Annotated in this window: 273 protein-coding genes and 6 pseudogenes; 112 read left to right on the top strand and 167 right to left on the bottom strand. The window is 61.9% G+C overall.

Going from position 1 to position 327,913, the window contains the following annotated elements:
- Positions 1–258: 258 nt before the first annotated feature.
- The 4 genes from ABIB36_RS16810 to ABIB36_RS16795 all read right to left on the bottom strand — a co-directional run bounded on the left by ABIB36_RS16810 (position 259) and on the right by ABIB36_RS16795 (position 6,333).
- Positions 259–1,011 (bottom strand): YqjF family protein, encoded by a 753-nt coding sequence (locus ABIB36_RS16810; RefSeq protein ID WP_354560641.1) that lies wholly within the window; start codon positions 1,009–1,011, stop codon positions 259–261.
- Positions 1,012–1,197: 186 nt separating this feature from the next.
- On the bottom strand, positions 1,198–4,470 hold the full coding sequence (locus ABIB36_RS16805) for a DEAD/DEAH box helicase (protein WP_354560643.1): 3,273 nt from the start codon (positions 4,468–4,470) through the stop codon (positions 1,198–1,200).
- Between the two features lie 46 nt (positions 4,471–4,516).
- Positions 4,517–5,632, bottom strand: coding sequence for a hypothetical protein (locus ABIB36_RS16800; RefSeq protein WP_354560645.1), 1,116 nt, complete (start codon positions 5,630–5,632; stop codon positions 4,517–4,519).
- A 35-nt stretch (positions 5,633–5,667) separates the two neighbouring features.
- Positions 5,668–6,333: an SIMPL domain-containing protein gene (locus ABIB36_RS16795; protein ID WP_354560647.1), complete on the bottom strand. Its 666-nt coding sequence runs from the start codon at positions 6,331–6,333 to the stop codon at positions 5,668–5,670.
- An 81-nt stretch (positions 6,334–6,414) separates the two neighbouring features.
- Between ABIB36_RS16795 and ABIB36_RS16790 the strand changes: the two genes are divergently transcribed.
- A complete protein-coding gene (locus ABIB36_RS16790; protein WP_354560649.1) occupies positions 6,415–7,500 on the top strand; it encodes a DNA polymerase IV in 1,086 nt (361 codons plus the stop codon).
- On the opposite strand, the gene ABIB36_RS16785 is transcribed toward ABIB36_RS16790, so the two are convergent.
- The 14 genes from ABIB36_RS16785 to ABIB36_RS16720 form a co-directional block, all read right to left on the bottom strand.
- Positions 7,458–8,453, bottom strand: coding sequence for an MBL fold metallo-hydrolase (locus ABIB36_RS16785; protein WP_354560651.1), 996 nt, complete (start codon positions 8,451–8,453; stop codon positions 7,458–7,460). The genes ABIB36_RS16790 and ABIB36_RS16785 overlap by 43 nt on opposite strands.
- A 94-nt stretch (positions 8,454–8,547) precedes the next feature.
- Positions 8,548–8,958, bottom strand: a complete 411-nt coding sequence (locus tag ABIB36_RS16780; protein ID WP_354560654.1) for a DoxX family protein — start codon at positions 8,956–8,958, stop codon at positions 8,548–8,550.
- A gap of 29 nt (positions 8,959–8,987) precedes the next feature.
- Complete coding sequence (locus tag ABIB36_RS16775) at positions 8,988–9,404, bottom strand: VOC family protein (protein ID WP_354560656.1); 417 nt, start codon at positions 9,402–9,404, stop codon at positions 8,988–8,990.
- A 69-nt stretch (positions 9,405–9,473) separates the two neighbouring features.
- Complete coding sequence (locus tag ABIB36_RS16770) at positions 9,474–10,352, bottom strand: ferredoxin family protein (RefSeq protein WP_354560658.1); 879 nt, start codon at positions 10,350–10,352, stop codon at positions 9,474–9,476.
- Positions 10,349–11,608 (bottom strand): cupin domain-containing protein, encoded by a 1,260-nt coding sequence (locus ABIB36_RS16765; RefSeq protein WP_502944910.1) that lies wholly within the window; start codon positions 11,606–11,608, stop codon positions 10,349–10,351. The genes ABIB36_RS16770 and ABIB36_RS16765 overlap by 4 nt, the downstream gene beginning before the upstream one ends.
- The gene (locus ABIB36_RS16760) at positions 11,605–11,859 is read right to left on the bottom strand and encodes a BatC protein (protein WP_283478169.1); all 255 of its coding nucleotides are present in this window, start codon (positions 11,857–11,859) and stop codon (positions 11,605–11,607) included. Before ABIB36_RS16760 ends, ABIB36_RS16765 begins: the two co-directional genes overlap by 4 nt.
- 165 nt (positions 11,860–12,024) lie before the next feature.
- Entirely contained in the window at positions 12,025–12,861 is an 837-nt protein-coding gene (locus ABIB36_RS16755) for a methylamine utilization protein (protein ID WP_354560661.1), read from the bottom strand.
- 30 nt (positions 12,862–12,891) lie between these two features.
- Positions 12,892–13,200 (bottom strand): cupredoxin domain-containing protein, encoded by a 309-nt coding sequence (locus tag ABIB36_RS16750; RefSeq protein WP_354560663.1) that lies wholly within the window; start codon positions 13,198–13,200, stop codon positions 12,892–12,894.
- Positions 13,197–13,535 (bottom strand): cupredoxin domain-containing protein, encoded by a 339-nt coding sequence (locus tag ABIB36_RS16745; RefSeq protein ID WP_354560665.1) that lies wholly within the window; start codon positions 13,533–13,535, stop codon positions 13,197–13,199. Before ABIB36_RS16745 ends, ABIB36_RS16750 begins: the two co-directional genes overlap by 4 nt.
- 10 nt (positions 13,536–13,545) lie before the next feature.
- Positions 13,546–15,132, bottom strand: coding sequence for a multicopper oxidase family protein (locus ABIB36_RS16740; RefSeq protein ID WP_354560667.1), 1,587 nt, complete (start codon positions 15,130–15,132; stop codon positions 13,546–13,548).
- The gene (locus ABIB36_RS16735; RefSeq protein ID WP_354560670.1) at positions 15,129–16,442 is read right to left on the bottom strand and encodes a TolB-like translocation protein; all 1,314 of its coding nucleotides are present in this window, start codon (positions 16,440–16,442) and stop codon (positions 15,129–15,131) included. Before ABIB36_RS16735 ends, ABIB36_RS16740 begins: the two co-directional genes overlap by 4 nt.
- A complete protein-coding gene (locus tag ABIB36_RS16730; protein WP_354560672.1) occupies positions 16,439–17,140 on the bottom strand; it encodes a methylamine dehydrogenase light chain in 702 nt (233 codons plus the stop codon). Before ABIB36_RS16730 ends, ABIB36_RS16735 begins: the two co-directional genes overlap by 4 nt.
- 50 nt (positions 17,141–17,190) lie before the next feature.
- On the bottom strand, positions 17,191–17,805 hold the full coding sequence (locus ABIB36_RS16725) for a thioredoxin domain-containing protein (protein ID WP_354560674.1): 615 nt from the start codon (positions 17,803–17,805) through the stop codon (positions 17,191–17,193).
- Between the two features lie 24 nt (positions 17,806–17,829).
- The gene (locus ABIB36_RS16720; protein ID WP_354560676.1) at positions 17,830–18,411 is read right to left on the bottom strand and encodes a MauE/DoxX family redox-associated membrane protein; all 582 of its coding nucleotides are present in this window, start codon (positions 18,409–18,411) and stop codon (positions 17,830–17,832) included.
- A gap of 327 nt (positions 18,412–18,738) precedes the next feature.
- On the opposite strand from ABIB36_RS16720, the gene ABIB36_RS16715 reads away from it, so the two are divergent.
- Together ABIB36_RS16715 and ABIB36_RS16710 are read left to right on the top strand one after the other, a co-directional pair.
- Positions 18,739–20,238 (top strand): APC family permease, encoded by a 1,500-nt coding sequence (locus ABIB36_RS16715; RefSeq protein ID WP_354560678.1) that lies wholly within the window; start codon positions 18,739–18,741, stop codon positions 20,236–20,238.
- Between the two features lie 2 nt (positions 20,239–20,240).
- Positions 20,241–21,011 carry an IclR family transcriptional regulator gene (locus ABIB36_RS16710; RefSeq protein ID WP_502944911.1) on the top strand — a complete coding sequence of 257 codons (771 nt, stop codon included), beginning with the start codon at positions 20,241–20,243 and terminating at the stop codon, positions 21,009–21,011.
- 12 nt (positions 21,012–21,023) lie between these two features.
- Here ABIB36_RS16710 and ABIB36_RS16705 read toward each other — a convergent pair whose 3' ends face one another.
- Positions 21,024–22,379: an MmgE/PrpD family protein gene (locus ABIB36_RS16705; protein WP_354560682.1), complete on the bottom strand. Its 1,356-nt coding sequence runs from the start codon at positions 22,377–22,379 to the stop codon at positions 21,024–21,026.
- Positions 22,380–22,543: 164 nt separating this feature from the next.
- On the opposite strand from ABIB36_RS16705, the gene ABIB36_RS16700 reads away from it, so the two are divergent.
- Both ABIB36_RS16700 and ABIB36_RS16695 read left to right on the top strand, forming a co-directional pair.
- Positions 22,544–23,356 (top strand): cyclase family protein, encoded by an 813-nt coding sequence (locus tag ABIB36_RS16700; protein WP_354560684.1) that lies wholly within the window; start codon positions 22,544–22,546, stop codon positions 23,354–23,356.
- Complete coding sequence (locus ABIB36_RS16695) at positions 23,353–24,777, top strand: MmgE/PrpD family protein (protein ID WP_354560686.1); 1,425 nt, start codon at positions 23,353–23,355, stop codon at positions 24,775–24,777. The genes ABIB36_RS16700 and ABIB36_RS16695 overlap by 4 nt, the downstream gene beginning before the upstream one ends.
- Positions 24,778–24,780: 3 nt before the next feature.
- Here ABIB36_RS16695 and ABIB36_RS16690 read toward each other — a convergent pair whose 3' ends face one another.
- Positions 24,781–25,620, bottom strand: a complete 840-nt coding sequence (locus ABIB36_RS16690; RefSeq protein WP_354560688.1) for an HpcH/HpaI aldolase/citrate lyase family protein — start codon at positions 25,618–25,620, stop codon at positions 24,781–24,783.
- Positions 25,617–26,417 (bottom strand): IclR family transcriptional regulator, encoded by an 801-nt coding sequence (locus tag ABIB36_RS16685; RefSeq protein ID WP_354560691.1) that lies wholly within the window; start codon positions 26,415–26,417, stop codon positions 25,617–25,619. Before ABIB36_RS16685 ends, ABIB36_RS16690 begins: the two co-directional genes overlap by 4 nt.
- Before the next feature lie 241 nt (positions 26,418–26,658).
- On the opposite strand from ABIB36_RS16685, the gene ABIB36_RS16680 reads away from it, so the two are divergent.
- The 9 genes from ABIB36_RS16680 to ABIB36_RS16640 are packed head-to-tail and all read left to right on the top strand — an operon-like array spanning position 26,659 to position 36,004.
- A complete protein-coding gene (locus tag ABIB36_RS16680; RefSeq protein ID WP_354560693.1) occupies positions 26,659–27,879 on the top strand; it encodes an ABC transporter substrate-binding protein in 1,221 nt (406 codons plus the stop codon).
- The gene (locus tag ABIB36_RS16675; protein WP_354560695.1) at positions 27,876–28,865 is read left to right on the top strand and encodes a branched-chain amino acid ABC transporter permease; all 990 of its coding nucleotides are present in this window, start codon (positions 27,876–27,878) and stop codon (positions 28,863–28,865) included. Before ABIB36_RS16680 ends, ABIB36_RS16675 begins: the two co-directional genes overlap by 4 nt.
- Positions 28,862–29,905, top strand: coding sequence for a branched-chain amino acid ABC transporter permease (locus tag ABIB36_RS16670; RefSeq protein ID WP_186629490.1), 1,044 nt, complete (start codon positions 28,862–28,864; stop codon positions 29,903–29,905). The genes ABIB36_RS16675 and ABIB36_RS16670 overlap by 4 nt, the downstream gene beginning before the upstream one ends.
- Entirely contained in the window at positions 29,902–30,624 is a 723-nt protein-coding gene (locus ABIB36_RS16665; protein WP_354560700.1) for an ABC transporter ATP-binding protein, read from the top strand. The genes ABIB36_RS16670 and ABIB36_RS16665 overlap by 4 nt, the downstream gene beginning before the upstream one ends.
- Positions 30,621–31,325, top strand: coding sequence for an ABC transporter ATP-binding protein (locus ABIB36_RS16660; RefSeq protein WP_354560703.1), 705 nt, complete (start codon positions 30,621–30,623; stop codon positions 31,323–31,325). The genes ABIB36_RS16665 and ABIB36_RS16660 overlap by 4 nt, the downstream gene beginning before the upstream one ends.
- Positions 31,326–31,338: 13 nt before the next feature.
- A complete protein-coding gene (locus ABIB36_RS16655) occupies positions 31,339–31,971 on the top strand; it encodes a hydantoin racemase (RefSeq protein ID WP_354560705.1) in 633 nt (210 codons plus the stop codon).
- Positions 31,968–33,323 carry an FAD-dependent oxidoreductase gene (locus ABIB36_RS16650; RefSeq protein ID WP_354560707.1) on the top strand — a complete coding sequence of 452 codons (1,356 nt, stop codon included), beginning with the start codon at positions 31,968–31,970 and terminating at the stop codon, positions 33,321–33,323. The genes ABIB36_RS16655 and ABIB36_RS16650 overlap by 4 nt, the downstream gene beginning before the upstream one ends.
- Positions 33,324–33,353: 30 nt before the next feature.
- The gene (locus ABIB36_RS16645; protein ID WP_354560710.1) at positions 33,354–34,817 is read left to right on the top strand and encodes a dihydroorotase; all 1,464 of its coding nucleotides are present in this window, start codon (positions 33,354–33,356) and stop codon (positions 34,815–34,817) included.
- Positions 34,814–36,004 (top strand): CaiB/BaiF CoA transferase family protein, encoded by a 1,191-nt coding sequence (locus ABIB36_RS16640; RefSeq protein WP_354560712.1) that lies wholly within the window; start codon positions 34,814–34,816, stop codon positions 36,002–36,004. Before ABIB36_RS16645 ends, ABIB36_RS16640 begins: the two co-directional genes overlap by 4 nt.
- Positions 36,005–36,068: 64 nt before the next feature.
- Here ABIB36_RS16640 and ABIB36_RS16635 read toward each other — a convergent pair whose 3' ends face one another.
- The gene (locus tag ABIB36_RS16635) at positions 36,069–36,800 is read right to left on the bottom strand and encodes an alpha/beta fold hydrolase (RefSeq protein ID WP_354560715.1); all 732 of its coding nucleotides are present in this window, start codon (positions 36,798–36,800) and stop codon (positions 36,069–36,071) included.
- A gap of 28 nt (positions 36,801–36,828) precedes the next feature.
- On the opposite strand from ABIB36_RS16635, the gene ABIB36_RS16630 reads away from it, so the two are divergent.
- Both ABIB36_RS16630 and ABIB36_RS16625 read left to right on the top strand, forming a co-directional pair.
- Positions 36,829–37,572: a helix-turn-helix transcriptional regulator gene (locus ABIB36_RS16630; protein WP_354571630.1), complete on the top strand. Its 744-nt coding sequence runs from the start codon at positions 36,829–36,831 to the stop codon at positions 37,570–37,572.
- Between the two features lie 112 nt (positions 37,573–37,684).
- On the top strand, positions 37,685–39,292 hold the full coding sequence (locus ABIB36_RS16625; RefSeq protein WP_354560719.1) for an MFS transporter: 1,608 nt from the start codon (positions 37,685–37,687) through the stop codon (positions 39,290–39,292).
- A gap of 38 nt (positions 39,293–39,330) precedes the next feature.
- Here the strand turns inward: ABIB36_RS16625 and ABIB36_RS16620 are convergent, their stop codons facing one another.
- The 3 genes from ABIB36_RS16620 to ABIB36_RS16610 all read right to left on the bottom strand — a co-directional run bounded on the left by ABIB36_RS16620 (position 39,331) and on the right by ABIB36_RS16610 (position 43,081).
- The gene (locus ABIB36_RS16620) at positions 39,331–40,254 is read right to left on the bottom strand and encodes an ABC transporter substrate-binding protein (protein WP_502944921.1); all 924 of its coding nucleotides are present in this window, start codon (positions 40,252–40,254) and stop codon (positions 39,331–39,333) included.
- 62 nt (positions 40,255–40,316) lie between these two features.
- Positions 40,317–42,551: an ATP-binding cassette domain-containing protein gene (locus ABIB36_RS16615; RefSeq protein ID WP_354560724.1), complete on the bottom strand. Its 2,235-nt coding sequence runs from the start codon at positions 42,549–42,551 to the stop codon at positions 40,317–40,319.
- Between the two features lie 152 nt (positions 42,552–42,703).
- A complete protein-coding gene (locus ABIB36_RS16610; RefSeq protein WP_354560726.1) occupies positions 42,704–43,081 on the bottom strand; it encodes a PLDc N-terminal domain-containing protein in 378 nt (125 codons plus the stop codon).
- Between the two features lie 287 nt (positions 43,082–43,368).
- Here ABIB36_RS16610 and ABIB36_RS16605 point away from each other — a divergent pair, with 287 nt between their 5' ends.
- The gene (locus ABIB36_RS16605; RefSeq protein WP_502944912.1) at positions 43,369–44,586 is read left to right on the top strand and encodes an IS110 family RNA-guided transposase; all 1,218 of its coding nucleotides are present in this window, start codon (positions 43,369–43,371) and stop codon (positions 44,584–44,586) included.
- Positions 44,587–44,757: 171 nt separating this feature from the next.
- On the opposite strand, the gene ABIB36_RS16600 is transcribed toward ABIB36_RS16605, so the two are convergent.
- Complete coding sequence (locus ABIB36_RS16600) at positions 44,758–45,699, bottom strand: hypothetical protein (RefSeq protein WP_354560731.1); 942 nt, start codon at positions 45,697–45,699, stop codon at positions 44,758–44,760.
- A gap of 241 nt (positions 45,700–45,940) precedes the next feature.
- Between ABIB36_RS16600 and ABIB36_RS16595 the strand changes: the two genes are divergently transcribed.
- Positions 45,941–46,270 carry a hypothetical protein gene (locus ABIB36_RS16595; RefSeq protein WP_354560734.1) on the top strand — a complete coding sequence of 110 codons (330 nt, stop codon included), beginning with the start codon at positions 45,941–45,943 and terminating at the stop codon, positions 46,268–46,270.
- Positions 46,271–46,342: 72 nt separating this feature from the next.
- Here the strand turns inward: ABIB36_RS16595 and ABIB36_RS16590 are convergent, their stop codons facing one another.
- Positions 46,343–46,702 carry a hypothetical protein gene (locus tag ABIB36_RS16590; protein WP_354560736.1) on the bottom strand — a complete coding sequence of 120 codons (360 nt, stop codon included), beginning with the start codon at positions 46,700–46,702 and terminating at the stop codon, positions 46,343–46,345.
- A gap of 628 nt (positions 46,703–47,330) precedes the next feature.
- Here ABIB36_RS16590 and ABIB36_RS16585 point away from each other — a divergent pair.
- Positions 47,331–48,668 (top strand): glycoside hydrolase family 183 protein, encoded by a 1,338-nt coding sequence (locus ABIB36_RS16585; protein WP_354560739.1) that lies wholly within the window; start codon positions 47,331–47,333, stop codon positions 48,666–48,668.
- Here ABIB36_RS16585 and ABIB36_RS16580 read toward each other — a convergent pair.
- From ABIB36_RS16580 to ABIB36_RS16565, 4 genes and pseudogenes are all read right to left on the bottom strand, one after another.
- On the bottom strand, positions 48,598–48,849 hold the full coding sequence (locus ABIB36_RS16580; RefSeq protein WP_354561216.1) for a DUF3253 domain-containing protein: 252 nt from the start codon (positions 48,847–48,849) through the stop codon (positions 48,598–48,600). The genes ABIB36_RS16585 and ABIB36_RS16580 overlap by 71 nt on opposite strands.
- A 15-nt stretch (positions 48,850–48,864) precedes the next feature.
- Positions 48,865–48,990: pseudogene (locus ABIB36_RS16575) on the bottom strand (DUF2256 domain-containing protein); the annotation flags it as partial.
- A gap of 30 nt (positions 48,991–49,020) precedes the next feature.
- On the bottom strand, positions 49,021–50,559 hold the full coding sequence (locus ABIB36_RS16570; protein ID WP_354560741.1) for a glycerol-3-phosphate dehydrogenase/oxidase: 1,539 nt from the start codon (positions 50,557–50,559) through the stop codon (positions 49,021–49,023).
- Positions 50,556–51,137 (bottom strand): TetR/AcrR family transcriptional regulator, encoded by a 582-nt coding sequence (locus ABIB36_RS16565; protein WP_354560744.1) that lies wholly within the window; start codon positions 51,135–51,137, stop codon positions 50,556–50,558. The genes ABIB36_RS16570 and ABIB36_RS16565 overlap by 4 nt, the downstream gene beginning before the upstream one ends.
- 62 nt (positions 51,138–51,199) lie before the next feature.
- On the opposite strand from ABIB36_RS16565, the gene ABIB36_RS16560 reads away from it, so the two are divergent.
- Both ABIB36_RS16560 and ABIB36_RS16555 read left to right on the top strand, forming a co-directional pair.
- On the top strand, positions 51,200–52,780 hold the full coding sequence (locus ABIB36_RS16560) for an FAD-binding oxidoreductase (protein ID WP_354561218.1): 1,581 nt from the start codon (positions 51,200–51,202) through the stop codon (positions 52,778–52,780).
- Positions 52,777–53,709, top strand: a complete 933-nt coding sequence (locus ABIB36_RS16555; RefSeq protein WP_354560746.1) for a diacylglycerol kinase — start codon at positions 52,777–52,779, stop codon at positions 53,707–53,709. The genes ABIB36_RS16560 and ABIB36_RS16555 overlap by 4 nt, the downstream gene beginning before the upstream one ends.
- Before the next feature lie 2 nt (positions 53,710–53,711).
- On the opposite strand, the gene ABIB36_RS16550 is transcribed toward ABIB36_RS16555, so the two are convergent.
- Positions 53,712–54,662 (bottom strand): hypothetical protein, encoded by a 951-nt coding sequence (locus ABIB36_RS16550; RefSeq protein WP_354560748.1) that lies wholly within the window; start codon positions 54,660–54,662, stop codon positions 53,712–53,714.
- 132 nt (positions 54,663–54,794) lie between these two features.
- Between ABIB36_RS16550 and ABIB36_RS16545 the strand changes: the two genes are divergently transcribed.
- Together ABIB36_RS16545 and ABIB36_RS16540 are read left to right on the top strand one after the other, a co-directional pair.
- Positions 54,795–56,306: an acyl-CoA synthetase gene (locus tag ABIB36_RS16545; protein ID WP_354560751.1), complete on the top strand. Its 1,512-nt coding sequence runs from the start codon at positions 54,795–54,797 to the stop codon at positions 56,304–56,306.
- 73 nt (positions 56,307–56,379) lie between these two features.
- On the top strand, positions 56,380–56,841 hold the full coding sequence (locus ABIB36_RS16540) for a hypothetical protein (RefSeq protein WP_354560753.1): 462 nt from the start codon (positions 56,380–56,382) through the stop codon (positions 56,839–56,841).
- Between the two features lie 32 nt (positions 56,842–56,873).
- Here the strand turns inward: ABIB36_RS16540 and ABIB36_RS16535 are convergent, their stop codons facing one another.
- The 7 genes from ABIB36_RS16535 to ABIB36_RS16505 all read right to left on the bottom strand — a co-directional run bounded on the left by ABIB36_RS16535 (position 56,874) and on the right by ABIB36_RS16505 (position 66,545).
- Complete coding sequence (locus ABIB36_RS16535; protein ID WP_354560756.1) at positions 56,874–57,566, bottom strand: TerD family protein; 693 nt, start codon at positions 57,564–57,566, stop codon at positions 56,874–56,876.
- A gap of 55 nt (positions 57,567–57,621) precedes the next feature.
- Complete coding sequence (locus ABIB36_RS16530) at positions 57,622–58,869, bottom strand: T3SS (YopN, CesT) and YbjN peptide-binding chaperone 1 (protein WP_354560758.1); 1,248 nt, start codon at positions 58,867–58,869, stop codon at positions 57,622–57,624.
- 339 nt (positions 58,870–59,208) lie between these two features.
- A complete protein-coding gene (locus tag ABIB36_RS16525) occupies positions 59,209–60,585 on the bottom strand; it encodes an NAD-dependent succinate-semialdehyde dehydrogenase (protein WP_354560759.1) in 1,377 nt (458 codons plus the stop codon).
- Between the two features lie 115 nt (positions 60,586–60,700).
- On the bottom strand, positions 60,701–62,146 hold the full coding sequence (locus ABIB36_RS16520) for a hypothetical protein (protein WP_502944913.1): 1,446 nt from the start codon (positions 62,144–62,146) through the stop codon (positions 60,701–60,703).
- 72 nt (positions 62,147–62,218) lie between these two features.
- Positions 62,219–62,806 (bottom strand): TetR/AcrR family transcriptional regulator, encoded by a 588-nt coding sequence (locus tag ABIB36_RS16515; protein WP_354560761.1) that lies wholly within the window; start codon positions 62,804–62,806, stop codon positions 62,219–62,221.
- Positions 62,806–64,038: a cytochrome P450 gene (locus ABIB36_RS16510; protein ID WP_354560763.1), complete on the bottom strand. Its 1,233-nt coding sequence runs from the start codon at positions 64,036–64,038 to the stop codon at positions 62,806–62,808. Before ABIB36_RS16510 ends, ABIB36_RS16515 begins: the two co-directional genes overlap by 1 nt.
- 95 nt (positions 64,039–64,133) lie before the next feature.
- Positions 64,134–66,545: an ATP-dependent Clp protease ATP-binding subunit gene (locus ABIB36_RS16505; protein ID WP_354560766.1), complete on the bottom strand. Its 2,412-nt coding sequence runs from the start codon at positions 66,543–66,545 to the stop codon at positions 64,134–64,136.
- 120 nt (positions 66,546–66,665) lie between these two features.
- Here ABIB36_RS16505 and ABIB36_RS16500 point away from each other — a divergent pair, with 120 nt between their 5' ends.
- Entirely contained in the window at positions 66,666–67,004 is a 339-nt protein-coding gene (locus ABIB36_RS16500) for a hypothetical protein (RefSeq protein ID WP_354560768.1), read from the top strand.
- Between the two features lie 10 nt (positions 67,005–67,014).
- Here ABIB36_RS16500 and ABIB36_RS16495 read toward each other — a convergent pair whose 3' ends face one another.
- The 9 genes from ABIB36_RS16495 to ABIB36_RS16455 form a co-directional block, all read right to left on the bottom strand.
- Positions 67,015–67,902, bottom strand: coding sequence for an SCO6745 family protein (locus ABIB36_RS16495; protein WP_354560771.1), 888 nt, complete (start codon positions 67,900–67,902; stop codon positions 67,015–67,017).
- A gap of 41 nt (positions 67,903–67,943) precedes the next feature.
- Positions 67,944–69,416 (bottom strand): DUF1254 domain-containing protein, encoded by a 1,473-nt coding sequence (locus ABIB36_RS16490; protein ID WP_354560773.1) that lies wholly within the window; start codon positions 69,414–69,416, stop codon positions 67,944–67,946.
- Positions 69,417–69,546: 130 nt separating this feature from the next.
- A complete protein-coding gene (ehuA, locus tag ABIB36_RS16485) occupies positions 69,547–70,308 on the bottom strand; it encodes an ectoine/hydroxyectoine ABC transporter ATP-binding protein EhuA (RefSeq protein ID WP_354561222.1) in 762 nt (253 codons plus the stop codon).
- A gap of 13 nt (positions 70,309–70,321) precedes the next feature.
- Positions 70,322–70,966, bottom strand: coding sequence for an ectoine/hydroxyectoine ABC transporter permease subunit EhuD (ehuD, locus tag ABIB36_RS16480; RefSeq protein ID WP_354560775.1), 645 nt, complete (start codon positions 70,964–70,966; stop codon positions 70,322–70,324).
- Entirely contained in the window at positions 70,963–71,694 is a 732-nt protein-coding gene (gene ehuC, locus ABIB36_RS16475; protein ID WP_354560778.1) for an ectoine/hydroxyectoine ABC transporter permease subunit EhuC, read from the bottom strand. The genes ehuD and ehuC overlap by 4 nt, the downstream gene beginning before the upstream one ends.
- Before the next feature lie 22 nt (positions 71,695–71,716).
- Positions 71,717–72,613 (bottom strand): ectoine/hydroxyectoine ABC transporter substrate-binding protein EhuB, encoded by an 897-nt coding sequence (locus ABIB36_RS16470; protein ID WP_354560780.1) that lies wholly within the window; start codon positions 72,611–72,613, stop codon positions 71,717–71,719.
- Between the two features lie 338 nt (positions 72,614–72,951).
- Positions 72,952–73,647, bottom strand: a complete 696-nt coding sequence (locus ABIB36_RS16465; protein WP_354560782.1) for a cation diffusion facilitator family transporter — start codon at positions 73,645–73,647, stop codon at positions 72,952–72,954.
- Positions 73,647–73,976, bottom strand: a complete 330-nt coding sequence (locus ABIB36_RS16460) for an ArsR/SmtB family transcription factor (RefSeq protein WP_502944914.1) — start codon at positions 73,974–73,976, stop codon at positions 73,647–73,649. Before ABIB36_RS16460 ends, ABIB36_RS16465 begins: the two co-directional genes overlap by 1 nt.
- 69 nt (positions 73,977–74,045) lie before the next feature.
- Positions 74,046–74,522 carry an ArsI/CadI family heavy metal resistance metalloenzyme gene (locus tag ABIB36_RS16455; RefSeq protein WP_354560787.1) on the bottom strand — a complete coding sequence of 159 codons (477 nt, stop codon included), beginning with the start codon at positions 74,520–74,522 and terminating at the stop codon, positions 74,046–74,048.
- A gap of 97 nt (positions 74,523–74,619) precedes the next feature.
- Between ABIB36_RS16455 and ABIB36_RS16450 the strand changes: the two genes are divergently transcribed.
- Positions 74,620–74,979: an Rv2640c family ArsR-like transcriptional regulator gene (locus ABIB36_RS16450; RefSeq protein WP_354560789.1), complete on the top strand. Its 360-nt coding sequence runs from the start codon at positions 74,620–74,622 to the stop codon at positions 74,977–74,979.
- Between the two features lie 153 nt (positions 74,980–75,132).
- On the top strand, positions 75,133–77,367 hold the full coding sequence (locus ABIB36_RS16445; protein WP_354560791.1) for an NADP-dependent isocitrate dehydrogenase: 2,235 nt from the start codon (positions 75,133–75,135) through the stop codon (positions 77,365–77,367).
- Positions 77,368–77,514: 147 nt separating this feature from the next.
- On the opposite strand, the gene ABIB36_RS16440 is transcribed toward ABIB36_RS16445, so the two are convergent.
- From ABIB36_RS16440 to ABIB36_RS16405, 8 genes are all read right to left on the bottom strand, one after another.
- A complete protein-coding gene (locus tag ABIB36_RS16440; protein WP_354560793.1) occupies positions 77,515–78,321 on the bottom strand; it encodes an urease accessory protein UreD in 807 nt (268 codons plus the stop codon).
- On the bottom strand, positions 78,318–79,046 hold the full coding sequence (gene ureG, locus ABIB36_RS16435) for an urease accessory protein UreG (protein WP_354560795.1): 729 nt from the start codon (positions 79,044–79,046) through the stop codon (positions 78,318–78,320). The genes ABIB36_RS16440 and ureG overlap by 4 nt, the downstream gene beginning before the upstream one ends.
- Positions 79,039–79,710 (bottom strand): urease accessory protein UreF, encoded by a 672-nt coding sequence (locus ABIB36_RS16430; protein WP_354560797.1) that lies wholly within the window; start codon positions 79,708–79,710, stop codon positions 79,039–79,041. The genes ureG and ABIB36_RS16430 overlap by 8 nt, the downstream gene beginning before the upstream one ends.
- 8 nt (positions 79,711–79,718) lie before the next feature.
- Positions 79,719–81,428: an urease subunit alpha gene (locus tag ABIB36_RS16425; protein WP_354560799.1), complete on the bottom strand. Its 1,710-nt coding sequence runs from the start codon at positions 81,426–81,428 to the stop codon at positions 79,719–79,721.
- Positions 81,425–81,751, bottom strand: coding sequence for an urease subunit beta (locus ABIB36_RS16420; RefSeq protein ID WP_354560802.1), 327 nt, complete (start codon positions 81,749–81,751; stop codon positions 81,425–81,427). The genes ABIB36_RS16425 and ABIB36_RS16420 overlap by 4 nt, the downstream gene beginning before the upstream one ends.
- Positions 81,748–82,050, bottom strand: a complete 303-nt coding sequence (locus ABIB36_RS16415) for an urease subunit gamma (protein WP_354560804.1) — start codon at positions 82,048–82,050, stop codon at positions 81,748–81,750. Before ABIB36_RS16415 ends, ABIB36_RS16420 begins: the two co-directional genes overlap by 4 nt.
- 91 nt (positions 82,051–82,141) lie before the next feature.
- Positions 82,142–82,285 (bottom strand): hypothetical protein, encoded by a 144-nt coding sequence (locus ABIB36_RS16410; protein ID WP_354560807.1) that lies wholly within the window; start codon positions 82,283–82,285, stop codon positions 82,142–82,144.
- A gap of 448 nt (positions 82,286–82,733) precedes the next feature.
- Positions 82,734–82,865, bottom strand: a complete 132-nt coding sequence (locus ABIB36_RS16405; RefSeq protein ID WP_354560809.1) for a hypothetical protein — start codon at positions 82,863–82,865, stop codon at positions 82,734–82,736.
- A gap of 984 nt (positions 82,866–83,849) precedes the next feature.
- Between ABIB36_RS16405 and ABIB36_RS16400 the strand changes: the two genes are divergently transcribed.
- Positions 83,850–85,916 carry a peptidase gene (locus ABIB36_RS16400; protein WP_354560811.1) on the top strand — a complete coding sequence of 689 codons (2,067 nt, stop codon included), beginning with the start codon at positions 83,850–83,852 and terminating at the stop codon, positions 85,914–85,916.
- Positions 85,917–86,012: 96 nt separating this feature from the next.
- Positions 86,013–86,669, top strand: a complete 657-nt coding sequence (locus tag ABIB36_RS16395; protein ID WP_136171494.1) for a nitroreductase family protein — start codon at positions 86,013–86,015, stop codon at positions 86,667–86,669.
- 42 nt (positions 86,670–86,711) lie between these two features.
- Here the strand turns inward: ABIB36_RS16395 and ABIB36_RS16390 are convergent, their stop codons facing one another.
- The 4 genes from ABIB36_RS16390 to ABIB36_RS16375 form a co-directional block, all read right to left on the bottom strand.
- On the bottom strand, positions 86,712–87,089 hold the full coding sequence (locus tag ABIB36_RS16390; protein ID WP_354560814.1) for a hypothetical protein: 378 nt from the start codon (positions 87,087–87,089) through the stop codon (positions 86,712–86,714).
- A gap of 15 nt (positions 87,090–87,104) precedes the next feature.
- Complete coding sequence (locus ABIB36_RS16385) at positions 87,105–87,638, bottom strand: DUF3558 domain-containing protein (RefSeq protein WP_354560816.1); 534 nt, start codon at positions 87,636–87,638, stop codon at positions 87,105–87,107.
- Positions 87,639–87,773: 135 nt separating this feature from the next.
- Positions 87,774–88,547 (bottom strand): 8-oxoguanine DNA glycosylase OGG fold protein, encoded by a 774-nt coding sequence (locus ABIB36_RS16380; RefSeq protein WP_354560819.1) that lies wholly within the window; start codon positions 88,545–88,547, stop codon positions 87,774–87,776.
- 205 nt (positions 88,548–88,752) lie between these two features.
- Positions 88,753–89,397, bottom strand: a complete 645-nt coding sequence (locus ABIB36_RS16375) for a TetR/AcrR family transcriptional regulator (RefSeq protein WP_354560821.1) — start codon at positions 89,395–89,397, stop codon at positions 88,753–88,755.
- An 81-nt stretch (positions 89,398–89,478) separates the two neighbouring features.
- On the opposite strand from ABIB36_RS16375, the gene ABIB36_RS16370 reads away from it, so the two are divergent.
- Positions 89,479–90,666 (top strand): lipase family protein, encoded by a 1,188-nt coding sequence (locus ABIB36_RS16370; RefSeq protein WP_354560824.1) that lies wholly within the window; start codon positions 89,479–89,481, stop codon positions 90,664–90,666.
- 99 nt (positions 90,667–90,765) lie between these two features.
- Here ABIB36_RS16370 and ABIB36_RS16365 read toward each other — a convergent pair whose 3' ends face one another.
- Entirely contained in the window at positions 90,766–91,143 is a 378-nt protein-coding gene (locus tag ABIB36_RS16365; RefSeq protein ID WP_354560826.1) for a hypothetical protein, read from the bottom strand.
- An 18-nt stretch (positions 91,144–91,161) separates the two neighbouring features.
- On the bottom strand, positions 91,162–91,698 hold the full coding sequence (locus ABIB36_RS16360) for a DUF3558 domain-containing protein (protein ID WP_354560829.1): 537 nt from the start codon (positions 91,696–91,698) through the stop codon (positions 91,162–91,164).
- A 145-nt stretch (positions 91,699–91,843) separates the two neighbouring features.
- Here ABIB36_RS16360 and ABIB36_RS16355 point away from each other — a divergent pair, with 145 nt between their 5' ends.
- The 4 genes from ABIB36_RS16355 (at position 91,844) to ABIB36_RS16340 (ending at position 96,844) form a co-directional block, all read left to right on the top strand.
- A complete protein-coding gene (locus tag ABIB36_RS16355) occupies positions 91,844–93,274 on the top strand; it encodes a coniferyl aldehyde dehydrogenase (RefSeq protein ID WP_354560831.1) in 1,431 nt (476 codons plus the stop codon).
- A gap of 44 nt (positions 93,275–93,318) precedes the next feature.
- On the top strand, positions 93,319–94,437 hold the full coding sequence (locus tag ABIB36_RS16350; protein WP_354560833.1) for an NDMA-dependent alcohol dehydrogenase: 1,119 nt from the start codon (positions 93,319–93,321) through the stop codon (positions 94,435–94,437).
- A gap of 764 nt (positions 94,438–95,201) precedes the next feature.
- On the top strand, positions 95,202–95,933 hold the full coding sequence (locus ABIB36_RS16345) for a hypothetical protein (protein ID WP_354560835.1): 732 nt from the start codon (positions 95,202–95,204) through the stop codon (positions 95,931–95,933).
- The gene (locus ABIB36_RS16340; protein WP_354560838.1) at positions 95,918–96,844 is read left to right on the top strand and encodes a hypothetical protein; all 927 of its coding nucleotides are present in this window, start codon (positions 95,918–95,920) and stop codon (positions 96,842–96,844) included. The genes ABIB36_RS16345 and ABIB36_RS16340 overlap by 16 nt, the downstream gene beginning before the upstream one ends.
- Before the next feature lie 64 nt (positions 96,845–96,908).
- Here the strand turns inward: ABIB36_RS16340 and ABIB36_RS16335 are convergent, their stop codons facing one another.
- Both ABIB36_RS16335 and ABIB36_RS16330 read right to left on the bottom strand, forming a co-directional pair.
- On the bottom strand, positions 96,909–98,018 hold the full coding sequence (locus ABIB36_RS16335) for an NAD(P)/FAD-dependent oxidoreductase (protein WP_354560840.1): 1,110 nt from the start codon (positions 98,016–98,018) through the stop codon (positions 96,909–96,911).
- Positions 98,019–98,185: 167 nt separating this feature from the next.
- Positions 98,186–98,464, bottom strand: a complete 279-nt coding sequence (locus ABIB36_RS16330) for a hypothetical protein (protein ID WP_354560843.1) — start codon at positions 98,462–98,464, stop codon at positions 98,186–98,188.
- A 535-nt stretch (positions 98,465–98,999) separates the two neighbouring features.
- On the opposite strand from ABIB36_RS16330, the gene ABIB36_RS16325 reads away from it, so the two are divergent.
- Positions 99,000–99,515, top strand: a complete 516-nt coding sequence (locus ABIB36_RS16325) for a putative immunity protein (protein WP_354560845.1) — start codon at positions 99,000–99,002, stop codon at positions 99,513–99,515.
- A gap of 72 nt (positions 99,516–99,587) precedes the next feature.
- Here the strand turns inward: ABIB36_RS16325 and ABIB36_RS16320 are convergent, their stop codons facing one another.
- Together ABIB36_RS16320 and ABIB36_RS16315 are read right to left on the bottom strand one after the other, a co-directional pair.
- On the bottom strand, positions 99,588–100,349 hold the full coding sequence (locus ABIB36_RS16320; RefSeq protein WP_354560847.1) for an HD domain-containing protein: 762 nt from the start codon (positions 100,347–100,349) through the stop codon (positions 99,588–99,590).
- Between the two features lie 365 nt (positions 100,350–100,714).
- Positions 100,715–101,077: an Ntn hydrolase family protein gene (locus ABIB36_RS16315; RefSeq protein WP_354560848.1), complete on the bottom strand. Its 363-nt coding sequence runs from the start codon at positions 101,075–101,077 to the stop codon at positions 100,715–100,717.
- A 264-nt stretch (positions 101,078–101,341) separates the two neighbouring features.
- Here ABIB36_RS16315 and ABIB36_RS16310 point away from each other — a divergent pair, with 264 nt between their 5' ends.
- Entirely contained in the window at positions 101,342–101,815 is a 474-nt protein-coding gene (locus tag ABIB36_RS16310; RefSeq protein ID WP_354561224.1) for a 5' nucleotidase, NT5C type, read from the top strand.
- A gap of 90 nt (positions 101,816–101,905) precedes the next feature.
- Complete coding sequence (locus ABIB36_RS16305; protein ID WP_354560850.1) at positions 101,906–102,550, top strand: VWA domain-containing protein; 645 nt, start codon at positions 101,906–101,908, stop codon at positions 102,548–102,550.
- Between the two features lie 87 nt (positions 102,551–102,637).
- Here the strand turns inward: ABIB36_RS16305 and ABIB36_RS16300 are convergent.
- Positions 102,638–103,614, bottom strand: a pseudogene (locus tag ABIB36_RS16300) (GlxA family transcriptional regulator).
- 123 nt (positions 103,615–103,737) lie between these two features.
- Here ABIB36_RS16300 and ABIB36_RS16295 point away from each other — a divergent pair.
- A complete protein-coding gene (locus tag ABIB36_RS16295; protein ID WP_354560852.1) occupies positions 103,738–104,370 on the top strand; it encodes an isochorismatase family protein in 633 nt (210 codons plus the stop codon).
- An 8-nt stretch (positions 104,371–104,378) separates the two neighbouring features.
- Here ABIB36_RS16295 and ABIB36_RS16290 read toward each other — a convergent pair whose 3' ends face one another.
- The 5 genes from ABIB36_RS16290 to ABIB36_RS16270 form a co-directional block, all read right to left on the bottom strand.
- Complete coding sequence (locus ABIB36_RS16290) at positions 104,379–105,200, bottom strand: adenylate/guanylate cyclase domain-containing protein (RefSeq protein WP_502944915.1); 822 nt, start codon at positions 105,198–105,200, stop codon at positions 104,379–104,381.
- A 585-nt stretch (positions 105,201–105,785) separates the two neighbouring features.
- A complete protein-coding gene (locus tag ABIB36_RS16285) occupies positions 105,786–106,445 on the bottom strand; it encodes a pentapeptide repeat-containing protein (protein ID WP_354560857.1) in 660 nt (219 codons plus the stop codon).
- Positions 106,442–107,932 (bottom strand): hypothetical protein, encoded by a 1,491-nt coding sequence (locus ABIB36_RS16280; protein WP_354560859.1) that lies wholly within the window; start codon positions 107,930–107,932, stop codon positions 106,442–106,444. The genes ABIB36_RS16285 and ABIB36_RS16280 overlap by 4 nt, the downstream gene beginning before the upstream one ends.
- A complete protein-coding gene (locus tag ABIB36_RS16275; RefSeq protein ID WP_354560861.1) occupies positions 107,929–108,231 on the bottom strand; it encodes a WXG100 family type VII secretion target in 303 nt (100 codons plus the stop codon). The genes ABIB36_RS16280 and ABIB36_RS16275 overlap by 4 nt, the downstream gene beginning before the upstream one ends.
- The gene (locus tag ABIB36_RS16270; protein WP_354560864.1) at positions 108,228–108,539 is read right to left on the bottom strand and encodes a WXG100 family type VII secretion target; all 312 of its coding nucleotides are present in this window, start codon (positions 108,537–108,539) and stop codon (positions 108,228–108,230) included. The genes ABIB36_RS16275 and ABIB36_RS16270 overlap by 4 nt, the downstream gene beginning before the upstream one ends.
- 732 nt (positions 108,540–109,271) lie before the next feature.
- On the opposite strand from ABIB36_RS16270, the gene ABIB36_RS16265 reads away from it, so the two are divergent.
- The 4 genes from ABIB36_RS16265 to ABIB36_RS16250 all read left to right on the top strand — a co-directional run bounded on the left by ABIB36_RS16265 (position 109,272) and on the right by ABIB36_RS16250 (position 115,115).
- The gene (locus ABIB36_RS16265; protein ID WP_354560866.1) at positions 109,272–109,583 is read left to right on the top strand and encodes a hypothetical protein; all 312 of its coding nucleotides are present in this window, start codon (positions 109,272–109,274) and stop codon (positions 109,581–109,583) included.
- Between the two features lie 2 nt (positions 109,584–109,585).
- The gene (locus ABIB36_RS16260; protein WP_502944922.1) at positions 109,586–112,138 is read left to right on the top strand and encodes a TPR repeat domain-containing protein; all 2,553 of its coding nucleotides are present in this window, start codon (positions 109,586–109,588) and stop codon (positions 112,136–112,138) included.
- A gap of 23 nt (positions 112,139–112,161) precedes the next feature.
- Positions 112,162–112,959 carry a hypothetical protein gene (locus ABIB36_RS16255; protein WP_354571626.1) on the top strand — a complete coding sequence of 266 codons (798 nt, stop codon included), beginning with the start codon at positions 112,162–112,164 and terminating at the stop codon, positions 112,957–112,959.
- A 1,481-nt stretch (positions 112,960–114,440) separates the two neighbouring features.
- Positions 114,441–115,115: a hypothetical protein gene (locus ABIB36_RS16250; protein ID WP_354571624.1), complete on the top strand. Its 675-nt coding sequence runs from the start codon at positions 114,441–114,443 to the stop codon at positions 115,113–115,115.
- 15 nt (positions 115,116–115,130) lie between these two features.
- Here the strand turns inward: ABIB36_RS16250 and ABIB36_RS16245 are convergent, their stop codons facing one another.
- The gene (locus ABIB36_RS16245) at positions 115,131–116,978 is read right to left on the bottom strand and encodes a hypothetical protein (protein WP_354560877.1); all 1,848 of its coding nucleotides are present in this window, start codon (positions 116,976–116,978) and stop codon (positions 115,131–115,133) included.
- A gap of 418 nt (positions 116,979–117,396) precedes the next feature.
- Between ABIB36_RS16245 and ABIB36_RS16240 the strand changes: the two genes are divergently transcribed.
- On the top strand, positions 117,397–122,328 hold the full coding sequence (locus ABIB36_RS16240; RefSeq protein WP_354560879.1) for a PDDEXK-like endonuclease domain-containing protein: 4,932 nt from the start codon (positions 117,397–117,399) through the stop codon (positions 122,326–122,328).
- Positions 122,325–124,007 carry a DEAD/DEAH box helicase family protein gene (locus tag ABIB36_RS16235; RefSeq protein ID WP_354560882.1) on the top strand — a complete coding sequence of 561 codons (1,683 nt, stop codon included), beginning with the start codon at positions 122,325–122,327 and terminating at the stop codon, positions 124,005–124,007. Before ABIB36_RS16240 ends, ABIB36_RS16235 begins: the two co-directional genes overlap by 4 nt.
- Positions 124,008–124,172: 165 nt before the next feature.
- Here ABIB36_RS16235 and ABIB36_RS16230 read toward each other — a convergent pair whose 3' ends face one another.
- Positions 124,173–125,294 (bottom strand): hypothetical protein, encoded by a 1,122-nt coding sequence (locus tag ABIB36_RS16230; RefSeq protein WP_354560884.1) that lies wholly within the window; start codon positions 125,292–125,294, stop codon positions 124,173–124,175.
- A 450-nt stretch (positions 125,295–125,744) separates the two neighbouring features.
- Here ABIB36_RS16230 and ABIB36_RS16225 point away from each other — a divergent pair, with 450 nt between their 5' ends.
- The 4 genes and pseudogenes from ABIB36_RS16225 (at position 125,745) to ABIB36_RS16210 (ending at position 128,212) form a co-directional block, all read left to right on the top strand.
- Entirely contained in the window at positions 125,745–126,053 is a 309-nt protein-coding gene (locus ABIB36_RS16225; protein WP_354560887.1) for an ADP-ribosylglycohydrolase family protein, read from the top strand.
- Between the two features lie 492 nt (positions 126,054–126,545).
- Positions 126,546–126,794 (top strand): annotated as a pseudogene (locus ABIB36_RS16220) (GIY-YIG nuclease family protein); the annotation flags it as partial.
- A gap of 153 nt (positions 126,795–126,947) precedes the next feature.
- A complete protein-coding gene (locus tag ABIB36_RS16215) occupies positions 126,948–127,577 on the top strand; it encodes a hypothetical protein (protein WP_354561233.1) in 630 nt (209 codons plus the stop codon).
- Positions 127,578–127,918: 341 nt separating this feature from the next.
- The gene (locus tag ABIB36_RS16210; protein ID WP_354560889.1) at positions 127,919–128,212 is read left to right on the top strand and encodes a hypothetical protein; all 294 of its coding nucleotides are present in this window, start codon (positions 127,919–127,921) and stop codon (positions 128,210–128,212) included.
- A gap of 24 nt (positions 128,213–128,236) precedes the next feature.
- Here the strand turns inward: ABIB36_RS16210 and ABIB36_RS16205 are convergent, their stop codons facing one another.
- From ABIB36_RS16205 to ABIB36_RS16180, 6 genes are read right to left on the bottom strand one after another with little or no spacing between them, the layout of a single operon-like run.
- Positions 128,237–130,402: a DEAD/DEAH box helicase gene (locus ABIB36_RS16205; RefSeq protein ID WP_354560892.1), complete on the bottom strand. Its 2,166-nt coding sequence runs from the start codon at positions 130,400–130,402 to the stop codon at positions 128,237–128,239.
- Positions 130,399–131,691 carry a BREX system ATP-binding protein BrxD gene (brxD, locus tag ABIB36_RS16200; protein WP_088943627.1) on the bottom strand — a complete coding sequence of 431 codons (1,293 nt, stop codon included), beginning with the start codon at positions 131,689–131,691 and terminating at the stop codon, positions 130,399–130,401. The genes ABIB36_RS16205 and brxD overlap by 4 nt, the downstream gene beginning before the upstream one ends.
- On the bottom strand, positions 131,688–134,489 hold the full coding sequence (gene pglZ / locus ABIB36_RS16195; protein WP_354560895.1) for a BREX-2 system phosphatase PglZ: 2,802 nt from the start codon (positions 134,487–134,489) through the stop codon (positions 131,688–131,690). The genes brxD and pglZ overlap by 4 nt, the downstream gene beginning before the upstream one ends.
- Positions 134,486–138,238 carry a DUF6079 family protein gene (locus ABIB36_RS16190; protein ID WP_354560897.1) on the bottom strand — a complete coding sequence of 1,251 codons (3,753 nt, stop codon included), beginning with the start codon at positions 138,236–138,238 and terminating at the stop codon, positions 134,486–134,488. The genes pglZ and ABIB36_RS16190 overlap by 4 nt, the downstream gene beginning before the upstream one ends.
- The gene (pglX, locus tag ABIB36_RS16185; RefSeq protein ID WP_354560899.1) at positions 138,235–141,840 is read right to left on the bottom strand and encodes a BREX-2 system adenine-specific DNA-methyltransferase PglX; all 3,606 of its coding nucleotides are present in this window, start codon (positions 141,838–141,840) and stop codon (positions 138,235–138,237) included. The genes ABIB36_RS16190 and pglX overlap by 4 nt, the downstream gene beginning before the upstream one ends.
- Positions 141,840–145,976, bottom strand: a complete 4,137-nt coding sequence (locus ABIB36_RS16180) for a protein kinase domain-containing protein (protein WP_354560901.1) — start codon at positions 145,974–145,976, stop codon at positions 141,840–141,842. The genes pglX and ABIB36_RS16180 overlap by 1 nt, the downstream gene beginning before the upstream one ends.
- A 2,144-nt stretch (positions 145,977–148,120) precedes the next feature.
- Here ABIB36_RS16180 and ABIB36_RS16175 point away from each other — a divergent pair.
- From ABIB36_RS16175 to ABIB36_RS21960, 3 genes are all read left to right on the top strand, one after another.
- Positions 148,121–148,507, top strand: coding sequence for a DUF732 domain-containing protein (locus ABIB36_RS16175; RefSeq protein WP_088943633.1), 387 nt, complete (start codon positions 148,121–148,123; stop codon positions 148,505–148,507).
- 241 nt (positions 148,508–148,748) lie between these two features.
- Positions 148,749–149,177: a hypothetical protein gene (locus ABIB36_RS21965; protein ID WP_502944916.1), complete on the top strand. Its 429-nt coding sequence runs from the start codon at positions 148,749–148,751 to the stop codon at positions 149,175–149,177.
- Between the two features lie 14 nt (positions 149,178–149,191).
- A complete protein-coding gene (locus ABIB36_RS21960) occupies positions 149,192–149,347 on the top strand; it encodes an integrase core domain-containing protein (protein WP_139804855.1) in 156 nt (51 codons plus the stop codon).
- Positions 149,348–149,620: 273 nt separating this feature from the next.
- Here ABIB36_RS21960 and ABIB36_RS16165 read toward each other — a convergent pair whose 3' ends face one another.
- Together ABIB36_RS16165 and ABIB36_RS16160 are read right to left on the bottom strand one after the other, a co-directional pair.
- On the bottom strand, positions 149,621–150,457 hold the full coding sequence (locus ABIB36_RS16165; RefSeq protein WP_354560904.1) for a hypothetical protein: 837 nt from the start codon (positions 150,455–150,457) through the stop codon (positions 149,621–149,623).
- Positions 150,458–151,072: 615 nt separating this feature from the next.
- Positions 151,073–151,330: a hypothetical protein gene (locus ABIB36_RS16160; RefSeq protein WP_354560906.1), complete on the bottom strand. Its 258-nt coding sequence runs from the start codon at positions 151,328–151,330 to the stop codon at positions 151,073–151,075.
- On the opposite strand from ABIB36_RS16160, the pseudogene ABIB36_RS16155 reads away from it, so the two are divergent.
- A pseudogene (locus ABIB36_RS16155) lies at positions 151,303–152,235 on the top strand (RecB family exonuclease). The gene ABIB36_RS16160 and the pseudogene ABIB36_RS16155 sit on opposite strands and share 28 nt — an antisense overlap.
- A 383-nt stretch (positions 152,236–152,618) precedes the next feature.
- Here the strand turns inward: ABIB36_RS16155 and ABIB36_RS21955 are convergent.
- Positions 152,619–153,986, bottom strand: coding sequence for a hypothetical protein (locus ABIB36_RS21955; protein WP_502944917.1), 1,368 nt, complete (start codon positions 153,984–153,986; stop codon positions 152,619–152,621).
- Between the two features lie 528 nt (positions 153,987–154,514).
- On the opposite strand from ABIB36_RS21955, the gene ABIB36_RS16145 reads away from it, so the two are divergent.
- Together ABIB36_RS16145 and ABIB36_RS16140 are read left to right on the top strand one after the other, a co-directional pair.
- Complete coding sequence (locus tag ABIB36_RS16145; RefSeq protein WP_354560908.1) at positions 154,515–155,282, top strand: hypothetical protein; 768 nt, start codon at positions 154,515–154,517, stop codon at positions 155,280–155,282.
- A 422-nt stretch (positions 155,283–155,704) separates the two neighbouring features.
- Complete coding sequence (locus ABIB36_RS16140; RefSeq protein ID WP_354560911.1) at positions 155,705–156,088, top strand: DUF6188 family protein; 384 nt, start codon at positions 155,705–155,707, stop codon at positions 156,086–156,088.
- A 45-nt stretch (positions 156,089–156,133) separates the two neighbouring features.
- Here ABIB36_RS16140 and ABIB36_RS16135 read toward each other — a convergent pair whose 3' ends face one another.
- The gene (locus ABIB36_RS16135; RefSeq protein ID WP_088943640.1) at positions 156,134–156,787 is read right to left on the bottom strand and encodes a response regulator; all 654 of its coding nucleotides are present in this window, start codon (positions 156,785–156,787) and stop codon (positions 156,134–156,136) included.
- Between the two features lie 38 nt (positions 156,788–156,825).
- Positions 156,826–158,031 (bottom strand): sensor histidine kinase, encoded by a 1,206-nt coding sequence (locus tag ABIB36_RS16130; RefSeq protein ID WP_354560914.1) that lies wholly within the window; start codon positions 158,029–158,031, stop codon positions 156,826–156,828.
- Positions 158,032–158,196: 165 nt separating this feature from the next.
- Here ABIB36_RS16130 and ABIB36_RS16125 point away from each other — a divergent pair, with 165 nt between their 5' ends.
- Complete coding sequence (locus ABIB36_RS16125; protein WP_354560916.1) at positions 158,197–158,820, top strand: DUF4352 domain-containing protein; 624 nt, start codon at positions 158,197–158,199, stop codon at positions 158,818–158,820.
- 77 nt (positions 158,821–158,897) lie between these two features.
- Positions 158,898–159,665: a vWA domain-containing protein gene (locus ABIB36_RS16120; RefSeq protein ID WP_354560919.1), complete on the top strand. Its 768-nt coding sequence runs from the start codon at positions 158,898–158,900 to the stop codon at positions 159,663–159,665.
- On the opposite strand, the gene ABIB36_RS16115 is transcribed toward ABIB36_RS16120, so the two are convergent.
- From ABIB36_RS16115 to ABIB36_RS16105, 3 genes are read right to left on the bottom strand one after another with little or no spacing between them, the layout of a single operon-like run.
- Positions 159,654–159,929: a hypothetical protein gene (locus tag ABIB36_RS16115; protein WP_354560921.1), complete on the bottom strand. Its 276-nt coding sequence runs from the start codon at positions 159,927–159,929 to the stop codon at positions 159,654–159,656. The genes ABIB36_RS16120 and ABIB36_RS16115 overlap by 12 nt on opposite strands.
- Positions 159,926–160,150, bottom strand: a complete 225-nt coding sequence (locus ABIB36_RS16110; RefSeq protein ID WP_354560924.1) for a hypothetical protein — start codon at positions 160,148–160,150, stop codon at positions 159,926–159,928. The genes ABIB36_RS16115 and ABIB36_RS16110 overlap by 4 nt, the downstream gene beginning before the upstream one ends.
- Before the next feature lie 60 nt (positions 160,151–160,210).
- Positions 160,211–160,807, bottom strand: a complete 597-nt coding sequence (locus tag ABIB36_RS16105) for a phosphotransferase family protein (protein ID WP_354560926.1) — start codon at positions 160,805–160,807, stop codon at positions 160,211–160,213.
- A gap of 149 nt (positions 160,808–160,956) precedes the next feature.
- On the opposite strand from ABIB36_RS16105, the gene ABIB36_RS16100 reads away from it, so the two are divergent.
- Entirely contained in the window at positions 160,957–161,316 is a 360-nt protein-coding gene (locus ABIB36_RS16100) for a hypothetical protein (protein WP_354571622.1), read from the top strand.
- 43 nt (positions 161,317–161,359) lie between these two features.
- Here ABIB36_RS16100 and ABIB36_RS16095 read toward each other — a convergent pair whose 3' ends face one another.
- The 9 genes from ABIB36_RS16095 to ABIB36_RS16055 form a co-directional block, all read right to left on the bottom strand.
- Complete coding sequence (locus tag ABIB36_RS16095) at positions 161,360–161,770, bottom strand: hypothetical protein (protein WP_354560930.1); 411 nt, start codon at positions 161,768–161,770, stop codon at positions 161,360–161,362.
- A gap of 458 nt (positions 161,771–162,228) precedes the next feature.
- Positions 162,229–163,176: a hypothetical protein gene (locus tag ABIB36_RS16090; protein WP_354560933.1), complete on the bottom strand. Its 948-nt coding sequence runs from the start codon at positions 163,174–163,176 to the stop codon at positions 162,229–162,231.
- Positions 163,173–164,879 (bottom strand): protein kinase domain-containing protein, encoded by a 1,707-nt coding sequence (locus tag ABIB36_RS16085; RefSeq protein ID WP_354560935.1) that lies wholly within the window; start codon positions 164,877–164,879, stop codon positions 163,173–163,175. The genes ABIB36_RS16090 and ABIB36_RS16085 overlap by 4 nt, the downstream gene beginning before the upstream one ends.
- Complete coding sequence (locus ABIB36_RS16080) at positions 164,867–165,679, bottom strand: PP2C family protein-serine/threonine phosphatase (RefSeq protein ID WP_354560938.1); 813 nt, start codon at positions 165,677–165,679, stop codon at positions 164,867–164,869. The genes ABIB36_RS16085 and ABIB36_RS16080 overlap by 13 nt, the downstream gene beginning before the upstream one ends.
- Positions 165,679–166,182 carry an FHA domain-containing protein gene (locus ABIB36_RS16075; protein ID WP_354560940.1) on the bottom strand — a complete coding sequence of 168 codons (504 nt, stop codon included), beginning with the start codon at positions 166,180–166,182 and terminating at the stop codon, positions 165,679–165,681. Before ABIB36_RS16075 ends, ABIB36_RS16080 begins: the two co-directional genes overlap by 1 nt.
- Complete coding sequence (locus tag ABIB36_RS16070; RefSeq protein WP_354560942.1) at positions 166,170–166,832, bottom strand: 4Fe-4S single cluster domain-containing protein; 663 nt, start codon at positions 166,830–166,832, stop codon at positions 166,170–166,172. Before ABIB36_RS16070 ends, ABIB36_RS16075 begins: the two co-directional genes overlap by 13 nt.
- Positions 166,829–168,664, bottom strand: a complete 1,836-nt coding sequence (locus ABIB36_RS16065; protein ID WP_354560944.1) for an AAA family ATPase — start codon at positions 168,662–168,664, stop codon at positions 166,829–166,831. The genes ABIB36_RS16070 and ABIB36_RS16065 overlap by 4 nt, the downstream gene beginning before the upstream one ends.
- Positions 168,661–169,830, bottom strand: coding sequence for a hypothetical protein (locus ABIB36_RS16060; protein WP_354560946.1), 1,170 nt, complete (start codon positions 169,828–169,830; stop codon positions 168,661–168,663). Before ABIB36_RS16060 ends, ABIB36_RS16065 begins: the two co-directional genes overlap by 4 nt.
- Positions 169,827–170,465 (bottom strand): hypothetical protein, encoded by a 639-nt coding sequence (locus ABIB36_RS16055; RefSeq protein WP_354560949.1) that lies wholly within the window; start codon positions 170,463–170,465, stop codon positions 169,827–169,829. Before ABIB36_RS16055 ends, ABIB36_RS16060 begins: the two co-directional genes overlap by 4 nt.
- 386 nt (positions 170,466–170,851) lie before the next feature.
- Here ABIB36_RS16055 and ABIB36_RS16050 point away from each other — a divergent pair, with 386 nt between their 5' ends.
- The 3 genes from ABIB36_RS16050 to ABIB36_RS16040 all read left to right on the top strand — a co-directional run bounded on the left by ABIB36_RS16050 (position 170,852) and on the right by ABIB36_RS16040 (position 173,776).
- Positions 170,852–172,132: a phenylacetate--CoA ligase family protein gene (locus ABIB36_RS16050; RefSeq protein WP_354560951.1), complete on the top strand. Its 1,281-nt coding sequence runs from the start codon at positions 170,852–170,854 to the stop codon at positions 172,130–172,132.
- Positions 172,129–173,226 (top strand): ThiF family adenylyltransferase, encoded by a 1,098-nt coding sequence (locus tag ABIB36_RS16045; RefSeq protein WP_354560953.1) that lies wholly within the window; start codon positions 172,129–172,131, stop codon positions 173,224–173,226. Before ABIB36_RS16050 ends, ABIB36_RS16045 begins: the two co-directional genes overlap by 4 nt.
- 100 nt (positions 173,227–173,326) lie before the next feature.
- Entirely contained in the window at positions 173,327–173,776 is a 450-nt protein-coding gene (locus tag ABIB36_RS16040; RefSeq protein WP_354560956.1) for a hypothetical protein, read from the top strand.
- On the opposite strand, the gene ABIB36_RS16035 is transcribed toward ABIB36_RS16040, so the two are convergent.
- The 3 genes from ABIB36_RS16035 to ABIB36_RS16025 are packed head-to-tail and all read right to left on the bottom strand — an operon-like array spanning position 173,753 to position 178,190.
- Entirely contained in the window at positions 173,753–175,216 is a 1,464-nt protein-coding gene (locus ABIB36_RS16035) for a hypothetical protein (protein ID WP_354560958.1), read from the bottom strand. The genes ABIB36_RS16040 and ABIB36_RS16035 overlap by 24 nt on opposite strands.
- Entirely contained in the window at positions 175,213–176,637 is a 1,425-nt protein-coding gene (locus ABIB36_RS16030) for a hypothetical protein (protein ID WP_354560960.1), read from the bottom strand. The genes ABIB36_RS16035 and ABIB36_RS16030 overlap by 4 nt, the downstream gene beginning before the upstream one ends.
- Positions 176,634–178,190: a hypothetical protein gene (locus ABIB36_RS16025; RefSeq protein ID WP_354560962.1), complete on the bottom strand. Its 1,557-nt coding sequence runs from the start codon at positions 178,188–178,190 to the stop codon at positions 176,634–176,636. Before ABIB36_RS16025 ends, ABIB36_RS16030 begins: the two co-directional genes overlap by 4 nt.
- Positions 178,191–178,419: 229 nt before the next feature.
- On the opposite strand from ABIB36_RS16025, the gene ABIB36_RS16020 reads away from it, so the two are divergent.
- Together ABIB36_RS16020 and ABIB36_RS16015 are read left to right on the top strand one after the other, a co-directional pair.
- On the top strand, positions 178,420–179,232 hold the full coding sequence (locus tag ABIB36_RS16020) for a hypothetical protein (RefSeq protein WP_354560964.1): 813 nt from the start codon (positions 178,420–178,422) through the stop codon (positions 179,230–179,232).
- Between the two features lie 3 nt (positions 179,233–179,235).
- The gene (locus ABIB36_RS16015; RefSeq protein ID WP_354560965.1) at positions 179,236–181,839 is read left to right on the top strand and encodes a tetratricopeptide repeat protein; all 2,604 of its coding nucleotides are present in this window, start codon (positions 179,236–179,238) and stop codon (positions 181,837–181,839) included.
- Positions 181,840–182,006: 167 nt separating this feature from the next.
- Here the strand turns inward: ABIB36_RS16015 and ABIB36_RS16010 are convergent, their stop codons facing one another.
- Positions 182,007–183,155 carry a hypothetical protein gene (locus tag ABIB36_RS16010; protein WP_354560967.1) on the bottom strand — a complete coding sequence of 383 codons (1,149 nt, stop codon included), beginning with the start codon at positions 183,153–183,155 and terminating at the stop codon, positions 182,007–182,009.
- Positions 183,156–183,359: 204 nt separating this feature from the next.
- On the bottom strand, positions 183,360–184,637 hold the full coding sequence (locus ABIB36_RS16005; protein ID WP_354560969.1) for a TetR family transcriptional regulator: 1,278 nt from the start codon (positions 184,635–184,637) through the stop codon (positions 183,360–183,362).
- A gap of 211 nt (positions 184,638–184,848) precedes the next feature.
- On the opposite strand from ABIB36_RS16005, the gene ABIB36_RS16000 reads away from it, so the two are divergent.
- The 3 genes from ABIB36_RS16000 (at position 184,849) to ABIB36_RS15990 (ending at position 187,528) form a co-directional block, all read left to right on the top strand.
- Positions 184,849–185,121: a LuxR C-terminal-related transcriptional regulator gene (locus ABIB36_RS16000; RefSeq protein WP_354561227.1), complete on the top strand. Its 273-nt coding sequence runs from the start codon at positions 184,849–184,851 to the stop codon at positions 185,119–185,121.
- A gap of 550 nt (positions 185,122–185,671) precedes the next feature.
- Positions 185,672–186,088, top strand: a complete 417-nt coding sequence (locus tag ABIB36_RS15995) for a hypothetical protein (RefSeq protein ID WP_354560971.1) — start codon at positions 185,672–185,674, stop codon at positions 186,086–186,088.
- A 228-nt stretch (positions 186,089–186,316) separates the two neighbouring features.
- A complete protein-coding gene (locus ABIB36_RS15990) occupies positions 186,317–187,528 on the top strand; it encodes a Fic family protein (RefSeq protein WP_354560973.1) in 1,212 nt (403 codons plus the stop codon).
- Between the two features lie 288 nt (positions 187,529–187,816).
- On the opposite strand, the gene ABIB36_RS15985 is transcribed toward ABIB36_RS15990, so the two are convergent.
- Together ABIB36_RS15985 and ABIB36_RS15980 are read right to left on the bottom strand one after the other, a co-directional pair.
- Positions 187,817–188,743, bottom strand: a complete 927-nt coding sequence (locus ABIB36_RS15985) for an SMI1/KNR4 family protein (RefSeq protein ID WP_354560975.1) — start codon at positions 188,741–188,743, stop codon at positions 187,817–187,819.
- A gap of 121 nt (positions 188,744–188,864) precedes the next feature.
- Positions 188,865–190,460, bottom strand: a complete 1,596-nt coding sequence (locus ABIB36_RS15980) for an SIR2 family protein (RefSeq protein ID WP_354560977.1) — start codon at positions 190,458–190,460, stop codon at positions 188,865–188,867.
- Positions 190,461–190,690: 230 nt separating this feature from the next.
- Here ABIB36_RS15980 and ABIB36_RS15975 point away from each other — a divergent pair, with 230 nt between their 5' ends.
- Positions 190,691–195,538: a PDDEXK-like endonuclease domain-containing protein gene (locus tag ABIB36_RS15975; protein ID WP_354560979.1), complete on the top strand. Its 4,848-nt coding sequence runs from the start codon at positions 190,691–190,693 to the stop codon at positions 195,536–195,538.
- Positions 195,539–195,701: 163 nt separating this feature from the next.
- On the opposite strand, the gene ABIB36_RS15970 is transcribed toward ABIB36_RS15975, so the two are convergent.
- A complete protein-coding gene (locus tag ABIB36_RS15970; protein ID WP_269306150.1) occupies positions 195,702–196,328 on the bottom strand; it encodes a DUF2510 domain-containing protein in 627 nt (208 codons plus the stop codon).
- A gap of 243 nt (positions 196,329–196,571) precedes the next feature.
- Here ABIB36_RS15970 and ABIB36_RS15965 point away from each other — a divergent pair, with 243 nt between their 5' ends.
- The 13 genes from ABIB36_RS15965 (at position 196,572) to ABIB36_RS15905 (ending at position 212,849) form a co-directional block, all read left to right on the top strand.
- Positions 196,572–198,323, top strand: coding sequence for a TerD family protein (locus ABIB36_RS15965; RefSeq protein WP_269306152.1), 1,752 nt, complete (start codon positions 196,572–196,574; stop codon positions 198,321–198,323).
- Positions 198,324–198,409: 86 nt separating this feature from the next.
- The gene (locus ABIB36_RS15960; RefSeq protein ID WP_354560983.1) at positions 198,410–199,717 is read left to right on the top strand and encodes a plasmid pRiA4b ORF-3 family protein; all 1,308 of its coding nucleotides are present in this window, start codon (positions 198,410–198,412) and stop codon (positions 199,715–199,717) included.
- A gap of 413 nt (positions 199,718–200,130) precedes the next feature.
- The gene (locus ABIB36_RS15955; protein WP_210729889.1) at positions 200,131–201,189 is read left to right on the top strand and encodes an ABC transporter substrate-binding protein; all 1,059 of its coding nucleotides are present in this window, start codon (positions 200,131–200,133) and stop codon (positions 201,187–201,189) included.
- Complete coding sequence (locus tag ABIB36_RS15950; protein ID WP_269306157.1) at positions 201,186–202,097, top strand: ABC transporter permease; 912 nt, start codon at positions 201,186–201,188, stop codon at positions 202,095–202,097. The genes ABIB36_RS15955 and ABIB36_RS15950 overlap by 4 nt, the downstream gene beginning before the upstream one ends.
- On the top strand, positions 202,094–202,930 hold the full coding sequence (locus tag ABIB36_RS15945) for an ABC transporter permease (protein WP_354560986.1): 837 nt from the start codon (positions 202,094–202,096) through the stop codon (positions 202,928–202,930). Before ABIB36_RS15950 ends, ABIB36_RS15945 begins: the two co-directional genes overlap by 4 nt.
- Positions 202,927–204,033, top strand: coding sequence for an ABC transporter ATP-binding protein (locus tag ABIB36_RS15940; protein ID WP_354560988.1), 1,107 nt, complete (start codon positions 202,927–202,929; stop codon positions 204,031–204,033). Before ABIB36_RS15945 ends, ABIB36_RS15940 begins: the two co-directional genes overlap by 4 nt.
- A gap of 32 nt (positions 204,034–204,065) precedes the next feature.
- Positions 204,066–206,111 carry an acetate--CoA ligase family protein gene (locus ABIB36_RS15935; protein WP_354560991.1) on the top strand — a complete coding sequence of 682 codons (2,046 nt, stop codon included), beginning with the start codon at positions 204,066–204,068 and terminating at the stop codon, positions 206,109–206,111.
- 54 nt (positions 206,112–206,165) lie between these two features.
- Positions 206,166–206,972 (top strand): SDR family oxidoreductase, encoded by an 807-nt coding sequence (locus tag ABIB36_RS15930; RefSeq protein ID WP_354560993.1) that lies wholly within the window; start codon positions 206,166–206,168, stop codon positions 206,970–206,972.
- A gap of 1 nt (position 206,973) precedes the next feature.
- The gene (locus ABIB36_RS15925; protein ID WP_354560995.1) at positions 206,974–208,554 is read left to right on the top strand and encodes a thiamine pyrophosphate-binding protein; all 1,581 of its coding nucleotides are present in this window, start codon (positions 206,974–206,976) and stop codon (positions 208,552–208,554) included.
- Positions 208,551–209,975, top strand: coding sequence for an aldehyde dehydrogenase family protein (locus tag ABIB36_RS15920; protein WP_354560997.1), 1,425 nt, complete (start codon positions 208,551–208,553; stop codon positions 209,973–209,975). The genes ABIB36_RS15925 and ABIB36_RS15920 overlap by 4 nt, the downstream gene beginning before the upstream one ends.
- A gap of 94 nt (positions 209,976–210,069) precedes the next feature.
- Positions 210,070–211,227 (top strand): acyl-CoA dehydrogenase family protein, encoded by a 1,158-nt coding sequence (locus tag ABIB36_RS15915; RefSeq protein ID WP_354561000.1) that lies wholly within the window; start codon positions 210,070–210,072, stop codon positions 211,225–211,227.
- A 4-nt stretch (positions 211,228–211,231) separates the two neighbouring features.
- Positions 211,232–212,203, top strand: coding sequence for a DMT family transporter (locus tag ABIB36_RS15910; protein ID WP_354561002.1), 972 nt, complete (start codon positions 211,232–211,234; stop codon positions 212,201–212,203).
- Positions 212,204–212,234: 31 nt separating this feature from the next.
- Positions 212,235–212,849, top strand: a complete 615-nt coding sequence (locus tag ABIB36_RS15905) for a TetR/AcrR family transcriptional regulator (RefSeq protein WP_136171588.1) — start codon at positions 212,235–212,237, stop codon at positions 212,847–212,849.
- A gap of 182 nt (positions 212,850–213,031) precedes the next feature.
- On the opposite strand, the gene ABIB36_RS15900 is transcribed toward ABIB36_RS15905, so the two are convergent.
- Complete coding sequence (locus ABIB36_RS15900; RefSeq protein ID WP_354561005.1) at positions 213,032–213,514, bottom strand: DUF4188 domain-containing protein; 483 nt, start codon at positions 213,512–213,514, stop codon at positions 213,032–213,034.
- 103 nt (positions 213,515–213,617) lie between these two features.
- Here ABIB36_RS15900 and ABIB36_RS15895 point away from each other — a divergent pair, with 103 nt between their 5' ends.
- Positions 213,618–214,247 carry a MerR family transcriptional regulator gene (locus ABIB36_RS15895; RefSeq protein ID WP_354561007.1) on the top strand — a complete coding sequence of 210 codons (630 nt, stop codon included), beginning with the start codon at positions 213,618–213,620 and terminating at the stop codon, positions 214,245–214,247.
- A gap of 21 nt (positions 214,248–214,268) precedes the next feature.
- Here ABIB36_RS15895 and ABIB36_RS15890 read toward each other — a convergent pair whose 3' ends face one another.
- The 16 genes from ABIB36_RS15890 to ABIB36_RS15815 form a co-directional block, all read right to left on the bottom strand.
- Positions 214,269–215,102, bottom strand: coding sequence for an NmrA family NAD(P)-binding protein (locus tag ABIB36_RS15890; protein WP_354561009.1), 834 nt, complete (start codon positions 215,100–215,102; stop codon positions 214,269–214,271).
- A gap of 9 nt (positions 215,103–215,111) precedes the next feature.
- A complete protein-coding gene (locus tag ABIB36_RS15885) occupies positions 215,112–217,043 on the bottom strand; it encodes a hydantoinase B/oxoprolinase family protein (RefSeq protein ID WP_502944918.1) in 1,932 nt (643 codons plus the stop codon).
- Positions 217,043–219,142, bottom strand: coding sequence for a hydantoinase/oxoprolinase family protein (locus ABIB36_RS15880; RefSeq protein ID WP_269306173.1), 2,100 nt, complete (start codon positions 219,140–219,142; stop codon positions 217,043–217,045). The genes ABIB36_RS15885 and ABIB36_RS15880 overlap by 1 nt, the downstream gene beginning before the upstream one ends.
- A 271-nt stretch (positions 219,143–219,413) precedes the next feature.
- Positions 219,414–220,088: an SRPBCC family protein gene (locus ABIB36_RS15875; RefSeq protein WP_354561011.1), complete on the bottom strand. Its 675-nt coding sequence runs from the start codon at positions 220,086–220,088 to the stop codon at positions 219,414–219,416.
- Positions 220,085–222,577, bottom strand: coding sequence for an aerobic carbon-monoxide dehydrogenase large subunit (cutA, locus tag ABIB36_RS15870; RefSeq protein ID WP_354561013.1), 2,493 nt, complete (start codon positions 222,575–222,577; stop codon positions 220,085–220,087). The genes ABIB36_RS15875 and cutA overlap by 4 nt, the downstream gene beginning before the upstream one ends.
- On the bottom strand, positions 222,574–223,212 hold the full coding sequence (locus ABIB36_RS15865; protein ID WP_354561014.1) for a (2Fe-2S)-binding protein: 639 nt from the start codon (positions 223,210–223,212) through the stop codon (positions 222,574–222,576). The genes cutA and ABIB36_RS15865 overlap by 4 nt, the downstream gene beginning before the upstream one ends.
- A gap of 2 nt (positions 223,213–223,214) precedes the next feature.
- A complete protein-coding gene (locus tag ABIB36_RS15860; protein WP_354561016.1) occupies positions 223,215–224,132 on the bottom strand; it encodes an FAD binding domain-containing protein in 918 nt (305 codons plus the stop codon).
- A gap of 80 nt (positions 224,133–224,212) precedes the next feature.
- Positions 224,213–225,688 carry a uracil-xanthine permease family protein gene (locus tag ABIB36_RS15855; RefSeq protein ID WP_354561018.1) on the bottom strand — a complete coding sequence of 492 codons (1,476 nt, stop codon included), beginning with the start codon at positions 225,686–225,688 and terminating at the stop codon, positions 224,213–224,215.
- Between the two features lie 142 nt (positions 225,689–225,830).
- Entirely contained in the window at positions 225,831–227,480 is a 1,650-nt protein-coding gene (locus ABIB36_RS15850) for a helix-turn-helix domain-containing protein (RefSeq protein WP_354561021.1), read from the bottom strand.
- Positions 227,481–227,506: 26 nt separating this feature from the next.
- On the bottom strand, positions 227,507–228,679 hold the full coding sequence (locus ABIB36_RS15845) for an XdhC family protein (protein WP_354561023.1): 1,173 nt from the start codon (positions 228,677–228,679) through the stop codon (positions 227,507–227,509).
- Between the two features lie 149 nt (positions 228,680–228,828).
- A complete protein-coding gene (locus tag ABIB36_RS15840) occupies positions 228,829–230,223 on the bottom strand; it encodes an amidase (protein ID WP_354561025.1) in 1,395 nt (464 codons plus the stop codon).
- Positions 230,224–230,270: 47 nt separating this feature from the next.
- The gene (locus ABIB36_RS15835) at positions 230,271–231,989 is read right to left on the bottom strand and encodes a PucR family transcriptional regulator (protein WP_354561028.1); all 1,719 of its coding nucleotides are present in this window, start codon (positions 231,987–231,989) and stop codon (positions 230,271–230,273) included.
- Positions 231,990–232,030: 41 nt separating this feature from the next.
- Complete coding sequence (locus ABIB36_RS15830; protein ID WP_354561030.1) at positions 232,031–233,527, bottom strand: amidase; 1,497 nt, start codon at positions 233,525–233,527, stop codon at positions 232,031–232,033.
- Between the two features lie 98 nt (positions 233,528–233,625).
- Positions 233,626–234,735 carry a barbiturase gene (bar, locus tag ABIB36_RS15825; RefSeq protein ID WP_354561033.1) on the bottom strand — a complete coding sequence of 370 codons (1,110 nt, stop codon included), beginning with the start codon at positions 234,733–234,735 and terminating at the stop codon, positions 233,626–233,628.
- A 142-nt stretch (positions 234,736–234,877) separates the two neighbouring features.
- Complete coding sequence (locus ABIB36_RS15820; protein WP_354561035.1) at positions 234,878–236,398, bottom strand: carboxyl transferase domain-containing protein; 1,521 nt, start codon at positions 236,396–236,398, stop codon at positions 234,878–234,880.
- A complete protein-coding gene (locus ABIB36_RS15815; protein WP_354561038.1) occupies positions 236,395–237,597 on the bottom strand; it encodes a CaiB/BaiF CoA transferase family protein in 1,203 nt (400 codons plus the stop codon). Before ABIB36_RS15815 ends, ABIB36_RS15820 begins: the two co-directional genes overlap by 4 nt.
- A 120-nt stretch (positions 237,598–237,717) precedes the next feature.
- Between ABIB36_RS15815 and upp the strand changes: the two genes are divergently transcribed.
- Positions 237,718–238,341: a uracil phosphoribosyltransferase gene (gene upp / locus ABIB36_RS15810; protein ID WP_354561040.1), complete on the top strand. Its 624-nt coding sequence runs from the start codon at positions 237,718–237,720 to the stop codon at positions 238,339–238,341.
- 34 nt (positions 238,342–238,375) lie between these two features.
- On the opposite strand, the gene ABIB36_RS15805 is transcribed toward upp, so the two are convergent.
- The 4 genes from ABIB36_RS15805 to ABIB36_RS15790 all read right to left on the bottom strand — a co-directional run bounded on the left by ABIB36_RS15805 (position 238,376) and on the right by ABIB36_RS15790 (position 242,788).
- Positions 238,376–239,758, bottom strand: coding sequence for an outer membrane protein assembly factor BamB family protein (locus tag ABIB36_RS15805; protein WP_354561043.1), 1,383 nt, complete (start codon positions 239,756–239,758; stop codon positions 238,376–238,378).
- Positions 239,755–240,930, bottom strand: a complete 1,176-nt coding sequence (locus tag ABIB36_RS15800; RefSeq protein WP_354561045.1) for a hypothetical protein — start codon at positions 240,928–240,930, stop codon at positions 239,755–239,757. Before ABIB36_RS15800 ends, ABIB36_RS15805 begins: the two co-directional genes overlap by 4 nt.
- Before the next feature lie 155 nt (positions 240,931–241,085).
- A complete protein-coding gene (locus ABIB36_RS15795; RefSeq protein WP_354561047.1) occupies positions 241,086–242,312 on the bottom strand; it encodes a globin domain-containing protein in 1,227 nt (408 codons plus the stop codon).
- 2 nt (positions 242,313–242,314) lie between these two features.
- Positions 242,315–242,788 carry an RrF2 family transcriptional regulator gene (locus ABIB36_RS15790; RefSeq protein ID WP_354561049.1) on the bottom strand — a complete coding sequence of 158 codons (474 nt, stop codon included), beginning with the start codon at positions 242,786–242,788 and terminating at the stop codon, positions 242,315–242,317.
- Between the two features lie 156 nt (positions 242,789–242,944).
- On the opposite strand from ABIB36_RS15790, the gene gdhA (ABIB36_RS15785) reads away from it, so the two are divergent.
- Positions 242,945–244,288 carry an NADP-specific glutamate dehydrogenase gene (gene gdhA / locus ABIB36_RS15785; protein WP_354561051.1) on the top strand — a complete coding sequence of 448 codons (1,344 nt, stop codon included), beginning with the start codon at positions 242,945–242,947 and terminating at the stop codon, positions 244,286–244,288.
- 62 nt (positions 244,289–244,350) lie between these two features.
- Here gdhA (ABIB36_RS15785) and ABIB36_RS15780 read toward each other — a convergent pair whose 3' ends face one another.
- Together ABIB36_RS15780 and aztA are read right to left on the bottom strand one after the other, a co-directional pair.
- Positions 244,351–245,976, bottom strand: a complete 1,626-nt coding sequence (locus tag ABIB36_RS15780; RefSeq protein WP_354561054.1) for a long-chain fatty acid--CoA ligase — start codon at positions 245,974–245,976, stop codon at positions 244,351–244,353.
- Positions 245,977–246,069: 93 nt separating this feature from the next.
- Complete coding sequence (aztA, locus tag ABIB36_RS15775) at positions 246,070–246,711, bottom strand: zinc ABC transporter ATP-binding protein AztA (protein ID WP_502944919.1); 642 nt, start codon at positions 246,709–246,711, stop codon at positions 246,070–246,072.
- Positions 246,712–246,731: 20 nt separating this feature from the next.
- Between aztA and aztB the strand changes: the two genes are divergently transcribed.
- From aztB to aztD, 4 genes are all read left to right on the top strand, one after another.
- The gene (gene aztB, locus ABIB36_RS15770; RefSeq protein ID WP_354561059.1) at positions 246,732–247,589 is read left to right on the top strand and encodes a zinc ABC transporter permease AztB; all 858 of its coding nucleotides are present in this window, start codon (positions 246,732–246,734) and stop codon (positions 247,587–247,589) included.
- A gap of 49 nt (positions 247,590–247,638) precedes the next feature.
- On the top strand, positions 247,639–248,868 hold the full coding sequence (locus ABIB36_RS15765) for a WD40 repeat domain-containing protein (RefSeq protein ID WP_354561061.1): 1,230 nt from the start codon (positions 247,639–247,641) through the stop codon (positions 248,866–248,868).
- On the top strand, positions 248,865–249,770 hold the full coding sequence (aztC, locus tag ABIB36_RS15760) for a zinc ABC transporter substrate-binding protein AztC (RefSeq protein ID WP_354561063.1): 906 nt from the start codon (positions 248,865–248,867) through the stop codon (positions 249,768–249,770). Before ABIB36_RS15765 ends, aztC begins: the two co-directional genes overlap by 4 nt.
- Before the next feature lie 102 nt (positions 249,771–249,872).
- Positions 249,873–251,114 (top strand): zinc metallochaperone AztD, encoded by a 1,242-nt coding sequence (gene aztD / locus ABIB36_RS15755; protein WP_354561066.1) that lies wholly within the window; start codon positions 249,873–249,875, stop codon positions 251,112–251,114.
- Between the two features lie 100 nt (positions 251,115–251,214).
- Here aztD and ABIB36_RS15750 read toward each other — a convergent pair whose 3' ends face one another.
- Positions 251,215–251,490 carry a hypothetical protein gene (locus tag ABIB36_RS15750; RefSeq protein WP_354561068.1) on the bottom strand — a complete coding sequence of 92 codons (276 nt, stop codon included), beginning with the start codon at positions 251,488–251,490 and terminating at the stop codon, positions 251,215–251,217.
- A gap of 164 nt (positions 251,491–251,654) precedes the next feature.
- Here ABIB36_RS15750 and ABIB36_RS15745 point away from each other — a divergent pair, with 164 nt between their 5' ends.
- From ABIB36_RS15745 to ABIB36_RS15735, 3 genes are all read left to right on the top strand, one after another.
- On the top strand, positions 251,655–252,305 hold the full coding sequence (locus ABIB36_RS15745; RefSeq protein ID WP_354561071.1) for a SanA/YdcF family protein: 651 nt from the start codon (positions 251,655–251,657) through the stop codon (positions 252,303–252,305).
- Positions 252,306–252,406: 101 nt separating this feature from the next.
- Positions 252,407–253,414, top strand: a complete 1,008-nt coding sequence (locus ABIB36_RS15740; protein ID WP_354561073.1) for a class I SAM-dependent methyltransferase — start codon at positions 252,407–252,409, stop codon at positions 253,412–253,414.
- A 120-nt stretch (positions 253,415–253,534) separates the two neighbouring features.
- Positions 253,535–255,130, top strand: a complete 1,596-nt coding sequence (locus tag ABIB36_RS15735) for an ABC-F family ATP-binding cassette domain-containing protein (protein ID WP_354561076.1) — start codon at positions 253,535–253,537, stop codon at positions 255,128–255,130.
- Positions 255,131–255,205: 75 nt separating this feature from the next.
- Here the strand turns inward: ABIB36_RS15735 and ABIB36_RS15730 are convergent, their stop codons facing one another.
- From ABIB36_RS15730 to ABIB36_RS15715, 4 genes are all read right to left on the bottom strand, one after another.
- Positions 255,206–256,006: an acyl-CoA thioesterase gene (locus ABIB36_RS15730; RefSeq protein ID WP_354561078.1), complete on the bottom strand. Its 801-nt coding sequence runs from the start codon at positions 256,004–256,006 to the stop codon at positions 255,206–255,208.
- Between the two features lie 88 nt (positions 256,007–256,094).
- Complete coding sequence (locus tag ABIB36_RS15725) at positions 256,095–257,357, bottom strand: RNA polymerase sigma factor (protein ID WP_354561080.1); 1,263 nt, start codon at positions 257,355–257,357, stop codon at positions 256,095–256,097.
- A 4-nt stretch (positions 257,358–257,361) separates the two neighbouring features.
- On the bottom strand, positions 257,362–257,793 hold the full coding sequence (locus tag ABIB36_RS15720; RefSeq protein ID WP_354561083.1) for a YciI family protein: 432 nt from the start codon (positions 257,791–257,793) through the stop codon (positions 257,362–257,364).
- 128 nt (positions 257,794–257,921) lie between these two features.
- The gene (locus ABIB36_RS15715) at positions 257,922–258,455 is read right to left on the bottom strand and encodes a CGNR zinc finger domain-containing protein (RefSeq protein WP_354561085.1); all 534 of its coding nucleotides are present in this window, start codon (positions 258,453–258,455) and stop codon (positions 257,922–257,924) included.
- Between the two features lie 38 nt (positions 258,456–258,493).
- Here ABIB36_RS15715 and ABIB36_RS15710 point away from each other — a divergent pair, with 38 nt between their 5' ends.
- Together ABIB36_RS15710 and ABIB36_RS15705 are read left to right on the top strand one after the other, a co-directional pair.
- Positions 258,494–259,516: an EamA family transporter gene (locus tag ABIB36_RS15710; protein ID WP_354561088.1), complete on the top strand. Its 1,023-nt coding sequence runs from the start codon at positions 258,494–258,496 to the stop codon at positions 259,514–259,516.
- Positions 259,513–260,193, top strand: a complete 681-nt coding sequence (locus tag ABIB36_RS15705) for a nucleoside/nucleotide kinase family protein (protein ID WP_354561090.1) — start codon at positions 259,513–259,515, stop codon at positions 260,191–260,193. Before ABIB36_RS15710 ends, ABIB36_RS15705 begins: the two co-directional genes overlap by 4 nt.
- 32 nt (positions 260,194–260,225) lie before the next feature.
- On the opposite strand, the gene ABIB36_RS15700 is transcribed toward ABIB36_RS15705, so the two are convergent.
- The 6 genes from ABIB36_RS15700 to ABIB36_RS15675 form a co-directional block, all read right to left on the bottom strand.
- Entirely contained in the window at positions 260,226–260,582 is a 357-nt protein-coding gene (locus ABIB36_RS15700) for a VOC family protein (protein WP_354561093.1), read from the bottom strand.
- 108 nt (positions 260,583–260,690) lie between these two features.
- Positions 260,691–261,188, bottom strand: coding sequence for an SRPBCC family protein (locus tag ABIB36_RS15695; protein WP_354561095.1), 498 nt, complete (start codon positions 261,186–261,188; stop codon positions 260,691–260,693).
- Positions 261,189–261,228: 40 nt separating this feature from the next.
- A complete protein-coding gene (locus tag ABIB36_RS15690; protein ID WP_354561097.1) occupies positions 261,229–262,368 on the bottom strand; it encodes a serine hydrolase domain-containing protein in 1,140 nt (379 codons plus the stop codon).
- Positions 262,361–262,987, bottom strand: coding sequence for a TetR/AcrR family transcriptional regulator (locus ABIB36_RS15685; protein ID WP_354561100.1), 627 nt, complete (start codon positions 262,985–262,987; stop codon positions 262,361–262,363). Before ABIB36_RS15685 ends, ABIB36_RS15690 begins: the two co-directional genes overlap by 8 nt.
- The gene (locus tag ABIB36_RS15680; RefSeq protein WP_354561102.1) at positions 262,984–264,549 is read right to left on the bottom strand and encodes a class I adenylate-forming enzyme family protein; all 1,566 of its coding nucleotides are present in this window, start codon (positions 264,547–264,549) and stop codon (positions 262,984–262,986) included. The genes ABIB36_RS15685 and ABIB36_RS15680 overlap by 4 nt, the downstream gene beginning before the upstream one ends.
- A gap of 29 nt (positions 264,550–264,578) precedes the next feature.
- Positions 264,579–265,238 (bottom strand): nitroreductase family protein, encoded by a 660-nt coding sequence (locus tag ABIB36_RS15675; protein WP_354561105.1) that lies wholly within the window; start codon positions 265,236–265,238, stop codon positions 264,579–264,581.
- A 180-nt stretch (positions 265,239–265,418) separates the two neighbouring features.
- On the opposite strand from ABIB36_RS15675, the gene ABIB36_RS15670 reads away from it, so the two are divergent.
- Together ABIB36_RS15670 and ABIB36_RS15665 are read left to right on the top strand one after the other, a co-directional pair.
- Positions 265,419–267,326, top strand: a complete 1,908-nt coding sequence (locus ABIB36_RS15670; protein WP_354561107.1) for a flavin-containing monooxygenase — start codon at positions 265,419–265,421, stop codon at positions 267,324–267,326.
- Positions 267,327–267,358: 32 nt separating this feature from the next.
- Positions 267,359–268,327, top strand: a complete 969-nt coding sequence (locus tag ABIB36_RS15665) for an isopenicillin N synthase family dioxygenase (protein ID WP_354561109.1) — start codon at positions 267,359–267,361, stop codon at positions 268,325–268,327.
- Positions 268,328–268,341: 14 nt separating this feature from the next.
- Here ABIB36_RS15665 and ABIB36_RS15660 read toward each other — a convergent pair whose 3' ends face one another.
- Positions 268,342–269,892: an FAD-dependent oxidoreductase gene (locus ABIB36_RS15660; protein WP_354561111.1), complete on the bottom strand. Its 1,551-nt coding sequence runs from the start codon at positions 269,890–269,892 to the stop codon at positions 268,342–268,344.
- Positions 269,893–269,940: 48 nt separating this feature from the next.
- Positions 269,941–270,957 (bottom strand): AurF N-oxygenase family protein, encoded by a 1,017-nt coding sequence (locus tag ABIB36_RS15655; RefSeq protein WP_354561114.1) that lies wholly within the window; start codon positions 270,955–270,957, stop codon positions 269,941–269,943.
- 157 nt (positions 270,958–271,114) lie between these two features.
- Here ABIB36_RS15655 and ABIB36_RS15650 point away from each other — a divergent pair, with 157 nt between their 5' ends.
- The gene (locus ABIB36_RS15650; protein ID WP_354561116.1) at positions 271,115–272,059 is read left to right on the top strand and encodes an ADP-ribosylglycohydrolase family protein; all 945 of its coding nucleotides are present in this window, start codon (positions 271,115–271,117) and stop codon (positions 272,057–272,059) included.
- Complete coding sequence (locus ABIB36_RS15645) at positions 272,056–272,565, top strand: O-acetyl-ADP-ribose deacetylase (RefSeq protein WP_354561119.1); 510 nt, start codon at positions 272,056–272,058, stop codon at positions 272,563–272,565. The genes ABIB36_RS15650 and ABIB36_RS15645 overlap by 4 nt, the downstream gene beginning before the upstream one ends.
- A gap of 14 nt (positions 272,566–272,579) precedes the next feature.
- On the opposite strand, the gene ABIB36_RS15640 is transcribed toward ABIB36_RS15645, so the two are convergent.
- The 4 genes from ABIB36_RS15640 to ABIB36_RS15625 form a co-directional block, all read right to left on the bottom strand.
- On the bottom strand, positions 272,580–273,254 hold the full coding sequence (locus tag ABIB36_RS15640) for an NUDIX hydrolase (protein ID WP_354561122.1): 675 nt from the start codon (positions 273,252–273,254) through the stop codon (positions 272,580–272,582).
- A 38-nt stretch (positions 273,255–273,292) separates the two neighbouring features.
- Positions 273,293–274,579 (bottom strand): T3SS (YopN, CesT) and YbjN peptide-binding chaperone 1, encoded by a 1,287-nt coding sequence (locus ABIB36_RS15635; protein WP_354561124.1) that lies wholly within the window; start codon positions 274,577–274,579, stop codon positions 273,293–273,295.
- 151 nt (positions 274,580–274,730) lie between these two features.
- Positions 274,731–275,450: an excalibur calcium-binding domain-containing protein gene (locus ABIB36_RS15630; protein ID WP_354561127.1), complete on the bottom strand. Its 720-nt coding sequence runs from the start codon at positions 275,448–275,450 to the stop codon at positions 274,731–274,733.
- Between the two features lie 155 nt (positions 275,451–275,605).
- Positions 275,606–276,715 carry a hypothetical protein gene (locus tag ABIB36_RS15625; protein ID WP_354561129.1) on the bottom strand — a complete coding sequence of 370 codons (1,110 nt, stop codon included), beginning with the start codon at positions 276,713–276,715 and terminating at the stop codon, positions 275,606–275,608.
- A gap of 179 nt (positions 276,716–276,894) precedes the next feature.
- Between ABIB36_RS15625 and ABIB36_RS15620 the strand changes: the two are divergent.
- From ABIB36_RS15620 to gdhA (ABIB36_RS15610), 3 genes and pseudogenes are all read left to right on the top strand, one after another.
- Positions 276,895–277,521: pseudogene (locus ABIB36_RS15620) on the top strand (carbonic anhydrase); the annotation flags it as partial.
- Positions 277,522–277,816: 295 nt separating this feature from the next.
- Positions 277,817–278,254: a MarR family winged helix-turn-helix transcriptional regulator gene (locus ABIB36_RS15615; protein ID WP_354571618.1), complete on the top strand. Its 438-nt coding sequence runs from the start codon at positions 277,817–277,819 to the stop codon at positions 278,252–278,254.
- Between the two features lie 217 nt (positions 278,255–278,471).
- A complete protein-coding gene (gdhA, locus tag ABIB36_RS15610) occupies positions 278,472–279,815 on the top strand; it encodes an NADP-specific glutamate dehydrogenase (protein ID WP_354561134.1) in 1,344 nt (447 codons plus the stop codon).
- A 62-nt stretch (positions 279,816–279,877) separates the two neighbouring features.
- On the opposite strand, the gene ABIB36_RS15605 is transcribed toward gdhA (ABIB36_RS15610), so the two are convergent.
- The 5 genes from ABIB36_RS15605 to ABIB36_RS15585 form a co-directional block, all read right to left on the bottom strand.
- On the bottom strand, positions 279,878–280,387 hold the full coding sequence (locus ABIB36_RS15605; RefSeq protein WP_354561137.1) for a GreA/GreB family elongation factor: 510 nt from the start codon (positions 280,385–280,387) through the stop codon (positions 279,878–279,880).
- A 493-nt stretch (positions 280,388–280,880) separates the two neighbouring features.
- Entirely contained in the window at positions 280,881–281,498 is a 618-nt protein-coding gene (locus ABIB36_RS15600; RefSeq protein WP_354561139.1) for a hypothetical protein, read from the bottom strand.
- A gap of 74 nt (positions 281,499–281,572) precedes the next feature.
- Positions 281,573–281,995, bottom strand: coding sequence for a hypothetical protein (locus tag ABIB36_RS15595; protein WP_354561141.1), 423 nt, complete (start codon positions 281,993–281,995; stop codon positions 281,573–281,575).
- 320 nt (positions 281,996–282,315) lie between these two features.
- Positions 282,316–283,890: an FAD-dependent monooxygenase gene (locus ABIB36_RS15590; RefSeq protein ID WP_354561144.1), complete on the bottom strand. Its 1,575-nt coding sequence runs from the start codon at positions 283,888–283,890 to the stop codon at positions 282,316–282,318.
- Between the two features lie 132 nt (positions 283,891–284,022).
- The gene (locus ABIB36_RS15585; RefSeq protein ID WP_354561145.1) at positions 284,023–284,814 is read right to left on the bottom strand and encodes a hypothetical protein; all 792 of its coding nucleotides are present in this window, start codon (positions 284,812–284,814) and stop codon (positions 284,023–284,025) included.
- A 260-nt stretch (positions 284,815–285,074) separates the two neighbouring features.
- On the opposite strand from ABIB36_RS15585, the gene recC reads away from it, so the two are divergent.
- From recC to ABIB36_RS15540, 9 genes are all read left to right on the top strand, one after another.
- Complete coding sequence (recC, locus tag ABIB36_RS15580) at positions 285,075–288,359, top strand: exodeoxyribonuclease V subunit gamma (RefSeq protein WP_354561231.1); 3,285 nt, start codon at positions 285,075–285,077, stop codon at positions 288,357–288,359.
- Positions 288,356–291,625, top strand: coding sequence for a UvrD-helicase domain-containing protein (locus ABIB36_RS15575; protein WP_354561148.1), 3,270 nt, complete (start codon positions 288,356–288,358; stop codon positions 291,623–291,625). The genes recC and ABIB36_RS15575 overlap by 4 nt, the downstream gene beginning before the upstream one ends.
- Positions 291,622–293,487 carry an exodeoxyribonuclease V subunit alpha gene (recD, locus tag ABIB36_RS15570; RefSeq protein WP_354561150.1) on the top strand — a complete coding sequence of 622 codons (1,866 nt, stop codon included), beginning with the start codon at positions 291,622–291,624 and terminating at the stop codon, positions 293,485–293,487. The genes ABIB36_RS15575 and recD overlap by 4 nt, the downstream gene beginning before the upstream one ends.
- A 143-nt stretch (positions 293,488–293,630) precedes the next feature.
- On the top strand, positions 293,631–294,905 hold the full coding sequence (locus tag ABIB36_RS15565; protein ID WP_354561152.1) for a DUF6986 family protein: 1,275 nt from the start codon (positions 293,631–293,633) through the stop codon (positions 294,903–294,905).
- On the top strand, positions 294,902–296,257 hold the full coding sequence (allB, locus tag ABIB36_RS15560) for an allantoinase AllB (RefSeq protein ID WP_354561155.1): 1,356 nt from the start codon (positions 294,902–294,904) through the stop codon (positions 296,255–296,257). The genes ABIB36_RS15565 and allB overlap by 4 nt, the downstream gene beginning before the upstream one ends.
- Positions 296,254–297,222, top strand: a complete 969-nt coding sequence (alc, locus tag ABIB36_RS15555) for an allantoicase (protein WP_354561157.1) — start codon at positions 296,254–296,256, stop codon at positions 297,220–297,222. The genes allB and alc overlap by 4 nt, the downstream gene beginning before the upstream one ends.
- A gap of 127 nt (positions 297,223–297,349) precedes the next feature.
- Entirely contained in the window at positions 297,350–298,747 is a 1,398-nt protein-coding gene (locus ABIB36_RS15550; RefSeq protein ID WP_354561160.1) for a uracil-xanthine permease family protein, read from the top strand.
- Positions 298,728–299,783, top strand: a complete 1,056-nt coding sequence (locus ABIB36_RS15545) for an isopenicillin N synthase family dioxygenase (RefSeq protein ID WP_354561162.1) — start codon at positions 298,728–298,730, stop codon at positions 299,781–299,783. The genes ABIB36_RS15550 and ABIB36_RS15545 overlap by 20 nt, the downstream gene beginning before the upstream one ends.
- Positions 299,780–300,529 carry an alpha/beta fold hydrolase gene (locus ABIB36_RS15540; RefSeq protein ID WP_354561164.1) on the top strand — a complete coding sequence of 250 codons (750 nt, stop codon included), beginning with the start codon at positions 299,780–299,782 and terminating at the stop codon, positions 300,527–300,529. The genes ABIB36_RS15545 and ABIB36_RS15540 overlap by 4 nt, the downstream gene beginning before the upstream one ends.
- Positions 300,530–300,650: 121 nt before the next feature.
- Here ABIB36_RS15540 and ABIB36_RS15535 read toward each other — a convergent pair whose 3' ends face one another.
- From ABIB36_RS15535 to ABIB36_RS15505, 7 genes are all read right to left on the bottom strand, one after another.
- Entirely contained in the window at positions 300,651–301,673 is a 1,023-nt protein-coding gene (locus tag ABIB36_RS15535; RefSeq protein WP_354561167.1) for a BMP family protein, read from the bottom strand.
- Positions 301,674–301,730: 57 nt separating this feature from the next.
- A complete protein-coding gene (locus ABIB36_RS15530; RefSeq protein ID WP_354561169.1) occupies positions 301,731–302,693 on the bottom strand; it encodes an ABC transporter permease in 963 nt (320 codons plus the stop codon).
- On the bottom strand, positions 302,690–303,769 hold the full coding sequence (locus ABIB36_RS15525; protein WP_354561172.1) for an ABC transporter permease: 1,080 nt from the start codon (positions 303,767–303,769) through the stop codon (positions 302,690–302,692). Before ABIB36_RS15525 ends, ABIB36_RS15530 begins: the two co-directional genes overlap by 4 nt.
- A complete protein-coding gene (locus tag ABIB36_RS15520) occupies positions 303,766–305,319 on the bottom strand; it encodes an ABC transporter ATP-binding protein (protein ID WP_354561174.1) in 1,554 nt (517 codons plus the stop codon). The genes ABIB36_RS15525 and ABIB36_RS15520 overlap by 4 nt, the downstream gene beginning before the upstream one ends.
- Positions 305,320–305,525: 206 nt before the next feature.
- Positions 305,526–308,222, bottom strand: a complete 2,697-nt coding sequence (locus ABIB36_RS15515) for a molybdopterin-dependent oxidoreductase (protein ID WP_354561177.1) — start codon at positions 308,220–308,222, stop codon at positions 305,526–305,528.
- Positions 308,219–309,046, bottom strand: a complete 828-nt coding sequence (locus ABIB36_RS15510; RefSeq protein ID WP_354561179.1) for an FAD binding domain-containing protein — start codon at positions 309,044–309,046, stop codon at positions 308,219–308,221. Before ABIB36_RS15510 ends, ABIB36_RS15515 begins: the two co-directional genes overlap by 4 nt.
- Positions 309,047–309,052: 6 nt before the next feature.
- Positions 309,053–310,426, bottom strand: a complete 1,374-nt coding sequence (locus ABIB36_RS15505; RefSeq protein WP_354561182.1) for an 8-oxoguanine deaminase — start codon at positions 310,424–310,426, stop codon at positions 309,053–309,055.
- Between the two features lie 142 nt (positions 310,427–310,568).
- Between ABIB36_RS15505 and ABIB36_RS15500 the strand changes: the two genes are divergently transcribed.
- Positions 310,569–312,038 (top strand): PucR family transcriptional regulator, encoded by a 1,470-nt coding sequence (locus tag ABIB36_RS15500; protein ID WP_354561185.1) that lies wholly within the window; start codon positions 310,569–310,571, stop codon positions 312,036–312,038.
- Between the two features lie 10 nt (positions 312,039–312,048).
- Here ABIB36_RS15500 and pucL read toward each other — a convergent pair whose 3' ends face one another.
- The 5 genes and pseudogenes from pucL to ABIB36_RS15475 all read right to left on the bottom strand — a co-directional run bounded on the left by pucL (position 312,049) and on the right by ABIB36_RS15475 (position 316,777).
- Positions 312,049–312,969 (bottom strand): factor-independent urate hydroxylase, encoded by a 921-nt coding sequence (gene pucL, locus ABIB36_RS15495; RefSeq protein ID WP_354561187.1) that lies wholly within the window; start codon positions 312,967–312,969, stop codon positions 312,049–312,051.
- A gap of 3 nt (positions 312,970–312,972) precedes the next feature.
- Entirely contained in the window at positions 312,973–313,299 is a 327-nt protein-coding gene (uraH, locus tag ABIB36_RS15490; protein WP_354561190.1) for a hydroxyisourate hydrolase, read from the bottom strand.
- Positions 313,296–313,802 carry a 2-oxo-4-hydroxy-4-carboxy-5-ureidoimidazoline decarboxylase gene (uraD, locus tag ABIB36_RS15485; RefSeq protein ID WP_354561192.1) on the bottom strand — a complete coding sequence of 169 codons (507 nt, stop codon included), beginning with the start codon at positions 313,800–313,802 and terminating at the stop codon, positions 313,296–313,298. Before uraD ends, uraH begins: the two co-directional genes overlap by 4 nt.
- 158 nt (positions 313,803–313,960) lie before the next feature.
- Complete coding sequence (locus ABIB36_RS15480; RefSeq protein ID WP_502944920.1) at positions 313,961–315,271, bottom strand: sulfite reductase subunit alpha; 1,311 nt, start codon at positions 315,269–315,271, stop codon at positions 313,961–313,963.
- Positions 315,272–315,340: 69 nt separating this feature from the next.
- Positions 315,341–316,777: pseudogene (locus ABIB36_RS15475) on the bottom strand (DUF2079 domain-containing protein).
- 245 nt (positions 316,778–317,022) lie between these two features.
- Here ABIB36_RS15475 and ABIB36_RS15470 point away from each other — a divergent pair.
- Entirely contained in the window at positions 317,023–317,250 is a 228-nt protein-coding gene (locus tag ABIB36_RS15470; RefSeq protein ID WP_136171655.1) for a DUF2510 domain-containing protein, read from the top strand.
- 116 nt (positions 317,251–317,366) lie between these two features.
- Here ABIB36_RS15470 and ABIB36_RS15465 read toward each other — a convergent pair whose 3' ends face one another.
- A complete protein-coding gene (locus tag ABIB36_RS15465; protein WP_354561195.1) occupies positions 317,367–318,368 on the bottom strand; it encodes a GTP pyrophosphokinase in 1,002 nt (333 codons plus the stop codon).
- A 149-nt stretch (positions 318,369–318,517) separates the two neighbouring features.
- On the opposite strand from ABIB36_RS15465, the gene ABIB36_RS15460 reads away from it, so the two are divergent.
- Together ABIB36_RS15460 and ABIB36_RS15455 are read left to right on the top strand one after the other, a co-directional pair.
- Positions 318,518–319,492 carry a sigma-70 family RNA polymerase sigma factor gene (locus tag ABIB36_RS15460; protein ID WP_354561197.1) on the top strand — a complete coding sequence of 325 codons (975 nt, stop codon included), beginning with the start codon at positions 318,518–318,520 and terminating at the stop codon, positions 319,490–319,492.
- A gap of 155 nt (positions 319,493–319,647) precedes the next feature.
- Positions 319,648–320,385, top strand: coding sequence for an SDR family oxidoreductase (locus ABIB36_RS15455; RefSeq protein WP_354561199.1), 738 nt, complete (start codon positions 319,648–319,650; stop codon positions 320,383–320,385).
- 127 nt (positions 320,386–320,512) lie between these two features.
- Here ABIB36_RS15455 and ABIB36_RS15450 read toward each other — a convergent pair whose 3' ends face one another.
- Complete coding sequence (locus ABIB36_RS15450) at positions 320,513–320,779, bottom strand: hypothetical protein (protein WP_354561201.1); 267 nt, start codon at positions 320,777–320,779, stop codon at positions 320,513–320,515.
- Positions 320,780–321,196: 417 nt separating this feature from the next.
- Between ABIB36_RS15450 and ABIB36_RS15445 the strand changes: the two genes are divergently transcribed.
- Positions 321,197–322,354 (top strand): NAD(P)/FAD-dependent oxidoreductase, encoded by a 1,158-nt coding sequence (locus tag ABIB36_RS15445; RefSeq protein WP_354561203.1) that lies wholly within the window; start codon positions 321,197–321,199, stop codon positions 322,352–322,354.
- A gap of 102 nt (positions 322,355–322,456) precedes the next feature.
- Entirely contained in the window at positions 322,457–323,551 is a 1,095-nt protein-coding gene (locus ABIB36_RS15440) for a hypothetical protein (RefSeq protein WP_354561205.1), read from the top strand.
- 76 nt (positions 323,552–323,627) lie between these two features.
- Here the strand turns inward: ABIB36_RS15440 and ABIB36_RS15435 are convergent, their stop codons facing one another.
- The 3 genes from ABIB36_RS15435 to ABIB36_RS15425 all read right to left on the bottom strand — a co-directional run bounded on the left by ABIB36_RS15435 (position 323,628) and on the right by ABIB36_RS15425 (position 327,545).
- Positions 323,628–324,926 carry an alanine racemase gene (locus tag ABIB36_RS15435; protein ID WP_354561207.1) on the bottom strand — a complete coding sequence of 433 codons (1,299 nt, stop codon included), beginning with the start codon at positions 324,924–324,926 and terminating at the stop codon, positions 323,628–323,630.
- A 198-nt stretch (positions 324,927–325,124) separates the two neighbouring features.
- Positions 325,125–326,315 carry a T3SS (YopN, CesT) and YbjN peptide-binding chaperone 1 gene (locus ABIB36_RS15430; protein ID WP_354561209.1) on the bottom strand — a complete coding sequence of 397 codons (1,191 nt, stop codon included), beginning with the start codon at positions 326,313–326,315 and terminating at the stop codon, positions 325,125–325,127.
- Between the two features lie 78 nt (positions 326,316–326,393).
- Complete coding sequence (locus ABIB36_RS15425) at positions 326,394–327,545, bottom strand: alkaline phosphatase family protein (protein ID WP_354561211.1); 1,152 nt, start codon at positions 327,543–327,545, stop codon at positions 326,394–326,396.
- Positions 327,546–327,913: the final 368 nt, after the last annotated feature.

Here is a 327,913-nt window from a genome sequence, read left to right as displayed (position 1 = left end):
TGTGTCGATAGCGTCGGCGGGTCCACATCCCACATTCGTGTTCGACTGTCGCTTCGGTGGCGCACCGACGTTATCTGATCGTATGAATGGTCCATTCACGCGGTCAGGGGGCGCACTATCGGCATTCCTGTCGTCATCGACACCGTCGACGGCACTGCTTCGATGGCGCACCGACGCTATCTGATCGTATGAATGGACCATTGAAGCGATCAGGGGGCAGCAGCCTGACCCCTTCGTTTGGGAATCGCCGGCGGCCAATCAGTCGACAGCACGCACCGCATAGGGCCGTCCGAACTGTGTTGCGACATGATCCGAGTACAGCACCGAGTCCGGTGATTTGCCGGCCATGTTCGGTAGGCCTGCAGCCTCGATCAGCTGATCTGAGCAATGAGTTAGCTCGGCGTCGAGGAGTTTCCAGCGGCTGTGCAGGTTCGGAACGTACATGAGACGTCCAGCGACCGATGTATGTAAACCCCAACGCGCCGTGAGGAATTGGGCCAACGGGTCGTCGGACATATCTCGTGATCCGCGCACCACGGCGAAGTCGGTGGATGCTCCGCGGTGAGGTGGAGCGAGGCGTCTGCTGCGGTATCTGATGGTGGATCTGTCGTCATCGATTGTCATCGACGCCCACCGGTACGGAACGCGAGCGAGGTTGGTTCCCAAAACGACTGCGAGCCGGCCGGCTTCCAACGATCGGAACACCACTCCCCGCCGTCCCTCGTCATCAATGGAGTACAGCCGAACGTTGATCTCGGCGAATGTCCCGAAGTAGGGAACTGGTCGACGGTATCCGAATCCGGCCCCGACCATCTCGAAACCGATCAGACCGACCCAAGACGAGCCGTCGAATTCGTCCGGTGCGCAGCCTCGGGGCAGCAGCGGTGAGATGACCGCGCTCGGGACCTTCCAATGCACGAACACCACACGTTCCCAGTGCTGGTCCATCAAGATCGGTCGCGGGAGAATCGGTGGCCGAGGCCAGAGGCGTTGTCCACTATGTCGGTCCACATCGCGAGCCTAGGCCTGAACGAGAGGTGTACGAACTCTGGCCATGTCTGGCGGCAATCTGTTCGTTCGTCGGTGTCGCTCGCGACTTGTTGCCGCTTGAATGGCGCCCACAAGCTATCTGATCGTATGAATGGTCCATTGAAGCGGAGGGGAGCGAACCTACCAAAGCCCCAACTCCGCCGGCGCCTACTCGATCAACCCTCGAATATCGTCTGCTGTGAGTCCTCCGGCAAAGGCGCCGCCGTCGTCCATGACACTTGCGAAGAGTTTGGCTTTGCGCTCCTTGAGCTCCATGACCTTTTCCTCGATGGTGCCGCGTGCGACGTAGCGGTTGACGAACACGGTGCGTGCCTGTCCGATGCGATGGGCACGGTCGACCGCCTGCGCCTCGGTCGCGGGATTCCACCAGGGATCGAGTACGAAACAGTAGTCGGCTTCGGTGAGCGTGAGGCCCACTCCGCCGGCCTTGAGGCTTATCAAGAACACCGGCGCTTCTCCGCTACGGAAACGCTCCACGACTTCGCCGCGGTTTCGGGTACTTCCATCGAGGTAGACGAGAGCAATTCCTTCGGATTCGAGGCGATCTCGCACCAGCGACAGAAACCTGGTGAACTGGCTGAAGACGAGCGCTCGGTGGCCGCCTTCGATGATCTCGTGTAACTGATCGACCAGTTCGTCGATCTTGGCGCTTGGTATATCCGAGTGCTTCTCATCGACCAGAGACGCATCCAAGCTGAGCTGACGCAGAATGGTCAGTGATTGCAAGATCGTGACTCGATTGCGTTGAAAGTCGTCGAGCAGCCCGAGTATCTTCTGACGCTCCCGAGCCAACCGCGTTTCGTAGACGCGCTGATGGCGTGGATGAAGGTCGACCTCGACGGTCTGCTCCTGCTTCGGGGGAAGATCTTGCACCACAGTATCTTTCGACCGCCGTAGCACGAGCGGCTTGATGCGTCGCCGAAGGGTTCTCAGTTGTTCTGTGTCACCGTCTTTTTCGATGGGATTACGGTAGTTGTCGGTGAACTTCTTCGGTGAGGGAAAGAGTCCGGGTGCGGTGATCGACAACAGGGACCACAGCTCCATGACGTTGTTCTCCATCGGGGTGCCGGTGATGGCGAGCTTGTATGGAGCGGACAGTCGCCGAGCGCACTGGTAGGACTTGCTCTTGTGGTTCTTGACGTATTGCGCCTCGTCGAGGATGAGCCCTGACCAGGACACTGCTTCGAAGTCGTCGTAGTCGAGGCGAAAGACTGTGTAGGACGTCACGACGATGTCGGCACCGAGCGCGAGGTCGCCCACCGGGCCTCGCCGTCGTGCGCGCGTCTCGCCGGCAGTGACCACGTTGAGATCAGGTGCGAACTTCTCTGCTTCTCGTGCCCAGTTGTGCACCACGCTCGTAGGGGCCACGATGAGGAACGGGGCCGGCAATGGTCCGCTCTCCCGAATCTTGGTGATCATCGCCAGCGCCTGGATGGTTTTACCGAGGCCCATATCGTCGGCGAGGATTCCACCAAGACCGTGGGTCCACAGGAAGAGCAGCCATGAGTAACCCTCGAGCTGGTATGGCCGCAACTGAGCGCCGATTCCCGCAGGAGCGGGCTGAGGGGGGATCGAGTCGAGCTTCAACAGCGCTGTGACCTGCTCGCGCCACGCTGTTGCCTGCCGAGTCACTTCACCGAGTTCGGCGAGTTCCTCCCATAGTGAGGCTTGGTATCTGCTGATTCTCAACGGTCCGTTCACGTTGTCCTGCAACGACCGCGCTTCTTCCACTAGCCGGCGAAGGGTGAGCAACGAAGGGCGCTCCAGCGAGAAGAATCGACCGTCGGAGAGCATCAGGTGGGTCTCGCCGCGAGCAATGGCAGTAATGACCGTGGCGAGTTCGACGTCGGTGCCGTCGACGGTGACTGCGATACCGAGATCGAACCAATCGTTGTCGCCTCGAATCGCTGTGGTGGACAACGATATGCCGACGTCGTCGCTGACATTGCGAAAATCTGGAAGCTCACCGACAGTCGTCACATGCACGTTGTCGTACTCGTCCAGGAGCGGTAGCTGGTCGGTGACCAGTATGCCGGCCGAGATCCCGACAGCAGTGAACGAGATGAATTCGTTGCCAGGGGGTCGGCCCAGTACTGGAAGGACTCTGCGCAGCAACGTGACCTCCGAGTCGGGATCTCGAACGCCCTCGGATGATCTGTAAACGTCTGCTGGATAGTCGATTTCGGCACTATCGAGGTAGTAGCGCCACCCAGCAGATAATGTCAGTCGGTTCTCTCCGGTGTGGGTCACCGTGATGTGGAGTTCGGGGCCGGTGACGACGGGCGCGGTGTACGAGCCGTCCGAAGATACGACATCGCTGGCACGCTCGAGTGCGGGAAGGTACTTCGTCGTGAAATCCGCACGATCCGAGGACGGTATCTCGATGGGGTCGATGCTCGTGGCGATCCGTCGAAGCGCGGACGGGACCGGCCTCGACAACCGGGCCAGTCGAAACTCGCGGGTTGCGTAGTTCGTGTGCGCATCGTCGTCCCAGTGCACAATCCCTGAACCGTCATTGCCGAGGAAGCTTCGACGGTTGGGCGGAATTATGTTGCCGTCGAGAGTGATTCGGCCGACCACGGAAAGGGATCCGGAATCATCGGAAGTGATGTCGACGGTGAACTCTCCTTCTCCCGGCCAAGGGATTTCACCGAGTATGCGATGTGCGTTGATCAACGGAAGTCCGACGTCGCGTGCCTCGCCCAGCAGATCCCACAGCAGCCGACCGGAGATGTCTGCGAGGTCGATCGTCGCGGAGTCGGTCCGTTGGAACGAGTAGGCCGAGCGCCCACGCGAGCGCACTTGATGCAGCGCATACAGCTCCCGCAGAATGTCGACCTGACGCTGGACGCGTCGATCCGTGGTGGAAGGAAGCGACGACCACGAGACGCCGCCGCCGACCCAGGCTTTACGCTCGTTGTACATCACCGGGCGGGCCAGTAGTCGAATTGCGTCGGCGCGGTCGACCGACGGTTCCAAACCCAACTGAAGCCCGACGCGAATGCGCCCGCTGCTCGGCCCTTCGAGCTCGGCGGGCTTGGCTGAGATGACGGATGCAAGCGCCTGGGACCAATGGCCCGCGCTGTTGACCGGCACGCGCGTCGGCGTCCGGACGCTGTCGGCTTTTGCCTGCAGAATCAGCGCGACGGCGTGTTTGCAGTTGAAGACGACCGGGCAATTGCAACGGCCGTATTCCACGGCCACGATGGCACCCATCCGGGTCGACATGGTGGCCACTGTCGAATACGGGGTGGCTCGATTGCCCCGCACTTGCGAGGACAGTGTGGACGCCCGTCGATCCCACGTGACCTGCCGAACTCTGCCCTCGTCGAAGTATTTCGATCCGCGCGTGAACGTGTCGGTCCCGAAGCGGATTTCGAGGGCGTCGACTTCTAGCTCGTCCATGGCAGGAATGGTCACGGTTACCCATGGTAGGCGTGATCACCGACAGGTCGCAGACGCGCGCTCAGGTCACATCGAGGCCGTCAGCCGTGCCGATCGTTTCGAGTACGTCGAAGGGGAGGGGTTCCGCGCCGGAAGAACGTACGACGATTCGCGTCCCGGACGCTCTGGTTACTGTCACGGTGTCGGTCCGCGGTGTCATGTCGTTTCCTTCCCCGGTCGGCGACTTCGTCGAGCGTTCGACGACGAGTCCGTCGGGCGGGATGTGCGGAGTAACCCCGCCTACTGCCGGCGGAAACGGTTGACCTCCGATCACTTCTACTGTCAGTTCCGTCGCGCCACCGACGGCGTGCAGAGTCTCACATACTCCTCCGGTCATCCATTCGTCCGGAAGCAACGATCCGAGCCGGCGGTCGAATTGCAAGCCGCTCGAAGGAATTGCGTCGAGGACGTCGTTGAGTCGCCGAGTGGTCTTCTCGTCGATCGGTGGCGCGGTCGAGGAGACGGAGTCGATAGTGCAGATGCCGAGCGCACCTGCGGTCGCAGCAGGAACCGGCGTCGTCACCCGCAAGCCGGGCGCGGTGACCAGGTCGAGGAGCTGATCGGTGGTCAGCATGTTGTCGGCTGAGGCGTCGATCAAGGTTCCGTCCGGCGTGTATGCCCGAACTCCACCGTCGCGGAGATCGACGACGGTGCCATCGTCGAGGGTGCGTCGCTCGTCGACGTATCCCTCGAAGCACGGGCCGGGCGGCTCGTCGGACTTCTGGACCGAGACTGTCAACCGGCCGGTCTTGCCGCCGACGGCGATTGTGCCGCGGGCCGTCGTGATGCCACCCGCCGGGTTTCCTTCCTGGCTGCCGATCGGCCCGAAGTACAGCGCGCGTGCTGGAGCATCGAAGGCAACATCTGTTCCGGCTGGTAAGGACTGTGCCAGGGCGTCGGACATCGCGGTTGCCTTGGCTTCGGTGAACCAGGGGTGGTCGGGGTTGTCGTAGGACTCTTCGCCGACGAATGCGAAGTTGATCCGTTGTGCTTGCTCGGGTTGGACGACCTCTTCGCACCCAGCAATGTCGGTAGCGGGATCATCGAGCACGCCCGCTACGGCGGTACCTGCGGCGACGATCGCGAAAATGACTGCGGCCGTCGACCACTTCGAGCTGTGCGTCCCTGCGGTCTTCATGCGGCCCTTCGTGGAGTGATGCGAACACGGTCCGATCAGTTGGCGGCGAATCGCGCGTGCACTTCGGCCCGCAGGACGATGTCCTGGGGCTTCAATTCGAACCCCTCGGATTCTCGGCCGGAGTAGGCGCGTGTGGCCATCCCGTAGTCCTGATGTCCTGCGGTGACGCCGAGCAAACCGGGGTCGGCGATGGCCAGTGCTTTCACCGACGCGAGTCCGACGCTCTGGGCATACACCTCGGCCTTGCTGAGAGCATCCTGTACTGCCAGCTTGCGAACGTGCCGCGTGTTGTCCTGCACGCTCTCCTCGGTCAGCGTCCAGTCGAAGCTGCCGATGTCGACGCCGTCGAGCGCGGACACCGCATAGACGAACGCGTCGATGACATCGAGCTGGCTGAACTCGACGTCGATGGATGCTACGGCCTGGTAAACGTAGGGGAGCTGCTCGCCATCGTGATTGAACGGCCGATTTCGGCTGTGCCGCACCTGATCGAGAGACCACCTGTCGATCGGGCCGGACTTCTGGTTGTAGAGGGGATCGATGAGTTCGGTCAGCTCTCGGACCAACCGGTGGGCGGGCTCGGTAGCAGCCTCTGCGGAGCGGCCGTCGGACCTCACCGTCAGCGATATCGTGCAGCGCTCCGGTGCGAACGTGGCCTGGCCCTGGCCGAGGACGGTGATTTCGACGGGGTTCGAGTCCATGGTTGCGAGTGTTCCACAGCGTCGGACGTTCATCACTGCAAAGGATCACCAGTGCGACTGTGCGCGGGCCACAATGAACTCATGACGATCTCGGCGCGCCGACGATGGGTCATGCATGTCGATATGGATCAGTTCATCGCCGCGGTGGAGGTGCTTCGTAATCCGGCACTGGCCGGCAAACAGGTGGTCGTCGGCGGCCGCGGCGATCCGAACGAACGCGGGGTGGTCTCCACTGCGTCGTACGAGGCTCGGGCTTTCGGTGTCGGATCCGGAATGCCGCTACGAGTCGCCGTGCGAAAACTACCTGACGCGATATTCCTGCCTGTCGACGCCGAGGCCTACAGCGCCGCGTCGAACAGTGTCATGGACACGCTTCGGTCGCTGGACGTCGTCGTCGAGGTAATGGGTTGGGACGAAGCGTTTCTCGGGGTGGAAACCGCGGATCCGGTGTCGTTCGCGCGGACTGTGCACGATGCCGTGTTCGCGGCGACGGGGCTGCATTGTTCGGTGGGTATCGGCGACAACAAGTTGCGGGCGAAAATCGCCACGGACTTCGGGAAACCCCAGGGCATTTATACGCTCACGAACGAGAATTGGTTCGAGGTGATGGGGGAGCGAACTACCGATGCACTGTGGGGAATTGGAAAGAAGACTGCGAAGAAGCTTGCGGCGCTGGGGATCACCACGGTATCGGAACTGGCGGCGACAGACGATGAGCTACTTGCCGCTGCCTTCGGCCCGAAAACAGGTCCGTGGATCGGGACGAAGGGCCGCGGCGTCGACGACTCGCCGGTGTCGACGGAGCCGTGGGTTGCGCGCTCGCACAGTCGCGAAGCGACATTCCAACAGGATTTGACCGATTGGGTGGCGGTGCGCCAGGAGGTACGCCGACTCACCCGCCGCGTTCGTGACGATCTACTCGCCGAGAAGAGGCAGGCGGTGCGCGTCACCCTGAAGATTCGGTATGCACCGTTCGAAACCCACACGACCACAGCAGCGCTTGCCGCGCCGACGTTCGATGGAGACACGATCGTCGACGCGGCTGCTGCTCTCGTCGATCGCCTGGATCATGCGAGAGAGGTCAGGCTATTGGGTGTTCGGCTCGAGATGACTCCGCCGAATGATCAGACTCTGGCGAAGAGGGCAGGCGAGGATTCCGGTACCTGAGCAACTCGGTTCAGTGCCACCAGGTGGCGGAGGTGTGCAGCTGCTTCGGACAGTGCCATGGTCTTGCCGAACGGAGAGATGTCCGCCCACGGCTTGTACCACTTCATTCGTTCGGCAACCTGCCACACGGTGATCTCGTTGTCGCCGAATGCCTCGTACAGATGATCGAGTCGTTCCCCGTGATGGCTGATCAGTTCACCGGCACGGCCGGCGACGTCGTCGATCGGGATGCCGTGCGCCCCGAGGCCGCGAGTGATGTCCAACGTTTGGACGCGTCGAAGTGAGTCCATGAACTCGGCGAGCGCGTCGCGTTCTTCCAGGGGATAGACAAAGTTCCCGACGTGTGGCGTCGTCTTCTGAAGAACGTGGTCGCCGGTGAACATGACGTCGGATTCGGGTAGGTAGAAGCACACATGGCCGGGGGTGTGCCCCGGGGTGTAGACGACTTCGAGTTCGCGGCCGGCGAGTTTGATGATCTCGCCGTCGGTGAGCACGCGGTCGGGGGCAGACTTCGGCCCGGTAGGGGCCGATGGTGCGTGCTTCTGCCATGCCTCGATGTCGGCAGCAGGGGCGCCGGCGGCCACGAGGTTGTCGAGTTCCCGATCCGCCCAATCCGGGCCGCGTACGGCAGTCATGGCCGCGAACGACGAGTGATCGGCCTCGTGCATTGCGATCCAGGCGCCGGAAGCTTCCCGGACTCGACCGCACAGTCCGACGTGATCGGGATGGAAGTGCGTCAGCACGACGCCTTCGACGTCGGTGATCGAGTGTCCCAGCGACTCGAGGCCCGTGGTCAGGCCGTTCCAGGCGTTGTCGTCGTCCCACCCTGCGTCGACCAGAATCAGCCCGCCGGGGGATTCCATTGCGTATACGAGGGTGTTACCCAGCGGATTGTCCGTGATGGGGACTGGGATCTGGAAGATACCGTCGCCGATTGCTGCTGCGTCGCTCACTACGCCACCTCGTTGCTTAGTTCATGTAATCAGTTGTACTTACCTCCATACTGACCGTGCGGTTACGGGCGGTCGCATCCGGGTGCTGTTCGAACTACCGCACCCGGGCATCTGATCGCCCCGATCGCCAGGCGGCCCACGCACCTGTGCACCACAATGCCCATGCCACGAGTACCGGTTGGAAGAGCAATCGGATGCCGCGAGCCGCATCGGTATCGAGGCCGAAAGCATCACTGTGAGTGAGAAATTGCGAGATATTGCCAGGGAAGACCGCAACGAAGAATGCCGCGACGATCCAGCCGAGAGCTACTCGCCGACGTACCAGCACGACAAGGGCCAGGCCGAGGGCGATCTCCACGACGCCGGAGGCCAGCACCACGAAGTCCGCGTCGAGCGGCACCCACGAAGGCACCTGAGCGCGAAACGCCTCACGCGCCCAGAACAGGTGACTCAGACCGGCGAACATCAAGAACGAACCGAGGAGAATACGAGCAGTCGTCTTCATCGGTTCATCGTGCACCCAGTGCTATCCGATCAAGAGTGGGTACCGGTGATGTTGACCAACCAGCTGATGCCGAACTTGTCGGTCAGCATGCCGAAGGTATCGCCCCACGGTGCCTTCTCGAGCCCCATCGTCTGCTTCGCGCCGACGACGAGTTTGTCCCAGTAGCCCCGGAGTTCCGCTTCGTCCTCGCCGCTGAGGGAGACGGAAATGTTGTCGCCGACGCTCAACGCCATACTCGCGGGAGTGTCGGAACTCATCAGCGTCAGCCCACTCGGCGAGTCGAGTTGGCCGTGCATGATCTGGTCCTTCTCGGAAGGATCGGCGACGGCCCCGAACTCCCCGAAGGTGCTCAACGTCAGTTCACCCCCGAGCACTTGTTGATAGAACTCCAACGCCTCGCGCGCTTGCCCGCGGAAGTTCAGGTAGGGATTGAGTCGAGTAGGCATGAGTCCTCCTCTATCGATGGGTTCGTCGACCATCGTAGGCAGGTGGGAGGGCAGCCTGCGGGATTTCTGCTACGGCATCGCGATGTCGATCAACTCGAATGTTCTGACGGCGCCGGCGCGCACTGCCGCACAGGTCGTGGTGATGGGCTCGGACACGCCCTGCTGCAGTGTCACGACGATACGAGCGCCGTCATGATCGAGCTCTACGGTCCACGTGCTCGCGTGTTGGGTCGTCGCCAGCGGGCTCAACGTGTCGATTCTTTCCTCGCGCAAGGCCACACGGGCATGATGCTGGGCGACCTGAACCGGAGCCGACAGTGAGCTTCGGCCACGGAGGAAGCCGGGGTCGAGAAATCCGGCCCGGTGCCGATCGATGATCGTCGCGACGTCGGCGTCGTCGACGTTGCCGTAGTACAGGCCTTGCGGAAACACGATCATCGTTCCGGCGAATCGGTCGCCGCCCAGGTGCGAGCACTCCCAGGTCACCGACTCGTGGTGTTCCCGCAATGCCGGGAGCACCTTCCGTCCGCGGACGGCGCAGCAGCGGTCGTGGCGGCCGTGAGTGCAGACAGCGACGATCGGATCCGGCGAGAGCTCTCCGGTCGATCCGTCGAGTGGGACGTCGAGAAGCTCCTCGTATGCGTCGACCTCGCCCCATCGGATCGACTCCGAACCTATGTCGCAATCGACAATGGCCCATCTCATTCGCGCCTCGCTCAGCCGCCGAGCAGGTCGCCTGATGGCAAGCGTGCGCATGCCGGCCCCTTCGATACGGCGAACGATGCGCAAACCGAGGTCCGGATAGAGCACCTTGGCCGAATTCAAGAAAGCAGAGTGTCCCCAGGATCCGTCGATCTCGACGAGAAACCATCGACTTCCCGGCGACCCGGACCCGGCCAGGGCGTCACCGCGCTCGCGGGCGCGGTCGCTGCAGCCAGGCCCACTCATTCTGCCGGTACCAGTACTCCCTCGCGGAGAAGGCGGCGAGCCACGACGATGGCACTGTCGGTGTTCAGGCCGACCAGATCGCCGACGCGGCAGACCTTCCCTGTGCGTAGTTGGATCATCGCGTCTGAACACTCGGCTGGGAGCGAGATCGTCGTACCGCGAAGACCGAGATGAACTTTGTCTCCGTCGACGTCGACGGAGGCAGTCAACCCACGACGCCACACCACCGAACTGTCGGCGTCGAGCGAGGTCATGAAGGTGACAGTCTTCAGCGGTTGTACTGGTTCGGGTCGCGTGGCGGCGACGAAGCGTGTTGCGAGTCCTCTGGCGATCCGGCGTCGGAGTTCGGTGTCGTCTCGGATGTCGGCGAGGATCGATCCGATGGAGTCGAGCACTCGGTCGATATGCGGTGCGAGAGCGTCGGAGTCGGTGAGGTCGATTCCGGCGGGCAGCGGTTCACGAAGACCGGCGTCGTCCGCGAGCAGACCGATCAGCTGGGTCGCTACGTCGAATTCGTTGAACGATGCAACACCGATGGTGAGGTGAATGGTTGTATCGCCCAATGCTTCTGCCGAGTGGATCCACCCGCGAGGCAAATACAGGGCGTCGCCGGGAGCGAGCACTGTATCGACAGCGGGGACTTCGCGTGCCTGATGTTCGACGGCACTGCGCCGGTCGGACCAGGGCTGATCGGCCAAGGGGTGCGTGTGCACGGGCGGATGGAGAATCCACCGCTTCTCACCGCTGATCTGGAGGACGAATACGTCGTGCACGTCGTAGTGTGGATCGAATCCCTGCGACGAGGCCGGGGTGATGTAGGCGTTGACCTGTGACGGGTGACCGATGTCGTCGACCAGATCGCGAACGAAGTCGATCAGGGGCGGCCACAGCCGATGCAGGCCTTGTAGAACAAGAGTGTGACCGCCGGCGAACGCGGACAGAATCGCCGCGGAGTCGAGCTGATCGGGCATCTCGGCGCCGAAACCACCGGAGGAAGTGAACTGGGATTTTTCCAGCAGTGATCCATCTTTGGCCATCCGCGCGAAGGGAGTGCGCACCCCGCGACGCGATATCAATTCGTCCACGACAGAGGATGTCATCAAATCGTCGAACGAGGCGGTGAGGTCGGATGCCCTCGACAGTAGCGGCTTCTTCCCCCAGTACTCATCGGCGAAGGTCCGCCCGTCGACCGATATCAAACGACCGAGCGCGGACCGGAATTCCGGTCCGCGCTGGTCGATATCTGTCAGGCTCAAGCCGCGCCGTCCGCACCGCCGTCGTGGCCACTGGGGTTCGATCCACCATCAGCTGGACCCTCACCGGATCCGGCTGGGCCATCGGCACCGCCGTCGTGGCCGTTGGGGTTGGAGCCTCCGTCGGCGGGGCCTTCACCGGGGCCTGCCGTGCCGTCGGCGCCGCCGTCGTGGCCGTTGGGGTTGGAGCCACCGTCGGCTGGGCCTTCGCCTGCTCCGCCGGTTGTGGTGATGTCGTCGTCGTTGATGTTCATCGGATACCTTTCGCTCGACGGTAATGAAGGATCGACGGGCTTACCCCGTTCCAGCGAGTGGATTGACGTATCTTCCACATTCCAAACACTGTCCTCGACTGTTACATGTTCCCTCCGGTTTGGGGCCACAACCCTCGAAAGAGACAACAGCACGGACGCGGCCGCTCAGATCAGCGTGATGCTGCCGAACACGGCGAGTCCGACGAGGATGGCACCGGTGAGCGCCTGCACCCGACGGTCGACGACGCACATCAGTGACAGGAAGCCCGGCATCGAGCCACCACGTCGGGTGTGCACGATTGCCAACGCGCTCGGCATGCAGCGCCCGAGGGATACCGTCACGAACAGCGCTGCGCCGAGGGCTGGGGAGCCGACTGCTGCGACACCCAACGCCATGAGGTAATAGGCGCTGGACCGAATGTAGATGAGAAAGCCTGGACCGATAATGGCTCCGAACAGCAGCGATACCTTCCACGGCTCCATGTGCCGCCGCAGATGGCGCGGCAACTGCTGCCGCCGCATCGGTGTCGGCATCGTCATCAGTCCCAACTCGTGCAGACCGTAGAGCAGTGCGAGCACTGCCCACGCACCGAGAAGCAGCGCGATGGGGACCGCGGCGAGCGTCAGTCCGCCGAGCGCACCGATCGCAGCTCCGGTCACCGACCCGGTTACCAGTGAACCGAGACCATGCCAACCCAGGCGGCGCAGCGGTGTCGACGAACCCTTTCGGCCCGGTTGTTTCGGTGCGACTACGACCCCGGCGACCGACATTCCGCACGTGGACCAATTCGCCGCAAGGGCGGTCACGGCACCTGCGCCGATCACTGTACCGGTGAGTCCTCCGGTCGTGGTCGGGGTGAAAGACAGCGCAGCACCCGCGCCGATCGCGACTGCCGCCGCAGTCAGGACCGTGCGCGAAGCGAGTCCTACCGAGCTGTGCAAACTCGGTCGGATGTGGGGCATGTCCTGCTGCAGTGCAACGTGATCGATCGTGATTGTCATGAGACCTCCTCTGGGCTGGTGGCGTTCACGTCAGCCGACGTGAACGATTCCGGACATGTACGGGTGGATCGAGCAGTGATACTCGACCTCGCCGGGCGTATCGAATGTGAAGCGATAGGTGCTGTCGCCGCTGACACCACTGTCGAACACGTCGTCGGCGTGTACCTCGTGGAGGAGGCCACCGTCGTCGAACTGCCACTCGACGGTGCCTCCGACGGGAATGTGTACCTCCTGGGGATCGAAGCGGACGTTGCTGATGTGGACTGTCGCGTCTACATCGGGAGTCGTCGAGCATCCGATGGCGAGCAGCAGGATCGACAGCGCAACAAGGGTTCTCACTCCTCGACGACTACCGTGCCGAGCATCATCGGGTGTGGCGTGCAGTGGTAGGTGAACGTACCGGTGTTCTCGAAGGTGAAGGAGTAGCTTCCCTCGGTGAGCAGTTCGCTCTTGAACAGCTCGTCCGTGTCTTCGACGACGTCGTGGGGCAGGCCGTTGTCGTCGAAGATCCATTCGACGGTGTCCCCCTTCTTGATGGTCACCGATGCAGGGCTGTAGCTCATGTTCTCCACGCGCACAGTGGTGGTGGGAGATTCGTTCGCGGTGTCGCTACTGCAAGCCGTCATGCCGAGAATGGCGGCGAGCGCGAAGATCAAGACAAGTGCTTTCCTCATGGTGTCCCTTTCATCGGATGTACCTCAAGTTCGCCGTCATTCCGGCCTCGAAGTGGTATGCATTGTGGCAGTGGAACATCCACTCCCCAGGGTTGTCGGCGTCGAACTCGATCGCCAGCGAAGTGCCGGGTAGGACGTTGACGGTGTCTCGTCTGAGACCGCCGTAGTCCGGAACAGCGAACGTGTGGCCGTGCGTATGCATCGGGTGCCACATCGTCGAGGTGTTGTTCATCGTGATTCTGACCCGCTCGCCCTGCTTCATGACGAGCTTGCCTGCATCGGCCCCCGCCATCGCCCACACGTAACGGTCACCCGCTTGCAGTAGATCCACCTGGTAGTCCCGGTCCGGTGTCCTGCTGTCGAGCTTCGACTGCTCAGCGGGACGGAGTGAGCTTTCCGGTACCAGTTCGCGGCCCAGTTCCGGAATCGAGCCGCCCACATCAGGATTCGAGAGGGCTCGCGCGTCGAGGCTGCGCAAGATCGTCGACGCGTATCCCGCACGGCCTTCCACTGCGGCCACCATCGGCCAGGTCCCCGAGGAGACGGTGACCAGTACGTCGTAGCGCTGAGCCATGCCGATGAGAACTGCGTCGGTGTCGGTCGGAACCACGTCGTAACCGTCGACTGCAACGATCGTGAGCCGATGTCCGGCAACGGCGAATCGATACGGAGTTTCCGCTCCGGCATTGATGATTCGAAGCCGAAGGCGTGTTCCCGCCGCTGCCTCTACGACCGCTGGATCGTTCGGTGGCCGTCCGTTGATCAGGTGAAGCGGATAGGAGATGTGCTGCGTCATTCCGCCGAGGACAGCGGAATCGCCATGACCGGCGGACGTCATCGAGGTCGCCACCGTGGCCGCGTCCGCCCCGACCGGCTCAGGGATGGACGCCCCACCGTGCCCGCCGTGGCCGCCACCGTGCAGATTCGGATTCAATGCAGCCATGACGGCATCGGGAGTGGTTCCCATGCCATCGACCCAGTCGTCCAGAACGAGCACCGCATCCGCGTCGGCACCGGATCTGTCCTGCGGGTCTTCGACGATCAGTGCTCCGAAGAGCCCGCGATCCGCCTGCAGCCCGGAGTGCGAGTGATACCAGTACGTCCCCGGATCCGGCGCCACGAACGAGTAGTCGAATGTGCCACCGGTCATTATGGCGTCCTGCGTCACCGGCGCGACACCGTCCATGTCGTTTCGGATCCGGATCCCATGCCAGTGGATGCTGGTGTCGGCGGGCACCGAATTGGTGACCGACGCGAGCATCGTGTCACCGGCAGACAGCCGCAACTCCGGAGCGACAGCGCCGGTCCCGAACGACCAGGTCTCGACCAGTCGCCCGCCGAGATCGACGGTGGCGAGGCCCGCCGCGAGCGCGTATGTCGCGGTTCGCCCTGTCGATCGCCGAGCAGCCTCCGCCGCAGCAACTTCGGGGTCGGTGGGCGAGATGTAATCGAACATGTCGGTGGTACCCGATGATGCATCGGAAGAGCTGCATCCGGTGACACCGAGTGCGCCGATTCCTGCCAGGCCGACGCCTGCTGTCGCGAGTGACAGGAACCGACGTCGGCCGAGCATCAACCGGGGGACCGGCTGATTCATCCGATCACCTCGGGAGTGAGCAAGTCGGTGACCGGTTCCACGTTGCCATCCAGGTCGACCGAACTGACTCGGTCGCCGGTAGCCGCGTTGAATCCCACCAACTTCTGGGGTGCAATGCCGTCGGCCTCGGGGCCGTCACCGAGCACGTAGAACGTCGCCCCGTCGAGGCTGTACGCCATCGAAGAGAAGCTCTCGATCCCGATGTCGGCGAGCGTCAGCGTGCGGATCGGTGCCGAGTTCACTGCATCGAACACGACAACCTTGGCCACCGAACCACCGCGTGCGGAGTCTGGGTGGACGATGCTGTCGGTGTAGGAGATGGCCAAACGCGTGCCATCGGCGTTGATGACGTTCTCCGAGAAGCGGCCCGAAGGGTCGCCCGCATTTCCGATCGGAGCAACCGGTTGTGTGGGAAGTCCGTTGGAAACGTCGAAGACGAAGATGTCGCCGTTCTCACCGATGAGTAGCGCTTTCTTCGCTTCCTCCGCGAAGGTAGTTTTTCGGGCACTGACGAAGTCTTCGGGAAGTACCTTCTCGCGTCCCACTTCGGTTGGTACGCCGTCGTCGTCGATGTTGACGTGCAGGAGCTCTCGAGTGTCCTCGCAGACGCTGTAGAGGTCGTGGCCAACCAGCCAGGTGAACGGTCCACACCCGACGAGACGGAGGGCTCCGCTTTCCTCGCCGGCCTGCAGATCTACGACGCGGATGCCGTAAAGGCCGTCGTCCCAGCTGACGAAGTACTTGCCGTCGGAGGTGACGGCATTGGACCCCTCGCGGGAGTGGACTCGGGCGACATCGGGCAGTGCTACCTCCTTGGGCTCGAGTAGATTTCCCGAGTAGGTGCTGACGGTGAAGTCCGCCGCTCCTCGTGACCCCCGAGGGCGCCACACTTCGGCGGCGAGAATGGCTGGGTCGCTGCCGGTTTCGCCGACGAATCCGTGAATCACGTGGTCCCAGATTCCGGGGCCGACGGTGACACGTGTGGTGATCTTGCCCGTCGCGGGATCGATGGCGTTCACTGTCATTTGGAGCTTGCCGAATCCGCCTTCGACGCCGAGGATTTGATCCGGACCGATCGGGGTGATCTCACCGACGTGGACGGGTTCGGGAATTCGACCGGTGATCTCCTGATCTTCGGATCCGATCCCGATTCCGTCTCCGGGTGCGGTGAAATCGACCGAGGGATAGACGACCTCGGTCGAGGAAGCCGAGTCCTCGGTGTCGTTGCTCGACGAGCTACATGAAGTGATAGCGAGAAGTGCGGCCAAGGGGGCGGCGGCGAGAATCGCTGTGCGGCGTGTTCTTGTCACGAGCCCGCACCTACCTTCGGACGGGCTGCGGGACGGGCCTGGCAGTCGGCGCCGATGATCGGGGCCATCGTGCAGGTGTACGCCTGTGATTCGTCGGAGACACACCAGATGATCTCTTGGTCGTAGCTGCCGCTGACCGGGTTGTACATGGTGGACTGCATGTCGGGCTCACCGCAGAACGAGTTGGAGCAGCTCGGTGCGCCACAGCAGTCGTAGTAGGCGATGAGATAGGTCTTGCCGTCGGCAGGATTGGTGCAGCAGCCGACCCAGAACTCGGCTCCAGGTTTGGATCCCGGTGCGCACGTGGTCAAGCCACCGCCCGCGCAAGCAGCGCAGGCGGTTCCGTCCATGCTGCACCAGCGCCAGTACTCGCACTCGGCGGGGTTGGTGCCGTCGTATTCGGGAACGAGTGGTTCGGGCGCAGGAGCGGAGGGTGTTTCCTGAGCGTAGGCCCGTGAGACCGGGAGCGCGCTGACAACTGCGACGCCCGAAGCGCCGAGGGTCCAGCGGCCGATCTTGGAGATCATGGATCGACGTGAGACACGTTCGGAAAGCTTGCGACCAGATCGGCTCGCGAAACTTCCTCCGCGGCCGGCCATCCACTCGACCTGCTCGGAAACGGTGTCCTCGTCCACCGGGTATCGCTGTTCGGTGCTGCCTGCGGACTGCGGATCGTGGGGGTGTTCATGATGGTCCATGTGCTCTCCGATTTCTGTTGGGACTCGTGTGCGAGAAGGCACGTGTGGGACTAGGCAGCGCCCGCGTGATTCTTCGCGGCCTGGGTGTGCAGGTGTTGGAGCGAAGGTGTTCCGGATTCGAGTGCGTTGAGAAGGCTCTCGACCTGAGCCATGTGATTGCAGAGGCCTTTGGCCTTGATTTTTCCGTGCTCGTCGAGCATCACGCCGAACGGCGTGGTACCGACCTGGTAGGCGATTCCGACGTCACGACCGTCCACGTAGCTGAGTTCGGAGCCGATGCCGGCACCGGCGAGGAATTCCGCGTGCTCGGCCGCAGTGCCGTCGGAGATCATGACGATGTCCAGCTCGTCTTCGCCTTTCGCCATCGACTTCATGCCGGGGAGAAGGGATTTGCAGGTCGAGCATCCCGGAGCAGTGAACAGGAGAAGCTGCGGCCGTTCGCGATGACCACCGACGCTCACTGTCCGCCCGAGCTGGTCGGTCAGGCCATGGAACGTGGGTCCGACTTGTTCGATCTTGGGTCCGGTGTCCATCATCCGTGCGCCGAGCGGACCCAAACGCACTTGTACTCGACCGATTTCGCGAGCCAACCCGAGAATCATCAGCAGTAGGCCCGCCACCGCTGCGGTGAGAACGAGCACCATGGTCAGGAGAAATGCAGTCATGCGGGTGAACCTTTCGACAGGAGATCAGTAGCGGCTGACGGACTTCACGGCGCGAAGTTCGATCGCTGCGTTGGTGAGGTAGTCGTCGATCGGGCGGCGTCCGAACGACATGACCGAGCGCGCGTAGACCCCGACACAGACCAGGCCGACAACGAACAGTCCGACGCCGATGCCTGCAATCCGCTCGCCGAACTCGAGTGCAGGGGTGAAGGTCACGACCGCAGCCAGAAGAGCGAAGGAGCCCGCGCGGGCGGCATGCCACCAACCGATGTGCGCAACCTCGTCGCCGCCGGCCGAGAATGCGAAGCAACCACAGTCCAGGTCGCGCCGTCCACGCACCAGATTGATTGTCAGAGCGGCGAAGAACACGAAGAACATCGCCGCCGCCAGAGCGCCGGTCACGGTGGGGGCGAGCACCAGGACGAGCGCGAGACCCAGCACGATCTCGAGCCAGGGGAGCGTGTTACCGACCGCAGTCGCCATGCTCTCGGGAAGCAATCGATACCCGCGGACCGCACGGACCATCCGGTCACGGTCCCTGACCTTCGGTACGCCGGCCACCAACAGCACCGCACCGACAACGCTCGACATTGCAGCCCAGAGCATGTGCGGACCCCTCTCCTCGTGTGTCATCTGCCGTCCGTTCTCGACCGGCTGAGGGAAATCATGGGAGGGAGATGCGTCGCGAGTGCTTCTGCTGCGTTACGTGCTTGACGAAGTCATGTGATGCGTTGCCGAACGTGTCCGTGCAGGCGGAGAGCTCGTGGCCGCTCATTTCGTGTCATGCGTCACGGCGTGAGCAGCAAATCCGGTCCATTCAGGAGCCGCATTCTCACTTGAACCTCGTGTGGTTGTCACGGCCGAAACATGGCGGAAACGCCGGAGTCGTACATTTCGATTTCCTCGAAGTCTTCACTCGCACTCAGGACGGTCATGAACACCAGCGCACTGCGTGCCGCACTCGAGCAAGCAAGTCTCACTGCGCGGCCTACCAACCCTGTCTACTCGCCGCTCAGCGTTCTCGGGCGGAAACAGTTGACCCCGTTCGATCTGCTCGGACAGTCGATGTCGACGATGGCCCCGGCGACGTGCATGGTGTTCATCGCCTTGTGGATGTCGGAGTTCAGCACAGGCGCCGGCGGACTCCTTGCGATCCTCGGTGCAACTCTGGTGATGATGCTCGTCGCGGTCTGCATCCGCCAATTCACGATGCGGCTCGCCGCGTCCGGTTCGCTGTACAGCTTCGTGGCACGCGGACTGGGCAAACGGGCGACCTTGACCGCAGGTGCAGCTCTGCTCGTCGGCTACTTGGGTGTGTCGATTTCGGTGTTGTCGAACGCCGGCGCGAACCTGGTGGCAGTCGCGGACGTCACTGGACTGAACGTAGGCAGCGGTGCCGCGCCGATAGCGTGCGTCGTAGTTGCCGTTGTCGTTGCCTCGATTGCGATCCGAGGTGTTCGCTTCGCGAGCCGAACGATTCTGGTAATCGAGATCTGTACCTTGATTCTCATCAGTGCGTTGCTGCTGCGGGCGCCGGTGGAGATCGCAGTGGTCGACTCGGCGACGTTAATACCCATCGGATTCGGACTGTTTCTCGCTATGCAGACGGTGCTGAGTCTGGCCGGTTTCGAGAGTGCGGCATTTTTCGGCCCGGAAGCACGTACTCCGCTGCGCACGGTGTCTCGGACAATTCTGATCTCGCCGCTGTTGGCAGGGGTGTTGTACGTTTTCGCCGGCTGGGCGGGAATGTCGGGTCACGCCGGGACCCTGATCAATGCCTACTTCGGAGGAGTCGGCGCGGGCGCGAGTCCGGTACTGGTGGTGGCAGTCAACGTCGGTGTGTGCTCGTCGTGGATCGCTTCGACACTCGGTTTTGCGCAAGCCGGTTCGCGCTTACTCTTCTCGATGAGCCTCGAACGGGTGATCCCCGGGCTACTCGAGCGCGTGCACCCACGTTTTCGGACGCCGTATTCAGGTGTCGCATTCTTCGTCGGGGCCTCGTTGATCGGGTCCTTCTGGCACGACCCCGCTACCGCATCGGACAACTACGACGTCGTAGTCGAGATTGCGCTCGTGCTGGGCTACACGATGGTGTCGGTGGCAGCGCTGCGGTTCCTCGCTCGGATCGGTGAGCACACGGTGTGGACGCGGTTGTGCGGGGTGCTTGCGTCGGCAGCGGGGACCGGACTGCTGACGTTCGCCGTGATCGGCTCGGCCATGAACGGGTTGTGGATCTACACAGTCTGGTTGGTGGGGCTCTGTGTGTCGGGAAGCCTGTGGTACGCCGTTCTGCGACGATATCGTCCCGGCAGTATCGACGCGATCGGGGTCTTCGACTCTGTCGAAACTGCCGATCTTCTACCGGGGTCGGCGGACTTGGCGATGAGTTCCGCAGGCAAACCGGTTCTGACTCCGGCTCGTCACGGGCGGTAACGGTGGTGATCGAACGACACGACGTGCGCCGTGGTGGATCGGGGTCGGAGTTCGGGGGACAGCAGCCCAAAGCTGTGCAGAAAGCATTGGCGATGTTGGAGGCGGTGGCATACCTGGGCGCAGGCGCCACCGCGAAACAGATAGCGGCACATACGCATGTGCCGCCCGCAACTGTCTATCGGATGCTGAACTTCTTGGTCGCCGATGGATTCCTGGTTCGAGTTCCGGATCTTTCCGGCTTTGCGCTCGGACGGAGAACTTCCGAACTGGCCTATGCAGCTTCGGCTTCGGATCCCGGCCGAACCATCTCCGATGTTCTCGACGCTATGCGCGCCGAAACACGGCACGGCCTGTACGTGGCGTCGTTCAGAGGTGGAACGCTGCGTATCGTCGATACCGACCCGGACCACGAAGTGGTGTCGGCGTCGACGGTCATGCGCAATCCGCACGCGCACGCGATCGGAAAGCTGATGCTGGCATACCAACCCCGCTCGCTCGCTATCTCGGGTCTGCGTGCCGTCACAGCGCACACCGTCATCGACGTTGCAGCACTGCGCGGCGACCTGGCAATGGTTCTGGCGACAGAAGTGTCGTTCGAGAACGAGGAGTCCAGGATCGGGCGAGTCGCGCTGGCGGTCCCCGTTCGGAAAAGCGGCTCCGAAGTGGTCGCTGGGCTCTGCCTTCAGGGTGGCGTAGGCAGGGTGCGTCGAGACGACGACGGGTTGATCGAGTTTCTCCTCGCCGGTGCGCGGGAGCTGCAAGGGCTGGTGTGAGCGCAGAATCGACTAGGGGAGACGCTCGAACAGTCCTGCGACATCGGTGGTGTCGGCGATACTCGACACGACTCCTGCGAGTGCGGCCGTGTCCTCCTCGCCGATGAGCTGTGCGATCTTTGCTTCGATTGCGGGGTAGTCCATCGGAAAATGGTCGACATCGCCGACCGGATTCGGTGTCAGTGCGGATATTTCCTCGCCGCTGCGTAGGACGACCGTGACCTCGGCAGCTCGACGTCGGGGCAGCAGCTCGTCCAATTCTGTTGCTGCGGTTACGTGTACTCGATTGCTGAATTTCTCGGCGATCGTGAACACCGGCCCGGCGGGGTCGAGGGCTTCGGTGTCGATTCTGTCGGTGACGAATGCGGCGGCGACCGCGAACGGCAGTGAGAACATTGCGCCGAGCCGTGTTGTGGGATGACGTTGGAACAGTGGTGCTGCCAGTGAATGTGTCCGTACCCGAACCTGTTCGACGTCTTCGGCGTTCCATGGTGCATGGGCCCGCAGACTCTGCACGGTGTCGATGGCGGCATGGGTGTAGGAACAGCTCGAGTGTTGTTTCGCGTAACCCTCCATAGTGAGCCAGCGTGTGCCGAGGTCTTCGGTGAGGCGGGGGTAGTCGAGGGTGCCGACGATGTCTCCGAGGGAGTGTGCAAGCGCCCCCGAGTTGTCTACCAGCGCAGCCTCGGACAGCCGCGCGGCATCGAGTCCGGCACGAACTGCGCCTGCGATCCAGAGGTTTCGAGCGAAGTTTCCCTCCAATACGACGCCCCAGGGAGACACATGGATCAGCGCTGCCGATGCGTCGATCGCGGCGGCGACTCGATCGGCGTCGGCGCCCCAGATGGAAGCGGCTGCGGCAGCGGCTCCCGTCGCGCCCCAATGGCCGTGCGTGTGCCATCGCGAGTCGCGGGTGAGAGCGTGACCGAACCTTGCCGCGACCTCGTACCCTGCAACGACCGCCGCGAGGAATGTGTGGCCGTCGACGGGCGTCGAGGACATCCGGACCGCGGCTATGGCGGCGGGAACCACGTGGGCTGCCGGGTGCCCTGCGGCGTACTTGTTGCCCTCGTCCAGTTCGAGGCAGCACGCCGCTATCGCGTCGAGTTCGGCTGCGGTGGAGATCGTGGTTTCGATTCTGCTTCCCAGCGTGCGGGTTCTTCCTTCTTCCGGTCGCCAGGTGGCCGACAATATTCGCAGCTCGTTCGTACGCGCGCCGGCAATGGTGACGCCGAGTAGATCGAGCAGGATCGATCGAGCGCGCTCGCTGAGTTCGGGTGAGATGCCCCCGTCGCGCAGTTCGCACACGGCTCTTGCCAGTAATACTGTGGAATGTTCCGCTGAGAGGAACGCAGAGTCCGAAGTCATGAATCAACTGTATGAATTTCAATTCATGCGGTCAATGAACGGTGATCGAAAGGCCAGCAATGCTAGCCTGTGAAGCACCGCAGCCTCCCTCAGCGCATTGTTTCGTTGAGCGGAACGGCGCGACTCATGAACCGTTCATGTTGCGAGCGAAGGAGACAAACGCAATGTCCGATCAACTTCTCCAGGCAGTTCAGGCTGGGGTGCAGATCGTCGACCTGGGGCGGCAATTGCGCGTGGGCATGCCGCAATCGCCGAATCACCCACAGTTCTGGCATACGTTGCCTCGCCGTCACGGCGACATGACGCGATCGGACGGCGGTAGCGCTGCCAACGACATGATCACGACCGGAACGCACGTGGGCACGCATATCGATGCGCTTGCGCATGTCTCACACGACGGCAAATTGCACGGCGGCGCCGACGCAGGCCAGTCCTGCATCGGTGGAAAGTATGTCGAACACGGAGTTCACACCATTGCACCGATGGTGAGGCGCGGCGTCCTACTGGACATTCCATCGATGCTCGGAATCGGCCGCTGCGAAGGCGGTTACGAGATCACCGTTGCAGACTTGGAAGCGGCCGCGAGCGCTGAGGGGATAGCGGTGTCCGAAGGGGACGTCGTACTGATCCGCAGCGGGTGGGGGCAATTGTTCGACGAGGGCCAGCCCTACGTTGGGGGGCCTTCGGGAGTTCCCGGCGTCAGCGAAGCAGGCGCGCAGTGGCTCGCATCAAAGAAAGTGCATGCCGCAGGGGCCGACACGATCGCGTTCGAGCAACTCGCGCCGGGTGGCGGGCACGCACTTCTTCCAGCCCACCGAGTTCTCCTGGTGGAGAGCGGTATCTACATCATCGAAGCGCTCGACCTCGAAGAACTGTCCACGAAGAAGCAGTACGAGTTCACCTTCGTGCTGGTTCCGCTCAACATCTTCGGCGCTACGGGTTCCCCGGTTCGACCGTTGGCTGTGACCAACTCATGACCGATACCACTCTTGCTCAGCATCTGGCGCGCTTTGCCGCCGGGACCACGTTCGAGGACCTGCCCGACGCAGTCGTGGACAGCGTCGGAATGCGCGTACTCGACACGTTGGGTATCGCCATTGCGGCGACCGATCTCGATACCAGCCGCGCCGCAATCGCCTGGGCAACCGAGCAAGGCGGCGCAGCAAAGGCTTTCGCAGTAGGCGTCGAGGCGGCACTACCAGGGCCGATGGCTGCATTCGTCAACGGCGTGCTGGCGCATTCTCTCGATTTCGACGACACCCACCTGCCCTCCATCCTGCACCCGAGCGCCACCGTCGTACCTGCCGCCTTGGCCGCGGCCCAACAACACGGTGCCGACGGTCGAACGTTGGTTCGTGGCATAGCGATCGGCTTGGAAGTCTGTGTCCGGATCGGCATGGCAGGTTTCGACCCCGAGACCCAGAACTCGGTGTTCTTCGAACATGGTCAGCACGCGACGTCGATCTGCGGCGCCATGGGTGGAGCGGTAGCAGCTGCCGTCATCGGCGGCGCATCGGAAGCGAAGATCGTCGACACTCTCGGAATCGCTGCGTCGATGGCGTCGGGAATCATCGAGGCGAACCGCACCGGTGGCACCGTCAAGCGCATGCACTGCGGGTGGGCAGCACATTCGGCATTGGCTGCCGCGGGACTTGCGCGACACGGCATCACCGGCCCGCCGACCGTGCTCGAAGGCCGATTCGGCTTCTTCGAAGCGTGGTTGCACCAACCGGGCCGGGCGTCGGAGATCGTCGACGGCCTCGGAACGGAATGGGCTGTGCCCGACATCTTCTTCAAGCCTTACCCGGCGAACCACTTCACCCATGCTGCGGTCGACGCGGGTGCTGCGCTTCGCAATCGTGGCATTGCGCCGTCCGATGTGGAGAAGTTGGTTCTCGGCGTGCCGGCGGCGAACCTGCGAACCATCGGTGAGCCGATCGAGGTCAAACGCACACCGACAACCGGATACATGGCGCAGTTCAGCGGACCGTACGCACTTGCAGTGGGCATGTTCGGGGGCGGCGGACTCGGTGCAGCATTGGAAGACTATTCGGACGAACTGGCCAATGCCGAGGACCGCCGAGCACTGATGGCCAAGGTCGATGTGGTTCCGGATGCTCGCTGCGACGCCATCTTCCCGCACCAGTTCCCGGCAGTGCTGACCGCAACGTTGACCGATGGCACCACGGTGGTGGAGGAAGTGCTCACCACCCGAGGTGGCCCCGAGCGACCGCTGTCCTTTGAGGAGGTCTCGGCGAAGTTCCGTGCGAACGCGGGGTCGTTCATGTCCGAATCGGATGTGGCCCAGCTGGCCGAGCGGTGCCATGGACTGCCCGATCTGACGGACATCGGCACCCTGCTCGCCCCGCTGAGGAGAATCGGTACTGCCGCTCGGTAGTGACTACGCCCGAGCCAGGACTTCCCGCGCACCGCGCATCACGGCTTCGTCGACGAAGCGGCCTTGGTCGTCGACAGTCGGACCGCCGTCGGACAGTTCGTACAGTTCCACCAATCGGCGCGCCGAGGCGATTGTTTCGTCCGACGGCGTCAAGGCCGCGTTGATGATGGGAACCTGGCTCGGGTGCAGTGCTGTTCGGGCGCGGAAGCCCATGTCCACGAAGTGCTGGGTGGTGGTCACGAAGCCGTCGAGGTCACGGAAGTCTGTCGACGTCGGGGCAACGGGAGCGGCCAGAGAGGCTGCAGCGCAACCTATGACGACCTGCATGCGGATGGTGTCGATCACGGCTTCGGTTTCCGGGGTGCGCGCGATGCGCAGGTCGGCGAGCAGGTCCACCTCGCCGATTCCGAAGGTGCGAACCCGCGCGTATCCGGCCATCGCGGCAATGGAGCGTAAGGCGTCGGCAGTTTCGAGTAACCCGATCACGGCGAGGGTGTCCAGCTTGCGTGTCGACTCGAGTTCGGTGAGGAGCGCGTCCGCGCGGGCCAGTGTGGCGGTCGAGCATTTGGCGATCATGATGCCCGCGACTCCGGACCGAGCGGCCGCGTCGAGGTCCTCTGCCAGAAATTCGGGAGTGACCCGGACCCATATCTCGGTGTCCGTAGGCTCGCGCGTCTTCAACCATTCGCCGACGGCTTCTCGTGCACTTGCCTTCTGGGAGAGGGGTACCGCATCTTCGAGGTCGATGATGACGGCGTCCGTGTCACCGCGGACAGCTTTGTCGAAGAGTGCGGGCTTGATTGCGGGGACATAGAGGAACGAGCGAGAATCTGTGCGAGTCATCGAGTAGCACGAGCTTCCAGAATCTGGGTGATCGCACGAGCTGCGGTGACCACCTGGCGGGCATGGATGGCATGTTTCTCGTCCGCGGTCGAGGCGTAGCGGAAAGCAGGGCCGGAGGAACTGACCGAGCCCAGAACATGATTGGACGCGTCGAAGAACGGTGCAGCGATGGAGGCCGCGCCCGTGTTTCTTTCGTTGATCGATGTCGCGTATCCGATGTCGCGGATCTCGGCGAGACGCTCACGAAAGGACACAGCGTCGACGTCGGGGGTGGTTCCCTGAAGTTCCTCGAGTGCTTCGACGGCGAAGTGGTCCGGCAGGAACGCGAGGATTGCGCGGCTCGATGCCCCCGAGTGCAGCGGGAACTGGGGGCCGATCTCGACGACCATCTTCACCTCCTGTGGACTTTCGTACTGATCGAGATAGACGCGCCGGTGGCCGACGAGGACGGACAGGGTCGCCGTCTCACGGGTTTCCGCGCGCAGTGTCCGAAGCACCGGGGCGGCGATCGATCGGACGTCGAGTTGGCTCCATGCCTTCGTGCCGAGGCCTATTGCAGCCGGGCCGAGCGAGTACGTCGATTCGCCTGCCATCGGCTGCACGATCGAGCGTGAGGCCAGCGATTGCAGGATTCGATGCACGACGGCCTTGCTCAGGTGCAGGCGTCGGGCGATCTCGGATACTCCGAGCGCGCGATCGGACTGTGCGAATGCGAGGAGCACATCTGCCACACGATCTGCTGACTCTGTGCCGGTGGATGTTTCGGCCAGTGATGTGGAGCTGGGCGGCGTGACCATTCGGCCATCCTTCCGGATTCAGGGGGGAAATGTGGTTCACCAAGCGAGTCGACTCTAGCGTTCCGCTGAGCGAACCGTACGCGTAACAAGAATTTCATCAAAGATGCTGTTCTATGGGCGTGATGCGTGCCATACTCGGTTTCACGCGAATAGATCACCGATTCACTGGTGCGCTGAGCGGAACGCTTGACGCAGTGTGAAACGGTTCGACTCGACGCCTCGTGGGCGTGAAAGGCAGACAATGAAGAAGCTTGTAGGCGTGCTGAGCGCCGTCGCGGTAATGGGTGCAGCAGCGTGTGGATCCTCTTCGGGGTCCGACGACTCGGGCGCCATCAAGATCGGCTCCGTTCATCCCACCACCGGTGCGCTCGCGGGGGTCGGTGGATTGATGAACGACGGTGCTGCATTGGCGGTTGCCGATATCAACGCCGCCGGCGGAATCTCCTCGCTCGAAGGCCGTCAGTTGGAGCTCGTCTCCGGTGACAGTCAGGGCAAGGCCGAGGTCGGGCAGAGTGAGGCGCAGCGGTTGATCGACGACGGTGCCGTCGCACTCGTCGGCACCTATCAGAGTGACGTCACGCAGAATGTCGCCTCGGTAGCCGAACGGTCCCGTGTGCCTCTCGTCATCGACGTCGCCGTGGACGACAAGATCCTCGACCAGGGCTACCAGTACTCGTTCCGTATGCAGCCCAACGCGTCCAGCATGGGAACCGACGGCGCCAAGGCTTTGGCAGCTATCGAGCAGCAGACCGGACAGTCCATCGACAAGGTGTCCTACCTGCACATCGAAGGATCGTTCGGAGACAGCGTCTTCAACGCATTCGAAGCCGAGGCAGCCAATCAGGGCATCTCCTCGGTGCAGGAAATCACCTATCCCGCAACAAACTTCTCCGACGCAACCACTCAGGTTCGGGAAGCAGCCGTCAGTAATCCCGACGTCATCGTCGCGACCGGTTACTTCCCGGACGGTCTCCTCATCGCCAAGGCTGTGCAGCAGCTGAACCTGAAGGTCAAGGGCGTCTACGGAATTGCCAACGGCGCGTTCGACGACAGCTCTTTCCCCGCGGCGGCCGGAGCTGCCGGTGAGGGCGTGCTCAGCGCCAACTACCACTTCGACGCGACGAGCGAGCGCACCAACGAGATTCGAGGCCGCTTCCAGCAGCAGTTCGGACGCCCGATGGAGACCGCAGCGATGCTGTCCTACCAAGCCGTCGAGGTCATCGCGGCAGGTCTCGAGGATGGCAAGGACACCGATCCAGAGGCTTTGCGCGACGCCATTTCCGGTGTCTCGATCGAAGATCCACTGCTCGCGTTCGACGGACCCATCGAGTTCGACGAGACCGGTCAGAACAAGAACGCAACGGTTATCGTCATGCAGGTCCGCGATGGTGCAGTAGCACAGGTCTTCCCCGAGGAATTCGCCACGGACGCAATCGAGTTCCCGGTCGGGGCCGGACAGTGACCGACGCAGCGACTGCGACGGCACCGGTCAAGCGGCGCACGCTCACGGGGATGAACCCCGCAGTGGGCGTGGCAGCCGTCGTCGTGGTGATCATGGCGGTCATCTATCTCGTAGGCGGCAAGGATCAAGGGCTGGTGACCCAGTCACTGGTTTCAGGACTGCTTCTCGGCGGTGTGTACGCACTGATCTCGGTCGGTCTGACACTGATCTTCGGAGTACTGGGCATCGTGAACTTCGCCCAGGGTGCGATGCTGACGATGGCGATGTACATCGTGTACGCACTGTCCACCGCCGGGCTGCCGGTGTATCTCGCCACCGTCATCGCGGTGCCGCTGATGTTCGTGTTCGGCATGATCGTGCAGGCAACGCTACTGACCAAGCTGACGATCAGCGGCAGCCACGACGGCCCACTACTGGTCACGCTCGGTCTGTCTCTGCTGATCATCAACGTCTTGCTGATGATCTTCGGGGGAAGGCCCAAATCGGTTCAAGCCCCGATCGAGGGTTCGGTCTCGATTCTCGGAGCCGTGGCATCGTGGCCGCGGGTTCTGGCCTTCATCGGAGCGGCTCTCGTCGCCGTCGCATTGACTGCCGTGCTCAACCGCACCCCGCTCGGACTGTCCATTCGCGCAGTGGCGTCGAACTCCGAGGGAGCCAAACTCGTCGGAGTCGACATCGGCCGCGTCTACGCCCTGACCTTCGGCATCGGTGCGGCATGCGTCGCCGTCGCCGGGGGATTGATGACCCCGTTCACCAGTCTCACCCCGTCGGTGGGAGAGCAGTTCACCATCCTCGCGTTCGTCATCGTGGTGCTCGGCGGTCTCGGAAGCGTCGTCGGTGCCGTGATCGGCGGTTTGGTGATTGGCCTGGTGCAGACGGTCGGAGCCCTCTTCCTTCCCGGTACCGGATCACTCATTCTGGTGTTCGCGGTGTTCATCCTCGTCCTGTTTCTCAAGCCCGAAGGATTGTACGGAGCCCGCCGATGACCGCCACTGTGACAGCACCGACGTCGGTGCCAGAAGATTCTCGATTGAAAGACACCTGGCTGAAACGGCAGCTCATCACGCTCGTCATCGGGTTCGTCGTCGTAGCGGCGCTGCCACTGATTCTCGGTGAACAAGCTCAGACCGTTGCCGTTCGTACGCTGATCTTCGCCCTCATGGCAGTGGCGTGGAACATCATGAGCGGCTTCGGCGGGATGTTCAGCTTCGGCCACGCCGCGTTCTTCGGTATCGGTGCGTACACCGGGGCCTACCTGCTGGTGGATCACGGAATTTCGCCCTGGATCTCGATGGCAGTCGCTGCGGTGATCTCGGCATCGGTCGGAACGCTGCTCGCCTATCTGTGTCTGCGCTACCGGCTCGCCGGTTCCTATTTCGCATTGGCTACCTTCGCCTTTGCGCAGATGTTCCTGCTGCTGGTGCAGAACCTGGAGGTCTTCCACAAGACCGAAGGATTCAATGTGCCGCTCTTGCCGCGTGATTCGTGGTGGATGCTGCAGTTCGAGAAAGGCAGTCCCAACTACATCTGGATCCCGTTGGTGATTCTTGCGCTTGCCGTGCTCGGCACCATCTTCTACGTGCGTTCCCGAGCCGGCCAGTTCGTCCAAGCGGTGCGCGACGACGAAACCGCAGCCGCGTCACTGGGCATCGATACGATGAAATACCGCCTCATCGCGGTCGCTGCCAGCTGTGCACTGATCGCGGTCGCCGGCGTGTACTACACGCAGTACTACTTCTTCGTCGGTCCGGAACAGGCCTTCGGATCCGCAGTATCGGTAGAAGCCATCGTTCCTGCCGTCATCGGTGGGATCGGCACCATCTGGGGCCCGGTCCTCGGCGCCGCAGTGATCGGGCCACTGTCCGAGATCATCAACGAACTGCTGCGCAACCCACCGGGATTCCTTGGATTCCTCGATGGCGCAATCGGTCTCGACGTAGCGGTGTACTCGGTAATCTTGATCCTGATCGTCATATTCCTCCCCAAGGGAATCTTCGGCACTATCCGTGAGAGGTGGTTTCGATGAGCCTGCTGAGCATCGAAGGTCTGAGTAAATCCTTCTCCGGAATTCATGCCGTGCGAAACGTCACCCTCGACGTTTCCGAGCACGAATTTCTGGGCATCATCGGCCCCAACGGTGCGGGTAAGACCACACTGTTCTCGCTTCTGTCCGGTGAGCAACCGCCCACCGAGGGGCGAATCATTTTCGACGGCAAGGACATCACCGGTTGGTCAGCCAACAAGATCGCACGTAGCGGACTCGTTCGGACTTTCCAGCTCATGCGACCGTTCGAATCGATGTCGGTGCTCGAGAACGTCACCGTCGCAGCGCTGAGCAAGCGTCGCTCGCGTAAGGACGCGCGCCGACATGCACTCGAGGTACTCGATCGAGTGCAGCTCTCGGACCAGGTCGGCGGCAAAGTGTCGACCATGTCCACGGCCGGTCTCAAACGGCTCGAGCTGGCACGCGCGCTGGCCATGGAGCCACGTGTCGTTCTGCTCGACGAGGTACTCGCCGGACTGGTACCAGCCGAGCGGGCGCCGATGATCGAGCTGCTGCGCACTCTGCACGACGAGGGCCAGACCGTGTTGTTCGTCGAACACATCATGGCGGCCGTCATGGCGCTGTCCGAGCGACTCGTCGTCATGCACGAAGGTGCGGTGCTGACCTCGGGGAATCCACGCACGGTCATCGAGGACAGCCGCGTCGTCGAGGCATATCTCGGTGAGGAGAAGACGGCATGATGCTCGAGATCGACAACTTGCACGCCGGATATCGGCGTCTGGAAATTCTGCATGGACTGGATATGTCCATCGCAAAGAACGAGATCGTTTCGCTCATCGGCGCGAACGGTGCAGGCAAGACGACGACCTTGCGGGCATTGTCCGGGCTGGTCTCGCCGACCGGTGGCCGAATCATGTTGGATGGGGTCCCCATTCACGGGATGCGAGCGGACCGGATCGTCAAGGCTGGCTTGGTCCACGTCGCACAGGACCGTGCGCTGTTCGGTGCGCTGCCGGTGTTCGAGAATCTGGAAATGGGTGCCTACACACAGAAGCGCACGACGGTCAAGGATTCCCTGGACCAGGTATACGACCTGTTCCCTATCCTCGCCGAGCGTCGTGATCAGCTCGCCGCCACCATGTCCGGTGGCCAGCAACAGATGCTTGCCATCGGTCGCGCATTGATGGCCAGGCCGCGGCTTCTCACACTCGACGAACCATCGGTGGGGTTGGCCCCCAAGCTGGCCGCTCAGGTTCTCGATGCAATCGTTCGTATTCGCGACACCGGTGTGACAGTGCTCATCGTCGAACAGAACGCTGCTCAAGCGCTCGACATCTCCGATCGCGCCTACGTGATCGAGAGCGGCTCGATCGTGCTGTCAGGCACGGGATCCGAGCTTGCTCACGACGATCGCGTCAAGGCCGCCTACCTCGGAATTTAGGAGTTACGCCCACATGCGCCTCTTGGCTTTCACCCCCATCGATGTCGACGACGCAGAACTGCGTCGTCGACAGGAACGCTACGATCAGCTCGCACCGGAGACGGTGTCCGTCGAGCTACGCAACATCGGCGCAGTCGCACCTTCGGCTCTCGACACCGAGAAAGAGATCCGAGCGTCGGAAAAGGTTCTTGCAGAGGCATTTCGGACAGTCGATCCGACTGGATTCGACGGATTTCTACCAGACTGCGTTCTCGATCCATGTGCGGAAGAAGCGGATTCGTTCGCGCGTCCGTTGTACGGATTGTCGCGATTGACGGCCTCGTTCTTCCTTTCGCAGGGTCTGCATGTCGGCGCACTGGCTCGAAACGAGGCCATCGCAGCAGAATTGGACTCTCGGCTGGCGTCCTACGACATCATTGCCGACCCGACGAAAGTCCTCGGCCTCGATGTCGCCGATATCGCCGACTCGCAGGCCTGGGGTCGCGCGGTGACCGAGCGTGCGGCATCGATGACCTGCGACGTCGCAATCAACGCCTGCTCGGCGGTGGAACTGACGGATCCCCCCGTGCGACCACTGGTCGTCGACCCGACCGCGATTGCGCTCCAGCTTTTGGGGTTGCAGTCGAGATGGGTAACGTCGGCATGAGCGAGAACGGACCCGACCTCGTCGTCGCCGGAGCGGGCGGCGGTCTCGTCGCTGCGCTTCGGGCCGCCCAGCGTGGGCTCGATGTCTTGGTCGTCGAGGCGAGCGAGCACTTCAAGCGCGGCAACAACACCGCGATGTCGACGGCCATGATTCCAGGGGCCGGATCGCGCTGGCAGCGTGAGTCCGGGATCGACGATTCACCAGGACAATTCGTCGACGACATTCTCCGTAAAACCAAGGGTACGGCCGACGAAGCCCTTGCTCACACTTTGGCGAATGTCAGCGCGCCACTGGTGGAATGGTTGGCCGACTACCTGAAGATGCCGCTGGAACTCGTTACCGACTTTTCCTATCCAGGTCACTCGCAATTGCGTTGCCACACCGTCGAAGGCCGCCACGGTACCGCGATCGTCGATCATCTCGTCCGCGCAGTCGCCGACGAACCGAAGATCGATCTGTTGGTGCCGGCTCGGCTCACCGACGTCACGGTCGATGTCGATGGCAGAGTGGACGGTGTGGTGATCACATTGCCCGACGGCAGCACCGAATCGATACCGACGAGGTCTGTTCTGTTGGCCACCAACGGTTATGGTGCCGATCCTGAACTCGTCGCCGACTACGTTCCGGAGATTGCTGCGGCTCGGTATCACGGAAGCGAATATTCGGTAGGCGATGCGCTGAGGATCGGCGCGCGACTGGGTGCCGAGTCGAGGTTCCTCGATTCCTACCAAGGGCATGCGGCGCTGTCGAAGAAAGCAGGAACGCTCGTCGGTTGGGCAACGGTGATGCACGGTGGTGTCGTGCTCGATCTGGATGGCCGACGGTTCGGTGACGAGACCACCGGCTACTCCGAGTACGCAGCCGCCCTCGCTGCCCGACCACACTCCGAGGGCTGGATCGTCATCGACCGCTCGATCTACGAAAAGTGCCTGTCCTTCACAGACTTTCGACAGACTGTAGAGTCGGGTGCGGTTCTCTGGGCGGACGGTACCGCGGAGCTTGCCGAGGCGACGGGCCTCCCCTCGGACGCAGTCGTGGACGAACTTTCCAGTCTCGACAGCTTTGCCCGGGGCATAGTCGCAGATCCTTACGGTCGCACCTCTTTCGAGCACAGGCTAGCGGCGCCGTATGCAGCGATCAAGATCGTCCCAGCGTTGTTCCACACCCAAGGTGGACTCGTCGTCGACGAGAACGCTCGGGTGCTGCGTCCGTCGGGCACGGCTATCGACGGGCTGTTCGCCTCGGGCGGTGCGGCGATGGGAATCTCCGGTCACGGTGCCGCGGGCTACCTTGCGGGTAACGGATTGCTACCTGCTCTCGGCCTGGCGTACCTCGCCGCCGGTTACATCTGATTTTCTCCCCATTTCGAAAGGATCCACCAGATGTCTACGTTGATCACCAATGCACGTGTCGTCCGTCCAGGCTCGGACGCCCCCGAAGACGGTGAGCTCCTCGACCTGCTCATCGAAGACGGCAAGTTCACCCGAATCGAAGCGGGGATTCCTGCCGACGCGGCGGACACCGTGATCGATGCTGCAGGCAAGATCGCCTTCCCCGGAGTGGTCGACGCACACCAACACTGGGGTATCTACAACCCGCTCGGTGAAGACGCCGAAACCGAGTCCCGCGCCTGTGTCCAGGGCGGCGTTACGACGTCGTTGTCCTACATGCGCACCGGGCAGTACTACATGAACACCGGTGGGTCCTATGCGGATGTGTTCCCGAAGGTCCTCGAAGCAACCGAGGGACGCCCGTACGTCGACTACGCGTACCACCTGGCACCGATGTCGAAAGAGCACATCGCGGAGATCCCGTCGCTCATCGCAGACCACGGTGTGACCTCGTTCAAGATTTTCATGTTCTACGGCAGCCATGGCTTGCACGGGCGCAGCGTCGATCAGAGCGAGTTCCTGATGACTCCGGAAGGTGAGCGTTACGATCTGGCGCATTTCGAATTCGTCATGCGTGGAATCCAGGCGGCTCGTGAACAGTTGGGCGACAAGGCCGAGCACATCTCGCTGTCGCTGCACTGTGAGACCGCCGAGATCATGAGTGCCTACACCAAGATCGTCGAAGAAGAAGGAACTCTCGAGGGCCTCGCCGCTTACAGTGCGTCCCGCCCGCCGCATTCCGAGGGACTTGCGGTCACCATCGCGGCGTTCCTTGCAGACGAGACGCAGTTGCCGAACATCAACTTGCTGCACCTGTCCTCGCGTAAGGCAATGACGGCCGCGATGCGGATGGCGAAAGCGTTCCCGCACGTCAACTTCCGTCGTGAGGTCACCATCGGGCACCTGCTGGCCGATATCGAGACCGCCTACGGACTCGGCGGTAAGGTCAACCCGCCACTTCGCCCCCGAGACGACGTCGAAGCACTGTGGGAGCACTTGCTCGCCGGTGACATCGACTGGGTCGTCAGCGATCATGCGTGCTGCAAGGACGAGAAGAAGTTCGCCGAGGATCGTGGTGACATCTTCGCCGCGAAATCCGGATTCGGTGGTGCCGAGTACCTGCTCCCCGGTTTGGTCTCCGAAGGCCGCAAGCGTGGACTCAGCTGGCGTCGTATCGCCGAGCTGACTTCGCTCAACCCCGCGTTGCGTTACGGACTTCCGGGTAAGGGTGACATCGCGGTCGGTATGGACGCCGACGTCGCGCTCGTCGATCCCGACCACACGTGGACCGTGCAGCCCGAGGAATCCGAGTCGGCGCAGGAGTACACCCCGTTCCAGGGATTCGAGCTGGGAGCGAAGGTGACCGACACCTTCGTCCGGGGACAGCGTGTGCTGGCCGACGGTTCGGTAACCGGAAGCCCGGCCGGCCGCTACCTGCATCGCCCGTACAAGTGACCGGCCCACTCGAGGGCATCAAAGTCCTCGACATCTCCACGATTCTCGCCGGCCCCTTGGTAGCTCAGATCCTCGGTGACTTCGGTGCCGAGGTCATCAAGATCGAACATCCGACCCGGCCCGACGGCATGCGCGGGCACGGGTTGGACAAGGACGGTCACCCGCTGTGGTGGACGATGGTGAGCCGCAACAAGCGCACCATGACGTTGAATCTGGGTGAGGAGAAAGGTGCAGAGATCTTTCGCCGTCTTGCCGCCGAGGCCGACGTCGTGGTCGAGAACTTTAGGCCGGGCACGTTGGAGCGCTGGGGTCTCGGCTACGACGTGTTGTCGGCAGACAACCCGGGTTTGATCCTGTTGCGCGTGACAGGCTTCGGCCAGACCGGTCCCTATGCGAAGCGGCCCGCGTTCGGGACACTCGTCGAATCGATGAGCGGTTTCGCGCACCTTACCGGTCCTGCCGACGGGCCGCCGACGTTGCCTGCCTTCGGACTCGCCGATTCACTGGCCGGAATTGCAGGCTCGTCCGCGGTGTCCATGGCACTACTGCATCGAACGAACAATGGCGGTAAAGGCCAGGTCATCGACTTGGACTTACTGAGTCCGATCATGACTGCGGTGGGGCCGGGAATCATCTACGCCGATCAGCTCGGGATCGATCTCGAGCGGACGGGCAATCGATCGAGCAACAATGCACCGCGAAATCTCTACAAGACCTCCGATGGTTTCTGGCTGGCCATTTCCACGAGCGCGAACTCGATCGCCGAGCGGGTGTTGCGGTTGGTCGGTCACGCGGAGGTCATCGACGAACCGTGGTTCGCGACGGGGCGTGAGCGTGCCGCGCACGCCGATCTACTCGACGGATACGTGGGCGGTTGGATCGGAGATCGAACCCGTGACGAAGTCGTTGCCGAGTTCGAAAAGGCCGGTGCTGCTGTGGCTCCGGTGTACAAGCCGAGTGACCTACTCGATGACCCGCAGGTGAACGCGATCGAGATGGTGACCACCGTCGAGGACGAGGATTTGGGTCCTGTCCGCATGCAGAACGTCATGTGGCGCATGGGTGACAGTCCCGGCAGCATTCGGCACACCGGGCGTGCACACGGTGCCGACACCGACGAGGTCCTCGCGGAGTTGGGTTGCAGTGCGGATTCGATCGAGGAACTGCACAGGTCGGGCGTCGTCTAGCTGTGTATAAACGCTTGAAGGGGCCGGCCGGATTCGGCTGGCCCCTTCAGGTTGTGCGTGCGGTTCAGCTGGTTCGAGAAGCCGCTGAGTGAATGGTCCTGGCGAGGTCGAGGGGTCGGCTCCACATGGGCCAATGACCCGTGGGGAGGTCGATGACGTCGAGTTGTTCGAGGTTCGCCACCTCGGCGAACATGACATGGCCTGCTCGGGCCAATTCGAGCACCTGCGTGCCCGGGATCGAGCAGCACACCAGGGTGGTCTGAACCTTGCGGCGGGCGTCGTTCGTGAGCTCGACGGATTGACGAAGTACGGGGCCGGGCTCTGGGACGGCCCGGGCCCGAAAACGTTCGAGGACCTCTGCACTCAGGCCTTCGAGGCTCGCCTGCTGCGCGAGGATGTCGAAGGACGGCAGCGGAAGCTCCTCCAACCCCTCCGGAAGGTCTGGGGCGTGGACACTTCCGGTTGCCACGGGGCCGGAGTCGACCCACACCACCCGCTGGACAAGCTCCGGGTGTCGGTCGATGACGAGGCTGACGGGAGCGTTGGCCCCACTGTGAGCGACGAGAATCACGGGCTGATTTCCGTGTCGAGCAATAGCGTCCAGAAGCGCTTCGGCTTGGTCGTCGAGAGTCCTTGTCGCACGCTCAGGATCGTCCCTGTCGAGGCCAGGCAGTGTTAGTGCGAGTGCACGAGACTGGTCTGTTTTCAGGTGTTCGAGGACTTCGTCCCACGCCCAAGCGCCCAGCCAGTGGCCGGCGACAAGGATGATGGTCGGACTGCTGATGGTGGTCGACATGCCACAACTCTCGCAGGACCGATGGACAGTGGTATGTCACTATTTGTGTCATGAATTGGCCGCGGTCCGATTAGTGAAGCGAGCAGAACGGCTCCATGCTCTGTCAGAGATGTTGCACCGCAGTGGCGCGCGTGGGGTATCCGCCGAACGGTTGGCGAGAGAGTTCGAAGTGTCCGTGCGGACAATCAAGAGAGACCTCGACGCGTTGGAGAACAGCGGCAGCCCTCTATGGTCGCGCCCAGGTCCGGGCGGTGGATACGGATTGGCCAAAGGCGCGTCCTTGCCGCCCGTCAGTCTGTCTCCGGCGCAGGCTGTGGCGCTCATGGCGGCCGTGTCCGCTGCGGCCGATGCCCCCTACTCCGATCTGGCAGCAGCCGGCATCCGAAAGGTCATGGATGTTCTCGATCCCATCACGCGAGCAAGGGCCGACGATCTAGCTCGCCGTGTGTGGGTCGACGCGGGTCCCTCGTCTTCACGCGCAACGAAGTCGGCCATGGAAGAGGCGATGGCCGAACAGCGAGTGATCCGTGTTCGCTACACATCGAGAGAGGGCGTCACGACCACCCGTGACGTCGAGCCGGTGCTGTTCGCCTCCACGAACGGCCAGTGGTACTTGATCGGATGGTGCCGAAAGCGCGACGCAATGCGATGGTTTGCGCTCTCGCGCGTCGAGCGGGCCACCGTAACCAGGACTGCCTGCAGCGGCCATACCATCGACGAGGTCGGAGAACCCCCGGCGAACGCCAGACCGGTACACGGCCGGGGGGAGTGAATCGATCAACCTGTGCGATGGCGGTTGCGGGTGATCGGCCTTAGTCACCTTCGACGGGTGATCTCCGGCGGGTCGAGCTGCGCAATACTGGCTCCCTACAACAGGGGTGTCCATGACTGCCACAACGAAGACTGGCTCGGGTCTGGTGCTGACGGTGCTGGCATCGAGCCAGTTCCTGATGACTCTGGACAGTTCGGTCATGAACGTGTCGATGGCTACGGTGGCCGATGATCTCGACACCACGATTACGGGTATTCAAACCGCGATCACGCTGTACACGCTGGTCATGGCGACGCTGATGATCACGGGCGGCAAGATCGGCACCATTGTGGGAAGGCGTAGAGCTTTCGCACTCGGACTCGTGATCTACGGGGTCGGGACATTGACCACTGCAGCGGCTCCCAATCTTGCGGTGCTGTTGTTCGGGTGGGCTTTCCTCGAAGGTGTGGGCGCGGCGCTGATCATGCCGGCGATCGTGGCTTTGGTCGCGGCCAATTTTCCGCCGGAAAAGCGAGCTGCCGCATACGGTTTGGTTGCCGCCGCAGGTGCAATGGCGGTGGCGGCCGGCCCGCTGATCGGCGGTGCGGTCACCACGTTCGCTTCGTGGCGGTATGTCTTCGTCGGCGAGGCATTTCTCGTCGTGGCGATCATACTGGTGCTGCGCCGCATCAATGACGTCCCGCCGGTCCGCGTCCGACTCGATCTCGTCGGCTCCGCGTTGTCGGTGGCAAGCTTGGGAATGCTCGTCTTCGGAGTTCTCAGATCGGGGGAGTGGGGGTGGATTCGTCCCACCCCGGGCGGCGCCGAGATAGCGGGACTGTCCCCGGTGATCTGGCTGTTGTTGACCGGCGCGTTGCTCCTGTACGTGTTCATGAGATGGCAGACGCACCTTGCCGAGGCCGGGCGGGAGCCACTGATCGATCCGAAGCTGCTTCGTAACCGGCAACTTTCCGGCGGATTGACGATGTTCTTCGCGCAGTTCACCGTCCAAGCCGGCGTCTTCTTCACGGTGCCGTTGTTCCTGTCGGTGGTCCTGGAACTGAGTGCGCTGCAGACCGGGCTGCGAATCCTCCCACTGTCGGTCGCACTTCTCCTCGCCGCCGCCGGGATTCCCAAGCTCTGGCCCCGCGCCAATCCTCGACGAGTAGTTCGATTGGGCTGGGGGTCGATGATCGTCGGCATTCTCGTACTGGTCACCGGATTGGATCCCGGAGCCAATGCGAGCATCGTGGCGGTGCCGATGGTTCTGATGGGACTGGGACTCGGTGCGTTGGCCTCGCAGCTCGGCGCCATTACCGTTTCCGCCGTGCCGGATTCGCAGAGCGCGGAAGTCGGCGGGCTACAGAACACCGCAACGAACCTCGGAGCATCACTCGGAACTGCTTTGATCGGGTCGGTACTCATCGCGACCCTGAGCGCGGCGATCGTTGCCGGCGTGCAGATGAATCCCGACGTTCCAACCTCGGTGAAAGCGCAGGCGAGCACCGAACTCGCGAGCGGCGTTCCCTTTCTCTCGGACACCCAGCTCGAGGCGGCACTGGCCGACGCGGCGGTCCCGCAGTCGAGTGCCGCGCAGATCGTCGACGTCAATTCCGATGCTCGCCTCGAGGCCCTGCGTGTGGCCTTGTCCATTGCCGCACTGATCGGCGTCTGCGCCCTGTTCTTCACCGGTAGCGTCCCGCGAGAGGCGCCCTCGGCTCAGGTGACCGCCGATCTGTGAGTCAGGACCAGCGAACGTGACCAGGCGTGGCGTCGGAGCTACTTGTTGCCGGTGAGCACCGCAGCGATTGCCTCGACCTGATCTGCGATACGTGGGCCCCAGCGGCTCGAGAGGTCCTCGTCCATCGTGTAGATGCGTCCATCACGCACAGCGCGCATCGAACTCCACCCAGGCCGTGCGGCAACGGATTCCGCGGTGACGCCGCAGCACTGCGAATCTGCCAGGAAGATGATGTCGGGATCGTCCGTCACCACCGACTCGGCGGCGAGTTGTGGGTAGTTGCTTGCCGCGCCGTCGGCGATGCTCGTGAGTCCGAACAGTCCGTAGAGCTGGCCGACGAAACTCTGGCTCGTCACGGTGTACAGCTCGGAGTCGAGTTCGTGAAAATAGGTGAGCTCGCCGGAGGGGACGCTGGCGACAGCGTCCTCGATGCGGGTCCGAGTCTGCTCGACCACCGCTTCGGCCTCTGCTTCGCGACCGGTGGCGTCACCGACTCGCTCGATCTGGGAGTATGCGTCGTCGATGCTCGTTGCGGCGGGCAGCAGCAGCGTCGGAATCTGTGCCGTTAGGAGGCCGGAGACCAGCCCGCCGATATCGTCCGAAGCGATGACGAGGTCTGGTTCGTATCCCACGATCGCTTCGAGACTGGGGGTGTAGGCCGACAAGTCGGTCTTCGGCGCATCGGTCGGATAGTCCGACTGGCTGTCGACGGCAACCACCTGATCGCCGGCGCCGATGGCGAACAATGTCTCGGTGGCAGTCGGGCTGAGAGAGACGATCGATTTCGGGCGCGACTCGATGGTGATGTCGACTCCGGAATCGGCGGGACCGGACACCACCGTCTTGGGAAACGAGCCGTCGGCCGACGACGTCGACGAATCCTGCGCCGATGTGTCCGGTCGGTCGTCTGCTGTTCCACTGCATCCGCCCACCACGAGGGCGAGTACTGCAGTACCGAGCATGACCTTGAACGATTGCCGCGTGTGCACGAAAAATTGACCTCCAGCTCGTCGGACGAGATGAATTAACGCCCGAGACTACGAGCCAAGTATGTCCCGGTATGCGTCTGGGTCCGAACCAGGTCTGCCACAGTTCCGGTGAAGGTGATCAGCCCACCGTTGTGGCCGCCTTCCGGACCGAGGTCGATGACCCAGTCCGCAGCAGCAACGACGTCGAGATTGTGTTCGATGACGATGACCGTGCGTCCCTCGTCGACCATGCCGGACAGCAGTTCGATCAGGTTGGCCACATCCGACGGATGCAAGCCCGTCGTCGGCTCGTCCAACACCAGAATCGGCGACGACCCGACGAGTTCAGCCGCCAGTTTCAGGCGCTGGCGTTCGCCACCGGACAACGACGAGAGGTTCTGTCCAAGTGAAAGATAGCCGAGGCCGACGTCCACGCATCGACGAAGAATGTCGCGAATCTTCTTGATGTCGAAGAAGTCCTGAGCATCTTCGATGGACATCTCGAAGATGTCGGCGATGCTGACGCCGTCGACGCTGTGCCGGATGGCTCCTGGGCGGAAGCGTCTGCCCTGACACGTTTCACACGTGCTCGAGACCGGATCGGTGAATCCGAGGTCGGTGAAGATGATGCCGCTTCCCTGGCAATCGGAGCACGCGCCATCGGAGTTGGGGGAGAACAGTGACGCCGGTTGGCCGGTCCTCTTGGCGAAGTACGCGCGAATGGGATCGAGCAGACCCGTGTACGTGGCCGGGGAGGATCTTCTGGATCCGCGAATCGGTGCCTGGTCGATGATGACGGCATCGGGTGCAACCTCGCGAAGATGCCCGTGAACGAGACTCGACTTGCCGGAGCCCGCGACGCCGGTGACGGCAGTCATGACCCCGAGAGGTATCTCGACGCTGACGTTCTGCAGATTGTGGGTGTTCGCCCCAACGATGTGCAGGTGACCGGTCGGTATCCTGGGTGTGCGGAGTGCGGCATTCTCGCGTCGCAGTGCTGCGCCCGTACGGGTATCGGCCTTGGTGAGCTCTTCGTAGGTGCCTTCGAATACGACCGTCCCGCCGGCTTTACCTGCACCGGGACCGATTTCGACGATGCGATCCGCAATCGACATGACCTCGGGATCGTGTTCGACCACCAAGACGGTATTTCCCTTGTCTCGCAATGCAAGCAGCATCTCGTCGAGTCGATGCACGTCGCGTGGATGCAAGCCCGTGGTGGGCTCGTCGAAGACATAGAGCATGTCGTTGAGGGTGGCGCCGAGATGCCGGACCATCTTGATGCGCTGCGACTCGCCACCGGAAAGCGAAGCCGTGGCGCGGTCGAGGCTGAGGTAGCCCAGACCGAGGTCGACGAGTCTGCGCAGCTGAGTCACTATCTCCCGACGTGGACCGTCGAGATCTTTGAGCCTCCACGTGTCGATACGGTCCGCGAGATCGGAAACCTGCATGGCAAACGCGTCGGGCAGGGAGAGGCCTTCCAATGTCGCATTGCGGATGGTCTCTTTGTACCGAGTGCCGCCGCACTCCGTGCAGGTACCGCGAGTGACGATGCGATCGTAGGCGAGCTTCGCTTTGCCCTTGAGCGCGTCGGCATCCTTGGACAGATAGCTGCGCCGAAACCGAGAGATGATCCCTTCGTAGCTCTTCATCACGGCATCGGGGTTGAGAACGTCGATCTCACCCGGTTTGGCGTCGAAGAAGATGTGCCGTTCGCGGGCGGAGTATTGCTCCACGGGCACATCGAGATCGAACAATCCGGAGTCCGCGAAAACTCGGTACGGCCATTTACCGGGTTCGAAATCCGGATGTTTGAAAGGTCCCTCGCGCAGCGACTTCGACTCGTCGACGAGTTCGTCGCGATCGACGACCTTGGCCTCGCCGAGCCCGTCGCATTCCTGGCACATACCGGCGGGGTCGTTGAAGGAGAAGGCGTTGGCATAGCCGATGGACGGGATGATTCCGCGAGAGAACAGCATGCGTAGCCAGTCGCCGATATCGGTGATCGTGCCGACAGTGGAGCGGGGCCCACCGAATAGCCGCTTCTGGTCGACGATGATGACCGCCGAGAGATTGGCGATGAGGTCCGCGTCGGGCCGTCCGTAGGACGGGAGGAACGTCTGCGCGAAAGCGGTGAACGTCGAGTTGATCTGCCGTTGCGCTTCGGCGGCAATGGTGTCGAACACGAGGGAGGACTTGCCCGATCCGGAAACTCCCGCGAATACGACGAGCTTCCGCTTCGGAAGGTCCAGATCGACCTCGCGGAGATTGTTCTCGCGTGCTCCGCGCACAAGGATGGTGGACAGGGGGTCGGCCGAGGTTGTGATGGGAGTGTCACCTTTCGCAGAGCCGGATGGTCTCGCACTCGAAGCGTGCAGCTCGCCATCCTACCGTACGCTGTACGGTGACGGTAGGTAGTTTCGCGTTCGCGCTGGCTGGTCGTTCAGTTGCCCGCTTCTCGTTGACGCCGCTCGCGCTCGGTCCTACGTTGCTCCTCGGCTCGCGCGCGGCACTGGCGCAGAAACTCCTCATCTGCCTCCGGGTCTTGCGCAAGATGACGACCTGGACGGGTTTCGTACTCCGGGAACGCAGACGAGTTCTGCCGCCGCCCGGCACTTCCGCCGCCGGCTCCGCCCCAGATGCCGCCACCGATAGGTCGGCCCGCCACCAGCCATACCACCGACCCTGCCAGGGGAACGAAGACCACGAACAGTAACCACACCATCTTCGGCAAGTACCGCACCCCGCCGTCGTCCGCGGTGATCACGTCGATGAGACAGAACACCCACAGCAGCGTCACCAGCAATCCGAAATACGGCATTTCGTCACCCTTTCACATCAAGACCATGCGGTCTTTTATCGATGGGATCGTAACAATCACCTTTACGTTGGAGGGGCCTGAGGTACCCACTTCAGGTGCTCGTCGGCGGTCCGGGGCGTGGCTCGACAATCACCTGCTGCCCCGGTGGCTTCGCGTGGAAGGCCACCCCGGACCGTGACGGGTCGTTTCGGCCGCTGATTGAGATGTGTTCGCGAACTATGTCGCTGTGTAAAGGTGTGCCGGCGAAACAGCCCTGACGAGCCCCACGTGTCCGAACGGGAGTGCATATGGTCGAAATAGTTTGGGTTGGAATCGATGTCGGTCGCCACTCACATCACGCCGCCGCAGTCGACGACCGCGGCGCTGTGCTGTGGTCACGCCGCATTCGCAACGACCAAGCAGAGATCGAGACGCTGCTCGACCGAGTCGCAGATGTCGAGTCAGTGGTGTGGGCGATCGACATGACCGCGCCGGAATCGGCCTTGCTCCGTGGCGTGCTGACCTCACACCATCAGCAGGTGCGCTACGTGCCTGGCAGGGTCGTCCACAGTATGACCGGCGCTTTTGCTGGTGAAGGCAAGACCGACGCCCGCGATGCTGTAGTCATCGCACAGACCGCACGTCTGCGCAGCGACCTCGCCCGGGTTTCAATACCCGACGATGTCGCGATCGAGCTCGAGCTCCTGACCGGCCACCGCTCCGAGCTCGTAGCCGAACGCACCCGCGGCATCAATCGACTGCGCGTCCTGTTGACCCGGATTTTCCCTGTTCTGGAGCGGTGTTTCGACTACTCGACCCTCACCGGTCTGGCGTTCGTAACCAGGTACGTCACGCCGTCGTCGATCACCGCAGCCTCCGACGAAGAGATCTACGACCACTTGCGCGGCCACGGGGTCCGGCGACCCACGATCCCGAAAATGATCGATGCAGCACGTACTGCAGCGCTGGCGCAGCCCATCGCGCTGGCCGTTGAAGCAACCACCGCAGCGTTGGTCCAGCAGTCAGCCAGTGCGCTGATCCTGCTCACCCGGCAGATCACCGATCTGGACAAACAGATCGCTGCGGTCTTCCGTCGACACCGGCACGCACACATTCTCGAATCCGTGCCCGGCATCGGAACCCGAAGCGGTGCCGAACTCCTCGCGATCACCGGTGGTGATCTCGCCTCGTTCGCCTCGGCCGCCAAACTCGCCGCCTACGCTGGCCTCGCCCCGGTACCCCACGACTTAGGCAACCGACACGGCACCCTGCGCAGACCGCAGCGCTACCACCGCGGCCTCCGGAAAGTGTTTTACATGGCTGCGCTCAACAGCTCCCAACGCGATGGACCGTCGCGAGAGTTCTACCAACGCAAGCGTAGCGAGAAACGATCGGCTGTCCACGCGCTGATAGCTCTGGCCCGCCGTCTCGTCGACGTCGTGTGGGTGTTGATCCGCGATGATCGCGAGTGGACCCACACCGTTCCAAGTCCCGGAGACACCCGCTCTGCACCGGTAGCCGCATGAGCTGGTGTAGGTCGGGCATTCAGTCAGCTGGTCACCGTTGTCGCGGGGGACTGGTTCCTGCCACTTTGACCTCGAATGCCCGAAACCGTCGGCAAGAGTGAAAGAGACCGTCCTCGTCGACGACACAGACCACTCCACGAAAACACTCCGAAAGGTATCCGGCGGCCGCGGCTAACTTATTATCTGCCAGTCGATTTCGCCATCGGTTACAGACGGCAGCCACATGCGATCGAAGACGGTCTCACCCGCAAGGCTGTCAGCGAGGTCCGTCAACATGGCACTGATAGACACCCACTTGGTGCCGGCCTCGTCGGTCGAGTCGCGGCTGAACTCGGCGACGCACCCGTGCATCCGACCCGGGCGGGAGTCGACGAACCAGAAGTATCCATCCAATCCAGCGAACGGAACGTACTCCTGGATGAAGGCGTAGGCAGGTGTTCCCGCGGGTTGCGCCGACGCGCTCGCCGCGACCATCTCGGGATCTTCGGCTGCCAAGCCCGCCCAGACCTTGGACATCGATCGGCGTGCACCGTGGATCTGTTCGACGGTCAGCAATGCGTTCAGCGGCAGAAGTCGATAGGGCGCACCGGAATACAGCTCCAGAAACTCGACGAGCTCATCCGGCCAACCGTCAGTGCCCGTCAACTCCTGTGTCGGCACACGATTGCCGGCTGCGTAGTCGGTGTTGACTGCCAGCCAGGATTCGACGTCGTGCCACGCCTTGCGTAGCGAGCCTGCGGGCGTGGGGCTCAGCACCGGGATGGCGTCGATCTCGCGTTGACGGCGTTCGCGTTCGGCATCGGCGGCTGCGATGGCATCGTAGGCGGCGGTGATTCGAGCGACGATGTCGTCGACGCTGAGCTTCGGGTCGGTGATTCCCTGGACCTGGGTGTGCTTTCGGTTTACGTGGAGTGCGGTGCGGTCGATGAACGGGCCTGGCTCTTGGGCCATGTAGGCCCGGGCCTTGACGACCATGTCGTGCAGGGCGGCCTCGTGTGTCTGCGAGCGACCCGCCAGAGGCACCGGACGATTGGACGTCGTGAAGACGCTGATGCGCCAATCGAATTCGCCGATGTCGTCGCGGTCGGGCCACTGCGATGAAACGATCGTCATTGAAGCTCTCCTGGTCTCTGTCAAATCCGGCGTTGTAATCCTATGTTGACGACGCTGTCCGCCGAACAGAATGAGGTGGCGGTCAAGCAGAACATTCGGTAGCTCTCGCACAGCTGCCTCTGCTCGCGTCCCCACCTGGAGGTGCTCACTTCAGGTGTCCGATAACTCTCGGGAGAGGCTGACAAACATCCGCCGACCAAACTGGTCGTACGACCTCGACTGAAGTAGTGCCGGCCGGTTCATGAAGACTCAGTTCGGACCGGTCGACGGCGACCGAACCGAAATAGTCATGATCGAACGGAGCGTGTTGATGCGGAGCTTGAAACTTTTGCTGCCGGTTTTTGGACTTGTTCTGGGGCTAATCTCGACCGTACTGCTTGCGGTGTTCTCCGACTCGACATCGAGGTCCAGCTACGCTTTCGCCGGCGAGAGCACCAGCTCAGCAGGCCTGAGCTTCAGCGAAAATCCATTGCTGTTTGTGGTCGTCGTACCGCTTCTTTGCGCCGTACTGGGCTGGCTCACGGCGCTCGTGCTGACTAAGCGAGGCTGGGTGATGTCTCGGTCGCGCTGACGTACGCGTGATCGGGACACGGATGGGTGGAGCACAGTACGGAGGTGCTGTCTTGCGTCCGAGCCGCTTTTGCTACATGTCCTTACGGACGTGGGCGAAGTTGATCCGCTGGGGGGCGTTCGGATCTGGCGGCGGAGGCTTCTGCAGCTCGAACGCCGCTGCAAACCAACTACCGGACGGGATCTCAAGCTCGGGCACTGTCCTGTCGTCGATGTCTATCTGACTCGATGACGGATCGATGTCATCCCACAACGTCACCACACGCTCGATTGCGGACGCGTACTGGTGGCCATCGAGGGTGTGCCGCGTTTCGTCGATACCGAAATGTGGCCAGGCGAAATACACCTCAAGAGGCCCAGCTGGAGGGACTGGGGACAGGACATAACCGACCTTGCCGTGCAATCCGCTTCCACTGCTCCCGTTCCCGCTCAATCCAGTTCGCCTTCCCTGGAGATTCGTTGCACGGATACCGTCAGCGGTTTCGAAGCCGATCAACATTTGGGGGGTGTGCGTCGGTTGACGTTTACCAAAACCGTACAGATCGAGGAATCGATCTGTACCAGTCACACTCGCCTCGACTGCGAACGTCATGCAGGTGCTGTAGACGTGGACACCCGTGAGCCACACCGCGATTGTGTCGTTCCGCGCGAGAACGAGATGGAGCGGAACTAGCTCGGGGATTTGGTTGGTCGGGATGCCACGAAAGGGCGGCTGAATAGAGCGCTTACGGCCAGCGTCATGTTCGTTGCTCACTGGACTACTGTGTCCAGATTTGAGGGCTGGCGCAACACCTAGTCGGCAGGTCCTGCGATTTCACGCGGAGGCTGTGTCGAATCCTCGCTGGGGTTGCGTTCTCGCATTGAGATCCTCGGGTCGGGCATCCTCGCGCCGGGACATGCCGAATTCCACGCTTGTGATTCTGCAGATCATCAATTTGTCAAGTAACGACACGTCCCGATTTGTTGCGTGATCAATGGATTTAAGTAACACTCTCCCCAGCAGTCTCAGGGGTAACACCAGTAACACCAGCGAAGTGCACACCAACGAGTGGGGAGCGTTTATGCGCGCACGTAGTCGGCGAATCGCAGTAGGGGCAGTCCTGACCCTGGTAGCCAGCGGACTCGGCGTTCTCTCCTCACCGGAAGCGACCGCCGAACCGTGTGGTGGCGCGGTCGGTTCAGGTTCTTCACCGCTGTTCGGCTCCTCGGGCAGTTCGCGCGGGGGACCGGGCAAAGAGCCCGCAGGCCCTCAAGGCCCACTTCCGGCGATCTCGGGGAACACCTCCTCCGTAGCGTGGGTGACCGGCCCGGTCAGCGCCAACAACACCTACGAACGATTCGGCATCTCGGGGACCGACCTCGGCATCAGCTGGGACAACGGCGCCGGTCAAACGTTGATGGCGTTCGGTGACACGTTCGGCAACTGCTCTCTGCCAGGATCGGAGTGGCGTAGCAACATACTGATGCGGTCCAACGACACGAACCTGTCCGACGGCATCACCATCACCGACGGAGTACCACTCGATACGAGTTCCGGTGCCGTCGTCGAACCCGGAGCGCCAAGATTTGCGAGCGAGGTTTTGCCAAGCCTCGGAGTGGCAGGCGTCGAGGACACCGTCATTCCCACTGCCGCCATCTCCATCGAGGGGGTGCAGTACATGAACTACATGTCGGTCCGGGAATGGGGTGCACCGGGGCGGTGGGTCACCAACTTCTCGGCGATCGCGACCTCCACCGACAACGGACAGACCTGGACGACGTCGCTGCCCACCATTCGAGCCAATGCAGGCGTCACGGTCCCGGGACTTGCGCAGGTCGAGGAGAGCAACGGCAAGTATCAGATGAATGCGTACGCGAAGGGCCAGGATGGGTACATCTACCAATTCGGTACGCCCAATGGACGTTTCGGTGCAGCCTTCGTAGCCCGCGTGATGCCCGAGGACATTCTGAACCTCGGTGCATACGAATACTCGACGCAGGATCCGGCCAAGCCGTGGTCGAAGAATGTCGCCGACTCCGCTTCCACCGTCAAGGAACCGGTCAGTGAGATGTCCGTTGCGTGGAACGATCACTTGCAGCGGTACGTGATGATGTACGGCAACGAAAACGATCGGACTCTGTTGGCGCGCACCGCCGAGAAGCCCGAAGGCCCGTGGAGCGCACCAACCACGTTGCTGGACTCGCGGCAGACGGCAGGCGGCATCTACGCACCCTTCATCCATCCAGTGACGAGTGGCAACAAGCTCTACTTCACGGCCTCGAGATGGTCGGACTACAATGTGCTGCTCCTCGAGACCAACCTCGACGCGCTCAATCGACAGACCGTAGCTAACGAGCCCAACGAATTCGAATCGGTCCCTTTGCAGTCGACGGGTCCACCACCGAGCCCTTCTGGGTGATCTCCACCTCGCCGGCGTCGACCAGGCGTCTGGCGGCCTTACGCACCGGTTCCATCAGATCCCGCCAGTCGTTGTCCGACATCGCCCTTGCGACGTCGGACGGACAGATCGTCGCATCCCGCGCCCGTGCGTCGAGTAGCTCTCTGATCTTCTGCTCGATCCGAAGGTCGGTGCCGCTCACCTTTCTCCTTCGGCATGCGTCGCTACAGTATTCGACGTCATCGAAGTTGTTCGCCCATTTCTTGCGCCACTCGATACGCCGCCCGCAGGACTTACAAGTCTTGTCCTCGGGCGACGGCTCTGCGCGCTTCTTGTGGGCCACCTCATCCACTGTAGGTCGGCAGCGCGCCGGCTAGTGGAGGAACGTTGTGGCGACGTCGACCACAGCCGCACGATCCTCGGCGACCAGGCCGATTCGGGTACGACGGTCGACGATGTCCGACACGTCGAGTGCACCTTCGTGCCGAACTGCGAACTCGAACTCGGCGCGGGTGACGTCGATCCCGTCGGCAACCCGCTCGAGTGGACGTTCGCACGTTGCATTCTCGATGACTGTCGAGGCCTCGCCTCCATACCGTGCGACGATGGATGCCGGTACATCGTCGCGCGGGGGAGCGAGTGGCGTCGCCGGATTTCCGGGCGCACCGACCAGCGGCAACGAACGAGTCCGACACGGCGCGAACTCGAGACCCCGGGCCTGCCCTGCGTGGTCGAGGACGTCCTGCGCCATGTGCCGGAACTCGGTGAGCTTCCCACCGACCACGCTGAACACGCCGTTCGGAGACTCCAGCACCGCATGGTTGCGAGACACATCCGAAGTTCGACCCTCGCCGGTATCGATCAACGGCCGTAGGCCTGCGAAACTTCCCAGCACATCATTTCGGGTGACTGCGGTGCCGAGTGCGGTGTTCACGGTAGCGAGCAGAAAGTCGATCTCCCCTTCCGTCGCTACCGGTTCGTCGGGAATCGGACCTGGGGCCTCTTCGTCGGTAAGGCCCACGTACACCCGGCCCAACTGCTCCGGCATCGCGAAGACGAATCGGTTCGTCTCACCGGGGATCGGTACCGTCAATGCTGCCGTCGGGTTTCCGAACGACTTCGCGTCGAACACCAGATGTGTTCCACGACTGGGGCGTAGACGAATGGAGGTGTCGACCTCGCTGGCCCATACGCCGGTCGCGTTGATGACGAGACGCGCCGCGAGATCGAAGCTCTCTCCGGTCGATCGGTCGGTCAATCGCACCGATGAACCGGTGGCCTCGGACGCTGCCACTTTGGTGAGAATCCGCGCACCGTGCTGAGTTGCCGTGCGAGCAACCGCCACGACGAGGCGGGCGTCGTCGATCAGCTGTCCGTCGTAAGCGAGCAAACCGCCGGTAAGCCCGTCCCTTTCGACAGCGGGCACCAGCTCGATTGCCCGCGCGGTGCTGACCTTGCGCGAGCGAGGCAGCGTCGATGCCGGGGTGCGCGCGGCGAATCGCAGCACGTCTCCAGCGAGAAATCCCGTCCGCACCAACGCTTTCGAACCGGACGACATCGATGGCAGCAGGGGCACCAACTGTGGCATTGCCGTCACGAGATGAGGCGCGTTGCGGGTCATCAGCAAGCCACGTTCGACGGAGCTGCGTCGTGCTATCCCGACGTTGCCGGTGGCGAGATACCGCAGGCCTCCGTGGACGAGTTTGGAGCTCCACCGGCTGGTGCCGAAAGCGAGATCGTGCTTCTCCACGAGAACCACGCTGAGCCCACGAGATGCGGCATCGAGGGCAACTCCGGTGCCGGTGATGCCGCCACCGATGACGACGACGTCGACAGGCTCGGTGGCATTGCCCAGTACGGCCAGGTCGTTCGTGCGGCGCGCGCGATCGAGCGATGCGGACAAAGTAGTCACGAGGTGAGGTATCCGTTCAGCATGTAGGCGAGTTCTGTTGCGAGTGAATCGCCGTCGAGAATCGACTCGACGAGTTCTCCGGACTGGAGGACCGACTGCACGGTGAGCAGCACCATAGCGGCCAGTTCGCGGGTCTTGCCGTTGCGGATGCTGCCGTGCGCCTGTCCTCGCGCTATCCCGCTTTCGAGTGCCGCGATCGCGAAGTGCTGACTGGTGCCGAGTCTTCCGGTGATGTAGACCATCAGGAATTCGGGTGCAGTGTGCAGCACCGACATCACCACCGCGTCACTGCGCAGCAGGCCTGCGATGGACACAATTCTCTCCACCAACTGCTCACGCGAAGCGCCGTGCTCGGGAACCTGAACGACGGCTCCGGTGATTCGTTCGGTCAATACCGCGGCCAACACGGAGTTCGTGTCCGGCCATCTTCGGTAGATCGTCGGTCGGCTCACTTCGGCGCGTCGAGCAATTTCAGCGAGCGTGACCCGCGCGAAACCGTAGTCGACGACGCACTGCGCCGCAGCGTCGAGCACCTGAGTCTCTACTGTGTCGACGGTATCGTTACAGGTTGACAGCATGTGTAACAATGTAACACGTGACTACCTCGGACTCTAGTACGGGCGGACTGCCGCTACCCCCGATGAAGTGGAATGCATGGGGAAGCGCGGATGCCGCGAAGCCTCTCTCCGCAAACATCAGCAACTTGCTCGAGCAGGTGCTTGGAGTGCACAAGGCGGACGACAACGGTCCCGGCGTGGAGCAGGCACGGCTACGGCCGTCGAAGATCGACGACAATGACCGCGCGGCACTGGCCGAGATCGTCGGCGAAGAGCACATCAGTACTGCAGACGCCGACCGCCTGTACCGAGCGGGCGGAAAGTCCACGTTGGATCTGCTGCGCCGTAAGAGCACCGACGAGCAGGATGCGCCGGACGCGGTGCTCGCGCCTTCCGGTGAGGACGAGATCGCCGCAGTTCTTGCCTACTGCTCATTCGCGCGGATGGCGGTCGTTCCCTTCGGTGGAGGAACCAGCGTGGTCGGTGGTCTCGACCCCGAACGCGGACAGTGCAAGGCAGTCATCTCAGTGGATTTGCGACGCTTCGACGAACTGCATTCGCTCGACGAGGTGTCCGGAGAGGCTGTGCTCGGCGCTGGCGTGACCGGGCCGAACGCCGAGGAGTTGTTGCGTGACAAGGGCTTTTCGCTAGGGCACTTCCCGCAGAGCTTCGAGTTCGCGACCATCGGAGGATTTGCAGCGACACGATCCTCCGGTCAGAATTCGGCTGGGTACGGCCGTTTCGACGACATGATTCTAGGTCTTCGGATGGTCACGCCCGCCGGAGTTCTCGATGTCGGCCGTGCGCCTGCGTCGGCGGCGGGGCCTGATCTGCGTCAGTTGCTCGTCGGCTCCGAGGGCATCTTCGGGATCATCACTCAGGTCCGCGTGCAGGTGCATCGTGTCCCCGACGCCACGCGCTACGAGGCCTGGAACTTCCCGGATTTTGCGACAGGCGCGGCAGCGTTGCGCGCGGTCGAGCAGACCGACAGCGGACCCACTGTCATCCGCCTGTCCGACGAGGCAGAAACTGGCGTCAACCTCGCGACTTCGGACAAGATCGGTGGTGAACAGGTCGCCGGTGGCTGTCTGGCAATCACCCTGTTCGAAGGTACCGAGGCGCACTCTGCCAGCAGGCACGCGGAGACTCGCGATCTGCTCTTGTCCCACGGTGGAACCTCACTCGGGGAGGACATTGCGCGCGATTGGCAGCACGGTCGGTTCGGGGCACCGTATTTGAGGGATGCACTTCTCGACTCGGGCGCACTCTGCGAGACGCTCGAGACCGCCACCACGTGGTCCAACTTGCTTCACCTCAAAACCACCGTCACCGAGGCCTTGACCTCGGCACTGAGTGAAACCGGCACCCCCGCTCTTGTCTTGTGCCATATTTCGCACGTGTACCGCACCGGCGCGTCGCTGTACTTCACCGTGGTCGCAGGTCAGCGTGGCGATGCCATCGCGCAGTGGCGGACCGTCAAAGCTGCTGTTTCACAATCGATCGTGAGCAACGGCGGCACCATCACTCATCATCACGCCGTCGGCGTCGACCACCGGGTCTGGATGGCCGAGGAAATCGGCGACCTTGGAATCGAGGTGCTGCGCGCGGTGAAGAGAACATTGGACCCTGCAGGCATACTCAACCCGGGTAAGCTGATCCCGTGACCCGGGAAGGCGAACGCCGCCAACGCGAGATTCGCCGCATCACGCTCCTGGCCAACCCTGCAGCCGGGCACGGTAATGCGCCGCATGCGGCCAGCCGCGCAGTTACTCGTTTTCAGCAGTTGGGGATCGACGTGCGTGCCATCGTCGGGATCGACAGCGCACATGCGCTGACACTTGCGCGTGAGGCACTCGAACTCGGTACCGACGCCTTTGTCGTCGTGGGCGGCGACGGCGTCATCTCCATCGCCTTGCAGGTGCTCGCCGGTACCGACGTCCCGCTGGGGATCATTCCAGCCGGAACCGGAAATGACCATGCCCGTGAATACCAGCTTCCCACAAGCGATCCCGAGGCGGCAGCCGAGATCGTGGCCGCTGGGTGGACCGAACATGTCGACCTCGGACGTATCCGCACGCAGGACGGCACCGAACGCTGGTTCGGCACCGTCATGGCGTCCGGGTTCGATTCGCTGGTCAGTGATCGCACCAATCGGATGCACTGGCCGCACGGGCGGATGCGCTACAACGTTGCCATCGTCGCCGAGTTCCTGAACTTGAAACCGTTGCCGTTTCGGCTGGTACTCGACGGCAACGAGGTCATCGAACTCGACGTGACCCTGGTCGCGATCGGCAACACCCGCTCCTACGGTGGAGGCATGCTCATTTGTCCCGAAGCCGACCGAACCGATGGACTGCTCGACATCACTGTTGTCGCTTCAGGTTCGCGGACGCGGCTGATTCGGTTCTTTCCCACCGTGTTTCGCGGTACCCATATCCAGCGGGACGAGGTGAGCACCTATCGAGCCCGATCCATCACCGTCGACTCGCCCGGAATCAACGCCTACGCAGACGGTGAGCGGGTCGGTAGGCTGCCCGCCGAAGTGGAGTCGGTGCCACGGGCATTACATGTCCTCGTGCCGCACAGTAGCTAACGCTACTCGGCGTCGAGAAGCTGTCGATATGCCTCGGCAACAAGGTCGTTCGCGAGATCGTTGTTGTGATGGCCGGTGTACGTCGAGTCCTTCTGGTTCATGAGGCGGGTGTTGAGGCTGTATGCGAGATCGTCGAACACATCATCTGCTACCCCGAAGTCGACCTCGGCGTCGCCGGACAACAGTGCCCCGATGTCGATCTGCCATGACCACACATCGTGGCTCTCGTATTCCCCCCGCGCCGCCGTGACGACATCGTTCGCGAACTCGAGTTGGGTGTCGGAGTAACCGGTCGGAATATCGGTATTGACGGTCATGACCAGCTCGATCGAATCATCGTCGTCGTTGGTGTACTCCGTGACGAACAACGTCTCCAGGCTGCCGCAGTTCAACGTCAGAAGTCGCCGACTGCCTTCGGCTTTCGCAGTCGAGGGTAGCGCGGTGATATTCCAGAGGTAGCGCGCAGTGTTCGCGGGATCGGAGATCGACGCGTTGATGTAGTCGGCGACTATGCTCCGAATATCCTGATACGCAATATGATCGGACAACTCCCAGAAGCGTGACCGAGCTGAGGTGGTCGCACCGGCGGTAATGGTGATTCGCTCACTGCGATCGGATGGAAACGGCGACGGACCGGCAACTGCATCCGACGTCTGCGCCGTCCGTGCTCTGAGCACGGAGGTCCGGGCGAGAAGTTCCTGCAACTCGGCGAGCGCACGTTCGGCATCGTCTGCGGGCCAGGACGCAAACTCGAGAAACTCGATATCGAACCACTCACGACGGTCATCGAGGAACCGTGCAGCGACGTCCAGAGATCTGCCCGCGTAGGCCTCGTTGTTCGCGAAGTGCAGTACGTACAGACCGCTGGTGAATCCTTTCGCTGCGAAGAGGGCCGAGATCGAACCCAACTCCGATACGTCGAAACGGGTGAGATCGAACGAAGGAGAGTTCATGGTTCTGATCTAACTACAGTCCGTGTCCTGGTTGTAGGCCAGATGCCCATCGATGGAGCTGAAGTATCGATGCATCCAGGCGAGCGGTTCACAGACCTACTAAATTGCTTGGACGTCCTATAACCTTGCGTGATGAGCACCGGTACGCGCGTCAACACTGTCGATGGCATCCTGCGGCGGTCGGCCGCACGATTTCCGAACCGCCCAGCCGTAGTCTTCGACGGCCGAAGCCTCACCTACCGTCACCTCGATGAGACCGTCAGTCGGGTGGCCCGGTATCTGCTCTCTCTAGGCCTGGTGAAGGGCGATCGCGTCGCAGCCTACGGGGTCAACTCAGACGCGTATCTCGTCGGTTTCTTGGCGTGTGCGAGGGCGGGACTGATTCACGTCCCGGTGAACTACGCATTGGTGGGGGAAGAGCTCGGCTACCTCATCGCTCAGTCGGGGGCGCGCGCCGCACTGGTCGATCCCGAACTCGCCGACGTCTTGCAGTCGGTTCGGCGTGAACACGATATCGATGTCGTTCTTTCCCTTGCCGACTTGGTGGATCTGGCATTCGACGAGGATGCGTCCGAACTCGACTCCGCTGTCGAATCCGGCGATCTCGCACAGCTTCTCTACACCTCAGGAACGACGTCGAAGCCCAAGGGCGCCATGATGTCTCATGGTGCACTGGTAGCCGAGTACGTGTCCTCGGTAATTGCTCTCGGTCTAGGACGAGACGACAATCCGCTCGTGGTGATGCCGCTCTACCACTCGGCGGGAATGCATGTATTCACGCTGCCGTATCTGTCGGTCGGCGCAACGATACATCTGATGAGCAAGCCCGTCGTGCCGGAAATCCTTCGACGGATCGAAGCGGACCGAATCGGGTCGCTGTTCTTGGCGCCCACGGTCTGGGTCCCGTTGGCCAACCATCCAGATCTCGAGACCCGTGACCTGTCCTCCTTGACAAAAGCGCAGTACGGGGCGTCGATCATGCCGGTGACAGTCCTCAACCGATTGCGCGCCAAGTACCCGAACATCGAGTTCTACAATTGCTTCGGGCAGTCCGAAATCGGTCCGCTGGCAACGGTATTGCAGCCCGAGGAGCACGAGGACCGACCGGCCTCCTGCGGGCGGGCCGTGTTCTTCGTCGAGACACGTGTGGTCGACGCCGAGGGTAACGACGTTCCCGATGGCGAACCCGGTGAGGTGCTGTATCGATCGCCGCAGCTGTGCGACGGCTACTGGGACAACCCGGATGCGACGGCAGATGCATTCCGCGACGGGTGGTTCCACTCCGGGGATTTGGTAACGCGCGACTCTGAGGGCTTCATTACCGTCGTCGATCGCATCAAGGACGTCATCAACACAGGCGGCATCCTTGTCGCGTCGCGCGAAGTCGAGGATGCGATCTATACGCACCCTGCCGTCGCCGAGGTCGCTGTCATCGGGACCCCCGACGAGAAGTGGATCGAGGCCGTCACCGCAGTGGTTGTGCTCAAGGAGGGCCACGACGCCACCGCCGATGCACTCATTGCCCATGTGAAGGGATCGATCGCGCCGTTCAAGCTTCCCAAGAACGTGGTGTTCGTCGACGAGCTGCCGCGCAACCAAAGTGGCAAGCTGCTCAAGCGCGAACTGAGGTCGCCGGTGAAGTGACGGCCGATACGTAACGCGACCAATACGGCAGTCGATACCTCTTCCGATACGAGTCATCTACTTCGGGGGAGCCATGAACAAACGCACGGGTGTTGCCGGTGGAGCATCGATGATCGGCAAGTTCATTGCTGTTGCGTTCGCGGCTTTGGCGGTGATGTTCGTGGTGACACCGTCCGCGGGCGCCCAGCCGAGTTTTGCTTCGACCAACTTCTCGTCACCCGTTCTCGGACTCAATATTCAGAGTGACGGCTATGTGGGCGGCGAAAGCCTCTTCGTCAACTCGACAATTGTCGCGCACACCGATCCGAGCCGGCCAGGTACGACGCACTTCGGTCGGAACGGCAGCCACTGCGGGTGCACCGTTAACTGGCGCAATCTCGACACCGGTGCCACCGGGTCGTGGACGATGCCGCCGGTGGCGGAAATTTTACCGTGGCAGCAGACCGGTGTCGGGCGCATCGAAGCGACCGCCCGAATCGACGGCAAATTCAGCCTGACGATCATCACCGGCCGCGGATCCTGGATCGTTCCCTGACTCGGAGAATTAGTAAAGGGGCAGTGGGATAGCTACTTTCGTCCTGCTGCCCACTTCATGCCCCACCCGTACTTCTTGTCCAGGTCCGACTGGCTGCCCTCGATGTACTCGACCTCGCGGGTGACGGTAATGCCCTGCTTGGTGTTCTCGAGTAGAGCGATCGAGCAGATGCGGGCTGAATTGTTGTCGGAGTCGAGCCGAACCTCCACCTGAGGTCCGGTAGTGGGGAAGAGGGTGACGACGCCGTCTACGGCGGCCCAGTTGGGTGCGCCGTCGTAGATCATGGCGAAGATCAGTATCCGCTTGAAGTTCTCCGGCCGCGCGAGGTTGATGTGCATGTTCTCGCCGCCGGTCACAGTCCCGGAGCGGTCGTCGCCGTCGAGCGCGATGTAGGGAGCTGTCTCGAGGGAACCGAAGCTTTTTCCGAGTGCTTGGATAACACCCTTGGTGCCGTCGGCCAGCTCGTACAAGCATCCGAGGTCGAGGTCGACTCCGCCGCTGCCGTACGAGGCGGCAGCGAGCTTGGCGAGGAAGCCCTTCTTCTTCGGCTGCGGTGCTGCCGCGCCGCTCGACCAGTTCAGATTGACGCGCATCGCGCCTTGTTTTTCACCGGACTTCGTCAGGCTGATAGTGGGTGCGGCCTTGGACAAGGTCACCTTGCTCAGGCTCACTGTTGCCGCCGCCGGCGGCGGCGTTGTGGGCTTGCGGGTGTAGTCGATGGCCATGGATGAAACCTTTCGCGCTGCGTCGTGCCTGTCCGGTTTGCGTATTTCACCCAGACTAGTCGCGTATTGGATCATCGTGCGACCGGGATTGGGCAGGAAACGCCCGCGATTGCCGTCCCGATGCGATGGTCCGGTGACCGGGACCATCGACGACGAAGCGCAGCGCGGCCCGCATCGATTCTTCGGCTCGACGCCATGCTTCCGCTTTACGGCGGAGCACCGTATCGGCCTTGCCCTGGGCGATGGCATCATCCGCACGTTCGGCCCAGCTGAAGTGCTCGCTCCCGCATGCCCGTAGAAGTTCGAGGATAGTGAGTCGATCATGCCCGCAGACCGAGGCCACGTGCCGCGCGTCGGGCACCTGGCCCGGTAGATCCGAGTCGATCAGCGCCCGCAGCTCTTCGGGCAGGATCGTCTCATCGACGGACCGCTGTTGCAGCTGAGCCGCCAGGGCGTCGCCGCACTCGGTAATGAAACGAACGAACATTCCGAGCCCACGCCCGAGGTGCTCCTCGACCAGTGGTGAGCAGTCGATCCTTGTAGTCGCGACCACCGTGTCATCGGTGAATCGGAAATTGATGTCGGGCCAGGAAAGAGCGAGGCGCTGAGTACTCGGCACTGCTGCTCGGCACTGCGGATCGACGTCGAAGGCGATGAACAGCTCCACGACGGGTTCGGCGTCCAACACTCGCAAGTAGGCCGTCCCGCAGTCGAATGGGAACGCTATGCTTCCGTCGACGTCCTTGGTCGGCTCGGCGAACATGATCGAGTCGAGTATCGCGTCGACCTGTAATGAGAGTCGTTCGTAGGGACTCGGCGCATCCCAGCCTTCCAAAGCGGACTCGGTGTCGAAAACTGCGGACGGCGGACTGCCGTCGGCCCAGGCAGCAAGAAGTGATGGATGCGTGACGCCGCGGATCTCGCGCAACAGGGTGGTGATCGCGGCCGATGCAAATTCCGTGTCCTCGGCTGCAGCGAGGACGTACAAGTCGAGTGAGTGGTGCGCGGAAGGGGAGCCACTGTCGACTCCGTCCCAGCCTGCGTGCGCCAACATGATGCGATCTTCAGTCGTCATTACTCGAACGATCGCGTGCCGAATCGTCACGTCGACGCGAACGGACCCATCGATACGTCCGTTGACCGTCAGGAACAGGTCGTTCTCGCTCAACCTGTCGCGTGTGGTCGTGGTGCATATCGAGAGTGTGTCGCCGCATCGCATCGCGGCAAAGTAGCAACCTAGGCGAACAGTGAATCGGATCCATGCCGCGTCGAGCCCGGAATCCAAATCAAGTTCCTCGGACACGAGGTACCTCCTTGATCGCACGCGGAACCGTGGATACAACTGGTCAGCGCCATCGGGAGGTGCCCGATGGCGGTTCGTTCTTGCCTTGCGAATTCACCTTAGTAGTGTGCTCCGACATTGCAGACCGTCGAACTGGTCGAATCATGCGCGATGGCGGCGGGAAGATGCATCGGAAGCGAAAAATCCGGCGCTGCAATCCAATTGGTCGTGTCATTCAATCGAATGACATGACTTTCGGGGATGGTTGATTTGCGGCGTGTCGAACCCTGAAGTGTGTGCCTACCAACGCGAAAAGCCGCGCCGGAAAGGAATTCCGGCACGGCCCATCAGATCGACTGTTTACTTCTTGGAGACGCGAACCAGCTTCTTGTTCACGAACTCATCCATGCCCCACGGGCCCAGCTCGCGACCGACACCTGAACGCTTGACCCCGCCGAATGGGAGGCCTGGGAGCGTGGTGCCGTGCTCGTTGACGAAGGCCATGCCCACGTCGAGTTGGTTTGCGACTGTCCGCGCGTTGTCGAGGTCGGTGCTCCACACCGAGCCACTCAACCCATATGCGGACGAGTTGGCCAACTCGATCGCTTCCTCGGCATCCTTCACCTTGTAGATCACCCCTGCCGGCCCGAACAGCTCCTCGCTGTACGCGCGCATATTCGGGGTGACATCGGTCAACAGTGTCGGCTCGACGTACGCGCCCGGTCCGTCGACCTTCTTACCGCCGGTAAGCAATGTGGCTCCCTTGGCGACGGCATCGTCGATCTGTTCGATGAGTGTGTCTGCAGCCGTCTGCGAGGACAACGGTCCGAGGACAGTGTTCTCATCCAGTGGATCGCCTGTGGTCGTTGCGCCGAACGACGCGGTCAGCTTCGTGACGAACTCGTCGAAGTACTGCTCGGTGACGATGAGGCGCTTGGCGGAGTTGCACGCCTGACCGGCATTGGACAGCCGCGCACGCGTCGCCGATTGGACGGTGGCATCCATGTCGTCGGAATCGAGGAGGATGAACGCATCCGAACCGCCCAGCTCGAGCACGACCTTTTTGAGGTTACGTCCGGCTGTCTCGCCCACCGAGGTGCCGGCGCGCTCGCTACCGGTGAGTGATACGCCCTGGACTCGGGGATCGGCAATCATGTCTGCGATTTGATCGTTGCTTGCGAAAATGTTGATGTACGCGTCTTCGGGCAGACCAGCCTGCTGGAAGATTTCTTCCATGAGCAGAGCCGACTGTGGACAGTTCGGTGCGTGCTTGAGCAGGATCGTGTTACCGAGCATCAGGTTGGGGCCGGCGAACCGAGCAACTTGGTAATACGGGAAGTTCCACGGCATGACGCCGATGAGCGCACCGATCGGCTTGCGCTGCAGGACGGACTCCTCGGCCCCGGGGACGTCGAGCTTCTCGTCCTCGAGCAACGTCGGGCCGTTGTCGGCGTAGTACTGGTAGATGGCCGAGGACAGCTGAACCTCGCCCTTGGCTTGGGTGAGCGGCTTGCCCATCTCGACGGCGATGCTTCGAGCCAACTCGTCGGCTCGTTCGACATAGAGGTCGGCAACTTTGCGCAGGATCTCTGCGCGATATTTCGGCGACGTCTTGCTCCACGTCACGTAACCGGAGTGTGCAGCGGCGAGCACACGCTCGACACCGGCAGTGTCGAGGGTCTCGAATTCCTTCACGGTTGTGCCGTTGGCAGGATTGACAGTTTTGTAGGTTGTCATTCCCGTTTCAACAGGATGGGGGTGCCTCGTTGTTCCAATTCGCGCATGCCAATTGCCGCGTAGCTGGTCATCAGGGGTAGAGAATGCTACCCCGTTCTGATCACGTCGCGATGCTTCACAGGGTTCGCACCCGGATGAGTCCACTGAGAGTGCCCTGCAGGTACTCGCCCCTCGAGGTGATGAGTCCTGCCGTCTGAAGCGTGTCGTTCACTACCGTGCCCGGGAACTGCTGAGTGCCCAGCACCGAACCGGTCTTCGGATCGATCACCGTGTACGCGAAACCGTCCAAAACCGAGGTCGTGGCAGATGACAGGGGAAGCTCCTGTCGGACCACGGTGAACAGGCGTCCGTCCTTTGTGGACAGGCGCGGCACGGCGGCGCTACGCACCTTGTTGTCCCACACTGTGTGGCAGTCGGAGCCGTCGAGGTCGACCCGGGTCATCCCTCCGGTGAAGGGTGCCGTGGCCGGCATCGCGGGGCCAGCGTCCTCGGGCACCCTGGGGTACGGGTATCCATATGTGCTCGCCACGAATACCGAGTTACCGACGCCGATCGGTGAGTTCTCGCTACCCGGGCCTCCGGTGGTGAGGACGGGTTGCGAGCACACGAGCTCTCCGGTCGAAGCGCGATATACCTGCAGCGCTACCTGAGCGTCGGCACTGTCGACGATGGTCAGGTAGTCGGCTCCGGTGGTCGGGCCGAAGTAGGTCGGTGTGGAGCCGGTGCCCCAGCTCAACTGGCCGGGTTTACGCGCGCTACCGCGATCGTAGGGAGCACGCCAATCGATCTCCGGAGCGACGTCGTCGGCGCTGAGCTGGTAGAGCGCATGGGTGGTGGCGACGGCAATCCCGCTGGTGGAGCTGGAAATGCTGTTTGCTACGTGCTCACCCGGGGGAAGCTGCAGAGTTCGTACGGTGTCGGCGTCGCCCACGATCCCGACCCGTCCGCCGCCAGTGGCGAACCAGATGTTGCCCTCCCAATCGGGCACGAGCCCGGTGACGTTGTCCCCGTCGGGAATTGCCGCGGTCAAGTCGACGGACTGATCGATCGACAGCTCCCAGGTGCCCAGCGGCGTCCGGTGGTGTCCTATTCGGACGAGCATGCGGTCACCGCCCACAGCGACGAGTCGGTCGGCGTTGTCCAGGTAGGCGTACACGCCGCCGAGGAGGCTGCCCTTCGGAAGTGCGAGATTCGCGACCGATGCCGTTGCACCGGTGCCGAACACCGTGGTGTCGATCAGGTGCACGATCGGTCGCTGGTCGACAATCGCGGTGCACAGTGCGAGAACCATCCCGTCGGAACCTTCCAACAGGGTCAGGCAAGCGGCAGCCAGCGGGAGCGAATCCACCGTGAGCGATCCGATGGGACCGGCGAGATGTGTCGCGTCGGAGGAGCCTGCATCGCCATGCATCGTCGATGTGCCGACGGGCCCCAGGAACGGGTTGGCAGGGGCGAGGGGACCCCAAGTGGGCTGCGCCGAAGCGACACCACCACCGACGGTGGCTATCAGGACGAAGGTGAGTGCGAAAAGGAACAGAGCCTGCTGGGACTGCCGGTTCACGATTGCTCCCTCTGCTCCCTCTGCTCCCTCGATGCGATGCGATGCGATGCGATGCGATGCGATGCGATGCGGTCAGAACGGTGCCAGCAAGGCCGGCACCACGAACTGTTCGATCATGGCGCGCTCGTCGGCCTCGTCGGCGCCGGGGACGGTGAGCAGCGAAACGATCACCCGAACCAGCCACCGGGCGCGCCGGGAAAGCTCTTGCTGGTCAATGGTTCCGGCGTCGGCGAGCAATTCTGCGCCCAGCACCTCGATAACCTCCGAGGTGTTGGCGATTTCAGAGGCGATGGCTGCATCGCCGAGTCCGAACCAGGCGGCCAGGATCGGTGTCGCGCGTACCTCTCTCAACGCACCGAGTGTTGCCTCGACGACGCGTCGTCGAGGGTCGTCGATATCGGCGACCCGCTCCGCCAGCTGCTCGCCGAGCCGTCGGGCCTCCCGGTGTACGAACGCCAGGTGCAGTGCTCGACGGTTCTCGAAGTACCGGTACAGCGTTGCCCGCGAACATCCTGCCGCCTTGGCGATCTCGGCCATGCCGGTGGTCGCCACGCCGCGCACCACGAAAAGCTCCGCGGCAGCGTCCAGGATTCGTTCTGCCGCGATCTCGGTGCGCTCGTCACGCAGCCAGGGTGAGGTCGCTGCATCGGGTCCTGCCATCAGTGGACCGCGAACGGCACGTGGGTGGGCCGACGCACATAGTTGCCGGGCGCGTACTCCACGGCGTCGATGTCTACAGTGAAGTCCGGATATCTCCGCAGCAGTTCCTCGAGCGCGACGCGGGCCTGCATCCGTGCGGCGGCCGCCCCGAGACAGTGGTGAGCTCCGTGGCTGAAGGTCAGAATCTGGCGTGGAGCACGCAGCACGTCGAACTCCTCCGCGTCGGGGCCGTAGACACGCGAGTCGCGATTGGCGGACGCATAGACCAGCAGAACCTTGCGTCCCGCTGGGATGGTGACGCCCTCGATGGTGACCTCGCGTGTGGTGGTGCGGGCCAAGCCCTGCACCGGTGAGGTCAGACGCAGGAGTTCCTCGACGGCGTCAGGAATCCGAGACGGGTCCTCGAGCAGCAGCGCACGCTGGTCGAGTCGCTGGGTCAGCAGTTGCACAGCGCCGCCGAGCATCCCGGTCGTGGTGTCGTTGCCGCCGGTGACCATGGTGAAGGCGAAGCCGAGAATGGACAGCAGTCCGGAGATGTCTCCGTCCGCGCCGACCCCCGCGCTGACCAGGTGCGAGATGGTGTCATCACCGGCTTGTCCAGCCGCGGCCTCTGCTCGACGGCGTTCGATCAAGCTACCGAAGTAACCCATCAGGTCACCCACGGCGGCCGCTGCGTCGAGGGTGTCGCCGGTTGCCGTAGCCGCCACGATCGAGTCGGTCCAGCCGTCGAATCTGTCGCGGTCCTCGGCCGGGACGCCCAGGTAGTGCGCGACGACCATGCTCGGCAACGGTTTGAACAGCGTCGTGACGATGTCTCCGCTGCCGGCGGCGCGGAGCCCTTCGAGTCGTTCGACGACGAACTCGCGGACGGCAGGCTCGACGGAGTTGACCTGCCGTGGGGTGAACCCGCGGGCGACGAGACGTCGAAAGTCGGTGTGCTGCGGCGGGTCCTGCATCACCATCGGCGGATTGGCGCGCATGCCGATCTTGTCCAGCTCACCGTATTGCGTGGTCAGACCTTCGGCGGAGGAGAAGCTCTCGTGATCGCGGGCTGCGGCGTACACATCGGCGTGTCGGGTGAGCACCCAGTAGTCGTTGTCGGGGGATCCTGTCGGCACGACATGGTGCACGGGATCGCAATCGCGCAATGCCGCGTACATGCCGAACGGAGTGCGCCAGGTCTCGCCGGAGGGCGGCACGTACGAGGCCTCAGAGGACAATGTGCTCGACATGTATCGACAATGAGACAAACAGCTACATATGTCAATAGCAAAAAGCCGCCGGTGTTCGCGTAGACCGACTACGCGAACACCGGCGGGAGAGTCGATCAGCCTACGGTCAGGGCCAATTCGTCATCTGCGACGTCGACCGACACCGAGCCACCCTCGGTGAGAACGTCGTCGAGCAGCAGATCGGCGATACGGTCGTCCAGCGAGCGTTGGATCGACCGACGCAACGGACGCGCACCGAACTCGGGTTGATGCCCGTTCGAGGCGAGCCAGTCGACGGCCGCATCGCTGAACTTGATCTCGATACCCCTGGTCGACAGACGCTCTCGACTGTCCTGCAGCATCAGATCGGTGATCGTATGCAGCTGCTCGGTGTCGAGCTTGCGGAAGACGACGATTTCGTCGATCCGGTTGAGGAACTCGGGCCGCATTGCTTCCCGTAGCCGTCCCATCACCCGATCGCGAATCGGCTTCTCGTCCTGAGCGCCGGTGGTGAAGCCCAGTCCGCCCGACTTGCTCGAGATGAATTCCGACCCCAAGTTGCTGGTCATGATCACCACAGTGTTTCGGAAGTTGACCGTGCGGCCCTGGCCATCGGTCAGACGGCCATCGTCGAGCACCTGTAGCAACGTGTCGAAAACGTCCGGGTGTGCCTTCTCGATCTCGTCGAGAAGAATCACCGAATACGGATTGCGCCGGACCTGCTCGGTGAGCTGCCCCGCCTCGCCGTAACCGACGTATCCGGGAGGGGCCCCGACGAGTCGGCTCACGGTGTGGCGTTCGCCGAACTCGCTCATGTCCAGCCTCACCATCTTCTTCTCGTCACCGAACAATGATGCGGCCAATGCCTTTGCAAGCTCGGTCTTTCCGACTCCGGTCGGACCGAGGAACAAGAAGCTGCCGACGGGTCGGTTCGGGTCGCTCATGCCGGTTCGGCTGCGGCGTACCGCACGTGAGATCGCCTTGACCGCCTCATCTTGTCCGACGACGCGCTCGTGCAATTCCGATTCGAGCAACCGCAGCCGGTCCTTTTCTGCCTGCGTCATCTGGCTCGCGGGGATACCCGTCGCACGGGAGACCACGAACGCGATATCGGTCGCCGTCACCTCGGGCACGTCTTCGTCGGATTTGGTGCCGTTCAGACGCCCCTGGAGTTTCACGGCTTCGTCGCGGATGTGCGACGCGCGTTCATAGTCCTCTTCGGAGATCGCCTTACTCTTGTCGACTTCCAAAGCGGCGAGCTGCTTTTCGATCGCTTCTTTGTCGATGCTTGGAGTGCTCAACTGCATACGCGCACCGGCTTGGTCGATCAGATCGATCGCCTTGTCGGGCAGGAACCGGTCGCCGATGAAGCGATCGGACAATTCGACGGCAGCAGTGATCGCATCGTCGGTGTAGCGGACGCCGTGGTGTTCTTCGTAGCGGGTCCGCAGACCGGTCAGAATCGCAACAGCGTCCTCGACGCTCGGTTCGGGAACCGTGACGGGTTGGAATCGGCGTTCCAGAGCCGGATCCTTCTCGATGTGGGTGCGGTATTCGTCGAGTGTGGTTGCACCGACGATGTGCAGCTCACCGCGAGCGAGCTTGGGCTTGAGGATGTTTCCGGCATCCATGGCACCTTCGGCGCCACCGCCTGCCCCGGCGATCGTGTGGACCTCGTCGATGAAGACGATGAGTTCGTCTTTGTGCGCGACGATTTCGTCTATCACCTTGGTGAGGCGTTCCTCGAAGTCACCGCGGTACCGAGTGCCCGCCACCATGGACGACAGGTCGAGTTGCACGATCCGCTTGCCGTTCAGGCGATCCGGGACGTCACCGTCGACGATGCGTTGTGCAAGCCCTTCGACGACGGCAGTCTTGCCGACTCCTGCTTCGCCGACGAGAACAGGATTGTTCTTGGTGCGGCGCGAGAGGATCTCGATGGTTTGTTGAATCTCGTCGGTGCGTCCGATGACCGGGTCGATCCCGCCGTCGCGAGCGCGTTGGGTGAGGTCGACGCCGTACTTGTCGAGTGTCGGGGTGTCGGAGTTCGATTCGGAAGCCACCGAGCCACCCTTGAGCGCAGTTTGCAGCCCTTCGGGTGTGATGCCCTCCGAGGCGAGTAGTCGTCCGGCGATCTGCTCGAGGTCGGCTGCGAAGGACACGAAGAGATGCTCGGGGTCGATGTACGTCGAGCCCAGTGTCTGGGCGATGTGATGGGCCTCGAGGATGGCGGTCTTGAGGGTGCTGCTCAATCCGGTGGCGTTGGCAGGTGTTTGAGCGCGCGACTGCGGTAGGCGGAGTTCGACGGCGTCGACGACGGCGTCGGGCTGGGCACCTGCGCGCTGCATCAGGTTGCGGATGGGGTCGTTCTGCGCCATGACGTGCAGAACGTGGAGCGCATCCAGCTCAGCGTCGCCGCGACCTGCTGCGAACGTGGCTGCGTCGCCGATGAGGGACTGGGTGGACCTGCTCATCAGACGGCTGATATCGATGCGACGAGGACCTTCTGGTCCCAGGTAAGCCGGCATTGAGTTCCTCCTACAAAGGGTGAGCGTCTTCGACTCAACTAACATGCGTAGGAGTGATTCAATTCCCGAAGGCATTTCTCGCCCGCCCGACCCCGCCTGACCGCTTGCTAAGGTCGACCGGTGTCCAGCCCTCCGCGCAAGATCCTCAGGCGCATCGTCGTGGCCGTCGTCGCGCTCTGTGCAGCGTTCTTGGCCTTCGACGGGCTGACGAACGGCAACTGGTATGCAGTCGCGTTCGCCGTTTTCGCAGCGGTCATGCTTCTCGACTGGCTCCGGCCGACCTCGACCTCGGAAGCGGTCGAGTCCGTCGACCCGTCGATGGTGCCCGCGGATGATGTCCTCGCTGCCATCAGCGCGACGGACAGTCGGATCCCGGCCATCAAACTACTCCGCGAGCACCATCCCGGTCTCGGCCTGAAGGACGCGAAAGACCTCGTCGACGATCGACTCGGCCGATGATCGATCTGCGCTACTTTTCGCGTTTCTTCGTTCCCGGCAGAATCCCGGCGACGATCACTGCTTTGACGTAGGGCCGCACTCTGGAGATCAGCTCCTCGGCATCGGGAACGTTGCGCCAGATAGCCGAGGCCATGACGTCGGTGCGGGCTTCGATGTGAGCATCGAGTGCAACCCCGTTATCGGTGAGCGCCTCGTTCTTCTCTGCTCGCGTGATCAGGCCTCGGGACGCGAGGCGGTCGGCGGCCGCGGACCAATCGTCGTCCGACCATTGCCGGGTGAGCTGAGTGATGCGCTTCCCGAGTACTTTGCGAGCATTCGGGTCGGGGTGGACGGCTTCATGGAAGACCACGGCTTCGGCCGGATCCAACTCGGCGTCGACGAGCGCTGCGAGGTGCCCGTCGCCCCGCCACTCGCGGATGACAGCGATGGCGTGCCAGAGCTCGAGGTGTGGAACATCCGGGGCTACAGCCGAGTGCCATGCTGCCGAGAGAGTGCGTCCGGCGAAGACTGCGGTGTCACCGACATCGTGTAGTCGCTTCGCCAGCTCGAAGAGTTCGGCATCGGTGGCCAGTGAACCGAGGGCGTCGCCGAGAACCGAGTCGAGCATCGACCACCGTCGATCCGACACCGTCTCCAAACCCGCTGCAACCGCGAGCGGCCACACCCGTTCGATCAGCGTGGGATTGAAGTTGTAGAAGGCTGCCGCTACGACGCTTGCCGGGGTCTCACCCAGAGGTGCCGCCCGAGCACCGACATACCAGGCGTGGCCGTCGAGGCCGGTGTCCTCACCGGCCGACTTCAGCTGTGGATTGAAGTACGAGGTGAGGTGGTACGGCTCGAGCGTCGTGTACGCGGCGCGGGCAATCGTGGACAGCGAGGTATCGGTGTGGCTGCTCATGGTGCTCGAACCTACCTGTCCGGCAGCGAGTCCGGCACAGATCAAATGCGCTCGATATCGTGTGGGACCCAGGTATTGTCGAACCACGGCTCGAGTGGACCGTACAAACGAAGGATGGCGTACCAGCTTTTGCCGGGCACCGTCTCGATCCAGTTGCCCCGGCCCTCACTCGGTGGCTCGGAACCGAAGGTCAGATCGATCGAACCGTCGCTGTTGTAAGTGAGCTCGTCCTTGTTCCTCTCACTGCTCCGGCTTGGAAACGGCTGGCCCGTCTGCAGCTCCGAGCGGGTCTGGGGGTCGTAGACGACCAGCGACCAGAAATCTTTGGCTGGAATGCCCGCCGGAAGCGTGAGCCGGTAAGTGTTGCTCCCGCTCAGGTATTCGCCCGAGGCGTCGTGCTCGGAGACCGCGTACTGGGAACCGACACCGACCATCTCCAGCGCCATCGCTGGCGTATTCAGCGTTGCCTGGTAGAAAAAGAGCGTCCGCGCGTCGAAGTTGCGTCCCCCTCGGCCATCGCCGTCGAGCCACCGATAGTCGCCGCCCACGAAGCCGGTCTTCCACTTCCGGTCCGAGTAGTAGTACGCGCGAGGATCCCTCGTCTTGAAGCAGATCGCGCGAGAAGTGGCGTTGCCGACCGCAGCGGCGTCGACGAGGAGGCCGCGCATCCGCTCGTCGGGATCGAATGGCAGATCCTTGTGGATGCCGATCGAAGCGAGCAGGCCCCGCGTTTCGGGATCGATCATCTCGATCGGCTCGCGCGTGATCACGGCTGCGAGCTCTTCGTAGAAGTCGCTATCGTTGGCGTGGATCGTGTTGAACGACTTGCCGGATATCGAGATGAACTCCATTTTCGGCTGATCGTCGACGGCCGACAATGGATAGATCTTGACCCCGTTCTCGAACATCGCTCTCGCCGCGTCGGTCTTGCCGTCGACCAGAAAGCCGCGTAGCGCAAGCAAGTTGACGCTGCTCGGCGACTCGGCTACGTGGTAACCGTCCGGAATTTCACCGGCGTACCCGGTAGGCACCAGCAGATAGTTGCCGCCGGCCCCGCGGTCGGGACCGGGCGCGCCCATGTCCGTCACGAACCGGAACCAGGCGTCGTTGACGGTGCCCGGCCCGCAACCTGGCGGAATCTCGACGACGGTTGGGCCGTCGCGATCGAGATCGAGCATCGCCAACGCGTAGACGGTGTCGGTGTTGCCGGTCAGGAACAGCGGGTTCGAATCCAACAACTGGTCGGCGAGCGCGACCTTGTTAGCCGCAACGCAACCCACTTCGTTCAAACCCCGGCGGAGACCCTCCATCGAGGCCGCCGGAATGCACTGCAGGAACACCTCCACCGCACGGGAAAAGTCGAGATGATCGAATACCTTTGCCGCAGTCTCGTCACTGGGGAAGCCGTCGGCGAACTCGAGAGTCCCTAGCCGCGTCTCGACGCTGTCGGGTGTCATGATCTGGTCGGGGACGGGAGTGTTGTAACCGGCAGGAACTTCCGCGGAGGAATTCATGTATCGAGGGTAGGCGTGTCGGTGGAATCACCATGGCGCTTTGGTCGGTTGTTTACTTGGCGTTGATGATTCCCCGACGTGCGCGAGCACCTCGAGAGCCCTGCTGGGTCAGTTCGAGAGCCCTGCTGGGTCAGTTGGAAAGCACTGCCTTGAGAAATGCCTTTGTTCGCTCCTGCTTCGGGTTCGTAAAGATGTCCTCGGGGGTGCCTTCTTCGAGGATCCTTCCGTTGTCGAAGACGAGCACCCGATCCGCGACGTCACGTGCAAAGCCCATCTCGTGGGTCACGATGAGCATCGTGATGTCCGTTGTTTCGGCGATGGTGCGCAGCACATCGAGTACGTCGGCGACCAGCTCGGGATCGAGTGCCGAGGTCACCTCGTCGAGGAGCAGAATGTCAGGATCCATCGCTAGTGCGCGGGCGATGGCGACGCGCTGTTGCTGACCACCGGACAGCTTGGTGGGATGACTGTTTTCCTTGTCCGCGAGGCCCACTGTTTCGAGAAGTTCGCGGGCCCGGGCGATCGCGTCGGCTTTGCTTTTGCCGAGAACGTGAATCGGCGCTTCGGTGATGTTCTCCAGCACCGTCATGTTGGGGAAAAGATTGAATTGTTGGAACACCATGCCGATCTTGGTGCGCACGGATCGGAGGTGTTTTTCGGAGGCGACGACGAGCTTGTCACGTTTGTACTGGTGACTCAGCGGCTGGTCCTCGATCCAGATGACGCCCTCGTTGACTTTCTCGATCGTCATGAGAAGGCGGAGGATCGTGGTCTTTCCGGATCCGCTGGGACCGATCAGGGCGACGCGCTCGCCACGTGCAACGCGAAAGTCCAAATGGTCCAACACGACGTGACTGCCGAATTGTTTGACGACCTTGTCGAACGAGATCATGGTCTGCGTGCCGTCAGTAGGCAAGTCTCTTCTCCAGTCTTCTGATGAGGATCGACGTCGGGTAGCTCGCGATCAGGAAGATGACACCGGCCATCGTGATCGGCTCTAAATACTGGAAGGTTCGCGCTCCGTATTGCTGAGCCGCTGTGACCATTTCGACGACGGTGATCGCGAACAAGAACGGCGTGTCCTTGAACATCGAGATTGCGTAATTGCCCAGGGCAGGGATGGTGATGCGAATTGCTTGGGGAAGTACCACGCCGCGCCACGTGCGAGTGGTCGGCAGCGACAATGCACGCGCTGCTTCCCATTGGCCCGGTGGCACTGCATCGATGCCGGCTCGGTAGACCTCGGCCATGTAGGTCGAATAGTGGATGCCCAGCACGGCGATACCGATCTGCAGTGCAGAGAACTGCGGCAGCAGATAGTAGACGAACAGCAGTTGCACCACCAGAGGCGTGAGCCTGATGAATTCCGACATCATGCGTAGCGGCACCGTCACGAACTTGGGAGCCGCGTGGCGGACGACAGCAATCACCAGCCCGAGGACTGCCGCTACGAAAAAACCGATCACGGTAGCGAGGACCGTGATTTTGAATCCTTCGAGCAGGTAGGGGAGCGAGTCCCATGCTCGTTCCCAACTCCATTCCACGCTCATCGACCCACCCCCACATTCTCGTTGATGTTCTCCGGCCTCAGGCTCAGCACTTCACGCAGCGAAGGTCCGGTGCCGAGCTTTCCCTTTGCGCGTACTTCGAGAACGTTCATCAGCAAGGTCAGGATGTAGGCGATGATGAAGTACAGAACGAGCCCGATTCCGAACGCGAAAAGGGTGTCGCCGGTGCCTCGTCTGAGTTGTTCGATCTGGTACGTGAGATCTTGGAGGAGAACGAAACTCGCGAGAGCACTGCCTTTGAGCAGTTGAATCAGAAGGTTGGTCAGCGGCGGGAGCATCTGTACCCACGCTTGCGGGAAGACAACTCTGCGAAGCCGTTGGGCCGAGGAGAAGTTGAGGGCGAGCGCGGCTTCCCATTGCGGTGCTGGAACGGCTGCGATCGAACCTCGGACGACTTCCGCACCGTAGGCGCCGTAGTTGAGTCCGAGTGCGAGGATCGCACAGAATGTCGCGTCCAGCTGGTAACCGAACAGTGGCAATACGTAGAAGAGCCAGAACAACTGGACCAGAAGCGATGTGCCGCGGAAGAATTCGACGATCACACGGGAGGGAGCTCGAACCGACTTGAGTCGACTGCCTGCGGCAAGTCCGAGAATCAAGGCAAGAACGAAGGCCAATGCCGCCCCGCCGAGCGTCAGGAGAACGGTGGTGGTTATGCCTTCCTGGATTCGTGGCCACGAATCCAGGAAGGTCTCGATGTTGTCTTTCACGATCGAATTACTCGGCCTGCGATCAGGAGTCCGCCTCGCAGAGTTGCGCGGTGGTCAGCGACGGGTCGGGCAATTCTTCCGCCGTGAATCCGTAATCGCCGACGATGGAGAGGTACTTGTCGGGGTCGGAGGTGATCTTGGCAAGTTCTTCGTTGTAAGCGGCGAGCAGCTCGGTGTCATCGGTGCGGAACACGGTTGCGCCCGCGCCGACCTGAGGCTTGCCATCGATGACGGCAACGAAGGACTCGGTGACGTCGACTGGAGCGTCTGGATTGTTCGTCTTCATCCAGTTCAGTGAGATCGCGGTGAGTGCGAAGACATCTGCACGGCCGGAAGTCACCGCATCCATCCCGTCCTGCGGGGTGGCGACCTGAGTGGATGGGATATCGAGAGCCGCCGCGTAATCGGACTCGACTGCACCGGTCATCGTCGACAGCTTCAGGCCACTGTCCTTGACCGACTGCATGTCCGTCAGATTGGCCGGGTTGCCGGCAGGGACCATCAACGCCGTCGTGTAATTGAACTCGGGGTCTCCGAATGCTGCCTGCTCACAGCGCTGGGGGAGGATCGACATTCCGGCGCTGACCACATCGAATCTGTTGGCCTGCAAGCCGGGAATGAGTGCGCCGAAGTCGGCATTGACGCCTTCGACGTTGTCGATACCGAGCTTGCCGAAGATCTCGCGGTGCAAAGCGACGGTTGCGCCGGTCAGCTGACCGTTCTCTTCGAAGCTGTACGGGGCTTCGCCTGCGAATCCGACTGTGATCGTTCCCTTGTCCTGCAGGGACTGAAGCCGATCTTCGCTGTTGGTGGAGTTGGTCGACGTGCAGCCGACGAGCGAGGCGGCGGCCAGTGAAACTCCGGCAAGCGTTGCGACGAGCCTTCTGTTCGAAATGTCGTGACGCACTGTTCGTGCCATGTGGCGAGGCCTTCCGATCACCGTTCGGCAACGACACGGATACAGCGGCCACCACCGCCGATGAGTTCCCCGGCGGGAAGCGGCGCCGCTGATTTCGCGCATTTTTGCCGACCCTTTGAATGTTCTTCGGTTGACGAAACTTAACACGCTCACAGGTTGCACATCGGGTCATTGGGGTCGCTTCTTGCAGATCTGCGAGCGGTGAGGTGCGTCGAAATGCCTGACCAATGCATGTATTTATTGGTCTCGACACGAACGGGTAACGATCGGCACGTCCTGGTCAGAATGCCTGACACGCATGGGCATTTCGGCTCTCGAGCATCTCAGCACGAACCGAGTCAGTCGCAGCAGTCGCAGTCGGTCTCGTCAGTGGTGAGTTGGCCAGAGATAGGTGTTGCGCAGCAGGTATCGCCCTTCCACGCGCCGAGGCCTTCCTTGACGGCGAGACCTGCGACGACGAGGGCAGCAATGGGGTCGGCCCAAGACCACCCGAAGAAACTGTTGAGGAGCAGACCGACGAGCACGACGGCCGAGAGATAGGTGCACAGGAGAGTCTGTTTGGAATCGGCGACTGCAGTTGCCGATCCCAACTCACGGCCGGCCCGACGCTGTGCCCAGGACAGAACGGGCATGACGGCCACACTCACAGCGGTCAGAGTGATACCGACCGTCGAGTGTGTCGCCTCCTCCGATCCGAACAGTGCGCGCAACGCGTCCACCGCCACATAGGCGGCGAGTGCGAAGAACGAGAAGGCGATGATGCGGAGCGCGGTCTTCTCCCTGGACTCCGGGTTCGTGGCCGAGAATTGCCATGCCACCGCTGCGGCGGAGGAGACCTCGATGATCGAGTCCAAGCCGAAGCCGATCAACGCGGTGGAGGACACTCGTGCGCCCTCGACGAGGGCGATCGCAGCTTCGATCACGTTGTAGGTGATCGTGGCAGCGACGAAATATCGGATGCGACGGCCCAGCACTGCGCGGCGCTGGGCCGTCGGAGAAGCTGTGGGAAAAGGCATTCCCAGTTCTGCGGACATCAGCAGCATCCGTCGACGTCGGAGTTGGGACAACACGTCGGATCAACGGCGAGTACGACGGTGAGCAAGTCGTCAAGGGCACGACCGATGTTGGCGTCTGCTAACTCGTATCGAGTCCTTCGGCCGTCGGGAATTGCCACCACCAGTCCGCATCCACGAAGGCAGGCGAGGTGGTTGGACAGTTTTTGGCGGGTCACGCTCAGTGAATCGGCGAGTTCGGCCGGATATCGCGGCTCGGTCTTGAGTGCGAGCAACACTTGCGTGCGCGTCTCGTCGGAGAGGGCGTGCCCGAAGCGGGACAGCACCGAAATATGGGTCAGTAGGTCCACGCCGCCACGGTACATCCAAATCTGTATTCAGAAAAGGCTGAATTGTCCTGGATCGAGATCGGTTTGCGATCAACAGCAGGCGGGTGTCGATGCCGTCGCACCCGAAGATGAATCTCCGCCGCAACACGTGGGCTCGCCCTTGATCGGTTCGTCAGGCAAAGGCGGGCTGGTTCCGAAAGTGTCCGAGTCGGCGAGGACGGTATAGACCTCCCAGCGTTCACCGGAAGGTCCGCTGACCCACACTTTGTCCTGTGTCGCGAAACAGCACGTGGTGCCGATCTCCTCGTCGGTGAACAAGCCTTCGCCGGTCAACCGGGCAATCTCGTCGTGAACCTGAGTCGAGGACTCGACTTCGATGCCCAGGTGGTTCAAAGTCCCTCCCTGTCCGACGTTTTCGATGAGAACGAGTTTGAGTGGCGGTTCTGCGATGACGAAGTTGGCATAACCCGGCTTGACCTTCGCCGGACCGGTTCCGAAAAGTTTGGTGTAGAACGTGACCGCCTTATCGATGTCGTCGACGTTGAGGGCGAGTTGGGCGCGTGACATTGGGAGTACCTCCACCTGTGTGACGTATGTCGAATTACTTGCTCGGTCACAATGCGCGCGTATTCGACATAAGTCAAGAAGGTAGTACCCTGGGTGCATGCCAAAGACGCTGCCGCTGATCGATGCCACAGCCCCACTCTGCTGTGCGCCAGTCTCTGCACAGCCGATGGCCGACGACGAAGCACTCGAATTGGCAGTGCGTTTGAAGGCGCTCGCGGATCCTGCGCGCCTGAAGCTGCTCTCGGTTCTACTGACCGACGCTGCCGGGGAGATCTGCACGTGCGATCTCGCGGCAACGATAGGGCTGGCCGAGTCCACGGTCAGCCATCATCTCGGCCAGCTCAAGAAGGCGGGCATGGTCGTTGCTGTCCGTCGGGGCATGAATGTCTATTACTCCGCGCGTACCGAGGCGCTCGATGCGCTGCGTGTGGTGCTCGACCCCCATTGCTGCACCTGATCGGCGGTGTCGGCATTTCGGCTGTGGCGGCGTGATGCTACCGGTCAGTAGGAGTCGTATCCCGCTACTGCTCCGCACGGCGCCGGATCGAAAGCTTAAAGTTGGGGGGACGTATCCAAAAGACGACGTTGAAAACTGAGGCAAAGGCGAAACATGACTGCGAAACAGCCGACCATCATATACACCCTGACCGACGAGGCGCCGATGCTTGCGACGCATGCGTTTCTGCCGGTCGTGCGTGCGTTTGCCAGTGCGGCCGACATCGACGTTGCATCGAGCGATATCTCCGTGGCAAACCGCATCCTTGCCGAGTTCCCCGATTACCTCTCCGAGGATCAGAAGGTGCCGGACAACCTGGCCGAACTGGGTCGCCTGACGCAACTGCCCGACACCAACATCATCAAGCTGCCGAATATCAGCGCCTCGGTGCCGCAGCTTATCGCGGCCGTGAAAGAGCTTCAGGACAAGGGTTTCGCGATCCCGGACTTTCCGGGAAATCCGAAGACCGACGAAGAGAAGATCATTCGTGACCGCTACACGAAGTGCCTCGGCAGTGCGGTCAACCCCGTTCTCCGCGAAGGTAACTCCGATCGCCGCGCGCCGAAGGCCGTGAAGGAATACGCCCGCAAGCACCCGCACAGCATGACCGAATGGTCCATGGCCTCGCGCACCCACGTAGCGCACATGCGCAGCGGCGATTTCTACCATGGCGAAAAGTCCACGGTCGTCGACGGCGATCGCGAAGTGAAGATGGAACTGCTGACCGCCGACGGCGAGTCGATCGTCCTCAAGCCGAAGGTGTCGCTCAAAGACGGCGACGTCATCGACTCGATGTTCATGAGCAAGAAGGCATTGCTCGACTTCTACGAAGAGCAGATGCAGGACGCCTACGAAACCGGCGTCATGCTTTCGCTGCATGTGAAGGCCACCATGATGAGGGTCTCGCACCCCATCGTGTTCGGGCACGCTGTCCGTGTCTTCTACAAAGACGCATTCGCCAAGCATGGCGACCTGTTCGAAGAGCTCGGTGTCAACGTCAACAACGGCCTGTCCGATCTGTACAGCAAGATCGAGACGCTTCCCGCCTCCACGCGTGACGAGATCATCGAGGATCTGCACAAGTGCCATGAGCATCGGCCGGAACTGGCCATGGTGGATTCGGCACGCGGAATCTCGAATTTCCACTCTCCCAGTGACGTCATCGTCGATGCATCCATGCCCGCGATGATCCGGGCCGGTGGCAAGATGTGGGGTGCCGATGGTCGTCCCAAGGACACCAAGGCCGTCAACCCCGAGTCCACGTTCGCGCGTATCTACCAGGAGATGGTGAACTTCTGTAAGACGAACGGCGCGTTCGATCCGACGACGATGGGCACCGTCCCCAACGTCGGACTGATGGCGCAGCAGGCCGAGGAATACGGCTCGCACGACAAGACTTTCGAGACACCGAAGGCCGGCATCGCCAACATCACCGATATCGCCACCGGTGAGGTACTGCTGACCCAGACCGTGGAAGAGGGCGACATCTGGCGCCTGTGCATCGTCAAGGACGCCCCGATCCAGGACTGGGTTGCGCTGGCCGTGCGACGCGCCCGCGAGTCGGGAATGCCGGTGGTCTTCTGGCTCGATCCGTACCGCCCGCACGAGAACGAACTGATCGCCAAGGTGCGCACGTACCTGAAGGACCATGACACCGAAGGTCTGGACATCCAGATCATGTCCCAGGTTCGCGCGATCCGCTACACGATGGAGCGTCTGGTCCGCGGGCTCGACACCATCTCCGCGACGGGCAACATTCTGCGTGACTACCTCACCGACCTGTTCCCGATCCTCGAATTGGGCACCAGCGCAAAGATGCTCTCCATCGTTCCGCTGATGGCAGGTGGCGGACTGTACGAAACCGGTGCAGGCGGCTCGGCGCCGAAGCACGTCAAGCAGCTCATCGAGGAGAACCACCTGCGGTGGGATTCGCTTGGTGAGTTCCTTGCTCTGGCCGTCAGCCTGGAGGATCTCGGTAGCAAGACCGGTGGTAAGGCGACCGTCTTGGGCAAGGCTCTCGATGCGGCGACGGGTAAGTTGCTCGAGAACAGCAAGGGACCGTCGCGGAAGACCGGCGAACTCGACAACCGCGGCAGCCAGTTCTATCTCGCGCTGTACTGGGCGCAGGAGCTCGCCGAGCAGACCGAGGATCCGGAATTGGCGAAGCACTTCGCCGGGTTGGCAAAGACGTTGGCCGACAACGAAGAAACGATCGTCAAGGAATTGAACGACGCGCAGGGCAAGGCCGTCGAGATCGGTGGTTACTACTACCCGGATCCCGAAGCCACCGCTGCCGTCATGCGGCCGAGCAAGACGTTCAACGACGCTTTGGCGGCTGCGCAGCAGTAGTTTCTATCGCTTGAATGGTCCATTCATACGACGCAATCGTATGAATGGACCCCTGTATCGATCAGATCGGACTTGTATCGATCAGATCGGACCTGTATCGATCAGATCGGACTTGTATCGATCAGTTTTGACCCATGGCCGGCACACTCACTCTGAATGAGCAGAGTGTGTCGGCGAAACGGTCTGTGGGGCAATGATTTCCGATGTCCGACGGTGGTCCGCCGGATCGAGATACTCTTTCGACCAGCGGTCCCACGAGAGGTCGACTGCGGCCTGAGCTTCGTGCGCTTGCGGAGCCAATGCACGCGCAAGAGCACCCGCGCCCGCCAGCCGCGTCTCGTGCACGCCCTCGGCTGCTTCCGGCCGTGCTCCGACGAGTAGCACCGACGCCATCGTGCGATTGCTACCGAGCACCCCGGGAAGGTCGCGATGCGCAGTGTCACGCAGATCGAGGTCCTCGACCAACAGGGGCTTGCCCACGTGATGAACCCGCATCGTCGAACGTAGGGGCCCGCCGCCGTCCTCGTAGGTGCGTCCGAGGACGAGGGTTTCCGAGATCAGGGCGCGGGCGCCGTCGGCCAGGGCGATCTGGGTATGTCTTCGCACGTTGGCTCCGGCGGTCACGACGAACGGCGCAGACCGCCATACCAACTGCGCATCCTCATCGACCCGAATCGACGCCGACCACGACGCCGAACCGCCTTGTGCGTGATAGGCCACCGTGCCGGACGGTTCGACGAGTTCGAGCCACACTCCAGGGCCGACGTGGATGTCGAGTCGGAGATCGTCTCCCGCCAGGAGCATCGCATAGCTCCCGATCAGCGCCAACCGTGCAACCGGTCCGTCGACGTGCAACGGTTGCGCGCGAAGGAATGTGCCCGAGCGCATTTCGGTGAATCGCGCACGGCCACGCGCCAACTCGACATGGACCTTCGTTGTAACCGTTTCGGTCACGTATGACTGTGCTGCGTGCCGTCGGAGTGACTGTGCGGCGCCATCGGACCCGGATCCCGGGGCACATGACGGCCGTTCCTGTGATCGTCGAGGATCTGCCGGACCCACTGCGCGAGTCTGGCGATTGCGTCGGTGTCGTCCCAGCTCAACGCCAACACTGGAAGCCCGTCCCTGGCTTCCTTGGCGTCGGCCACCATCTGCTCGACGTCGACGCGCACGTACGGAGCGAGGTCCACTTTGTTCACGAGGAGTAGGTCTGCGCGTTCGATGCCGGGGCCACCCTTACGGGCCACATCGCCGCCTCCTGCGACGTCGAGGCAGAAGATCTGCGCGTCCACAAGAGCGGGGCTGAACGTGGCGGTGAGGTTGTCGCCGCCACTCTCGACGATCACGAGATCGAGTGGTGCGAACTCGGCTTCGAGATCCTCGACCGCAAGGAGGTTGGGGGTGATGTCGTCGCGGATCGCAGTGTGCGGACATGCACCGGTCTCGACGGCGTGGATGCGTTCGACGGGAAGCACTCCCGCCGAGCGGAGCAGTCGGGCATCCTCGTCGGTGTAGATGTCGTTGGTGACGACGGCGATTTCCAGTTCGTCAGCGAGCGCACGGCAGATTGTGGCGATCAATGTGCTTTTGCCGGTGCCGACGGGGCCTGCGATGCCGAGGCGCAAAGCACGCCGCGGTGAAGCGTCGGCGCCGGTGGTCTGTTCGGTCTTGTCAGGCAATGAAAATTCTCCTTGTTTTACCAGCGTGGTTCAGTGACCACTGCTCGGCTTCGGGCGCGGTGGCGGCGAGCATGTCGTCGACGGATTCGACGGCAAGCACGTTCTCCACCAATGTGTCGATAAGTGGTTCGAGAGATAGCACCCACGCCACCGGGTCGACGGGATCGATGGGCGCGAGTTTGAGCGTTGCCGAGGCAACAGTTTGGATGTCGTCGTAGAAACAAACGCGAGCAACGGCCGCTTCGCCGATACCCATGACCGCGGCAACGGCACCCAGGGCGACGGGACGCATCGGTGCGCGATCGATGGCCACCAGCGCAGTGACCGCAGGATGATCGGGCCACAGTCTCAGTGCCATCCGGACCAGTCCACGCCCGAGCATTCCCGAAACGTTGCGTAGCGGTTCGCTCGTGGTCCGGGCGAGAAGAGCATCGTGAACCGATTCGAGTCTCGACGGGTCGTCGGATTGTGCTGCACGATAAGCCAATACAGCGGCCGACGCCTCGACTGTCGCGACCGTCCGGCACCGCGCTCGTATGTAGTCCGGAACCCGCTCGGGCGGCATGCCCGCCGATAGAGCTGGCTCCAAACCACCCGAATAGATGTGTCCGCCGGTGGGCAACCGCGCGTCGCCGAGGAGGAGCGCTCCGATATGACCGGTCATGGGTTCTTTTAGAACATCGTGTAACGCTGCGCGAGCGGCACTACGTCCACCGGCTGCGGTCGAACCAGTTCGCCGTCGATGGAAATCGCGAACGTCTCCGGGTCGATGTCGAGTTTCGGCAGCGTCGTGTTGTTGGGCATGGACGCTTTGCCGATATCGCGAGTCGGGCGGACAGCGGCCAACTTCCGGGTCAGTCCCAGCCGGTCGGCAAGTCCATCGTCGAGTGCTGCCTGCGAGACGAACGTCGTTGCCAGGTGGGCGGCGGAGGCAGCCTCGGCAGGCAACGTCGGGCGAGTCAGGACCGGCTGCGGATTCGGTACGGCACCGTTGGGGTCGCCGAGGGGCGCTGCGACGATTGCCCCGGATTTGATGACGGCCCATGGGCGAATCCCGAAGAACGCCGGATCCCAGAGAACGAGGTCCGCCATCTTGCCGCTCTCCACCGATCCGATCTCGTGATCTATACCGTGCGCGACGGCGGGGCAGATCGTGTACTTAGCCACATAGCGGCGTGCCCGCTCGTTGTCGGCAGGTTCGGAAGAACTCAGTGAACCGCGTCGGTTCTTCATCACGTGCGCCACTTGCCAAGTGCGGCAGATTACTTCGCCGATCCGACCCATTGCCTGAGCGTCGGACGAGGTGATCGACATCGCGCCCATGTCCTGCAAGATGTCTTCTGCAGCCATCGTCGAGGCCCGAATTCGAGACTCCGCGAATGCCAGGTCCTCGGGCACCTTCGGATTGAGGTGGTGGACGACCATCAGCATGTCGAGGTGCTCGTCGACGGTATTGACGGTGTACGGGAGCGTCGGGTTGGTCGACGCGGGAATCACATTCGGCTCGCTGACCACAGTGATGATGTCGGGGGCGTGACCACCGCCCGCGCCTTCGGAATGGAACGCGTGGATGCCACGTCCGGCGATAGCGTCGAGAGTGCTTTGAACATAACCGGTCTCGTTGAGGCTGTCGGCGTGCAGTGCGACCTGCAGACCGAACTCGTCGGCGGCGCGCAGCGATGCGTCGATCGTGGCCGGAGTTGCGCCCCAATCTTCGTGGATCTTGTATCCGCCGGCACCTGCTAGCGCGTCTTCACGCAATGCTCCCTGCGATACGGTGCTGCCCTTGCCGAAGAGGATGACGTTGAGGGGGATGTGGTCGAGTGCACGGTGCATCATCGTGAGCGCCCATGCCCCGCCGGTGACCGTGGTTGCCTTCGATCCTTCGGTGGGCCCGGTGCCACCGCCGATCACCGTTGTCGTTCCGGTCGCCAGTGCTTCACGCATCTCGATTTCACTGAGAAAGTGCACATGCGTGTCGACGGCACCCGCGGTGAGGATTTTGCCTTCTCCCGAGATCACATCGGTAGCAGGTCCGATCTGCATGTCGGGGCGGATCCCGTCCATGATGTCGGAGTTGCCTGCCTTGGCGACCGCCACGATTCGACCGTCACGGATTCCGACGTCGGCGCGGACGATGCCCCAGTGATCGAGAACGACCGCGTTGGTGATCACAACATCGAGCGCGCCTTCTGAACGCAGCGAATGGCCTTGGCCCATGGATTCGCGGATCGTCTTGCCTCCGCCGAACGTAGCTTCGTCGCCTCCGACGGTGCGATCCTCGGCAACCTCGATCCACAGGTCGGTGTCGGCCAACCGGATTTGGTCACCCGTCGTTGGACCGTAAAGCTGGACGTACTTGAGGCGATCGATCCAACTCATGACTTCTCTTTCGCCGATGGAGCGTTGGTCTCGGTCTTGATTTGCAGGCCTGGTACACGTTTGCGGCCGCCCAAGGCCACGAGGTCGACCATCCGACTCACCCCGGGTTCGAGTCGTACCGACGTACCTGCCGGCAGGTCGAGACGGAAGCCCTCGGCTTGGTCACGGTCGAACTCCAAGGCCGAGTTGGCGTCGGGTAGATGCAGATGCGAGCCGACCTGGATGGGCCGGTCTCCGGCGTTGACCATCAGGAGTGTGCGGCGCTCTCGGCCGGCATTGAGTTCCACGGCCTCGGGGCGTAAACGGAATTCGCCGGGGATCATTGGATCGGATCCGTGATGGTGACCAGCTTGCGCCCGTCAGGGAACGTCGCTTCTACCTGAATGGCGCCGATCATCTCCGGGACGCCTTCCATGACGTCTTCTCGGCTGAGCACGTGCCTGCCCTCGGCCATCAGGTCGGCGACGCGTCTACCTTCGCGGGCTCGCTCCATCACCCAGCAGGACAGCAGTGCTGTCGCTTCCGGATAGTTCAGGACGACGCCTCGTTCACGTCGGTCACGGGCTACCATCCCGGCCACACTCAGGAGCAACTTCTCCGTGTCCGATGGAACCAGTTGCATCGATCGACCTCGTGTTTCTTTGCAGGAAAATTCGACTTTAGCCATGGAGACAAGGGATCCGGCCGAACGCCCTGTTACGTTTGGTTTAAATCTACCGAGTGCCAGGCGCTCTGGGTGGCTCGGGCGGAAGTGCTCCACCCTCGTCGGCCCAACGATCGAGCTGCTTGGCCGCGGGTTCAGGATTAGCCTTCTTCCGCTTGAACAGTCCTTCTACTACATTCTTCAACTTGCCCATGGCGGAAGCATACCGCGACTGGACGAGCACATCTGAGTACGAGGACTCTTCGACTTCGACCGGATGGCACTGCGCGAATATCGATTCTTGTCCAAACGCGCCTTTTTCGAAAAACACTCGAGCTCAAGTTTTTTCGACAACCCGGGTGTGTCGACCGTCACGGTCTATGTATGGTCATGACGCCAGGGGACAACTGCTCCAGGTTGAGCGCGGCCGCAATACGCGTGGACGTTCGTTCAAGTGCACTTGGTAGTAGAGCGACTGCAACCCGAGTACGAAGCAGAGGAGTAGCCCGACGACTGCGCTGCACGTCGGCTCGACGCCTGCTGCACCCTGAGGGTTCTTGATCCGGTGGCCGGTGTTGTAGTAACTGACGAGTGCGACAGCTGTCGAAGCCCGACTCTGCATTCTCGGCCAATGCGTCCAGAGCTATTGCGCAAGCGCGGCATCAATCGATGTTGACGTCGAGATAAACGTAGGTGGGCATCAGCGAGGTCCACTTGGGTGCCGGCATCGATGACGTCGGTGGCGTTGCCGTGTTCTGTTGCTGCGTAATCGTTATCGCAGGCTTGAACTGCATCAGCTGCCAACTCGAACATTGCTTCGGCCAACGATGCGACGGCTTCGCCTTGGAATGCCGTCGATTGATCTGCATTCGGAATTGTGGGTGCGCTCTTACCGCTCGCATCCAGAGTCCGTACATTCTGGAGCAGTATCCGAGCGGGCTCGTTGAGGTCACCGATCTCGATATCGTTGACACGCATCGGAGCGGATCCACCGAATAGGCCGTCGTTCTGTCGTCTGTTGCATGAAACCGTTTGTCACGCAGTGGTATGTCGGCCAACCATTGCTCGTCGACGAGTCCCCATGGCTGCGCGTCGTCGCAATGTTGGACAAGCGAGTTCAATGACGTGTAGGCCGCCAGTCCGACGCGTCCGTCGGGCAAGATCCGCGGGTCGACCGTCCTTGTGCCAGTGCCTGTCGACGGTTGCAGTGGTACGTACAGCGTCGATGGTGTAGCTCTATTCTCGAAAATTTACCCCCCGATAAGTCGACGGTCAGCGAACCCCCAGTGCGCTGACGTCCTGAAGCAGTCCAACCGGTCCGTCAGTAGAATCAGCCGCCTCGACGGCCAGCCATTCCCCAATCTGGCCCCGGAGGCACGGCGATCGAAGCGAAGCGTGTGGAGACGCGAAATGCGAAGCTGTACAAAATGATCCGACTACGTCAGGAAGCCGATTCGGAGACATAGGTGAATAGTTGACGGCTGTTCCGAGCTGATCTTGAACTGCCACCGTGTCGAGGGTTCGAGTCCGGTTCTCCTGCCGACCCCAGGATCCGAGGTCAATGACGGCGGCAGGATCGGCTCGCTCGTCGAACGCATGGCAGCAGGGCGAGGGAGGGAACCGTAGTTCCGATCTTGTGATTTTTAACAATCCAAAGAACGGTTTCAGCCTCGTCAGTGCTCCAGTTTCCAAAATGGGTCAAAGGTACGGATCCCGAGTCTAATTCGATCTACGCTACTGCCGAGTCGAGCCTCTCAACTGACGGGATCACGGAACACATGACCATCCTCACGCGGCGCATACGCCTCCTCTCTCAGGCGTTGGCCGCGATGCTCGCTTTTTCGGTCGCGTCGGCGGGCCTGTCAGTCGCCCAGCCGACAGCGGGCCCTGACCCCCTCGCTGAGAATCCCGTCTACGGTCTCGCCAACGGCTGTTATGCGCTCCAGGCTGGGCCGAGCGGGGAGTTCGTACGGCGGGACGGCGAGAGCTACCGCGCCGACGCCACCGCGGCGGAAGCCGAACCGTTTCGACTCCACCCCGCCCAATTGGGCCGGTTCATGTTCTACGGCCCGGAAGGTGACCTCCTCGCCCATGAGGGCAAGAAATCAGTGGTTTCGACTCGCGATGCCCTCCCGAATACCGACTGGACACTGACCCACACCGACGGTAGCTACCGCATCACCGCGACCGAGAACGGCAACCAACTCACTTCCGTCGATGCCGGACTGACTCTGACCGACCCCGGTGATAACTCTGACGGCGGCCAGTTCACTGTCACTCCGACGGACGGATGCGCCGACTTCCCCGACTCCGAAGTCAACGCCACCGGTACACCGTCGACCGCCACCGGACCCAACGGTGAAGTCCGCGGCTTCATCGACACACACGTGCATCTGGACGCCTCCGAATTCATGGGTGGAAATGTGCACTGCGGCAAACCGTTCGATCCACAGGGTATAACCGCAGCCCTGCAGGACTGCCCCGACCACGGCAGCAATGGAAGGCCCGCCCTACTCGAGCAAATTCTTTCGGGTGGCTCACCGTTCGAGAAACACGACACCACGGGATGGCCGACCTTTGCGGACTGGCCTGCCCAGGACTCGCAGACCCACGAACAGACCTACTACAAGTGGGTCGAACGCGCCTGGCGCGGTGGACTGCGCATCTTCACCAATATGTTCGTAGCCAACCGCGTACTGTGCGAGCTGTATCCCAGCAAGCGCAACCCGTGCAACGAGATGGACACCGTCCGAATCCAGGCCGCGCAGGTCCGCGACATGCAGGACTACATCGACGCCCAGTACGGCGGGCCCGGCAAAGGCTGGTTCCGTATCGTCAGCTCACCGGAAGAGGTCCGCCGGGTGGCGGCCGACGGCAAGCTGGCCGTCACCCTGGGCATCGAGGTCTCAGAAATGTTCGGCTGCACCCTGCGTAATGACAAGCCGCAGTGCACCGAAGCCGACATCGACGAAGGTCTCGACGAGGTGTACGGAATGGGTGTCCGCCAGGTCATCCTCACCCACAAGTTCGACAACGCCTTCGGCGGAACACGATTCGATCCCGGCCTCACCGGTGTTGCGGTCAACATCGGCAACTTCCTGGGAACCGGCAAGTTCTGGAAGACCGAGCCCTGCACCGGTGAAGCCGCCGATAATCCGCTGATGTCGATCATCTCGGGCAATCTCGGGAGCATGTCTTCCGCGCTTCCCGCAGGTAGCTCAGGAGCCAGCTATCCGGACGGCCCGCAATGCAACGTCCGAGGACTGAGCGCTCTCGGCGAGCACGCGGTCGAGGGCATGATGGACCGCGGCATGATCGTCGACATCGACCACATGAGCGTCAAGACCGCCGATGACACCTTGAAGATGCTCGACGCCGCTCATTACTCAGGCGTTGTGTCGAGCCACGGTTGGACCGATCCGACCAACGTGCCTCGTATCTACGCGCTCGGTGGATTCGTCTCGGAGTATGCCAGTACGCCGGCCGACTTCCTGAAGAGTTGGCGGACATATCGGGCGGAACGCAATGACGACAACTACTACGGCTTCGGTTTCGGCGCCGATACCAACGGATTTGCCCCACAAGTTCCACCACGCGAGGATGCCACCGAGAATCCGTTGAGCTACCCGTTCATCACGTTCGACGGCGGTACTGTGATGGACCGTCAGCGCACCGGAGAACGAGTTTTCGACATCAACACCGATGGTGCGGCACAGTACGGGCTGATCCCGGACTGGATTGCAGATGCGCAACTGGTGGCCGGCGCGGATGGCGACCAATTCATCGAGGACCTCAGTCACGGCGCCGAGGCTTACCTGCAGATGTGGGAGCGCGTAGCCACATGAATCGCGGTTCTCGGTAGCCACATGGTGACGGCACGTGATGTCCTCTCATCGACCCGGGGAAGGTCGGACTCCAGAAAGCTGGGGCATGATCGAAAGATGACTTCGTACCCGACTCTCGACCTGACACCTGACGAACTACTCACCACGACGCGTACCGTCCGCAAACGTCTCGATCTGACGCGGCCCGTGCCGTTGGACCTGATCAAGGAGTGTCTGGAGATCGCGTTGCAAGGTCCGTCCGGATCGAACCAACAGGGCTGGCAGTGGGTGGTGGTCACCGATCCGGACCTACGTTCACAGATCGGCGCAATCTACGGAGAACTGTTCGCCGAATATCAGGCGTCCAAACACTCGGCGAACGCCCTTTTCGCCGACGACCCCGAACGAGGTCCGATACAGAAACGTGTCGGAGACAGTGCCGGGTGGCTAGGTGAGCACATGGGTGAAGTGCCCGTGCTGTTGATCCCCTGCATCAAGGCAGGCAAGAAGCTGCCGAGCGGCAATCAAGCCGGACTATGGGGTTCATTGCTACCCGCTGTGTGGAACTATGCCCTTGCTGCACGGGCGCGTGGACTCGGAACTGCTTGGACCACAATACATCTCGCGCGTGAAGCGGAGGTGGCTGAAATTCTCGGAATTCCGGAGGGATTTCATCAAGGTGCGCTGATTCCGACGGCCTACTACACGGGTGAGACCTTCAAGGTTGCGCCACGCGATCCCATCGAGACCGTTCTGCACGTAAACTCCTGGTAGCCAGCGATTCCCGACGCAGCGAGGCGAGAACGAGGGTGCCGGCTACCTCGGTCCGTTCTGACCGAACGATGTCGCGTTCTGCTGGTCGACGTCCTCTGCGGCTACGAAGAATTTTCGGAACACAGCTTGCATCGCCGTGACGACGTCGATATGGCTTTGCAGGACGTCCACTAGATTGTTCGGGCCGCCCACGGCCTTCTGCGAGAATTTGCGGGCAAGTGCGATTCCGGACTCGAAGGGACCGAACCCCTCGACCTTTTCCAGGGCACGGGCGTCGATCTTGTTTTTTTCGAGTGTCCATAAATATTCGCTGCATGCCTTGTCGCACTGTCGTGCGGCTGTGGGATCGAGGAACAGATGCCCCTCGTCGGCTGCGGTGGCGAGACCGTTCCAGTATTCGATCGGAGAATTTGAAGCCATTTCGATTCCGTTCAGTTAGATCGACGGCGGGAAGTATTGCGAAAGTTCGATGGTGTGTCGCCGAACTAATTCACACGGGTCACCCTGGGGCGGGCCGGTTCCGAGAGCCTCGACCGTGAGCATCACAACGCCTTCGGTGGTGTCGAAGCTGGTTCCACAGCCTTCGTCTGGATCCATAGATGTGAGTCCGAATTCGAGGGCCGTCCTGCCCCCTAAGCTGACGTCTTTGAAATCCTGAAACGCGATGTTGTGCCGAACCTCGTCGAGGGTGAATCGAATCGAAAACAGCACGCCGAAGTGGTACCAGGAATTGATTGTTGGTCCGTCCCAGCCGCAGACCGTCCAGGCTTTGACGCTGATTCCTTCCATCCATCCTGAGCCGGTTTCCGGATTGAGTCCGGTCGCGGCGATGGCGTCGTCCGGGATGCTGCAGGGTTCGAATTGCTCGGCCTGCCCTGGCACCCCTGCGACGGCTACTCCGTCGACCGGTTGGCCGCAGGCTGTGAGGACGGCGGCAACCGCTAGAAGTGGTAGCCATCGGCGCTGCATCGGACCCCCATCCGTTCGACTCGTCGTTAGGTTAGACGCCGAGACCCGGACTTTGGTTCCAACTCTGCTGCGATTTCCCTCCGGCGGTGGCGATGCAGTGGGTTTTCAATCGATGCATCTGCGGCAGTGCGCGGTTCAGAACAGGGTCGGTTGCGCGTGGCTGCCGAAGCGTGCTTCGGACTTTCGAGCGCTCCACCGTTGAACGAGCCACATCTCGATCAGTTCTGGGCTGGTGCCGATATCGGTAGCCCAGTTGGTGAGTAGTTCGACGTAGCGGTCGTAGCGACGCCGCGTGAACCCGGCGACAGCAGGGTCTTCCAGCCATCCCTCGTGGATGAGGGTGGACACCCCGTACTGGTCGATCAACTGGGCGCGCCCACCGTCCACGGATGCTTTGGCTGCCCAGAGGAACGTGGCCATAAGAGATGTTCCGACACCGGGGGTGTCGGGCCATCCGGACCAGGATCCGCTCGGGAGTTCGGGTACCGCCTGGTCACGTATGCACCGTTGGAGCACAGTCATTGTCTTTGCAACTGGATTCTCGTCTGGACGTGTCAAGTGCGGGTTGAGGACGTCGGGGAATCGCCGTATCGCTTTGCGGTTCTTGTGGCTGCCCTGCCAGGCGGCACAGAGAAAGAGGAGGCCGAGCGCATCGTGTTCGCCGTCGGCGAGATCGGTGTCGATACGAAGGTCGTTGCGCTGTACTGTCGCCACTCCGTCGGAGACGATGTGCCCGTCGAGGTTGCGGCCACGAAGTCGAATATCGTGACCTGCGCGATCGAGGTGCTTGTTCCACCAGTCGAGGTCGACCTCGACGCCATCGTCCAGAACGTTCAGGTCGTAGGTGCGGAGCTGGCACCACTGCACACAGGCGGTTGGTGGTGCGAAGCCTTCGTCGAGTCGTGACATGCCGCCATTTTTGCATCCCACACCGACAGGAAGGGCGAACGAAACGGAATCCGTCTGCGCTTCCGGCCACCGCAATGTCAAATTGCGTCGAGTAGGTTTGTACCGCAACACTTTCCATCCCAACTTTGTTGGGGGACAACATGCAGGCCAACTGAGGACTTGGTTGGGCAATTGTTCCGAATACGGCACCGTTGTCGAGTGACGGTCAGTGGGCGCGTGATCCGGTAAGCAGCAGGGCGAGCATCAGTGCACACAATTCGGTCTCGAAGGCGTCGAGATCGCGCCACACTCCAGCTACTCCATCGCGCTCCCAGGATGCGAGCGAGGACACCACGAAGCGCGCGGCCAACGCAACCCGGGCAGGGCGGTCTCCAGCGGGCAGGTGCGTGAGTTCGGTCGCGATGTCGGTAAGTAGCCGTTTCAACCCGTCCAGACCGGGGATCGGCGGATAGGCCGGGTCATCAGCCACGAGCGGCTGTGGCGACGCGACGAAATCGCTGCGGATGCCCGCCAGCCACTGTTCGTTGAACCGAGCCCAGTAGGAGGGCGAACAAGCCGCGATCTCGCTGACGAACGGGCGTACATAAGCCTCGACCAGTGCGCCGAGACGGTCTCGAGCGTCTTCGGCGGCGGTGTGAAGCTCACGGGCCAACGCGTCACTGGTGGCCCTACGCGACCACAACTCGATCAACAGTGCATGCCAAGACCCGAAGTAGTAGTCCACCGCACCGTTGTTGCGCTGACCGGCAGCTCGGATGACTTCGCGAACCGAGACGCCTGCTAACCCTCGCTCGGCTATCAGTCGCTCAGCGGTATCCAGGAGCTCCGTGCGGGTGCTTGGGGCAGGCATGAACGTGAGCGTACGGCAGTGCTAATGTCCCGATTAGGTCACTTGACCTAATTTGTGAGATCTAGCCCGGGAGAGAATGCGATGAATACACGCTTACATGGGGGAGCTCGCCTGGTCGCTGTCCTCGCAGCAACTGGACTGATCGCGGGATGTGGTTCGGCAACCGGCCAGCAGACAGCAACGGAGGGGCCCGAGCGTGGCGCACTGCTGACAAGTCGGCCACTTTCCGGCGACGCAGTCCTACCCGGCGCTGTGCGTGGTGAGCAGATCACCTACCTGTCCCGTGGGCCACAGGGTGATGACGTCGAGGTGTCCGGCTCGGTGTCGATCCCAGAAGGCGAGGCCCCGGAAGCCGGGTGGCCGGTAATCAGCTGGGCGCACGGGACTACCGGCGTCTCGGACGCCTGCGCGCCGTCCTCAGGGACAGTGCCCGGATCAGACGGTGAATACCTGCGCTACGTCAATGAGACCTTGGACCAATTCCTGCGCGCCGGTTACGTAGTGGCGCAGACGGATTACGTCGGGTTGGGGACGTCGGGGATCCATCCGTACATCAACGGAGACTCAGAAGCTGCAGCCGTCACGGACATCGTGCGCGCGGCCCGCCAGCTCGACCCCAATGTTGGCACAGGCTGGTACGCCGCCGGGCACAGTCAGGGTGGGCATGCCGCACTGTTCGCCGCCGATCGAGGTCCGGATCTAGCGCCGGAGCTCGAGCTTCGAGGAGCGGTATCTATCTCGCCGGGCAATAATCTCGGTGACACTGTCGAGTACTTCGCGGCAGGCGGTCCCGAAGCTCGCGCGGTACTCGGCTACCTGCCCTTGATATTGCTCGGTGCGCAGGCTGCCGATCCCGCTCTGGACGCCTACAACTACGTCACCGACGAGATGACGCCACTTTTGGAGGCGGCGAAGACCGGCTGCACCGACGCGGTCTGGGAACTTGCAGAGTCTGTCTCGCTGGACGCGGTTATTCGCCCTGGGGCGGACTTCACACCGCTGGTGTCTTACCTGGCCGATCAAAACCCCGACCGTCTCCACCCTGCGGTGCCGACGCTTATTCTGCAGGGCGGCGGGGACACTGCGGTGACCGAACCGGGTTCCGCGGCTCTCGCAGAATCGTTGTGCGCGAATGGCTCTCGGATCGGGTACACCGTCTACGACGGGCTGGAACATGTACCGACAGTGGGCGCCGCAGCCGAAGACACCCTTGCATTCCTTTCCGCAATCGAAGGTGGACGTGCACCGGCCGGGCTCTGCGGAGACTGATCAGGCTTCGCGGCATCTTTCGGAACGATGACGGACCGCCACCGGAACGGTCCTCATCGTGCTGCGCAACAGGTGACTGCGCTCCCGGACGGAGGTCGGTTAGTTCGGTCCGTTCTGGCCGATCGACGTCGCGTTATCCTGGTCGACGTCCTCCGCGGCATCGAAGAATTTTCGAAAGACTGCTTGCATCGATGTGACGACGTCGATGTGGCTTTGGAGGACGTCGACGAGGTTGTTCGGGCCGTCCACGACCTTTAGTGAAAATTTGCGGGCAAGCGCGATTCCGGAATCGAAAGTACCCATGCCCTTGACGTTTCCCAGCTTGAACGCAAGGTCTTTGTTGGTCTCGAGAATCGACAGGTACTCGGTGCAGGCCTTGTCGCAGTGTTGTGCAGCATCGGGATCGAGAAATAGATCGCCGTCGTCAGCCGCGGTAGCGAGACTGTTCCAGTATTCGATCGGGGATTTCAAAGTCATTGCTGGGGATCCTTTCAGCTAGATAGTGGGCGGGAAGTAATGTCCGAGATCGATTGTGTGTCGGCGGATGCGTTCACACGGGTCTCCCTGCGGCGAGGCTGTTCCGAGGGTGGCGAGTGTGAACATCACGACGCCTTCAGTGGTGTCGAAGCTCGTGCCGCATCCTTTGCGCAGGTCCATGGATGAAAGTGCGAACTCGAGGCCCGGTCTGCCGCCCAGGCTGACATCCTTGAAATTCTCGAACGCAGGATTCTGGCGAACCTCATCGAGGGTGAATTGAATCGAGAAGTACACATCGAACTGGTACCAAGAATTTCGTGTCGGGCCCCTCCACCCACATGTCGTCCAGGCCTTGACGCTGAGTCCTTCACCCCAGCCCGCCAACCTTGCCTCGGGATTGAGCCCGGTTGCCGCGATGGCGTCGTCCGGGATGCTGCAGGGATCGAATTGCTCGGCCCTCCCGGGCACCCCGGCGACCGCTGTTCCGTCGACGGGCTGAGCGCAGGCTGTCAGGACAGCGGCCGCCGCGAGAAGTGACAGCCATCGGCGCTGCATCGGACCCCCATCCGTTGGACTGTTCGTCAGGTTAGACGCGCAGACGCCGGCTTCGGTTCCGTAAGAGAGGGTGGCAGTCAGTTTTCGAGTTCCACTCACCGGGACCTGGACTCGAGCGGTGTGAGCCAGCTCATAGCGTTCGGGCATGGACCAGAACAGCTCGGATCGAGCGCGCATCACCGACATCCTCAGCCGTCAGCGCGCGGCAATGAACACCGAAGGCCAGCCCTCCGCCGAGCTGCGGCGACAGCGCATACAAGCTGTAATCGACATGCTTGTCGCGCATCACGAAGACCTCGTCGCAGCGATGGATGCTGACTTCGGTGGACGCCCGCGTGGATACTCTTTGATGAACGACGTGCTGGGCTCCATCAGCAGTCTGAAGCATTCACGCGACAACCTCGAGACGTGGATGGCGCAGCAGGACCGCGCGGTGTTCTCGCCCTACGATCAGCTCGGCGCCAGCGCCCATGTGCGTTACCAGCCGAAGGGTTCTGTCGGCATCGTCGGCACCTGGAATGCGCCACTGTTCACTCTGCTCAGCCCGCTGGCCGGCGTCCTTGCAGCCGGTAACCGTGCCGTCCTCAAACCGTCCGAAGTGGTTCCCCGCACCGCCGCACTTCTCGCCGAGATCGTCGAGGCAGCCCTCGATCCAGAGGTTGTCGCGATCGTCACCGGTGGACCTGATGTGGCCGAGGCCCTGACCTCGCTTGCCTTCGATCACCTGGTGTTCACCGGCAGCTCGGCGGTCGGCAAATTGGTGATGGCGAACGCCGCAAAGAATCTGGTGCCCGTAACGCTGGAGCTGGGCGGCAAGTCGCCGACGGTGATCGGCCGTAGCGCCGACATCGACGTCGCAGCCTTCCGAATTGCGGTCGGCAAGACCAGCAACGGCGGCCAGCTGTGCGTCAACCCGGATACGACGTACGTTCCCCGTGAACTGCTCGAGCAGTTCGTGGCGGCGACCTCGAATGCATACGCGGAACTGTTGCCGACGATCGAGAACAACCCCGACGCCGTTTCCGTCGTCAACGAACGCCATGCCGCCCGCGTCGACGGTTACATCGACGACGCAATTGCCCGCGGTGCCCGTATCGAAACGGCCCCGGACGGCGCATTGCCCGCAACTGGTGGACGTCGCCCGCTGCGCATGGTCGTGGACCCACCTTCCGACGCAGTCATCCGCGCAGAGGAAATATTCGGCCCCGCCATGGTGGTCCTCGGCTACGACGATCTCGACGACGTCCTCGCCGAAATCAACTCGGGGCCAAGGCCTTTGGCTCTGTACTACTTCGGGACCGATGCAGTAGAACAGTCGTACGTGCTGGACCGCACGCTTTCCGGCGGCGTCACCGTCAACGACGTGATGATGCACCCGGGTCTGCAGGATGCACCGTTCGGCGGCGTCGGGGCTTCCGGTATGGGCCACTACAACGGCCGCGAGGGCTTCGAAGAATTCAGCCACGCACGGGCGGTCTTCGAGGCTCCCGAGGTCGACATGCGCCGCGAATGGGGTTTGCTGCCCCCGTATGCGGACAGTTTCCACGATGCGATGGCCTCCCAGGTCACCCCTTAATTCTTTATCCCTGATCCGACAGAATCCCGAACAAGGAGTACATCGTGAAGACCCGTGGCGCGATCATTCGCAGCACCCCCGGCACATACGAGGTCGTCGAGCTCGACCTCGACGCACCCCGCAGAAACGAGATCACCGTCAAGATGGTTGCCTCTGGCATCTGTCACTCCGACGACCACATAGCGAAAGGTGATCATGCCGTAGGCGTTTACCCGATCTGCGGTGGGCACGAGGGTGCCGGCGTGATCGTCGAGGTCGGTCCGGAGACCATCGGCTACGAAGTGGGCGAGCACGTACTGTTCTCTTTCATCGCCGGTTGCGGAAAGTGTCGCTGGTGCGCAAAGGGCATGCAGAACCTGTGCGACCGTGGCGCCGCCATCATGACCGGCGGTCGCCCCGACGATCCGAACAGTTTCCGGTTGAGCCTCGACGGAGAGGTCGTGGCACAGACCTGCGGTTTGTCCACCTTCAGTGAGTACACCACTGTCAGTACTGATTCCGTGATCAAGGTGGCAGACAAGAGTCTGCCACTGGAGTCTCTGTGCCTGCTCGGGTGCGGGGTCGGCACCGGCTGGGGAGCTGCAGTCAACTCTGCCCAGGTTTACCCAGGCCAGACCGTAATCGTCATAGGCATCGGCGGGATCGGTATCAATGCAGTCCAGGGTGCCGCGCACGCCGGAGCTGCGCACATCCTGGCCGTCGATCCGGTTGCCTTCAAGCGTGACAGCGCTTTGAAGTTCGGTGCCACACAAGCATTCTCGACGCTCGAAGAGGCGGCCGATGTTGCACGTTCGCTGACCAACGGGCAGGGCGCCGACGCTGCCATCGTCACTATCGGCGTGACGACCGGCGAGCATATCGCGCAGGCCTTCTCGTCGATCCGCAAGGCCGGCGTGTGCGTGGTGACCGGGCTCGGCAAGATGACCGACGTCGGGATCCCCATTAGTCCGATGGAATTGACGCTGTACCAAAAGCGTTTGGTGGGATCACTGTTCGGTGCTTCGGCACCGAGCGCTGACATTCCTTGGCTGATCGATCTTTACAAAGCTGGCAAGCTCGAGCTCGACGGTTTGATCACTCAGACCTACTCTCTCGACGACGTCGCCCGCGGCTTCGAGGACATGCACTCAGGCCTCAACCTTCGGGGTGTCATCCGGTTCTGACCTAGTCGTAACCCCGCCCTCGGACCGTCGGGTCCGAGGGTGAGGGTGGGCTGCGTGACGGCTTTTCGTCAACTGTGCCTCGGTCAGAATGACGTGGACCACTGCTTCGACCCATCATCGTGTCTCAGAGGCGACCGCCTGGAACCAGATGTTCCTTCGCTGCGTCAAAAGAGTAGGTGACGTAGATCCGATGATGGGTGTGGTGATGGAAGTAGATCCGGAAATTTTGAGGCGTTTCGCTTCTGCAGCCCAGGACGCGAGCGACACCCTGGGGCGTACTGACGTTTTTGGACCGTTCTGGTCAGCGCAGAATGCACTGCCCGGGTCAGATCTACAAATACTGTGCGCCGAGGGCGAGCGTATCTCTTCGACAGCGCTCCATGGAATGTCACAGCGTATGGACACAGTTGCACGGTCTGCACGAGGAGCTTCCGAGGACTATCGCGTCGCCGATGATGAGTTCGCAGTTCAGCTTCGCTCAATGAATAGTCGCGAATGACGCTGAGCATTGGGGATGTCCGCGCCTGGAACAGTCAGTCTTTGCTCGCTGGTTCAAATGGGCTCCACGGTATTTCCAGGGTGATCGAGGGGCGGTGTGGAAGCATCGCGGCAGAGCAGAACGTCCTTGCCGAGTCGTGGCACGGTGACGCCGCCGTTGCCGCAGCTGAGCGCGTTGTAGCCGAGTGTTCGACCTTGTCAGCTCTCTCTGACGCCTTTTCTACGTTGGCGCGGAGCTCTCGGCCTCGGCATCGATAGTCGACTTCGTGCGCTCGAACTTGGTCGAAGTCATCGATGAACTTGCCGACCGTGGTTTCGAAGTCGCTGACAACGGCGTTGTGACGGCCGACCGAGCAATCGCCTCCCTGGATCAGATTGCAGGGCCACTGGGGGAGGACGCGGTCCTCGCTCTGCAGATCAGAACGCAGGAAGCGACGCTCTCCGTACTCGATGCTCTTCAGCAAGCGAACCACGCTGCACTCGGAGTATGTGACCGAGTGCGCGGGCGAATCGTCGATTTGCAGGATAGTTCGTCAGAGGTGATCGTTGGCCACTTGGCGCTGAGCGAAGATGCCGGGTTTTCGTGGCGCCCCGATATTCAAGCTATGGCCGCAGGTGTCACGATCGGGACGCTTTCGGACGCGACGGGACACGCCTTGAAGACCGCCGCTGCAGCCTCGTCCGACGATCTGGCCCTGGGGCTCGGTCGTCGACTTGGACCAATGGGAGCAGCGTTGGGGACCATACCTGCGATTTCGAATGACATCGAGGGTGGTATGGATCCGACCAAGGCTATCGTCACGGAGGGTGCGGGAGCGGTGACCGGAGTCGTTGTGGGGGGAGTATTGGGCCAAATCACCGCAGCTGGGATCGCCGGCTCAGCTGTTGGTTCCGTGATTCCCGGCGCAGGCACCGCGGCCGGATTGGTGGTAGGAGTGGCGATGGGGGCAGCTCTGGCCTATGGCGTTCCCAAATTCGGTCAATGGATCTGGGAGTAACAGTGAGAGAACGGGATACAACACCGGCTCGCATTGTGCCAACCGTCGAGTGGTTGCCAGTGTGGCCGCAGAGGTTGAGGCCGACGCAGATACTCGCCTCTATCGTGATTTTGCTCGGTGTGGCAGTGGGGTGCATTCTGGCATGGAAGGCGGAGTCAGTAGTCGGTCTGATCGGATTCGCAGGCATCGGAGTTCTTTGTGGGTGTGGTGGGTGGCTGACGCTCCGTGGGGCGGGTTTCAAATGGGTCAGGATATCTCGTCGGTTGACCGGTTGCGAAAGTAAGTTGTACGGCAAAGGAATTCGAGTAGACCCGGAAGCTTTGACGATGAGAGTGCTCATCATTTCAATGCTTGGCTCGAGCGTGTACTACGCGGCTGTTGCCCTGACTTTCTGGAGCGGGATCGAAGTAATGCTGCCGGATTCTCGTAACAGCTCCCCGCATGCGATATTCGCTACGGTCTGCGGTGTTGTTCTTGCGGTTCTCGCCATGCTCTTCAGCCTCTTTCGGCCAGCTACCGGCATCGAGATTTACCGGGATGTTGTGATAAGAACGGTAGGTAGGCAGCCTTTCGTCCGAATCGGTGCCGACCTGGTAGTGCCCTGGGCGTCGATCGTGGATGTGGCGGACGCAGTCCGGCTCAATACGACTGGACTGTGGACTTCCCGTGACCCTCTGATTCGGCTCATGGTTCGTGAACCTCTCGACAAGGAGAACAGGCTCGGATGGGATACAGACCACTATCTCCAACTACCCGCCAGTTGGATGGCGGCAGAGCCTAATACGCTCATTGCTGTGCTGAGGGTTATGGCCGTGAGCGATGAGAGCCGACGGGAAATTTTGGCGATCAGGCCTGAGACGATTTTCATGCCGCCGCCGCTGCGTGAACGAATTCAGAGAAGCATCATCTAGCTTTGTATGGTCCTCGGCGACGCCGGGTTCAGCTCTCGATTCACGAGTTCGAAGTTGTTGCCAACTACGACCAGCTGTAACTGAATGGACCGCGGTGACCGAACCACATCGTGGACGAGCATATTTGCTCTTTGACCAGCGCGGCTCGACGCCCGGTGAGCATTGCGCGTGATCGTGGAACATCGGCAGAGTTCGTCAGCTGAAGCAATCCGTCGCGCCTCCCCAGACTGATGCATTGGCCGACGAACTTGGGACGCAGCTGTTTCGGTGTCTTGCCAGCTGCCAGGCGCAGAACCGTTTCCGCAGCGTGGACGCCGGTTGGGATTGCCGCTTGGCAGCTCATGCGAAGTGGAGAGCTACTGATTACTGCGGCATCTCCGGCGCCGATCACTGTCGAACTGCTGGTGCTGATGAGGTTGTCATCGACGGTCAGGGCCCCGCGCGAGTCGGTGTTCAGTCCACTGCGCTCAGCGAGGTCAGGGACACCGAATGCGGCCACATCTACGGTGAGATCGCTCGTCAAGTGAGTCCCGTCCGACAATTCCACGCTACCGGCGCCGATACCGACCACTGGTGTGTTGTCGATGATCTCGACGCCCGCGTCGATGAGATGGGTATACAGACGGCGTTGCCCGCGTTCGCTGACGGTGGGGGCCAGCTGCTGGTCGGAAATCAACCGAATGTTGTGGCCGGTGCTCTCGGCGAGCTCTGCTGCTGTTTCGATTCCGGTGAGTCCGCCGCCGATGATCGTGACCGTCGAGCGAGGAGGGAGCTGTTGCAGGCGCGCGCGTGCGCGTTGTGCGGGTTCGAACGTTCCGATCGTGACTGCGTTGGTCGCCGAGCCCGGAATTGCCTCGGTACGGCTGTGGCTGCCGACCGCATAGATGAGGTAGTCGTAGTCGAGAACACCACCGGCCAGTCGAATTCGTTGGTTATGGAAGTCGATCGACTCGGCCGCGTCGACCTTCAGTTCGGTCGAGGCGGGAAGGATCGACCCGAGTCGCGTTGCCGCGGCATAGGTACCGGACATGTACTGATGCAAGCGGATTCGTTCGATGAACTGATCACGCGGATTCACCATCGTGACATCTGCATCGACGCCGCGGCGGGAAAGCCGATGCGCTGCACTGATACCTGCATAACCCGCGCCGAGAATGACAATCTTCGATGCCATGATGCGATTTACCTCCGATGCCAGGACTTCTGCTCACCATAGTCGGATCGGTGCCGACTGTATCGGTGACTTGAATCTCAGAGTGCAACATCGGATTCGGTAGATGGGGTGGGCAGGACCCAGTACTGCAGCCACTCGGCTGCAAGGAGGTTGGGCGGGTCTATGGGTTAGGAGCTGCCGAACAACGGGTATCCGTTGTTGTGGCGGTCCCAATTGTTGTATTGCCATTGCCATTGCCACGCGTCGTGGTGGTGGTCGTAGTCTCTGACCCACACCCAGTGGCCCCGGCTGTAGTTGCAGTTGTTCCACTCCCACTGACCGCGGTTCTGCTGCCACTGCCACGGCCCGCTGTGGTCGCAATCGTGACTCCACCCTTGGCTGGCTGGGACTGGGGCTGGGTGCGCGGCAGCCGGGACGGCCACGAGGCCGACGGGCATGACCGCCATCGACGCTGCGATCGTAATCTTTGCGAATAGGTGGCGCGAGTATGTACGCCCTGTCGTTCTCGGCATTGGAGATCCCTCCTGTAGCGCTGAAGCACCGACAGGTGCGAGCGCTCCACGATCCATTGATCCCGCGGCAGGGCGATCTCACAAGTCCAGCCCTTCAGCTGTACTCGTATGTCCGACCTCTTTTGTCGATAGGGCCGGTTGTTGTGTGCGGCATGGTCGATGGCGGTCGATTGCTCAGGCGTCGGCTCGGAAACGAGCGATGCGCACCAGCTCGATTTTACGCGGGGTGCGCCGGGGTCGCAGGATTCGATTCCGATGCTTTACTCACAATTCACTGGATCGTGACCGAGCTGGATTCGGTCACGTATTGGGGCCATACTCACGTAGTCCCGAAGACAACGCAGAGGCATCGTGATCATTTTCTTGGCGAACGTGTCGAACTTGCCCTGCAAAGCCGAGGCGATAGTGTCCGAGAACATAGACTCTGACCTTCCGCTGATCGACGGCGCGACCCAGTGACGGAGCTGCGATGATTCTGCCCAAGGTTCGAGACACTCGCATGGTTACCATCTGCCGAGGTGGATTGCTGACGGAGACGGATCATCGCTTGCTTGCCCTGTGGGCGGCGGAATGCGCCGACCATGTTCTGTTTCTTTTCGAGCGCGAACGGCCTGACGATGCGCGCCCTCGGGACGCGATCGCGGCCGCTCGGGCGTGGGCAGATGGTCTGCAACCGATGATGCAGGCGCGTGCAGCTGGAGGGCATGCGATGGGGGCAGCGAGACCACTTGGTGGTGCTGCCCGATTTGCGGCGTACTCGGCTGGTCAAGCTGCTTGTGTCGGCCACGTCGCCGAGCATGATCTGGGGGCGGCGGCGTATGCGATCAAGGCAATTCGCACCGCGCAGCCTCACGACCCGGCGGCAGGTAGGCGTGAACGAGATTGGCAGCGCAACAAACTATCCGAACCGATCCGCGAGCTGGTTCTCGACGATCAAGCCCGACGTAACGACATATGTTGGCGGGCTTTTTCGGACGAACAATGAGAATCGTCGGTGATGATCCCAGTTCGACGAGATCTATTTGTCGGCTCGTGGGGGAGGGAATGCTACGAAGAGTCAGATAAACCCCCCTTCGCCCGATTGGGATTCCTCCCGCAGTGATTCAGCCAGCCTGTCGAGCCAACCGGTGAGCCGCTCGAGCCCTTCGGTATGCAGCCCTAGCTCGGTTCCGTGGCTCAGCGCCATTTCTTGGAAGATCGGCACCAATGGGGCGTACTTGGTGCGCAATCGATTTCGTTTATCGAGATCGGTGAGGGCACTCAGGCTACCGGAGTTGTCGATGAAGTCCGTGACTTTCACCAGGAAGACCCGTGGATCGGTGATGACGGCCTTCACGTGCTCGAGGTAGGCCGCGTTCTTCTGTTCTTTGGTGAGCCCGGCCGGTCGTGGTGGGTTGGTGACGGCCCAGACGGTGTCCGACACTGTCGTACTGAAATGAGCTGTCAGCAGTCGCGCGGCTTCAACTCTCGGATTCGTGCTGTGGTCGCCGTCCATGAGTTCGACGAGTCGCACGGGTTGGTCTTCGACGGTGTCGTGCAAGGCTGTCGCGGCGAGGATCTCTTCATTGCGGCAGTTGAATCGTCTGAGCCGCAGAGCATTTCGTAACGGGTGAGCTATGTACGGTTCGGCGGCACCGTTCTGTCCAGGTCGAGTTTGGTCACGATGCGCCTGGGATGCCAGACCCATCGCATTCTGTACGAGGGGTTGATCGCCGACTTCGTAGTTGATCGAGAGCGTGAGCATAGCGGCGTCCATGTCGTGGAGTCGCAGTTCCCGGAAGTTGTTTCCGACGACGCCGGTAGGCCTTGATTCAGTCATAGGTGTCCTTACAGAATTGGTGCCGGGAATGTGGGCGGCCTGGTGGCTCGGCCCGATGCCTTCACTGTAGAGGTTGGCTCCGACAAGACGGCAACCTAGTTCCTGCAGTCTCGGTTGCCCGCAATCACCGGTCACGCACCGCAAGCGCGGGAAAAAACTGAGGCTGAACCCGGACGCGACATGCCAGATTTACCTCCACGCGGTACTCGATCGGGTACCGCGTGGAGTGTTCGGCCCGGTTGCAGAACCGGATTCGGTCACCTGGCTGGTCGACCCATGACGGAAGCCACCACATCAGAGGCCGGCTCGTGAACCGACTTTGAGCGCAATGCCACAGCCTTGAAATGCACTGCTACTCCATGCGATCAGAATGGGTTGTAGATGGCGATCCCGCGAACACTGCCGGCGGACGAACCCGTCGGGATCAGGACCGACTCCAGGGTGTGGTCGACGCCCGACGGATCAGTCTGCCAGCACGAACCCTGTCCGTGGAAACTGAAGCACCAGATCGGCTGGCTGGTCCCGAACGGGCTGATGATCAGGGGGTCCTGGCTGCGTGAGCCGTAGGCGGCGGGATCGAACGCGCTGACGTAGTGCTCCGTCACCTCTGATGTGAAGATGTTGTCGTAGGGTCGTTCGGCAGAGGCCGGCGTCGCGACGAGTGCGGCGAACCCTACTGCGAGTGCAGATGCGGCGAGAGTCTTCTTCAGCATTCGTGCTCCGATCATCGAGGGCTCCGGCCCGGTAAAAGATCAATCGGTGACGGTCGATCCCGCGTTACCAAACAGTCAGGACAGGTCCGCGGTGATGGTCATCCCGTGAATGCTGATGAGCCCATCGCTGGTGGCCGCATTCTTGGGACTTGCCAGGGATGTTGTCGGACCCCTGTGTCATGATTGAAATGCAGAACGGGTTCACGTTCTGCATTCCGGCGGTGATGTTCCCGCCTTTTCTCCCCTCCCGATGTACCTCGTTCGGTGCGTCGACGAAAGGTGCCTGCCATGGCCAAGAAAATTCTCTACATCGATCTCGATAACACGCTGGTGAACTTCCAGTCCGGTATCGACCGGGCCGATCCAGCCGACCTCGTCAAATACGAGGGCGACCTCGATGAGGTGCCACACATCTTCTTGAAGATGGATCCCATCGAGGGCGCGCTCGACGCATACCGCACGCTCGCAGCGATTTTCGACACTTACATCCTGTCCACGGCACCGTGGAAGAACCCGAGCGCATGGCACGACAAGGTGCTGTGGGTCCAGCAGCATCTCGGGATGGAGGATGGATCGGTCGCGTACAAGCGTCTCATTCTCTCGCACCACAAGAACCTGAACCGTGGGGACTTTCTGGTCGACGACCGAGATAAGAACGGCGCCAGCGAATTCGAAGGCGAATGGCTTCGGTACGGGGAGGAACCGTACAAGACCTGGGGTGAGGTGACGGCCTATTTGCTCGCCCGCACCTGAACTGAGTTCCGATTCTTGTCGGTACCCCTCGGTATCGTTTTCGACATCACTTCATCGCGTCGCTTCGACGCATTTCTTCAGGAGGCTCATGTGACCAATCCACAGCTCTCTCTCGTTGCTGCTCTGCTCGACCGTTCGGGCTCGATGCATTCCATTGCCGACGACACCCGCGGCGGTTTCGATTCGTTCATCGGAAAAGAGCGCGAGCAGGACGGAAACACCGTCGTGACGCTGGCGCAGTTCGATCAGCAGTACGAGCTGGTCTACAGTTCGCAGCCGATCCGAACGGTGCCACCGCTGGTGCTGCAGCCACGTGGCTCAACCGCGCTGTACGACGCCATTGGCCGGCTCATCACCGACGTCGGTGTCGAGCTCGCTGCAGTGCCCGAGGACGAGCGCCCCGGCTCGGTCACCGTTGTGGTGATGACAGACGGTCACGAGAACTCGAGCAAAGAGTGGTCCAATACCGCTGTGCGCGCATTGATCGCGCAACAGGAGAAGGACTACCAGTGGGACTTCGTGTTCCTCGGGTCCAACATCGATGCCGTTGACGTCGGTACCGATCTGGGCTTTGCACGCGACAAGTCGATGACCTACGTGTCGACGACTGTCGGCGTCACTGCGGCCTTCGACTCGGTGGCGAGCTATCAGGACCGTAAGCGGGCACAGGTCTTCGGTGCCCCGCCTGCTGAGGGCTTCTCCGAGGCCGATCGTCGCCGGGCGCGTGGGGAGTGAGCAAGAAGGGCAGCAACGGTGCGGCGGAGGGGATCATCGAGGTGATCTTCTTCCTCTGCATGGTTGCGGCGGTAGTGGGCTGGGTGTTCAGCTGAGGTACTCGCGTCGCCCATTTTTTCCATCGCGAGTGAACTGCTTTCGATACGCCGTCGGCGTCACCGCGAACGCGGCTACGAAATTCTGACGGAACGTGACTGCGCTCCCGAACCCGCTGGCAGCCGATATCTCGTCGATACTCCAGGTCGTCGTTTCGAGAAGAGTGCGTGATTCGGCGAGTCTCTGCTCGAGAACCCACCGCGCCGGCGTGGTTCCGGTAGCGAGTTGGAATTGCCGAACGAAACTCCGTCGGCTCATTCGGGCCCGTTCGGCGAGCCGCTCGATCGACAATGGTTCGTTCAATCGACCGAGCGCCCATTCGAGAACCTCGGCGATGGCCGTGTCCTCGGCGGCACGGGTGAGGGGGCGCTCGATGTACTGGGCCTGGCCGCCTTCCCGATGCGGAGCGACGACGAGGCTACGAGCTACGCGTGTCGCGGCCGCCGACCCCAGATGCTTGCGCACGATGTGCAGGCAGGCATCGATCGACGAAGCCGTGCCTGCAGAGGTCATGACATCGCCATGATCGATGTAGAGCACCGACTCATCGAGTTCCAATTGCGAATTCCGCTCGCGTAGCTCAGGCATCTTCATCCAGTGCGTGACGGCCGAGCGGCCTTCGAGTAATCCGGTGTCCGCGACGGCAAACGAACCGAGACACAAGCCCGCGATCTCAGCTCCTCGCTGGTGTGCGCCGCGCAGCTGAGTCCGCAGAGCATCTCCGATAGGCGGAAGCGTCACCGGCCACGATGGCACGATGACGATATCGGCCCAATCGACGCTGCTCGGGCCGGCGAGGTCGCCCAGCGCATAGCCCTCGGTGGTCCGATCGACCCGGCCCGATCGGACCACAGCTGTGTCTCCCAATCGAACGCGATTCCGAGTCGTGCGACTTCGCCGAACACCATCAGCGGTGCTGCGAGGTGAAACATCGTGATGTCGTCGAACGCGTACAGCGCGATCTTCATGCCGGGCCTCCAGAAGGATTGGCGCAAATTCATCGAAAGTATGCATCCGTGCCACTCGCGTGCGCAACTTCGCTGCCGAAGGATGTGAACCGAACCGAGACAACTATTTCAGGAGCGAACACTATGACTGGACCACGCAGAGCCCTCATCGTCGTCGATGTCCAGCAGGAGTACTTCGACGGCGTCCTGCAGATTCAGTACCCGCCAAGGGCGGAGTCGCTGGCCAATATCGTCAGCGCACTCGAAGTGGCTGCTGCCCATGATCTTCCGGTCGCGATCGTGCAGCACGAGATGCCGGCCGGAGCGCCCGCCTTCGTCAAGGGGACCCCGACGTACGAATTGCATCCGGACATCGAGGCGCAGATTCAGCCGTCGTTCAAGCGTGTCGAGAAGAAGTTCAGCAGTGTCTTCGCGGGCACCGACGTCGCTGAATGGTTGACGGCCGAGGGCGTCGATACCGTGACGATCGTTGGCTATATGACGAACAATTGCGACCTGGCATCCGCAGCAGACGCCGAGGTACTCGACGTGACGACCGAGATTCTGTCCGACGCCACCGGAGCGATCAACCTGTCGAACGAGGCCGGTACCGTCTCGGCCGAACAACTACACAAGGCGCTGATGGTGCTCTACCACTCGAACTTCGCAGCGGTCGCTACGACGTCGGACTGGACGGACGCCGTGAAGTCCGGAATTGCTTTGTCTGCAAGCAATCTCGTGGCGTCGGCAGCGCAGGGCAATGAGGCGGTTCGTTAGTTTGCGGACTATTTCAACTGCCGTACGGCGTCGGCGGTAGGTAACTCGACCGGATACAACTGGTGACTACCCTTGATGCCTTTGAGTTCGACTGCCCGCGGTGCGCCGAGTGCAATGTCCTCTGCCGCGCTGATTGCGTCTCGCACGGATTTGCTGACGAGGATTTCGCCGCCATCCGCTTGGCCTGCAACCCGCGCAGCCATGGCGACGTTCAGCCCGAAGAGGTCGTCACCTCGGCGCACCGAACTACCCACGTGGATGCCCATGCGCACCCGGATTCGGTTCCATCGGTCGGGTTTCTCGCGCAAGGCCTGCTGAACCTCGAGCCCGCACCGCACAGCTTCAGCTGGGTCGGAGAAGGCGATCATGAAACCGTCGCCCTGATTTTTCACGACGTGGCCGCCATGGTTCTCGGCCTGCTTGGTGATAAGCCTGTTGTGTCGTTCGAGCAGCTTCAACCAACCGCGGTCGCCCAACTCCTCGTTGCGTGCAGTGGATCCTTCGATGTCGGAGAAGACGACCACGATGTCACCGTCGGCAATCATTCGCGCCAGATCGGGGCGTTCGACTCTGGCCCACCCCGCAAGGTCTTCGACGGAGTTGCGCACGGTCGCGCCGAACCCTTTCTGGAACAGGGAATCCGCAGTATCGAATGCCGTCTTGATAGCAAGCGGGGCGAGCCCACGTCGTCGACGGCGGGGCGAGTTGCTCTGGGCGCGCTCGAGCGCGCTCCGTGTGTCACGAAGCTTTTTCTGGGACACGACGAGGAGAACGCCGAGCGCCACGATCGCGGCGAGCTCGACTCCGGCTGCAATGGTCCACAAGGTCACACGGTCATCTTGGTCCATCTGTCCGCAACATGGTGTTCCGCCTACCGACCGAGAACGGCACATCGTCGGAGAATCGGCGGACCGGGCCCAGTCGGCTGCAACTCTGCTCAAGAAACGAGCTCCGGAGGTCACTGCGGTGCAGGCGCTCGCGACCGGCTCCGCAGACGCAAGCCTCTGCGCTGTTCGGCCTCCGAGCCACCGTCGGCTTGGCGATCCCGTTGCAGGAGCAGGGCGACACCGTCTTCGTAGCGCTCTGGGAGGTGATGGCGGTGTCGCCCTGGCTTCCCACATCCTTGCCATCGTCGAACGACCTAACGCGGCGACATCTGTCCTGGTATTGCACGCTGATACCGGCGCCATCGATTGCCCGGGCTCACGCATTCCAAGAAGGCTCGACGCGACTTCGCGGATGTTAGCCGAGCAGACGCCGCATTGGTCCAAGACCTTGCCGCCGCGGCCGGAGTCGACGGCGTCGATCGTCCCGACGCTGGATCCGTGCCAGGCCGTACTGGCGGCCCGGACGGCTCCTGACGCAAACTTCAGATTTGCTGTATTCGATTATGAGGGCCCGCCCAAGCCTGGGTGCTATTCGGCGACAACGACTTTAGGTGCTCCATGATCAGAAAACCACTTCTGCAGTTCTTCGCCACGCAAAATCTTGGGCTGTTCGACGCCAACATCGATCGGGTCGTCGACCTGTCCACGCATCCCGACGACGTTTGCATTACCGAGTCGTGCGTTGGTGGTGACTGCATTTCGGGGGCAGATGCCCCAGTCGCTTTCGTGGAGATTTGCGCCCCGCAGGTCGACATCGGCTAGCACTGCATCGCCCAGCGATGTGTTGCGAATATCCGAATCTCGGAGATCCGAACGCGTGAAATCTGCGTCCGACAGTCGAGCACCGGTCAAGATCGCCCATCGGGCACTGCATCCAGTGACAATTGCCTTGCGAAGGTCTGCGCCTGTGAGGTCCACACACTGCAGATCAGCCTGTCGAATCCAGGCTTGGTACAGGCTCGTTCGCCGCATACGCACTTTGGCTAACCGTGCCGAACTGAGTTCAGCGCCTGCTAATTCCAGGCCGGACAGATCTGAGCCCGTGAAATCGAGTCCTGCACCGGCAAGAATCGGAATGAAGTGACTTGCTGGGTCGATCGTGTCGAAAAAGTGGTGTAGCGCGTCAACAGCGTCCTGATTGGTCGGCCACTGTTCGACGTCAGCCCTAAGCTTGCCGAATTCGGTCATGAAGACCACCTTACTTTTCCAGCCCACTCGGGATGCTGGCTGACTAGGTCTCGTAGACGAGTTTCCCTGGCCGCGGTCATGCCGTCCGAGTCCAGGAGAACGCCGGTACCCTTGTTCAGTTGCTTATTGATCATGCGATCAAATTCTGTATCCGATTGAGAAGGTTCGATTGGTTTGCCGGAATCCGGTCGATACGAGGGTTGAATATCGGGTGAGGACTTCACGTCCCAATGTTCTCCCGCGGCATCAACAAATTCTCCCTGGTCTTTGCCATCCTCACTGAGCGGTGCGCGGATGATCGGTCCGGGAATTACCCCAGCAGACTCGGCCTCGAGACCGACGTCAGCTTCTCGTTCTGATTGCGGATTGGACTGTCCCCCTTTCGCCGGATCTTTGGCGAGCCCCTCTCGTCGCGCTTCGTATTCAGGGTTTCCTGGTGTAGGCGAGGTGTAAGACGGCACTGCATTCGCGTCATCTCCGGGTAGATGTTGCACGACGAGCATGGTGATGACTTCGAGGGCCGATACAGTCGTCACGCCGTTGACAGCAGCGAATGTGGCTGTCGCAGAACCGAGCAGGGCAGCAAGGGCGCTAGCAATCAGTAGGCCTCTAATTGCGTTCGCCGCTGTCGCGATTGCAGCGGTTGTCCCCGCAGCGCCCGCTGCCACCTCGGCCTGGGCAGGACCGAGCGCTCCGAGTCCACCGGTGAGAAGCACAGTCGCGATCGCCGCAACGGCCGTGACGGCCCCGATGGCACCGAGCGTCCATGCCAGTTCGTCGGAGCTAGCTTTGATTCCTGTGCGGAGGTCTGTGACGGCCATGTTGTGAGCGGCCACCGGGGAGGCCAACGCGGAGGCGGTCGATACAAGCTCGTCTGCGCTTCGCCTCAGGGTTTCGAGGTGGGCGGTGACAGCGGCGACGTCGGGTGCGTCGAAGCCGTCGAAGAGGTCAACTGCGCCCCGAATATCCCGTGCTGCAGCCGTTGTGTCCGCATGTTCGGCAAACGCCCGCCACGCATCGGCTGCGATGGTGAGTTTGTCACTGTCCCCGTCGGGAACAGGCAGTCCGATCTGTTCGAGTAGCCCCGGCACATCGGTGTCCAGCCCATCCCCGTTGTGGCCGAGGGACGACGGGGGAGGCACCATGCACTGCAGGTACGACGACGTCTGCGGTGGTGCGGGAGGCCCCGGTCCGGGACCGGGTGACGGGTGCGCAGTGTGTTCGGCGACAACCCAGTTGTACCCAACGGCAGTCGTGACCTCTGCCAGCTTGCTCGAAGCGTCGACCCACACCTCAGCTGCGTGAAAGAAGTCATACGTGCTCTGGTCGTACGCTGTTCCCCACTGTTTGACGCTGTCGTAGTCGCCAACCATAGCCGTGCATTTGCTAAGTGAACCGCGCAGTGCCTCGACGCGCGAACGCACCGATTCGGATGCTCGAGCGCATACTGCTGCGGTGTCGTAGTATGCCTGCGGATCGACATTCACGGTTGCGTCCTGAGCATGTGCGCATTCATATCGGTGGCCGATGAGTACCCGTTGTGAGCCTTTCTCGTGAGTGCTTCCATGCGATGAACGTGTTCGACGAATGCAGATGCGGCGTATGCCCATTGGTCGTGGGAATCAGCGTATGCAAGGGCGGCCGGGCCTTCCCAGCCCGAACCGATCAGCGCGGCTGCCCGACGATCCAGTTCATCTAGTTCGTCGCGGATAAAACCTGCTAAACCGTTGATTCGCGCAATCAGACCGTCGAGGTCGTCGAGTTCGACGCGGAACGGCGTACTCATACATGTTCCACGATTTTTGTTGCGGAATAGTCCTCGGTAACGTCGTAACCGGATGCTGACTGACTCAGTGAGACGGACAGTGAGTTCAGTGCATCGAGGATGCGAAAACCGTCCTCGTGGCACAGCTTCCACGTGTCGCGGAAAGCGAGTGCCGCTTGACCGTCCCACCGGACCGCATCGACGTCGCGGCCGACGGCGTCGAGCGCGTTGCGCAAAGTTTGCTCGAGTTGTTGCGCCGCGGCCCCCACCGCGGCAATTTGTTCCGGATCTGCTGACAACACCCCGTCCAGGGTTCCCCCGTCGCCCATGAGAGGTGAAACTACAGCAAAGCGCCATCGGCCGCATGCGCGGCCGATGGTCGTCAATTTAACTGTCCGCCTTCATCGTGAACGAGTAGGTCGACCAGGAATAGCTGATACCTGCCCTTGAGTCCCACGAGTTCGATGTCGCACGGTGGGCCGAGCGTGATGTCGTCGGCCTTGCCGATGTCGCGGACGGCCTCGCTGACGATAATTTGTCCGACCTCTGTTTGTCCTCCGCCATGGGGACGATCTCGGATCGAGCCGACAAAATGTTACGAAACTAGTGCAGTACGAACACTTTCGGGAAGACATGCAGGGGAAGTTGGCGGGTTTGCTCCGCGACGAGAACGGCAATCGTGTGGGCAATCGGCCTCGTGGAAAGACCGCAACAAGCCACGCAAGCGGACCGCCGTTAGACGAGCGCGTGGAGCCCGCAACAAATCGCGGACCGGCTGTGCGGGGATTCGTCCCTCTACGAAGTCTTGGATCAAGGGGATGAACACCGAGCTGTTCCCGAGAAGCAGCCCGACTGTCGGAAGATGCGCGCATTCGACTCGATTGCTCGTCGAGGTGCACCAACGATAAGTGGCACCTCGGAGGAGGGAACTGAAGACTGCTCACCGGCTCGTAATTGTGGCAGACTACTGCCTTGGCAAAGCCCATCGCCGGGGCGCTTTCGTCGAACTCTGGCGAATGTGGCGGCCACACTGTGAAGTAACTCTTGGGGGAGAGAATCTGTTGGGGGAATTGCTGGGAGCGGATCTCGATGAGATCAGGTCGCTGGGGGCACAGCTGAGTGCCAAGGCGAACACGGTCGCGGACATCGCGGGGCCTGCCAAGGTAAGCGTTGGAGCGGTGGTGATGCCCGATGCGGGTATCGGCGATCTTCTGGTGCGGATAGTGACGACGTTGGAGACCACTGTGGCCAAACACCGCAGCGCTGTGCAGGCTCTGGCTGATGGGGCGACCTCGTCCGCGGCCACTTACGAAGCGGTCGAGGAAGCGTTCAGTAGACAGCTCGGCTCGTTGACCGAAGGACTCGGACAGTGACGATGCCGACGATCCCTCAGGTCGAATCGTGGAAACCGCTGACGTTGGTCACGGCAGGAGAGGCGATGAAGTCGGCGGGGATCGCTCTCACGGATTGCCTGGCGGAAGTGGACCTCGCAGTCGACAAGAGTGCGAGTACTTGGCGAGGGGATGCCAGCGCGGCCGCGTCGATGCGTGCGGTGTCGGAAGTTCTCACTGCGTCGGCGTCGAAACGCGCCACGGACATCGTCGGGGACGCTCTGATCAGCCAGGGACAGACGATCGACGCGTCCCGTTCGGTGATAGTCAACACCCGGGACGCCGCCGTCGATCGCCACGGCATGTCTGTTGGACCTGATGGAACGGTCTCCAGCCCAACCGTGCCCGGTACAGACGGTGACGTCCTCCGCCTGGTGCTGCAGGGCCGACTCGACCGGCAAGCAGCAGACTTCCAGGTCAGCCTGAAGGAGAATTTGGCTTACTGCGGATCTGCTCTGACGGCATTGAAATCGGCGGTGGACGGCGGTCTGGCCGACCTCGAACAACACGGTGGTCCCGGCGGGGACAGCCTAGGTTCGGTGGTGCTGTCGGGTGAAGACGGCAAGGAGATCGGCACCCAGATTCGAAACGCCGTGGACGACGGTGAGCCGATAACCGCGGACGTCCTCGCGGAACTCACCGAAGACCTGCGGGCCACAGGTGTGGAGCCTGCGCAGCTTCAGGCATACCTTAACGGTGATGCGGCGACGATCCCGGCGAGCACCCAGCAATATTTGAAAGAGTTCTACAACACCGCCGGCGTCGACGGCTTCACGGCTGCAAGCCAGCAGCTGCAATCGCAAGGCCCGGCGGGCCAACAAGCGGCGGCCTCGCTGGCCAATGGCGTCCTGGTGTTGTCCAACGAGAAGGTCGGCACCGGCCGCGATGCCGACGGCAATCTGACGGGTGCAGGTAGTTACGAAAACTTGCCGCAGGACATGCGCGACCTCATTTCGACTCGTCCAAGTCGCGGTATCGACGGACTGGACAGCAATGCGATGACGTATCCCGGTGACGGTCCGATCGTGGACGACCAGAAGAACTTCGTCGAGGGCCAGACGAAATTGTTCGACGCTTTGGCGTTAGCTGAAGCGGGCAATGAGCCCGGGACGAAGATGTCGACCGAACTGATTCGACAGGGCATGCACGCGGCGTCGATCGATGCCCATGGCGGAGCCCTGCCCTTCAGCAACGAGCCCGTGGACAATCCTGGTCATGCGGAAACCCTCGAGAAGGCGATCGAGCTTGGTTCCCGTAATACGGACGGCGTGCGCGCGATTCTCACCGGCGAAGGAGGACCAGACATCCTCGGATCTGACTACCACGCTGATACTGCAGTGATGCCGTTGCTTCAACGCGACGACGGAACGGCCATGGCATCTCTCACCGATTGGATTCCGCGCGATGCACACTCGACCGCGCCCGAAGGGACGCCGGAATACGAGAACTCGGTGCGCGCAGGGTCCGCCGCCCGAGGCTTGGCAGAGATCATGGCCAGTACCGAATCATCTGATGGAACAAACAATTTCACGACACTTCTATCCGGTGAGGGAAAGATCGGGGAGGGGACTGCAGGGCAGGTCGCCGAAGCCCTTGCCCCCTTCGTCGGTGACATGACCGGTATGACCAGCGATGTCACCCAAACCAACGGATTCGGTGAGTTCGGTGGCAGCAAGGATTACATCGGCGGACCCGTCGAGCCTCTTCGTATTTTCAGCATCCTCGACACCGATGATCAGTCCAGTCAGATCATCAACGGTACTGCGCTGGCCGAGAGCCAACGGATGGATCGACTATTTGCGACAACCGGATACAGCGATCTCGGAGATCAGGCATATCGGTTGCAGTGGCTCGTCGATCACGGTCTCAGTACCGAAATGGACCAACGCGTGCAAGAGGGTCTCGACAAGCAGGAAGCAGCCGAAGCACGGAACTCGAAGTTCACCGCGGCGTGGACCGCGGGGCAAATCGTTGCCGGTGGAATGGGTCCGGGAGGGATTGCCGTCGCAGCTGGTTCCGAGTTCCTGAAGCCATACGTGTTATCTGTGGACGACCTCGATGCGCCGGTCTCTCGCGAGATCACCTTGGAAACCTCGGCATTCGGTTTCGACAGCGGAATCGGTCAGTATGTGGCAAGCGACTGGGGGAGTGCCGGTTTCAGAAGGCACAATGTCCTCGAAGCTCTCGTCAGCAATGGATCTATCGATATCAACGACGTCCCTGACGTGTACAAGAGTGATGACGGTGCGGCGTTGCTTCCATACTCTGACGCCGCCAGGAAACTCGTCAACGAGGACAGCACTACTTTGAGCTTCACGTCCTACGAAGCCGTCACGGGTCTAATTCAGAATGCTGGTATATCCAACCTTGACGAGTACGCGCGTGGTGCGACAGGTGATGGGCAGCGGGAACTCTTGGGCGCTGCGATCCGACCCATGGGAAACAATCCGACGAGTGGAGAGATTTTGACCTGGCTGGCAAGTGGTGAAGCATCTCGTGGTTTGAACAACCAGTGGCCCTTGGAGATTTACGGATGATACAGCGAAGTCGACGCAGGCGGATGGTAGTAGCAGTCCTGCTGACGATACTGATTGCGGTGACAGCGTGCGGGTCTCCTGCCGAGGACAGTTCCCTCCAAGAGTCGTCGTCGACGTCGCGTTCACCCGCCAATGCTGTCTATGTGGTCCCCGATCGAATCAGGGATGCCACGATGGTCTGGTCCGCAGAACCAGGTATAAATCTTTACTCCGATGAGGGTACTTTGACTCGTGCGGCTTTGGAGTCATTCGCTATTGGGTTGATGGTTGGCCTCGATTACACTTATTTGGGCTTTGCGGCGAGTTCGAAAATTCCGGGCGGCGGTCGGTTGCTCGGGGGGTTCGATGATGACACCGAACAGGGTCCGTTCGTCGGGACAATTCACGGTCATATTCAGCGCATCATTCCGACCGACACGGGCTTCGATGTGATTTCGTGCTTGCTCTCCGTTGGTCTCGACGAACTCGCTGACGGAAAGTATTCCCCATCGCGGATCTCCAATGGCGAAGGGGCAGAGTTGCGCTCGCGGTTTTTTCGCACCGTCGCAGAGGCATCGGAAGCTGCCGCGCCCTCGCGAACAGCCAAACCAGAATCCGACGAAAGACACTGGCAGGCACCCACGGGCAATCAATTCGTTGGTTGGGAAATCGACGGTTTCACCGACAGAGATCCCAGCACTGCGGGAAGCGGTCGATGCGTCCCTTGGGCGCGATCGCTATATCCGGATGCGCCAGCCGTCATCCCTCGCGATGCCTATGCCAGGGACACTCCACCCCCGGTGCAGCCGGCCTACCCGGGATGGCCCGACGGTAGCAACTGACCACGCCCCAAACGACTTATGTCTTTCCAAGGAGACAATCGATATGACCCGCGAAGAACTTGGTGCCAAAGTTCGACGACTTCAACAGGCTGTGGCCGAAGTTCAGGGAAACACACACCTCGACGGTGTCACCGTTCGTACAGACGCAAACGGCCGACTCACCGAACTCTCAATCGCTCACGACGCGTGGGCACGCGGGCCCGAAGCGCTGGCCGACCTGATCACGCGCATATATCGGCTTACCTCGCAGGAAGTCCAGATACGATCGACCGCGATCCTGGCAGAACTCCGCGACGACCCAATCGTGGCTCGAATCGCAGACGCAACTATCGGCAACAGCCCAGCGACTGAAACCCGCGCTGATCAAAGACCTGAGCCTGTGACGCAAGAATCGCTATCTGGAGAGCTGTGTCAGCCCAACCTGGAGAGTCAGAGTTTCTCAGGGCACTCTACCGGCCACCGCATGATTGACGAGCGGGACGATGTTGACGGTTACTTCGGGCGTAAGTCGTGGTTGGAATAGTCTTAGTGCTATCCGCGAGAAAGCCTTCCTCACTAGCGGAGTCGAAGCATCCGAGACTTTTGAGCTCGATGCATAGTTGAAGACCTGGATCTCGACTTGTTGCTGTTCGAGAAATCGGACGACTGGATGACGCCGGGAGCGTAGATGTCTTTCATTCGACGGGTCGTGTACCTGGTGTGTCCCCGGCGAGGCGTGATTAGCGAGGCATCACCACCGGGTCGATCCACTTGGTCTGCTGGCCGGCGCCACAGCGCTATCTCTGTGGGCACGTTGTATCGCCTCCAAGGTTTAGGTTCGAGTAAGGCACATCGCGACTTCCCTGTGGCAGCGAACGGGATGATCCAACTGCGTCCGCAACCCCTCTATACGTACTCAGCTAGTGTTGTCGGCAGTTGAACGAGGAAGGTTCGAAGTGGCGGAGAGCAACAATCTGATTCCGGTGTGGACGTTGGGGACGCATGAAGGGGGAACGGCACCGATACCAGACGAAGGTCTGATGTCGCCCGCCAGACTGGCGGAGTTACGGACCGTACTTGCAGCACTGGTCGATGCCCCGCTTGCGACGCTCGAAGCTCATCCTTTCCCGGAGTCGGCCGACCTCTCCCACGGAGTTCCTCTCGGTAGCGCGAGCCCGCTCGCTGTGAATCTATCGAAATTACTTGATACAACGCCGGATACGATGCTTGTCTCGGCTGGAGAAGCGTTGTTCCGGCTCGTTGTTCCGGCAAAGGTAGCGGCTCTACTCGACAGTGGACTTGGAACGTCGAAGTCTGACTCGCGAGATGCGGTCGGCTTGCTGCAGGGTGCCTCAGCAGCCAAGAGCTACGTACCTGTTGTCGGAAACTTGGCTGGGGCCAGCGGTCTTGGTGCCGTGACCGTTGCTGCACCTCTCTTGTTCATGGCGGTGGCAGCAGGTCTGAATGCTCTTGCCGAAAGTGATAGGCGAGGCACCGACAAGATGCTCAAGGAACTCAAAGACGACGTACTGAGAACTGAGCGCTCAAACCTCAACGCGTGCACGACCAGCATAGAAAATGCCGCGAACGTGCTTCTCGACCAAGGAAGAATCGGTGCCTCGCTCGGTCTGGACACCGCGGCGTTCCAGATCAATGTTGGTTTGGCGAACGCCGAAGCGCGTATCGAGAAATGGGAGTCCGCGATTGGGGCTTTCAAAAAGGGGAGAGCCGAAGTCCCGCATCTACAGAACGCGTTTCCCGGCATCGCGGAGGACAAGGGCGAGTTCCAGGCCCATCTGGAGCTCGCAAAGCTGTCCTTCGAACTCCACAAGCGTCTGGCGGTGATCCAAGCGATCGAGCATGCGCAGTTGGACCCCGAGAACCCGTTCGAACGGTTCAGCCGCGCGTTGAAACGCAACAGTAGGCGGGTGGACTCTCTGCAAGATCGCCTGAGCGATGTGCTCCTCCGATTGTCGCAACTGGAGATCGACCGCTCGCACGGTGTGCGAGACTTTGTCTTCAAATCGGGCGAAGTCGACACCATTCTTCGAACGTCTCGCCGGGTGCGCGCGCTCGGTGACGACATCGCCAATAGCGAGCATCATAGCGACGTTGCGATCGAAATCGCACGGAAGAACGACGGATCGCTCGTCGTACTCCCTGCTGTTTCAGTGTGACCGGGCAGCCGAGACCTATTCGCCGTTGTGCCATGCTGCTTTTCGAGCGTTCTCCTCCAACATTCGTAACTCTTTTGCTATGACACGATCTGTTTCTGCCTCTGCCGAGGCGAACTCTGCAGGACCGAGATTCTTCGCAAGCATGAAGTCCATCAGGCGACTCACCGTGCGCATGCCGATTCTGAGGGTCTCCAGTTTGGTCGACTCTGGATCGCTGTAGACAGCAAGCCGGTTGATCCGTGCCGAAAGCTGTGATTCCAGCTCGGTGAGGTCGTACCAGAGGCCTTCGTTGTAGGGTAGATCGAGCGTCTTCCGGGCGTATTCCGCAGCCACTCTGAGTATCAACGCGTTCGAGTCGGCGACCGGCTCGACCGGCCCTCCCCTCACTGTCGCAGCGGATGTAGTCACGGCCGCACCGGTACCTGCCAGTCCGCCGAGCATCGCGAGTCCTCCGACCATCCCGCCTGGCCCGAGTGCTGCGAGCCCTCCGGTCAGCGCTGCCGCGCCGAATACTCCCACTGGCGCGGCTAATGCAAGTCCGACAGGTCCCGCAGCGATGATTGCGACGCCGACCGCCGCAGTGAGCACACGACCCCATGGCACGCCGCCCTTGCGGCCGATGTGGGTTTGCACCTCTTCGATCGCATTGCCGATCTTCGTGCCGGTCGACCGCTGGAAACCTAGCTCGACGGCCATGTCCGGCAACGCCTCCCCAGGTGCGCGCTCAACATCGATCTCGTAGGGTTCGACGAGATTGGTGAGTGCGAGAACGACGAGTTCACCGACCGCCTCATGCATTCCCCACCGATGGGGAAGTCGAGGGAGAGCACCACCGGCTAGTTCGACGAGCTCCTGTGCAATGCCGGTGCCGCGCGTAGCTGCACCCTTCTCGACCTGGGCTATTACTTCGTCTTGCTGGGCGGTCAATGCGCTCGAGTATCGTACCGCTGCGTCCTTGTCCTTGATGTGACGCTGAACGGCGTGCGCGAAGTGAAGGGTCAGCAGAATCGTGGCTTCGTTGTCGGTCAAGCGCACAGTGAGGTCCCCGCCGCGCAACGCAACGGAGGTAGTCGGATACAGAGTGTGTGCAACGAGTTTCGCGATCGAGGTGTGACCCAGATATTTCTTCGAATCGTGGCTACCTTGGATATCGACGGTAAAGTCCTGTGCGCCTTGAAAAGTGGACGCCAACCCGCGACCGGCGGTCACTTTGTCACCCGTGTCGAGAAAGTTCGACCAATCGTCCACCCGCCCATACGGAAAGCGTTTCAAAAGACGGTCGCTACCGGCATGGAGTGCTTTCGCACTGGCCGGGCTTCCGATGGTCACAAACCGTCGGACGTGCAAGCCGGGGTGCAGGTTGTCCAGCAGATCGATCGCCACGACACTGCCGAGACTGTGTCCGACGAGGATTATGTCGCCTTTAGCAGGCAGATGATCCAGAACACATTTAAGTATTGCTCCGCGCAGACCCTCGTCTTGCATATACCGCTTGACATGCGGCAGATTCATTAGAGGCAAAGAATTGATGGCGGCTTTCTGGACGAACGCGACGGGCGCGTCGGGGACTCGGGCAAACCCGAATGTCCCAACCCCTGCCTCGTATCCTAGAAACCTTTGAACTGCGGCTTGGCGACGCTCGAATGTCAGACGGGCAGCAGAGTCATCCTTTGGCTTGTACGTAACCGGAGGAACCTTCGCCGAAATTCCGGCGGTCTCGAGTAGTGAGCGATATCGAGGCGCGATGACGCTGTCCGGATGGATCGAGGGATAACCAGCCTTGGTCAGTCCGCTGTTGAGGCCGTCCAGCCAACCTTGTTCGGGATCCCCGTCTCCGAGACCATGCAGAAAGACAACCCTCATTCGTCCAGTGCTCCTTTGCGGCGATGGATTCGGCGTGCTCGCCTAGCGGTCCACTATGCCCGAGACTGCGATTGTTTCGATGCCGCTGTTCGGGTTGCGCGTGCGTTTGCTGACGGTCGTCGTGTGTGGGGGCTTCGACGAACAGCGATGTCAGATCGGGTGCAACGTGAGAAAAACCCGCGCAGCGCGCTCGGGGTTAGTGCTTCGTCGTCTGCTGATATTCATTCAGGTGAATGAATATCAGCGCTCGGCTCGTGGCGCTTTGGAATGGATCTCGCGGGCACCGAGCAGAAACCCGCTGATAGAGGCGGTTTCGGCCCTCGGGGAACTATCTGAGGCGGCGTGGGTCGTCCGGAGTCTGTCACCCACCCCCTATATGTTGGGTCCTGTTCAAGTTTGGCCGAAATGTGAGGATCCGATGTCGGTTACTGATGACCACGAGCTCCGGGGGCGGGTTCGTCGTCTGCTCGAGTTTCTTCGCGAGACTGTGGGTGCTCAGTCGAAGCCGATTCGACGGTACGGCGTTGATGCGCGGGTCGAGTGGTTGTTCGACGATGCCCGACCTCTCGACGTCAATACCGACGTCGCGCCCGGTGACGTGGCAGTTCGTATTCCGCGCACCAGCATCGAGCAGCCTCCCGGTCTCCCTGCGGAGCTCGAGCAGTGGGTCGACGACACCACCACGCCGCCGACCGTCAGAGCCGACGCACCAACCGAGGCCCATGAGTGGCTCCAAGAATGGACCACGTGGTCTCTGGATGACCGCGAGCGCCGACCCTTCGCCGAACTCTTCCGTTCGGTCGACCTCATGCTCCACGACCTCGGCACTCAGCCCGAGTCGCTCGAACTTGTCATCGCCTCTGGGTATCTCGACGCCACTGTCGGGGAACAGCGGATCTCGACGCATCTGATCACTCAGCAGGCCAGTATCAGTCGCGAGGACTCCACCGGCGACTTGCTCGTCACCGTTGCGCCCGCCAGCTCCCCGCGGCTGGAAGACGTCCAAGTCCTGCTCGACTTGCAGGGTTTCGACCGCGCCGGCTCGAAGGTGCTGCACCGCAGCTTGTCCGAACTGGTGTCCTCGTCGCTGTCCGCGGATATTCCTCGGTTGCTCGGCCAGTGGGCCACGTCGGCCCTGGCGCAGCCGCTGACCGTCATCGCTGATCACGACAAGCCCGTCGATTCCACCGCGGACACTCTGCGGATGTCACCGGCACTGGTTCTCCGCAAACGTGGCGCCTATGCCCTCGCGTCGTACTACGAAGCAATGCTCGCTGCGCTCGATGACGGAGCACCCGTTCCGGTCGGGCTTTCGCAGCTCGTGGAGACTTACGACGACAACACCCGTCGCGACTGGCTCGACTCTCACGTCAGTGACACCCCCAGCGCCGAGCCGCTCTTCCCGCTGCCGGCCAACCGCGCCCAGGCCGGTATCTACAACCGCGTCATGAACGACACCGGCGTCGTCGTTGAAGGCCCTCCCGGCACCGGCAAGACCCACACGATCGCAAATCTGATGTCCGCGTTGATGGCTCAGGGTCAGCGCATCCTCGTCACCAGCGAGAAAGCTCAGGCGCTGCGCGTCCTCAAGGACAAGCTTCCTGCCGAACTGCAGGATCTGTGCGTCTCCGTCACCGACATGGCACGCGGGGGATCAGCCGAACTCGACGAGAGCGTCTCGACCATCGCCGCTCGTAAAGCTGCGTTCGACGTGACCGAGTCCGCGCGAAAGATCCGTTCCCTCGCCGCCAAGCGGATGGGCACCAAAGAGCGCCGCTACAAACTCACTAAGCAGATCGGCCTTGCGCGGTCCTCCGAAGCAGAGATTCACACCTTCTCACCGAAGTATTCGGGAACTCTTGCCTCGATCGTCACCAAGCTCAACGCGCAGGGGAGCGAGCTCGGGTGGATACCAGGCCCGCTCCACACCGAGACCGCGCCGTTCGACGACGCAGCCTTCGCTTCGCTGTTCACCGAGCAGTCCGACGGGGTCAGCCTCCCGACGGCCGAAGAGGTCCGCAGCTTGTGTGCCCGAGCCTCGGGGAGCGTGTCCGACTCGATTTTCGATGACATCGATCCGGTTCAACTGCGGTACATCCTGCCGTCTGCCCAGGCCCTGACCGATCGCGCACGGGCCATCGACTCCTTCGGTCCGGCCTATGCGGCTCTGGCCGACGGGATCCTGTCCGGTGCGCTCGGTACGTTATGGTCGCGTGCTCAGACGGTCACGGCGATGCTGTCGGTCGCCGTGAGCGCCGATACCGCAGTCGGCTCACATCAGGTGACGACGCAGGTTTCCACGAGGCAGGCACTCAACGCGTTCGATGCCCTCGCCAAGCTGTACGAGAGCGGCCCGTTCGATACGATGCGCTGGCTCCGCACGCCCCACGAACACGGCGTCGTCGTCGACAAGCTCGATGCACACGCCACCGTCGACGGTACAGCCGCGACGCAGGCCACCGAACTGCGGCTCGTCACCAACCACATCCGCGCCCTCGTCGCCGTCGACGATGCCGCACACCTGTTGCGCGGTATCGGAATCGAACTGCCGATCGACCCCTCCGACAGTCGGGAGCAGCAGGTCAACACCCTCCACCTCGTGTGGAACCAGGTGCTGGCGACGGGCAGCATCGCGACTGCTCGCGACCAACTCGTCGGCGCCCTGGGTGCAGTCGTTCCATCGGTGCCGTCGGTGACGACGCTTGCCGAGGCCGTGGCACTGGCAGACGAGGTCTCCGCCCTCACCGACCGCTCCGACGCGTCCACCGCGCGTGACGAGCTCAAGCGAGTGGCCGAGCGATTATCGTCCGATCCGACGCTGCCCGATGGGCTCGCGGACGCAGTCAGAACCGGCGATGTCGAGAGCTACGAACGGCTCGCCTCGTACGTTCAGCCGGGCAGCACCGATACCACCGCGCTCGACGCCTTGGCCGAACACGCGCCCACCCTCGCCCGCAGCCTGTCCGAGGGCACCGATTGGGTAGCGCACGCCGGCACGTTCACTCGTGCTTGGGCGTGGCGCTGGACCATGCAGTCGATCGTGGCCATGCAGCAGCCCGACCAGAACGACAACCTCGACGCGGAACTCGACGCCCTTGACGAGGAGATATCGTCCTTGACTGCGCAACTCGCGGCGGAGCAGGCATGGCAAGAATGCTTGCAGCGCATGACCAGTCGCGAGGTCACCGCGCTGCGCGCATACCAGGAGAACATGTCCAACGCCGGTCTCGGCACCAGCAGTCTCGCGCAGCGCTACCGTGTCGCGGCCCGTGCGGCGATGCAGGATGCGCAGACGGTCGTGCCGGCGTGGGTCATGCCGATTGCGCAGGTGTTGTCGTCGATTCCGCCGCAGCAGAACGCTTTCGACGTCGTCATCGTCGACGAGGCCAGTCAGGCCGAGATCACCAGCATGTTCCTGATGTGGTTGGCGCCGCGGGTTATCGTGGTCGGTGACGACAAGCAGTGCGCGCCGGCCTCGATTCAGAATTACACCGTCGAGTCCGTCATGAATCGTCTCGATCACTACCTTCCTGAGGTTCCGGTCAGCACACGCCTGACGCTGACGCCGCGGTCGAGCTTGTTTTCGATGCTGCGCACCCGGTTCGGTGACGCGGTGAGGTTGCGTGAGCACTACCGATCCATGCCGGAGATCATTCAATGGTCCTCGACTCAGTTCTACGGCGATCAGCCGTTGGTGCCGGTGCGTCAGTTCGGAGCGGATCGGCTTGCACCGCTGCGCAGTACGTTCGTCGAGGATGCACTCACGTCCGGCTCGAGTACGCGGTTGTCCAATGCTGCCGAAGCAAACGCACTCGTCGACCAGCTCGCCCTCTGCCTTGCTGAGCCCGATTACGAGGACAAAACTTTCGGTGTCGTTGTCCTGCAGGGCGCAGCGCAGGCGGACCTGATCAGGTCGTTGATCTTCGAGCGGGTCCCGTCCGAACAAATCGATGAACGGCGCATCCGTGTCGGCACGCCGCCGGACTTCCAGGGCGATGAGCGTGACGTGATGTTCCTGTCGATGGTCATCGCACCCGGCTCGTCGTCGAAGGCTTTGACGAACGACATGTTCAAACGCCGCTTCAACGTCGCCGCCACGCGTGCGCGAGATCAGTTGTGGCTGTTCCACTCCGTGACAGCCGACAGTCTGGCGGCCACCGATCTACGACGGTCACTGCTGTCCTACGTCGAGGCCGCGCCGACAGTTCCCGTTCCTGCCATGCCCGACGCAGTGTCACCGAACAACCCGCATCCTGACTTCGGATCACTGTTCGAGCAGCAGGTGTTTCTGGCGCTGCGGGAGCGCGGCTATCACGTCAACCCGCGGGTCGACGTCAACGAGATGACCATCGATCTAGTGGTCACGGGCGCGGCTGTGCGAGTGGCGATCGAATGCGACGACGACACTGCAGTCGACGGCGACGAGTTGTTGAACCGTATGGAACGCGAGTTCGAACTGCGACGCTGCGGCTGGCTGTTCCAGCGGATTCGGGCGTCGGACTTCGTCCTCGACCGCGAAAGAGCCCTCGACACCATCACCGAACTCCTCGACTCGGTCGGCATCCTCCCCGACGAGGTTGCCGTAGTCATCGAGGGATCGGGCAGCTCCACCTGGATGCCGATCGCGCTGGAACGTGACCCCGACGACGCCGAAGCCGACGAGGAAGCAGTCGAACTCGTCACCGACGAAGCACCGGCGCCGTCACGCACCGTCGACGTCGATCTCGCGCCCTTGCCGGAGGTCATCGAGACGGTCGATGAATCCGAGGATCCGGACGAGGCCGGTGACCACGAAGACTCCGAGGCCGAGTTCGAGGACATCGACGACGCCGATCCTGTGCAGAAGCAGACTCGGACGATGCCGCTCGAGGATCTCATTGCGGCCATTCGGTATTCGCTGCGGCGCAACAAGTTCTCGATCGCGCAGACCGTGCAGGATTGCGAGGTCACGCCCGAGGCGGTTCAGCGCGCGGTGAAGGAGATCAAGTCCAGGGACGACGCGCTGAAAGCGTCGAAGAGGAGACCGCCTCCTCCGACCCCGGATGCGATGCCACGGCGGCAACGTTCGTCCGATGTCGCAAGCGATCCCGTCGTGGTGTCCGGAAGCCGTTCTTTGCAAGCCGAATTGGATGCTCTGCCGGTGGCGTCGTGGGCGGGTGCGCGTGAGATCGCGGTCGCAGCGGCGAGGCCGAATGCGCCGCTGACGTTGGAGCGTTGCCAGCGGGTGACAGGGTTGTCGCGGACGAAGGCGGATCTGTTGTTGTCGGATCTGGTGTTGTTGAAGAAGTTGGTCACACGTAAACGTGAGGGTGTCGAGGAATGGGTTCGGCCACAGGGGTTGACGCTATGACGCAGGTAGTGAACCGGTCCGAGGGGTTGCGGGACTGGCAGAAGGAAGCGTTCGAGAAGTGGGTGGCGTCCGGCTATCGCGCGATTGTGGAGGCGGTCACGGGGACCGGGAAGACGCATGTCGGGTTGGCGGCGACGCTGGATTCGGTCAGCCGTGGCCGTCAGGTCCTGGTGGTGGTACCGAGTATCGATCTACTCGAGCAGTGGTACACGGCGATGGTGAAGGCGTTGCCGAGTGTGCGGATCGGGCGTCGGGGAAACGGGCACAACGATACTTTCCGGCAGTACGACGTGCTAATCACGACGATTCAATCGGCTATCCGGCCGGGTGCGCCGATGCCGCGGACCGGCGCGTTGCTCGTTGCGGATGAAGTACATCGTTACGGGGCGGGTTCTTTCGCGAAGGTACTGGTCAACCGGTTCGAGGAACGGCTCGGGTTGACGGCGACATTGGAGCGTCAGGATGACGGTGTCGACACGCATCTGATGCCGTATTTCGAGAACCTGGTGAAGGGTTGCGATGCGGCGCGGGGGAGACGCGACGGGATCCTGGCGCCGGTTCGGGTCATGACGGTGGCGGTGCCGTTCTCGGCGGAGGAGGCTGCGAAGTTTGCGGATCTGCACGAGAAGGCGAAGTCGCTCCGCAACACCCTGATCTACGACTATGGCTGTGCTGCTGAGCCGTTCGGTGAGTTCATGAAGAATGCGGTTGACCTCAGTAAGGAAAGGTATCTACCGGCGAGCAAGGTGGCGAGTAGGTACCTGTCGGCGTTCAGCAAGCGGCGCGCACTGTTGGCCGACTGTGAGGGCAAGTTGCAGGCGCTCGAGGCGATCACACCGGGGTTGGCGAAGTCTGAGCGGTCGATCGTGTTTTCGGAGACGAAGGAGTCTGCAGCGACGGGTGCGGAAGTGCTCAAGGCGGCTGGTATTGCGGCGCATCAGTATTCGAGTCAGCTTGATCGCGTGGGACGTACGCGGATTCTGAAGCAGTTCCGTAGTGGTGAGTTGAGGAGTTTGGTGGCGCCGCGGGTACTCGACGAGGGCATCGACGTGCCGGCGGTGGACGTCGGGGTGATCATCGCGAGTAGTTCGTCGAAGCGGCAGATGATTCAGCGGATGGGTCGGATTTTGCGTCTGAAACCTGATGGCCGGCCGGCGGCGTTCGTGATCATGTATGTGGCAGGGACGAACGAGGATCCTTCGTTGGGTGCGCATGAGGCGTTTCTCGATGAGTTGACGGGTGTGGCAGAGGAGGTCGTGGACGTCGATCTCGCTGATGCGGGTGCTGTGTTGGCGAGTTGGCTGGACCAGTCGGCTCCGATCACTCCGAAGCCGGTGTTCAGTGAGCAGCCGATCGGGCCGATTGTGATTCCGCAGTCGAAGATGATGCCGACGGCGGTGTCTGCGGCGCGGACTCGGACGGTGAAAGAGATTCTGTCGGAAGCGCAGTACGGGACACCGGATCAGCTCGACGGGATCTTGCGGTGCATGGCTGCCATCGACGTACGGGAGGCGTCGGTGTTGATCCGGCGATACGGGATTGACGGGGCGAAGCCTCGGACGTTGTCGCAGGTGGCGGCGGAGATGAACTTCAAGCGCATGGTCATCGAGAGCCTCGAGAAGCGGGGGTTGAAGTCGTTGGAGAGGGAAGCTGGGCGGATTTTCAATCTACTCTGGTGAGATTCTTTGGGTTTCGCCGGTGCAGCTTTGTATATCACGGACCGTGGACCGACAAGACAATTGGGACTGACCATGAGAGCTACAGATCGAATTTGGATGTCCGCGACTCGACTTTCGGCCGCGCTGAGGATGCGGAAAGTCGAGTCGACGGCAGTTCCGAAGTCGTTACGCTGTAGATAGAGCGTGTATTGTCTCCAAGTCTGAGTTGAGTGTTTCGATCAGCTCGGCTATCGCAGCATTGATCGATGCCGCTTCGTCCGACAGACGTGACAGGTGGTCGGTTGCCATTTCATCACCAACTGAGTTCACGAGCAGTCGTCCTATATCGTCAGTGAGACCCGTTATACGAACAGCTGCCTTTGCTGCCTCGAGTTGGTCATCGAGCAGCAGAAGGTTGTTTGCGTAATCAGTCAGCGCATTCACGCGTTCCAGTAACTTTTCCCATACCAGCTCAAGGGGCCTAGTAGCGCTCAGGAACGCGCTCTGTGCAGCTCTGGCTGTTGCGGTCTCGCCGGTGGGCACCTCACCCATTCGTTGGACAATCGCAAACATTTCGAATGCGTGTTGTGTGATCGAATCAGCTTCGAAATCTGGATCGAATTGTATTCGATGAGTGTCGAGGTAGCTGCTATTCCAAGACTCGCTCGCGAAAACAAGGTCTCGCATGAAATGCGCGTGACGCACCGCGTCCAAGAGAGTTTGGGTGCGGAGGGATTTGTTGTTTTGGTACCAGTCGCGGCTCGGCGGTTCCGGAAGGTTTATGACCATTGTTGCCGAATTCAAAGCCTGTTTATCCTGCGGAGTTAGTGCGAGTGGATCGCGAGCTGACCATGCCATGCATGCAAAGAGTCCGACGAAACCGGCAGCGACCAGAAGTATCGCAAAGATCCAACCAATCGCGGACCATTCAGTCGAGTTTCCCGCAATAAATGCAAGGACGATAGATAAACCCGCGATCCAGAACGCAGCGGAGTCTGCCCAGCTTCTGTCGTGGCCAGCAATCGAAATGGTCTGCGATCGTGTTCTCTTGGCTTCTCTTAGCTCTTCTTCCAGGCGTCGTATCGCTGCCCTGTTCAATGGTTTTTGCTTCCGCTCGTGCTGGATCTGTAACAATAGCGCCATCGCTAACGACGAATTAGCGCTTGCTGTCTCGTCTGACACCTCGTTGGCGTCAACGCTGTAACCGGCGCTGCGTCTCGCTGATAGCTTCTCTTTAAGTGATTCGGAAAATGCGTTGTAGTCGGTAAAGAAAGCGATATCGTCTTCTATGCGAAACGTCTTCTGCATCTCTTCTTTCCATTGATCGAGAGGTGGGAGAGCTGGACGCCTGGGGTTGCATCGTCCTCGCGTTAACAATACATTCCGCTGAGCGCTAGCTTGGTTGAGAGGGCGCTCGGCCTCGTCCCAGCATGAGTGTCAAGTCTGGATGCGTTCGGCTGGCAAGTAGCCCTTTCGAGTAGGAGTCGATCTGTTTCCGACTGAGCAGTCTTCAGTGCCCTCGGTCCGAGGCCCTTTTCGAGCACAGACGCAAGTAGGAGGGGAACGGTGAACAGCCAGCACACAGGGTTTCGGGTGCCGGGCAGTTCGGATCGACGTAGACCGACAAAGGGTTGATCCGCGAGTAGAGCTGCGTCTCCAAAACGGTGATCTGGTGCCAGTGGGCCTCGTCGCGGATGGCAAAGCTCGAGCTCCGGACTGGGCAAGTTGGTTCCTCGACACTCCTATAACGTCTGGACTATGAAACATGAGCTCGACGCCGATCAGCTGGACCGAGCGGCAGGCGTGCTCACCGCCTCTGCTGCAGGTGATGCGCTCGGTGCGGGTTATGAGTTTTCCATCCCAGCGGACAGCGCTGTGATCAGCATGATCGGCGGAGGTCCGTTCGGATTCGACCCGGGCGAGTGGACCGACGATACGTCGATGGCATTGGCGGTCGCACAGGCTGCGGCCGCTCACGAGGATCGACAAGGCTTGGTGGGAAGTCACAGTTCACACCGCTTCATCAAGCCTCCTGGAGCGGAGATCCTCATGCAATTCACGGACTGATCAACCGAGGCGCGTGGCTCTCCGTTCGGGATGTCGACGGCAATCGCCCGTTGGGCATCTATGTTGCTCAGGGCCACGAGACGTATTGGACCTCACTCGAACCCACGCCGGTCCACCGATTGGATGATGCGACGGTTCTCGCACTCCAACGCGGGCTCAACTTTGTTTTGGATGCCGAGTTGCTTCGTTGGCGCAAGTCACCTCTGCGTTACCCACCAGTCGAGGTTCTGACAGAAATAGGTTCTGGCGAGCTATGGTTCGCAGTCCCGGGTAAGTACGGGGGCTACCGAATTACGCTGGAACGCGAGACGCTACTTGTGGATTTATCATCTCGGATGGGTGGATCCGAGACGTATAGGGTGTCATGTAATTCCATCGAATTCTTGGGCGGCGAAGACTACTGAGTCGTACGACCGACACGGACAGCGGTCGCGCCTGCCGTTTTAATCGCTCGACGCGTGAGACTTATCCGAGGACGAGTGATCGTCCACTATGCACGCCAGGAGTGAAATGACAATTCACCGTGAAACTTTGGATCCAGAGCGGGAGCGAAGTACTTCGCTTACGACCTGGGCCGCCGCGAACAAGTATGTCGGCCCCGAGTCGTTCGACGCAGAGGGCTTCAAGCGCTTTCGAGTAACGAATCCGGTTGACCGTATGGGCTTGTACCTCTTCGAGTGCGCAAACGGCGATATATATATCGGCATCGCAAAGGATGCCGCTCAGCGGTTGCGCACCCACCGGAATAAGCATCCTGATGCTGTGAAGTTTTGGTTCCGGGCAGATCCGCGGTCCGATGGTGAGCGAAGGATCGTAGAGCGGCAGCTCGTTCGCGATGCACAAAGGTTCGGGCTCGTCGTTCGCAATCGGGAACATGCCAGTGGCCACACCGGCGTGTCGACCCTCGATGCGCTGATCACGCCGAACGAGCAGGAAAGCTGGCTGGAGAACCCGGTTGTCGCCAACGCGGGTGATAAAACTGATCTGGTAGATCTCGGTGCGAGTAAGCTCGCCGCGCATGCGGGTGACTTCGCAAAGCTATCGAATCATCCTCGTTACGAGGAGATCATTCACATTCTTGGTGACTATGCAGCGCAATGTATCCCGCTTGCGCGAGGAACCGAAGCGACTTTCTGGACCGTCAGCTGCTACCCCAGTTGGAACCGCCAACGAGTGTTCTGTGTTTCGATGGCGGGGCAGGAGGTGTTCTTTATCGTCAGTTCGGATTGGAATTCCAAACTCAGGGCGATGTTGTTTGTCGACGGCCGCGAACTTCATCAGGGTGTGATCGGAAGGCTACGGATGTTGGCCCAGAAGACCTTCCCGAAACGTGGCGGACACAAGTCGGGTGGTGCGTTCGAGCAAGCACTCTATTTCCGAGATATTCGAGACTTGAAGAAGGCCTTGAAGTCTCCTTACCTGCGTCGGTCGATAGCGAAATTCAACCTCGATCTGATGCGGAAGCGTCAATCTGCGTACAAGATCTCGCACTGCAGGCAGCTTGCTGAGGCCGCGTTGACTTAATCTCGAACCAGCTCAGCGCACGGCCGCTGATGGCGAAGATTCGATCGATCTCGCCGAGCAGTCAGCGGGTAAAATCTGCTCCGACCGAGGGTGACTGCCAATTTGCCATCTTTCACGACAAGAATGAAAACAAGATTCTTCACTTGTCGACGTTCGGTTCGGACAACCGTGTGTCTGCACCGAAGAGTAGCCAATCGATCCAATTGGACTATCCCATGGCGGAGCAATTGGTCGAGTTGCTGGTCGATACCTTCGGACTTGTCCCCGGTTGATCAAAAAACTCGACGGATGTTGCGCCAGTGCCATTTTCAGCGCACTTGGAATCGACAATGGATCGAAGAGTGGCCAAGTTGATCGGTAGGGAGCATTTTAGGATTCAGTACGACCGATTCAGGCCACGCTTTTCACCTTTGTCGATTGGCATGCTTTTGACTCAGCTGATAGATGGCAACGGTCGGTCGTCCTACAGCGAAGTTGCTGCTGTACTCGGTATCCGTCCGGCCCGAGTTCGTCAAAGCATCGCTGTCCTAAGCCAGGTGATCAACGAGGACGGCGCGAGCATCCTGTATGAGAACGGCGTCGAAGTCCTTCTGGAACCAGCGTTGTTGTTCGAGCAGTTCCGAATCGTAGACTGAGCGATGTCGGCTCCAGGTCACACTTCAACCCTGTGCTCGGACCGAAGATTTGTTGCCCAGCGTTGCTTCTGCCCCGTTCAGATCGACCAGCCGGGCAGCCATTGTCAGGACAGCCAGCTTCTCGGGAAGCGCAGCAGAGAACTTCAATCCGCTCAACGCTTTCGAATTGACGAATGGCAATGGCTTCGGCGCATCAGGACTTCGAGCTGCTGCCAGCGCTGCGCTGATCTCCCGCGGTCCGATGTCGGGATACAAACGGATCGAGTCTCCGCGTGTGAGCTGTCGTGGCGGCACGATGGACGGGAGCCACGCGGACAGAGTTCTGTTTGCACGTGTCCCCGCCCAGGTCCACCACCGCCAATCTCCGTTGTCCTCGCGTGTGACGACGAGGGCGTCGGCTGCGACGGTTGTGTTTCTGTCTGCACGTAATCCTTCCATTGCAGAGGAAGCCCGTCTTGTCAGTGTCACGCCTGCTGGCAGCGCGCCCAGGAGTACTGCTCGCATGCCGCGGTTGATCTCGAAGGAAGCGCCTTCCCCTGCCGAGCCCCATTTCGCGCGTCCGGTGATAGTTGTGGATTCGACGTAGCAGATCCGTCGATTCCAGTCGATGTGTGTCACCATCCATGATCGGCCACCGAGCAACAGGACACGTGGTCCTTCGACGGACTCGGTCAGGACTTCGGTTTCGACGAAGCCGATATCGTTTCGGCCGGCCATGACAGTGAACTGCGGTGCGGCGGTGAAAACTGCGAGGAGCTCCATGAAGTGGCGGTGTCCGAAACGCTTTTCGGCTTCGGGACCCATGAATGCGATTCCGCCATCCTGCTGCAGGAAGCCTTCACTGAGAAGGTATTCGAAACTTTCGTCAGCGGTGGAATCGAAGAGCGGAAGGGTGCCCCAGGGCTTCTTCCAGTCGGAGAGTGGTATTCGGTGGTTCTGCAACGCGAAGGCCAGGATCTGTTGTGCAGCAATATGACGCGGGGCAATGGGCGGTGTGACCGGTTCGACCCACCCCTGACTCCAACAATTCAACATTCCCATCATCGTCAGAAGGTTGTCGTTGTCGAGTGCGAGAAACAGGCAGTTTCGTTCGGTACCGGCTCGTCTGCCGGTGCGGCCGAGCCGCTGTAGGAAGGACGATACGGTGCGCGGCGCATTGATCTGGATGACCCGATCGAGGTCGCCTACATCGATTCCGAGTTCGAGTGTCGAAGTCGCGACGATCACGCAGTCTCTCGCGTCGGCGAATGCCTCCTCCGAGCGTCGTCGCTCCGCTGCAGACAGAGAAGAATGTGAGATGAATACGGTCACCCCTGCCTCGTGGAGCCCTTCACCGATTTCTTCTGCGAGCCTGCGGGAGTCGACGAAAACCAACCGTTTTTCACCCTGATGCAGTGCCGCTATCACTTTGACCGCGTTCTCGACACTGCCGACGTAGTCCACCGTCACGTCGGTCGGTGCTGCGCCTAGACGTGCGGGTTGTGTCGAGGTGACAGCGAGCGAGGATCCGACGACGGCCAGCGCATTGCCGGGGACGTCGGGGGCAATGACGCGACCGGTTCTGGCGGTATCGGCCGATTGCAACCAATTCAAGAGTTCGTCCGGATTGCCCACAGTCGCAGACATTCCGACCCGCTGAAGCCTGCGTCCGAGCAGGCTCTCGATTCGCGCCAGAACTGCCAGAAGATGCCATCCGCGGTCGTCACCAGCGAAAGCGTGAACTTCGTCGATCACCACCGCCCGGAGATTGCCGAACAACTGTTCGGCATCGACGCTCGCGGAGACAAGCATCGACTCGAGCGATTCTGGGGTTGTAAGCAGAACGTCGGGTTGCTCACGCTTGATTCGAGTCCGAGCCGAGGCCGACACGTCACCGTGCCAGGTCAAGGTCTCTCTCCCTATCCAAGCGGTATACGACTCGATACGTGGTTGCAGATTGTTCAATAGAGCCTTGAGCGGGCACAAGTAGAGAACCGAGAGGCCCTGCCAGTTCTCGTCGGCCATCTTGCTCATCAAAGGAAAACACGCGGCCTCGGTTTTACCTCCGGCTGTGGGTGCGAGCAGAATCGCGTCCTCACCGTTCATGATTGGAGCGACCGCCTCCTCCTGCAATGGTCTTAAACCTTGCCACCCAAGACTGTTGACGATGTGATGCTGTACTACGGGATTCAAGGAGGCGAACCCGGTCACAATTGGACCTCGTCCGCGGAGACCGCATGGCGTTCGGTGTCGGTCATCTCCTCGGAACTCAGGGTCAGCGAGTAGTTCTGACGTGGATCGAAATCAGGAAATTGATCGACCTTGTCCAGCACATCGAGAACGAGCTTCTTCAGAAATAGCCTCGGTGAGATGCCGACCTGACCGCCGAGTTTGCCGGCAACCGCGCGTGCGAGGTCGGCGATGTAGGCATCATCGACCATCGAAGCGATCCGGTCGGGCACTGCGGACCCGTCTTGGAAAACGTCGCGCACCCGAATCCCGACTTCGACCAACCTGTCGATGTCGAATCCTGCAAGGCGAATCTGAGGGGCTCGAGGGTTGTCGAATCTGGCGTCCCCCGAGAAGTCGGTATGCAGGCGTTGCGCCAAAGGGGGGAGCGACTGAACCCCCATCCGCCCGTCGAAGAACGCGGGAGTTCCGGTAATGAGCAGGTACAGACCCGGATAGCGGCCAGAATCGAGTTCGTCGATCCACTGACGCAGAGCATTCAAGGCTTTTGCTCGTGCGTCGGAACGCATGCGCTGTAGCGTTTCGACCTCATCGATCACCAGCAGCAGACCGGGGTGGCGGGCACCCTTCAGTACTGCAAGGAGGCCCTGGAGGAAACCCATTGCCAGGAAGTGATCGACGTCTTGACGGACTCCGGCTGCTCGTTTCGCTGCGGCGCCTACATGTGGTTGGCCACCGAGCCACGCGACCAAGGCATCGGCGGTGGCGACGTCGTCGCGTTCGAGCGCGGCTCTGTAGGCGCGCAACACCATCGGATACACCGGAGTGGCCGTGGACACGGCTGCGAGACGCGTCTCGAGCAGTGCGTCGACCTGTTCGGGTGATGCCTCGTCGGTGCCTGCCGCGGCTGCTGCGTCCTCCTCGATCCCGTAGAGCCAGGCGTCGAGAACGCTGCGGAAGGCGGAGGGAGCAAACGCCGAAGTGCGGAGTGATTCCGTGGTACGGCGGTAGACAGTTTCGAGTTTGTGAAGCGGCGTCTCCAGCTCGCTGATTTGAACTTCAGCGACTGCCAGGCCGCGCTTCATGGCCTGTTGCTGTAGCCAGCGTGCGTAAAACGTTTTACCGGAGCCGTACTCACCTCGCACAGCCTTGAAGACGGCTCCGCCGGACGCAACAGCCTCGAGATCCTCGCCGACTGTGGTGGCGAATTTATCGATGCCTACTGCCAGCACATCGAGATTGCCGGAGGGTACGGTGCCTTGTCGGAGCGCCTGCAGAATTTCTCGGCGCCGGACGGGGGACAGACTCATGGCTTCACCTCGTACTGTTCGAACATCAGGCCCGCTGCAAGCTCCACTTCGATTCCATTTTCGCTCAGTGCCACCACACCGTCCGCATTGATGACCTGACTGAGCGCGGCGATCGTTCTCTTCGCTCGGCCTGCTTGGACGCCGAGAATTTCAGCGGCCTGGGGGAGAGGCATCCGGCCGTTTCCGTTGATCAGTTCTTCAATGAACAGTCCGATGACGGGTTTGGTGATTCGCGGAGGAAATGCGTTGTATTGCTGAGTGAAGAGTGGGCTCGCCAGCAGTTCCGCTACGAGATCTCGACCACCGACCGGCGTGGGCGTGGCCGAAGGTGCGGCAGGCTCGGCAACGTCGAACAGCGAGTCCGGCTGCAGTACTGGTTTGGCGGTGGGCTTTCGCTTGGGAACTGCGCGGACACGTTCCGTCGCTCCCGCTGGAGCAACTGCGGTGGTCCGCTGCGGATCCCACCAGGCAGGTACCGGGTTGGGACGCAGCTCCAAGCCCAGGTGTGGGGGAATAGCACCGTTGACCAATATCGATACGGGGATTACTGCTTCGGACAGTGTCGCACCACCGTGATATCCGGCCTTGAGTCCGGTGTAACGCACCTGCTCATCCACCGCGAGGATTGCGCGGTGGTCGTCGGTGCGCACTCGCTCACCTTCGACGAGGATCTCGTCGGCCGGCAGGGAAGTCGGGTCGACTCCGATGGCAGAGCGATACCGTGCTGATTCCCTAACCCCGCGTTGAACACTGGGCTGTTCGCGTCGTTCGACGACATGACCGTGGTCGCTTGTCAGGACGACCGTACGGCCCACTGCGGCAGCTGCAGCCAAGAGTGCGTCGAGATGCTTGAAACTCGATGTCGACAAACTCGATCCGATGGGATCGGAACGATCCAGCGCGTCGTCGATATCGTTGAGGACACAGGCAACGACGGGGCGATTGCCGGTGTCCTCGAGTGCTATCCGGACGTCGAATGCCAGGGCGTGGCCGCGAGAGACCGCATCCATATCGGCCTTGTGGAAGAGAACTTGTCCGGTTGCTTGCAGTGCGTTGCTCTGCAGCCAGGAAGTGAAGCCGCTGCGTTCACGATCCTGGGTGCCAGTGGCGAGTGCTCCGGTCAACAATGAGCATCGCGAGAACTTTGTCACTGTCGGAAGGACCGCGAGTGCGGCCTGCAGAGTGTCGGAGTCCTCCAACACGCATTCTTGCCACTGCGGCCGATACCGCCGGAGTGCGTCAGCCACGACCTCGTTTGCAACGGTGGCGCTCATTCCGTCGGCGACGATCAGGAGCACAGGGGAGGGTTTGACGGGGTTGGATGAACCGGTGGCGCCCGGCTGCGGCACGGTGAGAGGGCGGACGACTCGATCGAGAAGGTCCTCGATCAGCAATGGCATTGCGGCGGAGGTGTTGCGGTGCGTGCCATTGACGGCGAGGAGTCGAGCGAACTGTCGGTCGGCGGCTGCCCGTCGCTGGCGAACGAGATCGATGATGTGGTGGGCCGCGGACGCAAGCGCGGTGCTGTCCGCGCCGGTGAAAGCAGCATTGACTGCTCCATCGACCCAGGACAGATCCGAGCGGTGTTCAGTGAGCCATGACGCCAACGTCGTGGGTTCCGCAGGAGGACGCTGAAGCCAACGCAGTAGGCGCAGCGCGGCCGAGCCGACACGAACATCACGAGGTGCGTCGGTGGTGTCCACTCGCGCGGAACGGTGTGAAATGACGTTGGCCCAGGCATTCTCGACCGTAGCGAGGCTGCTGGATCGGGTCGCGTCGGCTAGGGCGGCGGCGAACTGCGCGATACGTGGCGTCATGGCGGACGGCAGCACATCTGATCGGGCAATCAGCGAGTCGGCCTGTAGCGATGTCACAAGGTCTTCTCCGCGACGGAGAATGTCAGCTGGCACTTCGGTTCCGGAGACAGCGAGGGCTGCTGTGTTGCCCCACGCGATCAGTTGTTGTTCGGTGAGATGCGCAGTGCCTCCGAGTTGGACTTCCAACAGGGTTCGGACCTTGATGGACGTTTCGAGCGCAGCAGGGAATGCTGTCGAGATCGCTGTGCCGTTGTCGAGCAATGCTGCTACCAATCCGAGGGGGACCAGTTCGGTGGGGCCGGTGGTTCGAAGCACCGTGGTGAACGGGCCTCCGAGGGGGCCGAGCCGCAGGCCTATCCAGTTCAGAAACTCGTCGAAAAGGTGGGGGTCGGTGCGCGAGCGCCAGCCGTCGAATCGTAGGGCATCCTCGCGATTCATCGACCACATGGCGATGCTATGAGGGGTGAATTCTGCTGGCTTCAAACCGAATCGATCGGACGAGAGTGAGGTGAACAGGTGTTCGTTGGTGAGAACTCCACCGGGGGCCGGCACAATCTGTCGGCCGTCCAACTCTCGCAGTACGGCACGCGCGGACTCGTTTTTCAGTGAGAGGAGATTGAACTCTTGCTTCGATGCACTGAACATTTCACGTAGAACAGGCCAAGGGTCGAGATTCGAGAGACGACCCGCAGTGAGGTGTTCGAGGATGCCGACGGGTAGTTCCGCAGGGGTTCGATCGGTCAGGATTACTACCCAGTCGACGCGACTGCGTTCGGTCAGCGCGTCCCTGATGGCCAGGACACTCGGTGCTGTTCGGACTTTGACGGTTTGCCCGTCGAAGGTGAATTCTGCGTCGCCGGTCCACTCAGGGGCTGCGGATACCGCGATCACGCCACGGTTGTGTCGCGATTGCCTCGAGTTCGATATCAAGTTCCGGACGCTGGCCACATCCGCTTTGGGAAGGTTCGTGGACGCAGTCATCGATCGATCCGCGAAATGGTGACGGTGTACCGCGCCCCAGGGTTCGCCGCGAGCAGCGCTGTGAGGCGCTCCTCAACCACCGAAGAGATCGCACCGCTGTCGATGGTGAACGACTCGACGACGGGCTGACGCTCTGGCGTTGGCTCTTGTCCTGACTCGGGATCCGAGTCTGAAACAGGCGGCGGTGGCGGAGCAACAATGCCCTCCTCCAACCATCTGTCGCGATCTCGGCTGGCCTTGTCCAGCGCCGCTTGTAATGGCCGAGCAAGCTCGTGACCGGCCAGTGCGGCTTTGACCGAATCGACGATGACTGCGGCTTTGCGGCCGCGATCGTTCTCTGTTGAAGCTGCGTTGCTCAGGACGTTGAGGCGGTCCAACGAGAAGCCGTCCACTGTGTTCGCGACAGCGCCGGCTGTTGTCATGGAACGTCCGGACTCTAGGTCTGTGCCATGAAGCCCCGCGCTGGCTAGCGCCTCGACCAGGGCAATGTTGTCCAAGTGTGGAATTCGATCGTCGAGGAGATCGCACAGGTCCTGGGCGAGTACCAATCGCTCGTTGTCGAGTGGAATCCGAAGGTGGCTGTCAGCGTTGGTGAGCGTGCCCACGAGACGCAGGCGATCTGCGCGACCGGCGGCAGCGAACTCCTGCACGGTGCGCGCAAAGACTGCGACGTTGGTGGCAGTGAGAAAATCGTTGACGTTCTGGCCTGTGAGCACATTCCATCGGCGGCAGGCATCGATCCACGGTTGGCGCTCAGGTAAGGGTTCGAGGCGCATTGTGGTGCCGCGACGGAAGTCTCCGATGAGTGGTTCGGCGATGGGGGACGAGTGCAGGAACCACGAGCGCTTCGTTTGAGCAGTCCATGCACCGGCAATGAGGTCGACCATGTCGTCGGTCAGGCCGCGTCGGGCCCCACTGGCGGCAATGGCAGTTCGAAGCACCTCGATGGCGACGTCGGTGTCTTCATCGATCGACGATCTCGACAGCTCTTGAGTAATTCGGCTCCGCCACGTCGCGAAATGTTCCGGTCCGAACAACAGATGCGTCTCGTTGGTCTTGGCGAGGGCCAAAGGTTCCACGACGCGACGGGCAATATCGCGTTCGGAACGCTCGAGGGGGATACGTCCGTCCAGCTGAGATTGGGCTTCTCGGAGTCGTTTGAGGACCAGGTTCAGTTCACTCCGGGTGATGAGTTTGTCCGGCGGGGTGAAATCGGGGTGGTCCGGGTACAGCGCGTCGAATGCGTCGTCGATGAGCCGATTGACCGCCTCGCCCAGGGTATTTCCGATGGGTGGTTGTACGACGAAACCCGCGTGGAGCGACCGAAGTGGCGGTTGGCCTTCCTCGAAGGAGGCTCCCGCGGCCACGCCGTAGGAGACCTGCACAGCATTGTTCAGCTGGCCACGTACCTGAGCTTGCTGCTGTTGGAGTATCGAGCGTGCAGCAGCCCGGTCGGCTTCGGAGAGCTCGTTGGCATAGCCGGCCCACCGATCTCCGGCCAAAACGTAGTTGAGAATGACGAGGCGTCCGAGCTGGCGCGTTACTTTCTCCGGGAAGAAGCTGGGGAGCCAGACGACGGTAAATCGGTCTTGGCTGGTTCGACGTAACTGTTCGACGCGATCGTGGTCCTCGGCGGTCGTGTGGCCTGCATCGTCGAACGGCAGATCGACCACAAGCCTCAACGCACCCTCGACGGATGGGCGGAAGGTCTCGTCCGGAAGGTAACCGTGGTCGCGGACGTTGCCGAACACGACCTCGACCTGTCGTTGCGTGGCACGCCAGGTGACCGACCGCAGCAGCGCGTTGTCGACAGTGTGTTGAGCGCCGATGACCCCTAGATGCTCGGCAAGCAAATCACGCATCAACTCCCGTCGACGGCCATCGGTGTCTTCCAATTGTGCGCGCGCGATGATGCGTTCGTAGTCAACCGATTCGAGCGTCACCGAGATGATCGGGTTGGCATCGTTGGTGACGGACAGCTCTGGTATCTCGGCCGCCCACTGTTTCACCTTGTTGGTGATCTGACCGATCTGGTCTCCGGGGATCAGGCTGATAACGCTGCCGTGGTTGAGCGATGCCAGCCGCGAAGCGTCAATTTGCTTGAGTGCCGGTACGTTCGGTGCAACAGCTGACATCAGCAGAGTCTTGGCGATCCGGATGTCGGCACGTAGTCCGAGTGGAACGTCCTTGTCTGCTGTCGTCTCAGGGACGCCCGCGTTCTTGAAGAGCAATGGACGCAGTTTGTCGGTCCACAGTGTGCGGGCAGTCTTGAACGTCTGTGCTGCAGCATCATTGATCGGTGTCGCGTTGGCACTGTCGATGATGTAGTCGAATGCTTCGCCTACGGGAATGACGTTGTCGATGGTGAGACGGTCGGCGTTGTCGGCGAGAATTTGTTGCATCACCTTGAGCGCGGTGCGCTCGCGCTGCATCTGACCGGAGAGCGACCGGAGGGTGTCGATGAGCGCAGGCGAGAACGGATAGGTGAGTTTGAATGCGTCGGAGTCCGACCCGCGGTGCTGATCGTCGGTGTTGACGCCGTCGAGCAATACATCCCAGACCTTGGGGCTCCGGTCGAGTCGGGCGAACGCGGCGTCGAGCGCAGCGACCGCATCCGCGTTCGCTGGTTGGAGTAGCCGCTTGTTCGCGATGTAGGGCAGGTTCTCGTCACCGAGGCGGACACTGCCGAACCGGCCGGCCTGGTGGGCAAAGGCCTGCTCCAGGGCTTGCTGGGTTGCACCGGACTCGGGCCCGGTGGTCAACCAGCGGCTCAGATCATGCTGACGAGCGATGAACGACGCAATGGGGACCGCGAGGTGTCCTCGGCTTGTTTCGACGAGCTTCGTGATCTTCTGGACCTCGACGTTGAACTTCTCGCGCGCGGTGATCATGAATGTCAGCCAGAGGACCAGCTCATCGAGCATCAGTACGACGCCGTCGTAGCCGAGCGACTTGGCGTGGTCGGCGATGACCGCGAGACCGTCTTCGAGCGGTAGCCAATCTGTATTGCGCGAGTAGCTGGTGAAGTACGTGGCAATCAGGCCTTGCTGCAGTTTCGCGCGTACCTCGGGGTCTGCGTTGGGCGCGCAGGCGGACGCATAAGTCTCCGCAGTCCAAGTGCTGGTGCCCTGACCCAGTGCGCCCCAGTCGACTGTTGTGGTCTGTTGGGTGTGTGTGCCGTTGAGCGCTGCGAAGAAGGTGGCGTCGCCGACCTCGCGGCGGCGGTTGTCCGCGTCGGCGAACAGCCCGCCGGCCGAATGCAGCACCGGCGGTAGGGCATTGGGGTGTAGCGCCGCTATTTGACGTAGGTATTGATCGAACAGTGCCGACTCCACGCTGTGCGCGTCCAGGAAGTGGAACGTCAGGCGCAGCAGGTTCGCCTTCGCAATCGCGGGATGTTTCGCGATGACCGGTTGAAGTTCGGGAGTGGACAGTGCTGCAGGTGAGTGCCCGAGGATTGCGTGCAGCACGGCCATGAAGTGCGACTTACCAGATCCGAAGGAACCCTCCAGGTAGGCAGCTTTGTTTTGCTTGGTGCGTAGTGCTTCGTCGACGACAGACAGCGCAGTGTCGAAGGCATCGGCGAGTGCCGGTGTGACGACGTACGTACTGATCGTGGCTGCGATGCTGTTCTCTTCGACTGAATCCGACAGTCGCAGTACGTAATCATTGGTGCCGTGCGACTCGGGGATCGCGAACGTCTCCCGCAGAGTCCGAGCGGGAGCGGCGGATGAACCGGAGAAGGTCACTGCTGAACTGCCTTTCGTGCGGTGGCTTTGCGTGCTCGGGTGGTCTTGACGGGCCGCCACTTGTTGAGATCGTCTACGGGCACGTTCACGGCTGCTGATTTCTCGGCCAGCTGGCCGGTGAGGTACTCGGCCAGATCGAGACTGAGAATTGGGTCAGGTCCGGCGTGCCATTGCTTGACCCAGGGCAGTATCTCGGCAATGCCAGCGACGATGGGCACGAGTTCACCGAGATCGATGCCTTCGGATTCGCGCCAGGCGTAGATCGTCGCGAGAGCGATGCCTTGCTGGGCTTGGTTCCAGCCTGCCCAGCCCAGCAGTGGAGTCGGATCAGTTTCTCGTCCCGCGCCGAGGTAAGAGATGAACCGTTCTTTGGGGACATCGAGTTTGCCGCGGTGTGACCAGTAGGACTGCTTGACGAAGTCAGCACCGGTGTATTTCGGTGGCACGGGAATGTCGGTCGCCGCTATCAGGCCAGCATCCTCGTCTCGTTGCAGATCCCAGACGCGTTCCCACTCTGCGCGTTTGCGCAGTCCGGAGTCCTTGTAGCGCATGGCGGCAAGGTAGGGGACACCCTCATCTGCGAGGAGTTTGATCAGCGTGGCGGTTACGGGCGCGTCCTTCTGGCCAGCCCATAAGTCCAGTGCGTCGATGAATTCTGTGTTGGTCTCGACCTGGCCGGCGAGCTCACCGATGGAACGTGGTTGTGGCGTGCCATTCGGCGTGAACCAGAGCGACTGGTCTTCGAGACGGTCCAGAAGCCAGTCTTTGAGAGCACTCTGGAGCTTGGTGTCCCAGGTTTCGCCGGCCCACCGGCGCTTGTATTCCGGCTTCTCCAGCAACCGTATGAACGGATTGGATTCGATTGCAGCGATACGCTTCTCGATGAGTTCGCGGTACGCGCTTGGCCACTGTGCTGGCACCGCTGTGATCGGTGTGGAGTTGTGACGGGAAAACCATGCTGTCTCCGATTCACCGGATGCGACTTTTCGAGCGAGCACGATTTCGAATGTGCGCTCACCAAGCACGGTCTCGGGAGCCTTGCCCACCGGCACAGTCAGATCATCATCGATGAGGCCATAGTTTCGGTAGACCTCCCAGTCGAGTTCTTCTTGTTCGGCAATCATCAAAGTGCGGATGTGTGCATGCTGGCTTCGTGCGGCATCGATGGTGGCACGGGTTGCGCCGTGAGCCTCGATTGCAGCAGCAGGCTCCTGCGCGGAGAGTTGTTGTGCCAGTGTGTCGATTCGACGGCTGCGGCTCAGTGGTGCGGCTGCGGGGAGCGGGAAGTCTTTGAGGGTGGTGCCGGTGAATTCGTAGCGGTCAGACCAGCCGGCACCGCTGACCCGCGCCCCCTCGTTTCCAATGGGATCGCCTCCCTTTGGGTAACTGTTCTGTTTGAGCCAGAAGCAGGCGGTCGAGCTGTTGAGAGTCCCCAGCAGTCTTAGGTGATCGTCCTCAGTCGCATCCTTCGGCAACTTGATGACTGGTGCAGTTTGCTTGAACAGCCTTTTCTCTCGATCGAGCGCGAAATGATTGTGAGTAGACACAAATGGGAATGCAATTCCGTTTGTGGAAATTAACTTTCGGGAATAACTTTCCAGATGCACCCACCACGGTAAATGGCGATCGGCGAGCGACTTTTGAAACACCGTTCTACGCGCAAGTATCGTACGCATAGGCCAGAGGCTAGTCACGATAGGTGTCGCTTCCGCGATGGGTGCGGAGTTAGTCGGGTCGGTGTAGGGGTTGAGTGCAAAAGTAGTGCGTGCGATTGTGAAATCGCGGATGTCTTCGCCTGTCACAAACTGCCTGAAAGAAAGGAGGGAGCGAAACCGATTGAGCGTAGAGAGTGGGTATAGCCACGCGCCGTCCTCGCCCACGACTGTGGTTCTTCCGATCTCATCAGCAATCGAACGGAGGCTATGATCTCTTGCGTGATTAATTGCAGCCAACACGTCGACTGCGCCACCCCCGTTCAAGCTCCAGGGGTGATGAGCCAGCATGGCGTTCGGTACGTCTACCACTGATATCCACTGGTCTTGATATCCTGCGGTGTCAACGTTGTGCACGATGGAACTCCACACTTTGCCGCGGCTCGGATCGACCGGCGCGCTAGGTTCACCCTGAATGCCAAGGACTGCACGGACGGAATCCTTTATCCGGTTTCGATTTCGTCCTACAATAATGACGGTCGGCGTACCGTGACCGGGTATATATGCACCAGAGGTATCGGCAACTAATCGAAGATCCTTAATGCTAAGAAATTCTTCGATGATAGGTACACCAAATTCGCGCTTCATGAACGAGTTTGACGTTATAAGTCCAACCCATCCTGCGCGGTCGCCAGTTTTTGCCAGCTCAAAGAATCGTTCCATGAATGGGATTGTCAGTGCGAATTGGCCTTTGCAATAATGAAATATTTCGCGATATCGACTGTTTAGCGCTTGATCGTTGGCAACGATATAGGGGGGGTTTCCAAGCACAACGTCATATTGCTGGGGCGCAAGAATCTTGATTAATGTAGCTGCATCTTCGGTTAAATATGTAAATCCAGCCGCCACGGCGTCTTTGTTGTAAGCAATGTCGCCGTAGTCGAAAGCGCGTTTCCCGTCTTGTTCAAGACCATGTAAAAGGGAATCGCCAACAGTCAAATTTAAAGTAAATTTAGGTGCGTCAATCAGGTTGGTGATTCTGCAAGCTTGTAGTGCAGCAACGATCAGACGAAACTTCGCGACTGCGACGGCAAATGGATTTAAGTCCACGCCATATATGGATTCAAGCGCCTTATCGACGCGTGTGCGTAACTCGAGACCCGGCGCTTCTTGGTGCCAGCGTTCGGTGAGTCGCGCGAACGCACCGAGCAGGAAGTGCCCGCTGCCGCAGGTGGGGTCGATCAATTTGAAGCCTTCGAGCGGCCGGTCTTTGAGAGCTGGCGTCAGCGTTCGATCGAGGATGAATTCTTCGACAAATTCTGGCGTCTGCAAAAGCGCATACTTCTTCTTCGCGAATTCAGAGAGGTCTTGATACAGGTCGCCCAGGAATCGAGTGGATAGATCAGCGTCCGCGAACGACCAGATCAATTCACCGTCATCTCCGGTGCGGCGCCAGAACGACAGAAGTTGTTGCACCGCATCAGAAGTCGGTGAAGCAATGTTGAGCGCCGCATGGTCATCGACTAGTGCTTGGGTAGCAGGGCAGTCGCGTAGCGCTGTGAACGACACCTCGAGCCACTCACGGTACGAAAAATCCTGGTTCCGTCGGTAGAAATCGTTCTCTGCGTCTTCGGCTCGCTGTCGCAAACCGCGGTCTGGCCCAGCAATCCATACCGCAGTATCGCCCAGGAGTAGATTGTCTTCGCAGAAGCGCACGAAGACGGAAGTCAGGAGCCAACCGACGGCCGCCTGCGTGATCTGGTCCTCCGACCAATCTGTCCACGATCCAGCAGTGCGCTGTTCTGCGACCGCTTGACGATGAGTCGCTTGCCAACGCCCCAACTCTTCGGCATTGGATTCGAGTCGAGCGCGTATGTCGTCGACCAACAATGCCAACTGTGGCTTCAACGCAGCCGTCAGCTGGGGGCCTGCCGTCGTGGCCAGCGTCATCAGATGTTCTCCTCGATACGATCGTCAGAATGATTCTTTGTTTGCGCGCTTGCGAGCAAGGCTGCTACTTCCTCGGCGGCAACTTGAATGAACTGTTCCGGGCTGTTGAGGGGCAGCGCGGTTCCATCGACACGAGCACCGGGCAAACCACCAGACTCTTGCCGTTGAGGCACCAACACCCACACGGCATGCTTCGGCGGGGACGCGAGGTCAGCCCACGCATGCAGAACACCGAGCTGCCCATACGCTGCGAGAGTCGAGAGATCGGTCAACACCACTGGTGAATCAGCGTTGCTGACGGCGTCCGTGAGTGTCGGAATTGCCTGTGAAACAAAACCTCTCAAATTCTCACGATCAGTTACCGCGCCTGCGTCAGCGGCGAGAATTTCACTCCAGCTGATATTTGCTTGGGTGGCGGTACTGCGTAGCTTGTTGAGGAGGAGATCAGTCACATCGATATGACGAGCACCGAAACGTGCAGCGAGCCCAGCAGCGACAGCATCCGACGCGCCCAGCGGAACGCCCAATGCCCGGAAGTTGTGTTCGCGAACACTGGACTCGAGAGCGAATTCGATGTCGGTGGAACTGTTTCCGCGTTGATGACTCGGCGCAGTACGCGTGTGACGCGTCGGAACATGCGATGCAGGATCGAGTGCATGCTCGAATGCGAACCGGCTCGCAGTCTCGTCCCACCGCATGTCCGGTAAGAGTTTCGACACGACGTCGTCCAGATCGGGGCGGCGTGGGAGGGAGTGAACCAGCGCTGGAAAGCGGGCCAGAAGTCTGGACTCGAGTTCTGCTCGGCTGAACGAATCAGACGTCGACAGTCCCCGCAACAGGATTCGAAGGGACTCGACGATCGGGAGCGCCCGTGAATGGAGCTCATCGCGCGCAGAGAGAGCCACCTCCTTCGACCCCACGGCAGCGATCCGCAACAGGACATGACCTGGGATTTCGATTTCGTTGGGAGCGACATCCAAAACAGTTGCTGCCGATGCGCGAAGTGGCATCTCCGCATCAGCAGGGGAGACGAGCACGGACCCCTGGGAAACCAACTCGGCCAGAAGCTTTTCGGCGTCGACCGCGAGAACAGCTGGAAGTCGGCGCGACACCGCGGCCGTGGAGATCATCGCTACGGTCCCCGAACCGTGGCGTCGCACCATGTGCAACGACGAATCCACACCAGATTCGAGATCGTCGTTCAGAGTCGACGGCGGCTGAGAGGCCATCAAAATGCGGAGCACCCCCAGAGCCGAGCGCTGGGGGTCCGCCAGGCCATCTGATTGCAAGGCCCCAAGCAACTCGCGCGCCAACAAATCCGGCGTACTTGCACCGCCCGACTTCTCCAACAGAATCTGTAAACGACCGTGCAGATCGCGGACTGTGGACGCGAGTTGGGAGTGTTTGTCCCACAGCTCCGAGAATTCACCGAAGATCTGAGCGATCCGACCCGAAGTGACGTTCGCCAGTGGCGACAACACTTGGTAGGTGACAAATGGATCTTCCGGCGACTGTGAGTGTGAACCGAGGACGAGCTCGACTACCTGGCGACGGATAGTGCTGGGCTTCGAGCCTGCGGCGCGCGCGAACTCCCCAACAAGCATGGCCAGCGATGTGATCGTCGGAACGATCGTTGTCGGGTTTGTGTCAGCAGAAGCGACCAGCGCTGGTTTCTGCACGACGGGTGGCGACACCGGTTCAGCGGTGTTACGGGCCTTGAACACCGCACTCCACGCGCTTCGCATTGATGATGCTGTATCGAAACGGTCCTTGGCGTTGCGCGCCAGCGCAATTCGGAAGAACCCGACCAGCGCCTCGGCTCGACTGCGACTCAAGCCCCCGGCCGTGAAATCTTCCGGGCTGACAGTCACCTCATCTTTGAGAACGCCTGGGTCGCTCACTCCGTCGCCGTACTCGGGCGTCGAGGCTGTCGCCATCTCGAACAGCACTACCCCAACCGAGTACCGCTCCGCTGCAGAGTCGAAGGAAGTGCGCAGCCCCGTACCAAGGAACGGGTCACGGTAAGGAGGCGTGCCCGCATCCAATTGATCGACAGGGGCACGCGACAGCGAGAAGTCGAACAAGGCCAATCGGGCCTTGGCAGAACGAGCTTTGCCCCCCGGTCGGGAGAGCCCGAGATTGGCGGGTTTGATGTCGCGGTGGGTGATGCCGGCGGCATCGAGGGCCACCACTACGTCGAGCAGCTCGAGGCCCCATGCCTTCAGCTGGCCCTCACCCAACGGCGTGTAGCGCACGACGTCGGCGAGCGTTTGCTCACCACCGTTGCTGAGCAACAGTGCGGTGCGATTCAGGGCCAGGTCCAGCGGGCCTTCGATCAGCTCGACGACACCGGAAACCGGGGGCTTTTGCACGCCGATCTGAGTGAGAACCTCAGCTTCGTCGCGAAGTCTCGCAACGGCACTGTCATCGAGGCCCACCTTGAGCACGCGGAGCATGTCGTCATGCGCACGGTCGTGAACCAGGACCCCGCGCGCTGTGGAACCAGAACCGAGTACCCGGACTACCTCGAAACGATCACTCAGCACAGCACCCGGCGCTGGATTCAGAGGATCGGCCAACTGTTCGATCGGAGCTAGTTGCTTGTGGCGGTAGTTCGCGAGCTCGGTCGCGAACTGCTGTGCCCCGAATCCAGGCCGACCGGTCTTTTTGTCTGTCTGAACTCGTTTGGTAACCGAGGGCTGGGTCGCCCGGAGTACCAGCGCTCGGAGAGTCTCGTCGACGAACCGCCCACCGGATGCGGCGAGATCGAGACCTTCTTCCTGACGTAATCGCTCGAGGAGCGCGGCCCGATCCCTGGCAGGGGGTTGGCCACCCGACAACAAGTAGTAGGCGAGCGCGCCCAGGGAGAAGACGTCGAGAGCGAGGCGATCTCCATCGATCGCCCAGCGGTCTTCCGGGGCCTGATACACGTCGTCGGAAGGGGACGTTCCCGTCGTCGCCGAAGTGCCGAGCATCGTCGACGAACGAGTGTCGTGACTGTGAACCCGCCCCGCCCACGACCAGTCAGCAAGCCGGACTCTGACCGTACCGGTATCGAGCTGCGCCGTATGGACAAGCACAGTGGAGGGGCCGAGTCCCCGGTGTGCAACGGAGTTGCGGTGCGCATAGCCAACGGCTTCCGCGATTTGCGTCAGGATCAGCAGCTGCTGCTCGGCGGTGAGGGTGCGGGTTGCGAGCGCAAGATCGAGCGGCTCGTATCCGGGGGTCTCTGGGTAGACGATGACCGTGTTGCCGTCGTCGTCCTGAACCAAGTCACGTGGGGCAACGATGCTCTCGTGTCGAAGTGAGCTGAGCAACGAGTATTCGCGGTCGATCTTGCGGTACGCCGCTGCCCGAGCGTTCGCAGGCGTTCCTCGGCGGAACGAGACGATCCGCGCGCGGCCCTTCTCTTTTGTAACCTTTTGGGTGGCCGACCATTCTTGCCAGTCGTCGCCGCTCGCAATCGGTGTGCCCGTGATAGTCCACGAACCCGCGTCACGCTCCGTGCGACGACTGATGCCGAGGTTCTTCAACGCTAGGGCGATGATGACACTGAGGTCCTCGTCGACCCGCCTGTTGTCCGTCGGAGGTTCCAAGAGTCGATCCGAGATACCAGGCAGACCGGTCTCGTCCTCTTGGCCGTCAGGTCCGAAGAGGCTCGACTTCGCCAGGTCAGGAAGATCCGTCTTGAACGGAGAGCCGTGCAGGAACACAGACTCCTGCACAAAGGGAAGAGCCCGCCGAACCTTCTCCGGATTCAAGCCGATCTCGAGCGCGACCTTGCGAGCTTCTTCTTCGATACGAGTTGCCAGACGTTGGGCCTTGCGTCTGGTCACCAGTAGCGGCGAGCGCTGCGTGAGCGTCTTGCCACCCATCGTGGTGCGGACCCAGCTGGTCTCCGAGCCCCGCAAAACTCCGGAATAGCTCTTGAGCTCCACAAGATGGAGGCGACGTCGGCCAAGGACCAAGGCGTCGATCTCATGCCACTGGCCATGGTTGTCCATGAACTCGAAGTTCGTCCACGCACGGTACGGGGCGGAGGCCGGCAGAAGGTCCCGAATCATCTCCAGACCAGCAGTTTCATGGTCGAACGCAGACTTCGAAACCTCGACCCACCGGTCGTTACCTTGCGCCACGCCACCGCCTAGATCTTAGAACACGTTGACGACCACGCGGTGGCCGCCGAAAACTTAGTCGACCTTATCAACCAGGGGAATCACCCATGGATGTTGGAGGCCGGTCGGTCGTCATGAGAGTCGTTCCAAAGCGCCTACTTCGCGAGATCCCAGCGTTCACACTGGTTTCAGTGGTCGAGTCTGAATCCACGTGAGCTGTTGGTGGGGTGCCACCAAATTTGAAAGGAGTGCGAAGCAATGGCCTTAATCGACATTGGAACACTCGTCGGCGTTCTGGCTGCTGTATTAGCACTATTTATCCAAGTAAGGCAGCGTAAATTTGCGTTGGCCCAGCAGTACATCGAGCGATTCTGGGAGATCGATGACTCGATCTCAAGGGCTGAGTGCGTGGGGGTCGACGTCGACATTAATCTCCATCACCGGAGGTACGCAAAGCTCTGCGAAGACGAGATGGAGGTCGTGAGCCTTGGCTGGATAGATCGGAGGACATGGCACGTCTGGCATGCGGGCATCGTGAGTTCGACCTCCACCACGAGGACGGTTAAGACCGAATCAGAATTCGACTTCCTGCATGCGTGTCGAATGTCGTCGACACACGACGGTTCGCATTGTCCAGCGTGGGCGGCGCAAAGCCTCTGGCGTCGTGCGACTTCTTGGTGATCTGGGCACCCCAGCACTCGGCAAGTGGCATGCACTCAGTGAACAGTGCCACCTTGATTTGGACTCCGTTGCCCATGACGTGTGCAGATTGGGACGTTGAGGTGGGATGTACTCACCACACAACCGCGAAACTGTGACGGCGATCGTCGCAGGGGGGCTCGTTGATGGCACGTAGATTTGGGATCGACGGGACGATCGACTAGTAGCCGGACCACATGACGTCTTCACCGGCGCGCAAAGTGCAGTCATGGACGTTGACCCGTCGCGGCGATAGCTTCGCACCGGCCCCGAACAGCTAAACCGAAACCTTGACGTCGACCACATCGGCGCAGGAAAGATTAACAACCTCGACGCTTGTGATCAGCGGTACGCCGTTGTGAACGAGTACGAGATTGACTGCAGGGTCAGCATGAACCTCGATAACCCGTCAACCACCGTGTGAAACGGGTTGTGCTCCTGATCGAAACCCTGCATCTGTCCTCCGAACTCCGTCGTCCATCGCCCGGATAACCGGGCCAATTAGTGGCGGCAACGCCGTCAACTTTGAAAACGATAGGCAACCCCACCGAAAGGGTGGTTCCGAAACGGTATCGGACAAATAGGTACCGTTTTTACCAATGCTAAAGATATCGTGCGTGGTTCATTCGGATGAATGACGGGACGCCATTTGCAACGGGGTTTGTACGACGTGTGGGTTACTCGGCAGCTTTGTCGGTCGCGCGAGGCTCACATTTTGTTCACGGGGGAGGCGAAGTTGTCTGTGCTGGGCTTGTCTGACGAGACCTGGGATGCGCTTATGGACGGGCTGGTGCTCGGGCGATACTCCTTGCTATTGGGCGCTGGCGCCGGCCGAGGCACCAAAAATGGTGATGGCGAGGAAGTCCCTGCTACGCAGGGTCTGATCGACGAACTCCAGCTCCGGTACGGACTACCGCCCGTCCCGCCTGGGACAGGGCTTAGGAGCGTGTACGACCTTGCGGAGTTGAGTGCTGTCCAAAATTGCATCGAGCATCAGTCAGCTTTCCTGGGGCGTAAATTCAGCAGATGCACGGTCCCACACTGGTATCAGAATCTCGTAACAATACCGTGGCGAATTATTTGGAATTGAACATCGACGACGTTAAGCGTTCGCCATGAGTGACCCAGCCGGACGCACCCTGGACACCGTCGATGGGCGTCTCGTGCACAAGGCCACCGTCATACGCGGACCAGCTCGGGATCGCACTGTCGATGTATGACCCAGTGGGAGCGGTGGGGCTCTCGAAAAAGGTTGCGAGGACGTTCATTCAGAGGAATGACTGAGGCCTGAAGGTGTCGTGCAACTGAACCTGCCAGCGCTCATACTGTCATCCGACGCCTGCTTTCTTGGCTTTCCTTTTGTAGCACTGTTGCTAGTTCTGGCGATACTTCGGGTGACCACACTCCTGTAGTCGGACTCCGTTACGATCCGACTCAGAACGAATCGGACACGGTAGGAGCATCGTATGACCACGACCTTGCTGCGTACTGGCTTACTCGTAGCCGTAGGCGGATCGCTCCTGCTCATAGGGTGTGGCAGCGATGTTGAAGGTGCACCGAGAGCCAACGCGGCAGCGGTGGAGCAGATAGCGTCTGAGAATGCCGAGCAGGAGAAGCAAGGCAACCTCGACAGGCGTTACATCGAGGTCACCGATGATCACAAACTGTGGCCGTCGCTTTCTGACGACGTCATGATTGAGCGTGGTCGATTTGTGTGCGAGCGAATCAAGGTTGGCGACTACCGACCGAACATGTTAGAAGAGTTCGTTGATAAGTATGGATTCGCTGACGGCGTGATTTTCATGAGCGATTCAATGGACGTCTACTGCCCGGAAGAGTTGGGCGTCAAATAGATGTCGGTTGATCTTCCGCGGACTCGTTGTAGATCAGAGCCAAAGGGCGGTTTCAATAAATGCCTAAGTTTATGCCTTTCTCGCGCTCCATCTGGCGTGTCCCGGCAGACCGGACTCCGATCTCAGAGCTGCACTGCCTACCTACGCAGGCAGAGAACCCCTTGCGCGGGTTTCGGCGCGCGTGGGCGTATCTGAGGCACGATCAAGGCGCACTGGTGAACAGAGCAAGGTGCACCGCCTGTTGAAGGAAATGGGCCTGCAGGTCCGCATCTACCGTCCACGCAAACGTACCGTTGTCAGCTCTTGTCCGCAGATCGAAGCAGATGTACCGAATGTGTTGTGGGCTATGAACTTTCAGGTCGACTCCATCTTCGACGGCAAGGCTATCAAAATCTCGTCGATGATCGACGAGCACACTCGCTTGTCATTGCTGAAAATCGTGAAGTGTTCTATCACCGCTGAGCGGTTGGCCGACGAGCTGGACAAGACGTTCGCGTTATGTGGTGGTCCACTGTTGGCGCGTGGATGGACAACGGACCGGAGTCTATTTCCATTGCACTGCAACAGCTCTGCGCAAACCGCATTGAAATTTCGTACATTCCGCCGGGAAATCCGTGGAACAACGGGCACATCGAGTCGTTCAATAACCGACTTCGGAGGTAATACTTGAACCGAAACCACTGGATGAGCCTGCTCGAAGGGGAGGCGGTGATCGAAGACTTCAAGGACGACCACAACAACCGGCACCAGCATTCCTCGCTGGGGCACCTGACGCCGGCCTGGGGGTCCCTCCCGCTGCGGGGGCGTACGCTGCCCAGTGCACCCACCGGCACCAGCTGATAGACGCATGCGAGATCGACTGACCGCAATCGCACCGTGGCTCTAGAACGCGGTGGTCATACTATCGGGGACCTGCCAACCCGTTCGGTTCGAGTCAAACTCGAAAAGGTGACTTGCTAGTCATCGTGAAAATGAGCTTGCCTCTCGAATGCAGGGGCCGTTACGCGTTGAGGATCTCCAACGGAATGTCCGTCCGCTCACGACTTGCTGATCCGCCTATCATTTGGTCGGCGAGCGAGTTCGTTTACGGTTGCCGCGACATTACCTTGATCTTTAAGGCTCGACGAGTTGGTCATCCGCCGGATTCTGTCGCTGAGACTTGCGCGCCCGCCTTTCCGACCAAGACTCGGTACTCCGCTGTACCGCTTCCGCTGCTTTGCCGACTGTCTGCACGCCTGCATCGACTGCACTGTCGCCGGCAGCTTTCAATGCACGCAGTGCATCGAGCACCCCTGGGTTCGTCGGCTCGTTCCAACGGGCGACCTGCAGTGCCCTGCTTGTCACGAACGAATCGATGTCTGCACGCAGCGGCGTGAGGTTCTTCTTGAGGCTCCGCGCTGACAGTTTTCGGTGAAATTCCGATACTCGCAACGTTCCATACGTGTCTAGTGTGCTGCGCAAATTTGCCACTAGCACGACGTCTGCTGCTAGGTGCTCTCTCAGAGTGGCCTTTGCACTCTCCAAAACCTGCGGGATGTGGTCGTCCTCTCGAAGTTCGACTCGTTCAACCCTAATTCGCTGCCAGAGGAATAAAGACTCCTGGGCAATCAACAGAAGCTGAAGGGTCTCACCCAGGCGATCTTTCCGAACAGCCTTCTCAAGAAGGTCAGCACGATCATCCGCCGCTACGTCGACCCGCAAGTCAAGCAGCAGGCGTGTGCTGTAATTCCGCAGACGCTCGACTCCAATCTCGAGGTCGGGTCCGAGCGCGGCCACGCTGGACCAATCGGTCTCCGTCAACACAGCACCGCTATCCAGCTCACCGGTAAGGCGTTGCAGGACACGTCTGTGCCCAAACACATCACCAGTTCGCTCAGCATCGGCAAGCCTGAGAATGTCGGCGGTCGTATCTTCGATTCGATTGAGGCTCTCCTGCAGAGGCTCGATCATGGACTCGAGCGCAGAAATCACAGCAGCGGTTGCCAGTGCGATTTGTGGACCGCCAGCCAGGGACGCCGGTGAAATAGGGGTGTTGCTGGTGAACCGTCCGGTCTCCAGTGACCTCGTTACGCGTCGATAACTCACGCTCTCGCCTGGTGCAGGGGATGAGGAATCGCCTCGGATTAGGTACGACGCGGAATCAGGTGATCTCAAGACACCGGCGCACGCCGCACGAACTCTGCGTAACGCCGATGGCGGTAGAACTGTTTCGCGGTACGCGATCGAGGAGTTGCCTTGCCATTCTGCGACGAACTCTGCGACGGCTGATGTCGACCCTGCCACCACAGTGCCGAATTCGTCTTCTGACACGAACACTGTGTCATCCGGGTTTTGATTCGCCGGAATCAATTCACTCATACCCGATATTCTGCACGAACAGCGGCGAGCTTGTCGGCCGCCCTGCCTATATTGGACAAGCGGTAGACCTTCCGTGTCACCGGTGGTGGTCCGATCATAAACCGTCGAGAGGGTAGCGGTGACAACAGTTCTCGTTCCTCTTCGAGTTTTTCGTCGGGGACCGCGCAGATCTCGTTATGGGTACGCGTTGACCTCCGCGCACCACGCTTACGCCGCGGTGTTGGCGGCGTGGACATGGACGGTCGTGCCTGCGACACAGCGTTGAAAGATGGCACCGCGGGTCGCGTTGGGCGTAACCGGGTTCGACGACGCAGGAACACCCTTGTCGTTGCGGCGCCTGACTCGGTCGAGCGTCGAGATCGTCTCCGGCGTCGATTGGGAACGGTTTGCCGCGATCGACACCAGAGCGCCGCATCGTGTGCTTCCCACGCGGGAGTATGCGCGGGGGAGCGGAGAAGGTGCCATCGCGCTGGCTCATGCCGACACTCGATGCCTTGTCCGGAAGCAAGATCGGCATCGTCGACTGGCAGAAGCAGACTGCAGACGTCGAGGCCATCGTCACGGTCGAATCGTTCGATGTCTCGACGCAGACTGTCGATCGTCGCATCGGCGACAGTGCCGCGTCGGAAACTGAATGGCGACTTCGTGCATTGGCCGAGGTTTCAGCATGTGATCGGCGAGGCGCACTCGAAGACCCCATTGTCGCTGCAGGAATGGAACTTCGCAGCGACAGGCTGCACGGCCGATTCACTCGCTTCAACGGCAACGTCTCTCACATCGAGAACGCTGTGAAGTTCTTCGATGCTCCGGTGTCGACGAGCAGGTTCGAAGAGTGGGTGGCCAGTCCTTACCGCTTCTTCGTCAAGACGGTTCTTGGTGTCGATACGCTCGACGATCCCGACGATGCTGCGCAGCTCGATCCGCTGACGCGTGGCAATCTGATTCATCTTTCCCTCGAACGTTACGTGCAGTGAACGATCGACGGCCTCGATGCCACACTCGATCGCCTCATCGAGATTTCCGAAGAGGTGCTTGCCGACGCCCGCATCGACGCGCCGGGATGGCTGCCGCAACTGTGGGAGAAGGACAGCAGCATCATTCGTCGCGAACTCGTCGAGTGGTTCGAACTCGACCGGGCCGATCGTGCCGACGGGTGGACACCGGTGCACGTCGAGCGGGATTTCGGTGCCGAGCCTGACGTGGTTTTGCTCGATGTGATGGGCGAGCAAGTTGCGTTCGCAGGCAAGATCGATCGGATTGATCGGCACACCGATGGACGAATTCGGGCTACCGACTACAAGTCTGGCCAGGCGACCCCGTACAAGAAGCTCTCGGAATCCGAACCGACCGACGGCGGAACCAAGTTCTAGCTCCCCGTGTACGGGTTGCTGGCACTGACAGCGGGAAACAACGTCACGACGCGGTATTGGTTCGTCAACCACAAGGCGAACTACGAGGTAGTCGGATATCAACTGACCGATGCCGCGATCGACGTCTTGAAGGCCGATATCAACAAATTGCCAGACCGTATACGCTCTTCCTCAATCCTTCGCTGACGGGCCAGACTTGGATTTTGCTGCCGAGAGGTCTACCAGGGAGCGAAGTGCTGCGAGAGAAAGATGAAGGACTGCCTTCGAAATCCGCGATAACGCTTGACGCCAACGAGTTGCGTGCAGTCTTGGTCTGCCACCCGGTCATATTCGCTAGCAGGTCACCTCGAATGGACCCAGCAGCGATGAGGCTCGGAGGTGGGTCACGAGAATCGGGGCAGCTCGTCGGCAAATCGGTACGAGCAGCCGATCTCGTCGGTTGTATTGATGCCAGAATTGATGCGGAACCACGCGACGCATGTTCGTGCGATCAGTCGAATGTCCTTGGTGAAAAGGTATCCATCGGTGCAGTCGTCGAAGTGGCCGTCGTGCTGCCACTCGTCGAGCCGCAGGCCCGCGGACGAATAGTCCGCAAGAAGCAGATGACCGAGTTCCGTCCGTGAGCGTCTGAGCATCATCACACCGTCGCTCAGGACGACAACCTGTGCACAGACTACTTCGGTGTCGTCTCTTTCGGCGATGTAGTGACTGGGACCGAGCTCGACGATGAATCCGACCGGCTTGGCGTACATGGATTCGATCAGCCAGGCGCTCAGCGAGTCCCACGCATCGACTGCCATACGCTGGCCATCGACGATGAAGGCATCGACAAGTGAGCCAGGTTCGACCAGTGCTTCCCAAACATCCTTCGCCCATCCGGCGTCGCCGCTGTTCTCGACACCACTCTGATCGGCCCGGATGCAGCCGAAGGTGAAGTCACTCGTTGTAACGATGCCGTCGGCATCCGAACTCTCCACGCTCCAACCCTCCAAGCGGACGCGGAGGTCGTTGACGACTACGAATCTGTTGCCTTCGTCGTCGATGTTGTAATGCCACTCCGGGATCTGTTGCGCAGAAATAGGACTGCGTTTCACCTCGTGAGTGGATACTTCGGCGCGGTAGACATCGGACCGGACCGATCGAATCCGAGTGATCGGCCGAGACTTGCCGATCGCGTACGCGGGCTTCGCCGTCGATATAGCGGCACTGGCGGCATCGAAGTGCTGCTCGACGATCATCTGTGGCCGGCCGCTGGACGACCGACTCGATCTCGCATCGCGATGATTGTGGTTGACGCGTGTCAGGTCGCTGTCTCGGAGTCGGGGAGGGATCTCGCCCTCGGGTTCGACCTCGACTATCACTGTGGAGTGCCGACGTGGATCGGTCCGCCGGCTCCACTCGGGCAGGTCACCAAGGCCGTCGGGCTCGTGATCGAAGAACTGTTCGTCGAACCACACATCCGCCCGGCAGATTTCGATTCCGATGGTCGGGCACACCTTGGCGACAAGCCTCTCGACACGAAGGGCGAGACGCCCAGCGTCCCACCATTCGCAGTGTTCGGATCGGAATACGATCCGTGTATTCCCGAGTACTGACCCATCTAGGTGCGCGACATGTGTGTGGACGCTATGAAGCAATGCGAGCTGACGTTCGGCAGATAGGTCCGACAATGGATGGTCGACCTCGATCGCGATCATGAACTCGGCTCGAGCGGTGTACATGCCGTTGGGCCCGAGGGATATTTGTTCCATAGTTTCTCCTCTGAGTGGAGCGAAGGGGGCTGCCGAGAAAGTCGGCGAGAGTGGCATCAAGTGGTGTGGACTACCTGCAACCTCATGTGTACACGGGGGTACCGACAGGTTTGTCGACAATGCGCGCAGCGCGCATACGATCCAAGTGTTCGACGATCCCGCTATGACTGTTTGTCGCTGTGCGGCGTACACCCCAGTTCGGAGATCAGCGCTGAGTGCAGTCGAACGACTCTTCTTTTCGGTCGACATCCCGTTAATTGCAACGGCGACCTCCCTAAGTGCGGGGGCACGACGTTGTTCGTCGTCGGCGAGGAGCTCCGCTTACCTGGGGTCGACGGGATACCGAGATTGTTCGCTTGCGTGGGCAGAGAGGGGTCGTGGTTGAACCCGCGCAGATATTCCCCATTCGATCTGGCCGGTCAAAGGTGGGCCAGCAGTCGGAAGGTCTCGGTTCATGGAACCCCTCCGACGGGTGGGTCGGTCATGTCGCGATACTAAGTTGGTACTTGCTCTGCTAGGTTTCGCCGCTTGGGGAAGAAGTCACTCGTGGAGGACATCTCCTTCGTGCTGTTAGGCATCGAGCGTGCCATCAGCAATCAAGTCGATGGCGGTCTCGCCCTCGCTGACCTCGACTCAGATTGGTTTGGCGAACAAGTCGTGGCGTCGAGGTCTGACCCCGCCGAGATGGCGAAGTGGGCTTCGTCCACAGTCATCGATGACAACGTGAAAGCGCCAGTGTTCGACGAGCGGGTATTCTCGTGGCTGCATCGTGGCGTGTCTGATGGACTTGCATTTCCCATCGGGCATGCAGGTCTGATGCACGTTTACGGTTATTTGCTGTCGTCGGTCGAAACTCCGTACGGACTGAAGCGGAAAAGGTGGTTGACTGGCGATCTGGCGAATGCGTTCGGGCTCGAGTCGTCGTTCTTCTTTCCGCCTGCATCCGCGTTGCCGCTGATGGAACGTGTTGCTTCAGTGGTGTTACCGATCTTGACCGAACCGACTGCAGACAGTCGGACTGTTCTTGCCTTCGACGACTTCATTGATCTTCGGCGGCGTATGCGCACCGTGTACGTATGCGACCCCGTGACCAATTCGACTGCGCTACTGTACGGCTCGGTGGCCGGTGACGACGTCCGGATTGTGACCGCGTTTCCAAGTGGACCATTGACGGCGCAGTCGGCGCGGGATCGTCTTTTGGAACCGGCGCGGTATCGGTACAACTACTCTCCGGCCGACGCAAAGCCTGGTAGCCAGTTCGAAGGAACGATCGAAGTGTTGACATCCGTGTTCTGAGAATTGTGGTCTCACAAGCTGGCCGCCGCACGGTTTTCGGCACATCGGGTGTATTCCGTCTGCGGCAACGTCCATAGCCCATTAAAGATGGAGAACAACAGTGCTGCTGTTGATCCCTCACACAAAGTTGTACTGATCAAGCTGACACGCTCCTACCCGACTACCGCAGAGTCCTCGCCGGGGTTCGCGGCGGAACTGTATGAGGCGACTCGTCGATGGTGGAAGGTCGCAGCGAGCCGGACAACACCGGGACCGGGCGCACCGGACTACGTTTTTGCCGTACATCGGGGCACCGTGAAGGCTGTCTACGCGATCGATGCATGGACGCGATCGCCGGACGGACGGAAAGCCGGGCCCTCAGTCTTCCACTCACATTCCGATCGAGCCCGACGGTTCGTTCGCAGTTCCGAAGGGTTGGTAGCGTGCAAATTCCTCTGGTCGCCCAGACTGTTGTCACGGTCGACTTCGGCTTTTCGTTCCTGTTGGTTACCTCGGGCGGATTCGAGATTCGGATCGAATCGACGTTCCGAGTGGATGATTCGCAGGCCGGCCGGTTCGAAGGAGTCCCTGACGAAGAGTTGTCGTCCAACACTGCGTTCAGAGACCTGATTGGCAAAGCCATCGAAGACGCGCACGCAGCGGTCGACGGTACGCTGACTCTTCTACTGAGTGGGCACACGACCCTGACGGTGCCCGCTGACCCCGACTTCGAAGCGTGGACCGTGGCTGGTCCCGGGGGAATGAAGATCGTCAGCGAAGCAGGCGGGGGACTGGCAACGTGGAACATCGGTCCGTCGGAAACATAGGTGTTGCAAGCCCCCCCGTGTGCGACGTTTCCGGGACGCCTTCGCTCACGTGACCATTCCCGCCCGAAAGGCAGCCAGTGCCGCCTCGACCCGATTCCGCACACCGAGCTTCACGAAGATCCCAGAGATGTGGGTCTTCACCGTCGTCTCGCTGAGGTAGAGCTCGGAGGAGATGTCCGCATTGGTCGAACCAGTAGCCAAGATACGCAGCACATCTCGCTCCCGCGGGCTCAGCACGTCCATCGACATTGAATTCGGGGCCGTCGGCAACACCGACGTTGCGACGATTTTCCGCAGCGAATCTTCACTGAACAACGTGTTGCCGGATGCCACTGCCCGAACCGACTGATGAAACGTTTCGGGCGCCTCGCTTTTGCTCAGAAAGCTGTGTGCCCCGGCCTCGATGGCGCGTATCACCAGATCGTCCACATCCATCGCCGTCATTGCAATGACTTTCGGGGGATGGGTCAGCGTCATCAATTCGCGGGTGGAGTCCAGCCCGCCGACCCGTCGCATCTGAAGATCCATCAGCACCACGTGCGGCCGGAACGCCGTCACTGCAGCGGGAACCTGGTCGCCGTCCTCCACGTCGGCCACCACCGAAATGTCCGGGGTCTTCGCGAAGATGTCCGTCACTCCACGACGAACGAAGGGGTCGTCGTCGACGATCAGAACTGTAATCACGGCTGGCGCTGTCATGGTGCGCTGAGCTTAGAACGCGTCTCCGACACCGTCCGTCAGGAGTACCACGGCAGCCAGCACGAGACCACAAATTCACCCGGCTGCACGCCGGCACTGAACGTCCCGCCCACCCCGCGGACCTGTTCGGCCAATCCCGCCAACCCCGTACCCGACCCATGCTCAAACAGCGGTTGCCGCAACAGCTGATTGCGCACATCGACGCGAACACCCGTCTGATCGGACCCGTGCACCGCCACCCGAACGGTCGATCCGGCGGCATGCTTGTGCGCATTGGTAAGCGATTCCTGCACCACCCGGTACGCCACATGACTGCTCGCAGCGCCGATCTCACCGGGTGTCACGTCGAGCATCAGCGAAGTGTGCAAACCCGCGCCCCGCGCCGAGTGCACCAGATCGGAGATGCCCTCGACGCTCTGCCGGCCACCGCCCGAGGCATCGGCCGATCCGCGCAGCACACCGATGATGCGCTTGAGCTCATCTAGCGCATCGTGCGCAGTCTGCCGAATCATCGACGCTGTCTGGGCTACCTTCTCGGGCCCATCGGCACTGTTGACCTGCATACCGCCTGCAAACAACGAGATGCGGCTGAGGCTGGCAGCGAGAGTGTCGTGCATGTCGCGGGCGATGCGGGCGCGTTCCGCATTGAGCAGCATCTCCTCACGAAGTGCGTTGGACTCCACCGTCACCTTGTCCCGCGTGACCACGGCCGCCGTCAGGTCGGATCGTGTGCGGCGCAGCATTGCTCCACCCACGACCAACCCGACGAGTACAGCTGCGACCACCCACGGAATCCACGCCGCGACGTCCCACTCGACCGGCGTCGACCCATCTTTGGTCTTGGTCGAGCCGAGGGTCAGCACGGAGTAGTACCGACTGCGATGCGCGTCGTACGTCAACGACACCCCGCACGCGACGAACACCGCGACGACAGCAATCACCAGCGGCTTGGTTCGCGCGAACGCACCGACAGCAAACAGGGCGATCAACGCTGCCGTCGCATCGGTGGCGAAGAACAGCGGCCCGGCCAGCGCCAGTCCCAGAACGATCCATGGCCGCTCGTGTCGCCAGATCAACGCGATGCCCGCGACGAGGTTGAGCGCGACGCCGATGCCTAGATTCCACCCCGGCGTGCCGGACGATCCAGCCAACCCGGCGGTCATGATCGAGCAGAACAGGCTGAAGGCCACCGCTGCTGTGGTCCAGGCTTTGCGGCGCAGGGTGCCTGTCCGGTGGGTGATCACGAACGCAAGCGTACGGCCGAGCACCGACACGGCGGATCGTCCGATCGGCCCGCATCACCAACCGGATGCGACCGAAAGGAGGAGGGGCACCGACCGGTCAGCCGAGGCGCGGACAGGGCCGACTGCGGTGTGGTTGATGCATCGCCCACCGAGAGGAATTTCGACATGACCACCAACAGCCCGAACCCCCAGCAGCAGTACGCCCCGCCCGCTCCGGAGCAGAAGAAGAGCTGGTTTGCGCGACACAAGATCCTGACCGTCATCTTGGCGATCGTCGTGCTGGGTGTCCTCATCCGGCTCATCGGCGGCGGTTCCTCGGAAACCCCGACGGCTCCCGCGCCGGCCGGGTCCTCGCCGTCAGAGGAAGCGGCTCCTGCGGCCCCGGCCGAGCCGACTCAGCCGGGAATCGGCGTCCCGGTGCGCGACGGCAAGTTCGAGTTCGTCGTCACCGCGGTCGCGCCACCCGTCTCGACGGTCGGCTCGGAGTATCTGACGCAGACCGCTCAGGGCGAGTTCGTTCAGGTCAAGATCTCCGCGCGCAACATCGGCGACCGAGCACAGAGCTTGGACGCGTCGTCGCAGAAGTTGCTCGACGCCGACGGCAAGCAGTACTCGGTCGACAGCCTCGCGACTGCCTACCTCGACGAGGGCATCGGCTACGAACAGATCAACCCGGGCAACGCGCTGGACAAAACGGTCGTGTTCGACGTTCCGGTCGGGACCGTGCCTGCTGAGATCGAGCTGCATGATTCCGCATTCTCGGGCGGTACGACGGTTGGGCTGCGGTAGCGGTCGTCAACCGCTCTTCCGTTATCTCTCAATCCATTCATTCGACGCAGTTTCGGCTGCGTCCTAGGAAGGAAATCATGACCAACCCGACACTCTCTCTCGTTGCAGCTTTGCTCGACCGGTCCGGTTCGATGCATTCCATCGCCGACGACACCCGCGGCGGATTCGACTCGTTCATCGCCAAGGAGCGTGAGGCCGACGGCCGGACCGTGGTCACGCTGGCGCAGTTCGACAACCGGTACGAGCTGGTCTACGACAATGTACCCATCGAGAAGGTCGACCCGCTCGTGCTCGAGCCACGGGGCGGCACCGCGTTGTACGACGCGATCGGCCGGCTTGTGAGCGAGGTCGGTGCCGGGCTGGCCGCGATACCGGAGGACGAGCGTCCCGGCTCGGTGACCGTTCTCGTGATGACCGACGGTCACGAGAACGCAAGCCGGGAGTGGACGAATGCTGCTGTGCGGGAATTGATCGAGCGGCAGGAAGCCGAGTACAGCTGGGACTTCGTGTTCTTGGGATCGAACATCGACGCCGTCGAGGTGGGTGCCGATCTGGGCTTTCAGCGCGACAAGTCGATGACGTATGTTTCGACGTCGGTCGGCCGTACTCGGTGCGCCTGCGGTGTTGGCTTTCTCCACCGAGGACCCCAGGCGCGCGCGAGGGGAGTAGGCGAGATGGGCGATAAGGAAGCAGTGCGGCTCGTAATCATTCAGTCGAATGATTCTCTGAGCTGCGATGAAGCATTGCGACCTTCCGGTCCTATACCTACTCAGTATCACTTCGACCGAAGATCAGGACTTCATGAAATTTCCATTCGATCGGTAGATCGAGGCTTAGTGGTCTGAGCCGTTAGTTCGTCGGGGGTAGTTGCCAGGCGGTCGGATCACCGAGGCAGAGCCCGCATGCTGTGTCGAGTGCGTCTTCGGGACTGCGGTGAAGTCACCGGTGGGGAGCATGGAGTCTTCGTACTTGCCGGTGGAGGCGAGGTAGATCGCGAAGCCCCACCGGCTGGCGGATCCGTTGAACCGCAACCGCATCAATATCAGCACTGTCTCGTCGGGCAGGACACCGTCGACATAGGCGAAGCCGCCACGAAACCGCACGGTCACGCACGCAAGCTGCCGCCACCTCGTGCGGGCGTGGCCGCTGAGCTGAGGGCGCAGTGAGCTTTTCGTCGATTCCGGGGGTGTCGGTACAAGAGCTTTTTGACGGCGGCACGCGGTACGGCGGCAAAGTCCGCGATGTCGTCGATTCGCGTCATGAAGTATCGGCGTTTGCCGAATTCGATGCGCGCAGCGTCGATGATGGCGGCCCGCGGATCACGTGCCATCGGTGCGCGGAGTGACCTTGGCGGCCGAGTCCGGTTGCATGGGGATTCAATGCGCGCACGTCACCGAGATGTGCGACGCCTAGAGTGAGGACCGCGCGTGACAATGCCCGTAATCCCTGGTGTTCCTGGAGGCCAGACGCTAGCACAATTGACTGATGCGATCACCGGGCTTGCGAGTGTAGTTAACAGCCGTATTGCCGCCGACGCCTGGTGATCTTGCCGTTTCGGGTCCCGGACGCGACGGGAGTGGCCGGCAGCTGCTTGCCGCGGTGATCCGGACGGCTCTGGCGAGGTATCAATCGGCCGTAGTTCCGAGCCCGAGCGAAGGAAACACTGTCGCCCGCCCCCTGACATCTCGAACACCTCACGCACATCGAACGGCCGGATCTGCGCCAACCACGCACCGATGCCCTGCAACGGATCCATCAACGCCGCCGAGTCCCAGTCGACAAGGCGCATCGAGCCGTCGTCGAGCACCAGAACGTTAGAGACATTGCCGTCACAATGGCACGGGACGGCGTCGAAGCCGTCGGCCTCGATCCGGGCCTGCGCACGCGCAAGAGTCCGCAGCGTCCAAGCGAAGTCGGTCGGCAAAAGTCGAGGTCCGAGCCTCTGTCGGAAGGCGTTGCTACGGTCTCCTCTGCAACTAAAAAGCAACAGGGGGAACTGTGGGAACGATCGAAATAATTACTGTGGTTGCGACCGTGGTGGGGGTCGTCGCGACCTCGTTGTCGTTGTATAAACGCGTTGCGGAATGGATGTTTCGCGATTCGCGAGTCACGAAGATTGCGGATGGACTTAGTTCAATGGAGACAATGACGAAGCTGTCGACGCAGCTCCGGGAACTCGGACAGGACGACTGGGCGGATGAGCTCGAAAAAGACGCAGACAGGAGAGGACTAGAGCCGCTTGCGTTCTACGACGACCGCCGGGCGCATCCGGCCCCGTTCATTGCAGGCACAGCTGTCGTCGTCTCATGCGCAACTCTGCTGCTCGCAACTCTCGGCATTGCAATCTGGCCAGGTGTGGCGCGGACGGTCGCCCTCGTAAGTTTCGTGCTGATTGCGTTGTCGTTCATGGCGTGGTTTCGCACGTCAACGTCGGCCAGCAATCGACGCGAATTGATCGTAAATGAACGATTGCGCGGTGTGCGGTCCAGTCGTTAGCAAACGGCAACCTAGCAAAGTTGCGCGTGCGTCGAGCGAACGATCACACTGTTGTGCGCTCGAGCTCGAGGGCGGCAACAGCGTCGAATGCTTTGCGTCGCTTCAGCAGGAATTGCACGGTGTGGGCGACCTCGATCGCACCCCAGACTGCAACCCACTGAGACAGCCAGACCTGAAGAACGACAACGCTATCCTCGGGTTCGATCGAGAACGACATCACCGGGCGGCCCTTGCGTCCGCCCCGGAGGAGTCCGAGTCGCTGGTTGATCTGCCCCTCCCCATCCACTTGGACCCAGCCTTTAAAGACGCCCGCGTCCGCCATCGCCTGCTCGATATCCCGCGGTGTGACGCGACTGAAGGTGGCATGAATTTGACGCTTGGATATCCCCGTCAGAATCCACGCACTGATGAAATATGCGATTGCAAATATAAAAAATCCGTACAAGTATCCCATGTTCCGCTGCCTTTTGTTGGGTCGAACTTCTCTCGATTGAGAAATCATTACCGATGACCGGCATGTGCAACAGTCGTTCGAACGCTTTAATGCTCTGTTGCGCAACAGGATTTGTAGTGTGTTCGAACGATTGCCGGGGCCGGTGAAGCATGCAATGCTGTGCATCTATCCAGGCCGACAGCGCGAAGGAATACGACATGAGTCAGTGCAAGAAGTGTTTTCGCCCCGTCCATGATTGCAGCTCGTGCAATGGAGGGCGGGCAAGTGGATTGGCCGGCAAGCTCACCTGCAGTAAATGCAACAACACTGGTTCGCAGTGCAACGAGCATGGCGGGTTTTGGAAGTAGCCCCGAAGCAATCCACGACCGAAGGCAAAGACCTCACCGCGCTCGGTGAGGTCTTTCGGTCGTCGTTTACCCTTTTGCGGTCCAGCTTTGCGACATTGGCGGGTGAACCGATTATGAGACGGCGAACTGATTGTTGGCCGCGCCGTCGAGCGTGAACCGGATGTGACCGCCGAATTCAGTTGTCAGATCAACTCCGACAGTAAGGGGGTTCATAGGTTCTCGCGGGATCTGGTAGATGCTACTGGAGCCGTTGGTGATGAAGGGCTCGGTCCAGTTCGGCATGTTCACCACGATGTCGCCGGTGAAAGCGTCCGCGTTGCCGAGATCGAATGCGCCGACCGAGATCCAGCCTCGATAGACATTGATTCGATTGCACCCGTCGACATCTGTGCCCCGGGTGCTGCCGAGATGCACCTGCCACAACTCGCTCTGTGAAGCTCCATTTTCGGAATCGAAATCCCAGCTGTAGCAATGACGAAAGTCGGTGGCGAACGGATACGAGGTCTCCCGAAGCGACGCGAGAGTCTTGGCCTCCGCATCGTCCCACTGCGACATGGTCGCCGGAATCAGGATCACGGCTAGCACGACTGTCAGAACCCAACCGAGAATTACAGAGGGTAGACGGAACGCCCACGGCCTCAGGAGAAGAAATACTGCAAGCAAGGCGACGACAACCGCCAGACCACCGAGGTAATCGGGCAGAAAGTGATCACCCAACCCTCGTGCACGCTCGTCGTAAACTCCGGGGTCCGATGCGAGCAGTGCGGTCTTGCGCAGCACGAAGTGACCGAGCAGATACGGCCCGAGAACAGTTACGGCGGCGCCGCCTGCGAGCGCTATTGCCGAAAAGTCCGACCCTCGCCTTCGGTTGGCCTGTTGCCGCTGGTTCGCTTCGATTTCGGCGAGCCGAGTTCGCTCGATCTCCTCGAGCCGTTGCACTTCCGCCAGGTCGTCTGCTGAAACCTGAGCGCGGGCGGAAGCAGCTTGCTGCTGGGCGAGTCCGACCGTTGCGTCCGCGAGTACGACAGCAGCCAAGTTGCCATTGGAACGCGCGTTCACAACTGCGCCTCACTTCGCAGTTCAGCGAACCACGGAGTTTCACCCGCAAACTCGAACTGTGGCCCGTCGATGCGCGACCGCACCTGGCGGACGAACTCGTCTACCACGGCCTCGTCGGAGGCGGCAAGAAGCAGGCTCTGGCGAATGATGTGACCGCGAGCCGAGCTTTCGAGAGGGATGCTCTTCTTTTGCGCAAGCGCGATGGCCTGTTCGGCGATGTCATGCCAGTTCGCGTCGATCATCTTGTACGAGGTCCTGGACTTGCCCGAGTTGATGCAACCTAGGAGGTCGTGATCGTAGAGCTTCTCGATCGCATCGTCGTTTCCATTGCTGTCGGCCAGCTTTCGTAGCCGGCTCGGTGTACTGATGTTGCAGCCCTGGTAGAGAACATCAGTAGCGGGTGCGAGGCGCGCCACGAAGTAGGGGACCAGCTCATCGGGCCCCCACTTGCTGCCATGGGAGGTCACCTCGGCGTAGGTTTCGCCGGTTCGAGCGGAACCCGTCAGCCAGTCAATGAGACGCTGGCGTCCCTTGCCTGCCAAAGACCTAGCGGCAACCTCGGGATTCGACGACATCGCTGCGCCGAGTTTTGCCGCATCGAAGAACTCTCCGACCCCGGGCAGTGCATACGACGTGGACGCCTGGTGCACCGCCGATTGACCGACGTCGGGTTTGTCTCCGCCTGCTGCGGTGTCGAGTGGTCGGTGGACCGTCGGTGATTTGTTGTCGAGCCACGACCTGACCTCGGCCATCCCCCAACGGACATCCGGGTCGCGAGTCAGTAGTCCCGCCAGCAAGATCCGCCAGCGCTCCAAATGTTCGGGACGAACCTTGCTGCCGTCGAGCTCCGAAAGAGAAACATCACGGGACAGCAGGTGGCTCTCGATGGTGCGATTGTCGATCCAAGAGCCGTTGTCCAGCTGAAAGTATCCGCGTCCCAGCAGAACCTGATACATCACCATGCCAAGGCTCCACCAATCGGCGGCGGTCGTCTTATACCTCATGAGTTCGGGTGCGTTGAACGCGATCGTGCCGAGTCCGAGGTTCGTGAGCCTAGATCGATCACCGAGATCGACCGTCAACCCGAAGTCCGCGAGAACCAGGTCGAGCGGGATATCGGTGCGCACAAGAATGTTCTTGGGCTTGATGTCCCCGTGCACGAGTCGATTGGTGCCCCCAGCTCCTTGCATACCGTGGATCGCGTCGGCGATCTGGGTTAGTATCTCCACCGCGTGTTTGTTGGTACCGAACCCGCCGCGGTCGGCCAAGTACGACTCCAGGGTTCCGAAGCGGCACAGTTCCATGAGTTCGTAATGCACGCTGTGGTCGACACCTGGTGCTTCGAGCAGCTGTACCGCGACCTCGGGCGGGAAGTGAGTTCTGTACTTATCCGAACCGAATTCCAGCGCATATGTGGGCTCATGGCGGTAGAGCTTGACGGCCACCTCGTTGCCCTTCGCATCCGTGCACAACCACACCGATGCCTCGGCACCATCACCGAGCGGCCTGACCATGGTGAAGCGAGCATCCAAGCCCGGTGGCAGTCGTTCGCGTAGGTACGTGGTCGGCGTGCCCCCGTCCAGGTTCGTGGGCGGTGCGGAATTGTTGTCCAGTCGGGTGCGGGGCGACGATGGCCTGGTGTAATTGATCTTCGGTGCTCGGCGTCCGTCGTCGATCGGGTCGAGACGTGTCACATCGGCCATGTCGTTCCTACCTTGTTCACGTTGATTTCGTTGATGTCTACATTCGCGGCGGCAGCGGCGCGATGTTCCTGAGGAGCGACAGCCTCGATTTGCACCACGGTGACGTTGTCTCCGCCGCCACCTGCCAACGCGAGATTTCGCAGTTCGGTGACGAGGTCGGTGACGGGGGCCAGTGCGAGTCGTTCCACGTCGCGTGGGTCCGAATAGTCGTCGAGACCGTCCGTGCACAGCAGTAGTCCAGGGGACGGGGGAAGGGCAGACTCGAAAAAATCGGGTTCGAGTATCAGTCGCTTCCCTCCACCGAGGGCCTGCTGCAGGACGTTAGATCCGACCTGTCTGTGGTCCACGCTCAGTTGGGTCAGATATCTTCCGTCCACCTGATAGCACCTCGAGTCGCCGACGTTGAACACCACAGAGTGTCCAGCTGGGTCGATGACGACGCCGACTACGGTGCACCCCATTCCCGCGAGCTCCGGGCGCGCGTCACCGACGTCATTGATGGCGTCCGAAGCGTCTTGAAGCATCGTTCCCAGCCGGTCGATCACAGTGCCCTCGTCGGCACCCGTGAATGCATCAGGAGCGGTGAGTATCTCGCATGCAAGACGGCTTGCTTCTTCGCCGCCCTCGTGCCCGCCCATTCCGTCGCAGACGACGATCGCCGTCGGAGCTGTTATATCGAACTCGGATACCAGAAGGCCGGGCTGGGGGCCTCGCATCGACCATCCGTTCCAGCCGATGCAGTCCTCGTTGCCGGATCGTTCGAGACCTCGATGTGTGGTCGCCGAAACACGAATGCGCATCAAGCCTCCCAGTGAATGTCGATGTCGACGTCGGCTGCCAGCCTCAACTTCTGTCCGGGACGAATTTCGTACTCGGTACCCGGTGGAATCTTTTTGTCGTTGACGAAGGTCCCGTTGCTCGACTGCGTATCGGTAACGAGGAGTCGCTGCCCGTCGAACCGAATGACTGCGTGGTATCTGCTCACGTTGGTCCGACTACGGAAGACATCCGCTGTCGGATAATCGTCGTCACGACCGACCGGAAGCGACTGTCCTGCGTCGAGGACCAGCGTCGTGCCACACGTGACCAGTCTCAGCCTTCCCTGGGAACCAGTTGGATCCAATGTCGTGCTGGGGCTCGGCACGACGGACTTTTCCCCTGGATCGGGTGGGGGCGGTACGACGGCCGGTGGCTCCGATTCGATATCCCACAAGTCCGAGCCGTCGATCGTGCACTGTGAATACCTATTGCGGTCGAACGTTCGACCGCAGCACACGACGAGATCGGGAGTTAGGTCAGCCATGAGGTTCTCCTGAGATCCACGCCTCGTGAGGCGAGTCGTTGCTCCAGCTTGCGCATGTCGCCGTCGGTCGGAATGCCCACCATCCAAATGGATTCCGCGTCGACGTGTACCGATATGTCTCGTCTCTGACCGGAATAGTCAGTCTCGAGTGTGTCGGCCGGGTAGCGGGTACGCGCCAGGTCGCTGAAAGTGTGGACGATTTGATTCGCCGATCCACGTAGTGCGCAGTCCGTAGCATCGGCGGCGATGTAAGGACCGCTGACGAGCACGTCGACATTGCCACGCATCCAGTCGAATCGGTCCCCGAGTTCTGAAGGCGTCCGTCCCGAGTACAGCAGGATGTCGATCGGTTGCGTCGTGGACGAACGCCACTCATGGACCTCCACGAGTAACTCTGTGAGGGCCTCCGGTTGGTCGTTCGGCTCGCCCCCCGAGATGGTCACTCCATCGATGGCGTCGAAGGGAATGCTGCGCAACCACTGCACAACATCATCGACGCGCACACCGCTCGACGGATCGAACGGCCAGGTATCTCGAGAGACACACCCCTTGCAGTAGATGGTGCAGCCCTGAAACCAGATGCCCGCGCGTCGACCGAACCCCAGGTTGCGCACCGGATAGTGCAGACGGGACAGCAGCATCGACGTCATCGGAGAACCACCGACCATCCGCCGGCGCCCTCTTCCAATTCCGAAACAGTCACAGCCTCGGTGCCGTAGGGCAGGTCGAACAACGCTCTGGCCAATGGGTTGACCAGAAGCGACTCGACCGTCGTTCCGACACCTCGGCCACCGAAGTCAAGCTTCGTCAGCGCCTCGCTGATCAATCGTTGATGGACAGCGTCAGAGACTGTCACGTCGATCCCCGTGGCGTCGGCCACCCGCGAGACCACGTTGTCCACGAACTTCGGAACAAGCAGGCGCGCTGTCGATTCCGAGATGAAGTCGAATACGACGATATTGTCGCCGATTCGGTTCAGTAGTTCGGGGCGACCGATTTCCTTGGTGAAGTGATCGCCGACCGCTTCTCTGATGGCGCTCTCGACCTCGCGAAACTCGGAACCGCGCGGAACCACAGGCACGCGGGTGCCGAACTCGTCAGTTCGGTAGACGCCCAGATTGGAGGTGAACACGAGGAGTGTCTCGGAGAAGAACACCGTCGCACCGGTGCCGTCGGTGAGCCGTCCGTCTTCCAGGATCTGCAGAAATTTGTCGAGGATTCTGGGGTGTGCCTTTTCGATCTCGTCGAAAAGTACAAGTCGAAACGGCTGCTGTCGCACAGCATTGGTCAATTCGCCGCCGCTGTTGAAACCGGTATACCCGGGCGGAGCCCCAATGAGGCGGGCTTCGGCGTGTTCGGAGGAGAACTCGCTCATATCGAATCGAACGAACGCGTCCTCCCTGCCGAACACCAGTGCCGCAATGGCCTTTGCCAGTTCGGTCTTGCCGACGCCTGTCGGACCCGCGAAGAACAGCACGCCCTGAGGGCGAGACCCGCCCGACGACGCGTGCGCTCCCGTCAGGCCCATGGCAGACCGAATCAAGATGTCGACCGACTTGCGCACAGCCGCAGGCTGACCGAGGACTTTCCCTTCCAGATGCTTCGGCCCGTCCTTGATGCGCTTGCGCAGCGCCGGATCCTGCCAGGGGTTGTCCGGGACGCCTACTCGGAAGGTACGTATAGCGTCCTCGATAGCGGACGCAGGGATGAGACGGTCGATCGCCAGACGGTTGATCTCGCGGATAGAGCGAAGCGTCAGGCCACTCGTCTGCGACGCATATCGGGACACGATGTCGTCGAACAGTGGCCCTGGTTCCGGTGCATCGGGCAGAGACGCCACATAGCTCGCCGCCATGATGGTGCGTTGGGACATTCCAGGCGCAGGAATCGACACGACGCGAGCGAGCTCACCGCCTATCAACCAGTGGGGAAGGTCGCTCTCACGGTCGAGCAGCCACACTACGGTGTTGTATAGCGGAGTACGGTGCGGCCCGATGACTTTGACACGTTTCGCGGTGACGAGAAGCTTCTCGGCGGTGACGAGCAACGTGTGCATGGCCGGCTCGGAGAAGTCCGAGTCCGGAGTGAGACGGGACGCGCTGTCGATGACCACGCAACACGGGAGTGTGGAAGTGACGACCGACCGCAGTAGACGCGGCAGCCAGTCCAGCAAACGTTCGTCTTTAGCCGACGGTGAGGCCGCCGCGATGATGTTCGCGGCGACACCGTCGGAGTCGATGGCCGACCTCGCACCGTCGACTGGTTCGGCGACGATGACGCTGGTGTGACCTGCTGTGGACAGAAGCGAGATGACGGCGTCGACAACCGACGACACGCGAGGATGCGGAGACTGCGGCCGTGGCAACAAGACCAGGTCACGCTGATTTCCGGTGACGAGAATCTGAGGGTTCGCGGCCAACGCTACGTCGATCTCGCGCAGCCACGCCGGCAACTCGTCGATCGCGCCTGCGTCCGGCGTCATTCTCGACTCCGTTCGTTTTCGCTTGTACGACGTGTGCCGACGTTCGCATGCTTGGCCGTTGCCAGTGCGGCAGTAGTCGAGGCAATCAGCTTCGGAGTGGTCACACCGGCCGGCACAGCCCGAACTCTGCCCGGGGCAACCCCTCGTGCTCGCAGGGCTTCGATGAGCGGGTCGAGATCCGAGCACATCTGCTGTTCGGCGGCGAGATCGGCAGCCCTGTCGGTGGCGGTTGTCGTCCTGACGGTGCGGAGCCCGATCTCCCCGTCGCTCACATTCGCCGTCACTGCGTGAGTCTGTGAACCAGAGCGCTTGAACACCACTGAACTCGGCGTTTCGAGATCGATCGGAGACACCGAATAGCCTAGACCGACAAGGGATTCAGTGACTGCGTCCAGCACGAAGGCTCGATCTCGCTCTTCCCGTTCGCGGGCAGACTGCCTTGCCAGCGTCGCCCGGGCAGAGGTCAACGACGGTGTCGGGTCCAGATTGGATTCGAGGGCATTGTCCGCGCCGTCGAGAAGCATGTCGATCCGACTGCGGTCGAGTAACGAGGCAGCTTCGCACCTGATCTCCTCGATTTGCCCGCGGTTGTCGATCCGTTGCTGGGATCGGCGGTTGGCCGCGTTCACCCGGCTGCTCAGGTCTGACAGAAGCAACCGAGCGCGAGCGGGCTGGGCACGCAGAACCCCGGCGGCGGCCGCCTCCACCTCATCGGACTGTTCGACCAACGACGACAGCACTCGTCGAACACGGTCCGCGACATCGGCCTCGACCTTGTCCGCGACTTCAGGGACGTTGTGTGAGGACTCGCACCGAACGTCCTCTTCCAACGCCGAGGCTGCCGATTCTCGTTGGTCCAGTTCTTCGAGAATCGCTCCTAAACTGTGGGTGATCCGTTGTGAGCGTTGCGCGCTCAGTCGGGACTCAAACCTTGTTTGTGCCGAAGCCAGGTTCTGCTCCAGCGCCGCACACGCCGTCTCGATGGCAGCGGACGTCCCTGCCGGGGCTGCACCGGCGACAACACGAGCGTCGCTCATGTTGACCGCAGCGCATCTCAATGAAAAGGCCTGTACGCGTCCGTTGAGCGCGCGCCACTTTTGTAATGCGTCTTCGGCGCGTCGCCGCTCCGAGGCAATTTCGTACTGAATTCCTTTGGGACCGCTCATAACCGCATCCTGGCGAACGGCTCGGCTTCGGCTCCGGTTGCTGCAGACATTCTGATGCCCCCGAACACGAGGTGGCCGACCACTGCGAACAGGGGAGGCCACCACCAGCTCGTTGCCGACCCCGAGCCTGCCAGTGCTTGGTAAAAGAGAAGTAGAGCACCCAGTGCGAATCCGCCGATACCCGCCGACGAAATTACTTCTTCACCATCCGGATACGGAAAGACGAAGGCCAAACCGACCAGGCACACGATCATCGCGATCAGCAGCTTGGCCAGAAGCCCGTACAGCGTGCCCGGTCCGCTCCCCGAGGTCGCGCCGCTGTCACCCGACAGGAATACGGTCTGAGTGATGTTGTCGCTGAACACCGCGAGGATCGACCCGGCGACCGGAGTCAGAACCCACAGCGGAACCGACACGAACACCAAGCTGAAACCCTGCCCGCGCACCCGCCGAAGGAATGCAGAACGTTGTACTCTCCTGTGTTCGGCTTGGGCCGCGACCTCAAGGCGAGCGGTTTCGGCATCGGCCTGTTCTTGCGCAACCTGCGCGGATCGAGCCTGGGCGGCTAGCTGTTGTGCATGAGCAACCGTGGCGTCCGCAAGGATGATGGAAGCCAAGTCGGCATTCGTTCGCACATACACCTCTGTCTGAAACATTCGACGGGCCAGAATCTTTGGATCCATACCCCGGGGGAGTGGCAGTAGGAGATCAGGATTCCAGTTGCCTGCCGGGTTGTCTGTACGTCGATCGGATTACAGAGCAGGCGTGTCTGTGGGCCGGCCCGGAGACGGTCCGGGGGTTCGGTATCCCGTGCAGCAAGACGATCCGCGTCTTGTTCCACGAAAGGAACTCGGCCATGTCGTTGACACAGTCGACACGGAGCGCTGCAGGAGTGAACGGGGCCTTTGACACGTTCTGGAAGGCGGTTCGCAGCACAGACGCGTATCCGGATTTGCTGACGAACCTGGGCTTCGACCCGGACAGCGTGCGAACGTCAGCCGATTTTCTGCACATTCCACCCATGACCAAGAAGAACTACCTCGCGATGTACTCTCTCCCGCAATTGATTCCGGGTGGAGATGTTGCATCCGCGTGCCTGTGGTCGTCGAGCTCGGGGTCCTCGGGCACGCCGACGAACTGGCCGCGCGCGGAACTGTCGCTACAACAGAGCGTCGACCTCCACGAGCGCATCCTGCGGCAGCATGAAGCCGACCGTAAGTCGACACTGGTCGTGGTGTGCTTTGCGATGGGCAACTGGATCGGCGGCATCTACACGATGCGGGCGGTGGAGGAGCTCCGCAAACAGGGTTTTCCAGTGTCGGTTGTGACGCCCGGTGTTCATGTCGATACCGTTCGCGAGAACATCGGCTCGCTCGGGCGTCACTACGAACAGGTACTGATCGCCGGGTACCCACCCTTCGTCCGTGACGTACTCGATGGAGCAGGTCAGCACGTACTCAGCCAAGATCTGAAGTTTCTTCTGGCCGGCGAAAGCATCAGTGAGGCCTGGCGAGACGGAATACTCGCGTTAGTCGGCAAGTCCGATCGTCCAGAGGACATCTGCTTGGTCTACGGAACTGCAGACGCGGGAATGATCGGTCACGAGACACCGACGACCATCGCTGTTCGACGCCTGGCCGTCGGGGACGCCGAGCTCGATGCATCGATCTTCGGCGGCACTGCAGCGTCGGCGACGCTGGTGGAATACGACGCGTCGATGCGGTTCGTCGAGACTGATGACGAAGGGTTCCTGCTGTTCACGGTCGACAACACGATTCCGCTGATTCGGTACCGTATGAATGACATCGGTGAGGTGTTGAGTGCCGACGAGATGCGGCGCAGGCTGTCCGACGCCGGTCACACCGTCGACGTCGCGGCCTCGACTGCGCACTCAGGATTCATCGTTCTGAAGCGTCGGGCAGACATCGCGGTGTCGTTCTATGCGGTCAACATATATCCCGAGCCAGTTCGTACGGCTCTCTCCGACCCGAGGCTGTCCAACACCGTTACGGGAAAATTCGTCATGACAACCACCGCGCAGAAGGACCTGCGCGGCGCGCTGTCTCTGCACGTGGAGTTGCGGCCCGGCGTCGGATCGGCCGAGCGTGCAGATGCTGCGTGTGCGGACCTCATCAAGACCGCCGTCGTGGATGCGTTGGTCGCGGCAAGCAGCGAATTCGAGGAGCTACACGGTCTTCTGGGAACTCTGGTCGAGCCGGAGGTCACCTTCGGAACGTTCGCCAGTGATGGCTTCGAAGTGGACGTCAAGCTACGCCATATCCAGAAAGTGAGTGGACAATGATCGAGGTACTCCATCCCACCGAGGACGCGGCCAGGATCAGGGAATTACGCAGACCCAATGCAGGACTGGCATATGTCGACGGCTGGGCGACAGCGCGTTCGGAGCTGATCGCCATCGATTCCTTCGGCTCTCTGCCCTTCGACTGGAGGGACGAGCGTGACGTGGACCGATCGAGTCGCTTCGTCCACATCCCATGGCGATCGACCCTGGTCCGTCTTCCGGACAGTGTGCACTTCTACCGTCTGCGGACCGCACGCAACCGATTTCTACTCGACGACGACGAGCAAACCACGTGGGGCTCGGCCCTGATCGGAATCGCGGGGCTGAGCGTCGGATCGTCGGTGGCGGTGGTATGTTCGCTGACCGGCGCCCGTCGCTTCCGTATCGCGGACCCCGATACCCTGGGCCCGAGCAATCTGAACCGGCTACAGGGTTCGGTGTGTGACCTGGGCGTGGCGAAAGTGACTCTTGCGCAGAGAAGAATTTTGGAGATCGATCCGTATTCGGATGTGTCTGGGTTCCCTGGCGGTTACACGAGTGCGGACGTGACGTTTCTTCGATCGTCGGGCGGTGAACGGCTGGCGGTGTTGGTGGAGGAGATGGACGATCTCGCGATGAAGTTGGAAATTCGCCTCCAGGCCCGCGCATTGCGCATCCCCGTCGTGATGGCAACCGACAATGGCGACAACGTTATTCTCGACGTCGAGCGCTACGACCTCGACGCAGATTACCCACCGTTCCATGGCAGAGCCGGGGATCTGACAGAGTGCAGCGAGTCCGAACTCAACGAGCCCGCAAACCGAATGCGATTGGCCAACGCGATCGTCGGGAGTGACGTGACGCCGCGCACGAGGTACTCGCTCACTCAGGTCGGACGGTCACTGCCGTCCTGGCCCCAGCTCGGGACGGCCGCAAACGCGGCTGGCTCGACGGCGGCGTTGGCGGCGAGACTGGTGGTGTCGGGTACGGACCTTCGATCCGGTCGATACCGCGTCGATCTGGACCGAATTCTGCTCGGTGAGTCGGCATCATCGGCAACACGGTGGAACGAGTTGGACGAGAGCGCATTCCTGAGGTCGATGGCGCAGCACTAGTGTCCGCCTATCGGCCGATTCCCACGCCTTCGATCGACGCCTAATCTGGGTTGCGTAGCGTCCGAACGGGCGCGGGCGCTGCGCAATTCGGGGGGACTAAATGGGCGACGAGTTCGACCATCCGCACGGCACACATTTGCCGGATCCAACGCTCGATTCGACGCCCGGTGACAATGTGATACCGGACGAACGATGGTCGAGGTACATGAAGGCAGCGCTCCCGGAACCGGCGACCGTGTTCGAAGAGGTCATGCAGCTCAGCGCGTCGTACTCAGGGGTGATCGACTGCGACAAACTCCTCGGAGCAGTCGAATCGGCGGTGTGGGACCGACTGTACGAACTGACGGCCCGTCGGGAAGACATCAGGTGGGACAGCCTGTGTCTACTGCGAGCGTCGGGCGGGTTCGATCATCGTCGGTTGGCGGCGTTCCTCAGCACCCGAGGCGCGGTCGGTATTGCGGTGAACGACAAACTGAGCGGCTATCTGACTCGGCTGCTACCGCGGCAACTGACCGCCGCCGTGTATTCAGGACGGTTCGACGCCGCCTGATCGGTTCTGCGCACTCGTCGGAACCCTGGCCTCGGCGACGGTGTGCGTCAACGCTGCCCACACGATGGGAGAATGTTCGATGCTGGCAGGGCTCGATTCCCACTTCGTCAGTTGCTCTCGCTGCCAGTGATGCACCAGACCGATCGGGTCCTGGCGAGAGTGGGCACGGTCGACGGCCAAAGCCAACTCGACCGTGGGGAATACCGATCTCCGAACTCCTGCAACAGAATGGAATGCGTGGTCGGTCGGCAGAGTCCATCGGGTCGTGGTGACGAGTGAAGCCCCCGAGTCCACCATGGCGATGACCAGACCGAACGTCTCTACCGACCGGAAATCGACGCCGCCCTCACACGCTATGAGTGCCACCCTGGTTGGCACCGGCCAGATCTCATGGCCGGACTGGGGGCCGTCCGATGCGTACAGAGCCCAGACTCTCTCGTCCGTGCACTGCTGGGTCCCCAACAGAAGGTCCAAGGCGGACAGCGGCAGGTGATCGTCCGGTCGAGCAGTGGCAAGAGTGCCACTCTTGGTCCGTGGTCGGAGCGGCTGCGCCATCCCCCATGATGCCGAACCGGCCGCCCCGACGGTGTCGTGTAGGTGAATCGACGCAGATCCAGGTTCGTCGGCTGTGGACGACACATGGCCGAAATAGAAGAACCGGGATCGCGGAGCGTGAAGTTGACGAGACAGGTCGAGCCTGCTGATGATCTGCGACGTGTTCAGTCGCGTGTGCGAACTAGTGTTTTTCACACTGGCTTCGGACGAAATTCCCCTGATGAGTGCATTCTTGGCGAGCCCCGCCAACGTTCTTCCCAGTCCATGCTCGACGGCCCGGATCGGTAACGACGGATCGAGAACATGAAGTGCAGGTAGGTGGCTCACCTCCGCCCATCGTGGAGGAAGCACGGTGCGCTCGGCGTGGACGGTGGAAGGCGGGTCGAAGGTGATGACGGCTACATCCAGCAGTCGCCGGCCGGCATCGACGAACAGCAATTCCCACGGCACGCGCGCCAGCCTCGGACTTGGCGTGATCCTCATATGCACAGCACCGTGGCTGTCCGCGCGGTCGATCAGTTCCGTTCGCAAGGTCTCGGGTAGCACCGCTTCGGTGAGCTGCGCGGACAACAGGCGTTCCTCGGCGAGGTTCGTGAAGGCCCCGTTCACCAGTGCGCGGTGGGCGGCGGCTTCCCTGGATTCGTACTCGTCGTCGTCGCTGCTGCTGCCGCTGCCGCTGCCGCTGCCGGCGAGAGGCAGAGGTGCCAGGAGCGCGCGATCGAGAAGATCGAGCGCAGCGCTCGCCTGTGCAGTGTCGAGCTTGATGGCGCTCGGCGAGGCTGGATTGTCGAGCCAGGTCCACGACAGATAGGTGGGGCCTGCGTCAGCCGCCCTCAGCAAGACGACGGGCCAGGAAGATCGATCGGCGTCCAGGTGGTCCGTCACCTGCGCACATCGAGGTCGGAGTCGTCGAACTGAGGTGCCCGGAGAAGTTCGGTCAATAGAGGTTGTGCACCGAGTTCAGGCGTGTGGGACTCGATCCGTTCGATGAACGCTCGGATTGCGTCGATACGAGCTGCCACCAAGGCGAGCAGGGGCGTGGATTCGACGCCGCTTGACGTGCGGACGCGCTCGAGCGCAGCGACCGCACAGTCGGCCGCATCGAGGGCGTCAGCGGTGAAACCGTCCGCGACCGACTGCGCAGCGGCGGTTGCCTCCTCGTCTGCCGAAGCGTCGACCGTGTGGAGTGCAGCCGTCGCCGAGCGGCCCAGACCCCACGCTTCGATCATGTTGCGGTCGGCGTCGATCAGAGCCGGGGCAAGTCGTCCCAGACGGAGGTCTCGCGGATCACCGGTGGAGTCGAAAATTCCGAATGTCGCCGTCTCGAACTCTGCTTCCTTAATTGAAAAACTGCCCGTCAGGATGGTTCCGGTCGGCACCATCGGCGTCGTCGCGAGCAGCTTTCCCGAGCTGTCTGCAGCAAATCCGATCAGTCGGGAGGCTTCGGCGCACTGCGGATCCACTCCAGAGGCGAGTGGAACAGTCAGGACCAGCCGAGGTGGTCGAGCGCCGGTGTCGAACTCGGCTCGCAGTTCGGGCACCCGGGCCCCTCTCCACTCCAAGATCCTCGGCGGAACGAGATGAGGATCGACGAATGCCCTCTGCACTTCCGAGCGAGCGGTCGAGTCACCTCCGGCCAGGTCAATCCCGACAAGATCGAACGCTTGGGCCTCGACCAGATCTTCGAGCCATCGAATCAGCAGTTCGTCGTCGACGGTATCGATAGCGGCGATCGTGTCGATTCGTCCCGACAGGGCCGCAATGGCGTATCCCCAGTCCTCGCCGATCGTGACCTCGCGCGCGAATGCGGCCAGCAAAGCAAGTTCGGACGTTGCGCTACTGCAGGTTTCACCGTTTTCGCAATCTTCGGTGAGCATCTCCAGCGCCGGGGAAGCCGCGGCTACCAAACGCGCGGCCCCGTCGTGATCGCCGGTGCGGTAACGCGCGCCCGCCTCGTCCAACATGAGTGCACCCTCGTCGATCGGGGAGAGCTCCCATCTCGCTATCGCTGAGGTACGGGCCCGACGTATCCACGTCGGAACAAGATGCAAGGTATCGCATTCGGTCTCGGATCCAGTACGAGCGGACTCGACGATCTGCGCTACGTCCGGCTCTGCCACCGCGTCGGAGAACGCCTGCGCGTTGCTGTCGCGAAGAACTCGCCAACTCAACAGCGTCGATGTGTCGGCGGCGTCGACAACGACGTCGACGCCCGGTGCGATTTCGACGGCGACTTCCGCTACTGCCGGCGCTAGCCCACTGTCCCAACTCGATCCTGTTGTATCGGATAGAACCAGCCGGCTCATGACGTGCTCTCCGTCAGTAGGTTCCAAGTCTCACGATACCCGTGGAGAGTACGCAGGACCTCTGCTGTTTTTTGGGCCCAGGTCTGACCTGAGGCTCTCTGGCCGACGACCTCAAAGCCGTCCCCGCCGAGGATGTCGTCGTCGTGAAGCGAGATGGCCAGCGCTCCGCGCAGCAGTCGAGTAGCGAACGAGATCGATGCCTTCCGGTTCTCCGCCAGGGTGTCGGCGGGCCGTTCGGTATCGTAGCGGTGAGCGATCGCCCGTTCGACCTGTCCTGATTCGATGTTGTCCACGAGTTCGGAGTAGTGATCTGTCTCGAGGTTCGCGTACGCGCCCAGTATCTCCAGGACTGTCCTACGTTCCCAGCAGGTGGACGTGCCGCCCGCCGTCCACTCCCAAGGATTCGTCGACTCCACGTCGCTGTTGGACACGTGCTCCCACGCTTGGCGGAACAGAGCGCGGAGCATAGCGCTGCGGTGTCCGAGGTCGTGGTCAGGAACCAAATAGAGCTGCGGCTGGGTGAGAACCGTGTCGATGTCCGCCGGCCGGTCGCTCACCGACCTATGGTGTTCCTCGCGTAATAGCTTGCGTTGCAGGTCCTGGGTGGCGCGTTTGAGATTGGATCCGTACACCCGAGCAATCAGTTCGTCATCGAGTGGAACAGCGTTGATGTGGAGTCTCAACAGATTCCGGTTGGCACGACGCCATGCTTCGCTGGCCACGTCTGCGGTCGTGTAGAGAGTGCTGCCCTGGAGCAGAGGTGTATCCGTCGCCGGCTGATCGGCTGCGCGCGCAGTCAGGAACTTCGAGAGCGTTTCGTCCACGAACCGCGATTCGACCGGCGTCGGCAAGCGGTCCGCAGCGTCGGGCTCGCCATATCTCTCGGTGAGATCGTCCAGCGCGGCAATCAGCGTCGCGCGTGTGCTTTCATCGAAGTGGTCGTCCGTGCGTTCCAGGTATTCGGTCAGCTTGCCGCTGTATGCCCGCATCGCAGCCGCCACGATGGCGTCTCGATAGCTCTCCAGGTTCTCGACGAATGTGTCGGCATGGGGACGGGAAGCCGTCACGGTCCCGCAATCCACCTCCGCGATCATCGAGTTGCGGGCAGCTGTTCGCGGTGGGCCGTCCTCGTACCTGCGGACCGCCGTCGATATGGCATTCGGCAGGCCCCTGGGACGTTCACGTTTCACCTCGGTGACGACGCCTGCCGAGCAACGAGCAAAGGGGTCTGCGTACTGCGCTGTGACGGTAGAGACGTCGTCCCAGATGTCGCGTTCGTCGAGAACCTGATTGATGCCTTGCCTCATTCGTCGGGCTGCTTCGGGTGAAGTCGTCTGCACAACCCAGGCAGTGGACCCCAGTTCACTCATCCATTTCGCCAGATCCTCCGCGAGATGCTTGACGTTCGGTTTGGGCTCCGGAGCAGCCTTGACCCAGAGCTGGATCAGCTGGGTGCGGGAGATCGACTCGTCCGCGACACGTCCGGTCCTCGATGTGTCGGCGGCCCACCACCCACTGGTTACCCAAGAAATGTCGGATGATCGATAGGGCATGTGCTGACTCCTCTTGCTCTGCTACGCCGGTGACCGCGTTGGATAGTCACGGCGATCATGGTGCCAATGTCTGGTCGGCAAGCCCAGCAATGTCATTCGCTCGAACGACAGTGACGCTCGCCATCGTGTCGTGCTCGGCGAGGTCAGCACCGAACCCCATGCGAGTCGAGTTCGATTCGCGTCATTGAATGACTTTCGCGGCCAGGCAAGATCGGTGATCATTGGCTACGTGACTGCGATCGTCGTCGTGCTGGCCTTCTCGATGATCATCGCCCACTTCCTGCTCGGACGACGGGCGTTCGCGCGTGGTGACCGACCATCCGGCGGCGGTGCGCTTGCCGGTGTCAACCCCGACGGTGTCGCCTTTCTGGGCGGCTTCGTGGCGGTCGCCGCCCTCGTTCAGCTCAGTGCTGCGGGCCGAATCGACATCGGGTCGGCCTTTGTAATCGGGTCCTTTTTCGCTGCCGTAGCGTTCGTTCTCAGCAAGCTTCGACGCGTTCCCGGCGTCGAGCAGGCCGGAAACCTGCTGTACTCGCTGCTCGGACTAATCGCGCTCATACCCGCTCTGGCCAGTGTGACCGAACCTCAGATCTGTGGCGTCGAGACCAATGTCCCGTTGCGTATTTCAGCAATCGCCTTGTTCGTTCTGGTCGCCGTGGTCAGTGGGGTGGCCGGATTCTTCGTCGGAGGACTGCGCAGTTCGGTGGTGAGTAGCGTCGGCCTGGGGTGGTTCGGAGCGGTCGACGTGGTCCTGTTCCTCACGTCGCCGGTCGGGGTCGTGGGTGGACCCGGGCCGATGGTGCTGGGGCTGAGCGCAGCCGTCGTACTCGGTGCGATCATCGGGGTCGCACCTGAGCTCGGACTCATGACCGTCGGTGTAGGCCTCGCCCTGATCGTTATGCTGACCTCGGCCTACGGATCGACTGTGGATTGCCAGGACGCGGACTCCGTCGGATCCGTCTCGGCGTTCGTCGCCTATGGGGTGGTGTTCTGCGTTCTCCGGTTTGTACTCGGCACACGGTTCAGGGACAAGGTGCAGTAGACGATGACCGAAGACGCTTGGCCCAGTTCGGTTTTTCTGACCGGACTCGATCTGTTGGACCAAGGCCGGACCATCGAAGCCCTCGGTGTCATGTGCGCCGTGTTGGCGGACTGCGAATCGGCGGGTCATGCGCACCGTATCGCGCATTGTCTGAGGTGGATCGGCGCTCTGCAATTGGAACTGGGTGAGCTGGACTCGGCTGTGGATTCGCTCAGGTACGCGCTCCGACTTCTCGTAGACGGAGACGGAGACGTGGACGTGGACGTGGACGATGTCGAGTTGACCGGGGACTGCATGGGGATCCTCGGAATGGCGCTGTCTGATCTCGGCGAGGCGCACGAAGCGGCGAAACTTCTCGAAGCGACTTGTGCGGTTTGCGCCGATTGGGGTGACATCGAGTCGGAGGGGTTGTATTCCAACGCGCTGGGGGAGGTATACGAGAAACTGGAGACTTTCGGCCCAGCGCGTCGCGCCTATGCACGTGCCGCGGAGTGTTTCCGGCTCGCCGAGCACTGGGCGGAAGCGGCCGACAGCAGCGAGAGCGCTGGGACGTGCTCGATCGAGATTGACGACTCCGTGGGCGCGCGGAACGCATTTCGAACTGCTCGGGACCTGTACGAGCGTGACGGCGACGAGGTCGGCACCGCGCGTTGTCGGTTCTTGTTCGGGCTGTGCTCGGGCTTGAATAATATCGACGAAGCCGAGATCGAATTACTCTCGGCGATAGACTATTTCGGCTCGACCTCACACCCAGATATGGAGGGCGACTGCTGGGAGCAACTCGGCGAGCTCTATCTGGACGCGGAGCGGGTAGACGATGCCTTCACTGCCTTCGGAAATGCACTCGACCGTCACCAGGAGACGACCGGCGGCAAACGGAGCGCGCACTGTCACCGACAGCTGGCTCGACTGCATGCACACCGACGGTCGGTCGAACCCACTATCGCGTCACTCACCGCGGCCCGAGACATCTATGCCGATGTCGAGCCTGCAGAGGCTGTCGACATCGACATCAGTCTCGGCGGGATCCTCGAAGATCTGGGCAGGATGGATGAGTCGCTCGTTGTCTACTCGAGGGCCAGGCATGTGAGCGTCGTTCTCGATGATTCTGTCGCAGTAGCGTTGTGCGACATGCACATCGGTACGGTTCACATGCACATGGGAGATCACACCGCGGCGGACTCCTATCTGTTACGGGCCTCGGAGGTGTTCGCCGCGTCGGGAGAGCGCTTCAACCACGCTCGAAGTCTCAGATACCGTGCCGCGGTTAGAAGTGCACTGGCGGAGCTACCTGCCGCAGAAGTGCTGTTGTTCGAAGCGCTTCGCGTGGTGCACGGGCTCGAGGAATCAGCCGGGCTGGTGAACGATTGCCGACAGGACCTGGCGCTGCTTCTGTATCTATCGTCAGACTATCAAGGCGCTATCGACAGACTCGGAGAGGTCCGCGCAGAGTACCTTCGACAAGGGAAAAGGGAGCAAGCAGACCTGTGCCTGCAGAACATCGGTGCAGCGTATTCATCTCTCGGCCGCTACTCGGACGCAGAACGTGCACTGGTCGAATCTCGGAACGCGCTTGAGAAAAGCGGGATATCCTCGGCTGCAGCATCATCCGACGCGCACCTCAGTCAGCTGTATCTCGAGACTGGAAGGCTGGAGGAATCCGCGCAGGCCTTCGAACGCGCTCGGCGTGCTTTCGAGTCGATGGGCGCCACCGATCGTGTTGCAATGCTCGACCAGAATCTGGCCGGCCTGTACATCTCGCGGGGCGAACTCGACGCAGCCGAGGAAGGATTTCTCCGGGCCACCGCACTGTTCACCCGCCTAGGCCAGAGACAGAAAAGCGCCCTGTGTCGATGCAACCTGGGTGCCGTGGCGATTTTGAAGTCCCAGTTCGCCAGGGCCGCCCATTTGATCGGGGAGGCGCTGAAGGAGTTGAGGCAAGACCCCGCTCATCGACGCACAGTCGCGTGGGCAGAACGCAATTGTGCCTGTGCAGAACTGTTGCTGGGCAACAAAGATCGCGGACTCGTACATCTCGGTGCCGCCCGGACCGCCGCTCTCGAACTCGGCACGATGCTCGATGCAGCCAAGTGTGACTACATTGCGGCGTTGTGGGATGTTTCCGATACTGGGGACGACAGACTGCGCGAAGCGGTCGACTTGGCTCTCCCCGCACTGCAATACCTCGACGCCCAGAGGTTTCAGTTCAACTCTGCCGCTACCCGCGAAGCCTGGGCGAAAACTGTCGCCCTGTGGACCTCGAACCTGTTCGACTGGGCATATCGTTTGGGCGACGAGGCGCTGATGGCCGAACTCATCGAATCTGCGATCAACTCGGGGACCCACGTCTCCGACACATCAACCGACCTCAAAGCAATTTCGATGGATCTGGCATCATTTGGTCACGAGATCGACGGTGGCGTGAACGTACCGGCGCTCGACATCGGGACGAGGGCAGGTTCACTCATTGCCGGCGCGATTCTGCCTATGCAACCTCCACCTATGCTGGTGATGCCTGACGGCCGCATCGCCCTCGACCCGTACTTCCGTGCCGTGGACAGTCGATACGGCAAGCAAACGCGACCCTCTGCCGTGAGCGTCGTGTGACCCACGGGTCGTTTCACGTAGACAAGATGTAGCTCATCCCGGCAATGTCCTCGCGGACGAAATCGACGTACCCGTTCATGTCCATGCCCCGGATGTAGCGACCGTCCGCCGGGTCTCGACCTGTCCAGAAACCTGCGCGACGTTATCAACAGTCCCGACTATCGGGCTCAACACACATCGTTGCCAAGTGCTGGATCGAAATCCTCACCCATGGACGGGAAGTACCATTGCACCGTCGAGTAGGCGCGGCGTGTGTTGCACGTCGAGATGTCGTATGCGACGACCTCGGCCGGCATCATCTCGGCGTCCGCCACGGAATCGACAACATAAAACGCGTTTCCGTGACCGGTTGCGCGTTCGCCACCCCAAGAATCCCACACGATGTCGCTGACCAAACCGCTGGGGGATCCGCCGAAATATATCTTGACGGGGGTTGTTTCGCCATATCCGTCGGAGTATGAGGGTGGTCGGCCGCCGAGGACAATGTTCGGATCCAGGTCGGAGACCGTCGGCGCGAACGCTGGGGGAGCAGAGTGCACCGGTTCGCATTCGAACGTCCCAGTTTTGGCGAGCCTGTTCGAACTGGTGTATTCACCGGGCACCCTGTTCGTATCCTTCTCAGCCCACTCCCCGTTCGCCCAGTCGGAGGTGACAGTCTCCGTGTACGCACCGCCCGGAGTCGGTGTCCCGTAGCTGCTGTCACCCTCCGTCGTGACCACCCCGACCGATCCTGGCTGCGGGCATCGCACCAGAACTCGTAACCCCTCGGTAGGGACCGTCCATGCAGTCGCGTCGTCGAATTCGGAAGCAAGGACGGGGGGAGCGGGAATGACCACGGGTCCGTCGTCCCACCCGATCACGCCGAACAGTTCCGAACCGCCGAGCCCGAATTTTCCGTCGACGACGATATCCGCGCCCTGCTCGCGCGTGATGTGATAGGCACCGACGAACACGTTGGACGGTGTGATGTCGCTGCGGAGGATGTGCTTGTCCTCGACACTCGCAGTCGAAACCGTGCCGCCCGTGTCGATGTGGACGCTGACCAGACCGTCGACCAATTCGATGGCCACGTTGTCCGAGTTGCCGTCACCGTCGACGTCGACGGACGCAACGACCTCACATAGACCACGGGTCCCGTCGCATGGGTTGCCTGCTGGTGCTCGCTGGGTAGCCGACGCTGTGTCGTCGACGTCGACGGCCGACGAGGACGCCACCGCGTCAGGCCCTTTGGTGGTCTCGCCGCCGTCTTCACCGCACGCAGCAGACATGAGCAACAAGGACGCTGCCATGAAACTGAAGACTTTCAATCGCCGCATATCGATGAATGTAAAGCGGCTGACCTCGGATAGGTATCCGACGATTGATCGACGATGGCCGTGCGAAATAAGACATTTGGTCCCGATTCTGTGAACGAAAGACACCGGTCCACCAACCCACACGATGCGGACAGACCCCCAACTCCTCGAACACGGCGTTCGGAGTCGACTTCTCGACTGCCTCGATCGGTGCCGCGCCAGGGTTCAGATGGACTGATGCGGCTGGCCCCCGAGCCCACGCAACAGTAAATCCGCAATGAACTTCGCGTTGTCCTCCGGGGTGTTGTTCCGACGGGTGAAGCACCGCATGAGGAGCGTGTTCGTGATTCCCGCGGCTAGGTCGACCGGGCTGCCGATCAAGGCCAGAGTCCCGGAATCCTGGCCCTGCTGTATGACGGGTCCGATGATGGACGGAATGTTGAGCTTTTGCTTGATGGATAGAAGGCCGTCGGGTTCGCCGTAGGTATCGTGCGCCACGGCCACCAGCATCGCATCCATGAATTCGATCTCGTGGGCAGCCAATCGCGCGCAGCGGAGCAAGAAGTTCTCGATGATGGTGACTTCGTCCGTCCCGATGAGGAGATCATCCGCCACAGTCTCCCGCAGAAGGTCCACGCGTGCTTGCAGCGCTCCGACGAGGATGTGCTGTTTCGTCGGGAAGAGCTTTTTGACGGCGGCACGCGGTACGGCGGCATCGTCCGCGATGTCGTCGATACGCGTCATGAAGTATCCGCGTTTGCCGAATTCGATGCGCGCAGCGTCGATGATGGCGGCCCTCGGATCACGCGGTCGAGGCCGCGTCACGACCGGTTCGACGGGCGCGACCACGTCGTCAAGATGCTGGTGCCGACCGGATGTGTCCACCACCGCACCGAGGAACGCAAGCACTGCATCGGCGACGCCGGCCGCCGAGACCGCCGCGGGATCGACTCGGCTGCGCAGGCGGAAGCCGTCGAGCATCGCGTTGACGGTCATGCCTAGAGTTCGGACCGTGAACGGTCTGCGCATCGTGGCATCGGCCTGCTCGAACAGTGCTTCGTACGCGGCCACGACCAATTCGTCTCTACGGCCGTAGTCCGCCTTCAACGCCCGCTTACTGCCGAACGCTTGCGCCAAAACGGTTCTGGCCGACAGGGCGTCGTTTACGAGTACGTTGAAGGTGTCCGCCGCCAGCGAGACGACGGCGGGGTTCACTGCCTCGGCGTGCGTCCGACGGCTCAGCCGCACCGCGTCCCGAACGGCCTCAGCGGTCGGCCACCCGGATTCGGTCAGTCGTGAGACGAGGGCGTCGACGAACTCGGATTTGGTAGTGAATCGTCGGAAGAACGTCGCCTGTGACGCACCCGCACGGTGGACGACATCTTCGCTCCGCAACCCCCGGAGAAGAACCTCCCGTGGCTGTTCGGCCAGCAAAGAAATTCCGGCCTCGACGAATTGCGACGCCAATGCATCGTGCTCGGTCAATCTCTGCCCCTTGCTCATTTATTCGAATGAATCCACGTCCATCAGCCAAATGAAGCTGTGTCCACAGCAGGATCCCGCCACGGCACCTAGCGAGAGTACTCACTGTCACTCGAGAGCGGTGGCTATCGGTGCGCGGAGTGACCTGGGCGGCCCAATCCGCTTGCATAGGGATTCAATGCGCGCACGTCACCAGGATGTGCGGCACCCAGAGTGAGGACCGCGCGTGACAATGACAGATTCCCTCGACCCGGACATAGCCCGAACAACCCGGCCACGCGGCCCACGCCTCAGTACACGAGAGGTCGAGGTTCTGCTGGCGTGGATCAAGTCGGACTCGAAGTCGGCGGTGTCCGAGATGCTGTTCATCGCCCCCGGCACCGTGAACACGCATCTGAGCCGAATCCGGACCAAATACGATCAGGCAGGACGGAGCGCCTCGACGAAGGCCGCACTACTCGCGCGGGCCATCCAAGACGGATTGATCGATCTTCACGAACTGTGACGTTCGACCCCACGAGGTATGCACTGGCGCCTCCCGCAGCCGGTCCATCTGTGGTATGAGTCGCCGAGGTGGTCTGGATGTTTGCGCACCCGTGCCGTCGTCATCATCGAGTCCCCGGTGACGATGACGTCGAGACTGGACAACCAAGCCTGGTTCCATGGCTCTCAGTACGGGAGGCATTGTGGTCGAATAGATTTCGACAGACCTCCAACTCAGATCGACGTTCCCCACGGCATCGGTTACTACACATGCTTCCTACTGGTGCAGGTCACAAAATGTGTTCGTGTGGCGGCGCATTCAGCGACCGACATTCGAAGAGTCGACCACCGAACAGCAGACAGACTTCGCGACCGCGGATTTGTAGATTGAGGCCATCGATCGTTGGTCAAACACCTGGAGATGCTCAATGCGCAAGAAAATGTTTTCGCCGCTAATTGCCTTGATCGCTATTGCGACTTTGTTTTCGACAGTAGGCGCGACGGCGCACGCCGGCCCGATTGTTGATTTGGGTTCCGGTGTAGTGGAACTTCCGATCCCAGACATTGGCAATATGGCGACAGGTAGCGCAGGCGACGTTCTCAATTCCGTTGCTCCGCTGCTTGGATCAGCCGAGGCCCCGGGCACGGTGCCGGGATTCCCCTTCGTTCCGCTCCCCCTGGCTCCACCGGCAGACGATCGAGTCGTCGGCGGTTGGTACGGAACCTGGACCGTCTCCGACGGAACCTACCTGGCGGCGCTCAACATCAGCCAAGCTAACCCGCTACGTGCAAATATCGATATACCAGGCCGGCCATGCAACGCGGACTGGACAGAAGAGAGTCGAAACGGTGCCGTTGTGGTCGTGCGAGCGACCGTGCTATCAGGCAGCTGCAGTAGCAACACCTGGCTCATGACCCTCACCGAGAACTCAATCTACGCAACCGATTCCCAGGGACGCACAGTGTCGGTCGAATTCCGTAGAGGCTAGGCACCGCCGACCCGGAATTTGTCACAGCGAGACTATTTCAGCTAAAAAGCGCCGGACGTTCTATCAGCGCCCAGCGCAGCGGGCCGCGATGCCGTAGATCAGTTCTGTCGATTGGGGAGCCTCGGGCGGTCCGATGACCGGGTAAGCAGCTGTAGATGCGGGGCAATATTGGCGTCATCGGGGAGTATTACCAATGCATAGAGGTGTAAGGCTTGGTATGCTGGTCTGGTGGCCACTGATTCAAATCTCGGGTTGGCTGCTGTCGAGTACGAGAGTCGGCCGTGGCAGGCGTCATCCGTGCATGCATCCAGAACCCAGCGCAGGTTGCACGCGGGGGAATACCGAGCTGCCGTCCTTCCTCGGATCGGTGACCTCGAGCTTCGGCTTCCTGCTGAATTGTCGGCTGAATCCGAGGATGCGCTGCGTGAAATCGTTCGCTTCGACGAATACGCGTCGAAGCGGCTCGGCTCGTCCACCGAGCTGGCGCCGATGAGCTCGATCCTGCTGCGATCCGAGAGCGCTGCCTCATCACAGATAGAGAACCTCACCGTCGGCGCGCGTTCGTTGGCTCTCGCCGAGTTGGGCTCGCCGAGCAGTCGAAACGCGTCGATCGTCAGCGGCAACGTGCGCGCCATGGAGGCCGCACTCGCAGTGAGTGCGACGGTGTCTGCCGAGTCGATACTAGCCATGCACCGGGCACTGATGAAGCCGGCCGGTGATCCCGACGCAGGCCGGTGGCGCACTCAGCAGGTCTGGATCGGTGGCTCTGATGTCGGCCCACACCACGCTGCATTCGTTCCGCCACATCACGATCGGCTTGCGGCGTCGTTGGACGATCTTTTCGTGTTCGCATCGAGGGACGATCTTCCAGTCTTTCCGCAGGTGGCCATCGCCCATGCTCAGTTCGAGACGATTCACCCGTTCACCGATGGGAACGGACGTACCGGCAGATCACTGATACATACGATGCTTCGACGGGCAGAAGCAATCGAACGTGTCACGGCCCCATTGTCCGCCGGTCTGCTGACGGACACGGCGTCGTACTTTTCGAGCCTCGACGAGTACAGAATGGGGCACGTCGAACCGATAATTCGGCGCCTGAATGCCGCGACTTTCACAGCGGTGTCGAATGGCCGAACATTGATCGACGAATTGGCATCTGCTAGAGATCGTTTCATCGGAGCCGTTGTTGCGCGCCGCGAATCTGTCGTATGGAGCCTGATCGATGCGCTCATTGCACAACCAGTGATCGACAACCCTTTCGTGCAGAGGACGTTCGATGTCAGTGATATGTCTGCTCAGCGAGCCATCGACCGACTCGTCGACGCGGGCGTTCTCCACCAGACGTCGAAGGGGCGACGGAACCGCGTGTGGCAGGCAGACGAGATCCTCGATGCGCTCGACCGTTTCGCCGAGCGCACCCGTCGGGCCAGGTGGTAGCGACTCTGTTCGTGTTGTCAGTTGGACCTCTCGGGTGCGAGCGCTACCGGGGAGCGTCCGCGCGAGGTTATCGACGGAATAGAGGATCGTCAGTGAACTGCGCCGAAGGTACCGATCAGCCGCGGTGTGGTGACCAGGTCTGGTCCGGATGCTGCAGTTCACCAAAAACCGTGCCCCGAACAGTCCGACCATGCTGTCGAAGGGCTCGGACTTCCGGCAGAGGTAGACGCTCACGAGAAATGCTGTGCAGCGCCAACGCGATGCTGCGGACCGGTCCAGGAGTCCAATCTAGTTGGCGTACAACCACTCCAACTGCCCGTCGACCACTGACGGTGTCCACACCCCGGCGAACGGGAGGCCCGACTCGAGAGCATCAGCGAGGTCGGTGAGCAACGCGCTGATCGAGATCCACTGCGGGCCGTCGTCGTCCGCGCCGACCTTGTCGAATTCGGTCACGCATCCGTGTAGCGGACCGGGCCTGGTGTCGACGAACAGTAGGTTGCCGTCGACGCCCGCGAACGGCACGAACTCTGGGAGCCACGTGCCCACCGAGTCCCCGGCCATCGACGCGCTCAACTGGTCCTCGTCCATGTCCTCGGCGAATTCGCCCCAGACCTCGAGCTCCACTTGACGCTCGTCGATCACGCGCTCGAGATCGAACAACTCGTGCGATGGCAGCAGCGGTACCCACGCATCATGTGGAAACCCGTTGACCGACCTGAAAAGCGCCTGCAGCTCCTCGGGCCAGCTAACGCCGGTGCGTGCGATAGCGTCGTCGATGGCGGTCTGCTCAGCGGGGACCACAGGTGCGGTGTCGAGATAGGTGCTGAGCCACAGCGCAATTCGGTCCCATTGATCGGTGACGGTACCCGTTGGGGTAGAGAACTTCGTGGGACCCTCGTGTGTAACCGACGCCGTATGGATAGGCTCGTGTGATGGTTCGGTCCGTCCCATCGTGTACTCGATTGCGGCATGCACCCGGCGACAGAGTTCGTCGTCACTCAGGTCCTGGTCGCCGAAAGGGACCGAGTTACCCGGCTCGTCGTCGACGACGACATTGCCGAATTTGCCGATCAGCGTGCCGTCCTCGGTGTATGCGAGCGAACGTCCCATCGCGACGAGCTGCTCGATCGCGGTCTCACGATCATGCGCCTCGCCACCCCGGGTGACGATTCGTTTCGTCTCGCTGTTCCAGATCGACACATACCATTCCATTGCGTTCTCCTCGGTTGTGGTGGCTTCGCCACCCGCGCCTGCATGCTCGGTCCAGGCTCCGGCTACGCACAATTAGGTGCCGAAGAAACATCTGGAGCGGCGCATCTCGCGCGATTGTCGATCACCTTCTGAAAAGCCCACGGTCCCGAATTGCTTTCACGGGCCGCTCAGGCTGAGTGCCAGCGTGGTTGAGGGATAGTTCACTGTCGCCCATAGCCGTCAGAACTGTCTCCAGTGACTTCCACCTGCTGCGTTGGGCAGGGGTGAGTGAGCGGATTCGATGAGCAGCCTCACGAAGGTGGTCGGCCAATTGTGCCTCTTCTGGACTCAACAGCTCGGCATACCGATTGTCGAGTAGGTACGGGGATCTATCGCTGGAGTACATCGCTGTTCCGTCGAGCAAGATCTCCAGGTCCCGCGCCGCTACTTTCATGTTGGAGGAATCGGACGCTGCGAGGTAGTCGAAATCGCCTTCCCAGAGTGCACTTCGTACGGGATCGTTCTGCAGGGTGACCACCGTCCCCAACGGACGTTGATGATTATTGGTGGCATTCATTGCGAGAACCTCATGCGCTAGCCGTAGTACATTGTCATCGGTCATCGAGGCGCCTATGACAATGAGATGGCCTGTAGCCATGATGGACTGCACGATGGACCCGAGAGGGCGTCGCTCGGCGTCGTAGCGAACGAAGTCTCGACGACTCAGCACGATGCTTTCAGGTGCCGCGACGTCACCGTGCATCTTGAGTAGCCATGCGCGATCACCAACGGCGTTCTCGCGCGGCAATACCGAGATCGAATCTGGGCCGTTCGCTGCTTTGAATGCGTCCTCGTACAAGGAGTCGTAGTTGGTGGTGACAACTTTCTCGACTGACAACGACGCCAGAAGACAGTGCGCAAGGGTGGGTACCTTTTTCGCATCAGCTCCCGTAGCTCCCGCTGCGCGTTCTCCGAGGGTTTGCCCCTGAACAGATTTCGACAGCAATTGGGCTCTGTCGAGGACACCCAGCGTTGCAAATTGATCCGGATCCAGGTCTGGAAGTGTGTCCTTTTTGATGGTTGCGAGTAGCTCGTCCCAGGTGGGGAGGCCTGCCGATATGCTGACGCCGGCACCGAGCAGGAGAGCGGTGTCGCCACCTCGAATTTTGGAAGCCAAGTGGGCGCCCGCCTCGCGCTGGCGAGTTGGCAAGGATCGTTCTCGCCGAATTGCTTGGAAGGCAGCGTAATCCGCTGCATTCTCCACCACGAAAACGACATCGAAGTCGGATTTTGCGACAAATTCGAGTGTTGTCGCATAGAGCGCCTCGATCACTTTTCCGCGGACGCCTGCGTACCCTCCTCGTCCTACCCCAATGGTTGGGAGCGCGATCAGCGGTCTCACTCGACCGTCGCTCACGAACTTCGGCCGGTCGGCGTCGATTAGTCGTAAAAGATGTTCGAGGCCGTCGATCAGCCACGTGACGGATGGATGGCCGCCGTGGGCGACGTGCAACAGCCAGGCGGATCGGCTCTGAGTACTGTGCGGTCGAAATCGCCGAGCCCTGTGATCTTGGTCGAGCGGCGGCGGGGGCTTCTGATCGATGTCGAGGGCCGGCCACCACGTTCGACGAGGTACGAATGTTCCATCCGTCGGTACGATCACGACATCCGATGCCACTGCTTCGAGTCTGCCCCGGACGACGAAAACGTGCCCCTCGATCCCTGTTTCCGTTGACATCTCACGTTCGTTCATAGCGCGTGCCCGGAAGGCTGTCGTTCGATCACACCGCCCATGCTAGATCGTTCGGTCGGGCTGGTCCGATGGCCGGCAGTGATCGCTGCACACATCCGTAAGTCGATGGGCCATCGTGCACTTTGCTCTTGCTAACGGATTACGTGTCGGAGGCAACCGATAGATTGTCCGCGGGAGCGAAGACGTCGCCTCCGGGGGCGAATTTGGAGTTGGCAGTGGCTAGTCGAGAACACGACGCAGAACTCAAGGGGCGGGTAAAGCGCCTCATGCAGTTCCTCCGCGAGATCGTAAAGTCTCGCACCAGTCCGGTGTTGCAGGTCCAGCAGCATGCGCAGGTCGAATGGCTGTTCCGTGATGACAGGGTCACCCAGGTCGACCCGTCGGTAGTGCAAGGCGGCATCGCTGTCCGTGCCCCACGAGTCAGCATCGAAGATCCGCCGCCGGTCCCGAAGGTTCTCACGGGATGGCTTGACGCGAAGCTGGTTACCGATAGTCGATCGAAGTCTCCGCAGTTGTCGGAAACCTGTTCGTTGACCGGTCTCGGCGCCATCCAGCGCGACTCACCAGAAGCGGAGACAGTGCGCAGCGCATTCGCTGAGTGGTTGCCGACGTGGCAGACCTGGGCTGCGTCCGATCGCATCAGGCGACCGCAGGCAGAGTTCTATCAGGCGCTGCAGCGCATGATGCAGGAGCTGTCTGCCCGTCCGGAATCCGTCGAACTGGTTCTGGCATCAGGGCTGCTTTCCCTTGCGTCGTTCGACACCGAAGACGCTGTGCAGACCCACCTGATCACTCAGAGCGCGTCCGTTGACCGTGACGAAGCAACCGGTGATCTCGTTGTACGCCTGACCCCGATGAGCTCGCCACGACTCGAGGACACCCAGCTCCTCACGGGTAGATCAGATTTCGATTCCTCGGGTTCGCTCGGTTTGCAGAAGCAGTTACAACAGCAGGCCGTATCGCCGCTGAGTGATGGCGTTCTGTTATTCCTCAAAGACTGGGCACCGCGGGCCCTCACACAGACCATCGAGGTCAACGAACTACTGGAACAATCCGCTGCCAAAGCGGACAAGATGCTCACGCCGTCACCAGCATTGGTGCTTCGTAAGCGTGGCGCGTTTGCACTGGTCGAGTACTACGAGAAGATGATCGCCGACGTCGAGGCGGACGATTCCCCAGTGCCTCTGGGATTGGCTCAGCTGGTGGAAGCGATCGAGCCCGACGACCGTCTCCATTGGCTCCAGAGCGTCGGCGCTGCCGCTTCTTCGACACTCGCCGACGATCCTCTTTTCCCGCTTCCTGCCAATGCCGAGCAGTCACAGATCCTGGAACGGTTGGGTAAGGACAGCGGCGTTGTCGTCGAAGGTCCGCCTGGAACAGGCAAGACCCACACCATCGCCAACCTCGTCTCGGCGTTGTTGGCTCGCGGTCAACGAGTCCTCGTCACGAGCGAGAAATCGCAGGCACTCCGCGTACTGCGGGACAAGTTGCCGGTCGAGATGCAGGAACTCTGTGTCTCCATCACCGATCTTGCACGAGGTGGCTCGCACGAGCTGAACAAAAGTGTCGCGACGATCGCCGAGCGCAAATCCTCGTTCAACGAGCGCCTCGAAGATCAACGAATCAAAGATTTTGCTGCCCGACGGCAGGCCGCCCGGCAGAATCGCTCAGTCATCCTCGAACGCATTCGCTCGCTGCGGGAAGCCGAAACCTACCAGCATCCTCATGTTTCCGACGGATACGAAGGTAGCGCAGCGTCGATCGTCAAACAGGCGAAGGCAAACGAGGCAACGTATTCGTGGCTTCCCGGGCCACTGCACGCGAAGCAACCTTCCCTGTCCGGCACAGAGATCGGTGAGCTACGCAAGCTCATCAGTACAGCGTCACCGACTCAGAGTGCTCGGCCCGCCAAACTACTTACTCCCATCGAATTCTTGCTGCCGGATCGGCCGGCACTGGAAGAGCTTTTCAGCCGAGCTACCACGCAGGTTTCGACCGATACCGCCGAATCCGCGCAGCTCATCGAGATTCTCGGGGGCGTCGACCTGCCCACTGCGCAACAGGTTCGGTCGCTGTGCGAGAGCTTGCATGGTCTCGTCGACGACGTGCAGCAACTCTCGCCCCAATTCCAGCAACTGGCCGACCGCGTCCTGTCCGGCGAGGCCGACTACCTCTGGGCGCGTGTTGATTCTCTGCCCGCGATTCTCGACATCGCGGTGCGAGCAGACTCCGCCGTGGGTCCGCGAGATGCCTACAGCTCGGACACGACATCTCAGGGCCTGACTGTCCTCAACGCGTTGGCCGTCGCTCTGGAGACAGGTGCGAAATGGAAGTCGGGTCGATTCTTCAAGAGCGTTCAGCAGCGAGCCTACGAACAGTCAGGCATTGTCGCCACCGTGGATGGTGCTCCCGCGGCCGACGCCAGTGCACTCCGTGCAGTGGCGGAGCACGTGAGGGCTTTGGACGCTATCCGTTCAGCAGGGATGCTCCTCGCCGACCTGCGCATTTCGGTAGTCGTCGACGGATCTCGAGGCCTGCAGATCAACAGCTTGCAAAGCACGTTCCGATCCTTGGACGTTATTCGAAACGTTGTAGCAACTCGTGATCAGCTGGTCTCACAGCTCAGGTCTATTTCGCATTCGCACCCGAGAGTTCGTTCCCTGGCCGAAGCGTTGTCGATTGCAGGCGCGGCCGGTGCTATAGCCACGAGGTCGGATGTGGAAAGCGCACGCGCGGAGTTGGATCAGCTGGTCCGATCCGTGTCGATCGAGATGGACAAAGCCCCCTCACCCGAGGGAAAGGTATTGATCCACACGCTCGACTCGGCTGACTTCAGCGCGTTGGAAGACTCAGTCGATCAGTATGTCTCGGCGTGCAGTGAAACACTGAACCAACTGCGGTTGACCGAATTGGAGTCTCGTTTAACTGAAGCAGCGCCCGCCCTTGCGAAGCTCGTTCGAACTACAGCCGGCAACGAGGAATGGGACCGAATCGGTTGGGAACTCGACAAAGCCTGGGCATGGCGACGTGCCCAGGAATGGATCGTCGAGCAGCACCGAACCGGTAGGGAGCAGGAGCTCGATGCGGAACTCGACGCCGTCGACGCCGATATTGCGCAACTGACATCCCAGCTCGCCGCAGCGAGCGCGTGGCGCGACTCGCTCAAGCGAATGACCGCGACAGAAGTTCAAGCACTGCAGACATACCGCGACCATGTCGCCAACATCGGTATGGGCACTGGCAAGTATGCGGAGAAGTACAGCAGCGCAGCTCGTTCGGCGATGCTCGAAGCGCAAAGCGCGGTCCCGGCCTGGGTGATGCCGCTTCAGCAAGTTCTCTCGTCCATTCCAGCAAAGCCCAATACGTTCGACGTCGTCATCGTCGACGAGGCCAGCCAAGCAGACATCACGAGTCTGTTCCTACTCTGGTTGGCGCCACGCGTCATCGTGGTGGGCGACGACAAGCAGTGCACACCGAGCGAAGTGTCGAGCGGCGCGCTCGACACGATTTTCGATCGGCTCGACCTCTATCTGGGTGACCTACCTGAGCATGTGCGCACAACGCTTACTCCGCGGTCGAGTCTGTTCTCGATGCTGCGGACTCGATTCGGCCAGGTGGTCCGGCTACGTGAGCACTTCCGGTGCATGCCGGAAATCATCAACTGGTCGAGCAACCAGTTCTACCGTGATTCGCCGCTGATCCCGGTTCGACAGTTCGGTGCAGACCGGCTCCCACCGCTGGCTCACACCTATGTCGAAGGCGCCGTTCATCTCGGCAAGGGCGCAACGCTCAGAAACGAACTCGAAGCAGCCGCCATTGTCGACCAACTGATCGAGTGCTTCGACAACCCGGCCTACGACGGCAAGACCTTCGGAGTCGTGGTGCTTCAGGGCCGCTCACAGGTCGACGTCATCGAGAACCTCCTGATGCGCCGGGTGTCCGCCGAAGTGTACGAAGAGCGGAAGCTGAGAGTCGGTACACCACCCGACTTTCAGGGCGACGAACGTCATGTGGTGATGCTGTCACTGGTCGTCGCCCCAGAGCAGAAGTTCATCTCCTTGACTCAGAGCGAGTACCAACGCCGCTTCAACGTGGCTGCCTCACGCGCGCAAGATCAGCTTTGGCTGTTCCACTCCGTGACGGCGGATCGACTGAAAGCAGGTGACCTCAGGAAGTCATTGCTGACCTATATCAGCTCGACCTCGCCGGTTCCGGCAGAAGCCATGCCGGAGAACGTCAGTCGTGACGTTCGCCAGTCACCGTTCGACAGTCTCTTCGAGCAGCGAGTGTTCAACGATATCGTCGCTCGCGGCTATCACGTCAACCCCCAGGTCGAGGTCAACAGCCGCCGAATCGATCTGGTTGTCACCGGTGGCGCGTCGAGGCTGGCCGTCGAGTGCGACGGCGACGCGTTTCATTCGACTCCCGAACAGCGGAACGCCGATCTGGAGCGAGAACAAGAGATCAAACGCGTCGGCTGGACATTCTGGCGGTTACGCGAATCCGAGTACTACCTGGACCAGGAGGCTGCGCTTTCGTCCCTATGGGAAACGCTCGACACACTCGGTATCTCCCCGTACTCGGTGAACGCCTCCGCAGGACAGGAGGCGCCGACGACATGGGCCCCGATAACACTGACCGCTGACGAATCGGTCGTGGAAGACATTGCTGAAGAGGAGGCCCTTGCTGGTGCCCCCGTGATGTCTGGTGTGGCGGCAACTCGGACGCGCAGGATAGAGCCCATCGCTCAGGCTTCCGAGGTCTCCTCGGCGCAGGTGGTGCGTGAATCGCAAACTCCGATAAGTGAACCAACCGAATCATCACGTCATCTCGACGATGCGGTATTAGCGCAGCCGAAGCGAGGAATCGTCTCTCGCAACGATGTCCGCGAGCGCTTACTCCAGCGATCTGCTGCATCGGAAGTGTCAGCCGACGAGATCGCAACTGACCTGGGAGTCGACGAGGAGATCGTGCGCGCCGTCGGTAGGGGACTGGTGGTCGAAGGCGCCCTGGAAGAGATCGCCGGGCACTACCGCACTGCGCAGCAGGTAGAGACGAAATGATGACCGCACTCGAAATCCCCCAGTCTCTGGAGAGCTGACTCGGCGGGCCTCGGCGGTTGCACCTCGGCGCAGCCCGCGACATGTTCGACGACGCGACCGACTGAATCGGTGTTCAACTGCGCGACGCAGCCGAACAGCTGGGACGATCGGTCTGAGGACTCGCTTACGGTGCGCCGAAGCCGTAGGTGTAACTCCCCGTCGTCCAGTTCATCGTGGAGTGGTACTTGTAACCACTCATGGTCCCATCTCCGTTGTCTTCGTTCGAAACAAAGCACTCGAATACAGTCGTTGTCGCAGTGAGATCGTCGGCCGATCCTCCGCTCACTGGTGAACACGATACCGAAATGATCGGCCCATCAACGATGCCTTTCGAGATGTGGTCCTCGGCCATCTTTTTGATGCTGCTTTCGATGCCGCTTACCGAAATGAGCCTCGAGACCCTTTCGGAGTCGTCCGCCTTCTTCTGTGCTGCGGCAGCGGCTGCGACACGGTCGGACTCTTGTTGTGCGGCTTGATCGGCGGCGTCCTGCGCAACTTGTCGTTCCGCCTCTACGTTCGAGTCGTGAACTACCGTGGCGGTAATTCCTCCGACAGCCAACACGAGCAAAGCTGCGGCAGCGATGATGACAAGTTTCTTGGATGGGCGCCACCTCGGGGTCTTCACGCTGGTGGGCGCCGAGGGTCCTGATGGCTCCGGCAGATCCAGCCACGTCGAGCCGTTCCAATACCGCTGGCGGCCATCCGGGGTCGGATACCATCCAGGCTGCGCGGACAGTGATTCATCGGGCATTCGTACGATCCGTTCGTGACAGGCTTTCCGAGGGCCGGTAGCGGGAGTACTACGGCGAAAGTGCTTTTCAATTATCCAATGAGAAACTGGACATATTCACCAGTTCGTTCATTCGAGTGAATGAACTTCTGTCTCGGGCAGTTCACGTCAGAGTCCGGGACTGGATTGTGTTCTGGTGGTGTGCTCACCGTAGATGCTGCATAGTGACCGGAGATCGGACCGCTATCGTCGGAAGCAGGAAAGATGCGCAATGCCACTACGGCCACGGACGACCGCTGGGTCGTGGTCGATGTTGAGACTTCCGGCCTGAAGGCAAGCCGCGACCGTGTTCTCAGTATTGCCGCATTGACGATCGACGAGAACGGCAATGTCGGCCGCGAACTGTCTACCTTGGTGAACCCGGGTTGCGATCCTGGTCCGGTGCATATTCACAAGCTCACTCCGGATCGGCTGGCAGGTGCGCCGAAGTTCGAGGATGTTGCTCCGCAGCTCATGGAGATGCTGGACGGTCGAACGATGGTCGCGCACAACGCGAGCTTCGACCATGGGTTCTTGAAATTGGAAGCTATGCGCGCAGGTGTGGACATGCCCACCAAACAGCGGCTGTGCACCGTCGCGTTGTCACGTCGCTTACAACTCGACCTACCGAACCACAAACTCGCGACGCTCGCTGCACATTGGAAGGTCATGCAGTCCAACGCGCACGATGCATACGACGATGCTGTCGTTTTGGCGCAGATCTTCACCCATAGTTCGCGTCTGGCCCGATCGTTGGATCTGCCACTGCCGGTGACGATGTGCACCGAGCGCTTGACGCTGTATCCGGACTCCGTCCCACGGACCGACTGCGGTTGGGAGAATCCGGGCCGGTTCGACCCGTCACAGGGGTTGATCCAGGGGATGCGCGTCGTAATCAGTGGAAGCACGAATATTCCACGGCTACAACTGGCCGCCCGTCTCGATCGGGCAGGGCTCGACGTCATGAATTCGGTGAGCCGCTACACCAGTCTGGTGGTCTGCTCCGATCCGACATCCGAGAGTGGCAAGGTTCGGCGCGCCCGCGCCAACGGGCTGGAGGTCGTGGGCGAGTCGCAGATCCTCGACCTCCTCGACGCAGTGCGTTCGGGGACTGCCAAGGGCGCGAGGGCATCGGTCGTCGTTACTTCGCCACTGTCACCTCCGGCTAGCCTCGGGGCCGACAAGCCGTGGCAAGACCGACGCGTACTGGTGATGGGTGGGTCGCACGTCGAGTCTGTCTTGATGCGTTCGCGATTGATTCAGCTCGGCGCGACGCCGGCAGTGAACCTGAGTGCGGGTGTGACCGACGTTCTGGTGCTGACCGATGGTGATGGCGACCCTCGGATGCCGCGAGTCGCCGAACGTGGATTAACAGTGCTCACCCCGGTGCTGGTCGACAGTGCGTTGAATCTGGACCACCCGGTTGCAGTTGGCCCCGTACGACCGAAGATTGCCCCTCTCGTTCCGCGGGGAGGTGTTCTCGACCTCGACCCGGGCATGACTTCGTTGTCCGTCAACGTGTCTTGGCGAGCAAGTGACACCGACAGCGCGCCCGTCGATGTGGTCGCCTTCCTGCTCAACAGCGACGAATTGGTTTCGAGCGAGGAAGATTTCGTCTTCTTCAATGCACCGGCGACGTCGGACGGTGGAGTTACGCTGACTATTGATGGGGACAGTGAACAGGGGATCGGCATCGATCTGACGTCGGTGCCAGCCGACTGCGAACGGATCGTGGTCGCGGCAGCAATCGAAGGCGACGCCACGTTCGGTGATATCGGTGCTGTGTCGATCGCTCTCGACGGGCATGGGGCTCCCGTAGCCACAGCGGTTCTCGACGCGGCGACGACCGAGCAGTCATTGCTCCTTGCCGAAATCTACCGCCGAGGAGCGGGCTGGCGGTTCCGCGCAATCGGTCAAGGGTACGACGACGGTCTGGCGGAACTTGCCGTGCGATACGGCGTCGAGGTGGACAGCTAGCCATCGATTTTCGGGAGGGATTGGTTGCAAGTTCGCTGATCTGGCCTTCAAAGGCCGGCGGTTGCGGTTGAGCTAATGTCGTGCGGGTGACGGAGACTGACCGGCCTGTGTTGTTGACAATCAAGGTGACACTGGATGAAGTGGAGCCACCGGTGTGGCGGCGTCTTGCTCTGCCTTCGAACCTGCTTCTTCCCGAGTTGCACAACGTGATTCAGGATGCGATGGGCTGGGAGGACCGACATTTACACGCATTCTCTTCAGGGGAAGGCGGTGCCGGTGATGGTCAACGGTTCGAGATGCAGTTCTCGCTCGACGAAGGCGACGACGGTACCGGGATTGCCGAGGACGACATCCCGATAGGCCGGTTGCTGTCCCGGGTGGGTGACAGCCTCGGATATCAATACGATTTCGGCGACAACTGGGAGCACCGGCTCGTCGTGGAGGCAATCGGCAGGCTGGGTGACGACGGCGCCCGCTGCCTCGGCGGTGAGCGCGCGTGCCCTCCCGAGGACTGCGGGGGACCGTACGGATACAAGGACTTCCTGGAGGCCCTCGCCGACCCGGGGCGTGAGGAGCACGAGCACTATCGCCAGTGGGCTGGAACGTTCGAGGCAGGTCGATTCGAGGTGGACGAGGCCAACGCGCGGATTGTGTCCAGGCGCGATCTCAGTGACCTGAGTCGACTGGTCACCCGTGCGACGCCGTTGTTGGGAACGATCCTCGACCGCGCGCCGCTCGACTACCACCGATTTCTCACGCCTATGCTTCGACTCATCGACTTCGACGACGTCGACGTGGACCCAGTCATCTCCGGCGTCGCCATGGAGAAGCTGTCCTGGATGCGTGCTCGCATCGGCCCGGAAGGGCTTCAATTGACCGCTGCCAACTACTTACGACCCGTTGACGTCGCGGCAATGCGGGACGAGTTGGACTGGGGGCGGGACTGGATCGGCAACTCCTCGCGTGAAATCGACAATCATCAGGTTCATTGGATGCGTACCGCACTGAAAGACCTCGGCCTCGCCCGAGTGCTCAAGGGGCGACTGATCCTGACACAGGATGGTCGAAAACTCGCCAACGATCCCGTAGGTTTGTGGCGCCGGGCAGTCTCGAGATCCCCACTGGGCAAGTCCGACCTGGAAGTTGACGCCGGGATTCTGCTTCTGGTGACTGTGGCAGCAGGATGCGATGGGACCGAACGTAACGCGGCGATTTTCGATTCGCTGTCCGCCATCTGGTGGAGGGTGCCGGACTCGGAGCGTCCGTACACGCAATACCTCGCACGGCCGACACTCGACCTTTTCACCCTCGTAGGAGCTGTTGGATCGGGTCTCGGACGAAGAGATGCCGGACCTGACTGGGGTCGGTCGTTCGCACGACAGTGCCTCGGGTAGTTGCGCCGTCGACACGCATATCGTGACCTAGGATTGCACGGAATTCGGGATCCATTCGGGCCGATCGGCGCGGCCGTCAACTAGTCCCGATCGAAGCATGCCGTTGTTGGAAACGGTCTATGCGCGGACGAGTTGTATTATGCGGCAACTTGTTCCACGAAGTATAGGTGAATCACCGGTGCCGGCACATTCGCGTCGAACGTTCTTTTTCCAGCACTGTTCGGTCACGCGAGAAGATGGAGTACTGCGTCACGGTCACTCACGTTCGAGGCCCGGCCTATTGGAGCGGATTCACGTAGCCCACCCGATTGTCGGCGAGCTCGGAACTAGACGCGCATCACATCTTGACTTTCATCATGACGCACGCCACACTTCATAACTAACTGGCGCGTCAGTCAACTAAGGAGTCGAGCGTGAGATCAGCGAAAATTGGATCCCGAGTCGCAGTAGGGCTGGCCGCACTGCTAGCTCTCTCTGCGTGCGGGGTGGGCGGTGATCCGTCGAAAACCCTCACCGTCACCATGTGGGGAGGGGCAGGTCAGCAGACCCACATCGAGAGCTACGTGACTCCGTGGGCGAAGGCGAACGGTCTCAAGGTCCGCCAAGACTCGCCCTCGGACTACGCGAAGATCGCCGCCCAGGTCGACAACGGCAACGTCAAGTGGGGCGTGGTCGAGGTAGAGCCGAACTACGCAGAGACTGCTTGCGCGAACGGCACCCTCACCCCGTTGTCCGAGGAGGTGAAGGCCGCGGCCGTCGCCGCGAACATCGATCCGAAGTTCATGAGCGACTGCGGTATCCCAGTCTTGTTGTACGCGTTCACTATCGCCTACAACACGGACACCTTCCCCGACGCTCACCCCACCACCTGGGCTCAGTTCTTCGACACCGACACTTTTCCTGGCAAACGCGGTTTCTGGAATTACGCCACCGGCGGCATGTTCGAGGCCGCACTGCTGGCAGACGGGGTAGAGCCGGAGAATCTCTATCCGCTCGATCTGGATCGCGCATTCCGCAAGCTGGACACGATCAAGGACGACATCGTCTTCTACGACACTGGAGACGAGCAGGCTCAACTGGTCGCCAGTGGCGAAGCGCCCCTGGTCCAAGCCTGGAACGGTCGAGTCGGCCAAGCTGCGGCTGAAGATCAACCCATCGCAAACGAATGGGGAGAGAACCTGATCTCGCACGACCAGGTGGTCATCCCCAAGGGCTACCCGAACACAGAACTGGCGATGGACTGGATGGTCCACTTCCTCGGCGACGTCGAGGGCCAGGCCCGTGATGCCGAAGGCAGTCTGTTCGCACCCGTCAATCCCGCGGCGCTCGACGAGGTCCCCTCCGATATTGCCAAGGAACTCTCGACCTACCCGGCCAACATCGAAGAATCGGCCGGCGCGATCGACTACCGCTATTGGGCCGAGCACTACAACGAAGTCACCGAGCGACTGAATGCGTGGGCCATCTCATGAGTCATGTTCTCGAAGCCCCGGTCGAAGTGACGGCTCCCAAACCGCCGAAGAGTGCAAAGCCGCCGTGGCGGTCACGCTTCGAGACCAACGGGTGGTCGCTGCTGCTGTTGCCGGTCGTGGTGTTCCTACTCGTGGTCTTCATCGCGCCACTTATCATGATGTTTTCCAAGAGTTTCACCGATCCCACTGTCGGACTGGATAATTACCGGGCGATCTGGGAAAACTCCCTCTACCTGAAGGTCCTGAAGAACACCTTCGTCGTCGCAATCGGCACCACGGTGCTGACACTGCTCATCGCGTTCCCCTATGCGTATTTGATGACTCTGGCGACCCCGTTCTGGCGAGCCGTGATGATCATCGCGGTCCTCGTACCGTTCTGGACCAGCCTGCTGGTACGCAGCTTCGCGCTGGTGCTCGTGCTGCGGGACACCGGCGCGCTGAACACCGCCCTCGACTCTATGGGCGTCATCGACGAACCCCTGCCGCTGCTACGTCACATGTCGGGGGTGCTGTTCGGCATGGTTCAGATCACGCTGCCGTTCGCCGTGCTGCCGCTATACGCCACGATGCGCGGGATCGACCGTCGGCTGCTCCAAGCGGCAGAGAGTCTCGGGGCCAGGCCCTCGCTGGCATTCGCCAAGGTCTACGTGCCGCTGACGATGCCCGGCATGTTCGCCGGCGTGATCCTCGTCTTCATCCAGGCACTCGGCTACTACATCACGCCCGCCCTGCTGGGCGGTCCGCAGAACACGATGATCGGCGAGCTCATCGTCCAACAAGTCAGCACAGTGCTGCGGTTCGGTTTCGCAGCCGCGCTCGGTGTCCTGCTGCTCGTGAGCACCCTCGTACTCCTCGCCATCGCCAGCCGATTCGTGGACATGAAGAAATACTTGATGGGGCAATCATGACTAGACTCCTGACCCGCGCGGCGTTGATTCTCGTCGCCGCGGTGACCATTGCGTACCTCCTGATGCCAGTACTGGTCGTCATCCCGATGTCCTTCTCGGACAGTGCTTTCCTGCAATTCCCACCGAAGGCGTTCTCCACCCGCTGGTACGAGCAGCTGATCAACGATCCGACCTGGATCGAGTCGGCGCTGGTAAGTCTGCGAGTGGCGGTCCTCTCGACCATCTGTGCGGTAGTGCTGGGCGTGCTGGCCGCTATGGGCCTGGTCCGCGGAAAGTACCCGTTCCGTGGGGCGCTCACCGCCTTGCTACTGGCACCCGTGATCGTGCCGTACGTCATCGTCGGTCTCGCGGTCTACATCGTCTTCCTCAAGATGGGCCTGACCGAGACGACGCTCGGCTTCGTACTGGTGCATACCGCGCTGGCAGTGCCCTACGTGATCATCAACGTGGCGTCCGGGTTGGTCAGCTTCGATCGTGGATTGGAACTGGCGGCGCAGAGCCTCGGATCGGGGCCGATCTCCACTTTCTTCCGCATCACGTTCCCGAACATCGCGGCCAGCGTCTTCGCCGGAGCCCTGTTCGCCTTCATCACCTCCTGGGACGAGGTCGTCAGCGCGATCTTCCTCTCCGGACCGGAAATGACCACGCTGCCGGTGCGGATCTGGTCCGGCGTCAAGGTTTCCGTAGACCCGACCGTCGCCGCCATCTCCGGATTGACCTTGTTCGTCATCATCGGCTCATTCCTCTTGTTCGGAGCAATGAAGCTGATCCGTCTGAGCATTCGCACGTATCGGCACCGCAATGCCGGCGCCACGATTGGAGCAACGTCATGAGCACTGCAACCCTGAAATCCCCGGCCACAAGCGAGAAGCCAGGCGCGGCCATCACCGTCACCGGTGTCACCAAGAAGTACGGTCAGGCCACCGTGCTGGACAACCTGGACCTCGACATCCGCGGTGGCGAGTTCCTCACGCTGCTCGGCGCCAGCGGCTCCGGAAAATCCACCTTGCTCAATATCATCTCGGGCTTCATCAAGCCCACGGACGGCAACGTCGAGGTCGATGGTCGGATGCTGACCAAGGTGCCGCCCCACAAACGCGGCTTCGGAGTGGTGTTCCAGAACTATTCACTGTTCCCGCACATGACCGTCGCCGAGAACGTCGCCTTCCCGCTTCGCCGCCACGGGTGGAACAAGGCGGACATCAAAAAGGGCGTCGCCGACGCCCTGGAGCTGGTCCAGCTCGGCCACCTCGGCGCGCGGATGCCGTCGGAGCTTTCGGGTGGGCAGCAGCAGCGCGTGGCGCTGGCCCGCGCGGTGGTATTCCGCCCACCGGTGCTTCTCATGGACGAGCCCCTCGGTGCGCTCGACAAGTTGCTGCGCGAGCAATTGCAGCTCGAAATCCGTCGCCTCCACAAGGAACTGGGCATCACCTTCGTCTTCGTTACCCACGACCAGGACGAGGCCCTCGCGATGTCCGACCGCATCGCGTTGCTCCGAAACGGCGCAATCGTCCAGGTCGGCACACCCGAGGAGCTCTACAAGTCCCCGAACTGCACCTACGCGGCAGAATTCATCGGCGCGTCGAATATTTTCTCGGGCACGATCACCGACGGTGTCTTCTACGAGAACGACACTGCGAACCGCTTCCGGGTGCCGGCCACCGAACCCAGCGGAACGGCCAGCGTAATGCTGCGTCCCGAGCGCATCGGCATCATCGGTGCGGGCGAGACCGTCGCCGCCGACCACGACAAGATCGACGGAACTGTCGAGGACACAGTCTATTTCGGCAATTGCCGTCAGGTGCAGGTTCGGACATCGGATGGTCGTCTGCTGATCGCCCGCACCCCCGTCCCGCATACAGCAGACGCGGTGACGGCCGGTGCCGCAGTGCACGCGCATTGGCCCACCGTCGATCTCACCGTCCTCGATCGCTGAACCAGCCTCACCAACTCAGGAGTTCCATCGCTATGGCTACTACCACGATCGCCGGCGCAAGCCTACGCGTGTTCACCGATCCGGAATCGGTCGCCGTCATCGGGGCGTCGGCGGATCTGTCGAAGTGGGGATACTGGCTGGCGCGCGGCGCACTCAAAGGCCGCGATCGGCGCAGCGTGTATCTGATCAACCGCAGCGGGGCCGATATCCTCGGCGAGCGCAGCTACCGGAGCATCGCGGATCTACCGGCCGTGCCGGAGCTCGTGGCGCTGTGCGTGCCGCCGGCTACGGTGGGCGCGGTCGTCGACGAAGCGCTCGCATTGGGAGTGCGTGGATTTCTCGGCATCACCGCCGGAGCACCCGGCGAGCAGGAGATCGGCGCGCGGATCAAGGCAGCAGGGGCCCGAATGGTCGGCATGAACAGCCTCGGCATCTTCGACGCTTCGACCACGCTGCAGCTGGCCTGGGGTGAATTCACTCCAGGCTCCATCGCGATCATCTCGCAGAGCGGCCAGCTCGGTTCGGAGATCGCGACACTCGCAGATCGCGCCGGACTGGGTATTTCACGTTTCGTTTCCATCGGAAACCAGACCGACGTAATAGCGGCCGAGCTGCTCGAAGACCTGATCGGCGATGAGCGCACCAAAGTCGTTGCTCTCTATCTCGAAAGCTTCGCCGGCGGCAAGCAACTGATCTCGACGATCGCCCGACTGCGCGCGGCCGGTAAGCACACGATCCTGTTGACCGTGGGCGCGAGCGCGGCCAGCACCCGGTTGGCTCGTTCGCACACCGGATCGATGACCTCCGCACTGGATGTCGTCGATGCGGCGGCGCGTGCCGCGGGCGCGGTGCGAGTGAATACCCCCACCGAGATCATTCAGGTGGCGCGACTGCTGATGTCGGCGCACCTACCCGCCGGCGGCCGTGTCGGCGTAGTCGGTGACAGCGGGGGACAGACCGGTATCGCGGCCGACGTTGCATCCATGGCCGGGTTGGAAGTTGCGGCGTTCAGCGAACCACTGGCGGGCGCCCTGACGGACATGCTGCCGGACGGTGCTGCGGTCAGCAATCCCGTCGATCTCGCCGGAGCCGGCGAGAAGGACTTGACCACCTACGCCACCGTCGTCGAGCAGATGCTGGCATCGGAGGAAGTGGACTCGGTACTGTTGACCGGCTACTTCGGCAGCTACGGCGTCGACACACCAACTCTTGCCGCCTGCGAAACCGATTTGGTCGAGCGAATGGCGGCTTCGGCACGCGCGGCAGGTAAGCCATTGCTGGTGCATTCGATGGTGGCAGAGGGCCCCGCGATCGAGGCGATGTGGGAACACGGTATCCCGGCCTACGCCAGTATCGAGGCTGCGGTGTCCTCCCTGTCCTCTGTTACCGCCCTGCAACGATCCGGTCGAGAGATGACCGTATCGGCGCCAGACCACACTCCGATTGGCCCGGGATATCCTGCGGCTCAATCGTTTCTGCGTCGAGCTGGGGTCGAGTTCCCCGGCAGTGGCCGCGTTCTCGTGGCCCAGGACATCGACCGAGTAGCCGCTGAGCTCACGGCTCCTTTCGTCCTCAAAGCCGCTTGGCTCGAGCACAAGAGCGAGGTCGGCGGCGTATCGGTCGGTCTGCGAGACGTGACGCATGCCCGCGAAGCCTTTGCCCAGATGCACGGCACGCTCGGCGACGGCGAGTACATCCTCGAGGAGATGGACCGGCGCCCGGACGTCGTGGAAATCCTGCTGGGTGTACGCCGCGATCGTGACCTCGGACCTGTCGTGGTCGTCGGAGCTGGAGGCACCGAGGCGGAGGTTTACCGTGACGTCGCGATCGAGATGGCGCCCGTGGATCGCAGCACCGCCGCGGCGATGATCGAGCGACTCCATTGCCACGCACTGTTACTCGGTTGGCGCGGCAAGCCTGCGGTGGACATCTCCGGACTGACCGATCTTGTCGTGGCAGTCTCCGAACTTGCCGCCGCCCACTCGAGCATCTCGGAGATCGAGCTCAATCCGCTACGCGTAGGACCGAACGGCATCGTTGCGGTGGACGCACTGATCATCGAAGAACCCTCCTACTGAATCTCTTCAGAAGCCCAAATCTTCTCAGAAGCATTGACAAGCAAGGACATCGACATGACTGCACCAGATATTCGTAACGAGTTCGCCGGCCGCGTCGCCGTTATCACCGGCGGGGGATCGGGGATCGGCCGGGCCATCGCAGTACGCTACGCCGCAGCGGGAGGCACTGTAGCCGTAGTCGGGCGCCGCGAAGAGCCGTTGCTCGAGACCGTCCGCCTCGCCGAGGCTGCCGGAGGGAAAGGTGAAGGATTGACCTGCGACGTACGCGATGCCGCAGCGGTCGAGGCGTTGATCGACGGCGTCGTCGAACGGCACGGCCGCCTCGACGTGCTGGTCAACAATGCCGCTGGCAACTTCGTCGTGCCCGGTGAGAACCTGTCACCGGGCGGCTGGAAGGCGGTCATCGACATCGTCCTCAACGGCAGTTTCTACGGCACTCGCGCTGCCAGCAAGCACATGCTCGCCGCCGGCCGGGGCGCGATCCTCAACACCATCGCCACCTATGCGTGGCACGGACACCCTGGCACCGTGCACAGCGCCGCAGCAAAGGCTGGGGTGGTTGCGATGACGCGAACCTTGGCAGTGGAGTGGGCTGCGCGCGGTGTCCGGCTCAACTGCATCGCGCCGGGACCGACGGAGACCGAGGGCGCCGGCGCTGCGCTGTGGCCCGATGAGAAGGCCCGTGCCCGTGTACTTTCCAGCGTCCCGGCGGGCCGGTTCACCACACCCGAGGAGGTAGCGGAATCCGCGGCCTACCTGCTGTCCGACCGGGCCGCCTACGTCACCGGCGAAACCCTTGTGGTCGATGGCGGGCAGTGGCTGGGCAAGGCGATCTACACCGATCCTCGAAACGAGGCCTGAAATGGCAACCGACATGAACGGCGGCCAAGCGCTGGTTGCCGCGCTCGAAGCTCATGGTGTCCGGACGGTATTCGGTATTCCCGGTACCCACAACCTGCCGATCTATGGCGCGCTCGCGGAGTCGCAGATCACCCACGTGCTCACCCGGCACGAGCAGGGGGCCGGGTACGCGGCCGACGGTTACGCGCGCACGTCGGGCAAGCCGGGAGTGGCGATTACGACGTCCGGCCCGGCCATCCTCAACACCGCTGCCGCTGCAGCCCAGGCATACTCCGATTCCATTCCGGTGCTATTGATTTCGCCAGGACTACCCCTGCGGCACCCGAGCAATGGCAACGGCATCCTGCACGAGATCAAGAACCAGACCGGCGCAATGGATTCGATTGTGGGACATAGCCAACGGGTGACAAGCGTCGCGGAGATCCCGCTCGCTGTCGCTCAATGTTTCGCCGCAATGACCTCTGGCCGACCACGACCGGCGTACTTGGAGATCCCTCTCGATATTCTCGACGAGGCGGCACCCGTGACCATCCTCGGCCCGATTGCTCAGTCCGCGGTGACTGCGCCCGTGGCTGTACTGGAGACGGCCCGCGCATTGTTGGCAGCGGCAGACTCGCCGTTGATCATCGCGGGCGGCGGGTCTTCTGGTGCGGCAACCCCATTGCGGGAGTTGGCGGAGCTGCTGGGAGCTCCGGTGCTGACCACCACCAATGGCAAAGGCGTACTGCCGGAAAGTCACGACCTCTCGCTCGGGGCTGGCGTGCATCTGCCGTCGGTCAAGGACCTGGTCACGGAGTCCGACGCGATACTCGCCGTCGGCACCGAGCTCGCGCCTTCGGACTTCTGGTACGGGCCGCTCGAGGCGGAGGGGAAGTTGATCCGTATCGATATCGACCCGACATCGGTGTGCACCAACGCGATTCCCGAGGTGGCACTGATCGGCGACGCGTCCGCGACTTTGCGCGCGCTCATCGACGGGTTGGTTCGCGAACCCGCTATGCAGCGTGCTGCGCAGTGGCGTATCAGGCTGCGGTCCGATTCAGAGGTCGAGGGCAAAAACTACCTGGGCATTCTCGCCGCACTCGACAAGGCGCTGGACGAGGACGCGATACTCGTCGGCGACTCCACCATGGCCTGCTACTACGGCGCCATGGCGAACCTGCCGTTGCACCGGCCGCGTTCCTTCCTCTACCCGACGGGTGTCGGCACTCTCGGCTACGGACTGCCCGCAGCGATCGGCGCAAAGATCGCGGCGGGTGACCGGCAAGTTGTGGCGATGCTCGGTGACGGCGGCGTGATGTTCACTATCGCCGAACTTGCCGCGGCCGCGGAACTCGCTGTGCCGCTGCCGATCATCGTGGTCGACAACGGCGGCTACGGCGAAATCCGCGACGAGATGATCGAACGATCCGACCCCGTCCACGCGGTGGGCTTGGCCGCCATCGACTTCCCTGCCCTGGCCCGCTCGATGGGTTGTCTGGGTGTCGGCCTGGAGTCCTCGGCCGACTTGACCGACGCGGTCACGAAAGCTTTCGCGGCCGATAGGCCCACCGTCATTCACATTCGCGAGGAGAAGTCATGACCGCACCGCAGAACTGGATGCGCGACACCGTATTGATAGGCGGGCGCTGGGAACCGCGCTCGACTACGACGGATGTGGAGAATCCTGCCACCGGTGAAATCGTCGGCCGGGCCGCGTCCGCCACCGTGGCAGACGTGAACCTTGCTGTCGCGGCCGCAGTCGCCGCGGGTGTGGGCTGGGGCCGGACCACCGGAAAGCAGCGCTCGGCGGCACTGGAAGAACTGGTGACCGCACTACGTGATCGCCGGGACGAGTTGGTCGCAGCAACGATCGCAGAGGTCGGTGCGCCGATCACGGTGGCCGAGGAGGCCCACGTGGATTTGGCGATCGAGATCATCGAGTCCTTCGCCGTCATTGCACGGGACACCCCGCTACGTGAGCGAACCGGCAACTCGGTGCTGCTGCGTCGCCCGGCGGGGGTGGTCGCATGCATCACGCCGTGGAACTATCCGCTCTACCAGTTGGCGGCGAAGGTCGGTGCGGCCTTGGCAGCGGGGTGCACCACGGTGCTCAAACCCGCCGAGCTGACTCCGATCACCACGTACCTGTTCTGCGACGCGGTGCTCGAGACCTCGCTCCCCGCCGGGGTGGTGAACCTGCTGCCCGGCTCCGGAACCGTGCTCGGGCCTGCGCTGACCGAGCACCCCGATGTCGCAGTGGTGTCCTTCACCGGCTCCACCACGGTGGGCCGTCAGGTGGGCCGCTCAGCGGGCGAGCTGATCAAGCGGGCGTGCCTCGAACTCGGCGGGAAGTCCGCCTCGGTGCTGCTGGCCGACGCGGACTTCGAAGTCGCGGTACCCGCCACAGTGGACGCCGCGATGCTCAACAGCGGACAGACGTGCAGCGCGTGGACCAGGTTGTTGGTGCCGCAGGAGCGCTACGACGAGGCCGTGACGTTGGCCGCGATGCGTGCCGACGCGCTGGTGGTGGGGGATCCGACCGATCGCAGTACCGATCTCGGTCCGTTGGTCTCGCACAAGCAACGACTGTCGGTGCTGGCTGCGGTCGACGGCGCGATCGAGCGCGGCGCGCGGGTCGCGGCAGGCGGCTCGGATCCAATCCCCGGACTCGACGGGCATTACGTGCGCGCGACAGTTCTGTGCGGTATCGAACGCGGTGATCCGGTGACAACCGAGGAGATCTTCGGCCCGGTCCTGGTCGTCGAGGCCTACGAGGACGAGGACGATGCGGTGACGTTGGCCAATGCCACCGACTACGGGTTGGCCGGCGCGGTGTGGTCGGCGGATGCGGAAGCTGCACTGGAGATTGCGGCACGACTCGATACCGGGCAGGTCGATATCAACGGCGCGTTGTTCAACCCGCTGGCGCCGTTCGGTGGCTGGAAGCTCTCCGGACTGGGCCGTGAGCTCGGTGTGATCGGCTTCGAGGAGTTCACGGAATGGACGTCGGTGCAGATGTGAACCATTGAATACGAGCAACTTTCGCGCATCTATTTACATTTCAGACACTTCGGTACATAGTTAACTGACCAGTCAATTAAGAAAGGCCATCAAGATGACCCTCACCGCGTTCGAGCCCTGGGCCCTCACCACCGAGCAGCGCGAGATCGTCAAGCTCTGCCGCGACTTCGCAGCGAAGGAGATCCGCCCCCGTGGCCGCGAGGTCGACGAGGCCGACACGGTCACACCCGTCGATATCTTCCAGAAGGCCGCGCAGGTCGGCATCACCGACTACATGATCCCGGAGGAGTTCGGCGGCGGCGGGTTCACCGACGTCTTCACTCAGTGCCTTGTCCAGGAGGAGCTGTGCTTCGGCGATCCCGGTATCGGCAACTTCGTGTGCTCCAACGGCTTCTTCTCCGACCCGATCCTCGAGCTCGGTACCGATGAGCAGAAGGAAAAGTGGCTGCGTCCACTGACCGGCACTTCGCCCCTGCTGACGGCTCTCGCGACCACCGAGCCGGGATCAGGTTCGGACGCCGCATCCATGGTCACTTACGCCGCCAAGGTCGACGGCGGATACAAGATCAAGGGCCAGAAGGTGTGGATCTCCAACGCCGGCGCGGCCAGTCAGTACGTAGTTTTCGCCAAGACGGACCGCAACGAGCGGTCCAAGGGGATTACCGCATTCCTGATCAAGAGCGACGTGGCGGGTCTGAGCTGGGGCGAGCCTATGAAGAAGATGGGCCAGCGCGCAATCGTCTGCCGCGAGCTGTTCTTCGACGACGTCTTCGTCCCCGACGAGGATCGACTCGGAGACGAAGGCCAAGGCTTCATCGGTCTGATGAAAACCTTCGATATCTCGCGCATCGTGCTCGGCGCAGCGGCCGTCGGCTCAGCGCGCGCGGCCTACGAGTTCGCACTCGACTACGCCCGTAACCGCACCCAGTTCGGCAAGCCGATCATCGAGCACCAGGCCGTCGCATTTCGGTTGGCAGACATGGCAAATCGCATCGAGTCCGCGCGCCTGCTGGTATTGCATGCAGCTCGTTCACTCGACGCCGGCCACGATTCGACAGGGCTGGCTGCAATGGCCAAACTGACGGCTTCGGAGATGGCCATGTTCGTCACCCACGCGGCGATCCAGACCCTCGGCGGTTGGGGCTACTCCCGCGAGTTCCCCGTCGAGCAGTGGATGCGCGACGTCAAGCTCGAAGAGCTCGAGGAAGGAACCTCGGACATCATGCGACTCGTGATCTCGCGGAAGCTCTAGCCACGTGTCACTGTCGACCAAACGCCCAGGCGTCGAGGCGAATCCGGCCACCCCGCCGCACGTCGCTGTCGCCTGGGCGTGCGGCGTCTTGTCGGCCGTAGTCTATGGACTCACACCGACGATTGCCGCACTCTCCTACGAAACCGGATTGACACCGACGATGCTCGTCGCGCTGCGCAGCCTCTTCGGGGCAGCAGCGATCCTGCTGTTCGCCTGGGCCACCGGCCGGATTCGACGTACGTCGTGGCGGACACCTGCGAAGCTGATGCTGGTGTGCGGGCCCCTGTTCGGCTTTCAGCTCCTCTGTTATTTTGCGGCCGTTCAGTCCACCGGGGTGCAGGTCGCGGTCGTAATGGTACACGTCTACCCGGTGTTCGTCCTCCTGATGGTGTGGCTGACCTACCGCCAGCGGCACAGCCCGCTGGTTATCGCGTTATGCCTCGTCATGATCGGGGGAATCGGGCTGGTCGGCTGGACCGGGGCGGCAGACGTCAAGCTGGCGGGCATCGGGCTCGCAGTGGCCAGCGCTTTGGGCTATGCCCTGTACCTAGTGCTCGGTGAGCGGTGGGTGCAAGAAGTGGGAGCCGTGGTCGCCGGCGGTCTGGTTACGGCGGGCGCTGGGCTGACCGCTGGGGCGGTCGCCTTGGTGACCTGGCAGAGCCTGGCGATCACATCGATGGGGTGGGTGTCGGTGATCCTGCAGGGGGTCTTCATGATTCCGGTCGGCATCGGCTGTGCGTTCTATGCGGTGCGCAGGCTCGGTGCGGTCTCGTTGAGCCTGCTGGGTTTGCTCGAGCCAATAGTGGGTGTGCTGGCTGCAAGCCTTGTCCTCGCAGAGTCCCTGATGCCTGGACAATGGGCCGGAATGGCGGTAATTCTGCTGGCGTGCGGGGTACTGCCGTGGGCGACCTCCACGAAAAGGCAGACGCGAACGCTTTCGTCCGCGAGTCACTCCACTGCTTGTCCGATACGGTAGCCAACAGTGATGAGAAGGAGTGGTGATCAACATGGCACGCCCGAGTGTCGAGGCCGAGCGTAGGCAGCAAATCCTGCAGGCCGCATGTGAAAGCATCGCGGAGTTGGGGTTCCGGGGCGTCCGGGTAGCCGATGTGGCGAAGGGAGCCGGCATAAGTAGTGGCACCGTCCACTATTACTTCGAGTCGAAAGACACGTTGCTACACGAAGCATTCGCGTTCAACTTCGAGAACTCGCTCCAGCGCCGCAAGTGGATCGGGGAGGGCAAAGAATCACCTCGTGCGCACCTGCACCACTTGGTGGAGTCTTACCTACCCGCTGGACCCGAGACCATCACAGCGTGGCGAGTGTGGGTGGAACTCTGGGCGGCAGCACTCGGCAGCGCGGAGCTACAAGCGCTCAACGACACCATCTACCAAACCTGGCGGGGAATTGTTCGTGCCACCGTCGACGATGCCGCAGCAGAGGGCGTTCTCAACCAGGCCGCCGACCCTGCCGACCTGACGGACATGCTTCTGAGCATGCTCGACGGCTTGGCAATTCAGGCCTTGAACAAGTCCACCCACGTGACGCAAGCACGCATGCTCGAACTATGCGACTCGTACATCGACTCGATCATGCTCGCCGCCGACCCCATCCGGACCTGAAGCCCTGGTAGGCAGCAAAACGCGTTTCGTTGGAAGCGAGCAACGATCATCTGCGTCTTCGACCGCACGACGCCGGTCGTCCGCGCAGCCTCGAGGGAGGACTTCATGCTGGGTGCTGTGCCAGAAGGGTCCTACATGATTGGTCGGTTTCGGAACCGAACTGCCACATCCGGAATCCCCGTTCATGACCCCGCGATGCGTGCTCTCGCCGTTTCACTGCGCTTTCCTACTGCGACCGATCTGCCGGCTGCGGCTAGCCCCATGATGGGCATGTTCGAGTAGATCGACTCGTGCTGACCAGGGCTGACACGGTATGTCTCGTGGTAGACCCCGACGTCGCCGCCGGCGCCGACGCGTTTGTTGAACGCCTTCCATGCCGGTAGGTGTGGATCGTTCGGGTTTTTCGCAAATGCTTCGAGTTGGTCGAAGCTGCGCCAGTACTGCACCACGGTGATCGTGCGGCCCCCCAACGACATCCGAGCGCCCAGCAGGCCCTTGTCAGGGTGCTGTTGTAACTCTTGCAGCATTCGCGGCATGGCGAGGAATGGGCCGATCCACTTGTGGATCTTCCATAGCTTGTTGAGGCGTATGCCGATGAGGAAGATGACGAACTCACCTTCGACCTCTGCGGTGTACCGGCCGGTCTGAACTCGACTTCGGATCATGTACGCACCCCTTCGTTGACGGCTCCGCAGTCGATCTTACCGATAGCGTCTTTATCCATAATGGATAGTGCTACTATCGATAAATGATGTCAAGGGTTCAGCGGTGAGGGTTTCCGAACTCAGCCAGCGCAGCGGGGTGTCCATTGCATCCATCAAGTACTACCTGCGTGAAGGTCTGCTGTTCGGTGGCGCGCAGACGGCGACCAACCAAGCTGTGTACAGCGAACATCACATCCGCCGACTGCGGTTGATTCGCTCCCTGATCGACATCGGGGGACTCTCGATCTCGCATGTGCGCGCAACACTGGCCGCAGTCGAAGATGACTCGACGTCGATCCACGACGCATTCGGGGCGGTCATGCATGGCCTCGACCAGCTCCCCGACGAAGACGAGCCGGTCGAGGTGAAGACTGCCTATGGTGAGGTGCAGACATGGCTCGCCGACAGGGATTGGAATATCGAGCCGAATGCTCCCGCGCCACACCGGCTGGCCGAACTTGTTGCCACACTGCGCAGATTCGACTTTCCGATAACGCTCACCGACTTCGATGCAGCAGCCGATACCGTCGAGCGGACCGCCAAGGCGCAAGTGGAATACGCCCGAGCCATGCCGGACCGCACGGCTGCCGTCGAGACGATGCTTCTCGGGACCGTGATACTCGAACGAGCCCTCGCCGAGATTCGACGCCTCGCGCTCGAAGCCGCCAGCTTCCGAATCGATAGGGACAAGTAGGCGCTTGCGTAACTGGGCGGTTCAGCGAACCAGGGCACGCACCGGTGTCGGGTCCCGTCCGAGCAAGGCCTTGCTTGCCATTCCGCCGGCCAGGAAGTCTCGATCGTCGTAGAACTCGAACATCGCCCCGAGCCGGGCCCGGCCATCGACGCCGAGGCTCTGCCCGTAGGCGTGCATCCATTGCTCGACATCGAGTTGTTCCACCGCCACCGACCGTGAGGTCATCTCCTCGACGAGTCGAACCATGTCGCCGACGCTCATTGCCTCGGGGCCGCCGAGTTCGTACGTGGCCCCATGATGCTCCTCGGCTGCCAACAAAATTCGGGCGGCAATCTCGGCGACGTCGCCGAGGCTTACGAAGGAAAACTTCGATTCGGTGCTATACGGCACCACGAGATCGGTGGATTCTCCGGTGAGTATCGAATCGAAATTCTGGGTATAGGCGCAGGGCTGCAGGATGGTCCAACGCAGTGAATGACGTGAGGCGAATGCCCGCAGGTCGTCCTCGCATCGGGCTTTGTCCATATGGTGCGGCATCCGCGGACTGTAGGGCCACGCGACCGAGTGGTAGACAACATGATCCACCCCTGCCTCACTCGCGGCCTCCAACGCTCGCCGTAGCGCGGCAGGTTCGTCCGGATGCAGATTGGGTGCGATGAAATACACCCCGGCGCAGCCGGTGAATGCTGCCTTCAGACCCTCGCCGGTGTCCAGATCGATCGGATGATCCGGCGCGGTGCGGCTCAACTGCCGGACCGTGGCCCGCCCGTCGAGGGCGGCGACCACGGCCTTTCCGGTCTTGCCTGTGGCACCGACGACTGCAATGTCGGTGCCACAGGCGGTTTCACTGTTCACGGGCGAACGTCAGCTGTCGAGGAAGTCGTATATGGCGAACTTCGCACCGCCGGAGAGCCGTTCGTAACCGGGCCCCCGATCGAAGAAAGGCTCGTTGTCCGCGCGTGCGGCGCGCATCTCGGCGCGAAGCTTCTCCGACGCCGAAGCATCGGCTTGCGCCTCGCCCTCCGCAATGACCACACCGTAGTCAGCGGCCGCACTCTCACGAGAGACTTTGTTCCACAACACGTCACGCTCCACCTCGTCGAGGGGGCGCTCCAGCGGGTCGCCCCATCCGCCGCCACCGGTGGTGCGAATCCGGAACGTCTCCCCGGCACGGATCGGCTCCGCGTCGGTGAGCGCGTCGAAGAGCCGTTCGTTGGGCTCACCCGGATTGATCACCACGGAGAACGGCGATCCGGCCTTGCCGCCCTTGACGCCCCAGCAGGCGAGGATGGAGCGGTCGGCGATGGACATGAAGTGCGCATCCTTGAGCATGCGGATGTGCTTCTCGTACCCGAGGCCACCGCGGTAGCGGCCGGCGCCGCCGGAATCGCGTGCCAGGCCGAGCTTTTCGACGATGAAGGGGAAACGGCTCTCGGTGAACTCGGTCGGAAGATTTCGCGAGTCGGGCACCACGTGGATGGTGTCCTCACCGTCCGCGTAATAACGCCCGCCCGAGCCACCGCCGAGCACCTCACGCATGAGGTAGGACTGGCCTTCGAAGTCCTCACCGTAGACGCCGGTGTAGCGGATGGTCTCCTGGTCGGCGGGCATGTTGCCGTCGACGGCCTTCGCGATGGCACCGGTGAGTACGCCGAGCAGTCGCAGGATCACGAACGTGCGGGCGTTGGTGGGTGCCGGGAAGATCGGAGTGATCAGCGTGCCCGGCTCCGGGAACTTCATCTCGATCAGAGGGATGATGCCCTCGTTGACGTCGAGCTCGGCCATCCGCTCCGGGGTGTCAGCGAGGCTGCGAAGCACCGGCGCCAGCCACTTCGCCAGGAAGTTGCCGTCGGCGTAATCGCCGCAGTGGTTGATCGGCCCCTTCGCCTGCGGTCCGGTGCCGGTGAAGTCGAGGATCAGCCGCTCGCCGCCCTCGTCCTCGGGCGCGGTCTTGGTCATCGTGATCCGCTGCACGTGCAGCATCGGCTCGTCGACGCCGTCGTGCTCGGCGTAGTCCTCCCAGGTGTACTCCCCAACAGGGATCTTGGACAGGATCTCGCGCCGATAGGTTTCGGTGCAGGCATCCATCGAAGCGTCGAAGCAGCCCTCGATGGTCTCGACGCCGTAGCGTTCGAACAGTTCCGTCAGCCTGCGCGCACCCATCAGACAGGCCGAGCACTCGGCGTCCAGGTCGGCGGCCAACGCGTCCGGCATCCGGGAGTTGCGGGTCATGATTCGCAGCGCCGCCTCGTTGGGCACGCCCTGGTCCCACAGCTTGATCGGCGGGACCATCAGCCCCTCCTCGTAGACCGAGGTGGCGCCGGACGGCATGGAGCCGGGGCAGCAGCCGCCGATGTCGTCGTGGTGGCCGAAGGCCTGCACGAACGCGACGACCGAGGGCTTGTCCGCCCCGGGCAGCGTCGCGAACACGGGCACCGTGACGCAAAGGTCGGGGAGGTGGCCGATGCCACCCTCTGAGAGGTAGACGTCGTTGTGGAAGAAGACGTCCCCGGGCTTCATCGTGTCGATGGGGAAGTCGCGGACCACGGGCTGCACGAGGGCGGAGTAGGAGCGGCCGGTGAGCTTGCGCATGTTCCGGTCGTAGATTCCCGCGCGGAAATCGTGCGCGTCGCGGATCATCGGCGAGCGGGAGGTTCGCGCAATGGCAGTCTCCACCTCCATTTCGACGCTCGCGAGATACCCGGCCACGATCTCGACGAGGACGGGGTCGGGCGCGGGTGCGTCGACGGGAGTCAATCGGTAGGGCTTGTTGTTAACCATGTCGATGACAGTCATCAGTGCGCTCCGTTCGAGTCGAGATTCCTGGTGATGCGGATGTTTCCGAAGTTGTCGATGTGAGCGGAGAATCCGGGATCCACCGGCACGGTGGAGCTGAACTCTTCGATGACGGCCGGTCCTTCGATGGAGTCACCGGCACCGAGCGCCGGGCGATCGTAAATCGCGGTCTCGTGCCAGCCGTCGAAGTAGGCCCGACGCGTTCCCGTTCGTGCGACTTCGGCGCCGCTTCCCTTGGCAATCTCGGACAACACCGGTCGCTTGATCGGGCCGATACCGCTGACCCGCAGGTTGACCCACTCGACGAACTGGCTCTTGTCGCTGCGGAAGTCGTAACCGTAGAGCTCGCGGTGCGCTTCGTGGAAGGCCTCCGCTGCTTGATCCATCGTCGACTGGGTGATGTCGCCGTCTACGATCGGCACGCGAACCTCGAAGGCCTGACCGAAGTAGCGCAGATCCGCGGTGCGTGCGTACTGGCGATCTTCGGGCGCGAAGCCCTCTCCTGCCAGTGCTGCATCGGCACGCTCGGCGAGAACTTCGAGTTCGGACTGCAAGTCCTCTGCACGGAGACGGTCGTGCCGACTGACATGAGTCTGGACGTAATCGTTGCGCACATCGACGGTCAGCAGACCGAAGGCGGATACGTTACCTGGATTGAGCGGTACCAGAACATCTTTCAGTCCCAGGATGTCCATCAACCTGCAGGCGAGCAGTGAACCGGATCCACCGAACGTCACGAGGGTGAAGTCGCGTACATCGAGTCCGCGCTTGACGGAAATCTGACGAAGTGCGTTGGCCTGATTCCAGGCGGACACTTCGAGGATTCCGGTTCCGCAAGCCTCGATCTCCAGCGACAACTCTTGTGCCAGTTGTTCGATACCCTTCCTTGCCAGATCGGTATCGAGCGGGATCTCACCGCCGAGCAGGTGGGGAGGTATCCGGCCCAGGAGTACATGCGCATCGGTGATGGTCGGAGCGGAACCGCCGTTGCCGTAACACATCGGGCCTGGATCGGCACCGGCAGACTGCGGTCCGACGCGCAGGGTTCCCTCAGGAGTCATCCAGGCAATCGACCCGCCGCCGGCGCCGACGGTGACCACGTCGATCATCGGAATCTTGGACGGATAGTTTCCGACGCGTCCTTCGGTCGTCAAAGCAGGCTCGCCGTGGACCACTACGGTCACGTCGGTGGAGGTGCCGCCGCCATCGCAGGTGAGCACCTGATCGACGCCCGCTGCACTGGCCACCAACGCTGCACCGAGGGCGCCGGCTGCGGGCCCGGACAGAACAGTCGTGATCGGCTGATTGACAACCTCTTTGGCGGAGAGAACACCACCGTTGGACTTCATGACGTAGAACGGAACATCGCGGGCTTCACCCGACTCGGTGGCGAACTCACGCAGCCGGGTGGCGATGTTGTTGACGTAGTTGCGGATGTTCGGCTTCACGGCCGCATCCACCAATGTCGTAATGGACCGCTCGAACTCGCGGTACTCACGCAGAACTTCGGTCGAGATGCTGACCGTCGCCTCGGGGTATTCCTCGAGGAGGATGTCCCGCACGCGCTGTTCGTGATCAGGGTTGGCATAGGAGTGCACGAGGCACACACCGAGGGTCTTGACTCCCTCTGCCTTGAAGAACCGTGCAGCATCGCGAACATCGTCCTCGTTGAGCGGACGAATCTCGGTGCCATCGAAGTACAACCGGCCACGAATGGTGCGGACGCGATGGGCCGGGACGATACGTTCGGGTTTGACCCAGAAGTACGAGTTGCCGTAACCGTCGGGTACCGACTGGCGAGCAATTTCGAGCACATGCTCGTAGCCCTCGGTGGTGATGAACCCGAGGTTCTCGACCTTGCCTTCGAGCAGTTTGTTGGTGGCAACGGTGGTGCCGTGACTCACTGCGCTGAGCGAGTCGCCCGTGACCCCGAGTTGCTGCAGGACTTTGTCGATCCCAGCGAGGAATCCTTCGGCTGGATCTGCCGGAGTGGAGGGAGTCTTCGTGGTGGCCATTTCACCGGACTCTTCGTCCACTGCCACCACATCGGTGAATGTTCCACCGGTGTCGATCCCGACCCGAATCTTTCTTGGCTCCACGCTTCCTCCTTGATTGGGTTCGTAGGCAGCGCGACCGCCGATCGGGTCTGCGCATGCCTGACGTCTAGTGATATTGGACTCCTTCAGCGCGTCAGTATCTTTGTCACAAGGTGCCAAACTCGCTCGCTTCATTTGTGTTTCCCGACGCGAGGAGCGGGCGGGGGACTGGCACACATTGCGACGGCAATGCGAAAGGCCGCCCTCCCTGACAGGGAAGAGCGGCCTTTCGCAGTCGAGGTAGCGCTGGGAATCACTCCCCAGTAGTGGTGACTTACCGTTCTTTTCGAACCAGAATGCCGCCCACGAGAACACCGGCCAACGCGATGGCCGCCCCGGCCGCAGCGGCGATCAAGACACTCTGCGCCGACGCACCTGCCGGCGCCGGACCTGCACCGACACGCTGCACACCAGCGCCGATCGGTAGAGCAACACCGCCGGTGGCTGCCTCCGGCGCGGCACCGTCTGCAGCGACCACTGCCGTAGCGGCAGGAGTCGCCTCTGGAATCCCGTTGGCGATGACGCCATCGAGTCCGTTGAAGAACACACCCGCCATCTTCTTGGCGACACCGGTGATCATCCGCTGACCGACGCCACCGACCATGCCGCCGACGACGGCATCGGCGTCGTAGCTCAGGAGCGTGCCGCCATTTTCCGTCGGCTCCAACCTGATCGTGACATCAGCGCGCACCGTGCCCGGCGCTCCCGCCCCGGACGCGGTCATCACGAAGGACTCGGGCCGGTTCTGCTGCGAGAGCCGGACCTCGCCGTCGTACGTGCCCTTGATCGCTGCCACACCGGCGATCAACGAGAGCTTGTAATGGTCGTCGCTCAATTGATCGAGGGACTGCACGCCGGGGATAGTCGCCGCCAGCACTCGGCCGTCCTGCATGCTGTCGTACACCTCCGCGGGAGGTGCTTTCAGCTGCGCGGTGCCTGCGATTCTCATGAGTTCTCCTTGGGTGATTCATCTTCCGGCTCGGCACTTGCGTGTAAGAGTCGGAGCTCGAACAGGTCTGATGGGGAAATGGGCATCGAGGTGATGGCGAAGCCCTCGGCGTCTTCGATCGCTGCCGCGATGACTGCCGTGGTCGGAATGACTCCGGCCTCACCGGCGCCCTTCATACCGAGCGGATTGAGCCCGGACGGGGTGACGGTGTGGTCGATCTCGATCGTGTCGGGTACCTCGGTGACGAAGGGCAGCAGAAAGTCCATGAAGGATGCGTTGAGCAACTGTCCGTGCTCGTCGTAGACGATCTTCTCGTAGAGCGCCCCACCGATTCCCTGTGCGACGCCACCGTGAATCTGGCCCTCGACGATCCTCGGGTTGATCACATTGCCGCAGTCGTGCACGACGGCATACCGCTCGACGTGGATCTCGGCCGTAACCGGGTCGGTCTCCACGATGGCGGCATGAATGCCGGATGCGAAGGTCGACCTCGGGGGAGAGTAGTACCCGGTGGCCTCCAACCCCGGTTGCTCGCCCTCCGGGATCGGCGGAATCGTCATGTCGGTGTCCACGTTGGCGAACTGTGTCGCAAGCCGGGACTCCGCATCGAATGCGTACCGAAGCGGATTCGACAGTACAGCAACGATTCCGAGCGCAATGGACGTCCCCTCGGCTCCCGGTTCGGTACCGATCTTGCAGACGTGTCCACCGCGCAGCTCCAGGTCGAGTGGATCGATCTCGAGTGCATTGCCGGCGACCTTCTTCGCTTTCTCCGCGACCATCTGTGCCGCCACATGAAAAGCCGAACCAGCCATGACTGCGCCACGGGAAGCGAAAGTGCCCACCGCATAACCGAATCGACGAGTATCGCCGGTCACGATCTCGATGTCGGACATGTCCACGCCCAAGTCGTCGGCGACGATCTGCGCGAAGGTCGTCTGATGACCTTGGCCCTGAGTAGTGAGCCCGGTGGCACCCTTGATCTTGCCGGAGGTTTCGATCAGGACATGTGCGCCCTCGTAGGGTCCGGGCCCGGTGCCCTCGACATATTGGCCGACCCCGATGCCGACCGAGCGACCCTCTGCCGCAGCCTGTTTCTTGTACTCGGGGAAGGTGTCCCAGTCGATCAGGGCCTTGAGCTTGTCGATCCCGGCCTGGTAGTCGCCGGTGTCGTAGATCAACGGACGGCCGTCCTGGAACATCAGGCCGAAGTCGTACGGCATCTCCTCGGGCCTGATGATGTTCTTCTCGCGAACCTCGATTCGGTCCTTACCGAGATACTTGGCGATCGCGTCCATCGACCGCTCCATCGCAAAGACGCCTTGCGGCCTGCCGGCACCGCGATACGGGATGACGATCACGGTATTGGTGTAGAGCGAATATCCGTTGACGCGGAAGGACACCGGCTTGTACGGGCCGAGCACCTGCGTCGCAGTGTTGATGAGGACGATGATCCCGTACGGCAGGTAGGCGCCGTTGTCGTGCCAGAGCGTGAAATCGAATGCGAGCAGGCGGCCGTCGTCGTCGAACCCGACTGTGACTTCCTGCACCTGACCGCGTTCGTGGGCGCTCGAAATGAAGTGTTCGCGGCGGTCTTCCACCCATTTGACCTCGTTCGAGATGCCGGCTTTGCCCAGCTGTCGGGCAGCCCAGGTCACCATGACTTCCTCGGGCCAGGGATGCATGATCTTGACGCCGAAGCCGCCGCCGACGTCCGGGGCGATGCAGTGCACCTTGTTCATCGCCATACCGAGTCGGGCCGCGACCGCTGCGCGAACGGAAGTCGAGGTCTGTGTCGACGACCAGAATGTCAGCGTTTCCTCGTCACTGTCCCACCGTGCGTAGACACCCTTACCTTCCATGGGCATCGATGCGGACCGTTCCACCTCGAGATTCAAGGTGATCCGATGCGGCGCCCGCGCCAACTCCGCATCGATGTCACCGAAGCCGTGGTGCAGATGCGCGGCGACGTTGTCCGGCACATCGGGGTGAACCTGGCGATCGGCGCGGCGAGCGGTATCGATCCCCACCACCGGATCGAGGATCTCGTAGGTGACGTCGATCTTCGCGCACGCATCCTCGGCGACGTATCGATTGCGTGCCACCACCATGACGATCGCCTCGCCGACGTGATTGACCTCGTCTTTCGCCAAGGGAAAGCCGTTGCGGGGAGCGATGATTGCGGGGTGCGGAATCAGAAGCGGGAGCCCTTCGGACATTGCTTCGGAATCCTCGGCCAAGTCCTCGTACGTGTAGACGGCATGGACACCCGGCATTTCCAGTGCTGCGTCGACGTCGATGTCGGTGATCCGTGCGTGTGCGTGTGGAGAGCGAACGAACGCCGCGATCAGTGCCCCATGCCCCAGATCGTCGAGGTACCTACCCTCCCCGCTGAGCAGTCGGGTGTCCTCCGAGCGTGCCAGCGGCTGACCGAACAGGGGGGCCGTGCTGTTGGATGTCTGTGCTGCGGTCTTGCTTGCGATGCTCATGCTCGGCCTGCCCGTCCGCCTACAGGATTGGTCTTGCCTCGCACTTTGCCTTCCAGCGCGGCCCGGCTCGATTCGTCGTCTTTACCGAGAGGGAACTCGCCCGCCCGCTCGCGCTTGATCTCGGCAGCACGCAACACCGATGCCTTGATGTTCTGGTAACCGGTGCATCGGCAGATGTTGCCGGCAATGGCCTCGGTAGCTTCCTCTTGTGTCGGGGAGTCGTTCTCTTCGAGGAAGGCCGCGATGGTGGTGACGAATCCGGGGGTACAGAATCCACACTGCAGCCCGTGACAGTCCATGAATGCTTGCTGCACAGGATGCAAGGTGCCGTCCGGTTCCACGAGACCCTCGACCGTTGTCACGGACTGACCCTCGAGGCTCGCGGCAAGCATCAAGCAGGCCCGAATAGGCTTGCCGTCCAACAGGATCGTGCATGCACCGCACACCCCGTGTTCGCACCCGACGTGTGTCCCGGTCTGCCGAAGATTGTGTCGGATGGCGTCGGATGCGATGGTTCGCGCCGGAACGGTGATCGTCTGCTTGGTGCCGTTGAGCGTGAACGACACGACCACATGTTGTTCACCGGTCTCAGCCATCAGATCGGAAAGCTGCTGTTCGACGTCTTTGGTTGTCATCGTTATTTCTCTCCGGCGTCGACGCGTAGCGTCGACTGCCTGGTTGCCAAAGAAAGTGCTCCATCGCGTGCGGCCGCCATGACCACTCTCGCAGTCAATGCCGCGACGAGCTGTGAGCGATACCGCGCAGTGGCATGAATATCGGCTTCGGTCTCGACGCGCTTGCGCGCGGCCTCCGACAGCACGTTCCACAAGGGATCTCGGTCGTCGGACACCGAGGCCCCGCCGATGACGTCCGTATAGTCGAGCACTTCGCCGAATTCACCGGCAGAGACATAGGTGACGCGAGCGTTCGTCACCACGCCGTCTTCCACCTCGACGCGCGCTGCAACACCGACGAGCGCGTAATCGCCATGTCGACGGGCAATTTCGTCGATCGCTGTTCCGACGCCCCTTCGGGCCGCCGGCACGGTTGCACTGATCGCGATCTCGTCCGGTTCGAGGGAAGACTCCAGCGGGCCCAGGAACAGATCTCGCGCGGCGATATCGCGACGGCCCCGCACCGACTGCACGGTCACCGAACCGTCGAGCAGGACCAGTACCGCAGGAACTTCCGCCGACGGGTCGGCGTGCACGATCGATCCCACGGTGGTACCGCGGTTCCTGATCGTGGCGTGAGCCACCAACTGCAGCGTGCGGCCGAGCAGTGGCTGCACGTCGTTGGCTCCGGGGTTCGAAGCCAACGACGCATGCGTTGCCAGCGCTTGAAAGGTCACACCTGATTCTGCGGATGCGGTGATGGAATCGAGCCGATCGATCCCGGTGATGTCGACGAGAGTTCCAGGCGCAGCCAAACGCATCGACAGCATCGGAATGAGCGATTGCCCACCTGCGAGGACCTTGCCATCGACCCCCGCAAGGACCTCGCACGCTTCCTCGATCGACCGGGGCCGATGATATTTCAGTGGCGAAGGTTTCATAGTCCGATCCTGCCTGCCTGTGCTGATAAGTGTCTCGTCTAAAAGTGACAAAGGCCACTGCGTGAAGTTGCAATCGCTCGCTACCGCACCGGATCGAGGGTGTCGACCTCTCCGTTGTCACCGCCGTCTCTGGTGCGTCGTGGTCCCATAGCGTCTCCCAGTGTGCGCTGCTCGGGGCCAGTTCCGTCAGGGGCGGAGGTGTTGCCGGGTCGCATATGTTGAGGAGCGATACGTGCACACAGGTGGTACAGAGCGATCACGACGATCGTGCCCAGCGAGATCCCGGTCAACGAGAACGAGTCGCTGAAGACCAGGGAGGTGTCGCCGATGGCGAGAATGAGGCCGGCCGCGACTGGCATCATGTTTAGCGGGTTCCCGAAGTCGACGCCGTTCTCTTTCCAGATCTTGGCGCCGAGCAGGCCGATCATTCCGTAGAGGACCACGGTGATTCCGCCCAACACACCGCCCGGTGTTGCCGAGATGATGGCGCCGAACTTCGGTGAGAACCCCAGGATCATCGCGATGATTCCTGCCGCGGTGTAAGCAGCTGTCGAGTACACCTTGGTTGCCGCCATGACGCCGATGTTCTCGGCGTAAGTGGTAGTAGGCGAGCCTCCGACCGCGCTGGCCATGACGGTCGCGATGCCGTCGGCGGCCAAGGCGCGACCCATCAGCGGGTCCAGGTCGTCCCCGGTCATTTCGGCGACGGCCTTGACATGCCCGGCGTTTTCGGCGATGAGCGCGATGACACCCGGCAGAACCAGGATGATGAACGCCAGCGAGAACGACGGCGCATGGATACCGACGATGCCGTTGGCCTCATCGGAGAACGGCGGTAGCCCGAACCACTGCGAGGACTCGACGCCTGCCCAGCTGACGCGGAAGTGTTCGGTCACCGCACCTGCGGTGGCGTCGTACGAGGTGATCGGTCCCAACGCGAGATCGAGAATCCAGGACAACGCATATCCGAATACCAGCGACAGCAGAATGGCGATACGCCCGAGGAATCCGCGGAGCGCGACGCTGAGCACTATCAGGACGAACATCACGGCCAACGCGACCCACTGGTCTTGTGGCCAGTAGACACTTGCCACTACCGGTGCGAGGTTGAATCCGATCAACATCACCACCGCGCCCGTGACGACAGGGGGCAGTATCCTTACCACCACGCCGCCGCCCATGAAGTGAATGGCGACACCGATTATCGCCAACACCAAGCCGGCCACCAGAATCGCGCCGGTGACTTCCGCCGACGTTCCGCCCTGTGCTCGAATTGCTGCGACGCCACCGACGAAGACCGCTGAGGTTCCCAGGTAGCTGGGGATCCTGCCCTTGACTACCAGCAGGAAGAAAATTGTGCAGAACCCCGACATGAGAATGGCGAGTTGGGGATTGAGGCCCATGATGATCGGGAAGACGAATGTTGCCCCGAACATGGAGACGACGTGCTGTCCTCCGAGGCTGACAGTGCGCCCCCAGTTCAACCGCTCGTTCGGCGCGACGACTTCGCCCGGAAGGATATTCTTTCCGTCCCCGTGAATCTTCCAGATCGGCATTGTGAAGCCTTTCTTTCTCGTTGTAGACGCAGCAATTTCACGAATTGAGGTGCATTTCTATATCGCTATAGAAAGAGAACGGTATTGCGGTCTTTCTGAACCGCCATGAGCGTAATCTGCCAATATTTCGATTGGATGACCGTCACATGTAATGGTCGATACCGCGCATTGCCATTATTTTGAGAGCCAAAGACAGGTCCAAACGTAAATCAGGGCGTTCGGTGAAAGGACCGAGTATTTTCTCCAGCTTGACGACGCGATATCTCAGAGTGTTGTAGTGGAAGTGCAGATTTCGGGCAGTTTCGGCAATATTGATATTGGTGGCGAGCAACATTTCGAGTGTCTTTCGCATATCTCGAGCTTCCACTGTCTGTTCGGTCAGTTCGTGCAGAGTTTCTTTGGTGAACGAAGTGAGTTCTTCGTCGTTCTCGACCAAGCTGAGTAGACGAAATACGCCCAGATCGTCGAATGTGGTGACAGCCCAGGTCCCGTATATCTGGCGGCCTACTTTCAGTGCGGTTCGGGCTTGACCGTAAATCCCCGGAATGTCCTCCACCGAAGTACAGGGGCGTGAGATACCGACGGCGAATGGTTGTCGGCCGCCTCCGCCATCGCCGCGCACACTGTCGATGATGTCGCGGATCGCGTTCACCGTGTTCGGCCCGGCCCCCATCATGATGACGGTTTCGGTACCGAGCGCTGCAATGGCAGCGTGCGGGTCCCGCTGCGCGAGCGCACCCGAGAACGCCATCATCTGCCGGTCGACGAGTGGCATGCGGTCGGGTGCTTGCCGCGTGGCATCGACTCCAGGGGTGGGTTCGATGACGACCACGACGACCGGTCTGCCGATGTTCCAGCCGAAGCGTTGCGCGTGCGCCACCGCGTGTGGATGTTCCCCACCCCTGCCCAACAGCAGGTCACGTAAGAAATTGGCGCGGTGTTTTTCTTCTATCGTCGACAGTGCGAGGTCGCGGGTCACGGCGAGCGCGAACACTGCGGCTGCTGCGTCGACCACGTGCAGATCTTGCGTCGAGAGCCTCCGATGTCGGCTGAAGGCGGCGACCCGTCCGTGGTCGATGCCGTTCGCCGAGATCGCGCACACCGCGATCGCACCCTCGTCCGTGGTGCGCAACCCCAGGCCGCCGTCGGTCGAATCGGTCTTCAACCTTCCGGTGCCATCGAGAGCCGAGCTGCGGGACAGCGCCCGAACTTCCTCGTCGGCGCCGGCCGTCGCCAACCTTCTTCCGTCCGAGGTGGTCATCAAGACTGCGACATCGAGCTCCGCGGCCGCCGCCGACGCCAGCTCGGCCACGCCGCCTCCAGCAACCATCTTCGCGACCAACAGCCGTCGCAACCGCTCCGACCGGTACATCGCTCGAACCTGCTGCTCCGCCCGATCGCGTACGCCTCGCGCCAGGACGTGATCGAGTGCGAACGATTCCGACACTGCGATCAACGGCAATTCCAGTTCATCGGCAGCGGCGCGGGTGTCGTCGTCGATTGTGGTGATGTCTTCGTCGAAGTGGATGACGATGCCGGCGACCCCGGCAGAATGTGCGGCCGATACGAACGAAGCGAGCGGCTCGGTGGACTGAGCGAGCGCGAATCCTGTTGTGAGAACGAGGTCTTGCGCACCGATCCAGAACCGGATGCTTTCGGGATTTTCGATGAGGGTGAGGCGATCGACGATCCGACCGAGGCCCTCGCGCCCGGCGAGGATCACACTGTCGAACAGAAAGTCCGTGTGAAGAATGCTCTCCACCGTCGTACTCTCGGCTCCGCTGTCGGTCACCCGGGCAGCGATAGCAGTAGAGCGGGTCAGCAACGTGCGCCCGATCCGAGGTCTGCACGCTCGTCCACCGATGCCGACGACGAGTTGCGTTCGCGGTGAATCGGTCCGTGAAGCGTGCGCAGTTCGAGGCCGGTGGCGTTGCGAGAGGTCTTGAGAACCTCCGCCATGATCGACACTGCGGTTTCGGCAGGGTTGCGGGCGCCGAGATCGAGTCCGATGGGCGAGTGCAGCCGGTTCAACTCGGCCTCGGTCACTCCCCGGCCACGGAGAAGGTCGACGCGGCGGTCGTGTGTGGCACGGCTTCCTAGTGCGCCGATGTACACCGCGGTGGTTCGCAGCGCATGTTCGAGCAGCGGGATGTCGAACTTTTCGTCGTGGGTCAACACGGTGATCACAGTGCGTTCGTCCACGGGAGCGGTTTCGAGGAACGTGTGCGGCCACGCGACCACGACTTCGTCGGCATCCGGGAACCTCGCGCGCGTGGCGAATACTGCGCGGGCGTCGATGACCGTGACGTAGAAGCCGGCGAACTTCCCGAGTCGGCACATCGCTGCGGCGAAGTCGATCGCTCCGAAGATGTACATCCGTGGGGGCGGTCCGAACAGCTCGACCATTACCTCCAGCGGGCGATCCTGTTCGCTCTCGCCATGGGTGAGCACTGCGAGCCCGGACTCGCCCGCGTGGACGCGGTCACGGACCTTGCTCATGAACGGTTCGTCACCGCCGAGAACCTCGACGAGGCCCGGTCCGGCACATTCGTCCCAGGTGCGGTCCTCGCTGACCACAGCATGCCGAGTCGGCTCACCGACATGAAGGTCGGTGAGTACTGCTACGGACGTACCCTCGGCGATCAGCCGCGCCACTTCGGTGAACTCGGCACACGCGTGCCCGCTGATCAGCCGCAGAAAAACTTCGATGGTGCCGCCACAGGTCAGGCCGACACCGATCGCATCGTCGTCGGCGACGTAGTAGGTCTCGGTTCGGGCAAGCCCATCGGCAAGCACTTCCTGGGCGAGTTCGTACAACGCGCCCTCGATGCAACCGCCGGACACACTGCCGACGACGTCCCCGGACTTCGATACGGCCATCGCAGCGCCCGCAGGTCTAGGGGAGGACTGCCAGGTGCGCACAACCGTTGCGAGAGCGAACGGCTCGTGGCGTTCGAGCCAAGGGGCCAGATCTTCGAGAATATCTCGCATGGCGTCGCTCTCCTTTCAGGAGTGAAGTGATGGTGATCACGTTAGCGCCCGGGCGTCCGGTTACCAGCGACAGAGTTCGCCCAAATAGTGTGGAAGTGATTGTCGGAACTCGCCATCGCGGCAGGAACTGACCGGTACCGAGGTAGCTGCTATCGCTGAGTCTGCCGCATACACAGCGCTGCCGCAGCGAGAGCGTTGTGCTCCTGCCACGGACGAGCCACGATCTGCACTCCGATGGGAAGCCCGCATTCAGAGGTCGCAACCGGTACGACCACCGACGGCACGCCCAGGATGCTGATTGCTCGGCTGCTGGCCAGCGCCTCGGACCACGACAGCACTGTGCCGTCGACATCGAACCGCGTCTCGCCGATGGGCGGAGCCACGATCGAGGCGACGGGAAGAATCAGCACATCGCCCATGGTGGAGAGAAGTTCGTGTCGCAGGACACCGCGCTCCGCCCACAGCGCCTCGGCATCGGTGCGGGGGGTGGGCCGGACAGCGGCGAGAATTTCTCGAACGTTCTCGCCGAATCCTGTGGCAGGCCCGTACTGCCGGATGTCCGTCTGAGTTTCGGCGGCGCGCATCCGCGTGAACAGATCGTTCGCCTGCCGCAGTGCCGAGCCCGAGTAGGGCTGCATGGACTTCACCGACGGTGCCAACAGCTCCGTCGATTCCGTGACCGCGGCGACAATCTCCGCAGACACCGGGACGGTGCCTTCGCCTGCGGCCCAGCGGACATCGAGCTCATCGAGACGCACGCCTGCTGGATCCACCCATCGAAATTCGGGCGAGGAAAGGACGCGCAGCATCAAAGCCAGATCGTCCAGATTTCTCGCCATCGGCCCGATCGTTTGCACGCTGCCGTGCATCGTGGCTGCGTTCGTCAACACTCGCCCATCGAACATGACACCGGGATATTGGCCGTCGGGGGAGATGCGTCCAGCGGTGGGCCGTACCGAACACAGGCCCGTGCAGTGGGCGGGCCAGCGGACCGAGCCGCCGAAATCGGTGCCGAGACCGACAACACTCATTCCCGAGGCGATCGCCGACGCTTCACCCCCGCTCGAACCACCGGGAGAGCGATCGATTCCGTCCGGCGACAACGGATTCAAGGTGTATCCGAAGAGATCGTTGTAGGTGAGTCCGCTGGCACCGAACTCCGGCGTGTTGGTCTTCCCGATCAGTATGGCGCCTTCGGCTCGCATCCGGGCGACTGCCGGTGCGTCGACGCGAGGTACGTTGTCCACCAACGCCGTCGAGCCTGCGGTTGTTCTGACGTCGGCCGTGGCGATCAAGTCCTTGACCGTGAACGGGACTCCGGCGAGAGCCCCGACGGATTCGCCGCGTGCCAGGCGCGCATCGATCTCGTCTGCAGCCTGCCTCGCGGACTCGGTGGCGACCGTGACGATCGCGTTGAGGCGTGGGTTCGCCCGATCGATGTGAGCGAGGTGCTGCTCGATCACCTCGCGGGCGTACATCGAGCGAGAAGACACAGCCTCGGCGAGCGAGTGAGCATCGAGACCGATCGAATTACCTTGTAACACAGTACAAACTCCTCAGCTGCTCGCTCGACTCGACATGGATCACCGCGTTACAAACCCTTCATCTCCACCACCCGCAGCGCCAAGGCGACATCCAAACGCAGGATCGGGTCCGTCGTGAAGTGACCGAGGATGCTTTCCAATTTTCCGATTCGGTAGCGCAGCGTGTTGTAGTGGAAATGCAGGACTCGCGCTGTTTCGGCGACGTTGCAGTTGGTATCCAGCAACGCCTGCAGGGTCTGCCGCAGATCGACTGCGTCGGCATCCTCTCCCGCCAGCGAACCGAGCACCTCGGTCGCGAAGGCCTGCAGCTCGTCGCCGTCGTCGACCAGGGACAACAGCCGGTGCACCCCGAGGCTGTCGAAATGCGCGACCGAACCTGCACCGTTCATGCGGCGGCCGACCATGACAGCTTTGCGCGCTTGATCGTAGGCCCGGGGAATGTCGGCCACGGAGTCGATGACGCGACTGACCCCGGTTCCGAACGAATTTCTGCCGCCACCACTGTCGCCCGCAACGGAGGCGATCAGATCCTCGACGACTGCGCGCGCATCCCCTTGCCCTGCCGGCATCAGCGTCACCACTTCGTGGCTGAATCCCACGACCGGAGCGAACCGGTCGCGGCGGCGCACAACCTGTTGCCAGGCAGCGGTGAGCCGCTCATGTGGCATCCGCCCGACGACGGGTGGTTGAACCGATTGTCCTGCACTCGCTTGGGCTACTTGGTCGAGCTGCGCCACGATGACGACCATGCTTCGGTTCACATCCCAATCGAGCTGGGAGCAGTACTCGATGATCTGGTCGGTGGGCTCGGCTGCACCGTTGAGGACATCGCGCAGAAAATCACCACGGAACTTCGATTCCACCGCAGACACCGCGAGCTTCTTCGTTACTGCCAACGCGACGACGGTCGCAGCACGCTCGAGCGACTGTATGGTCACCGGCCCGAGACCGCCTGCCCGTGCAACCGCGACGATGAGGCCGTGGTCGGTGCCGCCGGCATTGATCGGTGCAACCGCGATCTGGCCGGACGCCATTCCGGGTGCCGGTTGTAGGCCCACGTGAAGACGCTCGGTATGTAACCGGCCAGAGGGATCGAACAACGGTAAGGTCTCGAGCGCTTCGAGGTCTGCGCTCGCTCCCGCTGTCGCCTGCACTCTGCCGTCAGGGGAGCAGATGACGACAGCCGTCTCGAACAGCGTCGCCACTTCGTCGGCGATCTGGGGTAAATCACCGCCTTCGAGGACGATCGTGGTCAAGGCGCGGTGCATGCGGTCGGCGACGTCGAGTGCCCAGGCCTGGCTGTCGACAAGGTGGGTGTACACCTCGGACATCACCTCGTCGAAGCCGATGTCCCGGGGGATGAGGAACAGCGGGAAGTCGAGTCGGTCGGCCGCGTCGATCATCGCTGCTGGGACGTCGCCGAAGTACCTGCCCTCCTTGACGCCGAGCGCCGCTGCTCCGCGTTCGGAGAGGCCTTCGACGAGTTCGACCAGCGAATGAGCGTCGAACGGGCGCCCGGAGTCCGCGTGTCGCAAGGGGAAGCCGGTGGTGACCAACAGTTCGTTCGGTTTGACCCACGGCAGGATGTCCGGCACCTCGATGACGTTGACCCGTCGAACGACCTTCTCGAGACCGCCCTTGCCCGCGATCAACTGCGAGCCGGTCAGGCTGGGAAGCGCAAGAAGTTCTTCCACCGTCAACGCGTAGCTTGCCGGAGCCGACAAAGCACGTGTCCGCGGAGTGAGATCGCCGACAGTTTCATTCATTGTTCGACTTTACCTGTCCGCTGTTAGGCCAGCAGTGGGGGTCAGTTCGTCCGAAGCGCGGGAGGAAGGACGCTCCGGACCCACTGAGTTGCCTGTTCGTAGGCGTAAGCGAGCTGCAAGACCGCCCGGTCGGCGCCGTGCCGGCCGATGATCTGGACTCCCATCGGAAGCCCACGCTCATCGAATCCCACCGGCATTGCGGCGACGGGAACGCCGGTCATCGTCCACGGAACGACGGTCTCCATCCACCGGTGGTAGGTATCCATCGGGCGTCCGTCGATGCTCTGCGGCCAATGGGTGTCCTTGTCGAACGGAAACACCTGGGCGCTCGGCGCAAGAATGAAGTCGTACGTTTCGAACATTTTCGTCAACGCCGTCTGCCAGCTGTTGCGAGCTTCCGCAGCCTTTGTGACGTCGAGCGCAGAGAGGGTCACGGCGTTTTCCATTTCCCACAGCATCTCGGGCTTCATCAGGGCTCGGGTCCGTGGGTCGTTGTACAGATCGACCATTCCGAGCTGCGCCCACCACCGCCACTTCAGAAACAACTGCCAGATGTCCTCCGGCTTGTAGTCCGGCAGGGCGCTCTCCACCGTGCAGCCGATCTGCCGGAACGTCTCGAACGAGGACTCGCACATATCGAGGACACCGGGCTCCGTCGCCAGATAGCCGTCCCAGTCACCGACCCATGCGATGCGTGCCCCACGGAAGTTGCGTTCGAGGCTGCGAGTGAAGATCTCGGGATCCTCGTCGATTCCCAACGGAGCGTTGGCATCCGGCCCCGCCATCGTGGAAAGAAGGTGTGCGACGTCGGTGACGGATCGTCCCATCGGTCCAGAAACGGCGCCCTGAGCGATGAAGCCGGACTCTGGAATTCGTCCCCAGGACGGCCGGAAGCCGACGACATTGTTGAAGGCGGCTGGATTGCGCAAAGAACCCATGTAGTCGGTGCCATCGGCCACCGGCAGCATACGAAGCGCCAACGACGCGGCCGCTCCACCACTACTGCCGCCGGCAGTGCGTGAGGTGTCGTACGGCGACACGGTCGTACCCCACACCGGGTTGTACGTTTGCGAACCGAATCCGAACTCGGGTGTATTCGTCTTGCCGACGATGATGGCCCCCGCCGCCTTTATTCGCTTGACGAACAGGTCGTCGGTGGCGGCAACGCGGTCCGCGAAAATGGGTGACCCGGAGGTGAACGGCAAGCCCTCGACCGCCGAAAGATCCTTGACCGCATGCGGAAACCCGTGCATCCACCCGAGGTAGTGCCCGTCCGCCAGTTGGCGGTCACGCACCTTCGACTCATCGAGCAATTCCTCGCGGTCCCGCAACGCGATGATCGCGTTGACAGTTCCGTTGTGCAGTTCGATGTGGTCGAGGTAGGCGGTCATGGTTTCGACACACGACACCTCGCGGCGCTTGATCATGCCACTGAGCTCGAGCGCATCGCGCATCACGATCTCGCTCGGGGCATCACTCGGGCCGGCGTACGCGACGGTGGCATCGCCCTCGTCGACGGGTTCGATGGCGTGTGCCATGCGCGTTCCTTTCAACTGGACGAAGACTGTGTGGGGGGTATGCCGCGCCGAAGCCTGGACGTGCGGCTTCGGCGCGGCGCCGATCGAACGCGGTGTTGCTACTCGCCGAGGTCGACGATGGCGGCAACGGGGCCGCCACCCTCGGGACCCTGGTGTGCGGCCGACACCGATACGAACACTGCCGGGTCACCTGTCACGGATGCAGCGACGCCGCCTACGCAGGCCTTGATCTGACGGTGCCAATGCACGTCCGAATCGTCGAGCATTGCGTTGCGGCGGCCACGGACCGTTCCGTCCTGGCTTGCTTCGCATTTGAGGAAGACATTGACCAGCTTGCCGTCCAAGTCGCTGGTCCGGGGACGCTCGGGAAGTTCGAGACCGGCGTCGCGGATAGCATCCCAGATGCCGTCCTGATCGAGTGCATCTTTCATGACGCTGTGACCGATGCGGTAGCGGCCACCGACGCCGCGCGCGTTGCCGACTACGACGATCTGAGCGCGGTCGAGCTCGACACCAGAAGAGCAGGAGGCCACAGCGGAGTACAGCTCCCGGCTGTGCATGACGTCCTCGTCGGTGGGCATGTCGATCTCGCCGAGGGCGACGGCGATCCCCAGTGCCGTGCCGCCGTTCGACAGGTCCATCGACTCGTGGGTCTGTTCGGTCCACACGGTCTTGCCGCGGCTCTTGGCGTCACGGATGGTGTGAATGGTCAGCAGTGGTGTCTTCGTCTGTACGTAGTGCACATCGGCGGGGTCGGTGATGCCGGCGTTGGCCATGGCATCCTTCACTGCCGCAGCGACCTTGGTGATCATCGCAGTGCGTCCGATGTCCTCGGGCATCAGCTGCTCACTCATGGCGACGCCGACCGTCAAGCGTGGCTCGTCGGTCTTGACGGCCTTCTCTGCCGGCACGGTCGCGAAGATGGTTGCGTGCGGGCTGATGACACCATCGGTTCCGCCGGACCAGACGATCGGCACCTCGCCGACGTCATGTGCACTGCGGGTGCCTTTGGCGGACAGTACCTCTCGGAAAGCGCGATCGGCGATGATGCGGGTGTAGTCGTTGACACCGCCGTTGCCCTCGGTCTTACCGATGACCGCGATGACACGGTCGGCGTCGAGCACTCCGTCGTCGATGAGCTTGGCCAGCTCGCTTGCATCGGACACGTTGTGCAGCGGGACCTTGCGAACCTCGATTGCTTCGGGCACTGAAATCTCCTCTATTGGGGAACTGTGGGTACTGCAGAGTCAGCCGGTGACCACACGGTGCGGCACCCTCACTCCTGTGACGCTACTTACAGGGCGGGGCAGCTGCACTGGCAAGGATTGCCCAAACCGGCGGGGTTTTTCGTTATTGCGGTACGCCCAGGCGGCGGTAGCGGTCCAGGCGGGAGGCCACCAAGTCTTTCGGATCGGCGGCCAGCAATTGCGCAAGCTCGTGTTCGAGCACTTCGCCGAGCCGCGAGAGAAACTCCGCGGGCTCATCGGCGGCGTCCGGTCGCTCGGCCACGATGCGGTCGACGACCCCGTTTCGTAACAGGTCGAGGCTGCGCACGCCCTGAGCATCGGCCATCTCGGCGGCGCGATCGGTGGTGTGGAACCTGATGGCGGATGCTCCTTCCGGCGGCAGGGGGGAGAGCCAGGCGTGTTGCGCACAGAGCACTCGGTCGGCAGGAAGCAACGCGAGTGCGCCCCCACCTCCGCCCTGGCCGAGAAGCAGGCAGATTGTCGGTGCCGTCAGCGTGGTCAGTTCGACCAGACAGCGGGCAATTTCACCGGCAAGGCCACCCTCCTCTGCTTCCCTGCTCAGGGCGGCACCTGCGGTGTCGATGACGGTGACCAGCGGTAACCGAAGTTCTTCCGCCAGTCGCATCCCGCGACGCGCTTCCCGCAACCCTGCGGGACCGAGCGGCAGATCAGAGAAAGTGCGGTCCTGGCCCAGCAACACACAGGCCGAGGCGCCGAATTTTGCCAATGCCAGGAACAATCCTGGTTCCCACTCGCCTGCACCGGTGCCCTGCAACGGCGTGACGGTGTTCGCTGCCGCCTTCACCAATCGACGGACGCCTGGCCGGTCCGAACGTCGCGACCGACCGATCGACTCCCACGCTGGAACATCGTCCAAGCTTTCGAGCGGCACATTCGGTACCGGCGGTGGCGGTTCATGGGGAGCACACAGAACAGCGAGAGCTGCGATGGCGACGCCGCGTAATTCCTCCGGGGGCACCACTGCGTCGACGAGACCGTGGGCGGCAAGGTTTTCCGCTGTCTGCACATCTGCCGGGAAGTCCTCGCCGTACAACGCCTTGTAGACGCGCGGGCCGAGGAAGCCGACCAGTGCACCCGGCTCAGCGGCAGTGACGTGCCCCAGCGAACCCCAAGAGGCGAACGCTCCACCCGTCGTCGGATGGCGAAGATAGACGGCATAGGCCAGGCCCGCGGATTTGTGCGCTGCGACTGCAGCCGAAATCTTGACCATCTGCATGAAGGCGACTGCGCCCTCCTGCATCCGCGTACCACCGGAGGTAGGTACTGCCAGCAACGGCAAACTCTCCGCGGTGGCACGCTCGATCGCCAGCACCAGCCGTTCCGCGGCCGCGACCCCGATCGAGCCGGCCAGAAACTTGAACTCGCACATGACGATTGCGACTCGACGGCCATCGAGCAACGCCTCACCGGTGAGGACGGCCTCGTCCAACCCGGTACTCGCCCGGGCTGCATCGAGTTCGTCGAGGTAGCTCTGCTCCGGTGGTCCGTGCACCCCTATCGGAGCCAGTGGCTCGCTGTCCCATCGAACGAAGCTTTCGGCGTCGACGACCAGTTCGACGAGTTCGAGTGCCCCGAGCCTGGGAGGTGCACCCGTGCGAGTCATCGGGCAGCCTCGAGCCATGCGCGGATGGAGTCACCGTGCTGATCGAGGGTGGGCGGCGCGGCGTGGGTTGTCCGCATACCGGCACCGTCGCAATCTTCGTCGAATCGTAGTGGTGGCCCGGGCAGGCTGATCGTTCCCAGGGCAGAGTGGTCGACGTCGATCAGCAGGCCCTGGGAGAGGGTCTGGTCCCACGTGTAGACCTCGGCGAGATCGCGTACCTTTCCTGCCGGGATGCCCAGGTCGTCCAACACGCCGAGCAGCTTGTCGCTCGGCCATTCACCGAACTTTTCCTCGACCGCGGCGATGACCGCATCTCGGTCGGCGACACGCTGCGGATTGGTAGCCCACTCCGGGCGGTCGAGTCCGAACTCGGGTGCGAAGCGGCGCCACAATCCTTCACTGCCCACGGCAATCTGGACCGGACCCTCGGCCGAGTGGAACAGCCCGTACGGGCAGATCGACGGATGATGGCCACCCGTCGGGCGGGGCACCTCACCGGCAACGGTGTAGCGCGTGCCCTGAAAAGCGTGGACTCCGACGATGGCGGCCAACAGACTGGTGCGCACCACTCGGCCGCGGCCCGTGGTGTTGCGCTCGTGCAGTGCGGCGACCACGCCGTAGGCGCCGTTCATCCCCGCCAGGAGGTCTCCGATCGGGACGCCCACCCGCGTCGGCTCTTCGCGCGACGGCCCGGTCAACGACATCAGTCCGGCTTCGCCTTGCGCGATCTGGTCGTAGCCGGGGCGAGCGCCCTCGGGTCCGTCGTGACCGAATCCGGTGATCGACAGGACCACCAGACGCGGATTGAGTTCATGTAGCTTCTCCATGCTGAACCCCAGGCGATCCAACACTCCCGGGCGGAAGTTCTCGACGAGCACGTCCGCGCGCCCGATCAAGTCGGTCAACGTGTCGCGGCCATCGTCGCCCTTGAGATCGAGGGCAATGGATTCCTTGTTGCGGTTGCAAGACAAGAAGTACGTCGAGTGCCGTTCACCGTCTTCGTCCGGAACGAACGGCGGACCCCAGCTTCGAGTGTCGTCACCTCCGACAGGTGACTCGACCTTGATCACGCGCGCACCGAGATCGCCCAGCATCATCGCTGCATGCGGTCCGGCCAGTGCACGGGAAAGATCGACGACGAGACAATCACTCAATGGACCGACGGAGTTCACGGGCCCAACGGAATCAGGAGGTGTCATAGGTCACGAGTCAACGTGCACGCAGTGAGGAAGTCCCTGGCAAATGTTGCCGACACTGACCGGGCGGCTCGGCACATTTTCGCCTGCGGACCGGCGCCGGGTACCCCTTAGTCTTCGACCATGGACATGCATGTGGTCGACCATCCGCTCGCGGCAACACTTCTGACGACGATGCGGGACTCGCGCAGTGACAACGCAACCTTCCGGTCGGCGTTGCGAAAACTGACCCACACGTTGGTGTACGAGGCGATGCGCGATGCCAAGGTGGAGCAGTTCGAGGTGAACACTCCTGTTGCACCTACTGCCGGAGTACGGCTCGCGCATCCGCCACTGCTGGTACCGGTACTGCGCGCCGGACTCGGGATGGTCGAGCAGGCGAGCGCTCTGATCCCGCAGTCGGGGGTCGGGTTCGTCGGAATGGCGCGAGACGAGCAGACCCTCGAGCCGGTGCCGTACCTCGAGTCGTTGCCTGCAGATCTGTCCGATACCCCGGTATTCGTCCTCGATCCGATGGTGGCTACCGGTGGGTCGATGTTGCGGACAATCGAACTGCTGGTCGCGCGCGGAGCCACCGACGTGGCGGTTGTATGTGTGGTGATCACTCCCGAAGGTGTTGCAGCATTGGAGGGTTCGACATTTCCGATACGGCTGGTGACGGCGAGCATCGACGAAGGACTCGACACGGATGCCATCGTCGTACCCGGACTCGGCGACGCGGGGGACCGTCAGTTCGGCCCACGCTGACGAACCCTCGTATCTCTCCGGTGGATCGCCGAAGTCACGGCAACGGTTTCAGCTGCGCCAGAGTCGAACTCGACTGAAGTACGTACCTCCCGTCGCCGCCTCCGACGTAGGTTTCCATCGATGACGACGACTCGGGCAGCATCTTGGCGTATTCGGCCGACCATAGCTCTTCGCCGGTTCGAACGTCGACAGCACCAAGCATCCCGCCAGTGGAGGTGAGCACCGTGTCACCGTCGCGGGCGATGACAGACCACGATTGTTCGGAATGCCACAGTTGCCGGCCCGAACGTAGGTCGATCGCTGTAGTGCTCTGATCGAACCGCAGCAGCCCGACGTCCCCGACGACCGCATTCAGTGTTCCGAGAGTTCTCGCTTCGTTCCATTCGTCGGCCGGCTGATCGAAGACGAGTTGATCGCTGCGCCAGCGCTGTTCACCGCTCACGCGGTCGAACGCAGTATCGCCCAGGACAAAGGGAATCGACGGATCTGTCGGCTCGTCGATGGACAGGTAGTGCTCGGCTGTGCTCGACGAGGTGGCAAGGGGCTCACCGGTGCGCGCGAAGGCAATGGTTCCGGTGATATCGGACGATGGCGCGTTGCAATCGTAAGTGGAACCGATGGCGATGTCACCGGATGTTCGGTACTCCGCGATGAGGCAGTCATCCAGGACATCCGATGACCACACGGGGGCACCCGTCGCAGCGTCCAACGTGGTGAAGCTTCCCCCGAGATCGAAGTGAGCGAGTTCGGAACCGATCATAAGCTGGTCTGCGTACTGGTCTTCCCAGCCGGCCGAGACGTCCAGTGGAACGCTCCAGTCGGCGTCGTAATCATCGAGGGTTCCGCGGTGGAGCTGAACCCCACCACCTTCTAGATCACCTGCGGCAACGTAGATTCGATCGTTCGCGACGGTGGCTGCAAAGATCTCCGGTGCACTGTCGAAGTGCCGAGACTCACCGGTCTCGATATCGAACGTGACCAGTCCCGGTGCTTCACCGTATGAGAGCGAGTGACACACGAGTTGCCCGTCCAGGGGTGTCTCGGCGCATGCTGCGAGATCACGCGCAGGGCTTGTCCATTTCACGTCGCCGGTATCGGCTTCGATGCCGACCATGACTGCGTCGGAGTTGGGGGAGTCTCCATCGGGTACAACCGCGAGAGTGAGCAGGATGTCTTCGACACGAATGGCGCCCGCGCCCCACGGATACTCCGATCCGGTGCGGGGGTCTGCATAACTGGCGCCGTCGAGGCCGCTCTCGGATGCCTCTGTGGCCCAGGCCAATCCAGGCGCATCGGGTGTGGCATCGGTGATGCGCTTGACCGTCGTCGTGCGATCTTGTGTCAGTGTCACGGTTGCTGCCGACACCGTGAGGACAGCCACCGCTCCACCGATCATCAGTCGAGTGCGGGGCTTCACTGCAGGTCCAATCCCGGGGTCGACGCCAGCTGTTCCAAGCTGGCCGTATCCCAAGGCTTTTCGGTTGTGATCGTGATTGTCAGCCCCGACGGAGTCGGCACCGAGACGGACGTGCCGGAAGTGTACCGACCTGGATCGGATTGCGCAGTGTCGCCGATGGTGATCGTCAACTGTCCTGCGGCGCTGTTCACTACCTGACACAATTCACCGCCCCAGTGGTGGGTGCGCAACGATCCGAGAGCCGGCGACGGGGTCAGCGATTCGGTGTTCGCTTGCCGTAGAGCGGCATTCAAAGCGGAGATGTCCGGGGCCGTGAACGATCCGGTGGTGCCGGACAAAGCCGAGGATCCGCAGTCCGACGAGTTGCCCGGAGTACCGGCCGGGGGAGCGCTCGAGGTGATGAACGCTGGGTCGGTGGCGATATCGGCGAGAACGTCGAGCGGAATTGGAAGAGCGTCCTGCGGTCCGGGCGCGGAGAGATACACAGCGATCCATGAACCATCGGTACGGTACGCGATCGCACTGCGCTCGGAGGTTCTCTCGCCGTTGACTTCCTGCCAGGTGTCATGAGTGTCGACGACAGTCCCGTCGGACTTGGTTGTTCGCTCGTCGAGATTTCCGGCGACACAGGGCGGTACCGAGCGTGTGTTCTGTGAGACTCCGACGCTGAGGTAACCCGACCGGCTGTTCCGCAAGATGGAAGCCGTGGCGTTCGTCGAGTCGACGATCTCTTCTTCGGCTGTCCCTTCGCGTTCCGGAATCGGGTCGAAGTAGGGGATCACCCCGTCGTCGAACGCCGTGTCGGCGGGCAGGGCTCGGACCAATGCCTCGGACATCAGGTGTGCCTTGGGTCCGCTGAACCATGGGGCCGCGGGATTGTCGTAGCTCTGCACCGAGGAGACATACAGACTCGAGTATCGGGTCTCTTCGGGTTCGTCCACAGTGGTGCATCCCGGAATCTTTTGCGGGTACTTGACTTCGGGGGTGACGAGCACGTACTCCTCCGGTGTGGGAGGCGACACCACCGTCGAGGTGACTGGCTGCACCGTCAATTCCGGTTCCTCGCGTGTCGTGGTGAGACCGGCGACTACGATCCCCGTTGCGACGATCGAGGTGACGACCAGAACCGTCATCAGTGTGCTGTGCCGATCCGGCGCCGCGTGCTCGTCCATGGTCCTCGATCAATCTCGACATCTCTGGCGGCGGTCGCCGTGATGTCCATTGAATACCATTTGCTTTGGTAACGAGAGGCGCGGCGCGGGGGCGTAACCGATCCGGTGAGGTCGGCTGAGGTGCCCGACCTCACCGGCGAGAAACTATTACTTACTTACGCAGTGCGCTGAATCCCCATGCTGTCCGGACCGAAGACCTCGAAGTGGATGTTCTCGGTCGCCACGTTCTTGTCCATCAATGCGTTGCGAATTTCGAGCATGAAGGGCAATGGACCGCAGACGTACGCGTGTGCGTCGGGTGCGACGTCGATGTTGTTCAGCTGCGCGCGGCCCATGCTGATCGAATCGTCCGAAGGACGCGCACCGAGGTTCTCGTACCAGCGGTGCAAGGTCGCCGAGGGGATTCGATCGACGAGGTGACCTAATTCGGCGCGGTGAGCATGATCGCTCTGGGTCCGGTCGGCATGCAGTACCGAGATGGAGCGCGTGTCATTGCTTTCGGCCAAGTAGTTCAACATGCCGATCATGGGAGTGCAGCCGATTCCCGCCGACACGAGCAGCAGCGGTGCATCGTCGTCAGTGAGCATCAAGTCACCGAACGGTGTGGTCACATCGAGAATGTCACCCTCGAAGACGTTGTTGAACAGGTAGTTCGACACTTCACCGGCAGCTACTTCCGAACCGTCTGCGGACACCTTCGCAGGGATGCGCTTGACGGTGATCCGCCAGTCGGCATCTGTCGGAGCCGAGGACAGGCTGTACTGACGAATCTGGCGCGCCCCGTCTTCGAGGTGAACCGCGACGGAGAGGTACTGGCCCGGAATGAAACTCGGTAGTGGATCACCATCGAGGGAGGCGAGTACGAACGAGACGGTATCTGCCGATTCGAAGCGTCGATCGAGCACGCGGACCTGGCGCCACACATCACCGATCTCGACGCCCGCGCTCTTGTACAGGCCGGCCTCCATCGAGATCAGCATGTCGGCCATCAGCCAGTAGACCTCGGTCCATGCAGCAGCAACTTCTGGTGTGACAGCACTTCCCAGTTCCGTGGCAATCGCGCCGAACAAGTAGTCGTAGACAACCTGGTACTGCGCAGGTTCGATGCCCAGAGAGGCGTGCTTGTGGGCGATGCGGGAAAGGATCATGTCGACCCGGTCCTGGTCCTCTTCGAGTTGTAGCGAAGCGAATGCGGCAATTGCCCCGGCCAACGCCTTCTGCTGCTCGCCCTGCTTCTGGTTGCCTCGGTTGAAGAGATTGCGCTCCAGGTCTGGGTGATCGATGAACATGGTGCGGTAGAAGGTCGTCGTGATGTCACCGATCGCAGCACCGACGACTGGGAGCGTGGCCCGGATGACCTCTTTGGATTCTGTGGAAAGCATGTCTATTCCCCGATCATTGTTTTCACTGTTGGCAACCTGCTGGGCATCGCAGGAAGTGTGAGCAGGACCCCGCGCGTCGGTTGGCTGATGACGTCTTCGATGAGGAGCTCGTCCAAAGAGGCGAAGAACGCTTCTCGTGCGCGCCGCAGTGCCGGCCGCAAAAGGCAGCTGGCTCGTAGCGGGCACGGGTTCGATCCATCACACTCGATGACCTCCGACTCGCCTTCCAGACGGCGTGCGAGCCAGCCGATCGATGCAGTTCTACCGAGCTCGGTGATAGCCAAACCACCACCACGACCGCGGCGAGCATCGACAATTCCGAGCTCCGACAGACGAGCGATCACCTTGGCAGCATGGGTGTACGAGATTGCCAATTGCTCGGCAATGTCCTTGCTGCCTGGGCGATCTCCAGGCTGTTCGACGGCCAGGCGCATGACGATTCTCAGGCCGAGATCGGTGAACCGGGTCAACTGCATGTCACGACAATATTTCAATATGCATTTGAGATACCAATTATGTGAGCCACGAGACACCATCGGCCCGTCGGGATGCTGGAAGGTAGCCGGGATCGCCACGAGATAGGTCTGGTTGTTACCGTCATGTTTCGTATTTCTCACCCAGGAGGCAAGTGCGTGTCCACGCGTGACCAGATCGAAACGATTTACGAGCAAGTCCTGACGCGCAACGCCGGCGAGCCCGAGTTTCACCAGGCGGCCGCCGAGGTGTTCGACTCGCTCAAGGTCGTCATCGATCGCCGCCCGGAATACGCCGAAGCCGGCCTCATCGAGCGCCTGTGCGAGCCCGAACGGCAAATCATCTTTAGGGTTCCCTGGGTAGACGACTCAGGCGCGGTACATGTCAATCGCGGATTCCGGGTGCAGTACAACAGCGCGCTCGGACCCTACAAGGGCGGCTTGCGGTTTCATTCCACCGTCAACCTGGGGATCGTCAAGTTCCTGGGCTTCGAGCAGATCTTCAAGAACGCCCTGACCGGTCTTCCTATCGGTGGGGGCAAGGGCGGTTCGGACTTCGACCCCAAGGGCCGGTCCGAAGCCGAGGTGATGCGGTTCTGCCAGTCGTTCATGACCGAGTTGCACCGCCACATCGGTGAGTACACCGATGTGCCTGCCGGGGACATCGGCGTCGGCGGCCGCGAGATCGGCTACCTGTTCGGCCAGTACAAGCGTCTGACCAACTCGTACGAATCAGCGGTGCTCACCGGCAAGGGAACCTCCTGGGGCGGTTCGCAGGTACGGCGTGAAGCCACCGGCTACGGCGTCGCATACTTCGTGGCCGACATGCTCGAAGCGCTGGGAACTTCCCTCGACGGCAAGACTGCGGTTGTGTCCGGTTCCGGGAACGTCGCGGTCTATGCGATCGAGAAGGTTCACCAGCTCGGCGGCAAAGTCGTCGCATGTTCGGACTCCTCCGGTTACATCGTCGATCCCAACGGCATCGACCTCGAACTTTTGAAGGACATCAAAGAGGTACGACGCGAACGCATCGGCACCTATTGCGACACCGTCGCGGGAGCGACGTTCACCGAGGGAGGTTCTATTTGGGACGTGCCCTGCGATGTCGCCATGCCGTCGGCAACGCAGAACGAACTCGACGCCGACGCAGCGAATACTCTCGTGGCGAACGGCGTCAAGGTAGTGGCCGAAGGCGCAAACATGCCCACCACACCCGCAGCAGCTCAGGTGTTCCGCGACGCATCCGTCGCCTTCGCACCGGGCAAAGCCGCCAACGCGGGCGGCGTCGCTACCTCCGCTCTCGAAATGCAACAGAACGCATCCCGCGACTCCTGGAGCTTCGAGTACACCGACGAGCGGCTCGCGGCAATCATGCGCGGCATCCATCACCGGACGATCGCTACCGCGGAGGAGTACGGCAAGCCCGGCGACTACGTGCACGGTGCAAATATTGCCGGTTTCATCAAGGTTGCCGACGCGATGATCGCGCTCGGAATCGTCTGATCCTTTTTCGAGGGTCGTAGAGCGATCCGCCGTCGATGACGAAAGATCGCTCTACGACAGTTCTATGACAGTTCCACGACCTCGAGCTTGCCGTCGGCGTGGGTGCTGCGCAGGCGCTTCTTGTCGTACTTCCCGACGCTCGTCTTGGGTACTTCCTCGATGAATGTCCAGCGTTCCGGAAGCTGCCAGTGGGCGACCCGGCTGGAGAGGAACTCGCGTAGTTCCTCGGCGGTCACTTTTTCGCCGTCGCGCACGACGACGGCAACCAGCGGACGCTCGTCCCACTTCTGATCGGGAACGCCGATGACGGCAGCCTCGCGCACTGCGGGATGCTCCATCACCTGGTTCTCCAACTCGACCGAGGAGATCCATTCGCCACCGGACTTGATGATGTCCTTCGACCGGTCCGTCAGCCGGAGGAATCCACCCGAAGAGATGGTGCCGACGTCGCCCGTCCTGAGCCAGCCGTCGTCGAACTTGTCGGCGGCATCGCCGCGGTAGTAACTGGCCGTGATCCATGGACCGCGAACCTCGAGTTCGCCGACTTGCTTGCCGTCCCACGGCAGCTCTTTGCCGGCGTCGTCGACGAGTCGAGCGCGGACGGCGGCCACGAATCGACCTTGTGTGCAACGAAGATCGAACTCCTCCTCTGGGGAGAGTCCGGCGTCGGGCCGGCCTGAGGTGCCGAGCGGAGAGGTCTCGGTCATGCCCCAGGCCTGGGTGATGTGAACGCCGTACTCGTCGTGGAATGCACGCATCAGGCTCGGCGGACATGCGCTCCCGCCGACCACCACGTCGCGCAGGCTCGACAGATCGGCGGGGTGCTCGGTCAGGTAGGAGTGGAGTGCCTGCCAGATCGTCGGAACGGCGGCTGCGGCGGTGGGGCGCAGGGTGGAGATCATCTCGGCCAGAGGTGCGGGCTGTAGATACTTGTCCGGCATGATCAGCGAGGCGCCCACCATCAGTGCCGCGTAGGGGAGCCCCCAGGACATGGCGTGGAACATCGGGACGATCGCAAGTACCTTGTCGGACTGCGCAATCGCCATGGCGTCGGTCATGCATGCCTGCATCGAATGCAGCCAAATCGAGCGATGCGAATACACGACGCCCTTGGGGTCTCCGGTGGTTCCAGAGGTGTAACACATTGCTGCAGCGGATCGTTCGTCGAGTTCGGGCCAGTCGAATTCTTCCGGGTGGCCGGACAGGAAGTCCTCGTAACCGTGCACTGTCATGCTCGCCGGCGCCTGCACGGCCGACGGGTCTGCGCCGACGACGATCAGATGGCGCACGGTCGACATCGTGGGAAGCAGTGGTGTGAGCAGTGGCAGCAGGCTCGCGTCGGCGATGATGACCTGATCTTCGGCGTGTTCGGCGATATAGGTGAGCTGCTCCGGGAACAGCCTGATGTTGAGCGTGTGCAGCACAGCGCCCATGGCGGGCACCGCCATGTACGCCTCCATGTGCGCGGCGTTGTTCCACATGAACGTTGCCACGCGCTGGTCACCGTCGATGCCGATGGAGCGCAGTGCGTGTGCGAGTTGTGCTGCGCGCCTACCTAAGTCGCCGAAGGTGACCGTCGTCGGACCGTTGTCACCCCAGGTGGTGACCTCGGCGGCAGAGTGAATCGTGGTGCCGAACCGAACGAGCTGACCGATCGACAGCGGGGTGTCCTGCATGGTGCTCTTCACGAATTTTCTCACTCCTCGGGTTTCGAACGACGACACCGCACTTTGTGCCGTGCATCACAGTATGCACAGTACCTACTTCGCCGGACGAACCAGCTACGAGTTCAGGATCTCGCCCCGCCCGAGCATGATCGTCGCGTGGGCGCGTCGGGCGTCGTCCGCGTCATGCGTGGCCATCACGACTACGGCTCCCCGTGCTGCCTCCTCGTCGATGACGCCGTCGATGATGTCGCGGGCCTTCGTGTCGAGACCGGTGGTGGGTTCGTCCAGCAGGACGAGATCGCCGCACTCGACGAGCGCCTGCGCGAGGAGGGTGCGTTGACGCTGGCCACCGGAAAGCGTCGACAGTCTGCGTGAACGCAGTTCGGTGAGCTGCAAACGTTCGATGGCGGCGTCGACGGACTTCCTGTCATCCGAGCCTGCTCGGCCGAGAATGCCGCGCCGCGGCCAGGTGCCCATCTCGATCACCTCACGCACGCTGACGGGCATTCGATCGTTGAGATCGCTGCGTTGCGGGACGTAGCTGACGCGTCGTCGGCCGACGGTCACCGTTCCCGAGGTGGGGCGCACGATGCCGGCAAGTGTCTGCAGGAGCGTGGATTTGCCGGAGCCGTTGTGTCCGACGAGGGCGGTGACGGTGCCTGGTACGAAGCTGGCGCTCACGTCCGTCAATGCAATGGTTGATCCATACGCAACGGACAGGAATTGCACCGACACCGATTCGCTCATGACAATCATTGTCACATAGTGTCCTCGCCGTGGATTGGTTACTCGACCCCTTGGCCGTTTCTTTCGTGCAGCGTGCCCTGTTTGCCGGCATGCTTGTATCGATCCTGTGCGCACTCGTCGGCACGTGGGTTGTGTTGCGCGGCATGGCATTTCTCAGCGACGCACTTTCGCACGGAATGCTGCCCGGTGTTGCAATTGCCTATTTGATGAGCGCGAATCTGATGGTCGGTGCCGCCGCGAGCGCGGTGGTGATGATCGGGGGAGTGGCGTGGGTGTCGCGCAACTCGTCCCTTTCGGAGGACACCGGCATCGGACTGCTCTTCGTCGGCATGCTCGCACTCGGGGTCGTCATCGTCTCTCGGGCGCGGTCGTTCGCCGTAGACCTGACGTCTTTCTTGTTCGGTGACGTGCTCTCCGCGACGTATGCGGACCTGGTTTTCCTCGTGTTCGCCGCCGTACTCGCGTTGGGGGTGTCCACCGTCGCCTACCGGCCTTTCGTCGCGCTCGTCTTCGATGAACGTAAAGCCCAGACGTTCGGGTTCAGGCCTCGCCTCGCGCACGTGGTTCTACTGGCGCTCGTTGTGCTGGCAGTCGTGGCGTCGTTTCGCATCGTCGGAACATTGCTCGTGTTCGGCTTGCTCGTCGCACCGTCAGCGACCGCGTACTTGTTCGGCCGCTCGATCGTGCAATCGATGATCATTGCCACGCTGCTCGGATGGTCCGCCACAGCGATCGGTCTCGTCGTGTCCTGGAACGCAAATACCGCTGCGGGCTCCACGATCGCCGGGCTGGCGGTACTGCAGTTCTTCGTTATCGCTGCCGTGAAATCGAGTCGGAGAGCGTTGTTAGCGAGGCGGGCGCAGGGGCGGCCTACCTTATCGAGTTAACATCCTCTAACGTAAACGACAATCGTTATCGTTTCCGTTAGGGGTATTGATGTCCGCAAGTCGATTGGTCATGATCTTCGGTGTTTCCACACTGGCGATCGCAGGGTGCAACAGCGCAGAATCCTCGGAAGTCTCTACCGAGTCGACGGCCGGAGTTGCAGGCGCTGGGAGTGACCTCGCCGCGGAAGCTGGATCAACGGAGGTCGAGGGCCCCGAACCGCGCCTGGTGATCGCCGATGCCGACTCCGGACGGATAGAGGTCATCGATTTGGCCACCGAAGAATCCGTGGGCTCGTTCGATGTCGAGAATGCAGCCCGGCTGACCATGGTGAACGGCCGCTACGTCGTCGCGGTCGACAGCGAAGGCGGACGCGTCGACTTTCTGGATCCGGGTTCGTGGACCATCGAGCACGGAGACCACTCCCACTCGTACGTCAAGGACCCGGCCGAGATCGGATCGCTCGACGGCGAGGATCCTGCCCACGTCTTAGTAGGTGACCGCAAGGTGGCCGTCTTCTACGACGGCACGGGAACGGCAGACGTCGTCGACTTCGACATTCTGAGCAAGGGTGAGGCCACCGTTGCCACGACGGTCGAAGCGGTCGCACCCCACCACGGCATCGTGATCCCTGTGTCCGGTCAGTACATCGTGTCGAGCGGAGGTGGAGAAGGCGATCTCCCGAACGCGCTCGAATTGCGCAACGAGGCAGGCGAACTGGTACGTGCTCTCGATGGGGCATGCCCCGACATGCACGGCACGGCTGTGTTCCCGCGTTACTTCGTGCTCGCATGCGACGACGGCGTGCTGAAGGTCGAGGACGATTTCACTACCACCAAGCTGCCCTACCCGACGGTCGGAAATCGGGCATGGTCGTTCGACCATCAAGGTAAGGGAGCGATCGTCTCCGCGGCCACCGCCGAGGGAGTACTCGCACTCGACACCCGCTCGGGCCGTTGGGTCGAGGCGAAAACCGCAGACAAGGCTCTCGCATCCAGTGTGTCCGCTGACGGCAAGACCATCTTTTCGCTGCAGACGGATGGCACCTTCCGCACGTTCGACGGGGTGACCGGCGCTGAACTGTCGTCGACACCGGTGTTGTCCGCGCGATACGACGAAGGCGACCCGATGCCGTCGGTTGAGGTTGGCGGCAACAGGGCGTACATCTCCGATCCAGAAGCAGGCACCGTCATCGAGATCGACTACCGCGACGCGGGACGTATCTCCCGCATCATCGACCTCGGTTTCTCGCCTGCATCGGTGGGCGTGGTCGGCGCATGAAAAAGATAGTGCTGCTCGCCCTTTCGCTCGTTGCCGTCCTGACAGGGTGCTCGGACGGGGGTACTTCCGACAAGCCGACCGTGGTGGTCACGACCAACATCCTCGGTGACATCACGTCGAACATCGTCGGCGAACAGGCCGACGTACTGGTATTGATGCCGCCGAACTCCGATCCGCATTCGTTCGAAATCTCGGCGGCGGAGGCGGCACAGGTCGAATCGGCTGACCTGCTGATAGCCAATGGCCTCGGCTTGGAGGAGGGAGTTGCGAACACGATCGAAGCCGCACGCTCCGAGGGCGTGGACGTAGTCGAAGTCGGGCCGGCCGCCGACCCCATCGCGTACGTGACCGGACAGTCGGCTGGAGCGCTGGACCCACATGTCTGGACCGACCCGAACCGAATGCGCACGGTGGTCGACCTGATCGGCGATGCGGTGAAGGAGTCGGTAGCGGGGGTGGACAAGTCCGCAATCGACTCTGCTGCTGCGCAATACGGAGCGCAGCTCCTCGAACTCGACAAGCGTATAGGCGAACGATTCGGACTGATCGCACCGGACAAGCGCACACTGGTGACCAACCATCACGTGTTCGGCTACCTCGCCGATCGATACGACTTCGAGATCATCGGAGCAGTCATTCCGAGTGGTACGACACTGGCCTCGCCCAGTGCATCGGACCTCTCCGACCTGGCCGGGACGGTACGTGAAGCAGGGGTGAGAACGATATTCGTCGACTCCTCGCAGCCCGACCGGTTGGCGCAGGTTATGGCGTCGGAGGCCGGCGTGGACATCGGCGTGGTCGAGCTGTACACCGAATCGCTGGGTGAGGAGAACTCCGAGGCATCGACGTACCTGGGCATGATGGACTACAACTCGACGGTGATCGCGTCCGGCCTGTCGTAGCGCCACTGTGTGGACGCAGTAGGCCAAAACCGTTGCAACACATGCACTTGTGCGCACAAGTGGTTTTGACAATCGTTTGCAAATACCGGTACTTTTTGGATCATGAAGACAAATCGTTCGTATGGCACCCTCGGCGCGGCAGTCGCGCTGAGTACTTTTCTCGCGCTTCTCGCGGCCTGCTCGTCCGAAGCCGGCACGGAAGCGGAGTCTGTCGAACCCACTGCCGAAACGGCTGCCGCAGAGCCCCATCCGGCACCCACCCCCCGCATCGCCACCAGCTACGACGGCGGCGTGCTCATCCTCGACGCTACGACGCTCGAAACGGTCGAGGACATCTCCGGCATCGAAGGCTTCACCCGACTCAACCCGGCCGGCGACGGACGGCACCTCTTCGTCAGCAGCTCAGGCGCTTTCACCGCCCTCGACGCCGGTACTTGGACCGACAGTTCGCAGTCGTACACGTCCACCCCTGCGTTGACCGACATCAAGTTCGACGCAACCACCCCGGGGCACGTCGTGCGGCACGACGGCAAGACCGTCCTTTTCGACGACGGCACCGGCAAGGTCGAGATGTTCGAGTCGGCCGCGCTATTGGAAGGCAGCAAGCCCGAAGCCGAGAGCTATACGACGCCGGAAGCCCATCATGGTGTCGCGGTGGCACTCTCGGACGGATCGCTGCTCACCACCATCGGTAACGAGGACGACCGCACCGGTATCACCGTGCTCGATGCCGATCGCAACGAGATCGCCCGGAACGAGCAATGCCCGGGTGTGCACGGCGAAGCTGTTGCCGCCGAGGAGACCGTTGTTGTGGGATGCCAGGACGGCCTGCTCATTTACCGTGACGGCGAGATCCGCAAGGTACAGAGCCCGGATACGTACGGCCGCATCGGAAATCAGGCCGGCGACGAGAACTCACCGATCCTGCTCGGTGACTACAAGACCGATCCGGAAGCCGAGATCGAGCGTCCGACCCGTGTGTCGTTGACCGATACCATCTCGGGTGAGCTCACGCTGGTCGACCTCGGTACCAGCTACACGTTCCGCTCGCTCGGCCGCGGACCGGCCGGGGAAGCGATCGTGCTCGGTACCGACGGAGCGCTCCACATCATCGACGTCGCTACCAAGTCCGTCACTGAGACGATCCCCGTCGTCGATGCCTGGGAAGAGTCCGTCAAGTGGCAGGAACCACGACCGGCGTTGTTCGTGCAGGGCGGCATCGCATACGTGTCGGATCCCGCCGGCAGTGCGGTTCATGCGGTGGATCTGGCAACCGGCAAAGTTTCTACTTCCGGCGAACTGGCCCACACGCCCAACGAGCTGACCGGGGTCACCGGAAGGTAGAAATCGAACCCGGATCCTGATGACTCCCGGCTCGTTCCTTCCCAGGTCGGCCCGCTCGAAGTAGTAGTCGCTGACGGTCGAGCCGGGACTTGTCTCCGCGCTAGGACCGATCGAGGTAGAACTCTGCGATCTCGGTGGCGACGGCTGCCACCGCCGAAGCGAGATCGGGTTCCATATCGAGCGCTTTCGCCAGTTCGGCGCCTCGGAGATCGCGGGTTCGCAGGAGATCCCACGCCTGTTCGACGGCCCGTACTGATGTCGCAAAGTCGAGTTCCGGACGGTTCGAGCGCAGAGCTGTTGCTGCCCAATCTGCATCGAACGTCCCACGAGGAGGTCCGAACACTCGCTCGCCGGAGGTGTAGCTCTTCGGTTCCATGTACGCCGATGGTAGCTACATTCCCGCACGCCGGATCTCTCGGCTTTCGGAAGGGAAGCGTCCCGATCCTGGCAAGGTAGGTTGGCTTCGGTATACGTGAGACATCACGTGCGCGGGACGATCGGAGTCGGGTGAGTAGGGCGAACAACGAACGAAGATCGAAAATGTTCAGCCGCAAGATGATTCGTGCGATTGCCGGAGCGATCGGAGTGGTCCTCGCTATCGTCCTGGCATCGGCTGCATGGGTCGCCGTGGTCTCGTCCGGCCGTGTTCACGACGTCGCGGACGCACCGGACGCGCCGGTGGTGATCGTGCTCGGCTCGCAAGTTCGAGACGGCAAGCCGATGAAGTTTCTCTCCGGCCGACTCGATGCCGCCATAGAGGTCTACGACTCGGGGAGGGCACGAGCGATTCTGGTGTCCGGCGACGCACATGGCCGTTCGGGTAACGAGATTGCGGCGATGACAAAGTATCTCGTCGACGCTGGAGTCGATCGCGACAAGATCGTCGGTGACGACTACGGTCTGGATACCTTCGACACCTGTGCCCGTGCGTCGGACACGTTCGGTGTGAGCCGGGCACTGATTGTCAGCCAGGGTCTGCACGTGTCACGTGCCGTCGCACTGTGCCGGGACGCTGGCATCGATGCGCACGGGATCGACGCCGAGTGCGAATGCAACTGGCTGGCAGTCGTCCGGAACTATGCGCGCGAGTGGTTGGCCCGCCCGAAAGCAGTACTCGACCTACTTTCCGGGCGCCCACCCGCCGTCGTCACGCCCCCGGACGGAACGCTCACCGCGGCGTCCAGAGGCTGACGGAATCGAGAGCCACTTCGACGATGTCCCAATTCGGACTTGAAAAACTGGAACGTGTACTAGTTTGAGGTCGAGGATTGCCGACTTCGAAAGGCGTACAAGTGGACTGGTATCGGATCAAGACCGCTGCAACGGGGATCAAGAGACTCGCGACGCTTTCGGACGAGGACAAACAGTCGGCCATCGACGCATTTCAGTTCTTCCAACGCATGCAAGCAGGTGAAGCTACCGACACCGCTGACGAAACCAAGGCCGTCGCGGACTACTACAAGGTCCTCAACAACATGCTGTCGGTGTTCGATTTGGAGAAGCTCTACATCCCGCCGATGCTCGATGGAAAGCAAGGGCTCTACGGCAACCAGATTCTGCTCGAGAAGGCGCTCCTGAAGGAGTTGGCGCTGAAGGACGCCGCCGATTCCCATCTGCTAGACATGGGATGCGGACGCGGCCGAATTGCGCATCACCTGGCCACCTTGACCGGCGGACAGGTCTCGGGCTACAACATCGATCCCAATCAGCTCGAAAATGCCGACGAATGGGCGGCCCGATGTGGCATGAGTGATCGGCTGCACTTCAAGTTCGGAGATCACCACAAGCCCCTCGACTACGAGTCCGAGTCTTTCGACGGCTGCTTCTCCGTCCAGGCAGTCTGGCCGTTCTTCAAGAAGGACGAGCTCGATGCCCACGCCCAGGAGATGTACCGGGTCCTCAAGCCCGGCGGACGCTATGCCTGCTCGGAGTACCTGCTGACGCCGTTCTTCGACTGGGACAACGAAGAACACGTCACCCTGCACAAGTTGTTCCTGCCAACGCTTGCTGCGACTCAGTCGATGTACCCGGCAGATGTGTGCGCAGCCCTCGAGCGAGCGGGCTTCCGGATCGTGCTGTCGGCTCCGTCGAAGAGTGAGGCCTGGCCCCTGTGCGACGAGAAGGCCAACCTGATTCGCCGCGGTCGCAAGGCAGTTCGCGGCCTGGAAAAAGTGAAGGTCGCGCCGCCTTGGGTCGAAGAGTCGCTAGAACTGCTGCAGACCGGAGGTGAGGCCTGGAATCAGGCCGAGCGCGCGAAGATCGCGGACCTCAACTGGCGGATCGTCGCCGAAAAAGTCTGACAGGGTCGATACCCGCGGGAGTAGAAGCTGGGGCACCGGCAGTGTTGTGCTCCGCCCGGTACAGTGGGCGGGCTGGTTCAACACTGAACCGGACCCCGTATCCCAGGAGTTGTTTTTTCGTTGAGCTGGATCCGCTTGAACGACGTTGCCAAGGGATACGACCAGAAAGTGATGCTGCGCGAGGTCTTCTTCCGCCTCGCAGACGGTGATCGCATCGGCCTGATCGGTCGGAACGGTACCGGCAAGACCACCCTTCTGCAGCTCTTGCTCGGTCGTGAGATCCCGGATTCGGGCACTGTCGACGTCACCGAGGGCGCGCGGATCGGTTACTTTTCGCAGTTCTCCGAACTCGACGGCGATCGCAGCATCCAAGCCGAGCTGGAATCGCTGTTCACCGAGGTTCACGCGATCGAACTCGAACTCGCCGAGGTCGAGGGCAAGCTCGGGGGAGACCTCGACGAGAAGGAGATGTACCGTCTCGTCGATCGTCAGGCCGAACTGCTGGACCTGATGGAGCACAAGGGCGGCTGGACGTACCACCAGGAAATCGACACCGTGCTCTCGATGCTCGGGTTCAACGCCGAACGCCGCGAATTGCCGGTGGACCGGTTGTCCGGCGGTTGGCGCAACAGAGCAGCATTGGCCAAGATTCTGATCGAAGCCCCGGATGTGTTGTTGCTCGACGAGCCGACCAACTTCCTCGACGTCGCAGGCATCGCCTGGCTCGAGCGGTGGTTGCGCGACTTCCGTGGCGCACTGCTCGTCGTCTCGCACGACCGAGCATTCCTCGAGCAGGTCGTCACCGGCATCGTCGAAATCGAGAACCACCACCTGCAGACGTACGAAGGCAGCTACTCGGATTACGTTCAGCAGAAACAGTTTCGGCTCAAGAACCTCGAACGCGAGTTCAGCAACGAACAGCAATTGCTGGCCTACGAACAAGAGGCGATCAGCGACCGAAAAGAAGCTGTCAAAAACCCGAGTGGTGTGCTCAAACGTCGTCTGGCGAACATCAAGAAGAGCAAAGCGCCGCGTCCAGTGGACACCGTCGTCTCCGCGATCTACGGCGGGCTTCATGTGCACGACAACTTGGCCGAGATCTCGGGAATCTCGAAAAGCTATGGCGACCAACAACTCTTCGACAATGTATCGTTTACTGTCCACCGCGGGGACCGCATCGCCATCACGGGGCCGAACGGCTGCGGCAAGACTACGTTGGTCGACATCCTCACCGGTTCGGAAAAGCCGGACAGCGGAAAGATCAAATGGAAGACCAAGGCGCCGTCGTTCATCTATTACAACCAGGTGCTCGCCGATCTCGACCTCGACGACACGGTCACCCATTCGGTCAACGCGATGCCCGACAGCCTGGCCTTGACGGCAACGAAGAAGGAAGTCAATCGCTTCCTGACATTGCTGCAGTTCTCCGAGATGGACCTCAAAACACGCATCGGCGTGCTGTCCGGTGGGCAGAAAGCGCGTGTGGCGTTGGCACAGTGCCTGCTGTTCGGTGCCGGTGTGATCGTGCTCGACGAGCCGACCAACCACCTCGACCTCCAGAGCACCCAGGTGCTCGAACGGGCGTTGATGGCGTTCCCGGGAGCGGTGATTCTCGTGAGCCACGACAGGTTCTTCGTCGAAAAGGTCGCGTTCCGACAACTGTCCTTCGACGGCAAGGGTGGAGTAGAAGAAATCGCCGGCGTTCAAATGGCGTAGCAAGTACCTGTTCTGCACACTATCGCGCGATATCGACGGATCCCGTCGATATCACCCGGTAGTGTGCAGAAACCGTCAGTCCTTGTAGTAGACGACCTGATGGCTGGTCGCGAGCAGGTGGCCGTCGGTACCCCAGAGTTCGGCCGACTGATCGAAATACCCCTGGTTGAACCGTCGCGCACGCGCCGTGCCGAGCAGATGACCTTCGGCCTGCGTCGCGAGATCTGCGGCAGTCGCGAAGTAATGGATGGTGAGTGTAATCGTCCCGGCCGGAACAAATTTGCCGCGACGCTGAAATACGCGCGGATAGAAGATGTCGCACATCGAGGTCAGCGATGCGAAATCGAGCGGCCGCGGGGGAGCATCGCGGACCCACAATGTTGCCGTCGAGTCGGTCGCTTCATCCTCACTGAGTTTGCCTGCAGCGAAATGCATTTCGTAGTTCTTGGCCCAGGCGATGAAGTCCGGGAACCCGCCGGCTTCGAGATCGGACGGCGCCGGTGCGGCCGGGAGCGATGCCTCGACGTCGTTCCAGGTTTCCCGACGCGTCCCGAACACGGCCGTTGCGGTGGTGGCGACCACGCCGTCCTGCGAAAGTTCCAGATACCAATGCTGATTGCTGCGGTTGGTGCGCACGGCACGAGTGGAAATCTCGAATGCGCCGTCGGAAACAGGGCCGGCGAAGTTGATCGTGATCGAAATCGGTTCGCCGAGCCGGTCGGGATGCTTTTCGACAGCGCGAATCAACGTTGCCGCGGTGAGACCACCGAACGGTCCGACCATGTTTTTGTATGCAGTGGACGTGTGACCTCGAACGACGCCGTCGCGGACGGCTTCCAGTGTCAACGCGTCGTCGAAGGGGTGCGTGTCGGTCATGGGGCTCCCAGAAGTGTGTTCAGTACTACGCTGTGCGTCATAGTATCCGAGCCTTGACATCAAGACCGCGCTGCCGCCGCCCGCCCAATCACCGCTGAGTACGTCCGAGTCCGGCGGCCTTGGCGATCAGCACCGCCCGCTCACGCTCGTTGCCCGCCAACCTTGCGGCTTCGAGTAATTCGATGCGTGCTTCGTCGATTCGACCGACCTGGGCAAGGAGGTCTCCTCGCACGCTCGGCAGCAGGTGGTATCCGGAGAGCGTTCCCGCACTGACGAGCTTGTCGACGTACTCCAGGCCGATGACCGGGCCGTAGGCCATCGAGACAGCTGCTGCAAGATTGAGGTCGACGACGGGTGAGGGCGCCAGCTGCTGTAATGCCTCGTACAGCAACACGATTCGCTTCCAATCGGTATCGGCGAAAGTCGCTGCGACGGCGTGGCATTCCGTGATCCCTGCCTGCAGGCTGTACGGGCCGCGACCACGCCCGATAGCGTCGGCACGTGCAAGCGACGCCAGGCCTCGGGTGATCTGCCCGCGGTCCCACCTGGTGCGGTTCTGCTCGGACAGCAGAATCGGCACACCGTCGGGGTCGGTGCGGGCGCCGAACCGTGACGCAGTCAGTTCCATCAGCGCTACCAAGCCATGCACTTCGGGCTCTTGCGGAACCAGTTCGGCCAGGATGCGTGCCAACCGCAGCGCTTCGTTGCTGAGGTCGGTGCGCATCCACTCCTCACCCGAACTGGCCGCGTAACCCTCGTTGAACACCAGATACACAACGCTGAGGACCCCGCCCAGTCGGCTGGCAAACTCCTCGCGTCCCGGCACCTCGAAGGCCACCTTCGCTGCGGTGAGCGTCTTCTTGGCCCGCACGATGCGCTGCTGAACCGTCGCCGTCGATATCAGCAACGCCTTCGCGATCTCCTCGGTCGTCAGTCCGCCGACAACCCGAAGCGTCAACGCCACCTGAGCTTTTCGATTGAGAACCGGATGGCACGCAACGAAGATCAGCCGTAGGATGTCGTCGTCGATACGGTCGGGATCCCACGTCTCGGTTTCCAATGCCGAGGCGTCGTTCTCCAATTCGCGGGCGAAGTGCGTATAACGCTCGTCGAGCCGATCTTTGCGGCGCCATCCGTCGATCGCCCGCCTTCTCGCGACCGAGATCAGCCATGCAGCCGGGTTGCGGGGAACGCCGGAAGTGGGCCACTGCTCCACGGCTTCGAGCAGAGCCTGTCCGGCAAGGTCCTCGGCGAGTTCTAGATCGCCGACAGTTCGGGTGAGCGTTGCGAGAATTTTCGCCGACTCGATCCGCCACACGGCCTCGACCTCGCGTCGAACATCTTCGGTCATAGCTTCAGGAAGAAACAGGTCGATCGGTCCCGAGCTCCTCGCGCCAACCGGCTTCCTTGCGAATGTATTCGTTGCTCTGATCGAACTCTTCCATCTCGGTGACGCGACGGACCTCGAGCTTCACGCCGGGGCCGAGCGGGCAGCGCTTGGCCCATTCGACTGCCTCGTCCTTCGAGGAGGTCTGGATGATCCAGAATCCCGAGAACAACTCCTTGGTCTCTCCGTACGGCCCGTCGGAGATGATCGGTGTCTCGGCATCGAAGTCGACGATGAAGCCCTCTTCCGGTCCCGCCAACCCCTCACCTGCTAGTAGGACTCCTGCCTTCAGGAGCGACTCGTTGTACGCGCCCATAGCGTTGATGATCTCGGCGAAGTCCATGTCCTTGGCAGCTTCGATGGCCTGGTCGGTGGTGCGCATGATCAACATGTACTTCATTTCGGTTCTCCTCCGCTGCGGGGACGTCCTCTTCGGTCCCTCTACCTATACGTCGAACGGGTCGAGAATCGATCGACATCAGCCGAAAAGGAATCTACTTCGATAGAAAACTCGGGCTCGAACGACCGTCACGAACTGCCTTGCCTGGCGCGATAGGCCGCGACCGCAGTCCTGTTTCCGCAGGAAGAAGAGCAAAACTTTCGGGAACGGTTACGGGAAAGGTCGAACACGATGCCGCCGCAGTCGGCCGCGCAGACGTCGAACCGTGAGAGTTCGTCGGCACGAATCACATCGATCATCGCCATGGCCGACTCGACGGCGATCCTGTCTGCCAGGGGCCTGTCGTCGCTCACCGCATGCAGGTGCCAGTCCATGTCTCCGTGGCGGACCAACCGCGGCAGTGCTTCGGCGTCGGCGAGAATCTGGTTGACGATCTCCACGGCACCGTCGCGGTCGCTGGTGAGCAGTGCCCGCAACAGTGGCCGCAGCGCGCGTACTGCGTCGAGCTCGGCGAGATCGCCGTCGAATCTGCCGGTGTAGCCCTGCTCGACGAAGAACGCTGACAGTTGCTCGAGCGTCGTCATCGTGTCCGGATCCTCCGCCGAGTTCACCAAGACGACTGCGGACAGCATCGCCCCTTCGGTGTCATGAGCAAAAACCATGTTGACACCTTACATTGTGATCCTTAACGTAAGGTGCCATGACGAGTTTGACCGATGACATTCGCGTGCAGCCAACCTCCAGGCTGGCCTCGGGACTCGGCCTGGCCGCGGTGTCCTCGGCGGCATTCGGTCTCTCCGGGCCACTGGGAAAGGGGCTTCTCGACGCCGGTTGGACTGCTGGGGCTGCGGTGACCGCGCGAGTTCTGATCGCGGCCGCGGTCCTTGCTCTCCCCGGTGCGTTGGCGATGCGGGGTCGCTGGAATCTCGTACCCCGCAGCCTGGGAACCATCGTCGCGTACGGAGCGATCGCCGTCGCGGGATGTCAGCTTGCGTTCTTCAATGCTGTCGGTTACATGCCGGTCGGTGTTGCACTACTGATCGAATTCACCTCGCCTATCGCAGTTATCGGCTGGATGTGGTTGCGCCACAAGCAACGTCCAACGGTCAAGACCGTCTTCGGTGCGGCCGTGGCGGCAGTCGGTCTGGTGTTCGTGCTCGACTTGATCTCGGGTGCATCGATCGACCCGATCGGAGTTCTGTGGGCTCTCGGTGCGATGGCCGGAGCAGCCGTCTACTGGATCATGTCGGCCGAAGAAGGGCACGGTCTACCGCCGTTGGCGCTCGCGGCGGGCGGGTTGTTGTTCGGCGGAGTAATCCTGATGGTGGCAGGGTTGATCGGGATCGTGCCGTTCGCCGCCACCACCTCGAATGTGGTCCTTGCCGGTGCAACCGTGCCCTGGTGGGTGTCGATCGCCTTGTTGGGCGTGGTCACCGCCGCGCTCGCTTACGTCTGCGGAATCGCTGCGATCCGCAGACTCGGCTCGCGCCTCGCCTCGTTCGTCGGGCTCACCGAGGTCCTGTCCGCTCTCGTGTTCGCCTGGCTCTTGCTCGGTGAGACTCCGCGGCTCGTTCAGGTGTGCGGCGGCGGCCTCATTCTGCTCGGGGTTGTGATCGTCAAGCTCGGAGAGCCGAAAGGTGGTGCCAGCGGTGCAGGGCATGATGGATGTGTAGGTCGTATTTCGCCGGTGGCGTGCGCGCCCGAAAGGAAAGTTCAGGAGTGAGCAAGCATCAACCGGTGTATCGCGCTGAGTCGTTCGATCGGATGCTCGAGTACATGACCGAGCGAGCTCGCGACTCGGTCAGCTCCGGCGAACGAAAGATCCTGGGTATCACCGGTCCTCCTGGCTCAGGAAAGTCGACGGTGTGTAAGGCTCTCGGCGAGGCGCTCGGAGCGAGGGTCGCGATCGTCGAGATGGACGGATTTCACCTTGCGAACAGCGAGCTGACCAGGCTCTCCAGACGTGACCGCAAAGGAGCGCCCGACACGTTCGATGTGGACGGGTACGTCGCATTGCTCGGGCGGCTACGCAAGCAGGATGCCGAGGTGCTCTACGCACCGCGATTCGATCGCGGAACGGAAGAATCGGTCGGATCAGCAGTGCCGATTCTGCGCAGCACTGCCCTGATTATCACCGAAGGCAACTACCTGCTGTCCGCAAACGGGGGATGGCAGGTGGTTCGAGCGGCACTCGACGAGGTCTGGTATCTCGACGTCGCGCAGAACATTCTCACCGAACGGTTGATCAGTAGGCAGCGTCGTTACGGAAAAGCGCTCGCCGATGCACGTACATGGACCGAACGAGTGGATCTTCCCAACTCCGATATCGTTGCAGGGGCGCGTGAGCGAGCCGATCTGGTCTTTGCGGTTCCAGAGGCCCCATACGCATTTTTCGAATAGGGCTGGCTGCGAGGCCGATCACCCGATGTCCATCACGGGCCCCAAACGCCGAGTTCGTTGCCGCTGGGATCGGCGAAATGAAAGCGTCGACCGCCGGGAAACTCGTAGGGGTCCTTCAGCAGGGTGCCGCCGGCTGTACGTATGGACGCCAACGAAGCATCGAGGTCATCGGAATACAAGAGTACGAGTGGGCCGCCCCGCGGTGCAGGTTCGTCCACCAATGCCAGGCCGCCCACTTCATCACCGTCGGCACCGACAATCCCTGCGTATCCAGGGCCGTAGCTGTTGAAATCCCAGCCGAATGCGGTGCTGTACAACGCTTGGGCGCCAGGCAGATCGGTCACGGAAAACTCGATGTAGTTCAGTCGGTGATGCATGTTTTCGGTCATGGTGGAGATTCTCACATGGAGTGCGAGCATGATGTTCCACTTGCGGGCCGGACAAGCGGATTCCCGCGTAATCTCGTCGCAAGTGGAACACCATGCCCGCCCGGCGTCCTACGAGATGATCGGCTCCGCGAGGATTCCGTCGATTTGGCACATTGCTGTCACCAAGTCCTCATCCATCTTCATCTCGGCCATCGGCTGCATCTGATCTGCGTTATCGAAGGTCATCTTCGTAGTCATCCGCGTCCGACCGCCCAGATCCACCAGTTCGACGAGAGCATGCGCGGTGCCCATATCTTCGATGGGTTCCCAATCGGAGTCGGCAAACCCGTCGTCGAAGGACAAGGTTCGCGGAGCATCGATTGCGGTGATCGACCACCGCCCCCGAACTTTCTGCCCGTGAGAACCGAGCATGTAGTAGTGGGCCACTCCGCCTGGTTCGAATTCATGGGTCTCGAACGTCGCCGGCGAAGTACTTGGAGCCCACCACAGTTCGAGCATGCGTGGGTCTGCCCAGATCTGCCAGACGCGTTCGAGCGTCGCGTCGAACTCGGCAACGATCGTGAAGGCGAGGTTTTTCTCATCCCTGTCGATGCTGATGACGGTCATCGCGTCTCGTCCATTTCTTCTCGACTCATCGAGTTTCTTCTCATGAGCTTGCGCCCAGCGCGGCGTACGTGGCCTCGAGATAATGTTGGGCTCGATCGGATCCGATGATCCCCTCACCCATGCGATTCATCATGTAGGAGAACGTCATTCCACTCTCGGGATGCATGACGATCAGTGACCCACCCCATCCGCCCCAGAAACATATCTTCTCGTCAGGAATGTAAGGAACCGTCTCCAGCTGGGGCAGCGCGAATCCGATCCCGAAACGAAGCGGCACACCCAAGGCCAAATCGACGCCGCTACTCTGCTCGTCGAACGCAAGCTCCACAGCGTCGCGTCCGAGTAGACGTACGCCGTCGACCGTTCCGCCGAGTGAGAGCGCGGACAAGATCGTTGCGACGGAGCGAGCATTACCGTGACCGTTGAGCGCACCCAGCTCGGCGCGGCGCCAGGGCGCGGTGTTCGCGGACTCGGCGTCGATCAGCGGGCCCAGGAAGGTTCGGCGTCGCACTTTCGACGGGTCGGGAATTTTCGACGAAGTGCTCACGGGTGGCGGCACGACGGCGGCGATGCGTTCCCAGTCCTGCTCGTGAGCACCGATTTGGAAGTCGGCGCCGAGAGGGCGAGCGATATCTTCGGCGACGAACTGCGCCAACGTCTTACCCGCTGTGCGGCGCACGAGTTTGCCGACGAGATGCCCTTGCGTCGCTGCGTGGTACCCGGACGTGGTGCGCGAATCCCACCACGGCGCCTGCGCAGCCAATCGAGTAGTGGCCAGCTCCCAGTCGTACATGTTCTCGGTGGTGAACGGTGCGTCCCAACCCGAGACGCCGGATGTGTGCGACAGCAGGTGCCGCACCTCGATGTCGTGTTTGCCGTTGGCCTCGAACTCGGGCCAATACTTGGCAACCGGTGCATAGGGGTCCAGGAGTCCGCGATCCATCAGCATCAATGCGGCGAGGTTGGTGACCGTCTTGGTCGTCGACCAGACATTGGTGATCGTGTCGCGAACCCACGGACGAGTCCGTGCGGAATCGCAGTGTCCACCCCAGATATCGACCACACGGCGGCCGTCGATGTCGACGACGACCGAGGCACCGAGTTCCGCACCCGAATCGATGTCGGCAGCCAACGCATCGCGTACCTGATGAAAGCCCGGTTCCCAGTCGCCGTCAACCATTGCTCGACGCGCCGAGCAGTCGGTGCACAGCGAGATCGACGTAGGTGTCTGCGACGGCTTCGATGCTCAGATCCCCTCCGTCATGGAACCAGTTACTGATTCCGTTCAGCATGTCCGTCACCGCGAAGGCGGCTACGCGGGCGTCGGACACCGTGAACTCCCCAGTGTGCATACCGGCGGCAATGACCTCGCGCACGCGTCGTTGGTAGCGCCGCCGATAGTCCTCGATCGTGGCCCGGTGTTCCGGCGTCAGCGACGCCAGCTCGTGGAGCCCGACGATGTACTCGACGCGTCGAAGGTTGAGATGTACGAGATGTGCCCGCACCAGCGAGGCCAATCGTTCTGTGGGCGTGCCCGGTGCGTCGAGCAGTGGCAGATTCTCTTCGGAGGGCTCCTGGGTGACAGTAAGGCAGACCGCGAAGAGAATGTCTTCCTTGGACTGAAAGTGGTGGTAGAGGCTTGCTCCGCGGATCCCGACGGCGTCGGCGATGTCACGCATACCGACGTTGGCGTACCCGTCGCGCGCAAAGATCTCTGCTGCTTTCGACGCGATGTCCTCGCGGCGGCGTTGCGTTCGTATCTGGCGTGGGACGACGGCTTCTCGATCGGGCGCGGTCATACGGGCTCCTCCGCTGTGGTGGCCATGGTCCGCAGGTTCCTCTTGAGGATTTTGCCCTGCGCGTCGACTGGTAATTCTTCGACGATGTGCACGGATTTCGGAGCCTTGTAGGTCGCCAGTTCGATCCGGCAGTGCTCGATGATGGCCTGCGGATCGGGTGTGCACCCCTCGCGCGCGATGACGAAAGCAGTCACTGCCTCGGACCAATAGGGATCAGGCACTCCGACGACAGCTGCCCGCAGCACCTCCGGGTGTGCGTGAATGGCGCGTTCGACCTCTTGCGAAGATACATTCATTCCCCCGGTCTTGATCATGTCCTTCATGCGATCGTAGAAGAACAGATTTCCATCGGTGTCGACGCGCACCATATCGCCGGTGTGTACCCAGCCGCCACGGAAGACTTCGGCGGTTCGTTCCTCGTCCTTGAAGTATCCGAGCATCACCGACGGAGTGCGACACACCAATTCGCCGATCTCGGCGTCGTTGCCTTCGGCGTCGACGACCTTGATCTCCAGGTGCGTGACCGGTTTACCGATCCACGACGCGTCGCCACCGGGAATGTCGTCGAGGGTGGAGAACCAGCCGACCGATCCCAGTTGGGAAAGTTCCGATTGTCCCCAGTAGGTGCCCCAGATTGCCTCCGGTGCCGCACTCGCCCACGCCTCGATGGTGTGGGGTGAGACCTGGCCACCGTAGGTGAGACAACGCCGGACCTGCCCGACTGCGGTGCTCCCGAAAGCGGAGTCGCGAGCGAGTGCCATGTAGAACGTCGGAGTTTGGGCGATGACCGAGATCTTCTCGTCGGCGATGATCTGGAGTGAGAGTGCCGGGTCGACGGTTGCAGGCAACACGAGCGTGGCACCCATCAGTGTCAGAGTTGTCATCGATCCGAGGCCTGCGATGGTGTGGAACGGCATGACGAACAACCAGGTGTCCTCGGGGCCGGTCCGCAGACCCCAACTCCACGCGGGCGCCGTGGAGATCAGGAAGTTGCGATGGGGAATCATCACACCCTTCGGTGCGGCCTCGGTGCCGGAGGTGTAGATGACCATGGCGACGTCGTTCTCGTCCATGTCGACTTCGGGGTCGGACGAGGGCATCTGCGCCGTCAGCTCCTCGTAGTGCGCGCCGAACGTGACGAGCGTCGTCGACTCCGGTTTGACGCCGGCGACCGCGTCGGCGAATTCGACATCGGCTACCACCACGGTCGGCTCTGCGTGTTCGAGCTGGTGCCGCACTTCTGCTGATCGATACATGACGTTGATGCCGGTGAACGCCGCACCGATCTTGAGTGTGCCGTAGTAGGCGATGACCACATCGACGCTGTTGCGGGCCATCGACGCGACTCGGTCACCGTGCCGCACACCGAGATCGAGGAGGAGATTGGCGAATCGGTTCGCGTGTGCGTCGAGCTCTCCGTAAGTGGTGACCAGGCGCGTACCGTCGGATCGGTAGCTGATGAACGCGGTCTTGTTCGGCTGCGTTCGCGCGTGTCGACGAAGTTGATCGCCGATGGTGGCGCGGCCGATCAACGAACGGTGATGCTGGGCAGTGCCGGTCACTATGTCTCTCCTGAAGATGTTCGGTCGGCTCAGAGCGCGGGGGACAGGGTGGCGTCGAACATCGGCTGGGTGAACGTTTCGAGGGCGACGATCTGCTCGACGGGATCGCGGGTGAGTTTCTTGGGAAACGGCCGTTCAGGGTATCCGACGGCGATGTGAGCGGCGGTGATGTACCCCTCGGGGATTTCGAGTAGTTCGCGTACCTTGGGTTCTTCTGCGCACAACAGTGTGGTCACCGCGGTGGCCACGCCTTGGTCCCGCAAGGTCAGGCACAGGTTCTGCACTGTCGGGTAGATCGAAGCGCCACCGACGACGGAGAGTCTGCCGAGTTCGTGGTCGGTGGGATGCAAGCCGTCCACTGCCGCGCACACGACGACAATTGCGGGTACTTCGGCCAGGTGGCGGGCGAAGAAGTCGGCGTCCTGCACTGTTTTCGGGAGGGCGCCGACGGCTACTGTTCCGCCGGTGATGCCGGCAAAGTAGGCATCCCACATCGGCAGATACAGGTCGGCGAGGGCCTGCTTGCGGGCTTGCTCGCGGACGACGATCCATCGCACCGGCTGACGATTACCGCCCTGGGGTCCGAAGCGAGCGACGTCGAAGGCTTTCCTGAACACCTCGTCGGGCACCGGGTCGCTGAGGTACCGCCGGCAGGTTCCGGTCGTGCGCATTGCCTCGGTGAGCTCCATGTTGAATCCCTTCGCCTGTCCACTGTTAGGTAGTGCCTGAAGCATTGTGTGGTGTATGCCACATTGTCAAGTGGCAGCTTTGCGCTTAGTGCGGATTCGTCGAAGTGCTTGCGGATATTTACCTAACTGTGGTTAGTTTTTATGGAGTTCGCTTTTCTCGGGCGCTGAAAGAGGTTCAACATGTCTGCATCTGTGAATACTGCCGACCGCGACCGGCTGGCTCGGGCGCTCGACTCGGCAAACATGCCGAGCCTGGTCGCAGTGCTCTACCAACTCACCGGCGACCATGTCTGGCTCGAGGCCCCCTACCTGCCGACCCGCAGCCGTGGCATGGACGACAACGATGCCGGCGGGTTTGCGCCCGACGCCGCGCAGAGGATCAGGGCTGCCGCCCTCGACGCCATCTCCGAGTGGACGAACGGTACGCCGCCGGCACTCCCGTCGCCGTCGAACGATCAACTCGTAGAGATGATCAGCGCCGCGGTGGGTGAGTCGGTGCCACCGGAATTTGCGTCGATGATCGCCGAGGACATGGGATTCGTCTCTGCCCCGGAACCGGCAGTCACCGCCAGTGCCCTGTCGGTCATCGTCATCGGGGCAGGCGTTTCGGGCATGCTCGCAGCCATCAAGCTACGTGAAGCCGGAATCGATCACGTTGTGCTGGAGAAGAATTCCGACGTGGGGGGCGGCTGGTTCGAGAACACCTACCCAGGGGCGGGTGTCGACACACCCAGTCACCTCTATTCATATTCCTTTGCTCCACGGTCCTGGAGCACACATTTCGGCAAGCGTGAAGAGGTCTGGCAGTACCTCAGCGATGTGGCCACCGACCACGATCTCCGGGAACGAATTCGATTCGACACCGAGGTCGCCACCTCCGTATACGACGCGGAGCGGCAACGATGGACCGTCACCACGACGAGCGGTGAAGTCCTGACCGCAGATGTGGTCATCACCGCCACCGGCCAACTCAATCGCCCGAAGGTCCCCCCGATACCGGGTATCGACGCATTCCGTGGACCGATCTTTCACACCGCAGAGTGGCCCGAGGGGCTCGATCTGACCGGCAAACGCGTTGCCATCATCGGCACCGGCGCCAGCGCCATGCAGGTACTTCCCGCCATCGCCTCGACGGTCGGTCATGCGACGGTGTTCCAGCGCTCGCCGCAGTGGGTCGCGTCGAGTGACGTCTATTTCGCCCCCATCGACGAAGACGTCAGCTACCTGATGGAGACGGTGCCGCTGTATCGGCTCTGGTATCGAGCGCGACTCGCCTGGAATTTCAACGACCGCGTCCACCCGTCGCTGCAGGTCGATCCGGAGTGGAAGAACCCAGCACAATCGGTCAACGCGATCAACGATGCGCACCGGCGAGTGTTCACCCGATACCTGGAGAACGCGCTCGAAGGCAGGCCGGATCTGATCGAGAAGTCGCTGCCGGACTACCCCCCGTTCGGTAAGCGCATGTTGCTCGATAACGGGTGGTTCGATGCCCTTCGCCGCGACAATGTCACCCTCGTGGCCGAGGGTGTCGCCTCGATCGGTGCCGACACCGTGCGGGGACAGCGGGGGACCGAGGTCGAGGTCGATGTCGTGATCCTGGCTACCGGCTTCGAGACGCACAAGTTGCTGACGCCCATCGAAGTTCGTGGTCGCTCTGGTAGGTCGATCCGCGACGGGTGGGGTCCCGAGGACGCCCATGCGCACCTCGGCATCACCGTGCCGGACTTCCCCAATCTCTTCCTGACCTGCGGGCCCGGTACCGTCCTCGGGCACGGTGGTAGCTACATCACCATCGCGGAATGTCAGGTCCGCTACATCATGGATGTCCTGAAATACATGTCGGACAATCGAATCGGCGCTGTCGAGTGCAAGCCCGAAGTCGAAGAAGACTACCTGCGACGCCACGACGAGGCGCACTCGCGGATGATCTGGACGCACCCGGGCATGGACAACTGGTACCGAAACGACGCTGGACGGGTGGTATCGACATTGCCCTGGCGCATCGTCGACTACTGGGAAATGACCCACAGCGCCGACATGGGCGACTATCTCGTCGAAAAGGCACGGCAGGCATCGAGCGTCTGACAGAGCGGACGGACGCGTCGATAATGGGATGCATGCTTCCAGTTCTCGATATGTCACTCGTCGACACCGATCCAGACGGCTTCCGGGCCGCCCTGTTGGATGCTGCACACCGATTCGGCTTCTTCTACCTGGTGGGCCACGGTGTGCCGGCGGCTCGCAGCGAGGAAGTTCTTCGACTCGCTCGCTCGTTCTTCGCCCTCGCGCCGGAGGAGAAGGACGAGATCTCACAGCTGAAGAGCCCGCAATTCCGCGGCTACTCACGCCTCGGGGGCGAGCTGACCAACGGCGAAGTCGACTGGCGTGAGCAGATAGACATCGGCCCCGAACGGCCCGTCATCGACGGTGCCGAGGGTTACTGGAATCTCCAAGGACCGAACCTCTGGCCCTCTGCACTCCCAGCTCTCGAGCCGGCCTTCGAATCCTGGGAATCGACCATGTCCCAGCTCGGGTTGCGGGTCCTTCGGCATTGGGCGGTGGCACTCGGAGCTTCCGAAAACGTGTTCGACGACGCGTTCGCAGACAGTCCAGCGTCGTTGATCAAGATCGTCCGGTACCCCGGAAGCTCTGACAATCCGCAGGGCGTCGGCGCGCACAAGGATTCCGGCGTTCTTACTCTCCTCCTCGTCGAACCGGACTCGGTGGGATTGCAGGTCGAAATCGAGGTGGGCGAGTGGATCGACGTACCTCCTGTCGACGGCGCATTCATCGTCAACATCGGTGAACTTCTCGAAGTCGCGACGCAAGGCTATCTGCGTGCGACGCGACATCGAGTGCAGGCACCCGAAGCGGGCGCTGACCGCGTTTCGATCCCGTTCTTTCTCAGCCCCGCACTGGACGCCGTCATTCCGATCGTGTCCTTGCCCGAAGAGCTGGCTGTGAATTCCAAAGGGGTCGAGGCGGATCCGAACAATCCGATCTTCGATACCTATGGTGCCAACGCGTGGAAGTCGCGTACGCGAGCGCACCCCGACGTCGCCGAACTGCATCACGGGATCAACTGAGCTTGGTCGGATCGTCAGAGGCGGCGCAGCCAGCTGCGCCGTTTCAGCGGCGCAGGAGAGTCGATGTCGGCGAGCTTCCCGCTGTTGAAGTCGGCGACCAGATTGGACACGGTTCCCTGTGCGCAGGACTTGTTGGTACCGATGAATCCTGACGGCCCGCGTTTGATCCAGCCGGTGACATAGGTTCCGGGAAACCGTGCACCGCCCGGTGATTCGAGGACGCGGCCGTCGTCGTTGGGAATGATTCCTGCTTGTTCGTCGAACGGCACACCTTCGATCGCCACGCCGCGGTAGCCGATCGACGTCAACACCAGGCCGGTGTCGACGGTCTCGACTTCACCCGTCGCTACGCTCCGTACCGTGCCGTCGATGCCGGTGTCGAGCATCATGCGATCGAACTCGACACCGGTAACTGCCGCATCACCGAGAATTCGCTTGGGGGAGAGGAGATAGCGCAACATGATTCGCTTACCGCCTCTACTTTCCGAGTCTTCCAATCTCTGCAGCAGGCGCAGCTTCTGAACTACAGCATGCGGGAGCTCGTCGGTTTCGGTCAGTGCGATCGTGGCTGCGTCGAGCACGATCTCGTCGCGGTGCGTCGAAACGTCCACCCCCGAGGTGCCGAGTAGGCCGGCGAACTCCGGAACTGTGAAAGCCGACTGTGCGACGCCGCGCCGGCCGACTACCAGTACCTCTTCGATGCTGGACTCGCGCAACGCTTTCAGAGCGTAGTAGGGCACGTTCGTGCCGACCAGACGTTCGGGATCGATCGTCAGGATTCGGGCCACGTCGAGGGCAACGTTGCCATTACCGATGACGATCGCACGTTTGTGGGACAGGTCGTAATGGCGCTCGGCATGGTCGGGGTGACCGTTGTACCAGGCGACGAAGTCGGTGGCCGACCTGCGGCCGGGAAGCGTCGCACCGGGAATCGTCAATTCCCGGTCCGACGATGCACCGACTGCGTAGATCACGGCATGATGCTGATCCAGCAGCTGCTGGTGCGTAATGTGCTCTCCCACCTCGACACCGAGATGGAACCGGAATCCAGGCTGCGCAGCGATGGTGTCGAACAGTCGAGATACCTGACGGGTCTTTTCGTGGTCCGGCGCTACGCCCAACCGTGCCAGGCCGTGCGGCCGGGTCAGTCGGTCGTAGACGTCGACCTTCACTCCAGGTTGGGTGAGGAGTTCGTCCGCCGCGTACATCGCCGAAGGTCCCGATCCGACGATAGCCACGCGAAGTGGCTGACGTTCCCTGGTGACCGTCGGAGCCGGTGACACCGGCGCAAGCAACGGACGCGCAGGCCGATCCTGCTTGTAAAAATCGGCATTGATCTGCAAGAACGGCAACTGCGCGTCGGTGAGCTTGGCTTTTGGCACGATTGCATCAACCGGACACGCCGAGACGCAGGCGCCACAGTCGACACACGACGACGGGTCGATATGCAGCATCTCGGCCGTCAGAAAGTCAGGCTCATCCGGTGTCGGGTGAATGCAGTTGACCGGGCATGCGTAGACGCATGACGCGTCGCTACAGCATGACTGAGTAACGATGTGGGGCATGGACTTCCTGACTGGCGACCCGGCAGTGGAGAGAGGTGAACTCGAGACTCAAGCTGCGAAGTGGCCGGAGCTGCGATCGGGTTCGCTGCGGTAGCGCGACGCTCTGCCGTCGATTCCGCATGCCTTCCACAGTAGTTTTGCCGAGCGATTCATCATTCCGGTGTCGGTGGCCAGCATGCGAACGTCGCCGAAATAGTCCTGCAACCTGTGCTGGGCTTGTTCGGTGCCCCAGAACAAGTCGTCTTTGACGTACTTCGGGATGTCGAACTTCTGCCAGAACTTCTTCGGTGGAATGGCGATGACGTCGCACAGGATTCGCATGGTGATGGGGAATGCCAACGACAACAAGAAGCGTCCGACCCTGGACATCTTCGGCACCCGGCGACGCAACAGCTGGTGCGCGAACGAAATGTGACGGGCTTCCTCCGCGACGTGAATGACCATGACGCTCTGCATGATCGGATGAATGTTTTCGCCCGATCGTAGCAATGCCTTTTGGATGTGGTCGATCGGCTCCTCGCCGGCGAGGACCCCGACGAAGAAGAGCTCGGGCAACAGCGTCGCGAACAACGGGATGATCGGGGAGATCCACTTCATCGGACGGTTCATACCCGGCACGTCAGCATCGACGCGGTTGACCATCTCCTGGAACATGAGGGTGTGGTTGCACTCTTCGATCGACTCGTGGGTGCAGTAGCGAGCCTCGGCAGAACCATTCGGCAGCGAGAATACGTACTGCATCATCCCGCGAATGAGAATGTTCTCGAACTGCAATCCGACTTTGGCGATGTTGGCTTGGCGCCACATGCCGATATCGATTTGTCGGTCTTCCGGCAGTGCCTGGTACCAGGCGTGGCCGCCGAGCGCGTCGGTTGTGGCCGGGAGTATCCATCGGCGGTCGTCCTTGGTAACTTCGAACTTACGAGAATCCCAGTCGATATCGACGTACGGATCGAAATGCTTGTCCACGGATCCCTCGGACAGGAGTCGGAGCGTCTCGTTGTACTGCTCGGTCTCCGCGTCGGTGTCGGCCGATCGCACGCGCGGTTCTGACGAAAGTGTCATCGCTTCTCCTTATTTCGTTCGAAGGTGGGAGTTAATGTAACTCGTCGTATCAGTAAATGGAAGCGCCTTCTTCGACTTGCTGTCACTGCCGCCCCGATTAGTGCTTAGCGCATTTATGCGCTAATGTAAGCGCAGAATCGAGCTAAGGGAGTTGCACGTGAAAGTTACGCCGCTACAAGCCGATCGCGCCGCAGGCGTGCTACTGGGCATCGCCGCGGGAGACGCGCTTGGCGCTGGGTACGAGTTCACGCACCCGGCGCCGGGCACTGTCATCGACATGATCGGTGGCGGATCATTCGATTGGGCCCCGGGGGAATGGACCGACGACACATCGATGGCCGCGGCCATCGCCCAAGCGTCGCGAGAGGGCGCAGACGTCGGAACCGGCGACGGCCTCGACGCCGTCGCCGCGAACTTCCTCGCCTGGTACGACACAAATCCACCGGATATCGGCAACCAGACGCGGGCTGTGCTGCGACACCGAAGCGCAAATGCGCCCGAGATGACCAGGTGTGCAAATGCGCTCACCGGCCGAACCGGTGGTAACGGATCGTTGATGCGGACAGCCCCAGTCGCACTCCGCTACCTCGACAGCGCAACGAAGTGTGTCGAGGCCGCCGCCGCAATCAGTGCTCTGACACACCCCGACCCTCGCGCCGCCCAGGCGTGTCAGATGTGGTCGTTCGCGATCCGCCATGCCGTGCTCGAAGGAAACTTCGACGGGATTCGGCTGTGGGTCGACTCTGCGGAATCAGCAGCATTTTGGGGACCGCTCCTCGACGCGGCCGAGCGGGGTGAGCCGTCGGACTTTCCGAACAACGGCTGGGTCGTCCACGCGCTGCAGACTGCATGGTGGGCGATTGTGAAAGCAGACCAGGGCGGACCACAGCACCTTGTCCAAGCCCTCGAATTGTGTGTTCTTGCCGGTGGCGACACCGACACGACTGCCGCAATTGCGGGCGGACTGCTAGGTGCGAAATGGGGCGCGTCGGCTGTGCCGACGCGATGGCGGTCGATGCTCCATGGATATCCCCAACTCACCGCTGACGATCTCGTCGCGATCGCCGACGATATCGTGGCCAATTCAGGAGGCACGCCATGACCATCATCGATGTCATCGAAGGCGATATCACCAGAGTGCGCGTAGACGCCATCGTCAATGCGGCGAACTCGACGCTGCTCGGTGGGGGAGGCGTGGACGGGGCCATCCACCGATCGGGTGGGCCGGACGTGCTTGCCGAGTGCAAGGTTCTGCGGACTACATCCCTACCCAACGGTCTTGCGGCCGGTGGGGCAGTGGCAACGACGGCAGGTCTCTTGCCCGCCAAGTGGGTAATTCACGCGGTGGGTCCGCGCTATTCGGCGCACGAGGATCGCTCCGGCATCTTGCGGGCTGCGTACATACGCAGTCTCGCAGTCGCTGATTCGCTCGGTGCACGGACTGTTGCCTTTCCGTTGATCTCCGGGGGATCGTACGGTTGGCCGCTGGAAGATGCGATAGCGCAACAGCTTGCAGCGATCGTCGGTGCATACAGCCGAGTCGAGGTGGTGTCGGTGGTGGCCTTTTCCGCACTGGGAGCAAAGCTGACAACCCGGTTGCTGAGCTAGTCCCACGCCGGGCCTCAGCTCTTGAAGAGGGCCGCCGCGGACTCCGGCAACCGAGCGTCAGGGTTTCTGCGGTACAACTCGGCCGGCCTGCCGGCGCCCGTGGTCGACGAATCGCCGGTGCCGATCAGCGCACCCGCGACATGCCGCCTGAAGGTGTCCTTGGGAAGCTCCTTGTCGTAGACGACCTCATAGAGTCTCCTGAGCTCGAGCAAGGTGAAGGTGGACCCGAGCAGGTGGGCCGGGTCCACCTGTGAACCGTAGCGCTCGCGTAGATCCACCACCGACAGCGCCGCCATGGCGTTATGATCGAACGCGAGTTCAGAGGTCGGCGATCCATTGCGAATCTCGACGAGATCGACTGCGGTGCCCAAGTTTTCATAGGCTACTGCGGCGCCGTGCGCCATCGACAACACCCAGCCGCGATCGTCTCGGTCCGGCACGTCGAACATCCCGATTTGATGAAACGACAGGCCGCTGAGGCTTGCTTTGTTGCGAAGGGCGCGTTCGGCGGCGTCTGCCAGTCTCTCGCCCGGATGTAGGAAGGTTCCGGGTAGCGCACGACCCCGAGGTGACGGTACGACGACGACGCACAGCGTGTTGTCTCGTACCGTCAGCACTGCGACATCGACGGCAACCGACGGCCGCGGATAATCCGTCAGTGCGGTGTCGGGATGATCCTGAGTAGCCACCCGCCCAGATTAGCGCACTATTGAGTTATCCCGACGAGCTAATCCATATCGAACAGTCCAGGTTCTTCGAGCGAATCGAAGAGCTGAAACTGCTCAGGCCGGGGAGTGAGTTGTCGCGCGGGCCGATGCCTTCGGCGCAGGCTCTCGGCAACATAGGTCCAGCTCAGCGCGAACGAGTCGCATAGGACGGCTGCACGTACGCGGCGTTCGTCTCCTAGTCGATGTGCGTGATCGCGGAAGCGTTGGGCTGTCCACTGTGCGCGCTGGGCCAGCTCCCCGACATCCTGGCGTCGGCAGAGGGCGTCGACTGTCGCAGAATCCACTGGGCCACCGGTTAATTCGCATGCTGCACGGAGCGTACCGAGCGTTCCTCCGTCGTCGGACCACGATACCGGTGGCTGCGGATCTGCGTGGCGGTGAGTTGGATCGAACACCGTCCCACCGACACGAAGAGCGAACGGTGCGTCGATACCTTCGAGGAAATGCCCGAAACGATAGAGCTGCACAGTCAATTGACGGGGGACGAAGGTTCGAGTATCGATCGAAACACCCGCGAACAGTTGATCACCGGCCACGACGAAGGTGATGTTCTTCCATCTGCTCGTAAGCGAGGACATCCTCCGCGCCAGCATCGCAGATTGCGACACCCCGGTGACCAGCGGTGCATGTATGCGGACCGACGTCGCATCGTGATCGAAGCAGACGTGCACAGGGAATGTGAACCCGTCTATCCGAATATCGCCGTTCGATTCGAGTGCGAGATCGAAGTGGGCGTCGACCGTCTGCACGATGAGGGCACGCAGATGATCGAGGTCGAGAGGGATCACTGCCGTGCCATCTACTGTGCGGCAGTCGACGGAAGTACGGAACTGTCGACCATTTCCGCCCTCGGTCAAAGCCGACAGAAACGCCGGATGCGCGACGTTCCAGACCTCGCGGAACGCACGGACTATCGACCGAGACAGCTCTTCGGCGTTGTCGCGATGACCGATCATCGAACGGCTGACGAGCTGGCCGACCTCCGTCTGTGTCGCCGGAGTGACCCACCCCAGAGCGAACAGCGCTGCGTCGTCACCGGCAGGCGGTTCCACACCCTCGTAGAGATAGCTGTCGAGAACGGCAGTGCAGGCGATGATGCCGTCGTATTCGGCTTGGAGTGCGATCCACGGGCTGTCCCCGTCGCCGCGATCGAGTCCGGATTCCGCAGTGAGCGTGAGGGTTTCAGAGTTCGTCATGTCTGCTACGAACGACATCAATTCTTGGGCGTACAACGACCACGCTTCGTCGATGGAGGCCTGAAGGTCGATCTTGCGATTGTCCGTCACGATGACGCCTTCCCTCTCGTCAGGCGGCCGAATCCGCCTGACGAGAAGGACAGTATCGATGGGGTACGACAAGAACGGCAGTCCCGAACCGCCCCCGTGTAAGAAAACGCTTACCGATCAACACACCGCGAATTGAAAGCCCAGCTGTACTTCAGGTTTCGCAGGCGACGCCGTCTCCGTCACGGTCGAGCTTCGAGCTGTATCCCGGCTCGCCGGCGTAGATCGGTGCCGCTCCTGCTGCCCGGACGGCGGTGCAATTCGCGTAGGAGACAGCGGAAGGAACTTCGGGCACCGCGACCAAGGGCGCTGGCGGAACGTAGACGGGTTCTGGCTCGGCAACATACACCGGTGTCGGAGCCGGGACGTACTGCGTTGTCGTCGGCACCGGAGGCCGAGCGTAGACAGTTTCTGGCTCTGGTGGCGGAACGACCGTGCTCGGTGCAATCGTCGTGGTCGGACCTGGCGTGGTCGTGCTTTGACGGGGAGCGGTCGTGGTCTTCGGGCTCGGTGTCGAAGTCGTCACCTGAGCCACTGTGGGAGCGGAAAAAGCCCGTGAGCTGCCCGTCTCGTCAGGCACGGGCGTCGGGGTCATGATCGAGAGAGCAACCAATGCGGGTAGTGACGCAACAGCCGGGGTCGCCCAGACGATCCGACCACGTGAGGGCTTTCCGAAAACGTAGAGCGTACCGGCGGCAATCATGCACGCGCCCAAGACGACTCCGGCGAACGAGAAATCGGCGAGTGAGGCGATCAGAAACAGACCGCCGAGTGCAACGGATATCCAGGCGACGATCTTGCCCAGCAGTGGGCGGGGACGTTCCGGACGTGCAGCACCAGGAAAAACGTAGGGCTCCGAATTGGGTTCGGTCATCGTGCGGTCCTCGGATCGGACTAGAGGGGCAGGCCACGAGAACTTGTCCGCGAACGGGGCACTCGCTGGAAAGCCGGCGCCGCAGATACTGCATCCGCGGTGGCTGCTCGTACGAAGACCTTGTCGGATGTACGACCCTCTTTGTTACCCGCCGATCAGGACGATTCCATCGGATCGTGCTCACCGAAGGGCTCCGCGAGGCGAATGCCTTGTAGAACTGCAGGTCGCAGCGCAGTCGGTACCTCGAGGGCGTCTTCGGTGGTAATCAGAATAGTTTGGTCCTGGAGGGAACGGACGCGATAGTCGATCAACTGTGCGGTTCGCAGATCCTCGCCCTCGAGTCCCTCGTAGTCTTCTTCGGCATTGTCGATGGGGAGGTCGTCCGTCATTGCCGCGAGGAGTGTCTGAATTGCGAACGTGTTGGACAGTGCCATCGACACATCGTCCTCGACCGAAGTGAGCTGATGACGGATGTGGTGTGTCAGCACATCTCGGAGCGCGTCGATCGAGCGCGATCCGAAGGCGTCCACATTCTTGCCCGGCACCACGTTGCTGCCATCGACCTCGAGTACCTCCGAGGCGATGGCTGCCGCCCAGTAGTCCAATTCGGTGAGGTCCGCGGCCGGATCGTCTGCCGCATCGTCCGCATTCGCCAGTGCAGCGGACAGGTCGGGAACATCGGCGACGGCGATCGAGGAACCGACGCGCGTGACCAAAGCATCGACACCTGAGATCAGGGGCAGTAGCGCCAGCGCTGCAGACTCCTCCTCTGCGGTGACCTCGGGCAGTTCGATGTCATCGGGCTCGAGCACGTCGGGATCGTTGTACACGAAGTCGTTGAGGTCTTCCATGCAGTGCGCGAAATCGTCTTCCGAACCCGTCCAGGCGTCGGTCTCGTCGAGGAACGCTAGGAACTCGAGCACGCAGAGGACGATGTTGAGGGCGGCCGCATGCCCATTGTCAGGGTCGGAATCCTCGACCCGTTCGGCGGCATCGACTAGGTAGTGCGCATCGCTCGGCGTCCAGGCGGTGACGGAGAAGGCTGGGTTGGCCTTGGCCATCTGAGTGAGAGTGGTGCCGGTGAGTCCTGCTACTCGTTCGGCGTGTTCGGCCATCTCTCCATGCTCGAGCCAGGTGGCGAAATCGTCGAGCAGATCAGTGGGGATCGATGCGGGCTGAGTGCCCGCAGGGTTCTGCCGTTTCTGCCGAGCCTTGGTTTTTGCTGCTCGCTTCTGGCCTCGGCTTGCCGGCCCTTTGGATCCCATGGCCCACAGCCTAACGGGCCGCACTGCGATCGGGTCGGACCAGTTACCTTCGAGCCGCACGTTCAATTTGTATCGTCTCACGATATAGTTGGATCGGAGGTTGTCCCGGAGGCGTATGTCTCGGGATCTCCACTCGGACCGTCTCGGCGACTATGGCCGACACCAGGAAAGGGGCTCCGATGGACCCGATCAGTGCACTGTCTCCGACTCCAGCGCAGGCGTGGAGTGAACTTCGCGCCGGAAACGAGCGCTTCGTCGCCGGCGATTGCCGGCATCCCCGCCAAGGAATCGACGACCGAACTCGGTTGGTCGACGTCCAGCGCCCGAAGGCGGTGGTCTTCGGGTGTTCGGATTCTCGTGTGGCAGCGGAGATCGTGTTCGACCAGGGTCTTGGAGATCTGTTCGTCGTCAGAACCGCCGGGCACGTCGTCGACGCATCGGTACTGGGTTCGATCGAGTACGCGGTCGACATCCTCGATGTGCCACTCATTGCCGTCCTCGGTCACGACAGCTGCGGCGCCGTCAGAGCGAGTGTCGACGCGGTGGACGGTGTCGCGATGCCGGGCGGTTACATCCGCGACATCGTCGAGCGTGTCACTCCGAGTATTCTCGCCGGACGCCGCACAGGACTCACTCGAATCGACGAATTCGAGGCGCGCCATGTCGAGGAGACCGTGCAGCTGATCACCGCTCGAAGCAGGCTCATTGCCGACCGAACAGACCGCGGTGCACTTGCGGTCGTCGGGTTGACCTACCGTCTCGAGATGGGACGGGTCGTACTACACAGCGCGCTCGGTGACGTAGGCAGTCACGTCGAGGGAGACGTGATTGCGACGTTGACTCGTTGGACCGACTGCGGCGGCACGTGGCGGCTGGTATCGCGCACCGCCACCAAGGCAACGGTGGCCTTGTGCAGCTGCGACGGACGCGAAGAAATGCAACGCCTCGACAGTGACGATCCCGTGACGATTGCTTGGATCGAGAACAACGACGAGGGCGTTGCCTAGCTCTCGCTCATGGCGCGGGCGGTGAACGGCGAGTCGTGTACTCACCGTTCTCGCACTGCGCCAATGAAACTCATCGAACAGGGAGGTTGCCGCTGTGTCTTCCGAAGAACCACAGGAACCGGTGCCGTTGACAAAACGGGAATTCGAATCGTTGGCGCGCTTCAGATTTGGAATTCGTCGTTACCTTCGCTTCAGTGAGGAGACCGTGCGGTCTCATGGACTCACCCCGCAGCAGTATCAGCTACTGCTGGCACTGAAGGGTTTTCCGGGGCGTGAGTGGGCTGCGATGCGGGAGTTGGCAGAGCGACTGCAGTTGCGTCATCACAGTGTGGTCGAACTGGTCGATCGCGCGCAGAAACAAGGCTTGGTTCGCCGGGCAGCTGATCCGTCCGACGCCCGAACGGTCAGAGTCGAGCTCACCAGCGACGGTGAACTGACACTCGTCCGACTGAGCGCGATGCACCGGGATGAACTCCAGAGGCTGGGGCCGACAATCGAATTGCCGATCTTCGACGACCCATCGGACGAATAACGAATCGAACTACCTGTGACAAGGGTCCGGGACGAGTCCAAAATGATACCTGACCTGCGTATGTATCGGATCGAGGGGCCAGGTCGTGATTCTCGAGCATCATACTGCCGTAAGCTGCGATGCGCAGTCGTTGTCGAAACCGCGACTGCCTACGGCACCATCGCATGGTTGCTGCCGTGATGACGTCGAATTATTGCGAAACAGGTAGGTGAATACGGTGTCTGCGCGTGAACAGGTGGCAGCGATCTATGAACAAGTTCTTCAGCGCAACGCCGGTGAACCTGAATTTCATCAGGCTGCTGCAGAGGTATTCGAATCGTTGCGTGTTGTCCTCGAACGCTATCCCCATTACGCGGACAGTGGACTCGTCGAGCGCTTGTGTGAACCGGAACGACAGATCATCTTCCGAGTCCCTTGGGTAGACGATACGGGTGCGGTGCAGGTCAACCGAGGTTTTCGCGTTCAGTACAACAGCGTGCTCGGACCGTACAAGGGCGGTCTGCGATTCCACCCCAGCGTGAATCTGGGGATTGTGAAATTCCTAGGTTTCGAACAGATCTTCAAGAACGCGTTGTCCGGTCTGCCGATCGGCGGTGGCAAAGGCGGATCGGACTTCGACCCGAAGGGCCGTTCCGACGCAGAAGTCATGCGATTCTGCCAGTCGTTCATGACCGAACTTCATCGTCACATCGGTGAATACACAGATGTTCCGGCCGGCGATATCGGTGTCGGCGGTCGAGAGATCGGATACCTGTTCGGGCAGTACAAGCGGTTGACCAACTCGTACGAATCCGGAGTGTTGACCGGAAAAGGCTTGAACTGGGGTGGCTCTCAGGTGCGCAAAGAGGCAACCGGTTACGGCGCGGCATATTTCGTCGCCGAGATGCTCAAAACTGTCAAGTCTTCGCTGGAGGGCAAGACCGTAGTGGTCTCCGGGTCCGGCAACGTTGCGATCTACGCAATCGAAAAAATTCATCAGCTCGGCGGCATCGTCGTCGCCTGTTCCGACTCCTCGGGTTACATCGTCGACCCCAAGGGCATCGACCTCGAGCTGTTGAAGGACATCAAGGAGTCGCGCCGGGCCCGCATCTGCGAGTACGTCGAGACCGCCACGCATGCGACCTTCACTTCCGGTGGTTCCATCTGGGATGTCGCGTGCGATGTCGCGATACCAGCGGCAACCCAGAACGAACTCGACGAGGACGCGGCCGTCACTCTCGTCAAAGGCGGCGTTGTCGTAGTCGCCGAAGGCGCCAATATGCCGACGACACCGGAAGCGGTGCAGGTGTTCCGTGACGCGGGCGTTGCCTTCGCACCAGGTAAGGCTGCCAACGCAGGCGGAGTCGCTACATCGGCTCTCGAGATGCAGCAGAACGCATCTCGAGACTCGTGGAGCTTCGAATACACCGATGACCGCCTGGCGCGCATCATGACGGGAATCCATGGCCGCGTAGTCGAGACCGCCGAGGACTACGGGATGCCAGGGGACTATGTACACGGGGCGAACATTGCCGGATTCGTCAAAGTCGCCGACGCCATGATCTCGCTCGGAGTGATCTGAGCCATCACCGAAGTGCCCCGTGCGGTGACCTGCACGGGGCAATCCGATTGCAGACTCGAAAACTATTCGGCTGTCCGAGATTCCAGTAGTCGTCGTTCGAGACCTGCGGCAATCGAGAGAACGGTAACGGTGCTCTCGGCGCCTGTGGGCAGGACGTATGTGCGCTCATCCTCGACGCGGCACCCCATCAATGCCCTGCCCAGCGGTGACAACGGCGAACATGTCGCTATTTCGTCCGCAGAGTTCCCTGTGGCCGCAGTCAACACGAACGTCTCGACGTCATCGGGGTCGCGATCGAACATGACGGTGACAAGCGAAAACGGTTGTACGGTGCCGTCGTCGGTCACCGCAGCGGCAGCAGTCACCAACTCCTGGACCTCCGCGATGCGGCGGTCGATGCTCGACAATTCTTCGCGAGAGCGATGATAAGGATCGTTGTTCTCGAGATCGCCCATGTTGCGAAAGTCGATCACCTCGGCTGCGACTTCAGCGCGCCGAATGTGCAAGGCAGACAGTTCGCGGGCCTCTTCTGAAGCGGCACCTGTGGTCGAGATAAGTTCAGCGGTAGTCATGGAGTTTCTCCTTGCACTAAAACTCGGCGGTCGTCCCATTCCGAGGTCGTGGAAATACAGGAATCGACGCGGCGAGCAGTGCTCGACACGTCAGGTGCAGTAAGCAAAAAATGTGGCACCGAGTCGATGCCCGCTTTTCGGCGTTCAGAGATGTACCGCCGACCAACACTCGATACGAAATACTGCAAGTGTGCAGTGCTCTTCACTCGGAAAACAGTGACTTGGAAGCTGGTTATCAGTGGTGTGGCGTAAAGACACCCGCACGACGGCTATCGGTGCAACGTAGTTTTTCAGTGCATCGACGAATGCAGGTGGAACAGCCTAGTGCCCTGGCGGAGCGGTGCACGAACAACCGCGTAGCTCTACAAGAATAGGAATCACAGCGTTCACACCTTCTTTCGCATCGCGTGTCTTTCCCTGACTGTAGCCGGAAAAAAATAAAACTCCAGTCACACTAGTTTCACACGCTTTCCGCGCGCCGATACGTGCGCTGTCACTGCGGGATCGGCGCGGTTTCCCGTCGACACCACCGGGCGATCGCCTCGATCGACTCGCGCAACGGTGAAGTAGTGCCGACGACGAGGTACGACGTGGATACCACGGGTGTTCCGTCGACTTCGACTTCGTACTTCAACCGCTGCGCCAGGCGCTTCGCGTTGTGGCCCTCCACCCCGGCTTGGGAGGCGGCTCGGCCATCGCACACAACGAGGAGTCGGCACATGCTGAACTCCGACGACGCATCTACAACTGCGGCCGCAATTCTGTTGTTCTCCTCGGACTGCGCGGCGCGCTCGCGCCAGCGGGCAACCAGTCCGCGTCCTCCCGACGGCGCCTCGGTGGAGACAATGATGGTTTCTGTCGTGATCGGACCGCCGACGGTAACAGCTTCCGGCGCTGACTGGTCGGCATGCGCGACGCCGTCGAGCTGGTCCGAATAAGCGTAAGGATTACGAACAGTCACCGCGACGCCCTGGTCGACGAGCCCGCTGCGCAGGTCTTGGTGAAGTCGAATGGGCCGCCCGATGACAAGTGCAGCGGCGGTGGTTCCTGCTCGCGGACCATCCGTTCGATGAGCGGACAGCGACGACGTAGCGATCTCGACGAGAGCCATATTAACGATCGACCTCTTTGTTGCTGTGGTGAATCGAGGTACCGGGGAGTCGACACAACGACACTCACGGCGCCTCAGGGGGACGAGCGTGCCAACTCCAGCGTTCGGTAGCGGCTGATGATCGTCTGGCGTGTGGCACGGTCGGTATCGGTCGCCAGCGTCAGAATCCAGGGGGCGGATTCGCTGAAGTTATCGGCGCTGGAGCGCTGCAAATCGGCTGTGACATCTCTCGAGATCGACTCGAGTTTGTCACTGGTCAGCCGACCTGTCGGGTCGGAGAAGCCGTACCCGATCTCCCATACTTGCGGTGGAGAAAACAACCCGGGGACATTGAGTCGGTCCCATTGCCGTGACAGGAGGGGCGAAATCACCTCGTCGACGGTGCGCTCACGCTGTACGCGGAACGGGCATGCTGCATCAAGAGCAATTTCCCCCTGTTCGAGAAATTGTCGAAGTCGTTCGGGTGAGGCGCATACCCGAAAATTAAATTCCATCATGACCGCTTTCACGGTAGACTCACTCCTTCGGTTCAATCAGTTCTATAAACTGTAGCCCAAAAGAAAATAAAAGCCAGTCGTGTGCATACATGCTTGGATGCACACGAAAGTTTCTAGGACGCAGTCGATGTGAGTTGAATTGCTACAGCCGTCAGCGGATTTTTTACTGGGTATCCAAAATGTAGTCGACCGCGGAATTGTTCTTCTTCGAGTACTTTTCCAACCTGCCGGTGATCAGTAGTGCACTCGAAAACCGCCGATGAACCCAATCGCGTCACCATCAGAATCCTTCATGGTGGAGAGGCTTACCCTCGGACAACTCATCGCGCGAATGTCTTCTTCAGGTTCTCGATCACTCCCTCGAGACCCCGATGACCGAGGTACCCGTCAGAGCGGATGACGAATGCAATCGGACCAGTGACACCGTATGCGCTGCGAAATTCGCTCGCGGAATCGACAACGACCGGCAACACAGATGTCACGTGGCTCGCCACAAGCAGATACACGTCGAGAAGTCCGTGCGCGGCGTCGACGGCTGCAGCGGCAAGCTCTTCGAATTTTTCGACCTCACCGTCCGAATACAGCAGGAGCGTGTGGCCGACGCCACCGAAGAGTTCGAACAGGCGGATAGGAAACGCGACCATGTCGCGGGTCAGTCCCCGCGCATCGGGGGCGCGTTCCCCGGGCTGCACGACGGCGGCTTTCGGGTCGGCCTGTGAGATCAACGGGCTTCCTGCATACGAGATCAGGAGTTGAGCTTGCTTGCGCATCGCGGTCTCCACGGAGCTGTCGCCTGCACCGATTCCTTCGCGGGCGTTTCGGACCGTCATTCCGACGACCTCTTCGCCGACGGGACGGCGTTCGGCGTCGTAGCTGTCGGTCAGGCCAGGGGCGGCCACACCGCGCACGGACAGTGCGACCTTCCAGGCAAGGTTGTGGGCGTCCTGAATGCCGGTGTTCATGCCTTGAGCACCGGTCGGAGGGTGAATGTGGGCGGCATCGCCCGCGACGAACACGCGGCCGCGGCCGTATGCGTCGACGATGCGATGGCTGATTCGAAAGACCGATGACCAGCGTAGATTCGACGCGGTCGTCGGCTCTGGTGCCAGCTGGTCAAGAACGGCCTGAATGTGATGCAGTTCGGGTGCGGGACCTCCAGCGAACCCGTGCGCGATGCCGTCGCCACTGCTGGGCCCCGCAGTCAGTTCCGGCGGAACGAGCATGGTCATGCGATAGCGCTTCCGTCCCGGCAGGGGGATAGCCACCAACAATCCGTTCGTTTTGCCGTCGGTGGCAGTGCTCGCGATCCTTATCCCGTACCCGGTCGGCTGCGACCAGTCGACTTCGACGTCGCCGAGCATGTAGGCCTCGGCGAATGCGTCACCCTCGAACGTCAGCCCCAGCTGTTTGCGGACGACACTGTGGGCGCCGTCGCAGCCGATGACGTACTGAACGTGGTCGATTACGGAGTCGGACGTGGTGGCAGTTACTCCGTGGGCGTCCTGATGGACCGACACGATGCCGACTCCGCGCTCCACCTCGGTCCCGGGTTCGGCAAGTCGCTCCGCGAGGATCCGCTCGGTCTCGTACTGGGGCAGCATTGCAAAGCCGAACGGCACATCGGCGGGCAACGCCAACTCGATTCGGCCGACCTGCTGGCCGTTGGTGTACACGATCTGTCCGCGCATCATGATCGACGCATCCAGGACGGTCTTCAGCACGCCCATGTTCTCGAATACTTCGAGCGTGCGAGGCTGAATACCGACAGCTTTCGCGTAGCGCGGAGGCTCGAGCAGCGGATCGATCACGCGGCAGGAGATTCCACGCCTCCGAAGTTCGATCGCTGCCGTCAACCCTATCGGTCCGGCCCCCGCCACGAGCACGTTCGTATCCACGTCTTCACCGCCGCACAGTCGGTTATCCCTGGTCGAGAATCAGTATGCCGACTCGGCAGGCCCCGATATGCCGTTCTCCACGGACCTCATGCTTTCTGGGTGAGAGCCTCCCACCGGAGGCTTTTTTCGTCGCTACATCGGGGGTAAGAGACCCAGCGAAATCAAATCGTCGAGCAACTGTCGTATATTGCCGGTGTCGAACGAGAGGAATGCGCGTTCGGTCTCGATCGCGGAAACATGCTGGGCCAGCACCTCGGGGTCACGCAACGCGAGGATGGTAACTAGATCCGAGGCCCTGGCGCCGCTGTGCGCAGCCTGTGCGGCCAGGAGGACGTTGAGGTAGCCGTGCTGTTCGAACTCTGTGTCAGCGTTGGTATTTCGAATCGCGTGATCAAGTCCCGCGACAGCTTTGAAGGAGATTTCACGTCGCGCAGCCTCATGGATGGCAGCGGCCAGTTCCTCCTCGTCAGGATATGCGTCCGCGGTGACGCCGCCGGTACGGAACGTGGCGTGGTAGCCACGCTCGTCCACGGCGTCGAATACCTCGGCTCGGTGTTGTCCGCGCGGGATCTCGACGTAGACGTCGATGGCAGGGTCGACGGCACCCAGTGCGGTGATGTCGGTCCCGTCCGGCAGGGCCACCTCGATCGTGGCGACGGTCAGATTCGACTTCGCATACATCCGATCGAGCGCGGCCTCGACTGTGGCGGGACCACCCGACGCGATCAGCGATATCGATAATGGTTCGGTCACATAGGTGAGTTCGTCGAGACGGGGAATAGGAATCATCAACGGACCGACGAGGTCCGAGAATGCTGCGTCCCTGTACGAAAGATGCTGCTGGACAGCGGTCTCGAGCAAAGTGTCACCGGGTTGGAGGAGGGCAGCGTCGTCGCACAGTCCTCGGAACAATCTCGGAATCACTTATCTCACCCGACTGCCGTTGTCAGGTGCGGTGATGCGCAACGTCGAGTCGCGTTCAGTCGATCGGTCGGGTTCCGCGGAGTCGGTCACTGTCCAACTGTAGCGACCGCAGCGCAGTGTTCCACATATTCGGGTGGTCGAGCCGTTCATCGGGTCGGTGCCGTGCAGGTCGATGTCGAAACCGAAGTATGTCGGTCTGCTCGAGTAGGGTCGAGCAAAAGTCCGTGCAGTGAGCGATCGCAGAAGGAGACATTTCAGTGGTGCTGAGGCTTTATCGCGCCACCCGCGGGGATTCGCTCGCAACGGCACTGGCTGAGGTGATGTCCACCCCTCTGGCCGATCCATTTGCAGCCGAAGTGATTTCGGTTCCGGCGAAGGGCGTCGAGCGTTGGCTGACTCAGCGTCTGTCGATGTCGCTCGGTGGGGCATCGGCCGACGGTATCGGCGCCAATATCGAGTTTCCTTCGCCGACCCGCCTCGTCGAGAACGCGCGGTCAGCGGCCCTCGGACGCGATCCCGACCTTGAACCGTGGTCACGCGGACGCGTCCTGTGGACGACGCTCGACGTCATCGACGGCTCGCTGGACGAACCGTGGTGCGCGGTGCTCGCCAAACACCTCGGTAACGGAACGGACGAGCACCGGGCCGGACGTAGATGGTCCACGGCAGCCCACCTCTCCGAGCTCTTCCGGACTTACGCCGCGGACCGTCCGTCGATGATCGTCGACTGGTCGACAGGTATCGACAGTGACGGCGTCGGCGGCGCTTTGGCCGAGGACCTGCGCTGGCAGGCCGAACTGTGGCGTGCGGTACGCGCCCGTATCGGACACTCGAGTCCTGCCGAACTTCTCGACGATGCGTGTGCAGCCATCCGCGCCGACCGGTCGATACTCGACCTCCCTGAACGGGTGTCGATATTCGGTGCAACGAGACTGACAACCGATCAATTGCAGGTGATAGCCGCGATCGCCGAACATCGCGACGTGCACGTGTGGCTGCCGCATCCCAGCGATCGAATGTGGACACAGCGCGTCGACCAGCAACGCGTCGACCAGCAACGCGTCAACAGGCGATCCGATGACCGATCGGCACTGACGATCGAACACCCGCTGCTCGCCGGCCTTGCGCGAGACGTGCGTGAACTGCAGATGCGACTCCTCGGGCTCGGTGGCGACCTCGTCGATACGGTCGAACCCGGTGCCGGCTTTCCCGACACATTGCTGGGCCGAGTGCAGGACGACATCGCGAACAACAGGGCCCCGACCAGGACCGCCGAACCGGACGGAACCGTCGCCGTCCACGCGTGTCACGGTGCTCCACGTCAGGTCGAGGTCTTACGGGAGACCCTGCTGCACCTGTTCGACGAGGATCCGACGCTCGAACCCCGTGACGTGTTGGTCATGTGCCCCGACGTCGAAACCTATGCGCCGCTGATCAGAGCGACTTTCGGACAGGGCGGGTTGGCTCATCCCGGTCACACCCTTCGCGTCCGGCTGGCCGACCGGGGTCTGCGGCAGACCAATCCGCTTCTCGCCGTGATCGCGACGTTGCTCGACCTTGCGGTGGGCCGAGTGACGGCCAGTCAGCTTCTCGACCTCGTCGCTGCCGACCCGGTCCGCCTACGGTTCGGCTTCTCCGCTGACGATGTGGAACGCCTCCGTGAATGGACGCAGGTATCGGGAGCTCGTTGGGGAATCAACTCCCGTCAACGCGAGAGCTTCGGCCTCGGCGGCTTCCGGCAGAACACGTTCAACAGTGCGGTCGATCGTCTGCTGTTGGGCGTAGCTGCCGACGAAACCGCTCACGATTGGCTCGATCTGGCACTGCCGGTCGACGACGTGGACGGCAACGATATCGACCTGACCGGTAGGTTCGCGGAGTTCATCGATCGCCTGGCGGTGACCTTGCGTGATCTACAAGGGCCACAGCGGACGGCAGAATGGCGCCACGCACTCGTTCGAGCACTCGATCTGCTCGCGGAGGTTGCTCCCTCCGACGCATGGCAACGCGCGCAAGCACTACGCGAACTCACCGAGGCCACCGAGCACGGCGAAAACTCGGTCATCCGGTTGGCCGACGTGCGGGCTATGCTCACGCGGGCTCTTGCCGGACGGCCTTCGCGAGCCAACTTCCGTACCGGCGAGCTGACGGTCTGCACCATGGTTCCGATGAGATCCGTTCCGCATCGGATCGTGGTGCTTCTCGGCCTCGACGACGAAGTGTTCCCACGAGCGGGCAGTGTCGATGGCGACAACGTTCTTTCTCGTGACCCTGCGCCCGGCGAGCGTGACGTCCGCAGTGAGGACCGTCAATTATTGCTCGACGCAGTGATGTCGGCAGGGGAGAAGCTGCTGTTGTTCTACACGGGTGCAGATCCGGTGTCCGGTTCGGTGAAGCCACCGGCAATTCCGCTCACCGAACTTCTCGACGTGGTCGCGGCAACTGCAGGAGCCGATGTGGTCACTCGACATCCCCTGCAACCCTTCGACTCCCGAAACTTCGATCGACGTGATCCGCTCAGCTACGACAAGGCCTCGCTCGACGGAGCGCGAGCAAGCCAACGCGAACCCGTCTCGCCACCACCCTTTCTCGCCTCGGCGCTCCCGACGCGAGGACTCGGCGACGTGGCTCTCGGCGATCTTGTTGCTTTTCTCGAACATCCCATTGCCGCATTTCTCAAACAGCGCATGGGCATTCGCGTACCGGAGATCGACGACGATCTGTCCGATTCACTCACCGTCGAATTGGACGGACTGCAGAAGTGGGATATCGGTGATCGCATGCTCGCCGAGCGTCTTGCAGGCACCGAAGTCGCGGACTTCCGTGCTGCAGAATGGCGTCGCGGGACCCTCCCACCGTTTCGTCTCGGGGAAAAGCAGTTGCAGGACATCACTCGCGCCGTGGATGCGCTGGTCGACGTTTCCCGAGAAGTTCACGGCGGTGACGCAGGCACACTCGACATATCCATCCGACTCCAATCCGGTCGACGACTGAGCGGAACGGTCACCGGAATTCATGGCGACACCATTGCCCGGACGTCGTACTCGCGTCTTGCGCCGAAGCATCGTCTGGCCGCATGGGTTCGCCTCCTTGCCGTTGCAGCACAGGATGATTCGCGACCGTGGCAGGCTATAACGACGGGCCGTGGACCGGGGAATCGAGCGGCGTGGCGATCGACGATCACGGCACCCGTGGATGCGCTCGCGCAATTGGAACTGCTCGTTGCCCTACGGGACCTCGGTTTGTCGTCACCGCTTCCGATCGCGCCGGGGGCATCGTCGGTTTACGCAGAGCGCCGGTTTCGTGGTGCGTCGGCGGACGATGCCATCGCGGCGGCCGAGAAGACCTGGTCCGACAAATTCGGTGATGCGAAAGACCGCAGTATCGGGTACTTGTACGGCGCCAGCGCCTCGCTGGAGGTTTTGACCTCGACCCCGGTCCGGTCCGAAGATCCGCACTGGGGTGAGGAATCGACGCTCTTCGGAGCGCTCGCGTGCCGATTGTGGTGTCCATTGCTCGACGCGGAAAAGGAGGGCCAGCCATGACCGACTTCGACCTCCTCGGTCCACTCCCAGAGGGAACCACTGTCCTCGAGGCCAGTGCTGGAACAGGCAAGACGTTCGCGATCGTCGGTCTCGCAACCCGGTACATCGCCGAGGGTTTGGCAGATGTCTCGCAGTTGCTGCTCGTCACCTTCAGTAGGGCCGCAACTCAGGAGTTGCGGGAAAGAACGCGCAATCGATTCGCCGAGGTCGCGGCCGGGCTGGGCAGTTCGTCGACAAGCAACGACTCCCTCGTCCGTCATCTGGCCGAGGGGACGGAAGAAGAAGTCGCCCTGCGTCGCACACGGTTGCTTCGTGCATTGTCCGAATTCGACTCGGGAACCATCGCGACGACCCACAGCTTCTGTCAGCGCATGCTCGACGGGTTGGGCATCACCGGAGAACGTGAACCGGAAGCGATTCTTGTCGAGGCAGTCGACGACCTGACGAGCGAGGTAGTCGACGATATCTACCTGCGGCGATACAGCCGCGCAGACTTCGATCCGCCTATCGGGCCGGCCGATGCTCGTCAAGTGGCTCGAGAAGCCGTTCGGGACAGACAAGCCCAGCTGGTCCCGGGGCGTGATGAAGACACCGAAGCGGGTCATCGCGTCATTTTTGCGGAAGAGGCGCGTGCAGAAGTGCATCGTCGCAAGAAGCTAGCCGGGATACGAGATTTCGACGATCTACTGAGTTTGCTCCACAGTGTTCTCCTCGATCCCGAGCACGGTGACGCCGCGTGTGCCAGGGTGCGCGAACGATTTCGGGTAGTGCTGGTCGACGAGTTTCAGGACACCGACCCGCTGCAGTGGGACATTCTCCGCCGAGCATTCCACGGCAGGTCCACTCTGCTACTGGTGGGCGATCCCAAGCAGGCCATCTACGCGTTCCGCGGCGCCGAGGTGCTCAGTTACCTCGATGCTGTCGGCCTCGCCGATCGACACCTCGAACTGACGAGAAACTGGCGAAGCGATTCCGGTCTGCTCGGTGCGCTCGAAAATGTTTATGCTGGAGCAGCTCTCGGGCACGGCGACATCATCGCTCACCCCGTGGGCTCGACACACGACGGTTCCCGGATGTCCGGTGTACCGCCGCTGCGTCTTCGCTTCCTCCCTCGGACAGGTGCAGGCCCGCTCAACAAAGCGGGGTTTCCAGCGGTCGGCATGCTTCGTCACCGTGTCGCCGAGGACGTCGCGTCCGATATCGTCGAGCTCCTCCGGTCCGCGACCCCTCTTTCGCTGCCGCGGCGCGGAGATACTGTTGCTCCGGGAGACATTGCGGTACTGGTTCGGACTCGCTCACAGATCGCACTGGTCCGTGATGCGCTCGATCGAGTCGGCGTGCCCTCGGTACTGGCCGGCGGGTCCAGCGTGTTCGACACGCTCAGCGCAAGCCACTGGTTGTGGTTTCTGCAGGCGCTCGAACAACCACACCGTGCCGATCGTGTTCGCCTCGCCGCACTCACTCCGCTGTTCGGATGGACCGCGGAGAAGCTGGACCGTGGAGGCGACGACGCCGTATCCGACGTCAGTGCTCGATTGCGGGAATTTGCAGTGTTGTTCGCGCATGCAGGTTTTGCCGCCGTATTCGAAAAGCTTGCCTCCGAAACACGGTTGGAAGGTCGACTACTGGCACTCCGAGCCGGTGAGCGGCACCTCACCGATCTACGTCACGTAGCTCAACTGCTCAATCGTGCTGCCGTAGAGGGGTCTTTCGGACCGAGTGCACTGACCCGCTGGCTCACCGACAGGATCGACGATCCGACATCGGGCAGCATCGCCGACCGCAGCAGACGTCTCGACAGCGACGCAGCAGCGGTACAGATCGCCACCGTGCATGCGAGCAAGGGACTGGAATTCCCCGTCGTCTACATCCCGTTTGCGTGGGATGCGTCGAAGAATCCCTATCCCAGCACGCTCCTACTGCACGACGAGAACGGCAAGCGTGTCCTCGATGTCGGAGGCCGTACCGGTTGCGGATACGCCGCTCGCAAACTGATTCGCGACAAGGAAGAAGCGGGCGAAGAACTTCGGTTGCTCTACGTCGCGCTCACCAGAGCTCAGTGTCAGCTCGTCCTATGGTGGGCACCGGCATTCTCCACCGCAGCGTCGCCGTTGCATCGGTTGATCTTCGCCCGGGTGTCGGGAGTGCCCGAGCCCGAGGAGAAGGCCAAGGTACCCGAAGACGTTGCAGTGGCGGGCAGGCTCGAGTCCTGGGCCGGCAAAGCGGGTGGCCGGATTTCCATCGAGACAGTCGGCCGGCGCAGTGCAGTCCCAACGTGGAGTGCGGTGAAACATACGACCGAAGAGCTTGCGGCCGCGACGTTCACGCGTGGTCTCGACATGCTGTGGCGTCGTACGTCGTACTCCGCGTTGACCGCCGCAGCTCACGACGTGCCCGGGGTGTCCAGCGAACCCGAGCAACCAGAGAAGGACGACGAGCCAGCGGACGCACGACCTATCGATGAAGTGCTGGAAGGGATTCCGTCTCCGATGAACGGTATGCCTGCGGGAGCTGACTTCGGCACACTTGTGCACGAGATCCTCGAACACGTCGATACCGCAGCGATCGATCTCGAGGCCGAAGTGCTACTTCGATGCAACGAAGCGGTTGCCGAGAGGTCGGTCGAGATCGACGCGTCAGCACTTGCTGCAGCGTTGATGCCGGTCCTGCGAACTCCCCTCGGCTTCGGGACGCTCGCGGACATAGCTCCACGTGACCATCTGGCCGAACTCGACTTCGAGATGCCACTGAACGGAGGCGACGATCCCGGGACAGCGAAGGTAACTTTGCGGGGTATCTCGCGACTGCTCCGCACTCATCTGCCCGCGGACGACGCGCTAGCCTCATACGCGGACCAGCTCGAAGTTCTCGAATCGAAGCCGCTGCGTGGCTATCTCACCGGCAGCATCGACTCCGTCCTCCGACTGCCCGGGCCCAAGTACGTCATCGTCGACTACAAGACGAACAGGCTGTCCCGCGGTGATCTGACCGTCATGCATTTCACCAGAGAACGAATGGCTCAGGAGATGCTGCGTTCGCACTATCCGCTGCAGGCGCTGCTATATGCGGTGGCGCTGCATCGATATCTGCGGTGGCGCCAGCCCGGATACGATCCCGAGGTCCACCTCGGTGGGGTGCAATACCACTTCGTCCGCGGCATGGTCGGGCCCGAAACGCCCTCGGGTTGTGGGGTGTTCGACTGGAATCCTCCTGCCGAACTGGTTACGTCCGTGTCCGATCTCCTGGCAGGATCAGCCATATCATGACCGACGCACAACTGGTTCAACGAGCCACCGGTATTTTACGAACCTTCAATTCGGCGGGCGTTCTGGCGGCAGCCGACGTGCACGTCGCTCTGCGGTTGGGCTCGCTCGGCGGTGAGCCCTCGGAGCACGTATTGTTCGCGACTGCCCTCGCGGTTCGAGCTGTCCGGTCCGGTTCGGTGTGTCTGGACCTGAACCGGTTTCGCGAGGTCACCGTGGACGAGGAGTCGGATGTCGACCTCGATGCCCTCCCATGGCCGGAGCTGGCAGATATCACCTCCGCGCTCCGTGTGAGTCCGTTGGTACGCGGTGGAGATCGCGGTCCACTGAAGCCTCTTCGGCTCGTCGCTACCGACGAGGGTGAGCTTCTGTACCTCGATCGGTACTACCTGCAGGAGCGAACGATCCGCGAGGTTCTCGCCGGACGCGACGAGTCACGTCCGGTCGTCGACTCCGATCAGGTCAGGACTCTGCTGGACACACTCTTCGTGGACGAACACGGCGAGCCCACTGCCGCGCCCGACCGGCAACGCATCGCTGCCGCTCTTGCCGCCACGTCGTGGACAGCTGTGGTCGCGGGCGGACCGGGTACGGGCAAGACTCATACTGTCGCGCGGGTACTGGCGATGTTCGTCCGCCAGTACGGACCTTCGATCCGTATCGGTTTGGCGGCCCCCACCGGTAAAGCGGCTGCGCGACTACAGGAATCGGTGGCCGAGCAATCGGGAGAGCTCGGTCTACCCGACACCCTCACCGCGATGACCCTGCATCGCCTGCTCGGCTGGCAACGTGGAAGCAAGAGTCGATTTCGCCACAATGCATCGAACAAGCTGCCCTTCGACGTCATTGTGATCGATGAGACGTCGATGGTGTCGCTGACAATGATGAGTCGGCTGCTCGAAGCCGTCAGATCGGACACCCGGTTGATACTGGTCGGCGATCCGGATCAATTGACCTCGGTCGATGCCGGAGCCGTGTTGGCGGATCTCGTGGCAAGACCTGTTCACGGTGAATCCGACCCCGAACTGGATGCCTTGATCGGCCGTGACGTGGACGCTGTCGACGATCCTTACGAGGCCGCGTTGTCGGGAGGGGAACGCAACCGGCTCCGAAGTGGGGTCGTACGGCTGAGCCGAGGTAGGCGCTTCGGCGGCGTGATAGCCGAACTGGCAGTGGCAGTTCGAGACGGTGAGTCCGAGGAGGTGATGCGCCTGTTGAACGACGATCGCGAGGAGCTGTCCTTCCATGCGCCCGCTGACCTGTCAGCACTGCGAACCGACATCCTTCGGACTGCCGACTCTGTGACCACTGCTGCCAGGGCCGGTGAAGCGACCGCCGCTCTGGGTGGGTTGGAAGCCCACCGGTTGCTGTGCGCGCACAGACAGGGACCCTACGGAGTGCAGCGGTGGGCGCGGCAGGCAATGGAGTGGGTGGCGGAATCGTCCGGTGTCTACCTCGATCCGTCGCAGTGGTATCCCGGCCAACCGTTGCTGGTGACGGCGAACGATCACGAAGCGCGGATCTACAACGGCGATACCGGCGTGGTCATCGATACCGGTGACGGCGCGCTGATGGCAGCATTTCAGCGCGGATCGGAGCCGATGTTGGTTCATCCGAATGTCTTGTCTTCGGTGCAGACGGTCTACGCGATGACCATCCACCGAAGCCAGGGGAGTCAATACGACACAGTCTCGGTGATGTTGCCGGCCGAGGCGTCGTCGCTGCTGACCCGGGAACTGCTGTACACCGCGATAACTCGCGCTCGGGTGCATGTTCGGATAATCGGGACCGAGGCCGCGGTACGCGCAGGCGTCGAGCGTCAGGTGTTGCGAGCGAGTGGATTGCGCCGCATCCTCCTGGCCTGACCCGCTCCGCTCCGCCCCGGGGGTGTGTGTAGACCCGTCGACGCGTAACGCGGGCGTAACCGCCGTTAACCGAAAGCGTGAACTGGCGCTATACCGTCGGCGCAATCACACGTGGTCTACAACGGTGGAGAACAGGAGTTCGGGTGCCGACAGGACTCATTACGCTCGCAGCGACTCTCGAAAGGTCGCTCGCGGATGTCGACGCGGCATACGCCGCTGCCTACCCTGGGGCCGATGGCAGCCGACAGCCCGTACATACGGTCTACGTGCCGGCGAACGAGTACGACGCCGACACGGTCGCGCGGTGGGGCGTCGAGGCGCTGGAGGTTCTCGACACCCACATCGACGGCGCGGCCGATCTTGCGATCGTCACCGGCATCGAACCGGAAATGGCCGAAGCAGTGCTTCCACTCGTGCGGGCCAAACTGCAGCGCGAACCGATCGAGGACCTCCGCATCGATTTCGAGGACGGTTTCACCCGCCCGGAGATCCCCGATCACGAACGTGACGAGGACGAGGACGCGCACGTCGCACGCGTTGCCGCTGTGCTCGCTTTCGCTCCATCCGCTACACCTTTCGTTGGGCTCCGCTTCAAGTCGTTCGAGGCCGCGACCCGCAGGCGGGGGCTACGCACCCTCGATGCTTTCGTATCGATCGTCGCCGAAAAGTGTTCCCTTCCGGACGGATTCGTCCTCACGCTGCCGAAAGTCACCGCCCCGGAACAGGTTGCGGCGATGGTCACGGTGTGCGAACACCTCGAGGTCACCTATTCGCTTGCTGCGCCCGTGCGGTTCGAGATTCAGATCGAGACACCGCAGGCGATTTGCGGCCCTGACGGTACAGCCGCAGTCGCGACGATGATCCGCGCCGCGCAGGGTCGATGCTCCGGACTGCATTACGGCACCTACGACTATTCGGCCGCTTGCGACATCGCAGCCGAATACCAGGCAATGGATCACCCGGTCGCGGACCACGCCAAGGCCACGATGCAGGTCGCCGCAGCAGGAACAGGTGTCTGTCTCTCCGACGGATCGACCAACCGCCTCCCCGTCGGCACCCGTGACGAGATCCGCGCGGCGTGGGCGCTGCACGCACGCCTCGTCGACAGGTCGCTGCGCCGCGGCTTCTACCAGGGTTGGGATCTGCACCCCGCGCAGCTGCCGACGCGGTACGCCGCCAGCTTCGCCTTCTATCGCAGGTCGCTGCCCGGTGCGGGCGCTCGGGTCGCGGCGTACCTCGACCCCGGTCGTGCGTCCGGATATCTCGACGAACCCGCGACTGCTCGCGCCCTCGCAGCGTTTCTACTGCGAGGGTCGACTTGCGGCGCCATCACAGAACAGGAAGTGTGCGCCAGCACCGGAACGACCCTCGATCACCTGTCCCGGCTCGCAGGTCACTCGGTCACCGAGGTCCGATGAGCACCGTGATTCGCGCGCAACGCGCCGTCGTCGACGGCCGGATCCGCGCCTGTGCGGTCCGTCTGCTGGACGGCCGGATCTCCGCGATCGAGGCCTACGACAGTCCGGTACCGCCGGATACGCGAGAGGTAGCCCTCGCGGCCGACGAGGTACTGCTGCCGGGCCTGGTGGACACCCACGTCCACGTCAACGAACCCGGACGCACCGAATGGGAAGGTTTCGCGACCGCCACGCGCGCCGCAGCGGCAGGCGGGGTAACCACGCTCGTGGACATGCCACTCAATTCCGTCCCGTCCACCGTCGACGTCGCCGCTCTGACGGTGAAGCAGAAGGTCGCCCGCGATCAAGTGACGGTCGACGTCGGATTCTGGGGCGGAGCGATACCTGGCAACCTGGCCGATCTCGAACCTCTCTGGGACGCAGGCGTATACGGTTTCAAGTGCTTCCTGGCTCATTCGGGGCTCGATGAATTCCCACCGCTCGATCGGCAGCAGATGCTTGCCGCGATGCGGACGATCGCTGGGTTCGGCGGCCTGCTCATCGTGCATGCAGAGGACGGCCCGACCCTCGACGAGCAGCCTCCTCCGACGGGTCCGCACTACGACACCTTCCTGGCGTCACGGCCCGCCATCGCCGAGGCGCGCGCGATCGCACAGGTCATCGAGGGCGCACGGCACACGGGATGCCGCGTGCACATCCTGCACCTGTCGGATGCGGAAAGCCTGCCGCTCGTCGCAGCTGCGAAGGCCGAGGGCCTGCCCGTCACCGCCGAAACGTGCCCGCACTACCTTTCGTTGTTCAGCGAGGAGATTCTCGACGGCTCGACCCACTTCAAGTGCTGCCCGCCGATCCGGGAGGCACGTAACCGTGAAGGGTTGTGGCGAGGTCTCGCAGACGGCACGCTCGACTGCATCGTCTCCGACCACTCGCCGTGCCCGCCTGAATTGAAGAAGTTCGCCCGCGGTGATTTCGGTGAAGCGTGGGGCGGTATCTCGTCTCTGCAACTCGGACTGCCCGTCGTGTGGTCGGAAGCGCGCAGGCGCGGCCACACTCTGGTGGACGTGTCCCGCTGGATGGCCGAACACACAGCCGATCTGGTGGGGTTGGCCGATCGCGGAACGATCGCTGTCGGCAACACCGCCGACCTGTGCGTGTTCGCGCCCGACGATGCGTTCGTGGTCTTCCCCGAACGGTTGCACCACCGTAACGCCGTGACCCCATACGCAGAGCGCGCGCTCGCCGGCGTCGTCCGGCAGACGTGGCTCGCGGGTGAGCCACTCACTGTCACCCTCGAGCCTGCACACAATCCCTCGCCGCGCGGTGCTTTGCTGTCCAGAAAGGAAACCCGATGACCGACGCGGACTTCCTGCGCCTACCCGATCTCGCCTCCCGTGTGCTGGGTGGAGCCGTCGTGTATGCAAACGACGAATTCTTCGCGAGCCGTGAGAATCTCATCTCTCCCGGCGCACCCCAATTCGACCCGAACGAGTTCGGCCACAAGGGAAAAGTGTACGACGGATGGGAAACTCGCCGTCGACGCGAAGAGGGTCACGATTTCGCAGTGATCCGGCTCGGAATTCCAGGAGTGGTACACGGCGTTGTGATCGACACCGCCTGGTTCACCGGAAACTTCCCACCTTTCGCATCCGTCGATGGCGTGTGCGTCGATGGACATCCCTCGGCACAGGACCTTCTCGACGCGCCGTGGGAACCGATTTTGGATCAGGTTGCACTACAGGGCAACACCGCCAACTCGTTCGTGGTGAACGACGATCGAAGGTGGACCGATCTGCGTTTGAACATCTTTCCGGATGGCGGTGTTGCGCGGCTCCGGGTGCACGGTCAGGCTCGACCAGATCCGGACTTTCTTACCGGCACAATCGATCTCGCCGCGATCGAGAACGGGGGCGATGTGGTTGCGTGTTCGGATCGGTTCTATTCCTCGCCGCGTAACATGATCGGTCCGGGCCGAGCCCGCACCATGGGAGAGGGCTGGGAGAACGCGCGTAGGCGCGACGACGGCAACGACTACGTCGTGCTGCGGCTGGCAGGTGAAGGGCGCGTGGACCATGTCGAGATCGACACCTCGTACTTCGTGGGCAATGCGCCGAGATCTGCGCGATTGAGCGGAATGGCAACGGAGGCAGATATTTCCGATGAGTTCGCCTGGGTCGAGTTGGTGCCGCGCACTGCGCTGCTGCCGGACTGCCGTCATCGGTTCCGGGTGGACTCTTGCGATCCGGTGCGGTTCGTGAGGCTGGATGTGTATCCAGACGGAGGAATTGCGCGACTGCGAGTGAACGGGCGACTGGTCTAGAGCCCGCGCCGCACCGGTGAGAATTTCCTTACCGGCGCGAAACATTCGGACTCGAGCCCGAAAAGTGCGGGGCCCAGTATGTATCCAGCACGCATACCGCCCTGCATCCGAAACGGAGCGCTCCACCATGACGACACCGCACCCAGTCGACACGAGACTGCCGTTCTTCCGGCAACTTGCCTTCGGTATCCAACACGTCCTGATCATGTACACCGGGTGCATCACGGTCCCACTGGTTTTCGGGGCGGCAGTCGGGCTCGACCGCGACACCATCGCGATGCTCATCAGTGCCGACCTGTTGATCGCCGGTCTCATCACGATCGTTCAGAGCCTCGGTGTCGGCAAGCTCGCCGGAGCTCGGCTCCCGATCGTATGCGGCGCAACGTTCGCAGGTCTGACGCCGATGATCCTGATCGCCAAGGAGTACGGTCTGCAGGCAGTGTACGGATCGATGCTTGTCGGCGGCATCGTCGGCCTGGCGCTGGCGTGGCCGTTCGCCTCCATCATCAGGTTCTTCCCGCCGCTCGTCACCGGCGCACTGCTCACCGTCGTCGGACTGTCGCTCGTCGGCGTCTCGGGCGGTCTGATCGTCGGAAGCGACCCATCCTCACCGTCGTACGCCTCACCAACCAACATTGCTCTGGCAGTGCTGGTCATCGCCGTGGCGGTCGGCTTCCTGTGCCTCGGCCGCGGGATCTGGTCGCAGCTCGGCGTGCTTCTCGCCCTCGTCATCGGTACGGTTGTCGCGGTCCCGCTGGGCCTGATCGACCTCGGGGGCGTCGCAGGCTCGTCATGGGTGGGTCTGCCTGCTCCGTTCCATTTCGGTGCGCCCGAGTTTCCGATCACCGCAGTGGTCGCCATGAGCATCGTCATGGCCGTCGCGTTCGCCGAGTCGACAGCGAGCATGCTTGCCGTCAGCGAGATCACCGGTAAGCAAGTGACGAAAGGCGACATCGCCCGCGGTCTCGCCGGTGATGGCGTGTCCGCAGTATTGGGAGGTATTTTCAACGCCTTCATCGACACCATGTTCAACCAGAACGTCGGCGCCGTCGCCACCACCCGCGTGTACAGCCGCTACGTCACGGCCACATCCGGCGTGATCCTGATCGCGCTCGGTGCCCTGCCGAAAATGAGCTCGATCGTCGCAGCGCTGCCCAAACCGGTCGTCGGCGGCGTCGGCCTGATCTTGTTCGCGACCGTCGCACTGGTCGGTATAAACACGCTGCGCTCGGTGGACCTGTCGGACCGGATCAACTCCACGATCGCGGCCGTCGCGGTCGGCATGGGCTTGCTGCCCGAATTCGCCGAGGGACTGTTCGAGAACTTCCCATCCGCCGCGCAGATCCTGCTCGGTAGCGGAATCACACTTGCTGCAATCACAGCGTTCTCACTGAACCTCTTGTTCAACCACACACGGCTCGGAACGTTGGCACGCGCCGCGTCCGGGCCCGGCACGTCGGCCCCCGTCACCTCGGCCGAAATCCCCGCCCCCGCAGGAGAACTACATGTGCCCACAACCGTCTGACATCTTCGAGGTCCCCGCCGTCGACATCGGTCCGTACGTAAGAGGCGGTAGTGACGAAGACCGCGCCCGGGTGGTACGAGAAGTCGACGACGCCTGTACCCGTGTCGGATTCGTCCAGATCCTCGGCCATAGTGTGCCGGACCCGGTCATCGATGGGCTCACCGCCGCCGTCGACGACTTCTTCTGCCTGCCGTTGACGAGGAAAAAGCAGTACCGCGTCGTCGGCGCGAACCGGGGATACAGCCCGCCCAAGAGCGAGTCCCTGAGCCTGAGCCTCGGAGTCGAATCCGCGAATCGCATGAACGACTTCTTCGAAGCATTCAACATCGGCGTAGAAGCCCGGTCCTTCGCGCACCTGGATCTGTCGGAGGACGACTACGGGCTCAACGTTTGGCCCGAGGTCCCCGACTTCGAGGACCGGGTGCAGGCCTATTACACCGAAGCCGCCCGAGTCGCCCGCACCCTCACCCGAATCTTCGCCGATGCGCTCGGTCAAGAACCCGATTACTTCGACAAGCTCACCGCCCATTCGATCGACGTGCTGCGCATGAACAACTATGCGCTCCCCGAAGGGACGGTGACCCTCGACGGAGACCTGGTCGGGATGGGTGAGCACACCGATTTCGGAATCGTCACCGTCCTGTGGGCCGACCGGGTTGCAGGGTTGCAGGTGCTCGGATCGGACGGCATCTGGCATGACGTCGAACCACTACCAGGGGCACTGCTCGTCAATCTCGGAGATCTGACCGCCCGCATCACCGACGACCGATGGATGTCCACCTTGCACCGCGTGAAGCCCCCGATCGTCGACGGCATGATCCAGCGACGTCGCTCGGTGGCGTTCTTTCACGACGGCAACGTCGATGCGGTGATCTCGACGTTGCCGGAGTACGCCGGTGCGGAACCGTACGATCCGATCGTCGTTCGCGATCACATAAAGGCCAAGCTCGCAGGTTCCCGGCACGGCAAGGCGAACACCGCTGCCGTGCGGGAAGCAGCCCGCGTGCTTGCCGCCGCTGGAGAGAATCGGTCGTGAGTCACGTCGTACTCGTCCACGGTGCGTGGGCGGGCAGTTGGGTATGGGACTCCCTTCTTCTTCCGCTGCGGGCTGCTGGGCACACCCCGCACGCATTGTCGTTGCCTGGAGTCGGGCAGTGGGATGAAGCGGACGTCACTCTCGACGACGTCGCGGGCTTCGTAGCCGATTACGTGGCAGCGCTCGACGGTCCGGCAATTCTCGTCGGGCACTCCGGGGGTGGCATCATCGTGACCCAAGTCGCGGAGATGCTGCCTGCTCGCATCGCCGGCGTGGCGTATGTGGCGGGGATGATGCTTCCGTCGGGTGTCGATTTCGGGATGCTGTGCGACGGGCTGGGACTCGAACCTCCCGTGGGTATCTCTACATGGCTCCAGAGCACTTCCGACGGTCGCGGTACCGTGGTGCCTCCCGAGGCCGGAGCGGTCGTGTTCTTCCACGAAGCAGGATCTGCGGCCGCGATCGGCGCTGCACGCCGGCTGGTGCCGCAACTCGAAACCGCGCGGCTCATGGCTCCGACCTGGACGGCGGAGCGGTACGGGTCCGTGCCGCGTCTCTATATCGAGTCTGCATTGGACCGCACGGTTCCACTTGTCACCCAGCGGGAGATGCAGCAACGCACCCCGGGTGCTGCGGTTGTGACGCTCGAAACCGACCATGCACCGCAGCTGTCGATGGCTGAGGAGCTCGCGCACGCGCTTGTGCAGTGGTGTTCCGGCCATGGGCGCGAGGACTGCTCACTCTAAGAGCCGGTTCGGACGCCTCGAGGCGTAAATCTCTGGGACACTGCCGATCTACACACTGCATCGGAGACTCGACGTCGGCCCTCGAGGTGGCGATACCACTTCGAGGGCCAACGTCGTGGGACTACGCGCCGCCCTTGTATTCGACCTCGTACTCTCCGGACTTGATCTTCCCGCGGTATTCCTCGAACAGCGCCATCGTCTCGGGTGAGATTCGGTCGGCGAATGCTGGGTTGATCGCGACGTCCATGCCACCTTCGGCGAAGTTCACCTCGTAGTACTTCGCGGGATCGATGTTGCCGGCTTCGACGTCGGAGACCATCGCGCGCAGTACCTCGTCGAGGTTCCACACGATGGAAGAGACGACGTTCTCGGGTGCGAGCGCGGTCTGGTCCATGGCGTACCCCGCGACACCGACACCTCGCTGCTTGGCCCCTTCGATGGTGGCCGCGTCGACACCGCAAGTGGTGAACTGGTCAGCTCCCTGGTCGACGAGTGCGTTGACAGCTTCGAGGGTTTGGGCCGCGGCATCGGACCAGCCACCGATGTACGAGGGGCGGAGCTGAATCTCGCCTGAGCCCTTGTAACTCAGACGCGCGCCGTCGGCGAACGATTCGATCTGTGCCTTGCACACCGGGGTTTCGAAGCCTGCAGTGCCGGCGAGAATGCCGGTCTTGGTGAGCTCGCCGGCGAGTATGCCGGAGAGGAACGAACCCTCGTAGAACGGCTGACTGTAGTCGGCGAGGTTCTCGGTGATGTCGCCGAAACCGCCGGCGTAGGCGAACAGTACGTCCGGGTAGTCGGCCATGATGTTCTTGATCGGCTCACCGTAGTTGAAGGAATGGCCGACGATCAGTTTGTTGCCGTCCTCGGCCAGATCGGTCGCAATCTGTGCAATCTGCTCGGAAGTTGCACCCGAATCCTGTTGCACCACCGTTAGTTCGAGTACACCTTCGGTTTCGAGCTTTTTGGCTCCGTCGACCATGCCTTGGTTCCATCCGAGGTCGTTGACGGGACCGGAGGTGATGATTGCAGCCTTGATGGTGCTATCGGAGGATTGTTCCCCACCTGCCTCGGAGCTCGAACATCCTGATACGGCGACACCGACGGCAGCGATTGCTGCGAGAGCAGAACCCAGCTTCTTCACGTATTTCTCCTTGGGGGGACGGAGGACCCGCCTTCGCGAGTCCTGTTTGGGGGAGGTCTATTTGGCGGGAACGAATGGAACGCCGAGCACCTTGGGTGCGTTGCTGCGCGAGAACCAGACGGTGGTAGCCACCACTGCCAGCAGGGTCACCGCGTACGGCATCGCCTGAAAGAGTTCGTAGGGCACCGACGTCGACTGGCCCCCGGAGGCGGCCTGCACCCGAAGCTGGAATGCGTCCACGAGTCCGAACATGAAGCCGCCTGCCATGGCGCCGAGCGGATTCCATCGCGCCAGAATTACGACACCGAGAGCGATCCATCCGCGTCCTCCGGTGATGCCGTCTTGGAAGAATCCGAGGCCGTCGATGACGAGGGCGCCGGCCATCCCGGCCGCGGCGCCCGATATCAACAGCGTGATCCACCGAGTCCGCGCAATGGAAACACCGACAGAGTCGGCAGCGTCAGGGTTTTCACCCGCGGCGCGCACCGAGAGACCGAAGGCAGTGCGGGACAGTACCCACCACAGCGCGACGACCAGCGCGAGCGCGACGTACACGAGTGGGGATTGTGAGAACACGATCGGACCGAGCACCGGGAGTGCGGACAGTACGGGCAGATCGACGGGGGTGGTGCCCTGGATGCGCGGGGGTGTGCCGGTGACGCCGAAAACCTGCAGATACAGGAAGGACGCGAACCCGGTGCCGAGGATCACCACCGAGATGCCCGTGATGATTTGATCCACCGCCATCGTGATCGTCAGGTAGCCGACTATCGCAGCGGTGAGCAAGCCCGCGACAGCCCCGGAGAAGGCGCCGAGCATCGGCTGTCCGGTGTAGTAAGTGGTCACGAAAGCCGTGACAGCCCCCACCATCATCTGGCCCTCGATGCCCAGGTTCATCAAGCCGGAGCGCTCCGCGAGACACGCTCCCGCCGCGGCGAGGATGATGGGCACCGCGAGACGCAGCGCAGAGGTGAGCAGTGGCACAAGTGCACCGGCACCCAGGACGTCGGACCAGTTCATCGGGCACGCTCCACAATTCGATTGGCGAGCAGCACCGTGAGGATCATGACGGCCTGCACGACGGTGCCGATGGAGGCGGGAATCTCCTGCGTGCGCTGCACGGCCTGGCTGCCGAGCGTGAGGCCGGAAACCAGTGCCGCTGCGAGCACGATGCCGAAAGGATTGCGCCGGCCGAGCAGTGCCACCACGATCGCGGTGAATCCGATCCCCGAAGATACGGCCAGCGACAGACGGAACTCGCTGCCGAGCAACATGATCGCCCCGGCGACTCCACCGAGCGCTCCGCTCACCAACGCCGAGGTGACGATGGTTCGGGCGACGGAGATACCGTTCGCAGCGGCCACGGTAGGGCTTGCCCCGACGACCTGCGATGCGAATCCGAACCGAGTCGACCGCATCAGCCACCACACCAGCGGCACGGCGGCGGCAGCTACGAAGACGCCGTAGTGGATTCGGGTCCCCGCAATCGTAGCGAGCGTCGCCCAATCGGGGATGCGCTCGGATTCCGGGGTGAATCCGTTGGGGTTGGCGAGAGGCTTACGGACGGCCCAGGCCAGTGTGTAGAAGACCAAGTAGTTGAGCATGAGCGAGGAGATGATCTCGTTCACCCCCAGTCGGGCCTTCAACACCCCGGCGATGCCACCGATACATGCCCCAGCAGCCGCTGCAGTGATGGCGACGATGGGAATCGCAACCCAGCCGGTGCCGAGTGGAACGCTGAGCACCACGGCCGCGGCGGTGATTGCGCCGACGTCGTAGTGGCCCTGTGCGCCGATGGTGATGAAGCCAGTGCGGTACGCGATCGCGTAGCCGAGTCCCATGAGTACCAGCGGAGTCATGCCTGTCAGCAACCGTCCGAGCTGGGTGTCTCCGCCGAGCGCGGCATCGATCATCGTCGCGTAGGCCTGCGCGGGATTGCCACCGGCGAGGACGATGAGGACTGCGCCGACGGTGAGGCCGACGACCAACGCGAACAGTGGAACTCCGAAGGTGACCACCAAGCCCCGAAAGCGCTGCGGGGCAACAGTGTCAGGTGTCGATGTCTTTGCCGATGGTGTGAGTGTGCCGGCGCTCATGCCGCTGTTTCCTGGAATCCACCCATCGCGTAACCGAGGGCCTCCCGGTCGAACGGGCCGTCGTCGAACTCGGCGACGATGCCTCCGCGGTACAGGACGACGACTCGGTCGGCGAGGCTACAAATTTCGTCGAGATCGGAAGAGATCAACAGGATTGCGGCACCCCGGACCCGGTGTTCCACGAGGGTGTCCCAGACGAATTCGGTGGCACCGACGTCGAGACCTCGTGTGGGTTGGGCGACGACGAGGACGGCGGGCGCACCGTCGAGTACTCGGCCGAGAACGACGCGCTGAGCGTGGCCACCGGACAGTGTTTTGGCGAGAGTGCCCGGGCTCGAAGCCTTCACCGACAGTGCCGCGATGATGCGCTCGGCGCGGTCGCGGATAGCGTTTCGCGAGAGAGCTCCCCACCGGCGGGCCAGCGGGGGCTTGGTGTAGCTGTCGACGGCAAGGTTGGTGTCGATACCGAGGGACTCGATCAGACCGCGGGCATAGCGGTCGGACGGAACGACACCGACACCGGCTTCGCGTAGGGCGCGAGGGGTCGACGTATCGACTTCTCGGTCGGCGATGCGTACTGCGCCTGTCGGGTCGGTGGCGAGCCCGGACAGCACGTCCTCGAGCGCGGATTGCCCGTTGCCCTCGACACCTGCGACGGCGACGAGTTGTCCTGCCGCCACCCGCAGGGTGACGTCGCGAAGTTGTCCCGGCACCGACACTCCGACGAGTTCGAGCATGCGGCCTCCGGGCGGCCCGGTGGCGCCTCGGCGTACGCCGAGCCCGACCTCGCGGCCGACCATGTCGCTTGCGAGCTCGGCTGTGGTGACACCCGCGACCGGCCTCTCGGTGACGAGTCTCCCCGCTCGAAGGACCCCGACCCGGTCGGCGGCTTCGAGAACCTCTTCGAGGTGGTGGGTGATGAGTACGATCCCGACGCCGCGCTCGGACGCGAGGCGGCGGATCTGTGCGAGGAGCGAATGTATCTCTGTCGGAGCCAGACTCGCGGTGGGCTCGTCGAGCAGCAGGTATCCGGCACCCTGATGGAGGGCGCGGAGGATCTCCACGCGTTGCTGTTCGCCGACAGAGAGCGTCTCGACTCGGGCGGTGGGGTCGCAGGCCAGGCCCGTGTCTTCGGCGAGCGCAGCAATGTCGTCCTGGGTGCGCCGCAGCCGGTTCTTCCCGACGACGCCGCGGGAACGACCGAGCAGAAAGTTCTCGGCGACCGTCATGCTCGGTACAAGCATGAAGTGCTGATGGACCATGGCAATTCGGGTGCTCCCGCCGTCGGACAGAGGGCGTCCGTCGACTTCGATCGAGCCGGAGTCCGGGGGTAGCTGCCCGGTGAGAATGCGCATGAGCGTTGACTTGCCCGCACCGTTCTCCCCGAGTAGGGCATAAACCTCACCGGGGCGTACGTGCAGCGAGACGTCTCGAAGGACGAGGTTGTCTCCGAAGGACCGGTGGATATCGTTCATCACGATGCCCTCTGCCGGGGTGGGAGATCCGGTGGCCGAGTCGGTGATGCCGGAACGAGATAGTGCTGTCGACATTCGGTTGTGGCCTTCCGAGAATTCGCTAGGTGTCGAGTCGAGACGATGCAGGGTCATAGTTGAGCTGCCATGTCCTATCCGTGACGTTCGTGTTAAGGCGGAAGCGCCCGAATTTCGTGAAGGCATCGAGCTGGTGATCTCCTCGCCCATAGGCGGGCGGACACGACGTGAGTCGCGACTCACGTTGGCTGTCAACGCTCTTGCGGTTACTGCAGCATTCTCCAGACCCGGTCACGCGACATCGGCAATTGGTATGGACGCACACCGATTGCGTTGCGGACCGCGTTCGCGAGGGCGGGGGCGACTGGGTTGAACGGGGCCTCGCTCATCGACTTCGCGCCCATCGGGCCCAGCTCGTCATAGGTGTCGGCGAAGTAGACCTCGGTGCGGGGAAGGTCGGCGTACTGCGGAATGTGATAGCTACGCAATGCATCCGTCGTCACGCGACCCTCTTCGTCGGTGACGAGTTCCTCGAACATCGACGCACCGATTGCCTGCCCGATGCCGCCCTCGATTTGTCCCCGGCATTGCTCGGGGTTCAGGACCGTGCCGGCATCGGCGGCCTGAATCGACCGCAGAATCTGCACTTCGCCGGTTCGGGTGTCCACCGCGACCCGGAATGCCTGCACGTTGAACGAGAGCGATCGGGGCAGGCCGCCGTGCCGACCCTCGGCACGCAATTGGCCGCCGGCAGCTATCAATAGTTCGGCGGAGGTGACGAAGCGCTCGCCGCATCGGACACCATCCGGGCACAGCGTCGCATGTTCAGGATTCGTTCCGGTGACTTCGGCAGCAGTCTTCGCCATCCGCCGGTGCAACTCCTGGGCGGCCGAAAGGAGCGCTTTCGAGGCAACCACAGTCCCGGACGAGCCGAAGGCGCCGGTGTCGTGGGTAGTTACATCGGTATCGGACCGGCGGATCTCGACTCGGTCGGGCCGCGTGCCCAGCGCGGTCGCGGCGATCTGCATGTGCACCGTGGTCGTTCCGTTGCCGAACTCGGCCGTACCGACTCGAGCGACATACCGTCCGTCCTCGAGCAACTCGATCGACGCGTCCGAGATGTGCCCGTTGGGCGGGTTGGTGGCGATCATGGCCAGCGCCATCCCGTCACCTGTCTTCCAATGATTGCCCACCGGGGCAGGACGGCCGCCGCCACGCGTCATCGCACGCTCGACGAGGTCGAGGCACTGGTCGAGGCCGTAGCTGCCATACATCAGGTCGGCACCTTCAGGATGTGCGGCTACGAGCGGATCGCCGGGTACCACGATGTTGCGTCGCCGAAATTCGTAGGGGTCGAGACCGAGCTTCGAGGCGAGTTCGTCGATCGCAGACTCGACCGCGAAGATCACCTGACCGAGCCCGTAGCCGCGGAACGCACCGGAGGGTCGGTTGTTCGTATATACCGACTGGCCGTCGACGCGCTTGTTCGCGCAGCGATATACCGCGATGGACTCGGTGCAGCCGTGGAAGAGCACGCCGGGACTGTGGTTGCCGTAGGCACCTGCGTCGGCGAGCACATCGATCGCGAGTGCAGTGAGCACTCCGCTCGCGTCGGCAGCCACGGTGACGGCTACGCGCATCGGATGACGGCACGGTGCGACGGTGAGCTGATCGGTGCGGCTGAACTCCCACTGCACTGCTCGCCCCGTTCGTAGTACCGCGGCGGCGACGACATCCTCGACCAGCATCTCCTGCTTCGCACCGAAACCGCCACCGACGCGGGTGGCGAATACTCGAACCCGACTCCGGTCGAGTCCGAAGATGTGGCACAGTTCGTCGCGCACGAGGAACGGTACCTGCGTGGAACTGCGTATCACGAGGCGGTCGGTATCGTCGAGAAAGCCTATGGCGCCGTGTGTTTCGAGATGAGTGTGCTGCACACGTTGGGTGTGCCAGCGTCCCTGGACCACAGCGGCCGCCGACGCCACGGCAGCGTCGATATCACCACTGCCACCGTGCATTTCGGCGACGACATTCCGCCCGACATCAGCGATGCGCGCGGCAGGCCCCTTGTCGGCGTGCAACAGGGGAGCGCCGGCCCCTCGAGCCTCCTCGGGATCCAGCACGAACGCAAGCTCTTCGTACTGGACCCGGATGAGTGCAACGGCCTGCTGGGCGAGCGCTGGGCTGTCCGCGACGACGGCGGCAACCCGCTGGCCGCGGAACCGCACGAGGCGATCGAACAGATACATGTCGTCCGGATCGTCCCGGCGCTGTTCGTGCCGCGCCGTCGAATATGCGGTCGCGGGTGCATCGCGGTGATACAGCACGGCATGCACGCCAGGGAGAGCTTCGGCCTCGGTGGTGTCCACGGACAGGATGCGGGCGTGCGTGTGCGGGCTGCCGAGCATCGCGATGTGCAGCAGTCCTTCGACAGTGGCATCCAGCGTGTAGGGCTCCGTACCGGTGACGACGCGGCTTGCAGCAGGCGCTCGCTGGGATTTCCCGCACGACGGGCCCTGCGCCTCCTCCACATTGGTGCGTCCGCGCAGCGCGTCTTCGATGGCACGGTAGCCGGTGCAACGACACAGGTTGCCCTTCAATCTGTTCGGCAGGTCGTCGAGATCCTCACCGGTGAACGTCGACGCCGTGACAATCATGCCGGCAGTGCAGAAGCCGCACTGGAAACCCGCTGCGTCCATGAACCGCTGTTGCAGCGGATGGAGGTCGTCACCGGTACCCAATCCCGTCACCGTTGTGACCTCGCTGCCTTCCGCCCGTGACGCGGGCATCAGACACGAGTGGAGGGGTTCGCCGTCCACCAGCACCGAGCAGGCTCCGCAGTCGCCGGAGTCGCAGCCCTTCTTGACCTCGAAGTGTTCGGTTTCGCGCAGTAGTGTGCGCAGGCACTGGCCGGGCCGCGGATCGGCGACGAGTTCGCGGCCGTTGACGGTGAGCTTCACAGCGTGTCCTCCCAGCTCGACAATTCGGTGCGCACTTCCTCGGCGAGAACGGCGGTGACGGCGCGACGCCAGTCCGCGGGACCATGCGCGTCGGTGTGGTAGCTCTCGACCGGAACGAACCCGGTGAGGGCGTCGGAAAGCTGTTGTGCCGTCGGTAATTGCGGAAACCGCAGCACGTAGGGTCGCGTCGTCGCGGCGGTGACGGACAGAACGGCCGTACCGTCGAGGTCGTGTCGCCCGATGACGACGGCGCCCGATCGTCCTAGTGGTGACAAAGAAATCTTACGGAAAGCTGTGTGCGCATGAAGGACTCGCATCGGGATACGGATGGCGCGCAACACTTCGCCGGGAGTGAGCGTGTTCGACCCGATACCGGTGACGAATTCGTTTATCGGCAGCTGTCTTTCGCCTCCGTCTACCGTCCAGATCACCGCAGTTGCTTCGAACGCGACCGCGAGCGAGATCATCGATCCGGCAGGAAGGGACAGGCAGATGTTGCCACCGACGGTGGCTTGTTTCCAGATCGTCCACGACGCGAGCAGTGCCTCGGCGCAATGTCGAAACACCGGTGCCGCTGGCCATTCGTGATTGCCGGACAGTCCGGCCAGGCGCTCGACGGTGCACGTGGCCGCGACCTCGAGGGTGTCGGGTGTCAGGCTCACCGGCTGCCAATCGAGACCTGTCAGGTCGAGCACACGATGCAGGTGCGGTTGGGGTTCGGAGAACAGCCAGGTGCCGCCGCCGAGGAAAGCCTCCCCGGCCCCGAGCATGAGGTCGGCGCGTTCGTGTGCGACGTCGTAGACAGTGACGGCATGCAGATCCACTGGTGATCACCCCGCTTTCGCGACGAGCTTGGTGTGTTCCTCCGCGACCTGGCGCGCGACAGCATGTTCGTCGACGGTGCGCACCTCTCCGCCACCGACCACTTCGCGGCCGTCGATCAGCAGCAGCTCGAGCGGGGGCGTGCTACCGAGCACGAGCGCTGCGACAGGGTCGGTGATTCCCGAGTGTGCGAGACCGTCGATTCGCCACAGTGCGAGGTCAGCGAGCTTGCCAGTCTCGATCGAACCGATCTCGTTCTCGCGCCCGAGGACTCGCGCACCACCGATCGTCGCGAGTTCGAGGCTCTGACGCACCGTCATGGCCTGTGGTCCGCTTCGCGCCCGGGCGAACAAGGCCGCGTGGTGTGCCTCCTCGAGCATGGAGGACGACTCGTTGCTTGCGGCTCCGTCGACGCCGAGGCCCAGCGGTACCCCGGCGGCGTACAGGTCGGTGGCTCGCGCGATCCCTGCACCGAGTCGGGCGTTGGACGTGGGGCAGTGGGCTGCTCCCGTCCCGGAGGCGGCGAGCACCCCGATGTCCCGGTCGTCGAGATGCACCGCGTGAGCGAACCACACATCGGGACCGGTCCAACCAAGAGATTCCATGTACTGCAACGGTTTACAGCCGAACTTATCCAGACAGAAGTATTCCTCGTCGAGTGTCTCGGCGAGATGGGTGTGTAGGCGCACACCGAGGTCGCGGGCGAGTAGCGCCGACTCCTTCAACAGGTCGCCGGTCACGGAGAACGGCGAGCAGGGGGCGAGCGCGACCCGCAACATCGAGTCGAACGACGGGTCGTGCCACCTGTCGACGGCGTCGCGACTGCCCTCGAGGATCGCATCGATGCTCTCGACCAGGTGATCAGGAGGCAGGCCACCGGAACTGGCACCGAGATCCATCGAACCGCGGCAGGGATGGAAACGAATACCGACTTCGGCGGCGGCCGCGATCTCGGCGCCGAACACGTCGCCGCCGTCGCGAGGTACGACGTAGTGGTGATCGGTGCTGGTGGTGCATCCGGTGCGGACGAGTTGGGCCAATGCGCCCTTGGCTGCGACGTGGACGGCGCCGGCGTCGATCCCACCCCAGATGGGGTAAAGGGTCGTGAGCCACTCGAACAGGGTGTGGTCGGCGGCGAGCCCGCGAGTGATCCACTGGTAGAGGTGATGGTGGGTGTTGATCAGTCCGGGCGTGAGCACGCAGCCGGTGCCGTCGAGAATCTGCGTTTCGTCGTATCCGGTGGGTTCACCCGCGCCGACCGCGACGATCCGGTTGCCGTCGACGACGACGTAGCCGTTTCGGTACTCCGCACGGGCGGCGTCCATGGTCACCACGTGTGCACCGCGGATCACACGTTGCCGGTTAGTGGGGTGCGGCTCCATGGTCGACTCCTCGATATCGTTCGGAGTCTTCAGTCAACTGCTCGGGAGGACGAAACCTCTCCGGCAGCACACACGAAACGCTTCGGAAATACTGCGCTCCTACTGTTCGATCGTCCAAGACGATCACCAGGAGGTGAACATCGTGCTTCTTCGCGATGTAGTGAATGCTCCGGAGCTCGGAATCCGGGTTCTGCACGGTGATGCGGAAGCCCTCGCGGGTCCGGTGTTGCGTGCATGCACGACGGACATGCCCGACCCGACGCGATACGTCACTGCCGGAGCACTGGTGTTCACCGGACTGGTGTGGCGGCGCTCGGCCGAGGACACCGATCTGTTCGTCAAACGACTCGTCGGTGCGGGGGTGTCGGCGATGGCCGCGGGGGAGGCGCTTCTCGGCGAGGTCCCGGAGGACGTGGTCGAGGCCTGCGTGCGGCACCGGTTGCCGTTGCTGGTGGTGCCCGAAGACGTACCGTTCAGCCGGGTGATCGAGTTCATGACCGGGCAGATGGCGGGTGCGCGTATGGATCGCCTGCAGACCGGGCTGGCGCGGCAGCGGCAGTGGCTCGCCGCCGTTGCGGACGGGCGCAGCGTCGACGAACTGCTCGATGGTCTTGCACAACTTTTCGGGGTCCGATGCTCACTGATCACTGCCACCGGGGTCTCGGTGACAGCGTCGGCGCCGCTCGAAGATACCGACCTCGATCGCGTGACTGCCGCCGCGTTGACCGCTTCCCGATTTCCGGCCGAGGTCCCCGGCGGTATCACCGTGCTGACCGTGGGCCGAGGCCTTGCCGACCGCATCGATTCGTGGTTCCTGGTAGTGCGGCAAGGGGATACGGACATCGAGACCCACACCGAGTGCGTCGAGGCCTTCGGCGAACTCGCTGCGGTTCTCGCGCTGGACCGGGTTCGCCGTGACGAGCGGCGTCGGGTCGCCTGGGAGATTGCCGACCGTGCAGAGATGACGCGCCACCTTCGGACGAGTACCGGGGTTGTGGTTGTCGCCGAGACCGAGGGGCGTATACAGACCGAGGTGCTCCGCGCCCTCCTCGAGGATGTGATGGCTGGCGCCGTGACGAGGGTCGATCATTTCGGTCGTGTGGTGGCGGTCGCGCCAGGTACGGCAGAGGAGGTGACGGAGACGCTACGTCGCTATCTGGGCAGGCTGGTACCCGCGTTGCGGCACGACCGGTTGTTCGTCGGGGTGGGGGAGATAAGTGCCGACGACAATATGGACGGTGGAATTCGTTCGGCGACAGCGGCAGTCGCAGCAGCACACAATGATTCGGCCCCGATATCGGTGCGTCGAGCGGAACTCGACTCGGCGGTCGGGTTGCTGTGGACCCTGCCGGACGATCTGCGTCGCTCGTACGCCGATCGCATCCTCGGTGACGTAGTCGAACACGACAATCGCACCGACTCAGGATTACTCGATACCCTCGACGCTTTCCTGGATTGCGACGGGTCCTGGCGGCGCGCGGCCGAGCGGCTGCACGTCCACCTCAATACCGTGCGCTACCGCATCGGAAGGGTCGAAGCGCTCACCGGGCGCAGTCTCACTCGTACCGGTGACCGCTTCGACCTGTATCTGGCGCTTCGATCTCTCGACTGACGATCACTTCTTACATGGCACCGGTATACGGATCCCAGGAGATGCCTGCATCGGGGGCGTCCTCGCGCAGCACGCTCGCCTGAATCAATCCGTAGGGTCGGTCGTCGGCGTTGAAGACCTCGTTGTCGTTCGCGACACCGAACCGTGCGATGTCGTAGACGAAGTGGTGCTTGTTGGGCGCGGAGAGTCGAATCTCCGCGATGAACGGATACCGCTGGAGTACCGCGCGCCCCATCTCGAACAGGCTCTGCTGCAGTGCTTTCGAATGAAGCGTGGCGAAGACCTCGAGCATCGTCGACCGGATGCCCGCATAGGTGGCATCCCAGTCCAGATCTGTGGTGGTGATCCGCCACTGTGCATCGAGACTGGTCGCCATGATGCGGTCGAGGGCAGGTTCGAGGACGGTGTACCGGTCGGTGAGAAACCCCTGGAACTCCGATCCGGTGGACTTGAGGACGACGAGCTCTTTCAGCCCCCCGATCACCCATTCTTTCCGGTCGGAACCGCTGCCCTGCACCGTGATCGCGGCCGTACGTACCTCCGAACCTTTGCGGGTCCAGGTGTGATCGTGGCCGGCACCGTCGACGACGACCCGTTCCCAGGCGTACTCCTCGATCTCGATGCGCGCGGAGTGAACCGGTGCGACATCGTCTACGAAGTGTCTAGCGAGTGCGAGTCCGTACTCCTCGATGAACGCCACGCCCATTTCCTTGGCATAGGAGTAGATGGTCTGCTTCTGGGTGTCGGTGGGCAGGACGGTGCCCTGGTCGCCCTCGAGATACGCAGCGTCGAAATCTCCCCGCAGGCAGGACGAGACATTGAGGTCGCGGATTTCGTGACGGTCGGTGTCACGCACGATCCGAACGACGCGATTCTCCGCCTTGCCGTATCGATGTGGCCCAAGGATGATCTTGCCGGTCAATTCGGTCATGGGTCAGCTCCCGCGGTAGGTGGAATACGAATAGGGCGACAGGAGCAGCGGAACATGGAAATGACCCCGCCCCTGGGGGATACGGAATGTGACGGCAACTTCGGGGTAGAAGGCTTCGGTCGCGCGGACGGAGTACCAGTCACCTGTCGCGAAGGTGAGGGTGTAAATGCCTGCAGGAAGCGGGTGTTCGGTGATGTCGGCGACTCGGCCGTCGTGGTCGGTGGCGCCTCTACCGAGGACAGTGCCGTCCTCGTCGGTGAGCGTGATGCTCAACCCGGGTGCGGGGACCCCTGCTGTGGCGTCGAGGACGTGGGTGCTGAGCGTGTTCATTCGGTGCCCTCCGGGGAGTGGACGAACCGACGTTCGATCCGTAGTCGAGTGATATCCGCGAGCGCGGTGCGCACCTCGTTGCGCTCGGCATCTGGGTCGTTGCAGAGGCGGCGTTCGAGGATGGCAAGCAATTCCGCAGCCGACCGGCCGTCCGCCCGAACGAGGTACACGTGCCCGAATTTCTCCTCGTAGGCAAGGTTGCCTTGGGCGATCCGGGCAAGTACTTCAGCGTCGGCCGTCGCGACGGCCGCCTGCTCACGGCGGGAGGACAGGTCGTTCGCGCGCTCACCGATGCGGGGGTGTCCGGCAAGGGCGTCGTCCAGATCTTCGCCGTCGAGCTCGGCGATCGCGCGCTCGGCGGCGGCGATAATCGCAGCTCGCGACCCGAACGGCCGCGCCGAGGAGAGGGTGTGTGCCCAGGAGCCGCTCGCACAGCACTCGAGCAACAGTACGACGGCCTCGTCCTCGGGAAGTTCGTCGAAGTCGGCGAGCGAATATTGCACGGAACCCCCTTCTATCGGTGGATTCCATCCTGTCTGCGGACGGCACCGATCGTCAGGCACAACCGCTACAGAGTTTCACCGGCCGAAGGTGGAAGCGTTTGGACGATCGGCCAACGATCGCCGACGCCGAACTCAGGAGATCACGTTGTGTCGATCGGTCAGTAGACGTCCCGTAGGTAGCGCTTGTCGCGCTTGAGCTTTGATATATAGTCCTCGGCTCGATCCGAAGAGCAACTGCCGTGTTCGGCGACGATGTCGTGCAGCGCCCCATCGACGTCTTTGGCCATTCGTGTCGCATCGCCGCACACGTACAGATGCGCTCCCTCCTCGAGCCAGCTGTAGAGCTCTTTGCCGCTTTCGCGCATCCGATGCTGGATGTAGATCTTGTCCGGCTGATCACGAGAAAACGCCAGATCGAGCCGATTCAGAACACCGTCGCGCAACAACTCGCTCAACTCGTCCTCGTAGGTGAAGTCGCTACTTCGATGTTGGTCTCCGAAGAACAGCCAGTTCCGTCCCGATGCTTTGCGCGCCCGACGCTCGTGCAGAAACGCGCGGAACGGGGCGATACCTGTGCCGGGGCCGATCATCACGACCGGCACATCGTCGTCGGAGGGCAGTCGGAACGACTTGTTGGGGGAGAGGAAGACACCGGCACTCTCGCCTTCGCCTACCCGATCTGCAAGGTACGTCGAACAGACACCGCCGTGGTTACGTTCCGAAGACCGATAACGCACGCTCGCAACGGTGACGTGCACTGTGCCCTCGTGTGCCAGCGGCGACGAGGCGATCGAATAGACGCGGTGCTGCAAGGGCCGCAACAAATTGAGGAGCACCGACGGCTCCATGCCGAGTTTCGGATCGATCGAGAGAACATCGAGGACGTCCTTGCCCCAGATCCACGCGTCGAGAGAGTCGCGATCGCCGGTGGAGAGGACATGCCCCAGCTCGTCGTCGCCGGTCCGCTCGGCCACGGCCTCGATGAGATCCATCGACGGCACGCCGATTTCGAACGAGTACGTGAGTAGCTCGTCGAGGCGTTGTTCGGCTCCCTCGAGCGTGACGGTGGTGTCCGGGGAAACACCGAGTCGACCGATCAGCGCATCGACAACCTCGGGATCGTTGATCGGGCGGACGCCGAGCCCGTCTCCTGGCTCGTACACGAGACCGCTGTCGCCCAGAGCGAAGGCGTAATGACGGACTTCCTTCGACGAACCCGGGCCGGAGAGAACACGGTTGGTCAGCACGGTGGCCTGATACGGGTTCTTGCGATTCCACGGAGTGCGCTTCGGTGGGGGTTTGATTGCGGCAGGTTTCGTCTTGGTCGACAGCGGTGCCGCATCCGGCTCCTGGCGTTCGACGCGCCAGTCCACACCGTCGGTCGTGCCCGAATCCGTGAATCCTTCTAGCGGTGCGTCGATGTCGCGACCCTCCTCCCGCTCCGTCGTAGCTGGTGTCCCCGATTCCATGACAGCGAAGTATAGGTCGCCCAGTCGGGATTTCTGTTCCGCTGCGGGGGATTGTCGCAGAGTCGAGCATCATCCGGCATCCCCGCTCAGAGGTGTTCGCCGGAGAACTTCGATGCCGTTCGCCTCGTACTGAACCTCATATCCCGAGGACAAGGCCACGTAGAGCGCTTTCGAGTCGCCCTCTTCGTCCGTCGGCCAGCCTGCTGGATCGGATCGGTTGACGACGATCCAATCCGGTGTCGTGGTGTCGGTCGGACGGTGGGGGAAGACCGAAACGTCATGGGTTGCGACGAACTGAGGAACCAGATTGTTCGCGGCGGCGATCCGCTCGTCGCGGGGGATCGAATCCGAGATCACGCGCGCCGCCGTCGTTTGTGGGTCCACACGCCAACCGTCCGCACCGGCCAGTCGAGCCAGCGGCAGGAACGGCAAGGCAACCACAGCGAAAACAGCAACCGCGGCAGCTATCGTCCGGACGCCCCGCTCGGTGAGTTGTCCATGACGTCGACTACGCACCACCGCGTCGATGAGAGCAGCGAAGACGACCACCATCAAGATGGCGTTGTAATGGAAGATCGGCTTCCAGAAGTTGGAATTGTCGCTCAGGAACCGCCAGGCCACGGTCGGGAGAGCGACCAGCAGCAGGGGGGATCGGATTGCGGCGAACCCTGACACTGCGAGCAGGAGGAATGCAGTTGCGGCCCGTGAATCTCCTTCGACGAAGCCGTGGGCGGTGTCGGCAATGCCTGCCCCGAGCGGCGGCATCTTCGACCCCTGGCCGTAGGAGTCGTCCGCACTCATCAGCGGAATGATCACCTCGACCGCCAGCACCACCCATCCGAGACCCCACAGTGCAGTCAGAAATCCGTAAAGCCGGGTCCTCCCCGAAGTCCACAGTGCGACGAGAAGTCCGATGGCGGCAACGGTCAAGCCCATGTCTTCCTTGACGAAAACAAGAGGCAACGCCCAGGCCAGCGCGGATATCCAGCGCCGTGTACCAAGAGAAACCAGCGACATCGCCAGCAACGGCATCGCGAAAGCAATCTCGTGAAAATCGAAATTCAGCGCCGCCTGCACGCCCTAGGACAACCCGTACGCCGACGCTACGACGACGCCGATGAGCGCACCGAATTCTCGAACCGCCCAGCGAGCCAGCGGAATGACAGCGGCCGCAAACAGCACGGCCTGGGCCACGAGCAGCGTCTCAGCCGAAGGGAAAAGTCGGTAAAAAGGCGCGAGAAGCGCAGTTATCGGAGAGAAGTGATCCCCGAGGGTGTTGTAACCGGTTCCAAGTAGATCCGACGTCGGTGCACGCAGATTCGCATACGACGAAATCTGCTGAACGAATATTCCCAGGTCGAATCCGGACGTGCGGAGTTGGCGATGCCCCAATACCGAAAGCGTCGCATACAGAGGTGCCAGGACGAGGAACGCCGCGACCGGCACGACACGATCTGCGCCCAACCGGCCGCGCCCGATCGCCGGTACCTCGGCAACTACTGCCATAGGAGTGGGAGAAAAATCGGTGGCTGTCACAGGAAGAGAGGTCTACCCGACCCACCTAGGACAAACCTGAGAAGCCCAGGTGAAACAATCCGGCTGCTGAGGCAGCGTGGTAGTAGTGCACCCACATGTTCCCCCTTCGGTGGAACATGTGTCAGTATCATCGCTGAACGAATCCGGTCGGTGGGGCCGGCAAACCGGGATGACGACAGTTCGACGAGTTCGCAGGGGGCGGGGGAACCGAACACATGGATCTGTTTCAGATAGCCGTGATCGCATTCTTGGCAATCGGGTCGTGCGCCGTGCTCGCCGGAATCGGTGCCACCGTGGTCAGCAGCGAACGCCGCTCCCCGAGCCGTCGAAAGAAGACCAGAATTGCGCCAGGCTGGTACCCCGACGCGCAGGACGAGACGCTCCTTCGATACTTCGACGGACGCGAACCCACCAGACAGACCTCCCGACGCGAACAGTCCTGACACCTCGAACCTGCTCACTCCGCAGGCTTCGCTCCCGCCCAACCCTGCTCACTCCGCAGGCTCCGCTCCCGCCCAACCCTGCTCACTCCGCAGGCTCCGCTCCCGCCCAACCCTGCTCACTCCGCAGGCTCCGCTCCCGCCCTCCCGCGTCGGCGGCGCCTGGAGCGACGGGACGGTGGCTGAGACGAAAGATGGTAATACAGTGCATCTTCGGAATCCTCGACGACGACCTGAACGACATCCCCGACTTCGAGGTAGTCGTCGACATCGATACGGTCCGTGGCTCCGATGACGGCCTTCACCGACCTGGCGGGTATGAGCCCGCGCCGACCGTCGGGGCCCACGGCCAACGCGTAGCGCGGACCGGTCCTGGTCACGCGCGCGCTGATGATCGCGGAATCCTTCGGCACCGGAGTCGGTTCGGCGGCAACATCTTTGGCAGCGGTGGTCTGTGAATCGAGTTGTGCCGCGAGATCGTCTGCCATGAGGTCGACCTGCAACAGCAGATCGGCCATATGTCGAGCTTGATTCTCATGAGTCTTCGACGGCTTGAGTGCCTCACCGGGCTTGTACATGTCCTCGTGGGTCAGCTCACCCCAGGCGTCTTGCAGCCGGGTTTTCACCTGAACCTCCACCTTGACATCCATGTCGCCCTGGTGCGTTGCGACCCGAACGAGAAGCACCGCGTGGTACGCCCGATAGCCACTCGGTTTGGGAAATGCCACGTAATTCATCGGGTCCTTTGCGAAGCGCACCGAGCACTCGGGATCCCGACAAGCCAACTCCAATGCCTCGACGAACGCGTGCAGATCGCGGGGGCTCTTGCACAGGACTTTGATTCCGATGAGGTCACCGAGGGCGTCGACGACCTCATCCACCGTGCTGGGCTCGGTGATCCGGCCTTCGGCGATCTTGCGACGCAGCTTGTCCGCGGCCCGGGCGGGGTCCTTGATTCGCGCAGACTGGGCATTGAGGCGATCGCGATCGACATTGTCGAGAATCTCGTCGGCAATTGTTTCGAGAAAGTTCTGCGTGGTGACCAGCGCAGCTTGCCAAGCGCGGCCACGCTGCAGATACACCTCCTCGACGAGGTCATCGATGTTCGTCGATGTTGTCATGGGGGCTGCTTTCGATCGATGAACTTCGGCCTTGGTGCACCGAAGGCTAGCGCAGGGATGAGCGGCCACCGACCTCTGCCGCGGTACGTCGCGCATCGGGTGTGAAAAGTACCGCGCATCTGTCGGGGGAGGGCACTATTGTCGAAGAAATGACGACCACGGTCGCAGAGGGCGACGAATTCGTTACGCAGTTCGACCCGTACCGGCGTGAGCTACTGGCTCATTGCTACCGCATGACGGGGTCCATTCACGACGCCGAGGATCTCGTTCAGGAGACGTACATCCGAGCCTGGAAAGGTTACGGAAAGTTCGAGGGCAGATCGTCCATGCGGACTTGGCTGTATCGAATTGCCACCAATACCTGCTTGACGGCATTGGAAGGACGCTCGAGGCGTCCCCTGCCCACCGGTCTCGGGGCACCCAGCTCGGATCCGACGGACGATCTGATCGAGCGTCACGAAATCTCCTGGCTGGAGCCGATCGCAGATTCGGAGTTGAGCGATTCGGGCGATCCAGCGAGCATTGTTGTCGGACGAGAATCCATCCGCCTGGCATTCATCGCTGCCCTGCAACACCTTTCGCCGCGACAGCGTGCGGCACTGCTGATGCGGGAGGTCTTGCAATGGAAAGCCTCGGAGGTAGCCGAGGCTCTGGCAACGACTACGACAGCAGTCAACAGCCTCGTGCAGCGCGCACGAGCGCAACTGGACTCGATCACCCCCTCCGCGGACGGAGTCGTCGAGCCCTCGTCGGCGGAGATCCAGGAACTGTTGGAAAAGTATGTCGACAGTTTCGAGCGTTACGACATCGGTCAGCTCGTCGAGCTGTTCACCACGGACGCGGTGTGGGAAATGCCGCCGTTCGTCGGGTGGTACCAGGGCGGGGAAAATATCGGAGCGCTCATTCGAGGCAATTGCCCTGCCAGTGGGCCCGGGGACATGCGCATGCTGCCCACCGCTGCCAACGGCCGGCCGGCGTACGGGCTGTACATGCGAGACGAGTTGGGTCGACATGTCGCTTTTCAGTTACACGTTCTCGATTTCCGAGCCAATCGCGTCGTACATGTGGCGTCCTTCTTCGATCTGACACTTTTCGAGAGATTCGGTCTGCCCGCACACCTGTGACCGGTTGCGAGCGTCGGCGAACAGCATCCGCTCGGCGCTGATCCGCAGGGCCGTGAAGCGACCGGCTTGTCTCCGGTGCGCAGCTCTGTAGCAAGATGGGTCCGCGGGAACGAGCTGATAGCGCGTTCCCGCTGTTTCGTCGAAGAGGAGAATTCATGGATTTGGGACTGTCCGGTAAGTCGTTCATCGTCACTGGTGGAACCGAAGGACTCGGTCTGGCCAGTGCTCGCGAGTTGCTACGCGAAGGCGCGAAGGTGACTGTGTCGTCTCGCTCTCAGGAGAAAGTCGACGACGCGGTAACAGAGCTCGGCGCTCATCGCCCGAACGCTGTGAACGGAATGGTCGCCGACAATGGCCACCCGAGCAGCGCAGAACTTGTCGTCGAGGCTGCCCTCGCGCACTGGGGCAAAATCGACGGTCTCGTTGTCAGCGTTGGCGGACCACCGCGCGGCACGGCATTGGAAGCCACGGACGAGCAATGGGAAGACGCGTTTCGCTCGATCTTTCTCGGAACAGTACGGCTGGTCAGAGCAGCAGCAGCATCGATGACGGAAGGCGGCGCAATTGTCCTGGTGCTGTCGAGCTCGGTGAAGTCGCCGTTGACAGGTCTCGGAATCTCGAACGGCCTTCGACCAGGGCTGGCAATGGTCGCCAAGGATATGGCAGACGAGCTGGGTGTACGAGGAATTCGCATCGTCAGCGTCTTGCCAGGTCGGTTCGATACAACTCGCGGCGGAGCCATCGGCGACGACGACTTGGCTCGCATACCTCTCGGGCGGATCGGTGATCCTGACGAGTTCGGAAGAGTGGTCGCGTTTCTGTCCTCGCCCGCCGCGTCGTACATCACGGGTTCGACGGTCACTGTCGACGGTGGGGCGTTGCGAGCACTGTGAGTACTGGAGCATTGTGAGCGCTGGTCCCTCTGACCATCTCTGGCCGACCGAACGCAAATGACCCCGCACCAAGCCTGTCGGCTTTGTGCGGGGCCACTGAAAGCGAAGGGCCGGGGGACGTAGCTACTTAGCGTGTGCTCGATGCAATGCGTGCAAGCATCCGAGAGAACACCGAGCCGTCCGACCCGAGGGCATCGAAAATAGTCGATTCAGCTGGAACTGCTGCTTCGCCCTTGGCAGCGGCGAGCGTGCGCGCCAATTCGGTGCGGCGTTCGATCGCGCCGAGAATATCGGCGTCGAGCATGACTAGCTGCTCATCGAGCTGGTCGATCTTGACTTCGTCTGTCTGTGCTCCGTTGGCGCTGATGGCGAGCGAATCGATCTGCAATGTCACATCGTCTCCTTTTGTTCGCGTCCTGAGGAGTGAGTCGTTCGGATCCTCGGAACTGTTACACGTTAGTTCTAAGTGTCAACGATGTTTCGTACCCTGCACCAACATGCCTAGTAATCAGGCGGGGGCCAAGGCTTTCGGGCTGTGATGCTGGCAACAATCGCGGTCCACACCGTCTGACTCGACACCTGGGTGCAGTATCGACCCTCCAGCGCGGCGTCAGTAGCCGACTCTGGCGTAGAGCGTTCGACGTCATATCAACTATTCGTAGCGGGACGTCGCTGGTACTGCTCGTGCAAGAAGAATCCTCGATTCGGGTGACACCGACGATCGGCACAGTAATCGTCCGTTCGGATTTCGGGATTGTCGGTTCGGGTTTCGGGGTAGTCGTTCGATAACGACAACCGCAAGGAGTTCATCGTGCGCTACGACTACCTCATCGTCGGTGGCGGCATGGTCGCCGACGCCGCAGCCCGCGGCATCCGCGAGAAGGACACCTCAGGGACAATCGGTATTCTGGGGGCCGACAGCGACGAGCCGTACACCCGACCGGCCCTTTCGAAAAAGTTGTGGACGGACAAGGACTTCGGTCGCGATCAGGTTCCGCTGAATACTGCGTCCGACACCGGTGCCGAAGTGCTCACCAACACGCGAGTCCGGTCGGTCGATCGTCAAAACAAAACCGTGACGACCGAATCCGAAGACGCATTCGAGTACGGAGAGTTGCTGGTGGCGACCGGAGCATCGCCGGTCCAACTCGACATCGCTCCCAGTCCGCGAGTCATCTATTTTCGTACGTTCGCCGACTATCGCGCGCTGCGGGACCTGACCAAGACGGCTTCTCACATTGCCGTCGTCGGAGGTGGATACATCGGTACCGAAATTGCGTCGGCTCTGGCACTCAACGGCGTCGACGTCACGCTGATCACCAGCGACGACGTCGTCGGTGGTCACATGTTCCCGGCCACTCTCGCGGCGGCATTCGAGGCAGGGTTCAGTGAGCATGGCGTCACGATCCGGCGGGCGGTCAAGGTGACGACCGCTGCCGAGGCCTCGGCTCGAGTGCAACTGCAACTCGACGACGGTTCGAGCGTCGAAGCAGATGGAGTCGTCTTCGGGCTCGGCGTTCGCCCCAACGTCGAGCTTGCCGAAGCCAGTGGATTGGCCGTCGACAACGGCATCGTCGTCGACGAGTACCTTCGTACCGACGATCGGCATATCTATGCGGCAGGCGACGTCGCCAACTATCCCGACGCGATACTGGGCCGTCGACGCATCGAACACGTGGACAACGCAATCGAGATGGGTAAGGCAGTCGGCCGCATCATGGCAGGCGGTACCGAGCCGTACACCTACACGCCGTACTTCTATTCGGACGTCTTCGACGACGGCTACCAGGCCGTGGGAACCATCGATACATCTCTGCGTGCGGTGGAGGAATGGAAGGTCGAGCCCAAAGAAGGCGTCATCTACTACCTCGAAGGCGACAAGGTGCGAGGTGTACTCATGTGGAACGTGTGGGAAGGCCTCGATGAAGCCAAGGCACTTCTCGGTAAGGAGAAGGCCGGCCGCCCCTGACTCGTCCTGATGCCCGCGAGGTCGGTTCTGGACCGCCCGCGCGCCAACGTGGTGAGAATTCTGGAACAGTGGGTTCTGGTCGTACGCCCACGAGGAGCTGACATGTTCGAGCACACAGAAATCGGTACCAGCCGAGAACGCGTCGAAGAGCAGGTTCGCAGTTGGTGTGAGCGTGCGCGAGTGGACGGCAGATGGCCGATGCTGTCCGACGCGTCCTCGGTGGCGATCGCTGCAGGCCGGTTGGATGCCCCCACCCGGGAAATACTCGCCGCGCGTCGTAGAGCAGGAAGGTCGGTGCCCACGATCGGAGGCTTTGCTGCTGCGAGAACCCTCGCCGAGGAGCGGGCACGATGGTTGGCCAAGGATACGAAGAACAAGCCGGGATCCGCGCTGGTCTATCGGATGCGAGCCGCTGAGCTGACCAAGCGCCTCGATCACCTTCGAACGATCGTGGTGATGTCGACCGACCACTACGCACACGGTGTCCGCGCCGTTCGACGTGAGCGTCGCGACGGAATCCATTTGGATCTCGACCAGCGCGACGCACTCTTCGATGCGCTGTTGCACACCCCCGTCCCGAAGCAACACATCGGTGGTCTCGCCGTTAGAACAGGGCTGTCGGTACTCGACGTTGCCGCTGATCGGGTGGCCGAGGTATCGAAGAACACTCGGTTCGAAGATGTGGGGGACCGCGCATCAGCAGTGATGGCTCAGGTCGCAGATCAAAAAGACGATGTGTTCGCCGACCGATACGAGACTCTGCTTTTCATCGCCGGCACGTCGTACAATCGCGTGAATTCCTCACCGGCGTGGAGATCCGAGCACTTTCTCGTCCAGCGCACGCAACTCGACCTTGCCGAGGAACTCACTCAGGTCGCCGTCGACACCAACTCCCTGCACGACATCAGCACCGAACTCGACGGCATCGCCGAGGTGATGCTCGACGACGCCACTCGAGTCCAGGTCGCCACCCGCCGTGCTGCGCTCGAGTCGGTATGGACCCAACTGATCGACAGGGTTGCCGCGTTGGTCAGGGTCGCGGACCTGGTTACACGAGCCGAGGGCGACCATTCTGCGATGGACGTCGTGCAGAAAGCACACCGCCTCGACAACAGAATCGACGCTCTCGTATCCCGAGCAGGAAATCGCGAACTGTCCGCCGACAACACACATTTCGTCGGCGACCAGATCACATAGTGGCCGAGGTTCCGCGAGAAAGCTCCCCTTGCGCGGGGGTCGCACACGCGCCGAGAACGTCGGTCATGGCTATGTCTTAGAAGAAGGTGTGGACGAGATCCACAACGAGGGGATTGTCGGAGTCGGCGTCGTCGATCACAGGGATGAGTCGCCATTTGTCGAATGCAGTGCACGGATGCGAAAGACCAAGGCGTACGACAGTTCCGACCGGCAGAGGGGAAGAATTTTCGGGCATACGCAGGAACGCGTGCTGATCATTGAGTGCGGTGACCTCGGCGTGCTCGACGTTCTGGGGTACCGGGAGTCCTTCGTCGAACGGCATATCGCGCTTCCCAGCGTCCAGCAATGTCAACCCAGGCTCTGGCGTGGACACAACGCGTGCCCAGCCGTGCATCGCCGATCTCAACGGGTTGTCGGAGCGAACCGCATTCATCGGCGAAATCTGTGAATAGAAACCGTCGTCGTGGATGATGTAAGCGCCCGAGCGCAGTACCACCGACGTGGTGACGCCGTGCTCACCCCTCTCGTCCGCTATGGCGGACAATCGCTCGATCACCAGGTCCTGATAGGCGCTGCCACCGGCCGTCACGATGGCATGAGTGTCGTAGAGATCGGCATCGAGTAGTTCCCGGTGCAGGGCGCCGACGGTGTCCAAGTACGTGCGGACAGCAGCCAGACCGGCCGCTGAGCGGTCATGGCTCAGTGCTCCCTCGTACCCGCCGACCCCGGCGAGTGCCAGTGATGGTGATGCGACGACAGCGTCAGCGACTGCGCGTGCAGTTTCTGTCGTTCGTGCGCCGGTTCGTCCATGTTCTCCGCCGAGTTCGACAATCACGTTGACCCGACGAGCGGCAACCGAAGAATCGAGCACAGTATTCATTGCTGCCACTGTCTCGAGACCATCTGCCCAGCAATAGAATTCGAATTCCGGATGAGATTCCAGTTCGGATGCAAGCCAGGTCAGTCCTATCGGATCGACGAGGGCATTGGCGAGGAGTATTCGCTCGACGCCGAACGCTCGTGCGAGCTGCACCTGCCAGATCGTGGCCAAAGTTATTGCCCAGGCGCCTGATTCGAGCTGGAGACGCCACAGTTCCGGGGCCATCGTCGTCTTGCCGTGCGGCGCGATCCGCACTCCGGCGTGCTGTGCCCACTGGGCCATGACTGCAATGTTGTGCTGCATGCGCCCGCGATCCACCGTGAGCAATGGCGTTTGGAAGTCCGCCAGTCTTGGATCGGTGCCGATGTACTGCTCGACGGACTGTCCCCACGCACTCGGAGGGAAGGACTTGTGTTCGGGGCCGAGCGTCTTCGCTCGGAGGGCGTTCACAGCATTCGAGTCGATCAAGACGAAACCTCCAGGGCGCTGGCTCATGCGTACTTGGCGCTCGATTGCGACGATCCGTACCCTGCCGAGCTCGATTGGTTGCCGAACAGTGCTAAACGGAGGGCAGCGACCAACATGAGTCTTTCGTGAACTGCATCGGAGTGCTCATCCGCGACGGTACCGGGTCTGCGGTCGTTGCAGTAGAGATGGCAGCTCCCGATCGGTCATCGATCGGGACCGGCGGCTTCAGGCGTTGTCGTAGAACCCGACAGTGCGGAGCGCCGACCGCAGCGCCTCGATCACACGGTCCCAAGGAACTGCCTCCTCTGCGCATTCCGATGCAGCGGCGGACTCGCCGCGAAGACGGGCCTCACGCGCACATTCCTTCCAGGACTGTGACTGCTCGACGCAGAACCTCTCGTAGCGAGAGATTTTCATCTGGTCCCGCCCGCACACCGACACGACATCTCCGGCGTCGATAGTCCCGCTCAACTCCGCGTCGAGTTCGAGCAACGTCATCAACTGCGGGGGTACCTCGTCCTCGGTTGCGTCGTCCGGGGCATCCCCGGGACCAGTAGCAAGTGGCAATGTCGAGAGCCGACCACCGAGATCGGTTGCGAAATCATCATCGACTCGGGTGACGAAATCTGCGAGACGGATGATGGCATCCATCAAGTGCTGGGGTACGAATGGCCGTGCGTCGATGCTCGAGGTGAAATGAACGCGGTCGTCGATGAGGAGAAACGTCAGCCGCGGATGGCGACGATTGAGATCCGCCACCACTTCGGCAGCGCGTGTTCGACCGCCGATTCTTTCAACGATCGGAGCATCGACGCGTACCTCGTCGAGAGCAGCGACATAGACGTGAGCAGTTACCTTGCCCAACGGCACGGTGCAGCTTCCGTCCGCCGCCAAGCGTATTTCCGGCCCGGGGAGCGCCTGCAATGCCCTTCGGACTGCTCTCGAGAGCGCTTCCTCGTCAGCATGGATCGAGGAGGTCATCGGCTCGAAGACCTCTCCGGCGTCGCCGAGCAGTTCTACTCCGAAGACGCCCTCGACGGTGCTCCCGTCCTGCGAACCCACGAGGAAGCTTGGGTGTGGAATGTTCCACGTGCGACGAAGCTGTGTGACAACCGTCGATGCGAACCGATCTGCACACAAGACTGGCTCTTCCAACACATGAATGTCGGAAACACCGGATTGGCGCCAAGGCGAAGGTGGATTCGACAGTCCCGACGACACGCACACGAGGGTTCTGCGCGTGGTCTTCCGCAGGCGCATCTCGACCTTGTCGGCACCCTCGGGCAGGAATGCCGGCGACAGCGACCAATCTGCGGTGCACTCACCGGATGCGAGCCGATCGCCCAGTTGCGAAGCGAACCGTCGCCAGTCCTTCTCCGTCGAGCTATCCAGTTCTCGAACCTCGAACGTCGACATTGTTTCTCCCCGTCATCAACCGCGAACTTCTCGAACGGGGAGAAACCTAGCGGGGGATACCGACAAAAATCGTTCGCATCAGTTCTTCCCACGGATGACCAGCGCCGGGATCATGAGTTCAGCCGATGTCAACGACCCATGGTGTCCGCGGAGAGCCGATGCCGACACTTCCGTGCGACTCCGAATCACGACGGACCGATCGATCGCCAGGACCAGTAGGTCGCCAATTCGTCCGTAGGCGTCCGTCGAGACAGTCGGGCCGAACCATCCGAGATCGACGGCGTCGTCCCTTGCTATGACGCGAAAGCCGGCGCCGAGGTGCTCCCGCCACGTCGCAGCTACATCGTCACCGGCTCCCTCGCGGGTATACAGGTAGCGCATCCGTGGCTCACCACCCACAAGGCGAATTCCCCGCTGCAGTTCCACGGAGGTGTCGTAGTCGATTCGGTCCTCGACTTCGACCATCCCGTGATCTGCGACTACTACCAGTGCGCCGTCATCTGGAAGGCGCTCAGCGATCGCCTGCGCGAGATCATCGACGTGACCGAGCTCCAGTCGCCACGCGAGCGACTGCGGACCACGAACATGGCCGACCAGGTCGAGATCTCCGTAATAGGCGTAGACCAATGTCGGCCCAGCTGAATCGAAGATGTCACCGACCTGCGCTCCGAGATCTCCGATGGACACCGACGGGTGAAACGACGGCCCCCGTAGCGCAGCGCGGGTAAGTCCCGAACCGTTCTGCATCGATGGTCCGATATGCGCCACCCTCACACCGGCATCGAGTCCACGCTCGAAGGCCGTCGGGGTGGGCTGAAAGCTCTCGGGAACGAGGTCGACCGGAAGCCCTTCGGACTTCCTGGCACCGACGAGCTTCCATTGCAGGCTGTTCATCAATCGCTTGTGGCCGGGAGCTTCGACGAGATACCCCATGATCCCGTGCGAGCCAGGCGGTAACCCGGTGCCGAAAGAACTCAGACTGGTTGCCGTCGTAGTGGGGAAGCCTGCGGTGATCGGTGGTGACGAATGAGAGTTGAGGAACGGCGCTTGCTTCGGGTGGGCCCAGAGTTGGTCCGAACCCAGGCCGTCGACAACGAGCACACACACTCGGCGAACGCCGTCCAAGTCCAGACCGATTCGATCCACCTCACCGGCGACACCGAGATGAGCGAGTATCGAGGGCACCACATCGGCCAACGATGCGGACCCGTAGCGCGGATTTAGGAGCATGCATCCACCGTATGCGGTCCGATCGGACGGCGTGGAGTCTGCATTTAACCAGCGCGAGCCGCTGACCAGGCGATTTGCACAACCGTTCTTGTTGGCGTAACTTTTGTCGAGTCAGAGCGACACGGACACCGACCCGGACCGAGAGGTGCGGGACACGAGGTTGGACGAAGTTCGAGCTGACACTCCCGAACAAGGCAAGAGAAATCAGCCATGTTCGGGGTATGAGCGTGTAAGCCCCGGATCGAACGCGAATGCGAACGAAATGGTGTGTGCGTGTTCTTTGAGAACTCAACAGTGTGTCGATGAATGTCAGTGCCGAATTTTATATTTGGTGAAAGCATCCGATGTCGATGATCATCCGCTTGTGG

The sequence above is a fragment of the Rhodococcus sp. UYP9 genome (assembly GCF_040547235.1).
Classification (GTDB): Bacteria; Actinomycetota; Actinomycetes; order Mycobacteriales; family Mycobacteriaceae; genus Rhodococcoides.
Note: the sequence above shows the minus strand (reverse complement) of the source record. Positions and strands in the feature narration are given on the sequence as shown.

What these genes read in the sequence shown, in the direction of transcription:
- ABIB36_RS16760 (WP_283478169.1), bottom strand. Translation starts at nt 11,859, where the DNA reads ATGAACATCAACGACGACGACATCACCACAACCGGCGGAGCAGGCGAA.
- ABIB36_RS16455 (WP_354560787.1), bottom strand. Translation starts at nt 74,522, where the DNA reads ATGTCACGCGCCCAACTCGCCCTCAACGTCGACGACATCGATAAGGCG.
- ABIB36_RS16620 (WP_502944921.1), bottom strand. Translation starts at nt 40,254, where the DNA reads ATGCTCGGTACTGCAGTACTCGCCCTCGTGGTGGGCGGATGCAGTGGA.
- ABIB36_RS16790 (WP_354560649.1), top strand. Translation starts at nt 6,415, where the DNA reads ATGACGATCTCGGCGCGCCGACGATGGGTCATGCATGTCGATATGGAT.
- ABIB36_RS15625 (WP_354561129.1), bottom strand. Translation starts at nt 276,715, where the DNA reads ATGGGATCCAAAGGGCCGGCAAGCCGAGGCCAGAAGCGAGCAGCAAAA.
- ABIB36_RS16465 (WP_354560782.1), bottom strand. Translation starts at nt 73,647, where the DNA reads ATGTCCGCAGAACTGGGAATGCCTTTTCCCACAGCTTCTCCGACGGCC.
- ABIB36_RS15665 (WP_354561109.1), top strand. Translation starts at nt 267,359, where the DNA reads ATGCTTCCAGTTCTCGATATGTCACTCGTCGACACCGATCCAGACGGC.
- ABIB36_RS16490 (WP_354560773.1), bottom strand. Translation starts at nt 69,416, where the DNA reads ATGAATTCCTCCGCGGAAGTTCCTGCCGGTTACAACACTCCCGTCCCC.
- ABIB36_RS15830 (WP_354561030.1), bottom strand. Translation starts at nt 233,527, where the DNA reads ATGGCACACGCCATCGAACCCGTCGACGAGGGCGATGCCACCGTCGCG.
- ABIB36_RS21955 (WP_502944917.1), bottom strand. Translation starts at nt 153,986, where the DNA reads ATGGAACAAATATCCCTCGGGCCCAACGGCATGTACACCGCTCGAGCC.
- ABIB36_RS15675 (WP_354561105.1), bottom strand. Translation starts at nt 265,238, where the DNA reads ATGGAGCTCACCGAGGCAATGCGCACGACCGGAACCTGCCGGCGGTAC.
- ABIB36_RS15860 (WP_354561016.1), bottom strand. Translation starts at nt 224,132, where the DNA reads ATGAAACCTTCGCCACTGAAATATCATCGGCCCCGGTCGATCGAGGAA.
- ABIB36_RS16400 (WP_354560811.1), top strand. Translation starts at nt 83,850, where the DNA reads ATGACCATCCTCACGCGGCGCATACGCCTCCTCTCTCAGGCGTTGGCC.
- ABIB36_RS16165 (WP_354560904.1), bottom strand. Translation starts at nt 150,457, where the DNA reads ATGATCGAGCCTCTGCAGGAGAGCCTCAATCGAATCGAAGATACGACC.
- ABIB36_RS15525 (WP_354561172.1), bottom strand. Translation starts at nt 303,769, where the DNA reads ATGAGCGCCGGCACACTCACACCATCGGCAAAGACATCGACACCTGAC.
- ABIB36_RS16560 (WP_354561218.1), top strand. Translation starts at nt 51,200, where the DNA reads ATGAAGTGGAATGCATGGGGAAGCGCGGATGCCGCGAAGCCTCTCTCC.
- ABIB36_RS16595 (WP_354560734.1), top strand. Translation starts at nt 45,941, where the DNA reads ATGAAGACTCAGTTCGGACCGGTCGACGGCGACCGAACCGAAATAGTC.
- ABIB36_RS15655 (WP_354561114.1), bottom strand. Translation starts at nt 270,957, where the DNA reads ATGACACTTTCGTCAGAACCGCGCGTGCGATCGGCCGACACCGACGCG.
- ABIB36_RS16260 (WP_502944922.1), top strand. Translation starts at nt 109,586, where the DNA reads ATGCCGACGATCCCTCAGGTCGAATCGTGGAAACCGCTGACGTTGGTC.
- ABIB36_RS16010 (WP_354560967.1), bottom strand. Translation starts at nt 183,155, where the DNA reads ATGCGGCGATTGAAAGTCTTCAGTTTCATGGCAGCGTCCTTGTTGCTC.
- uraH (WP_354561190.1), bottom strand. Translation starts at nt 313,299, where the DNA reads ATGAACACGCTCAGCACCCACGTCCTCGACGCCACAGCAGGGGTCCCC.
- ABIB36_RS16600 (WP_354560731.1), bottom strand. Translation starts at nt 45,699, where the DNA reads ATGACGATCGTTTCATCGCAGTGGCCCGACCGCGACGACATCGGCGAA.
- ABIB36_RS16755 (WP_354560661.1), bottom strand. Translation starts at nt 12,861, where the DNA reads ATGACAATCACGATCGATCACGTTGCACTGCAGCAGGACATGCCCCAC.
- pglX (WP_354560899.1), bottom strand. Translation starts at nt 141,840, where the DNA reads ATGACGCTGGCCACGACGGCAGGCCCCCAGCTGACGGCTGCGTTGAAG.
- ABIB36_RS16000 (WP_354561227.1), top strand. Translation starts at nt 184,849, where the DNA reads ATGACAGATTCCCTCGACCCGGACATAGCCCGAACAACCCGGCCACGC.
- ABIB36_RS15900 (WP_354561005.1), bottom strand. Translation starts at nt 213,514, where the DNA reads ATGATCCGAAGTCGAGTTCAGACCGGCCGGTACACCGCAGAGGTCGAA.
- ABIB36_RS16240 (WP_354560879.1), top strand. Translation starts at nt 117,397, where the DNA reads ATGTCGGTTACTGATGACCACGAGCTCCGGGGGCGGGTTCGTCGTCTG.
- ABIB36_RS16800 (WP_354560645.1), bottom strand. Translation starts at nt 5,632, where the DNA reads ATGAAGACCGCAGGGACGCACAGCTCGAAGTGGTCGACGGCCGCAGTC.
- ABIB36_RS15440 (WP_354561205.1), top strand. Translation starts at nt 322,457, where the DNA reads ATGTTCGAGCACACAGAAATCGGTACCAGCCGAGAACGCGTCGAAGAG.
- ABIB36_RS15745 (WP_354561071.1), top strand. Translation starts at nt 251,655, where the DNA reads ATGTTCAGCCGCAAGATGATTCGTGCGATTGCCGGAGCGATCGGAGTG.
- ABIB36_RS15715 (WP_354561085.1), bottom strand. Translation starts at nt 258,455, where the DNA reads ATGGTTTTTGCTCATGACACCGAAGGGGCGATGCTGTCCGCAGTCGTC.
- ABIB36_RS16650 (WP_354560707.1), top strand. Translation starts at nt 31,968, where the DNA reads ATGAGCGAGAACGGACCCGACCTCGTCGTCGCCGGAGCGGGCGGCGGT.
- ABIB36_RS16450 (WP_354560789.1), top strand. Translation starts at nt 74,620, where the DNA reads ATGCCAAAGACGCTGCCGCTGATCGATGCCACAGCCCCACTCTGCTGT.
- ABIB36_RS16660 (WP_354560703.1), top strand. Translation starts at nt 30,621, where the DNA reads ATGATGCTCGAGATCGACAACTTGCACGCCGGATATCGGCGTCTGGAA.
- aztA (WP_502944919.1), bottom strand. Translation starts at nt 246,711, where the DNA reads ATGATTGTCATGAGCGAATCGGTGTCGGTGCAATTCCTGTCCGTTGCG.
- ABIB36_RS15790 (WP_354561049.1), bottom strand. Translation starts at nt 242,788, where the DNA reads ATGCAGTTGACCCGGTTCACCGATCTCGGCCTGAGAATCGTCATGCGC.
- alc (WP_354561157.1), top strand. Translation starts at nt 296,254, where the DNA reads ATGACCGACGCGGACTTCCTGCGCCTACCCGATCTCGCCTCCCGTGTG.
- upp (WP_354561040.1), top strand. Translation starts at nt 237,718, where the DNA reads ATGGACATGCATGTGGTCGACCATCCGCTCGCGGCAACACTTCTGACG.
- ABIB36_RS15855 (WP_354561018.1), bottom strand. Translation starts at nt 225,688, where the DNA reads ATGCCGATCTGGAAGATTCACGGGGACGGAAAGAATATCCTTCCGGGC.
- ABIB36_RS16425 (WP_354560799.1), bottom strand. Translation starts at nt 81,428, where the DNA reads ATGAGTTGGATCGATCGCCTCAAGTACGTCCAGCTTTACGGTCCAACG.
- ABIB36_RS15765 (WP_354561061.1), top strand. Translation starts at nt 247,639, where the DNA reads ATGTCCGCAAGTCGATTGGTCATGATCTTCGGTGTTTCCACACTGGCG.
- ABIB36_RS16070 (WP_354560942.1), bottom strand. Translation starts at nt 166,832, where the DNA reads ATGACGTCGATGCTGCTGTCCCGTCTGCACTATCCGGTGCGCAACCTG.
- ABIB36_RS16380 (WP_354560819.1), bottom strand. Translation starts at nt 88,547, where the DNA reads ATGTCACGACTCGACGAAGGCTTCGCACCACCAACCGCCTGTGTGCAG.
- ABIB36_RS15710 (WP_354561088.1), top strand. Translation starts at nt 258,494, where the DNA reads ATGACGAGTTTGACCGATGACATTCGCGTGCAGCCAACCTCCAGGCTG.
- ABIB36_RS16545 (WP_354560751.1), top strand. Translation starts at nt 54,795, where the DNA reads ATGAGCACCGGTACGCGCGTCAACACTGTCGATGGCATCCTGCGGCGG.
- ABIB36_RS15835 (WP_354561028.1), bottom strand. Translation starts at nt 231,989, where the DNA reads ATGAATGAAACTGTCGGCGATCTCACTCCGCGGACACGTGCTTTGTCG.
- ABIB36_RS15465 (WP_354561195.1), bottom strand. Translation starts at nt 318,368, where the DNA reads ATGACAACATCGACGAACATCGATGACCTCGTCGAGGAGGTGTATCTG.
- ABIB36_RS15575 (WP_354561148.1), top strand. Translation starts at nt 288,356, where the DNA reads ATGACCGACTTCGACCTCCTCGGTCCACTCCCAGAGGGAACCACTGTC.
- ABIB36_RS16335 (WP_354560840.1), bottom strand. Translation starts at nt 98,018, where the DNA reads ATGGCATCGAAGATTGTCATTCTCGGCGCGGGTTATGCAGGTATCAGT.
- ABIB36_RS16330 (WP_354560843.1), bottom strand. Translation starts at nt 98,464, where the DNA reads ATGGCGGTCATGCCCGTCGGCCTCGTGGCCGTCCCGGCTGCCGCGCAC.
- ABIB36_RS16040 (WP_354560956.1), top strand. Translation starts at nt 173,327, where the DNA reads ATGGGCGACGAGTTCGACCATCCGCACGGCACACATTTGCCGGATCCA.
- ABIB36_RS16745 (WP_354560665.1), bottom strand. Translation starts at nt 13,535, where the DNA reads ATGAGGAAAGCACTTGTCTTGATCTTCGCGCTCGCCGCCATTCTCGGC.
- brxD (WP_088943627.1), bottom strand. Translation starts at nt 131,691, where the DNA reads ATGAGTCTGTCCCCCGTCCGGCGCCGAGAAATTCTGCAGGCGCTCCGA.
- ABIB36_RS16445 (WP_354560791.1), top strand. Translation starts at nt 75,133, where the DNA reads ATGACTGCGAAACAGCCGACCATCATATACACCCTGACCGACGAGGCG.
- ABIB36_RS15795 (WP_354561047.1), bottom strand. Translation starts at nt 242,312, where the DNA reads ATGCTTTCCACAGAATCCAAAGAGGTCATCCGGGCCACGCTCCCAGTC.
- ABIB36_RS16725 (WP_354560674.1), bottom strand. Translation starts at nt 17,805, where the DNA reads ATGACTGCATTTCTCCTGACCATGGTGCTCGTTCTCACCGCAGCGGTG.
- ABIB36_RS16030 (WP_354560960.1), bottom strand. Translation starts at nt 176,637, where the DNA reads ATGAGCCGGCTGGTTCTATCCGATACAACAGGATCGAGTTGGGACAGT.
- ABIB36_RS15935 (WP_354560991.1), top strand. Translation starts at nt 204,066, where the DNA reads ATGGCTACTACCACGATCGCCGGCGCAAGCCTACGCGTGTTCACCGAT.
- ABIB36_RS16685 (WP_354560691.1), bottom strand. Translation starts at nt 26,417, where the DNA reads ATGGTCACGCCGCCCAGCTCCACATCACTGGCCGAAACATCCACCGGC.
- ABIB36_RS16670 (WP_186629490.1), top strand. Translation starts at nt 28,862, where the DNA reads ATGACCGCCACTGTGACAGCACCGACGTCGGTGCCAGAAGATTCTCGA.
- ABIB36_RS15845 (WP_354561023.1), bottom strand. Translation starts at nt 228,679, where the DNA reads ATGCGAGATATTCTCGAAGATCTGGCCCCTTGGCTCGAACGCCACGAG.
- ABIB36_RS16060 (WP_354560946.1), bottom strand. Translation starts at nt 169,830, where the DNA reads ATGAGCGGTCCCAAAGGAATTCAGTACGAAATTGCCTCGGAGCGGCGA.
- ABIB36_RS16430 (WP_354560797.1), bottom strand. Translation starts at nt 79,710, where the DNA reads ATGACCGGTCATATCGGAGCGCTCCTCCTCGGCGACGCGCGGTTGCCC.
- ABIB36_RS16315 (WP_354560848.1), bottom strand. Translation starts at nt 101,077, where the DNA reads ATGATCGGAGCACGAATGCTGAAGAAGACTCTCGCCGCATCTGCACTC.
- ABIB36_RS16050 (WP_354560951.1), top strand. Translation starts at nt 170,852, where the DNA reads ATGACCAAGAAGAACTACCTCGCGATGTACTCTCTCCCGCAATTGATT.
- ABIB36_RS15725 (WP_354561080.1), bottom strand. Translation starts at nt 257,357, where the DNA reads ATGACCGAAGATGTTCGACGCGAGGTCGAGGCCGTGTGGCGGATCGAG.
- ABIB36_RS16320 (WP_354560847.1), bottom strand. Translation starts at nt 100,349, where the DNA reads ATGACTGAATCAAGGCCTACCGGCGTCGTCGGAAACAACTTCCGGGAA.
- ABIB36_RS16610 (WP_354560726.1), bottom strand. Translation starts at nt 43,081, where the DNA reads ATGCCGTATTTCGGATTGCTGGTGACGCTGCTGTGGGTGTTCTGTCTC.
- ABIB36_RS15430 (WP_354561209.1), bottom strand. Translation starts at nt 326,315, where the DNA reads ATGTCGACGTTCGAGGTTCGAGAACTGGATAGCTCGACGGAGAAGGAC.
- ABIB36_RS16275 (WP_354560861.1), bottom strand. Translation starts at nt 108,231, where the DNA reads ATGAGTACGCCGTTCCGCGTCGAACTCGACGACCTCGACGGTCTGATT.
- ABIB36_RS15690 (WP_354561097.1), bottom strand. Translation starts at nt 262,368, where the DNA reads ATGGTTGACGGCGACTGGGAACCGGGCTTTCATCAGGTACGCGATGCG.
- ABIB36_RS15885 (WP_502944918.1), bottom strand. Translation starts at nt 217,043, where the DNA reads ATGACTGTCATCGACATGGTTAACAACAAGCCCTACCGATTGACTCCC.
- ABIB36_RS16230 (WP_354560884.1), bottom strand. Translation starts at nt 125,294, where the DNA reads ATGCAGAAGACGTTTCGCATAGAAGACGATATCGCTTTCTTTACCGAC.
- ABIB36_RS16410 (WP_354560807.1), bottom strand. Translation starts at nt 82,285, where the DNA reads ATGGGCAAGTTGAAGAATGTAGTAGAAGGACTGTTCAAGCGGAAGAAG.
- ABIB36_RS16375 (WP_354560821.1), bottom strand. Translation starts at nt 89,397, where the DNA reads ATGCCTGCCCCAAGCACCCGCACGGAGCTCCTGGATACCGCTGAGCGA.
- ABIB36_RS16730 (WP_354560672.1), bottom strand. Translation starts at nt 17,140, where the DNA reads ATGGACCATCATGAACACCCCCACGATCCGCAGTCCGCAGGCAGCACC.
- ABIB36_RS16690 (WP_354560688.1), bottom strand. Translation starts at nt 25,620, where the DNA reads ATGACTCGCACAGATTCTCGCTCGTTCCTCTATGTCCCCGCAATCAAG.
- ABIB36_RS16540 (WP_354560753.1), top strand. Translation starts at nt 56,380, where the DNA reads ATGAACAAACGCACGGGTGTTGCCGGTGGAGCATCGATGATCGGCAAG.
- ABIB36_RS16355 (WP_354560831.1), top strand. Translation starts at nt 91,844, where the DNA reads ATGGACCAGAACAGCTCGGATCGAGCGCGCATCACCGACATCCTCAGC.
- ABIB36_RS15925 (WP_354560995.1), top strand. Translation starts at nt 206,974, where the DNA reads ATGGCAACCGACATGAACGGCGGCCAAGCGCTGGTTGCCGCGCTCGAA.
- ABIB36_RS15545 (WP_354561162.1), top strand. Translation starts at nt 298,728, where the DNA reads ATGTGCCCACAACCGTCTGACATCTTCGAGGTCCCCGCCGTCGACATC.
- ABIB36_RS16015 (WP_354560965.1), top strand. Translation starts at nt 179,236, where the DNA reads ATGACCGAAGACGCTTGGCCCAGTTCGGTTTTTCTGACCGGACTCGAT.
- recD (WP_354561150.1), top strand. Translation starts at nt 291,622, where the DNA reads ATGACCGACGCACAACTGGTTCAACGAGCCACCGGTATTTTACGAACC.
- ABIB36_RS15720 (WP_354561083.1), bottom strand. Translation starts at nt 257,793, where the DNA reads ATGAAGTACATGTTGATCATGCGCACCACCGACCAGGCCATCGAAGCT.
- ABIB36_RS16075 (WP_354560940.1), bottom strand. Translation starts at nt 166,182, where the DNA reads ATGGCTGACCTAACTCCCGATCTCGTCGTGTGCTGCGGTCGAACGTTC.
- ABIB36_RS16405 (WP_354560809.1), bottom strand. Translation starts at nt 82,865, where the DNA reads ATGCAGTTCAAGCCTGCGATAACGATTACGCAGCAACAGAACACGGCA.
- ABIB36_RS15915 (WP_354561000.1), top strand. Translation starts at nt 210,070, where the DNA reads ATGACCCTCACCGCGTTCGAGCCCTGGGCCCTCACCACCGAGCAGCGC.
- ABIB36_RS16250 (WP_354571624.1), top strand. Translation starts at nt 114,441, where the DNA reads ATGCTCAAGGAACTCAAAGACGACGTACTGAGAACTGAGCGCTCAAAC.
- ABIB36_RS16395 (WP_136171494.1), top strand. Translation starts at nt 86,013, where the DNA reads ATGACTTCGTACCCGACTCTCGACCTGACACCTGACGAACTACTCACC.
- ABIB36_RS15920 (WP_354560997.1), top strand. Translation starts at nt 208,551, where the DNA reads ATGACCGCACCGCAGAACTGGATGCGCGACACCGTATTGATAGGCGGG.
- ABIB36_RS16625 (WP_354560719.1), top strand. Translation starts at nt 37,685, where the DNA reads ATGACTGCCACAACGAAGACTGGCTCGGGTCTGGTGCTGACGGTGCTG.
- ABIB36_RS16045 (WP_354560953.1), top strand. Translation starts at nt 172,129, where the DNA reads ATGATCGAGGTACTCCATCCCACCGAGGACGCGGCCAGGATCAGGGAA.
- ABIB36_RS15685 (WP_354561100.1), bottom strand. Translation starts at nt 262,987, where the DNA reads ATGACCGCGCCCGATCGAGAAGCCGTCGTCCCACGCCAGATACGAACG.
- ABIB36_RS16385 (WP_354560816.1), bottom strand. Translation starts at nt 87,638, where the DNA reads ATGCAGCGCCGATGGCTACCACTTCTAGCGGTTGCCGCCGTCCTCACA.
- ABIB36_RS15815 (WP_354561038.1), bottom strand. Translation starts at nt 237,597, where the DNA reads ATGACACCTCCTGATTCCGTTGGGCCCGTGAACTCCGTCGGTCCATTG.
- ABIB36_RS16125 (WP_354560916.1), top strand. Translation starts at nt 158,197, where the DNA reads ATGACCACCAACAGCCCGAACCCCCAGCAGCAGTACGCCCCGCCCGCT.
- ABIB36_RS15595 (WP_354561141.1), bottom strand. Translation starts at nt 281,995, where the DNA reads ATGATGGAATTTAATTTTCGGGTATGCGCCTCACCCGAACGACTTCGA.
- allB (WP_354561155.1), top strand. Translation starts at nt 294,902, where the DNA reads ATGAGCACCGTGATTCGCGCGCAACGCGCCGTCGTCGACGGCCGGATC.
- ABIB36_RS15945 (WP_354560986.1), top strand. Translation starts at nt 202,094, where the DNA reads ATGACTAGACTCCTGACCCGCGCGGCGTTGATTCTCGTCGCCGCGGTG.
- ehuD (WP_354560775.1), bottom strand. Translation starts at nt 70,966, where the DNA reads ATGAGCGTGGAATGGAGTTGGGAACGAGCATGGGACTCGCTCCCCTAC.
- ABIB36_RS15980 (WP_354560977.1), bottom strand. Translation starts at nt 190,460, where the DNA reads ATGTCAACGGAAACAGGGATCGAGGGGCACGTTTTCGTCGTCCGGGGC.
- ABIB36_RS16135 (WP_088943640.1), bottom strand. Translation starts at nt 156,787, where the DNA reads ATGACAGCGCCAGCCGTGATTACAGTTCTGATCGTCGACGACGACCCC.
- ABIB36_RS16175 (WP_088943633.1), top strand. Translation starts at nt 148,121, where the DNA reads ATGACCACGACCTTGCTGCGTACTGGCTTACTCGTAGCCGTAGGCGGA.
- ABIB36_RS16080 (WP_354560938.1), bottom strand. Translation starts at nt 165,679, where the DNA reads ATGCGCATTCGTGTTTCGGCGACCACACATCGAGGTCTCGAACGATCC.
- ABIB36_RS15700 (WP_354561093.1), bottom strand. Translation starts at nt 260,582, where the DNA reads ATGACCGAAAACATGCATCACCGACTGAACTACATCGAGTTTTCCGTG.
- ABIB36_RS16285 (WP_354560857.1), bottom strand. Translation starts at nt 106,445, where the DNA reads ATGACCGAATTCGGCAAGCTTAGGGCTGACGTCGAACAGTGGCCGACC.
- ABIB36_RS15530 (WP_354561169.1), bottom strand. Translation starts at nt 302,693, where the DNA reads ATGAACTGGTCCGACGTCCTGGGTGCCGGTGCACTTGTGCCACTGCTC.
- ABIB36_RS16510 (WP_354560763.1), bottom strand. Translation starts at nt 64,038, where the DNA reads ATGTCGAGCACATTGTCCTCTGAGGCCTCGTACGTGCCGCCCTCCGGC.
- ABIB36_RS16695 (WP_354560686.1), top strand. Translation starts at nt 23,353, where the DNA reads ATGACCGATACCACTCTTGCTCAGCATCTGGCGCGCTTTGCCGCCGGG.
- ABIB36_RS16245 (WP_354560877.1), bottom strand. Translation starts at nt 116,978, where the DNA reads ATGAGGGTTGTCTTTCTGCATGGTCTCGGAGACGGGGATCCCGAACAA.
- ABIB36_RS15750 (WP_354561068.1), bottom strand. Translation starts at nt 251,490, where the DNA reads ATGGAACCGAAGAGCTACACCTCCGGCGAGCGAGTGTTCGGACCTCCT.
- ABIB36_RS16120 (WP_354560919.1), top strand. Translation starts at nt 158,898, where the DNA reads ATGACCAACCCGACACTCTCTCTCGTTGCAGCTTTGCTCGACCGGTCC.
- ABIB36_RS16270 (WP_354560864.1), bottom strand. Translation starts at nt 108,539, where the DNA reads ATGGGCGACGGGGGAACCCTGGACGGGGTGTTGTCAGCAGATCCGGAA.
- ABIB36_RS16365 (WP_354560826.1), bottom strand. Translation starts at nt 91,143, where the DNA reads ATGACTTTGAAATCCCCGATCGAATACTGGAACAGTCTCGCTACCGCG.
- ABIB36_RS16225 (WP_354560887.1), top strand. Translation starts at nt 125,745, where the DNA reads ATGAAACATGAGCTCGACGCCGATCAGCTGGACCGAGCGGCAGGCGTG.
- ABIB36_RS16680 (WP_354560693.1), top strand. Translation starts at nt 26,659, where the DNA reads ATGAAGAAGCTTGTAGGCGTGCTGAGCGCCGTCGCGGTAATGGGTGCA.
- ABIB36_RS16160 (WP_354560906.1), bottom strand. Translation starts at nt 151,330, where the DNA reads ATGGCACCTTCTCCGCTCCCCCGCGCATACTCCCGCGTGGGAAGCACA.
- ABIB36_RS15965 (WP_269306152.1), top strand. Translation starts at nt 196,572, where the DNA reads ATGCGCAATGCCACTACGGCCACGGACGACCGCTGGGTCGTGGTCGAT.
- ABIB36_RS16025 (WP_354560962.1), bottom strand. Translation starts at nt 178,190, where the DNA reads ATGCCCTATCGATCATCCGACATTTCTTGGGTAACCAGTGGGTGGTGG.
- ABIB36_RS16715 (WP_354560678.1), top strand. Translation starts at nt 18,739, where the DNA reads ATGAACACCAGCGCACTGCGTGCCGCACTCGAGCAAGCAAGTCTCACT.
- ABIB36_RS15645 (WP_354561119.1), top strand. Translation starts at nt 272,056, where the DNA reads ATGACCATCATCGATGTCATCGAAGGCGATATCACCAGAGTGCGCGTA.
- ABIB36_RS16420 (WP_354560802.1), bottom strand. Translation starts at nt 81,751, where the DNA reads ATGATCCCCGGCGAATTCCGTTTACGCCCCGAGGCCGTGGAACTCAAT.
- ABIB36_RS15950 (WP_269306157.1), top strand. Translation starts at nt 201,186, where the DNA reads ATGAGTCATGTTCTCGAAGCCCCGGTCGAAGTGACGGCTCCCAAACCG.
- cutA (WP_354561013.1), bottom strand. Translation starts at nt 222,577, where the DNA reads ATGAGCATCGCAAGCAAGACCGCAGCACAGACATCCAACAGCACGGCC.
- ABIB36_RS21960 (WP_139804855.1), top strand. Translation starts at nt 149,192, where the DNA reads ATGAGCCTGCTCGAAGGGGAGGCGGTGATCGAAGACTTCAAGGACGAC.
- ABIB36_RS16770 (WP_354560658.1), bottom strand. Translation starts at nt 10,352, where the DNA reads ATGAGTGGGCCTGGCTGCAGCGACCGCGCCCGCGAGCGCGGTGACGCC.
- ABIB36_RS15985 (WP_354560975.1), bottom strand. Translation starts at nt 188,743, where the DNA reads ATGGAATGGTATGTGTCGATCTGGAACAGCGAGACGAAACGAATCGTC.
- ABIB36_RS16550 (WP_354560748.1), bottom strand. Translation starts at nt 54,662, where the DNA reads ATGAACTCTCCTTCGTTCGATCTCACCCGTTTCGACGTATCGGAGTTG.
- pglZ (WP_354560895.1), bottom strand. Translation starts at nt 134,489, where the DNA reads ATGACTGCGTCCACGAACCTTCCCAAAGCGGATGTGGCCAGCGTCCGG.
- ABIB36_RS16605 (WP_502944912.1), top strand. Translation starts at nt 43,369, where the DNA reads ATGGTCGAAATAGTTTGGGTTGGAATCGATGTCGGTCGCCACTCACAT.
- ABIB36_RS16415 (WP_354560804.1), bottom strand. Translation starts at nt 82,050, where the DNA reads ATGCAACTGGTTCCATCGGACACGGAGAAGTTGCTCCTGAGTGTGGCC.
- ABIB36_RS16585 (WP_354560739.1), top strand. Translation starts at nt 47,331, where the DNA reads ATGCGCGCACGTAGTCGGCGAATCGCAGTAGGGGCAGTCCTGACCCTG.
- ABIB36_RS16795 (WP_354560647.1), bottom strand. Translation starts at nt 6,333, where the DNA reads ATGGACTCGAACCCCGTCGAAATCACCGTCCTCGGCCAGGGCCAGGCC.
- ABIB36_RS15930 (WP_354560993.1), top strand. Translation starts at nt 206,166, where the DNA reads ATGACTGCACCAGATATTCGTAACGAGTTCGCCGGCCGCGTCGCCGTT.
- ABIB36_RS16360 (WP_354560829.1), bottom strand. Translation starts at nt 91,698, where the DNA reads ATGCAGCGCCGATGGCTGTCACTTCTCGCGGCGGCCGCTGTCCTGACA.
- ABIB36_RS15505 (WP_354561182.1), bottom strand. Translation starts at nt 310,426, where the DNA reads ATGGAGCCGCACCCCACTAACCGGCAACGTGTGATCCGCGGTGCACAC.
- aztC (WP_354561063.1), top strand. Translation starts at nt 248,865, where the DNA reads ATGAAAAAGATAGTGCTGCTCGCCCTTTCGCTCGTTGCCGTCCTGACA.
- ABIB36_RS15480 (WP_502944920.1), bottom strand. Translation starts at nt 315,271, where the DNA reads ATGGAATCGGGGACACCAGCTACGACGGAGCGGGAGGAGGGTCGCGAC.
- ABIB36_RS15425 (WP_354561211.1), bottom strand. Translation starts at nt 327,545, where the DNA reads ATGCTCCTAAATCCGCGCTACGGGTCCGCATCGTTGGCCGATGTGGTG.
- ABIB36_RS16535 (WP_354560756.1), bottom strand. Translation starts at nt 57,566, where the DNA reads ATGGCCATCGACTACACCCGCAAGCCCACAACGCCGCCGCCGGCGGCG.
- ABIB36_RS16295 (WP_354560852.1), top strand. Translation starts at nt 103,738, where the DNA reads ATGACTGGACCACGCAGAGCCCTCATCGTCGTCGATGTCCAGCAGGAG.
- ABIB36_RS15550 (WP_354561160.1), top strand. Translation starts at nt 297,350, where the DNA reads ATGACGACACCGCACCCAGTCGACACGAGACTGCCGTTCTTCCGGCAA.
- ABIB36_RS16325 (WP_354560845.1), top strand. Translation starts at nt 99,000, where the DNA reads ATGATTCTGCCCAAGGTTCGAGACACTCGCATGGTTACCATCTGCCGA.
- ABIB36_RS16775 (WP_354560656.1), bottom strand. Translation starts at nt 9,404, where the DNA reads ATGCCTACTCGACTCAATCCCTACCTGAACTTCCGCGGGCAAGCGCGC.
- ehuA (WP_354561222.1), bottom strand. Translation starts at nt 70,308, where the DNA reads ATGATCTCGTTCGACAAGGTCGTCAAACAATTCGGCAGTCACGTCGTG.
- ABIB36_RS16565 (WP_354560744.1), bottom strand. Translation starts at nt 51,137, where the DNA reads ATGCTGTCAACCTGTAACGATACCGTCGACACAGTAGAGACTCAGGTG.
- pucL (WP_354561187.1), bottom strand. Translation starts at nt 312,969, where the DNA reads ATGACCGAATTGACCGGCAAGATCATCCTTGGGCCACATCGATACGGC.
- ABIB36_RS16100 (WP_354571622.1), top strand. Translation starts at nt 160,957, where the DNA reads ATGGAGACAATGACGAAGCTGTCGACGCAGCTCCGGGAACTCGGACAG.
- ABIB36_RS15460 (WP_354561197.1), top strand. Translation starts at nt 318,518, where the DNA reads ATGACGACCACGGTCGCAGAGGGCGACGAATTCGTTACGCAGTTCGAC.
- ABIB36_RS15455 (WP_354561199.1), top strand. Translation starts at nt 319,648, where the DNA reads ATGGATTTGGGACTGTCCGGTAAGTCGTTCATCGTCACTGGTGGAACC.
- ABIB36_RS16705 (WP_354560682.1), bottom strand. Translation starts at nt 22,379, where the DNA reads ATGACTTCGGACTCTGCGTTCCTCTCAGCGGAACATTCCACAGTATTA.
- ABIB36_RS16110 (WP_354560924.1), bottom strand. Translation starts at nt 160,150, where the DNA reads ATGGCACGTGATCCGCGGGCCGCCATCATCGACGCTGCGCGCATCGAA.
- ABIB36_RS16700 (WP_354560684.1), top strand. Translation starts at nt 22,544, where the DNA reads ATGTCCGATCAACTTCTCCAGGCAGTTCAGGCTGGGGTGCAGATCGTC.
- ABIB36_RS16255 (WP_354571626.1), top strand. Translation starts at nt 112,162, where the DNA reads ATGGTAGTAGCAGTCCTGCTGACGATACTGATTGCGGTGACAGCGTGC.
- ABIB36_RS15995 (WP_354560971.1), top strand. Translation starts at nt 185,672, where the DNA reads ATGGCGACAGGTAGCGCAGGCGACGTTCTCAATTCCGTTGCTCCGCTG.
- ABIB36_RS16065 (WP_354560944.1), bottom strand. Translation starts at nt 168,664, where the DNA reads ATGACGCCGGACGCAGGCGCGATCGACGAGTTGCCGGCGTGGCTGCGC.
- ABIB36_RS16390 (WP_354560814.1), bottom strand. Translation starts at nt 87,089, where the DNA reads ATGGCTTCAAATTCTCCGATCGAATACTGGAACGGTCTCGCCACCGCA.
- ABIB36_RS15875 (WP_354561011.1), bottom strand. Translation starts at nt 220,088, where the DNA reads ATGAGAATCGCAGGCACCGCGCAGCTGAAAGCACCTCCCGCGGAGGTG.
- ABIB36_RS16095 (WP_354560930.1), bottom strand. Translation starts at nt 161,770, where the DNA reads ATGGGATACTTGTACGGATTTTTTATATTTGCAATCGCATATTTCATC.
- ABIB36_RS16235 (WP_354560882.1), top strand. Translation starts at nt 122,325, where the DNA reads ATGACGCAGGTAGTGAACCGGTCCGAGGGGTTGCGGGACTGGCAGAAG.
- ABIB36_RS15865 (WP_354561014.1), bottom strand. Translation starts at nt 223,212, where the DNA reads ATGACAACCAAAGACGTCGAACAGCAGCTTTCCGATCTGATGGCTGAG.
- ABIB36_RS15940 (WP_354560988.1), top strand. Translation starts at nt 202,927, where the DNA reads ATGAGCACTGCAACCCTGAAATCCCCGGCCACAAGCGAGAAGCCAGGC.
- ABIB36_RS15630 (WP_354561127.1), bottom strand. Translation starts at nt 275,450, where the DNA reads ATGACCGAACCCAATTCGGAGCCCTACGTTTTTCCTGGTGCTGCACGT.
- ABIB36_RS15670 (WP_354561107.1), top strand. Translation starts at nt 265,419, where the DNA reads ATGTCTGCATCTGTGAATACTGCCGACCGCGACCGGCTGGCTCGGGCG.
- ABIB36_RS16740 (WP_354560667.1), bottom strand. Translation starts at nt 15,132, where the DNA reads ATGAATCAGCCGGTCCCCCGGTTGATGCTCGGCCGACGTCGGTTCCTG.
- aztD (WP_354561066.1), top strand. Translation starts at nt 249,873, where the DNA reads ATGAAGACAAATCGTTCGTATGGCACCCTCGGCGCGGCAGTCGCGCTG.
- ABIB36_RS16665 (WP_354560700.1), top strand. Translation starts at nt 29,902, where the DNA reads ATGAGCCTGCTGAGCATCGAAGGTCTGAGTAAATCCTTCTCCGGAATT.
- ABIB36_RS16780 (WP_354560654.1), bottom strand. Translation starts at nt 8,958, where the DNA reads ATGAAGACGACTGCTCGTATTCTCCTCGGTTCGTTCTTGATGTTCGCC.
- ABIB36_RS16085 (WP_354560935.1), bottom strand. Translation starts at nt 164,879, where the DNA reads ATGGCCGATGTGACACGTCTCGACCCGATCGACGACGGACGCCGAGCA.
- ABIB36_RS15800 (WP_354561045.1), bottom strand. Translation starts at nt 240,930, where the DNA reads ATGGACGAGCACGCGGCGCCGGATCGGCACAGCACACTGATGACGGTT.
- ABIB36_RS15970 (WP_269306150.1), bottom strand. Translation starts at nt 196,328, where the DNA reads ATGCCCGATGAATCACTGTCCGCGCAGCCTGGATGGTATCCGACCCCG.
- ABIB36_RS15905 (WP_136171588.1), top strand. Translation starts at nt 212,235, where the DNA reads ATGGCACGCCCGAGTGTCGAGGCCGAGCGTAGGCAGCAAATCCTGCAG.
- ABIB36_RS16525 (WP_354560759.1), bottom strand. Translation starts at nt 60,585, where the DNA reads ATGACAACCTACAAAACTGTCAATCCTGCCAACGGCACAACCGTGAAG.
- ABIB36_RS15435 (WP_354561207.1), bottom strand. Translation starts at nt 324,926, where the DNA reads ATGAGCCAGCGCCCTGGAGGTTTCGTCTTGATCGACTCGAATGCTGTG.
- ABIB36_RS15600 (WP_354561139.1), bottom strand. Translation starts at nt 281,498, where the DNA reads ATGGCTCTCGTCGAGATCGCTACGTCGTCGCTGTCCGCTCATCGAACG.
- ABIB36_RS15730 (WP_354561078.1), bottom strand. Translation starts at nt 256,006, where the DNA reads ATGACCGACACGCACCCCTTCGACGACGCGTTGACACTGGAAGCCGTC.
- ABIB36_RS15695 (WP_354561095.1), bottom strand. Translation starts at nt 261,188, where the DNA reads ATGACCGTCATCAGCATCGACAGGGATGAGAAAAACCTCGCCTTCACG.
- ABIB36_RS15470 (WP_136171655.1), top strand. Translation starts at nt 317,023, where the DNA reads ATGGATCTGTTTCAGATAGCCGTGATCGCATTCTTGGCAATCGGGTCG.
- ABIB36_RS16720 (WP_354560676.1), bottom strand. Translation starts at nt 18,411, where the DNA reads ATGCTCTGGGCTGCAATGTCGAGCGTTGTCGGTGCGGTGCTGTTGGTG.
- ABIB36_RS16470 (WP_354560780.1), bottom strand. Translation starts at nt 72,613, where the DNA reads ATGGCACGAACAGTGCGTCACGACATTTCGAACAGAAGGCTCGTCGCA.
- ABIB36_RS16655 (WP_354560705.1), top strand. Translation starts at nt 31,339, where the DNA reads ATGCGCCTCTTGGCTTTCACCCCCATCGATGTCGACGACGCAGAACTG.
- ABIB36_RS15820 (WP_354561035.1), bottom strand. Translation starts at nt 236,398, where the DNA reads ATGACTCGCACGGGTGCACCTCCCAGGCTCGGGGCACTCGAACTCGTC.
- ABIB36_RS15605 (WP_354561137.1), bottom strand. Translation starts at nt 280,387, where the DNA reads ATGACTACCGCTGAACTTATCTCGACCACAGGTGCCGCTTCAGAAGAG.
- ABIB36_RS16645 (WP_354560710.1), top strand. Translation starts at nt 33,354, where the DNA reads ATGTCTACGTTGATCACCAATGCACGTGTCGTCCGTCCAGGCTCGGAC.
- ABIB36_RS16005 (WP_354560969.1), bottom strand. Translation starts at nt 184,637, where the DNA reads ATGAGCAAGGGGCAGAGATTGACCGAGCACGATGCATTGGCGTCGCAA.
- ABIB36_RS16635 (WP_354560715.1), bottom strand. Translation starts at nt 36,800, where the DNA reads ATGTCGACCACCATCAGCAGTCCGACCATCATCCTTGTCGCCGGCCAC.
- ABIB36_RS16370 (WP_354560824.1), top strand. Translation starts at nt 89,479, where the DNA reads ATGAATACACGCTTACATGGGGGAGCTCGCCTGGTCGCTGTCCTCGCA.
- ABIB36_RS16340 (WP_354560838.1), top strand. Translation starts at nt 95,918, where the DNA reads ATGGATCTGGGAGTAACAGTGAGAGAACGGGATACAACACCGGCTCGC.
- ABIB36_RS16505 (WP_354560766.1), bottom strand. Translation starts at nt 66,545, where the DNA reads ATGCCGGCTTACCTGGGACCAGAAGGTCCTCGTCGCATCGATATCAGC.
- ABIB36_RS15660 (WP_354561111.1), bottom strand. Translation starts at nt 269,892, where the DNA reads ATGCCCCACATCGTTACTCAGTCATGCTGTAGCGACGCGTCATGCGTC.
- ABIB36_RS15520 (WP_354561174.1), bottom strand. Translation starts at nt 305,319, where the DNA reads ATGTCGACAGCACTATCTCGTTCCGGCATCACCGACTCGGCCACCGGA.
- ABIB36_RS16495 (WP_354560771.1), bottom strand. Translation starts at nt 67,902, where the DNA reads ATGAGCAGCCACACCGATACCTCGCTGTCCACGATTGCCCGCGCCGCG.
- ABIB36_RS16515 (WP_354560761.1), bottom strand. Translation starts at nt 62,806, where the DNA reads ATGGCAGGACCCGATGCAGCGACCTCACCCTGGCTGCGTGACGAGCGC.